The sequence below is a fragment of the Nonomuraea sp. C10 genome, assembly GCF_008017515.1.
In the GTDB taxonomy this organism is placed as follows: domain Bacteria; phylum Actinomycetota; class Actinomycetes; order Streptosporangiales; family Streptosporangiaceae; genus Nonomuraea; species Nonomuraea ferruginea.
The window spans coordinates 686,140-1,132,910 of the sequence record NZ_VPFF01000003.1 but is presented as its reverse complement, the minus strand read 5'-3'; the positions used below and the strand labels follow the sequence as shown (position 1 = coordinate 1,132,910).

Sequence of the window (446,771 nt, the reverse complement as noted above, 5' to 3'; positions counted from 1 at the left end):
GCCCCCCGGGGGTATCCGTAGCGCCTGAGTGCCCGCTGTCGGCGTGGCCGTCCGTGCTGTCGGTGTGGCCGTCCTCGGCCTGCTCACCCGTTCCGTGGTCCATGGCCGTCTCTCCCTGCTTCACTTGCTCCGCCGTACGGCCGGTCGGGCCGGGGGCGGGCCCGATCTGGCCCGCCGCGCTCCCGGCGCCCAGCGCCGCGGCGAAGATCACCGCGAGCCCGGCGCCGTAGAGGCCCAACCGGCCTGCCGTGCTCATGACACCCCCACCAGTTCGTAGCCGGCCTCCTTGACCGCGCCGCTGATCTCCGCCTCATTGACAGGACCGTCGCTGACCACGGTCAACCGGCCGCTCTTGAGGTCCACGTCGACGGAGGTCACGCCGGCCACCTCGCCGACCTCCTCCTTGACGGAACTCACACAGTGGCCGCAGGTCATGCCCTTGACGGTGTAGGTGGCGGTGCTCATCGCATGCTCCTTCATATGCTCGTACGTGATGCCTTGTATCGAGTCTAACACCGTACCCCCCTAGGGTATGTCTTGACCCTGGCTGTGCATACCTGGAGGGGGTATGCGGAGGACGATATATACGGCTAGGGGGTATGTCAATCCTCGGCGCCGCGTGTTCCTTGAACAATCCGACATCTGGTCCGCGCAAACACGGGGACCGCCGCCATCCCTTGCTAGGCTGCAAAGCATCCGTTGGGTCTTGCCCAGCGGGCGAGACCGTCGAAGAAGTGGGGTCACACAGTGAAGAAGCTGCTTGTTCTGGCGCTGGTCGCCCTTGGGGGGTTGCTGATCTGGCGCAAGGTGCAGGCCGATCGGGCAGAGCTCGATCTCTGGACCGAGGCGACCGGTAGCGAGAACTAACCGACCGGCGAGGCGATGAGTGACATCGTCCCCATCAAGCTGGTGTGCCTGGACCTGGCAGGCACCACGGTCGGCGACATCGCCACGGTGGAGCGCGCGTTCGCCGAGGCGATCGCCACCCAGGGCATAGTCCCCGGGACCGGAGCGTACGCACGTGCCATGGTGCACGTGCACCGGTCCCGGGGGCAACCCAAGATCGACGTCTTCCGGGGCATCTTCCCCGAGAACGAGGCCCGGGCTCAGGCCGCCAACCTGACCTTCGAGCGCGCCTACGAAGGCGCCCTCGAACGCTCCGGCCTCACCCCCGCCCCCGGCATCGTCGAGGTCCTCGACAAGCTCCGCGGCTCCGACATCCGGCTGGCCCTGCTCACCGGCTTCAGCCGCACCACCCTCGGCCGCGTCCTCGGCATCCTCGGCTGGCACGACAAGATCGACCTGGCCATCAGCCCCGAAGACGCGGGCGGTCGCGGCCGCCCCTGGCCCGACATGGTCCTGCATGCCGTCCTCCGCCTCGGCATCCCCGACGTCCGTCAGGTAGCCGTCGCCGGCGACTCCGAGAGCCACATGCTCGCCGGCCACCGCGCCGGCGCCGCCGTCGTGGCCGGCATCCTCACCGACAGCGGCCACAGCCGCGACCGCCTCGTCGGCGGCGGCGCCACCCACGTGTTACCGTCCGTCGGCGCACTCCCGGAGCTGATCCTGAGCGGCGACCTGGGAGGCGCGCGGATACCGGCGCCGGTTCGGTAGGCTATCTTCATTGTTCGAAGGGGCCTTAGCTCAGCTGGCAGAGCGCCTGCTTTGCAAGCAGGAAGTCAGGAGTTCGAATCTCCTAGGCTCCACCTCGTGAAACGCCCCGCAACCGATCTTGGTGCGGGGCGTCGGTGTCTTAGCCTTTGGTGATCTTCTGTCGTTCGGGTCTCCCAGCGCTGATACAGGACCCAGAGGAGGTATACCGTTCGCTATACTGCTGTACGTGGCAGACGAGTGGGACGTCTACATTGTCGACGAGGTGCGCGAGTGGATCGAGCAACTCGACGACGCGACACATAGGCGTGTTGTGCAAGCGATCGACGCGCTTGCCGAAGGAGGACCAGGTCTGGGACGGCCGCTGGTCGATACGATCACCGCTTCACGTCTGTAGAACTTGAAGGAGCTTCGGCCGGGGACCGTGCGGATCTTGTTCGCTTTCGATCCGTGGCGGTCCAGCACCCTGCTGGTCGCGGGTGACAAGGCGGGACAGTGGAATGCCTGGTACAAGCAGGCCATCCCGCTCGCCGAGCAGCGCTACGAGCTCTACGTAAAGGAACGGCAGGCGGAGGAGGGCGGATCGTGATGGGATATGCGCGTTGGAAGGACATTCGTGCTGAGCATGTCGAACGTGCCGGCGGCGAGGACGCCGTTGAGGCGGGCAAGCAGGAACTGCTCGCCAAGGTGCAAGGACACCGGCTTGCTGATATCCGTCGTAGTCGCGGGTTGACCCAGCAGGACATCGCGCAGCGCATGGGGGTCACCAAGGGCCGCATTTCACAGATCGAGCAAGGCAAGATCTCCGGGCAGGACGTGCTCGCCCGGTACGCCACTGCTCTGGGTGGTCGGCTCCATCAGTCGATCTACTTTGACGACGGTGACATCGCTGCCATCGCCTGAGGCGGGGCGGGAGGTTCATATCGTCTGGTGTCTCGGATAGGGCGAGGGGCTATCTGGCAGCGTGAGCAGGTCACCGTATGCATTCCGCCAGCCTTGGAATTTCCTCTCGGCCTGGACATCGGGATGATGGGAGCGCCGGTCCGGGGCGTCGCGTACAGCAGCAGGTACAGCAACACCGGCTTACGTGATCACACGCCATCAGTCTGCACCTGCCGCCTGACCAGGTCCGGGAGCCGCCTACAGGGTGACCGGTTCCCGTTTGCAAGCAGGCAGTCAGGAGTTCGAATCTCCTAGGCTCCACCTCGAAAAACGCCGCTTCCCCGATCATGGGAAGCGGCGTTCGTGCCATCTACGTGCCGTTAGCCTTGCTCGCGCTCCCTGCGGACCCGTGCGTCCAAGGCGTCGGTGATCCTCTGGTCGGCGTCCCGGGTGGCGTGCTGGTAGATCAGTGCGGCCCGGTCGCTGTCGTGTCCCGTGCGCGCCTTGAGATCGGCCAGGCTCGCCCTGGACTGCGCCGCCAGGGTGTTGCCCGTGTGGCGTAGATCGTGGAAGTGCACACCATGAAGGCCCATCTCCTTGAGCGTTTCCGCCCACTTGGCCTTTCGCCGGAAGTTGCTCCCCCGCAGGAACGCGCCCCGCTTGGCGAGGAACACGAAGGCGTCGCTGGCCGCGTCCACGAAGGCGTCGAGGTGTTCGGTCAGCGCCGGGACGGTTCGCGGCCCACCCGGCCACGTCGGGGATCGTGTAGGCGCCGTGTCCATGCCGTGCGCGGAGCATGCGTGCGTCGATCCTGAGCCTTGCCAATGGCGCTCACTGTCGATCTGGTAGGTCGGTGCGGACGAATCGGGTCGATGCTGCTGCGGTGACGAGGAGCGTCCATGCTGTAAGGACGAGCAGCGCTACTGCCGGCGCGAGGCCGCTGGTGATGACGGTGGTGCCGGTGAAGGCTGCGAGGGGATTGGTTCCGCTGATGTCGGGGACGAGTCCGAACGGGAGGAACTGGGCGGGGTTGGGCGCGCCGAAGATCAGCAGGGTGATCGGTCGGAGGATGCTCTCGATGATGATCGCGGCTCCGAGCACGAGGATCGCCGCGACCGGGCTGCGAGAGAGCAGGCCGAGGGCGAACCCGAGCCCGGCGTAGAGGATCAGCGTCAGCGTTCCACGACCCCACAGGCCGAGCACGTCGGCGGGGTCGAGCAACAGCGGTTCACTCTGAACTGCGAGCCCTGCGGTCAGCATGAGTCCGCGGACGATGATGAGCAGGATGCTGGCGGCGAGCACGGTCACCGCCAGCGCGCTGAGTTTCGTGAGCAGGAGCCGTGCCCGATGGGGCTCGGCCAAGGCGCTGACGATGAGCGATCCGCGGCGGTGCTCGGTCGTGATGGTGAGCGCGCCAAGGAGCAGAGCTGCGATGGCGGGGAACCCGATCCCTGTGCCGGAGTTGCCGAGAAGGTCGATGATGACTTCTTGTGTGGCCGAAGTGCCGAGGGAGAGCGCCACGAGCTGCGTGGCGTCGAATTGGTCGGCTTGGGTGGCGTTCGGGATAACGTCGTTGAGCGCGACCAGTCCGTCGATGAGCGAGGGCAGGAAAGCGAGCAGCAGCCCGATGAAGACAGCTTCGGCGAGAACCAGGACGAGGACGATCTTCGCGGCGAGAGAGAAGCGGATGCGGAGAAGTTCGCTGGCGATCATGCCTGGGCCTTCTGCCCTGTGCTGTGCAGCGTTGAGAGATAGAAGGCTTCGAGGTCGGTGTCGTCTGGTAGGCGGTCCAAAGCAGTCTGGGCGAGGATGCGTCCGCTGCCGATGACGATCACGTCGTCAATGAACCGCTCCAGCTCGGCCAGGACGTGACTGGTGACCAGCACCGTGGCTCCGCGGGCGGCGTAGCCGCGCAGCAGACCCCGCATCCAGATCACGCCTTCGGGATCGAGGCCATTAGCCGGCTCATCCAGGATCAGCGTGGCCGGTTCAGGCAAGAGGGCGAGAGCGAGGCCAAGCCGTTGTCGCATCCCTTGGGAGAAGGTCTTGATCTTGCGATCCGCGACCTCGGATAGCCCTACCTCGTCCAGGACCTCGGCGATCCTCGACATCGGGACACCTGACGCTGCAGCGGCGATACGAAGGTGCGTTACCGGGGTCAGTCCAGGATGCAAGCCGGTGTTCTCCAGCAGAACGCCTACTGCGCGGCTGGGGCGCGGGATCGACGGGTACGAGCGCTCACCGAAGCCGACTGAGCCTGCGGTCGCACCGGTGAGAGAGAGCAAGATACGGATCGTGGTGGTTTTGCCCGATCCGTTCGGGCCCAAGTACCCAGTGACGCGCCCGGCCCGGGCGGTGAAGGAGATGTCGCGCAGAACCTCCCGCTCACCAAACCTCTTGCCGAGGCCGTGGATCGAGACGGAAAGACCGGCGGCAGGTGCGGTGTGGGCGGGCGCTGTCATGCGTCCAGCGTGCGGGGATGAGGATCGGTCGCACATCTGTCGGAGGACAGATTCCGGCCGCAACCGGGAAATATCTGCCGGAAGGCAGAGGCAAGTTCTCGACCAGCGCCGACATCATGGATACATGGCCACGTCACCCTCGACCGACAACAACGGCGCCTTCCGGCACGAGACCGCCGTCGTGCTGACGGTCGGCGGCCTTGGCACCGTGACCGGCGGGCTCTACCTGTGGGCGTTCCACACCCTCATCGCGACCGGCATGCCCGGTATCAGCCCGTGGTGGACCTACGTCGTCTTCGTCGTCGTCAACACGCTGACGGCCGGGCTGCTGTGGTGGCATCGCAGGTACCCGCTGCTTGTATTCGGCGCGGTGCTCTTGGTCGTCGTCACCAGCTCACTGATGCTGGGCCACAGCGGCAATGCCGGGCTCACATTGCCGCTGTGGCTCAGCGTCTACGCGGTCGCTACATATGCGCCACTACGTACCGGCCTGCTCACCGTAGGCGCAGGATGGGTGCTCAGTGTCGGCGTCAAGCTCGGCCTTGCCGTTCGCGGCGGTCAGCAGATTGCGCTGCCGGAGGTTGGGCTGGTCGCACTGGACCTCGGATTCTTCTTCGTCGCCTGCTTCGTTCTGGGTTTCGGTTTCCGCCTCCAACGGCAACGGGTTCGCGATGCCGCCGAGCGTGCCCGACTGATCGAAGAGCATGCACGGGCGATCAACGCCGAGGCTGTCGCTACCGAGCGCAACCGACTCGCCCGTGATCTCCATGACCTCGCGGCGCACGAAGTCATGGACGTGCTGCTCTCCATCCGTGCGCTGCGGATCACCAGCGACGACCCGATCCTCCGTGAGGTCGAGCAGAAGACCGCCCGCGCTCTGGACAACATGCGTACCGTGGTTCGCACGCTCCGCGACGAGAACCATCACGGGCCGGAGCGAGCACCCCTGCACGACGCTGCACGGCATCTCATCGACACTCTGGCCTCCGAGCGCGGAATCGCCGTGGACGCGCACATCCGTGTTCCCGTCCACGTCGCAGACGCGGCCGCCTCGACCACGCTCAGCGTGCTGAAAGAAGCTCTCCTCAATGCCGATGCCCACGCGCCAGGACGACCCGTCACGATCGCACTCGACGCTGACGACACCAGCGTGCGGCTCACCGTCACGAACCCGACCAGAGACACGAGCACGGACGCTCACTTTTCGCGCTCCAGCCACGCGAGCACCGGGTACGGACTGGTCGGTGCCGCCGAGCGGGCGGGACTCGTGGGTGGACGTTTCGAGGCCGTCCCCGCAGCGAATGGCGACTGGCGGGTCACGCTGGAACTGCCGAGCACCCTGCCGAACGATTCCGCTCTCGTCATGGAGGAAACGCCATGATCCGGGTGCTCATTGCCGACGACCAGCCCACGGTACGCCGTTCGCTGCGCACCTTCCTCGAACTCGACGGCGACATCAAGGTCATCGCCGAAGCATCCAACGGACGCGAAGCGGTCGACCGTGCGCTGGCTCTGCGACCCGACGTTGTGCTGATGGATGTGCGGATGCCGGGAGGCGACGGCATCACCGCGACCGCCCGGCTCGCCGGCCCGGATGCTGAAAATCCGATCCCGGTCGTAGTCATCACGACCTTCGACCTCGATGAGTATGTGTTCGGCGCATTGGAGAACGGAGCCGCCGGGTTCCTGCTCAAGGACACTGACCCCGCCCACCTCACACTCGCGGTACGCGCGGCCGCGGCCGGCGACGGCCTGGTGTCACCGTCCGTGACCGCACGGGTGATCCGCGAGTTCGCTCGCCGCAAACCCCCGACGACGCCTACCGCACCGCTCCCGGAGCTGACCGCGCGAGAACAGGATGTCCTCGCCGCCCTCGCCGACGGGCTGAGCAACGCGGAGATTGCCGGAGCGTTGTTCGTGGAGGTGGGCACCGTCAAGACCCACGTCTCCCGGATCATCGCCAAGCTCGGCGTCCGCGACCGAGTGCAGGCCGTGATCTGGGCGCACCAGAACCCCCACTGGAACCTCGACAGCGAGACGAGGAGGCGATGATCCCGCCCCCGCCGGCCCAGCACGGGACGCGCGCGATCATCGCCCTGGTTCTTGGCGCGATCCTGACGATCAGCGGCCCCGTTCTCGGCGTCCTCGCCGGCAGCCTCGCCACCGTCCCCCAGGCGATCGACTATGTGGACAACACCATCCGCATCGGTCCGGCTGGAACCGTCGAACTCGACGCGGGAGAATCCGTTTTTCTCCTCGCCCCGGTCGGAGACCTCGAACACGCCGACTACCGCACATGCCGGGCGCATACCGGCGAGGACGAGGCGGCCGTCAGCTACGAGCCGGCCAGCGCACTCAACACGCTCGTCAACGGAGCACGGTACGAGTCCTTCGCCCGTGTCACCGCCACCATCGGCGGCGAGTACACCATCACCTGCGATGCGGGCGTCGACGTGGTCGCCGCACCGCCGTTCCACGGCGCCGAGGTCTTCGAGCCCTTCGCCTGGTGGACAGCAGGAGGCATCGTTCTCTCGCTGCTCGGCGTAGTCGGCGTGATCCTCGGCATTGTCGGCCTGACCCGCACACGGCAAGCGAACGGACACGGCTCCGCCGGACCCCCGGCAACGCCGTCAACCCGTGAGGGAGCACTCACATGACAGCGAACTCGGCCCGCTTGCCCGTTCCCGCTTTCGTGATCGTCGGCCTCGCAGTAATCGCCATGATCGTCTGGTCGATCCTGCAATGGCCCCACATGGACGCCACCATCGTCACCCGCGAAGCCGCGGGCAACCACGGCGCCAGCACCGTGCCGCGCGCGGTCACCGTCGCCGCCATGCCTCTCGCACTGGTCCTTCTAGCAGTGTTGCTCGCCTTCGCTCCCACCCTTGACGCACGGATCATGGAACACTCCCGAAGTCGCTCAGTGGCGGAACCAGCGGCCAAGGAGCGCCGAGGCTCCGCACTCGTCCTCGGCGGCCTCCTCGTCGGGCTCAGCGTCCTGTTCCCGATTCTGCACGTCGCACTCATCAGCCTGTACACACCCGACAAAGTTCCCGTCGTGCCCCTAGTAAGCACCGCCGTAGGAGTGCTCCTGATCGGACTCGGAGCCACCTTCCCCTTCATCAGGGTCCAAGCCGTCACCGGCGGCCCAAGAGAGGCCCGCGTCCTGAAAACCCAGCATCGTGCCTACCGTTACGCCGCGAGCATCCTCATCGTGATCGGGGCCGCAGTCATCGCCGCAGCCTGGATCGTGCCGGTGGCTGCGATGCCCATAGCCGTCATCGGCACCCTCATCCTGTTTGCTGGAATCGGCACAGCATCGCTCTACCCCGCCGTTCGTTCATAGAACGACCCGATCGTCTACGAGTGGCTGGGCAGAGGATCCTTCCCAGCGAGCTCGCGACCCGCCACCCCAACGCGGTGCGCATCCTCGGTCGCGGCCGGCTACGCGTCATCCACGCCTGCCGACGCAACAGCTCAGCCACGGAGCAAGCTCAGGCGATCTTCTGGTCAGCGTCACTAGTCGCGTGCTCATAGATCAGCGCGGCGCGGTCGCTATCGTGTCCCATCCGTGCTTTGAGATCAGCGAGGCTTCTGCGGTCGGGGGCGATCGAAGGTCTGGGACTTCGTGCCCAGCCCCAGCCCACCGAGCAGTGGGGAAATGAAGGGATAGCCGGACGGGCGACTCAGATGGCCCTCGGGGTGCCCGCTGACATCCGGACACGGACCTGAGTAGGGTTCTGGAAGTCCGGAAGGTAAGGGTCAGTGTCGAATCTTCCCGTCTGCCACGCCCAGGCAGACCCAAGCAGATCAAGGCCCCACGGCTCAAGGCCGTTCTTCCAGCAGGGAGCTCCGGCCTAGATGAGCGCCGCCCGATCGCTGGCGTGCCCCGTCCGTGCTCCGGCTCCGGGATGATCAGGCGGGAGAGCGTGGCTCGGGCGGGAATTCGCTGCTCAGCAAGCCGTGGAAGATCGAGATTGGACTGTATCTTGATCGTTCCTCTACGCCAAGACACAGGTAGCTCGCGATGACGTGGCCCGAGAAGTCATCGCCGCTCACGGTGAATGTCACGCCCGACGCTCCACTGTCCTCTCCGACAGCGACCACGAGCCCGTTCATCCTGGTCGGAAGGTTGATCAGGTGGACGACCTGGAAGAGCACTTCGACATGGGGCGTGTCAGGCTCGAACTCCGACCGCACGACGAGGCCGCTGTGCGTGGGCACATAGCTCCAGAGGCGGAAGCGGCGGTCCGGGAAGGCAAGAGGAAGCGCGAGCTCGCCGGGGTACCAGACTTTGCTCACGGCAGGAGCCCACCACGGCCGGACCCGCATGGCAAGCGATCTCAGCTAAGGGCCGGTTTCGTGCGGCAGCCGCGTGGGTGGAGAGGATGGAAGAGCCGCTTCTGCGGAATGTCGGCCACGGCCTCTCGGCCAGCGGATCCGTTCCAGCAGGAACATCACCGGCTCGGACAACACGGTAACGACTGTCAACGACTACTCCCATCGCGATCACTACCAGTGCGACAACGCGACGGATCCGGCTCACTCCGTCAATCTACGCCTCGGACGGATACCGGCTCCAGGATGATGCTCGCCCCGGGAGGTTCCGTCCAGCGGGTCCGATCGGTCGTGCAGTTCCTCCACTGGCACCGTCTCATCGGCTGCCGGCGGCTTGATGTTCGCCTTCATCCCCCATGCGACAGGCGGATCTTTCCCTTGCCGAACCCACGACGCCACGGACCGGTTCGGCGGAAGACCAATTGCCGACCATGACCATCCGGGAATGCTCGACGACCTTCACCCCATAGCCAGGGCCGAGTCGGCGCTGGCCGGATCCACCTTGGCGTCGGCGTGAACAGCCTGACCTGCGGTCAACGTCATACGACCGCAGAGAGAACCGCCGCGTGATTCGCCGTCGGCCGGACCGGAGGAGACGGGGACTATTCCGCTCTGCGCGGATCAGGCCGACTTCGAACGCGGCACCTGTCTAAGGTGAGGCATGGCCCCTTCCATCCCGCCGCTACGTTCAGCGATCGATCGGACCAACTCCAAGCCGTCTCCGGAGCGCGAGCCGCTGTGGCGGCACGTGCTCGGTGAGTGTCTCAGAGGCCTTCGTCACGAGCGGGGCGAGAAGTTGAGCGAGACGGCACGTCGCGCCGGGGTCTCGCCGCAGTATCTCTCCGAGATGGAACGAGGCGTCAAAGAGCCGTCGAGCGAAATGATCGCTGCGGTCGCCGGCGCGCTGGATGTGACCCTGGTCGATCTGACCCTCGCCGTTGCCGAGAGCTTGCGGTCTGCTCAGAACAGCACGTCGAGAGGTGCTACCTGCTCGGCGGCGTATGCTCTGGCCGCGTAGCGTGGCTTGCCCGGGTCATCCACCGGCCTGAGAACGCTCCTCGATGATCTGATCGAGGAGCCCGTACTCCAAGGCAGCGGTCGCGGTGAACACGCGATCGTGATCGGTGTCGGCGCGTAGGGTCTCGATCGTCTGGCCGGTGTGCCGCGACAGTATGCGCTCGATGTCTGCTCGGACACGGACGACCTCGTCAGCCTGCAAGATGAGATCGGGGATCGTGCCGCGTCCCTGAGCGGCTGGTTGGTGCAGGATCACTCGTGCGTGCGGGAGAGCGGCACGTTTTCCTTCGGCGCCCGCGGCAAGAAGGACGGCACCCACCGCGACGGCCTGTCCGACGCAGGTGGTCGAAACCCGGGGGCGGATATGACGCATGGTGTCATATATCGCGAGCATCGCGCTCGGATCCCCGCCTTCGCAGTTGATATAGAACTGTATTTCGGCATCGGGGTTGTCCGACTCGAGAAATATCAGCTGGGCGATGAGAGCGTTGGCGACGCCCGCGTCGATCGCGGTGCCCAGATAGATGATCCGCTCGGTGAGCAGGTGCGAGTAGACATCCATGATGCGCTCGCCACGAGAATTCTGCGTGATGACATTGGGAATCGTATACGTGCTCACTGGCCGCCTCCTTCGGTCACGTCGAATCCGAGCCGTGGGCGATTGCGCGGCGCGATTTCGTCGAAATTTTGCACGATCGCATCTATGAAGCCGTAGTCCAGTGCCTCTCGCGCCGTGTACCAGCGATCGTGCAGAGAATCCTCGAATATGCGCTCGACGGACTGCCCCGTGTCCTCGGCGATGAGGCCGAGCACTGTGTCGCGAGTATGCCGAAGGTCGCCGGCCTGCAGTTCGATGTCGACTGCGGTGCCACCGATTCCCGCCGAGCCCTGGTGCATCAGGACACGTGCGTGTGGCAGGGCGCGACGCTTCCCTCGGGAGCCCGATGACAGCAAGAACTGCCCGGCGCTGTAAGCGATGCCCAGCACGAGGGTCGACACGTCACAGGGAATGAGTCGAATGATGTCGCGGATCGCGAGCATCGAGGGAACCGACCCACCCGGCGAGTGAATCCACAATGCGATGTCCGCCGAGGCGTCCTGCGTGGCGAGCGCTATCAGTTGCGTGGCCAGCAGTGTCCCGTTGTCGTCATCGAGAGGGCCGTCGAGAACGAGCACGCGCTGGTCGTAGAGCTCGCGTCTTACCCGCGAATTGAACAGTGGAAGATTCGATTCTCCGCTCATGAGCCCATCATGTGAGGCGATCCGGACCGAGGTCGACACGATCCGCTTGGGGCAGATCTGCTCTGAGCAGCGGGATTCGAGTTCCGGTCCGTGTTCTTAGGCCACCTCCCGTGATCGGGAAGTGGCCTTTTCAATCTTGTGCAGCTGCAAAGTACGGCTGAGGTGGCGCAGAGGCGAGCACGTCCACGATCATGGTGCGCGTGGCGGTGCTCAGGTTATTGGCAGTCGGTCTCATCAGCGGCGGCGTCATGACGATCCCGTTCCTGTGGGCTCAGCGTGGCAGCGACTTCGAACACGTCCGTCTCTCGGCCCTGATAGGCCTGAACTTGGGGCAGCTCGTGACCGTCCCGCTCGGGTTGCTGATCGGCATCGTGCTTGTCGCGATGCGGTCGTGGACGCGCCCTCCCGGCTACGTGCTGGCTGCGGCCACGATCGTGTTCGGTGTGGTTGTAGCGACGCAGGCGTGGGCCATGGCGGACTGGGCCGAAGGCCGACCCGCCGGGATCGGCGATCCAGACGGAGAGGTAGGCCTCGGGGGGCTGAACGCTCTCGCGGGTGGGTTCACGGTCCTCCTGGGCGTCTCCATCGCCTTGATTCGGTGGTCTGGTTGGGAGCCGGAGGCGGCTTCGGCGCGTCAGACGTCCGCACGCAGGGCTCGACGGAGAAGGCGTAAGTCATCGGCCCACGTCAAAGGCCATTGCCCATGATGAGGGAATGGCCCAGGAGACCATCGCCGCATAACCGAGTCTCCACGCTTTCAGGGGATGGACACACTGGCGTCTTTTCACCACGTGCGTTGGGGCAGGAGATGCCGTCGGCCCCACGTTCTTAGCTCGATCATCGACAAATATGGTGATCGCACACCGTAGGACAGAATGCGGCAGAACAGGTTCCGTGACCACATGATCGCTGTGCCCGTCGCGTGCCCGATGGGACGGGAAACGGGCCACCTCCCACGATCGGGAAGTGGCTTTTTCGGCACAGTCGTGACGCCGCCGACGATGGAACCGGCGACCGGATACCGCTAGGCGTCGCGGCGCAGGGTGAACCAGAAGGTCGGGACCGAGTTGGTGCCCGGTGTGACGTCGATTACCTCCCAGCCGGTGAACCTGGCGTGGAGTTCGTCGGCCGTGACGCCCGCCGCCCACGACGTGACCTCGGTGGTCGGATTGCCGAGCGGCTCGGGACCGTACCCGAACATCAGCAACTGTGCCCCGGGAGCGGCGCGGTCGGTGAGCCCGGCGGCGTAGGCGTCGCGGCGGTGGAGTGGGATCCCGCAGTAGCAGCTCAGGTCGAAGAACAGGTCGAAGGGGCCGGGCGCGTCCAGCTCGTCGAGGCGGGTGGCGTCTCCGTGTAGCAGTCGCACCGCCACCCCAGCCGCCTCGGCCTTCTCCCGGGCCTGGTCGACGGCGCTGTCGATCAGGTCGACGGCCGTCACCTCCCAGCCGTGCCGGGCGAGGTAGATGGCGTTGGTCCCCGTGCCGCAACCGAGTTCGAGGGCGCGGCCGGGCGGCGGTGCGCCGTGTCCCTCTACCAGGGCCACCAGCTCGGGGGGCGTCACGCCGGTGTCCCACGGCGGCTTGCCCGCACGGTAGTAGCCCTCCAGCGCGCGATGGACGGACTCCTCCTCCTGGTCTCGCAGTGTCGAGGTCGGGCCCGGCTTGGGGTGGTTCATCGTCTCCTCCAAGAAGCTAGAGTCAAACTCTAGTGTTGTTCTCTAAAGTTATACTCGCACTATGGAAAGAGTCAATCGGCCCGACAAGCGAGCCGAGCGCTCACGGCGCACCCGGGCGAAGGTCATCGAGGCGGCTCGCGAGCTGTTCGTCGCGCAGGGGTACGGGGCGACGAGCCTTCAGGAGGTCGCGGACCGGGCGGGCGTGGCCGTCCAGACGGTCTACTTCGTCTTCCGCAACAAGCGCACGCTGTTCAAGGACGTGGTGGACACGTCCATCGCCGGGGACACCGAGCCTGTCGCCATCATGGATCGTGAGTGGTTCCGCGCCGCCTGCGCCGAGCCCACCGCGGCGGGGCAACTGCGCGCGCACATCCGCGGCACCCACGAGATCCTGGGCCGGGTCGCCCCGATCATGCCGTTGATCGCGGCCGCCGCGGCCACCGACCCTGAGATCGCCGCGCAGTGGCCGGACGGTCCCGACCCGCGTTACACCGTGCAGCACGCGGCGGCCGAGGCCCTGGCCGGCAAGCCCGACGCCCGTCCCGGCCTCTCTGTCGAGATGGCGGCTGACCTGCTGTTCGGCCTGCTCAGCCCGCAGCTCTACCTGATCTTCGTCCGCGACCGCGGCTGGTCACCGGACACGTGGGAAGAGTGGGCCCGCACCGCTCTGACCTCCCAGCTCTGCGCCGACCCAGGGTGAAGTGGGCGGAGGTTCTGATCTAGCCGATGAGTGCCTCGGTGATCTGACGGGTGGTCTGCGCGGCGACCCTCGGGTCGACAGCGGCATAGGCGGTGTAGGCGTTCAGGCCGGTGGCGAGGGCCCAGCCGCGACCCCGGGTCCAGGTGGCGTCGTCCACGTCGAGCGCGGCGCGGAAGGCGGCCCGGCTGCCGGCCGACATCAGGGTGAAGGCGATCATCAGATCACAGGCCGGATCGCCGATGCCGAGCCCGCCGAAGTCGATCACCGCGCTGAGACGGCCGTCGACGGTCAGCAGGTTGCCGGTGTGGAAGTCGCCGTGGAACCAGACCGGAGGGCGGTCCCATCCGGGAGCGTTCACGGCCGCGTTCCACAGTTCGGTCATAGCGGTGGCGTCGAACACGCCGCCGACCTCGGCGATGGCGGCTCACGTCGCGCGATCCCGGTCCACCAACGGGCGGCCCTGGAGGCTTTCACGGGTCGCCAGGGCTTGGATGTCCTCGGGCGCGAACTGTCGCAGGGCTGCCAGGAATTCCGCCAGTCGGACGGCGGCCGTGGACGAGTCGGCCAGTGCCTCGACGGTCGCCACCTCGCCCTCCAGCCAAGAGGACACCGCCCACCGCCACGGATAGCCGAAGCCGGGCTCACCCACGCCCACCGGCACCGGGATGGCCAGGGGTAGTCGCGGGGCGAGCCGGGGCAGCCACTCGAGTTCCTTCTCGGCCTGTCCGATGGCGCCGCTGTGGCGGGGCAGCCGGACGGACAGCTGTTCGCCCAGCCGGTAGATCACATGGTCCGAGCCGGTCGGATCCAGCAGTTCCAGCGGCAACGCGGCCCACTGCGGGAACTGCGTATCGACCAGCTTCCTGACCAGCGCGGCATCGATCGTGGGGCGGGTGTCCGTCGTTCTCACGGCTGCCAAGAACTCCTGCGATCGGCCCGCTCCGTGCGGCGGGCGGCTGAACCATCGCAGTGCACCGCGGCTCGCCTGTCGACCGATTTTCCCGGCAGGACCGAGTCAGCGGGAGCCGGGGGAAGAGCGCGCGAGGAGCTCTTGGACCAGTCGCCTGCGTTCCGCCGGCAAACGGCGAGCAGTCATCGCCCGCTGCAGAAGATCAGGATCAAAGCCATGCGTGCCCATGTGGTCGAGGAGAGGCCCATATCGATCAGGCCGATCTCTCAGCAGCTCCGTGATCAGCCGTAGTTCCAGGCGGACCACGGGAACACGATGAGAGCCGCACCTGATCAGCACGTAGTGCCGCCACGGACCGTGACCGGCACATTCCATCCCATCTGAGTCGACCTGCTCTTCCATGGTGCTCATGCCTACGGCGACGCCGTTCACGTCGTAATCGGTGAAGTACTGCGAAGCTTCGGGAAGCCAAGAGGCGGCGTAGAGGCAGGGAAACGATGAGAGGGCGGCAGCGAACGCGTTCACGTCCTCTCGTCGAGTCACCAGGAGGTCGATGTCCCCGACGGGGAGAGGGACGCCTTGCAGAAGAGCGGCACTCGTGCCGACCACGCGATATACCGGGTCGGCGCCCACGGCTCTCAGCGCAGTGAGAGCCGTGTCCAACGCCGCGGTTACGTCCGCCGGTCGCAGAGACGCGTCGCCATCGCCCATGGAGATCAGCGTATCGATGTCCGAGTCGCTGGAGCCGTCTCTGACGACTGCCGGAGGATCTGCATGGTCGCGCGCGCGGAGCGTGGGAAGGATCAGTCGACGGCCGTCGCGACACGCCCGCACTCAGGGTTACAGCGACCTCACAGGGAGCTACTGCTAGAACCCATCTGTGGAGCAACCGCGTGCTCCGGTGCAGAGGAAAGAGGAGTTCCCTGATGTCCTGGCAGAGATTCCGAGCGCAGGGTCCCGCCCGCAACGTCCGGCGAGCGTTTCCGGCCCGGCTCCTGGTCGCGGCGAGCCTGGCGGCCGGCGTTGTGACGCTCCCGGCCCTGCCCGCCCAGGCCGCCACCGTGTCCGTGAGGTGCTCGGTCTCGGACCTCGTCAGGGCCATCAGGAACGCCAACGACTCGCCGGGCCCCGACACGCTCAACCTGTCCCACAGGTGCCACTACCGCCTGGTGCGTCCTGATACCGCGAACCCCGCCAACGGGTTGCCGGCCATCACCAGCGACATCACGATCAACGGCAACGGCGCGGCGATCACGCGCGTCAAGACCGCCCCCGCCTTCCGCATCCTCCTCGTGGCCGGCACGGGCACGCTCACGCTCAACAGGACCACCATCAGCGGCGGCAGGGCGACGGACTGCCCCGGTGCGCCGGCCCCGCCCAATCCTCCCGGGCTGGTCTGCGGTGGCGGCATCAACAACCAAGGCACCCTGACGGTGAACCACAGCCGGGTGATCGGCAATACCGCCACGTCCGGGGTCTTCGCCGAGGGCGGCGGCATCGACAGCGACGGCACCGCGACCTTGAACAACACCGACGTCAGCTACAACACCGCCAGTTACACCGGCACCGACCCGAGCGCCGCCGCGGGCGGCGGGATCGCCAACGACGGCCCGATGACGGTCAGGCACAGCCGGGTGACCGGCAACACCGTCCACGTCGCCAGGAGATCCCGTGACAGCTTCGCTTTCGGCGCCGGCCACGCCGCCTTCGCCGCCACGACGATCGTCCACAGCACGATCAGCGGCAACCGCGCCAGTGCCCCGGGCGGCACCGCGCGGGGCGCGTTGACCAGCGCGGTCGACATGACCGTGACCGACACCTTCATCCGGGGCAACATCGCCAGTGCCTGGCGTGGCACCGTGACCGGCGGCGGAGTCGCGTACACCGGCACCATGCTCATGACCCGCACGCACGTCACCGGCAATCGAGCCATCGCCGAGGGCGGCAACGCGCTGGCCGGCGGGATCCGGATCGGCCCCGGCGGTCAGCTCACCCTGCGCGACAGCGCGGTGATCGGCAACGTCGTCAGTGCCCCCCGTGGCAGGAGCGCCGTGGGCGGCGGCATCGACAACTCCGCCGGCGGCACCCTGACAAGCGGCCAATCGAAGATCATCAAGAATGTCGCCACAGCCCTGGGCCCCGGCACGGCACGCGGCGGTGGCCTCTTCAACGCCATCGGCTCGGCGAGCCTGACCGACAGCGTCGTCACCGGCAACACAGCCGGCGACGGAGGCGGCATCTTCGAAGAGTCCGGCGCGGTCACGCTGAGCGACAGCGTGGTCAGGAGCAATCGGCCGAACAACTGCGCCCCACCCAACAGCGTCCCCGGCTGCGTCGGCTGACCGAGCCGGGCAGCTCAGAGCAGCGCCAGCAGGGACCTGGCGTTCGCGCCGCCCTGGCGGTCGCCGGTCTCCTCGAAGACCTCCAGCGCCGCCCGGGCCAGCTCGCGCGAGCGTACGGTCGCGCCCTCCGAACGGTTGACCTTCGCCAGGGCCAGCAGGGCCTGCGCGTCGAGCAGCCGGTCGCCGAGTCGTACGGCGATGCCCCGGGCCCGTTCGGCGGCGGCGCGCGCGTCCGGTCGCGCGCCCTGCGCCAGGTGTACGGCCGACAGCTCCAGAAGCGTGTCGGCCTGGCGGTGCCGGTCGCCGAGTTCGGCCAGGCGACCGGCGGCGGCCAGCAGCCGGTCGGCGGCCTCGTCCGGCCGGCCCGCGCGGCGCAGCATGACGCCGAGGACCTGCTCGGCGTCGGCGGCGTCGCGCTGGTTCTCCGCCGCGTCCAGGCAGGCGGCCAGCAGCGCCCGCTCCGCCTCCGCCAGGCGGCCCAGCTCCAGGTGGACGCGGCCGAGCCGGCGCGTGGCGCGGGCGACCTCGCGGGCGTGTCCCCGGCCCCGGAACATCTCCACCGCCAGCCGGAGCCGCTCCTCGGCCCGCTGCCAGTCCCGCTCGGCCAGGTGCAGGTCACCCTGGTCCAGCAGGATGAGCGCCTCGCCCAGGCCGTCGCCCGCCCGCCGCGCCGACTCCGTCGCAAGCCCCGTCAAGGCCCGCCAGTCGTCCAGGAACCGGTGCCGCTCCAAGTACGGCGTCAGCAGATGGGCCAGCCGCCAGCAGCCGTCGTCCAGCCCGGCGGCGCCCAGGTCGGCGACCAGGCTCACCAGGAACGCCCGCTCGGCCGCCAGCCACTCGACCGACTCCCTGATGTCCCTGGTCGCCACGGCCGTGGCCGGATCTCCCGACACCAGCGGGAACCGCGACGCCCGCACGCGCGACAGCGCCACCTCCGCCAGCTTCGCCAGCGTCCCCGGCGCCGGCTGCTCGCGCGCGAACAGCCGGGTCAGGTCGTGCAGCCGGTAGCGCACCTGCCCGGCCGCGTCCACGCCGTGCGTCTCCAGCAGGCCCGCGTCCACCAGCGCCTCCGCCTGCCCGCCGAACAGTTCGGTCACCCAGTCGGCGAAGTCCGGCGCGGACAGGGCGCCCAGCCCGCGTAACGTCAGCCTCGCCGCCTCCGGCAGTCCGTCGAAGCCGATCGCTAACACGCTGCGCACCGTCAGGTCGCCCGCGCGCAGCCGGTCGAGCCGCTGGTGCTCGTCCTCCAGCAGGCCCACCAGATAGTCGGCGGTCCACTCGGGGCGGGCCGCCAGCCGGGAGCCCGCGATGCGCAGGGCGATCGGCAGGCCGCCGCAGAAGCGCGCGAGCCGCCGCAAGGCGCCGTCCGCCGCCCGGCCCGAGCTCTTGACCAGCAGCTCCAGCGCCTCACCGTCGTCCAGCACGCCCACCGGCAGCCGCCGCGCGCCGGGCAGGCCGCCCAGCGGGGAACGGCTGGTGACGATCGTCGGGCACGAGGTCAGCAGCGGCCGCACCTGCGCCTCGCCGGCGGCGTTGTCCAGCACCACCAGGAGCTTGCGGTTGGCGGTGTAAGTGCGGAACAGCCGCTCGCGCTGCTCAGGCGCGGCCGGCATCGCCCGGGCCGGGCAGCCGAGCCAGCGCAGGAAGTCCTCCAGTACGGCCGCCGGGGCCGTGGTCTCGCGCAGGTCGGCGTACAGGATGCCGTCGGGGAAGTGGGGGCGCCGCCGCCACGCCGCGTGCACGGCCAGCGCCGACTTGCCCGCCCCCGCCTGCCCGTGCACCACGACGAGGCCGCCCGCCACGTCCTCCAGCAGCTCGGCCCGGCCGGTGAAGTCGGCCACGTCGGGCGGCAGCAGCACCGGCGGCCCGGCCGACACGTGCAGCGAGGCGTCGTCGTGCAGCATGCGATGGTAGAGCAGCTGGAGCTCCGGGTCCGGCTCGATGGCGTGGCCGCCGTCGAGCTGGTCGCGCAGCACCGCGTACGAGGCCAGCGCGTCCACCCGGCGCCCGCTGCGGTAGAGCGCCAGCATGTACTGGCCGCGGAACCGCTGCCACGTCGGGTGCTGCCGCGTCAGCCGGCGCAGCTCGGCCAGCAGCTCGCGATGGCGCCCGGCGTCCAGGTCGGCCTGCACCCGGCGCTCCAGCGCCAGCAGCCGCAGCTCCTCCAGCTCCTCGCGCAGCCGCCGGGTCTCCACCCACCGCTCGCCCTCGGGGTCCACGTCGTCCAGCGCCTCGCCGCGCCACAGGGCCAGCGCCTCCTCGTACGCGCCCCGGTCCACCAGCAGCCGGAACCGATCGACGTCGAGCTGCCCGTCACCGAGGTTCAGCAGGTACGCGCCGGACACAGTGGTGATCGTCCCCTGTCCGATGAGCCGCCGGAGCTGCCCCACGTACCCGCGGACGAGCGAGTCGGACCGGTCGCCGCCCTCGTGCGGCCACAGCAGCCTGCGCAGCCGCTCGGCCGTCAGCGGCCGGCCCGCGTTGAGCAGGAACATCGCCAGGAGATCGCGATGCTTGCGCACGGTCGGGGTGCAGTTCTTGCCGTCGGTGTCGCGGACCTCCAGCGGGCCCATGATGCGGAACTCCACGGCTCCTCCCTATCAGGAAGCCCGCTCGCGCGGACGATGAGCGCGGGCCTCACCGCAAGGGCGGGTCGGCCAGTTTCGCCCGTTCGAGGGCCAGCTCGGCCCACCACTCGCCCGCCTCCGGCGACACGACGCCGCGCTCCGGGTCCTTCTCGCCGTCGGTGCCGCGCCGGCACCGGCCTCCTGACGTGCCCGCCCGCGCGATCCACAGGTAGGCGTCCACCAGCTCCTCGCCCGTCGCCGTGGTCGGCCGGTCGCCGACGCCCCTGCCCGGCGGGTTGCACCAGGTCTGCGGGTCGGGGTAGCTCCTGGCCGGGGCCCAGGAGCCCTGGCCGTTCCTGCCGGTGTCGACGACGAAGTGCGGCATGGCGGCCGGGTCCGCCCGCACGTCCGCGGGGCAGTCCTTCCGGCCGGTGGCGCGCCGGACGGCGACGCAGGCCGACAGCTTCTTGCCGTACGCGACGGCCTTCTCGGTGCGCTGGAAGCCGGCCGTGTTGACGAAGAAGCCGTCCGCCCGGTCGATGCTCGCGCCGATCAGGCGTTCGGCCATGGGTTCCGTGCCCGGCCAGAGGTCCTGGCCGCCGTCGAGGTAGACGGCGGTGTTCGGGTTGGACTTGAGGGCCTGGACGGCCTGGCGCAGGTCTTCGTAGCGCTGATCAGAGGAGCCCTGGGGGTCGCAGTTCGCCGTGCCGGGCAGCCTGGCGAGGCTGCCGGGCTCCAGGATGACCGCCGCGCGTGCGTCGCCGATCTGGGCGGCTATGCCCTTGATCCAGTCGTGGTAGGCGGCGAGGTCGGCGGAGGCGGCCGGGCCGCACTCGCTGCCCGGCAGGCGGTTGATCAGGAACACGGGCACGGCGTCCCGCTGCCCGGCGGCCGTGACGGCGTCCTTCACCTTGGCGCCGGCCTCGGGCTTGCCGAGGCGGATGGCGTACGGGATGGCGGCCAGTTTCGTCATGAGCTCGGCGTCCTTCGGCCGGTCCTCGGCCCAGAGCTTCGCCTGGCGGTCGGCCTCCGGCTCGGGTGGGGCGTAGAAGCGGACGTCCTTCCCGGCCCGCAGGGGGTTCCGCGCGGCGGTGGTTCGAGAGGCCGCCGGAGACGGCGTGTCGACCGTACCCTTGGCCGTCGGATCCCGGACGCCCTGCCCCTGCGACGCGAACGCCGCCGCCACCCCGGCCGTGGCGACGACCACGGCAGCCGCCCCGGCCACCCACTTGCGCCGGCCGTCCACGACGCGCGCCGCTTGTGCCGGTGCGGGTCCGGGGGACGAGGACCGGGGTGGCCTGGTCGGGCCGGCCCGTTCGGCGCTCCCGCCCGTGTCGTTCGGGGGAGCGACGGGTAACGGGATGGACGTGCTGAGGTGGTCCAGGATCTCCTGGGCGGTGGGACGGTCCGCGGGCGTCTTGAGCAGGGCGGCCGCGACCACGTCGTGCAACTGGCCGGAGAGCCCGTGCAGGGCCGGGGGGTCGTTGACGATGCGGAGGAGGACCGTGGGCACCGAGCCCGAACCGAAGGGCGACGCCCCGGCCGCGGCGAAGGCCACCGTGGAGCCCCACGAGAAGATGTCCGACGCGGGACCCACCTGCGAGCCCGAGACCTGCTCGGGAGACATGTACGCCGGCGTCCCCACGATCGCGCTGCTCATCTCCGCGTCGGCGAGGCGCGCGATGCCGAAGTCGATGACCTTGGGCCCCACCTGGGACAGCAGCACGTTGGCCGGTTTGAGGTCGCGGTGCACCACCCCCGCCCCGTGGATGGCCCGCAGCGCCACCGCCATGGACGCCGCCAGCCCGTCCAGAGCCGAGCCCTTCAACGGCCCAGATCGGCGCACGACGTCCTCGAGGTTCGGCCCCTCGACGTATTCGGTGACCAGGTACGCCGTCTCGCCCTCGACGTCGGCGTCCAGCACCGGGGCCGTGCAGAAGCGGGCGACCCGCCGGGCGGCGGCGACCTCGCGGGCGAAGCGGCGGCGGAAGTCGGCATCCGCGCTCATCCTGTGGTGGATGAGCTTGACGGCCACCCGCGTGCCGTCCGGTCCCTCGCCCAGGTAGACGACCCCCATCCCGCCCTCGCCCAGCCGGGCGAGCAGGACGTACGGCCCGGCCAGGCGTGGATCCCCGTCGCGCAACGCCTCCAAGGTCATAGACCGTCAGGTTAGCCCGCGGCCGGTGGCCCTTCCAGACCTCACTCTTCCCGCCCGGTGCGAGCTACGGCGACATCCACGGCCGGAGCTTCCGCGGGTTGCGGACCGCCCAGATCCGGGTGACACGGCCGTCGGCGACGTCGAACGAGGCCACGACCACGACTTCCCCGGCACGCCGGGCCACCAGGCCCGGCATGCCGTTGACCGACCGCTCCAGGAGTTCGAGCCCCGGCGCCTTGTCGGCGATGGCGACCATGTACTGAGCGATGCGCGCGCCGCCTTCGACCGGGCGCAGGACGGTGCCGACCACGCCGCCGCCGTCGGCGGTCATCACGGCGGCCGGGTCGAGGAGGTCGACGAGGGCCGCGATGTCCTTCGTCTCCCATGCCTCTTTCACCCGCCGCACCGTGTCGGCCTGCCCGGCCGCCGTCACGGGAGCGCGCGCGACGCCCACCCGCCGCCGCGCGGAGGCCGCCAGCTGCTTGCAGGCCGCAGGGGTACGGCCGAGTACGCCGGCGATCTCGGCGAAGGGGTAACGGAACACGTCGTGCAGGACGAACGCCACCCGCTCGGCGGGCGTCATCGACTCCAGGACGACGAGGAAGGCCATGGTCACCGATTCGTCCAGGACCAGCTGGTCGGCGGGGTCGGCGCCCTGGCCGTGGTCCCACTCGGCGCGGTCGGGCAGCGGCTCGGGCAGCCACGCGCCGACATAGCGTTCGCGCCGGGCCCGCGCCGATCCGAGCACGTCCAGGCAGATGCGGCCGGTCACCGTCGTCAGCCAGGCGCCGGGGGACACGATCTCCTCCTGCCGGCTCCGCGGCAGCGCGTACCAGCGCGCGTAGGCCTCCTGCACGGCGTCCTCGGCCTCGGCCAGCGAACCGAGCAACCGGTAGGCCACGTTGATCAGTTGGCGCCGCTCACCGGCCGTCTCATCGGTGCTGGCCGTCCCCACGCTGCCGACCGCCTTACCTTTCGCGGGCCCGCGTCGTCGGGCTGGTGAGACCTTATCCATGCACCGCCTCCGGGCGGAAAGGAGACCTTGTCATGGCCACCCAGGCGACGGCACAGCGCGGCCTCTCGTTTCTGCGGGTCGCGATCGCCCTGCAGACCCTGACCATCTTCTTTCAGGCGGTCTCCGCCGGACTGCTGCTGACCTCGTCCTACGGAGAGACGCTGCACAGCGCGGGAGCCCGCGTGATGTTCGGGGCGTCGGTGCTGTACGTGCTCGCGGCGGTGCTGGCGTGGAAGCCGGGCGGCGGCTCACCCCGGCCCGTCTGGCAGGCGGCCGGCTTCCTCGCCCTCGCCTCCGTCCAGGTCGTGCTCGGCATCGCGCACGTGCCGTCGGTCCATCTCCCTCTCGGCGTCCTGATGTTCGGGCTGAGCGTTCTGGCGCTGGCGCGGGAGCTTTGACATTGTCAAGAACCTCGTGCGGCGGGCTGCTCGGGCGAAGCGGGGACCACGATCTCTTCGGTGTCCTTGTGACGGGTCACCCAGAAGTACACCAGCGCCCCGGCGAGCAGCACGATCGAGGTCCACTGGTTGATCCGCAGGTCCAGGAACATGACCGCGTGGTCCACCCCGCCGACCGGGTCGATCCGCAGCCCTTCGATCCAGAACCGCCCCAGCGTGTAACCGGCGACGTAGAGGGCGAACAGGCGGCCGTGGCGGAGCGTGAACCGTCTGCCGGCGTAGATCAGGGCGAAGCCGAGCGCGACGTTCCACAGCGACTCGTACAGGAATGTCGGGTGGTAGAGCACGCCCGGCTGGCCGCCGTGCGCCTGGTCGATCTCCAGGCCCCACGGCAACGTGGTCGGGCTCCCGTACAGCTCCTGGTTGAACCAGTTGCCCCAGCGGGCGATCGCCTGCCCGAAGGCGATGCCGGGCGCGACCGCGTCGGCCACGGCGCTGACGGACAGTCCCCGGCGGCGGCAGGCCAGCCACACGCCCACGCCCCCCAGGGCGACCGCGCCCCAGATGCTCATCCCGCCTTCCCAGATGAACAACGCCTGGTAGGGCTCCTTGATCGCGCGCGGGCCGAAGTACAGCTGCCAGTCGGTGATGACGTGGTAGAGGCGGGCGCCGATCAGGCCGAAGACCACCCCGGGCACCGCGATGTCGGTGATCGCGCCTTCCTCGCCGCCCCGGGCGCGCCAGCGCCGCTGACTGAGCCAGACGCCGAAGGCGATGCCGACGATGAAGCACAGCGCGTACGCCCGGATCGGAATGAATCCGAGATGCCAGACACCTTCGGAAGGGCTGGGAATCGAGGCGAGGGGCATGACCGTGACGGTAGCCGATGCGGCCCCGATTCGTCGCGTGCGCGATTCGTCCGGGGCGAGGTCGTCAGGTGATGTCGAGTACGGCCTTGCCGTGCAGGCGGCGGCCCAGGAGGGCGTCGATGGCCTCGGAGGCCTTGTCCCAGGGGCCGCGCCAGGAGATCTGCGGGGTGAGGACACCCGCGGCGACCTTGGCGGCCAGCCAGGTGAGGTCGGGGCCCAGGTCGGACTCGCCGGGCAGGTAGAAGGACACGATGGAGCGGTCGTGGCCGCGGTCGCCGGACAGCATCGGGTACGGGAAGCTCTCGCCCTCGCCTGTCACCCGGCCCACCGCGACGAGGGCGCCGCCGGGGGCGAGGCGGTCGTAGGCCGCGACGAGGTGGTGACCGCCCACCATGTCGAGGACGCCGTGCACCGGTTCGTCCACGTTCTCCGGGCCGGCGAGCACTTCGTCGGCTCCGAGGGCGCGCAGGGTGTCGCCGTGCGCGGCGGGGTCGCCGGTGGAGGCGACGACGTGGGCGCCGGCCAGCCGGGCGAGCTGGACGGCGTACCTGCCGACGCCTCCTGTCGCGCCGGTGATCAGCACCCGCCTGCCGAGGACCGGGCCGAGGCGGCGCAGGGCGCGCAGGGCCGAGAGCCCCGCGACGGGGATCGTGCTGATCGCGCCGGGGTCGGCGCCCTCGGGCACGGTGCCGATCATGCCGGTGTGCACGGCGCGCTGTTCGGCCCAGGCGCCGGCCATGCCGAGGGTGATCACGGGGGTGCCCGCCGGTGGGCTCGATCCGTCGCCGGCGGGCCGTACCACCACTCCGGCGGCGTCCCAGCCCAGGACCGCGCCCGCCGGCGCCCCCTGCCGCGCCAGGGACGCTTCGCCGTGGTTCAGGGACGTGGCGGTCACGCGTACGAGAGCCTCGTCCGGTGCGGGGACGGGGTCGGGCGTCTCGCCCAGGCGGAGCCCGCCGGGGGCCGCGGGGTCGGTGATCAAAGCGCGCATGGTGGTGCCTTTCGTCGAAGTGCGCCGACGTTGCATACTATAACGCCACTCAGTGGCATAAACCTCCTGTAGGCGTTAGCGCATCCGTTACACTTGGAGGGGTGGACAGCATCGCACCGACCCGCCCGGCCGTACTCGCCCGCCGGGTGATGACCGAGGACGAACTCCGTGACCTGCCGCTGCGCGAGCGCAAGAAGGCGCGGACCCGGCAGGCCCTGATCGACACGGCGCTGGAGCTGTTCACCGAGCGGGGCTTCGACGGCGTGACGCTCGACGAGCTGTGTGACGCGGTGGAGATCTCCAAGCGCACGTTTTTCCGCACCTTCACCAGCAAGGAGGACGTGGCCGGCGCGCCCACGCACGATCTGTGGATCGCCTTCCTCGACGACATCGAGTCCCGCGACCCCTCCGGCGCCGCGATCCTGCCGTTCCTGTGCGATGCGCTGCTCTCCGTCATCGACCGGATGCCCGCCGAGGGGTGGACCCGCCGCGTCCTGCTCAACCTGCGGCTGGCCGACAAGACCCCGTCGCTGGACGCGCACTGCCGTTACATGTGCGACCTCATCACCCGCACCGCCCTCGACATCCTGTCCCGCCGCTTCGACGTGCCGCCGGAACGCGACGATCCCCGTCTTCGCCTGGCCCTGGACATGGCGGTCGCGGCCTTTCACCACGCCCTGGAAGGGTGGGCCGCCGACCCGGCGGAGCCCACCCGCGCCTCCCTGACGGCCCGCATACGCGACACCTTCACCGCCGTCCCCGGCGCCTTGACCCTGCTCCTCACGCCCCGCTGACTACGGAAGAGAACGCAAGGGTACGCAGGCGCGTCGATTCTCCGTCACGCCTGACTAGGTAGGTGTCAGTCGAAGAGTTCTTCGACGCTTCGTACGGTGACCGCCTTGTGGATCCACGCTTCGAGCGTTTCCTGGTCGGTGCAGCCGAGGATGCGTTCCCGCGTCTCGTCGGACACTTCGAGGCCACGTGTCTCGAGAACCATCAGGATCGCTTTGGCCTCTCCCTTGGCTTCTCCCAAGCTCTCGCCGTGGGCGATCCAGCCGCGTACCCACGGGTGCTTGATCTCATCCAGGACGGCCACTGCGATCTCCCTGAACTTGGTGACAACGGACTCGGGCAGCAGCGCGAGTACCAGATCAGAATAACTCCGCTGCTCCTGGGACAGGTGCTGCTGTGAGTCATGCAGTACTTGCAGGACTTTGAGGCCTTCGTCGCCATCGCCATGCACGACGGCGGACAGGGCGGTCAGCTCGGGCTCGGCGATGGCGCGGGCGATATCGGTGATCATGGGCACCTGTTCCGGGCCCACCACCACCGGGCAGAGGATCCAGCCGGGATGCCCCATGTCGATATGAGTGGCGCACCTTCTGGCTTCCGCCGCGTCGGGGCAGAAGACGAGAAGGACGCAGGGACACTTGAGGCGCGCCCGCAGCGTGGCCAGGTATACCGGCCACGACCAGTGTTTTCGTCTGTCGTATCTGCGTTGCACCTCCAGTACGACGGCGAAGACTCGCTTGTCGTCGACCATGGCGACGACCGAGTCCGCGCGGTATTCGGTAGGCCGGCAGTCGTTCAGGTCGGCGCTTTCCAGCCGGGCCTCCTTGAACGCGGGCACCTTGAGGCCGACTTCGGCCAGCAGGGTCGCGACCAGGGAGGGTCGATGGCGGACGAGTTCGATGAGGAACTCGTGCTCCTGCGTCAGCATGCCTGAATATTACTCACAGCTACTGCTTGTTTACTATGAGTTTCGGCTGTTCGCTCAGTTGCGTTCGAGGGTGAGGAGTGGCTCGGAGAAGACGGGCGCCGGGGCGTCGGGGTCTGCGGCGACCGCCTGTTCGAGGCGGCGGAAGCCGGTCTCCAGGTCGTCGGGGCTGAGCTGGGCGAAGAACGAAAGGGTACGCAGGCGCAGTCGTTCGAGCATGTCGCCGAGGGTGCCGTAGGACGGTTCGGTGACCGTGCGGAAGTCGGTGACGCGCCAGCCGTCCGACGTGAACATCGCGATGACCTCGTGCAGCGGCTGGAACAGGGCGGCGTCCACCTCGTAGCCGCGGGGGAAGTGTTCCAGCCACCACGGCCTGGGGTGGTGGTCGCTGAAGTTGGCGCGCAGCAGGAGGCGCCCGCCGGGCCTGAGCACCCTGGCCAGCTCGCGGGCCGCGCGTGGTTTGTCCTGGACGTGGTGCCAGGACAGGAACATGAGCGCGTAGTCGGCGCAGGCGGACGGCACCGGCATGTCCTCGGCGGAGCCTGCCAGATAGCGCACCTCGGGATGGCGGGACTGGGCCTGCGCTGTCTCGCGCATGCGGACCGACGGCTCGACGCCGGTGACAGGGCCGAACGCGCGCGCCAGTGCGGGGGTGAACCTGCCGGTCCCGGAGCCGACGTCCAGCCCGGCGAGCGGGCGCCTCTCGGGCAGCGCCGCCTCGAAGGCGCTGATCCATGTCCGCAGTTGCTGCTCGTTGAGCGCCCGGCCGCGCGCGTAGTCCTGGTGCTGCTCGGTGTCGTAGTCGATCCGCCTCATCGCAGCTCCCGCCTCACCGGGTCACCCCGATGTATCGATTTGATATATCGGGACGATATGCACGATCACGCCACGACGCAAGGTCAGGACGAGGGCAGGCGCACGGTCATCGTCAGCCCGCCTTCCTCGCGCGGGTCGGCCACGACGGTGCCCTGGTGGGCCTGGGCCGTGGCGCGCACGATGGACAGCCCCAGCCCGGTGCCGCGGTCGGAGCGCACCCGGTCGGTCCGCAGACGGCGGAACGGCTCGAAGATCGCTTCCAGGTCGTACGCGGGCACGGTCGGCCCGGTGTTGGCCACCGACAGCTCCGCTTCGCCGTCGCTCACCCTGGTGGTCACCCAGACCTCGCCACCCTGGAGGTTGTGCCTGATGGCGTTCTCCACCAGGTTCTGCACCAGTCGTTCGAGCAGGATGGGGTCGCCCGTGGTCGGCGCGGACGCCAGCGTCCGGTGCACGACGATGGCCCCGGCGTCGGACTCCTCGCCGGCCTGGTCGACGACGTGGGAGGCGACCTCGGCCAGGTCGACGGACTGACGGCGTTCCAGCACGGGCCTGTCGCTCTCGGCCAGCGCGAGCAGGCCGTCGATGAGGCGCTCGTGCCGGGTGTTGACGACCAGCAGGGATTCGCCGAGCCGCTGGGCGTCGGGAGTGGCGTCGGGCCTGCGCAGGGCCACCTCCACCAGCGTCCGGTTGATCGTCAGGGGGGTGCGCAGCTCGTGGGAGGCGTTGGCGACGAACCGCTTCTGCACGTCGAAGGCGTGGGCCAGGCGGGCGAGCATCATGTCAAAGGTGTCGGCCAGGTCCTTCACGTCATGGTGGGAGCCGGTGTAGGAGATGCGCTCGTTGAGGTTGTGACCGTGGGCGACTCGTCGCGCGGTGTCCGTGACCTGGTAGAGGGGCTTGAGCACGCGCCCGCTCATCACCCAGCCCGCGGTCGTGGCGAGCGTCCCCAGCAGGGTGACGACCAGCCCGGTCTGCAGGAGGAAGCGGTTCATCGTCGCCTGTTCGTAGTTCTGCTGGGCGTTGAGTACGTCCCGCCTGGAGACGGTGACCATCACCACCCTCCCGCTCGGCTCCAGGATGGCGTGGTTGGGCACGAACTCGGGGGCGGCCTGCAGCCTGACGCGGGTGTCGTCCAGGATGCCGACGACGATCACGTAGCTGATGCCCACGAGCAGCAGGCCGGTGACGAAGAAGATCCCGCTGTAGAGCAGCGTGAACCGCAGACGGATGGACCACTTCATGGAATGCGGTACCCCACTCCCTGGACGGTCTCGATGACCTGCGGCTCGCCCAGCTTGCGGCGCAGGCGCATTATCGTCACCCGCACGGCGTTGGTGAAGGGGTTGGCGTGCTCGTCCCACGCCTTCTCCAGCAGCTCCTCGGTGGAGACCACGGCGCCGTCGGCCCTCAGCAGCTCGGCGAGCAGGGCGAACTCCTTGCGGGCCAGCGCGACGTACCGCCCGTCGCGGTAGACCTCGCGGCGGCCCTGGTCCAGCCGGACCCCGCGGCGTTCCAGCGTCGGCGGGTCGGCGCGGTGCGCGCGCCGGCCCAGCGCGTGGAGGCGGGCCAGCAACTCCTCGAAGGCGAACGGCTTGACGAGGTAGTCGTCGGCGCCCAGCGACAGCCCCGACACCCTGGACGACACCTCCGAGGCGGCGGTGAGCATGAGCACGCGCACGGCGAGCTCCGATCTCACCACGGTCCTGGCGACGTCGTCGCCGTGCACCCCGGGCAGGTCACGGTCCAGGACGAGCACGTCGTAGTCGTTGACGCCGAGCCGTTCGAGCGCGGTGTCCCCGTCATAGGCGACGTCCACCGCGAGCGCCTCGGCACGCAACCCTTCGGCGATCGAGTCCGCGAGCATCTGCTCGTCCTCGACTATCAGCACGCGCAAGGGGGACCTTCCTTCGTCTGAGCGCGCCAAAACTCTCAAGCACGACATAACACCGACATAACAGGATCGCGTAACAGCCCTGTTAGCGCGATCCAGGTCTACTCGTCTCGCCATCACGGCCGATCGATTCGAGGAGACCCATGAGAAAGCTCGCCGCTCTGCTCCTGCTCGCCCTGGCCACCGGGTGTTCCGGCGGCGGCCAGGGGGCGGAGCCCCAGGTCCGGCAGTCGCTGTCCGCCGCCGACGCCGAGGTGAAGTTCGCCCAGTGCATGCGTGACAACGGCATAAGCGACTACCCGGACACCATCGGCAGCGAGGGCTACACGGTCAAGGACCCTGACGCCTTCGACAAGGCACAGGAGACCTGCGCCAAGTGGAGGGAGGCCGGAGGGCTGACCAAGAAGGTCGACGCCGCCTACGTCGACGCCGTGACCAGGTTCGCCAAGTGCATGCGCGAGCGCGGCATGAACGTCCACGACCCCGACCCCAGGACCGGCCAATACAGCGTGTCCGTCGACAACAAGGACCGGGCGGCCTTCGAGAAGGCCCAGAACGAGTGCGTCCACCTGCTGCCCCGATGAGAGAAGGAACGATGAAGCGCGTGCTCGTCGGCCTCCTCGCGGCTGCCATGACGGGAGCCGCGGCCCTGACCATGAGCGGCACGACTGACACGGACGCCGCCGCCCCGCCGCCACCGGCCACGGCGGAGATCACGCGTGGCGACCTGACCGACACGGTCTCGCTCTCCGGCAGGATCGTCTTCGAGGGGGAGCGGATCGTACGCGGTCACAAAGCCGGGACCGTCACCGCGGTGGCCGCCCCCGGCCGGACCCTGCGGCAGGGCCAGGTGCTCTACCGCGTGGACCGCGAGCCCGTCGTGCTGATGTACGGCAGACTCCCGCTCTACCGGCCCCTCCACCAGGGTGTGAAGGACGGGCCGGACGTCCGTCAGTTGGAGACGGCGCTGAAAGCTCTCGGCCACGGCGAGGATGTCACCGTCGACGACCGGTTCTCGTGGGCCACCACGCGCGCCGTGCGGGCGTGGCAGAAACGGGCCGGCCTCCCGCGGACAGGAGTCGTCGACGCCGGACAGGTGGTGTTCCAGCCGTCGGAGCTCAGGATCGCCAAGGCGGACGTGGTCGTCGGCGACACCGTCTCCCCGGGCAGCCGGGTGCTCACCGTGACCGGCACCCAACGCCTCGTCCACCTGGACCTGGACGTCGCCGACCAGGCGCTGGCCAGGAAGGCCGCCAGGGTGAAGGTGGAGTTGCCCGGCGGCCGGACGGCGGCGGGGAAGGTCGTCACGGTCGGCGCCGTGGCCAGGTCGCGCGAGGGCACCGCCACCATCGACGTCGGCGTCCGGCTCGCCGGGGTCAAGGGCGGGCTCCCCGACCAGACGCCCGTCACCGTGCAGCTGGAGAGTGTGAGCAGGCGCGACGTCCTCAGCGTTCCCGTTGAGGCGCTGCTGGCCACCGCCGGCGGTGGTTACGGCGTGGACGTCGGCGGACGCGTCGTGCCCGTCAGGACCGGTGTGTACGGCGGTGGCCGCGTCGAGATCTCCGGCCCCGGGCTGGCAGCGGGGATGAAGGTCGGGGTTCCCGCCGAATGATCATCGAGGTCGAGAACGTCAGCAAACGCCACAACGACACCGTCGAAGCGCTGCGCGACGTGAACCTGAAGGTCGCCGAGGGCGAGCTGCTGGCCATCATCGGCCCGTCCGGGTCGGGCAAGTCGACGCTGCTCAACCTCCTCGGCACCCTGGACCGCCCCACGTCCGGCACCGTCCGCGTCGCCGGGCACGACGTCGGCGGACTGACCGACCGCCAGCTGTCCGCCCTGCGCGCGCGCCGCCTGGGCTTCGTCTTCCAGCAGTTCCACCTGGCCGCCGGGGTCCCGGCCATCGACAACGTGGCCGACGGCCTCCTCTACGCGGGACGTCCACTGACCGAACGCCGCGAACGCGCCCGCGCCGCGCTGGAACGCGTCGGCCTCGGTCACCGGCTGGACCACCGCCCGCACCAGTTGTCCGGCGGCGAGCAGCAGCGCGTGGCCATCGCCCGGGCCGTCGTCGGCGACCCGCCGCTGCTGCTGGCCGACGAACCCACCGGCAACCTCGACTCGGCCTCGGGCCGGCAGGTGCTCGCGATCCTGCGTGAGCTCCACACCGCGGGCACCACCATCGTCCTGATCACCCACGACATGGACATCGCCCAGTGGTGCCCGAGACGGGTCCGCATCCAGGACGGCACCATCAGGGAGGAGTCATGAACGCGCTCGTACCGGCTCGCCTGCGACCGCGCGACGTCGCCAGGGTCGGCGCGGCGGGCCTGCGGGCCAGAACCTCGCGCGTGCTGATGTCCGCGCTCGGCATCGCCATCGGCATCGCGACGATGATCTCGGTGATCGGCATCTCGGCCTCCGGTCAGGAACAGCTGCTGCGTCAGCTCGACCTGCTCGGCACCAACCTGCTGCGGGTGGAACCCGGGCAGTCGTTCTCGGGCGACCCGGTCAAGCTGCACCCGGACGCCGCGCTCATGGTCCGCAGGATCGCGGGAGTCACCGACGCCAGCGCCACCGGCACCGTGGCCGCGACCATCCGCAGGACCGACCGCGTTCCCAAGGAGGACACGGGCGGACTGACCGTCCAGGCCACCTCCCTGGACCTGCTGGACACGCTCGACGGGCGCGTGGGCACCGGACGGTGGCTCGACGAGGCGATCGCCCGCCAGCCCGCGGTCGTCCTCGGCGCGGTCGCCGCCCGGAGGCTCGGCGTCACCCGTACCGGAGTCCAGGTGTGGGTGGGCGAGCGGTGGTTCACCGTGACGGGCGTGCTCACCTCGCTGCCGCTGGCGCCGGAGATCGACCGGGCCGCGCTGATCGGATTCCCGGTCGCGCGGGAGCGGCTCGGCTTCGACGGCCATCCGACGACCGTCTACGAGCGGTCGACCGAGGAATCGGTGGCGCGGGTCAGGGGCATGCTCGCCCGTACGGTCAGCCCCGAGCGGCCGCACGAGGTCGCGGTCTCACGCCCGTCGGACGCGCTGGCGGCCCGCGCTGCCGCCGCGGGCACCTTCACCAACCTGCTGCTGGGGCTCGGCGCGGTCGCGCTGCTCGTCGGCGGGGTGGGCGTGGCCAACACGATGGTGATCTCGGTGCTGGAGCGCCGTAAGGAGATCGGGCTGCGCCGGGCGCTCGGCGCCACGCGGGGGCAGATCAGGATCCAGTTCCTGACGGAGTCGCTGCTGCTGTCGGTGCTCGGCGGGGTGGCAGGGCTCGCGCTCGGCGGCCTGGTGACCGCGGGGTACGCGCTGTCGCGGGGCTGGCCGCCCACGGTGCCGCCCTGGGTGCTGGGGGGCGCCTTCGCCGCCACGCTGGCCGTCGGTGCGGTGGCCGGGATCTACCCGGCGATCAGGGCCTCCCGGCTGGCTCCCACGGCGGCCCTCGCGGCAAGCTGACATCCGGCCGGGAACGTGGAAACGCTCCCGGCCGGACATCTATGACCGGAGTCCCGGTGCCGCGAAGAACACCGGAATCTTCAGGACATTCCTACGGCCGGGCGAGGGCGTACATCTTCGTGGAGCCGACCTTGATCGTGGTGCAGTAGTACTCGGGACCCGCGGCATTGGCGTCGGAGTTGCACTTCTTCGCACCCGCGGTGGTGTACGGGTACCACCTGACGACGACCTCGGCGGAGGCCGGTGCCGGAGCGAGGACGACGGTCATCGCGGCGGCGGCGATGGCGGTCGACAGGCCCAGAGAGATACGCCTCATGGCAACCTTCATGCGCGAATCCTTTCGAGGTATGGAGCCTTGCGGAAAGACGACGGTGAACGCCGATTCCGGCGGCCCTATCCACGGAATTTCGGTCCGAGCCTATGGATGACGTGCCTGTTTTCCGCCTGTTTTTCGCACGAGTCAGAGGCAGGGACCGGTCCCCGCGCAGCCGGAGGGATGCCCTGATCTGGGGCGATGTCGTGATCTTTCTGCCTACCGGCCCTACACTCGTGCGGAGTCAGGAGGTGGGGAGGGGGCAGGGAGCCGCTGATGGCAGGTGGGGACGCTTCCGCGCCGGCGACGCTGTTCCGCCTCCTCGGGCCCGTCCAACTGGAGGCGGGGGCCGAGCGGGTCACCTTCTCCGGCAAGCAGGGAGCCCTCCTCACAGCCCTGCTGCTGCACGCCGATCGCGTGGTCTCGACGCAGCGGCTGGCGGAGGCGGTCTGGGGTGAGCCGTTGCCCAGCGGCTCGGCCTCCCGGGTCAGGATGCTCGTCTCCGAGGTGCGCCGTGCCTGCGCCGCCCTGGGAGCCGACGTCATCGCCACCCAGCGGCCGGGCTACGTCCTGCGGCCGTCCCCTGGAGGGCTCGACCTCGCCCGCTTCAACTCCCGGGTGGCGCTCGCCCGCGAAGCGGTGGCCGAGGGCCGGTCCGAGGAGGCGCTCGGCCACTTCGACCGGGCGCTGGGCTGGTGGCGGGGCGCCCCGCTCGCCGGGGTCACCGGCTCGTTCGCCGAGGCGCAGGCCGAGTGGCTGGACGGGCTGAGGCTCGACGCGCTGGAGGAGCGGCAGTCCGTGCTGCTGGCCCTGGGCAGGAACACCGACGTCGTCACGGAGGCCCGCGCGCTGGCGGCCGAGGCCCCGCTCAGGGAACGCCTCCACGGGCAGCTCATGCGGGCGCTGTACGAGAGCGGACGGCGCGGCGAGGCACTGGAGGTGTACCGGCAGTTCCGGGACCGGTCGGTCGGCGAGCTGGGCCTGGAGCCCACGAACGAGCTCCAGCGGCTGCAGCGGCTGATCCTGCGGTCCGACGCGGGCCCGCGCGAGCGACCGGGCACGGACCGCGCGCCGCGGCGGGACGAGCCGCCCGTGCTGCCCGTGCCCAGCCAGCTCCCCGCGGCCCCCGCGTCCTTCACCAACAGGAGCGCCGAACTGCGGGAACTCGACCGGCAGCTCGGCGCGGACAGCGTCGGCGTCGCCGTGATCAGCGGGCCCGGCGGCATCGGCAAGACCTGGCTGGCGCTCCACTGGGCGCACACCCACCGCGACCGCTATCCCGACGGACAGCTGTACGCGAACCTCCGCGGTTTCGACGACGCCGAGGAACCGGTGCCGCCGGGCACCGTGCTGCGGCACTTCCTGGGAGCGCTGGGTGTGCCCCCCACGGTCATCCCCGTGGAACAGGAGGCGCAGGCCGCGCTCTACCGTTCCGTCCTGGCGGAGCGCCGGCTGCTCGTCGTGCTGGACAACGCCAGGGACAGCGCCCAGGTGACGCCGCTCATCCCGGGAAGGCCGGGCTGCACCGTGCTGGTCACCAGCCGCAACCGGCTCGTGAGCCTGCACGCCACGCACTCCGCCCGGCTGCTGGAGGTCGGCGCCTTCTCCGACGAGGAGGCCCACCACATGCTCTCCCACCACCTCGGCCCGGAGACCATGGCCGCGGACCCCGCCTCCGTCGGCGTGCTGCTGGAGCACAGCGGCGGCCTGCCCCTGGCCCTGGGCGTGCTGGCCGCCCGTGTCAGCGCGCATCCGGGCTTCCCCCTGGCCGTTCTCGCCCGGGAGCTCCGCGATCCGGCCACCAGGCTCGACGCGCTGCAGACCGGCGATCTGGGCGCCGGTCTGCGTGCCGTGTTCGCCTCCTCGTACGCGGCGCTGGACGCGCGGGCCGCGCGGCTCTTCCTCCTGCTGGGGACGGCGCCGGGCCCCGAGATCGGCCTGCCCGCGACGGCCGCGCTCGCCGGGCTCCCGCCCGCCGAGACCCGCGCCCTGATCTCCACGCTCGAGACCGCGAACCTGGTCCGGCAGGTCTCCCCCGGCCGCTACTGGATGCACGACCTCGTCCGGCTCTACGCCGCCGAACAGGCCGAGGCCGACCTGCCCGCCGACACGCGGCGACAGGCTCTGGTACGCCTGATCGAGGCCTACACGGCGATGGCCTGCGCCGCGGACCGGGTGCTCTACCCGCACCGCCCCGCCATCGCGGCCCCTCCCTGGCAGGGGGACGACCCGGCCTTCGAGGACGCCACGGCCGCGCTGACCTGGTTCGAGACCGAGCTGCCGTGCCTGCTGGTCGCGCACCACCTGACCCCCGGGCTGGGCATGGACGCGGCGGGCTGGCAGCTCGCCTGGGGCATGAACACCTTCCTGCTGCGCCGCTCCTTCAACAGGGAGCGGCTCGCCTCCTGGGAGATCGCGCTGGCGGCCGCGGACCGGCTGGACGACCCGCACACCACCGCCGTCGTCCACTGGCACACGGGATACGCCCACGCGGCGGCCGACCGGATCGACGAGGCGATCGACCACCTCGACCGGGCGCTGGAGCTGTTCGAGCGGGCCAGGGACTGGTCCAGGCTGGCCCAGGTGCACCACACGGTGGGCTGGATGTGGAGCGTGCGCGGGCAGCCGCGGCGCGGGCTCCGCCACGCGCGGGCCGCGCTGCGGCTCCAGCGCGAGGCGGGCGACCCCATCTGGGAGGCCAACGCCCTCAGCGCCGTGGGCTGGATCCGCCTGCAACTCGGCGAGCACGAGGCGGCGCGCGACGCCTGCGAGCGGGCACTCACGCTCTTCCGCCGCCACCACGACCGCGGCGGCGAGGCCGCCACGCTCGACAGCCTCGGCATGCTCGCCTTCCACCAGGGCGAGTACGAGCGCGCGCTGGAGTACTACGGGCAGTGTCTCGACCTGCGCAAGATCACCGGGAACGCCTTCCAGAGCGCCGACACGCTGGTCGGCCTGGGCGACGCGCACCATGCGCTCGGAGACGACACGGCGGCGAGGGACGCCTGGCGGGACGCGCTGGCCCTGTACGAGTCGCAGCATCGCCGTGCCGAGGCCGAGCGGGTGCGGCAGAAGGTCTCGGCGACGCGTGATTGACAGGGGCGGCCCCGCGCTCGGTCAGCGGAGCGCGTCCACCGGCTCCATCCTGGCGGCACGCAGCGCCGGATGGAGCCCGGCCAGCAACCCCACCACGGCTCCCACGACGGGCGCGGCGACGGCCAGCCGTACGTCGAGCAGCGGTGTCCACTGCTTGGCCGCGGACACCGCGACGATCGTCACCACGCCCAGGCTCGCGCCGATCACACCGCCGGTCAGCCCGATCAGCGTCGACTCGAGCAGGAACTGCGCGGCGATGTGCCGCCTGGCCGCGCCGAGTGCGCGGCGCAGGCCGATCTCGGTGACCCGCTCCATGACGGTGACGAGGGAGACGTTGGCGATGCCGACCGCGCCGACGACGAGCGAGACCAGGCCGAGGATCATGAACAGCGCGTTGACGTCGTCCTGGGCCTGGTCGCGGGCCCTGGTCGGGCTGGGCGGTGCGACGACCTGCAGCATGTCCTCGTTCCCCGGGCTGAGCGCGGCCGGCGCCTGCCGGGAGATCAGCCCGGTGGCGCCCAGGCTGGTGTTGACCAGCACCCTGTTCACGTCCCGGAGACCGAACCGCCGGCCCGCCGTGTGCGGGACGATCACGGCGGTGCTCAGGTTCCGTTCGCGGCGCAGGTCGCCGAGCACCCCGATGACGGTGTACGCGTGCTTTCCGATGAAGACGGCCGGCGCCCGGTCGAGCGCGGTGACGCCGAGCATCCTGGCCGCCTGGTCGCCGAGCACCGCCACCCGGTCGCCCCGCCTGACGTGCCCGCTGTCGTAGAACCGGCCCCGCACCATCCGGCCGCGCGCCGCCTCCGGCAGCCCGGTCGTCGCGGCGAGCACGGTGAGGGACTGCGTGGTGACCCGGGTCGGGTCCACGATGTCGGTGGACCGCACCGACAGGTTGGCGCCCTCCTTCGACTCGGCCACGGCGGCTGCCGACTCGACTCCGCGCAGCCGGGTCAGCCGGTCGACCGCGGCCCATCCCACCAGCGGAGCGTGCGGCGACTCCGGCACCTCGACGGTGATGGCGGTGGCCACCAGTTCGTCGAAGCGGCCGACGATCTGGTTGCCGGCGGTGGCGGCCACGCCCAGCGTGACGACGAGCGTGGTGATGCCGAGCACGGTGCCGAGCGTGGTGAGCGCCGCCCGGACGGGTCTGGAGAGCAGCCCGGCGGCCGCCTCGCCGGCCAGGTCCCGGAAATCCATCAGGCCTCCGTCAGCATGCCGTCGGTGATCCGGACCCGGCGCTCGGCGCGCTCGCTGACTTCTCGCTCGTGCGTGATGACCACGATCGTCAGCCCTTGCGTCCGCAGCCCGGCGAACAGGCTGAGCACGGCCTCGGTGTTGCGGCTGTCGAGGTTGCCGGTGGGCTCGTCGCACAGCAGCAGGGCCGGCTCTCCCATGAGGGCCCGGGCGATGGCCGCACGCTGGCGCTCGCCGCCCGACAACCGGCCCGGTGGGAAGCCCGTGCGGTGGCCGAGGCCGACGCGTTCGAGCGCCGCCAGCGCCCGCTCCCGCCGTCCACTCCGCGGCCGCCCGCCGTAGACCTCGGCGAGCATGACGTTCTCGGCCAGGCTGCGATGGGGGAGCAGGTGGAAGGACTGGAAGACGAAGCCGATGCGGTCGCCGCGCAGCCTGGTACGGGCGCCGTCCTTCAGCGTCGTGGTCTCGGTTCCGTCGAGGCGGTAGCTGCCCGTGGTCGGGCGGTCGAGCAGGCCCAGCACGTTGAGCAGCGTCGACTTGCCGGAGCCCGACGGGCCGACGATCGCCACGTAGTCGCCCCGGTCCACCCGGAACGACACGTCGTCGAGGGCGCGTACCGGAGGCCGGGAAGGGAACTCCTTCGTGATCGCGCGCAGCTCGATGACCGGCTCAGACATCGCTCACCACCACCCGGTCGCCTTCCTTGAGCTCGCCCGTCACCTCGACGTTCCCGTCGGCGGCCAGGCCCGTCCGCACCTCGACGTCCCTGGTCCTGTCGGGGGCGTACTCGACGCGGACGCGTGTCCTGCCGTCCGCGCCGGTGATGACCGCGGCGATCGGCACCACCAGCACCGGCTCCTCGGTCGCCCCGACCGTGATCCGCGTCGTCACCGCGGTCCCGGCCTTCAGTCCCTTCATCGAGGCGGGGGTGAGCAGGACAGGCCGGCCCCCGTCGGCGGCCGGTCCCGCGCTCTCGCTTCCCACCGCGGCCCGCTCGCCGACGGCGGTGAGCGTGGCCGGGAGCTTCCTGCCGGTGCCGGGCTCGATCTCGGCCCGCATGCCCGCCCGCAGCAGGCCCGACTCCGCCGCCTCGACCGTGCCCGTCACCATGAAGACGGAGCTGGTCACGGTCGCCACCTCGGCCTCGACGCGCTGACCGGGCTTCACCTCGCTCTTGTGCACGCGGGCCGGCAGCTTCGGCAGGAACACCACCTCCCCTGGCGGTACGGACGTTCCGTACGTGCGCGCGAACTCGGCGAGCATCGCCTCGGCCGCCGCCACGTTCTTCCTGGCGTTGGCGACCTTGAGCCGGGCCGGCGCGAGCTGCCTGGCCTGGCGCAGCGCCTGCTCGGCCGTGGCCAGCGCCTCCCGCGCGTCGCGCACGGCCTTGCGCAGCTCGGTCAGCCGGGTCTCGCGGCCCTGCGCGGCCTCCGCCAGGATCCTGCTCCTGGCCTCTCCCGCGGCGGCGAGCTCCGCCTCGGCGTTCGCCACCCGCATCTCCAGCAGCTCCCTGTCGACGGCCGGGGCCGTGGCCCGGGGGCCGTCCGACGGGGCGGCGGTGGGCTGGTCACCGGCCGCGGCGAGGGCCCGCCGCGCCTCCGCCAGCTTCTCCCGCGCCGTGCGCGCCGCCTCGTCGGCCGCCGCCAGCCTGGTCTCGTCCTCGGACGTGAGCCGCCGCGACCCGGCCTGCTCCAGCGCCTTCTTCGCCGCCGCCAGGTCGGCCTCGGCGTTGGCCGCCCTGAGCTTCAGCGGGGACACGTCACGTCCCCGGTCGAGCGCCTGCCGCTCGGTCGCGAGCGTCTCCCGCGCCGTCCGCACGGCCTGGCGCAAGGTGTCGTAGGTCTGACGGTCGGCGAGTGCCGGCTTCTGGGCCTCGTACCCCTTGGCCGCGTACATCCTGGCGACGGCGGCGATCGTGGCCTGGTCGAAGACGCCGGTGCGCGGGCCGCCGTACCCGAGCCTGCGCAGCGCGCGTTGCAGTTGCCCGACGTCGGCGCCCTCGGCGCCGGGCGTGATCGTGCGGTGCATCGGCACGGCGCCGCGCAGGGCGAACACCGGGCGGCCGTTGACCTCCATGAGCACCGCGCCCTCCACGAGCCTGCCCTTGCGCGGTGCCCGGGTGGCTCGCTGCAGTTCTTCCCCGCCGCCGACGGCTCCGGCGAGGCTCACGGGCAGCGGTGAGCCGTACTCCACCGTGCCGCTGACCACCACGGCGCTGACCAGCCGGCGGCGTTCGACGGCGACGGTGACGAGCGACGGCCGCGGCGCGGCGCGGCGGGCGGCCTCGTCCGCGGGTGAGCGCAGCCTGGCACCCAGGGCCCAGCCGACGCCGGCGATGACCACGACGCCGGCGAGAACGGCGACGAGAAGCTTGCGCGGGGACTTCATCGGACCCGCGGCCCGCCGATGGACGTCGTCACGGTGTCACGCCCCCGAACATCCGCGTCACCCTGTCGCTGATCTCCCGGTTCCGCGGCTCGTACGCGGCGTAGAAGTCCTTGCCGCACTCCACGTCGTCCAGGGCCGCCTTGATCTCCTTGTCGGCCCACTGCCGGGCCGTGGCGGGGGCGAGGCGCGGAACGATGTAGCGCCCTTCGCTGATGCCTTCCTCGGGGATGTCGTCGTTCAGGGCGATCCGCTTGAGCTGCTCCTCGAACGTGTTCGGGACCTGCCTTCCGATGTCCGCCGGCCTGACGGAGTCGATGCGGTAGCCCTTGCCCTTGAGGCAGTCGCCCATGGCCGCGGCCAGCTCGATCAGCTCGGGGTCGCCGTTGAGCTCGCGGTCGAGCGTCTGGTCGATCATCTGGTTGCGCTGCTCGGCCAGGTCCTCCGCGGAACGGACGACCCGGCCGGTGACCTTCTTGACCGCCTGGGCCCGGCAGGATTCGAGCGCCGTGTCGTAGGCCGCAAGCTGGGCGGGGGAGAGCTCGTTCTTGATGGTGAAGTTGGGGCTGTCCGACTCGCTCCAGACGACTTCCTTGAGGCTCGGGTCGGCGATGGTGGTGAAGATGCCGAACCCGCGCTTCCTGGCGATCGCCCGCATCGCCTCGTAGTCGCCCGAGGCGGCTTTGTCCTGCTCGTCGCCGGTCTTCGGATCGGGGGTCCAGGCGACGTACTTGAAGCCTTCCCGCTTCATGCAGTCGGCGATGGCCGACTGCGTGAGCTGAGCCTGGTCGGCCTTGCTGTCCTCGGCCGGCTGGGGCGCGGATCGGGTCTCGGCCGCGGAGGCGCACGCCGCCGTCCCGGCGAGACAGAGCGCGGCCAGACCCAGGAGGAATCTGTTTGGCATGCGCGGGACCATACTACGTTCAACGAAGTATGGTCAATCGAGGCAGTGGCGCCGATGCCTGAAGGGCGCGAACGCCGCGGCCAGGGCCAGCAGGACCAGCACGCCCTCGTAGGCCAGGTGCTGTTTCGTCAGCTCCGGCGCGTGCAGGATCATCCCGCCCGAGGTCGCGAGCAGGTAGACGCTCGCGGCGAACGCCCACCGGTGGTCGCGTGCCAGATATCCGCACACCGCCGCCAGGCCGAACGCCGTCACCTCCGCGGCCATCCTGCTCAGACTCAGGGGGTGACCCGCCTCCTCCGCCATCCAGGCAGGACCGGCCCAGGCGGCGGGCACGATCGCCGCCCACCACCACCATGACCTGACCCGCGGCGCCCGGCTCCGGGAGATGAGCACGAGCAGTCCGATCAGCGCGACCGCGTAACCGGCCGCCGCGACGAGCGGACTGCTGTCACCGAACAGCGGCCGGTCGCCGAGCGGGTTCGGATAGACCGGGAGCACGGTCAGGTCGAACGCCGGCCGCCCGGCCGCGATCGCCGCCGCCTTCACCCCGGTGACCAGCGTGAGCGCGAACGCCGTACGCAGCCGTCCGCGCTGGACGGCCAGCAGCGCGAGCGCCGACAGCAGCGTCCACAACGGCAGCGTGCCGGCGTACGGCAGAAGCGCGGCCAGGTTCGCCGCCGTCACGGCGGTGACCGCCAGGTGGAGGCCGTCCGCCCAGGCGTTGCCCGTCGCCTGATGCAGGATGCGGCTGCGCACGCCGCCCAGAAGCAGGCCCCACACCTCCTTCGGCGGCGGGACGGTCCGTCCCGCCGCGTCGGCGAGCAGGACGTCGAGCAGTTCGTCGCCGTAGGCGGTGCGGTAGTGCCTCGGGTAGGCGAGCAGCAGCTTGCGGTAGCGCCGTTCCAGGACGGACGGGGCGGGTGGTTCGACGGCGGAGGCAGGCTTGACGATCGTCATGGACCGGCCGGGCGCAGGACGAGCGAGGCGGCCGCCTGCATCCGCCTCGCTTCGGCCTCCACCAGAGCCCGGCCTTCGTCGGTGATGCGGAAATAGCGCCGGTTGCGGCCGTTGATCAGCTCTTCGCGGTCGACCGTGATCACGCCACGATCGTTCAGGCGTTCGAGGATGCCGTACAGCGTGCCGACCGACGGCTGGACCCGGCCTCCGGACAGTTCCTTGATGGACTTGCTGATCGCGTGCCCGTGCAGCGGCCCCGCGCGCAGGGCGGCGAGCACGAAGAACATCGGCTCGCTGACTTCGGAGGTTCCTCTTGGCATGAGGCCGACATTATTCCGTTCAACGGAGCATCTGCAACGCCGCTCATCCCCTCTGGCGGCGCACGATCTCGTCGATCCAGATGGGCGCGAAGGGGGACGTGCAGCCCGGGGGAGTCGGGTAGTCCTTGAGCACCTGCAGCCGCTCGCCGATGTCGATGGCCCGGGCGCGGTGCTCGGCGTGGTCGATGCCGATCTGGGCCAGACAGTTGTTCATCGCCCACTGCAGGCGATCCGGGGCGTCCTTCATCTCCGCCTCGATGACGTCGAGCAGCCCCGCGAGGTCGAGGATCTCGGGCTTCTTCGTCACCCGTTCGGTGGTCAGCGCCCAGCCGGCGCTCGCGACCACGGGGTCCGGGTCGGCGGACCAGATCAGGCGCAGCTCCTCGGCGTGCGGGTTCTTCTTGACCACGTAGTTCACGAGCCAGTCGTGGACCTTGGGCGTGCGCGCCTCGCGCAGCATGGCGTCCAGCTCGTCACGCTCGAACGCCTTCGGGCGGCAGATCAGGATCGCCACCAGCCTCGCCGCGGTGTCACCCGTCTCCCAGAGCCGGACCGCGAGCTCCTGCTGCGTCTTCAGCCGCTTCGCGAGCGCGCGCAGCTTGCCGAGGTTCACCCCGTGATCGTCACCGTGCTTCTCGTTGACCGCGCGGGTCTTCGGGTCCTCCAGCTCGGCCAGCTCGGCCATCACCTCGGCCGCCGTCGTCTCGGCCACCTCGGCCTCCTGTCCGGTTGCGTACGACGGGCCCACAGTCTCATCTGGCGCTTATATAAGTCAAGGCTGATTGAGTCGGGCCTCGGCGCACGCTTGAAAGTGGGTCGGTCCTGCCAGCCAGAAGCCGGTGCTCCGCGTCTTCTTTGCGGGATGTGTCTGTTGTAGATATCTGATATCGGCGCGGTCAGTGTTCAGGAGGGTGACATGGCGAATTCCTCTTCGAATTCCCGCGGATGGCTGGGGCCGCGATCTGTAGCTTTTTGGACGGTAATAGCAGGAATTGTCGGCATCCTATCCCTTGTCGTGGCGGTGGTGCCGTTATGGCAGGAGACATCGTGGACCGATCCAACACCCAGTCCGACCAGCTCACCCTCACCGGCCGACTCCTCCGAACAGCCCAGCGAGGAGCCATCCGAGGAGCCGACCGAAGAGCCGGTCGAGGAGGAGACCGAAGAGCCCGTCGTGGAGGAAACGGAAACACCCGATCCTGATTCGTACCGATATTCGTTCACCCATGCCGGTGCCAGCGCCTACGCCTGTTCCGTGGAAGGCCGGCTCCACTCGGTGAACGGATGGCCCTCACAGCTGATGGTGATCAACGAGAGCCCGTACTCCATACAGATCCATTGGCTGGACAGCGCGGGAAACCGGCAGCAGTACACGACGCTGGAGCCCGGTCACAACTACCGGATCGACTCGTTCGGCAACCACGCCTGGCTGATCGCCGACCATGGCGCCAACTGCATCCAGATCTTCGGCCTGGCCGCCAACGGCTCCACCATCACCGTCTCCTGACGAAGGAGCCGGAGTGGGCGGTGCGGACGGTGAGGCGGCCGTAGGTCAGCTCGCCGGTGATCCGGACGTGCGGCCCGCCGGCGAGCCGGGAGGCGGGGGCCTTCCACACCACGGAGCCCCATCCGGTGCGCACCCCGTCGGCGTTCGCGCTCGCCCCGGCGGGCAGGATGATCGTGGCGCTGCCGAACGGGAGCCGGAGCTCGATGTCGATGTGCGGATGCCGGATGACGGCCTGCGACAGGTCGAGCCGTACCCTGCCGTACTCGGAGCTGACGCGCAGGCGGCGCGGGACCTGCCAGTCGCCCGCTCGCCTGATGCTCCCGCCGGTGGTTTCGAGCACGACCACGTCGTCCGGCAGGTCGGCGAGGATCGGCTCCAGGTCCTTCAAGGAGGTGGCGGTCAGGGCGAGTTCGAGGCGCTGCTCCAGCTCGGCGGGCTGGAGCCGGCCGTCCGCGTACGCCTGCTGGACCAGCTCCACCGCCATCTCGCGGTCGTCGGGGGTCATCGGCTGACGGCCTTCTTGTACAGCCGCGTGGCGAGCGGCGCGAACACGGCCAGGAGCAGCACCGACCAGAGGAACGACACCGGCACCGCGTGCCGCAGCGGCCAGGCGTCGGGGACGGGCAGGGCGGGGCTGGTGTTGCCGAACAGCTCGCGTGAGGCCTGGACGAGCGTGGAGACCGGGTTCCATTCGGCGATCGGCTTCAGCGGGCCGGGCAGGCGCGCGCTGTCGACGAACGCGTTCGACAGGAAGACCATCGGGAACGACATGATCGTGGCCACGTTGTTGAAGACCTCGGGCGTGCGCAGGGCCAGCGCGACCGTCGCCGTCACCCAGGAGAAGGCGTACGCGAACAGCAGCAGCATGAGGAACCCCAGGGCCGCCTCCCACGGCGAGGTGTGCACGCGCCACCCGACGAGCAGCCCGACGAGCGCCATCGTCACGATGCTGGTGACGTTCATGATGACGTCGGCGACGGTCTGGCCGGTCAGCACCGCCGAGGGCGACATCGGCAGCGTGCGGAACCGGTCGAAGATGCCTCTCTGCAGGTCCTGGGTCAGCGTGTAGCCGGTGATCTGCCCGCTGGAGACGATCGTCATGACGAAGATCCCGGGCAGCAGGTACTCCACGTACGACACGCCCGGCAGGCTGATCATGCTGCCGAAGACGTACGTGAACAGCAGCACGAGCACGATCGGGAGCATGACGACGCCGCCCAGCAGGTCGGGCGCCCGCCGGATCTTCAGGGCGTTGCGCCTGGCGATCGTCACGCCGTCGGCGACGGCGAGATGCAGGGTGTTCATCGTGCGGTCTCCTTGGTCTTCTCGTCGGCCTCGCGTCCCGTGAGGGTCAGGAACACGTCGTCCAGGGTCGGCCGGCGCAGCCCGGCGTCGCGTACGGTGATGCGTTCGGCGGCCAGGCGGACCAGCGCCTCGGTGAGCGCGGACGCGCCGCCCGCGACCGGGATCGTCACCCGCAGGGCGGTCGCGTCGCTCTGCGGGGCGCCCGCGGACAGCGGAGCCAGCACGCGCGTCGCGGACGCCAGGTCCGCGGCGCTCGTCACCGACAGCTCGATCCGGTCGCCGCCGACGTGGCTCTTGAGCTCGTCGGCGGTGCCGAGCGCGATGACGCGTCCGTGGTCGACCACCGCGACGCGGTCGGCGAGCCGGTCGGCCTCCTCCATGTACTGGGTGGTGAGCAGCACCGTCGTGCCCGCCGCGACGAGCTCGGAGATGACGTCCCACAGGCTCGCCCTGGCCCGCGGGTCCAGGCCGGTGGTGGGCTCGTCGAGGAACAGCACCGGCGGGTCGGCGACCAGCGCGCCGGCCAGGTCGAGCCGGCGCCGCATGCCTCCGGAGTAGCCCTGCACCGGGCGGTCGGCGGCGCCCGTCAGGTCGAAGCGCTCCAGCAGCTCGCGGGCGCGCTCCCGGCTGCGCCTGGTGCCCAGGTGGTAGAGGCGGCCGACCATCTCCAGGTTCTCGGCGCCGGTGAGATGGTCGTCGACGGCGGCGTACTGGCCGGAGGCGCCGATCCGGGCGCGTAACCGGCGCGCGTCGCGGACGACGTCGAACCCGGCCACCGTGGCGTGTCCGGCGTCCGGTGTCAGCAAGGTGGTCAGGATCCGCACCGTGGTGGTCTTGCCGGCGCCGTTCGGGCCGAGCAGCCCGAGCACGGTGCCTTCCGGGACGGTCAGGTCCATCCCGTCGAGGGCGACGACGTCGCCGTACTTCTTGACCAGACCTTCGGCCACGATCGCGTCAGGCATGAGCTTCTCCTCACTTGTCAGGAACGGTGGATGACGATGTCGCCGTAGGAGGTGTGGGCCCGCACCTTGACGACGTCGCCGGCCGGGCCGGGGCCGTCGGCGGAGTCCAGGCCGACGTCCACGGATCCGTACTTCGAGCTCACGTCCAGCCAGGCGGCGCTGCCGTCGCGGATGCCGAGCTCCAGCCCGCCGCCGGTGGTCTCCATGACGACCGAGCCGCGGACCGCCTCGCCGATCCTGACGCTGCCGTACGCCGTCTTGGCGACGACGCCGGCCAGGACGCGGTCGACGGTGGCGTCGCCGTGGGCCGTGTTCAGCCGCAGCTCGCCGGTGACCTCCCGGAGGCGGATCTCGCCGTGCGAGTTCCTGATCACCGCCGTGCCGTCGATCTCGCCGACGCGGATGTCGCCGTGGTCCGTGGTGATCTCGGCGTGCCCGGCCGCGCGGGTGACCGAGATGTCGCCGTACGTGGTCTTCAGGCGGAGCCGGCCGGCCGCTTCCACCTGGATGTCGCCATAGGAGGTGGTGAACGCCACCTCGCCGAGCGGCCCGCGGCAGCGCAGGCCCGCCGCCCGCTTGACGTCGAGGCGGGAGCCCGTGGGCAGGTCGATGGTGACCTGGACCGAGCCGCCCTGGCCGAGCAGCAGCGAGCGCGCCCAGTCGGCGGGCGACTCCACGAGCCTGCCGAGAGACAGGTCCCGGTCGGAGGTGTCCTTGTCGGCGCGGACCAGGAGCCTGCCGCCGGCGTACTCGACCTCGGCGCGCTCGGCGGCCCGCACGTCGGCGTCGTCGAACTCGTCGGCCGGGCGGATCTCCACCACCGTGTCGTCGCGGTCGCCGGCGTTGACCCGGACGGTGGCGGTCGCCATGTCGATGACGGCCAGGATCGGCTCGGGGGTGTGGAAAGCGGGCATCATGGTCCCCTCGTCATGGGTCGGCGTGGTCATCAGCGCACCCATCCGCTGTAGCGGTTGCCGCTCTGCCGGGTGGCGCGGCGTCCGGTCTCGCCGGGGTCGAGGGCGGCGGACACGGCGCGGACCAGCCAGGCGTTGACCGACAGGCCGTCGCGGGCCGCCGCCTCCTCGATGCGCGGCTTGAGGTGCTCGGGAACCCGGAGCGAGATCCGGGCCGTGCCGCCCTCGTCGGCGTCCGGCGGTGGCGGGGCGGGCGGTGGCGCGGCGGGCCGGCCGCTCTCGCCCTCGTCCTCGTACGAGCTGCCGCCCGGTGGTGGCGTCACGACGAAGCCGGGGTCGCGGCCGCGCAGGCGCACCTCGACGGAGCCGGGCGCGAGGTCGCGGGTGATCTCGTCGGCGGCGGCGGAAAGAGCCTCGAGCAGCGCGAGCCGGGTGGCCGACTCCAGCGTGGCGGCGAGGCGTTCGCCCAGCACGCGGGCTTCCTCGCCGCCCGCCCCTGCGGCGATCGCCAGCTCGCGGCGGAGGTGATCGACATATGGTGCGAGGTCCATGACGCCACTATGACGCTATTCTGACGCCATTGCAATCCCATAGCGGCGTCTTCATAGCGTCATAGGGGTGTCGAGCCGACCCTCGTGGCTAGTCCCAGCGGAAGAACACCGCCGCGATCACCGTGCCGAACACCACGTTCGCCGCCAGGGCGACCAGGTGGGCGGCCTCGACGGGCGCGCCGACCCAGGCGGACGACAGGGCCTGGACGCCGGCGCCGAACGGCAGCCACTGCCCGATCGTCGCGATCACCTCAGGCAGGTTCTGCAGACCGCCGAACATGCCGCCGGTGGCCCCCAGGAGGAAGAAGAGGGTCAGGCCGATCGCCACGGCGGAGTTCGGGGTGGGTGACAGGGCGGCGACGATCAGGCCCACGGCGTACATGGCGGCCATCGTCAGCGCCAGCACGCCGAGCGCCGCGCTGGCGTTCACCGGCGTGTTGGCCCCGAACGCCAGCATGGCCACGGTGTAGGCGACCGCGATGCCCACGGCGATCTGCACGATCCCCACCACCGCCTGGGCGACCAGGACCATCATCGGCGAGGCGGGGGTCACGCCGAGACGGCGCAGGATGCCGCTGTGCCGGTAGGCGGCCAGGAAGCTCGGCATGTTGACGATGCCGGTCGTGGCCATGACCATGGCGAACACCAGAGGCAGCACGAACACGTCGAGCGCCGTGCGGCCGTGCGCGACGACCTGCTCGCCGGCGGACGAGGCGTTCATCACCAGGATGAGCACGGGCAGGCCGATCGGCACGATCAGTCCGGCGGTGTCGCGGGCGACCATCTTGAGCTCGCAGATCAGCATCTGGCCGAAGGCCCGCGGGCCGGGCCGGTACACGGGGATCTCCGTCATCGGGTGCTCTCCTCCTCGGGGTCCAGCCGGTGCCCGGTCAGCGCGACGAACGCGTCGTCCAGGTTGGCCTGCACGCTGCGGGTCTCGGTGGCCACGACGCCGGCCCTGACGAGCGCGACGCTGACGGCCTGGAGCAGGTCTCCCTTGCCCTCGACCGTGACGCGGTCGCCGTCCGCCCGGGCGCGCTCGACCTCGGCGAGCCCTTCCAGGAGCCCTTCCGGTACGGGGGAGGCCGCGCGGAAGGTGACCCGCTGGGCGAACCCGGCCCGCCTGACCAGCCCGGCGGGCGAGTCCAGGGCGACGACCCGGCCCGCGTCGAGCAGCGCGACCCGGTCGCACAGCCGCTCGACCTCCTCCATGGCGTGGCTGACGAGCAGGACGGTCACGCCGGACTCGCGCAGCCCTTCGACGGTCGCCCACATGTGACGGCGCGCCTCGGGGTCGAGCCCGGTGGTGAGCTCGTCGAGGATCACCACCCGGGGGCGTCCGATGAGGGCCAGCGCGATCGACAGCCGTTGCTGCTGGCCGCCTGAGAGGTTGTCGAACCGGGTGCGGGCGGAGTCGGTCAGGCTGACCGACTCGATCAGCTCGCCGGCCGGCACCGGGTCGGGGTAGAAGGTCGCGTACAGCCGGACCAGCTCGGTGACGGTCAGCGCGGAGTGCAGGGTGGCGTGCTGCAACTGGACGCCGAGGACCTGGCGCAGCCGGGCGCGGTCGCGCAGGACGTCCAGGCCGAGCACGCGGACGCTGCCGCGGTCGGGCCGCCGGATCCCGGCGATCATCTCGACGGTGGTCGTCTTGCCGGCCCCGTTGCGCCCCAGGACGCCGAAGATCTCGCCGGCGCCGACCGACAGGCTGATCTCCTCGACGGCGACCTTGGTTCGGTAGCGCTTGTGCAGTCGTTCCGCCTCCACGGCGGGCGTTGATGGCATGCCTCCGACGCTAGGAAGGGCGGGCGCCGGGCGCCTGTGCCGATGGTCAGCAGGCGCACCCATGACTTTCGGCACCCCAGCATCGGGCAGATCGCTCGTACAGTGGCGTTATGCGGCGAATCGAGCCGGACGTGTGGGCCGGTCTGGCGATGCTGCTGGTGTGCGTCGGGGTGGGCGCTCCGACGCTGCTCGGCGTGACCGAGACGTGGGTGCCCCTGCCTGTCTGGAGCGCGTTGTTCGCGGGCCTGATGCTCGCGTGCCTGGGCGCCGTGGTCTGGGAGGAAGACAAGAAGAAGGCGGCGTGGGTCTGTTACGCCGCGGCGGTCGTGCTGGGCTGGCTGACGGTCCTGACGGCGCCCCGGGCCGGATGGCTGCCGATCCTGCTGGTCTTCACCGCGACCTTGAGCGCCTACGTCGCGCCACGGTGGGCGGGCCCCGTGGTGATCGCGCTCAACACCGCCGTCATCGCCGTGACCGCGGGCCTCGCCGGCGCCGACCCCACCGGGATCGGTCTCGGCGCGCTGCTGTACCTGCTGATCCAGACGGCGGCGGTGCTCAGCTCGGTGGCGATCATCCGGGAGCAGCGGCTGCGCCGCGAGCTGGCCGAGGCGCACGTGGAGCTGCGGGCGGCGAGCGTCATCCTGGCCGACACCGCGCGGGCGCACGAGCGCCTGCGCATCGCCCGCGAGCTGCACGACCTCATGGGGCACCAGCTCACGGCGCTCACCCTGGAGCTGGAGGTCGCCCGGCACCACGAAGGCGCCGCCGCCCGCACCCACATCGAGCGCGCCGACAAGGTGGCGCGCAACCTGCTGGGCGATGTGCGCACGACCGTCGGACAGCTCCGCGCCGACGCTCCCGACCTGCGCGAGTCCCTCGACGCCCTGGTACGTGACATCCCGGGGCTCGACGTGGGCATCAGCATCGACGACGTGAGCCTGTCCGAGGAGGTGACGCTGACGCTCATCCGCGCCGTACAGGAGATCGTCACCAACACCATCCGGCACTCCGGCGCGACCTCGCTGCGCATCAGCATCGAGAACACGCCCGGCCAGGCCGTCAAGCTGACCTCCGTCGACGACGGGCGCGGCAGCCCCGAGCTGCGGCTCGGCAACGGCCTGCGCGGGCTGCGCGAGCGCATCGACGCCATCGGCGGCGACGTCAGGCTCGACGGCAGCGACGGGTTCCGCGTGACGGCGACGGTGCCCGCGCGATGATCCGGGTGATCGTGGTCGACGACCAGACCCTGGTGCGGCAGGGCATCCGCAGCCTGCTCGACCTGACCGACGACATCGAGGTGGCGGGGGAGGCCGACGACGGCATGTCCGCGCTGGCGGCGATCGAGGAGCACGCCCCCGACGTCGTCCTGCTCGATCTGCGCATGCCCCGCCACGACGGCATCTGGACGCTGAACGCGCTGCGCGAGCGGGCGGGCGACGCGCCGCCGGTGCTCGTGCTGACCACGTTCGACAGCGACACCCTCGTCCTGGACGCGATGCGCGCGGGGGCGGGCGGCTACCTGCTGAAGGACGTGACGCTGGAGCGGCTGACCCGGGCGATCCGCGTCCTGGCCGGCGGGGGGACGCTGATCTCGCCGTCCATCACCGAGCGGCTGATGCGGGCGGTGGGCCGCCGCACACCGCCGGACGAGGCAGGACTGCCCGCGATCCAGCAGCTCACCGAGCGCGAGCTGGAGGTGCTGCGGCTGGTCGCGGAGGGGTACAGCAACCGCGAGATCGCGCGGGCGCTGTTCCTGGCCGAGGGCACGGTCAAGAACCACGTCTCGACCGTGCTGCTCAAGCTCGGCGCGCGAGACCGCACGAACGCGGTGCTGCGCGCCCTGCACGCCCACGTCCTCGACTGATCACAGCTTGATACGGGCCATGACCGGCAGGTGGTCGCTGCCGGTGGCGGGCAGGGTCCAGGTGGTCACCGGCGTCGCCGCCCGGGTCATGACGTGGTCGATCCTGGCCAGAGGGAGGGCGACGGGCCAGGTGAAGCCGAAACCCTCGTCCGCCGGGGTCAGCCGCGAGGTGACCGGGGCCAGGCCGCGGTCGTCGAGGGTGCTGTTGAGGTCGCCCATCAGCACGATCCGGTCCAGCTTCTCCGCCGCGAGGGCGGCGCCCAGTTCGCCGGCGCTCTCGTCACGCCAGGCCGAGCCGAAGCCGTCGGGCAGCCGGATGCGGACCGACGGCAGGTGGGCGACGTACGCTGCCAGGTCGCCGTACGGTGTCCGCACGGTCGCCCGCAGCCCTCGGCTCCAGTCGCCTCCGACCTCCGCCGGCCTGATGTCCACCGGGCCGGAGGCCGTGAGGGGATGCCTGGACCAGAGCCCGACGCTGCCGACGACCACGTGGTGCGGGTGATCGGGCGCGAGGACGGTCTCGTACACGGGCCGGGTCCCGGGCGTCAGCTCCTCCAGGGCGATCAGGTCGGCCCCGGCCCCGGCGAGCGCGCGGGCGGTGCCTTCGGGGTCGGGGTTCTCGTCGTTCACGTTGTGCTGGAGCACGGTCAGGTCGTGGGCCGCTCCCTGGCCGGCGGGTAACAGCCGGGCGCCGAAGAGGCCGCCCCACACCGCCGAGGGAAGCACCAGCGCCACCAGCGCGAGGGCCGAGCGGCGCAGCAGCGCCAGGACGAGCAGCACCGGCACGGCCAGGCCGGCCCAGGGCCGGAAGGTCTCCAGCAGGCTCCCGAGCCGGCCCACCGTGTTGGGCAGCACGCCGGGGAACGCCGTCAGCACGGCCACCACCACGGCGACCGCCGCCAGGACCCGCCCGCGGGTCCACGACATCCCGCCGCCGGCGTTCCGATCTTGCGCGCTCATGCCGCCGACCGTACGGGACGTCGCGGATTCCCGCCCGGATGTCGGGGAATCGCCGCCTGCGGACGGAGGCCGTGGTCCGCAGGCGGACGAGTGCGGAGCGGCGTCAGGCGCCGCAGTGTTCGAAGGGGCTGGTGTACGAGCTGCTGCCGACCGAGCCGCCCCACTTGACGCACTGACCGGGGGCCGACCGCTTGACCGGGCCCGCGTAGTAGCCGTAGTTGCCGGAGTCGGTCGTACGGGTCGAGCCCTGCGGTTCCAGGAAGGCCGACACCGGCGAGGCCGTGCCGACGTTCGTGGTCTTCAGGGTGACGACGCAGTTGTAGCCGTTGCCGGAGTTGTAGAGCAGGTAGACGCGGCCCCCGGTGAGCGCGGCGGAGTCGATGACGCCGTAGCCGCTGCCGCAGGCTTCCTGCGGGGTGTAGGGGTTGCTGCCGCCGCCGCAGGCGTTGGTGCTGGTGATGGCCTTCTTCTGGCCCAGGGAGACGGTGACGCCGTCGACGGTCGGGCTGGTGTCCATGGCGCCGGTGGAGGTGCGCTGCTCGTAGTGCAGGTGGGGGGCGTCGGTGCCGCCTGTGGCGCCGACGGTGCCGATGGCGGTGCCCTGGCCGACGCTCATGGAGCCGCCCGCCGAGCGGACCATGGTGGCGAGGTGGGCGTAGCGGGTCCTGGTGCCGTCGCTGTGCCGGATCTCCACCCACTGGCCGTAGCTGGTGCTGCCGGCGTTGTAGAAGTACGCGGTGCCGGCCGCGGTGGCGCGGACGGTCTCGCCGTTGGTGGCGTCGCCGCCGTAGCTCTGCCAGTCGATGGAGCCCGACGGGTTGTGGTTGGGGGTCCAGTTGTTGGCGTAGAAGGTCTTTCCGCAGTTGAACGGGCTCTTGTGGGACGCCAGGGCGGTGGACGCCGAGGCGGCCTGGGGGAACAGCGTGGCGGCGAGGGTGACGACGAACGCGATGATCATCGGCCGGGTCGGCTTGCCGGTTGCGGGCATGCGTACCTCTCGGAAAAAGGGGGGTGAGGGGGGTTCGCTGTGGCCACGGAACGTGATCGGAAAGATATCCCTGAAAGTTGTCTTCATCAATCCCTGATGACATGAAAGTTGACCGTGACGCGTAAGGCGGCCTGCCGACCGCCATATCTCCTGCGTCGGGGCCCGTTTGGCGAAAGTTGTCAAAAAACCTGGGTTTCATGGAAAACCTTTACAGACCGCGATCAGCCTCTTGATCACCCCCTCCGCCGCGTACACACTTGCGCTGAATCCCCGGCTTTACAGAGCGTCGTCGGAGGCATGATGGCTCGGGTCAGGAGCACCGCAACATCGCCAGGCCACCGTTTACGTCCGAGCCTCAGACCCGTCACAGCAGTCGCCGCAGCGGCTGCTTTTCTGTTGGCAGGGCTGACAGCACCGACCCCCGTCCAGGCGGGCACCCCGGTCACGCACCGGGAGCCCCCGCCTGACACCGCCACCGAGCGGGGCGCCCTCGACGTGGCCCGCCAGAAGAACGAACGCGTCGAGGTCGGCTCGCTGCGCACCGAGACCCGCACCGTCTACGCCACCCCCGAGGGCAGCCTCGTCCTGGAGCAGAACGCCCGCCCCGTCCGGGTACGTCAGGACGGCCGGTGGACGCCGGTCGACACCACCCTGCGCCGTCTGCCGGACGGTTCGGTCGCCCCCGTCGCGACGGCGGTGGACCTGCGGTTCTCCGGCGGCGGCGACGCCCCGATGGCCAAGGTCGCCAGGGGCGCCAAGTCCCTCGCGATGACCTGGCCGGGCAAGCTGCCCGAGCCCGTGCTCGACGGCGCCACCGCGACCTACGCCGAGGTGCTGCCCGGCGTCGACCTTCAGGTGACGGCCGACGTGGACGGCTTCTCGCACGTCCTCGTGGTCAAGACCAGGGAGGCCGCGCTGAGCGGCCGGCTCGACCGGCTCGACTTCGCCCTCCAGCCGGAGGGCCTCACCGTACGGCGGGGCCGGGGCGGCGGGATGGAGGCGGTGGACCGGACGGGCGCGGAGGTGTTCGCCGCGCCGACGCCGCTGATGTGGGACTCGCCCGACACCGTCAGGGCCCTGGCCAAGCGGCCCGGCGAGGGGCCGGACCCGGGCACCCGGCACGAGGCGATGGGCCTGCGGGTCGACGACCGCGCGCTGACGCTCACCCCCGACAAGGCCATGCTCGCCGACCCGGACACCCGCTACCCCGTCTACCTGGACCCGTCGGTGTCCGCGCCGCGCGGCTCGTGGACCGCGGTGTGGAAGCGGTATCCGACCACCAACTACCTCAACTCCAGCGACGTGGCGCGCGTCGGGCACGAGAACGACACCGGAGGCACGAACCGGTCGTTCTTCCAGATGAACACCGGCAGCGCCATCCACGGCAAGCAGATCATCAAGGCCACCCTGCGCACGTACGAGACGTGGTCGTGGTCGTGCACCAAGAAGCCCGTCGAGCTCTGGCGGACCGGCACCATCAGCAAGTCCACCACCTGGAACAACCAGCCGACCTGGTACGAGAAGCTCAACACCCAGACGGTGGCCAAGGGCTGGGGCACCGCCTGCCCGGCCGGCGGCGTGGAGTTCGACGCCACGGCGGCGGCGGTGCAGGCGGCGGCCAAGAGCTGGCCGAACATCACGCTGGGCCTGCGCGCCAGCAGTGAGACCGACACGTACGCGTGGAAGAAGTTCCGCAACAACCCCACGCTCGTCGTCGAGTACAACACCATCCCGACCACTCCCGTCGCGGCCGACGTCTGGTCCGACCCGGGCGGCGCGTGCGTCTCCGGCACGGCACGGCCGAGGATCGGGACGGCGACGCCGAAGCTGTGGGCGAAGCTGCGCGACGGCGACAACTCGGTGAAGGCCCGCTTCGAGTGGTACGACGCGGCCGGGACGAAGCGCGGCGAGTTCCTCACCGCCGCGGCCTCCTCCGGCAACGCGTTCACCGCGACCGTCCCCGCAGGCGTCTACACGGACGGCTCGGTGATCCGGTGGCGGGCGCGCGGCGAGGACGGCCAGGCGAACAGCGGCTGGAGCCCGTACTGCGAGATCGGCGTGGACACCACCGCGCCGGGCCGCGAGCCGACGGTCTCCTCGGCGCGGTATCCGGAGAACGCCTGGGGCGAAGGGCTCGGCCGGGCCGGGGAGTTCACCTTCGGCGCGAACGGCGAGGCCGACGTGACCGCGTTCCTGTACGGGCTCAACACCAGCCCCGTCACCGAGGTGAGCGCGACCGGCGGCGCGGCGACGATCAGTCTCACCCCGCTGGAGGAGGGCCCGAACGTGCTGTCCGTGCGCAGCAAGGACGGCGCAGGCAAGCAGGGGCCGATCCGCAGCTATGTGTTCAACGTGCGGGCCGGCACCGGCCCCGCGGGCTACTGGCGGCTCGACGAGGGCTCCGGCGTCACCGCCGGGGACGAGGCGGGCGCCCATCCGGTGGCGGTCACCGGCGCCGCCTGGGCCGACGGCCGGGCCGGCAAGGCGCTCAAGTTCGCCGGCGCCGGCCAGTACGCCGCCACGGCCGCCGGCGTCGTGCCGACCGATCAGAACCTCGCGGTCTCGGCGTGGGTGCGGCTGTCGTCGCTGCCCGCGGGCAACGTGGCCGCCGTCAGCCAGAGCGGGCAGGACAACAGCGGCTTCTGGCTCGGCTACAGCGGCGGCGTCAAGTCGTGGGCGTTCATGATGAACCACCCGGGCGGCACCTCGCACACCATCTGGGCGCGCAACCCCGCGGTGGTGCCCGCCGCGAACGAGTGGACCCACCTCACCGGCGTCTACGACTCCGCCACGCGCAAGATGACCCTGTACGTGAACGGCACGCTCGCCGCCGGGCCCGTGACGTACCACGGCGGGGCCGGACCGGCGACGGCGGTGCAGTTCGGGCAGGCCCGCTACCAGGGCAGGCAGACCGACCCGTGGCCCGGCGAGGTGGACGAGGTCCGGGTGCACGACCGGGCCCTGGCCGCCGACGAGATCGTGAAGCTGGTCAACCACGCGGCCACGCTCACCGGCCACTGGACGCTGGACGAGGAGACCGGCACCGCCGCGGCCGACGCGGCGGGCGTGACCGGCCCGCTCACCCTCGGCCCGGGGGCCTCCTGGACCAGCGGCTGGCTCGACGGGGCGCTCGCGCTCGACGGAGCCGCCGGGCACGCCGAGGCGTCGCGGGCGGCGGTGCGCACCGACGACAGCTTCACCGTCACGGCGTGGGTCCAGCTCGACACGCTGCCGCCGGCCGACGCCGCGGCGGTGGCGCAGCGCGGGACCCGGGCCCGCGGCTTCGCGCTCGGCTACGCCGCCGACGGGCCGCGCTGGTCCTTCGGCATGGCCGGCGCCGACGCGGACGGGGCGCCGGTGACGCGCACCCGATCGGACGCCGTCCCGTACGTCATGGAATGGACCCACGTGGCGGGCGTGTACGACGCGCTCGCCAAGAAGCTGCGCGTCTACGTGGGCGGGCAGCTCGTCGCCACCACCGAGACCGGCCACGCGAGCACCTGGAACGCCACCGGGCCGCTCCAGCTCGGCCGGACCCTGCACGACGGCGCGTTCACCGGGCACTGGCCCGGCATCGTCGACGATGTCCGCACCTACCAGGGCGCACTGGGCGATCTCGACGTCGCCCGGCTCGCCGCCGAATGACTCTCCGCCGGCACCCCCCATGCCCGACCCCTGGACGGTGAGGATGTACGACCACGAGGAGATCCCCGACTACGAGCGCTCGACCTTCCTGATCTTCGAATGGTTCCCGCGTAAGTTCCGCTGGTTCGCCCGGTCCTGCGCGGCCATGGCGATCGTGGTCGTCGTGCCGCTGGTGTACGCCATGCCGGCCGAGGCCGAACGCAGGGAACGGCCGGAGGTTCAGAAGGAGGAGCCGGTGCCCGGCCGGCCGGTCGCCGTGCTGCCCAAGGCCGAGGACGTCACGGCCGAGAAGGCGCTCAAGGCGGCCCCGTCCGTGGCCTGGCCGAAGCCGGGCACCGCCGAGTTCGCACCCGCCGCGAGCCGGCCGGAGCGGGGCAAGGCCGAGCCGGGCAAGGCCGCAGCTGAGCCGGGCGCGGGTGAGAAGGCCTGGGTGAAGGCCGGTTCGCTGCCGGTGCGGGTAGAGGCCCCGGCGAGCGGGCGCGCCCAGGCGCCGCCCGAGCGGGTCAGGGTCGAGGTGCTCGACCGGGCCAAGACCCCCGGCGTCCAGGGCGTGCCGCTGCGCCTGTCCCGGGGACAGGGCGCCACGCGCGGCGGCCCGGCCCGGGTCGAGCTGGACTATTCGGGCTTCCGGCACGCGTTCGGCGGCGACTACGCCGACCGGCTGAAGCTGGTCAAGCTGCCGGACTGCGCGGGCGCCGCCTGCCCCGAGCCGGAGCCGGTGCCCGCCGAGAACGACGTCAAGGCGGGCGTGCTGACGGCCGAGGTGAACGTCGAAGGCGCCCAGCTGTACGCGCTGACCGCCACCGCCTCGGGCGCCTCGGGCGACTACTCGGCCACGTCGCTGGCGCCGTCGGCGAAGTGGAGCGTCGGCCCCCAGTCGGGCGACTTCAGCTGGAACCACCCGATGCGGGTGCCGCCGTCCATCGGCGGCGAGGAGCCCGTGATCAGCCTCGGCTACTCCTCGCAGAGCGTCGACGGCCGCACCTCCTCCACCAACAACCAGGTGTCCTGGGCGGGCGAGGGCTTCGACCTGACCTCCGGCGGCTACATCGAGCGCCGCTACAAGTCCTGCACCGCCGACGGCAAGAAGACCGGCGACCTGTGCTGGGACCACGAGAACGCCACGCTGATGCTCAACGGCTCGGCCGTGGAGCTGGTCAAGGACGCCACCACCAAGCAGTGGCGGCCCAAGCGTGACGACGGCACCCGGATCGAGCTCCTCACCGGGGCGACGAACGGCGACAACGACGGCGAGTACTGGCGGCTCACCACCACCGACGGCACCCAGTACCACTTCGGACTCAACCGGCTGCCCGGCTGGACCACCGGCAAGCCCGAGACGAAGTCGGCCTGGACGGTGCCGGTGTTCGGCAACGAGCCGGGCGAGCCCTGCCACAACTCCACCCCCGCGAACGCCTGGTGCCAGCAGGCCTGGCGGTGGAACCTGGACTACTCGGCCGACCGGCACGGCAACGCGCTCACGTACTGGTACGAGACCGAGCGCAACCACTACGGCCGCAACGAGAAGCCCGACCTGGGCACCCCGTACGTCCGCGGCGGCTACCTGACCCGCATCGACTACGGCTACCGCTCGGCCGAGCTGTTCTCCGGGGCCCCGGCGGCGCGGGCGGTGTTCACCGTGGCCGAGCGGTGCCTGCCGAGCGGCTCGATCACCTGCGAGCCGGCCCAGCTCACCAAGGACACCGCGAGCCACTGGCCCGACGTGCCGTTCGACCGCAACTGCAACGCCGGCGAGAGCTGCAAGGACCGCACCTCGCCCACGTTCTGGACCCGGAAGCGGCTGGCGAAGGTGACGACGCAGGTCCGCTCCGGCAGCGCGTACCGGGACGTGGACTCCTGGACGCTCACCCACTCCTTCCCCGCCACCGGCGACGGCCTGAGCCCGGCGCTGTGGCTGGCCTCGATCCAGCACGCCGGCCACGTCGGCGGCACCGTCACGCTGCCCAAGGTGACCTTCGCCGGGGTGCAGCTCCGCAACCGGGTCGACGCCGACGAGGGACGCGCCCCGCTGTACAAGTGGCGCATCCAGTCGATCAACTCCGAGGCCGGCGCCGAGACCCGGGTGAACTACGCGCCCGAGGAGTGCGCGCCGGGCAACCTGCCCGCCGCCGACCGCAACACCAAGCGCTGCTACCCGCAACGGTGGACGCCGCAGGACGAGATGGAGGTGCTCGACTGGTTCCACAAGCACGTGGTCGCGCAGACCGTGGAGATCGACCGTACCGCCCGCTCCCCTTGGCTGGTCACCGACTACGAGTACCTCGACGGGGCGGCCTGGCGGTACGCCGAGCACATCCTGATCAAGCCCAAGGAGCGCACCTGGTCCGACTGGCGCGGTTTCTCCCGCGTACGGGTGCGTCAGGGCGACGGCCAGGACGGGCCGCGCACGATGACCGAGCACCGCTACCACCGCGGCATGGACGACGACCGGCTGGCCGACGGGAGCCGCAAGGACGTCAGGGTCACCGACAGCGAGGGCAAGGCGCGCGAGGACCACGACCAGCTCTCCGGGGCCGACCTGGAGACGATCGTGCACGACGGCGACGGCGGGAAGGTCCTGTCGGCCACCGCCGAGGAGCACTGGTGGCGCAAGACGGCCGAGTTCACGTTCGAGGGCGTGACCAAGACGGCCCACATCGTGCAGTCCGCGAAGATGACCGCCCGCGACCTGAAGGAGGACGGCACCTGGCAGCGCACCGCCGAGGAGCGGACGTACGACGAGCACGGCATCCTCACCCAGGTGAGCGACCTCGGCGACGTCACCGACCCCGCTGACGACGTCTGCACCCGCTACACCCACGCCCGCGACCCGGCCGCGTGGATGCTCGACTTCACCAGCCGCGTCGAGACCGTCGCCAAGCCGTGCTCGGCGACGCCGCAGCGGCCCGCCGACGTGCTGTCGGACGAGCGGTTCCACTTCGACGGGCGCGCGTTCGGGCAGCCGCCGCTGCGCGGCGACGTGACCCGCGAGGAGGAGCTGGCCTCGTACGAGGGGAGCACGCCGCGGTACGTGCTGGACGTGGCGCGCACGTACGACGCCTACGGCCGCGAGACGTCGGAGACCGACGCGGCCGGCGGCTCCACCACGACCACGTACGTGCCCGCGACCGGCGCGCAGGCGACCGAGGTGCGCTCCGCCAACCCGCTCGGCCACTCGGACGTCACCTACGTCGAGCCCGCTTGGGGCGAGCCGGTCGCGGAGGAGGACGAGAACGGCCGCCGCGCCGACCTGCAGCACGACCCGCTCGGCCGCCTGGTCAAGGTGTGGCAGAACGACAGGAACAAGGCGGCGGGCCAGTCGCCCAACACCGAGTACTCCTACCTGATCCGCACCGACGGCCCGAACGTCGTCACCACCAGGACGCTCGCGACCGACGGCACGTACATCGCCAGCCACGAGCTCTACGACGGGCTGATGCGCCCGCGCCAGACCCAGGAGCCCGCGCCCGGCGGCGGCCGGGTCATCACCGACACCTTCCACAACTCCATCGGCGAGGTGGCCAAGACCAACGAGGGCTACTACGCCACAGGCGACCCGGAGACGAACGTGTTCGCGGTGTCGGACGACGACGTCGCCGGCCAGGTCGTCACCGCCTTCGACGGGGCCGGCGAGATGGTCTCGCAGAGCTTCCGCGTCAAGGGCCAGGAGAAGTGGAAGTCCACCGTCCGGCGCGCCGCCGACCGGGCGCACGTCACCCCGCCGCCCGGCGAGAGCGCCGCCACCCTCATCGCCGACGCCGAGGGCCGGGGCGTGGAGCTGCGCCAGTACAAGGGCTCGACCCCGACCGGCGAGTACGAGGCCACCAAGTACACCTACGACAAGGCGGGCCGGCTCGCCACCGTGACGGACTCCGCGGGCAACGTGTGGCGGCACCACTACGACCTGCGGGACCGCGAGATCAAGACCGAGGACCCGGACAAGGGCGTCACCACCCGCGTCTTCAACGACCTCGACGAGGAGGTGTCCAGCACCGACGCCCGCGGCCGCACCCTCGTGCACGCCTACGACCTGCTCGGGCGCAGGACCTCGACCCGGGAGGGCTCGGCCACCGGGCCGCTGCTGGCCGAGTGGCGCTACGACGTGCTGGCCAAGGGCCACCTGGCCGAGACGGTCAGGTACGCGGGCGGGCAGGCCTACTCCGCCAAGATCGAGGCCATCGACCGGGAGTACCGCACCCTCCGCCAGAGCGTCACCATCCCGGCACGTGAAGGCCCGCTGGCCGGCACGTACCTCTTCAACACCCGCTACACCGCCGACGACCAGGTGCAGTCCATCACGTTCCCGGAGGCCGGCGGCCTCCCGGCGGAGACTGTCACCTACGGGTACGACGCGCTGCGCCAGCCCACCAAGGTCGAGGGCCTGTCCACGTACGTCACCGACGCCCGCTACGGCAAGCTCGGCGAGACGCTCCAGTACGAGCTCAGCACCGGCACGCGCAAGACGTGGCTGACCTACACCCACGAGGAGGGCACCCGCAGGCTCATCCGCTCCCAGCTCGACAGGGACATCGGCACCGCCTCCGACCTGGACCTGAACTACACCTACGACGCGACGGGCAATGTCACCCGCATCGCCGACCGGGCGTCCGCCGACACCCAGTGCTTCACCTACGACCACCGGCGCCGGCTCAGCGCCGCGTGGACGGCCACCGACGCCTGCGCCGCCCCCGAGCCGCGCTCCACCCTGATCGGCGGCGTCGCGCCGTACGCCACCAGCTACGCCTACGACTCCACCGGCAACCGGACGAAGGAGACCCACCACGCCTTCGGCGGCCGGTCCCAGGTCGTCCGCGACTACGCCTACCCGGCCGCCGGGCAGCCCCGGCCGCACGCGCTCGCGTCCGTCACGCCCACCGGCCCGGCCGGTGAGCAGTCGTCCTCCTACGAGTACGACGCGGCGGGCAACACGATCGTGCGCCGGATCGGCAGCTCCTCCCAGCAGCTCACCTGGGACGCCGAGGGCAACCTCGAATCGGTCACCGAGGCCGGCAAGACCACCTCGTTCGTCTACGACGCCGACGGCGACCGGCTGATCCGCCGTACCCCCACCGACACCGTCCTGTACGTGGACGACCTGGAGCTGCGGCTCGACCAGGCCAAGCAGACCGTGGAGGGCACCCGCTACTACACGGTCAACGGCGAGGCGGTGGCGGTACGCAACTCGGCGGGGAAGGTCCACTTCTTCGCCAGCGACCACCACGGCACCGCCAACGCCGCCGTCGACGCCGACAGCGGCGCGGTGGCGATCCGCCGTCAGACCCCCTTCGGCGCCGACCGGGGCACCCCGCCCACCTGGTGGCCGGGCGAACGGGGGTTCGTCGGCGGGACCGTGGACCCGACGACCAAGCTCGTGCACCTGGGCGCCCGCGAGTACGACCCGGTGATCGGCCGGTTCCTGTCCGTGGACCCGGTCATCGACGAGCAGGATCCGCAGCAGCTGCACGGCTACGCCTACGCCGGCAACAGCCCCGTCTCCGCGACCGATCCCGACGGGCAGCTGTTCTGGTTCGCCGCCGGCATCGCGCTGCGGATCGCCCTCCAGGCCGCGGCCCGGCGGGCGGCGATCGCCGCGGCCCGCAGGGCAGCCGCTGCCGCCGCCCGGCGCGCCGCGCTCGCCGCCGCCCGCCGCCGCGCCGCCGCGGAGGCCCGGCGCAAGGCGATCGAGGCGGCCAGGAAGAAGGCCATCGCCCAGGCCAAGAAGAAGGCCGCCGCCGAGGCCAGGAAGAAGGCCATCGCCAAGATGCGCAAGGCCGCCGCCGAGGCGGTCAAGCGCAGAGCGGCCGCGGCGAGAGCCCGCGCGGCGGCCGCACGGGCCCGCGCCCGCGCCGCGGCGTCACGCGCACGGGCGGCCGCGTCCAGGGCACGCGCCAGGACCGCGGCGAAGGTCAAACGCGCCGTCGCCCAGCGTCCGAAACTGACCAGGGCCAGACCCAACCACCGGCCCACCACCCGCCGGGCGCAACAACGCGCGAACCCGCCCAAGGCACAGCGAAATCCGTCCAGTAACCAGTCCCAGCCCCGAAGAGGGCTCTCCGAGGAGCAGAAACGCTCCATCGACGAGCAGATGGGAGCACGCCGCTACAGTCCGGAAGAGCTGGGTGCCCACACCCGCACCGCGCGCAGCGAGTCGGAGCTCATGCCCTGGCAGGGCACCGGGCACGGCCCCGCGAGCAAGCCCTTCGAGTCGGACACGCCGGGCGTCGGCAAGGGCAAGGCGGTCGCCTGGTTCCTCTGGAAGATCCTCAGACCGGTGGCCAAGGACTGACCACCCGCTGATCGGCCCCGGGACCTTCCGGGGCCGATCACACCGGTCGGAGCATGCCCGAGAGGTGGACCAGCCCTTCCCCGTAGCGCTCGGCGACCTCTCGCTCCAGCTCCGGAGTGACCACCCAGACGCCTACCTCGACCCGTCCCGCGAGGATGTCGACAGAGGCCGATCGCAGGCCCTCCACCTCCTTCTCCACCCGCTCCCGCACGGCCTGGAGCTCGGCCTCGGTGTGCTCGGCCGGGCTCAGGCACAGCGCGCCGCCCCAGAGCTCGCGGATCGCGGCTTCGTGAGCGGCGGGGTCGCCGGTGAAGCGGACGTTCAGGACGAGCCGCTTCGGGTCGTTGCCGTGGCGCTCGACCGACCCAGGGTCGCCTTCCATCTCCTCCAGGTAGCTCTGGTCCAGCCAGCTGCCCGCGTAGCCGGGAAGCTCCTGGGCTCTGGCGAGCGCGGCCTCCATCGCCTCCTGAGTGGCCTTCGCCGGGTCGGCCGGGCGCCAGCCGCCCGCGGGTCGCGGGCACGGCGAGGTGAAGTCCGGCCCGCCGCCCGGAGCGTCGCGCTGCCCGGCGGGGCGCGGCGGCTCGGTGAGCGTCAGTTTCGCGCCGTCCCAGGTGCCGACCACGTGGTACTCGCCCCACCGCACGCCCCCTTGGGCCGAGTGCTCGACCGCCTCCCAGTCCCACCCGGCCAGGTCGATCCCGCCGCACTGGGGCGGAAGGGACTCCATGACCAGGTCGCAGAGCTGGGGTCCGTGCTCGTCGTCGGACAGCACGGTGCCTTCGGCCTGGTATCGCGTGACGGTCGCGGCCGGGGCCGTCCCGCAGGAAACGACGGTCACCAGCGCGGCCACGAGCAGGGCACCTCTCATGCCTCTGAGACGGGTCCGGGCGCGCGGTGGTTCAACGGGCCTTGAGTCGGTCGATCAGCGTGCGGTAGTCCGTCGCGATGTCGGCCAGCAGGTCGCGCAGCTCGTCGCCGTACACCGCGGCGGCGGCGAACGCCTCGAAGGCCTCCTCGTGGGCGGCGATCTCGGACGACCCGGTCAGGGTGAGATCACCGGTCAGGGTCTCGACCACGCTCACCGTGCCGTCGTAGATGGTGAACCCGTGGAGCGGGAAGGCCGCCGCCTCCGTCTTCCAGGGGACGACGCCGAGCCGGACGTGCGGCAACGCCGAGACCTCCACCAGCCGGTCGAGCTGCGCCGGCATCAGGGACGGCGACCCCGGCCGGGTGCGCACCGCGCCCTCCGTGAGCACGAACGCGAACCGCCGGCCCTCTTCCAGGAGCACCGCCTGCGCGTCGACCCGGGCGGCCACCGCCCCGGCCGTGTCGCCCGTGTCGTCCGTGTCCGGGCCGATGGCCAGTCGCGCGTAGTCCGCCGTCTGCAGCAGTGGCGGGATCATCGCGGGGGAGAACACCGCCATCCACCGCGCGGAGCGCACCCGCGCCGCCTCGGCCGCCTCGCGCCGGGGCAGCTCACCGGGTGTCCGAAGTCGATCCTCCACACCGAGGGTTCTACCACGCGCTTGATTTGTCGCAAGCTTTGACGCATCATATTAAGACAATGCTTGCGACAAGCTGGAGGGGTCATGTCGAGCGACGCGTTATCCGGTCACGATCCGGCGGTGCGGCCGGAGGACCTGAAGATGGCGGAGATCTGGCTGACCGGCCACGGCCTGCCCGACGTCCGGCCGACGCCGCTGCTGGCCGTGCGGCTCGCGGTGCGCCGGCGGGCGCGGCTCGCCAACGCGATCCTGCCGGCCGGCCTGTTCATCGGGGCCGCTCTCGCCTACGTCTCCGGCGAATCCGGGCTGCACGCCATGGTGCCGGTGCTGATCCTGATCGTGCTGGTAATCGGGATGCTGCTGGCGCAGGCGCTGCTCGACCGGTGGGTGCGCAGGGTCGACCGGCGGGCCGGCGAGGCCCTGCCGCGCCGGACGGCTCATCTTGCCCAGCCCGGCTGGCAGGCCCTGCTCGGCCGGCCGCGCGCCGTGTTCATCGTCGCCACCTTCGCCGGCGCGACGGCGCTCGTGGTGAGCGCGCTGACCGTCCAGGACGCCGACGCGCGGTACGCGGCCCTGGTCGTGCTGGTCGGCGTCGCCGGGGCCGGCGCCGGGATCGTCCTGCAACTGCGCGACCTGCTGGCGCGTCCGATCGTCGCCGAGGACGAGGCCTCGCTGACCGCCGACGTCATCATGCGGATCGAGGACGCGCGCGAGGCCGGCATGCCGACCGTGCCGTGGTCGCTGCCGGTGGTGCTGATCTTCGGCGCCGCGCCCCTCTGGTGGAAGGTCGCGTCGATCGCCCTCGTGATCATCGGGATGATCGCGCTCGTCGTGATCACCATGCGGACGCCGTCGAGCGTGACGACGGCGCGGCGCGTGATGAGCCTTTCATGATCGTCATCGACGCGGCCTCACCCGTCCCTCCGTACGAGCAACTGCGCGCCCAGCTCGCCGGCCAGATCCACGACGGCACGCTGCCCGTCGGCTCCCGGCTGCCGACGATCCGCCAGCTCGCGGCCAACCTCGGGCTGGCCGTCAACACGGTGGGCAGGGCGTACCGGGAGCTGGAGGAGGCGGGGCTGATCGAGACCCGGGGCCGGGCCGGGTCGTTCGTGTCGGCCGCCGGCGAGGAGGGCCGCGAACGCGCCCGCCGCGCCGCCGCCGACTACGCGGCCGTGGTCGCCAGCGTCGGCATCGACCCGCACGAGGCGCTCCGCATCGTCGAGGCCGCCCTGCGCCCCACCTCACCGGCGCGGGCCTCCCCCTGAGCGTCAGGTCAGGTCAGGACGACGAGCAGGATGGTCACGCCGAGGGTGAGGTCGAGGACGGCGCAGAACTCGGCGAGCGAACGGGTCACGACCTTGTCCGCCCGCCAGACGATCACGTCCAGCACGACGTGCCCGATCAGGGCCGCGGCGACGAGGCAGCCGCCCAGGACGGGCGGCAGGGAGAGCCCGACCAGGGCGGCGCCGCCGAACACCAGCATCGCGGGGAGCTGGCCGGCCCTGAGCCCTGGCTCGCCCAGCATGCCGTTGACCAGGCCGAGCGCGGCCAGGGTGACGGCGCTCGCGACCAGCGCCGGCCACACGTCCAGGTCGAACAGCCGCAGCGCCGTCACTCCCACCACGGACATGCAGAACAACGTCCACACCACGCCCGGCTTCCCGATGACGGCGGTGGCCAGGTAGACGAGCGCGGCGAGGAACACCACCATCCCCTCGTCCCGCGCGTCTCCCATGTTCAGCGCGGAGAATGCGGCGAAGGCGAGCCCGGCCAGCGTCGGCCACCGGTGCGGCAGCGACCTGAGCAATCGGGCGGCGGGGGATACGGGTGTCTCGCTTGCGACGTGCATATCGCCGACTATCACCGCCAGGCCCGCCGCTCCTCCGGGCCCACGGCCCTACATGTCCGAATACTTGGGAATGTCGTCAGTTCGGACATGATCCAGCGCCGGGTTCGCCGCCGACGCAGAATGGCGGCATGAGAGCGATCGTGCAGGAAGCGTATGGCTCATTGGATGTCCTGAAATTACGTGACATCGACATGCCGGCGGTGAAGGACGACGAGGTGCTCGTCCGGGTGCGCGCCGCCTCCGTGCACCCCGACGTGTGGCATGTCGTGACCGGCCGGCCGTACGTCCTCCGCGTCATGGGGTCCGGGCTGCGCCGGCCGAAGGTCCGCGTTCCCGGCACGGACATGGCCGGAGTGGTCGAGGCGGTGGGCGCGGGCGTGACGCGGTTCCGGCCGGGCGACGAGGTGTTCGGCGAGACCCTGCACGGCATGCAGTGGAAGAACGGCGGCACCTTCGCCGAGTACGTCGCCGTACGGGAGGACAACCTGGCGCCCAAGCCCGGCGACGTGAGCTTCGAGCAGGCCGCGACCGTGCCCACCGCCGGGCTCATCACCCTGATGAACTTCCCGCCGGGCCCGCTGGGCGAGGTGCTGGTCAACGGCGCCGCCGGCGGCGTGGGCGGGCTCGCGGTGCAGATCGCCAAGGCCCGCGGCGCGACGGTGACGGGCGTCGAGCACACCTCCAAGCTCGACCTGGCGACCTCGCTCGGCGCCGACCACGTGATCGACTACACCAAGGAGGACTTCACCCGGCGCGGCGAGCGCTACGACCTCGTCTTCGACATCCCGGGCAATCACCCGTTCGCGGAATGCCGCCGCGTGCTCAAGCCGGAAGGCACGTACGTTCTCATCGGTCACGACCACTACGGCGCCGGGGGCCATCAGGTGCTCGGCAGCCTGCCGCGCATGATCAAGCTGATGGCCCAGTCCATGTTCCACCGGCAGCTGCCGAAACCGACCGGGTCCCCGCCGCCCAGGAAGGAGTCGATGGTCGTGCTCACGGAGCTGCTGGAGACGGGCGGGCTCACCCCGGTCGTCGACCGCGCGTTCCCCCTGGAGGAGGCTCCCGCCGCCCTCCGCTACCTGACCGGGGGCACGGCCCGGGGCCGGATCGTCGTCGTCCCCTAGCCCGGTAACGTGGGGCGAATGCGGCTTCATGTGGGTTGTGCGATGTGGACGCACGGGCCGTGGCAGGGCCGGTTCCTGCCGCATCCGCTCCCGCCGGCGGAACGGCTGCGGGCCTACGCCACCTGGTGCAACGCCGTCGAGGGCAACACGACGTTCTACGCGACACCGGCCAGGAGCACGGTGGAGACGTGGGCGGCCCAGACGGCGCCCGGCTTCCGGTTCGTGGTGAAGCTGCCCAAGACGATCACGCACGAGCGGCGGCTCTCGGGGGCCGACGAGCCGCTGCGCGAGTTCCTGGACGCGATCGAGCCGCTGGGCCCGAGGACGCACGCCCTGTGGATCCAGCTGCCCGGATCCTTCGGTCCCGGTGACCTCGGGACGCTGGCGGCGTTCCTGCACCGGCTGCCGCAGTCCTACCGCTACGCGGTCGAGGTGCGGCACAAGGCGTTCTTCGAGGACGCGCGGGCCGTCCGGTCGCTGGAAGGCGTGCTGGGCCGGGCCGGCGCCGAGTGGGTGCCGTTCGACACGGTGACGCTCTTCGAGACCCCGCCGGCCACCGACGCCGAGCGCGACGCCTGGGTGAAGAAGCCGCGGGTGCCGCGCCGGTCGGCCGCGCTCACGGACCGGCCGATCGTGCGCTACCTGGGCCGCGACGACGTCGACCGTACGGTGGAGGGGTGGGGCCACTGGCTCGGCGTGGTGACGGAGTGGCTGCGTGAGGGCCGCTCGCCGACGGTGTTCGTGCACACCCCCGACAACGCCGAGGCCCTGGAGCTCGCCCGCCGCTTCCACGACGCCGTGCGCGCCCGGCTGCCGCAGGTGGAGCCGCTGCCCGAGCCTGTCCCTGCCGAGCCGCCGACGCTGTTCTGATCAGCTGTGTACGGGTCTGGTGAGTACGGCGAGTTGCTGGAGGCGGCGCGCGGCGGCGACGAGAGGGCGTTCGGCAGCCTCGTCGGCCCGTTCCTGGACGAGCTGCGCGCCCACTGCTACCGGATGCTCGGCTCGGCGCACGACGCGGAGGACGCCGTGCAGGAGACGCTCGACCGGGCCTGGCGGAGCATCGGCCGGTTCGAGGACCGGGACGGCTCGCTCCGCCCGTGGCTCTACCGGATCGCGACGAACCGGGCGTTGACCCTGGCCGAGCGGAGAGGCCGCCGGGAGCTGCCCGCGGACCTGCGGCCCGGGATGACCGAGGTGGCGTGGCTGGAGCCGTACCCGGACCGGCTGATGGGCCCGGAGGCGCGGGCCGTGGAGCTGGAGAGCGTGGAGCTGGCGTTCGTGGCCGCGCTGCAGCACCTGCCCCCGGTGCAGCGGGCCGCCCTGCTGCTGCGCGACGTGCTCGGCTACACCGCCGCCGAGACGGCGGGCCTGCTGGACACGACGGTCCCGGCCGCCAACAGCGCGCTGCAACGCGCCCGCAAGGCCGTGACCGGCCTGCTGCCCGGTACGACGCAGCGGCGCGAGCTGGGCGCCGGCGGGCAGCGGGAGCTGGCCAGGCGGTACGCGGCGGCGTGGGAGGCGGGCGACGTCGAGGCGATCGTGGCGATGCTGACCGAGGACATCAGATACTCGATGCCGCCGCGGATCGAGTGGTACGCGGGCCACGACGCCGTCCGCGGCTTCCTCATGGAGGCGGCGCGCCGGGAGCGCTGGCGGTTCGTGCCGGCGCGGGCCAACGGTCAGCTCGCGTTCGGCACGTACCGCTGGGACGGGACCGCGTACGTCCCCGGCGGGCTGGACGTGCTGGCCGTGCGGGACGGGCGGGTGGCCGAGGTGGTGTCGTTCCTGGAGGCCGACCTGACCGCGTTCGGGTTGCCGGCCGAGCTGCGATGAGTTTCCCGGTCCGGCCGGGTTGTACGGGTGAGAAGACCATCCGACGAAAGGCCGGAGCTCATGCGTACCGATGACCAGCGGATCAGGGAACTCGTGGAGCGGTGGGCGCGCGCCGCGCACGCCGGCGACCTGGACGGGGTGGTCGCCGACCACGCCGACGACATCGTCATGTTCGACGTGCCGCCGCCCTACGAGGGGGTCCGCGGCATCGACGCCTACCGGCGCACCTGGCCGGAGTTCTTCACCTGGCAGGCGGCGGGGGCCACGTACGACATCGTCTCGCTGGAGGTGACGGCGGGCGAGGACGTCGCGTACGCGTACGCGCTGCTGCGCTGCGGGATGCCGGACGACGACCCGAAGGTCCTGCTCCGGCTCACGTTCGGGCTGCGCAAGGAGGGTGGGCGGTGGGTGGTGGCGCACGAGCACCACTCGTTCCCGGTGGGCGCCGGGGCTTGAATCGAATCAAGCATCAACCCTGAGCGTAAGCGAGGGCTTCCCCCTGGGCTTGTGCGGTAGAAGGAAGAACGTTTTAATCCTCCTCTGAAGCACCGACAGGAGGAGGAGCCTTGATCGGCTATGGCGGCGACTGGAATCCGGAGCAGTGGCCCGAGGAGATCTGGGCCCAGGACGTCGCCCTGATGCGCGAGGCCGGCGTCAACCAGGTCAGCGTCGGCATCTTCTCCTGGGCGCTGCTGGAGCCGGTCGAGGGCAGGTTCGAGTTCGGCTGGCTGGACCGGGTCCTGGGCCTGCTCGCGGACAACGGCATCGGCGCCCTTCTCGCCACGCCGACCGCCTCGCCGCCGCCCTGGTTCGGCCACGCCTACCCCGAGGCGCTCCCGGTGGACGCCGACGGCCGGCGGCTCCACCACGGCAGCCGCCAGGGCTTCTGCCCCAGCTCGCCGATCTACCGCGACAAGGCCCTGCGCGTGGTGGAGCGGCTCGGCGAGCGCTACCACGGGCACCCGGCGCTCAGGTTGTGGCACGTGCACAACGAGTACGGCTGCCACAACGCCCGCTGCTACTGCGACGCCTCCGCCGACGCCTTCCGCGCCTGGCTGCGCGGCAGGCACGGGACGCTGGACGCGCTCAACGACGCCTGGGGCACCGCCTTCTGGTCGCAGCGCTACAGCGCCTGGGAGCAGATCCTGCCGCCGCGCGCCACCCCGTCGTTCACCAACCCGGGGCAGCAGCTCGACTTCCGCAGGTTCAGCTCGGACGCGCTGCTCGACCTCTACCGCGCCGAGCGCGACCTGCTCGCCGGGCTGTCGCCGGACGTGCCGGCCACCACGAACATGATGGCGGGCGCGCACTGGGACATGGACTACTGGTCCTTCGCCAAGGAGGTGGACATCGTCTCCACCGACCACTACCTGATCGGCCCCGACCCGCACATCGACCTGGCGTTCGCCGCCGACTACGCCCGCTCGCTCGGCGGCGGCCGGCCCTGGCTGCTGATGGAGCACTCCACCAGCGCGGTCAACTGGCAGCCGGTCAACCGCGCCAAGCGCCCCGGCGAGCTGCGCCGCAACTCGGTCCAGCACCTGGCCAGGGGCGCGGACGCGATCATGTTCTTCCAGTGGCGGGCGTCCAGGGCGGGGGCCGAGAAGTGGCACTCGGCGATGCTCCCGCACGCCGGCACCGGCACGAAGATCTGGCGCGAGGTGACCGCCCTCGGCACGCTCCTCGGCGCCGCCGCCGAGGTGGCGGGCAGTACGGTCGAGGCCGACGTCGCGATCCTGCTCGACCACGCGAGCGTCTGGGCGCAGGACCACCCGGCCCAGCCCACCACCGAGCTGAAGCCGGTCGAGGTGATCAAGAGCTGGTACGCCGAGCTCTGGAAGCAGGGCGTCACCTGCGACGTCGTCCACCCGGAAGCCGACCTGTCCGGCTACCGCCTGGTCCTGGCGCCCTCGCTCTACCTGGTCAGCGACCACGGCGCCGCCGGTCTCGAACGCTTCGTGGCCGCCGGCGGGACCGCCCTGGCCGGCCCGTACAGCGGCATCGTCGACGAGCACGACCGCGTCAGGCTCGGCGGCTACCCGGGCGCCTGGCGCGACCTGTTCGGGGTGACGGTGGAGGAGTTCTTCCCGCTGGAGCCGGGGGAGAGCGTCACGCTGTCGGGCGGCGGCACCGGGACCGTGTGGACCGAGACCGCGCACACCACCACCGCCAAGGTGCTCGACACGTACGCCACCGGCGAGCCCGCCTGGACCCGCAACGCCTGGGGCGACGGGACGGCCCACTACCTGACCACCGTGCTCTCGGGCGACGACCTGGCGGCCGTGCTCCGCACGGTCTGCGACGAGGCGGGCGTCACCGCCCCGGCGGCTCCCGGCGTCGAGCTGGTGCGGCGAGCCCACCCGGACGGCCCGGCCTACCTGTTCGCCATCAACCACACGGGCGCGGACACGACGGTCGACGCCACCGGCACCGACCTGGCCACCGGCGACCCGTTCACCGGCGAACTCCCCGCGGGTGAGGTGCGGATCATCCGGCTCACGCCCGCCGGATAGCCCGTGGGAGGATCACGCGCGAACCCCGGGCGGATCCGGGGCGTCCTACACACGTGGACGGACAACGGGAGGCTGTCGTGAAGTTCGTGAGCGTGCTGGGCGCCGTGGCGCTCGTGGTCACCGCCGTACCCCCGGCGCAGGCGGCGGAGCGGACGGGGCCGGTGAGCGGGGCCGCCGTCTACGCCCGCTACGACGACGGCTACCGGATCGCCCACCACCGCCCGGGCTCCGGCCTGAAGACGCTGGCGGAGCTGAAGAACAGCGTGCAGTTCGCGGCCTCGCCCGACGGGCGGAAGGTCGCCTACGTCGCGGGCGGCGCGTTGCGGGTGCGCGACGGCGGCAAGGTGACGACCGTGGCACGCCGGGTGCAGGACGGCACGCCGTGCCTGACCCCCGCCTGGTCGCCCGACTCCCGGCGGGTCGCGTACGTGACGGGCTCGAAGGTGCGGGTGACCGACGGGCGGACCTCCAAGGTTGTGGGGAAGACGCGGGGCGTGTGCCACCTGACCTGGTCGCCCGACGGCCGCTACCTCGCCGGATACGCCGGCACCACCGACGGCGTCTACCGCCTCGACGTGAAGACGGGGAAGTCGGTCAGGGTCAAGGGCGTGAAGCTGGCCAACCATGTGCAGAGCCTGTCGCCGGGCGGCCGCTACGTGGTGGTGCGGACGCTCGGCCCCGACGACCCGGGCGGTGACGGCGGCTGGCCGGTGTGGTTCACGCCGACGGTGGTCGACACCGTCACCGGGCGCCGGGTGCCGATCCCGGTGAAGAGGGCGATCGGCGCCTTCTACTTGGCGGACGGCCGGCTGGTGGTGCGGGTGCGCGGGCAGGCCGCCAACACCTGGGCCGTGCTCGACCGGCGGGGCCGCGTCACCGAGCGGCTGACCGAGCCGTCCGCGGCCAGGGAACAGTCGCTGCTCCAGGTGCTCTGACCCCTGCCGGTGGATGATCTCTTCCAGTAGCATCGGCGGACGTGTCGGTCGTGCGCGGTCCCGTCCTCCTCTCGTACGTCGCCTTCGTCCTGGTCGGGGTGAGCGCCGGGGTCGCGGGGGTGCTGCTGCCCACGCAGATCGCCGACTACGGCGTCGACATGGCGACGATCGGCATCACGTTCTTCACCTTCTCCGCCGGTTACCTGCTGGCCGGGTCGACGTCCGGGACGCTCGTGCAGCGGTACGGGACGCGGCTGGCGCTGCTGGCGGGCGCGGGCTCGTTCGTGCTGTCGGCGTTGGTGCTGGGGGCGCGGCCGTCGTTCCTGGTGTTCGTGGCGGTGCAGGTGGTGGCCGGTTACGGGACGGGGCTGCTGGAGGCGGTGCTCAACGCGTACCTGGCGGGGCTGCCGTCGGCGACCACGCTGCTCAACCGGCTGCACGCGTTCTTCGGCGTCGGCGCGCTGGTGGGGCCGCTGCTGGCGACGTGGATGCTGACGTTCGCGCCGTGGAACGCCGTGTGGCTGGTCCTGGCCGGGCTGTTCGCGCCGCTGACGGTGGCGTTCGGGCTCACGTACCCGAAGGAGGCGGCCGCGTCGCAGGAAGAGGGGGCGCGTAGCGGGCTGCTCGGCACGGCGCTGCGCTCGCCCGCGGTGGTGCTGGCCTGCGCCTTCCTCGCCGTGTACGTGGGGCTGGAGACGGCCGTGGGCAACTGGGGGTTCACGTTCCTGGTGGACGAGCACGCCCAGGCCGCCGAGGTGGCCGGGCCGATGGTGAGCGGCTACTGGCTGGGGCTGACCGCCGGGCGGTTCCTGATCAGCCCGGTCGCCGCCCGGCTCGGCTGGACCACGGCGGCCATGGCGTACGCGTGCCTGGCCGGGATCGCGGCGTCGGTGGCGCTGATCTGGGCGGCCCCGGCCGGTCTGGTGGCGGGCGCGGGGCTGGCGCTGCTCGGGTTCTTCCTCGGGCCGGTGTTCCCGACCGCGATGGCGGTGGTGCCGAACCTCACGGAGGCCAGGCTGGTGCCCACCGCCATCGGCGTCATGAACGGCGTGTCGGTCGTCGGCGGCGCGGTGTTCCCGTGGCTGGCCGGGGCGGTCGCCGAAGGCGTCGGCGTGTGGACGCTCATGCCGTTCTCGCTCACGCTGGCCCTGGTCCAGCTGGCGATCTGGCGCCTGCTCATGGCCCGGACGCGCTGACCGCTCACCTCGGCCGGCGGGCCTCCTCGGGCCCGTACTTCTCGTGGACCCGCCGCAGCATGTCCATCAGCTGCTCGTCCTCGCGGATCTTCGCCCGGTACTTCTCCGGCAGCCTGCGCAGCTCCTCCTCCTCGTCCTGGAGCCTGCGGTAGAAGTAGGCGCACTCCTCCGGGGAGCACTCCTCGTCCAGGAGCCTCGTGGCGTAGCGGCGGGTGGCCGAGGACATGTTCTGCGCCCGGCCCTTGGTGCTGGCCAGCGAGGCGACGACGGTGATCACCAGGAGGGTGACGATCACGATCAGGGACAGGCCGGTGGGGATCTCGACCACCGGGACGGGCTCGCCGTCGTTGATGAACGGCACGTTGTTCTCGTGCAGGGCGTGCAGGAAGAGCTTGACGCCGATGAACCCGAGGATCGCGGCGAGCCCGTACGAGAGGTAGATGAGCCGGTCGAGCAGGCCGTCGATGAGGAAGTAGAGCTGACGCAGGCCCAGCAGGGAGAACGCGGTGGCGGTGAAGACCAGGTAGACGTTCTGGGTGAGGCCGAAGATGGCCGGGATGGAGTCGAGCGCGAACAGCAGGTCGGTGCCGGCGATGGCCACCATGACGAGGAGCATCGGCGTGAGGACGCGCCTGCCGTTCTCGACGGTGGTCAGCTTGTCGCCGTCGTAGTGCTCGGAGGTCGGCAGGAAGCGCCGGGCCAGGCGGACCACGAAGTTGTCGCCCCTGTGGCTCTCCTCGCTCTCCGGTCTGACCAGGTGTCCGGCGGTGAAGAGCAGGATCAGGCCGAAGATGTAGAACACCCAGGCGAACGTGTTGATCAGCGTCGCGCCCAGGAAGATGAACCCGGTCCGCGCCACCAGCGCGAACGTGATGCCGAACAGCAGCACCTTCTGCTGGTCGGCCCTAGGCACCCGGAAACTCGCGATGATGATCAGGAACACGAACAGGTTGTCGACCGAGAGCGCCTTCTCCGTGACGTAACCGGCGAAGTATTCGGCCCCCATGTCGCCGCCGCCGAAGACCCACACGCCGAGCCCGAACACGACGGCGATGCCCACGTAGGCGGCCGACCAGGCCGCGGCCTCCCTGAGCGTGGGGATGTGCGCCTTGCGTACGTGGAAGACGTAGTCGAACAGCAGGAGGCCGGCGATCCCGAGGACCGTCAGCCACCATATGAGCGCCGGCACATCCACGTAGGCCCTCCAGATTCCGGACAGAGATCCTTCTGTTACCCCTCGCCGGAGAACTCACGCATCAGGCGATGCAGAGCTCGTTGCCCTCCGGGTCGATGATCGTCACCCACCGGGTGGGGCCCTGCCGCCCCTCGTGGAGCACCTTCGCACCCTTGCCGACCAGCCGCTCCACCTCGGCGTCGATGCTGCCGGCCCCGGCGCGGACGTCGAGGTGGATCCGGTTCTTGACCCTCTTCCGCTCCGGCACGAGCTGGAACAGCACGCGCGGGGCGCGCTCCAGCCCGCCCGGGTGGCGGATCGCGGTGCCCTCCTTCCACACCAGCGCGCCCTTGTGGAACCCGGTGTCGGCCTCGGTGGCGTGGCCCTGCACGATCTGCCGGCGGATGAACGCCTCGTCCTGCCGCTCGACCTGCCAGCCCAGGGCGTCGGCCCACCAGTCGGCCAGATTGTGCGGGTCCTGTGAGTCGATGACCACCTGGATGTCGTGCGCCATGTGCCGATCCTAATAAGGTCTTTTCATCATGACTTCGGTACGCCGCTCCGGGATCGCACCATGAACGAACCATGGCAGGAAATCGGCGATCAGGTTTACGTCCGCCGCCACGAGTCCTATGACATGAACGTGGGCCTGGTGGTCGGCGACGGCCAGTGCCTGGTCCTCGACACGGGGATGTCCCACCGGGAGGCGGCCGACCTGGTCGCCGCAGTCCGCCGGGTCACCGGCAGCCCGTGGACGGTCGTCAACACGCACGCGCACTTCGACCACTACTTCGGCAACGCGATGTTCGGCCCGGCGGAGATCTGGGGACACGTCCGCTGCGCCGAGGAGATCGAGCTGCGCGGGGCCCACCACCGGGCCGGCGTGGTGGCCGCGCTCGGCGAGGAACGGCGGGCGGAGCTGGAGGAGGTGCGGATCGTGCCTCCCGACCACGTCTTCACCACGGCCGCCACGCTCGACATCGGCGGCCGGATCGTCCACCTGCGCCATTTCGGGCTCGGCCACACCTCCGGCGACATCGCGGCGCACGTGCCCGACGCGGGCGTGGTCTTCGCGGGCGACCTGGTCGAGGAGGGCGCGCCGCCGGCGTTCGGCGACGCGTACCCGCTCGACTGGCCCGGCACCACGGCCAGGATGCTGCGCGACATGCGCGAGCAGGTGTACGTGCCGGGCCACGGCGCGGTCGTCGGCCGCGACTTCGTGATCGGGCAGCACGAGGAGCTGTCGGTGGTGGCCGAGCTGGCCCGCCGCGCCCACGTGGAAGGGCTGCGCGACCTCATCGGGAAGTTCCCCTATGACGAGGACGTCACCCGTACCGCGATCGGCAGGGCCTTCGCGCAGCTCGACGGAGAGCTTCCCTGAAGACGGGCATTTCGCTATAGTGCATATTGCACTATCAAGGGAGGCATGATGGCGCGACGCCACGACCTGGTGGGGCTCACCGTCCTCGCCATGCTCTCGGTACGCGCCAGCCACCCTTACGAGCTGCACCGTTTCATCGTCGACACGCACAAGGACTACGTGACCGGCCTGCCGAGGAGCCTCTACCACGCGGTGGACCGGCTGGCCAAGGACGAGCTGATCACCCCGGCGGAGACCGGTCGCGAGGGCCGCAGGCCGGAGCGCACGGTCTACGAGATCACCGACGAGGGCAGGCAGGAGCTGACCGTCCGGATGCGCAGGCTGCTGGAGCAGCCGGAGCCCGACCGGCGCACGTTCGTCGCCGCCGTCTCGATGATCGGGGTGCTGGCTCCGGAGGCCGCGCTCAAGGCGCTGCGCACCCGCACGGCCGCACTCCAGGGCTCGATCGGGGGCATCGACGCGCACCTGGCCACCCTGGCCGAGAACGGGCTGCCGGAGATGCTCATGCTGGAGCTGGAGTGTGACCGCGCCCTCTACGGCGCCGAGCTCGACTGGGTGCGCACGGTCATCGGCCGCATCGAGCGCGGCGAGCTCGACTGGTCGGGCACGGTCAAACAGTCGCTGATGGAGCAGCTGCTCGACGAATGAAGCGGCCGCCGGAGTGCGCCAACACCCCGGCGGCCCATCCGAACACGGCGCCTGCCCTGTCCAGACTCGCAGTCCCAGGATAGGCGCCGCCGACCACGGGAGTGTGCCATGTCCGCTGAGATCCGCCGGTTGCTCGACCGCGTCTACGAGATCTGGAACGCCGGTGACGCCGCCGCCTACGCGGCGCTGTTCACCGAGGACGCCGACTACATCACCTACTTCGGCGCCAACCTGAAGGGCCGGCAGGCCATCGAGGACGCCCACCGGCAGCTGTTCACGATGCCGATCAAGCTGGAGAGCCGGGGCGAGCCCGCGATCAGGGAGCTCGGCGACGGGGTCGCGCTGGTCATCGCCACCGGCGGCTCCACCGTCGACGGCGAGCCCGAGCCCGAGCGCGACTCCGTCCTCACCTACACGGCGGTCCGGACGCCGGAGGGCTGGCGGTTCGCCTCCTTCCAGAACACCCGGGTGAGCCGGCCGTGAAGAAGCTCGTCACGGAGGTTTCGGGCGTCGTCGAGGCGCCCGCCGCCCAGGTGCGCGCCGCCCTGGCACGGGCTCTCCTGCCCGGCGGCAGGGACGTCCACGGGCGGTTCACCGTCCAGGACGCGCCGGGCCACACGTCCACGGTCGAGGTCACCGGTTCGGTGATCGCGTTCCAGGGCGGCTGGTGGTACCGCGGCGAGTGGTCGCTCGCGCCGCACCCGTCGGGGACGCTGCTGGTGCACCGCGTCTACAACGTCGCCCGGCGGGCGCGCTGGGGCGTGGGGCTCGCCAACCGGTTCTTCGCCGGCTTCGCCGAGGAGACCCGCCGCTCCTTCACCGACACCCTCACCCGCCTCGGCGCCGACCTGGGGACCCGCACCCGGGTGACCTGATCAGGTGGCGGCGCAGGTGTCGTGGGTGGCGTCGAAGCCCTTGAGCGCCTCGCTGTCGGCCGGGTCCAGGGGCTTGAGGCCGCGCCAGTCGTCGCCCACCACCAGCACCAGCCGGGCCGTGCGGGCTCCCGGCACCGCCCGCGGCGTGGCCGTGCGCACGTCGCGGGCGAGTGTCGGCACGCGCGCCTCGCCGTTCGTCCCGTACAGGATCACGGACTTGCGGTACGGCTTGCGCGCGGTGTCGCCGACCTGGGTGACGTGGTAGCCGCGCTGCTCCAGCGCCGCCGCGACCTCGGTGGCGATGCCGCGGCGGTAGGTGCCGTTGCGCAGCTCCACCGCCACCTCCGACCGGGGCACCCGGGTCTGGCCGCCGCGCACGCCGTCGAGGCTGCCGTCCCTGGCCACGATGCGGAAGAGCCGGTCGGCCTGCGGGCGCTCCCACTCGACGCGGCCCGGCTGGGTCGTCGAGTAGTGCCAGGGCGTGGTGATGAAGCGGATCCGGCCGGCGTTCAGGCCCTGGAGGCTCTCGGCCAGGTCCTTCATGACGCCGAGGGTGAAGTCGGGGTCGGTGGTGACGGCCCGGGTGCCGGCGTCGAGGAAGCCGATCAGCCGGGCCGGGTCGGTGAGCGTGTCGCCGCTCATCACCTTCTTCACCATCGAGGCGATGAACCGCTGCTGCCGCTGGATCCGCCCGATGTCGGAGCCGTCGCCGAAGGAGTAGCGGGCGCGGACGTAGCCGAGCGCCCGCTCGCCGTTGAGCGTGTGGCGGCCGGCGGGCAGGTGGAGCATGGCCTTGTCGTCGTCGACCCGGCGCGACAGGCACACCTCGACGCCGCCGATGGCGTCGACCATGCTCTTGAACCCGGAGAAGTCGACCTTGACGAAGTGGTCGATGTGGATGCCGGTGAGCGACTCGACGGTCTTCCAGATGCAGGCGATGCCGCCGTTGTTGAACGATTCGTTGATCATGCCGACGTGCGGCTGCTGGCCGGAGTGGCCCTCTCGGGGGCGGCAGGCGGGCAGGCGGACCACCGAGTCACGCGGGAAGCTGACCACGACCGCGTCGTCGCGCCGGGACGACAGGTGGGCCAGCATGATCGTGTCGGTGCGCTCGCCTTCGATGCGGTGGCCGTAGCGGGCGTTCTTGCCGTCGCGCTGGTCGGAGCCGACGATCAGCACGTTCACGGAGGTCATGGCGACCTTGGGCGGGCGGGTGGCGCCCAGCTCGCCGGTCACGTCGATGTGGCGGACGTTGCCGGTGAGCTTGAGCACGACGCCCACTCCGGCGGCCGTCACCAGCAGCACGGTCGCACCGGCGCCGACCGCCAGCCGCCGCAGCCAGCGGCGGCGCGGCGGCGAGCTGGAGGTCGGGGGTGCGTCGATGAGCCCGCTGGTCACGAGACTCCCCAGGGAGACGGGGCCGCGGGTGGCAGCCCTAGGCGCGTGGTGGGTCCGGCCGAACGATAGTACTGAAACGGACCGGGTGTGGTGTCCGTATCGGTCGACTGCCGGTATACGGAGCGTCACCGCTCAGTCGTCGGGCATGCAGGCGGGCGGGCGGCCCGAGGTCGGCCACACGTACTCCAGGTCGTCCGGCTCGTCGCCGAAGATCGGCCGGTAGAACGCCGGGTCCTTGCGCAGCAGCGCCGAGCGGTGGCTGAGGTGCAGGGCGGGGTCGCCCAGCCACGGCGGCAGCTCGCCCGACCCGGCCAGCTCCGCCTGGCTGCGCGCGGCCGGGGTGCCGCAGTGCTCGGCCAGCTCCCGCGTCAGGGTGCCCGCGCAGGTGTCGGCCCGGCCCAGCGAGCACCAGTGGCGGCACACCTCCAGCCCGTAGCGCACCAGCGCCTCCTCGAACCCGGCCCACATCTTCACCACCGGGTGGTGCCGCCAGCCGTAGCCGGGCACCGTCAGCGCCCGCAGCACCTGCAGGCACTCCACCCGTTGCTTGCCCAGCCTGAGCGGGTCCAGGACGTCCGCGGTGCGGGCGAAGTCCGGGTAGGGCAGGAAGGTCTGCATAGCGGTCTCCCTGCCCTGGCCAGGGTGTTCACACGTGCGCGGCGAGCCACGGGCGGAGCACGGGCAGCACCGCGGCCGGCTGCATGGCCCGCGCGTGGTCGAGCCCGTCGAGCACCACCACGTCCCAGCCGAGCGCCTCCAGCTCGGCCCGGCGGCGGACGACCGGCCCGGCGATGTCGACGCGCGTGCCGCCCCACCGCTCGTCGTACTCGATCACGTCGGCGGATCCGGCGAAGCACAGCCTCGGGCAGGTGACCGCGCGCTGCGCGGCCCTGTCGTCGAAGTCCTGGAGCGCCTCGTACAGGGTGACGAACTGCCTCGCCTGGCCGTCCGACATGTCGACCTCCACGGTCGACCAGTCGCCGGGGGTGGCTTCCTTGCCGGTCGCCGACCCCACCATCGCGAGGGTCGCCCTGGTCACGTCGAGCATCTCCGCGTACGGGCCCTCGACGGGGGGGTAGCCGCCCATGACGAGCCCGTCGAGCCGGTCGGTGCGGATCGCGAGCTGCAGCCCGCTGAGGGCGAGCCAGGAGTAGCCGTAGTAGGCGAACCGGCCGGCTCCCACGGCGTCGGCCACGGCCAGCAGGTCGGCGGCCACGTTGTCCGGGGTGAGCGTCTCGGCCTTCGGGTGGGCGAGCACATGGCCCTCGTAGTCGAACGTGGCCACCCGGACCTGGTCGCCGAGCCCTTCCATGAGCGAGCGCCCCAGCGCGGGGTCGGCGCCCCAGGCGCGCATCGCCTCGGCCTGCGCTCCTTCGGCGGGCCTGGGGTTGACGGGCAGCAGCAGCGTGGGACCGGCGCCGTGCACCACGATCTCGATCGTGCTGCCGTCGTGCAGCCTGGCTTCGGGCATGACATCTCCATACGCCGTAAAGGATTCTCGACGAGAGAATACCTTAGGGCGTAAGGAGATCGTCCATGGCGCGGCGGCGGGTCGCCGTGGCGGGGGCGGGCCGGTACAGGATCGCCCGGGCCGCCACCAGGACGCACACGGTCCCCAGCAGGAGTCCCCACACGGTGTCGCTGACGAAGTGCATCCCCCGGTACAGGCGCGAGAACGCGACCGCGAGCGCCGCCCCCACGGCGACCACCCACACGGCCGCCCGCAGCACGGGATGGCGCGTCCGCGTGGACAGCACCAGCGCCAGCCCGCAGTAGAACGCCACCGCGGCGCTGGTGTGCCCCGACGGGAAGCTGGACGTGGGCGGGGCCGGGTCGAGGTGGGGCACGTCCGGCCTGGTCCGGTCGATGACCGCGGTCGTCGCCAGGAAGATCAGCGACTGGCTCCACACGGCCGCGACGAGGAAGGCGGACTCGCGCCAGCGCCCGAAGGCCCACCGGAAGGCGAGGGCCGAGATCGCGGTGAGCGCCACGATGTACGGGGTGTCGGACAGGCTGCTGCCGAAGTCGGTGGCCGCGTTCCACGGGCCGGTCCGCCCGGCGGCCAGCATGTCGCTGACGGCGGCCTCACCGGTGGGCACGGAGAGGATCAGCTCCCCCGCCGCGAAGGTCACCCCGGCCATCAGCGCCAGCGGCAGGACCAGGGATAAAGCGTAGTATCGAAGATCAGTAACGGTCATGTCCCGTCCTCACCGCCTCGGGTTCCACTCCCTCCAGATGCGGCGACGCCCGCCTGCGCCCCTGCTGCCGCCGCCAGGTCTCGAACGCGGCCACCGTCGCCGCCAGCACGGCCACGCCGAGCACGACCCCGCCCAGCACGTCGCTCACCCAGTGCACGCCCAGCGCCACCCTCGTGTACGAGACGGTCACGATCATGAAGACGGCCCCCGCCCACGCGGCGACCCGTCCCCACGCGGGCAGATGGGGCAGGGCGAGCAGCAGCAGGATCCCGGCCCCGAGCGTCGCGTGCAGCGCGTGGCCCGACGGGAACGCCATGCCCGGGGCGAGCGCCACCGGATCGGGCAGGCTGGGCCTCGCCCGATCCACGATGATCTTCAGGAGCCAGCCGACCAGGCCGCCCACCACGATCGTGGTCACCGCCCACAGCGCCGCGCCCTCGCGCCGCCGCCGCCACAGCCAGACCGCCAGCACGAGCACGACGGCCCGCCACGACCACGGCCCGAACACGTCCGTCCACACGATGAGCAGGTCCGTCACCAGAGGGTTGGCCCGCGCGTACACGTGCAGGTCGTGCGCCACCCGCGCGTCCAGCGGGTTGAGCGGCAGCTTGGCCAGCACGAGCAGCAGCATGAAGGGGATCGTGAGGGTCACCACCGTGACCGACGCGATCGTCAACCTGATGGGCAGCCCGTGCTCACCCCTGAGTCGCGTCGCCATCCACCGCCGCATGAGGCTCGCGGCTACCCCCAGCCGCGCGCCTCATGCGCCGCCCGGCCGCCGACGACCTTTCCGCCTGCCATCGTGAGCGTGTCGTGGGCGCGCGCGGCGGCGTCGCGCGTCGCCATCACCACCGTCTGTCCCAGGTCCTCGGCCAGCTCCGCGAGCAGATCGAGGACCCCGGCGGCGGGGCCGGGCCCGAGCCCTCCAACGGGCTCGTCCGCGAACAGGACCGCGGGCCGGGCCGCGAGCGCCCGGACGACGGCGGCCCGCTGCCGCTGCTCCCCGGACAGCTCGGCGGGCCGGAGATGGAGCCGGTCGGCCAGCCCCGCCCGGCCGACCAGCTCCCGCAGCCACGCCCGGTCCGGGCGGAGCCGCGCCAGGCGGAGCGGCAGGGCGAGGTTCTGCTCGACGGTGAGCGACGGCAGCAGGTTGCAGGAAGGGAAGACGTGACCGGCGTTCGCGCGCCGCCACTCGTCACGCTCGATCTCGCCGAGCGCGGTGACGTCCACGCCGTCGACGGTGACCGTGCCGGAGGTGGGCAGGTCGAGGGCGGACGCGCAGTGCAGCAGCGCGCTCTTGCCCGACCCCGGCGGCCCCACCACGGCGAGGAACCGCCCGGCGGTGACGGTGAGCGACACGTCGTCGAGCGCGACCGTCCCGCCGTGGAACTTGCTGACGTGCTCCAGAGTCACGGCTCCGGTCACGCGCCGCGCCTGTTGCGGTGGTCGACGACGAGGCCGGCGATGCACGCCAGGGCGAGCACGCCGGTGGCGGCGCCGACGAGCATGCCCCACCCGCCGACGGCGTTGGCGACGACGTTGGCCGCGGCGCTGACGAGCAGGCCGGTCCACAGGGCCATACGCGGCATGACGGACTTCTGGGCGGCGGAGGAATTGTATGAATCAGTCATGGCGGCAACGTTAGGAACGGCGCAGCCCCCGGAGAATCCCGCCCGCTGCCCTCTCCGCGGTACAGCAGGCTGGAGTGACGGCCTGTCCGGCTGTCCGTAGATTGGCCGGTGATGATGAGAAACGCCGTCGAGGCGCTCGACCGCCTCGCGGGCGGCCTCGGCACCGCCGTGCTCGCCCTGGCCACCGTGGCCTGCTGGGTGATCGTCGGCACGGCGTCGCTGTTCTGGATCGGCCTGCCGCTGCTGCCCTCGGTGATGGCGATGACCAGGGTGGTGGCGGACAAGGAGCGGGTCAGGCTGGGCCGCTGGGGCGAACAGGCGCTGAGCCCGTACGAGACCTCCATCGAAGATCTGACCTGGCAGGACGCGGTGCGCGCCGCCCGGCGCGACCCGGCCACCTGGCGCGACCTGCGCTGGCTGTGCCTGCACGCGACGTCCGGCCTCGTGCTGGGGCTGCTCGGCATCGCCTTCCCGGTCATGGCCGTGCGGGACCTCTCGTTCCCCCTGTGGTACGGGCTGCTTCCCGAGACCGAGACGACCAGCACCATGTACCTGCCGGTCGACTCATGGACGGGCATCGCGGGCACGGCGCTGATCGGCCTGGTCTGGGCGCTGCTCAGCCTGACGATCGGCCCCGGCATGGCCAGGCTGCAGGCGCTGCCCGGGCGGCGGCTGCTGCCGCCGCACCCGTCGGTCGACCTGTCGCACCGGATCGCCCAGCTCACCGCAACCCGGGCGGGCGCTCTACAGGCGCACGCCGCCGAGCTGCGCCGCATCGAGCGCTCGCTGCACGACGGCGCGCAGAACCGGCTGGTGGCCGTGGTCGTGCTGGTCGCGGCCGCCAAGCGGGCGCTGGAGCGCGATCCCGCGACGGCCGGCCCGGTGCTGGACCGCGCCCAGGAAGCCGCCGAGACGGCGCTGACCGAGCTGCGCGGCGTGGTGCGCGGCATCCTGCCGCCGATTCTGCAGGACAGGGGCCTGGCGGGCTCGCTCGCCGCGCTGGCCTCCGACTGCCCGGTGCCGTGCAAGGTGTCGGTGGGCGAACTGGGCGCGCTGCCGCTGTCGGTGGAGACCACCGCGTACTTCACGGTGGCGGAGGCGCTCACCAACGTGGCCAAGCACAGCGGCGCCACGCACGTCCGGGTGGCGCTGCACCGGCGCGGCGACACGCTGCGCGTCGAGATCGAGGACGACGGGCACGGCGGCGCGGCGGAGCGGGACGGCTCCGGCCTGGCGGGCATCCGCCGCCGGGTGGCGGCGCACGACGGCGTCCTCACCCTGGACAGCCCGGCAGGCGGGCCGACGAGAATCGAGGTGGAGTTGCCATGCGTGTCGTGATCGCCGAGGATGACGCTCTGTTGCGCGAAGGGCTGGCGCTGCTGCTGGGCGGTGAGGGGTTCGAGGTGGCCGCGGCCGTGCCCGACCCGGACGCGTTCATGAAGGCGGTGGCCGAGCACCACCCGGACGTGGCGGTGGTGGACGTGCGGATGCCGCCCACCCACACCGACGAGGGCATCAAGGCGGCGGTCGAGGCCAGGCGGCTGCACCCGGAGCTGGCGGTGCTCGTGCTGTCGGCGTACGTGGAGCAGGCGTTCGCCACCGAGCTGCTGGCCGGCGGCGCGAACGGGATCGGCTACCTGCTGAAGGAACGGGTGGGCCGGGTCGGCGAGTTCATGACCGCGCTGGAGCGGGTGGCGGCCGGCGGCACCGCCATCGACCCGGAGGTGGTGGCCCAGCTCTTCACCCGCCGTGACGGGCCGCTGGACCGGCTCACCGCCAGGGAGCTGGAGGTGCTCGCGCTGATGGCCGAGGGCCTGGGCAACACGGCCATCGCCGAGCGGCTGGTGGTCACGGAAGGCGCCGTGCACAAGCACATCCGCAGCATCTTCGCCAAGCTCGACCTGTCACCCGCCGACCGCGTCGACCGCCGCGTCGCCGCCGTCCTCCACTACCTGAACGCCTGACCCCGGCCCTGCCCGTCGCCTCCGGCGGATCGTCGGCCCGAGAAGCCCCACGCATGCGCCGGGAGGATGTCCCGCACACGAGCCCGAACAGCGGACGCGGCGTCTTGCCCTGGATGGAGTGGCCGCTCGTAAGGGGTGCCGCTTGGAGGGTGGGGTGGTCTCCCGGAGGATGCGTGCGCTGCCTTGAAGGGGTGCTGGGCCAGGAGCGTGCTTTCTGCGGGGTTGCGCTGCGCACCTGGAGGGTGGGTTGTTTCGCGGTGGCGGTGGATGGGGTCCGGGTGATGGGGGCGGGGGTGTGATAATCCGTGCGTGGTGGGGTGTTCCAGGCGGGCGCTGTTATGGGCGGGGGTCGGGGCGCTGGTTCCGGCTCGGGGCGGGGTGGGCGCGTCGCCTGGGGCGTTCGCGGGGGTGCGGCGGCGGTGGCGGGAGGTGACCGTCGATCCCGCGTACCCGGTGGGGCCGGCGAGGCGGCGGCTGGCGGAGATGGCGCCCACCGGCCGCCATTTGTGGCCGGATCTGCCGTACCCGTCCCTGAGCGCGACCCCGGGGCGGCTGCTCGCGATGGCGCGGGCGTACGCGGTGAGCGGCGACGCGCGGCTGCGCGCCGGGGTCGAGACCGGCATCGGCCACTTCTGTGAGCACGTGTACGCGGCCGGGGCGGACCCGGTGGGCAACTGGTGGGACTGGGAGATCGGCGCGCCGAAGCGGCTGCTCGACGCCGCCGTCCTCGTCGGCCTGTCGGGGCGGCAGGGCGGCGCGTTGCTGGAGGCCGTCGACCACTTCGTCCCGCCCGACCGGCTGCGCGACTACGACGGCACCAGCACGGGCGCGAACCGGGTGGACCTGTGCCTGGTGACGCTGCTGCGCGCGGTGCTGGGCGCGGACGCGGAGCGGGCGGACCTCGCGGTGCGGGCGCTCGCGCCGGTCTTCCGGTACGTGACGGAAGGCGATGGCTTCTACCGGGACGGCTCGTTCCTCCAGCACGACACCGTCCCCTACCAGGGCGGTTACGGGCTCGTACTGCTGGAAGGGCTGGCGACGCTGTTCGCGGTGCTGCGCGGGAGCCCGTGGGAGGTCACCGACCCGAACAGACGGATCGTGTACGACAGCGTGGAGCGGTCGTTCGTCCCGTTCACGCACGCCGGTCACGTCATGGACCTGGTGAGCGGCCGGGGCATCGCCAGGGACCCGTCCGGCGGCGAGCTCAGGTTCCGCCGCCTGGCCGGCGCCGTGAGGCGGCTGGCCCTCACCGCGACACCCGCCGAGCGCCGCCGCTGGCGAACCCTGGTGGACGGGGCCGGCGAGCAGCCCACGGGGCACCGGCTGTTCCCGATGAGCGCCCGCGCCGTGCACCGCGCGCCCGGCTGGTGCGCGGCGCTCAGCATGTCCTCCGACCGGATCGCCCACTACGAGCACGGCAACGGCGAGAACCTGCGCGGCTGGCACACCGGCTCGGGGATGCTCTATTGGTGGGGCGAGGGCCACGGGGCCCACTACGCCGACGGGTTCTGGGCCACCGTCGACCCCTACCGGCTGCCGGGCACCACCGTCTCGACCCGGCGGCTGCCCGACGGCGCGGGCGAGGCGTGGGGCGGCGCGTGCCCGCCGTTCCGCTGGGCCGGCGGAGCCACCGACGGCCATTACGCGACCGCCGGCCAGCACCTGCGCGGGCTGGAGTCCACGGTGGAGGCGTTCAAGTCCTGGTTCTTCCTCGACGACGCGGTGGTCTGCCTGGGCGCGGGCATCACCGGCAGGGACGGCGCGCCGGTGGAGACCGTGGTCGACAACCGCCGCACCGCCGCGCTCCTCACCGTGGACGACGCGAACGGCTGGGCCCATCTGGCGAGACACGGCGGCTACGTCGTCCGCGACGGCGGCGTGCTGCGCCGCCTGCGCGAGCACCGGCCGGGCGGCGGGATGACGCGCCCGTACGTCACGCTCTGGCTCGGTCACGGGCTGGACCCCAGCGACGCCCGCTACGACTACCTGCTGCTGCCGAACGCCACCGTGGCGGCGACCAGGGCCCGCGCCGCCGACCCCGGATGGGCGCGGGTGCTCGCCAACACGACCTCCCAGCAGGGCGTGCACGTGCCGTCGGCGGGGGTGACGGCGGTCAACTTCTGGCAGCCGGGCACCGCGGGCCCGCTGTCGGCGTCCGGGCCGTGCGCGGTGCTCGTCACCGAGCGCGGCGACGGCTCGGCCACCGTCACCGTGTCCGACCCGCGCCGCGACCTGACGGAGCTGACCGTCACCTGGAACCGCCCGGTGGCGGCGGTGACGGGACGCCCGGCGGCCCTGACAGGGGCGCGGACGGGACGGCGGCTCACGCTGACGTTCGGCCCGCTGCCGGACTCCGTGTCGGTCACCGTCCGGCCGGGCGGAGGCGGGTGAGATCTCGCGGTCTCTGACCGGCGGAAATTTCTCACACCCGGAGAGCCACGACGCGTGCGGCCCGAGTAGTTTTTCAGATCGGACCCCGGCCGTGATAGACGTCTCATGAGATGGTCTTGCAGGATTTGGCCAGCATGAGCTGGTAAGTCTGGTCGGCAGGTCCTAGATCCAACGAGTCAAGGATGTGCCCATGCGCGCCAGAGACCTGCTTGCCGACTATCCCGTCGTGACCCTTGAGACGCCTGTGCTCCAGGCAGCCCGGTTGCTCGCCGAGCAGGATCTGCCCGGTCTGATCGTCAAGAACGACGACCAGCTCACCATTTTGCCGGGCACGGAAGCACTGCGACTGGCCGTGCCGCGCTACATCATGGACGATCCGGCGCTGGCCCGGGTGGTCGACGAGGCGCACGCCGACGAGTTCCTGCGCGCGCTGGGCAGTCGTACGGTGCGCGAGGTGCTGCCCCGGGAGCGGCGGGAGCTGCCCGTCACGGATCCTGACGCGACCGTGCTGGAGCTGGCCGCGCTGATGGCGCGCACCCGCAGCCCGTTGGTGGCCATCGTGGACAAGGGCCGGTTGCTGGGTGCGGTCACGCTGCAGGCGCTGCTGGACAGGATGCTAGGCACATGAGCCCGCTCGCCTGGGCGAGCGTCGCAGTGTTCGTGTCCGCCTACGCGCTGATCGCCACCGAGAAGGTGAACCGGGTGGCGGCGGCGCTGGGCGGGGCGTGGGTCATGCTGTTGATCCACGCGACCAACGCCGGGTCGGCGTTCTTCTCCGAGCATGCCGGGATCGACTGGAACGTCATCTTCCTGCTGCTCGGCATGATGGTCATCGTCGGGGTGCTGAAAGAGACCGGCGTCTTCGAGTATCTGGCGATCTGGGCGGCCAAACGCGCCCAGGGGCGGCCCTTCCGGCTGATGGTCCTGCTGGTCCTGATCACGGCAGGCGCGTCGGCGCTGCTCGACAACGTGACCACGGTGCTGCTGATCGCGCCGGTGACGTTCCTGGTGTGCGAGCGGCTGGCCGTGTCGCCGGTCCCCTTCCTGATCGCCGAGGCGCTGGCCTCCAACATCGGCGGCGCGTCGACGCTGGTGGGCGACCCGCCGAACATCATCATCGCCAGCCGGGGCGGGCTGAGCTTCAACGACTTCCTCATCCACATGGCGCCCATGGTGATCGTGCTGGTCGCGGTGTTCGTGGGGCTCTGCTGGCTCATGTGGGGCCGGACGTTCCGGTACGACCCGGACCGGGCGCAGGAGGTCATGGCGCTGGACGAGAAGGAGGCGATCGCCGACCCGTGGCTGCTGTGGCAGTCGCTCGTCGTGCTGGTGCTGGTGCTGGCGGCGTTCGTGCTCCATCCGGTGCTGCACTACGAGCCGTCGGTGGTGGCGCTGCTGGGCGCCGGCGTGCTGGTGGCCTTCACCAAGGTGACCACGGAGAAGTCGCTGGCCGAGGTGGAGTGGCCGACGCTGGTGTTCTTCGCCGGGCTGTTCGTCATGGTCGGCGCGCTCGTCCACACCGGGGTCATCGACCAGGTCTCCAGGGCCGCCGTGGAGGCCACGGCGGGCCGGTTGGACGTGGCGACGATGGGGCTGCTGGGCGGTTCCGCCGTGGTGTCGGCGGTCGTGGACAACATCCCGTACGTGGCCACGATGAGCCCGATCGTGGCGGAGCTCGTGGCGGCGCAGGGCGGCGAGTCGGCGCAGGTGCTCTGGTGGGCGCTGGCGTTCGGGGCCGACCTGGGCGGCAACGCCACGGCGGTGGGCGCGGCGGCCAACGTGGTCGTGCTGGGCATCGCGGCCCGCAACGGCACGCCGATCAGCTTCTGGCACTTCACCAAGTACGGGGTGATCGTCACGGTCGTCACGGTGACCCTGGTGGCGCCGTATCTGTGGTTCCGATACCTGTAGAAACCCCCGCAAAGGTAAAATATTCGCCCCGAAAACCCCTATGCCATAGGGGATCCCGTCGTCGGGGCCCGTTCCGCGCTTGCCCTTTCCCTTGCGCGACGATTACCTTCGAACCCATCGATGGCACGCGCTTGAGCAGCGCTTTTAGGTAAGCCCCCGCGCGTTGCCGATGAATTGCCGAGACCGCGCCCACCCGCGCACATTGCGGGAACACGGCGCGGCCGCCGAATCCGCCCTCTGGCGGAACCGGGGACCCACCTTTCTCTGGGGTGAATCGGTCGCTCTTCACCAAGGGCGCGCCGTAGGGCACTTCCACGCCCGAACCCGACAGCTAACCCGGTAGGCGGCATGGAAGCAAGGAGCAATCCCCGAGCATGGTCAAGCACATCTTCGATCGCATCCCGTCCACCTCCCGCCTGGCCCTGGGCGCCACCCTGGCACTCGGCGCCGCCTTCGCCGGCACCTCCGCCGCCGCCACCGCGGCCGCCGCCTCCCCCTCCCAGCCGCACCCGGTCGCCCACCAGCAGAGCAGCGCGAACCAGTCCACCGCCGTCAGCGCGAGCACCGTCCTGCAGGTCGCCGAGTCGCAGATCGGCGTCACCGAGGACGCCGCCGGCGGCGGCACCAAGTTCCACCAGTGGTACATGTCCTCCCCGCGCGCGGCCGAGACCCTGGCCCGTGACGGCGGCGGCACGCCCGCGCTGTACGCCAACGCCCCCTGGTGCGCGATGTTCGTGTCCTGGGTCGGCGAGCAGGCCGGCGCCCGCTCCACGATCGGCTGGGACGCCTACACCGTCACCCACGCCCAGTGGTTCAAGGACAACAACCGCTGGGGCAGCCAGGCCAAGCCCGGCAGCGTCGTCTTCTTCGACTGGGGCGGCAGCAAGAACATCAGCGCCGTCGACCACGTCGGCCTGGTGAAGAAGGACAACGGCGACGGCACGATCACCACGATCGAGGGCAACACCGGCAACGGCAAGGTCGAGGAGCGCATCCGGCCCGTGTCCCACGTGGCCGGCTACGGCTACCCCGAGTACAAGGCCGCCTGAGCACGTTCTCCGCACCCGTCATTCCTCCGGCGATCCGGTCAGGTCTTCCCTGACCGGATCGCCGTCGTCCGCGGCCCCGGTCAGGACCGCGTTTTGACCGGCCGTTGGCCTGCCCGGCGACGACCCCGGGGGAGATCCAGGGGGTGGAAGCGCGTGCGACATGACGACGGTCCCCTACCAGCAGGACCCGGCCAAGACCAGGCGGTCGCCGCTCAGCGGGCGGCGGCTGCAACTCCGCCACGGTGAGGGCGACAAGCGGCACCTGACCAGCCTGCAAGGACTGTCGGCGCTGTCGCTGGACGCCCTCAGCTCGGTCGCCTACGGGCCGGAGGCCGCGGCGCTCGTCCTGGCCGGGGCCGGGGCCGCCGCCGTGGCGCTGACCCTGCCGATCACGATCGCCATCGCGGTCCTGCTGCTGATCCTCGTGTTCTCCTACAGGCAGGTCATCGCCGCCCACCCCGACGGCGGCGGGTCGTACGGGGTCGCGAAGGCGGAGCTGGGCCGCCGGGCGGGCCTGCTGGCCGCCGCGGCCCTGGTGGTGGACTACGTGCTGACCATCGCGGTCAGCCTCGCCGCCGCGGCCGCCAACCTGGCCTCGGCGTTCCCCGTCCTGCGACCGTACCTGGTGGAGACCTGCCTGGCCGGGGTGCTGCTGCTGACGGTCATCAACCTGTTCGGGGTGTCCGACAGCGCGCGGTTCCTCATGCTGCCCATGAGCCTGTTCGTGGTGTCCGTCCTCGGCGTCGTGGCGGTCGGCCTGGCGCGGTCCGGGCCCGCCGCCACCGTGGGGACGACGGAGCAGATCGTCGCCACCGAGGCGCTGACCGTGATGCTCATCCTGCGGGCCTTCTCCTCCGGATGCTCCTCGCTGACCGGGATCGAGGCCATCGCCAACGGCGTGCCCATGTTCCGCAAGCCCCGCGTCAAGCGCGCCCAGCACACCGAACTGATGCTCGGCGCGCTGCTCGCCACCATGCTCATCGGCCTGGCCGTGCTCATCCGCAGGGACCACGTGGTGCCCCGCGAGGGCGTGACCATCCTGGCCCAGCTCGTGGCCGGCTCGTACGGGACCGGCTGGGCGTTCTACGGCACCAACATCGTGGTCGCCCTCGGCCTGGGCCTGGCCGCCAACACCAGCTTCGGCGGCCTGCCGGTGCTGCTGAGTCTGCTGGCCAAGGACAGGCGGCTGCCCTCGCTGTTCGCGCTGCGCACCGAACGGCCCGTCTACCGGTACGGCGTCGCGGTGGCGGGCCTGCTGGCCGCCATCCTGCTGATCGCGGTGGACGGCGACCCCCAGCGGCTCATCCCCATGTTCGCCATCGGCGTCTTCATCGGTTTCACCATGAGCCAGGGCGGCATGGTCAAGCACTGGCACCGGCTGCGCCCGCCCCGCTGGCGCCGCGACATGCTGCTCAACGGGACCGGGGCTTTGCTCACCTGCGTGGCGGCCCTCGTGCTGCTGGTGTCGAAGTTCACCGAGGGCGCCTGGGCGGTCGCCATCGTCATCCCCCTGCTCATCCTCCTGTTCGCCCGGATCGAGCGCTACTACGGAGAGGTGGCGGCCGAGCTGGAGATCGGCGCCGTGCCGGCCAGGCCCGCGCGGCCGCCCGCCGCCGACCATCCCGGCAAGAAGATCATCATTCCCGTCGGCGGGATCGACGCCGCGACCCAGCGGAGCGTGAGCGCCGCCATGGCCCTCGGCGGGGAGATCGTGCTCGTGTCGGTCTGCTTCACCGAGGAGTCACGGCGCGCGCTGCACGAAGCCTGGGACCGGTGGGATCCCGGAGTCCCGCTGGAGGTCATCGTCAACCCCGCCCGCACGGTGATCCACCCGCTGCTGGACTACATCCGCCAGGTGGACGAGTCGGGGAGCTGGACCGTCGTCCTCATCCCCATCCTGGAACCCCGGCACTTCCGCTACCGGTTCCTGCACAACCAGCGCGGCCTCCTGCTGGCCGCCGCCCTGCGGGAGCGGTCGGACGTGGTCGTCTGCCTCCTCCCGTTCCACCTTCGCCCGTGAACGGGTTACCGGCCGGTTCACAGGGCACGGGAAGCGCATGGTCGTCACCACCGAATCCCGCCGCTGGGTCGCGCTGCCGGTCTTCCTGGTGGCCGTGGCCCTGGTCGCCGTCATCGGGTCGCTGGCCGCGTCCGGCGCCGGGGCCGAGTATCTGGCACTGGAGCGTCCCGCCTGGGCGCCGCCGCAGTGGCTGTTCGGGCCCGTCTGGACGGTGCTGTACATCATGATCGCCGTGGCGGGCTGGCTCGCCTGGACGGCGCGCGGCTGGTCGCGGGCGCTGACCGCGTACGCGGTGCAGCTCGTGCTCAACGCCGCGTGGACCCCGTTGTTCTTCGCCGCGGGCTGGTACGGCGTGGCCTTCGCCGAGCTGTGCCTGCTGTGGATCGCCATCGCGGCGACCATCGTGCTGATGTGGCCGGTCAAGCGGCCGGCGGCGCTGCTGATGGCGCCCTATCTGGTCTGGGTGACCTACGCCGGCGCGCTGAACCTGGCCATCTGGCAGCTCAACTGATCCCGGTCCTTGGGCCGTCAGACGAAGGCGCCGTGGCCGGTGATCGCCCGGCCGACGATCAGGCTGTTGATCTCACGCGTCCCCTCGTACGAGTAGATGGCCTCGGAGTCGGCCACGAACCGGCCCATCCCGTAGTCGAGCACGATCCCGTTGCCCGCCATGATCTCCCGGCCCCAGCCGACCGCCTCCCGCATCCGGGCCGTGCAGTACGCCTTGGCCATGGCCGAGTGCTCGTCGCGGTAGACGCCCGCGTCCTGCAACTGCGCCAGCCGCACCACCATGCCGAGCGAGCTGGTGACGTTGCCCAGCATCCGCACCAGCAGGTCCTGGACGAGCTGGAACGCCGCGATCGGGCGGCCGAACTGCTCGCGCTCCCCGGCGTACTCCAGAGCCCGCTCGTAGGCGCCCATCATGCAGCCCACCGCCTGCCAGGCCACCCCGCCCCTGGTCTGCCGCAGGATCGTGGACGTGTCGCGGAAGCCGCGGGCCCCGGCCAGCCGGTTGGCCTCGGGGACGCGGCAACCGGTCAGCGTGATGTCCGCGTTCTGGACCGTACGGAGGGCGATCTTGTTCTCGATCCTGGTGGCTTCGAAGCCGGGCGTGCCCTTCTCCACCACGAAGCCCTTCACCTGGCCGTCGGCCTCGTCCTTCGCCCAGACCACGATCAGGTCGGCGAAGGTGGCGTTGCCGATCCAGCGCTTGGCGCCGTCGAGCACCCACGTGTCGCCCTCGCGCCTGGCCGTGGTGCGCAGCCCGGCGGCCACGTCGGAGCCGCCCTCCGGCTCGGTCAGCGCGAACGCGCCGATCTGCTCCATCGCGGCCATCCGCGGCAGCCACCGCTCGCGCTGCTCCTCCGAGCCGAGCCCGGCGATGCTGCCCATGGCCAGGCCGCTGTGCACGCCGAAGAACGTCGCGATGGACGGATCCACCCGGTTCATCTCCAGCACGATGAATCCGGTCAGCAGGCTGCTGGCGCCCCGGTGCTGGAGCCCCGCCACGTCCAGCTTGGCCATCTCCGGCACCACGTGGTGCGGGAAGCTCGCCTTGGTCCAGACCTCGTCCGCGATGGGCGCGATCTTCTCGGTCATGAAGTCGCGCACCCGCTGGACGATCTGCTTCTCCTCCTTGTCCAGCAGGTCGGCGTAGTCGTAGAAGTCGCCGTTCCGCACGCCGTCCCCTCTCACGCGCCCAGGTCCCTGGCCAGGGTGTCCAGACGGGCGGCGAGCGAGTCCAGGTCGTGGTCATCGGTCACGTGCCGCACCTCACGGCGGCGGGCGAGCACCAGGCCGCCCTGCCGGTCGGCCTGCTCCTCCGGCATGACGACGCATTCTCCTCGTACGAGAACGAGAGCGGCGTCCTGGTCTTGCGTGTCGACGAGCTTGCGTACGGCGGCGCGGTCGATGAGTCGCATACGCCGCCGACTGCCCCGCCAGTCCCTTTCGAAACGGTCTCGGTAGATAGTCCAGCTCCATGAAGAAAGAGCGCTTGGTGCTGTACCGTCTGGAAGGTCCGGCATGATCCTTCCAACGGAAAGTCACGATGAGCGACAGCGATGCCGCCGAGTCGGCCTGGTCCAGGGTCGACACCACTGTCCCGCACTCCGCGCGGGTGTGGGACTTCCTGTTGGGCGGGAAGGACCACTTCCCCGTCGACCGCGAGGCCGGGGAGACCCTGCTGAGGCTGTTCCCCGACTTCGCCATGGTCGCCAGGCTGCAGCGGGAGTTCCTGGTCCGCGCGATCCGCTACCTGGCGGGCGAGGCCGGGATCCGGCAGTTCCTCGACATCGGCACCGGCCTGCCCACCGCCGGCAACACGCACGAGATCGCGCAGGGCATCGCCCGAGAGTCGCGGGTCGTGTACGTGGACAACGACCCGATCGTGCTGGCGCACGCCCGCGCGCTGCTCACCAGCGCGCCCGAGGGCGCCACCGACTATCTCGACGCGGACGTCCGCGACCCCGAGGCGATCCTGGCCGGGGCCGCCGCGACGCTCGACTTCAGCCGGCCCGTCGCGGTCATGATGCTGAGCATCGCCGGGCAGGTGACCGACGACGAAGACCCGCGCGGCATCGTCGACCGCCTGCTGGAGCCGCTCGCCCCCGGCAGCTACCTGGCGCTGAGCGACGGCACCAACACCAACCCCGCCCTCGTGGAAGCGGTCACCGGCTACAACAAGAACGCCCGCAACTCCTACCAGCTGCGTTCCCCCGACGAGATCGCGCGCTTCTTCACCGGCCTCGAACTGGTGGAGCCCGGCGTGGTGCCGACACCGGAATGGCGCCCCGCGCCGGACCGCTGGGACGAGCCGCCCACCGTGGTGAGCGCCGTCTGCGGAGTCGCCCGCAAGCCCTGACGTCACCGGACGACCCCGTCGAGCTGGAGATCGCCTTCACCATGGGGAAGGCGTAGGGCCAACTTCTGGCGATTACTTCCACAAGTGCGGGACGCGCCGCCGACGGTTCCGCTCTCCGGCTTCCTACTCTCCTGCTGACCGGTGAGTCGGGAGGCAGGAGACGCCATGTCGGGCAGCGACGTCCGCGGACTCCTGCAGCCCTTCCTGCTCCTGCTCATCTGCGAGCGGCCGGGTCACGGATATGACCTGATCGAGCGGCTGGCGCGCCTGGGGGCGGCCGACGCGGAGCCCGGCCAGGTCTACCGCGTGCTGCGCTCGCTCGAACGCGCGGGTCACCTGGCCTCCGCCTGGGTCGCCTCCGAGGCGGGGCCGGCGCGCAGGCGGTACGAGCTGACCACAGGCGGCATGGCCGAGCTGGAGGCGTGGATGGGCCGGTTGGCCGAGGTCCGCCGGTTGCTGGAGACCTGCCTGAGCAGGTGGACGCTGATCGCGCCGGAACCCGGCGGCTACGCGGTCCCGCGCGAGCAGGTGGCGGGGCCGGAGAAGGAGGAGTGCCATGGGTGAGGACCCGGCGACGACCGCCGTGGCCGCCGCGTTCGAGCGGCGGACGGGACCGGCGGCCGCCATGGGGGAGGACGCGGACCGGATCGTCCGCGCCTGCCAGGAGATGGCGGAGCGCTTCCGGATGGGCGGCAAGCTGCTGGTCTTCGGCAACGGCGGTTCGGTGGCCGACGCCCAGCACGTCGCCGTCGAGTTCGCGCACCCGGTCATCGTGGGCAAGCCCGCGCTGCCGGCGATCTCGCTGACCACCGACATGGCCGTGGCCACGGGGATCGCGCTGACCGAGGGCCTGGACGGGATCTTCGCGGCGCAGCTCCGGCTGCTGGCGTCCCCATGCGACATCGCGCTCGGCCTCTCCACCGACGCGGGGTCCGCGAACGTGCGCGGCGGTCTCGCGGCGGCGCGCGAGCTGGGGCTGCTGACCGTGGCGCTCACCGGGGGCGAGGCGGGCGCCGAGGCGGACCACGTGCTGGCCGTCCGCTCCGCCGACCCGCTGATCGTCAAGGAGGTGCACGTGACGATGTACCACGTGCTCTGGGAGCTGGTGCACGTCTTCTACGAGCTGGAGGCGGCCCGATGACGGAGCCGTGCCCCGACGGGGTCTGCGTGACCTGCTCCGACGTCGCCGTGCCGGTGCGCGTCCTGCGGCTGCTGGAAGACGGGCTGGCCGTGGTGGAGACGGAGTCCGGGCCGGAGGAGGTCAGCGTGGCGCTGGTGGACGCCCGGGCCGGCGACATCGTGCTGGTGCACGCCAAGGAAGCCATCGCGGTCCGCCCGTACGGAGGAGAGACCCATGAGCACGGTCAGTGAGCCCGGCGGCATCGAGGCCCTCTACCCGTTCCTCGCCCCCGGACCGGTCGACAGGGAAGCCGTCCTCGCCGATCTGCGCGAGTCCACCCGGAGGAAGGCCGCGGAGATCGTCGAGCTGCGGCGGTCGCTGGTGGCCCTGCACGCGGAGCGTCTCGTGGCGTGCGCGCGGGAGATGGCCGCGGCGTTCGACGCGGGGGCGCGGCTGTTCGCCTTCGGCAACGGGGGCAGCAGCACGGACGCCCAGGCCGTCGTGCAGCTGTTCGCCCACCCGCCGAGGCCGGCGCGGGCGGTCGCGGCGGTGCCGCTCGCCCAGGACGTCGCGCTGCTCACGGCGCTGTCGAACGACGTCGGGTACGAGCTCGTGTTCGCCCGCCAGCTGGCCGCGCTCGGACGGCCCGGTGACGTGGCCATGGGGCTGTCGACCAGCGGCGGCTCGGCCAACGTGCTCAACGCCATGGGGGAGGCGTCCCGGCGCGGCCTGCTGACCGTCGGGCTGGTCGGCTACGACGGCGGGCCGATGGCGCAGGACGGCCGCGTCGCGCACCTGTTCGTGGTCCCGTCGGTGTCGGTGCACCGCATCCAGGAGGCCCAGATCACGCTCTGCCACGTGCTGTGGGAGCTGGCCCAGCGGGCGCTGACCGGCGAGCTGTGATTCCGTGCCGGGTACGGGGGCGCGCCGGATCCGGGTGCGGGTCGAGGGGCTGGTGCAGGGGGTGGGGTTCCGGCCGTTCGTGTGCGGGCTGGCCGGGGCGCACGGGTTGTCGGGGTTCGTGGGGAACGACCCCGGAGGGGTGTTCATCGAGGCCGAGGGCGAACCGCCGATGCTGGACGCCTTCACGGCCGGGCTCACCGGCCAGGCGCCGCCCCTCGCCCTGGTCGAACGCGTCTCCGTCGAACCCGCCGAGCCCCGGGGGGAGACCGGCTTCCACATCGTCCCCAGCCGCCGGGCCGGCGCGACGATCGGGCTTCGTGATCTGGCGGGTGGTGAGTTCGCGCTGGTCTCGGCGGATGTGGGGACGTGTGACGCCTGTTTGAGGGAGGTGCGCGATCCGGCCGACCGCCGTCATGGTTACGCGTTCGCGAACTGCACGGACTGCGGGCCGCGGTTCACCATCGTCAGCGGCGTGCCGTACGACCGGTGTGCCACGACGATGGCCGACTTCGCGATGTGCGCCGCGTGCGCACGGGAGTATCGGGATCCGCTCGACCGGCGCTTCCACGCGCAGCCGGTCTGCTGCCCGGCGTGCGGGCCGGCGCTGCGGGCGCTCGGCGCGGACGGGGCGCCGGTTCCTGGGGATCCGGTCGAGGTGGCGGCGCGGTGGCTGGAAGAGGGGCGGGTCGTGGCGGTCAAGGGGCTCGGCGGCTACCACCTCGCCGTCCTGGCCGCGCACGGGCCGGCCGTGGCCGTGCTCCGGGCCCGCAAGCGGCGTGAGAGCAGGCCGTTCGCCGTGATGGCGCGAGACGCGGCGGCGGCCGGGGAGCTGGTGCTTCTGGAGCCCGCCGCTGAGCGGCTGCTCACCGGCGTGCGCAGGCCGATCGTGCTGGCTCCGCGACGGCCCGGCGCGCCGGTGGCCGACGGCGTGGTGCCCGGGGGCCGCGACCTCGGGGTGATGCTGCCGTACACGCCGCTGCACCACCTGCTCGCCGACCGGCTGGCCGCGCCGTACGTGCTGACCAGCGGCAACCTGTCGGACGAGCCCATCGCGCACCGCGACGAGGACGCGCTGCGGCGGCTGCGCGGCGTGGCCGACGGGTTCCTCGTGCACGACCGGCGGATCCAGGTGCCCGCCGACGACTCGCTGGTACGGGTCTTCCGAGGGCGGGAGCTGGTCGTACGGCGGTCCAGGGGGTACGCGCCGGCGCCCGTCGGCGTGCCCTGGCCCTTCCCCCGGCCGGTGCTGGCGTGCGGCGCCCAGCTGAAGAGCACCTTCTGCGTGGCCAGGGGCACCCGGGCCTTCCTGTCGCAGCACATCGGCGACCTGGAGAACTACGAGACCCTGCGTTCCTTCACCGAAGGCGTCGAGCATTTCTGCCGGCTCTTCGGGGTGCGCCCGGCGGTGGTGGCACACGACCTGCACCCGGAGTACCTGTCGACGTCGTACGCGCTGGACCGGGAGGGCGTGGACCTGGTGGGGGTGCAGCACCATCACGCGCACATCGCCTCCTGCCTCGCCGAGCACGGCCACGCCGGTCCCGTCATCGGGGTGGCGTTCGACGGGCTCGGGCTGGGCGACGACGGCACGCTGTGGGGTGGTGAGCTGCTCGTCGCCGACCTGGTCTCCTACCGGCGGGCGGGGCATCTGGAGCCGGTGCCGATGCCGGGCGGCGCGGCGGCGGTCCGGCAGCCGTGGCGGATGGCGGCGGCCTGGCTCGACCGGGTCTGCGGTGACGCGTCGCCCGTCCTGCCGGTGGTCGCCAGGCATCGCGAGCAGTGGCCGGTGATCGTCGCGATGGCGCGGGCCGGGACGAACGCGCCGCCCACGTCCAGCGCGGGACGGCTCTTCGACGCGGTCGCGGCCCTCGCGGGCGTCCGCGACACGATCAGCTACGAGGGCCAGGCGGCGGCCGAACTGGAAGCCCGGGTGGACCCGGCCGAGCGAGGCGCGTACCCGGCGGGGCTGGTCGAGGGGGAGCGGGTGGTGATCGCTGGGGGCGACCTGGTCAGGGGGGTGGTCGAGGACGTCATGGGCGGGGTGGACGTGGGGCGGGTGGCGGCGCGGTTCCATCGGGGGCTGGCCGCGGTGGTCGTCCGGGCGGTGTGCGTGGTGGGTGAACGGGCCGGGCTGCGGACGGTGGCGCTGTCCGGTGGGGTCTTCCAGAACACCGTCCTGCTGGAGGCGGTGGTGTCCGGGCTGGAGGGGGAGCGGTTCGAGGTGCTGGTGCACTCACGCGTGCCGCCGGGCGACGGCGGGATCGCGCTGGGCCAGGCGGTCGTCGCCGCCGCGCACGACCGCCTGAGCCGGTAGGGTGCCCGATCCTGGGGTCGTTGGAGTACTGGCCGATTCTGTCCTAATATCCGGAGGTACGGCGGTGCTCTCCCGCCGAACCTCCAGAGCGGGTCCCCACGCGGCCCGCCGATCGCGGAGGCAAAGGGGACGCCACGAGCCTCGGGAGCCGCGCTCCGAACGGTCGACGCTCCATCACGGCCGCCACGGCCGCGGGCGTGGGCCGGGTCCTGGCGACGGCCGTGGGAAGAGCCGGACATGACCAGCAAGAAGCAGCTCAAGGCCCGCATCCGGGCCCGCATGGCCAAGACGGGGGAGAGCTACACCACCGCCCGCGCCCATGTCGCGGGCAGCGCCGAGACCGCCTCCGACGGCGGCTGGCGCTTCGCCGGCGGGCGGCACCCGTCCAGCGCGGCGATCACCTCCGTCCTGGTCAACCAGGGCGTGGCCGTCAGCGAGCCGCTCGTGTTCCTGGCGGGTGGCGGGATCGGCGCCGGCTACATCCTGTGGGAGTTCAAGCACGACCAGTCCCGTCACGTGGTCCTGGCCTTCCGCAACCAGTGGCAGTACCACGACCGCTGGATGGCCAAGACGCTCACCCGGCTCGGCGTCCCGTACGAGGAGCACCGCACGTCCGGCCTCCGCGCCGCGAGCGACCGGCTGACCGCCGAGCTGGACGCGGGGCGGCCGTGCGTGGTCCTGCCCGACCGCTACCACACGGGCTACTGGCAGGTGCCCGCCTTCCTGGAGGGGCACGGCGGGCATCCGGTGGTCGCCTACCGGTACGACGCGGACGGGGTCTACCTGGACGATCGAGGGCAGGCGCCGATCTGTGTCCCGCGTGAGCGGTTCGACGCGGCACGGGCCCGGGTGGGGTCGTACAAGAACGTCATGCACGTGCTGGGCGAGGCGAAGCTGACCGAGGCGGCGCTGGCCGAGGCCGCCCAGGAAGGGCTGCGCGACTGTGTCACGCACCTGTCGGCCACCTCGGACTCCTTCTCGCTGCCCGCCTGGCGCAAATGGGCCAGGCTGCTGGTCGACACCCGCAACGCCAAGGCGTGGCCGAAGGTGTTCGCCGACCGGCGCGCCCTGGCCGACGCCCTGCTGTCGATCTGGGAGGGGGCCGAGCCCGTGGGCATCGACGGCGGAAACCTCCGCGACCTGTTCGCCGACGCCCTCGACGAGGCCGCCGGCCTGCTCGACCGGCCGTCGCTGGCGGAGTCGGCCGGGCGGTTCAGGGAGATCCGGGCCCTGTGGCACGAGCTGGCGGAGGCGGCGCTGCCGTCGGAGGTGCCGGAGTTCGCCACGATCCGCGAGCTGACGGCGGCGATCAAGGAGAGCGTCATGGCGGACGGCACCGCGGGCGGTCAGCAGGCGGCTCAGGCGGCCGAGGAGCTGTGGGCGGCCCGCGCCGCGGCCAACGACTCCCTGTCCGCTCTAGCCGACACCGGCCCCCTGTTCGCCGGCCTCAGCTCCCGGCTGAGCACCATCTACGAGGCCGAGCGCACCGAGATCGCCCACCTCGCCCAGCGCCTCTGACGGCGCGAGCGCGGTGACCCGCCCGTACGGACAGCTGTCCTGTCCGTACGGGACGCGCGGCGTCGTGAAGGTCAGCAGATGCGCGGGAGCGGGTCGCCGACCAGCAGGTCCACGATCCTGGTGCCGCCGGAGGCGGTCTTGAGCAGCACCATCCCCGGCGGCCCCGCCTCGACCGTGCCCACCACGGCGGCGCCCTCGCTCACCGGATGCCGCCGCAGCGCCCGGACCGCGGCCGCCGCGTGGTCCCCGTCGACCACGGCCACGAACCTGCCCTCGCAGGCCACGTACAGCGGGTCCAGGCCGAGCAGCTCGCAGGCCCCGCTCACGACCGGCCGCACCGGGATCGCCCGCTCGTCGGCCGTCACCGCCAGCCCCGCGCCGACGGCGATCTCGTTCAGGATCGTCGCGACCCCGCCCCTGGTGGCGTCGCGCATCATCCGCACCGGGACCGCGTCGAGGAGGGCGGCGACGGCCTCGTGCACGGGCGCGGTGTCGGAGGTCAGGTCCGCCTCGATGTCCAGCTCGCCACGGGCGATCATGACGGTGACGCCGTGCTCGCCGACCGGACCGGACACGATCACCGCGTCCCCGGGCCGCACCCGGGACTCGCCCAGCGTGACCGGCCGTTCCAGGGCGCCGATCCCGGACGTGGTCACGTAGCAGCCGTCGGCCTTGCCGCGCTGGACCACCTTGGTGTCGCCGGTCACCACCCGCACGCCGGCCCGCTCGGCGGCGGCCGCCATCGAGGCGGTGATCCGGCGCAGGTCGGCGACGGGGAACCCCTCTTCCAGGACGAACCCCGCCGACAGGTACATCGGCCGCGCCCCGCAGACCGCCAGGTCGTTGACCGTCCCGTTCACGGCCAGGTCGCCGATGTCGCCGCCCGGGAAGAACAGCGGCGAGACCACGTACGCGTCGGTCGTGAAGACCAGCCGGCCGGTGCCGAGGTCGAGCGTGGCGCCGTCGTCGAGCCGCTGGAGCGCGGGGTTGGCGAAGGCGTCGACGAAGACGGCCTGGATCAGCGTCCGCGACGCCTTGCCGCCCGCGCCGTGCGCCATGGTCACCCGCTCCTCGGTGACCTTCGGCTTGCGGCGGCGGGCGCGTTCGATGCGTTCCAGCACCTGTTCCTCGCGGGACAGCGGCTCCTGCCCGACCGCGGCCTCCGCCAAGGCCCGTTCAGCCCATTCCGCAGTGTTCATGGCCTCACTTCGTGAGGCTGCTCGGTCGCTCAAACCCGTCGCCTTCCCTCGTCGCTCTGGTCGCTGCGCTCCCGCCGCTCCTCAGTCCAGGCGACGGCACGACCTCGCGGCGCCGGGTGAAGCGGCCGAAGTTGTAGTAGGCCGCGCAGGCGCCCTCCGAGGAGACCATGCAGGTGCCGATGGGCGTCTCGGGCGTGCAGGCGGTGCCGAAGACCTTGCACTCCCACGGCTTCAGCACGCCTTTCAGCACCTCGCCGCACTGGCACGCCTTCGGGTCGGCCACCCGGACCCCCGGCACCGGGAAGCGCCGCTCGGCGTCGTGGGCCGCGTACGACTCGCGCATCCGCAGCGCCGAGTTGGCGATGAACCCCAGCCCGCGCCACTCGAAGTGCGGCCGCAGCTCCATCACCCGCGAGATCGCCGACAGCGCCCTGGGGTTGCCGTCCCACGGCACCACCCGGGTGTACTGGTTCTCCACCTCGGCCCGGCCCTCGGCGAGCTGCCGCAGCAGCATGTGGACCGACTGCAGGACGTCCAGCGGCTCGAACCCGGCGCACACCAGCGGCTTGCCGTAGTCGCCGGCGATGAAGGAGTAGGGCCGGCAGCCGATGACGGTGGAGACGTGACCGGGCCCGATGAAGCCGTCGAGCCGCATGTCGGGCGAGTCCAGGATCGCCTTGATCGCCGGGAGGATCGTCACGTGGTTGCAGAAGACCGCGAAGTTCCCGATGCCCTCGGCCTCGGCCCGCAGCACGGTCATCGCCGTCGACGGCGCGGTGGTCTCGAACCCGATGGCCATGAAGACGACCGTGCGGTCGGGGTTCTGCCGGGCGATCTTGAGCGCGTCCAGCGGCGAGTACACCATGCGGATGTCCGCCCCCGCGGCCTTGGCGTCGAGGAACGACCCGCGGCCCCCGGGCACCCGCATCATGTCGCCGAAGGACGTCATGATGACGCCCGGCTCGTGGGCGATGGCGATGGCGTCGTCGATGCGGCCCATCGGGATGACGCAGACCGGGCAGCCGGGGCCGTGCACCAGCGAGACCGTCTCCGGCAGGTGGTCCTCCAGCCCGTGCTTGTAGATCGTGTGCGTGTGGCCGCCGCACACCTCCATGAACGTGTAGTGCCGGCCGGGCTCGCACAGGTCCCGGATCCGCGCCGCGAGCTGCCGGGCCTGGCCCGCGTCGCGGTACTCATCGACGAACCGCAATGCCCTGCCTTTCAGGTGATGTCCGATTCGGCGAGCGCTTCGAGCTCGTCGGTGTACGCCTGTCCCAGACCGCGCAGGAGCGCGAGCGTGGCCGCCGCCTCCTGCTCGTCGATCTTGGACATGGCGAAGCCGACGTGCACGAGCACCCAGTCGCCCGGACGGATCCCGTCCTGGCTGACCAGTCCGACGTTGATGGCCCGCCGGACGCCCGCGACCTCGACCTTGGCGAGTTCGGGCTGTCCGGGGATGAGTTCGACGATCTCGCCGGGGATGCCCAGGCACATCGGCCGCCCCGCTCCTTCCCGTTCACATTCGTGTCATTTTGATGTATCGCTTCACGGCGGGCAGTTCCCGCCAGAACATGGCGACGAGCGCGGCCCCGGTGAACAGGGCCAGCAGTTTGCCTGAAAGCCGCATGTCGGCTTGCACCTCCTCTCGATCTAGCTCGGCGACAGGTTCGGCATGATCGGCAGGATCGGGTTCTCCTTGCCGGGCCGCACGCCCGTGGAGCGGCGCGCGTCCGCCGTGTCGTCCTCGTTGTGGCCCACCTGGTGCTTGTGCGCGCGCTTCTGGTTGCCCTGCCGTACGCCCTTGACGTGCGACGGCGTGTCGGGCGCCACGTCGGGCTTGCCCACGCGGATCTGTGCCATGTCGTCCTCCTCCTCATCTGCCGAGTTCGGCGAAGAAAGCTGCGATCCGATCCCAGAGCCGCTGCCCGCCGGACATGCCCGTCCATTCCTGGCGGACCAGGGCGACGAGCCGGTGACAGTCGTCGATGGGTACGAGCCAGCGCTCGTCCATGCCGCGCACGATCGCGACCAGGAAGGCCTCCACCGACGTCCGCATCGACTCCAGCTCCCCGTACCGGCCGACGAGCCGTTCCCACGCGGCGGTGTCCACCTCCCAGCGGGTGGCGCCCACCGGGCTCGGATAGTTGGCCAGGACCGTGCCGTCGGCCCGGCGTACGAAGAACGCCAGGCCCACCGGCACGCCCAGCTCGGACGGCGGCGGGCCGGTGAGGCGGATCCGCCGGTTCGGCACCAGCCGGAAGCGCCCGAGGCCGCCCTCGCCGCCCTCGCCCCGCTCGAACAGCAGCGCGCAGGCGCGGCAGGCGCACAGCACCTGCTCCTTCCGCTCCTCCAGCAGGTGGGCGTGCTCGCCCTGCAGCGGCTCGCCGCACAGCTCGCACGGCTCGGCGGCCCGCCGCCGCCGGGCGACCGGCCGGTTGACCACCCGGCCGAGCGCGCCGCCGGTCACGCTGTGCGTCACGGGGCCGCCCTCGACGTGGCGGGCCGCCGCGCCAGCGTGTCGAGCGGGATGAACGCCGTGCCGGGATCGCTCTCGGGCGGCTGGCCCGTGGGCACCCCGTGCAGCGCGAACAGGTGCGCCAGCAGGACGTCCCCGGCCGCCGCGGAGCCGAACCCGGGGTACGCGGCGGCGCGGTCCATGACGCGGGCCAGCGCCTCCCCGTACACCTCGGCGAGCGTGGCGACCGCGTCGAGCGCCAGCTCCGCCGTCGGCCCCGAGGTCGTCTCCAGCTCGTTCAGCATCTCTTCGAGCAGCTCCAGGCGCCCGGCGACGGCGCGCTCGTCCAGCCGCGGCCGGTCAGTCATGGCCGCCCCCGAACATGGGCGAGTGCACTTTTCGCAGCGTGCGGCCCTTGCCGAGATACATGTGCACGCCGCAGGGCAGGCACGGGTCGAAGCTGCGGACCGCGCGCATGATGTCGACGCCCTTGAAGTTCTCCGGCCCGTTCTCCTCGAAGATGGGCATGTCCTGCACGGCGTCCTCGTACGGTCCCGGCGTGCCGAAGCGGTCGCGCGGGCTGCCGTTCCACGGGGTGGGCGGGTACGGGTGATAGTTGGCGATCTTGCCCTTCTCGATGACGAGATGGTGCGACAGCACGCCGCGCACGGCCTCGTGGAAGCCGACGCCGATCGCCTGCTCCGGCACGTCGAAGTCCTGGAACACCTTGGTGTCGCCGCCGCGCACGCGCTCCAGCGCCCGCTCGATGAAGTACACCGCCATGGCGGCCGCGTAGGCCACGAAGTACACCCGGGCCCGGTTGCGCTCGATGGCGTTGGACCACGGCGGGATCCGCCACTCCAGCGTCGTCTCCGGCAGCGAGTCGCCCTTCGGCAGGTGGATCTGCACGCTGGAGCCGGTCGACTTCACGTACGGGGTGTCCACGAGGCCGGCCAGCGCGGTGGTGTAGAGGCGCGCGAACGGGCCGCCGCCGGTGTCCAGCGGCAGGTGGTCGCCGGTGCGCGGGTCCAGCCAGCGCGGGCTCATCACCCAGCTGTAGTTGCCCTCGAAGTCCCGCTTCTGCGGGGCGGGCAGCGTGGTCTGGTTCCACGGGTGGCGCATGTCCACCGGGTTGCCCAGCGGGTCGTGGGTGACGAACGGCTTCTCGTTCACCCAGTCGTCGTAGTAGGAGCTGCCGAGCAGGATGCGGATGCCGAGGTTGATGTCGACCAGGTTGGTGGTGATCAGCTCGCCGTCGACGACGATGCCGGGGGTGACGTACATCGCCTTGCCCCACTCGTTCATCGTCTCGTAGCGGTAGTCGACGACCTCGGGGTCCTGGAACGCGCCCCAGCAGCCCAGCAGCACCCGGCGGCGGCCGACCTCCTCGTAGCCGGGCAGCGCCTCGTAGAAGAAATTGAAGACGTCGTCGTTGAGCGCGACGGCCTTCTTGACGAAGTCGATGACGCTCATCAGCCGCGACAGGTAGTCGGTGAAGACCGTCGGCGACGGCATCGTGCCGACGCCGCCCGGATACACCGTCGAGGGGTGCACGTGCCTGCCCTCCATCAGGCAGAACATCTCCCGGGTGACGCGGCTGACGACCAGCGCCTCCTTGTAGATGTCGCCCTCGAACGGGTTGAACGCCCGCATGATGTCGGCGATCGTGCGCTTGCCGTGGATGGCGGCGTTCGGCGCGTCGGTGGTCTCGGCCCGGCTCAGCACGCTCGGGTTGGTGCCCTTGACCATCGCCTCGCAGAAGTCGACGAACACCAGGTTGTCCTGGAAGAGCGTGTGGTCGAACATGTACTCGGCGGCCTCGCCGAGATTCATGATCCACTCGGCGAGTTTCGGGGTCTTGATCCCGTACGCCATGTTCTGCGCGTAGACCGAGCAGGTCGTGTGGTTGTCGCCGCAGATGCCGCAGATGCGGCTGGTGATGAAGCCGGCGTCGCGCGGATCCTTGCCCTTCATGAACACGGAGTAGCCGCGGAACAGCGAGGACGTGCTGTGGCACTCCACCACGCGCTGGTTCTCAAAGTCGATCTTGGTGTAGATGCCGAGGTTGCCGATGATGCGGGTGATCGGGTCCCACGACATCTCGACGAGCTGGCCCGGCTTGGGCGTGACTCTTTCCTGCTGTTCGATGGCCATCCGCCGTACTCCCTCTCTCTTCGCGTGTCGGCGGTCTCTACGGACGCCAGCGCGGGTCGTAGCCGCTGGTCAGCGCCTCGCGGTTGTGCCGCCACCGGGGTTCCCTGTTGGCGGTGTGGTTGGTGATGCCGCGCATCCGGCGGATGAAGGCGCCGTACGGCTTGATCAGCGTCGAGGACAGGTTGCCGCCGGGCGGCATGTCCATGAAGGGCATGAACTTGTCCGGGAAGCCGGGCATGGTGCAGGCGATGCAGATGCCGCCCACGTTCGGGCAGCCGCCGATCCCGGCCATCCACCCGCGCTTGGGCACGTTGCAGTTCACGACCGGGCCCCAGCAGCCCACCTTCACCTGGCACTTCGGGGAGTTGTAGTCACCGGCGAAGTCGCCCTGCTCGTAGTACGAGCCCCGGTCGCAGCCCTCGTGGACCGTCTTGCCGAACAGCCACTGCGGGCGCAGCATCTCGTCCAGCGGAGGCGGCGGCGCGCTGCCGGCCGCGTGGTAGAGCACCCAGGTCAGGGTCTCCATGAAGTTGTCCGGCTGGACGGGGCAGCCCGGCACGTTGACGATCGGCAGCCCGCCGGTCGACCGGAAGTCCCAGCCGAGATAGTCGGCCAGGCCCATGCAGCCGGTCGGGTTGCCGGCCATCGCGTGGATGCCGCCGTAGGTCGCGCAGGTGCCGATGGCGACGACCGCCCAGGCCCTGGGGGCGAGCCGGTCGATCCAGGTGTTCACGGTCATCGGGTCGCCGGTCGCAGGGTCGTTGCCCAGCGACGTCCAGTAGCCGTCGCCGTTGATGTTCTCGTTGGGGACCGAGCCCTCGATGACGAGCATGAACGGCTCCAACTCGCCGCGGGCGGCGGCCCTGAACGGGGCCAGGTAGTCCTCGCCGCCGAGGCTGGGCGAGAGCACCTTGTTGTGCAGGTGGACCTTGGGCAGGCCGGGGATGACGCCGCCGACCACGTCCTCGATCGCGGGCTGGGTCGCGGCGGTGATCGAGACGGTGTCGCCGTCGCAGCTCATGCCCTCGGATATCCACAGGATGTGCATCTCGTCGTAGCCGGCGGCCTGGCCGCTCCGCTCGTGCGTCTGCGTCATCACGGCACCTCGCTGGTGAGCACGTCCGACTGGTAGGTGATCGACTCGACGACGACCCCGGTGTCGCCGACGACCTCGACGTCGACGCCGCCGCAGCGCGGGCAGGCGACGAGCACGAGCGCGCCGGCCGCGGGCGTCCTGGCGCCGCAGTCGTGGCAGCTCATCGTCGGCGGCGCGGCGACCAGTTCGAGCTGCGCGTCCTCGGCGGCGGTCCCGGCAGCGGCCACCCGGAAGCCCTGGTCGACGACCGCCGGGTCCACCGCGTGCCCGGTGACGGCGGCACGGACGCGTACCGCGGCCACCCGCCGTCCCTCGGCGCGGAGCAGAACCGCCCGGACGATCTCGTCGCACATCCCTGTCTCATGCATCAGCGCGTTCCTTGTCTTGTCGGGTCGCCTCTTGTCGGGCGGCCTCGTCGCGGGCCAGCGCCGTCACCGCGGCGACCGCGCCGTCCACGGCTGCGGCGACGGGCTCGGACAGGCCCATCACCTCGTCGATCACCTGCGGCCGGCAGCCCACCAGGAGCACCCGGCCGACGCCGCCGCCCAGCTTGCGGAGCAGGTCGAGGACGGCCTGCGGATGCATGCCGTGCCCGTCCACGGGCGGCGGGGCGTCCGGGGCCGGCTCGTCGTCGATCTCCAGGACGGCCACGGTGCCCGGCGGGCCCTCGACCTCGACCGCGTCCACCATGATCAGCGTGTCGTACGTGCCGCCCAGCAGTTCGTAGGCCAGGTGGACGCCGCGGATGCCGTAGTCGGCGACCACCACGGAGCCGGGCAGGGCCGCCGGGTCCATCCGCCTGACCACCTCGACGCCGAAGCCGTCGTCGCCGAGGAACACGTTGCCGATCCCGGCCACCAGCACCCGCTTCATCCCGGCACCCCCTGGTCCAGCGGCTCGGTCTCGTCGGGGGCGAAGTAGCGGTACCGCCCGTACCACTGGTTCAGCTCGGCCGCCGGGTCGTCCTCCAGGGTCACGGCGAAGTGGCGGCTGCCGTCCACGTCGAGCAGCACCGCCTCCACCAGGGCCGTCCTGCCGTCGAGGAACATGTCCTGCGGGTCGGTGCCGCGCAACCGGGGTCGCAGCCGCACCCTGCTGCCCTTGCGCACCGGGACCCCGCCCACCTCGACGCAGTCCGTCTCCGGCCGCACCGAGGCATCCGCCTCCGGATCCCACCAGGGCACCTGCGACTCCACCCCGGTTCCCTCGGGACGCGGGTCGCGGGTGGTGCCGTGCAGGCGGGCCAGGTCGTCCGGGGTCATCGACTCGACGCGGTCCAGGATGGCGGCGGCGCGCGGGTCGGTGGCACGCGCCTCCTGTTTCTCGGCGTCGGTGAGCGTCAGCGTGCGCAGCGACAGGATCTCGTCGATCTCGGCCGCGTCGTGCAGGTCCCCGGGGCTCTCCGGCGCGACCCGCGGGTTGTCGTAGAGCAGGATGGGCGACGACAGCATCACCTGGTCGCCGCTCAGCACGGGGAACGTGTGCGCGTTCGCGCAGTCGCGGGCCGCGGCCTCCGCCCACGGCGGGGGTTCCAGCAGCGAGACGAACCGGCCGCCGGGCACGGCGAGAAGCGTGTGGCAGGCGATCAGCGCGTGCCGGAGCGCCTCGTCCCTGGACGCCTCCGGCGACGGCTCCCGGCCGACGTTCTCAACCCGTACACACAACTTGAGCAGCGGCACGGGCTCCTGGCCGGTGTGCTCGTCGCGTACCCCCGGCTTGTTCTGCGGCACCCGCTCGTGACCGGCGTGCTCGTCGCGTACGGGCGTGCTGGTGGGGAGCGCGCAGGTGGTCAGGGACATGGTGGCGCGGGCGAGCAGGGGCCACTCGCGCCAGCGCGTCCGACCGGCCGAGCCGGGCAGCGGGGTGATCGTCTCGAAGCCGGGCACCCGCAGGTCGAGCCGCTTCGGCCCGGACAGCAGGTCCGCGACGGACGCCGTGAGGTCGAACTCGCGGGGCACGGCCTCGTCGAAGGTCAGCGCGTCCCCGACCCGGTCGGCGGCGCGGTGGCCGCCGTCCGGCAGCAGCTCCTCAGGGGTACGGCGGCGCAGGTGCAGGAAGCGGAGCCGGCAGTGCACCAGGGCGTCGGCGGGCCCGGTGAGCAGGCACTCGGTCCGCTGCCACCACGACTCGGCGGAGCCCGCCACCCCGCCGCCGTCCAGCCCGTGCGCCCTGGCCCACGGCTCCGGCAGCAGCACGCCGAACTGCCACCGGACCCGGTTCTTCGGTGAGGAACGGCGATAGGGGTACAGCAGGTAGCCCTCGTACAGGACGGAGTCCGCGACCGCCAGCGCCGCCCGGAAACCGGGCGCGGCGTCGATGCCGTTCGCGTCCACGGAGGGTGGCCCCTTCCTGTCCCTGGTCATACGTGACTCTTCTGGTATTGCCACGCCGTCTCAGGACAAGTAGGTGGATCGCTCCCCTAGGTGCCGTCCTCACTTAGCGGTTCTTGATGATTCATCCGAGGGGAAATCGGACTTTCTTCGACGTAAGCCCGCTTCGTCCCAACAGGATTTGCCCGCCGCTTTGCCGCACGGGCGCGCGCCCGGTCCAGCGGGCGGCAGGGACCCCCCCAACCGACTAATTTGCTGCCAAAACGGCACTTATCGGTAAAGATCGTCAAATGACGCTTGAGGTGCCTCACGGGGGCGGCATGACGTTCAGCGTTCTCGGGCCCGTACGGGTGCGCGGCGGCGGCGCGGTGAGCGCCCTCGGCCGGTCACAGCGCCGCGGCCTGCTCGGCTTCCTGCTGCTCAACGCGAACAAGGTCGTCACCATGGAGACAGTGATCGACGCGCTGTGGGGCGGCGCGCCACCGCCTTCGGCCCGTGCCCAGATCTACTCGGGGATCCACGCCATCCGCCGCGAGTTACGCGCCCTCGGCCTCGACGAGGTGGCCTCCTCCCGGGGCGGCTACACGTTGCGGGCCGACGCCGCCAACCTGGATCTCGCCCTGTTCGAGGGGTACGTCCGGCAGGCCGGGGCGGGGCAGCCGCCCGAGCAGGTGGTCCGGTCGCTGCGCCGGGGGCTGGCGCTCTGGAACGGCCCGGCGCTGAGCGACGCGTCCGGAGCCTATGTCGAGGCGGTCCGGGTCCACCTGGAGGAGACACGGCTCGGCTGCGTGGAGACGCTGATCGACGCCGAGCTCGCGCTCGGACGGCACGACCACGCGATCGGCGAGCTGCGGCGGCTGGTGGCCGAGCACCCGCTGCGGGAACGGCTGCACGCGCAGCTCATGCTCGCGCTCTACCGCGGTGGCCGCCGGATCGAGGCCCTCGACCTCTCCCGCGACCTGCGCCGCAGGCTGGTGGAGGAACACGGGCTCGACCCGGGCCAGGCGGTGACCGAGCTGGAGCAGGCCATCCTGCGCGCCGATCCCGGCCTCGCCCCGCCGCCGAACGGGTCCGTGACGGCCACACCCGGCGGCGCGCCCGCGCAGCTCCCTGCCGACACCACCGACTTCACCGGGCGGGATCGTGATCTTGCCCAGGCGCTGTCCGCCCTGGCCGGCCCACGGGGGAGCGCGCCGCCGATCTGCGCGATCACCGGCCCGCCGGGGGTGGGCAAGACCGTCTTCGCCGTGCACGCGGCCCACCGGGTCCGCGAGAGCCACCCCGACGGCCAGCTCTTCGTGGACCTCCGGGGGGCTGACAGCAGGCCGGCCGAGCCGGACGAGGTGCTCGCCGCCTTCCTGCGCGCGCTGGGCGTCGACGGGAGGAGGATCCCGGAGGCCCGCGAGGAGCGGTCCGCGCTCTACCGGACCATGCTCGCCGGCCGGCGGGTGCTCGTGGTGCTCGACAACGTGACCGACGAGAGCCAGGTGCAGCCGCTCCTTCCCGGCGCGGGCACCTGCTCCGTACTCGTGACCAGCCGCAGGCGGCTGGCCGGACTCGGCGCGCCGACCACGGTGGAACTCCTCCCGTTCGACGGGGAGGAGTCGGTCGAGCTGCTGGGCCGGATCGCCGGGAGCGCACGGGTCGCGGCCGAGGACGCGGAGGCCCGCGAGGTGGCGCGGCTCTGCGGCGGGCTGCCGCTCGCGCTGCGCATCGCCGGGTCGCGGCTCGCCGCGCGGCCCCACCGCCGCATCGCGGAGCTGGCCAGGCGGCTCGCCGACGAGCAGCGCCGTCTGGACGAGCTGTCCTACTCGGGGCTCGGCGTACGGGCCGGTCTCGATCTGGCCTACCAGGCGCTCGGCGAGGCGGAGCGCCGCCTGCTGCGACGGCTGGCCTTCCTCGACGTCCCCGAGGCCGGGCCGTGGCTGGCCGTCGCGGTCGTCGGCGAGCGGCCGGCCGACACGGAGGAGACGCTGGAGCGCCTGACGGACATCCACCTGCTGCGGGTGACCGGCGTCGACGGCACGGGGCAGATCAGATACGGGATGCACGACCTGGTCCGCACCTACTGCCGGGAACGGATGGCGGAGGAGGAGACCGCGGACATGGCGGTGTCCGTGGTCTCGTCGGCCGCCAGGCACCTGCTCCGGCTCGCCGCCGAGGCCCGGAGCGCCGACCGGGGCCACGACTACTACGCCCGGCTCGCCGGGGAACTGGCCGTCGCCGTGGACGAGAAGACCGTACGGCACGCGGCGGAGCATGCGGTGAACTGGCTGGAGGCCGAGGCCGCCACCGTCCACGGTGTCCTGCGGCAGACGGAGGCCCATGGGCTCTTCGACGAGGGCTGGCGGATCGCCCTGATGGGAGGCTGGCTGTACGACATCCGGTGCTGGGCGGGCGAGTACCGGAAGATCCTGTCGATCGCGTACCGGATGGCGGAGAAGTCCGGAGACCGCCGGGCCCAGGCCATCGTGCCGGCGCTCGCCGCGGAACTGGGGGTGCTCGCCGGCGCCCTGGACGAGGCCGCGCGGACGCTCGCGTCGTCCGAACGGATCTTCGCCGAGATCGGGGACGAGCACGGGCTGGCGGAGGTCTGGCGGATGCTCGTCACCCTGGAACGCACCCGTGGCGAGCACACCGTCGCGCTGCGCCGCTGCGAGCGGATCCGCGAGACCTTCCGCGTCATGGAGGACCACTCGGGAGAGGCCCACACCCTGCGCTGCGTCGGGCAGATCCACCTCGTCGAGGGCCGCGTGCCCGAGGCGCTGCGGTATCTGGAGGAGGCCCTCCGCGTCGCGGGCAGGAGCCGCGGCGGCTGGAAGCGGCTCAACACCCTGTACTGGCTGGGCGAGGTCTACCTGAGGGTGGGACGCGCGGGGGAGGCCAGGGACGCGTTCCTCAAGGTCGCGGAGGCGGCCGACCGGGTGGGCGACTTCACGGGAGGCGCCTTCGCCCGGCTCGGCCTGGCCCACGTGGCCATCGAGGCGGGCGAGCGCCGGCAGGCCCGCACCCTGCTCGCGGCGGCGCTCGACCATGCCGAACGCTCCGAGCTGACACTCGTGCTCTGCAAGATCGGCCTGGCGGTCGGCGAGGCCCTGGCGCGGCTGGGCGATCTCGCGCGGGCGGGGGAGACGATCGAACGCGTGCTGCCCCGGATCGACGGCCTGGCCTCCCCGCCGATGCGGGCCGAGGCCGTGGACCTGCTCGCACGGGTCCGCGAGGGCCGGAAGGCCGGCGCGTAGCTCGCGTATAGCTCCCGCATCAACCCGGCCTGGCAGAAAGGGAGACGAGGTCCGCCTCTCTGCCGGCGGGGGTCTACGAAGGGGAGGAGCGCCATGCGCGACATCATCTGGAACTGATCGGCCGGACGACCACGACTGGACATGGACAGGGGGTGTCTCCTATGCGCGATCTCATCTGGACCTGACCAGAACAGTCCGGCCCGGTGGGGCCGGACCGTGGTGACGACCTGATGGCGGCCGGCGGCGCTTTCCACGCGCCGCCGGCCGCCTCCAAGTGACGAAGGGCTGACAGGAGGCGGCGATGGAGAGCGGGGCCTTCCGCCACGCGTTCGCCGTCACGGAGTTCCGGGCGCTCTGGGGCGCGATGGCCGTCGTGCGCGCGGGGACGCAACTGGGCCGGGTGGCGCTGGCGGTGCTCGCCTACGAGCGCACCGGGTCCGCGGCGGTGACCGCGCTCGTGTACGCACTCACCCTGGTGCCGGCGCTGGTCGGCGGGCCGCTGCTGGGCGGGCTGGCGGACCGGTACCCCCGCCGGAGGCTGATCGTCGGCTGCGGCCTGGCGAGGGCCGGGCTGATCGCGCTGGTGGCCGTGCCGGGGATCCCGCTGCCGGTGCTGTGCGCCCTGGTCTTCGCCTCGCAACTGCTCGAATCGCCGGCCGTGGCCGCCCAGATGGCGCTCACGCCCGACATCCTGCCCGAGGACGTCTACCAGGCGGGCATCGCGATCCAGCACCTCACCTCCCAGATCGTCAGCCTGGCCGGTTTCGCGGCGGGGGGCGTGCTGGTGGCGGCGGTGGGCACGAGCGGGTCGCTGACGTTCAACGCGGCGGCCTTCGCGCTGGCCGCGCTGATCGTGCTGCGTGGTGTCCGGCCGCACCCCGCCGCGCGAACCGCGGGAGACGACGGGCGCGGCGGCCCGCTGGAAGGACTGCGCCTGCTCGTCTCCGACCACCGGCTGCGCAGCCTGCTGGCGCTGGCCATGCTCGCCGGGTTCCAGGTGGTGCCGGAGGCGCTGGCCGCCCCCTACGCCGCCGGGACCGGCCAGGGCACCGCGATGGTGGGCCTGCTCATGGCCGCGATACCGGTGGGCAACGTGCTGGGCGTGTTCTTCTTCACCCGGTTCTGCTCCACGGAGGCGCGGCTGCGGCTGCTCGGACCGCTGGCGTGCGCCGCGAGCGCGCCGCTGGTGGCCTCGGCGCTGGTCCCGGGCCCGGTCGCGGCGCTGGTCCTGTGGGCGCTCGTGGGGATGCTGGGCGCCTACCAGGTGACGGCGAACGCGGAGTTCGTCCGGATCGTCCCCACCGAGCGGAGGGGGCAGGTGCTGGGGATCGCCTCCGCCGCCCTCGTCGCCGCCCAGGGGTTGGGCATGATCGCGGGCGGACTGCTGGCCACGCACCTGGGGGTGACGGGGGCGCTGGGTGTCGCGGGGGTGGCCGGGCTGGCGGCCGGAGTGCCGGCCGCCCTCGCCTGGCGACGGGCCCGCGCCCGCGCCGGGGAGGTCGTCCCCGGGACGGCCGGGCGCCGAGCGGCGCCCCGCGATCAGGCGCCGTAGAGCCAGTCGACGTGCTTGTGGTCGTCGGGCTCGCGGCTCAGGAAGAGCTCGTTGCGCAGCAGCCGCGCCACGCCGTCGACGTGCCAGATGTCGCCCCAGACCCGCGCCGACGTCTGCACCCGGGCCGTCCGCTCGGTCCGTACGCGTTCGTACTCCTTGAGAGCGACCGGCCAGTCGCCGGAACTGGCGGCGGCCTGCGCCGCCAGGCAGTGCGCGTCCTCGATCGCCTGGCAGGCGCCCTGCGCGAGATACTGCAGCATCGGGTGGGCCGCGTCGCCGGTGAGCGCCATCCGGCCGTCGACCCAGTTCGGGACGGGCACGCGGTCGAACATCTTCCAGTGGCGGACCCGCCACAGCGACCTCAGCCCGTGCCGCACCTGCGGGCAGGCCCCGGCGAAGACCTCGTCGAGCTCCTCGGGGCCGCCGTACTCGGCCTCGCCCCGCAGGAATCCCGGCGACCGGAACACCGCGACCGTGTTGAACATCTCCCCGCCGCGCAGCGAGTACTGCACCAGATGGCAGCCGGGGCCGATGTAGGCGACCACGTCGGTGAGCGCGCGCTCGTCGGGCTCGGTCTCCAGCTCCTCGACCGGGAACGCGCCGCGGTAGGCGACGTAGCCGGAGTTGACCGGCTCGTCGTCGCTCAGCCGGGCGCGCAGCCGCGACCGCAGCCCGTCGGCGCCGATCGCCACGTCCGCCCGCTGGACGCCCGCCGCGCTGCGCACGACCGCCGTGTCCTGCGCGGTCTCGACGTCCGTGACCTCGCAGTTCGGGACCAGGTCCACGCCCGCCCGGTCGCACGCGCGCTGGAGCACGCCGAGCAGGTCGCTGCGGTGGATCACCACGTACGGCCCGCCGTACCTGGCGACGAACTCCTCGCCGAGCGGCAGGTGGGTGAGCTCGCGGCCGTCGACCGCGTCCCTGAACACCAGGCGTCGCGGCAGCACCCCGAGCCCGATCACCTCGTCGAGCACGCCCCACTCGCGCAGGATCCTGGTGGCGTTCGGGGCGATCTGCAGACCGGCGCCGACCTCGGCGAACTCCGGCGCGCGCTCCAGGACGCGCACCCGCCGCCCGGACCGGGCCAGCGCGAGGGCGCTCGACAGCCCGCCGATGCCCCCGCCCACGACGATGACGTCCACATCCCTCTCGGACACGGTCATTCCCTTCTCACTAGAGCCAGCGGCCGAGTACGGGCGCCTCACCGGCGCGTCCGGTCAGCCAGGCGGCGAGGGCGGCGCCCTCACCGCCGGCGGCCCGCATGCGTACGACGTCGACGGCCAGCGCGGCGTTGAACCCGGCGGGCAGGTCGTCGAAGCCGAGGCCGGTGCCGAGGTCGACGGCGTGCACGGCCACCTCGCGGGCGCGCATCCACGGGATCTCGGTGGCGGGGACGGTCCGGCCCTGCGCCGTGACGACCTCGTTCGTCCATGCCCGCTCCGGCAGCGCGTCCAGGTCGGCGGCGAGGGCCGCCGCGGAGCCGCGCACCAGCGCGCGCAGCTCTTCGGCGGGGATTGCCGAGCCCGCCTCGATCTCCGCGTTCCGCTGCTCGGGGCTCGCGTACATCGGCGTCCTCTCGCCGGTGCGCGCCCAGTGCAGCAGGCGGCGCAGCGCCTCGGCGTTGTGGTGGACGTGCGCGACGACGTGGCGGCGGGACCAGCCGGGCAGGCCGGTCGCCGCGCCGAGGTCGTCGTCGGCGAGCCCGTCGACGGCGTCGAGGAAGAGGCCGGTGCAGTGGTCCATCCACTCCCGGATCTCGGTCATGACCTGCGCGCCCTGTTCTCGAGCCGGCCGATGCCCTCGATCTCGGTGACGAGCGTGCCGCCGTCGGCGAGGTAGCGCGGGGGCTTGCGGGCGTGGCCGACGCCGCCAGGGGTGCCGGTGGCGATGACGTCGCCGGGCCGCAACGTCATGATCGTGGAGACGTAGCGCACCAGCGCGACGGGGTCGAAGACCAGGTCGCCGGTGTTGGACTTCTGCACCTCCTCGCCGTCGACCGCGCCGCTGATCGCCAGCTCGGGGCGGACGCCGCCGGGCAGCTCGTCGGGGGTGACCAGCACCGGGCCGAGCGGGGTGGTGCCCTCGAACGTCTTGCCCTGGAGCCACTGGGCGGTGCGGTACTGCCAGTCGCGCATGGTGACGTCGTTCAGCACCGTGAAACCGGCGATCGCGGCGGCGGCCCGGCTCTCGTCGGCCCGCCGCACGGTCGCGCCGACGACCAGGGCCAGCTCGGCCTCCCAGTCGACGGCGTCGGACTCGGCGGGCAGCGCGATGTCGTCGTACGGGCCGATGAGCGCGTCGGCGTACTTGGCGAACAGCGTCGGGTGCTCGGGCAGCTCGCGGCCCATCTCCAGGATGTGGTTGCGGTAGTTCAGGCCGACGCAGACGATCTTCCCGGGGGCGGGCACCACCGGCGCGAGCCCGGCCGTGCCGGCGGCGTGCGCGGGCCCGTCGGCGGACTCGGCGAGCGAGCGCCAGTCGTCCCGCGCGAGCAACTCGCCGACGTCGCCGAACCCGGTCTCGACGTACCGGTCGCCGTCGACGCGGACGGCGCGGGTGCCTTCGGCGGTGCGGATGGTGGCGAGTCTCATGCGTGCTTCCTCGGGTCGATCTGGACGCGGTGCTGGTGGAGCTTCTCGATGACGGGGGTGTCGCTGAACCGGAAGAGGTCGAGGCCATGCTCGGTCTCGACGGTCAGCGGCTGCCAGGACGGGACGACGAAGAGGTCGCCGCGCTCGACGTCCCAGCTCGCCGAACCCACGGTGACCCGGCCGAGACCGTCGAACACCTGGAAGACCGACGAGCCGACCTCCCGGCGGGTGGCGGTCCCGGTGCCGGGGGCGAGGCGGTGGAACTCGGCGCGGATCGTCGGCATGACGTCGCCGCCCGTGGTCGGGTTGGTGTAGCGGACCGCCGCGTGTCCCGGCTCGGTGGTGGCGGTGTAGCCCTCGGCTTCGAGCCTGAGCTGCTCGGACAGCGCCCGGTCGGTGTGCTCCCAGCGGTAGGCGAGCAGCGGGGTCGCCGGGGACGGGTCGAGCTGGGTAAGCGGGCGCAGGCCGGGGTGCGCCCACAGCCGCTCCGAGCGCGACCGGTCGGGCGCCTCCCTGCTCTCCACCTCGTCCGGGCCGAACTCGAAGAACGTCGAGTCGGTGTAGTGCTGGAACGGGATGTCGAGGCCGTCGATCCAGGCCATCGGCTCGCTGCTGGTGTTGTGGTGGCCGTGCCAGTTCCAGCCCGCCTGCGGCAGGAAGTCGCCGCGCCGCATCGCGACCGGGTCGCCGTTCACCACGGTCCACACGCCCTCGCCCTCGACGACGAAGCGGAAGGCGTGCTGGGTGTGCCGGTGCACGGGGGCGTCCTCGCGCGGGTTCAGGTACTGGATCGCCGCCCACAGGGTCGGCGTCGCGAACGGGCGACCGCCCAGCCCGGGGTTGGCCAGCGCGATGGCGCGCCGCTCGCCGCCCCGGCCGACCGGGACGAGCGCGCCCGCCTTCGTGGCCATCGGGAGCAGCCGGTTCCAGCGCCACAGGTGCGGCACGGCGGCGGACACCGGCGCGTGCGGCATCAGGTCGCCGATCTCGGTCCAGAGCGGGACCAGCAGCTCGGACTCGAACTCGCGGTAGAGCCCGTCCAGCTCGGGAGTGCGGTCGGGCTGGTCGGGCGCGTCGCTCGCGACGATGCTGACGGGACTGGTGACGGTCATCGGTGTACGGCTCCTTGACAGATGCGCTGCAGTGACCGGTTACCATCCTGGTCTAGGTTCCTCCTGATGGAATAGGTTGTTCTGCTGTGAAGAATCGCCCGTCGTACGCGATCGAGTCGGTCGATCACGCGCTGCACCTGGCCACCCTGCTGCAGCAGGAGGGGCCGCTGCGGCTGAGCGACGTCGCCGAGCGGCTGGGCGTCTCGCGCTCCACCGCGCACCGCCTGCTGGCGATGCTCGTCTACCGCGACTTCGCCGAGCAGGACTCCGACCGGCGCTACCGGGCGGGGCCCGTCCTGCGGCCCGCGCCCGTCTCGGAAGCCCCGGTCACGCTGCTGCGCAGGGTGGCCCGCCCGCACCTGGAGCGGATGGTCGCGCACGTGCGCGAGTCGGCGAACCTGGTGGTGCGCGCGGGCGCGGAGGTCCGCTTCGTCGACACCGTCGAGTGCGACAACGTGCTGCGGGTCGGCGACCGTACGGGGCGCTCGCTGCCGGCCCACCTGACCTCGGGCGGCAAGGCGATCCTGGCCCTGCTCCCGCCCGCCGAGCTGGCGCGGCTTTACGCGGACGAGGCCGAGCTGGCCCGCGTCCGGCGCGACCTGGCGGCGGTGCGCCGGCGCGGCGTCGCCATCAACGACCAGCGGACGGAGACGGGCCTGACGGCGGTGGGGGTGGCGCTGCGCGACGGATCGGGCCGTCCGTACGCGGCGATCTCGATCGCGCTGCCCACCGCGCGTTTCACCAGGGAGCGGCTGCCGGGCTGGATCAGCGCGCTCACCCTGACCGCGGCCGCGATCGAGGCCGACGCGATCTGACCGCTCAGGCGCGCACCGGCTCGTAGTGGAGCGCGAGGATCCCGCAGTCGAACGTCCGCGTGCCGGCCACACGGAAGCGGTGGTAGGCGTCCGCCGGGAACACCGGCATGCCGGCCCCGATCGAGGTCGGGTTGACGAACAGGTGGAGCTCGTCGACGAGCCCCGCGGCGATCAGGCTCGACACGAGCGTGCCGCCCCCGTACACGATGAGGTCGCCGCCCGGCTCGGCCTTGAGCCCTTCGATGATCTCGGTCAGGTCGCCGCCTGCCACGGTGGCGTTCTCCCACGGCGACTCGGTGAGGCTGTTGGAGATGACGGTCTTGGGCGTGTCGTTCATCCAGTCGATCGACTCCTCGTCCTCGCCCTCGGGCCTGGACGCCCAGGCCGGGATGAACCCTTCGGCGAGCTTGCGGCCCAGCACGATGCGGTCGACGGACTTGGTGAGCGCGTTGACGTGGTCGCTGAGGTCGTCGGTCCACGGGAACGTCAGCCAGTCCATCTCGCCCTGCGGGCCGGCCATGAAGCCGTCGACGGTCGTCTGGACCTGGAGCTTGAGCTTGCGCATGGATGAGTCCTTTCCGGTTCGCCGCTTCCGATGGTGGCGGAGCGTTCTTACGACCTTCTTACGCTCCTCTTCCTGGCTGAAAGTTTCAGGGGCCGTCGCAGGTCACCAGGGGGAGGGCGCCCGCCTGGTTGACGGCGGGCCGACGGCGTGGGATCAATCGCCCGGAAAGCGCTTACCTGAAGGGAGATGGTCGTGTTACCTCAACCTCGAAGGGCGGGCGGCTGGCGGCGTCTGCTGCTGAGCCTGGTCGCCCTGGCGACCGCCATGGCCGGCGCGGTCGCCGTCCAACTGCCCGCGCGGGCGGCCAGCGTCGACACGAACGCCTGGTACGTGCTGGTCAACCGGCACAGCGGCAAGGCGCTCGACGTGTACGAGTTCGCCACCCATGACGGCGCGCCGATGGTGCAGTGGGCCCGCAACGACGGCAACCAGCAGCAGTGGCAGTTCGTCAGCTCCGGCGACGGCTACTACCGGCTCAAGTCCCGCCACAGCGGCAAGGTCCTGGACGTCTACGAATGGAACGCCAATGGCGGCGCCCAGATCGTCCAATGGGCCGACACCAACGGCTGGAACCAGCAGTTCCGGCTCGCCGACTCCGACGGCGGCCACGTCCGACTGATCAACCGCCACAGCGGCAAAGCCCTGGAGACCTGGGAGTGGTCGACTGCCGACGGCGCCCGCATCTCCCAGTGGGACGACCTCAACGGCGCCAACCAGCAGTGGCAGCTCGTCAAGATGGGCAGCGGCGGCGGTAACGGCGGCGGCGACGGCAGCGGCGCCTGGCCGTCCGACACCGGCAGCGTGCACCAGACCACGACCCGCAACGCCGGCACGTTCTTCGACGGCGGCATGAAGCGCTACTACGGCATCGGCGACGGCGGCCAGAGCGAGAGCCAGGACCCCATGTTCGTGGTGGCCAACGGCGGCACCATCCAGAACGTCATCATCGACGCGCCGGCCGGTGACGGCATCCACTGCGAAGGCTCCTGCACGATCAGGAACGTGTGGTGGAACGACGTCGGCGAGGACGCCGCCACCTTCCGCAGCTCCAGCAGCTCGGCTGCCTACCTGGTGGACGGCGGCGGCGCCAAGTCCGCCTCCGACAAGGTCTTCCAGCACAACGGCGCCGGCACCCTCACCATCCGCAACTTCCAGGTGCACAGCGCCGGCAAGCTCTACCGGGCCTGCGGCAACTGCTCCACCTCCTACCAGCGGCACGTGGTCATGGACGGCATCACCGCCCGTTCCACCAAGGTGCTGGCCGGGATCAACACCAACTGGGGTGACACGGCCAGGTTCAGCCGGATCACCGTGTACGGCAGCGCCACGATCTGCGAGAAGTACCGCGGCGTGCCCAAGGGCAGCGAGCCCACCAAGATCGGCGAAGGCGCCGACGGCGTCAACTGCCTGTACTCCTCGTCCGACATCACCTACCGGTAGCCCGCAAGTGCCGGGGAGGGGCGACCTTCCCCGGCACGTGATGTTAGCGATAACACAAGGAGACCCATGAGACTCCTCGCCATCATCCTCACCCTCTTGCTCCTCCCCGCGCTCCCCGCCAACGCCGCCCCCGTGAACCTGGCCACCGCGGCGACCCCCTCGGCCTCGTACACCTCGCCCTGGGAGAGCGTCAACGCGATCAACGACGGCGTCGACCCGCCGCGCTCCAACGACACCGCCAACGCCCGCTGGGGCACCTGGCCCCAGACCGGCACCCAGTGGGCCGAACTGACCTGGCCCACGGCCCAGACGATCACCTCCGCCGAGGTCTACTTCTTCGACGACAACGGCGGCGTACGAGTCCCCGCCTCATGGAAGCTCCAGCGCTGGAGCGGCGGCTCGTACATCGACATCCCCGGCACCTACCCCACCGCCGTCAACGCCTACAACCGCGTGACCTTCTCCCAAATCAGCACCGTGCGGCTGCGCGTCGTCCTGCAGAGCGGCGCCGCGTCCGTCGGCCTCCTGGAGGTCAAGGCGATCGGCGACAACGGCAACCCCTCGACTCCCTGGAACCCGCCGGCCAACCTCGTCACCCCGCTCAACGAGGTCTGGCAGCACGTCGAGAGCACGTACCCGAACCTGTACGGATTCCGCAACTACGGCTGGGACCAGATCATGGCCAACGGCGGATCCATCAACTACTGCGTCCGCTGGGACTCCAGCGCCACGGTGACGGCCGCCCAGCGCAACCGCATCCACGCCACGCTGGCCCGCCAGTTCAAGAAGTGGATGGACGTGATGGCAGGCCAGGAGGGCTGGCCGTACACGAACGTCCCCGTGAAGGTCGTCGGCTGGGCCGTACGCGACCGCAACCAGCTCCAGTGGACGGACAACTCCGTCGACATCTACGTCGGCGACATCCGCGAGAACGCCCCCCAGTGCGTCGCCGCCTGCGGGCGCTTCTTCAACCAGAACGGCACCTACCCGAACTGCCCGGGCGGCGCGGCGCGCCACTACGACATGTCCCTGTGGCTCACCGCCGGCATGGGCGGCGGCGCGGGCGGCGACTGGGGCCAGCGGCTCGGCAGCGAGTACTACATGGCCAACCTGGACGCCGACAACATGCACATCCTGCTGCACGAGATCGGCCACTCGTTCGGGCTGGACGACTTCTACGACTGGACGCCGTCCGGGGTGTGCTGCTTCCTGATGAAGGCGGGCAGCGCGTCGTCGATCACGGACTTCGACGCGTGGATGTTCCGCGACTGGTGGCGCCACCTGAAGAGCCGCTACGGCCGCTGAATCCGCCGCCCTACGCGCCGGCGCTCGCCCATCCGCTGGGCAAATGGAAGGTCCAGCCGGGCCGCCACGCGAACGGCTGATCGACCAGATCGGCGAGCGGAACGCCGTGCAGAAGGTGCTGCAAGGCCCAGCGGTTGGCGGAGTGCGAGATCAGCAGCACCTTCTTGCCCGCCCACTCCACCGCCAGCTCGGCCAGGAAGTCGTTCATCTGCCCGACCACGGCCCGGTAGCTCTGGCCACCGGGCCACGGCTCGTCGATGTGCCGGGCACGCCGTGTCTCCAGCAGGCTCACCGGCATGCCGTCGAACTCGCCGTAGTGGCACTCGCGCAACCGCCGGTCCTGGAACAGAGGGATGCCCGAGCCCTCGAAGGCGACCCGCGCGGTCTGCACGGCCCGGCGCAGATCGGAGCTGAACACCGCGTCCAGCCCGTCGTCGCGGCGGCGCTCGCCCAGTTCGGCGGCCAGGGCCAGGCCCCGCTCGGACAGCTCACCGGGCAACCAGCCGCTGGCGATGCCGGCCTCGTTGTGGACGCTTATCGAGTGCGTCTCGTACACGATCTCCACCGTCATCGGCGTTCCCAGTACGTCAGATTCCGACCTGGCTTCCCAGGCTAGGGGTCGCTGCCGTACACCGCCGGGAAAAGGGCGCTTCGGAAGGCAAGCTGAGAGCGTACGGGCCGCCGGACCCCGCAAGCGTGACCTCGCGTTTTCTAACTGGAGGGCAGGACAGGCCGCCTACATCACGTCGTCTCGCATGAGACTCGTCCGATCTCCTGTTCAGAGGACACGGCTCTTGCCCTCTCTATAACATTCATGTTATGAATTGGGGAGATGTGGAGTTGGAGCCCGAGGTCGACGACTGGTTCGACTCGCTCGATCAGGACGACCAGGAGACAGCGGTCTTCTACGTTGACCTGCTGGCCGCGCGCGGTGTGCTGCTCGACGAGCCGTACACCAGGCAACTGTGCGGGAAGCTTCGGGAACTCCGATTTCACCTCTCCGGGGAGGCGGTACGTATCACGTACTGGATCGCTCCGGGCAGACGCATCATCCTGCTCACGGTCTTCCGTAAGCAGCGGATGCGGGAGACCGCCGAGATCGAACGAGCTGTGTGTGCCTCGGCGATGTGTCGCCGAGGCACACACAGCGGACGAGGAGTGATCGACATGGGCGAGCGCAAGGCATGGTCAGACAAGCGCGCAGAGATCATGGGTCGCCCTGGTGCCGGAGCCGCTTATGAGGCGGCACGTCTGCGCTTCGAACTAGGTGCGGCCGTACGGAACCGCCGCGAAGAACTCGGTCTGACCCAGGCCGAACTGGCCGAGCGGGCCGGGCTCAAGCAGCCGGCTGTGGCGCGGTTCGAGGCCGGCGGCACGATGCCCACCATCCCCATGCTGGAACGTCTCGCCGAGGCCCTCGACCTGCGTCTCAGTGTTCGTCTTCAGCCGCTTCGGAAGGCGGGCTAGGGACGGCGCCCGTTGAGCCCGATCTTGGCAGCCGTTCAGAAGTCGAATTCGCCTCGCTTGGCCCCGTCCACGAAAGCGTCCCAAACGCTGGCGGTCACCACGAATGGCGCCTGCCCTGGGCTCTCGGTGTCACGGATGGCCACTCGTCCGCCGGACAAGGGGGCGACCTCGATGCAGTCTCCGCCATTCGATCCGCTCTTGGTGGCCTTCCGCCAGGCGGCGGCGCTCAGTTCGTCGTTCACGTCCATGTCTTGGCTGCCTCTCTGAGTAGCTCGATAGACACATGCTGGGGGTGTGCCTCAGCTCGGATGGCGTCGTACTTCATATGGATCGCAGCGACGTCCTCCGGTCGGTCAGTCATCTGCCCGTGCCCCGTGGACTCGTAGTACACGATATCTGGACTTCCGGCTAGTTGGGCGATCACAAAGCCCCCGAGGAGTCCTGTGGTCGCACAAAAAGCCATGGGGACCACTTGGATAGCGATGTGTGGCCGTTCTGCCATCTGGACCAGGTGTTCGAGCTGGCAGCGGATGGTCAACCGACCTCCAATGGGACGTTGGAGTACGCCTTCATCGAGCAGTACCCAGAACATTGGGGGGTTGAGGCGAGACCAAATGATCTGGCGCTCCAGGCGTGCTTGTACGGATTTCTCAACCTGCTCCTCCGTTACGCCGGGCTCGCCACGCAGCATGGCGCGAGCGTAGTCCTCCGTCTGCAGTAATCCCGGGATGAGGAGAGGCTGCCATGTTCGGAGGCTCTGAGCTTCCTGCTCAATGACCCTTTTTCATCCTCAGGAGGCCTGAGCAGCGCGGTGGTTCTGGAGGACGGCGATGGCCTTGCAGAGGTGGCCGGCCTTGGAAGGGCTGCAGCGTAGCTTGCGGAGGATTTTCCAGCTCTTCAGCTGCGCGTTCGCGCGTTCTCCGGGGCCGCGAAGGCGGGCGTGGGCGCGGTTGGCCCGCTTCTGGGACTCGGGCTTGTTCTTGCCCTTGACCCTGCTGGCTAACTCGGGTTCAGGCGGTGAGAGCCTGGTCGAGGCGGGCGAGGTGGCTGGTACGGGTGCGATCGAGAGGGTGGCCGTTCCACCAGGCATCGAGTCGGGTGAGGTTGAGGGCGGTGGCTGCGATGACGTGTTCGAGGTGGACCTTGCTGAGTCCGCGGTAGCGGGCTCGACGGATGCCGGTGATGGCGACGGCTTGTCGAATGGTGCCTTCCACCCCGGCTCGGATTTTGTACTTGTGCTGCCAGTCTTGGCTGGTCTGCTGGGTGCGAGCGGCGTCGAGGGCTTGTTGCTGGGTTTGGGTGTGGCGCAGGCTGATCTGGCGGCGGCCGCTGTTACTGCTGGTGCATTCGGTCCTGGCAGGGCAGGGCGTGCAGGTCTTCGCGGAGAATCTGACCACGATTGTGTCCAGGCCGCGTTGGATGGTGGGGGTCCAGGAGATGCTGGTTTGTCCTTGGGGGCAGGTGGCCTGCTTGGCGGTCCAGTCGATGGTGAATGCCGCCCTGTCGTAGCCGGTGGCTGCGCGGGCCTGGGGCGAGGAGTCGAAACGCACCGGTGCCACCAGGGCCAGCCCGTAGAGGTCACGGGCTGCGACGATCAGTTCGGCCGAGGCGTATCCGGAATCGACATAGTGCTCGGCCGGGAGCAGATCCCGCCGCTGGAGTCCTTGATGGATCGAGGCCGTCATGGCCATGTCCGCGACGGTCGCGTCGGTCGTCGCCACGTTCGTGATCAGATTCGGCGGTGCGCTCGCCGCGCCGTCCCCGCTGGTGCCGCAGGTTTCGCTGATGTGGACCTTGTAGCCGTTCCAGAACACATCGGTCTTGGCCGACCAGCGGGTGTCTGGATCGTAGGGAGAGGCCAACCGGTGTCTGCCGGGCGGCAGTCCCTGTCCGCCGTCGCGCAGGGGCCGCCGCCGTTCGACCACCTCCCGCCCGCGGGCATCGACGGTCCGGACGAAGTTCTGGACCAGCATCACCCGCAGGGCCTGCACCGCTGGCAGTTCCCGCAGCCAGGAAGGGGAGAATGGCGCGTAGACCGCCGCGCAGAGCGCATATCCGTCAGCGCCGTAGGCACGCGCGAGTTGCTCCTGCTTGGTCTTGGAGGCCGGCAGCCGCCATGAGTCGATTCGTGCCCGATACCGGTCCGCCCAGTCCTGCACCTCCAGAACCTGTTCCACCCAGCCGGGCGCGGCAGCCGCGAGGGCTTCCAAGGCAGCACGCACGCATTCGCCGGCCAGCTCGACCCGGTTCAGATCCCGCACCGCCGAGACCACATGCGTGGCATCGGTGCGCTGCTTCCCACCCTCTTTCACCAGCCCCTTGTCCTTCAGCGCCTCCAGCAGCAGGTCCAGGACCCGCTCCTCCAGCCCATGCGCGATCACCCGGGACCGGAACTCACTCAACACGCTCGCGTCGAACCCCGGGTCATTGAGCTCCAGCCCCAGCGCGTACTTCCACGACAGATCCGTCCGGACCGCTTCAGCAGCCCGCCGATCGGTCAAATCCTCCACACGCTGCAACACCGTGATCAACGCTAGGCGGCCTGGAGACCAGCCCGGCCGGCCCTCCGCCCCGAACGCGGCCACGAACTGCTCATCGGCGAACAACTCACCCAGCTCATCCCGCACCCGAACCGGCAACGGCATCTCTCGCCGTCCTCGATACATCACCCGGATCGCTTCAGCCACCTGCGGCGACGGCTCTGGCCACGGACACGGCTGCACAGACACCCGGACACTCCACCCGCAGCCGGGACGAGGGGAAAACGGCCGCCCTTCATGATCCACACCAACTACCGCCAAGTCACGGACCACACCCCACGCGCCGCGAGTTAACCATCAGGGTCGCCCTTGTACGGGGTACGGACCGGGCCTTCGGCACCCTGATACGCCTTGTCGGCCAGGGTGATGATGCCCGCACGTTCGAGCGCGCGCAGGATGCCCCAGATGCGGGCGGCGCTCAGGTCGTGGGCCTTGCCCGGCAGCGCGCCCGAGGTCCACAGGATGGTCCCGTCCGGTGCGGCGATGACCTGTACGTTCATTCCGTGCACGCGATGCTTGCCGGAAAAGTAGGGCCGGTCGGCGGCGATCCGGTCGATGGGGATCAGCGTGCCGTCCAGCACCAGGTAGTGCAGCCCGTCCCGCTTGGCCTTGCGCAGCGCCTGGCGAGCTTGGGCGAGCGGGCCGACAACAGCGCGACCGTCTCCTCCACATACCGCCACGCGGTCGCCGCCGACACTCCGAACCCGGCCCCGAGCTCGGTGAACGTTTCGCCCTTGCGCAGGTAGACCAGCACCAGCAGCGCCTGCCGGCCGGGGTTCAGCCGCCGCCAGGCCGACCCGATCGTCTTACGGTGGCGCCGGATCATCCCGGCGACGTACTTCAGCGTCTGAGGCGACAAATCGACGGCGGCACGGTAGAACAACACCTGAAGCTCCTGGTTGCGACGGTGTGGGTTGTGGTGATCAACCCGTCTACCAGGAGCTTCTTCATGTCACCGGCCGAACACCGGCATCGCGATCATGCTGTGACCAGGGCAGCCGCCACGGAGCCTGAAAAAGGTTCAATGTCCAGCCACTCGCGAAACCATCGAGGGCTCGCCTCACGGCTTATGAGAGGCCAGAGGCGGAGCAACTCCCCCTTGGCTCCCACGGCTTCGTCGCAGCGTTGGACGAGATCCTTGCTCGGCGTCCGTTGAGCTCTCTCGATGAAGCCGACCAGGCCGGGGCTGAACCTGATTATTTCCGCCAATTGTTCCTGGGACAATCCGGCGTTTTTTCGAAATTTGCGTAGCTCGGCGCCGAAGAAAGCCAATGGGCTGGCCGTGGGGTCAAGCTCAAGGGGGGCGGGCATCCGTGACTCCTGTTCCGGTAAGTAGCACGAGAGTCCTACGCCAATCAGACGGCCGGTCCTACAGAACTGTCCGAACGGTGTGTCATCCATTCGATTCCGTAATGTAGCTCACCGCAGGCACTCTGTGTAGTGGGAAGCGCAAGTAATGACAGGTGAAGCGATGTGGGTCACACAAGCTCTGGCTGCTTCCAGTTTGATCGGGCGGGGCTGAAGATTCTGGACATGCAGTATTTGGGCCCCGCGAATAGGGCGGTTCATCCTTTACTGCATTTCGTACTGGCTGATGCCTGTGACACGGGAGCGAATACATGGATCCGGGAGGTGGCGTAATGGACAAGCTCTCGTTCGGCGAGATCGTGCCGGAAGTCCAGCACTCGGCGAAGGCCGCTGCGGTGGCGGAGCGTTCAAGCTCTGTCGGCCGGAGCATGGTCTGGCGGCTTCGGGATGACGCCCGTGCGGTCGGTGATGCCCGCGACCTCGTCCGGCGCGCGCTTCTGCTGGTCGGTCTGAGGCGGGATCTCGTTGACGACGCCGTGCTGATGGTCAGCGAGCTGGTCACGAACGCGGTTCTGTACGGTGACGCGCCGTACGAGCTGGTGGTACGGGTCGATCCGGTCGAAGTGGTGTGCCTGGTGGTCGACGCGGGAGCCGTTCATCCGGTGCGCCGCCCGGGTGTGGACGGTCAAGCCGAGCACGGGCGAGGGCTGCTGATCGTGGCGGAGTTGTCGGCCGGGTTGTACGGCTGCGTTCCGCAGGGGTTCACCACGTGCCCTGGGCTGCCGGGCAAGGCGACCTGGTTCGCGCTGCCTCGTACGGCAGGCCGGCGGTGAGGGTGGCGTCAGACCTGTTGGAGGATTATCACGGCCTTCACGTGGCTCCTGTCCAGGAGGGACATGAACGGATCGCCTGGGCGAGCCCCGCCGCTCGGTGCGTGCGGGTCCGGGTGCGCGAGCACACGTGCAGCCGGTGCGCGCCCTGCTACGAGTTCTGCGCCGCGGGCGGGCTCGCGTTCGTCCGGCGATCTGTCAAAGGCGTGATCCACGAGACGGCGTGGACCACGACAGCGAAGGCTGAGCAGGTCTGGGCGGCGATGCTCAGAGGCGAAGCCTGTTGAGGTGAACGCAGCCCTTCGGCGACTGGAACTCAAACGCGCAGGACGGTGACCTGGCGACCGGAGGGTGTGGTCGTCTGTTCGAAGCCGCCTCGTTCCTGCCAGGACGGAGCCTCGGGGCGGCGGTCGAAGATCACCAGTGCGCCGGTGGAGAGGGTGAGGCGGTCCAGGTAGCGGTCGAGCTGGGCGAGGCCGTCGGGTGCCGGGTCGTTCTCGCCTGCTCGCCACACCTTCAGCTCCATGGCCTCGCGCTGCATGAGCCGTTCGCCGTCGGGGCTCGTGTAGGGCCAGCGGACGAGCACGTCCAGACGTTTGGTGCCGGCCGCGTACTCCCGGTCGAGGTAGCCGCCGCCGTTGACCAGGCGGTGCAGGAAGGCCATGAGGATGATCTGGCAGGCGGCCTCATGGTAGCCCTCCTGGCGGACCAGCACCTCGCCGTGCTCGCGCCAGAAGACGACGAACTCCTCCAGCAGGCGCGGCAGGTCGAACCGGCCGTCCGGCAGCACGAAACTGCGCGGATCGGCCATCACGTACTGTTCCGACGGGTCTCCGAGCACTCGCAGAATGACCTCCCGGTAGATCGGGTTCGCCACTTCGAGCGGGGGTTTCTGCTTGATCAGGCCCAGGTCGCGTACGTAGGACAGGTCGTCGGAGAAGGCGGGGTCGATGTGGGGGAAGATCCCGGCCACGACCGGCTCCATCACCCGCTTGACCCGCGGCTCATGTAGCCGGGCCATCACAGAGTCCAGATGTGTGGCACGCGTCCGGATCAGCCGTTCCTTGGCGTCTTCTACCTGCCCGGCGGTGACGGCGCCGGTCACGCCCATCTCGAAGACGACCTCATGGGCGAGGGCGTTGACCAGCCACGGCTGACCCTGCGTCAGCTCGAACACCCGCTCCACCGCGTCCTTGGCGAACTCCTGGCCGGTCTGCTGAGTGTGCTGGTCGTAGAGGTCGGTGATGTCGTCGGCGGTGAAGTCGCCCAGGCGCAACGACTCGGCGACGATGTTGAACGGGCTGGCCGGGTTCGCCCTGCCGGGCTCGCCACCCGATGCGACCTTGTAGTCACGCAGGTCGCGCAGCCCGCACAGCACCACGGATGCGGGGAACGGTTGGCCCTCATGCCGGGCGTTGTGGCCGTGGCGGAGCTGGCTGAGGATGCTGACCATGCTGTTGCCCTGCAGGGCATCGATCTCGTCGAGGAGCAGCACCACCCGCCGCGGGCAGCGGCGGCACCACTCGCTCAGCGCCGAACCGAACCGGGCGCCCGCCGGAGCCTGCGGCCAGTGATCCGGCGGCAGCAGCTCGTCCGGCCAGCCCGATCGCGCGGCGGCCTCGCGGAGGGAATGAAGCAGAAGCGACTCCACGGCGGCGTAGTCGTCACCGGCCGACTTGGCGCGCTCGCAGGAGAACATCAGGGCGGCGATGTCGCCCTCGGCGGTCAGCTCGGACGCCAGGGTGCGCAGCATCGTCGTCTTGCCGGTCTGCCGGGGCGCGTGCAGCACGAAATAGCGGTCCATCTCGATGAGCTCGCGCGCTTGGGGGAGCCGTTGCGTGGGAGGCAAGATGTAGTGGTGCAGTGGGCTACACGGTCCCGTGGTGTTGAAGTATTTCGCTTGGGGTTGCCGCATGGTCACATTGTGTCATCATCTTGCCGCTGAATGTCTGGGACAAGGGATTCACGTGGCTCCTGTCCAGGAGGGACAACCACGGAGACAGACGCCTACTGCCCGTTCGGTTCATCGCTGAGATGGCCTACGGTGGTCAACGCGGGAAGGGCCGCGATGCGGTCGTGAAGATCACGGGTCTCAATCCCCGCATCGCCCACACTGAGCAACTTCTGGTCGAGGGCGCGCAGACGTACGCGTGTCGTATTCCGCAAGGATTGTGCAGGCACCGCGTCAAGGACCTGACCTGCCAGTGCGGTCGCGTAGGAGTATTGGCGGCGAGCGGCCTCCGCTCGCGCTTGGACGATCAGTGCAGCCGCCCAGCCAGCTCCTCCATGTCGGCTGTGCTGCTGTGATGCTTGTGCATGCGTGACGGCCTGGTCTTGCGCGCCGATCAGCAGGGCGCTCTCAGCCAGATGCAGCAGCAGTTCGGCGGCGTCGAACCCGAACCTGCCGGGCTGGTCTCCGTGCGGGTCGGCCGCCATCTCGTTCTGGGCTGCCGCCATCATCCTTTCCGCCTCCGAGCGGTGGGATGGACCGAGCGCAGCCGTCGCGCGCAGTAGCCCCCAGGCGATGATCTGCGCCCGCCGCAGCGGGGTGCGCGCGTACTCCAGAGCTTCGGCTGCCAACTCGACTGCCTGCTGCGGTTTGCCCTGACTGCAGGCGGTCATGGACTGAGCGCCGAGCGTCCAGCAGATCAGGTCGTGGTCGCCTACAGCCGTGCCCAGGCGTGCCGCCGTACCGAAATGAATGGATGCGGCCGCGTGGTCAGCGGTGTGGAAGGCGGTGTTGCCGACGAGAGCGGACAGCCATGCCGCCAGGCGACGCAGTTCGATGCGGTCGGCGTCGGCTTGAGGCCGGCGCAGCATCGGCCCCACGAGCGCGCGGGTTCGGTGTACTTCGGTGGCCAGGACAGCAGGCGGGAACGCCGAGTAACGCAGCGCGTAATACTCCACGGCCGCCTGCAGCGCCTGGCGGGCAGCAGGCCCGCCTGCAGGCCCGTCGACCTCAAGCGCGAGCTCGACCGATTCGCGCAGCGCTGACAGGGCGGCGTACTGGTCTTCGGTCATGGGGCGCCTCCAATGCGAGGCACGGTACCCCGCTCCGGGGCGACGCGGTGGGATGGCCGCGGAACTTCTCGGCAGACCCAGCGTCTCCGGGGTCACCCCGTACAGGCGGCAGAGCATCGGCCCGTACTCGGGGCCCGGCGGATGCACCCCGTGCTCCCAGCGGCACAGCATGCTGCTATTGACCGGCGGCGCGACCAGGTTTTCGTCCTCGAACAGGGCCTGAATACCGGCGATCGTTTGCGGTCGTGACCATCCGTAGGCCAGCCGCCATGCTTCCAAAGGAAGCAGCTGTGGCAACTCGTCGCAGATGGCACCGGCGATGCGCTCGACCACCCAGCCGGCCCGCTGCCCGCGTTGGCGGATGTCATTGGCTGTGCGAAGCAGTTCCGCTCGCAGGGCCCGTGTGATGACAGTCACGTCGGCGCCTCCCGTGCACTGCCATCGGAGCGTACCTCTGCCAAGGTGCCCCGGACATTGCCACGGCAGGCAATGTTGCAGACCTGGACCGGCATTGATGCGGACGCGGCCAAGGCCGGACCGTGAAGAGGAGCCCGCCGTCGCGATGACCAGGCTGCGGCGGCGGGGAGGCACCAGACCCCAGGAGGTCCTCGTGACACTTACCGCCGCATCCACGCGTCCCGCACCGCCGGTGGCGGGCCGGCGAGACCCGCGATCGTTCGTCAGGCCGGATGTGTGGGACCGCGAAATCGCGCTCCTCGTCCGCGACTACCCGTTCGACGAGGTCATGGCCAATCGGCTTTTCGGTCAGGCCGTCGCTTACCTCATCACCGCCATGGAGAAGTGGGGCGAGCATCTGGAGATCGGCTGCGGCCGACTGGTCGACATCGCGGTCCACGCCTTCATCCTCGACACCCGCAACTACCGGGAGTTCTGCGCTCAGCACTTCGACGGGCGCTTCCTCGAGCACGTTCCGGAGATCGGGTTCAAGTACGACGGGTCGGTCGAGCGGACCGCCCACATCCTCGCGGCCAATGGTTTCGAGGTGGACTGGCCGCTGTGGGAGCGCGACTTCTCCCAGTGCACGCCGTGTGCTCCTGGCACGGACTGTCACTGACCGAAACCAGCATTGAGGGCCGGGCCTCTACGGGGTCCGGCCCTCGGCTGTGCCCTGATGCAGCAGTTCGCCGGTGCGCAGACGGGTGCGACCTGTACGGTGACGCGGGTTCCGTCCGCTGCGTCACAGGGAACCGTCCATGCGCACCATCACCGACCGCGTCGACTACTGGAATCACTACGCTTCCGGCGTCTCGCAGGACAATCCGGAGGATGCGTTGAAGAGCGCCTTCGGGTGGACGCAGTACAGCGGGCACGGTCCGGGGGAGGAACTGTTGGGGGAGCCCGCCACAGCGCTGGAACTCGGGTCGTGCCGCGGGCACGCTGTGGCAGCGCTGGCGACCAAAGGCATCGTGGCGACTGGAGTCGATCTGTCTCCCGTCCAGGTCGAGCGCGCTTTGTCGGGCTGGGGCCATCTGCCCGACGCCCACTTCGTCCAGGCCGACGTCCTGGACTACCTGGCCGACTCCCCAGGCACTCAGTGGGACGCGATCTACAGCATCTTCGGGGCGGTGTGGTTCACCGACCCGGAGCGGCTGCTGCCGCTGGTGTTCGAGCGGTTGGCGCCGGGCGGCAAACTGGTCTTCTCACAGGCGCCGGCGGTGCCGGGAAGCTACGGCGTGCAGGGCATGTACGGCAATGGCTTCACCGGCCGGGCGGTGTGGATCTATCGATGGGCGTACGAGCCGGAAACATGGCGCGAACTGCTGCTCGGCGTCGGGTTCCGTGACGCGCATGCCCGGATCCATCCGGCCCCGGCTCCGGATCACGTGGGGACGCTCATAGGGGAGGCATGGCGGTAGAGGCGGATCGGCTGGTGCCAGTCACCGTCCCAGAGCGGAGTCCACTGACGGGCTGGCCCAACTTGTTTAAGTCCTCCAGATGATCGACACGTCGAAGAGCCGCTTGACGACCTCGACCGCCCACGCGTCCTCCCCAGATTCTGCGATCCCGTCGAGCGAACCTCCCTGCGCCGGTTGGACGATTCGACGTACGAAGCCCGCATCCTCTGCACTTCCGACGGCGAGCCCTTCGAGGCGCTGATCGTGACAAGCTGGCGGGTCACCGCCGCCGCCCGCCGTACCAGCGTGCGCTTCGCCTCCGGCGCCGAGCTGCTTCTGGACCATCACGCCGTAGCCGGGTACCTGGTGCAGAACGGGCGGATCACCGAGAACTTCGGCACCGACGGGAGCGTCCCACGCCGGGAGAGCCATTACATCGGCCTCTATCGCCGGCTCCTCGTCGACCGCCGCCCCCTCATGCCGAGAGAGCAGAGCAGCCTCCTGCACAACGTGCTTCTGCGGGGCGAGTAGCTCGGCCGATGGGCTACAGTCGTCCGCCGTGGCCGAATCCTCCCCCTATCTGACCGCGACCGCGGACGCCTACGACGCCCTCGCGGACGTCTACGCCGACTTCGCGCGGGACTCGCTCGACCGCCTGCCGCTGGACCGCTCGATGGTCGCCGCGTTCGCCGAGCTCGTGCGGGCCGACGGGGCCCGGCCCGTCGTGGAGGCCGGCTGCGGTCCCGGGTACATGACGGCGCACCTGCGTGACCTCGGGCTGGACGCCTTCGGTGTCGACCTGTCTCCCCGGCTGATCGACATCGCCCGTAGGGACTATCCCGACCTGCGGTTCGAGGTCGGTTCGATGGGCGCCCTCGACGTGGCCGACGGCGAGCTGGGCGGGCTGCTCTCCTGGTACTCCCTCATCCACACCCCACCGACAGAGCTGCCGCCCTACTTCGCCGAGTTCCGCCGGGTGCTGGCCCCGGGGGGTTACCTCCTGCTCGGTTTCTTCGAATCCGAGGGCGGCCCGGTAAGCCGGTTCGACCACAAGGTCACGCCGGCTTACCGGTGGCCGATCGACGAGCTGGCCGACCTGGCCAGCAAGGAGGAGTTCGTCGAGGTGGCGCGGATGCTGCGCGAGCCTCTGGAGGATGAACGATTCCGCCGGGGCCACCTGCTGATGCGCCGCGACCGTACCGCGGCTAGGGGGTGAGTGCACTGCTTCGTGGATCGGTCCGGGCTCCCGCGTGGAACGCCAGGGCCAGCGCGAGCAGAAGCCCGGCGCCCGCGAGAGGCACCCACGACAGCGTGGTTGACGGGACGAAGTCCTGGGTGAGCCCCGCCCGATCGAGTACGGTCGCCGCGGCGACGATCGGCAGCAGGGAGCCGAGGCTCGTGACGATCGCCAGGGCGACGAGCCCGGCAGTATCACGCCGGGTGAAAGGCCGCCCTTTCATGGTGGAGCTCAGCAGCAGAGCGGCCAGGCCCGCGCACAGGCCGCCCAGGAGGACGTCCGCGCGCGAGAGCACCTGCTCGGCGACGGTGGCTCCCCAGACGCCCAGCGGAAGCTCTCCCCGGAGTACGACCCCGTCGGGGAGTCTCACACCGCTCAGCGGCGAGGGCCCGGCGTCCGGAGCGGTCGCCACGCGTACGGTGACGTACCCGCCCGCCTGGGTTGCGCCGTTGATCACGTAGGCGATGCCCCAGATCGCCAGGGCGGCTCCCGCGAACCTGACCAGGTGAAGGATCGAGCTGACGAACGATCGATTCATGAGTGCCCCCACGACGCGCGTCGACTGCCGCCAGTATGCTGCGCGGCGGTCTCCCTAGATAGTGCGCCAAGGTCTCCCCAGCAAAATGGCGGAGTGGGTGTCGGCCGGGCGGTGGACGACGGGGAGGGCCGGGCGTTCCTAGCCTTCGTGGCATCACCGGCCACTTAGGGGACACCATGTCGTTGTCAGATCCGATCCGATTCCGGAGGCTCGCCGCCGGCGCGTGCCTCATCGCCGCGCCCGTCCTGTATGTCGCGGGGGTGGTCCTCGATCCCGCTCTGCGCCAGGGCGGCGGCGACACGGCCGGCGTCTACGGGCGTCAGCTGGAGGAGGTGTCGATCAGCGCGGCGGTCCTGCACTGGAGCTGGGTGCTGCTGATCCCGGGCATCATCGGCATGATCGACCTGGTACGCCACCGCGCGGTGCTCCTCGGTCACGTCACGGGCGGAATCGCCCTGCTCGGCGTGGTGAACTTCTCCGCGCTGATGCTGGGCGACTACTTCTACGCCCGCCTGGAGCGCTCGCTGCCGCCCGCCGAAGGGGCCGCGCTCGCCGACCAGGCGTTCGCCGATCCGGGACTCGTGTTCGGGTTCCAGATCCCGGGGTTCGCCGGGATCCTCGGGCTGTTCGCGCTGGGGCTCGTCCTGGCGTACTGCCGGAAGGCGCCCTGGTGGGCGCCGTTCGCGATGGTGCTGGGCATCTTCGGGGCGCCGGTCTTCCCGGTCGGCACGGTCGTGGGCGGACTGCTGTACCTGGCCGGGGCCGGGGTCATCGGCCTGCGCATCGTACGGATGAGCGACGCGGAGTGGGCGGCTCAGCCCGAGGGGAACCTGGCGCGTACCCGGTAACCGCCACCCCGCACAGGACCGGCGGACAGGTCGCCACCGTGCATCGCGACCCGCTCGCGCATCCCGATCAGGCCCTGTCCGCTCCCGCCTCCTGGCCCGTCGCCCGTGCCGTCGTCGGTGACCTCCACGGTCACGGCGTCGGCGGAGTAGGCGACGGTGACGACGATCCGGGTCGCCCGCGCGTGCTTCAACGCGTTGGTCAGCGCCTCCTGGATCACCCGGTACGCCGACAGCTCCAGCCCCGGGGGCACCGGCCTGGCCTCGCCCTCGACCCGCACCTCCACGGCCGGACCGGCCTCCTCGATCTGGGCGACGAGGGCGTCCAGCCGGTCCAGCCCGGGGGCGTGCGGTTCGGCGGCCGTGCCGCCGGGGCTGCGCAGCATGCCGAGCATCAGCCTGAGCTCCTCGATCGCCTCGCGGCCCGCCCGCTCGACGCCGGTCAGCAGTGTGCGTTCCCGCTCGCGGTCCGGGTCGTCGCGGAGCATCATCCGTACACCGCCCGTGTGCAGGGTCATCAGGCTGACGTTGTGGGAGACGATGTCGTGCAGCTCCCTGGCGATCCTCACCCGTTCACCCGCGACCGCCTGCCGGGCACGCTCCTCGCGCTCGACCTCCAACCGGGTGGTCTGCCTGGTGAGGCGTAACGTCTGATCGATCTGGCGGCGCAACAGGATGCCGCTGGCGTACGCGACGCCGACGAAAATGGCGCTGATCAGCACTTCGGCCACGTCGTTATGCTGAAATGTCTGTAAATAGCCGTACGCGAGCAGGACGCAGGCCAGCCCGGCCAGCCCTCGCCGGGTACGCAGCTCCGCCGCGCTGGCGACGGTGTGCACCAGGATGAGCGTGGAGTAGAAGTGCCACGCGGCGTAGTAGCCCGCCTCCGTGACCTCCCGCACCCCGATGCCGACCCCCACCAGCGCGAGCAGCATGCTCATCGGGAACCTCTGCCGGAACAGCAGCAGCGCCCCGGCGGCGGCCGCGCCGACCGCCAGCGGCACCGGACGGCTGATCTGACCCGGCTCGAACCCCTGCCGTCCGAACGACTCGACCTGCCCGGCGACCACCACGGCCAGCGCGAGCAGCATGTCCATCCGGCTCGGCCGCCAGTTGCCGCGCATCATTCCTGACCAGGGCGGACGAAGCCGGACTCGTAGGCCAGCACTACCGCCTGGAGACGGTCCCGCACGTCCAGCTTGCGCAGGATCTGGGCGACATGGCTCCTCACCGTGGCCTCGCCGACCCCGGACTCCAGGGCGATCTCCCGGTTGGACAGACCCCGCGTCAGCAGCCGCAGCACGTCCACCTCGCGCGCGGTGAGCGCGGCCAGCTCAGGAGGAGGCGAGAGCGGGGGCTGAGCGGCGAAGGACGCGATGACCCGGAGGGTGACCGCGGGATCGATCAGTCCGTCGCCCGCCGCCACGACCCGGATCGCCTCCAGGAGATGCTCGGGAGGCGAGCTCTTCAGCAGGAAGCCGCTGACCCCGATGCGCAGCGCCGCGTGCAGGTTCTCGTCGCTGCCGAAGGTCGTCAGCATCAGGATCCTCGGCGGGGCGGGGTCCCCGAGCAGCGTCGTGGCGGCGGCCAGGCCGTCCATGCCCGGCATGGCGATGTCGAGCAGCAGCACGTCCGGCCGTCGCTCCCTCGTCACGGCGACGGCCTCCACGCCGTCGGCCGCCTCCCCGACCACTTCCATCCCTGGGGCGTTCTCCGCCACGAGCCGCAGCCCTGCCCTGATCATGGCGTGGTCGTCCGCGACGACCAGTCTGATCGTCATGTCTCACCCGGCATGTCCAGATCGTATTGAGGCCGCGGCCTCCCCGATAGGCGGGGCCGTGCGGAGGGGCGGCGTGGACCTCTGGTCGAGATCGCAAGCGCGCTGAGGCCGGAGGCGGCGGTCCGCTCGTAAGCTGGAAGGGTGCCTCCGGTGTTGACCTTGCTCGACGGCGTCCGCTGGCAGGGGACGCGGGTGGCCGGTGAGCGCGCCCAGACCCTGCTGGCGGTGCTCGCGCTGCACGGGCGGGCGGGGGCTGGGGACGAGCGGCTGGTCGAGGAGTTATGGCCGGACGGGCCGCCCGCGAACCCCACGAAGGCTCTGCAGGTGGTCGTGTCGAGGACGCGGGCCGCGACCTCGGCCGACGCGGTGGTGCGGACCGCGCGCGGCTACCGGCTCGGGGTGCCGGACGAGCAGGTGGACGCGTTGCTGCTCGGCACGCTGGTGGAGCGGGCGCGGAAGGCGCTGACAGAGGGGGACGTGGCCGAGGCTCGGCGCGGCGCCGAGGAGGCGATGAGCGTAGCGAGCGGGCTGGGGGCGACAAGCGGGCTGGCGACGGCGGGCGGGCTGGGGGCGACAAGCGGGCTGGGGACCGCGGCGGGACCGCTCGGTGAGGTGCGGGCGGTGGCGGCGGGGCGGCTGGCGGAGGCGCGTCGCGTGTCGGCCGTCGCGCGCTCCCGCGCCGGCGACCACGAGGGCGCGCTGCCCCTGCTGGAGGAGGCCGCGGCCGACCGGCCGCGCGATGAGGAACTGCTCGCCTGCCTGCTGCGCGGCGAGGCCGCGGTCAGGGGCACGGCGGCGGCGCTGGAGCGCTACGAACGCCACCGGGCCGACCTGGCCGAACGGCTCGGCGCGGATCCGGGGCCGGCCCTCGCGCGCGTGCACGCCGAACTGCTCGCCGCGGACCGGCCCGTACGGGAGGGTGTGCTGTTCGACGGGTCGTCGCTGCTCGGCCGCGACGGCGACATCAGCGCGGTGCACGCCCTGCTGCAGACCCACCGGGTCGTCTCCGTCGTCGGGCCGGGCGGGTTGGGCAAGACGCGGCTGGCCCACGTCGTCGGCAGGAACGCCACCCAGCCCGTCGTCCACTTCGTCGGGCTCGTCGGCGTCTCGTCGCCCGAGGGAGTGGTGGGCGAGGTGGGTTCGGCGCTGGGGGTGCGCGACTCGGTGAGCGGGCGCGGGATGCCGGCGTTCGAGCGGCCGTCGGATGTACGGGCCCGCATCGCGCAGCATCTCGGCCGGGCGCCGGCGCTGCTGATCCTGGACAACTGCGAGCACGTGATCGACGCCGTGGCCGAGCTGACGGCCTTCCTGGCGGCGGCCACGCGGGATCTGCGGGTGCTCACCACGTCGAGGGCCCCGCTGTCGATCCCGGCGGAGCACGTCTACCCGCTCGGCGCGCTGGAGCCCGGCGACGCGGTGGAGCTCTTCCGCCAGCGGGCGACGGCGGCCCGGCCGGGCGTGCGGCTCGACGAGGGTCTGGTGCGCGAGGTCGTGACCCGGCTCGACGGGCTGCCGCTGGCGATCGAGCTGGCCGCCGCGAAGGTGCGCGTGATGGCGGTGGAGGAGATCGCGCGGCGCCTGGCGGACCGGTTCGCGCTGCTGCGCGGGGGCGATCGCAGCGCGCCGGGCCGGCACCAGACTCTGCTCGCGGTCATCGACTGGTCGTGGAATCTGCTGGACGAGCCCGAACGGCGGGCTCTGCGGCGGCTGTCCCTGTTCAGCGACGGTTTCACCGCGGCCGCGGCCGAGGCCATGGGCGCCTTGGACGCGGTGCAGGCGTTGGCCGAGCAGTCGCTGCTGAGCGTCGACGAGGCGGCCCACGGCGTCCGCTACCGGATGCTGGAGACCGTCAGGGAGTTCGGACGGGTGCGGCTGGAGGAAGCCGGTGAGGAGGTGTCCGCGCGAGCGGCGCTGCTGGCCTGGGCTACGGGCTACGCGCACGAGCACGCCGCCGTGCTGTTCGGCCCGGACCAGTTCGCGGCGGTTGACGCGCTGCGGGCCGAGGAGACCAACCTGGCCGATCTGCTCCGCCGGGCGCTCGCCGAGCCCGACCCGGCCACGGCGGTCCCGCTGCTGGCCGGGGTCGGCGCGCTGTGGTCGATCCGCGGTGACCACGCCAGGATCATCGCGCTCAGGACCGCGATCATCCAGGCCGTCACGGGCTGGTTCCCGCCGCCGGAGCTCGTCGAGCTGACCCGGGCCGCCCTGGTGGTCGCGATCGCCAACTCGATGATCCTCCTGGACGAACGGAGCGAGCCGCTGCACGATCTGCTCAGCAGGCTTCCCGTCGGCGACGCCACGGACCCGCGCCTCGCGGCGATGACGAAGGTGACGCTCATCGGCGCCCCCTCGAACAGCGCCGGCCTGCGCGATCGGCTGCGGGAGCTGTGCCGCAGCGCCGACCGTGACGAGGCGCTGGTGGCGACGCAGATGAGCGCCCACGTCCTGGAGAACGCAGGGGACATCGCGGAGGCGGTCACGGCGACCGAGCGGGGGCTGGCGCTGCTCCCGCAGGACGAGGGGCCGTGGCTCCGGGCGATCCTGCACACCACGCTGGCACACCTGACCTTGCGGTGCGGCGACCGGCGGCGCGCCGTGGGCCACGCGCGAGCGGCCCTGCCGGTGCTCAGCCGGATCGGCGCCACAGACGACGAGACGCAGCTGCGCTCGCTGCTGCTGATCATCGCGCTCGGCGAGGGCGATCACCGGACCGCGGAGGCCGAGCTCGCGCAGATCAACCGGCTCAACGACGGCGGGGCCGTACTCGGCGGGCTGGCAGTGGCCGCGCTGTGCGCCGCCGAGCTCGCCCTCGCCCGCGGCGAGACGGCCGCCGCCCTCTCGGACTACCGGCTGGCGGTCGAGCGGGCGCGCGATCTGCGGCTGCCCGGGATGCCGCGCTCGGGCTTCGAACCATGGGTGGTCACGGCGGAGGCGCTCGCCCTCGCGGCGCACGCCTACCACGGGGAGCCCGCGGATCTCCCGTACGGCGAGGAGCTGTTCCGCTTCTGCGTCGCTGGGCGCGCCCGCGACGTGCTGAGCGCCGACGGCCGGCTTCTCGACTACCCGGTCAGCGGCTCGCTGCTCTTCGCGCTCGGCGCCTGGGGGCTGCTGCGGGCGGCCCTGGCCCCCGGTGACGCGGTCGCCCTGCTGGTGCTGGCCGAGCGGTTCGCCTACAACGGCATGATGGCCGGCATGGCCTTCGACCGGATAGAGCCGTACGCGGAGCAGGTCGCGCCCGGCGCGCTCGCCCGCGTCCGCGCCGGTTACGGCGACCGGCGCGGCGCGGACCTGCTCGACGAGGCGCGGGCGCTCGTCGGACGGCTCGCCGCGGGTCAGATGTGCCGCTTGTAGCTCCGTACGGACAGCGGCGCGAAGACCGCGACCACGACCAGGCAGGCCAGCAGCGTCCACGCCACCGCCCCGCTCACCTGTGCGTGGTTGGCGAGGTCGCGAGCGGCCGTGACCAGGTGTGAGACCGGGTTGATCCGGACGAACGAGGCGAGCCAGCCGGGCAGGGTCTCGACGGGGACGAACGCGTTCGACAGGAACGTCAGCGGAAAGAGGATCATCATCGAGATGCCGTGCACGCCTCCGGCGCTGCGGGCGATCGTGCCGACCCACGTGAACACCCACGCCAGCGACCACCCCGTGAGGATCGCCAGCAGGATCGCGCCGAGCACCCCGGCCACGCCGCCGCCGGGGCGGTATCCCATCAGAAGGCCCATGGCGAAGGTCAGGGTCGCCGCGATCGCGTACCGGAGCAGATCGGCCACCATCGGGCCGGCGAGCGGCGCGATCCGGGCGATCGGCAGCGACTTGAACCGGTCGAAGACGCCCTTCTCCATGTCCTCGCGCAGTTGGACGCCGGTCACCATGCAGGTCGTCAGCACGGTCTGGGCGAGGATGCCGGGGATCATCAGCGGCAGGTAGCTCTGCACGTCCCCGGCGATCGCGCCGCCGAAGATGTACGCGAACATCGCGGTGAACAGGACGGGCTGCAACGCCACGTCGAAGAACTGCTCGGGGTTGCGGCGCATCTTCTTGGCGGCCCGCCACGCCATCGCGAGGGTCTGGCCGAGCGTCTCGCCCACGGAGACGTGCCGCCGGGTGGCCGCCACCCGTTCGGCCGCTCGTACCGCCTGCCTGACGGGTGCGGTGGTCGTGCTCATCGGGTCTCCTCCGTCTCGGTCTCGTGACCGGTCAGCGCCAGGAACACCTCGTCCAGGCTGGGCTTGGCGACGCTCACCGAGGAGATCGAGATCCTCGCGGTACGGAGCGCGATCAGCACGTCGGCGGCCATGTCGGCCTGGTCGAGCGCGACGTTGAGCCGGCCCTTCTCGGGGCTGAGCACCGGTTCGGAGCCGAGGCCGCGCCGGACGGCCTCGACGGCGGCCGGCACCTCGCCGGGTTCGGCGAGCATCAGCTGGAGGGTGGAGGCGCCGACCATGGTCTTCAGCTCGTCGGGCGTGCCCTCGGCCACCTTGCGGCCGTGGTCGATGACGGCGATCCGGTCCGCCAGCTGGTCGGCCTCGTCCAGGTACTGCGTGGTCAGCAGCACCGTGCACCCGTCGGTGATCAGGCCGCGGATGGTGTCCCACATCTGGCCACGGGTGCGCGGGTCGAGGCCGGTGGTCGGCTCGTCCAGGAAGATCAGCGGTGGTCTCGTGATCAGGCTGGCGGCCAGGTCGAGGCGGCGCCGCATGCCGCCGGAGAAGTGCGCGATCGGCTTGTCCGCGGCCTCTTCCAGACTGAACCGGCCGAGCAGGTCGGCGGCGATCCGCCTGGCACTCGGCGCGGGGATCCGCTGCAGCCGGGCGAAGAGCCGGAGGTTCTCGCGGGCGGTCAGCTGCTCGTCGACCGACGCGTACTGCCCGGTCACGCCGATCAGCTGCCGGATCACGTGCGGCCGGCCGGCCACGTCCACGCCGAAGATCTCCGCCCGGCCGGCGTCGATCGCCAGCAGGGTGGCCAGCATCCTCAGCATGGTGGTCTTGCCGGCGCCGTTCGGCCCGAGGACGCCGAAGATCTCACCGGGCCGTATCTCCAGGTCGATCCCGTCGACGGCGCGGTGATCGCCGAACGCCTTGACCAGCCCTTCCGCGAGTACGGCCGGTTCTGTTCCGCTTGAGGGAGCGGTACGGCCGAGTTCTGTGATGCTCATGGCGCCACTCTCGGCGCCCCTGGTTTCACGGCCCCCTCACGCCGGTTTCACCTGTCGAAGGTCAGCGGAGGGAGTTTCCTCCGTCGGTGACGACGGAGCGTCCGGTGATCCAGCCCGCTCCCTCGCCGCACAGGAACGCGACGACCTCGGCCAGGTCTTCGGGGGTGCCGGCGCGACCCAGCGGCGTGGCGCGCGCGACGGTGGCCAGGAGCCGTTCCGGGTCGGGGCTGATGTCGCGGAGCGCGTCCGTCGCCACCACGCCGCCGCTGACCAGGTTGACCGTGATGCCGTCGCGGCCGAGTTCGACGGCCAGGTAGCGGACGACGCTCTCCGCCGCGGCCATGGCGGCTGCGATGGCCGCGTAGCCGGGGACGTGCCTGTCCGTCCCGGTGCTCACGGTCGTCACGACGCGGCCGCCGCCGTCGAGGTGCGGGCGGGCCGCCGCCACCAGGGCGAGGAGGGAGCCGACCCGGGTCGCGAACTGCCGCTCATAGGTGTGCCAGGGTGTTTCGAGCGCCTTTCCCAGGGACGGCGAGCCGGAGCCGAAGCCTGTCGCGTTCGAGACGACCGCGCGGACGGGGCCGAGCTGTTCACCCGCCGCGCGGACGAACTCCGCACACTGGTCCCGGTCCGCGACATCCAGCGCGAAGGCGGCGGCCCGTCCGCCGTTGCGGCTGATCGTGTCGACGACTTCGGCGGCGGACTCGGCGTTCCGGTGGTAGCCGACCGCGACGGCGTAACCGTCTCGGGCGAGCGCGAACGCGGTGGCCCGGCCGATGCCCCGGCCGGCTCCGGTGATGACGGCGGTTCTCACGAGCGGCCTCCGAAGGTGATGGGGTCACCGTCCGCCGCATCGGCGTAGCGGCGCCGCGCCTCTTCCTGGAGCGTCACGGATTCCGGACTGGCCAGCCTCTCCGCGAAGAGGGCGGCCTCCAGCCGGAGACCTTCGGTGATCGGCAGCCTGGAGCCCTCGACCAGGGCGCGTTTCGCGGCGGCGAGCGCGGCGGCGGGACGCGACGCCAGGTGGCGGGCCAATTTCAGTGTCTCCGCCTGGAAGTCAGGGGTGGGGAGCACGCGTTCGACGATTCCGCACGTCCTGGCCTGGTCGGCGGTGAGGACGTCGCCGGACAGGACGAGGTCGGCGGCCCGCCCGGGGCCGATCAGCCTGGCCAGGCGCTGGGTGCCGCCCGCCCCCGGGATGATGCCGAGCGCGATCTCCAGCAGGCTGAAGTGGGCGGAGGCCGAGGCCCAGCGCAGCGTGCACGCCAGGGAAAGTTCGAGGCCGCCGCCCCAGGCCTGGCCGTCGATCGCGGCGATCACCGGCTGGGGCATCCGCTCGATGCGCCGCATCGCGGTGTACCAGATCTTGGCCCGCGGCACCGGCCCGCGGGACAGCCCGGCGAGTTCGTCCAGGTCGGCGTGCGCGATGAAGTATCCGGGGACGCCGCTGGTCAGCACGACGACGCCGATGCCGGGTGTCGTCTCCACCCGCGCGAGTTCCGCGTCCAGTTCTTCCAGCGCGGCGAAGGTGAGGAAGTTACGCGGCGGGTTGCGGTAGGTGAGGACGGCGACGCCGTCACGGTCCTCACGGCTCCATGTCGTCATGATTCCCCCTCGTCACCCAGGATGAGGACCGATGTGCCGTAGTGGACGCTCTGGGTGGACGGCTTCCCGTCGCCCTGGTTGCGGTCGTAGTGCGGAAAGTTGCTGCTGGACAGCATCAGGCCGATGCGGTGGCCCGCTCCGAACCGCTGGGCCGTGTGTCCGAGGTCGACGTCCACCTGGATCGGTTCTCCTCGCGGTACGGGCGTGCCCGGCCCGTCGCGGTGGCTGAGGCGGACCACTCCCTCGCAGACCGGCAGCAGGCGGCCGTCCGGCAGGTGGTTCACCAGCCGGGCCATCACGTCGGCGTCCGCCGCGTCGGTGGCGAAGGTGAGCCGGAGCCGCACCTGACCGACGACGTCGACGTCCTCGGCGAGCACGTCCCCGAGATAGAGGAGGACGTCGGATCTCGTGGCCGTCCGGCTGAGGTCCAGCGGCCCGGGGGTGAGGCGGCCCAGGTGCAGGACACGCCCGCCGCGGCTCGGCACCGGGTCGGCCGGGTCGTGCACGTAGTCGTCGGGTGCGGCCGGGCTCGGCACGGAGGTCAGCCGGCCCGGCGTCTCGCCCGGGACGGCGGGGCCGGTCAGGTACAGGGTGTGCCCGGCGGCGTCCGCGGGCGGCCACTGCTCCGCGCTGCGCCACACGTCGGCGCCCATCAGGAAGTACAGGACGGGGTCGGACTCGCCGGGCCCGTCCACGCAGCGGCGGAAGAACTCCAGGTGCCGGGCGGGCAGCCGGGCGGCCGCCGCCGAGGCGGCGACGCCGAAGTTCACCTCGCCCTGCAGATGGGTCAGGGCGCCGGTGTGCGCCCAGGGGCCGACGATCAGCTCGTGCCGCAGATCCGGCCGCAGCCGGCGCATCTCCAGGTGGCCGCGAACGGTCGCGGCGGCGTAGACGTCGTACCAGCCCGTCACCGACAGGCTCGGCACCTCCACCGCCGCGAGGTCCCAGTCGGGCAGAGCCCGGATCCGCCCGTCCAGCAGGTCACCGATGCTGATCGGGAACCCGGGCAGATCGATCATGTCCGCCAGTGGCAGCCGCCGCATCGCCTGTTCGGGATCGTGGATCAGCGACGCGACCTGCGCGGCCAGCGCGGGGTCCGCGTCCGCGCCCTGCCGGCCCAGCCAGTCGGCGGCCATGTAGGCGAGCCACCCGACGAGGTGGTCCAGCCGCAGCGCGCCGCCGGTGTCGCGGAGGTCGGCCGTCGCGCCGGTCGTCATGGCCGGGGCGATCCCCCGCAGGTGCGGCGGGCGCGAGGCCGCCCCGAGCCAGGCGACGATCCCGAGGTAGGACGTTCCCGCCAGGAACACCTCGCCGTTGCACCAGGGCTGCGCCGCCACCCACTCCACGGTGTCGTAGGTGTCCTCGGCCTCCTGCTCCCACATGACGGCCTGCCACTCGCCGTCGGAGTCGAAGCGGCCCCTGGTGTCCTGCAGCAGCGCGGCGAACCCGCCGGCGAGGCAGTGCTGGGGCTGCAGCGTGTCGGAGCTGATCTGACGCCGTCCGTACGGCGTCCTGAACACCACCGCCGGAGCCGGGGACGCGGGCCGCCACAGGTCGCCGCGCAGCAGCACGCCGTCCCTCATGGGGGTCTCGACGCCGCCTTCGATACGTCCCAGTTCCGTCATCACACCGCCTTGAGGGTGAGCATCGTACGGGCCATCTCGTTCCATCCGGCGGTGGCCCCGCCGTCCACGGTCAGGGTGCAGCCGGTGAGGAAGGAGCTGCCGGGCAGCGCGGCGAACACCACGGCGCGTGCCTGTTCCTCGGGGCTGGCCAGCCGGCCGGCGGAGGTGGTGGCGGTCAGGGAGTCGCGGAGCGGGCCCGGCGGCCACAGTTCGTCCACCATCGCGGTGTGCGTCGGCCCGGTGACCAGGGCGACCGCGCGGATCCCCTGCGCGCCGTAGTCGACGGCGACCGACTGGGCGAGGCCTATGAGGGCGTGCTTGGCCATGTTGTAGACGGGGGAGCGGGGAGTCGCCGCCACCCCGCACATCGACGAGGTGAACACGAACACCCCGCCGTGCGCGCGCATGTGCCTGACCGCGGAGCGCACCAGGTAGAAGTTGGCGTCGCAGCAGACGCCCATCACCTTGCGGTAGTCGGCGTCGGTGATGCTGTGCGGGCGGCCGGGGACGTTGACGCCGGCGTTGCCGTGGACGACGTCGAGCCGGCCGTGCCGGGCGGCGACCTCGTCGACGACTCTGGCGACCTGTGCCGGGTCGGAGACGTCCGCCTGGACGATCCCCTCTCCCGGAGCCAGGTCCACGCCGACGACCTCGGCGCCCACTGCTCGGAACAGCCTCATCGAGGCGGCGCCGATGCCGCTCGCCGCGCCTGTCACCAGGACGACCCGGCCGTCGAGGCGGCCGAAGATGTCACCGTCCGCCTTGTCGTCTGTCACGGTCATGCTTTCCTCCTCAACGGCCGGTGAACTCGGGGCTGCGCTTCTCCAGGAAGGCGCGCGCCCCTTCGACCGCGTCATGGACTTCCCTGTTGTTGCGGATGTGGAAGCCGTTCTGGATGCGCAGCGCCTGCTCCAGCGGCTGTCCGTAGACCCGCTCGCGCAGTTGCTTGTAGAGCCCGATCGCCCGGGTGGGGCCGGCCGCGAGCCGACGCGCCTCGGCGAGGACCGCGTCCTTGAGCTCCCCGGACGGGACGACGCGGGTGTAGATGCCCAGGCGCTCGGCGTCGGCGGCGTCGAGCAGCCCGCCGGACAGGTAGATCTCGGTCGCCTTCGCGGTTCCGACGATGCGGGGCAGCATGACGGCGGTGCCGGTCTGCGCCACGTTCACCAGGCAGCTTCCGATCCGCGCCGTGTCCGAGGCGATCCGCAGGTCGGCCGCACAGGCCAGCTCGGTGCCCGCACCGGCCGCGGGGCCGTTGACCGCCGCGATGACCGGCTGCGGCGCCGTGACGATCGCCTCGACGATCCGCAGGTACACCGGATCGGCGGTGTCGCCGAGCACCGGAGAGTTCCTGCGGTCCCCGGCGAGGTGCTCGTCCACCGCGCCGAGGTCGTCCCCGCCGCAGAAGGCGCTGCCCGCCCCGGTCAGCACCACGACCCTGGCCTGCGGGTCGGTCTCGGCGCTTTCCAGCGCGCGCAGCAGCTCCTCGCCCAGTGTGCGATCGAGCGCGTTGCGTTGGGCCGGACGGTTCATGGTCAACCACAGCACCCCCTGGGCCGGTCGGGACACCAGCAAGGTCTCCGTATCGTGCGTCACGCTCTGACCATCCCTCCGTCGACGAACAATGCCTGGCCGGTGACGTAACCGGCCCCCGCTCCGAGCAGCCACGTGATCACGGCGGCGACCTCCTCCGGATGCCCGCACCGGCCGAGAGGCAGCTTCGCCGCGACCTTCTCCGCCAGCCCGCGGAGCCCGCTCACGTCGAGCATCGGCGTGTCGATGAAGCCGGGACACACGGCGTTCGCCCGGACGCCGAGCGGTCCCAGCTCTACGGCGAGCGAGCGGGTCAGGCTCAGCAGCCCGCCCTTGCTCGCGTCGTAGGCGGCCTGCCCGGCGAACCCGGTCACCGCGATCGAGCAGACGTTGACGATGGCGGCGCCCGGCCGTCCCGCGAGGACGGGCGCCGCCGCGCGGGCCAGCCGGAACGGCGCCGACAGGTTGATCTCCAGCACACGCGTCCAGTCGGCGGTGCCGTGCTCGGCCAGTGCCGCGCGGTGCTCCACGCCCGCGTTGTTGACGAGCCCGTCAAGCCCTCCGAGCCGGTCGGTCGCCCGGTCGACGACGCGCCGGGGCGCGCCGCTCTCCGTCAGGTCGAGCGGCATCGTGTGCAGCCGGTCGCCGAACCGTCGCTCCAGGCGGCGGCATCCGGACTCGTCCACATCGGTCGCCAGCACCCGCGCGCCCTGGCCGAGCAGGTCGGCGACGAGTGACGTGCCGATGCCTCCGGCGGCCCCGGTGACCAGGATCCGGCGGCCGTTCACGACGCCGATCCCAGCAGTCGTCGGGCGTTGTCGTGCAGCCAGGCCCGGACGACGTCGTCAGGCAGTCCGAGCCGGGTGACCTCGTCGGCGAGTGCGGCGGGCGGGCGCGCCTGTGTCCAGCTGGTCGATCCGAAGAGGACGCGGGTGCGGACGGACGTGGTGCCCAGGGCGAGCAGCGCCTCCCATCCCGACCCGGGGACTCCCATCCTGGCCGGACGGTGCGAGGAGAACTCCAGGTAGACGTTGGCGTGTCGCTGTGCCACCGCCAGCATCTCCGTGACCCAGGGCCATCCCCCGTGACCGGCGACCAGGACGAGGCCGGGGTGCGCGCCGGCGATCCGGTCCAGCACACGCGGTGCGGAGACGTCGATCGGCACGTCCGAGCGGAAGTGCTGTCCGCAATGCAGCCACACCGGGACACCGCGGTCGGCGGCGAGGCGCCAGAACCCGGCGTGCTCGGGTCCGGACGGGTCGACGCCGTCGAGGAACGGGATGACCGACAGGCCGGTCGCGCCGAGGTCGTCGAGCGCACGACGGGCCTCGGTGATCGCGGCCCGCGGGTCGGCGAAGCTGACACCGGCCCAGGCGCTGAGGAGGTCCGGGTGCCGAGCGGCGTAGGCGGCGACCCGGTCGTTGACGGTGCCGTCCCCGATGGGCCACGGTCCGCCGTGCAGGACCTGGTGGGCGACTCCGGTTTCGGCCAGCGTGGCGACGTGGTGGTCGATGTCGAACCCGCGTCCGAGTACGGCGGCCAGCTGGTCCGCCGTGCCGGTCGCGTCGCGGGCCGCTTCCGCCGCGACGGCGCCGGGGTCACGCCCGGTGAGGGTGGCGAGCCGACCGGCGAACAGGATGAGATAGCGGGGCGCGGCGGTGGCCAGCGCACGCAGATAGGCCGTCCAGCACTCGGTGTCGTAGACGACCTCACAGACGTCGATCACCGGTTCACGCATCAGACCTCCATTTTGTACAAACGTTTGTTTACCATATGCAGCGCTGACAGGTCAATGAACGTTTATGTGGTGGTAGCGTCGAAGCGTGGCTACGACACGCTCCCGGACGACCGCCGGCGCACCACAGACCACGGCCTCGATGAGCCGGCGGATCCTCGACGAGGCGGCGCGCCTGTTCTACGAGGACGGGTTCCCCGCTACCAGCGTCCGCAAGATCACCGCCGCGTGCGGTGTCACCGCGGGCTCGCTCTACAACCACTACGAGTCCAAGGAGGAAGTGCTCTACGCGATCCTCAAGCGGGCGTACGAGGACTCGGAGGGCATGCTGGAGGAAGGGCTGCTGCGCGGCGGCGACAGGGCCGACCGGCAGCTGGCCGAGCTGGTGCGCGAGCTCACGCTCTTCCACACCGAACGGCGCGTCGAGGGCCTGGTCGCCCGGACCGAATGGCGTCACCTCCCGGCGGAGCAGGCCAAGGAGATCCTCGACGCCCAGCGGCGCATCCGCCGGATCTTCGAACGCACCCTCGAACGAGGCTTGGCCGCCGGCCTGTTCCGCCTCAGCGACCCGCGAGCGTCGCGCCCTGCCCAGGTGGACGTGGTCGCCAAGGCCATCCTCGACATGTGCATCAACGCCGGGCAGTGGTTCCGCCCGGAGGGCGCGGTGTCGGCCCGTGACCTCGCCGACCAGTACTCCTTCCTGGCCCTGCAACTCGTCGGTGCCGGCCCTCCGGACGCCTGACGGCCCGCCTGCCCGCCGGCTTCGGGGCCGGCGGGCAGGCGGGGCTCAGCTCCCGCCGATGCGGTCCCGCCGGACGACCACGCCCAGCCGCTCGCGATCGGCCGTGTCCGCCGTGACACCCTCCGAGCGCAGCCGATGCTTCTCGACCTTGTTCGTCGGGGTGTGCGGGAGCGCGCCGACCACGCGGACGTAACGGGGCACCATGAAGTGCGCCATGCGCGGGATCAGGAAACGGAACAGCTCGGCCGGGTCGATCGTCGCGCCCTCCACGGGGGCGACCACGGCGAGCACGTCATCCTCGCCGTAGGGGCTCGGCACGGCGACCACCGCGGCCTCCCGGACCGACGGATGCGCCAGCAGCTCGATCTCCACCTCGGCCGAGGAGATGTTCTCGCCCCGGCGCCGGATCGTGTCGCCCATCCGGTCCACGAAGAAGAACTCGCCGTCCACCGTGCGGAAGGCGTCCCCGGTGTGGAACCAGCCGTTGCGCCAGGCCCGTGCCGTCGCCTCGGGCATCCCGAGGTAACCGGAGTTCATCGCCCATGGCTGGTCGGTGCGCAGCACCAGCTCCCCGACCTCCCCGTCGGGCACCACCCGGTCGTGCTCGTCCACGACCCGCGCCTCGACACCGGGCCGCAGCCGCCCCGACGTCCCCGGAACGCCCGGGTTGGGACCCGAGACGATCGGGATCGAGACCTCCGTCATGTTGAACATGGCCACCACGTCGACGCCGAAGCGTTCGGCGAACGCCGCGCTGTCCTCGATCAGCGGAATGATGAAGACGCGCCGCAGCGGGTGAGCACGGTCCTGGGGGGACGGCGGGCGCTTGGCCAGGAACGTCGCCATCACGCCGAGCAGCGTCACATGCGTGGTGCCCGTAGCGCGGACGGCCGGCCAGAACGCCTCGGTGTCGAACGCGCTGACCAGACTGATCCCGCCGCCGAGCAGCAGCGCGGCGTACGTGCCGATGGTGCCGCCCGCGTGGAACAGCGGAAGGTTGACCATGTAGCGGTCGGCCGCCCCGAAGCCGTCGAACGCGGCCCGCGCGCACGCCGCGAGCTGGACGTACGAGCACAGGACGCCTTTCGACGGCCCGGTCGTCCCCGACGTGAGGATCACCGCGTACGGGTCCCACGGCAAGGACGGCGAGTCCGGGCGGAATCCCGGGGCCGGCGTGGCCAGCGTCTCCGGCCCCAGCACTTCCGGCGCGGCGGCCCGGCGAGGTGACCGGGCGTCGTCCGCTCCGAGCACCACCACCCGTTCCAGCGCACCGGTGCCGATCTCGTCCAGCCGCCCGGCCAGCTCGGCGTGCACGATCGCCACCCGCGCTCCGGACAGCCGGATCGCGTGTTCGAGCAGCCCACCGCGATAGGCGGTGTTGAGCGGGACGAGGGTGCAGCCGAGCAGGTTCACACCGAACCAGACGCGCAGGGCGTCGGGTCCGTTGGGCAGCCAGGAGACCACCATGTCACCCGGCCGCACACCCAGTCGGTGCAGCCCGGCCGCGACCTGCTCGGCCTCGGCCAGGGTTTCGGCGTACGTCCATCGCGTCCCGTCCTCGAAGACCGCGTACACCCGGTCCGGATGCTCCGCGGCGCGGCGGACGAGCAGCTCCCCGACCACGCAGTCCTCGGCCGCGGGCACCGCCGGGCCCCACCATCCACCGCTCATGTCACTCCTTGCTCCGCTGGTCACCGGACACGGCCGCGCCCAGGTAGGCGACCCGCAGCGCGGGGTCCTCCGCCAGCTCGGCGGCGGACCCCGCCGCCTCCACCCGGCCGTGCCGCATCACCAATCCCCGGTCCGCCAGCGCCAGCGCCTGGCCGACGCGCTGCTCCACCAGGATCACCGTCATGTTCTGCGCCCGTAGCCGGTCCACCACCGCGAACACCCGCTGGATGATCACGGGAGCCAGGCCGATGGACGGCTCGTCCAGCAGCAGCACCCGGGGTTCGCGCATCAGCGCCTGGCCGATGGCGAGCATCTGCTGCTCCCCGCCGCTGAGCACCTCTGCGTAGGCGTCCATCCGTTCGCCCAGCACCGGGAACAGGTCGACGACCCGTTCCGTCCGCTCCCGCTCGACCCCGCGCCGGTTGGGGACGTTCCAGAGCCCGAGCCGCAGATGCTCGGCCACCGTGAGCCCGGTGAACAGGCGCCTGCCCTCGGGGATGTGGACCAGGCCGTGCGCCACGACGCGCTCAGGGCTCCACCCGGTGATGTCGGTCCCCGAGAGCCGCACCGACCCCGACGTGGGGCGCAGCAGCCCCGAGATGGTGCTGAGCAGAGTGGTCTTCCCGGCGCCGTTGCCGCCGACCACCGCGAAGATCTCGCCCGTACGCACCGTGAAGTCCACGGAGCGGACCACCGGCACCGCGCCGTAGCCCGAGCTCAGCCCGGACACGGTGATCAGTTCCTCTGCTGTCATGCGGGTGCTCCCAAGTACACCTCGACGACCCGTGCGTCGCCGAGTGCCTCCTGCGGCGGTCCCGACGTCACCAGCCGGCCCCGGTCCAGGACGGTCACCACGTCGGCGACGCTCGCGACGAGTTCGATGTGATGCTCCACCAGCACCACGGTGGTGCCGGTGTCACGGATCGCCCGGATGAGGCGGCCCAGCGACTCCAGCTCCCGCGGCGTGAGCCCGGCCGCCGGCTCGTCCATCAGCAGCAGGCGCGGACGCGCCATCAGTGCCCGAGCCACCTCCAGCAGCCGCTGCTCACCGTGCGGCAATGAGGCCGCCTCCTCGGACGCCCGTCCGGCCAGTCCATGACCGGCCAGGAGCCGGTCGGCCTCCGCCGCCAGTTCGGCCTGCTCGCGGCGGGCCCACGGCAGCCGCAGGACGATCGCCGGCCCGCCTGACCGCTCCCGCGTGTAGGCGCCGAGCAGGACGTTGTCCCGCAGGCTCGACGTGCCCAGCAGCCGAGGCGTCTGGAAGACGCGCGCCACGCCACGCCGGGCGAGCCGCTCGGCGTGGGCCCGGCTGACGTCCTCGGCGTCGAGGATGACCTGGCCCTCGTCCTGCCGCAGCAGGCGGCTGATCACGTTGAGCAGCGTCGTCTTGCCCGATCCGTTGGGCCCGACGATCGCGTGAACCGTGCCCGGTTCGATGGTCAGGTCGATCCCCCGCAGGGCGTGCACCCCGCCGAACGACTTGCGGACGCCGATCAGCTCGACGCCGAGCGGCTCACCCCGCGGCGGCCCCGCCTCGATCGGGACGCCCGGGTCGGCGGTGTCGGCGGTGTCGGTGTGGGCGGTGTCGGCGGGCACGCCGGAGGACCGTCGGCGCGCCCGGAGCTTCTCCCACGCGCCGGCGACGCCCTGCGGCGCGTACACCATCAGCACGAGCAGCGCCGCGCCGTAGATGAGTCCGCGCCATTCCGCGAGGCCGGTCAGCAGCTCGGGGAGGGCGAAGAACAGCAGGGTGCCGATGACCGGGCCCGCCAGCCGCGCCGCGCCGCCGATGATGACCACCAGCAGGAAGAGGATGGAGAAGTCGAGGGTGAAGTCGTCCGGGGTCACCAGCCCGTGGTGGACGGCCAGCAGCGCTCCGCCCAGCCCGGCGGTGGCGCCGCCGCAGGCGAAGGCGAACAGCTTCATCCGCGCGGGCGCGACGCCGACGCTCTGCGCCATCTCGGGCGCGTCGCGTACGGCCATCATGCCGCGGCCCAGGCGGGAGCCGACGATGGTGCGGACCATGACGAAGAGCATGACGTTGACGGCCAGAACCAGCCAGAGGATGTCCCGTTCCCCGAGCTCCCACGGCCCGAGAGCCGGTCGCGGTATGCCCATCAGCCCCGACCAGCCGCCGGTCAGCCCTTCGAACTCGACCAGGAGGCTGCGGGCCGCCATCGCCGCGCCGAGCGTGACCAGGGCGATGTACCAGGACGACAGCCGGAACGCGGGCAGGGCCATCAGCGTTCCCGCTCCCACGGCGACCGCCACCGCCACCGGGGCCGCCGCCCAGAACGTCCAGGCGTGGTCGGCCATGAGGATGCCCGTGGTGTAGGCGCCGACGGCGACCAGCGCGCCCTGCCCCAGCGAGACCTGGCCGGTGTAGCCGAACATGAGGTTCAGTCCCGTACCGACCAGCACGTAGATCCCGGCCGTGGTGGCCAGATAGGTGATCGTCGGGTCGCCGCTCACCAGCGGCAGCGCGGCCGCGGCCGCCACGAGGACGAGCCAGGGGGCCGCGCGCCGCACGGCGCGGGACCGTGCCCCGCGAACTTCAGACATGACGTTGCACCGCCAGACCACGCAGGCCGTTGGGCCGGATCAGCAGGATGAGCAGCATGGCCGCGAACAGGACGACGGACTGCGACCCGGGGGAGGCGAAGACGGCGCCGGTGGCCTCGATGACGCCGAGCATCCAGCCCGCGACCAGCACGCCGCGGTTGTCGCCGATCCCGCCGACCGCCAGGGCGGCGAAGCCTTTGATCAACAGGCCCAGCCCCATCGTCACCGAGGCCAGCAGCAGCGGCGCCGCGAGGACCCCGGTGAGCCCCGCGAGCGCGCCGCCGAGCAGGAAGGAACGGCGGGTGAGCGCCGTCGGGTCGATGCCGCGCAGCCGGGCGCCGTCACGGTCGGCGGCCACCGCCCGCAACGCGGTGCCGAGCCGGGACCGATCCAGGACGCCGAGCAGGGCCACCACGGCGACGGCGACGACCACCACCGCGACCTGGTAGCTGGAGAACCGGACGCCCAGCACCTCCTGGACCCGCATGGACAGTGGCCACGGTGGCGCGACGGCGCTCGGCTGGTCCGTCCACAACCGCCCGGCGGCCTCCGCGAGCAGCAGCGAGAACGCGAGCGTGGTGATCACCCAGCCGACCGCGTGGGATGACCTGCGCAGCACCGGAGTCACGGCGACCCGCTCCTCGGCCAGCGCGACGACCGCCACGATCACCATCACGCAGGCGGCGGCGACTCCCCAGGGGAGCCCGCCGATCGGCGTGGCCGCCATCAGCATCGCGCCGATCATGATGAGTTCGCCCTGGGCGAAGTTCACCACGTTCGTAGGCCGGTGCAGGACGTTGAAGCCCACCGCGACCAGTCCGTAGAGGCTGCCGAAGACCAGGCCGGCGACCAGGATGTCGGCGATCATCGGCCGGTCACATCCCGTCCGCGCGCCGCCGGAGGACCCCACCCAGGCTCTGCGGCTCCTTCGCCGACATGAGGGTGCCCACCGTGATGTCCTCGTCGGCGATGCCGGAGTGCCGTTTCGCGGTGAACGACACCTTCGCCCGAACGCCCTGGTAGCCGTCGACCTGGTCGAGCGCGGCCTTGAGCTTCGCCGGTTCGAGGCTCTTGGTCTCCTCGATCACCTTGGCCATCAGCATCATGTAGTCGTAGTACGGGCTGGTCACCGCCGAGTAGCCGAGACCCGCGGTGTCCGGATGCTTGTCGATCCGCTCGACCAGCGCGCGCACCTCGGCGGACGGCTCCTCCTCGCCGGTGTAGGTGAGCCCTCGGTACGTCGTGCCGAAGAACCCGTCGAGCAGCGCGCGGGGGAACTCCCCGAGAGCTTCGATGTAGTTGAGGTCGTGCGAGACGATCACCGGGTGGAAGTCGCTGGCCGCCATCGCCCGCAGGATCAGGATGGTCGCCTGCGGCTGGCCGGTGAACAGGCCGAGGCCGTCCACGCCGGCCCGTTCGAGGTTGCGGACGAACGGCGTCATGTCGGAGGCGTCCACCTCGAACACCTCGACCGCGACCGGCCTCGCGGAGTAGGAGTCGCGCAGGGTCGCGATGACGGCGTCCCGGATCGACGTGCCGAACTCGGAGTTCTCGACGATGATGCCGATCTTGCGGAGCCCGCGGACCTCGTGCAGGAAACGCGCCGCCACCCTGGCCTGCTGGGTGGTGTTGTAGACGAGCTGGTAGTGGTAGGGGAAGCGGTCGCCGTCCCCGAGCAGTTCCGCGCCGCCCCAGGCTGACTGGATCAGCTTCGCCCGGGCGAGGGCCGTCACCGACGCCAGGACCTGGGAGCTCCCGGTCGGCCCGACCACGAACGTCGGCTCCTCCCGGATGAGTCGTTGCGCCACGGCCGGCTGTGAGGCCGGGCTTCCCTTGTCGTCCTCCTCCATGACCTGAACGGCCTGCCCGAGCAGCCCGCCGTTCGCCTTGAGATCCTCCAGGGCCAGCCTCGCGCCGACGTAGATCGGCTTGTACGCGGCGGCGAGCCGGCCGGTCTTCGGCTCCACCCACCCGATGCGGGCAGTGGTCTTGCCGGCTCCCGCCGAGCTTCCGCACGCCGCCGTCCCCAGGCCCAGCATGCCGAGCGCGGTGATGGACGCGGTGCCCGCCAGAAATCCTCGCCGAGACATCCCGTCCGTCCGGTATGTGGTCACGGCCGCCTCCTCGTTCAGTGTATGAACGTTTGTATATTTGACCGGAGTGTGAGTCAAGGGTTCTGGGAGGTTCTAGCGGGGAATGGGTGGCCGGTCGCGCGGGCTCATCCCGCCGTACGAGCGAGGCGATGAAGGCCGGCGCGTATCCGCTTCTCGCCCAGCTCCGGCAGGAGAGCGGACACGTGCTCGGCCGACAAGGCGGCCAGCACCGCATGGGCGGTGTAGTCGGGGTCGGGCGTGCCGTCGAGCAGGATCGCCACATGGCGGTGCCAGAACCGGTAGGCCCCGATCCGGTAGCGGGCACCCGGCGCCGCGGTCTCCGACATGCGGATCAGGTCCAGGTGCTCCAGCAGGTAGTCGAAGTACGCGTCCACGAACGCGGCGAGTCGCTCGCCGGCTGCCGCGCCGGGGCCGAGCGGCGGCGGTCCATGCAGGATCGCCTCCTGCAGCACACGCTCGCGGGCGTCCAGCAGGGCCGCGGCCAGTCCGGACTTGTCACCGAACCGGCGGAACAAGGTGCCCTTGCCGACCCCCGCGGCCGCGGCCACCTGATCCATGGACACCGCCTCCACGCCGTGTTCGGCGAACAGCCGGGCCGCGGCCTCCAGCACGGCGGCCCGGTTGCGTGCCGCGTCCGCCCGTTCCTTCGGTGGTGGCTTGAGAAGCAGTTCCAACGGGATTGCGGAAACGGACTGCGGTCCGCTATTGTCACGAGACATAAGCGGACTATAGTCCTATTCTTCTGGAGGTGGCGGCATGACCGCACTCATCACCCGGGACGAGTTGAAGGCCGCGATCGACGCGGGCACCGTGACCGTCGTCGACGCGCTGGGCGGCGAGTACCACGCGAAGCGGCATCTGCCGGGCGCCATCGCCCTGGTCAGGGAAGACGTCGACAGGCTCGCACCCGCCCTGCTCCCCGACCTCGACGCCGCCATCGTCACCTACTGCTCCAACCCGGCGTGCCCCAACAGCGGCCAGGTCGCCGACCGGCTCACCGCCCTCGGCTACACCGACGTCCGCAAGTACCGGGAGGGCATCGAGGACTGGACCGACGCCGGCCTCCCCACCGAATCCGGATGATCCTCGTCGTGAAGAGGAGAGGCGACGGCGGGCCGCCAGGGACGTGGGGCCCGCCGTCGCCGTCGGGGATCAGGCCTTGGCCAGTGACCGGCCCGCTTCGAGGGCGGCGGCCAGGGCGTCGGCGCGCTGCTGGGCGGAGAGGTCCCTCAGTGCCTCCATGCCCGGGGTGGTGGCGGCGAGGGTGAGCTCACACTTGATCAGGGTGAGGTCCGCCTGCCAGACGTCGGCGAGGACGCGCTTCAGGTAGGGGGTCGAGTGGTCCCACCCGTCGCGCGGGGTGCCGGGGCCGTAGCCACCGCCGAGGGTGGTGATCAGTACGGCGGGCGTGCCCTTCAGCAGCGGGGTGCCCTTGGCCGCGCCCGCCATGGCCAGGTCGGACCAGGTCTTGAAGTGCTGGGAGACGCCGTAGTTGTAGATCGGCACGGCCATGATCACGGCGTCGGCGTTCTGGAGTTCCCCGGCCAGTCCGGCGGCCAGGGCCAGGGCGTCGCGCTGCGCCGGGGTGCGGTCGGCCTCGGGGGTGGAGCGGGCGGTGGCGGCCTGTGCCCAGGCGTCGGCGGCCAGCGGGTCGGTGCCCAGGTGGCGGCGGGTCACCGTGCCCCAGGGGTGGGCGGCGGTCCACTCGGCTTCGGCTCGGTCGGCGATCTCGGCGCTGACGGAGGCGGCCGGGAGGATGCTGGCGTCGAGTCGGAACAGGTGCATGGATCGATCACTTCTTCAGGGTGGATGCTTCCCGCGGAACGCGGGGGTGGTCGCACGCGACGGCCCGGAGAGCTCCAGGGCCCGCGTCTCTCGACAGAGAAACGGACTTTACCCCGGTTAACATTCCCGGTTAGATTGATCGGGTGAACTTCCCTGTCGTGCCGCTGGGAAAACCACGTGGTGAGCGCGCGGACGCGGCACGCAACCGCGAGCAGTTGCTGGCGGCGGCCCGCGCGATGATCGCTGAGCACGGGACGCGGAAGGTGACCATGGACGCTCTCGCCGAGCGCGCCGGTCTGGGCAAGGGCACCGTCTTCCGCCGCTTCCGCACCCGGGCCGGCATCTTCCGTGCCCTGCTCGACGAGGAGGAGCGCCGCTTCCAGGAGCGGGTGCTGTCGGGCCCACCCCCGCTGGGCCCGGGCGCCGACCCCGCGCAGCGCCTGATCGCCTACGGCCGCGCCCGCATCGCCTTCCTCCTGGAACACCACGCCATCGCCCGGGCCGCCCTGGACCGCGCCCAGCCGATCCCCGTGGGCGAGGTCGCCATGACCCGGCCCCACATCCGCATGCTCCTCGGTCTGTCAGGCTCGCGCCTGCCCCACCCGGACACCCTCGCCGTCCAGCTCACCGCCGCACTGGAAGGCCCGCTGCTGCTCTATCTGTCCATGGACGAGGACGCCGCGCCACCGGCCATGGAAGCGGCCCACCCCCTGGCCGAAAGCTGGCAGACCCTCATCGAACGCGTCCTCCAGGTCGACCTTCCCCCGGAGGACGCCGTCGATGGTTGACCGGATCCCGCGCTGCGAAGAGTACGTCTAGCCGACGTCCTTGCAGTACATCCAGCCGTAGTCTTCGACCCAGCAGGGGTAATAGTCGTCGTACCTGGGCTTCGCCTGTGCCGCGGTGCCGATGATGGCGAGGGACGCGGCGGCGACCACCACGGCTGCGGCGATTCGGCGGCTCGTGCGCGCGAAGGCGCCGGTTTTATTCTGGTTCGTCATGACGGATATCTGAGCTTGTCGACCTTGTGGATCACTTGCATCCAGCTGTCCTCAAGCGGAGCGGTCTCCACTACCCGTCCCCAGGGCCTCCAGCGCCTTGGCGAGCCTGGCCTGCCGGATCTCCGGGGTGGAAGCCTGGAGCAGCGGCAGGATCACGAGGTAGCGGCCCGTCTTGTCGAGCGCCTCGAACGCCTGCCGGGCAGCCGGGTCCGCGTCCAGCAGGGCGGCGAGGTCGGGCGGCACCGTCGCGTTCTTCTGCGACTCGTACGCGCGATCCCACCGCCCGTCCTCCTGGGCGCGACGCACCTCGGCCAGCCCCGGCTCGCGCATCCGCCCCGCGGCCGTCAGCTCGGCGACCTTGTCGACGTTGACCCGCGACCACAGGCTCCTGGGGCGGCGCGGGACGTACTTCTGCAGGTAGTGGAGGTCGTCCAGGCCGCGTCGCTGCCCCGAGATCCAGCCCCAGCAGAGCCCGACGTCGACCAGTTCGTCCTCGGTGACGGACGGGATGCCGGACTTCTTCTTGGCCACCTTGACCCAGACGCCTTCCGCCCGCGTGTGGTGCTCGGCCAGCCAGTTCTCGAAGGCCTCCGCGTCGGGGAAAGCGATGATCTCCACACCGTCGTCCATACGGATCAGGCTAACGGGACGATCCCGCGGCGCCTACTCAGGCCGCGGCGTGACGGATTCGCGGCTGTGGACGTGCATCGGAACCCGGTGCACGTCGCCCACCCGGCCGGTGTCCGAGCGGTCGCGGTCGATCTCGGTGAACAGCACGTCGACGGCCTTGCGGCCCAGTTCGTAGTGGGGCAGCGCCACGGTGGTCAGCTTGGGCCGCATCCACGAGGCGATGGGGTGGTCGTCGAAGGAGACGACGGAGACGTCCGCGGGCACCTTGAGCCCGAAGTCGTCGAGTGCCTGGTAGGCCCCCATGGCGATCCGGTCGTTGAAGCAGATCAGCGCACGCGGCCGTACGGTACCCAGAAGGTCGCGCGTGGCGGCGAGGCCGTATTCCGGCTGCCAGTCGGGGCACCTGCGAGCGCCCGCCACCTCGACTCCCGCCTCGCTGAGGGTCTCGCGGATGCCGATGAGCCGTTCCACCGCCGCGACGCTGTCCGAGGGTACGTCGCGCAGGCCCGGCCCGGCACCGATCAGGTGGATCCCGTCGCGGTGGCCGGCGTCGAGCAGGACGCGGGCGGCCAGGCGGCCGGCCTCGACCTCGTCGGGAAGGACGGCGGGCAAGGGCGTGGGCTCCTGGGGAAGCGCGTTGAGCAGCACGGCGGGTGAGGCCGTCATGCTCTTGGGGACCTTGATGGTCCTGGTGAACATCGAGGCCAGGATGAGCCCCTCGACCTGGCGGTCCTGCATGGTCTGCAGCAGGAGGCGTTCGAGTTCGGGGTCGCCTTCCGTCTCACCGATGAACAGCATGAAGCCCCGGTCCCGGGCGGCCTCCAGCGCTCCCTTGATCATGTCGCCGGCCAGGCGCGAGGTGGCGACGGTGTCGGAGATGAAGCCGATCGTCTGGGAGGTGCCCTTGCGCAGGCCCACGGAGACGATGTTGGGCCGATACTGCAACTCGTCGGCCGCTCTGAGCACTCGCTCCTCGACGTCCTGGGAGATGCGCAGTTCGCGGCCGCGGCCGGACAGCACCAGCGAAGCGGTCGGGCGGGAGACACCTGCGGCCTTGGCCACATCGGCCAGCGTGACCCGTCGTGGACTCACCCAGAACCTCCGGTCGTCAAGAGTGTGTTACAGGGGGTTGACATCCTGCGACGCGCAGGATGAGACTATCGGCGCTAACCCGATTTAGCAACGGAGGCGGACGCCGCCCGGCGCCGATCGTCCCAAGCAGCAGAGGAGACGCACATGGCTCGTCGAGGTCGCCGCGGCAGGTCCGGGGCCGCGCTGGTGATCGCCATGGGGACGCTGGCCGCCGCCTGCGCGGCGCCCGGCAGCGACAACCCGCAGCCTCAGGCCACCGCCTCGTCGCCGGTGTCCTCCGCACCCACGTGCGGGACGGAGCCGATCACCATGAGCGGCTACTTCGAGACCGGCTTCCCGCTGCCCAAGGCGCTGACCACCGAGTTCACCAAGCAGCACCCGAACGTCACGTGGAACCTCCGCGAGGACCAGTTCGCGGTCATCACCCAGAACGCGCCGCGCGTGCTGGCGGACAACCCGCCCGACCTGATGCGCCTGCCCCAGGTCTCCGAGCTGGTCAAGGACAACCTGCTGAAGAACCTGGACGGCTACGCGACGGCGTTCGGCTGGGACGAGTGGCCGGCCTCCCAACTTGAGCAGCTGCGCCTGGGCCAGGGCGGGCGGCCGCGCGGCGAAGGCTCGCTGTACGCCCTGGGGCTCAACTCCAGCATGACCGGCGTCTTCTACAACAAGGAGCTCGCCACCAAGATCGGGATGTCCGCCCCGCCCACCACGCTGGCGGAGTTCGACGAGGTGCTGGAGAAGGCCAAGAAGGCGGATATCACGCCCATCGTCCAGTTCAACGGCGGCGCCACCGGCGGCCTGGCGTTCCCGCTGCAAAACCTCATGGCCTCCTACGGCCCGGCCGGGCCCATCAACGACTGGATCTTCCAGAAGCCCGGCGCCAGCATCGACACCCCGTCGAACCTGCAGGCCGTCCAGCACCTGGAGCGATGGATCAAGGCAGGATACTTCCAGAAGGACGTCAACGCGGTCGACTACGCGACCATGATGAGCCGCTTCATCGACGGTCAGGGCCTGTTCATGTTCAACGGCGACTGGGAGTCGGGCAACCTCGACAAGCAGATGCCGGGCAACGTCGGCTTCTCCCTGATGCCGCCGGCCCAGCAGGGCGGCAAACTGGCCGCGATGTCGGCCCCCCTCACCTTCGGCATCGCCGCGAACGCCAAGAACGCCGACTGCGCCGCCTTCTTCCTCGACTGGGTGGCCACCGACAAGCAGGCACGCACGATCGGCGTCGAGGTCGGCGGATCGCGTCCGATGGGACCGGCCGACGCTTACATGCCGGACGTCGCCTCGGACCAGGTCACCGCGAGCACTCTGGCGGCCGGGGCGGACATCGCCGAGGACAACGGCGCGATGGACTTCATCGCCAACGCCACAGGCGCCATCTACGCCAAGAGCTGGACGCCGCAACTGCAGAAGCTGGTGGGCGGAGAGCAGACGCCGCAGGAACTGCTGAAGACGGTCCAGGCGGACTACGCCGCCCAGGTCGAAGGGAACTGAGACCGGTGATGAGCAGCCGTGCCGGCGCCCGAGCCGCGCGCCGGCGGCCGGTCGTGACCATGCTGGGCGGCACGCGCGGCCTGGTCGGCTGGCTGTTCGTCGCCCCGGCGCTCGCCTTCTACGCGGTGTTCGTGCTGCGCCCGATCACCCTGACGTTCCAGTACTCGCTGTACGACTGGAACGGCATCGGCGCCTCCACCTGGGTGGGGCTGGCCAACTACGGCAAGGTCTTCACCGATCCCGACCTGTTCGACTCGCTCGTCAACGCCTTTCAGCTGATCGTGTTCTTCAGCGCGATCCCCGTCGTGCTGGGCCTGGCGATCGCCGCGACGATCAGGCGCATCGCCCAGAGCAGGCTTGCCGTCGTGGCCCGGACCGTGCTCTTCCTGCCGCAGGTCATCCCGCTGGTGGCCGCCGGCATCGCGTGGAGCTGGCTGCTGGCCTCCACCGGAGTGATCAACCAGTTGCTCTCGCTCATCGGCCTCGGCGGGGTGACGCGGGCCTGGCTGGGTGACTTCGCCACCGCCCTGCCCGCGGTCGGCATGATCGGCGCGTGGGTCCTGCTGGGCCTGTGCACGCTGCTGCTCCTGGCCGGCATGAGCAAGATCGATCCCGCGTTGTACGAGGCGGCCCGGCTCGACGGCGCCGGGCCGTGGCGGGAGTTCGTCTCCATCACGGTCCCGAGCCTGCGCCAGGAGATCGCGGTCTGCGTCACCGTGACCGTGATCGCGGCGCTGGCCAGCTTCGACATCATCTACATCTCCACCCAGGGCGGGCCCGGCAACACGACCATGGTGCCCGGCCTGCAGATCTTCTACCTCGCCTTCTCCGAACGCGAGGTGGGCATGGCCTCGGCCCTGGCCGTGGTGCTCATGGTCCTCGTGATCGCCTGCGCCCTTCCGATCCAGTGGTTCGCGAAGGACGGCGACCGATGAGCATCGCGTGGCGGGAGGCGTGGACCGGCAGGTTCCTGCTCATCCTCATGATGGCGGTCACGCTTCTGCCGTTCCTCAGCCTGTTCGTCACCGCCCTGCACCCCTCGCGCACCTACCCGGCCGGACTGGCCTGGCCGGACGACCCGCAGTGGGGCAACTTCGTGCGGGCCTTCGAGGCGGCCAACATGGGCGAACTGCTGAAGTCGAGCGGGCTCATCGTGCTGGGTGTGGTCCCGATCTCGATCCTGCTGGGCACGATGGCCGGCTTCGCCATCGGCCACCTGCGCGTGATCGGCGGACGAGTGATCTTCCTGCTGTTCGTGCTCGGTCTGACCCTCCCGTTCGAGGGCATCATCACGCCGTTGTACTACCAGATCCGCGACATGGGACTCCTCAACACGCGGTGGGCCATCATCCTGCCGCTCATCGGCCTGTTCATGCCGTTCAGCGTCTTCTGGATGCGCGCCCACTTCGTCAACATGCCCGGGGAGCTGTCCGAGAGCGCCCGGATGGACGGCGCCACTACCTGGCAGCTGTTCCGCCGCATTCACGTCCCCCTGGCCATGCCGGCGATCTCGTCCCTGGGCATCCTGCTGTTCCTGTGGACCTGGAACCAGTTCCTGCTGGCCATCGTCCTGGTCGACGACCCTGCCAAACGGACGATGTCCGGCGCGCTGGGCGCTTTCCAGGGCCAGTGGGGCACCGACATCCCGCTGCTCTGCGCCGGATCACTGCTGATCCTGACCCCCACGCTGGTGATCTTCCTCATCTTCCAGCGTCACTTCGTCAAGGCCCTGCTGCAGGGCTCGTTGAAAGGATGACGGCGATGAGCGCGCCGCCGCTCTACGGCGGGATCGAGGCGGGCGGGACGAAGTGGGTCTGCGCGATCGCCGACGCCGACGGGAAGGTGCTCGCGACCCACGTGATACCGACGACCACACCGGAGACGACCATCACCGCCGCCGTGCGGTTCTTCCGGGACCACCGGACGCTCGCCGCGGTCGGCGTGGGCAGCTTCGGCCCTGTCGATCTGCGGACGGGCTCACCGACGTACGGCCACATCACCGCCACGCCCAAGCCCGGGTGGTCCGGCACCGACGTCGTCTCCCCGCTGCGCGCCGCGCTGCGCGTTCCCGTCGGCCTCGACACCGACGTGAACGCCGCCGCGCTGGGCGAGTGGCGGCGCGGAGCGGGACGAGGGCTGGGAACGGTCGCCTACATGACCGTGGGCACCGGCATCGGCGTGGGAGCGGTGGTGAACGGCCGGCCGCTGCACGGTCTGCTGCATCCGGAGTTCGGCCACGTCCGCATCCCGCACGATCGGACCAGGGACCCGTTCGCGGGCAGTTGCCCCTTTCACGGGGACTGCCTGGAAGGCCTCGCCTCCGGCGAGGCGATGCGCCGGCGGTGGGGACAGCGCGCCGAGGACCTGGACGACCCGGCGGCGTGGGAGCTCGAGGCCGAATACGTGGCCCACGCCGTCATGAACCTGACCTACGCGCTGTCACCCGAGCGGATCATCGTCGGGGGTGGCGTCACCAAGCGCGCCGGGCTGATGGGACGAACGAGGGCACGCGCGTTCGACCTCGCCGCCGGCTACCCCGCGATCTCGGCGCTGACCGATCGGGCCGCCATGGACGAGTACGTGGTCAGCCCTTCGCTCGGCGACCACGCCGGCATCACGGGCGCCGTCGAACTCGCCATGCGCTGCTTCGCGTGACCGACAGAGCACATCCCACCAGTGAAAGAAGAGATCATCCATGCACTCCCGAGGACGGTCAGGCGCCCCATGGACCCGCCGGCACCTCGATCAGCTCACCGAGACCGGCACGGCCACGGCTCCCGTCATCGATCCCCCGGCCCTGCCGAGGATCCTGCCGGACCTCGATCTGTGGGACCTGTGGCCGATTCAGGAGGAGGACGGCTCACCGAGCGTGATCGACGGCCGGGAACTGTGGATGGCCCTGTCGGCTCCCGCCCTCGGTCATCCCGAAGAGCGCCATGACCAGGCCCGGATCCGCCTGCTCGGCAAGAGCGGCGACGCGTGGGAGGACCTGGGGAACGCCTTCGCTGACGGCGCCTCGCCCGGCAGCCGTGAATGGTCGGGGTCAGCGGTCCGCCGGCCCGACGGCACCGTGTCCGTGTTCTACACGGCCGCCGGACGGCGGGGCGAAGCACGCCCGACCTACCGGCAGAGCGTCATCGAGACCCGCCCCGCCCTGGTCGCGGACCGCGGCGGGGTCCTGCTGGGACGAGACGCCGAGCACCGCGAGGTCCTGCGCTCCGACGGCCTGACGTATCTGCCGGCCGACGAGTCCGACGGGGCGCCGGGCCGCATCAGAGCCTTCCGCGATCCCGGCTGGTTCCGCGACCCGGCCGACGGGCGCGACTACCTGCTCGTCGCCGCGTCCACCGCCTGGGAGGACGGCTTCACCGGTGCGATCGCCCTGGCCGAGTCACGGGACGGCGCCTGGTCCCTGCTTCCGCCCCTGCTCGTCGCCGAAGGCGTCAACCACGAGCTGGAGCGACCGCACGTCATCGTGCACGACTCCTGGTACTACCTCTTCTTCTCCACCCACCGCCATTCGTTCCACCCGGCCGACCGTGCGCCCACGGGGCTGTACGGCTTCGCCGCGCCCAGCCTGACCGGCCCGTACGAACCGCTGAACAGCTCCGGACTCGTGATCCAGAACCCCTCCGTCGCACCCGACCAGGCCTACGCCTGGCTGGTGCTGCCGGATCTCCGCGTGGTCAGCTTCGCCAACTACCGCTCCCACCAGGGCATGGACCCCCGATCCGCGGGAGCGGCGCAGGCGCGGGCCGGTTTCGGCGGCACCGTCGCCCCCATGCTCAGGCTCGTACTCAACGGCATGACCACCTCTGTCAGCCCGGTCACATGGTCACCGTCCTGAAGGAGCCGGTGTTCCGATGGACCGGCGCCGGGGCCGCAAGAACCCCGGCGTCAGCCCGTTCACTCCGGCCGCTTCGCCCTGGAACCCGCCAGCCAGAGGCCGACGCCCACCAGCGCGAGCGCCGCGGCGGCCACCCAGATCCAGCCGGGGATCCCGTCGCCCGCCTCGGCCGCGGCGACGGCGGAACTCTCCGGCGCCGCGGGCGCGGTGGTCTCGGCGGGGACGCTCGGCGGCGTGCTCCGCTCGGCGGCCGGGGTCGGCGTGGACGGCTCCGGTGAGGGCTCGCCCTCGGCCGTGAAGGGGATCTCGCCCTCGATCGGGTGGCCGTCGGACGACACCACCCGCCAGGCGATGACGTACTTCCCGGCCGGCAGCGGCTCGGGCACCTCGGTCCGGACGAACTTCCCCTCGACCTGCGGCTCGCCGAGGTCCACCTGCCGGTCCCCGGCGTCGCGCAGGGCCACGAAGGGCATGCGGACGCGGGAGGTGAACTCCAGCTCGATCTCGTCGAGCGAGGTGACGGTGGCGTCCTTGGCCGGTGAGCTCGCCTTCAACGAGTCGTGAGCCAGTGCGGCGGGAGAACAGAACACCACAAGCAGGCCGCATATCAGCGCGGCCAGGATGGAACGCGGCGCGATCGCCATCGTGCAACTCCGTAGGTACAGGCCCGGCCCTCAGCCGGGTATGCCGAGCGGGCGCGCGGCTGTGACGACGCGCGCACCTGATGACCACGGGGCGCCGGGGGACGCGTACGTCAGCCGGCGCTGGCGAGCGCGGGCGGGCCGCGCCGGTGCACCGCCGCCGTGAACTCCAGGGAGCGCCGGGGACCGCTCCGGCCGGCGGACCGAACCGGCCGCACGCACCGGGGAGCCCGTACGGGCGAGGCGAGCACCAGGAGCAGCAGCCGCAGCGGGGCGACCCCCCACAGCCGCAGCATCGTCCACACGACGCTCTCGCCCTGGTGCAGCCACCAGCCGCTGACCAGCGCGAGGGTCAGGTGGACCAGCGCCATGCCGGCGTTCGTGTGGCCGTGGTCCGTGGAGGTGACGCCGCCGGGCGCGACCTGCGCGAACGTCTGGTGCAGGACGAGCTGGGCGAGCACGGTCGCGGCGAGCACGGCTTCCCGCGTACGCTCGCGCCTGTTGCAGGCGAGGGCGAGGGCGAAGGACGCGATCAGGCTGATCACCAGCGCGGACCCCGATATCGCGCCGCCGCCGGCGAACAGGTGGCCGCAGGCCGAGACCACGACGCAGACCGCCGCGAAGGCGGCCGCGCGGATCAGACGGAGGACCGGGGCCATGTGCCCATCCTCTCAGCCGGGTGCCGCGGTCCTGGTCAGTGGTGCTGCGTCGACTCGATGGCGCCGCCGAGCTTCGCGCGCAGGCCTTCCAGCACCGCCGGGTCGGAGACGACCACCCAGCGCTCGCCCACCAGGTAGGTGCCGCCGTACGGCTGGGCGGCGTCCAGCCAGTCGCGCTGGCCCTTGCCCGTGGTGAAGGTGACCAGGACGGAGTGGGCCGCGGACGTCCGGCAGACGGCCTGCCGCAGCTCGTCGGCGTCGATCTGCACGTCGGGGCTGGGGCAGCCGAGCGCGGCGCCGATCTGGTCGATGCTCGCCGCGGTCGCCGGCTTGGCGGCGGCCGGTGGAGCCGCGTGGGCGTGATGCGCAGCCGCGGGTTCCCCCGCGGCCGGCGCCGAGCACGCGGTGAGGAGCGTGCCGAGAACCACGGCGCACGCGGCGCCGAGCGGCTTGCCGACGAAAGTCTTCATGGTGCGGTCCCCGGGGGTGTAGGCAGAGCTCTTCCATACCGAGATACGCACCCCGGGCGAAGAAGTTCGATCGGCGCCGCGTCCGCCCCCGGGCTCGGGTCACCAGCCGAGTTCGTCGCAGCCGCTGTGGTCGGCGGGCTCGACCTGCAAGGTGGCGTGCGCCACGCCGTGCCGCTGGAGCAGCAGGTCGCGCGCCTGGTCCAGCACCGCGTGGTTGTCGCTCTGGTCGGCGGTGACCAGGTGGGCGGTGGCGACGTTCATGCCGGACGTCAGCGTCCACAGGTGCAGGTCGTGCACGTCGCGGACGCCGTCGATGGCGGACAGGTCCTGGGCCACGGCGCCGGCGTCGATGCCTTCGGGGACGTGCTGGCCCAGCACGGCGAAGACCTGGCGGCCGAGCGAGATCGCCCGGGCGGCGACGAAGACGCCGATGGCCAGGGCGATGACGGTGTCCCAGATGGGCCGGCCGGTGGTCGCGACCAGCCAGCCGGCGACGATGACGCCGACGGAGCCGGCGGTGTCGGCCACGACCTCCAGGTAGGCGCCCTTGACGTTCAGGCTCTCGGCGGCGCCGGAACGCAGCAGCATCAGGGCGACCAGGTTGACCGCCAGGCCGAGCGCGCCGACGACCAGCATCGGGCCGGAGGAGACCTCCACGTGGTGGCCGATGCGGCCGATCGCCTCGGCCACCACGTACACCGACACGACGATCATCAGCACCACGGCCAGCAGCGAGGCGAACACCTCGGCGCGGTAGGAGCCGTAGCTGCGCCGGCCGGTGGTGTCGGGCCGGGTGGCGATCCGCGTGGCGACCAGCGCCGCGCCGAGGGTGACCACGTCGGCGGCCATGTGGCCGGCGTCCGACAGCAGCGCCAGCGAGCCGGAGAGGAGACCGTAGACGAGCTCCACCACGAAGAACGCGCCGATCAGGGCGAAGGAGACCGCCAGCCGCCAGCGGTGCCGGCCGGCCGCGTGGCCGTGCCCGTGCCCGGTGCCCATCAGTGGTCCCCGCCGCGCTCTGGGTGGATCGCCTCGGTGTGCCCGGTGTGCTCCAGCGCCAGGTCCAGCAGCATCCGCACGTGCGGGTCCTCAAGCCGGTAGTACGCCATCCGGCCGGACCGCCGGGCGGCCACGATGCGGTGCGCGCGCAGCAGCCGCAGGGCGTGGGAGACGGCCGACTCGCTCTGCCCGGTCACCGCCGCGAGGTCGCACACGCACAGCTCTCCGTCCAGCAACGCGACCAGCAGCCGCAGCCGGTTGGGGTCCGACAGCAGGCCGAAGACGTCGGCGGTGTCGACCACGTCCTCGGGGGCGGGCATCCGCTCGCGCACGGCGGCCACCCGGTCACCGTCGACCACCTTGACGCTGCAGCCGTCGATGGTCAACACACTGTCACTTGAAGAGCTGTTCATATATGAGAGAGTAGCCGGTGCTCTGGATCAGCTGTCAAGCCGTCAGAGGAGGGCAGGGGCTACTCGGCGTCCGCGGTGTCCGCCTCGCGCGGCGCAAGCGCGTACGCGAGGGCGACCCCCAAGCAGAGGGACAGCGAGATCCCCAGAAGGAGGTCGTGCAGGGTGACGCCGAGGCCCATGCCGATGGCCAGCCCGCAGGCCATTCCGAGCGTCCAGTCGGGAGAGGTCTTCTTGTCGTTCGTCATGGTCAGATCTTCGCCGGACGGGGCGGTGCCGAGGTAGAGACCGCGGTCATCGAAGGGCCGTGACAGGTGTCATCCCGGACGCGGGACCGCGGTCACTTGAGGGGGTCGTGGCCCCAGTTCATCAGCGAGTAACGCCATCTGGTCTCCCGGACGTCGCCGGACGGCCGCTGCGCCAGGTGGCGGTGCACGTAGCCGATCACCTTGCGCATGTGCGCGTAGTCCTGCTCGGTGAGAGCCGACTCTTTCTTGTGGAGCAGTTCGACGATCCTGCGGCCGGACTCGTGGCCGGTGGACTCGCCGCCGCCGTCCTTCTGCCCGACCGCCTTGGACTCGTCCGTGTCGAGCCAGCGCTTCAGCTCCCCGGCGGTCATGTTCACCGCCTTGCCGAACTCGGCCGCGATCGCCCGCTCCTCCTCCCCGGTCATCAGGAGCCCTTGTCCTTGCGCAGGGCCGACGGCTTGTGCACGGCCTTCTTGCCGCTCTTCTCGCTGCGCACCACGTACTGGGGCTCGTCGGGCGAGGCGGCCACGGTACGGCCGGCCTCCTTCTCCCGTTTGGTGATCTTCTTCTCGACCTTGCCGTGGGCGGTGGAACCGTGGCTGCGCCAGGTGACCTCGTCGCCCACCGACGGGTCCTTCTTCCGTTTATCGGCCATGACCTGCGCATACCCGGGCCCGCGCACGTCACACGACATGGTTGCGCAGGCCCAGCTCGTCCGGATACGGGAGGAAGTATGTCTGGTTCTGGACGTAGGTGGCGGCTTCGCCGCGGGCGTGGTGGCGCAGCAGGGCGAGCGGCACGCTGAGCGCCACCCGGCGCTCCTGGTAGGAGGCGATGACCTCGGCCAGGTCGGCCCGGCGGACCGGGTCGAGCTCGTCACCGAGCATGCCGAGGCAGTGCTGCAGGACGTTGACGTTGCGCCCGACCGACGCCTTGACCGCCATCGCGGTGCGGAACGCGGTGCCGTACGCGCCGGCGAGCTCCTCGCGCGGGCGCGTGCCCGCCTCCGCGACCAGGCGGCCGGTCTCGCGGTAGCCCTCGGTGGAGTGCGCGAGCAGCTGCATCTTGTGCCGGGACTGGAAGGCCACCAGGTCGCGCGGCCGCCAGTCGCTCCGCAGCAGCTCGCGCAGGCGCGCGTGGGCGAAGATCCGCTCGGTGAACGCCTCCCGCAGGACGGCGTCGCGGAGCCGGCCCTCGTCCTCCACGGGCAGCAGGGGATGGCTCTCGATCACCGCGTCGGCGAACAGGCCCCGGTTCTGCCGGGTCACCATCGTCTCCCCGTCGTAGAGCGGGATGCCGTGGATGCCGCAGCTCGGGCTCTTCGCCTTGAACACGTACCCGTCGACGTCCAGCCCGGCGGACCGCTCGGCGGCCAGCCCGGTCATGGCGGGCGTGAGGTCACAGCCGGTGTTCCTGGTCATGAGCCGGGGGCCGCTGGGGGAGCGTTCGAGCCGCAGCGACTCGCGGGGGGTGCCGAGGCCGATCTCCATCTCCGGGCAGATCGGCACCCAGTCCACGAACGGCGCCAGCTCGTCGGTGAGGTAGCGGGCACGGCTGTGGTTGCCGTTGTGCCGTACGCGCGCGCCGAGCAGGCAGCTCGACACCGCCACCCGCGGCCTGCCCAGGCACTGGTCCTCAACCATGCCCCACAGCTGCCCACAACGGGTCGCCGCACGCCACCCGCAGGCCGGCGTCGGACCTGGTCACAGCGGCGCGGGGAAATCTTGTCCCGATGCTCGGACCGCCATGGCGCTCGTTTGGGACGCCATCGGGCACGTGCATCCGTGATCGCGACGGCTTCGAAAGACAGTGTGTGGAACAGACGAGAAGCGAACAGGCGGGGCGCGTGGCCCTCGGGCCGGCCCGCGCCCTGGGAGTCCTGTCCCTGCTGGCCATGGTCGGCCTCCAGGTGGCGTCCGGGCTGGCCGCGCGGCCGGAACGGTTCACCGGGCTGATCGTGGCGCTGCTCGCCGCGTCCGCCGTCGCCTTCGCCGCCGGCGCGTGGGGGACGCGCCGGGCGCTGGCCGCGTTCGGGGCGGCCGTGCTGACCGGGTACGCGGCCGAGGTGGTCGGGGTGCTGACCGGGTTCCCGTTCGGCGAGTACGCCTACAGCGACGTGCTGTGGCCCCAGGTGGGCGGCGTGCCCGTCGTGGTGGCGGTGGCGTGGGGCGGCATGGGGCTCGCCGCGTACGCGGTCGCCGCCACCCTCTTCGGCGGCTGGGCGCGCGTCTGCGCGGGCGCGGCCGCGCTGACGGCGTGGGACCTGTTCCTCGACCCGCAGATGGTCCGACTCGGCCTGTGGACGTGGGCGGCGGACGACGGCTTCTACCGGGGCATCCCGTTGAGCAACTTCGCCGGCTGGCTGCTGGTGTCGGCCCTGGTCATGCTGGTCGTCGGGCGCGTCGCCGGCGACGCCGCGCCGGGGCGAGGGCTGCTCGCGGTCTACACGGTCATGGCGGTCATGGAGACGATCGCCTTCGCCGCGGTGTTCGACCCGACCGACCCGCTGGTGGCGGCGGCCGGCGGGATCACGATGGGCGCGTTCGCCGCGCCGGCCTGGAGGCGGTCATGGCAGAGGTGACGGTGGTCGGCGGCGGCGTGGGCGGCATGGCGTGCGCGCTGCTGCTGGCCCGGCGGGGGCACGAGGTCCGGCTGTACGAGCAGCTGCCCCGGCTGGGCGGCAAGCTGGCCGAGCATCGCCGTGACGGGTTCGCCTTCTCCCTGGGGCCGTCGCTGCTGACCATGCCCGGCCTCTTCCGCGAGCTGGGCCTGGACCGCGAGCTGATCGAACCTGACCCGCTGTGCCGGTACCGGTTCGCCGACGGCACGGTGCTGGACGCCCGGCGCGACCCCGAACGCATGGCCGCGGAGGTGGAGCGGCTGGCCCCCGGCGAAGGGCGGGCCTGGCGGGCCTTCCACGGCTGGGCCAGGGGCGCCCTGGAGGCGGCGGACCGGACCGTGTTCGCCGGGCCGCTGATCCGGCGCCCCGGTGAGGCCCGGCTGTCCGACCTGCTGGCCGTGGCGCCCGCGCGCACCCTCGACGGGCTGGCCCGCCGCTACTTCCGTGACGCCAGGCTGCGGCAGTACGTCGGCCGCTACGCCACCTACGCCGGGTCCAGCCCGTACCGCGCGCCCGCCGCGCTGGGGTGCGTCCCCGCGCTGGAGCACGGGCAGGGCGTCTGGTACGCGCCGGGCGGCCTGGCCCGGCTGGCCGACGACCTGGGTCTGCTGCTGAAGGCGGCGGGGGTGCAGGTGTTCCTGTCCGAGCCGGTCGCGGCGGTCGAGGCCGGTGGCTCCGCCGTCACGGGGGTCCGGCTGGCGAGCGGGGAGAGGGTCCGGTCGGACGTCGTGGTGGCCAACACCGACGCCGCCGCGCTGTACGGCCGCCTGCTGCCCGACCGTGGGCGGCTGCGCAGGATCGCCCGGCTGGGGCGCTCGTCGTCGGCGCTGCTGGTGCTGGCCGGCGTGGAGGGGCGCACGCCCGGCCTGCCGCACCATGCGGTGCTGTTCTCGGCCGACTACGAACGGGAGTTCGCCGACGTCTTCGACCGGGGGAGCCCGCCGCTCGACCCGACGATCTACGTCGGCTGCTCGGCCGTGGACGACCCCTCGCAGGCCCCGGCGGACGCGGAGAACTGGACGATGCTGGTCAACGTGCCCGCCCGCGATCCCGGCCGGTGGCCGATCAGCGTGGCGGCGTACCGGGATCTGGTGCTGGAGCGGCTGGCCGAGCGCGGCCACGACCTGGCGGGCCGGTTGCGCTTCGCCGACGTCTTCACCCCGGCGGACCTGCGCGACCGCTACGGGGCTTGGGGCGGCGCCATCTACGGCAGCGCCTACCGGGGCAGGCTGTCGGCCTTCCTGCGCCCCGGCAACCGCGGCCCCCGGCGCGGCCTGTACCTGGTCGGCGGCTCCGCGCACCCGGGCGGCGGGCTGCCCATGGTGACACTGGGCGCCCGCATCGTGGCCGACCTGGTGGCCCAGGACTTCCGCACCGGGCCGCCCACGGCGAGCGACGTGCGAGGTGGTTCCCGATGAGGTCGCTCACGGTCGTACAGGCGGTCGCCGCCGGGGTGGCGCTCGCCAGGCTCGCGCGGGGGCGGCGGCGGCTTCCGCCGCTCCGGCCGCGCCGGGACGCGGGCGTGACGATCTCCGTGGTGATCCCGGCGCGCGACGAGGAAGCCAGGATCGGGCCGTGCCTGCGGGCCGCGCTCTCCGACCCCGCCGTCACCGAGGTGATCGTGGTCGACGACGGCTCCCGCGACGGTACGGCCGAGGTGGCGGCAGCGGCCGGGGCCAAGGTCGTCACCGGCGAGCCGCTGCCCGGCGGGTGGGTGGGCAAGCAGTGGGCGCTGCGCCAGGGGGTGGTGGCGGCCGGCGGCGAGGTCGTGGTCACCCTGGACGCCGACGCCCGGCCGGGGCCCGGCCTGTTCGGCGCGCTGGCGGCCACGCTGGAGCGGTACGACCTGGTGAGCGCCGGCCCCCGGTTCGTCTGCGACGGCGTGCTCGAACAGGCCCTGCACGCCTCCATGCTGGCGACGCTGGTCTACCGGTTCGGGCCCGTCGGCCCGGCGAGCCCGCCGCCGCCGCACCGCGCCGTCGCCAACGGCCAGTGCATGGCCTTCCGGCGCGCCCGGATGGCAGAAGCGGACGGGTTCGCGCTGGTACGCGACCGGATGACCGATGACGTGGCGCTGGCCAGGCGCCTGGCGGGGCAGGGCTGGACGGTCGGCTTCCTGGACGCGGGCGGCCTGCTGGAGGTCGACATGCACGACTCGGTGGGCGAGCTGTGGCGGGAGTGGGGCCGCTCGCTCCCGCTGCGCGACGTCACGGGCCCCGGCTGGCAGGCGGCCGATCTGGCCGTCATCTGGCTGACCGGGGCGCTGCCGGTGCTCCGACTGGCGGCCGGCCGCCCCACCCGCCTGGACACGGCGCTGCTGGCGGCGCGGCTGCTGCTCACAGGCGCGCTGCGCGGCAGCTACCGCGCCCCCGGCCTGGGCCTGCTGCTGTCGCCGCTGCTCGACCCCGCCGCCGCGTTCCGGCTCACCCAGGCGACGCTGCGTCCCGTACGGACCTGGCGCGGTCGTACGTACCCGGAGGTCAGCGGCGGCGCTCGGCGAGCGCGGCCTGGCCGAAGCGCAGCCCGATGAGGCACATCAGCCCCCCGGTGGCCGCCACCAGCTCCACGGGCGCGAACAGCAGTTGCAGAACCGGCACGCCGAACACCGCCAGGCGCGCCCCCACCGCGAACGAGCGCAGCGCCACGGCGGTGACCACCAGCGCCGTCACCGCCAGCACGAACGCCGGAGGACAGATGACCGCGACGCCCCCCGCGAAGGTCAGGATCGAACGGCCGCCGCGGAAGCCGGCGAAGACCGGCCAAGCGTGCCCCGCCATGGCCGCCGCCACCGCCAGGTACACCGGCAGCGCGCTCGCCCCGGTGACGACGCCGAGCGCGGTGGTGTGGACGCCGCTGACCAGGAGCGCCACGAGGGCGGCCAGCGCGCCCTTGAGCGTGTCACCGGCGAACACCGGCACGGCGGCCCGCAGGCCGAGCTGCTCCTTGACGTTCCAGTACCCGGGGTTGCGGTCGCCGACGTCGCGCGGGTCCACGCCGTGCGCCCGCGCCACCAGGACCGCCACCGGCACCGAGCCGAGCAGGTAGCCGGCCATGACCGACACCACCACCTCAACCATCGCGTCGTTCCACCTCATCCGGTACGACAGCGCCCGCGCGATGCGGCACATGGCCTTCGACCGGCCGTTGTTGCGGCGCACCGGCGGGCTGCTGTTCTGGCGGCTGCTCGGCACCGGCCGCGGCCGGGCCATGTCCCTCGGCGCCGACCTGCGCCGGTGGGCGCTGTTCGCGGTCTGGCGCGGCGAGGACGATCTGGACGAGTTCCTGCGCGCCTCGCCGATCGCGGCCCGCTGGCGGGCTGAGGCGTCCGAATACTGGCAGGCGCGGCTGTCCCCGATGGCCTCGCGCGGCGCCTGGTCGGGCCGCGACCCCTTCGCCCCGCCCCCGCCCCTCAAGCCCAGCGAAACCCCCAGGGGGCCGTCCAAGCCTACGGCGCCCACCGGCGACACCCCCGGGGACTCCCACAGGGCCGAGCGGGTTCGGGGTATGGGCGGGTCTTACAGGTCCGGGGCTACTGGCGACATCCCGGGGGAGCCCCTCAGGTCCGAGCGGGTCCAGGGTGTGGGTGGATTCCTGGGGTCCGGTGTACCTGGCGACGCCCCAAGGAAGCCCCTTAGGGGCGAGGCGACCGGGGTACTTTTCGAGGCTCCGGGGGCCTTCGGGGCGGGCGCGGCGCGCCGGGGTGGCGGGCCGGTGGCGGTGCTCACGAGGGCGTCGATCCGACCTCGCCGCCTGGTCGCGTTCTACCGGTCGGTGCCGCCGGTCGACGAGTTGCTGCGGCGGCAGGACGGCTGCCTGGCCTCGATCGGCATCGGCGAGTGGCCGCTGGCCCGGCAGGCGACCTTCTCGCTCTGGCGCGACCGCGAGGCGGTGCGCGCCTTCGCCTACCGGGGCGAGGCGCACCGGCGGGTCATCGAGCGCGTGCGGGCCGACGACTGGTACGCGGAGGAGCTGTTCGCCCGCTTCACCCCGTACGCCAGTGAGGGCACCTGGGACGGAGCCGATCCGCTGCGCTGAGGACGTCATGACGATGTCTCCACCGTTACGGCTTGGACGCCGACGGTGGTCATGGCGCCGTCTCCACCGCCACGGCATCGATGCCGGCCGCCGGGTTCTGCGATGACAGCGCGTGCGCCACCACGCAGGCGCGGGCGATCGTGGCCGCCGGAGAGGAGCCGTGGGCGACGACGACCGTGCCGCGCAGACCCAGGAGGGCGGCGCCGCCGTGGGTCTCCGGGTCGTAGCGGCGGGCTACCTCGGCGAGCCGTTCCGGGGAGGCGATGCCGGCCTGGGCGACCATGGCCAGCGCCGTGCGGACGCACCCCTCGACGTTCTTCAGCACGATGTTGCCGGTGAAGCCGTCGGTGACGATCACGTCGACGGTGCCCGCCAGCACGTCGTGGCCCTCCACGTTGCCGTGGAAACGCAGCGGCAGGGCGGCGAGCAGGTCCCCGGCCCGGCGCGTCAGCCGGTTGCCCTTGCCCGGCTCGGACCCGATCGACAGCAGCCCCACCACCGGGTCGGCACGGCCCAGCACGGCCCGCGCGTAGGCCGCCCCCAGCTGGGCGAACTGGGCGATCATGGCCGGGCTGGGGTCGGCGGTCGCACCCGCGTCCACCAGCACGCTGGCTCCACCCGTCAGCGAGGGCAGGGCCACGGCCAGGGCCGGCCGCAGCACCCCGCCGGCCCGGCCGATGCCGCGCACCGCGCACGAGACCACCGCGCCGGTCGACCCGGCGGACACGAACGCACCGCCCTCGCCCCGGCTGATCAGCTCGCAGCCCACGGCCAGGCTCGACGTCGTCAGCGTCGCCGCGGCGGCGCCGCGCTCGGCCATCGGCACGGTGTCCTCGGCGTGCACCACCGCGATCTCCCCGGCGGCGCCGTGCCCGCGCAGCTCACGCTCCACCCGGTCCCGCGCGCCGACCAGGACGACGGGCACCCCGTGCCGCCGCCACGCTGCCACGGCCCCGGCGACCGTCGCCACCGGCCCGTGGTCCCCACCCATCGCGTCCAGGACAACAGGCGGAGTCATGGAAAGGCCGGCGGTCATGGGAGTTCCACGCTGACGCGGCGCTCGGCCCTGCTCGCCTCGGCGGAGGCCAGCAGGTGGCGGGCGAACACGGCCGCCTTGCGCCGGCGCGGCACCCGTACCCGGCCCGCCAGGACCTCGAAGCCCCGGCGCTCGATCTCGTCGAGGATGCCGCCGTACAGGGCGTAGGCGGCGCGGACGCACGGCCGGGAGGAGGCGGCGAGCAGGCCGATCCCCCCGGCGGCGGCGCGGTAGTGGTCGCGGGCGCGCCCCGCCTCGAAGGCGAGCAGGTCCCGCAGGGCGGGCCCCGTACGGCGGGCGCCCAGCTCGTCCGGGTCCACCCCGAACTTGTCCAGATCCTCCATCGGCAGGTAGACGCGGCCCCTGGCGTAGTCCTCGCGCACGTCGCGCAGGAAGTTGGTGAGCTGGAACGCCAGGCCGAGCTGGCGGGCGGGCTCGCGGGCCGCCTCCTCGCGGCCGGGCGTCGCCTCCAGCACCGGCAGCATCATCGTGCCGATGGCGGCGGCCGATCCGGCCATGTAGCCGAGCAGGTCGTCGTAGGTCGCGTACCGGGTCACCGACAGGTCCGCGCGCATGGACGCGAGGAAGACCGCGATGTCGTCGTGGCCGATGCCGAAGGAGTGGACGGTGTGCAGGAACGCGGGCAGCACCGGATCGTCCTGCTTCGCCCCGGCGAGCCCGGCCTCGACCTTGACGGTCAGGGCGTCCAGCGCGCGGGCCCGGTCGGCGGTCATCGTGAACGAGTCGACGATCTCGTCGGCGTACCGGGCGAAGCCGTACAGCGCGTGCACGTGCCTCCGCTTCCATCGCGGCAGCAGCCGGGTGGCCAGGTAGTAGGAGCGGCCGTAGCGGGCGTGGAGCCGCCGGCAGCGTTCGTAGCTGGCGGTGAGCGTCAACGGGTCTCCTTGAGGATGCGTTCGGCGGCGAGCCGGCCGGAGATCAGCACGGGCGGCACCCCGACTCCGGGCGCGGTGTACATGCCGGCGAAGTGCAGCCCCGGCACCCGCCGGGCCACGGCGGAGGGGCGCAGCCACGCCGTCTGGGTGAAGCGGTGGTCCAGCGCGAACGGGGTGCCCGCGGTGTGGCCGCGCGCCGCCCAGGCGGGCGGGTCCAGCACCAGCCGGGGCGCGCCCGACAGGTCGCCGTAGCCGAGTCGCGCCATGCGGTCGAGCAGCCGGGACTCCAGCCGGGGGCGCAGCCGGTCCCAGTCGGTGTGCCGCAGGTTGGGCGCGGGTTCCAGGACGCTGAGGGTGGCGTGCCCGTCCGGCGCGGCCTCGCCGTCCGGCGCCGGGCAGGTGACCAGCAGGCTCGGGTCGGGCTGCGGCCGGCCCGCCTCCAGAGCGGTGAACGTCTCGTTCCAGTCCCGGCCGAAGTGCAGCGTGTGGTGCGCCTGGCCGGTCGGCGGGCGGTCCAGGCCGACGTGCATCACCAGGCACGACGGGGAGTGGCGCGGACGGCGCAGCCGCCAGTCGCCCGCGCGGGAGGGCAGCAGCCGCCGGGCCGCCAGCCGGTCGCAGGCGACGACCACGTGCCGGGCCGCCAGCCGCTCGCCGTCCCGCAGCAGCACGCCGGTGACACCGTCGCCGTCCGTCTCGACCCGGTCGGCGGGCGCGCCGTAGCGGAGGTCCGCGCCCAGCTTCTCCAGCAACGCCGCCATGGCCGCCGGGATGGCGTGCATGCCGCCGTGCCGAGGGAAGTACACGCCGCCGACCGTGTCCATGTGCGCGATGACGGCGTAGATGCCCAGCGCGCGCTGCGGCGACAGCCCCACGTACAGGGACTGGAACGTGTGCGCCTTGATCAGCCGAGGGTCCGTCAGGTGGCGGGCCGCCAGGCGGTCCAGCCGGCGGAACCCGCCCAGCCGGGCCAGCCGCAGCAGCGCGGCCGGCCGGGCCAGGGCGCGCAGCCGGGTCATGTCCGCGTCGATGAACGCGGGCCACTCGACGCGGAACAGTTCGTCGAGCAGGCTCCGGTAGCGCTCGTAGCGGGCCGCCTCCGCCGGCCCGCACACCGCGCGGACCTGCTCCGCCATCGCCTCCCGCTCCGCCCGCACGTCCAGCCGCGACCCGTCGTCGAAGACCATCCGGTACGAGGGATCCAGCCGGCGCAGCGGCAGCCAGTGCCGCAGCTCCTGCCCGGCCGCCCCGAAGACCTCCGCGAGCACGCCCGGCATGGTGAGCACGGACGGACCGGTGTCGAAGCGGTACGCCCCGAGGCGGGTCGTTCCGCAGCAGCCGCCGGGCTCGCCGAGGGCCTCGACCACGGTGACCTCGCGACCGGCCGCGGCCAGGTGGATGGCGGCCGACAGCCCGCCCAGGCCCGCGCCGACGACGACCACGGGGCTCATCAGAAGGTCCTTTCCGTGCACTGGGCGGCCAGGTCCACCAGCGCCGTCCTGGCTTCGTGCGGGATGCCGGGCGGCCGGTCCAGCGCTGTGACCGCCTCGTCGACCAGCGTGGCGATGCGCCGCTCCGCCGCGTCCAGCGCTCCGCACTCCACGATCAGCTCGCGCGCCGCCGCCACCCCCCGCTGGTCGGTGATGTCGTCCAGGAGCGCGCTGCCCGTCTCGCGCCGGGCGTAGGCGAGCAGGTAGGTCGCCTTGCCCTGGAGCAGGTCGGCTCCCGAGGGCTTGCCGGTGCGCGCCGGGTCGGCGAACACGCCGTTGACGTCGTCCCTGAGCTGGAACGCCTCGCCCAGGGGGATGGCGTACGCGCTCAGCGTGCGGCGCGTCTCGGGACAGCCGTCCGCGACGGCGTGACCGAGGTGCAGGGGCCGCTCGACGGTGTACTTGCCCGACTTGTAGAGCGAGATCACCCGCGACGGCTCGTCACCCGTCCGGGCCCCGGCCGTACAGGCCAGGTCGAGATACTGGCCGCCGATCGCCTCCACCCGCAGCCGGGTGAGGACGTCGAGCGAGGGCCCCAGGTGCGGCCCCGTATCCAGCAGCGCGGCGTCGGCCCAGCTCAGCGCGAGCAGCGCGAGCAGGGTCGCCGCCGACTCGCCGAACCGGTCGGCGTCGCCCCGCCAGCCGGACCGCCGGTGCAGCTCGGCCAGCGCGACGTGCGCCGCCGGCCGGCCACGCCGCGAGCCGGCCTCGTCCATCACGTCGTCCAGCAGCAGCGCCGCCGCGTGCACCAGCTCCACGGCGCAGGCCGCGGGCAGCACCGACTCCAGCCGCTCGCCGCCGGCCGCCCGGTAGCCCCAGTAGACGAACGCGGGCCGCAGCCTCTTCCCGCCGCCGAGGACGAACGCCGTCAGGTACTCGCGCACCAGACCGACCTCCGCCGGGGCGAGGAAGCCGAGCCGGCGGACCTGGTGGTCCAGCAGCCGCGCCAGCCGCCGGTCGACCTGCTCGCGCACGTGGGTGGTTCGCGCGATCACCGTGTCCATGTACGCAGCCCCTTCTGTCGCTATGGGAAGTCTTCGCAGGAGGGGCCCGACCCGGTTGCACGCGAGCTCGAATCGCACTATCACGGTAACCAGCGCGTACCGGGTTTCCGCGGGGGACACGCCTGGTCATGCGTCCGAGCGGCTCCGGAACCGCGAAAAGATGGTCGGACACGTCGAACGTCAGCGGGAAGACCATGGTCGAGGAGACACCGGACAACGTGGAGGACGCGGGCTACGGCATCGGAGCCGCCTCCCGGCGGCTGGGCGTGCCCGCCCCCACACTGCGCACCTGGAACCTCCGCTACGGCCTGGGGCCCAGCCGCCGCACCCCCGGCGGCCACCGCCGGTACGACGCCGCCGACCTGCGGCGGCTGACCGAGATGAAGCGTTTGATCGCCACCGGCCTGGCGCCGGCGGAGGCCGCGAGGCTCGCCCTGGCGCTGCCGCCCCCGCCTCCCGCCGCGACGCCGGAGCCCACGGAGGAGACCCCCGCCGACGCCCCGGAAACCGGCGCACCCCCGACCGGCACCCCTGCGACCGGCACCCCTGCGACCGGCACCCCCGCGACCGGCACCCCCCCGACCGGCGTTTCTGAGGCCGGTCCGCGGCGGCCGCCCACGGCCGCGCTGGCCCGGGCCGCGCTCGTGCTCGACAGCCACCAGGTCTCCGGCCTGGTCGAGGAGACGCTGGCCCGGCACGGCGTGGTGTGGACGTGGGAGCGGCTCCTGCTCCCCGTCTTCGACGCCATCTGCCGCCGCCAGGACGACACCGGCGCCGGCATCGACGTCGAGCACCTGCTGTCCGACCGGGTCCAGGCGGCGCTGCAGCGCCGTGCCCGCGACGTCCCGCCGCACGAGGGCCGTCCGGTGCTGCTGGCCTGCGCCGAGGACGAGCAGCACAGCCTGCCGGTGCACGCTCTGGCCGCCGCGCTCGGCGAGGTGGGCGTGCAGACCCGCGTCCTCGGCGCGCGCACCCCCTACGCGGCGCTGGCCCACGCGATGCGGAGGCTCGGCCCGGTGGTCGTGTTCGTCTGGTCGCAGCAGGCGATCACCGGTGACACCGCCCCGCTCGCGGCCCTGCCGAGGCTCCGTCCGGCGTGCCGGATCGTCATCGGCGGGCTCGGCTGGCAGGGCGAGCCGCCCCCGGGCGTCGTCCGGGTGTCGACGCTGCCCGAGGCCGTCGCGCGCATCACGGCCACGCTCGCCTGAGCAGCCCTTTCACCGGAGGACCTTGTGGCATCCCCCTATGCCCAGCTATGAATAAGTTTTGAATAGGTTTTTGGGATGAGGGGCAGGGACATGCGGATCAGTGACGAGGAATCGCTCAGCGGGTGTTACCGCGCGCACGGCCCCGCCGTGCGCTCCTACCTGCGCCGGTACGTGCCCGCCCAGGACGTGGAGGACCTGGTGCAGGTCGTCTTCGCCGACGTCTGGCGCTCGCGCGAGAGGTACGACCCGTCCAGGAGCCTGGCGGCCTGGATCTTCGCCATCGCCCACCGCCGCGCCGTCGACCACCTGCGCGGCCGCAGGCCCGTCACGGTGCCGCTGGAGGAGGCCGGCGACCCGCCAGGACGAGGACGCTCCGAGGTCGACGACCTCGCGGACCGCGACCGGCTCAGCAGGGCGCTGGCCGAGCTGTCGCACGCCCAGCGGCAGGCGATCGAGCTGGCCTACTTCGGCGACCTGAGCCAGCGCGAGATCGCCGAACGGCTGCGGGTGCCGCTCGGCACCGTGAAGGCCCGCACCTCCCGCGGCCTGCGCAGACTGTCGGCCCTGCTGGTCGCCCCGTGAACCCCCGGCCCCGGGTCAGACAGCCGGGTGGCAGGCGGTGCAGACCCCGTCGGTGACGGCGGGCGGGATGCAGCCGTCGGGCAGGACACGCCTAGCGGCCACCGATGGGTGAGCCGCCGGCTGGATCAGGGCCGGTTGTCCTTTCCGTCCAGCCACAGGGTGTCGGACTCGTCCCGGTGAGTTCCGGTGCTGCCGACATGCTTGGCGTCGATCGCCGGGCCCTTCTTGATCACGTGTACCAGCGCCATCGCGTGCCCGCGGCCCAGCCCGTGGTCCTGCTTGAGCCACTCGACGATCGTGCCCGCCTTCACGGACGGGTCGTCGAACCCGCGTTCCTTCGCGAGCTCGATGAACTCGCGGGGCGTCAGCCCGGTCTTGGTCTCGATGTTGTCCAGATAAGCCTGGAAAGACATATGACTCTCCCTCTCGTATGACGACTTGTCAGGCCCGTACGGCCTTCTCCAGTGTGGACATGGTCACCGCGATCCAGGACCACGCGGCGACGACGCCGGCGAACATGGCGAGCGGCCCGCCCGGCGCGCCGCTCATCCCCCAGCACAGGCCGACCGCGAGCAGCACGCCGCCGGCGCGGCCCGCCACGGCCCAGGACGTGCCGCCGAACCGCCGGCTCAGCACGAAACAGCACGTGATCATCGCGAGGAACGAGACGCAGGCCCCCGCCAGATGCACGGCTCCGACCGAGCTCATCGTCCCCGGCACGTCGGGCGTACCAGGAGGAAACGCGAAGCCCGGATCGGCCGGGAAGACGCCCGCCACGATCAGGCCGAGCCCTTGCAGGCCGAGCAGGCGAGGCCCCCACACGCCGTCCAGGCCGGTGCGGCGCATCCCCGCCGCACCGCACAGGGTCAACACACCGGTCACCAGGAAGCTGGAGACCTGGATCCAGCCGAGGTCGCCCAGCGAGAGCATGCTGATCGGGTGCCGGGTCAGGTCGAAGCCCGTTCGGGTGGCCGCCTGGGCCGCGGCGAGCAGGATCCAGATCGGCGCCGCGAGCATCCCGGCGGTGAGCAGCGGCGGGCGTCTCCGCGTCATTGCCTCAATGATTGTCATGTCGACCATGTTGATCAGGGGGTCGCCGAGGCACCAGGGCAAACTGAGTTCCCGGGACGCCGTTACCGGCGATACCGTTACCGGCAACGCCATTTCCTGCTTGACGCGGCAAGGGGGGGAGCGCTTGCACGAGAGCCGCGAGCTCCTCGGCCAGTTCCTGCGCGAGCGCCGGGCCAGGATCACCCTGAGCCAGGTTGGCCTTCCCCCGCGACGTTCCCGCCGCCGTGACTCCCTCACCCAGGAGGACCTGGCCTACCTCACGGGATACTCCATCCGCACCATCAGCGCGCTGGAGCAGGGCGCCGAGCACCGCCCCACCTCCGAGCTGCTCGAAGCCATCGCGTCGGCGCTCCAGCTCGGTCAGGACGAGCGCAGCATCCTGTGGTACCTCGCGGACGGCACCCCTCCTCCCGAGCCTGACGGCGCCGTCGAGCCCGACCCGGCCCTCCACCGCCTGGTGAGCGCTCTCGAACCGCACCCCGCGTACGTGACCGACGGGTTGTGGAACGTCCAGAGTCAGAACTCCGCGTTCGCCCGGTGGATCTGCGACTTCACCGCCATGCCCGAAGGCGAGCGGACGATCCTCCACTGGTTCTTCCTGCACGAGCACTCCAAGCACGTCATGGTCGAGTGGGAGCGCGAGGCGACGGCGCTGATGTCGCTGGTCCGGGGCCGGGCGATGCGGTCACGGCGCGGCCACGAGCTGATGGCCGTGGTGGACGACCTGCGCGAGCGGAGCCCCGACGCCGAACGCCTCTGGGCCGGCGGCACCGAGCTGCTCGTGCAGGGCCCGTCCAGGCCGATGCTCTTCCGCGAGCCGGGTCACACGGGCGCCGACGACCGTCACGTAGAGCTGACCATCACCACGCTCGCTCCGGTACGCGCCGGGGAAGGCCATCGCATCCTGGCCTTCCTCCTGCCCGAGGGTTACTCAGCGCCGCACGCGAGCGGAGGTTGCCCCGCGTGCCGGGGCTGATGCCGTCGCGGGGGCCGGTTCTGTCGTAGGGCCGGGGCATGATGCCGGCATGCTGCTCCGTATCGAGGCGTCCGATCTGCCAGGGCTCGAATGCGGGCTTCCCGGGGTCCGCGACATCCACGTCGGCGTGCAACGGCGGGCGCGCCCCGGCGAGTTGACGGGCACGTTCCCCGCGGACGCCCCTTCAGCCGTCTGGGAGCTGGAAGTGACCGCGACCCGCGGGGAGTCCGGCTGGGACCTCCAGGGCCCGTTCGTCCAGGGCGGGCCGGGCGGCCGGTTCGTCTACCTGTCCTGGATGTCGGCCGACGACGCCGGGGGGTTCTCGATGTTCCGGCGGGCGAAGCTGCTGTTCGACGGCGTCCCCCCTGACGTGCTGGACGCCGCGGCGGGCCACGGGCTGCTGGTGGCGCGGCTGGGGCTGACCGATGCCCGGGGTCACCCGTTGTGCGCCGCGGTCCGCCCGCCGCTGGTCGAGTGGTCCGCCCCGGCTCCCCGGTAACCGGTGCCGCCGTCCACGGCCTGACGTCTCCGGCCCGGGTGACAAGAGCGGGAGAGGGGGTAAGTCGCAGGTCGGGCCGCATGGCGCTGATCGGGGGGATCATGCTGGGGATGCCTGACGGGGTGCGCGGGTGCCTGTTCGACATGGACGGCGTGCTCACCCGCACCGCCACCGTGCACGCCGCCGCGTGGAAGTCGATGTTCGACGACTTCCTGCGCGACCGGGCAGACCGCACCGGCACCCCTTTCGTGTCGTTCGACGCGGTGGCCGACTATGACCGCTACGTCGACGGCAAGAAACGGCTCGACGGGACCCGGAGCTTCCTGGAGGCGCGCGGGATCAGCCTCCCGGAGGGGAAGCCCGACGACCCACAGGACGCGCAGACCCTGTACGGGTTGAGCAACCGGAAGAACGCCCTGGTGCAGGCCATACTCGACAGGGACGGCGTGCAGGTGTTCCCCGGCTCCGTCCGATACGTGCGGGCCGCCGAGGAGGCAGGGCTGCGCAGGGCGGTGGTGTCGTCGAGCGCCAACGCCGCCCACATCCTGGCCGCCGCCGGGATCGCCGGCCACTTCGAGGCGCGGATCGACGGGGTGGTCGCCCGCGAGCGGCACCTGGCGGGCAAGCCCGCCCCGGACATGTACGTGGCGGGCGCCGAGGCGCTGGGGCTGAAGCCGTCGCAGGCGGCGGTGTTCGAGGACGCGCTGGCCGGAGTGGCGGCCGGCCGGGCCGGAGGTTTCGGCTTCGTCGTCGGCGTCGACCGGAAGGGGCAGGCGGACGCGCTGCGCGAGCACGGCGCCGACGTCGTCGTCGGCGACCTGGCCGACCTGCTGAAGTCGGAGGGCCGGCGATGATCCGGCATCCCGCGTTCGCCATCGAGCCGTGGTCGGTGCGGGAGCGCCGGCTGGACCTGGACGTGCTGGCGCAGAGCGAGTCGGTGTTCGCGCTGTCGAACGGGCACATCGGCCTGCGCGGCAACCTGGACGAGGGCGAGCCGCACGGGGAGCCAGGCACCTACCTCAACGGGCTGTACGAGCTGAGGCCGCTGCCGTACGCGGAGGCGGGCTACGGCTACCCCGAGTCCGGGCAGACGGTCGTGAACGTGACCAACGGCAAGGTGATCCGGCTGCTGGTCAACGACGAGCCCTTCGACGTGCGCTACGGGACGGTGCACGAGCACGAACGGGTCCTCGACCTGCGCGCCGGCACCCTGACGCGCACCGTCCTGTGGAGCTCGCCGACCGGCACGCGGGTGCGGGTCACCTCCACCCGGCTGGTGTCCTTCACCCACCGCGCCGTCGCCGCGATCCGGTACGAGGTCGAGGCGGTCGACGAGCCGTTGCGCGTCGTCGTGCAGTCGGAGCTGGTGGCCAACGAGACCCAGGAGACCACGGACGACGACCCGCGGGCGGCCGCGCGGCTGCGGTCGCCGCTGGTGCTGGAGGAGAACGTCCCGAACAAGAACGGCCCGGCGATCATGGTGCACCGCACCCGGGTCAGCGGGATACGGGTGGCCGCCGGCATGAGCCACGAGATCGACGGTCCGGACGGCACCCTGGTCGACGCCGACGGCAGCGGCGATGTCAGCCGGCTTACCGTCGCCACGAACCTCGCCCCCGGACGGCCGCTGAGACTGGTCAAGTACTTCTCCTACGGGTGGTCGGTGCGGCGTTCGCGGGCCGCCACGCACGATCAGGTCGTCGCGGCGCTCGCCGCCGCCCGGCTGGCCGGGTGGGACGGTGTGTGCGCCGACCAGCGGCGCTTCCTCGACGACTTCTGGAACGGCGCGGACGTCGAGGTGGAGGGCGACCCCGAAGTGCAGCAGGCCGTCCGTTTCGGGCTGTTCCACCTGCTGCAGTCGGCCGCGCGCCTGGAGGAGCGCCCCATACCCGCCAAGGGGCTGACCGGCTCGGGCTACGACGGGCACGCGTTCTGGGACACCGAGATCTTCGTCCTGCCGGTGCTCACCTACACCTATCCGCGAGCCGTCGCCGACGCGCTGTCGTGGCGCCGGTCCATCGTCCCGCTGGCGCGGGCCCGCGCCACCCAGCTGGGGCTGCACGGCACCGCCTTCCCGTGGCGGACCATCCACGGGGAGGAGTGTTCGGGCTACTGGCCGGCCGGCACCGCGGCCTTCCATGTCAACGCCGACATCGCGCACGCGGTCACCCAGTACGTCGACGCCGCCGACGACACGTCGTTCGAGCGGGAGACCGGCCTGCCGCTGCTGGTCGGCACGGCCCGGCTGTGGTGCGCCCTCGGCCATCACGACCCGGCCGGACGGTATCGGATCGACGGGGTCACCGGGCCCGACGAATACAGCGCCGTCGTCGACAACAACGTCTACACCAACCTGATGGCCCAGCAGAACCTGCGCGTGGCGGCCGAGACCGCGGCCCGCCATCCCGACGAGGCCGAGCGGCTCGGCGTCACCGCCGAGGAGACCACCGCCTGGCGCGACGCCGCCGCCGCGATGTCCGTCCCCTACGACGAGGACCTGGGCGTGCATCCGCAGCACGAGGCGTTCACCCAGCACGCGCCCTGGGACTTCGCCGCCACCAAGCCCGGCCAGTACCCGCTGCTCCTGCACTTCCCCTACTTCGACCTCTACCGCAAGCAGGTGGTCAAACAGGCCGACCTGGTCCTCGCCATGCACCTGCGCGGCGACGCCTTCACCGCCGACCACAAGGCGCGGAACTTCGCCTACTACGAGGCCCTGACGGTCCGCGACTCGTCCCTGTCCGCCTGCACCCAGGCGGTGATCGCCGCCGAGGTGGGGCACCTCGACCTGGCCTACCGCTATCTGGGCGAGGCGGCCCTGATGGACCTGGAGGACCTGGAGAAGAACACCGTCGACGGTGTCCACATGGCCTCGCTGGCCGGGGCGTGGATCGTCCTCGTGACGGGGTTCGGCGGGATGCGCGCCGGCCAGGGGCGGCTGGGGTTCGCCCCGAAGCTGCCGCCGGAGATCACCCGGCTCGCCTTCCGCCTGCGCTACCGCGGCAGCCTGGTGAGCGTCGCCGCCACGGAAGAGACGACCACCTACGAACTCCTGGAGGGCCCGCCGATCACCCTGACCCACCACGGCGACCAGATCCGCCTGGACCGGGAATCGGTCGCCCGCCCCAACCCGCCGCACCCGCCGTCGAACGGGCAGCCCCGCCAGCCCCCCGGCCGCGAGCCCGCCGCCCGACACACCAAATCCAAGGGGCACAAACGCCGGTAAGAGACGGTCCCCCGCCGGGCGACCACGACGCGACTCGCCGCGTACGGCTCACCGCCGGGCGTACAGGTGACTTCGCGTACGGCTCACCGCCGGATGTACACGGTGACTCGCCGTGTACGGCTCACTTACGGGCGAGTGCGGTCCGGTAGACCGCGATCGTCTCCTTCGCGGCCCCGGCCCAGCTCAGCCGGTCCCTGACGAACCGTTCCCCGCTGTCCGCGAGAGCGCGGCGGGCCACCGGATCCGCCATGAGGTCGATCACGGCGTCGGCGATGGAGCCGGGGTCGGCGCTTCGCGCGTACCGCACGGCGGGGTCGGCGGGGTCGCCGAGGAAGATCCGGGAGAACCCGTCGCCGAGGATCGTCGGCCTGGCCAGAGCCATGGCCTCGGTCGCCACCAGGCCGAACGGCTCGAAGAGCGAGGGGAAGACGCAGAGGTCGGCCAGCTCGTAGTACTCCAGCAGCGCCGCGACGTCGACGAACCCGCCCGAGGTGAGGACACGCCCCTCCAGCCCGGCGTCCGCGACGATCCGCGCGACCCCGGCGTCGTCCCCCTCCCCGACGATCACCAGCCGGAGCCGGGGGAGCGCGACGGCGATCTTCTCCATCGCCTCCAGCAGCTGGTAGATCCCCTTCTGCCGTTCGACGCGGCCGACGAAGAGCAGGACCGGGTCGCCGTCCGCGATGCCGAGACGGGCGCGCAGCGCGGCGGCGCCGGAGCGGAGCGCGGCCCTGTCGACACCGGCGAGCCGCCGTTCGAACGTGCCGCCCAGGCAGACCACGTCGATCGTGTCCCGGTTCCACCCGGCGGCGGCGAGCTGCTCGCGCACCTCCGGGGTGGCGACCACGACCCGGCGGGCGATCCGTCCCAGCCACCGCTCCAGGGCGGCGAACACGCCGACCGGGTCGGTGATGCTGCGCTGCGGCGCGACGCCGTACTCGGTGGTGTGCACGTGGAAGACGACCGGCAGCCGCAGCACGTAGTGGCACAGCAGGGCGGCCAGGAAGTTCGTCGAGTCGTGCACGGCGACCAGGTCGGGCCGCTCACCAGGGGCCAGCCGGCGCAGCCGCAGGAAGTACCGCCAGTTGCTCACCACGACGTTCACCGCGAGCAGCACGAACTCGGTCCGGCGCGTCCGGTTGAGCCTGCGGCGGCGGCTGATCGCGCCGAGCAGGCGGCCGAGCGGCCGGTAGACGGTGACGCCGTCGCGCCGCTCGTGCACCGGCAGGCGCCCGTCGTTCAGCGTGAACACGGCCATCTCCAGGTCGCGCGCCAGGTGCGGCGTGATCTCCTCGACGTAGCGGCCGAGCCCCGCGGTGATGTTGGGCGGGAACTGGTTGATGACGTGGACGACCCTCATCGTTCGACCTCCGGAGGACGGGCCCGGTACACCCGGGCCGCGGCGACGGCCACGACGGCTACCAGGACGAGATTGGTCAGTGCGAACCCCACCAGGCCCCCGGTCAGACCCTGCCAGGAGATGAACACCGCCTGGCAGGCGAGCGCGAGGGGCGACCCGACGGCGAGGCAGGCGATGAGCACCTTGGCGCCCCGCACCCCGTCCATCGACAGGGCGAAGAGGTAGAGGTTGAACACCGTGTGGACGCCGATCCCCACCGCGGACAACGCCATCAGTCCGGGCGAGTACGGATACTCCGCGCGCAGCACCAGGAAGAACAGCGCGCTCGCGGCGAAGGAGAAGACGGCGGTGGCCACCGCGATCGCCGGCGCGAGGCGGCCGATCCGCCGCAGCGCCGCGACCTTGTCGGCCGTCGCCAGCACCGGCAGCAGCACGAGCCCGATCCCCTCGGTGAACACCACGCCGAGCAGCCTCTTCGGGAAGCCGTTGTAGATCGAGTAGACGCCGACGTCGCTCCCGGAGGCCCAGTGGTTGAGGAAGATCACGTCCACCCCGAACAGCACGGCGGTGAAGGCGGCGATGACGCTCATGTAGGCGCCGTGCCGGAGCAGCGAGCGCGCCAGAGACGCGGACCAGGAGCGCGGGACGATATCGAAGCCGATCACGGCCACGAGGGCGAACACGACGTTCGTGACGATCAGCGCGACCAGGTAGACCTCGGCGTCCCTGATGCCCGCGACCAGCAGGCAGTAGGCGGCCGTGGCCAGGTAGACGGCGGCGACGGCGAGCTTGAGCCCCGCCACGAACGCGAACTTCTTCAGCCCGCGCAGGAAGCTCTCGGTCAGCTGGTTCACCGTCATCGACAGGGCCAGCGCCAGCGCGAAGCAGAGCGTACGGACGTCGACGCCGAGCAGGCGGGTCAGCGCCGGGGCGGCCAGCAGCCCGGCGGCGACCAGTCCGCCGCCCAGCGCCAGCGTGGTGAACAGCGCCGTCGTCACCAGGGCCGGCCGGTCCTGCGGCTCGGCTCTCGGCAGCTCCTGGAACATGACGTAGTTCAGGTTGAGCAGCATGCCGACAGTGACGATCAACGCGATCGTCAGCACCAGGGTGAACCGGCCGAACGCCGCCGCGCCGATCCCCCAGGCGATCACGAGCGTCGTCGCCGCCGCCGTCCCGCTGGCGGCGATCCCCACCAGCGTCGGCCACACGGCCCACCCCCGCCCCCCGACCAACCTGGCCACGTGCTCGCGGACGGCCCAGCCCCGTCCACCGGCGAGCCTGGTCGCGTGGTCGCGTCCGGCTCTGTTCCGGCCGCCGAGCAGGCGTGCCATCCGGTCGCGGACCGGGCCGGACGTCACGGGGTCACCTCCGCGTACGCCGCGAGCGTGGTTTCGGCCGTGCGCGTCCAGGAGTATCGCGCGCGGACGTGCTCGGCGCCGCGCCGGGCGAGCCCGGCCGCGTGCTCCGGGTCGTCCAGGCAGCGCGACAGGGCCGCGGCCAGCTCCTCCGGATCTCCGGTACGGCAGCGGACCGCCCCGTCGCCGACCACCTCCGGCGAGTAGCCCGGCCCGACCACGACCGGCCGCCCCAGCGCCATCGCCTCCACGGCGACCAGCCCGAACGGCTCGTACGACGAGGGGAAGGCGCACACGTCGGCGGCCAGGAAGTGCGCGAACACCTCGGGCGGGTCCAGGAACCGGTAGCCGGCGACCACGCGCCCGCCGACGCCCTCCCGCTCGATCAGCCGGGCCACCTCCGCGTCGTCGCCGCTGCCGATGAGCACCACCCGCAGGTCGTCGCGGTCGCGGAGCAAGGGCACCGCTTCGATCAGCGTGCGCACGCCCTTGTGCGGCGACAGGCGACCGGCGAAGACGACCAGCCTTCCGGCGCCGTCGGGCAGGTAGCGGGCCCTGACCTCCGCGCGGAGCCGGTCGCGCTCGGCGGGGGAGAGCCCGGCCAGCCGCACCAGCTCGGGATCCTCGAACCCGTGCGGCACGACCCGCAGCCGCCCCGGCGGCCAGCCGCGCGCCACCAGTTCGTCCCGCATGCCCGCGCTCGGCACCACGATCAGGTTCGCCAGCCGGGCCTGCGCGTTCTCCAGCGCGGTGATGCCGGCGGTCACGGCGGTGCGGCGCGCCCCCGGTGCGGTGTTGTGCTCACAGGTGTGCACGTGGAACACCACCGGCATCCGCCCGACCACCCGGCACAGGATCCCGGCGATGCACCCCATCCAGTCGTGCACCGCCACCACCGCCCCGGACCGCCGCCCACCACGCAGGATCCGCGCCGCGACCCGCACATTGAAAGCGACCACCCCGGCAACCCTGACCAGCGCCCGGACACCCCCACGCGAACGGGTGTCCGCACGCGGCTGGGCGTCCTCGGACGAGCGGGTGTTCTCGCGCCGTTCGGCACCCCCACGCGGGCCTGCACCCCCACCGGGGCCGGCGTTCTCGCGCGCTCGGGCGTCCTCGGGCAGGCGGGTGTTCTCGCGCCGTTCGGTGGGTTTGGGTGGGTGTGGGTGGGCGGGCTGTCCGGCGGTGGGCAGGCGGTGCAGGGTGACGTCGCCGGTCTGTTCGGTCCCAGCCCGCACGTGGCGGCCTACCGCGCCGTACACCTCGATGGGGACGCCGGCGGCGCGCAGGGCGGGGAGCATCCGCTCGGCGTACCGTCCCAGACCGCCGACGACGTTCGGCGGGACCTCGGTGCAGACGACGTGGCAGCGGCGCGGCCGGGTCAGTCCGGGCACCGCTGGAACGCCTGGCGGGCGAAGTCGAGGTCGTCCGGGGTGTTGACGCCGCGGGCCTCGGAGGGGTCGGTGACCGGCACCACCGTCACCGGCCTGCCGCGGACCTGCGACAGGTACGGCAGGAACGGCAGGAAGTTGACCTCACCGGTGGCCGCACCGGGGGCGGCGTCGAGCAGGTAACCCGCCCACGCCTCCGCCAGCCCGTCCGTGCCGAGGCAGAAGACGCCGACGTCGCTGAGCCCGCCGGGCCGGCAGTCGTCCCCCTCGCGGGACATCCGCACCCTGACCAGGGCCGGCCCGTCCAGCTCGTACTCGACGTACGGCGCGGGCATCGGCACCAGCGGGAGGGTGAGGCCGTCATGGCAATCCCGCACCACCTGCCGCACGGTCGCCGGGGACAGGTTCACCTGGTCACCCCAGACCACCAGGATCCGGTCGTACCCCTCCCAGTGCGCGACGGCCCCGAAGATCGCGTCACCCATGCCCGTCGGCCGCGCCTGGACGCTCACCGAGACGGCGCCGCGCTCGATCTCCTCAGCGGCCAGGCGGCGGAACGGGATCTCGCCGGCGGGGGAGACCACCACGTGGACGTGCTCCACCCAGGGGCTCAGCCGCCGGTGCAGCAGGTGCCACACGGTGACGCCGTCCGCGATCTCCAGCATGATCTTCGGGATGCCGAGGCCCAGCCTGGTCCCGCTCCCGGCCGCCGGGATCACCGCGCAGACGCGCTGGTCACTCACTGCCATTCACTCCCCTGCCGAGGAAGTCCACGATCTCGTCCAGATCCCGCACCTGGGTCGCCCCCGCTGCCGGTTCCGCCGCGTTGACCTGCAACGTCACCAGCCCGGCGCCGACGGCGGAGGCGACGCCGTGCTCGGAGTCCTCCAGGGCCACGGCGTCGTCCGGGTCGACGGACCAGCGCTCGCAGGCGTGCCGGTAGAACGCCGGGTCCGGCTTGCCTGACGGGGCGTCGTCGCCGGTGAGCACGCCGCTGAAGTAGCCGCCCAGCGAGCAGGCCGCCAGGACCCGTTCGACCGAGCCCCTGCTGCCGCTGGTGACCAGGTAGGCGGTGCGGCCGCCGCTGGTCAGGCGGTCGAGCAGCCGCCCGGCGCCGGGGAACGACGCCACCCTGCCCGCCTCCACGTACTCCCGGTAGAGCCGCTGCTTGCGCCGGACCAGCCTTTCCGCCACGTCACCGCTGACCCCCAGCCCGGCCACCACCTCGCGCGTGGTCGCCCCCGCGTGCGCGTCGTACCGGAAGGAACCGAGCGCGGACGGCGCGAGCTCCCCGATCGCGGCGCGGAACGCCGCCGCGTGCACGGGCGCGGAGTCGACGAGCGTGCCATCCAGATCACAGAGCCAGACCCGCCGCCCGGCGACCATCGCCGCCGGGCCCTCGCGGCGCAGCCGGCCGTCCGCCGGACTCATCGGACCCTTGCTGCCCAGCCGACCACCCGCCGTCGGGTCCTCCCGGCCCAGCCGGCCGTCCGCCGTCGGGCTTATCGGGTCCTCGTACCCGCGCCGACCGTCCGCCGGGGTCATGGGGTCCTCGTCAGGGCGGCGTCGTCGGCGATGTCCATCAGGGCGCGTACGGTGCGGGGGCCGCAGTGGACGCCGGGGCGGTCGGCGTCGGCCAGGTCGGCGGTGACCCATCGGGCGCCCGCCCAGACGCCGCCGGCGACGACGTCGGACGGGACGCCCGGCGCGTCCGGGGCGCGGTGGCTGAGGACGTGCGTGACGGTGCCACGCTCGTTGCCCGGGTCGCCGAGGTAGGACAGGGTACGGCCGACCAGCTCGGGTGCGCTCAGCCCCTGGACGTCGTGGTCGTCGCGGGTGTTGACGACGAACACCTTGGCCGCGGCCCGGCTCTCCGCGATCGCGTCCGCGACCCCCGGCGTCAGGTAGCTGGGCAGCAGTGACGAGTGCGGGGTGCCGGGTCCGTACAGGAGAAGGTCGGCGTTCCTGATCGCGTCCCCGGCCTCCGGGTTGAGCGAGACCGTGGCGCGCAGGTCCGCCAGGATCCGCCGCACCTCCTGGACGGGTCTCGCCGCCAGTTCGGCCCGGCGCTCGAAGGTCAGCGGCTCGCGGAGCAGGAACAGGTCGGTGATCGCGGCGGCGTCCTGCGGCGCGACGATGTCCGCCTCGTCGGCCAGGAGCCGGCCGTCCTGCTTGAGCGCGACCAGGAAAGCGTTCTCGCCGCCGGTCACGTTCACCAGGCCGAGCGGTGACTCGAACGTCCGCGCGCACGCGCGTACCGCGGCGTTGAAGTCCTCGCCCAGCCGCAGGTACGCACCGGCGAACACGAGGTTGCCGAGCGCGCACTCGGTCAGGTCGAGCCCGTCGGGGTGACTGTCGAGCCTGCGCAGAAACGCGGCCAGGTCCCGCCCGATCGCGGCACGCGCCTGCGGCGAGAGAGCCGCTGGGTCCAGCGCGTCCGCGGTACGCGCCGACGGCGGCAGGGCGGCTGGGTCCGGCGCGTTCGTGGTACGCGTCGAGGGCGAGGCCGGACCGCCTATCGCGTCGGCGAGCTCCTCCTTGCCGGCGGTGAGCCGGTGCTCCAGCACCGAGCGGAGGGCGACTGGGTCGGGCGCGTCCGCGGTGCGTGCAGGGGATGACGGGCTGCTTATCGCGTGGGCCAGGGCGGTGAGTTCCTCCGCGCCGGCGGTGAGCCGGTGTTCCAGGACTGAGCGGAGGGCGGCCTGACGGGGGTCGCGGTCGTCGAGGTGGACCAGGAGGTTCTTGCGGAAGTCGGAGGGGCCGAGCATGCCGGGGAGGTAGCGCCGGAGGGCGCCGGTGGACCGCCCGTTGTCGTAGCCGTTGATCACCAGTGTGAGGTCCACCCCGGGCGTGCGTAAGAGGCCGCGCGCGATGCCGGCCCCGCCGCGCCCGCCGCTGAAGAGGGTGACGGCGGTGCGGCCGCTCATCGGGCCCGCTCCGTCATCCCGCGCGCCGGTTCCGACGCCTCCGGGAGGCGGAGCACGCCCCGGCGTAACAGCCACCGGCGATAGCCGAGATAGCCCACGAACAGGGCGCGGTCCCGCGCGCCGCGCCAGAACCGCCACCCCCGGGCGCCGCCGCCGCGCTCCCGGTGCTCGATCGGGATCTCCACCCAGGTGTGGCCGAGCTCCGCGACCCTGGCGGTGATCTCGGTCGAGCAGTTCATCCCGCTCGACTCCAGGTGCAGGGCGCGCAGCAGCGGGCCGCGTACCACCTTGAAGATCGAGTTGTAGTCGCGGTACCGGGTGCCGTGCGTGAGGTTGCTGACCGCGCCGCTGGCCGCCGAGCCCCACCGGTACGCGACGCCGTCGGCCTTCCTGATCCGGGCGCCGGAGAAGGCGTCCGCCTCGCCCGCCCGTACCCGGTCGAGGAAGGCGTCCAGGGCGGAGATCGGGAACTGCCCGTCGGAGTCGAGCAGCACGACCCAGTCCATCCGGGTGTGCGCGATGGCGGCGGCGATGGCCGCGCCGGCGCCCCGGTTCCGGGCGAAGGTGACGACGACCAGCTCGGGGCAGTGCTCGCGCAGTTCCGCGAGGATCTCGCCGGTGGCGTCGGCGCTGCCGTCGTCGCAGACGACGATCTCCCAGGCGCCGATCGCCGGGTGCCCGGCCAGGTAGTCGCGCCATTCGGTCACCGCCGCCGCGATGTTCGCCGCCTCGTTGTAGGCGGGCGCCGCCACCGAGATGTCGACGGTCGGCGGTACGTCGTGGGTGTCCAGCGTCGCCTCCTCAGTGACGGACTGCCGGGCTTCCCAGCAGGCGGGCGATCCAGCGGTCCAGCGGGAGCAGGTTGATCCCGACGACGATCGGCACGTGCGCCAGCGTGAACAGCACCGCCCCGGCGAAGGAGATCGGCCCGCCGGTGATCACGTTGATGTGCGGCGCGTCGATGAGTTCGGGGATGTCGACCGGGTTCACGACCTGCCACATGACGTCGAGGAGCCCGGAGAACACGATGACGATGCCGCTGATCGCGATCTTCAGGCAGCGCCCTGGGCTGCCGCCGCCGATGCGGTAGGCGGCGGCGACGGTGAGCACGAGCCCGGGATAGAGCAGCAGGTAAAGATGGGTGTAGAAGCTGTCGCCCTCGACGCGCCCGACGTCCCCGTAATAGAAGTAACTGACACGCGGGATCACGTACGCGGTGAAGAACACGAACGGGACGCACAGCAGCCAGTGCAGGCGTTCCGACACCCACGGGAAGAACGCGATCGCGCAGCACAGGAAGGCGAAGGCGAGCAGTTTGACGCCGAGTTCCCAGGCGGCGCCGATCTCCCGGCCGTGCGGGGTGGCCAGCCAGGCGAACGCGAAGCCGAGCGTCCCCGCCAGGAGGGCCATCCACCACAGGTGCGGGGCCCATCGGGAGGGGGCGGGGTGCTCCGCGTCCGCGAGGGGTAACGGAGACTGCGGTGTGTCGCCACGGGCCGTCATGAAGCTCCGCATCTCCCATCCCACGTCGCCACGCGAAAAGCAGGTGACCTGGAGAAACGCGCCGGACCCTGATTTGCGCCGAAATAACCGGCGTTACGGCGTCCGTAATTCCACACATTCCCCCGTCGTCATCCCGAAAAGGGACCCTATACGTTCCTCTGCATAGATGGGGAGATTTTTCGTGGATCCGGCGGGATGGGCTCAGAGGAGCGCCCCCGCGCGCCGCAGCCGTCGTTCACGGAGCGCGAGCAGCGGGGGCAGACCGAGCCGCAGCCCCACATACGAGGTCACGACGAGGGCCTCCCAGAAGCCGGCCGAGCCGACCTGTCCCTCGGCGAACTCGGCCACGCCCCACTGCACCAGCGAGACCATCAGCGGCAGCATGACGGTGAGGAACACCCAGGCCATGACGGCCATGCCCGCGACGTAGAGGAGCGCGAACCAGCGGGCCATCGCGCGGTCCCGCGCGCCCGCCCCGGCCAGTTCGGCCGTCTCCGGCCCGGTGAGGCGGAAGATCCGGTTCTTCACCGTCAGCCAGGTGACCCGGTAGAGGTTGTGGCAGCGCAGGGCGTTGGCGAGCAGGGCGTACGAGTCGCTGCGCAGCGGCAGGGCTGCCCACTGCCACACGATGGCGACGATCCTGAACAGGACCACGGCGGCGAGCAGGTCGTCCAGGGCACCGGGCGGGACGAGCATCCGCAGGCCCAGCGCGGCCGCCACGACCACGGTCTCGACGGCCATCCCGGCCAGGTACACCCCGTGACGCCGGTCGCGCGGCACCGCGACGATCTGGGTCAGGTCGGTCTCGTAGACGATGTACATGCCCCGGTAGCTCACCCGGAAGGTCGCGGGGACGCCGATCGCCCGTCCGGCGAGCCAGTGCCAGGCCTCGTGCAGAGCGCCGAACGCGATGCCCAGCACCAGCCATCCGAACACGGACAGCCCGGGACTGGGCAGGAACCACGCGTCCTGCCAGGAAGGGCGCAGATCGGGCCGCGTCACGAGGACGGCGAGCGCGAACAGGAGCGCCACCGTGTAGAACGACCAGCCGCTACGCCCGAACAGGCGGGCCGCCGCCCGGGGGCTGATCCCCTCGATCCACTTGACCCGCCGACCGGCGGGCGCGACGGTGTCGTCCGGCGCCGCGGCCGGGTCGAGCAGGCCCGCGGCCGTTAGGCCGTCGATGAAGTCGCCTCCGTCGACCGGTTCGCCGGCCACCTCGCTCGCCCGGGCCGTCGCCTCGGCCGCCGAGCCCGTCTCCTGCAAGGTGGTGACGAACACCGCGCCCGGCTCCGGCACCGCGACGAAGACGCCCAGGTCCGGCCGGCCCAGGACCCAGGCCGAGCCGTCGAAGGCGACCGTCAGCCGTGCGGCCCGTTCGCGCAGGTCAGCGTCCAAGGACGCGGTCATTCTTCTCCGCCTTCACGTCTGAGGGGGGCCGCGCTCCCCGGAGTGGAGCGCGGCCCCGGATCATCAGGAGTCCGACCCCGGGTCCGCGTCCACGGTCAGGCGGGTGTTCTCGATCCGCACGATCTCGATCTTCATCAGGTCACCTCCCTCCGCACACGTCACAGTCGGGATTGCGGGGCCACTCGGTACGACTCGTGGCGCAACCGCCCGCGAAGTCGACGATGAGCGGCCGACCGGCGTACGCCGGTGGCTCGAATCCGGTCAGATAGCGCAGGACCTCGAACGCGCCGTACGCGCCCAGGAGACCGGCGACCGGGCCGATGCCGCGGTTCGGCCGGGCCCCGTCGCGGTAGAGGCGGATCGCGGCCAGGTCCGGCGCGTCGGGATCGGCGGTCGGCGGCACGCAGGCGCGGCAGGCGCTGACCCCCGGCGCGACCGACCAGACCGTGCCCGAGGTGACCCACATGCCGCCCCTGACGAACGGCACCCCGTGCCGCACGCAGGCCGCGTTGACCCACAGGTCGATCTCGTTCGGCCGGTCGATGCCGGAGGCCACGACGTCGGGCCGGGTACGCCCGACGAGCTCGTCCAGCTGCTCCGGGCTCTCGACGCCCAGGTCGATCGCCTCGACCTCGATGGACGGGTCGAAGGCGCGGACCCAGTCCGCGGCGCGCGCCACCTTGCGGGAGCCGACGTCGTCCCAGCGGTATAGGTACTGCCGCGCGAAGTTGCGCGGGTCCACGGTGTCCCGGTCGAGGAGCGTCATCCTGCCGACGCCCAGCCCGGCGAGGTGGGGGATGGTGTTGGAGTTCAGCCCGCCGGTGCCGAGCACCAGCACGTGCGACTCGCGGAGCCGCCGCAGCAGGTCCTCGCGGCTGCTGCCGAGGGTGCCGAACGACTCGAGGAAGGCCAGGTTGCTGAAGTGGCGTTCGGCGTCGCCCGGTCCGATCCGGCCCAGGCGGTCGCCGTCCTCCAGCAGCCGCTCGGCGTCCAGCGCGGCCACCGCGGCCGAGACGTCGGCGACCGGCAGTGACAGCTCGCCGGCGAGTTCCGCGACGGTCCGGCCGCCCTCCCGCAGCAGGTGGAGGAGCTTCTCCACCGTGCCGTCGGGGTCGGGGAGCACCAGCCGGTCGCGGGGGTCGTACACGAGCCGCAGCTCGTCTCCGGCCCGCTCCCACGCCAGGGTCTTCAGTCGCGGCCTCATCCGTTCGTCAGCGCCAATCTTCGCGGGGAACTCTGGACAGACGATGACACCCGCCCGCATGGCCGGCGCATGGATCCCGCACGGATCGGCCACAGGCGAGATTGCTCTCGCGTGGGCGCTGCACTAGCGTCTGCCGGTGTGCGTCGGAAGGGTGCCCGCGTCCTCCTCCTCGGTCCCCTGGAGGTCGTCGTGGACGGCCGGGCGGTGCGCCTGACCGGCAGGCAGCGCGCGCTGCTGGCGGGCCTCCTGCTCGACGCCGGTCGCGTGGTGTCGGTGGAGCGGCTGGCCGGACGCCTCTGGGGCGAGGATCTGCCGCCGTCGGCGGCGGCCCGGGTACGCGCCCTGATCGCGGAGCTGCGCCGGGCGCTCGGGGCGGCCGAGGTCATCGTGACCAGGAGCCCCGGCTATCTGGTCCCCGCCGGGGCCGTCGACGTGGACGCCGACGAGTTCGCCGCCCTGGTCGCGACGGCGCGCCGGGAGGCGGGCGACGGCCTGCACGCCGAGGCGATCATCACGTACGACCGGGCCCTCGAACTGTGGCGCGGCGACCCGTACCCGGATCTGGGCGGACCCGTCGCCGAGGCGGAGCGGCACCGGCTCGACGAGCTCAGGACCGAGGCGATCGAGGGCCGGGCGGACGCCCAGCTGGCGGTGGGGCGGCATCAGGCGGTCATCGCCGGGCTGACGAGGGTCGTGGCCGAGCAGCCGCTGCGGGAGCGCCCGCACGGCCTGCTCATGCTGGCGCTGCACCGGGGCGGACGCCTTCCCGAGGCGCTGCGGGTCTACCGGGAGTTCCGGGACCGGCTCGTACGCGAACTCGGCGTCGAACCGGGCCGCGACCTGCAGTCGCTGCACCAGAGCATCCTCGAAGAGGACCCCGCCGCGCGGCCGGCGCCGGTTCCCCGGCAGCTGCCTCCCGACACCGGCCGTTTCGTCGGCCGCGAGGCGGAGCTGCCGCGGATGGACGCGGGCCGGGTGACGCTCCTGGTCGGCCCCGCCGGCGTCGGGAAGACCGCGCTGGCGCTCCACTGGGCGCACCGGCGGGCCGGGCTCTTCCCGGACGGGCAGCTCTTCCTCGACCTGCGGGGCTTCGACCGGCGCGCGCCGATGCCGCCGTCGGAGGCGCTGCCGCTGCTGCTGCAGGGGCTCGGCCAGGCGGCGAAGGACATCCCGGTCGAGCTGGACGCGCAGATCGCGCTGTACCGCTCGCTGCTCGCGGGCCGGCGCGTGCTGCTGGTCCTGGACGACGTCGCCGAGCCGGACCAGATCCGCCCGCTGCTGCCGGGCGACCCCGGATGCCGGGTCGTCATCACCAGCCGCCACCGCCTGGGCGGCCTGGTGGCCCTGGACGGCGTCGAACGGCTCACGCTCGGCGTCCTGGAGCCCGGGGAGGCGCTGCGGCTGATCTCCGCGGGCGTCGGCGAGGAGCGGCTGCGCCGGGAGCCGGAGGCCGCGCGGGAGCTCGTGGCGCTCTGCGACCACTCCCCGCTGGCGCTCTCCATCGCCGTGTCCTGGATCGGCGACCACGAACACCGGAGGATCGCCGACTACGTGCGCGAGCTCGCGGAGCGCGGGCGGCTGGTGCGCCTGCGGGTGGACGGCGACGAGAGCGTGGCCGTGCGCGCCGCTCTAGACCTGTCGTACAGGGCGCTGCCCGCGCCGGCGCAGCGCGTGTTCCGCCTGCTCGGCCTGGCGCGCGGCGCCGGCATCTCGGCCGCGGCCGTCGCCGCCCTGGCGGGCACGGACCGCGAGCGGGCGGAGGTCCTGCTCGGCACGGCGGCGCGGATCCACCTGATCGAGGAGATCGGCCCGCGCCGCTTCGCCGCGCACGACCTGGTGGGGGAGTACGCGGCGCAGCGCGCTCTCGCGGAGGACTCCGAGGCCGAACGGGAGGCCGCCGTCCGGCGGCTGTTCGACCACTACCTGTCCACCACCGTCGACGCTCTGACGGTGGCCGGCTTCGAGGTCCCGGAGACGCCGGGCCAGGACGCGACGGCCTTCGCCACCGCCGCGGAGGCGCTCGGCTGGCTCGACACCGAGTGGGACAACCTCACCGGGGTGATCGCGTCCGGGGCGCGGCCGTACGCCTGGCTGCTGGCCGAGGCCATGACCGACGTCCTGCAGCACCGCCGGACCCGGGCGGAGTGGCTGCGCCTGGCGGAGACCGCGCTGGCCGCCGCCGAGCGCGACGGCGACCTCAGAGGGCAGGCCGCGATGTGCTACTCCATCGGCCGGGCCCGCCTGCTCACCGCCGACCTCAAGGGCGCGATGGGCTTCCTCGAACGGGCGCAGGAGCTGTGCCGGCTGGCCGGCTGGTCCCAGGGCGAGGCCTCGGTGCTGCAGAGCCGCGGCGTGGTGCTCAAACAGCTCGGGGAGCCGCGCCGGGCCATCCCTCTCTACCAGCGGGCCGTGGAGATCCATCGCGAGCTCGGGTCCGTCCGCGGCGAGGCGCGCGGGCTCAACAACCTGGCCTCGGCCAACCTCATGCTGGCCCGGCTGGACCGCGCCGAGGAGTGCCTGCTCGCCTGCCTCGCCCTGACCGAGCGGTCCGGCGACACGCACCTGCGGACGCTGACGCTGGTCAACCTCGCCCTGGTCCGCCAGAAGCAGGCCCGGCTCGCCGACGCGCTCGCGTACCTCGAAGAGGCGCTGGCCCTGGCCCAGGCCGCGGGCCTGCAGTACGCCGAGGCGGTGACGTACGAGACCTTCGGCTGGGTCCACCGCGACGCCGGCCGCCACGAGCGGGCGATCGACGCCTTCACCCGGGCGCTGGGCATCGCCGAGGAGGTCGAGAACAGGCGGTGCCAGATCGCCTCGCTCACCGGCACGGCCGCCGTGGAGACGGAGCTGGGCCGGACGGACGACGCGCTCGGGCACCTCGACGCCGCCGCGCGGCTCGCCGAGCGCACCGGCACCGACCTGGACGAGGTGCTGCTGGAGCGCGCCGGCGCCCACTTCCGTCAGGGCCGGTACGAGGACGCGCGGAAGGAGGCCGGCCAGGCGCTCGAACGCGCGCTCACCGCCAACCCGCTCAACCTGCCCCGCGCGCACGTCCTGCTCGCCGCCGTCCACCTGGCGGCGGGCGACGGCGAGGAGTGCGTACGGGCGTGCGAGCGGGCCATCGACCTGGCCCGGCGCTCGGGGCAACGCCTGCAGTACGCCCGCGCCCTGACGATCCTCGGCCACGCCCGCAGCCGGGAAGGCGACGACGGGCAGGCCGCGCGTCTCTGGACGCGGGCGCACGCGCTGTTCACGGCCATCGGCGCGCCCGACCGGAGCGAGACGGCGGCCCTCCTGGGGTCGCGGGCGTAACCCTTCACGTCAGCGGCGGACGACGGCGCAGGCGTCCCTGTTGAGCGAGAACCGGGTCGGCAGGGACGCGTCGCCCGTGTGGCTCGCCAGGTAGCCCATGGTGACGCTCTGGCCGGGGGCGATGGAGCCGTTGTGCCCGGCGTTGACCGCGGTCACGAAGTCGCCGCCCTGTGTGAGGTCGGTGTTCCAGTCGGAGATGACGGACTGGCCCCGGGCCATGGAGAACCGCAGCGTCCAGCCGTTGATCGGAGTGCTGCCGGTGTTGGTGATCGTGAGGTCGACCGTCATGCCGCCGCCCCAGACCTGGGTCGTGTACCCGATCCGGCAGGTCGGCTCAGCGCGCTCGAACGAGACGCGGTGCAGGCCGCCGGGCAGGTCGTTGACGACGTACAGCTCGCCCTCCGTGGTGGCCCCGAACGCCGTGACCTGCGTGGGCATCTGGCCGATCTCCGCCACGGAGTAGCCGCCCGCGCCGTCCTCGCGCACCGCCCACACGATGGAGGAGCAGTAGTCGGTGGCGATGTAGGTGCCGCCGACCAGATCGGCGAACTCCTCGCCGTGGTACACCTGCCCGCCGATGACCGCGCAACTGCCGGTGTACGGGGAGTAGGTGAAGACCGGCTTGGTGTAGGCGGCGCCGGAGCGGCACTGGTCCGCGTCGAACACCTCCAGTCCTTCGTAGCAGGACCAGCCGAGGTTCGCGCCGGCCTGCCGTCCGGGCTTGACGTGGTTGATCTCCTCCCACCTGCCCTGACCGACGTCGGCGATCCACATCGAGCCGTCCGCGGGGTCGACGGAGAAGCGCCAGGGGTTGCGCCCGCCGTACATCCAGATCTCCTCGCGGGCGCCCGCCACGCCGACGAACGGGTTGTCCTCGGGCACGCAGTACGCCAGGTCGCCGCAGCTCCGGCTGACGTCGACGCGGAGGATCTTGCCCAGCAGGGTGTCCACGCGCTGCCCGGAGTCGAACGGGTCGCCGGAACCGCCGCCGTCGCCGATGCTCATGTACAGGTTGCCGTCGGTGCCGAAGGTGATCTGGCCGCCGTTGTGGTTGCTGTGCTCGGCGTGCTCCTGGGACAGCAGCGGTTCGAGTTCCGCCTCGTCCAGGTTGTATCGGCCCAGGGTCACGGCGCCGTCGGGCAGCGCGGTGTAGGCCAGGTAGAGGTCCTGGCTCTCGGCGAAGTCGGGCGGCAGGGCGATGCCGAGCAGCCCCCGCTCGTTGCCGGACTCGTCCACGGACGACGTGATGTCGATGATCGGGGTCTGCTCAAGACCGGTGTCCGGGTGGTAGACGCGTACGGTGCCGCGCTTCTCGGTGATGAGCAGCCGGTCCGTCCCGTCGTCGGGCGTGGCGATGGCGGTGGGGCGCCGCAGTCCGAAGGCGACCTGGGTCGTGGTCGTGTTGATCGATTCGAGCGGCACGCCGCCGTCCGTGACGGACGACGGCGTCGCGGCCGTGGCCGGTGGGGCGACCGCGGTGAGGGGGGCGAGGAGTAGCAGGGACAAGGCGAGCGACGCGGGGGCTGCCCGGCGCTTTGCTGGCATGTCGGCTCCAGTGACGGGGCTTCGTCGGAGCGCGTCCGGGCCCGCGACACCCGCGTCCCGCGGTGCCGTGCCTGGACGCGCCCGACCGGACGGTATCCGCCCGCCGCCGCCGCGGCCAGGTCTCTGCCTTCCCGCAGGCGTCGTCAGACTCTTACTCGCCGCTGATCAGGGGCGACGCGAGCGCACTCCGGTGAGGACCGGTGAAACGTACATCAGCGATAGTCGTTCTCCTTCAGTTCCACGACCCAGGCCCGACGCTCGGCGATCTTGCCGTCGCGCATGACGAACACCTCCGCCATGGACATGCGCAGCTCACCGCCCTCGGCCCGCTGGACCGTCCCCGTGAGCTCCGCCATCACGACGTCGCCCTGCTCGACCATGCGCACCACCTCCAGATGGGGAGGGTCGATGAGCCCGGGCGGGCCGTCGATGGCCTGGTCGTAGGCGTCCTTGCCGGTCAGGTGGAAGGCGCCGAAGACGGTCCACTCGATGTCGTCGGTCAGGCAGGACAGGATCTGTTCGTGATCGTTCTTACGGAAACCGTCCAGATAGGTGGTGACGGTCTCGATGTTCCGTGTCATGTCCGCTCCTTGGAACCATTGGTCTGTTCGCGGGTAGGTCGGAGCGGCCGGAGCGTCCTCGACATCGACTACGTCCGAGGGCCGTAGGTCAGGCGGCGCAGGACGAACTCGGCGGGGCCCGGCCGTCCGCGCTCGTCGAGAAGGCGGGCGAGCAGCACGGTCGCGAGCCAGACGACCACCGCGATGATCAGGCCGGTCACCGTGGGACTGCCGAGACGGTCGCCGAGCGCGAGCGTGAAGGGCGCCAGGAGGACGAGCCAGGCCACCGACTGGAACAGGTATCCCGACAGGGAGCGCCGGCCCAGGGCCGAGAGGGCGCCGACGACGGGGCCTGGCCGCGTGACCCGCATGGCGATCAGACCGAAGACCGCCACGTAACCCGGGCCGGCGAACATGCCACTGGCGCCATGGAGTGTCAGCGCCAGAGCGGCGGCCGGCTCGTCGACGTGCAGCCATCCGGCGCTGACCAGGGCGGCCGGGAGACCTCCGGCGACGGCGAGGCCGAGCCCGAGGACGGCGGTCCACGTGAGCAGGGTCCGGTGGCGGGCCGGCTCTTCGAGGACGCGGCGGCGGGCGGCCCACATGCCCAGCCAGGCGATCAGGATGAAGGGCAGGACGGTCAGCGTGTGCGACGGCCATTCGCCGATGCGAGCCGACACGGACTCCAGGTAGCCCGGAGCGGTGAGGGAGCCGATCGGGATCGCCGGCAGCGGGGCCGACCCACCGGAACCCCCGACGATGCCGCTCACCACGGTGGCGCCCATGACCAGGACCTGGACCGCGGCCACCGCCCAGATCACCAGCACGATCCGGTGGAACCCGTCGCCCCGGCGCAGCAGCACCAGGGTCATCACGATCCCGACGACCCCGTAGGCGCCGAGGAAGTCGCCGTAGTAGAGCAGCGCGGCGTGTGCGAACCCGAAGACCACGAGCCAGAGGTTGCGGCGCAACAGGACCGAGCGGACCCGCCGCGGCGTGGCGCCGGAGGCGTCCTGGCGGCGGGCGAGCTGGACGACTCCGTAGCCGAACATCACGGCGAAGACCGGATACCCACGGGCGTGGACAAATTCGAAGAGCAGGAAGGTGAGCCCGGCCTCGGCGCCTTCCGGGTCGGGGTCGAGGCCGGGCTGCCGGGCGAAGACGACTCCGGCGACGTTGGCCAGCGCGATGATCAGCAGCATCGCGCCCCTGGCCAGATCCGGTGCGAGGGCGCGTTCGGCGCGCCGGACCGGCCCTCTCGATGTCCGCGACGCGGCGTCGACGCTCATGTACGTTCCTCTCCCCGAGATTTAGTTTCACCGAGAAAGTATCACATATATACTAAAGAAGGTTCTGGCATGATGGGGCCTGACTCTCCGGGGGTGAACAAGGGAGCCATGACCAGCGAGGACTACATACCGGCGGCGCTGCGCAGGCTGTGGCGGATGCCGGAGTCCTCGCGTCTCGGGCGGCCCGCGGCCCTCGACGTCGACCTGATCGTCGCCGCGGCCGTGGAGATCGCCGACCGTGACGGGCTCGGCGGCGTGACGATTCCCAAGGTCGCCAAGAGCCTCGGCTTCACGGGGATGTCGCTCTACCGCCACGTCGGGTCCAAGGACGAGCTGCTCACGCTCATGGCCGACGCCGCCTCGGGCACGCCGCCGGACCTCGACACCGACGACTGGCGCGAAGGGCTGCGCGACTGGGCCTTCGCGCTGCGCGCGGTGTCCTGGCGGCGGCCGTGGCTGACGCGCGTGCCCGCCTCCGGGCCGCCCTCCGGCCCCAACCAGATCGCCTGGATGGAGGCCGGGCTCGCCATCCTGTCGCGCACCCGCCTCGACTGGGCGCACAAGGTCGGCATCCTGACGCTGATCAACGGCTACGTGGTCCAGTGGGTGCGGCAATACAGCGAGCTCGCCGAGGGCAGGGCCGCCGAGGGCCGGGGGCAGGCCGACGCCGAGCGCGACTACGGCCGCGCGCTGGTCCGGCTCGTCGACCCCGGACGCTTCCCCGAGACGGCCCGGCTGTTCGCCTCGGCGCTGTTCGAGACGCTGCCGTCCGACACCCCCGACGCGACCATCGCCGACGCGGACTTCTCGCTCGGGCTGGAGCTGATCCTCGACGGAGTCGCCGTCCGCGTCGAGCGCTCCTGACGTCAGCGCCGGTGCGTCGTGAGGGCGGCCATGGCCTTGGCGTGCCAGGCGGGGGCGTTGGCCGCGGCGAAGATCTCGGCCGCCGTCTTCAGATGCTCTATGTGCCGGCCGTCGACGATGTGGCCAAGGGCCAGGTGCACCCGCCCCTCGAAGTTCTTCCCGTTGAGCTGGCGGCCCTGCTCCAGAGCCAGGGTGAGGGTGGCCCTGCCCTGGGCGGGACGACCGGCCGCCACCTCGGTCTCGCCCAGGACGAGCAGCGCTTCGGCTTCCTGGAAGAGGTCGCGCCGCGCGCGGGCGCTCGCCAGGACGTCGGTCAGGATGTCATGGGCCTCCTCGACCCGGCCCCGGCGCAGGTAGGAATCACCGAGCGTGCGGCGCAGGTGGAGTTCGAGCTCGGGAATCCCCGGAGGCAACAGGGCGAGCCCGCGTTCGGCCGCGGCCTGCGCCTCGCCGAAATGATCGCGTCGTAGGTGCAGGGCCCCCAGATGGAACAGCACGTACGCGGCTGACGCCAGGTCGCCGAGGTCCTCGAAGATCTCGAAGGCCCGCTCGAACGCCGCCAGAGCCGGCTCCCAGTCGGCGAGCACGCGGTGGGCGACGCCGGAGTCGGCCAGGGCCAGCGCGTGCCCGCGCTTGTCGCCGAGGCGCTCGTACAGGTCGACGGCCTCGCTCGCGCACGCGGCCGCGAGCGACAGGTTGCCCATCTGGTGGTGGAGGCCGCCGTGGCTCAGGAGGAGGGCGGCCGTGCCACGGAGATTCCCCTCCCGGCGGCACAGTTCCAGGGCCAGCTCGTAGTCGGCGAGCTGGTCGTCCTGGTAGCCGCGCCGTTGCCGCAGCATCGAGCCGGTGGCGGTCAGCTCCCAGCACGGCTCGGACCAGCCCGCGCGGGCGGCCTGCCGGACCATGGCGGACAGGTTGAGGCGTTCGGCGTCGAGCCAGAGCATCGGCTCGGGGACGAGCGACGCGTGGTCGCCGGGCAACCAGCGTGCGCAGGTGCCCTGGACCTCGTCGATGTCCTCGCCGCGGAAGGCTCTGTCGGCGTGGGCGGTGAGCGCCAGCATGGCTCCGAAGGCGCGGAGGGTGGCCGCGTGCCGCTCCTCTTCCGGCTCGTCCGCCTCGGCGCGCTCGGCGGCGTAGAGCCGTACGAGATCGTGGAAGCGGAAGCGCCGCTGCCCCACGCAGTCCACGCCCAAGGGCTGCAGCAGTTGCGCGTCGACCAGCTCGTCCAGCAGGGCGTCCGCTTCGGACAGGTCCGGCTGGTCCAGCAGCGCCGCGAGATGCCAGGCCGCCAGCCCGCCGGGTGCGTCGAGCAGGCTCAGCAGCCGGAAGGCCCGCGTCACCGGTGCGGGAAGGTCGCGGCAGGACAGCTCGAAGCCGCTGCGGACCTGCAGCTCCTCCCCGCTCAGGAGGTCGAGCCGGCGTTGCCGGTCAGCCAGCTGCGCGACCAGCTCCGCGAGCGTGCCGGTCCTGCTGCTGGTCAGCCGGGCGGCCGTCAGCCGCAGAGCCAGGGGGAGGCCGTCGCACAGCCGGGCGAGCCGCTCGGCGTCCTTACGTTCCCGTTCGACCCATGGGGCGCCGAGCACGCGGGCGAGCAGGTCCACGGCTTCGCGGTCGTCGAGGGGTGAGAGGGGGACGGCCGCCGCGCCGTACTCGATGAGGAGGTCTTCCAGCCGGGGCCTGGCCGTGACCACCACGCGGCAACCCCGCGCGCCCGGCAACAGCGGCCGGACCTGGGCTGCCGAAGCCGCGTTGTCCAGCAGGACCAGCACCCGCAGCGGGTGCAGGACGCTGCGGTAGAGCGCCGCGCGCTCGTCGGGGTCGGCGGGGATCTGCTCGCTGTTGACGCCCAGCGCGCGCAGGAACCGCCCCAGCAGGTCGTGCGGGGCGACCGGTCCGGCCAGGCGGTCGTAGCCGCGCAGGTCGGCGAAGAGCTGGCCGTCGGGGAAACGTGACACGTTCCGGTGGGCCCAGTCGAGGGCCAGCGCGGTCTTGCCGACTCCGGCGATGCCGCTGACGATCGCCACCGGCGCCGGGCTCCCGGGGGCGACCAGTCCGTCCAGTGCGCGGGCCGCTCGCGCGCGTCCGGTGAAGGCGGAGTTCGGCGGGGCCAGCTGCGCCGGTATCACGGCTGGCGCCGATCCGCGGGGCCGCGCCGGGTACGTCTCCTGACGGAGGATCCGCTGCTGGAGGTCGCGGAGCTCCGGTCCTGGATCGAGGCCGAGCTCACGTGCCAGGAACTCGGCGGCGTCGCGGTAGGCGGCCAGCGCCTCGGCCTGCCGGCCGTCACCCCACAGGGCGGTCATCAGCTGGGCGCGCAGCTTCTCGCGCAACGGGTGGGCGAGCGCCACCGGCTTCAGCTCGGCGACGATCTCACCGTGGCGCCCCAGGGTGAGTTCGGCGTCGAAGCGCTCCTCGGTCACGGTGAGCCGCAGCTCGTCCAGGCGGGTCGCCTCCTCCCGCACCACGGCCAGCGTCTGCAGCTCGGCGAAGGCCCGGCCACGCCACATCCGCAGGCCGCGGCCGAGCGTGGCCGCCCCGGTGGCCAGGTCGCCGCGGTCGATCAGCTGCCTGCCGTGCCGTACGGTCCGCTCGAACTCCAGGGAGTCCAGCTCGTCGTCGCCGACGGTGAGCAGGTAGCCGGAGGCCGCGGTGGTCACCCGTGAGGCGCCGAGCGCCTGGTTGAGCCGGTGGACGTAGATGCGCAGGCTCTCGCGGGCGGAGGCCGGCGGAGCCGACTCCCACACGGCCTCGATCAGGTCCGTCGCCCCGACCACGGTGTTCGGCCGCGACAGCACCGCGGCCAGAAGACGCCGCACCTTCGGTGGCATCGGCACGACGTCTTCCCGGCATCGCGCCTCCACCGCCCCCAGCACTCTGAACCTCAGCACCGCCACCGCCTTCCCGGCCCGACTCACGGATCTCTCACGGCATCCTCACGACTACGCGGTCACGATGGGGCCGGTTCGCAGAGATCGGTTTCGAACCTCCACATCTCCGGACGGATCGAGCGTCGTCGCCCAGGCCAGGGCGCGCGCCGGCCGCCCTCACCTTCAGCGAACGGAGCCCGATGGACCCGACTCGTGTCCGCCTCCAGACGTACGCCCGGCGGTAGCGGTGCGTACTCCGCTCTTTCTCACCGCGCTCGCGGGCGCCGTGCTCGCATCGGTGCTGACCGTGCCGGCCGCACCCCTCACGGCGCCGGCCTCGGCCGCCGTCGGGAAGCCGGTCGGGTCCGTCCCCCCGGACCGGCGCGACGAGCTGCTCGGCTCGGGCTGGTCCGGCTCCGACGACCTGGCCTGGACCGCCACGGGCGACTCCACCGGCTTTCACATCCTGGTCGCCAGAGCCTCCGAGGGCTACCGGTGGCGGACCGCGGCGACGCTGTCCGAGGGCGGCTTCGACACGGACAGGTGGGTCGGCAACGTCTGCCTCACCGGCTCGGCCAAGCGGGCGGTGGTGGCCTACGGGCCACGCCAGTTCACCAACTCCGAGGCGCTCTTCCAGCGTGGCGCGTTCACCGCGCTGGTGGACCTGGAGTCCGGACGGATCACGAAACTGGGACTGCACGCGAGCCTCGCGTACCACAGCCCGGGATGCGGCGCCGGTGAGAGCGCCGTGTTCGCCCAGGCAGGCGGGAAGGAGAGCACCGCCACCCGGCTGCACCTCGTGGACGCGGCGACCGGCAAGACCGCCGCCCCGGTCGAGGTGCCCGGCCAGGCCACCTCGGCGGTCCCGATGGGGGACGCGATCGTGGCGGTGGCGGGCGACGGCCTGGTCGAGGTCTCCGGTTCGGGGAAGGTACGCCCGTACGCCCGTCTGGAGGGCACGCCGAGCCACCTGCGTCCACACCGAGACGGCAGCCTGACCTTCCTCGCCGCCCACGGCGACGACCTGGCGACCGTCGAGCACCTGCCCGCGGGCGGGGAGCGGCCGAAGCAACTGGCCAAGGGCCCGCTCACCCGGCTGGGCCTGGCAGCAGGGGCCGACGGCAGGGCCTACCTGACCGGCCGTCCCACCGAGGTCGGCGAGTTGCCCGGCCAGGTCGTGCAGGTCGCGGCGGGCGCGCACGACGAGGTCTCAACGGGCGGCGCGCTGTTCCTCTCCCAGACCGGCACGCGCCTGGGAACGCCGGGTTCCCCCTCACGGGTGACGCTCAAGGCGCGCGTGGCCCGGACCGGAGCCGGCCTCGACTTCGCGCTCGTCCCCGGAGGCCCGCGGACCGGGACCGGCGCGCGAGCGGCAGAGGGGCCCGCTCTCCAGACCGACGACCCCGTCGAGCCCTGTGCGATCCCGCGCAACGACGCCCGCCGGCAGGCGCTGCAACCGCACTGGAAGCAGGTCGAATGGGCGGTCAACCTCGCCGTGCAGGGCGCGCTCACGACGCCGCGGCCCTCCAACTGGAACCAGTCGGGGCTGCCGTCCTGGTCACCACAGGGCCTGCTCCCGCCCCTTCAGCTCAAGGGCGGCGGCCGGGTGCCCGCGCAGATCATGCTCGGCATCCTGGCCCAGGAGTCCAACCTGTGGCAGGCGTCCTGGCACGCCCTGGAAGGGGTCACCGGCAACCCGCTGATCGGCGACTACTACGGCAGGCGCGCCTCCGACGACGGCTGGAGCATCCGCTGGCGGGAGGCCGACTGCGGTTACGGCGTCGCGCAGGTCACCACCGGCATGCGCAAGGGCGACCAGGCCGAGACCACCCAGCGGGCCATCGCCCTCGACTACGCCACCAACATCGCCGCGGGGCTGCGCATCCTCCAGGACAAGTGGAACCAGGTCTACGACCACATCAAGATCAACAACGCTGACCCGGCGAAGCTGGAGAACTGGTTCGCCGCCGTGTGGGTCTACAACAGCGGCTTCCAGCCCGACGCGCGCTTCGGCAACGAGACCGGCTGCCGGCCCAGCCCGACCTGCACCGACCAGTACGGGAACTGGGGCCTCGGCTGGTCCAACAACCCGATGAACGCCGACTACCCGCCCAACCGCGAGCCGTTCCTGGAGAAGAGTCAGTCCGACGCCGCCAACCCGCAGCGCTGGCCGTACCCGGAGAAGGTCATGGGCTGGGCCGCCCACCCCATCGTCAAGTACGACTTCCGCGATGACTCGACGCACTCGGGATACAACCAGGCGTGGTGGGTCACCCAGCCCGTGCGCGAGCGCGTGAAACCGCCTCGGACCCTGTTCTGCGACAGCAGCAACTCCTGCGCCCCCGCCGCCCAGCCCTGCCTGAGGACGGACTTCCGCTGCTGGTGGCACAAGCCGGCCACCTGGAAGGAGCACTGCGACGTCGAGTGCGGCAACGAGAACATGCGCTTCCCGACCGACTATCCCGAACCGGTGTTCGCCCTCCATCCAGGCGAGGTCGAGCAGAAGAAGATGCCGGTGGAGCACTTCCGGCCCAACTGCGACCCCTTCACCACCGGCTTCAACGGGAGCAACGCCGTCCCGGCCAATTCGCTGATCATCGACGACGTGCCCGACACGGTCGCCTCGGTGCGGCCCGGCTGCGGCCGCCGCTTCACCAACGCGGGCTCGTTCGCGCTGAACTTCGCCGAGGACGGCGAAGGGCAGGAGCGCTCGAAGATCGACTTCCATCAGGTCGGAGGCGGGCTCGGCGGCCACTTCTGGTTCGCCAACACCCGCCCGCCCGCCGAAGGCTCCTACCGCGTCACCGGCACCTGGACCCTCGGCCGCACACTCCACCAGTGGGCGCGGGTGATGGTGCACATCCCCGACCACAACGCCGCCACCCAGCAGGCCGTCTACACGGTCGACACCGGGGACGGCCGGCGGGAACGCGCGGTCCTGCAACGCGTCCGGCAGCACCGCTGGGTCTCCCTCGGCGTCTTCGACTTCGGCGGCGTGCCCTCCGTCTCCTTGTCCAACCTCACCGATGACGGCGACGGCGAACAGCGGATCGCCTGGGACGCCATCGCCTTCCAGCTCTTGAGCTCCAAGCCCAGGCACCAGATCGTCTCGCTGGGCGACTCCTACGCCTCCGGCGAAGGAGCCTCGACGGCGGCGCAGCACGACTACTACACCGAGACCGACAGTGACGGCGGCGGCGTCGAAGGCACGTACAAGGACCCCGACTACCTCTGGAAGTACGGCAACGCCTGCCACCGCTCCAAGTACGCCTGGTCGCGAGCGGGCAGTCTCACCGACCGTCCGGCCCTGAGCATCGGCGAGCGGCACGACACCTGGGACCCGAGCCTGGAGCACCAGTTCCACGCCTGCTCAGGCGCGGTCACCGGTAACCTGACCGACGAGGGGCAGTTCCGCGAGCCGGCCCAGCTCGACAAGGGCTATCTGGACGAGAACACCACGCTCGTCACCCTGTCCGTCGGCGGCAACGACGCCCGCTTCAGCGCGATCCTCACCCACTGCATCTCCCGGCTCAGTCTGGATCCCTGTCAGGAGACCGCCCTGGAGGAGGACGGCGGCGTCCCGCTCAGCGAATCCGTTCCCCGGCAGATCAACGACGTCGTCGGCCCCGCCGTCCGCGACACCCTGCTGGCGATCCACCGTAAGGCCCCGAACGCGGCCATCGTCCTGATGGGCTACCCGCGGCTCTTCGACGGCGACTGCTTCCCCCGCATCGGCCTGCCCACCGCCCTCTGGCTCGGCGAGATGGCCGGCGTCCTGGACGACACCCTGCGCGGGGCCGCGGCCGCCGCCTCCGCCAGTACCGGCGCGGTTGTGTCCTTCGCCGACCCCCGTGAGGAGTTCGCGGGCCGCGGGGTGTGCGGGGAGCCGGAGGCCATCCACCGCGTGATCGCGGACCGTACGCAGGGCGAGAGCCCGGACGAGTCCGTGATCTCCCAGCAGTCCTTCCATCCCACCAAGGACGGCAGTTCGCTGCTGTACCGCAACGTGTTCAACCAGGCCCTGCGCGACATCAACCGCTGACAATAAGGAGACACCATGCCCACCGGCACCACGATCGGACGCGCGCTCGCCGCGATGGCGTTGGCGTGCACGACCCTCGCCGTCACCGGCGGACCATCGGGCGCCACCACGGCGCTGTCCTGCAAGGGAGCCACCTGCGTCGGCAAGAACCCGGCCACCTACGGCTGCGACGACGACGCCGAGCGCATGGCCATCGCCTCGACCGGCGACTGGAGCAAGAGCGTCCGCCTGATGAGGTCCGCCAAGTGCTCCGCCTACTGGGCCGTCGGGGTCGACGAGAGCTCGTGCTGCGGCTCCTCGGTGGTGAAGGCCGTCCGGCAGATCAAGACCACGTACGGGTGGTACAACCAGCGGGTCCAGACCGTCAGCCACTCCAACGGCGCCGGCACGAAGTGGACCCCGATGAACCAGAACACCAGTGGCGACCGCCACCAGGCCTGCTACTACGTCTGCACCTCTTGGAAGTCATGATGAAGCTGCTCACACTCGGCCGCGCCGCACTCGCGACGGCCCTCGCCGTCACCGCGCTCGGCGGCGTCGCCGCCACCTCCGCCCAGGCCGCCGCGGGCTGTTCCGGGGCGTCCTGCGTGGGCAAGAACCCCTCCACGATGGGCTGCACCGCGGACCAGACCATCCTGGAGCGCGTACGGATCGACTCCTATCTCGAGTTCCAGCTCGTCCACTCCGCGGCGTGCGCGGCCCGATGGGGAGCCTTCAAGGTCAGCACCACCGGCTCCGCGGGCAAGGTGACGTTGACCGAGACGAGGCAGGTGAAGACGCCGTACGGCTGGTACAAGAACGGCGAGGAATGGGTCGTGGCGGACCTGTCCAAGAAGGGCACCACCCGCACCGAGATGAACCGCAACACCGGCGACGACCGGCACCGAGTCTGCGCGAGCGGGTTCGGCTGCACCAGTTGGAGATCGTGAAGCCGGCCATGAGTAACTGATCGGAAGCGGGCCGCCCCCGGGCCGGGGGCGGCCCGCCGCCGGTCCCGTGGCCAGGATCGGCCGAGGGCGTCGCCGAGCCGGATTCGGGGGAAGGCGCGGACATGACCGGGTGCGCCGCGCGGGGGCGCTCATCGCGGGATCGGTTCGGAGGGGGTGCCGAGGCCGCGGGTGATGAAGGCGTACATCTCCGCGAAGACGTCCTCCGGGATCCGCTTGGGCTCCGGGCCGTCCCACAGGATCCAGCGCATGCCGATCAGCTCGCCCACGCCCATCAGCGCCCAGGCCAGGACCTCGGGATCGGCGCGGACGACCTCGCCGGTGTTCATCGCGTGACGGAGCCCCTCCATGTAGCCTTCGGCGATCTTCGCGTAGTGCTGGTGCATCGCGTCGGGGGAGACGAACTCGGCCTGCCGGATGATCCGGTAGAGGGCGGGATGCTCGGCGGTGAACCGGAAGTATCCGCCGAAGCCCAGCCGCTCACGCTCGGCACGGCTGTGGCCCTGCGCGGCCGCTTCGGACATCGCGTGCCTGACCCGGCGGTTGAGATCGGCGACCAGCTCGTCGAAGATCTGCTGCTTGCCCTCGAAGTAGATGTAGAAGGTGCCCTGTGACACCCCGGCCGCCTCGGTGATCTTCACGATGGAGGCGTCGTAGTAGCCGAGCGCGGCGAAGACCTGCTCCGCCGCGTCGAGCAGCTTTCTGCGTGTGCGCTCCCCGCGCTTGGACAGTGGCGTGCCACGCGCGCTCGTGAGGATCTCGGGGGAAGCGGTCACGTCGGTCTCGGTGTCCGTCATGGTCTCAACATATTAGCTGAATCATCTCTCATGTAGCTATTGACCCGTACGAGGGACAACCCTAGCTTGTACGTGAATCACGTCTCATGTTGAGAGGGCCGGAGGTTCTCTCCGCGAGCTGAGCGATGCGATTCACGAGGGAGCGGATGTGAAAGTGCCCGATGTGCTCGGCGCCCGCGCCGAGCTGAGCCCCGGCGCGACCGCGCTGGTCGACACGCTCAGCGGGCGTGAGTTCGACTACGCCACGGCCTCTGACCGCGCCGGCCGGATGGCTCGGCACCTGCGTGACGGGCTCGGCGTGCGGCCCGGCGACCGGGTGGCCGTGCTGAGCGGCAACCGGGTCGAGGTGATCGAGCTGCTGATCGCCTGCGGGCGGATCGGCGCGCTGCTGGTCCCGCTGAACTGGCGGCTGTCGGTGCCCGAGCTGGCCGGCATCCTGGACGACTGCGGTGCCGCCGTGGTGCTCTGCGACGACGCCCGCGCGGAGGCGGCCGAGCGGCTCGACGCCAAGGCCGTACGGCTCGGCGCCTCGTACGAGCGGGCCCTCGCCGACGTGGAGCCGCTGTCCGGGCGGTCCTGGAACGACGAGCACGATCCGTGGTACCTGCTCTACACCTCCGGCACCACCGGCCGTCCCAAGGGCGTCATCCAGACCTTCGGCATGGCCGTGGCCAACCATCTCAACATCGGCACCGCCATCGGCCTGACCTCGGCCGACACCACGCTGAACGTGCTGCCGACCTTCCACACCGGCGGCATCAACCTCTACACGCTGCCCACGCTGCTGGCCGGCGGCGCCGCGATCGTGCAGCACGAGTTCGACCCGGCGCTCGCGCTGCGGCTGCTGGCCGAGCGCGGCACCGCCTTCTTCGGCGTGCCCACCATGTACCAGCTCCTGCGCGACCACCCGGACTTCGCTGCCACCGACCTGTCCGGCGTGCGGTCCTGGGCCTGCGGGGGCGCGGCCCTGCCGGTGCCGCTGCTGCGTGAGCTCGCCGGCCTGGGCATCGTGGTACGGCAGGGCATGGGCATGACCGAGACCGGCCCCACCCTGTTCCTCATCGACGAGGCCCACGCCCTGTCCAAGGCGGGCTCGGTGGGCAAACCGCAGCTGTTCGCCGAGGTGAAGCTGATCGACCAGGACGGCCACGCCGCGGACGAGGGCGAGCTGCTGATCCGCGGCCCGGGCATCACCCCCGGCTACTGGAACCAGCCCGAGGTCACCGCCGCCGCCTTCACCGAGGACGGCTGGCTGCGCTCGGGCGATGTCGCCCGGCGGGACGCGGACGGCTATTACACGATCGTCGACCGGGTCAAGGACATGTACATCTCGGGCGGCGAGAACGTCTACCCGGCCGAGGTCGAGCGCGTGCTGTTCGACCATCCCGCGGTGGCGGAGGCCGCCGTGGTGGGCGTGCCGGACGCGCGCTGGGGCGAGACCGGCAAGGCCCACCTCGTCCTCAGGCAGGGAGCGGAGATCGAGCCCGACGAGGTCCGCGCGTTCTGCCGCGAACGGCTGGCCGGCTACAAGGTGCCCGCGTACGTCGAGGTGGTCGAGGCCCTGCCGCGCAACGCCGCCGGCAAGATACTCAAGGACCGGCTGCGGGTCGTCACCTGGAGCGAGACGTTCACCGTCGGCCAGCGGGACTTCGACCGGTTCGCCGCGCTGACCGGGGACGACAACCCCCTCCACGTGGACCCCGGCTACGCCGCGACGACCCGGTTCGGCGGCACCGTCGCCCACGGCATGCTCCTGTTCGCCCTGATCCGCACCGCCGTGCGCCGCCACCATCCCGGGGCCGAACTGCTCACGCAGCGCCTGACGTTCCCCGCGCCGACGCGGGCCGGGGAACGGGTCACGGTCACCGCGCGCGCGTCGGCCGACGAGCTGGACCTCACCGTGACCCGGGCCGACGGCACGACCGTGTGCGAGGCCGTCACGACCATCGGGAGGCGATCTTCCGCCCCGGAGGCCCGGCCGGTGCCGGCGGGAACGGTCCGGAACGCGTCGGCGGACCCGGACCAGGCGGTCGGACGCCGCGCCCACCTGGAGCGGACCTTCACCGAGGAGGATCTCGCCGGATACCGGAGCCTGACCGGGGACACCGCCGAAGACGCTGCCGAAGACACCGTGCCCGAGCCGTTGGTCGCGGGGCTGTTCTCCGCGCTGCTCGGCACCGACCTGCCGGGCAACGGAACCATGTATCTCAAGCAGGAGCTGCGCTTCGACGGCCATGCCAGGCCGGGCGACGCCCTGCGAGCCGAAGTGACCATCAGCGCCGTCCGTCCGGAGAAGGCACTGGTCGATCTGCGCACCGTCGCGACGATCGGAACCCGCGTGGTGTGCCAGGGCGAGGCGCTCGTCATGGCCCGCCAGTTCGCCCTCTAACCCCCCCCTTGAAGAGGAGACCTCCATGAAGCGATCCGGCATCGCGGTAGCCGCGTTACTCGTCCTCGGCCTCACGGCCTGCGGAGGCGCCACCTCGGGCGCCGGCCCGGCGGAAGGGGCGGTGAAGGTCGGGCTCGTGACCTCCACCAGCGGGCTGGTCGCCGGCTACGGCCAGCAGTTCACCGAGGGATTCAAGGCCGGGTTGGACTATGCCACCAAGGGCACCGGCAAGGTCGGTGACACGGCCGTCGAGGTGACCTACCACGACGACGCCAGCGATCCGGCCAAGGCCACCGCCGTCGCCACCGACCTGATCGGCAAGGGCTACAAGATCCTCGCCGGTACGGTCTCCTCCGGCGTGGCCATGCAGCTCGCCCCGCTGGCCGCGCAGAACAAGGTCCTCTACATCAGCGGCGCGGCCGCCGCCGACACCGTCACCGGCATCAACGCCTACACCTTCCGCTCCGGCCGCCAGACCTGGCAGGACGTGCGGGTGGCCGAGGCGGTGGTGGACGGCGTGCAGGGCAAGAAGGTCGTCGTCTTCGCCCAGGACTACGCCTTCGGCCAGGCCAACGTGGCCGCCGTTCAGGCCGTGCTCGGCGAGGCGGGCGGCGCGACCGTCACCCCGGTGCTGGTGCCGCTGAAGACCGCCGACTTCACCCCGTTCGCCCGGCAGATCGTGGACGCCAAGCCCGACCTGCTCTTCGTCGCCTGGGCCGGTGACACCGCGGCCAACATGTGGCAGACCCTCGCCCAGCAGGACGTCTTCCAGCACACCAAGGTGGTGACGGGCCTGGCGGACCGTGCCACGTTCAGCTCCTTCGGCCCCGCCGGAGACAAGATCAATTTCTTGGCCCACTACTTCGCCGAGGCCACCGACAACGAGCCCGCCAAGGCCATGGCGACCACGCTCGGCAAGAAGCCGGACATCTTCCACACCGACGGGTTCACCGCCGCCCAGATGCTGGTACGCGCCATCGAACAGGGTGACGACGTCGACAAGATGATCAGTGGTCTCGAAGGCTGGACGTTCCTCGGGCCCAAGGGTGAGATGACCGTCCGCGCCGAGGACCACGCGCTGCTCCAGCCGATGTTCCAGGCCACCCTGTCCGGAGACGTGCCGCAGCTCACCGGAACGCTCCAGCCGGACCAGGCGGCCCCGCCCACCACCCCGATCAAGCGCTAGCCCGGTGACCACCGATGAGGCGAGGGGAGCGCGGCCCGGGACCGCGCTCCCCGACGGGCAGCCCATTCTCGAGACCCGGGAGCTCGGCGTCGCGATCGGCGGGGTCCAGATCCTCAGCGACGTCTCCCTGTCGGTGCGGCGCGGCGAGATCATGGCCGTGCTGGGGCCGAACGGCGCCGGCAAGACGACCCTCTTCAACATGCTCACCGGCCTGCGCCGGCCGACCAGCGGGCGCATCCACCTGCAGGGCCGGGACATCACGGACGAACCGGTCTTCCGCCGGGCGCGGCTCGGCCTGGCCAGAAGCTTCCAGATCGCCAGCCTGTTCCCGTCGCTGACCGTACTGGAGAACGTACGGCTGGCCGCGCAGGCACACGTCGGCGGAAGCCTCGCCCTGTGGCGGCGCGTCCGCCGTACCGACCCCGCCCTCGACCAGGCCCGCGCGGCTCTGCGGACGGTCGGCATCGCCGATCACGCCGACGACCCGGCCGCGGCCCTGTCCCACGGCGGCAAACGCAAGCTGGAGGTGGCCCTCGCCATCGTCGGCAATCCCGCCGTACTGATCCTCGACGAGCCCACGGCCGGCATGAGCGCCGAGGACGTGCCGGAACTGACCGAGGTGATCAGGCAGGTGCGTGACACCCACGGCACCACCATCGTGCTCGTCGAGCACCGGATGGACGTCGCGATCGCGCTGGCGGACCGGATGGCCGTGATGCACCACGGCACCCTGCTCGCCTGTGACACGCCCGACAACGTGATGGCCGACCAGGTCGTGCAGTCGGCCTATCTCGGGGAGGCGCTTTGAGCACGCCGGACACGATCCTCTCCGTCTCCGGCCTCGACGTCCATCTCGGCGAGTCGCACGTGCTCCAGGGCGTGTCGTTCGAGGTCCGCTCGGGTGGCGTCACGGCGTTGCTCGGCCGCAACGGCGTCGGCAAGACGACCACCCTGCGCGGTCTGCTCGGGCTGGTCCAGCGCCGGGGCGAGATCCTGCTGGAAGGCAGGGACATCTCCCGCCTGCACACCCACGAGGTGGTCCGGCTGGGAGTCGGCTACGTGCCGGAGAACCGGGACGTCTTCGCCGGCCTCACCGTGCAGGAGAACCTGCGCCTGGCCGAGCGTCCCGGCGGCCCGCACCACTACGACCTGGTCTACGAGCTCTTCCCGCGGCTCCGTGAACGGCTGCGCCAGCGGGCCGGGACGATGTCCGGCGGCGAGCAGCAGATGCTGGCCCTGGCCCGCGCCCTGCTCAACGACAACCGCCTCCTGCTGATCGACGAACCCAGCCAGGGCCTGGCCCCGCACCTGGTGACCCACCTGGCCGACGCCCTCACGCGCGTCGCCACCCTGGTCACCGTCGTGCTGGTCGAGCAGAACCTGAACCTGGTCCGCCGCCTGGCCAGGGACGCGGTGATCCTCGACCAGGGCCGCGTCGTCTGGACCGGCGACGTGGGCCGGCTGCTCAACGACGACGAACGAACACGCGACTACCTCGGAGTGGGGGTGGCACGATGACCGGCCGCCGGGCCGCCTGCCGTACCGGAGCGCGGGCATGAGCACCTTCATCCTCTTGACGATCACCGGGCTCGGCCTGGCGGCGCTCTACTTCCTCGTCGCGTCCGGGCTGTCGCTGATCTACGGGCTCATGGACGTGCTGAACTTCGCGCACGGCGCGTTCCTCACCATGGGCGGCTACGCCGCGTGGCTCGTCGTGGACGCCACCGGAAGCTTCACCCTCGGCGTGCTGGCCGCGATCGTCGTCTGCACCGCGCTGGCGGCGCTGATGGAGACGACGCTGCTGCGACGGCTGTACGGATCGCACGTGCCGCAGGTGCTGCTGACCGTCGGACTGCTGCTGGCGATCACCGCGCTGATCCGGTCGGTCTTCGGATCCGACGCCCACCCGATCGCGACCCCGGCCTGGATGAACGAGGTGACCGAGATCTTCGGCGCCCCGATCCCCAACAACCGGTTCCTGCTGATCCTGGTGGCCGTGGCCGTGTACCTGGCGATGTCGGCCTTCCTGGCCAGGACCCGGTACGGGCTGATCATCAGGGCCGGGGTGGAGAACCGGGCCATGGTGACCGCGCTCGGCATCGACGTACGCCGGGCGTTCACCCTGGTCTTCGCCATCGGCGGAGCGCTCGCCGCCCTGGCCGGCGCGCTCACCGGGGCCATCAACAACGCGGTCTCGCCGGAGCAGGGCATCAGCCTGCTGATCTACGCGTTCATCGTGGTGATCATCGGGGGTCTGGGCTCGTTCCGCGGCTCCGCCCTGGCCGCCGTCCTGGTCGGCCTGCTCCAGCAGTACGCCAACTTCTACGGCCTGGTCGGCGCCGGTGACCTGATCGTCGTCCTCATGCTCGCCGCCATCCTCCTCATCCGCCCCCAGGGCCTGCTCGGAAGGGTCGCCACATGACCGACCAGATGACCCGCCCCGGGGCGGTGGCCACGGCGCGCATCCTGGGTGGCCCGCGCCCGTGGGTCAGACCGGTCTCGCTGGCACTGCTCCTGCTGATGGCCGCGCTGCCCGCCCTCGACGTCCAGATCCCCCTGCTCTTCGACGGGACGCTCGCCAGCCCCGGCGTGCTGCACCTGCTGTCCCTGATGTGCGTGATGGCCGCCATCGCGATCACCTACGACCTGCTGTTCGGCTTCACCGGCCTGCTCTCCTTCGGCCACGGGCTGTACGTCGCGATCGGCATGTACACCACCGCGGTGGTGCTGACCAACACCGGCCTCGGCCTCGGCGGCGCCCTCGGCTACGTGGTGGTGCTCGGCGTGGCCGTGCCGCTGGTGCTCGGCGCCGTCGTCCTGCGGGTCGGCGGCATCGCCTTCACCATGGCGACCCTGGCCTTCGCCCAGGCCGGAGCCATCTTCGTGGTGCGGGACCCGTTCCGTGTGACGGGCGGCGAACTCGGCCTCGCGCTCCCGTACGAGCAACTGCCCGACGTGCTGGTCGGCGTGGTCAACGCCAAGTACCGCTACTGGCTGGCGCTGGCGCTGCTGGTGCTGACCGTCGTGGTGGTGCGCTGGGCGCTGGCCTCGCGGCCGGGCCGGGTGTGGCGGGCGATCCGCGACAACGAGACCCGCGTCACCGTGCTGGGCCTGCGCTCCTACGCGTTCAAGCTGATGGCCTTCACCCTGTCGTCGTTCCTGGCGACCCTGGGCGGCATGGTCTACGCGCTGATCGTCGGCGGCGCCCACGCGGAGGTGACCGACTCCACCTTCACGCTCGGGTTGCTGGTCATGGTCGTGCTCGGCGGATCCGGCCGGCTGTCCGGCGCGCTCATCGGCGGCCTCGTCTACACCTACCTGAGCCACCGGCTGGGAGATCTGTCGACCACGGTCAGCGGGCCGCTCAGCGAGCCGATGTTCGTCCTCGGCGTGCTCTTCGTCGCTCTGATCATGTTCCTGCCCGGAGGCATCGTCTCCCTGGTCCGCCGTACCGAGTCCCGAGGAGAAGCGTGACCGTGCGCATCGCCGGAACCGCGAGTTACCTGCCACGCCACCGGATGACCGCGACCGAGATCTCGGCCCTGAGCGGGATCCCGGAGGACGTGATCGTCGAGCGGTTCGGGCTGAGCGGCAAGCACATCGCGCCCCCCGGCGAACACGTCACCGACATGGCGGCGAAGGCGGGCGCCCAGGTGCTGGCCGAGACCGGGACCGACCCCGCCGACGTGGACGCGGTCGTCTACTTCGGCTCGACCTGGAAGGACCACGCCGTATGGCAGGCCGCGCCGCGGATCGCCCACCTGCTCGGCACGCACCGCGCCTTCGCCCTTGAGCTCGACTACGTCTCGTGCGGCACCCCGGTGGCCTTCCGGGTCTGCCGGGACCTGATGGTCGCCGAGCCGCACCTCAGGCGGGTGCTCGCGGTCGCGGCCAGCCGGGAGTCGTACCTGCTCGACTACACCAACAACCGCTCCCGCTTCGCCTTCAACTTCGGGGACGGCGCCGCCGCGGCGCTGCTCACCCGTGACGGCGGTGTCGCCGAACTCCTCGAAAGCGAGATGATCACCGACGGTTCCTTCTCCCACCAGGTACGGGTCCCCGCCGGGGGCAGCGTCGAGCCCGCCAGCGAGCACACGGTCAGGAACGGCCGGCATCTGATCGACGTGTCCGACCCGGCCTCGATGAAAGAGGGCCTGGACCGGGTCTCGCTGCCCAACTTCGTGCGGGTGGCCGAAGGGGCGCTCAAACGATCCGGGCTCGGGCTGCACGACGTCGCCCAGCTGTGCGTCCTGCACATGAAACGCTCGATGCACGACGGCCTGCTCGCCGCCCTGGGACTGCCCGCCGACCGCGCCCTCTATCTGGACGACACCGGACACATGAGCGGCGTGGACCCGCTCCTCGCCCTGGACCGCGCGGCGCGCACGGGCAGGCTCAACCCGGACGACATCGTGCTGCTGCTGGCCGCCGGCACCGGCTACACCTGGGCCGCCACCGCGCTGCGCTGGAACCGTCGGGGGCCGGTCGGCGTCAACCGGTGAAGCGGATCGTCGCCCCTCGGTCGGTGACCGACAGCACGCGGAACGAAAGGCCGCCGACGGATCCCCGGCCGCCTTCCCCGAGGTTGACGCCGCCGCCGGTCGTCAACACCCGGCCGTTGACCCGGCGTACGGAGGTCGTCCGCACGGCCACCGTTTCGGCGTCCACCTTGGAGACGCGGATCTTGCGAGAGCCGTACGTGGCGGAGACCCGGAAGCTCACCGGCTTGGTGAAGGTGAACGTGCACTTCCCGTCGTAGCAGCTCCGCAGGTTCGGCTTGGCCGCGGCGTCGGCCGGCTGCGCGGCGAGGGCCGGCGCCACGGCGAGTGCGCACGCGAGGGCGATGGCGGTGATGGAGAACCGTTTCATGGTCTGTTCCTACAGACCGCCATCCGGGAGGGGTCCCGGGCTTCACGGGATGGGATCGACCGTGTCAGGAGGCGGGCCGCCCGGTTCGTCGAGGAGCCGGAGGTCGGAGGGGCCGATCGTGGCGGAGACCAGCAGCGCCATGATCAGGTTGTGGTTGAGCGTGTTGCCCAGCGGCGGCGGGATCTCCTCCTCCAGCAGCCCGGGCACCTTGGCGCTGAGCCGCTTACGCGTCTGGGTGACGATGTGGGCGGCCCGCTTCGCGGTCCACTTGTCCGCGGGGCGGAGGCGGCCGAGCTCGTCGGCGACCTGGGCCCAGGTCAACGGCTGGGGCCAGGGCTCGGGCCGGAGATATCGCTGGCCCAGGCAGACCAGGACCAGGCGCTCGACGGTGCTGAGTGGCCATCCGTTCGGGTCGCGGGTGTCGGCCTCCTGGGGGACCCGCGCCGCCGGGTGCGATGCCATGACGATCCGTGTTTCGAACAGGTGCTCCTGCCGGGGGGCGACGATGAACAGCGGTGTGTGGGCCACCGGCAGCGCCGCGCGGTGTCCGGTGAGCACCAGCCGCCCGCCCGGAAGGCGGATGGGCAGGTTGCCGAGGTTGCACAGGACCCATCGCGCGTTCTCGTAGGTGATGAATCCGTGCTGCCGGCTGACGTACGGGTCGTCCAGGCCGACACAGACGTGGACATCCGGCTCGCAGCGCCCGAACACCACGTCGAACCCGGCATCCGGCGCGACGCGGATCCCGCCGTTGGTCCCCCGGACGTACAGGCTGCCCGGCACGTCCGCCGGAAGTCCGCCGGAGACGGACTCCTTCGGCAAGAGGTCCACCTTGCTGCGGGGGCCGTGTTTCGCCGATGCCATGCCGCTAACCTTTCACGAGCCCGGCAGACCTGACAGAGGGAAGTTCGGGTACGTTCGCCGCTCGGTAAGGCTATGGTAGATCCACTCCGAAGGATCACAATTACCACATGGTTGATTACATGCCGCTGACTTCCGGCGACCCCGAGGAGTTAGGCGGTCTCAAACTCCTCGGCAGGCTGGGCCAAGGCGGACAGGGTGTCGTCTACCTCGCCATGACCCCGATGAACGCGCGCGTGGCCGTCAAATGGCTGCACCCGTCCGACGAGGAGAGCATGGCGCGCTTCATGCAGGAGGCGACGCTCTCCCGGCGGGTGGCGACGTTCTGCACCGCGGCTGTGCTCAGCACGGGTGTCGAGCAGGGCCGGCCGTACATCGTCAGCGAGTACGTCGAGGGCCGCTCGCTGGAGCGGATCGTCAGGGAGGACGGCCCGCTCTCCGGCGGTGACCTGGAGCGGCTGGCCATCGGCACCGCCACCGCGCTCGCCGCGATCCACGATGCCGGCGTGGTGCACCGGGATTTCAAACCCGGCAACGTCATCATGGGCGCCGACGGCCCGCGCGTGATCGACTTCGGCATCGCGCGCACGCTCGGCCCGGCCACCATGACGAGCAGCACGCAGATCGGGACACCCGCGTACATGGCTCCCGAGCAGATCAGAGGGCTCGGGCTCGGATCGGCGGCCGACCTGTTCTCCTGGGCCGGCACGATCGTCTTCGCGTCCTGCGGGCGGGCGCCGTTCGGCAACGACGGGACGCACGCCGTGATGAACCGCGTGCTCACGGGGGAGCCCGATCTGGGCGCGCTCGACGAACGGCTGGGCGAGCTGGTGCGGCAGTGCCTGGCCAAGGAACCGGAGCGCCGGCCGACGGCCATGGACGTGATCACGCGCCTGCTGCGCAATCCGGAGCTCGGCGCGGACCCGCTCGCGGAGGGAACCAGGCAGGCCGCTCCGGACGGCGCTCCGCCCACCGGCAGTGGCAGGACGTCGCGCAGGCCCTTCGTCGTCGCCGCCGCGGCTCTGGTCGTCGCGGCCGCCGTGGTGGCCGCGACAGTGCTGGTCGGCTCGCTGCGGACGGGCACGCCCACACCCCCACCGACCGCGAGGGAGTCCACGGCTGCGCCGTCGCCGACCACGCTGCCGGGCGGGCCGATCACGCTCAACGAGAGCCCGTCCGACCCGATCACCCTGACGTCGTACGAGGCCTACGACAAGAAACTCGACGACGACGTCAACTATGCCAGGCAGTCGCTGCGAGGGAAGTTCGACAGGTATCCGGGCAACCTGGAGTCGCGGGTGTCCCCTGACGGCCGCTATCTCGTGGGAAGGCCGGACGACTACACCTCGGACGGGTACGACTCGATCCTCATCACCGATCGGCAGGCGGGCTCCAGTTTCCGGGTCAAAACCGTACGGAAACCATTGGACACCAGCATCCGAGCCTGGTCGAAAGACAGTTCCAAGGTCCTCCTGAACCTCAACAGAAAGCTGGAGAACAAGCAGGGCAAGGACGTCTGGACCACCCTGGGCTTCGCCATCGTCGACGTGGCCGGGAACGACGTGGCCCAGAGCAAGGTCCGGGTGGTCGACGTGGCCGACGAGTCCATCCGTGACAGCGACTTCGGCTGGGACGGCGCCGATCAGGGCGTCGTCATCGTCTACGGCGAGGACGAGGGGTTGCGCTTCTTCGACGCCGCCGGCAGACGCACGCGCGACCTGCCGGGCGTGGGGCCGCTGGCCTCCGGCACCGTCGACCTCTTCTCGCCCTCGGGCAGGGTGTTCGTGACCGACTGCCCGGGTGACGACGAAAGCGACCACTGCCTCTGGGACGCCGCCACCGGCAAGCAGGCGCACAGGTTCTCCTCTGACTGCGACAAGGTCCTCGGCTGGTACGACGAGTCGCATCTCTACTGCTGGGAGAACGACAACGGCGCCCATGACGAGGTGCGCGTGGTGGCTTTCGACGGCAAACTGCTGCGAAGGCTGCTGGAGTCCCCGGACGAGGCCGAGCTCGCCCCGTTCTTCACGATCAACCCCACCGGCTCGTGAGGCATCACACGCCGGGACCCCTCCCGAAGGAGCCTGCATAGGCTCATCCTGCCGAGCGGAAGGGCGGACATGATGAGCGTGGTGCCACGGAGACGCCGGCGCACGGTGCTGGCGCTCGGGACAGGACTGATCGTCAGCGTGGGGTGCGGCGCCGGTGGTCCTCCAGCGGCGGCGCCCTCCTCTCCTCCGCCTTCGCCTCGTCCTTCGCCTGCGCCGGCCCGGGCGCTGGTCGGCTGGGCGGAGACGATGTGCCTCACCACCCAGCAGGTGGACGGCCCGTTACGGGAGGGACACGAGGAGGACATGGAGGTCTTCGAGGCCGAGTGGTACCTCAGCAGCGTGAGCTCCACGGTCGGCGACGCGATCCAGGCGGTCGAGTCCGTGTCCCCGTCAGGCAACGGTGCGGCGGACGCGGAATCCGCGCGGCTGCTGAAAGTGCTCAAGGAGATACAGGGGCAACTGCCCGAGGACATCGACGCGATCACGAAGGCCGCGGACAAGAAGAAGCTGTCCACGGCCGAGCGGCTGGCCGCGGCGGTGGGCGCGATCCCCCCGCAAGCGACCATTCTCACTCAGGTGGTCAAGAGCGATCAGGCGTTGGCCGTCTCCCATGACCTCGCGCCAGGTTGCACACCGTTGACGCCGTCCACCCCGTCGAAGGCGAACGTCTCCGCGCCGACCCGGGCGCTGGTCGGCTGGGCCGCCAGAATGTGCCCCCTCAGGGATTCCATGGCGTCCCTGAGGGCGGATCCGTTCGACGATCCGCTGACAGGGGATCCGCGATTCGCCCCGTTCCTCGGGTCACGATTGGCGGAGTACATCTCCTCCGCCGGGACGCGTCTGGACCGTATGCGGGACGCGCTCGCCGAAGTCCCCGCCACCGGCATCCCGGCCGTGGACGAGTACCGCGCGAGCCTGGCCTCCGGAGTCAAGAAAGCGCGCGCGAAACTACCCGAAGGGGACCGGTTCTTCCTGATGCGGCTCCCCGTCAGTCAGCTGAAGAAGCAGGTCAGGCAGGTGTCCAGGGCGACGGCCGGGCTGGAGTCCGCGGGGGATCTGCCCGATCTGGTCGCCGGTCATCCGGAACTCGTCGCCTCTTACGATCTGGCTCCTCAGTGCGAGCCGCTGACCTCGTCCCGTGAACCCGGCGCCACTCCTCTGCCGTCCGCCGAGGACGGCGGAGACCTCGCCGCCTGCCGGGACGGCACGTGCCAGATCAAGGTGTCCAAGCCGGTCGTGGTCTCCGTCAACGGCGGAAGATACCTGCTCTCCGCCGCGGACAACGGACTGTCGATCGTCCGGGATACCGGCTACATGGTCATCGGCGCGGGAGGCACCGGGCGTTTCGGCATGACCGGCGGGAAGACCACCGAGTTCCGCGTCAAGGCGCACAGCCCGGACGGCGCCGTTCTCGACATCTCCACGAGCGAATGATCAGGCGGCTGGAACAAGTCCGGGCTCGGCGGTAATCGAGCGGCGGCCGGCGGGACTACTGGGTGTGGACGATCCCGAAGAACGATTCACCCTGCTGTACGACCGGTACTACCGGAACGTGCTGGGCTATGTGCTGCTCCGCGTCGAACAGGGCGTGGCCGAGGACGTGTGCAGCGAGACGTTCCTCGTGGCCTGGCGGCGGCTCGACGAGTTGCCCGAGCAGGTGCTGCCGTGGCTGCTCGGCGTCGCCCGCAACAAGCTCGCCAAGCAGCGTGACGTGCGGTACCGGCGCGAGGACCTGGTCGAGCGGATCGCCAAGCTGACCAGTGAGCAGGAGCACGTCGCCTGGGACGTCGCCGAGCACGTGGTGGACCGGGAGCAGGCCATCTCCGCCTTGCGCGCCCTTCCCGAGAAGGACGTGGAGGCGATGATCCTGGCCACCTGGTACGGCCTGACGCCTGACCAGGCCGCGACGGTCATGGGCTGCTCGGCGCGAGCGTTCAACGTCCGGCTGCACCGGGCGCGCAAGCGGCTCGACAGCAGGCTGCGCCAGGAAATGGGAGCCGCGCGACGGCCGATGCGACAGACGCGCGGCCACTTCGCCGAGGAGAGCTGACACCCGTGGGGGAAGACATGACCGACCGTATGTTCGCCCGGCTCAGGCCCGATGAGCTGGACGAACTCGCCGAGGCGAGTTACCGGCGGCGCCGCCGCGAGGACCTCGCCCGAACGTTCAGCAGCACCCGGAACCCGGCACCCGCGCCGAGACGTCCTCTGTTTCTCCTGGCCACCGGCGCGGTCGCCGCGGTCGCCGCCGGAGCCGTCGTCGTCTCCACCGGCGTGCTGTCCGGCACGCCCGCCGGCGACACCCCGCCGGTCGCGGCTTCGAGCACCCCCGGGAGCACGACCGGCGGCACGGGGGCGTCGCCGGCCACCCGGATCGACGCCCGATCCTTCCTGCTCGCCGCCGCGGCCACCGCACTGCGCGAGCCCGCCGCGACCGGCGACTACTGGTACGTGCGACAGCGTACGACCCATCCCACCTCCCACCTGCCGGAGGAGTTCTGGACCGAGGCGCGGAAGCTCCAGCTCCAGGAACAGGCGGAGGTCGACAGGACCGGCGCCGAGGACGACGAGCTGGTGGCGATCAACGAGAAGTACAACAAGAAGCTGGAGAACCTGCGCAAGAGCATCCAGCCCGACGGGCCCCCGTACCGGGCGTACATCGTCGAGTCCGAGGAACGGTGGCGGCCGAAGCGGATCGGCGGCACCTACCGCGTGAAGAGCAGCGATCGCGAGGTCGTCTTCCCCTCACCGCAGGACGAGGCCAAGTGGAAGGAGGAGGGCTCGCCGAAACTGGCGGAGGACAAGCCCAAGAGCGTCGACGACAACCTTCCGCGGCCCCTGTCGATCCCCAACATGGACATCACCATGCAGAACGTCGGCGACCTGCCCACGTCGAAGAAGGCGCTGGCCGGCCGCCTGCGCGCCCAGTTCGCGAAACTGCCGGACCCGCACAAGGAGTTCGACCTCTACCTGTGGCAGACCACCGTCGACCTGATGACCGCCCCGACCACACCCGGCACCCGGGCGGCCATCTTCCGCATCCTCGCCGACCAGCCCGGCATCACCTCCCACGGCGAGGTCGAGGACGCCACCGGGCGCGCGGGGGTCGGCCTGGCGGTCGAGAGCGACGACGGGTACGAGTTCCAATTGGTCGTCGACGAGGACACGGCGGAACTGCTGGAGTACTCGGTGGCCGAGAAGGACGAGGACACGGTCCGTGTCACCTTCGAGGAGTTCGGCTGGACCGACAAGCTGGGCCGGCGCCCGCAACGCTAGCCGGCCATGTGGCGCTGCCCGACTGCGACAACAGGGGGCAGCGCGTCCGGCACCCGGTATTGGCACACTCGTCCCATGCACAACGGACGGCTCTTCACTCTCGTCGGCGGAATCTTCGGCCTGATCGGTCTGGTCCTGCTCTGCGTCACCATCGCGCTGGCCGCCTCCACGGCGAGCTTCCTGGCCTCGGCCCAGCGAACGGACGGGACCGTGGTGGAGCTGACCGCACGGACCAGCACGACCCGGAATTCCGACGGCTACATCCGCCGCAGCACCACGTGGTTTCCGACCGTGGAGTTCACGGTCGACGGCAGGCAGTACTCGTTCCAGAGCTCCACGGGCAGCAACCCACCGGCCTACGCGGAGGGCGAGAGCGTGCCCGTCGCCTACGACCCGGACGACCCGTCCGACGCGCGGATCTCCTCGTTCTGGTCGGCGTTCCTGGCCCCGCTGATCACCGGCGCACTGGGCCTGGTGTTCACCCCGGTCGGCACGCTCTTGTTCCTCAAGGGCCGCCGTCTCACCCGGCGACGCCCCTGATGTCCACTCGTGCTAACTCGGCTGTACGCGTCGGGTCGCCGACTCATCGTCACGCAGGGCCGTACCGAGGAGGTGGAAGGAGAACGGAGTACGCGCCGGAGAGAACAGGAAACGATCCAGACGATCGACGCGGAACCCGGCCCCCCGGATCGCGGCCTCGGCGGTCAGCGCCGCCCCGACGTCGGGCAGCGAGCACAGCACCATGCAGAACGCCACCGCGTCCACACTCGCGTCAGCCACCGGCAGGTGCTCGGCGACGCCGGGCACCACGTCCACAGGGACGGCCGTCTCGGCAGCGGCGGCCCGCGCGCGCAGGCACGGCTCCGGCTCCACCGCCACCACCCGCGTCACCTCGGCCGGGTAGTTCGCGAAGGTGACGCCGTGCCCGGCGCCGACCTCGACCACCTCGCCGCCGAGGCCGGCCAGCAGCTCGCGGCGGCGTTCGGTCATGCCGCGCTCGTCGCTTATCGGGTACGTCGGTGGAAGCGGCCGGCTTCGAATGGTGTACCGCCGAGCGCCTTAGTTGGCGCAGCATCTCCGGAAAAATGCCTTCATTAGCACCTATGTCCAGATATTGCAGACAAACCATCGCATGTCGAGAAACTCGTCATTTGGCAGTCTTGTCGCTTTTATCGGATCATTCTTTGCCTTTCTCATGATGCTGCCCGGGATTCCGATTCCGACAATGGCGGGAATGTAGAAGCCGATCACTATATGCGGACAGCCGAAGACCGCCGTAGCAGTCAGCCAAACAGAAATGAGCTGTGCCGCGCCGCGATCCGGTGCGTCGTCGATTCGCTGGTGATCAGTTCTCATTCGTTCGCCATCCAGGATCGACGGGAAAGTCATGCGGTACAACCGACGGGGCGCCATGCTGGCCGCCGCGATATGCACGATGTTGGGCGCCATGGGCGGCATGGGCGGCGTGGCAGCGCACGCCGAGAGCGCCGTCCAGTCCGAGACCCGGCTGGTTCGCCCGTCGCCGCCCCCGGGCAAGGACGATTCCCGTCCCCCGGCCGGCCATCGGGTCTGCGGACCTCCTTACATCACCGGCGACCCCGACCTCGGGCCGACCGTCCTGCCGAGGACCGGTCATCTGGGCGCGATCCTGCGCGGCTACGTGCCGCTGGGCGAGCTTTCCCCGCAGCATTTCCTCTCGCGCTACTGGGACTACACCACGAACAACTACCGCTTCCCGCCTGACGCCGGCTTCGGCCGTTCCGGCGATTTCCCGAACGGCCGGCTGCTGCGTAAGACGACCTTCCTGCAGGCCGGCATGAAACTCGACCGGTTCGGCGGCTATTCGGGGTCGTTCCTGGCGCCGATGGGCGACCTGTACATCAGGCGAGGGCTGCCGCCGCGTAACCTGAACACCAACCCCGATGACCCCCAGCACCTGTGCAACTATCACGTGTTCCGAGTTCTCAAGTCGTTCCGCGTCGAGGTGGGCCCGGCCGCGCCCGCGTTCCAGATGCCGGGCGGCGGCACGCAATACCACGTGATCAGCAGATACTTCCCCGAACTCCCGCAGACGGACGACGAGGTCCCGGTGAGCTGGCTGCTGGCGAACAAATACCTGAAGGAGATCACACCGGTCACGTCCGCCCAGCTTTTGATCGACGGCAAGTGAACCGTCCAGGGCCCCGCCGCCCTGGCCGAGACGCGCCTCAGCTCGTCCAGTGACGGAGTTTCTGGGGGTTGCGTACGGCCCAGATGCGCTTGATCCGGTCACCCGCGACCTCGAACGCGAACACCGTCACGGTGACGCCGTTTTGCTGAGCCACCAGACCGGGCTGACCGTTGACCGTACGCTCCAGGATCGTCACGTCGCCGGGCTTCTGATCGGCGATCTCGACCAAGGCACGCGCGACCTGCCCGCCGCCTTCGATGGGATGGAGGAAGGTGGTGGCGAGGCCGCCGCCGTCGGCGATCGCCGTGGCGTCGGGGTCGAGCAGGCGGAGCAGGGCGTCGATGTCCTTGGCCTCCCATGCCTGCTTGAAGTCCTTGACGATGCCGGCCTGCTGGGCTGTCGGACTCGCGGGACTCCGCGACTCGCGAATGCGGCGGCGGGCCGAGGAGGCCAGCTGGCGGCATGCCGCCGGAGTCCGGCCGACGATCTCGGCCACTTCGGCGAAGGAGTGGCAGAAGACATCGTGCAGGATGAACGAGACGCGTTCGGCCGGGGTCATCGATTCGAGCACGACGAGGAAGGCCATGTTGACCGACTCGTCCAGGGTGACCCGGTCGGCCGGGTCGACGGTCGCACCGCCCGGCCGCCCGCTGATCCACTCCGTACGCTCGGGCAGCGGCTCGGGGATCCACTCGCCCACATACCGCTCCCGCCTCGCGCGCGCCGAGCCGAGCACGTCCAGGCAGATGCGGCCGGCGACCCTCGTCAGCCAGGCGCCGGGGGACTCGATGGCGTCCTGCTGCTCCCGGGACATGGCGTACCAGCGGGCGTAGGTCTCCTGTACGACATCCTCCGCCTCGGCGAGGGAGCCCAGGAGCCGGTAGGCGAGGTTGATCAACTGACGCCGCTCGCTCATGAGCGCACTCAGGCCGTGTCCTGGCTCGGATCGGGTGGTCATGGTGTCGACGGCTCCCTCGGTCGCAGCTGCCCTCATTGTTCGACGAGACAGCGCGCCGAACTGTGAGGTCGGCACGTCACCTCACATTCGCGGGGACTGCGTCGTCGTACTGCCGAGACGAACACGTCATCCAGCGAACAGGAAGCTTCATGACCACCTCAACGCCGGCAGCACCGTTCACCCACCCGGCATCCGCGCAGCGCCTGGAGCGGGCGGCCGCCGCGCTGACGGACCACGGCTTCACCGTGGAAATCCTCGACGACGGCGCCGCCGCGCGTACCCGCGTCAAAGAGCTGATACCCGAGGGCGCCAGCGTGTTCACCGGGGCCAGCGAGACGCTCCGCCTGTCCGGCATCGAGGAGGACATCAACACCAGCGGGCGCTACGACGCCGTCAAGCCGCGCGGCCTGGCCATGGACCGCGCCACCCAGATGCGCGAGATCTGGCGGCTGATGTCCACCCCCGACGTCATCGTGGGCAGTGTCGCCGCGGTCACCGAAACCGGCTCCCTCGTGGTCGCCTCGGCCACCGGAAGTCAGCTGCCCGGCTACGCCGGCGCCGCCGCCCACGCGATCTGGATCGTCGGGGCGCAGAAGGTGGTGTCCGACCTGCCCACGGCGCTGCGCCGCGTCGAAGACCACTGCCTCCCGCTGGAGAACGACCGCGCCATGAAGGCCTACGGCGCGCCCAGCGCCCCCAACCGCCTGCTCATCCTCAACGCGGAACCCCAGCCCGGACGCGGCACCGTCCTGCTGCTCCGCGAAGCCATCGGATTCTGAGCCACAGAAGCCGTCACCACAGGCGTCCGACACGTCGCCGACACCGCAGAGTGCCCGGCGCCACACCGGCGCCGGGCACTCTGGTCCTACGGCCAGCCATCCGGCCGGGCGCGTCGGCCTGGACCCGCTCGTGCGACGCCCCCAGCTTCGACGACTCGTCAGGGCTCAAGATCGGCCGCGGCTTCGCCGCTGGCGACGTCGAACGGCACAGAGACCTGGTCGTGCGCGACAACCCAATGGTCGTCGGTCTTCCGGAAGCAGAACGTGGCCCGGACCCACATGCCCTTCGTCGCCGTCCCGTTCTCCAGCGTGCCGCTGAGCCGACCGAAAGCGTGGCCGAACGCCACGTCATCGCCAACGGTGAGCGTCAGGTCGCGAAGCTCGTAATCCACATCCCGGAAGAACGTGAACGCCTTCGTCCAGTTCGCCATCTTCGCCTCGATCCCCACATGCTGCAGCGGCGGCTCGACGTCGAAGGAGACGACGTCCGTCGCGTAAAGCCGCCTCAGGGTCTCGAGATCCTTGGCCCGGATTCCTTCGACGATCGTCTCGACCAGCCGCTTGATCTCGGCTTCGTCTACCTCACGGTGCGCGGCCATCGTCACTCATCACTTCCCATCGGTGGGATCTGGGCTTGTCACCAGTCCGACGACACAGCACCCCGGGATGTCAGGCCCGCCCCGGTCATCGACCGCGTTCGGCGGTCTGATCCCGCAGAGCGAGGCGCGCCCGAGGAACACGACGGCGGCGATCCAGCCCCACGAGGTGCACCGCGTGAGTGAAGGCTCATGGTGCGGCCGCCGCTCCGTAGAGATCACGCAGCCAGACGGTCCACGCGTGGGACGATTCTCGCTCGGATCGGGTCTGGACGCCGTACTCGTACACGCCGACGGCCACCGGGGAGCCGAAGCGATTGCGGCCGAAGGCGCGGTAGAGGGCGTCCTCGGTGCGCACGCCGATGAAGGCGTCGTCGTGGAAGTCGAGCACCCCGGCCTTGGCGGCGGCGCCGGGCACGGGCAGGGTGAGCTCGGAGCCGGTGGGCGTGTCCGCCGCGATACCCCAGGCGGAGCGGATCCTGTCGAGGGCGTCGGCGGTGATCGACGACTTCGGCGCGAGCGCCTCGAAACGTCGGAAGCTCCGGCCACGGAAGTACCTGAGGTACTGGCTGAGGGTGTGCATGTACAGCTCGGTGTGGCGGCGCGCCCCTTCGTACTCGCTCTCCCAGTCGTCGACGAAGATGCCGCTGTGCACGTACCGGAGGTACGAGCCGCCCGGGGACGGGGTGATGTCGAACGAGATCTGGTTGAACCAGTCGCCGATCTCCGTCCGCAGCACCCCCCGGCTGGGCGGTTCCCACACCACGACCGTGCTCCGGGACAGGTCCAGCGGGATCGACCAGGCGGCGGAGTCGCGCGTCACCGCGTGCCAGACGTCCTCTGGCTCAGCGGGCAGTTCGCTCTCCCGCTCGATCCGAAAGTCCCTACTCATGGGCGAGCTCCGATCTCATGGCGGACAGTCTGCAGCGACATGAAGTTTTTGTCTAGACAACAATCATCTTATGGACAAAAATAAATGTCGGTGATCGCACAGGACCGTCACCATCCGCCTCGAAGGGATCGACCCATGACCAGCGCCCGCTTCCCCCTCGCCCTCGGACCGTTCGCGGCCGCCCTGTTCATGGCCGTCGCGACAGTCGAAGCGATCTCCCGGCCGGCCTTCGATCTGACCAGACACGCGATCAGCATGCTCAGCCTCGGCGACCGCGGCTGGCTGATGGCGAGCACCTTCGTCATCAGCGGGATCGCGGTCATCGCACTGGCGATCGGGCTGCGCGAGGCGCGGGCCGGTCGGCCGCGCACGGTCGCCGGTCCCGTCCTCACCGCGATCTTCGGCGCCGGCCTGATCTTGGCCGGGATCTTCCCCGCACCCGCGGGCCTCGGCTTCCCCGAGGGCACTCCTCAGGATCTGCAGCCGGTGATGACCACCACCGCGATCATGCACTCCGTCGCCTTCAACCTCGCGTTCGGCTCGCTGATCGCCGCGACGTTCGTGTTCGGGCGGGCGTACGGCCGCGAGCGCGCCCGCCTCTGGCAGGTCGTCTCGATCGCGACCGGCGTGGCCCTGCCCGTGCTCATCGTCTCGGGCATGGCGGTGCTGATCCCGACGGGGGTCGCCTTCTACATGGCGGCGGTCCTCGCCTGGCTGTGGCTCGCGGCGATCGCCCTGGAGCACGCGAAGCGGGTCCGCGTGTAGGTGGTTCTGCTGTGCTCGATGACTCTGCGGCTGTTTGGACATGATCGTTTGGGGGATCGCGCTGCTCGCCCGAGGGCAGGCGCCCAAGGACGCAGAACGTGGGGCGTGTGGTCAGTCCAGCCCGGGCGGCCGGCGTGGCAACTGAGCATCTGGCCCGGCGTGGGAGCGAGTCGTCAGGCAGCGTGGCGGTGGGCCTTGGCGAATCGCCTTCTCGGAGGCTACGACGAAGACGGCCGAGCCCAGCTTCGCCGCCGACGTCAAGGCGTTGCTCGGGCCGGAGGCGATCGCGCTGTGAAACGAGCCCGATGTGACGGGCTACGCGTCCCAGCCTCGGTCGCCGGCTTGGACCAGGCCTGATTCGTACGCGAGGACTGCGAGTTGCACACGGTCGCGGAGGTTCAGCTTGGTCAGCAGACGGGAGACATAGGTCTTGACCGTGGCCTCGGTGAGGAACAGTGCGCCGGCGATCTCGGCGTTCGATCGACCTCGTGCGACCTGCCGCAGCACGGCCGCTTCCCGTTCGGTCACGTTGGGCAGCGGAGCTGGGCTGGTGGAAGGCGCTGTGGCGAACCGGTCGAGTAGCCGGCGGGTGAGCTTGGGAGCGAGCATCGCCTCGCCCCGGGCCACGACGCGCACCGCGTGCACCAGGTCATCGGGAGGGACGTCTTTGAGGAGGAACCCGCTGGCGCCCGCCCGCAGGGCGCCGTACACATATTCATCGAGATCGAAGGTGGTCAGCGCCATCACGCGGACGCCGGGCTGCCGCGCAACGATCCGCCGGGTGGCTTCGATGCCGTCCAGCCGGGGCATCCGTACGTCCATGAGGACGACGTCGGGGCGGTGTTCGGCACAGGCGGTGACGGCTTCGACTCCGTCTCTGGCCTCGGCGACGACCTCCAGGCCGCCTCTTTCGAGGATGAGTCGGAAGCCTTCCCGTAGAAGCGCCTGGTCGTCGACGATCAACACGCGGGTCATGCCGGTTCCAGGGGAAGGACGGCGGCGACGGCGAACCCGCGGTCGGGCAGTGGGGCGGCTTGCAGCGTTCCACCGTACAGCGCCGCCCGTTCCCGCATTCCGATCAGGCCGTGTCCGGTTCCGGCGGTGCCCGGGCGTCCGCAGCCGTCGTCACGTACGTCGATGCGCAGTTCGTCGGCGCTGAATGTCACTCCCACGCTGACCTCGGTGGCGGCGTTGGCGTGGCGGCGCGCGTTGGTCAGCGCCTCCTGCACGATCCGGAATGCTGCGAGGTCGAGGCCGGCGGGCAGCGCCCGCGGCGCCCCGGCCACGGTGAACTCCACGGGAAGCCCGGATTTCCGAGCGTCGTCGACCAGTGTCTGCAGGCCCGACAGTCCGGGCTGGGGTGAGAGCAGGCCGACCTCGTCGGTGTCGCGAAGCATGGTGACTACCCGTCGCATTTCAGCGAGGGCGCCGTTGCCGGTGCGTCGGATAGTGACGAGAGTACGGCGTACCCGGTCGGGGTCGTCGGCGACCATCTGTTCGGCCGCGCCCGCCTGTACCACCATCACGCTCATCGCGTGTGCGACGATGTCATGCAGTTCGCGGGCGATGCGGGTGCGCTCCTCGATGACGGCCTGTGCCGCCTGTTCGGCTGCGGCGACCTCGGCCGCCACCGCCCGCCGCTGAGAGGACCGGGCGTGACTGGCCATGATCGACTGCCAGCGGCCGAAGGCGAAGCAGACGCCCACGACACCCCAGTGGTACAGCATTTCGCCGAACCCGCCGAGCAGATCGATGAGCAGGTCGGCGTAGATGAGGGCCGCGCCGGCCATAGCCGCACCGATCCACGGCTCGCGTCCCTTGCCATGGCGCGCCACCGAGAACACGGCGATCAGGAACGGCACGAACTGCCCGAAGAACAGCAGGAACCCAAGCTGGGCCGAGGCGCACAGCCCGACAATCGTCACGGCGGTCGTCGGGATCGGGTGGGTGCGCCGCCACCACAGCGAAGCCGCGACGACCAGCACCTGCACGCTCGTCGCGAGCGGATCCCCGTCGCCCTGCCGCGATCCGAGCGGAAGCCATATCTCGGTGAGGCCCGTGACGAGTACGGCCAGACACAGGCCGACATCGGCGGTCCGGCGCCACCACACGTCCATGGGGGTCAACTGTAGGGGACGAGCAGGTCGAAGACATCAGCCCGAAGTTGACACCGCTGACCACTTTCGGCCGACTACAGCGACGAGCCGCTCAGACTTGACTGTCGCACATGACACGACACCTTCGCATTCTCATAGCGGTCTGCCTCCTCGCGTTCGCCCTGCTCAGCGTCGGCTTCATGGCCCTACAGCCCGAGCTGCCCGATGACCGGGCGCAGTGGCTCGCCACGATCGCCGACGCGCGTGCGGGCGCGTCGGCCGCCGCCCAGATGTTCCTCTGGTCCCAACTGCCGTTCGCGGTCGCGGTCGTGGGGCTGGTCGCCTGGCTGCGGCCGAGGTCCCCGCGGCTCACGATCATCGGCGGCGTGTTCGGGGTGCTCGGCGCGTTCGGCCACACCGTAGCCGGCGGTTGGACGCTCACCCAGGTCGTGATGGCCGATGAGCCCGCCCACCGTGACGCCTACTCCCAGCTGATCGCCGCGCAGGAGCAGTCGGCCCTGATCGTCCCGTTCCTCCTGATCGGTGTGGTCGGCACCGTGGTGGGCATGCTGCTGCTGTCGATCGCCCACTTCCGTTCGCACGTGCATCCGCGATGGGTCGGCCCGGTGCTGTGGGTGTGGCTCGCGGTGGAGTTCGTCGGCAGCGGCATCAGCCCGTGGGCGATGTACCTGTCCGGGCTGCTGCTTCTTGCCGGTTGCAGTGGGCTCGCGGCCGGCCTGCTCGCCGCACGCCACGACGAGTGCAGGTCTTCTGCCGTGACTGACTGAGCTGAGGGTTCCGCTCCTGAAAAACGGTGTGGCCTAGCGGAACCGAAGCGAAGGCAAGACGGCAAATGATTCGAGTTCTTCAACTCCGCAGACTCGCTCACGCGAATGGTACGCTTTCGCGATCAGTGGCCGTTCTCTGGCCTGTAGCAGAAGGCATACGTCGATGCGCCGTTCACCAGTGCTCTTGTCCGCCGTACTCGTCGGCCCCGCGGCGATGCTCGTAACGCCGGTTCCGGCCGAGGCCGCCATTCCTGATGTGGTGCGCGCCGTGCAGCAGCAGCTTGTGAAAGGTGCGAGTATGAAGTTCACCCAGTACGGCACCGTCACGTTCAACGGCAGAAACAGATCCGCCGACAACATGGCCCGCGTGTTCCGCTTCAACCCGATCCAGGACGGAAGGCTGCAACTGGGCAGGAACGGAGTCGCCGCGGTAGGGCTCACCCGCCGGGTGAACTTCGACAGGGAGAACCTCCCGCTCGCCAAGGAACACGCCGCCGAAGGCGATCTGGTCGCGAAAAGCCTGCTCACTCAGACTCGGCCGCACCGCTGGGTCAACACGAACGGCTGGTTCTACGACACGGGGCGGTTGTGGACCGCCGGCCTGCCTGAGGGAAAGACCTGGGCGCGGCGCGGAAAGGGCACCCCCGCGGCCACGGCTTTCCGTGACCAGGTCATCAACATCTTCGAGATCCGAACGCTCAAGACGCTGATTGCCGACGCCGACGAGCGGAAGTTCGGCCTGCCGAATCCGGCCGGCAAAACTCCGGCCATGAGGAAGACCGGATGGTATTCGGGCTCCATCACGTTCGGCGAGCTCTACAAATTGTCGCCCACATTTCGTGAGGTGGCCGGGAAGCGGCCTGACGCGAGTATTGCAAACAGGGCCGTCGGCTGGCGCATCATTTTCGATGCGAATGGCCTGCCCTTCCAGTTCGGGTCGGGCTGGAGTGTCGAGGACAAGCGGAAAGGGGCCGACGGCGGCGCTGTGATCAAGGTCGTGTCCTGGGGTCCCGCCACGACCATCGCACGGCCGAAGCCGGCTCAGGTCGGCGTCGTCCGCGCTCCCGCTGGAGGCCTGCCGGCGTTCGACACCATGGTCGACATGAACAAAGCCGCCCTGTAGCGCGGAATCGGATGCGGACGGAAGGCGTGCCGCTGCGCTCACGTCTGAACGCAAGGGATCGCGCGTCGGCGCGGCAACTTGCCGGCGTTCACCGCTTGGACGTGGTGCGGCGTCTGTCGGTCGTGCTTCAGCGCGGTCTGTTGGAGCGGGACGATCCACGGATAGTGGAGCAGTTCCGGCAGCGTATGCGCCTGCTGCGTGGGATGCCCGGCGCGGGCCACCAGCAGGGTGGGCTCGTTGTAGAGGGGGATCTGGTGGAGGCCGGGCCAGTCCTCGATGGGGTTGAGCGCTGTAGAGGCGGGTCGCGGTCTGTTCGTCGGAGGCGGCGCTGCGGATGACCTGCGGGAGTCGGAGATCTTGGATGAGGTCGATGGCCGGCTGGGGACCGAGTTCGGGCCGAAGTCGCTGGAACGCACGATCGCGGCCACGGCCGAGCAGGTGATCGACCCCAACGAGGCGGCCCTGGTCGACTTGCGGAAACGCCTGTCGAAGTGTGATCGCAAGCTGGGTCAGTACCGCTCCGCCCTCGATGCCGGAGGGGACCCTATCGAGATCGCCGGATGGATCAACGAGACGAAGATCGAACGCGCCCGCCTGGTGGGTGAGCTCAAGGCCGCCCCGGCCGTGCGGCGCATCAGCGTCGCGGAGATCAGGTCGGTGATCGAGGAGGTCGGCGACCTGGTGCGGCTGGTTGGTGAGGCAGACCCGGACGACAAGGCCGCGCTCTACACCCAGCTCGGGCTGAAGCTCACTTTCTACCTGGAAAAGCAGTATGTGGAGGCCCGGATTGCTCCGGAGCCCCCACATGTGCGTTCGGTGTGTGTCCGAGGGGGGACTTGAACCCCCATGCCCCGCAAAGGGCACTAGCACCTCAAGCTAGCGCGTCTGCCTATTCCGCCACCCGGACGTGGTGCCTGCACGCGAGACCGTCATCCCGCGTCGGCTCCGTAAGGTTAGCAAACCTTTCGGGGTGCGTCATACCAGCTATGGGGAGAGACGCCATGCGTGACGCACAGGTCGCCGGGAGCAGGCCGTGTCATGGGGCGCGAGGGTGGTTCGAGGGGGTTTGGGCGGGCGGGCTTGACCAGTTGCTGGATCTCCGGTGAAAAGCGCTTGCGACAACCTTGAGTACTGCTACGGTTACGGACCGTTGAGGGGTTGTCATGCGACCGGCCCTTGCGCCGGTCGTCCTTTCGGGAGGTCACGTGGCACGCATGACCGCACAGCGGCAGAGGGAGCGGTCCCTCGCTGTGCGGAGCGTGCCCACCGGCGCCCGCCGGGTTGACCGGATGGCGCGGTTCGCGGCCGTCGCTCGTCGGGTCCTGGTGCGTGCGGTTGCAGTCGGCGGTCTTGTGGCCGCCGGCTGGCTGCTCGCCGTGGTCTTCCAGATGCTCACCGCCGCTCCCGCGGCCGCGGATTCCATCGCGGCGACAGGGACGGCGATAGGAGCGGCGTCAGGAAACGGCTCATCCCTCGCGGTCGTGGCGTCCGACGACGCCGAGGCCATGGCGGGGCTGACGGTCGACGGGCTCACCAGCCAGTCGGACCACGGTCTGCCGTCGCCCGGCCCCACCGGCCAGATTCTCGACACCGACGGTCTGGTGCCCACCGGCGGTGGCAACGGCCCGTTCGGGCCGAGCATGGGGGATGTCACACGGTACGGGTTCGACCCGCGGCTCGATGTGAGGCGCGTCGTTCCCGCTTACGTGCGACCCCCTGTCGTCCGCGCAGCGGCGGACGACCCTTCTTTCTCACCTGACTAATCCCCGCCACAAGGTTCCGGCCCTTTTCCGGCCGGCGGCGGAGCGTGGGCGAGTTCCCCTCCGTCAGCGGGTGACATGTCGATCACTTCAGCAGGTTCGCGCTCCCCGGGGTTTCCGCTGTGCTCTCGCATGGCTCCGGGCCGGCCGCGGGCTGTCAGGTAATTCCCCCCAAACATCAGTAGGAGCATTCTCATGCGTACATGGGCGAAGGCTTCCACCCCCGCGGCTCTGCTCGCCGTGGCGGTCCTGTCGTTCGGCGGCGGCACGGCTTCGGCCGACACCGACGGCGACCACTCCATCGGCGGCGGCAACCAGGTCAACCTGCCGGTCTCGCTGCCGATCGACATCAGCGGCAACGCCGTCGGCGTGGCCGGCGACTCCACCGCCACCTCGGCGGGCGGCGCGTCCGTCGTCGACCAGGGCAGGGGCGGCATCTCCGACCGGACCTCCGGCGAGTCGAGCGTGCTCGGCGGCAACCAGATCAACGCGCCGATCAGCGCGCCGGTCAACGCCTGCGGCAACGCGGTCTCGCTGTTCGGCAACTCCGACGCCGGGTGCAAGGGCGGCGCGACCGTGCGCAAGTCCGGCAAGGGCGGCGCGGGCGGCAACCGCACCTCCGGTGACCGCAGCATCATCGGCGGCAACCAGATCAACGCGCCGATCTCGGCCCCGATCAACGCCTGCGGCAACGCCGTGGCGATCTTCGGGGACGCGGCCGCGGGCTGCCAGGGCGGGGCCTCGGTGCGCAACACCGGTACGGGAGCGGGCGGCAACACCACGTCGGGCCGCGGCTCGGTGCTCGGCGGCAACCAGGTGATCGCGCCGATCAGCGCGCCGGTCAACATCTGCGGCAACTCGGTGGCCGCGTTCGGCGACGCGTTCGCCGGGTGCCGGGGCGGCGCGTCCGTCACCAACGACGGCGGCCGCCGCCACCAGAGCCACGGCTATCAGCGCGGCTCCACCGGCAACGACACCGACGGCCGGTTCGGCGCGGGCAGCGGCAACCAGGTCGTGGCCCCGATCAACCTGCCGATCACCGCCTGCGGCACCTCGGTCGGCAACGCGACCTCCGGGTGCAAGGGCGGGGCGAGCGTGCACAACAAGGGAGGCAGCTCCGGCGCCGGCGGCAACAGGACGTCCGGCCGGTCCGGCGTGCTCTCCGGCAACCAGATCGTGGCCCCGATCACCGCCCCGGTCAACGTGTGCGGCAACGCGGTCGCCGTGGCGGGTGACGCGTTCGCCGGGTGCGTCGGCGGCGTCTCGGTGAAGAACGGCGGCAAGGGCGCGGGCGGCAACAGGACGTCCGGCCGGTCTGGCGTGCTCTCCGGCAACCAGATCGTGGCCCCGATCACCGCCCCGATCAACGCCTGCGGCAACGCCGTGGCGGCGCTCGGCAAGTCCGAGGCTCACTGCAAGGGCGGGGCGAGCGTGCACAAGAGCGGCGGCTCCGGCGCGGGCGGCAACAGGACGTCCGGCCGGTCGGGCGTGCTTGCCGGCAACCAGATCGTGGCCCCGATCACCGCTCCGGTCAACGTCTGCGGCAACGCCGTGGCCGTCCTGGGCGACGCCGCCGCCGGGTGCCTCGGCGGCGCCCACGTGGGCCGCCCCGGCCCCGGCAAGGGCTACGGCCGCAACATCCCGCTGGCCGGCAAGGCACACCAGAGCGGCGGCGGCATGGTTCCCGCCCTGCCCGTGCTGCCCGCGCTGAGCGGCGCGCAGGGTCTCGGCAACGCCTCCCAGCAGATGAGCGGCGGCGGCCTGCCGGTCGTCGGCGACGTCGTCGGCCAGCTCGGCCTGCCGCAGGTGCCCGGCATGCCCGGCCTGCCGTCGACCCCGGCCACGCCCGCCAAGTCGGCCAAGCCTGCCAAGCCGTCCAAGAAGCACACCGCGGGCTCCGCGAACCCGGCCACCGAGCTGGTCGCCGCCACCCCGGTCGGCGGCACGGTCAAGTCGCTCACCCGCGGCCTGCCCGCCGGCGACCTGGGGCTGATGAGCGCCGCCCAGCCCGCGGGCGTCACCGGGATGTCCGCCGCCTCGCTGCTGGCCCTGGCGCTGGGCGGGCTGTTCGCGGTGACGGCGACCCTGTTCGCGGCCACCCGCCGGTTCCGTCCCACCAGCAAGTGACACCCGCTGAGCGACCCGCGCCTCGGATAGCTCATAGGTAGGTGTCCGCATACGGCCGCTGCCCCTGGAAGCCGTCCAGGGGCAGCGCGCGCTGAACGCTTTGCCCGTTCCGGGGGCGCGGCCCGGGACGGGCAAAGCCATGCCCGGGTGTTCAGCCTGGGCGTGCGAGGGTGCTGCGCACCCGTACGATCTTGCGTCGGAGGCGTACGTGCCTGCTGCCGTCCGCGTGCTTGCGCACTCGGGCGAGTTCCCACTTGCCGTACTCTGCGTGCTCGGTCAGCAGCTGACGTGCGGCTTCTCGGGAGAGGTCGCGCGGGATGAAGAGATCCATGTAGGAGTAGTCGAGCACAACGATTAGTCTCCAGGGTGAGTCAGGGCGCCATGCCGCTCGATGGGCCCTATTCTGCGTGCTCGTGGATGGACCCGGAAGCCAGTGGGTAGCCCGGGGGAAGGAAATTTCCGAGCGAGGGGTTACCTTTCAGATCTATGCCGGACGTCCGGCAGGGGGACTGCAAGCGAACAGCGAGGTAGGAAGCAGCGTGCCAGCCAACAACGGCAGTGCCGGCGGAAGACGTCTGGTGATCGTCGAGTCGCCCGCCAAGGCGAAGACCATCGGCGATTACCTCGGCACCGACTACATCGTCGAGTCGAGCATCGGCCACATCCGTGATCTGCCGGAGAAGGCCGACGACATCCCCGAGAAGTTCAAAGGGGAGTCGTGGGCACGCCTCGGCGTGAACGTCGAGCACGACTTCGAGCCGTTGTACGTGGTCAACCCCGACAAGAAGGCGCAGGTCAGCAAGCTGAAGCAGCTGCTGAAGGACGCCGACGAACTTTACCTCGCGACTGACGAGGACCGCGAGGGCGAGGCGATCGCCTGGCACCTGCGCGAGGTGCTCAAGCCGAAGGTGCCGGTGCACCGGATGGTGTTCCACGAGATCACCCCGCAGGCCATCCGCGACGCCGTCGCCAACCCCCGTTCGCTCAACCTGCGCCTGGTCGACGCCCAGGAGACCCGCCGCATCCTCGACCGCCTCTACGGCTACGAGGTCAGCCCGGTCCTGTGGAAGAAGGTCAAGCCGAGGCTGTCCGCCGGCCGCGTCCAGTCGGTGGCGACCAGGCTGGTGGTGGAGCGCGAGCGCGACCGCCTGGCGTTCACCGCCGCCCACTACTGGGACCTGCAGGCGCTGTTCGACAGCGGCAAACCGGAGGAGCGGCCGCGCGACTTCAGCGCGACGCTGACCGGCGTCGACGGCAAGCGGGTGGCCCAGGGCCGCGACTTCGCCAGCACCGGGCAGCTGAAGAACGCCGACGTGCTCCACCTGTCGGAGCAGGCCGCCGGCGAGCTGGCCGCCAGGCTCGGCGACTCGTCGTTCGCCGTCAAGTCCGTCGAGCGCAAGCCGTACACGCGCAAGCCGTACGCGCCGTTCCGGACGACCACGCTGCAGCAGGAGGCCAGCCGCAAGCTGGGCTTCTCCGCCAAGTACACGATGCAGGTGGCGCAGCGCCTCTACGAAGAGGGCTACATCACCTATATGCGGACCGACAGCATCACACTGTCGGAGACCGCCGTGCAGGCCGCGCGCTCGCAGGCGATCAAGCTGTACGGCGCCGCGTACGTCCCCGACAAGCCGCGCCTCTACAGCAGCAAGGTCAAGAGCGCGCAGGAGGCGCACGAGGCGATCAGGCCGTCCGGCGAGGAGTTCCGCACGCCGGGCGAGACCGGGCTGAGCGGCGACAGGTTCCGGCTCTACGAGCTGATCTGGCAGCGGACCGTGTCGTCCCAGATGAAGGACGCGGTCGGCGAGTCGATCCAGGTCAAGGTGGGCGGCCGGTCGTCGGCGGGCGAGGACGTCGAGTTCGCCGCCTCCGGCCGGACGATCACGTTCTACGGGTTCCTCAAGGCTTACGTGGAGGGTCACGACGACCCGGCGACCGACCGCGACGACTCGGAGAAGCGGCTGCCCAACCTGGCGGAGGGCGACGCGCTCACCGTCTCGCGGCTGGACGTCGCCGCCCACTCGACCAAGCCGCCGGCCCGCTACACCGAGGCGTCGCTGGTCAAGGAGCTGGAGGATCGGGAGATCGGCCGTCCGTCGACATACGCGTCGATCATCGGCACGATCCTCGACCGGGGCTACGTGTTCAAGAAGGGCACGGCGCTGGTGCCGTCGTTCCTCGCCTTCGCCGTGGTCAACCTGCTGGAGCAGCATTTCGGCAACCTGGTCGACTACGACTTCACGGCCGACATGGAGAAGGTGCTCGACGACATCGCCAACGACCGGGCGGAGCGGGTGCCGGAGCTGCAGCGCTTCTACTACGGCGGCGACGGCGACGAGGGCCTCAAGGAGATGGTCACCGACCTGGGCGACATCGACGCCAAGGAGATCAGCTCCTTCCCGATCAGGGGCACCGACATCGTCATCCGGGTCGGCCGTTACGGCCCGTACCTCGACCGTGAGGGCACCCGCGTCAACGTCCCCGAGGACATGACCCCCGACGAGCTCACCGCGGAGAAGGCCGAGGAGCTGATCTCGCGCCCGACCGGCGACCGTGAGCTCGGGCCCGATCCGGTGACCGGTCACATGATCGTGGCCAAGGACGGGCGGTTCGGGCCGTACGTGACGGAGGTGCTGCCGGAGGAGGCGCCGCCCGCCGAGGGCGAGAAGAAGCGGCGCACGAAGAAGGCCGACGCGCCCAAGCCGCGCACGAGCTCCCTGTTCAAGACGATGTCGCTCGACACGATCACGCTGGAGGACGCGCTCAGGCTGCTGTCGATCCCGCGCGTGGTGGGCGAGCTCGACGGTGAGCAGGTGGTGGCGCACAACGGCAAGTTCGGGCCCTACCTGAAGAAGGGCTCCGACTCGCGGTCGCTCGGGTCCGAGGAGGACCTGCTCACGGTCACGATCGACCAGGCCAAGGAGCTGTTCGCGCAGCCGAAGCAGCGGGGCAGGGGGCGGGCCGCGGCCGCGCCGCCGCTGCGCGAGCTGGGCGATGACCCCCACTCCAAGAAGCCGGTGGTGGTCAAGGAGGGCCGGTTCGGTCCGTACGTCACCGACGGCGAGACCAACGCCTCGCTCCGCAAGGGCGACACGGTGGAGGAGATCACCATCGAGCGGGCGGCGGAGCTGCTGGCCGAGCGGCGCGACCGCGCGCCCGCCCCGAAGAAGACGTCCACCAGGAAGGCTCCGGCGAAGAAGCCGGCCGCGAAGAAGAAGCCCGCCACCAAGTCCTGAGAGGGCTCTCAGGGGGCGGACCGCGCCGGTTCGGGGCCGCTCATAGCATGACGGCGTGGCGTTCCTGTTCGTGGTCCTGGGCGTGTTAGCCGGGGTCCACTTCTACCTGTGGCATCGGCTGGTGCGGGCGACGACGCGGCCGGGGGCGGCGCGCGGGCGGCTGACCTTCGCGGTGGCCGGGCTGTTCGTGCTCGTGGTGGTCACGTTCGTGGCGCAGCGGGTGCCGTGGCTGTCGTGGCTGGCCTGGCCGGGCTTCATGTGGGTCGCGGTCATGTTCTACCTGTTCTGGATCCAGCTGGCGCTGGAGGTGCCGCGGGCGGTGCTGGCGGCGGTGCTGCGCGCGAGGGAGCCCGTGCCCGCGGGCGGAGCCGTCCTGGTCGCCGACGCGCCCGCCGACCCGGGCAGGCGGCTGTTCATCGGGCGGGCGACCGCGCTGGCCGCCGGGGTGGGCGCGCTGGGCACGGTCGGGTACGGGGTGACGCGGGCGCTCGGCGACCCCGTGATCGAACGCGCCTCGGTCACCCTGCCGGGGCTCGACTCCCGGCTGAGCGGCCTGCGGTTCGCCGTGGTGAGCGACATCCACCTGGGCCCGCTCACGGGAAAGGCGCACACCGAACGCATCGTCCGCATGATCAACGGGCTCGAGGCCGACGTGGTGGCGATCGTCGGCGACATGGTCGACGGCACGGTCGAGGCACTCGGGCCGCTGGCCAGGCCGCTGCGCGACCTGGAGTCCCGGTACGGGTCCTACTTCGTGACGGGCAACCACGAGTACTACACGGCCAACGGGCCGGGCGAGTGGGTCGAGGAGCTGAGCGACCTGGGGGTGCGCTCGCTGCGCAACGAGCGGGTGGAGATCCGCCACCAGGGCGCCGTGCTGGATCTGGCCGGGGTGAACGACGTCACCGGCGCGGCCGGGGGCGACGGCCCCGACTACGCCGCGGCGCTCGGCGGCCGTGACGAGAGCCGCCCGGTCGTGCTGCTCGCGCACCAGCCCGTACAGGTGGCCGAGGCCGCGCGTCACGGCGTCGACCTGCAGCTGTCCGGTCACACGCACGGCGGGCAGATGGTGCCGTTCAACCTGATCGTGCCGCTGCAGCAGCCCGTGGTGTCAGGGCTCGCGGCGGTGGACGGGGTCCAGGTGTACGTGACGCGCGGCGCCGGGTTCTGGGGCCCGCCGGTGCGGGTGGGGGCGCCGCCCGAGATCACGCTGCTGGAGATTCGCTAACCGACTGCGTTCGGTCGGCTACATGCTGTAGTATCCCGGCGGATACTTCGGAGGTGGTCACTCATGTCTTCCCCCGGTGGAGGGCTGCCCGACGTCACTTTCTGGGCCGCTCGCGGCGCCCTGCTGCTGAAGCAGGCGCGTCACGAGGCCAGCATGCGCCAGCAGCAGCTGGCGGGGGTGTGCGGCACGTCACGCACCACGCTGTCGGCCTACGAGCACGCCCGCAAGTCGCCCACGCTGGAGACCGCGGGCCGAATCCTCGACGCGGCGGGGTTCCGGCTGGCGCTGGAGCCGAAGGTGGAGTTCACCGGCGGCGTCCCCAACAGGCTGCCGCGGCTGCCGGTGGGCCAGGCGCTCGGCCGGGTGCGGGTGCGCGAGCGGGCCTACGACCTGTCCGTGCGCGAGCAGCGCCGCCAGGCATACTCGGCGCTGCTGCGCGACGGCGACTCCGAGCAGCTGCTCACGTACGTCGACGAGCTGCTGCTGGTCGACCTGTGGGACGAGCTCGACCTGCCGGCGGGCGTGCGGTCGCGCTGGGCGCCGGTCATCGAGCGGGCCAGGGCGCGGATGTGAAACGGCGGCGTGCCCCCGGCGATGTTGTTGGTGGGGCCCATTCGCCCGGTGTGCCATGCGCACCAGGCCATGGACGTACTACCCTCAGCGACGACCAGTCCGTTATTTCCGGACTCGTCGCTGTCATCCCACTCCCAGAACACCTGGATACGCTGACATCATGACCGCCATCGGCCGAAGCCGTCAGGCTCACGTGCTGGCCAACGCCCCCTTCCGCAGGTTGTGGGCGGCCATGTCGGTGTGCAGCCTGGGCGACTGGCTCAACCTCCTCGCGCTCACCGCGCTGGCGGGAAACCTCACCCAGGGCGACTTCCGCACGCAATCGCTCGCCATCGGCGGCGTGTTCGTCGCCAAGATGCTGCCCGCCGTGCTGCTCGGGCCGCTGGCGGGGGCCTTCGCCGACCGGTTCGACCGGCGGCTGACCATGGTGTTCTCCGACGTGGCCCGGTTCGCCGTGGTGCTGTCGATCCCGGTGGTCAACAGCTACCAGTGGGTGATCATCGCCACCGTCCTGGTGGAGTGCGTCAACCTCTTCTGGGTGCCGGCCAAGGACGCCACCGTTCCCAACCTGGTGCCCAAGCAGCAGCTCGAGTCGGCCAACCAGCTCAACCTGCTGGTCACGTACGGGAGCGCGCCGGTCGCTGCGGCCGTGTTCGCGATGCTGTCGGTGGTGGCCGACGTCGGCCGCAGCGTGGTGCCGCTCCTGGCCGGGCTCGACCCCACCGCCCTGCCGCTGATCGTGAACGCGGGCGCCTACCTCGTGTCGGCCGCCCTGATCTTCACGCTGCGCGACATCCCCAAGCGCGACGGGGCGATCTCCACGCCGTCGGTGCTCAGGCAGATCGTCGACGGGTGGCGCTTCGTCGGCGGCAACCGCCTGGTCCGCGGGCTGATCATCGGCATGCTCGGCGCGTTCGCGGCGGGCGGCGCGGTCATCGGCGTCGCCAAGCTCTACGTCGAGGACCTCGGCGGCGGCGACGCCGCCTACGGCGTGGTGTTCGGCGCGGTCTTCGTCGGCATGGCGCTGGGCATGTTCTTCGGGCTGCGGCTGCTCAGCGGCCTGTCTCGGCGGCGGCTGTTCGGGCTGTCGCTGGTCGTGGCCGGGTTCGTGCTGGCCGCCATCGCGCTGGTCCACAACCTGGTGATCGTGGTCATCCTGACCGTGATGCTCGGGGCCTGCGCCGGCATCGCCTGGATCATCGGCTACACGCTCATCGGCCTGGAGGTCGAAGACGGCCTGCGCGGGCGCACGTTCTCGTTCCTGCAGTCCACGGCACGGGTGACGCTGCTGCTGGTGGTCTCCGTGGCCGGCCCGCTCGCGGCGCTGTTCGGCCGGCGCGGCGTGGACGTGGGCGCGCTGAGCTACGAGTTCAACGGCACCAACCTGGTGCTCCTGCTCGGCGGCGTGCTGGCGGTGGTCGTCGGCGTGCTCAGCCTGCGCCACATGGACGACAGGAAGGGTGTGCCGATCCTGACCGACCTGATCACGGCCGTGCGGGGGAAGAGCTTCCGCGGCGAGCCGGCCGAGCGGATGCCGGGGCTGTTCGTGGCCTTCGAGGGCGGCGAGGGGTCGGGCAAGACCACCCAGGCCAGGATGATCGCCATCTGGCTGCGCGACCAGGGCTACGACGTGGTGCAGACCCGCGAGCCCGGCGCCACCAAGGTGGGCATGCGGCTGCGCGCCATCCTGCTCGACGCCGCCGAGCGCGGCCTGTCGGGGCGGGCCGAGGCGCTGCTCTACGCGGCCGACCGGGCCGAGCACGTCGAGAAGGTCATCCGGCCGGCGCTCTACCGGGGCGCGATCGTGGTGTGCGACCGCTACGTCGACTCCTCGCTCGCCTACCAGGGCGCGGGCCGCTCCCTCGACCCCGACGACGTCTCCAAGGTCAACGCCTGGGCGACCGGCGGGCTCGTCCCGCACCTGACCGTGCTCATCGACACCCCGCCCCAGGTCGGGCTGACCAGGCTCGGCGGGGCGGCCGACCGGATCGAGTCGGAGCCGCTGGAGTTCCACGAGCGGGTGCGCAAGGAGTTCCGCGCGCTGGCCGCCGCCGCCCCCGACCGTTACCTGGTCGTCGACGGCACACTGCCGCCGGAGCAGATCACCGCGGTCGTCCAGGACCGGGTACGCGAGATCCTGCCCGACCCGGTGCCGCGCGAGGCCGAAGACGTCACGGGCACGATGCCCGCCATCCGCGACTAGCCTTGTCGCGTGGGCGTCTTCGATGACCTGGTGGGGCAGGACCGGTCCGTCTCCGTGCTGTCGCGTGCAGCCGCGGCGGCGGCCGAGGTCGTGGCGGGCGGGCGCGGCGCGGGCATGACCCACGCCTGGCTGTTCACCGGCCCGCCGGGCGCGGGCCGCGAGGACGCGGCGCGGGCGTTCGCGGCGGCGCTGCTCTGTCCCGACGGCGGCTGCGGCCACTGCGACCAGTGCCACCAGGTGCTGATCGGCTCTCATCCCGACCTGGAGCAGGTCCGTCCCGCCGGGCTCTCTTACGGCGTCAAGCAGACCCGCGAGCTGATCCTTCGGGCGGCGGGCGCGCCGACGCAGGGCCGCTGGCGGGTGATCCTGTTCGAGGGCGCCGACCGGGCCACGGAGTCGGCGGCCAACGCCCTGCTCAAGGCCATCGAGGAGCCGCCGCCGCGCACGGTGTGGCTGCTCTGCTCGCCGGCCCCCGACGACCTGATGATCACCATCCGGTCCCGCTGCCGGCTCGTCACCCTGACCACGCCGACCACCGAGGCGGTGGCGCACGTCCTGGCCACCCGCGACTCCGTGCCCCCCGACATCGCCCGCTTCGCCGCCCGCGCCGCCCAGGGGCACCTCCCGCGCGCCCGCGCGCTGGCGCTGGACGAGAGGGCCAGGGCCAGGCGCGAGGCCGTCCTGGCCATCCCGAGGTCGCTGACCGGCGTCGGCGAGTGTGTGACGGCCGCCGAACGCCTGGTCAAGACGGCCGAGGAGGAGGCCGCCGCGGCGACGGCCACGCTCAACGAGTCCGAGACGAGCGAGCTGCGCAAGGTCTACGGCGAGGGCTCCACGGGCAAGGGCCTCAACCGCGGCCTCGTACGCGGGGGAGCGGGCGCCCTTAAGGAGCTGGAAGACCGGCAGAAGTCCCGCGCCACCCGCATCAAGCGCGACTCGCTCGACGCGGCGCTGCTGGAGCTGGTGTGGTTCTACCGCGATGTGCTGGCCATGCAGCTCGGCGCCACGGTCGAGCTGGCCAACGACGACCTCCGCTTCGACCTCGACCAGCTCGCCCGCACGACGACGCCGGAGGAGACGCTGCGCCGCGTCGACGCGGTCATGCGCTGCCGCGAGCGCCTCGACCTCAACGTCAACCCGCAGATCGCCGTCGAGTCGATGATGCTGGCACTTCGCGTGTGAAGGCGTGTCGATTCCCCGTTCTCTCGTTCGACGCGTCGGTGAGTCGAATGAGAGGACGAGATCATGCGTAAAATCATCGAGCAGGGTGTCGTGACGCTGGACGGGGTCATCAGCACCCCGCAGGAGTGGGTCGTGCCCAACTGGTCCGGCGAGTATGAGGCCATCTCACGGGACCTGCTGTTCTCCGTGGACGCCCTGCTGTACGGGCGTGTCTCGTACGAGGCACACGCGCAGGTGTGGCCGGGCATGGAGGAGGGGTACGGCGAGTACGCGGTCAGGATGAACAGCCTGCCCAAGCACGTCGCCTCACGGACGCTCCGCGAGACCGCCTGGAACGCCACGCTGATCGACGGTGACGTGGCCGAGGGGGTCGCCAAGCTCAAGGAGCAGCCAGGCGGGACCATCCTGAAGGTCGGCACGGGCGGCGAGCTGAGCCGCACCCTGCTGGAGCACCGGCTGGTCGACGAGTACCTGTTCTGGCTGTTCCCGACGATCGCCGGCGGCGGCGAGCGGCTCTACGACGGCATCCCCGCGACCCACCTGAAGCTGGTGGACGTGAAGCGGATCGACTCCGGCATCCTGGGGCTCACGTACGTCCCCAAGTGAGGCAGCAGATGCGGGGGTGAAGCGTCTCTGTGATGTGGAAGTCGAACTCGTCACCCAAGGAGAGGCGCTGACGCGCGAGCGGGTCGATGTGGCGGCGATCTTCGCCGAGCACCAGGTCGGCCTCGTCCGCCTCGCGTTGATCATGGTGGGGGATCAGGCGACGGCGGAGGACGTCGTCCAGGATGCCTTCGCCCGCACCCACGCCGGCCGCGCCCGGCTGCGCGATCCCGGCAGGGCGCTGGGCTACGTGCGCTCGGCCGTGCTCAACGGCTGCCGGTCGGTGCTGCGCCGCCGGGCGACCGTGTTCAGGCGGGCGGTCCCGTACGAACCGCCCGTCTGGTCGGCGGAGAGCGCCGTCATGCTCTCGGAAGATCGGCGTGCGGTGCTGGCGGCCCTGCAGGGGCTGCCGCGAAGGCAGCGGGAGGCGCTCACCCTGCGCTACTACCTGGATCTCACCGACCAGGAGATCGCCGAATCCATGCGGATCGGCGCGAGCACCGCCAGGTCGACGATCGCGCGAGGGCTGGCCGCCCTCGGCCGGGCTCTTGGGGAGGACTCATGAACAGCTCTGTGGAAGACCGTCTGCGCGGCGCGCTCGCGGAGGCCGGGGAGACGGTCCAGGTCGAGACGATCGCGCCGTTGCGCGGCGGCCGCCGGAGCCGGGTGCGCCCGCGCTGGATCGCCACGGGGATCGCGGTGGCGGTCGGGGTGATGCTCGCCGTGATCACGGCCCCGCTTCTGCCAGACGGCGACGGGCCCTCGGTGGCGGTGGCACCGCCCCGGGACCAGGCCGACCTGGCCGTCTACCTGTGCAGGATCGCGGCGGACCCTCAGTGTGATGCCGACGAACGGGTTGTCGAGAACGCGCTGCGCGGCATCCCGGGAGTGGACGAGGTCCACTTCGAGGACCGGCGCAGCGCCTACGAGGCTATGCGCGCCTTCTACTCGGACGACCCTTCCCTGGTCGAGGGCATCACCCCGGACGACCTTCCCCAGGCGTTCCGGCTGGTGACGCGGCCCGGAGCCGACATCGAGAGCATCTCCCGCCAGGTTGGGCAGGTGCCGGGTGTCGCCGAGGTGGTGGCCCTGGGCGAGCTCAAGGCGGCTCTGTCCGATGCCGACATGGAGCTGTCGGTCTTCCTGTGCACGTCCGAGAGGGAGCGTTGCGGCGGGAAGACCGCGAGCGTCGCGCAGAAGGCCGCGGTGTCGCGGGCGCTCGCGGCCCTGCCGGAAGTCCAGTCGGTCACCTTCGAGGACCAGGAGGCCGCGTTCGAGAACTTCCGTGAGTCGTTCGCGCACAACGAAGCGCTGGTTTCGGCGACTCGGATGAGCGACATGCCTGAGAGCTACCGGGCCGTCCTCCGGCCCGGCACGGAGTTCCGCACCAGGAGGGAACTCGCCGCCGAGCTTGGGCGCATGCCGGGTGTCTCGCAGGTCATCGACCAGAAGTGTCTCCTCGCCGAGCATGCCCTGCACGCCCGCTTCGGCATCCGCGCCGACGCGATCGAAGCCTGCGAATAGCGCCCTGCGCCCCTCACGCTCACGCGATCGCACACGTAATGTGTCAACGAAGGCCGTAAGAACCCCCGAGGCCGTCAGGAGGCGAGCACGAGCCCATGGGAATGATCATGGCCGTGAGCTTCACCCGCTACGGACGGCTCTACTACCTGGATCCCGGCGGGCACAGCCCGAAAGTGGGCGACAAGGTCCTGGTCCCGACCGACGCCGGGCCCGAGGTGGCGGAGTGCGTGTGGGCGCCGCAGTACACGAGCGAAGAGATCACCGGGCTGCCGGTGTGTGAGGGCATAGCGGGCGAGGAACACCTGACCCGCGACGAGACGAACAAGCGCCGCCGGGCCGAGGCCCGCAGCGTCTCCAAACGACTGATCAAACGCCACAGCCTGCCCATGAAGGTGGTGGGCGTCGACTTCCTGGACAAGGAGAACGTCTACACGGTCTATTTCTCCGCCCCGCACCGGGTCGACTTCCGCGCTCTCGTACGGGATCTGGCCCGCAACCTGCGGGCCAGGGTGGAGCTCCGCCAGATCGGCCCCCGCGACGAGGCCCGGCTCCAGGGCGGGATCGGGCCGTGCGGGCGGGACCTGTGCTGTGCGACCTTCTTGAAGGACTTCGAGCCGGTGTCGGTTCGCATGGCCAAGGACCAGGATCTTCCGGTCAATCCGCTGCGGATCGCCGGGGCCTGCGGGCGGCTGATGTGCTGCCTGAAGTACGAGCATCCGCTGTACGTCGAGACCCGGTACAGGATGCCTCGCTCCGGCAGCCGCGTGACCACGCCGCAGGGCGACGGAACCGTGATCGGGCACAACGTTCCGGCCGACACGGTCACGGTCCGTCTGGACGACGGGGGGCGGCGCTGCGCGTGCCCGTCGGCGTCCGTCTGCTCGCCGCGGCAGCAGCACGACAAGATGTACGGCGCAGGGGAGGATCTTACGGAGTGAGAGCGGCGTCACCGTTCGATTACTGATTGTCACCCTCGGGTAGGCATGGCCTGTCGGGGGGTGAACGGTGAATTTCACGATGAGCGTGATCTTCCGCGCCATACCACTGGTCATGGGCGTCATCTGCGCCGCGTACGGCCTGTACGTCTACGCGGGAGGCCCGGACTCCAACCATTTCGTGGCCGGTCACGTGGTCGTGGCCCTGGCCGCCATCTGCTACGCGCTCTTCACCACCGCGGCCACGATCATCCGCCAGCTGATCGACCGCTACAACAAGATCTGGCGCGTCGTCCTGCCCGTCAGCGGGTACGCGGTCGCCCTGTTCACGATCATCTACGGGATCGTCCTCATCACCCGAGGCGGGGAACCCCAGAACCTGGTGGCCGGCCACGTGGTCGCCGGCGTCGGCCTGATCAGCGTCTGCGTCAGCACCGTGGCCACCGCCTCGACCAGTTTCTCCCTCATCTCGGTCAACGACGCCCGGAAGCGGGAGGACGAGGCGCCCATGGAAGCCTATTCGGCGACCACGGGGAAGATCCTCATCGCGTTCCCTCTCGTCTGCGCCCTCATCGGGTTCATCTGGGCCTTCATCCTCATGGCCCAGCCCGACTCCGCCCACTACACGGCAGGTCACGTCGTCTTCGGCCTCGCCGCCATCTGCGCCAGCCTGATCGCCCTGGTCGCCAGCATCGTCCGCCAGGTGCGCAACGCCTTCGACGAGCCCGAACGCTTTCGCTGGAGCTGGCTGGTCATCGCCATGGGCACCATCAACATCCTCTTCGGCATCTACGTCCTCGCCGCCTCCGACGAGCCCTACCGCATCGCGCCCGGCTGCGTCCTCATCGGGCTGGGCCTGATCTGCTACAGCATCCTGTCCAAGGCCCTGCTCCTGGCCCTGGTCTGGCGCCGGTCCTTCCCGCTCGCCAACCGCATCCCCATGATCCCGGTGGCCACGGCACTGGCCTGCCTCTTCTTCGCGGCCTTCCTCTTCGAGGCGGAGGTCTCCGACGCTTCCTTCTTCGTGCCGGCCCGGGTGCTGGTGGGGCTGGGGGCCGTGTGCTTCACGCTCTTCTCCATCGTCTCGATCCTGGAGGCTGGTACGTCGGGGTAGGGGGGATTGTCGGGAGCGAAGTACCCCGTGGCTCCTGTAGACTCTTGGCAGCCGTTCGCGGCATGCCGCCTTAGCTCAGTCGGCCAGAGCACTTCACTCGTAATGAAGGGGTCTCGGGTTCGAATCCCGAAGGCGGCTCCAGGTCGAAGGCCCTCCCGGTGATCCGGGAGGGCCTTTTGCTAACCCGCTGCTAACAGTTGGGCGCGGTCAGGGTGTGACTAGTCGCCTGCCCTGTTGACGGATTGGCGTGTATGGATGCATCCTCAAGCCGAGGGGAGTATCCCTTCGCGGCAGCCTCGTCATCACGGCACAGTACACACAGGGAAGCCCTGGAAGCTCTGTGTGGTACTCCCGGGGCTGTCGGTCCGCGAGAGCGGGCGGGAGAGACCTCGGGGTAATGGAGCGCGCCCCACTATCCGACTAGACGGCTGATGATCGCCCTTGACTAGCGTTCCCCTGAGACAACCGAATGGGATTACGAAGTCCCATCTGAGACCCGCCAGGTGAGGGGAACTCAGCTTGCCAGTGTGCTACTGGTCGAGCTGAGCCCCCGCCTGCTCGACCCGAGCAGGCGAAGGGGTGCGGGGCATGCAGTTGTCAGTATTCGTGATCGCGATCGTTGTTGCCGTTGCAATTCCTGCCGTAGCAATGACGATTGTGGCGATCGTTGCGCTTCGGGGTACCCAGCCGGGCGAACGGCCTGAGATTTTGCGTGCGCTTGCAGTCTTGGCCCGGGCGAATCACAGCTCATTTCCGAGGCTGACGCACCGTAGACAGTTACCGTCTTCTCAGAGTTCCGAGAAAGCCAATCGGGAGCCGACGTAGCCCTGCGCTACTCATTGATCAGCCCTGCTCAAAATGTAGTGACTGGGCGAAGATGTCGGCAGCGGCTGTCTCTGCCGAACGGATCACGTGGGCGTAGACGCGCAGGGTGATCGCGGGGTCGGCGTGGCCGAGGCGGGCGGCGACGACGTGGACGGGGACGCGGGCCAGGAGGAGCAGGGTCGCGTGGACGTGGCGTAGGTCGTGCAGGCGGATCACTGGTAGCGGGTCGGTGGCGGTCTTGTTGCGGACCTCGATGAGCTTGCGCGGCAGGCCGGTGACGGTGGTGGGTAGATGGGCCGCCCCAGGCCGTCGTGAACACCGTGTCGTCGATGCCCTTCCAGGAGTCGCCAACGCGGGCTTTCTCGGCTTCCTGCGCATTCTGGTGTTCGCGAAGGACGGCCACCGTGGTGTTGTCGATGCTCACCACGCGAGTTCTGCCGCTCTTCTCGGTGCCTTCGACGCGCTGGCCCTCGACCACACCCACGGAGCCCTTGATGGTGATGCGCTTGCCGTCGAGATCGATGTCCCATCAGCGAAGGTTGAACAGTTCACCGCAACGGGCACCGGTGTAGGCGGGCAGGTGGAAGAAGGCATCGGCTGCCAAAGTCCCCGTACAGACTGGCTTCGCCACCAACCCCCAGCTCCTGCAGGCCGTGATCGAACGAACGCTGGAGGCCGGCGTGCCGTTCGGCTGGGTGACCGCGGACGGGGCCTACGGCGACAACGGGCCGTTACGCTGCTTCCTGGAAGGTCGGCAGATCGGCTACGTGCTCGCGATCTCCCGCGCCCACCAGATCAGCACCCGCGCTGGCAAGGTCCGCGCCGACGTCGTAGCCGCCAGAGTGCCCCGATGATGAAACGGCTCTGCGTGATTGAACCTCATCGCAACGATCTTCATGCACTCAGGGCAGTCGCTGACCATACAGAGAGGCTGCCAAGTTGGGGACCGTATCAACGCCGAGCAGTTCAATCGCATCCAAACGACAAAGCAGTCCGAGCTGCGAATCCACAGCAAGATCCATCAGTATAGTACGAGACAGGCTCTTATCCCATTCCCCTATCTCGACGGCGACAGTCAGCCGCGTCCAGTCGTTCAGATGCGGGTTTCGGGCGATGCGCTGCAGGGCCTCTAATCCGAGCGAAGCATCGAATTCTAGGAGATAACGCGCAGCTTGTAGGCAGTCTCCCGATTTAGTTGACGTGAAGGCGTCGACCAGATCCCTTAGCAGCCCAACGCCGAGCCCGAAGTCGAGTTCCACCAGCTTCTTGGCTGCTTCGATCCGATCGAAGTGCGACACGCGCGGATTCTCGGCGATACCCCTGAGGGGGGTTAGCCCTTTCTCTGGTGAGAGATATACGAGCTCATGGGCTGCTCCGGTACGCAATGCGACGGCGGCGCTGTCACCGGGTTTCGAGGAGGCTGACATCCGGCCTAGCCGGTTCACTGCGGTAGTCCGAACCACGTCACCTAGCTCTACACCGTCGCGCAGCAACGCCGCGACGAACATCGCATCATCCGGTTTGCCGTTCCGGAGAATATTCAGCGCTCCCGCCTCGAAAGAAATGCCGCGTTGGACACAAGCATGCGCGAGGAACTGACGATACGACTGCTCACCGCCCTGGAAGAACACTAGGTAGTTGGCTACCTCTGAAGTGAGGTTGTATGCAGTGTACTGGGCAGCAAGGTACTCCTCCACAGTCATATGGACGAAAACGAACTCCCCTCTTCGCTGCGTCATAACACCGCTCTGCCGTAGTAGGTCCTCAAGGATCTGAGCCCATTCGTCTTCTGGCATGCACGATGGTCGCAATGACGCGGTCCATGTCTGCGCTAGATCAATGAAGGGCCGCTGATCTCCGCGGTGACGTGTGGAAGCAAGACGCTCGAGTAGATGCCGGGACCTTTCCAGCAATCTTCGAACAGCCCGGCGAGCCTCAGATCCATACGGCTTGGCCCGTCGATCCAGCCGCTCATAGATATCGACATGCCGGTACTGTTTGGACATCAGCAAGGTGATGAAACGTTCGTAGAGCTCGGCTCGGCTGTGGGGTATGCCCTGCGCGGGATGTCCGGCAAAAACGACACAAAGCATCGTAGCGAGGAGAGGGACGCGAGCCAGATGTGCAATCCTGCTGCGCTCAAGCTCGGCGCGGAACCGCTCGGCCAGCGGACGTGGCTGATCGAAAGCCAGCGCCTTGAACCACTGCTCCGCTAGCGTCAGGAGTTGGTCGGGAGAGAAGGGAAGGATTTCGTACGCGCCTGTACCGGCCCTCAGTAGTTGATCGATCTCCTGCTTGGGTAGCGGCCGGCTGGCGATGAGAAATCGATAATCTTCAGCACTGCGCCGGTGGGTGATTGAGTTGAGAGCCTCCCGCCTGCCGTCGACCGTGAAGATCTCGTCGATGCCGTCGACTAGAAGAAGCCATGGCACTCCAGGTATGGGCTGTCTGCTGAACCAGTCGTCGGGCAGGCTTGCGTCGAGCCATGTCCCAAGTTCTCGGCTAACGGCGGCAGCTAGAGCAGCGCTGAAGCTGTTACGGCTGCTTAGCGCCCTGCCAGGCACGTACACCGGGACGAACTCGCAGTCCTTGGTCAACAGCCAGTCCCGGCTCGCGATCTCGGCAACGTATCTCAGAAGGCTGGACTTGCCCGCTCCGGGTCGACCAAGGATGAGAGTGTTCCGGTGTCTGGTGAACAGTTGCTGTCTGCCACTGAGGCCAGGGTCCGCTGATTGGGGTCCCGGCAGGTTGATGAGCGAATCATCCTCGGTTGTACGTTGTAGGCTCACGCCGTGCTGGCGAAGGTAAACCGTCGACAGCGGTGGTGTGTTGGGCAGGGGGACTGCGTACGGGTGGGACCGCACAAAACCCCGTAGTGCCTTCAGATATGACAGCACCCGACGGCTTGGATAGCGCCATGCGCCTGCATGTAACTGTTCGTCCTCGAGAAGGTCCAGCCACTCGATGTTGGTGTGAGGGGGGCGATGATGGCGCGATAGTTCCGGATACGTCTCGAGGATCTTGTCAGCCGAGACCAGGCGAATAACAGGATCTTTTCGATCGCCGAGCCTGACGACGCCGCACACGCCGCCCGTGCGTCGGTTGAGCACTGGAGCACCGCTGAACCCAGGAGTAAGACGCGCGCCGCTTGCCCGGATCAGCTCTCCATCATGCCGTTGTGAGGGGCCGTCGTACTTCAGCGTGACCGAGTCACCCGATGAGTACGATCCCATAGGGTATCCCCAGGACCACAGGTCGTCGCCGAGTGAGACGGATGGTGCCAGGGCCACGAAGGGGTGATCGGCGGGCGTTTGCAGATGCAGGGCCGCGAGATCCGGAGGCTTATCGCCCCGAGATCTGTCATCGAGCCGTAAATCCAGATGAGAGCCCTGCCACTCACCGCGCACCACCCCATCCTCGCCACTCACCACGTGAGCGCACGTCAGCACCACTCTGGGTGCGACGAAGAAACCAGTACCTGTCCCTGCCTGGGAAGAAAGCGAGACTGTGGCCCTCTGGAGAGCGAGAGGCAGACGGTCGGTAAGAACCACGTCAGCTGTCCGGGCCCGTCCACTCCAGCGTCACCTTAACAGTCGACTTGCCGGTGCCTTTGCCGATAACGGCCAGTAGAGAGCCGCTCTCCACCGCGAACTCACAGCCGAACTCGACGGTCAGTTTGTTCGTTTCGAACTCACGAAGGGTCTCCACCACGTCGGTCGCGAATCCAGTGAGCGCTGACAGGGCGTCCTTGAGCTTGTAGGCACGCGAGGACAGTTCGATCTCGCCGTCGACGGAAGCAGTCACGGGTGTAGCGGAAATATGGATCAAATCACCTGCCTCGGTCCGTACAGGAACGATCACGGTGTCCGATTCCGAGAGCATGGTACTCCAACGAGGATAGGCCCAGATGAGGCCTAATTATCGCACGATAGACGCCTATCCCTTACCTCTTCGCACACTGCAACAAAGACGGTCATATCGGGCAATTGATGGCTAGGCGATCTTTGACCAGACCATGGGGAGGCCCGACACGCGGGGTTTTCGCATCCTACCAACGAGCCCAGGCTCCGAACTTGCTGGGCGGATGGTTGGAGGATCAAGTCCGGCTGCGTACAACGCCCACTATGGGCGGGCGCCCCATCTCATATAGTGCATCAAACTAGCTAGTTACATGAGCCGCTCAAGTAAGCAGTGCGGATACATGCACGAGATGATCTTGATATTCAAGGAAGCGTGTAGGGCATTTTCGCAGTTCAAAGGCCGTAGAACAGGAACAGTGCCTCCGCTCTCCTAATCCAGGGCTCGATCGGTTGATGCCGTGATGATCGCGTACTTCGGTGCTTGCCGTTCGTGGTCGGGGCGATCGCCGTCAGGCCCCTGCTTTGTCAGGTCCTGCCATCGAGCGACCATGGCTGAGGTGACAGCCGTGCCATCGGAAAGCATCCGCGCTGGCCGATCTCGCTAACGCAGTTGCCAGCAACGACCTTGGACGATCGCGGACGTCGGTGGATTGGGATCGCGTGATAGAGGCCCGTGACCAGCATGTCGAGGCACTTGTGGACGGCTGCGGACGATCAACTTCTCACTCGTAATGAAGGGTCTCGGGTTCGAATCCCGAAGGCGGCTCCAGGCAAAAGGCCCTCCCGGATAATCTGGGAGGGCCTTTTGCGTGGGCCTCAGCAGCGCCGTACGGAACAGGGAGTGATTCCTACTCGAAGAGGTCCTGACCTTCGCGACCCGAGGGATCCATGGCGAGCAGGCTCTCGTGGAGCCATTGGATTGGGCGGCCGGTGAGTTCGCCCGCCGCTGTGGTCTCCATCAGTCGCCAACCGGGAGAGCCGTCCGGTGCTTCATCATCCTGGCCAGGGGATCAGGCCAGGCCACGATGGTGGACCGGGTTGAGACCGGCGGCGGTGGCCGGGTACTCCGTTGATTGTCAGCCGCCGGGGCCCATGTCGGGTCAGGGCGGGTCGGCTCGGCGAGCCGACCGTGTGGCGGTGTCCGTCAGGGCTGGGATGGGAGGAGGGCTCGCAGGGCGATGTCGACGGAGGCCTGGAGGTCTTCACGGCTGGTGCCGGAGGCGGCGTGGACGGCGAACCCCTCGCTGAGCGCCATCACGAATCGTGCCAGTGCCCGGTGGTCCACGCCGGGCGGGAGGTCTCCTTCTGTCGCCGCGCGAGACAGCCGTTCTTCGACGGCGGCTTCGTTGGCGGCGCGGCCGGCGGCCAGGACCTCGGAGATGCGGGCGTTCTCGGGCGAGCAGGCCAGGCCTCCCTGGATGGAGAGGCAGCCCAGGGGGTGGTCGTCGGCGGTGAGGCCGTCGGCGCTGGAGCGCAGGAACGCTTCGATGGCGGCGTAGGCGGTGGGTTGGTCGAGTGCGGCGCGGACCTGGGCCAGCTGGGTCTCGCGGTAGCGCGCGAAGGCGCGCTCGAACAGTTGCTCCTTGCTGCCGAACGTGGCGTACAGGCTCGGTCGGTTGATGCCCATCGCGCTGGTGAGGGTGGTCATGGACGCACCCTCGTAGCCGTGTCGCCAGAAGACCTCGGCGGCCCGGTCGAGGACCGCCTCCTCGTCGAACGCCCGCGGTCGTCCAATGGTCGGCGTCTCGGTGCTCATGAGCCCATCGTACCGATCGGTAGAGGTGACGACCCGGCCGCAAACCGATCGGTACAAAACGTGCTAGGGTTGCTTTCGTAACCGAGCGGTACAAAACATCCGCTCCGGCCGAACGGCCGATCCCGGGTCAACCGGTCGGCACCTACAGAATGGGAAAAGATCATGAGCTCCGATGCGACGCGTTCGGGTATGTCGACCGAGGAACTGCGGGACTTCTACCTGCGGTACGTCGATCTGGCGAACAAGCGTGAGTTCCACCGCATGGCCGATTTCGCTCACGACGAGGTGATCATGGGCGGCACCCCGGTCAAGAGGGACGACATGGTGGCCGAGTTCTACAAGCACGTTGAAGCGGTGCCGGACTTCCATTGGGAGATCCAGGAGCTCGTCGTCGACGGTGACCGGGTGGCCGCCCGCCTGGTCGACACGGGAACGCCGGTCAAGGAGTGGAACGGCCTGGCCCCCACCGGGGCGTCGGTGTCGTTCGCCGAGACCGCCTTCTACCGGGTCGAGGACGGCCGGTTCAAGTCCATGTGGTACCTGATGGACGCCGACACGGTGCGGCGGCAGCTCGCCGGCGGACCGGCCGACTGAGCAGTGCGTCGCGATGACCGCCGCTGACCTTTCCTCATCGAGGTCGGCGGCGGTTCCGCGGTCCATGGAGCGCGGGACGCGGCCTGCGATGCCAGTTCACCTACCTGGCAGGTAATCGCGCCGCTTACGAGGAGCTGTCAGGATCGGCAGCGCACCGAACACGACTTCATCGGGAGGACACCGTGCCGGCCTACGTCATCGCCCACCTGCAGGAGGCGGCTCCGCACCCGGAGATCGCCGAGTACATCGAGCGGCTCCCCGGCACCTTCGAGCCGTACGGCGGTAGCTACCTCGTCCACGTCACCCAGCACGAGGTGAAGGAAGGCAACTGGCCCGGACATGTCGTGATGATCGGGTTCCCGGGGATCGCCGAGGCGCGGGCGTGGTGGGATTCGCCCGCGTACCGGGAGATCGCGCCGCTGCGCTCGCGGCACATCGAGGGCGACATCATCATGGTCGAAGGCGTGCCCGAGAACTACAACCCGACGGCGGCCGTCACCGCCATCCGGGAGGCGGCGGGTCTGCCCGCGTAGGTCAGCGCCTGGGACAACGACGCCGTGTCTCAGTCCTCGTCGCGCTCGACGTGGTAGGCGCGCAGCTTACGGCGCGCCTGGTGGCGGCTGCGGCGGCGCTCCTCGCGACGGAAGTGGTGCCACTCCCGGTGCCCACCTCTGGTTTCGTGAACGAGCACGTGGAAGCCGGGGGCGCCCCAGTAACAGCCGCCTCGGCGCCAGTTCGCGCTGTCAGCGGTGATCTCGTCCGGCAGCGTGCACGGGCCGAAACGGTGGTCATGCACGGGCACACAGGTGGTCAGCGGCGCGTCGGCCATCCGCACCCACCAGGGCCGGGTCTTGTCGGTCCTGCTCATACGGTCACCTTTCGGCTCCGTGACGCCCCGGGATGGGGCCGTCGCTAGACCGGGTGCACCGTGATCGCCTCCGACTTCGCACGTGACAAAAGGGACCGAAAACCTGATCTCCACACTACTGCGAACCGCGGCGGGCTTGTTGTCCGTTCATTCATCGTTTATCGTCGATTGACGATTAATGAGCGTACGGGCCGCGTCTGATGGACACGGACGACGTCATCGCGAAGTACGGCGAGCCGGCCAAGGCGGCCAGGGCCGGGGAGCAGGTGATCGACTGCGGGTCGGCGGAGTTCACGGCGGGATGCTTCGGCACGGGCCACCAAAGCGGAGTGACGGATCGCCTGGGACGCCTTCGGCGCTCGGTCATCGGCGTACCCGATACCGCAGGTGGAGCACCCGGTTGCCCTGGATCACCACGTCCGGGTCCTCCAGCAGGTGCTGTGCGTCCACCGACCCGAAGTAGCGCTTGCCGGACCCGAACACGACGGGTACGACGTCCATGCGCACCTCGTCGATCAGGCCCGCGGCGAGCACCTGGCCGCCGACATCGCCGGCGGCGACCTCGACCACGCGGTCACCCGCGAGTTCCCGCGCCTTGGCCACGGCTGCCTCCACGCCGTCGACGAAGTGGAACGGCGCCTCGGGGTCCCAGCCCTCGGGCTCCGGCCGGTGCGTCACGACGACCACGTGGTCGACCCCGCTCGGAGGCTTCCCGTCCCAGCCGTCCGTCAGGTCGAAGACGTGGCGGCCGGCGATCGTGACTCCGATCTGGTCCCAGTACGGCCGGGTGTAGTCGTAGGACGTCCGCGACACCCTCAGCTCGCCGGTCTCGTCCAGCGGGACGTCACCGCTGGTCAGCCAGTCGAACAGCGGTCCGGGCTGGTCATTCTCGTCCGCGACGAAGCCGTCCACCGACACCGAGCCGTACATGACCACCTTGCCCACGGGGCCTCTCCTCTGCTTCGGGGTGCCCCAAATTAGCGTGTCGTGAGCTGCCGCTCTTGTAAGAAATCAATCGGCCGGCAGCGGCCAGCCGTCAAGCGCGTGGCCGGGATGTTCGCGCAGGAACCGCCGCCGGACCTCGACGTACCGGGTCGGCGTGAGCCCGGTGAACGCCCGGAACTCGTGGCCGAAGTGGGCCTGGTCGAAGTAGCCCGCGCCACCGGCGAGGTCGCCCCAGTCGATCGGTCCGGCGGGGTTGATCGCGCACACGGTGGCGGTGAAGCGGTAGGCGCGGGCCAGCCGCTTCGGCGTGACGCCGATGAGCTCCTTGAACCGCTGCGCCAGATGAGTGCTGCTGACACCGGCCGCCACGCTCAGCCCGCCGATCGCCACCGCCCCGCCGGCCGCCGCGATGACGCTGCTTGTATGGCGGACCAGCCCCAGGCCGGCGGTCTCGCCCAGCCGTCGCAACAGCTCCTCCTCGAGCAGCGTCAGCATCGCGTGCGGTCCGTCCGCCGTGGCCAGCCGGTCTCGCAGCTCGGCGACGGCGGGCCGGCCCCACACCTGCTCCACCGTCACCGGCCGATCACACAACTCGGCCGCGGGCATCGGCAGGAACGGCGCCAGCCCCCACGGCTTGACGTGCACGCCGACGGACCGGGTCCGGAGTGGGTAGCCGAACTCCCACGCGCGGGTGGGCATGGTGACCACGCAGCCGTCGGCGTACTCGGCCGTCTCGGTGCCGGTGCCGGCGCGGATGCGGAACGGCGCCCCGAGGTTGACGATGAGCAACGCCGACGGCGCCGGCGGCAGCGTCAGCCGGGGGTACGGCGGCGCGCCCTCCAGGTAGTAGAGGTCGTCGATCAGCCCGTCCAGCGGCGGTCGCGGGACTCTGGACACGTACTCCACGCGTCACAGCATCGCCGATGCGCGGACGGGCCACCAGATCGGCTCACCGGCGCCGGCCTACTCCGATCGGGCCGTACGCGCAGATCGGATCGTTGTGATCGTCTGCTCGAAGGGGACCTCTTTCAACGCCGGGTCGCGATGGCATGGCTGTTGTCGGAGCTCTCCCGTACGGCATCATGACGCGATGGGCGTGCGCTACGACGAGGTGATCGGTCTCCTCCGGGAGGCGTACGACGGCGGTGCCGAGCGGCGGGATGCCGCCACGAAGTCGGCGTGGAAGCTCGCGGAGCGTGAGGCGTTCCTGGACCGGCTGAAGGGGCACGGTTGCCGGCGACTGCTGGAGGTCGGTGCTGGGACGGGTCAGGACAGCGCGTACTTCCAGGAGAACGGGCTGGACGTCGTGGCCGTCGATCTGTCGCCTGCCATGGTGGCCCTCTGCCGGGAGAAGGGCGTCGAAGCCCATGCCATGGACTTTCTCAGTCTCGACTTCGAGCCCGGTTCGTTCGACGCGGTGTACGCGCTGAACTGCCTCCTGCATGTGCCCGACGGTGACCTGCCGGCGGTGCTGGGCGCGATCCACACGGTGATGCGGCCCGGTGGGCTGTTCTTTCTCGGTGTGTACGGTGGGGGCGGGCTGACGGGGGAGAGTACTTTCGAGCAGGATGATCATTATCCTCCTCGGTTCTTCTCCTTCCGGGATGACGAGCGGCTTCAGGAGTACGCGCGCGAGTGCTTCGAGATCGTCGACTTCCACGTCGTGGGGACTCATGGATGGCGATTCCAGTCGCTGACGCTCCGTCGTCCGGCGTCAGGTCATGACCTGGATCAGCGCGCCGGTGGCGGTGGCCCGTAGGATCCGGCCATGAGGATCATCGGCGTCCCCGTACAGGTGTGGGGCGCGATCGCGTTAGTCCTGGCCGTGGTGTGGGTGTTCGTGTGGCCGCAGCGCGAGGTCGACGGGGTGGCCTATCTGATCCTGCGGTGGGGCCACGCACTGGTGTGGCTGCTGCTGGGGATCGCGGCGTTCCTGGCGCCTGTGGCGTCGACGGCCGCGAAGGGGACGGGCATGGCCGCCGGGCTGGTCTACCTGGCGTTCCTGGTCACCGTCAGCATGAACGGCTGAAATCGGCGTGGTCGGATCCGTCGGCCGGGGTAGGCTCTGAGCAGCTAGGCAAATTTGGTTAGCTGGAGACGGAGAGACCATGGCCAACGAGATCACCGTGCCGCTGCTGCCCTGCCCGTCCATCGACGAGATCGCCGACTTCTACACCATGCTGGGCTTCACCCGGACCTACTACCAGCTGAGCCCGAACCCGTTCGTGGCACTCCAGCGCGAAGACCTGCGGCTGGGCTTCTTCGGCATCCCGGGCTTCAACCCGGAGGACTCCTACGGGAGCTGCTCCGTCATCGTGTCCGACACCGGGGAGCTCTTCGAGGCGTTCGCCGCGGGCATGCGCCGGACTCACGGCAAGCTCCTGGTCTCCGGGATCCCTCGGATGACCCGTCCACGCAAGCGCAAGAACGACGGGAACCACACCGGATTCGCGGTCATCGACCCCGGCGGGAACTGGATCAGGTTCTCGGCCGCCCAGCCGGAGCCTGAGGAGGAGGCCGGCGGAAAGCTCACCGCGACGCTGCACAAGGCCGTGGTGATGGGCGACTCGCACGGCAAGCACGTACGGGCGGCGCAGATCCTGGACGCGGCCCTGGAGCGGGACAAGGACACCGCTACGGCGGCCGAGCTGCTCGAAGCGCTGGCCTATCGCGCCGAGCTCGCGCTCCGCGCCGAGGATCCCGCGGCCGCCGGCGACGCCCTCGGGCGGGCCCGTGAGCTGGCCCTTTCCGCAGCCGATCGCGACAGGCTCGCCGGGACCCTGGAAGCCCTCGCGGACGTGGAGGCCGTTCTCCGGCCCGGAACATAGGACGTGCGTGTGGTCAGGAGGGGCTCGTTCTTCCGGTCGGGGGTCCGGGGACGGTCATGGCGCGGGATATCTCGGCCAGTGCCCACTCTCTCGGCTGGGGGGTGGGCAAGGTGTGGGCCAGGTCGGTCGCGCGGGTGAACTCGCCTTTTCGGGCCATGGTGATGATGACGGTGGCTGCGGTCTGCGGGTCGGTGGTGAGGGCGAGGGCGCGGTCGTACTGGCCGAGTGTGGACAGGGCTTGGGCCAGGTCAGCCGTCGCTTGTGGGGGAAGGGAAGCGCTTTCGGTGAGCAGTTCGTCGATCGTGCGTTCGGCCCGGTGGGTGTCGCCGGTCGCGGCCCAGGCCCGCGCCAGGCGCGCCCGGAGCCGGACGCGGAGGGCGGGATCGGTGGCCTGGGCGGCTGTCGCGTCGGCGTGGAGGAGCACCTGCGAGACGCGGCCTGGCGGGGCGCCTGTGGCTGCCAGCGCTTCTGCCACCGAGGACAGCGCGCCGCACTGCTCCAGCGGGTCTGTGACGTCCAACGCCGCTAGGAAGGCGCGGTCGAGCTGCCCGGACGCGATCAGGACGGCGGCCAGTGCCGCGGGAGTGTGCGCGGCGGCTTCGGCCTGGGCGAGTAACTCGGCCGCCTGGTCGAGCCGGCCGGTCGCGAGCAGGGTGTCGACCAGTTCGCGGAGCAGGCGGTCGTGGTCGCGGGAGGAGGTCACGGATCGGGCGGCGGTCTCGGCGTCCCGCAGGAGCACGACGGCGTGGTTGAGCTGGCCTGCCCGCGTTCGGGCTTTGGCCACCGACAGGAGCGCCTCTGCCCGGGGCGCTGCCTCCTCTATGGCCAGCGCGATGGATTCGGCCTGGTCGAGCCGTCCGGTCTGCGCGTGCCCGGCGGCCACGTGTCGCAGCGCCCAGGACCGTTGGCCCGGGTCGGGGATCGACGGGGTTCTCTCATACGCGTGGTCGTATGCGCCGATGTCGCACAGTGCCCGTACGAGGTCGGGCCACGGCGATGGCCATCGGGCGGCGGCGATCGCGTCGGCGCGGTCGAGCAGGCCAGCCCTTCCCAGGGTGGCCGCCAGCAGCCGCCAGGCCTCGAACCGCTCCTGCTCTTCGTAGAGGGTGTGGACCAGGAGCTCGGCGCGGCGCAGCAGCTCGTCCGCCTGTTCCCGGCGGCCCGCGTGGGCCAGGGCGTCGGCCAGCTCCGCCAGACCGCGGACTTGACGGATGTCGTCGGCGCCGTCTATGGCCAGGGCAGCGGCGGAGGCCTCGTCCAGGATCTCGCCGGCGCGTTCTGGGTGCCCGGCTCCGATCGCCGAGCGGGCTATCCGTGCGAGGGCCTGCTCACGCCGGAAACGGTCGGTGATCGCGCGGGCGAGCGCCACGGCGCGGTCGATCCGACCGGCCTGCGCCATCGTGGCCGCGACGTCGACCTGCAGGCTGCCGTCCAGGGCACGGACGTCGCCGAGCACCGCCGCGACGTCAGCGTCGGGGGTTTGGGCGGTGTGGAGCGTCCCCGCGTTGTCGGCGTGCATGTCGTTGTCCGGGGTTTGGGCGTTGTGGAGCGTCGCCGCGTCGTCGGCGTCCCGGGGTTGGGCGTGGTCGAGTAGTGCGGTTGCCTGGGCTTTTCTTCCTGACTTGAGGAGTTGGCGGGCCAGGGTGATGCGGCCGGCCCAGTCGGGGGTGGTGAGGGCGCGGGTGAGGTCTCCGCGTTCGGCGCAGGCGAGGGCGAGGGCGCGCAGTTCGGTCTGACGGGTGCCTGGGTTGGGGATGGCTCTGGCCGCCGTCTCGGCTCGGCGCAGCAGCTCCGCCGTACGGTCTGGATCGTCGATCGCCAGGGCGGCGGCGCGCAGTGCCTGGGTGCGGCACGATGGGTCGGCGATGTGCTCGGCGACCTCTACGGCCTGGTCGCCGCGCCGGGATGCGGCGAGTGCCTCGGCGACCACCAGCAGTGCGATATCGCGTCGCGGCCGGTCGGTGACGAGGAAGAGCGCGGTGGCGTAGGCCTGATCGAGCCGGTCGGCCCGGACGAGGGCCCGCGCGAAGGCGTCCCACCCCCAACTGGGGTCGGGATCCCGCCCGGCCACTGTCACCGCGCGGTCGATGTCGCCGGCCATGACCAGTGCCTCGGCCAGAGCTCTCAAACCTGTGGGGGAGAGCTCGGCTTCGGTGACGGGGGCGAGCGCTTCGGTGGTCCGGCCTGCCCGGGACAGGGCGCCGGCCACCGATCCGAGCGCGCCGATGCGGTCTTCCACGCGCTTGATGGCGTTCGCCGCGCGCAGTGCCTGTTGGAGCGGGCAGACCGTGGCCATGCCCGCGGCTACCGCGATCAGGATCTGCTCCTGCGGGCAGGTCGCGTCCTGGGCGATCCGCAGGGCGCGGTCCATCGCGTCGGCGGCTCCGTCGAGGTCGCCCTTCAGGGTCATCACCTCGGCGGAGGCTCCCAGCGTGCGGATCGATGTCTCCAGCACAGGGACCAGCCTAATGAGGAAAGCGGTGGCTTCCCCGGGATCGCGGGGTGCGGGACGATGGGAGTTCCAGCCTGAACATGGCGGTGGATGGCGATGACTGCGTCCGAGATGGTGCTCGCCGGGTTGTCGGCGGTGGTCGTGGTGGCGGTCGTGGGGTGGCGCGGGCTGGTGAGGGCCCGGCTGCGGGCCGAGGTGCGCAGCCGTCGAGCGGCGCTTCGGTCGCGGTCCGGGACGGCACGTTACTTCTTCGAGCGTGAGCGCGGGCGCTGGAGGCCGGAGCTCGACGTGGCGATGGCGGGCAAGCTGGAGGAGCTCGACCGGCGTGAGACGGAGGTCGGTGCGCTTGCGGCCGGTGATCCGGGGCTGGGCGACGTCGCGAGCCGGTTGGGCGGTGACTACGAGAGCTTCGGCAACCTGGTGAGGGCGCTGTCGGAGTGCGAGGCCGCCGCGTCGGGGCCGCATCCGGATATCGACGAGCTGCTGCCGGAACGCGATTCTTCGGAGGCGGTCGCCGCCCTCCGCAGCCGATGGGAAGGGCTGGAGGAGCGCCGCGTCCGGCTCGTCCAGCGGATACGGGACTCGTCTCCGGACGCCTGGGCGAAACTGGCGGGCAGCGCCACCTCGCTGGCCGCCGACTACAGGCGGCTGAGCGCGGACGTCACCCGGGCCTGGGAGCGGATGTTTCCGGACCGCGCCGCCGCCAGGGCAGCCGAGGAGCAGGCGGTGTTCGAGCACATCCTGGACGACATCGCCCGCCGGGGCCGGTCCGCTACCCGACGGCCGGATCGCTCCCGCGGCCATGTCTCCGACCCTGGCCCGTACGGCGATCAGGCGTGATATTGCGGAACCGGATGTTCCGCGATGGTCTCTAGCTTGGTCCGCATGACACATGACGTTCGCCCGTTCCGTATAGAGATCCCCCAGGCTGACCTGGACGACCTGCGCGACCGCCTGGCCCGTACCCGCTGGCCCAGCCGGTTGCCGGGAGCCGAGTGGAGCCGGGGGGTTCCTGTCTCGTACCTCAAGGAGCTGGTGGAGTACTGGGCGGGTGCGTACGACTGGCGGGCGCAGGAAGCGAAGCTGAACAGGTTCCCGCAGTTCACGACCGAGATCGACGGGCAGACCGTGCATTTCTTCCACGTACGGTGCGCCGATCCCGGCGCGCTCCCGCTGGTCATCACGCACAGCTGGCCGAACTCGATCGTGGAGTTCACGGAGCTCCTCGGCCCGTTGTCGGAGACCTTCCACGTGATCGCGCCCTCGCTGCCGGGGTTCGGGTTCTCCCCGTTCCCCGAGCCCGCCGACGAGCGGCCGTGGAGCGTCGAGCGGGTGGCCCGGACGTGGGCGGAGCTGATGGCGAGGCTGGGTTACGAGCGTTACGGGGTGCACGGCAACGACGCGGGGGCGCTGGTCTCGCCGCGGCTCGCCGCGCTGGCCCCGGAGCGGGTGGTCGGGGTGCACATCACCGGCGGCGTCGGCATGCCGACCGGGGATCCGGCCGAGCTGGAGGGGCTGTCGCAGGAGGATCGGGCGATGGTCGAGCACGTGGCCGGGATGCTGAGCGGTGAGGGCGGCAGCGGGTACGCGCCGTACCTGGCCGCGCGGCCGCAGACGCTCAGCTACGGGTGGGCGGATTCGCCGGTGGCCCAGCTGGCCTACCTCGTGGAGCGGTTCAAGGAGTTCGACGGCTGGCCCGACGGGGAGGTGCCGCGGGAGCCGGTCGACCGCGACCTGGTTCTCGGCAACGCGAGCCTCTACTGGCTGACGGGCACCGGCGGGTCGTCGTCGTGGACCTACTACGAGGGCGCGGCCGGCATGCCGATCGACCAGAAGGCGGTGCCTACGGGCGTCTCCCACGGCGGCCCCGACGCCTTCCGCCGGCTCGCCGAGCGCGGGAACGCCATCGTGCACTGGGAGGACCACGAGCACCCCAGCCACATGCTCGCGATGGCGGCGCCCGGCCCGCTGGCGGCCGACATCCGCACGTTCTTCGCAGGTCTCCCGGTGTGAAAGAACGTCCAGGCCGGCCGTGCGGGCCGGCCTGGACGGTCGGATCAGGACAGGTCGAACCGGTCGAGGTTCATGACCTTGTCCCACGCCGCGACGAAGTCGTTCACGAACTTCTCCTTCGCGTCGTCGCACGCGTACACCTCGGCGAGCGCGCGCAGCTCGGAGTTCGAGCCGAAGACCAGGTCGGCGCGGCTACCGGTCCACTTGACCTCGCCCGTCGCGGAGTCGCTGCCCTCGAACGCGTTGGCGTCGCCGGCGACCGGCTTCCACGTCGTGCCCAGGTCGAGCAGGTTGACGAAGAAGTCGTTGGTCAGCTGGCCCGGGGTGTCGGTGAGGACGCCGAGCTGCGACTGCCCCTGGTTGGCGCCCAGGACGCGCAGGCCGCCGACGAGGACCGTCATCTCGGGGGCGCTCAGGGTGAGCAGGTTGGCCCGGTCGAGCAGGAGGTACTCGGCCGGCAGGCGGTTGCCCTTGCCCAGGTAGTTGCGGAAACCGTCGGCGGACGGCTCCAGCACGGCGAACGACTCGACGTCGGTCTGCTCCTGCGACGCGTCGGTGCGGCCCGGCGTGAAGGGCACCTGGACGTCGTAGCCGGCGTCCTTGGCGGCCTTCTCGACGGCGGCGGCGCCGGCGAGCACGATCAGGTCGGCGAGCGAGATCTGCTTGCCGCCGGTCTGGGAGCCGTTGAACTCCTTCTGGATCCCCTCCAGGGTGCCCAGCACGTTCGCGAGCCGGTCGGGGTCGTTGACCTCCCACCCGATCTGCGGCTGCAGGCGGATGCGCGCGCCGTTGGCGCCGCCGCGCTTGTCGCTGCCGCGGAAGGTCGAGGCCGAGGCCCACGCGGTGGACACGAGCTCGGACACCGACAGGCCCGAGGCGAGGACCTTCGCCTTGAGCGCGGCGACGTCCTCGTCACCGACCAGCTCGTGCGTCACCGCCGGCACCGGGTCCTGCCACAGCAGCGTCTCGGCCGGGACCTCCGGGCCGAGGTAGCGGGAGGCGGGGCCCATGTCGCGGTGGGTCAGCTTGAACCAGGCGCGGGCGAAGGCGTCGGCGAACTCCTCGGGGTTCTCGTAGAAGCGCCGCGAGATCGGGCCGTAGATCGGGTCCTCGCGGAGCGCGATGTCGGTGGTCAGCATCGACGGCGCGTGGCGCTTCGACGGGTCGTGGGCGTCGGGGATCGAGTCCTTGCCGGCGCCGTGCTTCGGCCGCCACTGGTGGGCGCCGGCCGGGCTCTTGGTCAGCTCCCACTCGTAGCCGAACAGGTTCCAGAAGAAGTTGGTCGACCACCGCGTGGGCGTCGAGGTCCAGGTGACCTCCAGGCCGCTGGTGATCGTGTCGCCGCCCTTGCCGCTGCCGTAGGTGCTCTTCCAGCCCAGGCCCATCTGCTCGATGGGGGCGGCCTCGGGGTCGGGGCCGACGTGGTCGGCGGGGCCGGCGCCGTGGGTCTTGCCGAAGGTGTGACCGCCCGCGATCAGGGCGACCGTCTCCTCGTCGTTCATCGCCATCCGGCGGAACGTCTCCCGGATGTCGCGGGCCGCGGCCAGCGGGTCGGGGTTGCCGTTCGGGCCCTCGGGGTTGACGTAGATGAGGCCCATCTGGACGGCGCCGAGCGGGTTCTCCAGCTCGCGGTCGCCGGTGTAGCGCTCGTCGCCCAGCCAGGTGGACTCGGGGCCCCAGTAGACGTCGTCCTCGGGCTCCCAGACGTCCGCACGGCCGCCGGCGTAGCCGAACGTCTTGAAGCCCATCGACTCCAGGGCGACGTTGCCGGCCAGGACCAGGAGGTCGGCCCACGAGAGGTTCTTGCCGTACTTCTTCTTGACCGGCCACAGCAGGCGGCGGGCCTTGTCGAGGTTGGCGTTGTCGGGCCAGCTGTTGAGCGGCGCGAAGCGCTGCTGGCCGGCTCCGGCGCCGCCGCGGCCGTCACTGATGCGGTAGGTGCCGGCGGCGTGCCAGGCCATCCGGACCATGAACGGGCCGTAGTGGCCGAAGTCGGCGGGCCACCAGTCCTGCGAGGTCGTCAGCAGCTCGGCGATGTCGCGCTTGACGGCCGGGAGGTCGAGGCTCTTGAACGCCTCGGCATAGTCGAAGTCCTCGCCGAGGGGGTTGGCCACGGCGGGGTTCTTGGCAAGGATCTTCAGGTTGAGGCGGTCCGGCCACCACTGGTGGTTTCCGCCACCCTGCGTCGGGTGCGGCGCGCGGTGTGCGACCGGGCAGGCGCCTTCGCCCTCCGTCTTGGGGTCGGTGACGATCGCATCATGGTTCTCGGTCATGGGAGTCCTTCGGATCAGGCGGTGGAACAGTCGGGGCACCGGCCCCAGAAGATGACCTCGGCTTCGTCGATCGAGAAGCCGTGGTCGTCGGACGCGCTCAGGCATGGCGCGTGGCCGACCGTGCAGTCGACGTCGGCGACGGCGCCGCACGAACGGCACACGATGTGGTGGTGGTTGTCCCCCACGCGCCCCTCGAACCGGGCCGCACTGCCGGCCGGTTCGATGCGCCGTACGAGCCCGGCGGCGGTGAGTGCGTGGAGGGCCTCGTAGACAGCCTGGAGAGAGATGTGGCCTACACGATCGCGCACCCCCGAGGCGATGGTCTCGACATCGAGATGGTCACCGTCCCGGACGGTCTCGAGCAGTGCGACCCGGGCGGCCGTGACCCTCAGGCCGGCCCCGCGCAGCTCCTCGGCGGTGGTCTTGGGTGCGGTCATGGTGGTCAACCTACTGACTAAACCTGAACGATACAAGTTAATGAAGGACCCAAGTTTGGTGAACTTCCGGTCATGAGCGCTTCCGGAGGCGTCCGGTCGTCAGGTCCAGGGCGTGGACGCGATCACTGGTGTCGCGGACGAGGAATCGCCCCTTCTCGGTCCAGCCGAGACCGGCGGCGAGGTACTCGTCGCCGAATTCCGGCTCGACGCTGGACACCCGCGTGCCGGTGCTCGAGTCGTAGGTCTCGACGCGTATCAGGCCGCGGACGATCACGAGGCGGCGGCCGTCCGGAGAGAGGTGGTACGTGTCCCCGACGATGTTCTTGCCGGCCTTCCGGGCAGGGAGGCGCATCCGCGTCCTGCCCCGGTAGTCGAGGACGAGCACTCCGGCCGGTGTCGTGGCGACGATGCCGGCCATGCTGAGGTCGTGCACCCGCCGAACTCCGGGGATCGACACCGTGGTCCAGGTCTGGGTGTCGATGATGCGTGCGCCTTCCTTGACCAGGGCGACATATCTGTTCTGGCGGGCGAATGTGGCCGTGGGCACCGCGGCGTCGGCGAGAGGGCCGGTGAGAGGGCGGATATTCTCGGCGTCCTGGTAGACCATGCGGCGATCGCGCCTGCCCAGGTAGACGACGGCCTTTCTGCTCTGGCTGCGGGCGAAAGGCGGCTTCGTGGGCGCCTTGCCTTTCCTGCTGATGTACGGGGCGGCCTGGGGAAATGGCTCACCGTTGACTTGCCATGACTGGCAGGGGTCGTCCAGCAGGTCGTTCAGCGCGCAGGTGGGAGCGGTCAATTTCCGTGCTGCGGTGAATGCGGCCGTCCCGTCGGGAACCGATTTCGGCAATGTGTATTCGGGCAGAATCCGTTCCGGTGCCTGGCCGGGGGTGAGCAGCGCGCCCGACAGGACGATCGCGGTTCCCGCGAGGTAAAGAGAGCGGGTCGACCAGTGGCCGATGGCCAGTTCGGCGGGGGACGCCCCGGCCGGTGGGCGAGGGGCGGGTTCACGGGTGAGGTGCCGCACGGCCAGCGCGACGGCGAGGACGGCGGTCGTGCGGGCCAGGACTTCCGCCGTGAACTCCCGGTCCACCACGAAATAGGCGCATACCGCGAGGGAGCCCGCCAGGCTGAGCTGCCATGTCGTCCGATAGATCTCCGTCTGGAGCGCGGGTTGTCGCGCGTGGCACAGAACGCTGACCGCACACCAGCCCAGCACCAGATAGAACGGGTCATCGGTGAGGAGGGCCAGTGGGACGGCGGGAACGAGGGTGATCAGCCGCCACCGCCGCCGCTCGGCGAAATGGTCGATGATCCGGCGGGCGTCGGCTGATGTGACGGTCAGGCCGGTCAGTTCGGCGAACCTGCTGAGCCGCTCCCGGGTGACCGGCGCGAGCGCCGCCAGGATGGCGATCGTCGTGACTATCCAGGTGATCATCGGCGGTGTCGTCACGACTTGCCACCATATAAGGTTCTTTCTCGTGGGTTCGGATGAAATATGGGAGCGATTCGGTATCGCCTCGTGGCGTGCCCATCTGGCGCGATTACGACTCGTCGTCGCCGCAGGCCTTTCGCTCACCGTTTTCGCTGCGGCCTTCTGGTGGTCGGGGGCGATGACGCCGCGCATTACCTGGGAACCTGAGCCGTTTTTTGCCAGGGCTCACGTGGATGAGCGCGGCATCCTGAGCATCAGTCTCGAAATCGCGGTGGAAAACGAGGGAATAACCCCCTTCGTCCTCACAGGTTTGTCGATGAACATTCCTGGCCTGCGCCTTCTTCCCGCGGAAGAGGCGGGAGAGATCGAAGTGGACGCCGGAGGTCGGGAGTGGCTGACCAGGGAGATCGCCATCACCGACTGCGCGGCGGTGCCGCACGAGCCTCGGCCGGTCAGCTTCACCTATAGCACCTGGATGGGCTCTGGTTCGGCGGAGGCGATGTGGGGCCCCTGGTGGATGTCGAACACCGCCGGAGGAGTGCCTGTCGCCTGGCAGCGAGCACTCGCTAGAGATGCCTGCAGCAAGGCGGTGAGCGGCGAATGGTTCTGACGCTCCCGTACGAGGAAGGTCCCGCGGGTCTCCGCCCGCTCAAGCGGATCGTCGCCGGTCTCGTCATCGTGTACTGCGCCCTTCGCGTCAACGACTTCGACCTGCTGCTGAACCCTCTCGGCTGGGCGATGTGCGCGACCCCGCTGCTCCTGCTGCGGCGATCGGCCGGGGACCCCTTCGACCTGGCCAGGACCTCGGTCCTGGCCATGGTCTGCCTGTCGGCGGTCGCCGTGTTCGCCGGCTGGGTGGGGCCGAGCCTCGGGTCCACGCCCTCTCCCGTCGTCGAACTGATCGGCGTCGCCGAGGGAGTGGGCGGGCTGGTCGCCGTCTGGCTGATCACCGACGCCGTCATCAGGAGGATCCGGTCGTACGGGATCGCCTCCGGGGTGGCGGTCCTCGACGTGCTGCGCTGGGTCGTGGTCGGGCTGGGCGCGCTCGGCACGCCGGCCGGTCTCGGTTACACCGCGCTGGGGCCCGTCGTGGCGGTCGGCTGGTTCGCGTGTCTCGCCGCGCTGCTCGTGATGCTCTACCGGTCGGCCAAGCTTCCGTACGCGGCATCCGTACGGAAGCTCGGGGCATGATCCGAAGGTCTCACGGCCAGTACGGGGCGAGGATGTCGAACTTGTTCGGCAGCCCCAGCTGGTAGCGGATGTCGTCCAGGTCGTAGAGGGACTTGAACTCCTTCGGCAGGTAGAGGTCGTACAGCCTGGCCTTGGTCGCCGAGGAGCCTGCGGCGTCGAGGATGGCGTTGGCGGTCTTGCGGCCGGCCTCGTTGCCGCCCTCCATGGTCGCCAGGTTGATGTTGTTGCGGACGTAGTCGGCGGCCAGGTAGAAGTTCGGGATCCGGGTGGTGGCCTCGGGACGGTTCGCCCAGGAGCTCGGGGAGTTGATGAGCAGCGGCTCGTCGTTGGCCACCGCGGGGGTGCCCTCGCCGCTGATCGCGGGGTCGACGAACCAGCTGTGTACGAGCGAGTCCGGCAGCAACTGGTTGCCGTTGGGGGTGACGGCGCGGATCTGGGCCAGCACCTCCTGGACGATCTCCGGGCGGGTGCACTGCTTGGCGGTCTTCCCGAACAGGATGCCCGGACTGTTCCAGTCGGACAGGTCGATCGACAGGCAGTCCTTGGCCACGCCGTCTCCGTAGGCGGCGGGGAAGTCGGTCGTCCAGAACTGCGCCTGGCTGATCGAGGTGAGCGCCCACGGGGTGCCGGCGTAGACCAGGTGGCCCTCGACGATCGGCGTGGGCTGCTTGAGGTAGATCATGACGCCGTTCATCCAGTCCGTCTCCAGGTGGCTCAGGCGGGCCAGCTGGGGGTCGGCGGACTTCATGGAGGACGACAGGAGCGGCATGACCCGCTCGATCGGCATCGCGGCCACGTAGTGGTCGGCGGTGACGGTGCCGGCGGCGCCGGTGGGGTCGGTCACCCGCGCGCCGGTGATCCGCCCGCCGGAGTGGTCGAAGCCGGTGGCGGACCAGCCGACCTTGAACTGGACGCCGAGCCCGGTCAGGTAGTCGATCCAGGGGTTGATCCACACGTCGTTGGACGGGCCGTTGAGCACCTGGTCGGGCGGGCCGTACGGGCCGAGCCCGAGGCCGCTGTAGAGGAGCGCCTCGAACATCATCGCGATCGTGCGGGTGTTGGCCCTGTCGGGCTGGGCGGCCACCAGGGAGGCGGTGAACATCCTGGTCAGCAGCTCGCGGTACTCGACCGACATGATGTCGGACTTGGTGAAGTCGGAGAAGCTCATGTTCTCCCACTGGCCGAGCTTCCGGCGGGGGCCGCTGGTGATGAACGTGATCATCTTCGACAGGAAGAAGTTGATCTGCGTGAGCGGGATGGTGGTGCCCGCGATGATCGCGCTCCGTAAGAAGTCCTGGATGACCTCCGGGGTGAGGCCGTTGCTCAGTTCGCTGGGGATGGGGACGCGCAGGAACTTCTTCCGGTAGGCGATGGCCGTGAGGCTGGCGGCCACCAGGTTGTCGCGCACGGTGCCCGAGCCGAACGGGATGCGGCTCATCGTGTCCGGCAGGTTCTGGTAGAAGCCGGGGAAGAAGCGGAAGCCGTGCTCGCCCGGCAGGTCCTTGCGCCCGCCGGTGGCGGTGCCCGGCACCGGGATGCTCCTGGACTTGCCGCCGAGGACCTTGCGCTCGTACACCGTGACCTGGAAGCCGCGCTCGGCCAGCTCATGGGCGGTGCTCAGGCCGCCCATGCCGGCGCCGAAGATCGCCACGTTGCGGCCGGTGACACTGCTCTTGAGCAGGGCGGGGGCGGCCGCTCCGGCGCCTTCGGCGCCCCATAACGGCCCGGCCGCCGCTCCTGCTGTCGCGGCCAGCGCGCCGGTGACGAACCTCCGCCGGTTGATCCCGCCCTGACCGTTGTCCCGGGTCTCCTGCTCTGCCATGGTGCGGCCTCCGCTCACCGTTTAGCTAACCGACACAGCTGTTGGTTCAGCTAGGCGAGACGATGAACGCGTGGATCACTCTTGTCAAGACGCGGATGTGCGCCCGGGTGTGTGGGAAAGACCGTTCCACAGCACGAGCATGGCGGCGTCGACGAGTTGCTCGCGCGGCATCTGCGGGTTTCTCGCCCACCACTGGGCGAGGCCGTCGGTGCCGGAGATGAGCAGCTCGACCACGGCGTGGGCCGCGTCGGTGTCGGGGTCGAGGCCGAGGTTGCGCAGGTCGCGGCCGAGCATGACGGCGACCGAGCGGGTGCGGGCCTCGCGGATGCCCCAGCGCACGGCCTTGATCTCCGGGTCGTCCTCGTCGGTGTGGTCGAACAGCAGGCGGCGCGCGGCCGGCCAGTCCTCGGAGAAGCTGAAGTAGGCGTCGAGCGTGGCGCGCAGGCGGCGGCCGGGCGAGCCGGTGCCGGTGATGCGGGCGCCGATGTGTTCGACCAGGCGCGCGTTCTGTTCCTGCAGGACCGTGATGAGCAGCACGCGCTTGGACGGGAAGTGGTCGTAGAGGACCGAGCGGGTCACCCCGGCCGCGGCCGCGATCTCTTCCATGGCGGTGGCGTGGTAGCCGCGGGCGGCGAAGACCTCCAGAGCCGCCTCGGTGATGCGGGCCCGACGAGCCGAGCCCCGCATGCGTTTCTTCGGCTCCTGGATCGCCATGCCCGGCAGCCTACCCCCGACCCGTTGACGCCGCGCCGCTGCGGGCATAAAACCGACACTAGAGTCGGTTAGCGCGCCAGGAGGCCCGATGCCAGAGCATGCGGACGTCGTCATCGCCGGAGCACGCTGCGCGGGTTCGTCCACCGCGGCGGCCCTGGCGCGGCGCGGATGCAAGGTGATCGTCGTGGACCCGGCGCGGTTCCCCTCCACCACGGTCTCCACCCATCTGCTCTTCGCGTCGGGGGTCGCCGAGTTGTCCAGGGTCGGCGCCCTGGAACGGGTGGAGAAGATCGGCGCGCCCAAGCTCTCCCGCGCCTTCGTCGGCGGCCCGGGCCACGCCGCCTCTGGCCGCTACACCCCGATCGACGGCATCGACTACGGCCTGTGCGTGCGGCGGACCGCGCTGGACGCGGCCCTGGTCGAGACGGCCCGCGAGGCCGGCGCCGAGGTCAGGGAAGGCCACCGCGTCGTCGACCTCCTGTGGGAGGGCGGCCGGGCCGTGGGCGTCAAGGTCAGCGAGCGCGGCGGCCGGGAGTACGAGGTGCGCGCCAACCTGGTCGTCGGCGCCGACGGGCGCCGCTCCACCGTCGCCCGGCTGGCGGGCGCCGAGCGGCCGCGCGCGTTCCACGCCAACGGCCGGGCCTGCTACTACGCGTACTACGAGGACCCGCGGGAGGAGTGGCGCACGACCGCGGCGATGTGGCTGACCGGGCGGGAGCTGGGCAACGCCTTCCCCTGCGACGGCGGGCTGACGATGGTGCTGCTGATGCCGCCGGCCGAGCGGGCCGCCGACTTCAGGGGCGACCTGGAGGCGGAGTTCGCCCGTACCGTCGGGCTGGTGCCGGGGCTGGCCAAGCGCCTTGAGGGGTGTACGAAGGCGACCAAGATCGTCAGCTCGGCCGCGCATCCGTCGTACTTCCGGACCTCGGCGGGGCCCGGCTGGGCGCTGGTCGGCGACGCCGGGCACTTCAAGGACCCGGTGACGGCGCAGGGCATCCGCGACGCCCTCAGGTTCGGGAGGCTGCTGGGCGAGCGGGTCGCGGGCGTGGTGGACGACGCGGCGGCCGTCGACGAGGCGACCCGGGCCTGGGAACGGTCGCGTGACGCGCAGTGCCTGATCATGTATCACTGGACGAACCTGCTCGGGCGCGGCGACGGGCTCGCGTACGTGCAGATAGAGCTGTTGCGAGGGCTGACCGAGGGGCCCGGCGGGGTCCGGCGGATCCTGGAGGTCTACTCCAGGATCCGCGACCCGCGCGAGACGCTGGCCATGGGCGGCATGATCAAGGCGGTCGCCCGCGCCCTGCGCGACAACCCGCGCTCCCGCCTGGCCGTGCTGAAGGCGACGGCCGAGACGCTGCGGGAGATCGCCGGGCATCACGACGAGGCAAGGCGGCTGCTCCGCCCCGCCTCATGACCGCCCGGCGGGGTCCGACGCGCTGACGGGTCGTCCGGTGGTGGTGGGTGCCGTCCCGCCTTGTGAGGGGTGTCCGGTGGTGGTCGGTTGAGTCCCGGCCTGTGAGGGGTGGGCGATCAGCACGTAGCGTTCGTCGCTGATCGGGCGGCCCCACAGGGCCGGGTCGGTGAGCTGCTCGTGGTGGACCACCCGGGCGATCGGGGCGAGCGCCTGGGCGAGCCGCTCGGCGGGGACGCCGCCGAGCCAGGGCAGCGGGGGCGACGGCGACGCGTACGGGGTCTGTCCGGGGGCGTCCCAGCGGCCTTCGACCAGCACCAGCCGGCCGCCCGGCCGGAGCAGCCCCAGCCAGCGGCGCAGCGCGTCCTCGGGCGCGGGCAGGGTCCACATCAGATGGCGTACGAGGATCGCGTCGTAACGCGCGCCGGCCTCGACGGGCGGGTCGGCGGCGTCGCCGACGTGCAGGGGCACACCGAAACCCGCCTGCTCCAGCTTCAGGCGGGCCTGGTCGATCATGCGCGGGGAGAGGTCGACGCCCGTGGGGCGGTGGCCCTGCCGGGCCAGGAGGAGGGTCAGCGAGCCCGTGCCGCAGCCCAGGTCGAGGATGTCGGAGGCCGCGCTGGGCAGCCACTGGGTGAGCCGCAGCCACCAGGCCGCGCGGACGTGCGGGCTGCGGAGACCGTGGTCGGGCTCCTGGTCGAAGGCGTCGGCTGATGAGTCCCAGTAAGTCGAGATGGGAGCGAGATCGGGTGTCGGCACCCGCGCAGTCTCGCAGCGGGCGCCGACAGTTTCCGCGCGGCGTTCAGGCGGCCGGGATGGACCGGCTCCACCAGGCGTTCCAGCGCGCCTCCAGGTCCGCGAACTCCTCGTCGGTCCGCCCGTACGTGGTCAGGATCATCATGGCGACCCCCTCGGGGTGGACCGGGACCGGCGGGGTGTGGGCGACCACGAGGAGACCGTCGCCCCAGCCGTCCACGGTGAGGCCGAGCTGGTGGTCGGAGCGGAACCAGACCGTGCCCGCGAGCGGCTCGCCGGTGGGGGCCGCGTGCTCGTACGGGGCGCCGGGGGCGAGGCCCGCGAGCGCGTCGAGGCCGGCGGCGGCCAGCGGCGGGGTGGTGCCGTGGCCTGAGAGGAAGACGGTGCGCCGGTCGGCGCCGGGGTGGCGCTCCAGGGCGAACTTGAGCTGGTGGATGAAGGTGACCCAGCCCTCGTTGACATCGTCGTAGTAGGCGTCCCACTCGGTGTCGCCGCTGAGCGGGGCGCGGGTCATGCGCAGGTGGGTGCGGCCCTCGCCGGCGTCGGTCAGCTCGAACCTGTCGCCGCCCTGGACCTCCATCCAGTGTTCCTGCGGCGACTCGGTGACGTGCTCGGCGTAGATGAAGTCGATCTCCTTGTCGAGGCCGTCGAAGTGCCAGCCGTGCCAGCGCCGGATCTGCTCCGGGTCGCGCAACGCCCGCCACACCTCCGCGACCGGCGCGGAGATGGTGACCTCGACGGTGAACCGCTCTTCCGTCATCTGCCTGGCTCCTTGCGTGGGGTGGGATGGCCGCCGGCGGTGAGGCGGTAGGGCCTGCCGCCGGCGGTGTCGTAGCGGGCCGCGACGCGGGAGACGGCCTCCGCCAGCTCGTCGGTGAAGCGGTGCACGTCGCCGGGCTCGGCGAAGCGCACCTCGGCCTCCAGCGTGAAGGTCAGCAGGCGGACGCCCTGCCGGTCGGCCTCCGCGGCCATCCGGGTGACGTCGCGTACGGTGCCCGCGGCGACCTCGACCAGGTGCTCGGCGGCGTGCCGGTCGGCGATGCGGGCGAAGCCGGCGTCGACCTCGGAGGGCTCGGCGGGGGAGCCGAGCACGCCGGGGTCGACGAGGAAGGCCTTGGCGGTGGCGCGCATGACGCGCTCGACGCAGCCGCGGCGGCGGCGCTCCTCGACGAGCTCGACCAGCTCCTCCTGCTCCAGCACCTTCAGGTGGTAGCCGACCCGCTGGCGCGGCATGTCGAGCTCGGCCGCGAGCTGCACCGCCGACGCGGGCTCGCGCAGGCGGGCGAGGAGCTGCCTGCGGATGGGCGTCAGGGCGACGCGCAGGCGCTCGGGCTCGTCCATGAGCGACATCTCGGTGGCTGCCATACGGCGATGAAACCATTGGACAGTTTTTCCTGTCAATTGGACGAGTGTGCATTTTTCGCGATTACGCCTGATACGTGGAGTTATGCACGGTAATGAGCAGGCCGCTGCCGCACCGTAGGGGACGAACATGAGCGGCGCTCGACCGAGCGCCGCCGGAGATCTCATACGGGGTGAAATCCATGAACAGCATCAAGCGTGGCGTGACTCGCGTGGCCCTGCTCGGCGGCCTGGCGGCCGGCGTGCTGGCCGCGATGCCCGCCGCGGGCAACGCCGTGGCCGGTGAGCCGACAGTCACCAGGAGCGGCGTCACCGTGACCATCACGGCGCCGAACATCGCCAGGGCCGACAACGTGACCGTCCAGGAGGTGAGCGGCCGGCTGCACGTGTTCGGCGCGGTCGTCGCCGGGACGGGCTGCACCACGGTCTCCGCCAACGAGGTGAACTGCGGCTCCGGAGTCACCACGGTCAACGCCGCCCTGGGCGCGGGCAACGACCGCTTCTCGTCGCTGGTCGGCGTGCGGGGGACCGTGGACGGCGGCACGGGCGGCGACGTCTTCCTCGCCGGGCGCGGCTTCCGCGGCACCGGTCTGACCTACGTGGGCGGCGGCGGCGCCGACACCGTCGACTACGGCTCCAGCGGCACCCCCGTGAAGGTGAGCAAGAACGGCGCCGCGGACGACGGCCGGCCCGGCGTCGACCTCGACAACGTCGCCTCCGACGTGGAGACCGTCCGCGGCACCGTCGGCGCCGACACGCTGATCGGGCACTCGGGCGCCGACACGCTGATCGGCGACCAGGGCGCGGACACCCTCGACGGCAAGGGCGGCGACGACGTGATCGACGCCCGCGACGTCCAGGGCACCAAGGACACCCTGGTCGACTGCGGCACCGGCACCGACCAGGCGTTCGCCGACCAGGCGGACGCCCCGGTGTCCTGCGAGACCGTCTCCAAGTAGAGAACCCGGAGCCCGGCACGAGAACTCCCGTGCCGGGCTTCGTCACATGATCCATTAAGTCGCTATATTTCGCCCATGCCTCCCCAGGACGAGACGCACGACGAGGTACTCCCGAGCATGGACGACCCACCGGCAGGGGAACGGTGGCTCGCGCCCGCGCTCAGGGAGCAGCGGCTGTACGAGCTGTGCCGCGAGGGCGGCGACGAGGCGCACCTGGCCTACCTGAGGATCGTCGCGGCGGAGGGGCTCTACCGGCCGGTGGCTCTCGGGCAGGCCGTGGGCAGCGACGGCGCCGCGCCGCTGCACGTGACCACGCTGCCGGACGGACGCCGGCTCGTGCAGGTATACACGGTGGGCGTGCTGCCCCGGCCGCATCCCGACGTGGTGTACGAGTTCATCACGCTGCGGGGCCTGATCTCGCTCTGGCCGCGGGACGTACGCGTCCTCCTGGTCAACGGGGCGACGCCGTGCGCGCGGGCGTTCCTGGCCGGGGAGGACGAGCGGGAGACCTGGCTCGGGCTGCACGACGAGCTGTTCGAGCCCGACGGCACCTGCGACCGCATCGAGACCCGCCGCACCGGCATGCCGCACGACGAGGGCCTGCTGCGCGGCCTCGCCTGCGGGGCCCACCTGTGCTACGGCAACGGCGACGCCTGGAACACGCTGGACTGGCACGGCGCCGGCTACAGCAGCGAGGTCGAGCGGCTGGCCGGAAGCTGGGGGATCGACGGTCACGACAGCTGGCTGGACACCACGGAGCTGCTGCTCGCCGCCGAGCTCAGCCCGTGGGTGTGGGACTACGTGCTCGGCGCCCGCCTCTGGCTGGCCCAGGAGACGGGCGAGCGGCGCGTCGACCCGGTGGTGTGGCGCGACTGCGTCGAGCAGAGCATCCGCTCGCAGCTCCAGGACGAGGTCTCCGGCGAGGAGCTGGACGACCTGGCGGCGAGCCTGCGCGGGCTCGCGGGCAAGATCATGCGGTACGAGTCGCGCTTCCGGGCCGACGGCCTCCTCCCGCCCGACGGGTACGTGCGCACCGTCGCCGCCTGGGACCTGGGCCGCGCCACGATGGTGGCCCGGTGGGGCCGCGGCGCTCGGTACGCCGGCGAGCAGGAGCTGCACGCCGCGGTCGAGCGGGCGGGCAAGGCGGTGCAGGCCGCGTACGGTTCCTGGCCGGAGTTCTCGGCCGGCTACATCCTCGGCCGCTGCCTGCACTTCGACGAGGAGACGTTCGGCGACTGGTACACCACGGTCCTGGACGCCCACCGCGCCCTCCTGGCCGCCCCCGACAGCCCGTGGAACACGGTCCCCCTGCACTGACGGCTAGCCGCGGTCCGCGCCCCCGGCGCCGCTCGCGCACACGGTGGACCGGGTGTGGAAGAGGCCGTAGTGCTTGCCCCAGTAGATGCGGCCCGTCGCCATGACGCAGCCGCGCGAGACGTTGAGCCGGGCGGTGTCGGTGCGGCCGGTGTACCAGCCGCGCCTGGCCGTCGACTGCAGCTGGCCGTCACACCGGCCGAAAGCGCTGCTGGGGCGGGCGCAGTGCTTCAGCATGATCGTCATGTGCTTCCTGGTGCCCCAGGTGGCGTTCGTGGAGTTGAGGTACGCGCAGGCGGTCGAGGTGCGGGAGTCGTAGAACACGTGGATGTACGCCGCCTTCAGCATCTCCCGCGTGTGGACCGCCTCGCGCATCACCCGCTTCCCGGAGCAGGTCGGCAACTGAGTGGACGACTGGGCGGATGACTGGGCGGACGCGGTGGCGGGCAGACCGGTAAGCGCGGCGGCGGCGACGAGCCCGACGATCAGCGATCGCATGATGTCTCCTCAAGGCTTCGGCTCGCACTGCTGTGCGAGCATGAGTGGTTCGCAAGACGCAGGTTGGCCCGGGGCCGGCGGCGGGGCCAGAGGGCGCATGGCGTGCAATCGTGCGCGGCCATGCACCCCTGGCTTCACCTGCGGTTCCACGGTCCGGTGAACAATTGCGGGAAGGGGGTGCGCGCCAAGATGGGGACGTTCGAGGAGCTCGTGGACCGGCTCGCCGCGGCGCTGGACGAGGCGGCGGAGGGCATCAGGGAGGCACTGCGCTCGCAGGGACGCCCGCAGAAGTACCTGGCGAACCGGGTCGCCGACGCCAGCCCTTCGCTCATCTCCCGCTGGCTGTCAGGAGCCCGCCAGCTAGCCGACCGCAACCGCCTGCCCGGCGAGGAGGCGATGCGGCAGATCGCCACCGCGCTGGAGCTGCCTCCGGAGCGGGCCCGGACGCTGATCGCGCTCGGCGGCGGCATCGACGAGCTGCGCAGGCGGCTGGAGGGCGAGGAACGCGGCTGGCGGGCCAGGGCCGCCGAGCACCGCGGCCGCGAGGCCGCTCTCCAGCCCGCGCCGGCCCCCCGCAGGTCGGTGCCGCTCCTGACCGCCGCCGTCGCCACCGCGACGGTGGCGGTGATCTCCTTCCTGGGCGGGGTGCTCGCGGGCCGGAGCTGGGGCACCGAGCCGCCGCCGTCCGTCGCCGCCACCGTGACGGCCGGGCAGGGCGCCGGGGACCGCTGCAGCACCTGGGCCGACGCGGGCGACGGCGTCCAGCTGGAGGCGTGCGTACGGATCCGCGAAGGCCGCATGCTGATCAGGAGCCGCCTGCGTGGCCCGGTCGGCACCCGCGCGGACATGGTGGTGCAGGCGTACGACACGTTCCTGGAGAAGCCGGTCACCAAGGAGCTGAAGTGTCACCGGATGCACCTCACGTCGGAGGGGCAGATCCAGACGTGCGGCTGGCACGAGATCAGGCCGCCGTACGGGCCGGAGTACGCGGCGCGGGCCGGGTGGCGTGCGGCCGGTGACGGCCCGTTCGGCGGGCACGTGCTGAGCTCGGGCCTGCGCTGGTGAGGGCGGCGGGGCGCGTCCCTTGACGCACCGGGTTGGTATGCCCAAACCTGGGGAGGTTTCTTCTCCTAACCAGGGGAGCGCCGGTGGGCGAGAGCACGATCCGGGGCCGCGGGGTGGCGCGCTGGCTCGCCGCCCTGGCGCTCCTGCTGGTGGCCGCCTGCGGGTCCGGCGACGCCGGTGAGCCGCCGGTGAACGCCGACGACGTGATGTTCGTCCAGATGATGGTGCAACACCACCGGCAGGGGATCGAGATGGCCGGGGTGGGCGCCGAGCGGGCGACCACGGAGGAGCTGAAGACGCTGGCGGCGGCCATCGTGAGCACGCAGCAGAGCGAGGTCGAGATGATGCTGCGCTGGCTGCACGCGTGGGGGCAGCCGATCACGCCGCCCGACGGGGCGCACGACCACCACGGCGGGCTGCCCGAGACCGACCGGAAGAAGATCGCCGCGCTCAGGTCGGCGAAGCCGTTCGAGCCGGAGCTGCTGAGGCTGCTCCTGGCCCATCAGGACGGGGCGGTCCAGATGGCCGCTCAGGAGGTCCGCGACGGGGTGAACCACGAGGCGACCCGCTGGGCGGCTCAGGTGCAGGAGTCGCGCAAGGCGCAGATCGAGCAGATGCGGCAGCTGCTCACCGAGGTCGCCGGCTAGGAAACAGCTTCCACCATGGACACGTATGCGGATAAGTGATTAGATCACTTGATATGTCAGAGGTAGCACGGCCCACCCTCTCCGACGCGCTCACCGAGCGCATGCTGGAGCTCATCCGCGAGGGCGGGCACCGGCCCGGTGACCGGCTGCCTTCCACCCGAGAGCTGTCCCAGCGGTTCGCCGTCACCACGCCGACGCTGCGCGAGGCGCTGCGCAGGCTGGAGGCGACGGGCGCGATCGAGCTGCGGCACGGGTCCGGCATCTACGTCGGCGCCGCCATCGAGCGGCTCGTGCTGCCCAACCCCAACATGCGCGCGATGCACGCGCCCAAGCTGCTCGACCTGCTGGGCGCGCGCATCGTCATCGAGCCGCCGCTGGCCGCGATGGCCGCCGGGCACGGCACCGAGGCGGAGCTCACGACGCTCAAGCGGGTCCTCGCGGACGCGGAGGCCCACCTGCGCGGCCAGGACGCCGAGTTGCACGACGCCAACATGACCTTCCACCGGGCCACCGCCCGGATGGCGGGCAACACCGTCCTGCACGAGGTCGTCGACTCGCTGCTCACCGTCCACGCGGCCGAGCAGCAGGCGATCCTGCAGATCTTCGACGACCGCCGGCGCGACTACGAGGAGCACCTGGCGATCCTCCAGGCGATCGAGGCGCGCGACGCCGCGGCGGCCGAGGAGCGCATGCGGGCCCACCTGGTGGACGTGAAGACGGTCATCGAGCAGAGGTTGCACCACCCCCCCGAATGATCAAGGAGGCCGGGAACATGGTCCGGTCACGAGTGGCCACGATCGGCGTGGCAGCCGTCCTTCTCGCCGCCTGCGGCGGGAACGGCGCCGAGGCGCCGAAGCAGAAGACCGAGCTGACCCTCTACAACGACAAGGGCGCCTGGAGCGAGTACTTCGAGCAGATGGGGGCCCTGTCCAAGCAGTCCGTCGGCCTGAGCATGAAACCGACGGGCTACACCGACTCCGCGCAGTATCAGGCGTTCATCAAGGCCTCCTTCCGCACCAACGTCAAGCCCGACCTCTTCACCTGGCAGACCGGGGGGATGCTGGCGGAGATCGTCAAGCAGAAGCAGGTCGCCGACACCACCGCGATCTGGCAGGAGGCCGTCGCGAACGGCGACCTGCCGCAGGACCTGGCCCCCTACTTCACCGTCGACGGCAAGCAGTACTGCGTGCCGCTGAACGTCGCGTACTGGGGCATGTTCTACAACAAGAAGATCTTCGACGAGCATGGGCTGCGGCCGCCGGAGACCTGGGACGACCTCGTCAAGATCGCCGACACCCTGAAGCAGAAGGACGTCAAGGCCTTCTACCACACCAGCGTGCTGTTCTCGTTCGTCTGGTTCGAGCAGCTCATGGCCGGGATGGACCCCGACCTGTACGACCGGCTGTCCACCGGCCAGGCCAAGTACACCGACCCGGGTGTGGTCGCGGTGATGCGGAAGTGGAAGGAGCTCATCGACGCCGGCTACTTCATGAACCCGGGCGACAAGACCGACCCCGGTGACGTGCTGAAGAACGGCAAGGCGGCGATGGTGTCGTTCGGCACCTGGTTCAACACGAGCATGACCCAGCGCGAGATGAAGGCGGGCGAGGACTACGGCTTCTTCGTCATCCCGAACGTCGACGCCTCGCTCCCCAAGACGTCGATGATCTTCGAGAGCGGCCCGCTCTGCTCCCTCGCCGAGGCGCCCGACCCGGCGGCCAGTGCCAAGTACCTCAAGTGGTGGACCACCGCCGAGGCGCAGGAGAAGTGGGCCACCGCCCGCGGCGACGTGAGCGCCAACCCCAAGGTGGAGATCGCCGACGAGGCGCTCGGCCAGGTCACCAAGGACGCGGGCAGCGGCGAGTACCGCCTGGTCAACCGCTACTTCGAGGCCACCCCGCCGCCCATCCTGACCGCCGCCCTGGACGGTTTCTCCAAGTTCGTCACCGACACGAGCACGCTCCAGGAAGTGCTGGAAACCATCCAGAAGGAGGCCGACGAGTACTGGAGCACCCACCAGTGATGCTCGGGCGGTTCAGGTACGGGTACGTCGCGCCGGCCGCGTTGCTCGTCGCCGGGTTGCTCTACGCGCCGTTCGTGTGGACGGCGTACCTGAGTCTGACCCGGTACGACGGGCTCGCGCCGGCGGAGTGGGTCGGCCCGGCCAACTTCGTCAAGCTGCTCGACGACCCCGTCCTGCTCACCTCGGTGCGCAACACGCTGATCTGGGTGATCGGCACGATGGTGCTGCCGGTCGGGCTGGGCCTGCTCGTCGCCGTGCTCTCGTACGACATCAAGGGCGGCGGGTGGTACCGGCTGCCGTTCATGTTGCCGTACGCGCTCAGCGGCGCCGGGCTGGCCCTGGTGTGGAGCCCGATCCTGTCGCACGACGGGGTGGCCAACAACCTGCTCGGCGTCGACACCGCCTTCTTGCAGGAGGCGCCGCACAACACGATCGCGATGCTGCTGGTGTGGACGTGGCAGCAGCTCGGCGTGAACACGCTGCTGTTCGTCGTCGGGCTGCAGTCGATCCCGAAGGAGCCGATCGAGGCGGCCAGGCTGGACGGGGCGTCCGGGTGGCAGCTGTTCCGGCACATCATCTGGCCGCTGATGCGCCCGCTGACGGCGGTCGTGGTCGGGCTGGCGCTGGTGGCGAGCCTGAAGACGTTCGACATCGTCTGGGTGCTGACGCAGGGCGGGCCGGGCCGCAACTCCGAGACGCTCGCGGTGACCATGTACAAGGAGACGTTCGTGGCCAGCGACTACGGCTACGGCTCGGCGGTGGCGGTCGTGCTCACCGTGGTGACCGGGCTGGCGTCCTACCTCTACCTCAGGAGGCAGGTGCGATGATCCGGCGTGCCGTGCTGATCGTGCTCGGGCTGATCTGGCTCGGGCCGACTTACCTGCTGCTGGTGAACGCCTCCCGGCCGGCGGACTCCTACGACCCGTCGCGGGCGTGGGCGCCGCCGGAGGACTTCTCGCTGGTGACCAACTTCCTGCGCGCGCTGGACAGCGCCGACCTGGGCGCCAGCCTGGGCAGCACCGCGCTCTACAGCGTCGTCTCGCCCGCGCTGGGCGTGCTCGTCGGCGCGCTGGCCGGCTACACGATCGTGGTGCTGCGGCTGCGGCACGGGTTCTGGTGGTTCCTGCTGATCTTCGGCGGCACCGTCTTCCCCGCGCAGATGCTGCTCGTGCCGCTCTTCGTCGGCTACAGCGACGCCGGACTGTACGACAGCCGCCTCGGGATGATCCTGATCTACACGGCGATCAACGTGCCGCTGGCCGCGTTCGTGCTGCGCAACTTCTACACCGGGGTGGCGTTCTCGATCTTCGAGGCGGCCCGCATGGACGGCGCGTCCACGTTCCGCATCTTCTGGCGGATCTACCTGCCGCTGTCGACCAGCGCGCTGGCGGCCGTGTTCATCCTGGAGTTCACCTTCATCTGGAACGACCTGATCTTCGGCCTGACGCTCACCCAGACGGCCGAGGTGCGTCCGGTCATGACCGCCCTGGCCGGGCTGATGACCGACGTGTACGCCGGGACGCCGGTCCCGGTCGGCCTGGCGGCGGGCCTGGTGGTCTCGCTGCCCACGGTCGTGCTGTTCCTCGCCACCCAGCGGCTGTTCGCCCGTGGCCTTTCTCTAGGGAGTGTGTGATGACGAGCCGGTTGCTGCAGCGGAGCCTCGGTTCCCCGGACTACGACGGGATCCGCCAGGCGCTGCGCACCGACACCTCGACGCCGGTGATCAGCCTGCGCGGGCTGGAGGTGCGGGTGGCGGTGCTGCCGCTGTTCACCCACGACGGCCGCCAGGCGGTCCGGGTGTCCAGTACGGTGCCGCTGACGCACGTGCTGGTCGGCGTCGACAGCGCCTCAGGCACGGACGTGACGCTGCTGGTGCCGGAGGTGGACGGGCCGCGCACGCTGACGCTGGAGTGCCGCGACGACGCCGGGGTGGTCGGCACCGCCCAGGTGACGGTCACGCCGCAGCGCAAGTGGACCGTGTTCGTGGTGCATCACTCGCACCTCGACATCGGCTACACCGACCCGCAGGGCACCGTGCTCCGCCACCATCTCGACTACCTGGACGCGGCCGTGCGGCTGGCCGACGAGACCGCCTCCTGGCCGGACGACGCGAAGTTCCGGTGGACGGTCGAGTCGTCGATGCCCGCGCTGAAGTGGCTGGACGCGCGCCCGCCCGAGCAGGTCGACCGGTTCGCCGAGCTGGCCCGCGAGGGCGTCATCGAGGTCACCGCGCTGCCGTTCCAGCTGCACACCGAGGCGTGCTCCACCGAGGAGCTGTACCGCCAGCTCCGCTTCACCACCAGGCTGGAGCGCGCGTACGGGTTCGCCACCCGGTCGGCCATGCACACCGACGTGCCGGGCGCGGTCGTCGGCCTGATCGACGCGCTGTCGTCGGCCGGGGTGCGCTACCTGGCCGCGGCGCACAACTGGGCCGGCCGGTCCGTGCCGTACCTGCACGGCGGGGACAAGCTGACCCGGCCGTTCCGCTGGCGGGCGCCGAGCGGGAACGAACTGCTCGTGTGGTTCACCGACACCCCGCACGGCATGGCGTACATGGAGGGCAACACGGTCGGGCTGACCGACTCCTACGAGCTGGCCGACGACCTGCTGCCGCGCTACCTGGCCGCGCTGGCCTCGCGCGGCTACCCGTACGGGCCCGGCACGTTCGGGTGGCAGGGTCCGGACGCGCCGCGCGAACCGTACGAGCTGGACGTGCTGCACCTGCGGGTGCAGGGCGCGCACGCCGACAACGCCGGGCCGTCGATCGTGCCGGCGTCGATCGCCCGCCGGTGGCGCGAGCAGTGGGCGTGGCCGCGGCTGCGGTCGGCGGTCAACAGCGACTTCTTCGACCACGTGGCCGAGCACCACCACGACAGGCTGGCCGTGCACGAGGGCGACTGGACCGACTGGTGGGCCGACGGGCTCGGGTCGGGGGCGCGTCCGCTCGGGTACGTGCGGCGGGCCCAGGCCGCGCTGCGCACCGCCGAGACGCTGCACACGCTGGCCGGGGCGGACGCCACCGAGCAGGTGGACGCGGCCTACGACAAGGTGGCGCTGTTCAACGAGCACACCTGGGGCGCGGCCAACCCGTGGGAGGACGCCGAGGAGGCGGGCGACTCGGGCGGGCTGCAGTGGACGCGCAAGTCGTCCGGCGCCTACGACGCCCAGGACGACGCGGCGGACCTGCTCCAGGCCGCCACCCGCCACTTCGCCGCCGCGCTGACCGGCGCGGAAGAGCCGGCCGCCGTGCTGGACGGCGGCACCGGAGGGCCGGCCCTCGCCGGGATCGGCGTCGCGTCAGGGGACGGCGCCGCTTCCGGAGAGGGCGCGCTCGCGGCCTTCGCGGTGTTCAACCCGGGCACCGCGCGGCGGACCGACGTGGTGCGGACGTTCCTGCCCAGGGACGTGGTGGCGGTGGACGTGCCGATCGCGCTGGTGGACGCGCGCACCGGGGAGCGGCTGCCGCACCACGAGGAGTACGTGGACCCCGACGACTGGCCGACCCGGCCGATCGGGCGGCACATCCACGCCGTGGTGCCCGACCTGCCCGGGTACGGGTACGTACGGCTGGATGTCGTCAGAGGCGAGACCCAGGCGCCGGAACCGGTCGAACCGGACCTCGGCGGAGTGATCGAGAACGAGTTCTACCGGGTGACCTACGACGTCCGCGAGGGCTACATCTCCTCGGTCTTCGACAAGAAGGCCGGCCGGGAGCTGGTCAACCAGGACGCCGCCGCCGGGTTCGGCCAGTACGTCTACGACCGCTACGCCACCGCGCCGCACTTCAACCACCTGTCCGGGCACGTCGGCGCGCACGACCGCACCCTCCTCGGCGACCGCGCCATCGCGGGCAACGCCACGATCGTCAAGGCCCAGCGGACCGCCGTCGGCGAGAAGCTGGTCGTCGAGCTGCGGGGCAAGGGCGTCGACTGGCTGCGCACCACGGTCGAGCTGCACCACGGCGTGCCCCGGCTGGACCTCACCTACCAGCTGGCCAAACAGGGCACTCCGGCCAAGGAGGCGGTCTTCCTGGCCTTCCCGTTCGCCACCGGTGAGGCCACCGCCTGGGAGCTCACGGGCGGCGTGGGCGGCCCCGACGTGCCGAGCGTGCCGGGCTCGGCCGCGTACATGCTGCCCATGCGGCACTGGATCGCGTTCGACGACCCCGAGCTGACCGTCGCCTGGGCGACGCTGGAAGCGCCGCTGGTGCAGCTCGGCACCATCCACATGCCGTACGCGCCGTTCCCGCCGACGCTGGACGAGGAGCCGGGCACGGTCTACTCGTGGGCGCTCAACAACATCTGGGACACCAACTTCCCCGCGCAGCAGCAGGGCGAGACCACCTTCCGGTACGCGGTCCGTTCGGCGGCGGGCGTGCCGGGCAGGCGGCTGGGAGCGCTGACCGCGGCGGGGCTGACCGAGCCGTTCACCGGCGCGCTGCTGCCCTCTCCGTCGGCCGAGCCGGCGCGCGTGTACGTGTCGGTGGACCATCCGGACGTGCTGGTCACCTCGCTCGGTCAGGCGGGCGGCGAGCGGGTCGTGCGGCTGCGGTCGCTGGCCGCCGAGCCGGTCGAGGTGACCGTCGAGCTGCCCGGACTGCGTGCCGCCCGGGTGAGCGCGGGGCTGGACCGCGCGGCGGAGCCGCTCCAGGTGACGGGCGAATCGGTCAAGGTGCGGATCCCCGCCTGCGGGGTCGCCGCGGTTTGGGGGACTTGTGAAGATCGTTGACATCCGGGCCACCACGGTCGCCGTGCCGCTGGAGGCCCCGCTGCGGCACAGCAACGGCGCACACTGGGGCCGCTTCGTGCGCACGATCGTCGAGGTTGAGGCCGACAACGGGCTGGTCGGGCTGGGCGAGATGGGCGGCGGCGGTGAGAGCGCGGAAGCGGCGTTCCGCGGCCTGCTGCCGTACCTGCGCGACCACGACCCGTTCCAGCTGGAGACGCTCCGCTTCAAGATCGCCAACCCGACGGCGTCGCTCTACAACAACCGGACCCAGTTGCTGGCCGCCATCGAGTTCGCCTGCCTCGACCTCATCGGGCAGCAGCTCGGGGTCGCGGTCTGCGACCTGCTGGGCGGGCGGATCCGCGACGAGGTGCCGTTCGCCTCGTACCTGTTCTTCCGCTACGCCGCCGACGGCTTCGCCGAGGTGCGCACGCCCGAGCAGCTCGTCGAGCACACGCGGGCGCTGAAGGCGGCGCACGGGTTCACCGTCCACAAGCTGAAGGGCGGCGTGTTCCCACCGGACTACGAGCTGGAGTGCTACCGCGCGCTGGCCGCCGCCTTCCCCGGCGACAGGCTCCGGTACGACCCGAACGCGGTGCTGTCGATGGCCGAGGCCCTGCGGTTCGGGCAGGCCATCGAGTCCCTGGACAACGACTACCTGGAGGACCCGGTCTTCGGACTGGAGGGGCTCCGGCTGGTGCGCGAGCGGGTCCGGTTGCCGATCGCGACCAACACCGTGGTGGTCAACTTCGAGCAGCTCGCCGCGAACGTGCTGCGCCGCGGGGCGGACGTGGTGCTGCTCGACACCACCTTCTGGGGCGGCGTCCGGGCGTGCGTGAAGGCGGCCGGGGTGTGCGAGACGTTCCAGGTGGACGTGGCCGTGCACTCGTCCGGCGAGCTGGGCATCCAGCTCGCGACCATGCTGCACCTCGGCGCGGTGCTGCCGAACCTCACGTACGCCGCCGACGCCCACTACCACCAGCTCCGCGACGACGTGATCGAGGGCGGCAAGCTGGCCTACTCCGGAGGCGCCATCCCGGTGCCGTCGGGGCCGGGGCTCGGCGTGCGGCTCGACCGCGACCGGGTGGCCCGCTACGCCGAGCTCTACAAGCGCGAGGGCGGCTACCCCTACGACCGTGACCCGGGGCGGCCCGGCTGGTTCGCTCGGGTGCCGAACCAGCACTTCGCCGACCCGACCGTCCCGGCGGAACTCTGAGCTTCGCCGTCCCGGCGGAGCCGGACCCCTCATACGTCGGCCCTGCCGTACGTCGGCCCTGCCGTACGTCGGCCCTGCCGTACGTCGGCCCTGCCGTACGTCGGCCCTGCCGTACGTCGGCCCTGCCGTACGTCGGCCCTGCCGTACGTCGGCCCTGCCATACACCGGTCCGGCCGCTCCGCCGGTGTTTCCCGGCGTCTACCTCGTTCTGGCCGAGTTGGGGCGGTGACGTTTGGGCTTCGCCGTCTTTGCGGAGCCGTGGCGCCTTACCGGTTTGGCCGTGTGACGTTGCAGGAGGGTGGTGGCTCGCTGGACGCGCTCGTTCAGGTCGGCGCGCAGGAGGGCGAAGCGGCCCGCGTGCTTGTGGACGAGCGCCCGCTGGAGCGCGGCGTCGGCCGCGAACCAGCGGGCCACCAGCCCCGACGACCACTTGCACACGACGTCGGCCACGGCCGTGCGCTTCTCGTCGGCGCTGATCGCGCGCTTGTCGAGGTCCCACCGGGGATCGCCGATCGCCGCCTCCGGTGACGGGTACGGGTGTCCCGCGTCCCGCATGCAGGCCACCCATCCCGTGATCGCCTCACGGACCTCGGGCCGTGTCGAGGAGCGTTCTAGGGTACGCGTGTCCCGCTGGGCCAGCCAGTCCCACGGAGCCCGCTCCGAAGGCGCGAGCCGCTCCGCCGCCCGCCCCTCGCACCAGGGCAGCATGTACAGATGACGGCGAGTCTTCTCGCCCCGCCGAGCCTCCCCCGAACGGCCGTCCCTCCGCGCCGCACCCGAGCGGCCGGTCGTCTCGGCCTGGCGGGCCGCACCGGAGCGGCCGGTCACCTCGCTCCGGCGGACCTTCCCCGAGCGGCCGGTCGTTTCGGCCGTGCGTGTCTTTCCCGAGCCGACCTGGCGGACCGTACCTGAGCGGTCGGTGGTTTCGGTGGTACGGGTCTTCCTGGAGCTGCTGGTCGTTTCGGAGCGGTCGGTCCGGCGGGTTTTCCCCGCGCCGTCGGTCTTCCCAGGCTCGGCCGGTTCGTCGGTGGTGGGGAGGTGGTAGCCGAAGCGGTGGGCCTGGTCGTGGTCCACGACGCCGTAGCGGCGGGAGTTGCGCGGGTCGGGCGGGGCCGGCAGGAGCCGGCGGGAGATGCCGCGGCGCTTGAGGCAGCGGGAGACCAGCGAACGGTGGGCGGTGTCGAGCAGCGCCCGCTGGCCCGGCGTGGGCTTGTAGGCGTCGAACGGCAGCAACAGGTCCTCGGCCGAGGCGACGGCGGGCTCCTCCGGGAGCGGCGCGTGCGTGCACCCGGCCGCCAGCGACAGCGCCAGACCCAGGGCGAGGAGCCGGTTCACCGGCACCAGATGTCGAGCGAGCTGACGCGGTTGTTGCCGATGGCGTTGTTGGCCAGGAAACCGTCGCCCGTGGCGTGGTCCAGCGTGCTGTGGGCGCCGGTGAAGTGGGGGTTCTGCCAGAGCGTCACCGGGCAGCCGAGCCGGTTTCTCGCCGAGCTGGTCGCGTTGTCCATGGTGTGCCAGGAGTCGGTGTAGTCCCATTTCAACCACGTGTCGTCGGCCAAGTTGGTGTCGTCGTGGACGAAGTCGCGCCAGAGGTCGACCTGGCTGCGGTTGAACGCGAAGCCCGCGTACAGGCAGACCCGGCCCTGGAAGCAGGCCCCGCCCGGGCTCGCCTCCGCCACGCCGGGGACGATCAGGGCGAGCAGGACGGCGGCCACGACGGTGGACAGCCTCAAGAGGACCTCCTTGGTCAGTGCGTTCCCGGGGATGTCGCTAACCTAGCGTGCGCGTACGCATACTCCAGGTCATGGCGCGTGTCTTCCGGTAAAGCCGATGGCGTAATCCGCAATGGTCGTGTCATTGACGCCCCGAAGGCCCGGCCCAAGCATGGAAGCCATGAAGAGGCGGATCGTCCTGGTGGTCTACGAGGGCTTCCAGCTGCTCGACCTGGCGGGCCCCGCCGACGTGTTCGCGGCGGCGGACCTGGTGACGAGGGGGGGCTACCAGGTCGAGGTGACGGCGCCGATGGCGGGCCCGGTGGCCGCGCAGCACGGCGTCGAGGTCGCCGTGCGGACGCCCCTGCGCGAGGTCGGCGGGCCGATCGACACGCTCGTCGTCGCCGGGGGCATGACCACGATGACGCACGCCCGCGACCCGGAGACGCTGGAGGAGATCGTCAGGCTGTCGCGGGCGGCCCGCCGCACCGCGTCCGTGTGCAGCGGCGCGTTCCTGCTGGCCGCGGCGGGGCTGCTCGACGGCCGGCGGGCCACCACTCACTGGCTGGTCGCCGACAAGCTCGGCGCGTGGTACCCCGGGGTCACGGTCCAGCCGGACGCGATCTACATCCGCGACGGCCACCTCTGGACCTCGGCCGGGGTCAGCGCCGGCGTGGACCTGGCGCTCGCGCTGGTGGCCGACGACCACGGTCACGAGCTGGCCCGGCGGGTGGCCTGCGGGCTGGTCGTCTACCTGCACAGGCCCGGCGGGCAGAGCCAGTTCAGCATGCCGATGAGCCTCCCCGCCCCGCGCGACGAGTCGCTGCGCGAACTGCAGGCGTTCATCGACGCGAACCCGGCCGCCGACCTGAGCGTGCCCGCGCTGGCCAGGCGCGCCGGGATGAGCGAGCGCCACTTCTCCCGCGTCTTCACCGAGCAGACCGGGACGTCTCCGGGCAGGTACGTCGAGCGCAGCCGCGCCGACACCGCCCGGCGGCTGCTGGAGATCACCGACCATCCGCTGGACCGGGTGGCCCGGGAGTCGGGGCTGGGCCGGCCGGAGACGCTCTACCGCGTCTTCCGCCGTCACCTGCGCGTCTCGCCCGGCGACTACCGCCGCCGGTTCCACACCAAGGAGAGTTGATGCACGTCGCCATCCCCCTCTACGACCGGTTCACCGCGCTGGACGCCGTCGGACCGTACACCGTGCTGGCGTTCGCGCCCGGCTGGACCGTCACCTTCGTCGCGGCCGAGCCGGGACCGGTGACCGACGACCGGGGTCAGCTGAGCATCGCCGCCACCGCCGGCTACGAGGAGGTGCCGAGGCCCGACGTGATCGTGGTGCCGGGCGGCATCGGCACCTTCGAAGCGCTCGCCGACGAGGCCCTGGTCGGCTGGATCCGCGAGGCCGACGCGCACACCCGCTGGACCACCTCGGTGTGCAGCGGCTCGCTCCTGCTGGGCGCGGCGGGGCTGCTGCGCGGGCGCCGGGCGACCAGCCACTGGGCGGTCACCGGCTTCCTGGCCGACACGGGCGCGCGGGCGGTCACCGAGCGGGTGGTGGTCGACGGCAAGATCGTCACCGCCGCCGGGGTGTCGGCCGGGATCGACATGGCGCTCACCCTGCTCGGCCAGGCCGCCGACACCGAGACCGCCGAGGCCGTGCAGCTCGTCATCGAGTACGACCCGGACCCGCCGTTCGACGCCGGGGCGATCGGGAAGGCCTCCGACGCGCTGCGCGAGCGCGCGGCGGCCCTACTCCGGTAGCGCCGCCGGGTTCCTGGCCAGCAGGCCGCCGTCCACGCGGTGCTCCGCCCCGGTGATGAACGACGAGCGCGGGCCCGCCAGGAACGCGACCAGCTCCGCCACCTCCTCCGGCCGGGCCACCCGGCCGAGCGGGTGCGCGGCGCCCCACCGCGCCACCTGCTCGTCCTGCGACAGCTCGCCGCGCCACAGGTCGGCCGCCCAGCGCAGCATCGGGGTGTCGACCGAGCCGGGGCAGACCGCGTTCACCCGGACGCCCTGACCGGCGTGGTCCAGCGCCATCGCCCTGACCAGCCCGTTCAGCGCCGACTTGCTGGCCGTGTAGGCGGCCACCTGGGTCTGGGAGGCGAACGCCTGCACCGACGAGACCACCACGATCGAGCCGCCGCCGCGCTCGGCGAGCCGGGGCACGGCCGCCTTGCAGGTCAGGTAGACGCCCTTGAGGTTGACGTCCAGGACCTCGTCCCAGACCTCCTCCGGGGTGTCGACCACGGTGCCGTAGCGCTGCACGCCCGCGCAGGTCACCACCACGTCCAGGCCGCCGTGGCGGCTCACGGCCAGCTCCACCAGGTCGCGCATGCCGGCGGCGCTGCGCACGTCGGCGACCACGCCGGTGACCCGCTCGCCCTCGACCGCCGCCCCCTCGTCGGCGCCGCAGAACACCACCGACGCGCCGCCCGCGGCCAGCCGGTCCACGACCGCCCGGCCGATGCCCATGGACCCGCCGGTGACCAGCGCCACCTTGCCGTCGAACTCACTCACGCCAGCACCTCCGCACGCATCGACAGGGCCCTGGTCCCGCCCGGCCCCAGGGCGAGGGCGGTCCCGTTGGCGACCGCCGCCGCCAGCCCGTCGGTCGGCATGCTGGAGAACGGCTCCAGCCCGACCGTGTACGCCCGGCCCCACCAGGGATATCCGGTGGTGGCGCCGAGCTCCTGCCACAGCCACAGATAGGGCAGCACCTCGGCGTCCCACTCCACCCGCAGCCCGATGTCCGCCATGATCTCGTACCGGCCGGTCTCGAACCCGGTCAGGTAGACGATGTCGCTGGGCGCGCCCCGTTCGGGGATCACGCTCAGGTCGACCTCGCCGCCGCCGTCGGCGGGCACGACCGGCCAGTCCCACGGCCCGCCCGCCTTCACCCTGCGCCCCTCCGGGTTGATGGCGCTCTCGTGCGGGATCACCCGCACGCCGTCGGGCAGCCGGATCCTGGCTCCCGGCCGCAGGAACGGCATCCCGTACACCAGGTGCTGCCCCCACATGGCGTGCAGGGTGAGGCCGGACTCGTTGGCGGCCCGCCCGTCGATCTCCAGCGCGGCGGTGCCCGACCGCAGGCGGAGCGTCCGTTCCAGCCGGTACGGCAGCCGCCTGGTCCGTACCGAGAGCCGGATCGCGACCTCGCGCTCGGAGTCGGCCACGACCTCGTACTCCCACGGCAGCCCGGACACCTCGCCGTGCTGCGCCAGCCGGGCGCCCCGGTACTCGCTGGGCGCGCCGCCGTTGGGGAAGACCTCCTGCCAGCCGCCCTCGTAGTGGTCGACGAACTGGGCCACGTCGTCGGCCGCGCCGTGCAGGTGCTCGCGCGGGTCGCGCAGGCCCTGCGGGGAGAGCCAGACGAAGTCGGTGTCGGTGGGCTTGTGCAGGAACTCGACCACGTCGCCGCCCTTGCCGGGCAGCACGGTCACGCGGAGCAGCTCGTTCTCCAGCGTGACCGCGCGGAGCCCGCCCACGCTGCCGTGGCGCAGGCGGGCTCCCCAGTTGCGGTTGATCGTCATCCGAATCTCACGTCGATGAACCTGGGCCGGTAGATCGACACGTCCCGGTAGTGGTCGGTGTTGACGAAGCTGTTGACGTTGTACGAGACGACCAGCCCGTCGCCGTCGACGGCGGGGTGGGCGTGGGCGTTGTAGGTGAAGATGTTCCCGCCCGTCTCGGGGGTGGTGTAGAGGAGCTGCTTGCCGGTGAACGGGCCGGTGGGGGAGCACGACGAGTACGCCACGATCCGCGCGCTGAGCACCTCGGTGGTGTCGTGCGTGATGAGCACGTAGCCGTCGCCGATCTTGGTCACGCTGTACTCGTTGGCCACGCCGTCCATGACGCGGGCCGAGTCCGCCTCGTCGGGCGACCAGGTGCCGTCGGCGGTCAGGAACTCCCAGGCGCCGAGCAGGCTGTCGCCCTTGACCCTGGCGACGTGCATGTACTTGGGCGAGCCGTGGTCCTCCACCCCGTAGACGTACGTGTGACGGCCGTCCTTGAGTATGCCGGAGGCCCAGGCGACGCCGTTGCCCGACGGCAGGTCGTGCACGCTGAGCGGCCAGTCGAGCCTGCCCTGGGGGAACCTGGCCACCACGTTGCGGTGCCAGCGCCAGTCCCACGCACCCGGGCCGAAGCGCTCGTACTCCTGGTAGGTCACCTCGACGATGCCGCCGGCCAGCGTCACGTCGCCGGCCCAGTACCAGTGGTTCTGGTCGCGGGGCGGCATCACGGCCTTCGGGGCCTGGCTCGTGCCGCCGGTGATGGTGCGCAGCCGGCCGTCGCGCTCGACGGCGAAGGAGTTGTTCAGGAAGACGGTCGTGCCGCCCTCCTCGACCACCGGGGGCCGGGAGCCGTCGGGGTTGACCTGGCCCAGGAAGGTGTCGGAGAACACCCACAGCTCGCGCCCGTTGGGCAGGCGGACCGAGTAGGTGCCGTCGGCGCCGGTCCAGTCGTCGAGCCGGCTGTTGTCGTCGCCGTAGGTGGTGAAGAGCGTGGTCAGCCGCTGGTTGACCGAGGAGCCCTGGAAGGCGGGGGCGCAGTCGGATGCGGCCGCGGCGACGGGCTGGGGGAGGGCGGTGAGGGTGGACAGGGCGAGTACCAAGGAAAAGAGTGCTGCTCTGAGTCGCGCCATGACACGTCCTAGGGGTGGGGGTTCCCTACAGTTCTAGTCATCAGATCACTTACTGTCTAGACCTCACGCCGCCGGGAGGACCCGGTGAAAACGGGGTGCTGGGCCGTCATACCGGCAGGTACCCTCCACAAGGACCTAGGAGGGGAATTGTCGTGGGACACGTCGAGGTCGCTCACCTGACGTACGTGCTGCCCGACGGGCGGCCGTTGCTCGACGACGTGTCGTTCCGGATCGGCGAGGGCGTCAAGGCCGCGCTGGTGGGGCCCAACGGGGCCGGGAAGACCACGCTCATGCGGTTGATCGCGGGCGATCTGCGGCCGGTCGAGGGAGGCGTGGTGTCCTCCGGCGGGCTGGGCGTGATGCGGCAGTTCATCGGGAGCGTCCGCGACGGCAGCAACGTGCACGACCTGCTGCTGAGCGTGGCGCCGCCCGCCGTGCGGCAGGCCGCCGAGCGGCTCGAACAGGCCGAGCTCGTCATGATGGAGCGCGACGACGAGAAGACGCAGCTCCGCTACGCCCAGGCCATCAGCGACTACACCGACGCGGGCGGGTACGAGATCGAGGTCCTGTGGGACACGTGCACGGTCGCCGCACTGGGTGTTCCGTACGATCGCGTGAAATATCGGGATGTGGCCACGTTGTCCGGCGGCGAGCAGAAGCGGCTGGTGCTGGAGGCGCTGCTGCGCGGCCCCGACCAGACCCTGCTGCTCGACGAGCCCGACAACTACCTCGACGTGCCCGGCAAGGAGTGGCTGGAGCAGCAGCTCCGCGAGACGTCCAAGACCGTGCTGCTGGTCAGCCACGACCGGCAGCTCCTGGCCAACGCCGCCGACCGGATCGTCACCGTCGAGTCGGGCAACATCTGGATCCACGGCGGCGGCTTCGGCACGTACGCGGAGGCGCGCAGGGCCAGGAACGCCCGCCTCGACGAGCTGCGGCGGCGCTGGGACGAGGAGCACGCCAAGCTCAAGGCCCTGGTCAACATGCTGAAGAACAAGGCCCGCTACAACGACGGCATGGCCGCCGCCTACCACGCGGCGCAGACGCGGCTGCGCAAGTTCGAGGAGGCGGGGCCGCCCGAGACGCCGCCGGCCGACCAGAACATCAGCATGCGCCTGCGCGGCGGCCGCACCGGCAAGCGCGCGGTCATCTGCGAAGGGCTGGAGCTGACCGGCCTGATGAAGCCGTTCGACCTGGAGGTCTGGTACGGCGAGCGGGTGGCGGTGCTCGGCTCCAACGGCTCGGGCAAGTCCCACTTCCTGCGGCTGCTGGCCGGCGAGCAGGTCCGCCACAGCGGCGCGGCCCGGCTCGGCGCCCGCGTGGTGCCCGGTCACTTCGCCCAGACGCACGCCCGGCCCGACCTGATCGGCCGCACCCCGGTCGAGATCGTCATGTCCGAGCACGCCAGGCTCAAGAACGAGGCGATGAAGGCGCTGGCCCGCTACGAACTGGCCGGTCTGATCGCCGACCAGCGGTTCGACACGCTGTCGGGCGGCCAGCAGGCCAGGCTGCAGATCCTGCTGCTGGAGCTGTCCGGGTCCACGCTGCTGCTGCTCGACGAGCCGACCGACAACCTCGACCTGGCCAGCGCCGAGGCGTTGCAGGAAGGGCTGGACGCGTTCGACGGCACGGTGGTCGCGGTCACCCACGACCGGTGGTTCGCTGCGGATTTCGATCGCTATTTGGTATTCGGCGCGGATGGCGCGGTTTATGAGGCGCCGGAGCCGGTCTGGGATGAAAAGCGGGTCGTTCGCGCCCGATAGGAAAACAAAGAGCGCGATAGGAAGTCAAAGAGTTGGTACGCCCGGCGCGTGTCAGAGGCCGGACGTGCCCATGAGCGGGTTATCACGGCAAAGTGATCCAGCGTAGCCGAACCGTCAGCCTCCTCGCACTCGGGGCGATCTGCCTCGCCGGATGCTCGTCCGAGGAGCCGACACAGCAGCAGCTCAAACCGCTCACCCTCATGGAACAGGCGTCGAACGTCGTCAAGTCGGGCGACGGGTACGCCGTGACCTGGGCCGCCGTCCTGGCCAACGGCAACCCGTGGCACTTCGGCGAGCACGTCGTGGCCAGTGTCGTCGGCAAGGACGCCGGAGGCCGCGAGGTCTTCAGGATGGACCAGCCGCTGGACGCCGTGCCGCCGGGCGGCTCCCTGACCTTCACCGGCCAGGGCACCGCCACCGCGAAGCCGGCCAAGGTCAGCGTCGACTACCGGCCCGCCCAGTGGCGGCAGGCGGCCCGGGTGCCCTCGGCCTTCCGGCCGTTCCCGGCGTCGCGGGTGCAGACGATGCGCCAGAAGGACGGCTCGTACCTCATCACGGGCTACGTCGCGAACCCGTACCAGTTGCCCGCCAGCAGCCTGGTGGTGAGCGCGCTGCTGCGCGACGGCGCCGGCAAGCTGCTCGGCGGCGGCAGCACGTTCGTGGACGACGTGCAGGCGGGCCGGCCGCCGCGGTTCATCCTGACCGTGGCCGGGCTGCCGCCGGGGACGAAGGTGGGCAGGACCGAGGTGGTCGCCCGTACCTGGGGGTCGACCGCGCGCCCGTACGAGGAACTGGCGATGGGCGGCGTGATGCCGCTGCACACCGTCAAGCCGAAGACCGCGCCGTTCCAGACGGACCGCGGGAGCGAGGTGACGTCGGGCTCGGAGTAAGCAAAAGGGGTTATTCCCGGCGAATCTGTTACATTTTTCTGGCTTGCCCATGACAAGAGATGTGTATCGCGCGGAATCGGTAGAACTACAAGTTACGACTCCATTACATTCGGTGATATGAATGACCGCGTCCTGGTCGAAGCCCTGCGCGCCGGCGACCCCGGCGCACTCGCCGCGCTCTACGACGCGCACGCCGAGAGCGTCTACCGCTACTGCCGATGCCTTCTCCGCGACGCCGACAGCGCCCAGGTCGCCCTGCGCGACGCGCTGATCGCGGCGGAGGCGCACGCCGGCTTGCTGGCCGACCCCGGCATGCTCCGTCCCTGGCTGTACGCGCTGGCCAGGAGCGAGTGCCGGCGCCGCCGGATCGCCGGGCCGCAGGCCGCCGGCGAAGCGCTCGCCGGCGCGCCGGAGCCGGCCGATCCAGCCGACGCCGACCTGCGGATCATGGCCTGGAACGCGGTCCAGAGCCTGCCCGCCGCCGACCGCGAGGTGCTGGAGCTGGACACCCGCCACGGGCTGTCCGCCGCCGGGCTCGCCGCCGTGCTGGGCATCCCCGCGCGCCGGCTCGACGCCGTCCGCGAGCAGGCCCGCGACCGGCTGCGCGACGCGGTCACCGCCGAGATCCTCGCCATGAAGGGCCCGTACGACTGCCCGCGCCGGGCCCGCATCCTCACCGGGTTCACCGGTGAGCTGACACCCGACATGCGCGAGCACCTGGTGCGCCACCTCGCCCGGTGCGAGACCTGCGCGCCGCACCGCAGCCGGCAGGTGTCGGCGGCGAAGGTGTTCGAGCTGCTGCCGCAGGTCACGCTCCCGGAGTCGCTCAGGGTGCGGGTGCTGAGCTGCTTCGTCGACCCGGAGCTGTTCCTCTACCGCCGCTACGTCGCCAGGCGCTCGCAGGCGCTGGACGGCGCCGGGTTTCCCCTGCCCGGCGACCGGAAGCCGCGCGTATGGCCTCGGGCGGTGGCGTGCACGGTGGCGGCGGTCACGACCCTGGTGGCGATAGCGGGCATCTTCGAGTACTTCGGGAAGGAGGTCGGCGGCCTGCCCGGCGTCGCCACCGCGGCGTTCCCGCCGGAAGGCAAGCCGCCCGTCCTCCCGTGGCGGCGGGCCGAGGCGGACGCCACCGCCGGACCGGAGCTCGGCCGCACCGCCGGCCTGCCGCTGGACGTCGCCCGCGTCACCCCGCGGGCCCGGCTGATCTCGCCGGCCACGGAGACCACCCGCCTGCTCCCCACCGTCGGCGGCCTGCCGACCACGTGGCCCGACGTCGAGCCCACGTGGAGCACCCACGACCCCGTGCCGTCGCCGCCGCCGGGCGAACCCACGCAGGGGCCCGGCGACCCCGGCTCCCACCCGCCCACGCCCGGCCCGACGGCGCAGCCGACCCAGCCCACGGTGCGGCCGACTGTGCGGCCGACGGTGCGGCCGACCAGGCCGACCGTGCACCCCCCACGGCACACGCCGACTCCGACGCCTACCGAGGACCCGGTGCCCACGCCGGTGCCGCAGCCGACCCCGACCGTGTCCCCCGCCCCGCCGCCCACCACCCCGGCGTCCTGACCCTGAGCAAGGGGTGTACGTGGGTCAACGGTAGGGAAGTGTGTGCATAGAGTGACCGCGGGGGGATTCTATGCACGTCCGAGCCGGGATCCTGCTCGCCTGTCTGGCCGTCACCCTCAGCCCGCCGGCACGCGCCGAGCCGGCTCCCCCGTCCCGTGACATCGCCAGGGCGCGGCAGGACGTACGGGCACGAACGCAGGAGCTGGCCAGGGCCGGCGTCGCACTGGCCGAGGCGCAGGCGCGCCTGGAGGAGCTGGCCGCAGAGGCCGGACGCCGGGTGGAGGCCTACAACGGCGAGCTGGTCCGGCTGCGGCGGGCCCAGGAGGCGCACGACCAGGCGCTGACCAGGCTCGCGTCGGCGGACGCCGAGGTGGAGCGCGCCCGGCAGCCCGTGGCGGCGCTGGCCGCGCAGGCGTACGGCGGGATGTGGCGGTCCCACGCGTTCCCCGTCATGGACGGCGGAGACCACGACGGCTACCTGCACCGCGTCGGCACGCTGCGGCAGCTCGGCGGCGAGCGGGCCGCGGTGCTCTCCCGGATGCGCGACGCCCAGACGGTGGCCGCGATCCTGCGCACCCAGGCGGCCCGCGCGCACGCCGCCCGGCAGGCCGCGGCCGACGCCGCCGCGCAGGCCAAGACCGATGCCCAGAAGGCCGTGGCCAGGCAGAGACGCGAGACCAGGACGCTGACGGCCGAGCGCGACACGCTGCAGCGGCGGGTGGACGCCGCCCGCGACCGGGCCGACCTGCTGGCCAGGAAGCGGGCCGGCCGGTTCCGGATCCCGCTGAGCCGCGGGTCCGGGCTCGGCGACCGGGCCGCCAACTGGGCGCTCACCCAGCTTGGCAAGCCCTACCTGTGGGCCGCCGCCGGCCCGGGGAGCTACGACTGCTCAGGTCTGACCATGCGGGCGTGGGAACGGGCCGGCGTGCGGCTCGACCACTGGACCGGCACCCAGTGGACGTCGGGCCCGCACGTCCCGCTGCACCTCCTGCGCCGCGGCGACCTGCTGTTCTTCGGCCACGACAGGAACGACCCGCGCACCATCCACCACGTGGGCATGTACGTCGGGCGCGGGCTGATGGTGCACGCGCCGCAGACCGGCGACGTCGTACGCGTCGCCCCGATCTGGAGGCGGGACCTGGTGGGCGCCACCAGACCCCTCCAGAGAGTGGGATGAATCAGTGGCCGCCGTCCTTGGCGCGCTGGAAGGAGCGCTCGATCTCGGCCTCGGCCTCCATGCGGCCCACCCAGTTGGCGCCCTCGACCGACTTGCCGGGCTCCAGGTCCTTGTAGACCTCGAAGAAGTGCTGGATCTCCAGCCGGTCGAACTCCGCCACGTGGTGGATGTCCTGGATGTGCGCCATGCGCGGGTCGGTCGACGGGACGCAGAGGACCTTGTCGTCGCCGCCCTTCTCGTCGGTCATGCGGAACATGCCCACCGCCCGGCAGGTGATGTAGCAGCCAGGGAACGTCGGCTCCTGCAGCAGCACCAGCGCGTCGAGGGGGTCGCCGTCCTCACCGAGGGTGTTCTCGATGAAGCCGTAGTCGGCGGGGTACTGCGTGGAGGTGAACAACAGCCGGTCAAGCCTGATCTTGCCGGTTTCGTGGTCCACTTCATACTTGTTCCGTTGCCCCTTGGGAATCTCAACGACAACGTCGAACTCCACCGCGGTTCCTCCGCTCGCGCCCCCCGGGATCCCCGGCTGGGCGTTAATGTCTCGTAGGCGAACACCAGGATGAGAGGTCAGGGCGACGTGGCACGGCACGAGCGGTGGGTGATGCTGACCACACTCGTCCTGCTGCAGGTCGTGACCATCGTCACCGGCGTCTACGCGGTTGACAACGACCTCACCCTGAGCGCGCTGACGAGGCAGCCGCCACCGGCAGAGCCGACCGCGCCTCCCGAAGTCCCCGTGGTCACCGCGGGGCCGGTGCTGGCCGGCCTGGCGGCGAGGCCAGGAGACGGACCTCTCCCGACCAAGGGTACTTTGACCCGCAGGCTCACGGATGCGCTGGGTGACCGAGCGCTGGGTGACCGGGTCGGCGCGGTCGTCGTCGACGCCTCCACGGGCGAGCGCGTCTTCGCCGCCAACCCCGACGCCGGCATCGTCCCCGCCTCCACCACCAAGGTCGTCACCAGCGTCGCGGCGCTCGCCTCGCTCGGCCCCGACACCCGCCTGGCCACCCGCGTCGTGCAGGGCGGCGCCCCCGGCGCGATCGTCCTGGTCGGCGGCGGCGACCCGCTGCTCGCCGGTCCCCGGGCCAAGCCGGGCAGCTTCACCGACCAGGCGTCGATGACCACGCTCGCCGCCCGTACCGCCGCCGCGCTCAAGCAGCGGGGAGTCGCCAAGGTCACGCTCTCGTACGACGCCTCGCTCTTCACCGGCCCGGACGTCGGGCCGGGCTGGAAGCCCGGATACATCCCCGACGGGCACGTCGCGCGGGTGCACGCGCTGGCGATCGACGAAGGGCGGCAGAACCCCGGCCAGAACAGCCCTCGCGTCGCCGACCCCTCCCGCCACGCCGCCGACGCCTTCGCGGGGCTGCTGAAGAAGAAGGGGATCACCGTCGCCAAGACGGTCGAACCCGCCCGCGCCCCGGCCGGCGCCGCCGAGCTGGCCAAGGTCGAGTCGGCCCCCGTCTACGCCCTCGTCGAGCACGCGCTCACCTACAGTGACAACGACCTGTCGGAGGCGCTGGCGCGGCACGTGGCGATCAAGGAGGGCCAGCCGGGGTCGTTCGCGGGCGTCGCCAAGGCCGTCCCCCAGGTGCTCCAGCGGGTCGGCGCCGGCGGCGGCATCCAGGTGTACGACGGGAGCGGCCTGTCGACCCGCAACCGCATCAGCGCCGGCGCCATGGCCGGCCTCATCGCCCTCGCCGTCTCGCCCGACCGGCCCGGCCTGCACGCGGTCGCCTCCGGCATGCCCATCGCCGGGTTCACCGGCACGCTCGGCAACGGCCGCCGCTTCACGGGGGCCGACAGCAAGGGGCAGGTCGGGCTGGTGCGCGCCAAGACGGGCACCCTCAACAACGTCAGCACGCTGGCGGGGCTCACCACCAGCAAGGACGGCCGGGTCCTCGCCTTCGCCTTCATGGCCGACAAGGTCCCGGTCTACGCCGAACCGGTCCTCGACCGGCTGGCGGCGATCGTGGCGCGTGCCTGATTGCGATCCGCCAGGATCGCGGTTGTGTTTATTGGCGATCCTTCGGATCGCGGGCTCGTCGCTCAGATCCGGTGCCTTCCCTCGTCGCTCGGTCGCTGTGCTTATGGCGATCCTGCGGATCGCAGCTCGTCGCTCAGACCCGGCGTCTTCCCTCGTCGCTCGGTCGCTTCGCTCCCTCCCTCCTCAGTCCAGACACCGGCGCTCCTCGCGGGGCTCCCTCCCTCCTCAGTCCAGGCACCGGCGCTCCTCGCAAACCTTGGATGTTCTTCCTGCGGATACCGGGACAGCTCCGATGTCGGGACAGCTCCGATGCCGGGACTGCTCCTTGGTCGGGATACCCGGAGGGTTCAGGGCTTTTCGTGGGCTCCCTGCTTCTTCAGTCCAGGCAACTGGGGCTTCTTCGTGGGCTCTCTTCCCCCTCCGTGCAGGTACCGGGGGGTTCTCGTGGGCTCTCTATCTCCTGAGGCCAGGCACCTGGGGTTCTTTCCTTGGTTGGGGGGAGCTGGGTTCGGGGCTTCTTCGCGGGGTTGGGCGGAAGCACGTACGGTGGTGGGTATGCAGGTGATCGACTGGGATCTGGCCGTCTCGACCGGCACGCGTCTGGTGCGCCCCGGTCCTCAAGTAACCCGCGAGGAGGCCAGGCAGGCCGTCGCCGAGCTCCGTACGCTGTCGCGCGAGGCCGAAGGGCACGTGCGCGAGTTCACCAAGATCGATGCTGAGACCGCGCCGCAGGCGGCGACCGTCGTCGACCGGCCCGGTTGGATCAGGGCCAACGTCGAGGGCTTCCGCGTGGTGCTGGAGCCGCTCACCCAGCGGATGACCAGCGGCGCCAACCGGCCGCCCGCGATCGTCAGCGCCGTGGGCTCCCGGATCACCGGCGTCGAGGTCGGCGCCGTGCTCGCCTTCCTGGCGACGCGGGTGCTCGGTCAGTACGAGCTGTTCCTCCCGCCCGACCCGACCGGCCGCGAGGCCACCGGCCGGCTCACGCTCGTCGCGCCCAACATCGTGCACGCCGAGCGCGAGATGAACGTCAACCCGCACGACTTCCGGCTCTGGGTGTGCCTGCACGAGGAGACGCACCGGGTGCAGTTCACCGGGGTGTCCTGGCTGCGCGAGTACGTGCGCTCGCAGATGACCGAGTTCCTGCTGGCCTCCGACCTCGACCTGCCGACGCTCGTCGAGCGCCTGCGCAACGCGGCCGACACCATCCAGGACGTGGTCAGGGGCGGCGAGGGCAACCTCATCGACGTCATCCAGTCGCCGCAGCAGAAGGAGATCCTCGACCGGCTCACCGCCGTCATGACGCTCGTGGAGGGCCACGGCGACTACGTGATGGACGCGGTGGGGCCCTCGGTGGTGCCGTCGGTGGCCGACATCCGGGCCAAGTTCGCCCAGCGCCGCGAGGGCGGCTCCAAGCTCGACAAGACGATCCGCCGCCTGCTGGGCATCGACCTGAAGATGAAGCAGTACGCGGAGGGTTCCGCCTTCGTCCGCCGGGTGGTGGAGAAGGCCGGCATGGACGGCTTCAACCGAGTCTGGACCTCGCCCAACACGCTGCCGACCCCGGCGGAGATCTCCGACCCGGACGCCTGGGTGCGCCGCGTGATCGGCACCCCGGCCCTCCCCGGCTGACCCCCGTCCAACGCTCGCCCCGGCCGTCCGGGGCGAGCACCACTGAACCCGGCCATTGTCCACGGACGCTCGCCCACGTGGCTGGACGCCGTACACCCCTCACCTCTGTGGACGCCGGACGGGGCTCGTCGCCGTGGCTGGACAATGGTGGTGTGGGACCGCACCCTGCTGTAGCTGATGTCCGCCGGGCTGTGCGTGAGGCGTTGGCCGGGCTGGACGGAGGGTCCACGGTGCTGGCCGCGTGCAGCGGGGGCGCCGACTCGCTCGCGCTGGCCGCCGCGCTCGGGTTCGTCGCGCCGCGCGCCGGGCTGCGCGCGGGGCTGGTCACGGTGGACCACCAGTTGCAGGAAGGCTCGGACGTACGGGCGAGGCGGGTCGCGGAGCTGGCCGGAGAGCTGGGGCTGGAGTCCGGCGAGGTGCTGACCGTCACGGTGGGCACGGCCGGAGGGCCGGAGGCCGCCGCGCGGGAGGCCAGATATCGGGCGCTCGGCGAGGCCGCGGAGCGGGCCGGCGCCGCCGCCGTGCTGCTCGGCCACACCCGCGACGACCAGGCCGAGACCGTGCTGCTCGGGCTGGCCAGGGGGAGCGGCCCACGGTCGCTGGCCGGGATGGCGCCGCGGAGCGGGCTCTACCGCCGCCCCCTGCTCGGCCTCCCGCGCCGCGTCACCGTCGCCGCCTGCGCGGCGCTCGGCCTGAGCCCGTGGGACGACCCGCACAACGACGACCCCCGCTACACCCGGGTCCGGGTGCGCTCGCGGGTCCTTCCCGTACTGGAGAAGGAGCTCGGGCCCGGGGTGGCCGAGGCGCTCGCGCGGACAGCCGGGCTCGCCAGGGACGACGCCGACGCGCTCGACGAGTGGGCTGACACGGTGTATCACGATTGCGCTCTAAGCGATATTTCGGGAAGGCTCACGCTCTCCGTCGAGGCGCTGGAGCGGGTTCCCGCGGCCGTGCGGCGGCGGGTGCTGCGTCGCGCCGCCATCGCCGCCGGGGCGCCGTCCGGGGCGCTCTCGGCGACCCACGTGCACGCCGTGGAACGCCTCGTCACCTCCTGGCGCGGGCAGAAGGCCGTGGACCTACCCGGGCGAGTGTCGGCTGTCCGGCGGTATGGCACCCTGATACTCGCCATCAGCCCCATCCCGTAAGGAACCACAGGTGGACGCAGCCGACATGGGCGAGGACCTCGAGAAGGTCCTCATCGCCGAGGACGAGCTCCAGGGCAAGATCAGGGAGCTGGCCGGTCGGATCGACGAAGACTACGCGGGCAAGGAGCTGCTCCTCGTGGGCGTGCTCAAGGGCGCCGTCATGGTGATGGCCGACCTGGCCAGGGCCCTGCACGTGCCGGTGCAGATGGACTGGATGGCGGTGTCGTCCTACGGCGCCGGCACTAGGTCGTCCGGTGTCGTGCGGGTGCTCAAGGACCTCGACACCGACATCATGAACCGCCACGTGCTGATCGTGGAGGACATCATCGACTCCGGCCTGACCCTCCACTGGCTGCTGGAGAACCTCAAGTCGCGCAACCCGGCCTCGCTGGAGATCTGCGCCGCGCTGCGCAAGCCCGACGCCGTCAAGGTGCCCATCGACGTCAAGTACGTCGGCTTCGACATCCCCAACGAGTTCGTCATCGGCTACGGGCTCGACTACGCCGAGCGTTACCGCAACCTCCCCTTCATCGGCACCCTCGCCACTCACGTCTACACCTAGAGATCGCTTGGATGGCCGTGAACCGCCGGGAACACAGCGGGCCGTGACGTACGTTGGTAGGGCAAGGCCGGTTGTAGCGGGCGGTCCCTCCGCGCGCTTGTCCGGTGTACCTTCTGACGACGGGAGGGTGACCGAGCGTCCCCTCCGGGTAGTCAGAAGTCGCGGCGTCGGGATGCCGCGGCCCCGGGTCCTGCCCGGGGTTCCAGGCCATGGTCAGGGAAGGGACGGGCCCGCCAGGGGTTCCGCATCGGATGGATCTCAAGCGATTTACACGTGGGCCACTGCTGTGGATCCTGGGCATCGTCGTGCTGCTCCTGCTCGTCACCCAATTGTGGAGCGGCGGGGGCAACTTCAAGCAGGCCGACACGTCCACGGTCCTCGAGCAGATTCGCACCGGCAACGTCAGCAACGCGAAGATCATTGACAAGGACCAGCGGATCGAGCTGACGCTCAAGAACGGCATCACGGTCAGGCCCGGCGACCAGCCCACCAAGATGATCCAGTCCGACTGGGTCACCGGCTACGGCGCCAAGCTGACCGACGACCTGCAGGCGCAGGTGCAGGCCGGCAAGACCGACAGCTTCACCACCGAGGTGCCGCAGGAGAACATCCTGCTCAGCATCCTGGTGAGCTTCCTGCCGATCGTCATCATCGTGCTGCTCTTCCTGTTCATCATGAACCAGATGCAGGGCGGCGGCAGCCGGGTGATGAACTTCGGCAAGTCCAAGGCCAAGCTGATCACCAAAGACACTCCCAAGACCACCTTCGCCGACGTCGCGGGCGCCGACGAGGCCATCGAGGAACTCCACGAGATCAAGGACTTCCTCCAGGCCCCGGCCAAGTTCCAGGCGATCGGCGCGAAGATCCCCAAGGGCGTCCTGCTCTACGGCCCGCCCGGCACCGGCAAGACCCTGCTCGCCCGCGCGGTCGCGGGTGAGGCGGGCGTGCCGTTCTACTCGATCTCCGGTTCCGACTTCGTCGAGATGTTCGTCGGCGTCGGCGCCTCCCGCGTGCGCGACCTGTTCGAGCAGGCCAAGGCCAACGCCCCGGCGATCATCTTCATCGACGAGATCGACGCCGTCGGCCGCCACCGCGGCGCCGGCCTGGGCGGCGGTCACGACGAGCGCGAGCAGACGCTCAACCAGCTGCTCGTCGAGATGGACGGCTTCGACGTCAAGGGCGGCGTGATCCTCATCGCCGCGACCAACCGGCCCGACATCCTCGACCCGGCCCTGCTGCGTCCCGGCCGCTTCGACCGTCAGGTCACCGTCGACCGTCCCGACCTGGAGGGCCGCAAGGGCATCCTCAAGGTCCACGGCCGCGGCAAGCCGTTCGCGCCCGACGTCGACCTCGACGTCATCGCGCGCCGGACCCCCGGGTTCACCGGTGCCGACCTGGCCAACGTGATCAACGAGGCCGCGCTGCTCACCGCGCGCGCCGACGAGAAGCTGATCACGATGGACATGCTGGAGGAGTCGATCGACCGGGTCATGGCCGGGCCTGAGCGCAAGACCCGCGTCATGTCCGACAAGGAAAAGAAGATGATCGCCTACCACGAGGGCGGTCACGCGCTGGTGGCGCACGCGCTGCCGAACTCCGACCCGGTCCACAAGATCACGATCTTGTCCCGGGGCCGGGCGCTCGGCTACACGATGACGCTGCCGATGGAAGACAAGTTCCTGGCCACCCGGTCGGAGATGATGGACCAGCTCGCGATGCTGCTGGGCGGCCGCGCGGCGGAGGAGCTCGTCTTCCACGAGCCCACCACCGGCGCCTCCAACGACATCGAGAAGGCCACCGCCGTCGCCCGCCGCATGGTGACCGAGTACGGCATGAGCGAGGCGCTGGGCGCCCGCAAGTTCGGCAGCGGCCAGGCCGAGGTGTTCCTCGGCCGTGAGATGGGCCACGAGCGCGACTACTCCGAGAAGATCGCCTCCACGATCGACGAGGAGGTCCGCCGGATGATCGAGACGGCTCACGACCAGGCGTGGGACATCCTGGTCGAGTACCGCGACGTGCTCGACAACCTGGTGCTCGAACTCATGGAGAAGGAGACCCTCTCCCGCGACATGGTGCTGGAGATCTTCTCTCCGGTGGTCGTCAAAGAGCACCGTCCGTCCTACGCGGGCTACGGCAAACGGCTCCCGTCCGACCGGCCGCCCATCCTGACCCCCAAGGAGCAGTACGGCAACGGCTCGCTCGGACAGGGCCACCAGGGCGCACTGCCTTCCGGAGACACTGCGTGAAAGCGCACGAAGTAGATTTCGGACGGATCGAGAAGGCCGTCCGCGAGATCCTCTACGCCATCGGCGAGGATCCCGACCGCGACGGCCTTCTCGAGACGCCCGCCCGGGTGGCCCGCGCCTACGCGGAGCAGTTCTCGGGCCTCGGGCTGACCCCCGAGGACGTGCTCAACAAGGTCTTCGACGTCGACCACGACGAGATGATCCTGGTCAAGGACATCGAGGTCTACTCGACCTGCGAGCACCACCTCGTCCCGTTCTACGGCCTGGCGCACGTCGGCTATATCCCCAACGAGCACGGCCAGGTCACCGGCCTGTCCAAGCTGGCCAGGCTGGTCGACGTCTACGCGCGCCGGCCGCAGGTGCAGGAGCGGATGACCTCGCAGATCGCCGACGGCATCATGCGGGTGCTGGAGCCGCGCGGCGTGATCGTGGTGGTCGAGGCCGAACACCTGTGCATGACGATGCGTGGTGTACGCAAGCCCGGCGCGAAGACGGTCACCTCGGCCGTCCGCGGCGATTTCCGTACCAGTGACAAGACGCGCGCCGAGGCGATGGCGCTGATCCTGGGGCGCTGACGGCTGGCGGCGCCGCGTGAGATCCGCGCGCGTTCCAAGCGCGAAGGGATCGTTATCCACAACGGGGCACCCGCGATATCGCCGGGTATGAGCGAGCGCCTAGGCTTGGGCACATGACGAGAGTGCCGGGGCTTGACGACGCCGACCGGTGCCTGGTCATGGGCGTGGTCAACGTGACCCCTGACTCGTTCTCCGACGGCGGCCTGTGGTTCGACGAGGCGGCGGCCATCCGCCACGGGTTCGAGCTGGTCGCCCAGGGCGCCGACATCGTCGACGTGGGTGGCGAGTCCACCCGGCCGGGCGCCTCCAGGGTGTCGCTCGACGAGGAGCTCGCCCGCGTGGTGCCCGTGATCGGCGCGCTGGCCGCGGAGGGTGTCCAGGTCAGCGTCGACACGATGCGGGCCGAGGTGGCCAAGGCCGCGGTCGAGGCCGGGGCGGTCCTGGTCAACGACGTGAGCGGCGGCCTGGCCGACCCGCAGATGCCGCGCGTGGTGGCCGCCGCAGGTGTGCCCTACGTGGTGATGCACTGGCGCGGCCAGAGCGAAGACATGCAGAGCCGCGCGGTCTACGAGGACGTCGTGACCGAGGTCTGCGAGGAGCTGGCCAAACGGGTGGAGCTGGTGCTCGCCGAGGGGGTCTCCCGCGAGCAGATCGTGCTCGACCCGGGGCTCGGCTTCGCCAAGAACGCCACCCACAACTGGGCGCTGCTGGCGGCGATCCCGCGCCTGACCGAGCTGGGCTACCCGCTGCTGATCGGGGCGTCCCGCAAGAGGTTCCTGGGGCGGTTGCTCGCCGACGCCGACGGCACGCCGCGCCCGTTCGACCGCAACGACGACGCCACGCTGGCGGTGACGGCGCTCGCCGCCCGTGACGGCGCCTGGTGCGTCCGGGTGCACACCGTAGGTCCGAATGCCGATGCCGTGCGCGTGGCAGCAGCATGGAAGAGAGCCGGAGCTGACACATGAGCGTCGACACCGCCGCGATCGAGACCATCAACCAGGAGTTCTATACCGCGATAGAAGACGCCGACCTCGATCGGATGACCGAGATCTGGGCCGAGGACGGCGTCGACGGCAAGGTCAGCTGCGTCCACCCGGGCTGGACCCTCCTGGCGGGCCGGTCGGAGGTGCTGCGGTCGTGGGCGTTGATCATGGCCAACACGACCTACATCCAGTTCGTGCTCACCGACGTCAACACCACCGTGCTCCGCGACGACGTGGCGGTGCTGACCTGCGTGGAGAACATCCTCACGGCGGGCGAGGAGGGCGAGTCCAGCTTCGCGGCCGGCAAGGTGGTGGCCAGCAACGTCTACATCCGCACCCCTCAGGGCTGGCGGCTGTGGATGCACCACGGGTCGCCGGTGCTGCAGAGCGACGACGACGAGGAGGAGGAAGGCGAGCTTGAGCACTGACCGGATCGCGCTGAAGGGCCTGCGGGCCCGCGGGAGACACGGCGTGCTGGCGGCCGAGCGGGAGCTCGGCCAGGAGTTCGTCGTGGACGTCACGCTCTTCCTCGACACCGCGCCCGCGGCCGCGGGCGACGACCTGGCCCTGACCGTCGACTACGGCGAGCTGGCGCAGGCGCTGGTGAAGGTGGTCGAGGGCGAGCCGGTCGCGCTGATCGAGACGCTCGCCCAGCGGCTGGCGGAGGTCTGCCTGGATAGGGAGCTCGTCGAGTCCGTGGAGGTGAGCGTGCACAAACCCGCCGCGCCGATCCCCCTGCCGTTCGGCGACGTGGTGGTGACGATCCAACGGAGGCGCCGATGAAGACCGTGCTAGCGCTCGGGAGCAACCTGGGCAGACGTTTCCAGACGCTGCAGGGCGCCGTGGACGCGCTGTTCGACGCGCCGGGTCTGGAGTTCGTGGCGGCCTCGCCGGTCTACGAGACCGATCCGGTGGGCGGCCCAGGGGGCCAGCGGCCCTACCTGAACGCGGTGGTGGTGGCGGAGACGACTCTCGAACCGCACACCCTGCTGGAGCGGGCGCAGAGCACCGAAGACGCCTTCGGCCGCGTCCGCCAGGAGCGGTGGGGGCCGCGCACGCTCGACATCGACCTGATCGTGGTGGGCGACATCGTCAGCGACGACCCGGAGCTGACGCTGCCGCACCCCATGGCGCACGAGCGGGCGTTCGTGCTGCTGCCGTGGGCGCAGGCCGACCCCGACGCGGAGCTGCCGGGCAAGGGCCGGGTCGCCGACCTGCTGGCGGGCCTCGACCAGCGGGGCGCGCGACTCCGTGAGGACCTGAAGCTGCAGAGGCCCGATTGAGACCGACCCGTCCCGGCCTGCTGGCCGTCGTCTTCGTCGTCGTCGCGCTGCTGACATGGCTGACCGTCCAGCAGTTCTACTCCCAGATGCCGCTGGTGCCGTGGACCGCGATCCCGACGGTGCTGCTGCTGGCCGTCGGCGAGGCCTACGCCGGGTGGATGACCCGGGCCAGGATCGCCCGCCGGCCCGGCACCAAACCGGTGGAGCCGCTCGCGGTGGCCCGGCTGGTCGCGCTGGCCAAGGCGTCCGCATACGGCGGGGCGGGGTTCGCGGGCCTGTTCGGCGGCTTCGTGCTGCACACGGCGACGGAGCTGGAGAAGGTGACGCCGCGGAGCGAGTTCTTCGTGTCCGGCGGCTCGCTGCTGGCCTGCGTGGTCCTCGTCTGCGCCGCCCTCTTCCTCGAACACGCCTGCCGCATCCCCGAGGACCACGAGGGTGACCGGCCCGAGTAGGAGCCGGTCACTTGTCGATGTCGCCCACCACGAAGAACATCGAGCCGAGGATGGCCACCATGTCAGAGACCAGGTGGCCGGGCAGCATCTCGCGCAGCACCTGGATGTTGCCGTAGGAGGCGGAGCGGAGCTTGAGCCGCCACGGGGTCTTGTCGCCCTTGGAGACCAGGTAGTAGCCGTTGATGCCGAGAGGGTTCTCCGTCCAGGCGTAGGTGTGGCCCTCCGGCACCTTGAGCACCTTGGGCAGCCGCTGGTTGATCGGCCCCCGCGGCAGTGAGCGGAGCCGGTCGACGCACGCGTCGGCCAGGTCGAGCGAGACCTTGACCTGCTCCAGCAGCACCTCGAAGCGTGCGTGGCAGTCGCCGGCGGTGCGGGTGACGACCCTGACGGGCAGCTCGGGGTAGGCGAGGTAGGGCTGGTCGCGGCGCAGGTCGACGTCGACGCCGGAGGCCCTGGCGATGGGGCCGCTGACCCCGTACTGCATGATCTGCTCGCGGGTGAGCACGCCGACGCCTCTGGTGCGGGCGAGGAAGATCTCGTTGTCGAGTATGAGGTTCTCGATGTCGGGGATCTTCGCGCGGACCTCGGCGACGGTCTGTGACACCCGGTCGAGCCACCCGTACGGGAGATCCTCCTTCAGGCCGCCGACGCGGTTGAACATGTAGTGCATCCGCCCGCCGGAGATCTCCTCCATGACGGCCTGGATGCGCTCGCGCTCGTCGAAGGCGTAGAAGATGGGCGTCATGGCGCCCATCTCCAGAGGGTAGGAGCCGAGGAACATCAGGTGGTTGAGCACCCGGTTGAGCTCGGCCAGCAGCGTGCGGGCCCACACGGCGCGGACGGGCGGCTCCATGCCGAGCATGCGTTCGGCGGCGAGCACCACGCCGAGCTCGTTGGCGAACGCCGACAGCCAGTCGTGGCGGTTGGCCAGCATGATGATCTGCCGGTAGTCGCGCACCTCGAACAGCTTCTCCGCGCCCCGGTGCATGTAGCCGACGATCGGCTCGGCGGTGGCGATGCGTTCGCCGTCGAGCGTCAGGCGGAGGCGGAGCACGCCGTGCGTCGAGGGGTGCTGGGGGCCGATGTTGAGGATCATGTCCTCGGTGGCCAGTTCCTTCGCCCCTGCGCCGATTCCCACCACGCGTTCCGTCATACGGCCCATGCTCTCACCGGATACCAGGTCAAGGAACGGGTGTGCCGGGGTCCGTCGTCCGAGGTCAAGGTACGGCAAGCACGCGCATCACCGGGCCGAGGCGGGGGAGGATTGTCTGGAACGGGGGAACAAGACGATGAAGAGGGTCATCTTTGATGTGGCTGCCCTGATCGCCAGGGTGGTGATCGGCGTCATCTTCGTGGCGCACGGGCTGCAGAAATGGACAGCGGGTCTGGGGGCCATCAGCGCCGGCTTCACCGAGATGGGCGTGCCGCTGCCCCAGGCGTCGGCCGCCTTCGCGACGATCGTCGAGGTGGTCTGCGGGGTGCTGCTGATCCTGGGGCTGGCGGTCCGGATCTCGGCGGCGCTGTTGCTGATCGACATGATCGGGGCGCTGCTCTTCGTGCACGCGGCCGGCGGGGTGTTCGTCACGGAGGGCGGCTGGGAGCTGGTGGCGGCCCTGGGCGCGGCCTGCCTGCTGCTGATCGCGCTGGGCGGCGGGCGCATCGGCCTCGACGGGATCATCCACGCGGTGCACAGGCGTCGCTCCAGGCGGGCCGCCGCGACCGAGCCCGCCTACGAGCCGGTGCCGGGCGGGCTCGACAACGCGCCCACCCGGCCCACGGTGATGGAGGAGCCGCAGCGCGACGTGCCCCCGCAGGGGAGCGGCGCGAGCGGCTTGGACGACCGCGACATGCGTGACGTCGACCGCCTGCTCGGCGACGAGCCGACCCGGCCCCACCCACGCAAGCCGTAGGAGTTACGGTCGCTGAGCGGGCCGCTCAGCGACCGGCCAGGTCGCGCAGCGCGGCGAGAAGACGGTCGACATGCTCTTCGGTCGTGCCGATGCCGATCGAGGCGCGCACGGCCGAGGCGGTGCCGTCCGCGCAGCCGCCGTCCTGCGTGCCGAGCAGGTGGCGGACGAAAGGGTGCGCGCAGAACTTGCCGTCCCGCACCCCGATCCCGTGCTCGGCCGACAGCGTCTCGGCGACCTCGCGCGCCGGGTGGCCGTCGACGGTGAAGGACACGATGCCGACGCGCGGGTGGCCGGGCCCCCACAGCGAGAGTTCCCGTACCCCGTCGATGGCGGCGAGGCCGGCACGCAGCCGGGCGAGCAGCCGCTCCTCCTCGCGGACGAGCGGGGTCCAGCCGGTGGCGGTGAGCGCGTCGCAGGCGGCGGCCAGCGCGATGGCGCCCAGCACGTTCGGGGTGCCCGCCTCGTGCCGCGGCTCGGGGTCGTCGTGCCAGTCGGCACCGTCCTCGCCGACGGCGCGCACCGCGCCGCCGCCCTTCAGGTACGGGTCGCCGGCGGCCAGCCAGTCACCGCGGCCGACCAGCGCCCCCGCCCCGAACGGCGCGTACAGCTTGTGCCCGGAGAAGGCCACGTAGTCCAGGTCGAGCGCGGTCAGGTTGAGCGGCCGATGGGGGACGAGCTGGGCGGCGTCCACCAGGATGCGCGCGCCGTGCCGGTGCGCGATGTGGGCCAGCGCGGCGACGGGCCAGAGCTCGCCGGTGACGTTCGAGGCGGCGGTCACGACCAGGAGCTTGGGTCCGTCGATCCCGGCCAGGGTGTCGTCGGCGGCGCGCACGGCCTCGCCGGGGAAGGCGGGCGGCGCCAGCCGGACCACCCGCTGCCACGGCAGCAGCGAGGCGTGGTGCTCGGTGTCGAAGACGACCACGGTGGTGCCTTCGGGCAGGCAGCGGGCGAGCAGGTTGGTGGCGTCGGTGGTGTTGCGGGTGAAGACCACCGCGTCGTCCGTGCGGGCGCCGACGAAGGCCCGTACGGTGTGGCGGGCCTGCTCGTAGCGGGCGGTGGTGAGCTGGGAGGCGTACCCGGCGCCGCGGTGCACGCTGGAGTAGGCCGGGAGCGCGGCGGCGACGGCGGCGCTGACCTGCTCCAGACAGGGGGCGCTGGCGGCGTAGTCGAGGTTGGCGTACCCGGCGAGCCTGCCGCCCTTGACCGGGACCCGCAGGTCGGCGCCGAGCACGGCGGGGATCGCACGCGCCGGACAGGGCTCCGGGTTCTTCTCGGGAGCGGTGCGGGCGGCGTCGAAGATCGTCAAAGTGGACACGGCATGCCTCCTCGGGCGTCATCGGACCCCAGGAGCAGCCACGGAGCCCGCGCTTGCCCGCCACCCTTCGTGGCGGACCAGGTCTTCACCCGGGGCACCCCGCCGCGGACGCGAGGGTTGCCGGCCAGCGAGCCGGGGCTTGGCGCTGGCACTCATGACCTACGTGCCGGACTATAACCGATGATTCATCCGGATCGCGAACTTCTCCGGACTTCTGCTCGTTGGGCGGTGGTACGTTCCCCCACCGAAAGTAGGCGGCGATGCTTGACTGGGTGTCCAACCCGGAGATCTGGATAGGGTTCCTCACCCTGGTGACCCTGGAGATCGTCCTGGGCATCGACAACATCATCTTCATCTCCATCCTGGCAGGGAAGCTGCCTCCCGAGCAGCGCGACCGGGCGCGGGTGGTGGGCCTGGCCGCGGCGCTGGTGATGCGGCTGCTCCTGCTGCTGGCGCTGTCGTGGGTGGTCCGGCTCACCGCGCCGCTGTTCGAGGTGCTCGGTCATGAGATATCGGGACGAGATCTCATCCTGCTGCTGGGCGGGCTGTTCCTGCTGGCCAAGAGCGTCACCGAGATCAGCCACACGATGGACGGGCCCAGCAAGGACGGCAAGTCGGCGGCCGTCGTCTCGTTCACGTCGGTCATCGTGCAGATCATGCTGCTCGACATCGTGTTCTCGCTCGACTCGGTGATCACCGCCGTGGGCATGGTCGACGAACTCGGGGTGATGATCGCGGCCGTGGTCGTGGCGGTGGCGGTGATGCTGTTCGCCTCCGGGCCGATCAGCCGGTTCGTCGACGCGCATCCGAGCATCAAGATGCTGGCGCTGGCGTTCCTGGTGCTGATCGGGGTGATGCTCGTGGCCGAGGGTCTCGACCAGCACATCCCGAAGGGCTACATCTACTTCGCGATGGCGTTCTCGGTCGTCGTCGAGCTGCTCAACATCCGGGTGCGGAGCAGGAAGAACAAGCAGGTGGAGGAAGCTCCTACTATGCAATAGTGCGCTTTGATCCCTGGAATCCGGATTTCGTGGCCCATCCCTACGACGTCTACGCCGAGCTGAGGCGGGAGGCCCCCGTCAGCTACTTCGAACCCGCCGACCAGTGGCTGATCGCCCGCCACGCGGATGTGGACGAGCTGCTGCGTGACCGCAGGCTCGGCCGTTCCTATCTGCACGTGGCCACGGACGAGGAGTTCGGCAGGCCACCGGAGCCGGAGTTCCAGGAGCCGTTCTGGCGGGTGGTCCGCGCCGGCATGCTCGACGTCGAGCCGCCGGTGCACACCCGGCTGCGCCGCCTGGTGTCCAAGGCGTTCACCCCGCGCATGGTCGAGTCGCTGCGGCCGCGCGTGCGGGCCATCGCTGAAGGGCTCGTGGACGCGTACGTGGAGAAGGGCGGCGGAGATCTGATCGCGGAGGTCGCCGAGCCGCTGCCGGTGACGGTCATCGCGGAGATGCTGGGCATCCCCGAGCGGGACCGTCACCTGCTGCGGCCCTGGTCCTCGGACATCTGCCTGATGTACGAGCTCAACCCGAGCGAGGAGATGCAGCACACCGCGGTCAGGGCGGCGGACGAGTTCGCCGAGTACCTCAGAGGGCTGGCCCGCGAGCGGGCGGGGAAGCCGGGCGACGACCTGATCAGCGCGCTGGCGGGGATCCCCGAGCTGACCGAGGACGAGCTGATCGGCACCTGCGTGCTGCTGCTCAACGCCGGTCACGAGGCCACCGTGAACGCCACCGGCAACGGCTGGTGGGCGCTGTTCAGGAACCCGGACGAGCTGGCCCGGCTGCGCGCGGACCGCTCGCTGCTGCCCACGGCGATCGAGGAGGTGCTGCGCTGGGACACCCCGGCGCAGATGTTCGAGCGCTGGGTCCTGGAGGACATCGAGGTCGGCGGCGTGCGGATCCCGCGCGGGGCCGAGGTGGCGCTGCTGTTCGGCTCGGCCAACCGCGACCCCGAGGTGTTCGACGACCCCGACCGGTTCGACGCGGGCCGCAAGGACAACCCGCACATCTCGTTCGGCCTGGGCATCCACTACTGCCTGGGCGCGCCGCTGGCCAGGATCGAGATGGTCGAGTCGTTCGGCGCGCTGCTCGACCGGGCGCCGGCGCTGGAGCTTGTCAGGGAGCCGGAGTGGAAGCCGGGCTACATCATCCGGGGGCTGCAGGGCCTGGAGCTGAGAACGCGCTGACGCCGGGTCACCGGCGCTGGCAGAGCCAGCCGAACCCGCCCAGGCCCGCCGGATCGATCAGCTCGGCCTCCTCGGAGGCCCGGGCGAGCGCCCGGAGATAGCCCGGAGGATCGGTTCGGGCCAGGTCGAGGGAGGGGCGGGCGCCGGTGACGCCCAGCTCGCGCAGCGCGGCACGCTGTGTGGACAAGGCTGTGGATATCGCGCCCGCCCGCCGCCCGGCCTCGGCGCACGCGTCGAGCGCGACGTGCGCGGTGATGTCGCAGGTCCCGTCGGGGATCGGGGAAACGACCGCGCCGTCGCGATATCCGGTGAGCGTGCCGCAGCGCGGCCGGTTATCCACAGGGTGTGCATAATCGACGGCGACGGCCCGCCCCTGGTCGAGCCGCGCCAGGACCGCCGCCCAGGCCGCGTCGCGGGTGCGGCCGATCTCGGCTCTCGTGCCGACGCACGACAGCGGCCACCACCGTTTCAGCCACTCCAGATCGGCCGCCGGCGGCTCGCCGCCCAGCCGCTCCTCGCCGGTCTCGGTGTCGACCAGGACCAGCCGCGGCCCGTCGGCGGTCTGCTCGGCGACGTCCAGCGGGACGTTGTCGAGCCACTCGTTCGCGATCACCAGGCCGCGCACGCCGGAGGGGATCCGGGCGGACCACCCGATCTCCTCGGGAAGATCGTCCGGCCGGGGGGACAGGTCGACGGCCGTGACCCGCAGCCTGGCCCGCAGCCCGCGGCCGGCCATGGCCAGCACGTGGCGGACCAGCACGCCTTCGCCCGCGCCGACGTCGACGAGGTCGATCCCGGCGGGGGCGCCGAGCTCGGCGTCGACCTCGCGCAGCAGGGCCAGCACCGCCTCGGCGAACGCCGGTGACGCGACGACCGAGGTGCGGAAGTGGCCGGACGGGCGTTCGCGAAGGTAGAAGCCGCCCTCGCCGTACAGCGCGCGCTGAGTGGCGGCGCGCCAGGTGAGCCACATGTCTGGACTATCTCACGATGGACACGGGGCCCGGACCGGATCCGGGCCCCGCCATGACCGCCAGTCGGCGTGGCGGCCATGCGCACCGCCCAAGAGGCCCCTGACACAGTGCGGGCGTCGGGTCTCGTTGGACTCGGCGCCCGCTCCCAGCGGTGAACCCCTCTCCTCATCTCATCCGACAGGGGGTGCACCGGTTCACCTGCCCTTGTCCCTTTTGTCGGTAACGCAACATGCAGCAAAACCCCGGTCATCTCTTCTTGCCGGTGCGCCGGTTACCCTGGTCGGCAGTGCCATCAGGTCGACGGGGGGTGTGACGTCATGGAGGCAGCCGATCGCCCGGCCCGCCTGGCCGTCGGCGTGCTGGGAGCGGGCAAGGTCGGCTCCGCGCTCGGCTCCGCGCTGGCGCAGGCCGGCCATCGCGTCGTCGCCGCGAGCGGCGTCTCCGACGCCTCCCAGCGATGGGCCGCGGCCAGGCTCGGGGTCGAGCCGGTGCGGCCCGACCAGGTGGTGGCGGCGGCCCAGCTCATCCTGCTCACCGTGCCCGACGACGCGCTGCCCGACCTCGTGGGCGGCCTGGCCGCCACCGGCGCCGACCTGCACGGCAAGATCCTCGTCCACTGCAGCGGCGCGTACGGGCTGTCCGTGCTCGACCCGGCCGCCCGCAAGGGCGCGCTGCCGCTGGCGCTGCACCCGGTGATGACCTTCACCGGCCGCGACGACGACCTCAACCGCATCACCGGCTGCTCCTTCGGCGTCACCGCCCCCGAGCCGCTGCGGCCGATCGCCGAGGCCCTGGTCATCGAGATGGGCGGGGAGCCGGTCTGGATCGCCGACGCCGACCGCCCGCTCTACCACGCGGCCCTGGCCAACGCCTCCAACCACATGGTGACGCTCATCGCCGAGTCGGAGGAACTGCTCGGCCGCATCGGCGTCGACCACCCGGGCCGGATGCTCGGGCCGCTGCTCGGCGCCGCGCTCGACAACGTGCTCAGGCTCGGCCTGTCGGCCCTGACCGGGCCGGTCGTGCGCGGCGACGCCGGCACCGTGCGCAAGCACGTCGACGCGCTGATCCTGGCCGCCCCCGAGGCGGCCGACGCCTACGTGGCGCTGGCCAGGCTCACGGCCGACCGGGCGCTGGCGGCCGGGCTGCTGAAACCGGAGGAGGCGGAGCGGCTCCTCGACGCGCTGGGTGGCAACATATGGACCTGACCGTGACCCGCGACGGGCATGGATCCGTTCTCGGAGGCAGCGCATGGACCTCATCCTCGCCAGGAACCGCACCGATCTGATCAAGGCCCGCGGTGGCGGCACCCTCGCCCTCGTCCCCACCATGGGAGCCCTGCACGAAGGGCACCGCTCGCTCATCAGGCTGGCCCGCGACCGCGCCGACCACGTCGTCGTCAGCGTCTTCGTCAACCCGCTGCAGTTCGGGCCCGGGGAAGACTACTCCCGCTACCCGCGCACCTTCGACGCCGACCTGGCGGCGTGCCGCGAGGAGGGCGTGGACGTGGTGTTCGCCCCGGCGGCGGGCGACATGTACCTCCCCGACCGCCAGGTGAGCGTGTGCGCGGGCGAGATGGGGCGGATCGTCGAGGGCGCCTCCAGGCCGGGCCACTTCGACGGCATGCTGACCGTGGTGCTCAAGCTGTTCAACCTGGTGCGGCCGGACGTCGCGGTGTTCGGGCAGAAGGACGCCCAGCAGCTGTCCATGATCCGCCGCATGGTCGCCGACCTGGACGTGCCCGTGGAGGTCGTCGGCGCGCCGACCGTCAGGGAGCCCGACGGCCTGGCCCTGTCGAGCCGCAACCGCTACCTGTCGGCCGGCGAGCGCCGGGTGGCGCTGGCGCTGTCGCGCGCCCTGCGCGCCGGAGCGGGGGAGCCGACCCCGGCCCGGGTCCGCGCCGCGGCCTCGAAGGTGCTCGCCGAGGCCCCGCCGGAGCTGGAGCTCGACTACCTGGTGCTGGTGGATCCGGCCACCTTCACGGAGGTCTCCGACCCGTACGAGGGAGAAGCGGTTCTCGCGGTGGCCGCGAAGGTCGGCGCGACCAGGCTGATCGACAACATGGTGGTGCGGCTGGGCCGGTAGCGGCCCCCGGGGCGCGCGCATACTCGGTCAGGCATTATCGTCATATTGACGAAATAGCCCCGATTGAGGAGGGCCCATGAGTGCACCGGCGATCCCCCTGCGGCTGGCGGCGCCCGATCCGGGCTGGACCGCCGAGGCCGACCTGGTCGTCGTCGGATCCGGGATCGCCGGGCTCACCGTGGCGCTGCGCCACGCCGAGCTGGCCCCGGCCGAGCGGGTCCTGGTCGTCACCAAGGACGTGCTCTCCTCCGGCTCCACCCGATGGGCGCAGGGCGGCATAGCCGCCGTCCTCGACCCCGGCGACAGCCCGGACGAGCACCTCAACGACACGCTGCTGGCCGGGGTCGGGCTGTGCGACACGCGGGCCGTGCGCACGCTGGTCACCGAGGGACCGGGAGCGCTGCGGCGGCTGATGGACCGCGGCGCCCGCTTCGACCGCACCCCCGACGGCCGGCTCCAGCTCACCCGCGAGGGCGGTCACCGGCGCGACCGCATCGTGCACGCGGGCGGCGACGCCACCGGCGCCGAGGTGCAGCGGGCGCTGGTCGAGGCGGTACGCGCGAGCGGCATCGAGGTGATCGAGCACGCGCTCGTCCTCGATCTGCTGAAGGACGCCGCGGGCCGGGCCACCGGCGTCACCCTGCACGTCATGGGCGAGGGCGCGCGCGACGGCGTGGGCGCGGTGCGGGCCCGCGCGGTCGTGCTCGCCACCGGCGGCATGGGCCAGGTCTACGCGGCCACCACCAACCCGGTCGTGTCCACGGGCGACGGGGTGGCGCTGGCGCTGCGGGCCGGCGCGGTGGTGCGCGACCTGGAGTTCGTCCAGTTCCACCCGACCGTGCTGTGGCTGGGCGAGGACTCGACCGGGCAGCAGCCGCTGATCTCCGAGGCGGTCAGGGGAGAGGGCGCGTTCCTGGTCGACCACGAGGGCGACAGGTTCATGACCGGCGTCCACGAACTGGCCGACCTGGCGCCGCGCGACGTGGTGGCCAAGGCGATCATGCGGGTGATGCGGGAGACCGGGCGCGACCACGTCTTCCTCGACGGCCGCCACTTCGGGCCGGACAAGTGGCGGACCAGGTTCCCCACCATCGAGGCCGTCTGCCGCGCCCACGGCATCGACCCGGTCACCCAGCTCATCCCGGTCTCCCCGGCCGCCCACTACGCCAGCGGCGGCGTCCGTACGGACCTGTACGGCCGCACGTCCATCGAGGGCCTGTACGCGTGCGGCGAGGTCGCCTGCACCGGCGTGCACGGCGCCAACCGGCTGGCCTCCAACTCGCTGCTCGAAGGGCTGGTGTTCGCCGAGCGGATCGCCGAGGACGTGCACCGCTCCCGGCCCCGGCCGGGCGGGCCGGAGCAGTCCGCCGCCCCGGCCGGGCTGATCGACCCGCGGGCGCGCGGCCGGATCCAGCACCACATGAGCGCCGGCGCCGGCGTGCTGCGCAACCGCGGATCCCTGACGGCCACGGCCAGGGCGCTGCGCGACGCCCGCTGGACGCCCGTCGAGGTGCCGCCGTGTACCGAGTCGTGGGAGACCACCAATCTGCTCACCGTCGCCACCGTGCTCGCGGGCACGGCCGCGGCGCGGCTGGAGACGCGCGGCTCCCACTGGCGGGAGGACCGCCCCGAGCGCGACGACCACGAGTGGCTCGGCCACCTGGACGTGACCCTGACCGAGGAGGGCCTGCAGATGACCTACACCCCGCACGGCGACGCCATGCCGCCGCGGCTGGCCCGGGAGCTGGCCGACGCCGGGCTCGACCCCGCCGACGCCGACACGGTGATCGACCGGGCGCTGGCCGAGGACCTGTCGGCGGCCGGCGACGTCACCAGCATCGCCACGATCCCGGCCGGCCAGCTCTCGTCCGGCGACATGGTGGCCCGCGCCGACGGCGTCGTGGCCGGCCTCGCCCTCGCCGAGGCGGTGTTCCTGCGGCTGGGCGCGACCCGTACCGAGAGGAAGACCGAGGACGGCGAGCGCGTCCGCCGCGGCGAGGTGCTGATGACGGTGGAGGGCCCGACCAGGGCCCTGCTGACGGCCGAGCGCACGGCGCTGAACCTCGTCACCCACCTGTCCGGCATCGCCACGCTCACCGGCCGGTGGGCCGAGGCGATCGGCGGCACCCGGGCTCGGGTGCGCGACAGCCGCAAGACGCTGCCGGGGCTGCGGGCGCTGGAGAAGTACGCGGTGCGGTGCGGCGGCGGCGTCAACCACCGGATGTCGCTGTCCGACGCGGCCCTGATCAAGGACAACCACGTGGTGGCCGCCGGAGGGGTGGCGCCGGCGTTCCGCGCGGTGCGCGAACGGTATCCGGACCTGCCGATCGAGGTCGAGGTCGACAGCCTCGCGGAGCTGGAGGAGGCGCTGGCCGAGGGGGCGGACCTGATCCTGCTGGACAACTTCACCGTGGAACAAACCACCCAGGCCGTCCAAATTGTGAAAAATCGCGCCAACAAGGCGGTTGCGCTCGAAGCCAGCGGGGGATTGACCTTGGAATCGGCCCGTGACGTGGCGGAGACTGGCGTGGACTACCTTGCGGTAGGCGCCCTTACCCACTCGGCGCCGGCCCTGGACGTCGCACTGGATCTACGGGGGTAACACATGCTGCTCACGATCGACGTCGGCAACACGCACACGGTGCTCGGGCTCTTCGAGGGCGAGGACGTCATCGAGCACTGGCGGCTGGCCACCGACGCCCGCCGCACCGCCGACGAGATCGCGGTCGTCCTGCAGGGCCTGCTCGGCCAGTCACCCCTGCTGAAGGGCGCCGACATCGGCGGCATCGCGATCTGCTCGACCGTGCCCAGCGTGCTCAACGAGATGCGCGAGATGTGCCGCCGCTACTACGGCGACGTCACCGCCGTCGTGGTCGAGCCCGGCGTCCGCACCGGCGTGCCCGTACGGATGGACAACCCCAAGGAGGTCGGCAGCGACCGCATCGTCAACGCGCTGGCCGCCATCGACCAGTACGGCGGCCCGTGCGTCATCGTCGACTTCGGCACCGCCACCTCGTTCGACGCGGTGTCGGCCAAGGGCGAGTACATCGGCGCCGTCACCGCTCCCGGCATCGAGATCTCCGTCGACGCCCTGGCCGCCGCCGGCGCCCAGCTCCACAAGGTGGAGCTGATCAGGCCCCGCTCCGTCATCGCCAAGAACACCGTCGAAGCGCTTCAGGCGGGCATCATCTACGGCTTCGCCGGCCAGGTCGACGGCATCGTCGAGCGGATGGCCGCCGAGCTGGCCGACGACCCCGACGACGTGACCGTGGTCGCCACCGGCAGCCACGCCGGCCTGGTCGTCGGCGAGTCGCGCTCCATCGACGTGCACGAGCCGTGGCTCACGCTGATCGGCCTGCGGCTCATCTACCACCGCAACACCAGCTGAGACATGAGCAAGCGGCCCCCCGCTCGGGTAGGGGGCCGCTTGCGGCTGGAGGAAACTCACTCGGACTCGGCGGCGTACAGGTACTCCCAGTGGCCGCACTTGCTGACCCACTGCTGGTGCGGGTGGATCTGGCAGACCTTCACCCGCACCGCCGCGACGTCGTCCACGTCGAACCGGAACTTCTTGGAGCCCGGGTAGCCGCAGAACTTCCTGGCGTGGACCGCGTCCCACTCGTGGTCGAAGCCGGCCGCCTGGAACCTCACGTAGGCGCACTTGCCGCCCTGCCCGTGGGTGCGCTGGTCGAGGTCGTGGAGCCGGCCGCGGAGGTGGACCGTGTTGGACGTCTGGTGCTCGTCCCACTCCACGCCGATCCAGCCCTGGGCCTTGGCGAGGTGGTGCTTGGCGTAGACCGGGCCCCAGGAGTGCCCGTCGGCGGTGGTGGCGCTCGCGGCGGCGGGCATCGACAGGGCGACGGCTCCGGTGGCGGCGACGGCGAGCAGGCCGGTGGCGATCTTCCTGAACATGGTCTCTCCCCGAGCCCTCCCCTGGACCGGCCCGCTGCCGGATCCCCCCTTCGAGCCCGTGACACATGGGTAACCGAGCGTGCTTGCAGGCCCCCTGCAGGGGACCGACGAGACCTTGCACGTGGCCGTATCCCCTACCCTTTGGTGATGTGAGCGACGAACTTCCCGAGCAGATGCGCATCCGGAGGGAGAAGCTCGACCGCCTTCGCGCCGAAGGCGTCGACCCTTACCCGGTGAGTTTCCCCCGCACGACCACCAACGCGGAGGTCAGGGCGAAATACCAGGGCCTGGAGCCCGACACCGCCACCGGCGACCGGGTCGGCGTGGCCGGGCGCGTCATGCTCAACCGCGTCGGCGGCAAGCTCTGCTTCGCCACCCTGCGCGACGGCAGCGGCGACCTCCAGGTCATGATCTCGCTCGACAAGGTGGGGGAGGAGTCGCTCGCGTCCTGGAAGCACGACGTCGACCTGGGCGACCACGTCGGCGTCGAGGGCGAGGTGATCACCTCGCGGCGCGGCGAGCTGTCCATCCTCGCCGACCGCTGGCAGATCACGTCCAAGTGCCTGCGCCCGCTGCCCGAGAAGCACCTCGGCCTGACCGACCCCGAGGCCCGGGTCCGCCAGCGCTACGTCGACCTCATCGTCAACGACGAGGCGCGCAAGATGGCCCGCGTCCGCAGCGCGACCGTGCGCGCGGTGCGCGACTTCTGGCACGAGGAGGGCTACCTCGAGGTCGAGACGCCGATGCTGCAGCCGATCCACGGCGGCGCGGCGGCCCGGCCCTTCGCCACCCACATCAACGCCTACGACATGGAGCTCTACCTCCGCATCGCGATCGAGCTCTACCTCAAGCGGCTCGTGGTGGGCGGCGTCGAGAAGGTCTTCGAGGTCAACCGCAACTTCCGCAACGAAGGCGCCGACTCCACCCACAACCCCGAGTTCACCATGGTCGAGGCCTACGGCACCTACCTCGACTACCACGACATGGCCGACCTCACCCAGCGCATGTACCAGAAGGCCGTGGTCGCCGCGCTCGACACCACCGTGGTCGTCCACGACGGCGTCGAGGTCGACCTCGGGCTGCCCGAGTGGCCGCGGGCCAAGCTCTACGACCTGGTGTCCGCCGCGGTGGGCGAGGAGGTCACCACCGAGACCCCGCTGGAGCGCGTCCGCGGCCTGGCCGACAAGCACGACGTGCACTGGGACCCGAAGTGGGGCCAGGGCAAGCTGGTCCAGGAGCTGTTCGAGGAGCTGGTCGAACACACCCTCGTCCAGCCCACGTTCGTCATGGACTATCCGCTGGAGACCTCCCCGCTGGCCCGCGTCCACCGCGACAACCCGCTGCTGACCGAGAAGTGGGACCTCATCGGGTTCGGCACCGAGCTCGGCACCGCCTACTCCGAGCTCATCGACCCGATCGACCAGCGCCGCCGCCTGGAGGAGCAGTCCCTGCTCGCCGCCGGCGGCGACCTGGAGGCCATGCAGCTCGACGAGGACTTCCTGCAGGCCCTGGAGTACGGCATGCCCCCGACGGGCGGCATGGGCGCCGGCATCGACCGGATGATCATGGCATTCACGGGCCGCAACATCCGCGAGACCATCCTCTTCCCCCTGGTCAAGCCCACCCGCTGACCGCGCCGAGCCAGCCCGCCCGCGCTACAAGCGCGGGCGGTTGAGCCTGACGGGCAGCCGGGCCAGGCCGCGCAGCACCAGGTTCTCCTTGTACGGCGGATCCGCGTCGGCCAGCTCCAGCCCCGGCGCGACCCCGGCCAGCGCGGCCAGCGCCACCTCCCCTTCCAGCCGGGCCAGCGGCGCACCCAGGCAGAAGTGCACCCCCAGACCGAACGCCAGATGCCTGCCAGGCGCCCGCCCCACGTCGAACCGGTCCGGGTCGGGGAAGGCCGCCGGGTCGCGGTTGGCCGCGCCGACCAGCGCCAGCGTCGACGTGCCCGCCGGCACCCGGACGCCACCCAGCTCGGCGTCCTCCAGCGCGACGCGGGCCGTGAGCTGGACCGGCGGGTCATACCTGAGCACCTCCTCCACGACCTCCCTGGGCCGCTCGGCCGCCCGCCCCAGCACGCCGTGCCTGACCAGGTTGAGCACGCCGTTGGCGATGAGGTTGACGGTCGTCTCGTGACCGGCCACCAGCAGCAGCACGCACGTGGCCAGCAGCTCGCGCTCGGTCAGCTCCTCGACCTGGACGAGCGCGCTGAGCAGGTCGTCGGCCGGCCGCTCCCGCCGCAGCGCGATGAGACCCTGGAAGTAGTCGTGGAACTCACGCCTGTGGCGTTGTGAGCGCTCGGTCACCTCGTCGGTGACGATCGGGTCGAGGCTGCGCGCCAGGGTCTCGCTCCAGCCGCGGAAGCGCTCGTGGTCCTCCGCCGGCACGCCCAGCATCTCGCTGATCACCATGACGGGCAGCGGGTAGGCGAAGTCGCGGACCAGGTCGGCCTCGTCGGGCAGCGCGGCGATCAGGTCCGCGGTGATCGTCTCGATGCGCGGACGCAGCCGCCGCACCATGCCGGGCGTGAAGGCCTTGCTGACGAGTCCGCGCATCCGGGTGTGGTCCGGCGGGTCCATCATGAGGAACGAACGGACCGGTTCGTCCGGCCCGGCGGGCGCGGGGGTGGGGCCGTGACCGAAACGAGGGTCGCGCAACAGGGCCGAGCAGAGCTCGTGGGAGGTGGCGACGAGCAGCCCGCCGCGCGTCCGGAAGAGCGGCCCGCTCTCGCGCAGCTTCCGGTATCGGGAATACGGCTCGCGCAGGAACGCATAATCGTACGGATCGAAACCCAGCATGTCGCTGGGGCTCAGCGTGGACGGCGGCGCGCTGTCAGAGTCCTTGTGATCGATCATTGCGCTTGGAAATGTGCCGACATACGCCGAGTACTTCACGTAGGACGGATCATGTCAATGGCTATGGTCAAGTAGGGCAGATCTTACGCTTGACGGCCTTTGCCGGATGCGTTTACGTAGTCGGGGCGAGCAGCCTTTCGCTCGTGCCAGGACGTCACCGAGTAGTGCTGTTGGGGGGGAGGGCTCCCGATGGATGTGCTCAGTGAAAATGTTGAACTGAGCCATGCAGATCTGGCGTTGCTGGCGGAGCTGGCCAAGGGCGTCACAGTAGACCGAGTGGGGAGGCGCCTTGATTGCAGCGGCCGCACGGTGCGCCGAAGACTGAGGGGCATCTGCGACCGGATCGGGGTGGCCACGGCCATCGAAGCCGTGGCCTGGGCCGCGCGCCGCCAGCTGATCTAGCCGTCAGTCGGCGATGCGCACCGCTCCGGCGTAGGGGCGCCGGTCGAGTGAGGCGATGCGCACGACGTCGCCCGTGCGCGGCGCGTGCACCATCATGCCGCCGCCGAGGTAGATGCCCACGTGGTGCAGGTCGCTGTAGAAGAAGACCAGGTCGCCGGGGCGCAGCTCCTCGCGCGCGATGTGCCTGCCCGCGGTCCACTGGTCGCCGGTGTAGTGCGGCAGCGAGATGCCGACGCGCTGGTAGGCGGCCATGACCAGCCCCGAGCAGTCGTAGCCGTTGGGGCCTTCCGCGCCCCAGACGTACGGCTTGAGCTGCTGGGTGAGGGCCCAGCGGGCGGCCTGGGCCGCCTTGCCGTCGCCGGGGATGGGCAGGCTCACCTTGACGGCCCTGGTGCCGGGGCGGCCGGCCTCGCCGAGCGCGCGCTGGAACAACCGGCTCTCGACCTTGGTGACGAGCTTGGAGATCCGGTCGCGCTTGGCGCCGAGGTCCTTGACGATCTTGTTGACCTCGTCGATGCGGGTCTGGGCGCCGGTCCTGGCCCGCTCGGCCGCGTCCATCGCCTTGGTCAGCTTGAGGACCTCCTCGCTCTGCTGCTGTCGCAGGGCGTAGGTGGTGGCCGCGCGGTCGAGGTAGCTCTCGGGGTCGCCGCCGGTGGTGAAGGCGAGCACCCGGCTGAGGCCGCCCGACATGTATTCGGCCTCGACCAGCTGTGACGCCCTGGTCTTCTTCGTGGCCAGGTCGGCCTCGCTGGCGGCGAGCCTCTTCTTGGCGTTCTCCACGGCCTTCTTGGCCGTCTTGAGCTTCTCGCGCTGCCCGTTGTACTGCTCGGTGAGAGTCTCGATCTCCAGGTGCATCTCCTCGACCTGCTCGGAGAGCTCCTTGAGCGAGGGCTTGGGGTCGGCGGCGACGGTCCCCGCGGGAGCGGCGACGAGCAGCGCGGCGAGGGTGGCGGCCACGATGCCCAGCCTGCGGCCGTAGCCGGCCCGTTCCGGAGGGCGGGCGCGCTCGCCCGCGGAACTCCCCCTGCGGTCGCGCGTGCGCTTCACCAATCGAGCTCCTTCCGTAGCGCGCCGACCGGGTTAGCTGACGGGTTCGGGCTCGGACCGGCCCTACCGAGCGAGGTGCTCGGACTCACCCCTGGCGGCGCCGCTCGAACGCCGCCGGCGGGTCCCCGGCTCCCCTTGCGGGGATTGGGCGCGTCTCCGCGCCACATGCGCGGGGACATCGACGCTGGACACTAATGCACCGAGGGTTCCTGCTCAACCGGAACTACAGACTCTGTAGAGATTTCACAACCGGGGGGTCACAAGGTGGTCTCGTAAAGCACGGTACGGCAAAGACTTCATGTCCTCTTTGTGCCTGCTTGGACCAGGCATGGAACGGTAGGAAACCTCCAACGCCACAGGTGCTCGTACAGCCACGAGACGTTACAAGATGGGCGCAAGTCCGGGGTTAGGGGTGAGCCGTAATCACAAACTGTAGGCTGGAGGGTCATGGAGCAGGTCGCCGAACGTCCCCTTCCCGACACGCAGGTCCTGGTCCGGCGTGCCCGGACGCCGGACGTCAAGGCCATCAAATTCCTGGTCGACACCTATGGAGGCCCCGGCCCCCGGCTGCTGGAGAAGGCCACGGTCACCCTGTACGAGGACGTGCAGGAGTTCTGGGTCGCCGAGCGCGACGGCAAGGTCGTCGGCTGCGGGGCGCTGCACGTCCTCTGGGAGGACCTGGCGGAGATCCGCACCGTGGCGGTCCACCCGGAGGCGCGCGGGCTGGCCATCGGCCACCGCATCGTCACGGCCCTCATCGACACGGCCAAAGAACTCGGCCTGCAGCGTGTTTTCTGCCTCACTTTCGAGGTCGACTTCTTCGCGAGACACGGATTCCGGGTGATCAAAGGCACCCCGGTCTCGCCCGAGGTCTACGCCGAACTCCTGGCCTCGTACGACGAGGGCGTGGCCGAGTTCCTGGACCTGGAACACGTCAAGCCCAACACCCTGGGGAACACACGGATGTTGCTCCACCTGACCTCGGGTGATGCGGATCTTGACTGACAGAAAAGGTGATTGTTGATACCCATGTCGATACGTTGTCCAGGACAGGCATGTGCCCTGACACGTGCCACATGCGCACGCGAAGCGAGGTGACACGGTGAGCACCGGACAGCCGCCGTATCCGCAGGATGAATCCAGCGAGAATCATCCGGGATACGGGCACAACCCGGGACACCCCCATGGGGAGGATCCCGACGCGACGGTCGTGGGCTACAGGGCCGACGACCCCTACGGCCAGGGCCAGTACGGCCAGCAGCCCCCGTACGGGCAGCAGCAGCAGTACGGTCAGCCGGGTCAGCAGGGCTACGGCCAGCAGGGCGCGTCCCAGCCGGGCTACGGCCAGCCCCAGTACGGCCAGCAGCCCGACTACGGCCAGCAGGGTTACGGTCAGCAGCCTCAGTACGGTCAGCAGGCTCCCTCGCAACCCGACTACGGCCAGCCCCAGTACGGCCAGCAGGCCCCTTCCCAGCCTGACTACGGCCAGCAGCCCCAGTACGGCCAGCAGGCTCCCTCGCAACCCGACTACGGCCAGCAGCCCCAGTACGGTCAGCAGCAGTACGGCCAGCCCGGCTACGGCCAGCAGCCCTCCTCGGGTCAGCAGGGCTACGGCCAGCAGCCCTCCTCGGGTCAGCAGGCTTACGGTCAGCAGGGCTACGGTCAGCAGGCCCCCTCCCAGCCCGGTTACGGCCAGCAGCCCGATTCCCAGTCCGGCTACGGTCAGCAGGCCTACGGCCAGCAGGGTTACGGTCAGCAGCCGCAGTCAGGGCAGCAGTACGGCCAGCCCGGCTACGGTCAGCAGGCGCAGTACGGCCAGCAGCAGTACGGCCAGCCCGGCTACGGTCAGCAGCCCCAGTACGGCCAGCAGTACGGTCAGCCCGCCTACGGGCAGCCGGGCTACGGCCAGCCGGTCGGCGTGCAGCCTCCGGGCGCCCCCGCGCCGCTGGCGGAGTGGTGGCAGCGGCTGGTGGCCCGTCTCATCGACGGCTGCATCTTCGGCGTCGTCTACTTCCTCATCTCCCTGGTGCTGACCATCTTCTTCGTGGCCAGCTACAACTCCGTGGGGGGCGTCACCACGGGCTTCCTGAGCTCGTTCGTGGTCGGTCTCATCCAGTGGATCCTGCTGGTCGGCCTCTACATCGCCTACGACTACTTCATGACCAAGATGAACGGTCAGACGGTCGGCAAGATGGTGATGGGGATCAAGGTCGTCCCCGTGGGCGGCGCCATGCCCCCCGGCGGCCTGCCGGGCAACATGGCGCTGAAGCGGGCCGGCGGCACGTGGGGTGGCTACGTGCTCGGGATCGTCCCGCTCATCGGTACCTTCCTCGGCGCGATCGCGGTCATGCTCAACGCCGCCTCGCAGCTGTGGGACAAGCCGCTGCAGCAGACGTTCGCCGACAAGTTCGCCGGCACCGTCGTGGTGAAGATCAAGTAGCCTGTACGGCTCGGAAAACAGGGATCGGTGATCCACCGGTCCCTGTTTTCGCGTGTGTGCTCCGTACCAGAATGGGAACGGTCGGGACACCGATGGGGCGAGGTGAGGGTTATGGCCACGACGCCGCGGGCCGATCCGGTGCCCGCGGAATGGTGGGAACGGCTGGCCGCCCGGCTCATTGAAGCGCTCGTCTTCGGGGTGTTCTATTACATTCTGTTCATCGCGCTGTGGGGTATCTTCCGGACTGTCGGGGTGCTGGAGCTCTTCGGGGGCCGTTTGCCGGGCGTGTTCGCATGGGTGTTGGCCGGGCTGGGTTATACGGTCTACGACTGGGTCACGCTTTCACGAGGCGGGCGCACGTTCGGCAAGGCGATCATGCGCATTCGGGTGGAGCCGGCCCGGCTGGGGGCGCGTGACCGGTTGAAACGGGTCCTCGGCTATCCGGCCCCGGCCATCGTGATGGGCATTCCGGTGCTCAATCTGCTGGCCGGAATGTACGTGTTCGCGGTGGGCCTGCTCATCCTGATCGACAAGCCACTGCAGCGTGGGCCCCATGACAAGCTGGCCGGAACCCTCGTCGTTAAAGATCATTCCTGAGCTGGGAAGCCTGGGCGCCGCTTTTCAGGAAACTTGGGGTAGATCCGGTAAGGCACCTGGAGAGACTGGCATTAGGCTATGAGGCGTCCGGGTTGCCGGATGTTGATGCCCCTGCCAGGCTATGGGCATCTGTGTGCCGCTATGGTCTGCGGTGCGAAGGTCGTCGACAGGGCGACACCCGGGGCGGTCAAGCCCGTGCCCGCCGCACCGCGCGTGCATAAAAGGCCAGGAAACCCCCCGTCCGCTGTGGAGGCGAGGACGAATGGAAGTTGTGACAGAGGTTTTGTCGGCGCTCATCCCGCCGCTCGTCGTGGGGGGCGCCTTCATCTTTGGGGTGGTGAAGTTGGTGCGCGCCGAGGGCCCTGGGAGGCGGCCAAACCGGCAGGATCAGGCCGAGAAGAGCAACTGATCAGCGACTCAGCGGAATCGTCGCTGAGCTGAATTGTCTTAACGTCTTTCCGGGTATATGTTTGGTCGAGCGAATGAAACAATGCTCCGGAAAGGATTGCGTAGATGGCCAAGCAGATCCAGGAGATTCTCATCGATGACCTCGATGGGGGCGAGGCCAATGAGACGGTCAGCTTCGCTATTGACGGCGCTTCCTATGAGATTGACCTCAGCGACGTTAACGCCAAGAAGCTGAGGGACGCTCTCACGCCTTTCGTGCAGCACGCTCGCAGGGCAGGGGCGGTCACCACGCGCCGTCGAGGCCGCGGCGGTCAGCGGGCGATGAGCCGCGAGAAGAGCGCCGAGATCAGGCAGTGGGCCAAGGCCCACGGTCTGCCCGTCAGTGAGCGAGGCCGGATCGCCTCCACCGTCGTCGAGAAGTACGAGGCGGCCCACTAAGGGAGCCGTCGGCTGACCATGCGCTTATGCCGCTCGCCTAAGGACCCCGGCGGTCGCCATAAGCGCATGATCGTTCAGGGCGAATCTCAGATCGTGGACACTTTCCGTTCTGTCGATCTTCGATTCGCCCGAAACATGGGCATTTGGGTCTTCGCATCGAACCGCCGGGCGCGTGTTTTGGCGGTTTTGTCGGGGATGACGGGGCTCCAGCGCTTTCGGGCGATCTGGGGCCCCATCTCTGTTGTACGGCTTCTCTGAAGGGGCCGCTGCCGCGCATTGCGCGCACTTCCCGCGTCGGGTAGGCCACCTACCGTTCCGTCCCTCCGGGCCTTGGCGATCACGCCGGACTGGTAACGTCGCTGACCAGACTGATCAGGCGGCGGATTTCGCTCTGGGTGATGCGATGCACATCCGCTTGGCCCGCGTTTGCATCGCCACATACGATGGCAGGGTGTAAGAGATACGGACCCGGCGTCTCAGGATGCATGGGCATGATGACGGGCGACGACCCGACCCAAGGGCCGGCCCGTCAGGCGTCCCCATCGCCGATCCGTGTGATCTGCCACCGCCGCCGGCGGCGAATAAGAGCCGCAGTACCCATGCGTCCCAAACATCGTTCGCTTGCGGCGTATCGGGAACACGTCACCCCCGAACCATAGTTGGATGGAGGGTGAACGCCCTGCTCTCGGGGAACGCTCTCTGCTATAGAGCGCGTCAGCGGCAGAGGGCACGGTTCGCCGAGCCAGGGCTAGCATGCGGGATGACGGGACCGGATTTACCGGCCTGACTGACCGCTCTGTGAGGAGCGACGAGATGTTCGAGAGGTTCACCGACCGAGCAAGGCGTGTTGTCGTCCTGGCCCAAGAAGAGGCCAGGATGCTCAACCACAACTACATCGGCACTGAGCACATTCTTCTTGGTTTGATCCACGAAGGTGAGGGCGTGGCCGCCAAGGCTCTGGAGAGCCTCGGCATCAGCCTTGAGGGCGTGCGTCAGCAGGTCGAGGAGATCATCGGCCAGGGCCAGTCGGCTCCGTCGGGGCACATTCCCTTCACCCCGCGGGCCAAGAAGGTCCTCGAGCTGTCGCTCCGTGAGGCTTTGCAGCTGGGTCACAACTACATCGGCACCGAGCACATCCTGCTCGGTCTCATCCGCGAGGGTGAGGGTGTGGCCGCCCAGGTGCTGGTCAAGCTTGGAGCTGATCTCAACCGGGTGCGGCAGCAGGTAATCCAGCTGCTCCACGGTTACCAGGGCAAGGAGCCGGCCGCCGCCGGCGGCCCCCAGGAGTCGGCCCCGTCGACGTCCCTGGTGCTCGACCAGTTCGGCCGCAACCTGACCCAGGCCGCCCGCGAGGGCAAGCTGGATCCGGTCATCGGCCGTGAGAAGGAGATCGAGCGGGTCATGCAGGTCCTCTCCCGGAGGACCAAGAACAACCCCGTTCTCATCGGCGAGCCCGGCGTCGGCAAGACCGCCGTCGTCGAGGGCCTGTCGCAGAAGATCGTCAGGGGCGAGGTGCCCGAGACGCTGAAGGACAAGCAGCTCTACACGCTTGACCTCGGCGCCCTGGTCGCCGGCTCCCGCTACCGCGGCGACTTCGAAGAGCGCCTGAAGAAGGTGCTCAAGGAGATCCGCACGCGCGGCGACATCATCCTGTTCATCGACGAGCTCCACACGCTCGTGGGTGCGGGCGCCGCCGAGGGCGCGATCGACGCCGCCAGCATCCTCAAGCCGATGCTGGCCCGCGGCGAGCTGCAGACCATCGGTGCCACGACTCTCGACGAGTACCGCAAGTACCTCGAGAAGGACGCCGCGCTGGAGCGCCGGTTCCAGCCGATCCAGGTGGCCGAGCCCTCGCTCAGCCACACGATCGAGATCCTCAAGGGTCTGCGCGACCGCTACGAGGCCCACCACCGCGTGTCGATCACCGACGGCGCGCTGGTGGCCGCCGCGCAGCTGGCCGACCGCTACATCAGCGACCGCTACCTTCCCGACAAGGCGATCGACCTCATCGACGAGGCCGGCTCGCGCATGCGCATCCGCCGCATGACCGCGCCGCCGGACCTGCGCGAGTACGACGAGAAGATCGCCAACGTCCGCCGCGACAAGGAGTCCGCGATCGACGCGCAGGACTTCGAGAAGGCGGCTGCCCTCCGCGACCAGGAGAAGCAGCTCCAGCTCAAGCGCGAGCGGCGCGAGAAGGAGTGGAAGGCCGGCGACATGGACGTCGTGGCCGAGGTCACCGAGGAGCTCATCGCCGAGGTCCTGGCCACCGCCACCGGCATCCCGGTCTTCAAGCTGACCGAGGAGGAGTCGCAGCGCCTGCTCCGCATGGAGGACGAGCTCCACAAGCGGATCATCGGGCAGGACGACGCCATCAAGGGCCTGTCGCGGTCCATCCGGCGCACCCGCGCCGGTCTGAAGGACCCGCGGCGTCCCGGCGGCTCGTTCATCTTCGCGGGTCCGTCCGGTGTCGGTAAGACCGAGCTGTCCAAGGCTCTGGCGGAGTTCCTCTTCGGCGACGAGGACGCGCTGATCAGCCTGGACATGTCGGAGTTCATGGAGAAGCACACCGTCTCGCGGCTGTTCGGCTCGCCTCCCGGCTACGTCGGCTACGAGGAGGGCGGCCAGCTCACCGAGAAGGTGCGGCGCAAGCCGTTCTCCGTGGTCCTGTTCGACGAGATCGAGAAGGCCCACCCCGACATCTTCAACTCGCTGCTGCAGATCCTGGAAGACGGTCGCCTGACCGACGCCCAGGGCCGGGTGGTCGACTTCAAGAACACGGTCATCATCATGACCACCAACCTCGGCACCCGCGACATCTCCAAGGGCATCGGGGTCGGGTTCGCGAAGTCCAACGACGCCGACTCCAACTACGACCGGATGAAGGCCAAGGTCCAGGAAGAGCTCAAGCAGCACTTCCGGCCCGAGTTCCTCAACCGTGTCGACGACATCGTGGTCTTCCACCAGCTCACGCCCAACGAGATCATCAAGATCGTCGATCTGATGCTCGCGCAGGTGGCCGAGCGGCTGAAGGACCGCGACATGGGGCTCGACGTCTCGCCCGAGGCCAGGCAGCTGCTGGCCGACCGCGGCTACGACCCGGTCATGGGCGCCCGGCCGCTGCGCCGTACGATCCAGCGCGAGCTGGAAGACTCGCTGTCGGAGAAGATCCTCTACGGCGAGCTCCGTCCGGGGCAGGTCGTGAAGGTGACCATCGAGGGTGAGGGCGACGACGCCAGGTTCCTGTTCGCGGGAGAGGACGCCACTCAGGTGCCCGACTCCGCGGCGGCGATCGCCGGTTCCATCCAGAGCTGACCCAGTTCACGAAAACCCCCGTGCGCTCCGGCGCACGGGGGTTTTCGCATGTGGTGACGGGAAACGTTGCCGAATCGTTGAAGGGCGAGTGGCCCCGCCACGACAAGTAGTACTACTCTGTGTAGAGCTTCGCCAAGTCCTGTCCAAGTGATCCGCAAGAGCGTGTCTCTACGGTCGGGACTGCTCCCCTGGGAGTAGCAAGAGATCAACCCAGGGCTGACGCGCACGCCGCCACGGGCCGACATGCTCGGAGTGGCACCAGCGGGCGAGGGGGAAACCAGTGAGAGTCGTGGAGGAAACCGATGCGCCTGCGTCACGATGACGGAACGCTCGTTCACCTCGCCTACAACGCAGGCGTGCACCCCGCGGAGGATCTGGAGAACCTGATCGCCCATCTCACCCGCTACGCCGTGCCGGTGCGCAAGCGGCTCGGCGTGGAGCGGATGGGGGTCGGCCTGTGGCTCTCGCCCGCCGTCGCCGACCATCTGACCGCCGACCGCATAGAACTCGTCCGCCTGCGCCGCTCCCTCGAAGAGCGCGGCCTGGAGGTCGTCAGCCTCAACGGCACCGGCGGTCGCAACCAGGAGGCGCCCGGCCCCGACTGGGCCAAGCCCGAGCGCTACCGCTACACGATGGCGCTGGCCAAGATCCTCGCGTTCCTGCTGCCGGACGACATCCAGTCGGGCAGCATCTCCACCATCCCGATCGGCTGGCGCCGCGACTGGCCGGCCGACCTGCAGGCGATCGCCACCCGGCGGCTGGAGCGGCTCGCCCGCGAGCTGCGCGGCCTCCACAGCATCACCGGCAAGACGGTCAGGGTCGGTTTCGAGCCGTGGCCCGGCTGCGTGCTGGAGACCACGGAGCAGGCGCTGGAGCGGGTGCGCGGCATCGACTCCGACCACCTGGGCGTCTGCCTCGACGCGTGCCACCTGGCCCGCGGCGCCGAGGAGACCGGTGAGGCGCTGCGCGGCCTGGCCAAGACCGGCGCCCCCGTGGTCAAGCTCGGCCACGTGCACCACCACACCGGCGGGTCGCCCAACACCGGCGGCGTCCTGCACGACACCCTGACGGCGATGCTCTCCGGCGCGGTGAGCGGCAGCGCCCACATCGAGGTCGAGACCCACAACCTGGCGGTCCCGGGCCGCGCCAAGGGCCCCGGCGCCCTGGTCTCGCTCCTGGCCCAGGAGCTCGACTGGGCGCGCACCAGCCTCACCAGCCTGGGTCTCCAGCTCGCCGCCTGACCCGGGGACTGGTCCGGCGCCTCACGGGGCGCCGAACCAGCCCGGGATGTCGAGGCGCCACAGGTTGGCGGGGGTCATTGTGCGGAGGTCGGCCTCCAGCGCCCGCAGCCGGTCCTCGCCCAGCTCGGCGGCCCAGCGGGCGCGCAGGTCGTCGAAGATCGCGGCCGAGCGGGCGAGGGCGTCCATGCCGTACGGGGTCAGACGGACGATCTTGCGCCGGGTGTCGGCGGGGTCGCGGGTGCGTTCGACGTAGCCGATGCGTTCCAGTGCCTCGACGGTCTTGCCCGCGGCCTGCTTGGTGACGCCGAGCGTGCGGCCCAGGTCGACCGCGGTCGTGCCGTCGGGCCCGATGGCCTGCATGACGAAGCCGTGCATGGGCCGGATGTCCGGATGCCCCTGACGGCCCAGCTCGGCGTGGAGCTCGTCGATGAGCACCCGGAAGGCCAGGAAGAGGCGGAGGGGGAGTTCGAACCCCGGGGGTGTGCTTGACACAATAGACAACCTGGTTCACTATCTAGACAATGACGTTGTCTATCTTAGAGGAGCACCTGCCATGACCGTCATCCGCGACGCGCGGGCACGCAGGATCGAGACGCCCAACGGGACCATGACCACGCTCGCCTCACCCACCCAGGGCGAGTCCCGCCAGGCCGTGTGGCGCGTGGACGCCAAGCCCGGCACGGCGGGCCCGCTGCACGCCTTCGACACCGAGTCGGTGTGGACCTGGCTGGCGGGCCGCTGCACCGTCCAGCTCGGCGGCGAACGGGTCGAGGTCGCGGCGGGCGACACCATGGTGCTGCCCGCCGGCGCGCTGCGCCGGTTGTTCGCCGACGAGCGGCACGGCTTCGCGGCGATCGTGGCCGCTCCCGCGGGCGTCCAGGTCTACAACCCGGACGGGCTCGACACCCCGGACGCCTGCGACCTCGTACCGGAAGGCACCCGCAGCATGCCCCTGCCCTGGGCGCAGTGACCGCCCTCAGGACGGGTGCGCGTGGGCGTCGGCCCAGGAGGGTGCCCTGGGCCCGGTGGCCGGCCTCACGGCAGGTGCGTGTGGGCCTCGGCCCGGGAGCGGAAGGTGCGGGTGCCCTGGGCCCCGGTGACCGGGCTCAGGGTGCGGGCTGGAACAGGTGGGTGTGGGTGTCGGCCCAGGAGCGGAAGGTGCGGGCCGGAGTGCCGGTGACCTTCTCGACCGTGGTGGTGACCGGCGCCGGGCCGGCGGTCATCGCGGCCTGGGCGCGCAGGACGTCGTCGGCCACCTCGGGCGGCCAGCCGCGGGCGAGCATCCGCTGCCTGGCCTCCTCGGGCGGCGCCTCCTCCCACCGCACGGGCCGGCCGACCGCCTCGCCGATCACGCGCACCTGATCGGCCTGGGTCAGCGACTCCGGCCCGGTCAGCTCGTGGACGGCGTCCTCATGCCCCTCCTGGAGCAGCGCCGCGACCGCGACCGCGGCGATGTCCTGTTCGTGGACGAGCGACATGGCGGCCCGGCCGTACGGCTCGCGCACCACGTCCCCGGCGCGGATCTGCCCGGCCCAGCGCGACGCGTTCGCCGCGAAGGCGTGCGGGCGCAGGACCGTCCACTCCAGACCGGACCGTTCGATCAGGCCCTCGGCACGCCGCTCGTGCTCGCGCACCGTGGCCGAGGACAGGTAGACCAGCTTGCGGGCGTGCCCCGCCATCAGCGCCAGCACCGCCTCCAGCCCGTCCACCGAGGCGAACGGCCAGATCAGGAACACGGCGTCGACGCCGTCGACCGCCGGGGCCAGCGAACCGGGCGCCGACAGGTCGCCGCGCAGGGGCTGGACGCCGGGCGGGAAGCCCGCCGGGGTCCGGGACAGTGCCCGCACCTCGGCCCCGTCCTCCGCCAGCCGCGCCGTCACGTGGCGCCCGACCGTGCCGGTCGCCGCCGTCACCAGAATCCGTTGTGACACTTCTTTCCCTCCCCGAAGGACTCACTGATCGTCAACCGTAGGAGGAAGGCGCGCGACGGCCCATGCTCAGCTGTCGCGGATTCATACGCGATCGTCGTTCCTGCCCAGAGGCAGATCGTCGTTCCTGGCTAGAGGCAGTACGTGCCGTCCTCCAGGACCTGGGCCAGGCCGTCCGCGACGAGGCCGTCGAGCGCCCGCTCGCGCTGCACGGCGTCCTCCCAGACCGCGTCCAGCGCCGCCTTCGGCACCGGCCCGTGGGCGGCGCGCAGGACCGCGAGCAGGCGCCCGCGGCACTGGCGGTCGGTGCCCGCGTACGTCTGACCCTTGCGGGCGGGACCCGCGTGCGGCGGCTTGCCGGCCAGCCGCCACGCGCACACCCCCGCGATCGGGCAGCCCTCGCACCGGGGGGCGCGGGCGGTGCAGACGAGCGCCCCCAGCTCCATCACCGCCACTCCCCAGCGGGGCGCGCCCAGCTCGGGCAGGAGAGCCTCCGCGAGGCGGCGTTCGGCGGCGGAGGTGGCCGTCGGGGGATACTCCTCGGCCCGTACCGCCCGCGCGAACACCCGTCGCACGTTGGTGTCCAGGATCGCGTGCCGGCCGCCGAACGCGAAGCCGGCGACCGCGGCGGCGGTGTACTCGCCGATCCCCGGCAGGGCGAGCAGCGTCGCGTGGTCGGAAGGGACCTCGCCGCCGTGCCGCTCGGTGATGGCCGTGGCGCACGCGTGCAGGCGCAGCGCCCGGCGCGGGTAGCCGAGCCGCCCCCAGGCGCGCACGGCCTCGCCGGAGGGCTCCGCGGCCAGCGCCTTCGGAGTGGGCCAGCGGGTCATCCACTCGTGCCAGACGGGCAGCACCCGGGCCACCGGCGTCTGCTGCAGCATGATCTCGCTGACGAGCACTCCCCACGGGGTCCGGTCAGGGGTGCGCCAGGGGAGGTCCCGGGCGTTGTTTTCGTACCACTCCAGAATGGGAAGGTGTAGGAGTTTCGGCTCGATCACGCAGCCCAGCGTATGACGAGATGGCAAGGTCCGGCGTGTCGTCACGACGCGTCACCGGATGGTTACCCATCCTGGCGGCATGGATCCGGAAACCATGCGCGGAGACTCGGGAATCGGGGGCGACGTCTACTGGCGGCGGCGCATGAGCCTGCTCATCGGAGTGCTCGTGGTCGTTGCCGTGGTGGCGTGGGCCTGCTCCAGTTCGGGCGGCCCGGAGAAGCGGTCCGACGCCCAGGTCTCCCCCAGCCCCGCCCCGGTCACGGACCCGCTGCTGGCGGGGCTGCGCACGCTGGCCATGGGCACCGCCAGCCCGTCACCGACGCCCAGCCCGAGCAAGACCCCGCGCGCCAGGCGCGCGGGCGAGCCCTGCGACGACAAGGACCTCGTGCTCCACCTCCAGGGCAAGCAGGAGATCTACGCGAGCGGCGCGCGCCCGCACTTCATCGTCACCGTGGTCAACACCGGGCCGGTGATGTGCAAGGCCGACGTCGGCCCGCGGGCGCTGGAGATCCGCATCACCTCGGGCGAGGACCGCATCTGGTCCACCGCCGACTGCGTCAGCGGCCCGGGGACGGAGACGCGCGAGCTGCAGCGCGGCGTGCCCTACGTCCGCACCCTCGACTGGAACCGCCGCCGCTCCAGCGGGAGCTGCCGCGCCGACCCGCCCGCCGCCCTTCCCGGCACGTACGTGGTGGTGGCGCGCCTGGGCGAGCACAAGAGCCCGAAGGGCGTCTTCCATCTCCGCTGAGCCCGTCGCCGCTCACAGGGCGTCTCAGAGGCGTACGGGGGGCGTCTGGTCAGACGTAGCGCTCCAGGATCGAGGACTCCGCGAGGCGGGAGAGCCCTTCGCGGACACTGCGGGCCCTGGACTCGCCGACGCCGCCCACGGCCTGGAGGTCGTCGATGCTGGCCGCCAGGAGCTTCTGCAGGCTGCCGAAGTGGTTGACCAGGCGGTCGACCACGGTGGCGGGCAGCCGGGGCACCTTGGCCAGCAGGCGGAACCCGCGCGGGCTGACCGGGCTGTCGAGCTTGTCGCCGCCGTTGTGGCCCAGCAGGCCGGCGACCACCGGCAGGTCGAGCAGCTCGTTGCCGGACAGCGCGTCGAGATCGTGCAGGGCGTCGGACAGGCGGCGCTGGCGGCGGCTCGACGGGGCCGGAAGGTAGTCGCGCACCACCAGCTCCCGCTCGGAGTCGACGCCGGAGACCAGCTCGTCGAGCTGCAGGGACAGCAGCCTGCCGTCGGTGCCGAGCTCGACCACGTATCCCTTGATCTCGTCGGAGATGCGCCGGACCATCTCCAGCCGCTGCGCCACGGCCGCCACGTCGCGCACGGTGACCAGATCCTCGATCTCCAGCGCGGAGAGCGTGCCGGAGACCTCGTCGAGGCGGTGCTTGTAGCGCTCAAGGGTGGCCAGGGCCTGGTTGGCCTTGGACATGATCGCGGCCGACTCTTCGAGCACGTAGCGGATGCCGTCGAGGTAGAGGGCGATGATCCGCATGGACTTGCTGATCGCGATGATCGGCAGGCCCGTCTCCTTGGCCACGCGCTGGGCGGTGCGGTGGCGGGTGCCGGACTCGTCGGTGGGGATGGTGGGGTCGGGAACCAGGTGGACGGCGGCGCGCACGATCTTGTGGTCGTCGCTGATGACGATCGCCCCGTCCATCTTGGCCAGCTCGCGCAGCCTGGTGGCGGAGAAGTCGACGTCGAGATGGAAGCCGCCGCTGCAGAGGCGCTCGACCATCTTGTTGTAGCCGAGCACGAGCAGGCCGCCGGTCTGCCCGCGCAGGATCCGCTCCAGGCCGTCGCGCAGTGGTGTGCCCGGGGCCACCGCGGCCAGGGCTTCGCGACGGCGGTCGTCAAGACTCCTGTCGTTTGGCACCTGACCCCCGTGTCGAAATAGTCAAGCCCAGCTTAGCCGCGCCGTCTCACTCTCTCCTCCGCCTTTGGGCGGGTCATACCACGGTAGCGAGTCACCCGGGTCCGGATTCAACGGCCGGCGGCATCCCACCGCTCCCGGGCCGCCGCCATGGTGTCCCTGTGCTCCCTCGACCAGTCGGCCAGCCGCTCGACCGTCTCGGCCAGGCTCCGGCCGACCGGCGTCAGCCGGTACTCGACCTGCGGCGGGATCGTGGGGTACGCCGTCCGCTCGACCAGCCCGTCCCGGCACAGCCGCCGTGTCGTCAACGTCAGCATCCGCTGCGAGATGCCGGGGATCGCCCGTTGCAGCTCCCTGAACCGCCGCACGCCTTTGGCCAGCTCCACTATCACCAGCACCGTCCATTTGTCGCCGAGACGGTCGAGCACATCGCGGATGCCGCAGTCGTCATCCCCGCACGGCCCGGGGACCTGGGGGGTTACCTCCGTGTTCGCGGCTGACATGAAAGTGCCTCCTTAAAGTCGGCGCCCGGACGCCCCATGCTGGGCGTCATTCACCTTTTCGCGCACCTCAACAACAGGAGTGGTCTCATGATTCTCGTCACCGGCGTGTCGGGGAAACTCGGCAGTGCGATCCTCGCCGGGCTGCGGGCCGTGGACGGGCCGGTGACAGTCGGGGCCAGCAGTTCCGGCGACGGCGCGGTGGTCCGGCTCGCCGACTTCGACCGGCCGGAAACGCTGGAGCCGGCCTTCGCGGGCGTGGACGTGCTGGTGTTCGTCTCGGCGGGGTACGCCGAAGACGACGTCGTGCTGGCCCGCCACGGCGCCGTGGTGCGGGCGGCCACCGCCGCCGGAGTCCGGCACGTGATCTACACCAGCCTGGCCGGCTCGGGGGAGCGGCTCACGATCGCGCTCGCGCACCGCTGGACCGAGGCGCGGCTGGCCGAGGCGCCCTTCGACGTCACCGTCCTGCGCAACGGCCTGTACGCCGAGATCCCGGCCGGGCTGGCCGTGGCAGGGGCCGCCGCGGCGGCGGCGAGCGGGGTGTTCGCCGCGCCGCTCGGTGACGGGCGGCTGTCGGCCGTCGCACGCGACGACCTGGCCGCCGTGGCCGTGCGGGTGGCGGCCGAGGCGCAGGCGGACCTGGCGTCGGGGGCGGCGGGGGCGCAGCGGCGGCACGCGGGCCGCACGTACGAGCTGGAGGGCGTGGAGGCGGTCGGCGGGCGGGAGCTCGCCGAGGCGCTGGCCGAGACGCTCGGCCGGCCCGTCGAGTACCGGCCGGCTCCGCTGGGCGAGACGCGGGCGTCGCTGGCCGGGCTGGAGCCCTACCAGGTGGGGCACACGATGTCGACGTTCTCCAACATCGGCGCGGGGCTGCTGGAGGGCCGCGGCGGTGACCTGACGGCGTTCCTGGACGCGCCGCGGCCGGTGCGCGACCTGGTCACGGCGGCGGTCAAGTCGGCCCTGGGAGGCTAGCCCCGCCTCAGTGGCCCCACCGGATGTACGGGTCAGGTCACGTGGGTGAGGGCGTCCCAGACGTTCTCCGCCTCGACGACCTCGAAGCCGGGGGCGAAGGCGACCGGGCCGACCGGGACGAGGGAACGCTGGCCGTTGGGCTTGCGGGTGCCCTCGTCGAGGGAGCCGACCGGGACCAGGCCGCGTTTGAAGCCGAGGCGGGCGGCTTCGGTGAGGCGGCGGCGGACGTCCTTGACGGGGCGGAGCTCGCCCGCGAGGCCGACCTCGCCGAGCGCGACCAGGCCCGCCGGGAGGGGTTTGTCGCCCGCGGCGCTGGCGACGGCGAGCATGACCGACAGGTCGACGGCCGGGTCGCTGAGCTTGATGCCGCCCACGGTGGCGGTGAAGACGTCGCAGCCGCCCAGCCGGGCGTTGAGCCGGCGCTCCAGCACGGCGAGGACCATCTGGACGCGGTAGGTGTCGAGGCCGGAGGAGGTGCGCCGCGGCTGCTGGGCCTCGGTGCGCGCCACCAGGGCTTGGACCTCGGCGGGCAGCGGGCGGGTGCCCTCGACCGTGACGGTCACGCAGGTGCCGGGGACGGGGTCGGAGCGGCGGGAGACGAACAGGCCGCTGGGGTCGGTGATGCCCTCGATGCCGCGCTCGTGGAGGTCGAAGCAGCCGACCTCGTCGGTGGGGCCGAACCTGTTCTTGATCGCGCGGACCATGCGGAGCCGGGAGTGGCGGTCGCCCTCGAAGTTGAGCACCACGTCGACGAGGTGTTCGAGGGTGCGCGGGCCGGCGATGGAGCCTTCCTTGGTGACGTGGCCGACCAGGACGGTCGACATGTCGCGCTCCTTGGCCAGCCGCACGAGGTTGGCCGCGACCTCGCGGACCTGGGTGACGCCGCCGGGGACGCCGGTGGCCTGGGCGGAGCCGACGGTCTGCACCGAGTCGACCACGAGCATGCGGGGCTGGATCTTCTCCACATGGGCGATCAGCGCCGACAGCTCGGTCTCGGCCGCCAGGTAGAGGCGGTCGCGGATGGCGCCGATGCGGTCGGCGCGGAGCCGGACCTGGGCGGCCGACTCCTCGCCGGTGACGTAGAGGACGGTCTCGCGCTCGGCGATGCGGGCGGCGGCCTCCAGCAGCAGCGTCGACTTGCCGATGCCGGGCTCGCCGGCCAGCAGCACGACCGCGCCCGGCACCAGGCCGCCGCCGAGCACCCGGTCGAGCTCGCCGACGCCTGTGGTGCGGGCGGCGGCGATCTCGGCCTTGACCTGGCCGATCGGCATCGCCGGGGCGGTGGTGGCGCCGGCCTGGACGACGTGCGCGCCGGCGCGGCCGCCCTCCTCGTCGACGGTGCCCCACGCCTGGCACTCGCCGCACCGGCCGACCCACTTGGGGGTGCGCCAGCCGCACTCGGCGCAGCGGTATCCGGGCTTCTGCGCAGTCTTGGCCATGGCGAGCAGGCTAGCGGGCCGGACCGACAAGCCGGTGCTACGCCAGGCCCAGCTCCTTGACGAGCATGCGCTTGGGCCGGGCGCCGACGATCTGCCTGACCGGCCGGCCGTCCTCGAACAGCAGCAGCGTGGGCAGGCTCATGACGCCGTAGCGGGCCTGGATCTCGGGGTGGTGGTCGGTGTCGAGCTTTCCGATGGTCAGCCCGTGCTCGGCCTCGATCTCCTCCAGCACGGGGGCGATCATCTTGCAGGGCGGGCACCATTCGGCCCAGAAGTCGACGAGCACCGGCTTGCCCGCGCCGAGCACCTGCTCGTCGAAGTTGTCCGTGGTGAGCGTGATCATGTGTCTCCTCTGAAGAAGCAGCCTTCGCACGATCCGGCGAGTTGCGCGGCGACCTCCGCGCGGCGGGTCAGCAGCAGCCGGATCTCGTCGTCGATCTCGGCGAGCTTGCGCTGGTAGACGGCCATCGACTCGGGGCAGGACCCGCCGCTGTCGTGGCCGGAGCGCAGGCAGTCGACGAACGGGCGGGTGTCCTCCAGCGTGAACCCCACCGACAGCAGGGCGCGGATCTCCGACACGAGCCGGACGTCCGCCTCCGCGTAGTGGCGGTAGCCGTTGGCGCTCCTGTGGGCGCGCAACAGCCCGTGCTGCTCGTAGTAGCGGAGCGAGCGGGTGCTCACCCCGGTCCGCCGGGCCAGCTCTCCGATGCGCATGCGCTCAAGGTAAACGTTGACACCGGCGTCAAGGTCAAGCGCTCAGAAGTAGCGCCAGCGGAGCACGTTGGGATAGGCCAGCTCCAGGCCCGGCGTCTCGGCGATGGCCTGCTCGGCCACCTCGGGGGCGAACTCGATGCGCAGCACCGCCTCCAGATCGGCCCGCCGCTCGAAGACCATGCGCAGGTCGAGCCGCCGCCGCTGCCAGCCCTGGCGGTCCCAGAACGCCTCCACCTTCGGCGCGGAGTAGGCGGGGACCGTGCGCTGGAACCACCGGCCGAACGGGCCCCCGGTGGCGTCGAGGTCGAGGACGAAGGCCGCGCCGCCGCGCCGTACGACCCGCGACAGCTCGCGCAGGCCAGGCTCGCAGCCGGGCCCGAAGAAGTAGGCCCAGCGCGCGATCGCGACGTCGACCGAGGCGTCCGGCAGCGGCAGGTCCTGGGCGGCGGCTTCGCGCACCTCGACGGACGGGAGCGCGGCGCACCGGCGGCGGGCCGCGGCGGCCAGGTCGCGGTGCGGCTCGACGCCGATCACCCGGGCGGCCTCGGCGGCGTAGCCCGGCAGGTGGTAGCCGGTGCCGCAGCCGATGTCGAGCACGGTCGCGCCCTGCCACGGCCGGAGTTTCCGCATCGCCGCGCCGGCGATGTCGTCGGGGTCGACCGCGCGGTTCTCCAGCTCGTACACCTGCGGTGTGTTCCAGATGTTGGGGCTCGGGATCGCGCCTCGGACCGTCCTGGGCATGCGACAACCGTACGGGGTGGCGCGCCGGCACGGGACATCCGGCTTAGGCTGGCAACGTGGCTGATGTCATCCGCGTGCCCAATGCGAAGATCGCATTGTCCACCGCTTCGGTATATCCGGAACGCACGCCTGATGCGTTCGAGCTGGCTGCCCGGCTGGGCTACGACGGTGTCGAGATCATGGTCGGCGCCGACCCGGTGAGCCAGGACATCGACGTGATCGAGCGGCTCTCCGACCATTACGAGGTGCCCGTCCTCGCCATCCACGCGCCCTGCCTGCTCGTCACCCAGCGGGTGTGGGGGCGCGACCCGTGGGCCAAGCTGGTCCGCGCGCAGAAGGCGGCCGAGCGGCTCGGCGCCTCGGCCGTCGTCGTGCACCCTCCGTTCCGCTGGCAGCGCGACTACGCCCGGGAGTTCGAGGTCGGGCTGGCCCGCATGCGCGACGAGACCGACGTGATCTTCGCGGTCGAGAACATGTTCCCCCTCAGGGCCCGCGGCAACGACGTGGTGCCCTACTCGCCCGACTGGAACCCGACCGACTACGACTTCCCGCACGTCACGCTCGACCTGTCGCACACCGCCGTGTCGGGCTCCGACGCCATGGACATGGCGACCAAGCTCGGCGACCGGCTGGCGCACCTCCACCTGGCCGACGGCATGGGGGTCACCAACAAGGACGAGCACCTGGTGCCGGGCAGGGGCAACCAGCCGTGCGCGCCCATGCTGGAGCGCCTGGCCCGGAACGGCTACGACGGCCTGGTCGTCCTGGAGATCAACACCCGCAAGGCGGCCAGCCGCTCCGAGCGCATCGACGACCTGGCCGAGGCGCTCGCCTTCGCCCGGCTCTACCTGGCGGCCTCGACATGACCCATGAGCGCCTGCGCACGGGGCCGAGCCGCGAACTCGGCCTGGCGTTCGAGCGGGTGGCCGACGCGTACGACGCCGGCCGGCCCGGCTATCCCGACGAGCTCTACCACGCGCTGGTGGAGGTGTCCGGCGTGCCGCTCGACGGCGCCACGGTGGTCGACGTGGGCGCCGGCACCGGGAAGCTCGCGCACGCCCTGCGGGCCCGCGGCTCGCGGGTGGTCGCGGTCGACCCGGGCGCGGAGATGCTGGCCAGGCTGCGGGCCAAGGGCACGGCGGGGGTGGCCGCGGTGCGGGCCGACGGCAACGCGCTGCCGCTGGCGGGCCGGTCCGCCGACCTGGTGACGTACGGCCAGTCCTGGCACTGGCTCGACCCGGTGGCCTCGATCGAGGAGGCCAGGCGGGTGCTGCGGCCGGGCGGGGCCGTCGCCGCCTGCTGGAACTTCGCGCACGCGGCCCAGGCCGAGTGGCTGGCCGCCCACGAGGAGCGGCTGGCCGGGGCGTGCCCCACCTACTGGGGGCCGGCCACGGAGGAGTGGTCGGTGCCGCCGATCGCGGCCGCGTTCGAGGTGGTGGAGGAGCGCTGGATCCCGTGGACCCGCCTGGTCGGGATCGAGGACTTCCTGCTCGACCTGCGTTCTCACTCGTACATGGCGGCGATGCCGGAAGCCGAGGCCGACGCGCTGGTGGAGCTGCAGCGGGCGGAGCTGCGCCGTGAGTTCCCGGACGACGTGGTGTCGGTGCCGATGCGGGTCTACCTGGCGGTAGGCCGGTGAGCACCATCAAGAGGCGTCCGGGGCGGCGTCCCGGCTCGGCCGACACGCGCGGGGAGATCCTCGCGGCGGCCCGGAAGGTCTTCGCCGAGAAGGGCTTCGACAAGGCCACGGTGCGCGGCATCGCCAGGGAGGCGAAGGTCGACCCGGCGCTGGTCCACCACTACTTCGACACCAAGGAGGGCATGTTCGCGGCGGCGATGCGGCTGCCGATCACGCCTGACCTGGTCGTCTCGGTGCTGCTCGACGGCCCCCGTGAAGAGCTCGGGAGGCGGCTGGTTACCATGATGCTCACGGTGACCGGTGATCCCGAGACCCGTGAGCCGATGATCGCGCTGGTCCGCTCAGCCATGACCCACGAGCAGTCGCGCGTGCTGTTCCGCGAGTTCATCACCAACGCCCTGCTCTACAGGGTGGCCGACCACCTCGGGATCCCCCATCTCCGGATCGAGGCCGCCTTCTCGCAGATGTTCGGGGTGATCGTGGCCCGTCACGTGCTGCGGCTGGAGCCCATGGCGAGCGCCGAGCCCGAGGAACTGGTGGAGCTGCTGGCGCCGACGATTCAGCGCTATCTCACACTGTAGAGCATTGTTCTGGAGCTGATCCTCACCATAAGGTGAAACTCGGTTACCTCCAGGAAGTTACTCGCGGGTAGGATCCCGGCGGGGCCAGGTCAGCGGGGTGACCGTACGCTGACAAACAACGTCGTTGTGGGAGGACCCGTGCTCTGGGTAGCCATCATCGGGCTCGTGATGACCGTCGTGGCGGTGGCCGTCGCGGGCCGCAGGGCTCTGTTCCTGTTCAAGCTCGCCACGGTGGGCCCGCCGGCCCCCGAGCGCGTGCAGTACGCCAAGGACAACGCCGGCGCCGAGATCAAGACGCAGCTGGTGGAGGTGCTCGGCCAGAAGAAGCTGCTGAAGTGGACGCCGTCCGGGGTGGCGCACTTCTTCGTCATGTGGGCGTTCTTCATCCTGCTGACCGTCTACATCGAGGCGTACGGCGCGATCATCCAGGGTGCGATCACCGGCCGGCCGAACTTCCACATCCCGTTGATCGGGCAGTGGCCGGTGCTCGGGTTCCTGCAGGACTTCATCGCGGTGGCGTGTCTGCTGGGCCTGGTCGCCTTCGCGGTCATCCGGTTGCGTGAGTCGCCGGCCAAGCTGGGCCGCGGGTCGCGGTTCTCCGGCTCGCACCTGGGCGGCGCGTGGCTGGTGCTGTTCATGATCTTCAACATCATCTGGACGCTGTTCCTGGCCAGGGGTGCGGCGGCGGCCAACGGCAACCTGCCGTACTCCTCCGGCGCGTTCGTGTCGATCCCGCTGGGCCAGGTGCTGCCGGCCAGCGGGCTGCTGGAGGAGATCGCGCTGCTCCTGCACATCGGCTTCATGCTGGTGTTCCTGATCATCGTGGTGAACTCCAAGCACCTGCACATCTTCACCGCGCCGCTGAACGTGCTGTTCTCGCGCCGCCCGGACGGCATGGGCGCGGTGCCGGAGATGCGCGTCGACGGCAAGCCGGTCGACTTCGAGGACGAGGACCTGGATCCGGAGCGGCTGGGCCGGGGCAAGATCGGTGACACCACGTGGAAGGGGTTCCTGGACTTCTACTCCTGCACCGAGTGCGGCCGTTGCCAGTCGCAGTGCCCGGCGTGGAACACCGACAAGCCGCTGTCGCCGAAGATGCTCATCATCGACCAGCGTGACCACGCCTTCGCGGTCGCCCCGTACCTGATGGCCGCCGCCAACGGCGGCAACGGGCACGAGGACACCGACGTGCTGGCGCTGCTGAACAAGCCGCTGGTCGGCGAGGAGGGCGTGATCCACCCGGACGTGCTGTGGTCGTGCACCAACTGCGGCGCGTGTGTGGAGCAGTGCCCGGTGGACATCGAGCACATCGATCACATCATCGACATGCGTCGTTACCAGGTGATGGTGGAGTCGTCGTTCCCGTCGGAGGCGGGGGTGATGGTGAAGAACCTGGAGAACAAGGGCAACCCGTGGGGCATGTCGGAGATGAAGCGGGCCGACTGGATCGCCGAGCTCGATTTCGAGGTCGAGCTGGTCGAGGAGAAGATGCCCGCCGACGCGGAGTACCTGTTCTGGGTGGGCTGCGCGGGTGCGCTGGAGGACCGGGCGAAGAAGACCACCAAGGCGGTGGCGGAGCTGCTGCACATCGCCGGGGTGAAGTTCGCGGTGCTCGGCCCGATGGAGGCGTGCACCGGTGACCCGGCCCGCCGGCTGGGCATGGAGTACCTGTTCAACATGCTGGCCCAGCAGAACATCGAGACGCTGAACGAGGCCGGGGTCAAGAAGATCGTGGCGACCTGTCCGCACTGCTTCAACACGCTGGCCAACGAGTATCCGCAGCTGGGCGGCATGTTCGAGGTCGTGCACCACACCCAGCTGCTGGCCAGGCTGGTCGACGAGGGCAAGCTGACCCCGATCACGCCGATCGAGGAGAAGATCACCTACCACGACCCGTGCTTCCTGGGCCGGCACAACAAGGTCTACTCCCAGCCCCGCGACATCATGTCCAAGGTGCCCGGGGTGCAGACGCAGGAGATGCACCGGCACAAGGACCGCGGTTTCTGCTGCGGCGCGGGTGGGGCGCGGATGTGGATGGAGGAGCGGATCGGCAAGCGCATCAACACCGAGCGGGTGGACGAGGCGCTGACGACGGATCCGGACACGGTTTCCACCGCGTGCCCGTTCTGCATGGTGATGCTGGGGGACGCGATCAATGAGAAGAAGAACAGCGGCGAGGCCAAGGAGTCGCTGGAGGTCGTGGACGTGGCGCAGCTCCTGATCAAGTCGGTGAAGACCCCCGTCTGACCCAGAAAGTGAAACTCCTCCACAGGTATCTGTGGAGGAGTTTCGCCGGTCAAAGGGGGTGATCGCCGGAAATCCGGCATCCACATAACGGGTAAATCACGGTAACCTCAACGTCGCATGGCTCTATTCGACGGGGAGGGGGGCTCGTGATGAGCGTTGTCGTGACAGACTCCGAAGTCACCCTTGCCGACGTCCTCTCCCTCCGGCTCGCCATGGAGGAGCCGCTGAAGAGCGGCACCGAGCTGGTGCTGCGCCACCGCACCAGCGGCGTGGAGCGAGAGGTGACGCTCGGCACGCCGGGCGCCGTCGCGCGCGAGGCCACCGTCGCCGTGTCGCTGGCCCCGCTGCTGCTCACCGCCGGGCGCTGGGACGCCTACCTGCGCCACCAGGGCAGACGCAACAGGCTGCGCAGCATCGACCCCGGCTTCTCGCTCGATCATCTCGACGCGTACGCGCTGTGCAAGCGCACGCTCGCCTACCGCTCCTATCGCACCCGCAACGGCTATCTGGCGCTGAAGATCGACGACGCCGCGCCCGTGGCGGAGGTGCGCGCGGTCTGGTTCAGGGAGGGCCGCTTCGAGGTGACCGGCCTGCTCGCCTACACCGGCCTGGAGGACGACGACTCCCGCCACGAGGCCATGCTGGCGCTGCAGCGCAGGCAGACGGGCGCGCGCGTGTCGGCCAACGCCACCGTCCAGGGTGTGCGCTTCCACGCCGCGGTCTCGCTGGTCGACGTGCTCGCCGCCGACCCCGAGGCCTCGGGTACGTGGGAGCCGTCGCTGGAGGTGGACGGGGTCGGCGAGCCGTTGCGGCTGGGCGGCTGGCTCGACGACGTCGACGGCAAGCGGCGCCGCCTGCACTACCCGTCGGCCCGCATCGACGGCGTGCCCATCAAGCCCTCCTACACCGCCGACGACGAGCTGCGCATCGAGGTGGGCGGGTGAAGGTCACCTTCCTGCTCTCCTCCGCGTACGCGATGCGGGGAGACGTGCGCTCGGCGCTCAACCTCGCTGGCGCGCTGGCCCAGCGGCACGAGGTCGAGGTGATCAGCCTCAGGAGGCAGAAGGAGAAGCCGTTCTTCCCGGTCGCCGCGGGCGTGACCATGCGCTCGGTGATCGACGTGAGGCCAGGCGTCCGGCGTCTGTTCCCGCAGGGGCAGGTGCGCACGGAGGTGGCCCTGTGGCGGATGCTGCGCTCACTCAGAAGTGACGTTCTCGTCACCGCCAGGCCGGGGCTCAGCGTCCAGGCCGCGCGGCACGCCCCGCGCGAGATCCTGCGCATCGCCCGTGAGTGGGGCAGGCCGGCGGTGCCCGGCCCGGTCAAGAAGCTCTACCCGCGCCTGGACGCCGTCGTCGCGGCCACCGAGCCGGCCCGCGAGGAGTGGGCCAGGCTGCTCGACTCCGGGCCGCACGTGCACGCCATCCCCGACGCGCTGCCCGGCTCGCCGTGGCCGCGCTCGCGGATGGACAACCGCATCGTGGCGGCGGGCGGCCGCTGGGTGGCCGCCAAGTCGTACGACAGGCTGATCCGCGCCTTCGCCGTCGTCTCCGCCGAGCGCCCCGACTGGCGGCTCAGGCTGTACGGGAGCGGCCCCGAGGAGCGGCGGCTGCGCGCGCTGGTCGACGAGCTGAGCCTGCACAACCACGTCTACTTCATGGGCACCACCCCCGATCTGACCGGCGAGTTCGCCAAGGCGTCGATCGTGGCCAACACCTCCCACACCGCCGACCTCGGCATGACCGTGCTGGAGGCGATGGGGTGCGGGGTGCCCGTGGTGGCGTTCGAGGGCACCCACGGGCCCGCCGAGTTCGTGGCCACCGGCTACAACGGCGTGCTGGTGCCCGAGGCCGACGAGCAGGCGTTCGCCGGGGCGATGCTGGCGCTCATCGGCGACGAGCGCAGGCGGCGCTCGCTGGCCGCCGGGGCGCTCGACACGGCCATCCGCCACGCCGCCGACGAGGTGGGCGAGCAGTGGGAGAAGCTGTTCGCAGGGCTCCGCTGAGTGATACCCGGAGCGGGTACCTTAGATGTATGCATGGGTACAGCGGAGACAAGCAGGCCTATCTGACGCGGCTCAGGCGCATCGAAGGGCAGATCAGGGGCCTGCAGCGCATGGTCGACGACGACGCCTACTGCATCGACGTCCTCACCCAGGTCTCGGCCGCGACGCGGGCGTTGCAGGCGGTGGCGCTGGGGCTGCTGGAGGAGCACATCTCCCACTGCGTCGCCGACGCCATCGCCACCGGTGGCCCGGAGGCCGACGCGAAGGTCAAGGAGGCCTCGGCCGCGATCGCGCGACTCGTCCGTTCGTAGGAGGGCCGCCCCTCGGGAGGACTAGTCATCGTGAGCCACCCCGTACATGACATGTCCCGGACCCCTGGGGGAGTCCGGGACCAAGTCATGTGATCGTCTTCAGCGACTCGCCGAAGTCCGCAATCCGAGCGCGTCGTCGAGCTCGTCCAAGGTCAGCCGCCGCTCGCTGACAGCGACGGCGGTGAGCACCTCGGCGTAGAGCGCAATCTCGTCCAACGCGACACGGTCATGGACCCGAGTGTCCAAGTTTTCGTGCCCCACCGCGTCGTCCTTCCTTCCGCAGCCCACACCCTCTCCGAGGTTACGGCGCGGGCCCTTCCGGCGACATGGCCCATCGGAGTCATTCCTTTCGTCGCCGATGAGGCCCCAAGGGGATCATTTCCCCGGGTAGAGATCACAATTCAGCTAATAACGCGTGATCTTAAGTGTTAGAACGATATAGGCGGAGTTAGGGTGAAATAGCGGCATTAGTGGTTTACGTGTGACTCATGGGGTCGTCGCGCTCCAGGACCAGGCGGCGCACCAGCGCGGCCGACCCCGCGAACCCCCGCTCCGGCACCCGCGCCCCGGACACCCGATGCCAGGCCAGCCCCACCGCGTACGCGGCTCCCAGCACCGCGGCCGTACTGGCACGGTCGGGCGGCATCATGCCGGTGCCGGCCTCGTCGCGCACGTGCGTGAACCCGCCCCGCAGGTCGGGCGGACCGGCCCCCGGCAGCCGGAGCCGCCGCGTGCCGGTGTCGTCCGGAGTCGTTTCCGAAATGTGACCTGTACTCAACTTATTGGGCCCCGGAATGCCCCCCGTTCCCGTAACGGGGCCGCCTGGGACGGGGAGCGGGCCGGAGCCGGTGAGCGGGCCGGTAAACGACTCGTTATCGGGGTTCCGGTATTGACCGGAAAAGCCTCCGGAGGGCCGCACGGGAAAACCTTCCGGCTCGGTCCGCTCGCCCGCCGACGTGCTCGTCAGGCCCGCCCGCAGCAGCTCCTCGTACGCGTGACGGAGCCGGTGGTCGAGCCGGGGCGGCAGCAGCCCTTTGGAGTCGGACAGGTCCGCCAGATAAGCGGCGGCGGCCCGCGGCGGGTCGGTCGTGAAGGCCAGCGCCTCGACGAGGTCGTAGACCGTGTGGGACAGGTGGGCCTCCGGGTCGGTCTCCGCCATCACCGCCCGGGCCAGCCGCGGCGGGCAGCGGCGCAGCCAGGCCCGGCGCAGCTCCTGGTCCCCGCGCGCGGCCGCGTCGTCGTCCAGGCCCGGCTTCCGCAGCTCGGGCTCCACCATCGTGAGCAGCGCCAGCGCGCGCGGCCTGAACCGGGTGTCGGACAGCAGGATGTGAGCTGTGTCGGCGATCAGCGCGGCCAGGCGCAGTGCGGTGCGCGGGTGGCCGGCCCGCAGCCGCTCGCCCACCAGCGCGACCAGACCGGCCAGGGGCGGCGCCGGCAGCCAGCGCACCCACTCGTCGCCCGGCAGCGACCGGCGCAGGAACTGGCCGAACATGGTGATCAGCCGTTCGTTGCCGTCGAAGGCCGGCGCGTACGCGCACCACATGATCGTGCCCCAGATGGCCGCCACCGTGCTGGGCACGTCGGAGGCGAAGACGTCGTCGAAGGCGGCGAGAGGATAGTCGAGCTCGCTCCTGCGGCAGTTGGCCCGCAGCAGGTCGTTGACGCGCTCGCACAGCTTCGGCGGCACGTCGGGGCCGACGAAGGCCTGCGTGGAGCCCGGCTCGGCGGCGAAGTCGGGCCCGCCGGGGATGATCTTCGTAGGCAGCGCGGCCGGGGAGTGGCCCACCTGCCGGGCGCGGATGCGCCGGGGCGGCGGCGCGGGGTGCCAGCGGCCGTCGGCCGGGTCGTGCAGGTGCCAGCGCGCGTGCGCGCCGAACAGCCACCGGTCGCCGTCGCGGGTCACCAGCGTCCTGGCGGCGATCGCGTGCGCGCGGGTGTCGCCGGGCAGCCCCTGCCAGCGCGGGTCGTCGACCATCGCGCGGATCTCCGCCTCCGCGGCGGTGAACGCATTCCAGGGGCGCACGGCGGCCATCGTAGTAGTCCGTCCGTAACCGAAGGTTGGCAGTACACGGCAGAATGTCCGCTATGAGGGCGAGACTGGCGGGCATGATGGCGGTCGTGGGTGTGGTGAGCGGGTGCGGGACGATCACGGCGGCCCAGCCGCCGCTGGAGGGGCCAGGCGTGCTCACGCTGGAGAAGGCCCAGCCCCCCACGCCGGGCGGCGAGGTGGGCGGCGCCTCCACCGAGTTCGCGTCCGCCAAGGACCTGTCGATGTGGCTCAAGCTCAGCGAGAAGGAGAAGGACGTCGACCGGCTCGCCAAGATGGACGTGGGCAAGACCGCCAAGGGCGCCATGTACCTGGAGCCCAAGACCTCCGCCTGGTTCGACGGCTTCCGCGGCCCGTTCGTCTACCAAGACCTGGCCGGCGACATCGTCATGCACGCCAGGGTGAAGGTCGAGGGCAAGAGCGGCGGCAAGCCCAGGCGCAAGTTCTCGCTCGGCGGCCTGATGGCCCGGGTGCCGGACTCGTACGACAACGCCAACTGGGTGTCGATCACCGCAGGCACGACCGACAGGACCGGCCGGCTGGAGTCGAAGTACACCAGGGACGGCAGCTCCAAGCCCAAGGAGACAGCCGTCAAGAGCGGCTGGACGGAGTTAGTGCTGGCCCGGGTGGGCAGGGTGTGCGCCGCGCTCTACAAGGAGGAGGGCGGCGAGTGGAAGGTGGCCGACCGCTGGCCGACCGAGTTCCCCGAGGTGCTGCAGTGGGGCCTGGTCGCGTACACCGACTGGGACAGCTACTACGCGCTTAAGAAGGACCACGTCAAGGGCAACGCCAAGCAGGTGAAGGGGCAGCCCGACCTGAAGATGACCGTCGACTACGTGCGGTTCCTCCGGCCGGAGCTGCCCGATTACGCCGACCCGCTGAACACCGCGTCGGTCTCGGACGAGGTGCTGATCAAAGTGGTGACGCCCGCCGATGCCTGAGCGCCGCCGCCATGTAGGTGTCGGGCGTGCGGGCGAAGGACGCCCGGTCGTCGTCGGTCAGCTCGCGTACGATCTTCCCCGGCACCCCCGCCACCAGCACGCCGGCCGGGATCTTCTTGCCGGGCCCGATCAGCGCGCCCGCCGCGACGAGCGTGCCGGCTCCCACGTGGGCCCCTCCCAGCACGATCGCGCCGATGCCGATCAGCGCGCCGGACTCGACGTGGGCGCCGTGGACCATGGCCTTGTGCCCCAGGCTCACCCGGGGCTCCAGGATGGCCGGCTCGCCGGGGTCGGCGTGCAGGCAGCACAGGTCCTGGACGTTGCACTCCTCACCGATCTCGATGCGCTCACTGTCCGCCCTGAGAACGGAGCCGTACCAGATGCTCGACGCCCGGCCGATCGAGACCCTGCCGACCACGACGGCGCCAGGGGCGACGTACGCGTCCGGGTGGATCTCCGGGGCCGCCCCGTCGTCCAATGCAGCGATGTACATCTGACCCATCGTAATTCCCGCCGTTTCCTGCCCGGCTCTGGCATTCCGGTTGCGGGTATGGGCAGTTGGCAGGAAAGTCGATTACTGACGTCTCGTCGTCACACCCTCACAATCCGCAGTTATCCCCCGCCTCACGCGAATTAGGTAATCCCCATGACACAACGGCACGACAGCATCCCCGACCTCATGCAGGACGACACCTTCGAAGTGGCCATGCGCGGCTACAACCGCCGCCAGGTGCACGACTACATGGCCAGGACCGGCAACCAGATCAGGGACCTGGAGGAGCGGCTGGCGCGGGCGATCGACCAGGCCGAGCAGAGCCGGGTCGAGCTCGCGGAGGCCAGGCGGCAGATCGCCGAGGTGCCCCAGAACTTCAATCCGAGCACCCGGCTGGAGCAGATTCTCAAGCTCGGCCACGAAGAGGCCACGGCCATGCGGGAGGAGGCCGAGGCCGAGAGCAGCGCCCTGCGCGAGTCCGCGAAGACCGAGTCCGACCGGCTGCTGACCTCGGCCCGTGAGACCGCCGACAAGATGCTCACCTCCGCGCAGGCGGAGGCGGAGCGGCGGGTCGCCGAGGCCACCGAGGCGGCCGAGCGCATGCTGGCGCAGGCCGGGGCCGACGCCGAGGAGGCCCGCTCGTCGGCGCGCGCCGAGGCGGAGACCCGGGTGCGCGAGGCGCAGGCCGAGGCCGAGCGCACGGTCACCGCGGCCCGGGAGGAGTCCGAGCGGATGGTCGCGTCCGCGACGGCCGAGGCGGAGCAGACCATGGCAGGGGCGCGGGCCGAGGCGGAGCGGACGGTGGAGGCCGCCCGCGCGGAGGCCGAGGCGTCACTGGCGGCGGCGCAGCAGCGGGTGGCCTCGCTCGACGAGCACGCCGGCCGCCGCGTGGAGTACCTGAGCAACACCCACAACGAGGTGGTCCGCAGGCTGAACGAGGTCAACTCGGTGCTCAGCGACCTGATGCGCAAGGAGGCGGGGGCGGGCCCGCTGGTGCCGGAGACGATCGCGCCGCCGGCCGCGCAGCAGGAGCTCCCGAGCGGGCAGGAGCAGGACGACGTGCGGGTCATCGTCGAGGACGAGGAGCCGCGGGAGGAGCGGTCGGTGGACGACACGGACGTCAACCTGGGACGTCTGGAGCTGCGCAAGTAGCGGGTGGAAGCCTCCGCCCCCGATCGGGTCGGAGGCTTCCACGCGTGCCCCCTCTTGGTGGCCCGGTGCCGGGGCCGCCGAGACGCAGGACCCGGCACCGGGCGGATCGTGGTGGCGGCGGGTGAGGCGCCCGCCGCTCACGGAGGTGCCGGGCCGGCGCGCCGCTCGGGCTCGCCGGCTCGTCTCTCCTGGTCCCGGAGCTGCTCGCGCAGGTCTTCCGGGTCGTCCGCGTCGATGGTCATCGCACAGCCGGCGTCGCGCTGCTCGGCGCTGATCGGGTGGTGGCGCGTGGCCCACCAGCGGCCGGCATCGCTTCGCCAGATGGTCCACTGCGGGTACTCCCGGGCGATTTCGGCGAGATGCCGATCAAAGGTCATCCACACCGCCCTTCCAAGAGCCCCTGGCCGAGGTTCCATCCGCTTCGAGCGTGCGCCACTTCTCTAGAGAACGCAATGATCGTGGGGGACAGGTCAACCTATCGCTTGACATCCGCCCTTGATTCAGGCGTCGAAGTCGTACTGGAGTACGTATGCCGCGGCGTCCAGGACCATCTCGTTGACCTCCACGGGCATTCCGGCGGCGGCGTAGGCGGTGCGGTCGACGACGATGACGGGGGTGCCGGCCGGCAGGCCGAGCAGGGCGCTCTCGCGAGGGCTGGGCATGCGGGCGCGGACCTCCTCGGTGAAGTGGGCCGGGGGGAGTTCGAGGTCGCGCAGCCTGGCGTAGACGCCTCCTGGCCCGGTGTCGGCCTCGGTGATCGGGCTGCCCTCCACGAGCCGCGCGGGGAAGTAGGAGGTGGCCAGCTGCACGGGCCTGGCGTCGACCAGGTAGCGGCGCCTGCGGACCCAGACGTCGGGGCCGCCGAGCACGTTCGCCACCTCGTCGGGAGCCTGTTCGCGGGCCACCTCGACCTGGTCGACGGTGAAGGGGCGGCCGCGGGTGTCGGCGTCCCAGATCGGTCGTCCCTGCCCCCATTGTTCGCGCGCCAGGCGGCGGGAGCCGTGCCTGCGTATGGGTTTGAACAGTCGCACGTAGACCCCCGAGCCTCGCTTCGGCACCGCCAGACCTTCGTTGATCAGAACCGCGAGCGCCTGCCTGGCCGTGGCCCGGGCGATCGCGTACTCGGTCATGAGCGTGTTCTCGCCTGGTAGCCGGTCCCCGTCGCGCAGGTCGCCGGAGTGGATCCGGTCGCGGAGTGCGTCGGCGATCTGGCGATAGATAGGAGGTTCTTGGGGTACCGGGGATTCAGACACAGTTAGATCACCCTCTGTCACCAACCGGGTTTGGCGTCTCCAGAGAACTTGCCCCGTCTTGTCCACGATCGCACAGATACGGAGGTTGGTCGCGAGTCTCTTTTTGAGCGGTGTGTGCCTGTGTGGTGACATCGGCCGGTTTTTGTGCAGCCGTTATCCCCGAACCGGTTCGCCCGTTACCGCTCTCGCCCACCAGCGGCGAGTAATCAGCGCCGCCGCCACCGCACCGGCCGTGTTGATCAGCACGTCGTCCACGGACGAGAACCGGCCGAGCCGCAGGACGTACTGCAGGGTCTCCACGAGCAGCGAGGCGGCCCCCGCGACGGCCGCCACGCGGGCCGGCGAGGCCATCCTGGCGGTGCGCACCGGGAGCAGCGCGCCGAGCGCGGCGAACACCAGCAGGTTGCCTCCGACCTGCACGAACGCCGTCTCCCACGGCGATCGGACCACCGCGGCGAGGTCGGCGAACGGGATCAGGTTGACGCCCTCCTGGCCGGTTCCCGGGGTGAGGATCATCCAGATCCAGGGCGCGGTGCCGGCCGCGATCCCGACGTCGGCGAGGGCGGTGCGCAGGGGCGCGGGGTGCCCGCGGCGGGCCCGGCGGCGCGACAGCAGCACGACGGCCAGAGCGGCGAGGGGAAGGGCAAAAGTACCAGCAATAATGACGTTTCCCCATAATTCCCACGTGCGCGCCACCGGACCATGATGTCCGCAGGCGACGGCTACGGGAAGATGACCCTCAGGACAGGTCCCGGCCGGGGAAGCGTGAGCGGCATGGCGCGCGTCGGCGCGGCGAGAGACGATGCTAAGAGACACGATCACGATCGAGCGGGAGTGACCCGATGCACGATGAATGGTCGCAGGCGGTCGACGGGCGAAGCCACGCGGCCGACCGGTTGGCGGAGGCCGCGCGGTCGGGTAAATCGTGCGAGCCGGTGCGCGACCTGGTCGGCACCGCGCAGGAGGCGTACGCCGTCCAGGAGATCAACACCCGGCGGGCCCTGGACGAGGGGCGACGGCTGGTCGGCCGCAAGATCGGCATGACGAACGTGCCGTTGCGGGAGAAGCTCGGCATCGACCAGCCGGACTACGGCATGCTTTTTGCGGATATGTCGTATTCCGATGGGCTGCCTATCCCCATCACGCGTTTCCTGCAGCCCAAGGTCGAGGCGGAGATCGCCTTCGTGATGGGCGCCGACCTGGTGGGCGGGCCGTTCACGGTGGCCGAGGTGATCAGGGCGGTCGACTTCGTGCTGCCGGCCATCGAGATCGCCGACTCCCGCATCGCCGACTGGGACATCACGCTCCCTGACACCATCGCCGACAACGCCTCCGCCGGCGCCTTCGTGCTCGGCAACACGCCCACCTCGCTGATGGGCTCCGACCTGCGGTCGGCCGGGATGCGGATGACCCGCGCGGACGCGGAGGTCTCCACCGGCTCGGGCGAGGCCTGCATGGGCCACCCGCTCAACGCCGCCGTGTGGCTCACCGGCGCGCTGGGCCGCACCGCCTTCCCGCTCCGCGCCGGTGACGTGGTGCTGACCGGGGCGCTCGGGCCGGTGGTCCCGGCCGAGCCGGGCGACGCGTTCGAGGCCCACGTCGACGGGCTGGGCTCCGTCCGGGCGGTGTTCTCCCCGTGACACGCGATCGCGGCCGGGCGCTGCGGGTCGAGGGCAAGGCGACGCCGCGCGGCCGGTTCCCGCACGTGCGCCGGGCCGGCGACTTCCTGTACGTCTCGGGCACCAGCTCCAGAAGGCCGGACAACACCTTCGTCGGCGCCGAGGCCGACGAGCTGGGCGTCACCGACCTCGACATCCGCGCCCAGACCAGAGCCGTCATCGAGAACGTCGGCGACATACTCAAAGCCGCGGGCGGCTCGCTGGCCGACCTCGTCCAGATCACCGCCTACCTGGTGAACATGAACGACTACAAGGGCTACAACGAGGTCTACGCCGAGTTCTTCGACGAGGAGGGGCCCACCCGCACCACCGTGGCCGTCCACCAGCTCCCGCACCCGCACCTGCTGATCGAGATGCAGGCCGTCGCCTATCACCCCCTGGAGAGATCATGATCCCTCCGATCGACTTCACGAAGTGGATCGACGAGCACGCCCACCTGCTCAAGCCCCCGGTCGGCAACAAGGTGGTCTTCGAGGGCGCCGAGGACTTCATCGTCATGGTGGTCGGCGGGCCCAACTCCCGCACCGACTACCACGTCGACCCGTACGAGGAGCTCTTCTACCAGGTCCGCGGCAACATGCACGTCAACGTGATCACCGACAGGGGGCCGGAGACCGTGCACATCAGGGAGGGGCAGATGTGGCTGCTGCCCCCGTCCATGCCGCACTCCCCGCAGCGGCCCGAGGAGGGGTCGGTCGGGCTGGTGGTGGAGAGGATCCGGCCGGAGGGCACGCTGGAGAGGTTCCAGTGGTACTGCGAGCAGTGCGGCTCGCTCGTCCACGAGGTCGAGCTGCAGGTACGCGACATCGTCGCCGACCTGCCGCCGGTGTTCAACGCGTTCTACGCCGACGAGAAGGCGCGCACCTGCGCGGGCTGCGGCGCGCTCCATCCGGGCAAGGGCTGAATGGTCACTGACGTCCACACCCACTACGTGCCCAGGGGCTGGCCCGACCTGGGCTGGCCGGGGGCGCCCAGCCTGCAGGTGGAGTCCGAGCGCGAGGCGGTCATCCTCGTCGGCGGCGCGGAGTTCCGCCGGATCCGTCACGAGTGCTGGGACCCCCGGGTGCGCCTGGAGTCTATGGACGCCGACGGGGTGGACCGGCAGGTGGTCTCGCCGACGCCGGTGTTCTTCGGTTACGACCGGCCGCCCGCCGAGGGCGTGCGGATCGCCAGGGTCTTCAACGACCTGGCGCTGGAGATCTGCGACGGCGACCGGCTGATCCCGTTCTGCCAGGTGCCGCTGCAGGATCCCGACCTGGCCTGCGAGGAGCTGGACCGGTGTCTCGCCAACGGGCACCGGGGGGTCGAGATCGGCAACCACGCCGGCGACCGCGACCTGGACGACGACGGGATCGTACGGTTCCTGGCCCACTGCGCCGACCGGGGCGTCCCGGTGTTCGTGCACCCGTGGGACATGCCGTCGGGGCCCCGGCTCGACCGGTGGATGGCGCAGTGGCTGGTGGGCATGCCTGCCGAGACCCACCTGTCGATCCTGGCGATGATCCTCGGCGGCGTGTTCGACCGCGTCCCCGACACCCTGCGCATCTGCTTCGCCCACGGCGGCGGGTCGTTCGCCTTCTGGCTCGGCCGGTTGGAGAACGCCTGGCACCGCAGGAAGGACGTGGTCGGCGTCTCGGAGAAGCCGCCGTCCGCCTATCTCGGCCGGTTCGGCGTCGATTCGGTCGTCTTCGACGAGCGGGCGCTGCGCCTGCTGGTCGACACCTTCGGCGAGGACCACGTCATGCTCGGCTCCGACTACCCGTACCCGCTGGGCGAGTCGCCCGCGGGCGAGCTGGTCAGGACCGCCGGGTTCCTCACCGACGGGGCGCGGGCCAAGCTGATGCGCCGCAACGCCGAGGTGTTCCTGGGCTGCTGAGGGGAGCTCACCATGCGGTTACCGCCCGTCGTCGGGCTGGTGGTGCTGATGGCGGCAGGCTGCGGCGGCGGCGCCGCGCCGCAGCCGCCGCGGCACGAGGACGGCGAGGTCCGGGTGGGGGCGATCATCTCCCAGACCGGCGTCTACGCCCCGCTCGGGGACGAGATGGAACGCGCCATGCGCCTCTACCTGGAGGAGCACGGCGGCGAGCTGGGCGGCAGGCCCGCCAGGCTGGTCGTCGCCGACGACGGCGGCACCGCCGAGCAGGGCAGGCGGGCCGCCAGGGAGCTCATCGAGCGCGACCGGGTGGACGTGATCACCGGCCTGCTGGCCTCGCCGGTGGCCGAGGCCGTGGTGGCCGAGGCCGGGCGGACTCCCGTCGTGGTGGCCAACGCGGGGGCCGACGACCTGGGCGGGCCCGGCGTGTTCCGGGTGTCGTTCACCAACCACGCCCACGGGCACGCCGCCGGCCGCTACGCCGCCCAGGCCCACGGCCGCCGCCCCGCCGTGCTGATGGCCTCCGACTACTCGGCCGGCGTCGAGACCCTGGACGGCTTCGAGGAGGGGTACGGAGCCGGCAAGCTGGAACGCGTTCTCACCCCGTACGGCAGGACGCCGGACCTGGCGCCCTACCTGGCGCGGATCCCGGCGGAGGCGGAGCTGCTGTACGCGTTCTACGCGGGGGGCGAGGCGGTCGCCTTCGCCAAGGCGTTCAGGCAACTCGGCTACGACGCCAGGATCGACCTGCTGACCTGTCAGAACCTCACGGACGAGGACGTGCTGGCGGCCGTCGGGGCGGACGCGGAGGGCATCGTCAGCGTCGGGCTGTACGCGCCGGGGCTGGAGAACCCGGAGAACACCGCTTTCGTGGCGAAGTGGCAGACGCGGACCGGCCGGAACCCCTCGGTGGTGGCGGTGCAGAGCTGGGACGCCATGTCGTTGGTCGACCGGGCCGCGGCCCGGGGCGGTGACCTGACGGCCGAGCTGGGCAAGGTCGGGGAGTTACCCAGCCCGCGCGGGCCGCTGCGGCTGGATCCGGCAACACACGACCCGGTGCAGAACTGGTACGCCCGGCAGTACCAAAATGGTACAAATCGGGTTATCGCTACCGTTCCCCCGAAGGAGTGACCAGTTGCTGGATCGCGACCGCTGCCTCGCCCTGGACGCCGAGGACCCGCTGCGGGAGTTCAGGGAAGAGTTCGTGCTCCCCGAAGGCGTCATCTACCTCGTGGGCAACTCGCTCGGCGCGCTGCCGCGCCACGCCCCCGAACGGCTCCGCAGGGCGGTGGAGGACGAGTGGGGCGGTCAGCTCGTCGGCGGCTGGAACAGCGCGGGCTGGTACGACCAGCCGCTGACCCTGGGCGACCGGATCGCGCCCCTCATCGGGGCCGGGCCCGGCCAGGTCGTGGTGGGCAACACCACCTCGATCGCGATCCACCAGGCGGTCTCGGCGGCGGCACGGCTGCGCCCCGGCAGGAAGGTCATCGTCTCCGACGCGCGCAACTTCCCGACCGACCACTACATGGTCCAGGGGCTGGCGGAGTCGCTCGGGTACGAGGTGCGCGACGTGTCCGAGGGCCGGTTCGACGACGTGGCGGCGGTGCTGCTGTCGGAGGTCGACTACCGCACCGGCGAGCGCCACGACGTGCCCGAGGTGACCGCCCGCGTGCAGGCCGCCGGGGCGCTGATGATCTGGGACGTCTGCCACAGCGTCGGCGCCATGCCCGTGGACGTGTCGGCCGCCGACTTCGCGGTCGGGTGCACGTACAAGTACCTCAACGGCGGGCCGGGGTCGCCGGCGTTCCTGTACGTGAACCCGCGCCACCAGGCCGATGCCGTCAACGTGCTGTCGGGCTGGTACGGCCACGCCGACCCGTTCGCGTTCGAGGCCGGCTACCGGCCGGCGCAGGGGATCAGGCGGTTCGCGGTGAGCACCCCGCACGTGCTGTCGTTCGCCGCCCTGGACGCGGCGCTGGACGTGTGGGAGCGGGTGCCGCTGCACCTGCTGCGCGCCAAGAGCGTGGCGCTCGGCGAGCTCTTCGCCGGGCTGGTCGGCGACGCGCTGGAGCTGGCCTCGCCCGCCGACCCCGAGCGGCGCGGCAGCCACGTCGCCTTCCGTCACCCCGACGGCTATCCGGTGATGCGGGCGCTCATCGACCGGGGCGTGCACGGCGACTTCCGGGCGCCCGACATCCTGCGGTTCGGGCTGGCGCCGCTCTACCTCCGCTACGTGGACGTGTACGACGCGGCGCGGACCCTCCTTGAGGTGCTGGACAAGGAGCTGTGGCGGGACGAGAAGTACGCCAGGCGGCTCGCCGTCACGTGACCCGGCCGTCGAGCTCCTTGACCGCCCGCTTGGTCGCGACGGCGCGGTAGCTCTCCTCGACCCAGTCGAGCAGCACCTCCGACGGCGGCAGCGGCGACTCCAGCGGCACCGTCACCCATCCGGCCTTGCCGAGCCCGTAGCCGCTGGGCGCCGCCCCCTCGACGGTGAGCGCGTGGCCGTGGGCCTCCGAGCTCAGCTTCACCCCGAACGTGGGGCGCCACCTGTCGGTGGGCTCCTCGACGCCGAGGAACAGGAAGATCTTCTTCCCGACCTTGACGACGGTGTCGCCCCACGGGTGGTCCTCCCACGCCTCGGGCAGGCCGAGCGCGAACGCGCGCAGCTCCTCCCGCACGTCGTGCCAGTCGCTCATCGCGGCCCCGCCCTGAACTCGGTCAGCTTGCGCTCGATGTCGTCCCTGATGCGCTCGCGGGCCTCCATCCGCGGCACGCCCGCCATCAGCATTCCGTCATACCCCGTGTCATGGTGACGGATGGACGCGACCACCGCCAGCGTGATCGCGTTCTCGTCCAGGGCCCTGGCCGCCGCCGTGCGGCCGACCCGGCCGCTGCCGCGCAGACCGGCGTGCTCGGCGATGGCGCGGGCCCGCTCCGGCGGGCAGCCGGGGAACAACCTGGCGATCTCGCCGGCCATCCGCCCCTGGAACACGACGTCCTGCTCGGCCCTGCGCTCCCGGTCGCGCTCGCGCCGCCGCGAGCGCGCCTCCTCGTCGGCCAGGCACCGCTCCTCGGCCCTGGCCAGCGCCTCCTCCTCGACCAGCAGGCCCCTGCGCTGGTAGACCTTGCGCCGCCGGTCGAAGCGCACGACCACCGCCGCCAGCCCGCTCTCCTGCTTGGCCCGGCGGCTCAGCGCCGCGTTCCCCGACGGCAGGAACACCAGATGGTCCAGGTCGGCGCAGGTCAGGCAGTGGGGCCGGTCATCTTCCATGATCAGGTAGGGGCCGGTGTCGGCGCAGCCGGCGCACGTCCACGCCTCCAGCGGCTCGACCGCGACCAGGTCGGGCGGCTTGGCCTGGCGCTCGGCGAGCCGCCGCACCCGCGACTCGCTCAGGTCGGGCGACAGCCAGTGGACGGTGAACGGCTCCTGCTCGGGATGCCCGGTGAAGCGCAGCGGGCGGCGGTCGCGGCTGCCCGACACGTACGGCGCCGGCATCGGGCGCAACCCTTTGGCCCGTGCCCAGTCGCGCAGCAGGGCGGCCGTGGTGAGCAGGCGCTCGCCGTCGACCGCGGCCAGCTCGGCGAGCGTGGCCGCGCGGCCCTGCCGCCAGACGTCGACGTGTCGCGTGTGGAGCCAGCGCAGCCCCGTCACCACGTCGATGAACGTCACGTACTGGTGGTCGGCCAGCGCGATCTCGGCGGCCTGGGCGACCCTGCGGGCCAGGTTCGGCTTGCTCACGCCCCTTAGTGTGCCGCGCCTTTGTCGGCCGGTGGGCATCCCTTGTGCCGATCGCGGCGAGTATCCGGGCAAGCCCATCCTGCGGAGGAACCTTGCGCCTGCTCTGGCCCGCCCTGCTCGTGCTCGCCACGTCCTGCGGCACCGCCCCGGCCGCTCCGCCGCTGCCCGAGGTGAAGGGCGCGTTCGGCGCCAGGCCGCAGGTGATCATTCCGGCCGGCAAGCCCGGCCGCACGACGCGGGTGGCGGAGCTGGAGCCGGGCCGGGGACGGGAGACGGCCCCCGGCGACGTGGTGCTGGCCGACGTCGAGCTCCGCCTCTGGCGGGGCAACCAGACCCGGGCGAGCACGTACGGCACCCACCGGCCGATCGCGGTCGTCCTCGACGGGCGGCCGATCCCGCGCGTCTGGCGGGAGGCCGTCGTGGGCCGGCCGGCGGGCAGCCGGCTGCTGCTGGTCGGGCCCGCCGCGCAGGTCCTCGGCGCCGGCCTGGACCTCGACGCGGGCGACCTGCCGCCGGGCGAGCCGCTGGTCGCGGTGGTCGACATCCTCGGCGGCTACCCGCCGGACGCCCGGCTGGTCGGCCGGCCGCTGCCCTCGCCGCCCGCCGGCCTCACGCCGGACGACCCGGCCCGCACGCTCATAGGGGGTTCGGGAGAGGCCGTGCGGGCCGGGTCGAAGGTGGTGGTGCAGTACGTGGCCGTCGACTGGCCGTCGAGGACCCTGGCGGACTCCTCGTACCGCACCGGCGGCCCCGCGGCCTTCACCCTGACCGGGGACGGCGCGCCGGCCGGCTGGGTGGAGGGGCTGCGCGGGCAGCGGGTGGGCGGCAGGGTCGCGTTCGGCTCGCCGCCCGGGGGGTTGCTCTACGTCGTCGACGTGGTGGACTGCGTCGACTGCTAGCCGCAGTGCTCGAACGGGCTGTCGTAGGTGGACGAGCCCGCCTTGCCGCCCCACTTGACGCACTTGCCGGCGGCCTGTGCGGTGACCGGGCCCGCGTAGTAGGAGAAGTTGCCCGAGTCGGTCTTCCTGGCGCTGCCCTGGACCTCCAGGTAGGCGTTGGTGGCGGTGGCCGTGCCGAGCGACGTCCGCTTGATCGTGGTCACGCAGTTGCTGCCCGTGGTCGTGTTGTAGAGCAGGTAGACGGTGCCCGCGGTGCCCAGCGCGGCCGAGTCGATGACCTTGAACCCGCTGCCGCACACCTTCTCCGGCGTGTGCGGGTTGACGCCGCCGCCGGTCACGTAGCTCATGTACTTCGCCCAGTCCCAGTGCGGGCCGGGATCGGTGTGGTCGTTGCCGGGCACCTCGACGTGGCCGACGATGTGCGTGCGGTCCTTCGGGATGCCGTACCTGTCGGCGATGTTACGGGTCAGCGCGGCCGACGCCCGGTACATCTGGTCGGTGAACCACGAGGCGTTGTCGACGAACCCCTCGTGCTCGATGCCGACGGAGCGCCGGTTCCAGTCCTTCGCGTGGAAGGCGCGGTCCTTCTCCCGCACCATCTGGGTGATCTGCCCGTCGGACGAGCGCACCAGGTAGTGCGAGGACGACTTGGCCGCCGGGTTCTGGAACCACGAGATCGAGCCCGCGTAGGTGCCCTGCATGACATGGACCACGATCCGGTCGATGCGGTCGCTCGACGGGCGGCTGGAGACCGCATAGTTGGCGCTGTTCGCGGCCACCCAGAGCGCGCCGGGGTAGTCCACGGCCGCGGCGAGGGCGCGCGGCTGCTCGGCGTACTCGCCCTGGTCGGGCTGGACGGCCCGGGGCTTCACCTGGACGCCCCGGGCGTCCACGCCGGCGGCGAGCGTCTCGTACACCGCGTCGGCGTAGATCCTGGCCGTGGCGTCGTTCGCGGCGTGGGCGTACGCGGCCACGGCCGGATACCAGCGGCCGAGGTCGTCCCGCTGGGCGGCGCCCAGCCCGAGCTCGTCAGCCTCGGCCCGGAGCACGGCCGCGCCGCCGAGCACGTTGGCCGCGTCGTCCGACTTGAGCGCGGCGACCGGCTTGGAGGTCAGCTTCGCGGCCTGCTCCAGGGTCTTGGCGGTGGGGTTGCTGACCAGGTGCATGATGCCGTAGCCGCCGCTGGCGCTGGGCTCGCCCCGGTGACCGTCCAGCCGGGACTCCGCGTACGCGAGCGCCACGAGCAGGTCGCGCGGCACGTCGTAGGCGGCCGCCGCGCGGTCGAACGCCTGCGCCAGGGGGTTCTGGGCCGTCTCGGTGGAGGCGTGCGCGGCCGTCGTGCCGGAGAGCGCCAGCAGCCCGGCCACGATGAGGATCTTGGACTTCACGTCACTTCCGCTTCGGAGAAGGGATGGGGAAGGGAACCGCCCCGCCGCGGGTGCGCGGCGGGGCGGAGAGGCTCAGCTGCCGCAGTGCTGGAACGGGCTGTCGTGGGTGGACGAGCCCGCCTTGCCGCCCCACTTGACGCACTTGCCGGCGGCCTGGGCGGTGACCGGGCCCGCGTAGTAGGAGAAGTTGCCCGAGTCGGTCTTCCTGGCGCTGCCCTGGACCTCCAGGTAGGCGCTGGTGGCCGTGGCCGTGCCGATCGACGAGTGCTTGATCGTGGTGACGCAGTTGTTGCCGTTGGAGGCGTTGTAGAGCAGGTAGACGGTGCCCGCCGTGCCCAGCGCGGCCGAGTTGATCACGCTGTAGCCGGCGCCGCAGACCGAGGTCGGGGTGTGCGGGTTGGTGCTGCCGCCGCCGCAGTTGCGCGAGGTCACCGTCTGGTTCGGGTAGCCGAAGGTGACCCCGTTGAAGACGGCCTTGCGGACGTTCGACGGGTAGCTGGTGCCCTGGCGGACCTCGTAGTGCAGGTGGGCGCTGATGTTGTTGCCCGGCTTGCTGGTCTTGCCCACGGTGCCGATCTTCTGGCCCTGCGCCACCGACTGGCCCACGCTGACCGAGCGGGCGTTCAGGTGGGCGTAGTAGGTGGACCAGCCGCCGCCGTGGTCGATCTTGACCAGGTTGCCGAAGCCGTTCGTCGAGCCCTGGTGGGAGGAGATCACCACGGTGCCCGACGCGGCCGCCACCACGGTGTCGCCGAGGTCGGCGTCGGCGCTGCCGCCCCGGTTGAAGTCGATCTCGTACGACTGGTGGGCGCTGCTCGCGTTCGAGTTGCCCGTCCACGCCTGGCCGCAGGGGAACGGCAGCTGGAAGTCGGTGGCGAGCGCCTGCGCCTGCTGCGTCTCCGCCTGCCTGTCGGCGGCGGCCGCGGATGCCGTGCCGAGGCTCATCAAGAGAGCGGCTCCGGCCACGATTGCTCCGCTGATCTTCATCAGGTGATCCTTTCGGGGGCGATCTCTCTCACCCAGGGTCGGGATAACCCGTACAGAAAGCGTCCAGAACCGGTACAACAAGCTGTCAGGCCTCATAGAGGAGCTGATGCGGTCATGACGGTCACCTTCCATGTGCTCGGACCGCTGGAGGTACGGTCGGCGGGTCAGCCGGTCCGGATCTCCGGCAGAAAGCCACGCCTGCTGCTCGCCACTCTGCTGCTGCACGCCAACCACGTGGTCGGCGCCGACGACCTGGTCGAGGTGCTCTGGCCGGAGCGCGCGCCCCGCTCGGCCCTGGCCAACCTGCGCACCTACGCCAGTTCGCTCCGGTCCGACCTGGCCGGGACCGGCGAGGAAGCCGGCAGCCGGCTGCGCGGCGAAGGCTCCGGCTACGCGATCGACGTGCCCGGCGGCGCGCTCGACCTGCTCGCCTTCGAGGAGCTGGCCGGCCAGGCGCGCTACGCCGACGCGCTCGCGCTCTGGCGCGGCGCGCCGCTCGCCGACCTGCCGGGCAGCCCGCTGTGGGACCGCCGGCTTGAACCCCTGCACGGCTTACGCTTACGCGCCGCGGAGGAGCTGATCGGCCAGCGGCTCGCGTCGGGCGACCACGCCGGGGCGGTGAGCGAGCTGCGCGGACTGCTGGGCGAGCACCCCTACCGAGAGGACCTGTGGTCCAGGCTGCTGCTGGCCCTGCACGGCGGCGGCAGGAGGGCCGAGGCGCTCCGCACCTACGCCTCGGTGCGGGCCAGGCTGGTGGACGAGCTGGGCGTGGAGCCCGGCACCGAGCTGCGCCGCGCGTACGAGACGATCCTCGCCGACGAGCCGGCGCCCGCCGCGCCGCACCAGCTCCCGCCCGACGTGCCCGACTTCATCGGGCGCGAGGCCGAGCTGGCGGCGCTGGCCGGGCCGTTCCCGCTCGCGACGATCTCCGGGCCGCCCGGCGTGGGCAAGTCCGCGCTGGCGGTACGGGCCGCGCTGGCCCTGCGCACCCGCTTCCCGGCAGGCCAGCTCTACCTCGACCTCGACGGCAGGGAGCCGGGCGACCTGCTCGCCGAGGCGCTGCGGGCGCTCGGCGTGGAGTCGCCGCCGCCGACCGTGCGGGAGCGCTCGGCCCTGCTGCGCTCGCTGCTCGCCGAGCGGCCGATGCTGCTGCTGCTCGACGACGCGCTCGACGCCGCCCAGGTGCGCCCGCTGCTGCCGGGCAACGACAGCTCCGTGATCGTGACCAGCAGGCGCCGCATCACCGAGCTGCCCGGCGCGCTCCACGTCGACCTGGCCGAGCTGCCCCAGGAGGAGGCCCTGCTGCTGCTCGGCCGGATTGCGGGCGCCGACCGGGTGGCGCGCGAGCGCGCCGACGCGCTGGCCATCGTCGACGCCTGCGCACGGCTGCCGCTGGCGCTGCGCAGCGCCGGGTCTCGGCTCGCCGGGCGGCCCGGCTGGTCCCTGGCGGTGCTCAGGCAACGCCTCCAGGACGACAGGCTCGGCGAGCTCAAGGAGGTCCGCGCCTGCCTGGAGCGCAGCTACCGTCACCTGCCGGCCGAGGCCGCCCGCACGCTGGGCACCCTCGGCCTGCTCGGCGCGCCCGCCCAGCCCGGCTGGGTGGTCGGCGCCGCGCTGGACCGGCCCCGCGCCGACGACGTGACGGACCTGCTCGTCGACGTGAACCTGCTGGAGGTGGCCGGCACCGACCTCGTCGGCCAGCCCCGCTACCGGTTACCCGACCTGATCCGCCGGCACGCGCTCGAACGCGGCCCCGACCCGCAGGGCGTGGCCAGGGTGCTGGCCGCGTGGACGGCGACCACCGAGCACGCCATGGCCAGGCTGCCCACCACCGTCTTCAGCCTCACCGCCGCCGGGGCGCCGCGCTGGCGGCTGCCCGAGCAGACCCTGGACCGGCTCACCGCCGATCCGCTCACCTGGTTCGAGACCGAGCACGAGGCGCTGGCCGGCGCGGTGTCCGTGGCCGCCGAGGCCGGTCTCGCGGCCTCCGCCTGGGGGCTGGCCGCCGCCATGGTGCCGTACCTCGATCTGCACTGCCACCTGGACACCTGGCAGCGCACCCACGACGTCGCGCTGGCCGCCGCCCGCGCCGCCGGCGACACGTACGGGGAGGCCGCGATGCTGCGCGGCCTCGCCCAGGTCGCGCTCTACCGGGACCGGTACGAGGAGGCGGCCGAGGGCTTCACCCGTGCCCGCAGGCTCTTCCGTGAGCTGGGGGACCTGCGGGCGGAGGCCACCTCGGTCTGCGGGCTGGGCGCGGTCAGCCAGTTCAGCGGCCGGCACGCCCGCTCGCTCGACCAGTTCAAGCAGGCGCTGGCCATGTTCCTCGCGGCGGGCGACCAGCACGGCGAGGCGTTCACCCGGCAGGCCATCGGGCGGGCCTGCATCAAGGCCGGCGACCTGGCGCAGGCGTCGGAGTCGCTCGGCCAGGCGATGCGGCTGGCCCAGGACCTCGGCGACGCGCACCGTGAAGGCTGCGTCTGCCTGCAGATGGGCACGCTGCACCGGGCCATGTCGTTCCACCGGCACGCCCTGGAGATCTTCGAGTCGCTCGGCGACCGCCACTGCGGGGCGTACGCGCTGCAGAGCCTGGCCGGGCTGCAGGTGGACCGCGGCGAGCTGGCCCCCGCCTCGGCCGGGCTGGAGCGGTCGCTGCTGGTCTTCCGCGAGCTGGGCGACCGCAGCGGCGAGGCCTCCGCCACCCAGCTGCTCGGCGAGCTGCACCGCTCCGCCGGCCGCACCGGCCTCGCCCTCGGCTACCTCGAACACGCCAGCCTGCTGCGCCGCGAACTCCCCGCCTGAACCGCGATCGCTCCGGGTCAGCCGTTCGTCAGCCGTCGGAAGAGCCACTTGAAGCGGGAGCCGCCACCGCGCGCCGAGCCCTCCAGGGCGGCCAGCGACTCCTCTGCGGTGGGGCGCTTGGCCGGGACGAGGTCGATCATCCGCCGCACCACCTCCGGCACGTCCGCCCGCCCATAGGCGTCGGCGCTGGTCGGCAGCGCGCCGGTCAGGAGCTGGTAGGCGATCACGCCCGCCGCGTACACGTCGGCGGCGGCGGTCATCCGGTCAGGACGCTCCTGGCACTCGGGCGCGACGTAGTGGGCGTCGAGCACGTTGTGGAGCTCGTGCACCACCGTGTAGTCGCGCGGCCCCGGCTTGGCGTAGTCGAACCCGGTCAGCACCGCGTGGCCGTCGTCGGTCACCAGCACGCTGGCCGGGGTGAGCGCGCGGTGGATCACCCCGTGGGCGTGCGCGTGGGCCAGGCCGCGCAGCATGTCCTGAATCACGCCCAGCCGCTCGCCGCTGCCCAGCCGCAGATGGAGAGCCTGGCCGTGGACGTCGTCGAGCACCAGCACGAACCGGCTCTCGTCGTCGATGGCGAAGAAGTCGCGCGAGCGCACCACGCACGGGTGGGGAGGGATGCGGGCCAGGGTCTGGTAGGCGTTGGCGATGCGCTGCCGCTCGGCCGCCCTGGACGCCTGGTCGGCGAGCGGGTCGGCCTGGTAGACCCGGAGCAGCACGGTCTCGCTGCCCGGCAGCGTGGCGTTGAACGCGCGGTATTCGGTGACCCGCGCGTCGCCGCCGAGCTGCTCCTCGACCTCCCAGTTGCCGAAGCGAGGAGGCGTGGTGCTGCGGCGTACGGTCTGGTTGAGCGCGTCGAGCACGGCGGACAGGTAGGGGCGCACGTCGGGGCTGCAGCCGCGCCTGACCCTGGAGACGTCGCCCAGTGTCGCGATCAGGCCGGACAGGTCGGTGACGTTGACCGCGTCGCGCCCGGCCGGGTCGACCAGCCGCGCGTCGGGGGAGGTGAGCACCACCAGGCTGTCGACGTAGACCCGCTCCAGCTGGGTGGCCCGGGAGACGAGCAGGCCCTTGAGCGCCTTGGCGGTGCCGCGCAGCTTGGTGACCGGTGAGCCGAACGCCTCCCTGCGCGGCGGGAACCAGCGCGAGCCGGACACCTCGATGCGGCCCCTGGTGCCCTTGACGTCCACGACCACCAGCGCGTGGCGGGTCAGCACGATCAGGTCGACCTCGTAGACGTCGTCGCCGCGCGGCACCTCCACGTTGTGCAGCAGGAGCCAGTCGGCGGGCGCGTTGTCTCTCAGGAAGGCGATCACGCGCCGTTCGGCGTCGTTGACCGGCCTCCCGCCCCCGACGATCTCTGCCATGGCCCTATCCTCGCACGAAATGGATTGACAACATGCTGTCGAAATGACAGTATGTTGTCATGAGTGAAGCGAAGAGAACGATCCATGTGGCGGCTTACGACACCATGGCCGACTGGGAGGTCGGGCACGCGACGGCTCATCTGCGCACCGGCCGCTTCCACCGCGACCGGAGCGGCTTCGAGATCGTCATGGTCGGTCTCACCCGCGACCCCGTCACCACCATGGGCGGCCTGCGGGTCACGCCCGACCTGGCGCTCGACGAGCTCTCGCCCTCGGGGAGCGCGCTGCTCATCCTGCCCGGCGCCGCCACGTGGGACGAGGGGGACGACCTCACGCCGTTCGCCCGCACCGCCCGCGCGTTCCTCTCGGCGGGCGTCCCGGTCGCCGCGATCTGCGGCGCCACGGCCGGTCTCGCACGGGAGGGCCTGCTCGACGGGCGCGCCCACACCAGCGGCGCGGTGCAGTACCTGGAGGCCCAGGAGGGCTACTCCGGCGCCGCCCGCTACGTCGAGACGGACGCGGTCACCGACGGCGACCTCATCACGGCGGGCCCCACCGAGCCGGTGGCCTTCGCCCGCGAGATCTTCCTGCGGCTCGACGTCAACCGGCCCGAGGTCGTCGACGCGTGGTACCGGCTGTTCTCCCGCAGCGACGCCTCGGCGTACGAGGTGCTGATGTCGGCGTGAGCGGCGCCTCGCCCGAGACGGTGGAGCTGCTGTCGGACGCCGCGCTCACGGTCTTCCGGCTCAACGGGCAGTTCCTGGAGGTGGCCGAGTCGCTGGCCCGTCCGGCCGGGCTGACGGCCGCCTGGTGGCAGGTGCTCGGGGCGGTGCTGCGTGAGCCGTTGCCGGTGGCCGGCATCGCCAGGGTGATGGGCATGACCCGCCAGGGCGTGCAGCGGGTCGCCGATCTGCTGGTGGAGAAGGGCCTGGCCGAATACCTGCCGAACCCGGCGCACAAGCGCGCCAAGCTCCTCACCCCGACCGATGAGGGCAGGGCGGCCGTCGCCAGGATCGTCCCCGGCCACCGGGAGCTGGCCGCCACCCTGGCCGCCGAGCTGGGCGCGGACGGCTTCCACGCCTGCGTGGAGTCCCTGCGGCGGCTCAGCGCCGCCATGGAACGCATCCAGCGGACCCCCTGAGCCTCACCAGTCCGGCTCCACTCCTGGGCGGACGGCGCCGATGTAGGTGGGCCTGTCCACCGGTTCCACCCGTACGGTGGCGCCGGTGAACGGGGCGTTGACCATCCGCTTGCGGTTGATCGCGATGCCGACGTGCTCAGGGCCGCGGCGGCGCGGGTTGCTGTCGTAGAAGACCAGGTCGCCGGCGCGCACCTCGTCCCTGGGGATCCGGATCCCGTCCTCCCACTGTCTTTGCGAGGTGCGGCTGATGGTCACGCCCACCCTGGCCCACGCGTACTGGGCCAGGCCCGAGCAGTCGAAGCCCCAGGTCTTGGCGCCGCGCCCGATCCCGTAGCCGGGCCCGCTCGTGCCGCCTCCGCCCCACGAGTACGGCAGCCCGATCGCTTCCAGGGCGGCGTCGGCCACCACCCGGCCGGGCCGCGGATACCACGGCCGGTCGTCGTAACATTCGACCGCGTACGGGTCGAAACAGTCGTGTGCCATTGCCGTGGCGGAATTCAGGGTTCCGGGAAAAGCGCACGCCATGGCCGTGGCGATAAGTATGCGTACTGCCCGCATCTGGATATTCACCGCTTCTGCCTTGTCGGTCACGCCGATCCTCGCCGCCGGCGCGGCACCGCTCGTCCCCTGATGAATGCTCCCGGCCTATAGGCATAAAACGCCCTTTAGCCAGGCCGGATGCACGTATGGCGACAAGCTGAAAATGCGCCCACAATGGCCCACGACAAAAGCGGATCAGCTCGGACATATCACCAATAAGAAGCGGCAGGAGATATTCGCTATCCCGAAAAGGGCTTGGTTTTTCCGTGGGCGCCTCTGCTCGCCCGCCGGTGGAGGCGCGGCCCCGCCCGTTCACGAGATGGTGTGAATACGGTCATTTCATGGCGAAGATTACATAAGTCGGCATATTGCGTGTATCGTGGGCAGCGGCCGGTGTTTCGGCCGCAGGGCTCGCCGGCAACCCCCTGAGACCGAGTGGGGGTGTGCGCATGATGAGCGATGACATGGGGCGGCTGCTCTACGAGGACGCCCAGCTGCGGATCATCGCGCGGAGCGGTTCGACGGCCGTCCTCCTGATGGGCGAGGTCGACGTCACCAACAGCCCGGCGCTCGAACGTACCCTGCGATCCGCGTGGCACGGCGGCGAGCCGCTGACCGTCGACACCGGCGCGCTGACCTTCGTCGACCTGTCCGGCCTGCGGGTGCTGGTCATGCCCGCGGTGCCGCCCGGCCGGCGGTGGATCCGGCTGGTCAACGTGACACCGTTCCAGAGACGGCTGATGGGCCTCATGGGCTGGCACCATGAGGCCCGCGCGCAGCCGCTGGTCTAGATGACCGACAGGGCCGCCGTGCCCAGCCCCGTCGGCCCGGACGGCAGGCCGCGGAAGGGCCGGTTGTGCCGCCGCAGGGACTCCTCGTCGTAACGGCGGCAGTCGCGGTGCCAGACGAGGATCCCGGACATCCAGTTCTCCAGGTCCCGGACGTAGCCGTCGAGCGCCTGCCCGGCCTGCTCGTCCAGCCCGAGGCCGGCGCGGAGCACCGGCAGCTCGTGCGCGGCCACGTGCTGGAACTGCCGCATCCGCGACTCCATCAGGTCGACCACGATCCGCAGGCCCTCCGGATAGCCGCAGCCGAAGAAGCTCTGCACCACCAGCACCCCGTTGTGGATCTCACCCTCGAACTCGATCTCCTTCTGGTACGAGAACACGTCGTTGAGCAGGCAGGCGTAATCCTGCGCGGCGTTCTCCAGCGACTTGAGCGGCCCGCTCGCGTACACCTCGGGAGGGATCTCGTCGGCGCGGGCCAGCCGGCACAGGCTCATCGTCAGGTCGGAGCCGAACGTCAGCCGCCGCATCTCGACGTAGTCGACCGGTTCGGGGATGCGGTGCGCCGCCTGGTTGGCCAGCTCCCACACCCAGCTCTCGGTCATGTCCTCGACGGACCGGCGGAACGCGCGCCGCGCCGCCTCGCTCATCGGCCCGGCCGAGCGCCGCCACAGGTCGGCCAGCGAGCGCTCCAGCGCGCTCGCGGGCGTCGCGAAGGTGACGCCGTCGAGCGGCATGAACCCCGGCAGCCGGGCCACCGCGGCCCGCGCGGCGACCAGGTTGCGTCCGAACACCTTCGGGAAGTAGTCGTCGCCGTACGTCCCCCAGGCCAGCCAGGCCGACGACAGGTCCAGCTCCTCAGGCGTGGCGTCCGGATGGATGCCGGCCGCGCACAGCGGCAGGTCGTAGTCGGCGAGCTTCTCCTCGTCCCACACGGCCACGTCGAGTATGCCCATCCGGCGAGCCCACGCGGCCAGGTTGCGCCGGGCCCCCTCCAGGTGCGGGGAGAGCCGCGCGGTGAACGGCATGAAGAGGTCGGGCACCCGGGCCGGCCCCACCCGCTGGTACGGGACGTGCTGATGGGAGCGGAACCGGTGGAGGCCCAGCGACGCCATGCCGAGCCCCGGCCCCGGTGCGGCCTTGGTGTAGCGGCTGGACCGGGCGTGCCACTCGTGCCCGCCCGACTGCCAGTCCTGCAGCCCCTTCACGTACGCCAGCACGCCCCCGCAGCTGACCGGGTCGATCCGGTGCTCGGCCAGCAGCGGCCCCAGCTCGGTGGCGAAGGTGTGCTCGAACTGCTGCAACCGCGCCGTGAGCAGGTCGTTGACCGCGTCCGCCGCCTGCTGGGTGGTGCACTCCAGGAACGTCTCCAGGACCAGCACCCCGTTGCTCAGCTCGCCCTCCTCACCGGTCTCCCGCTGGTAGGAGAACAGGTCGTTGCGCAGGTGGACCCCGTCGGCGAAGGTGTCGCGCAGCACCCGCATCGGCCGCGACCCGGCGATCACGTCCGGCACCTCGGCTCCCACGGCGTGCTCGACCAGCCCGGCCGACCAGGGCGCCCCGCCGACCTTGCGGCGCATCTCGATGTACTCGACCGGGTTCGGCACCCGGCCCGCGTTGATGTTGGACAGCTCCCACAACGACTCGTCCAGGAGCGCCTTGGTGCTCTCGGCGAACCGCGCACGCCACCCGGGCGACGTCCCCGGCACCGTGCGCGCCCACAGGTCGGCCAGCCCCGCCTCGACCGGGTTGGCCGGCTCGGGCACGGCGGCCCCCTGCTCCAGCGGCATGAACGCGGGCATCCGGTCCAGGTAGGCCTTGCCGCCCTCCCGGTCGCCCGGCCGCTTGAACACCTCCAGGAAGTGGTCGTCGAAGAAGAACACCCACACGTACCAGTCGGTCACCAGGCACAGCTCGGCGGCGTCGCAGTCGGGATGGGTGTACGCGCACAGCAGCGCGTAGTCGTGGGCGTCGAGGTCGTCGGTGGTCCAGACGCCCGAGCCCTCCAGCATCCCCATGCCCCGCGCCCACAGCCTGGCGTGGGTCCTGGCCTCCTCCAGATGCGGGTTGAGCCGCGCCGGATGCGGCAGGTAGAAGTCCGGCATGTCGAAGCTCACCCGTACACCTCCACGCCGTCGAGCACGCCGAGCGCGTCGGGGACGAGCACGGCGACCGAGTAGTAGGCGCTGACGAGGTAGGTGGTGATGCCCCGCTCGTCGATGCCCATGGCCCGGACGCTGAGCCCCGGCAGGTGCTCGTCGGGGATGCCGGTCTGGTGCAGCCCGACCACGCCCTGGTCCTCCTCGCCGGTGCGGAAGGCCAGGATCGAGCTGGTGCCCGACCGGCTGATCGGGATCTTGTCGCAGGGCAGGATGGGCACGCCGCGCCAGGCGGTCATCCGGCTGCCGTCGACCTCGACGCTGTCGGGGTAGACGCCCGTGGCGCTGCACTCGCGGCCGAACGCCGCGATGGCGAGCGGGTGCGCCAGCATGTAGCGGGTCTTGCGCCGGCGGGTCAGCAGCGCGTCCAGGTCGGACGGGCCGGGCCGCCCCGAGCGGGGGGTCAGCCGCTGCTTCGGGTCGGCGCTGTGCAGCAGCCCGAACCGGGGGTTGCCGACCAGCTCGCGCTCCTGCGCCTCGCGCACCGCCTCGACGGTGAGCCTGAGCTGCTCCTTGGTCTGGTCCATCGGGTCGCTGAACAGGTCGGCGACCCTGGTGTGGACCCGCAGGACGGCCTGGGAGACGCTCAGTTCGTACTCGCGCGGGCTGGGATCGTAGTCGGGGAACGTGCCGGGCAGCCGCGGCTCCCCCCGGTGGCCGGACGCCAGGTCGATCGCGACCTCCCCGCGCCTGTTCAGCGGGCGCGGGTCGGGCCGCTCGGGTGAGGGGGTGAGCCGGCGGTTCACCCGGTAGCTCCCCGCGGAGAGCTCCACCCACGGCAGCGCGCGCAGCAGCCACCGGGGGGAGCTCTCCTGCGTATGGGGAGCGGTCTTGGTCGTCGTGGCCAGCGTGCGAGCCCCGGGCGTGCCGAGGCTCAGCGGCCGTTCCAGCTCGGTCAACCGGGGCACCTAGTCCTCGCGGCCGATCTCTACGTCCTCAAGCACGGCCAGCGCGTCGGGAACCAGGACCGCGGCCGAGTAGTAGGCGCTGACCAGGTAGGAGATGACGGCCTTCTCGTTGATGTTCATGAACCGGACCGACAGGCTCGGCTGGTACTCGTCGGGGATGCCGGTCTGGTGCAGCCCGATCACGCCCTGGTTCTCCTGGCCGGTGCGCATGAGCATGACCGAGCTGGTCCGCTGCGCGCTGATCGGGATCTTGTTGCACGGGAAGATCGGGACGCCCCGCCAGGCGGGCACCCGGTGGCCGCTCACCTCGGCGGCCTGCGGGTAGAGGCCGCGCTTGCTGCACTCCCTGCCGAAGGCGGCGATGGCCTGCGGGTGGGCCAGGAAGAACGCCGGCTCCTTCCACACCTTGGCCAGCAGGTCGTCCAGGTCGTCGGGGGTGGGCGGGCCGGTGCGGGTGCGGATGCGCTGGGCGAAGTCGGCGTTGTGCAGCAGCCCGAAGTCGCGGTTGTTGATCAGGTCGTGTTCCTGCCGCTCGCGCAGCGCCTCGATGGTCAGCCTGAGCTGCTGCTCCAGCTGGTTCATCGGCTGGTTGTAGAGGTCGGAGACCCGGCTGTGGACGCGCAGGACGGTCTGCGCCACGCTCAGCTCGTACTCACGCGGGCTCAGCTCGTAGTCGACGAACGTGCCGGGCAGCGTCGCCTCGCCGCTGTGGCCGGAGGACATCTCGATCGCGGCCTCGCCGTGGTCGTTGCGCGCCCGGTCACCGCCCGCCTGCCACGCCTCCAGGTGGTCGCGCAGCCCCGGCGAACGGTCCAGCAGCGCCTGGAAGTCCTCGCGGGAGAGCGTCAGCAAGGTGGTGGCGGTCCTGGCGCGGGCCGAGAACTCCCAGGTGCCGCCGGAGGTGAGCATCGAGTCGCCCAGATGGTCGCCGTCGGCCAGCACGCCCAGGTTCTGCTCGTCGCCGTAGGCGCCCTGGGCGACCCTGCCGACGCGGCCGTGGGCGATCAGCACGAGCTGGTCGACGGGCTCGCCCTCGCGGACGATCTCGTCGCCCGGCTCGACCTCGCGCTGGGCGAACCGGTACGCGAGCGCCTCCAGGACCTCGATGTCGTCGAAACCGCGCAGCATCGGCAGCTCGCACAGCTCGGCGGGAACCACCCGCACCTCGGCGCCGCTCGTGCTGAACGTGATCCGGCCGTCTCCGAGCGTGTACGTGAGCCGCCGGTTGACGCGGAAGACGCCGCCGGAGGTCTGCGTCCAGGGCAGGAGCTTGAGCAGCCACCGTGAGGTGATCTCCTGCATCTGCGGCGGGGTCTTCGTGGTCGTCGAGAGATTGCGCGCGGCCTCGGTGCTGAGGCTCAGCTGCTGGCCTGCCGCGGCGGAGTCGGTCGTCTCGGTCATTCGGGCACCACCCATCATGAAAGATTTACGGAGAGTGACGAAAAAGTACGTTGGGTAATCGTTCGTGGGCAGGGGTCAGCCCCGGCCGTGCTCTCGACATGGCCGGGGTCAGCTGTCGCGGTGGGCGAGCCGGGCCGCGAACAGGGTCAGCGCCGCCCGCGCGTCGGGCGCGACCGGGGCGGTGTCGAGCGCCTCCACGGCCTGCCGGACCCGTGCGTCGATCATCGACTCGACCTCGGCGAGCGCGCCCGTCTCCAGCAGGATCAGGCGCAGCTCCGCCGCCTGCTCCTCGCCCAGCGCGGGGTTGCCGTGCCAGGCGGCGAGGTAGGCGAGCTGCTGGGGCGTGGCCCGCGCCAGCGCGTGCGCGACCAGCACGGTGTGCTTGCCGTCGCGCAGGTCGTCGAGCGCCGACTTGCCGGTCTCGCCCGACGAGCCGAACGTGCCGAGCACGTCGTCGCGGAGCTGGAACGCCTCCCCGAGCGGCACCCCGAACCGGGTGTAGGCGCGCAGCAGGCCCGGCTCGGCCCCGGCCAGCGCGCCGCCGATCTGCAGCGGCCGCTCGACGGTGTATTTGGCCGTCTTGAACCTGATCGTGGTCAGCGCCTGCTCCACGCTCGCCCCGGCGCGCAGCTGGGCCAGCATGTCCAGATACTGGCCGCTGATCACCTCGGTGCGCATGGAGTCGAAGACGCGGTGCGCGGCCCGCAGCCGGACCGGGTCCACGTCGCACGACGACAACAGGGCATCCGACCAGGACAGGCTGAGCGTGCCCAGGAGGATCCCGCCCGCCTGCCCGAAGGCCTCCGCGCCAGGTCCTTCGTGCAGGCGGGCGAGGCTTTTGTGGATCGTCGCCTGCCCGCGGCGCAACTCGCTGCCGTCCATGATGTCGTCATGGATCAGCAGCCCCGCATGGCAGAGCTCCAGCGCCGCGGCGGCGCTGATGATCTCGTCGCAGTCTTCGCCGCCGGCGCCCCGCCAGCCCCAGTAGCACAGCTGCGGCCGGATGCGCTTGCCCCCGCCGAGGATGAAGCCGACCAGCAACTCGTAGGCCGCCGCCACGTCGGGGTCGGCGACCGGGGGCCGCCAGCCCTCGAGGAACCCGGCCAGCCGGTCGTCGATGCGGGGCGCCAGCAAGTCGGGGGTGATGCTCACGGTCATCGGCCAGACTCCTTCAGGGCTGCTCTGTGCTACGAGTAGTTACTCACCGAATACGGAGTGTGTAAAGCGGGTTGAGGGACCCGAGTTTTCGAGGGATATCCAAGCCCTCCTCATGAACGTCCCTTGACCTGCGGTCCAGAGGGTCTAGGGGCGCGTATCCCGGGTATGCGGGCCTGGTCGATCGAGGGAGGCAGACCATGAGAGCCGTCACCTGGCACGGCAAGCGGGACGTACGCGTCGAAGAGGTGTCCGATCCGGAGATCAAGGAACCGACCGACGCCGTCATCAGGGTCACCAGCAGCGGCATCTGCGGCTCCGATCTCCACCTGTACGAGGTGCTCGGGCCGTTCCTGCAGGAGGGCGACATCCTCGGTCACGAGCCGATGGGCGTCGTGGAGGAGGTCGGCGCCCAGGTGACCGGGCTCAAGAAGGGCGACCGGGTGGTGATCCCGTTCAACATCGCCTGCGGCCACTGCCACATGTGCGGGCTGGAGCTCTACGCCCAGTGCGAGACCACCCAGGTCCGCGAGCACGGCATGGGCGCCGCGCTGTTCGGCTACACCAAGCTCTACGGCCAGGTGCCCGGCGGCCAGGCGGAGTACCTGCGGGTGCCGCAGGCGCAGTTCGGCCCGATCAGGGTGCCCGAAGGTCCGCCGGACGAGCGGTTCGTCTACCTGTCGGACGTGCTGCCCACTTCCTGGCAGGCCGTCGACTGGGCGGACATCCCCGACGGCGGCACCGTGGCCGTCTTCGGCTTGGGCCCCATCGGCCAGATGTGCGCCCGCATCGCCCGCCACCTGGGCCACCGGGTGATCGGCGTCGACGGGGTGCCCGAGCGCCTGGAGATGGCCCGCCGCCACGGCATCGAGACCGTCGACGCGAGCGACGTCACCGACGTGCCCGCCGCGATCCGCGACCTGACGTCCGGACGCGGCACCGACTCCGTGATCGACGCGGTCGGCATGGAGGCGCACGGCTCGCCGGCCGGCAAGCTCGCCCAGACGCTCACCGGCTTCCTGCCGGACAGGATGGCCGCGCCGCTCATGACCCACGCGGGCGTGGACCGGCTGGCCGCGCTCAACCAGTCCATCGAGAGCGTCCGGCGCGGCGGCACGATCTCGGTGATCGGCGTCTACGGCGGCATGGCCGATCCGATGCCGATGCTGCGCATGTTCGACAAGGGCATCACGCTGCGCATGGGCCAGGCGCACGTCAAGCGCTGGATCGGCGCGCTGATGCCGCTGCTCACCGACGACGGCGATCCGCTCGGCGTCATGGATCTCACCACGCACACCATGCCGCTCGACCAGGCGCCCGAAGCGTACGAGATGTTCCAGAAAAAGCGGGACGGTGCGATAAAGATCCTGCTCAAGCCGTGACTCCAGCGGTTTCGCCGCGCGAGAGGTGGGCAGCCACAGGCCCATGAGAGTCGTGGTGGTGGGGGCGACGGGGAATGTCGGGACCAGTGTGGTGCGAGCGCTGGAGGCGGACGAGAACGTGACGTCCGTCGTCGGCGTGGCCAGACGGCCGCCCGGCTCGCGCGGCGGCCCGACCGAGTGGCACAAGGCGGACGTGGTCCGCTCCGACCTGTCGCCCATCTTCGAGGGCGCCGACGTGGTCGTCCACCTGGCCTGGCTGTTCCAGCCGACCAGGGACGCCGTCGTCACCTGGAGGGCCAACGTGCTCGGCAGCACGCGGGTCTTCAGGGCGGCCGCGGAGGCGAGGGTCTCCGCTCTGGTGTACGCGTCCTCGGTGGGCGCGTACTCGCCCCGGCCGAAGGACGTGCCGGTGGACGAGAGCTGGCCCACCCACGGCTTCCCCGGCGCCGCGTACGGACGGGAGAAGGCCTACGTCGAGCGGGTGCTCGACGTGTTCGAGAACGACAACCCGGGCATCCGGGTGGTCCGCATGCGGCCCGGGTTCATCTTCAAGCGCGAGGCGGCCTCCGAGCAGCGCAGGCTGTTCGCCGGGCCGTTCCTGCCGCGGCGGATGGTCAAGGCGGGGCGCATCCCGTTCGTGCCCGACATCCCCGGGCTCAAGCTGCAGGTGCTGCACGCCGAGGACGCGGCCGAGGCCTACCGGCTGGCCGTCACCAAGCCGGTCAGCGGGGCCTTCAACATCGCCGCCGAGCCGGTGCTCGATCCGCGCACGCTGGCCGAGCTGCTCGGCGCCCGCGTCGTGCCGGTCTCCGGGCCGCTGGCCAGGGCCGCCGTGTCGGCCGGCTGGCACCTGCGGCTGGTGCCCGCCGCGCCGGGCCTGATGGAGCTGGCGCTCGCGATCCCGCTGATGAACGTCGACAGGGCCCGCGAGGTGCTCGGCTGGACGCCCCGGCACACCTCGGAGGACGCGATCCGTACCGCGCTGGAGGGCATGCACGACGGCGCCGGCGGGGACACCGCCCCGCTCGCGCCCGACAGCATGCGCGGCCGCCTGCGTGAACTCGCCACGGGGGTCGGCGCCCGCGCCACCCCTGGAAGGTGAGAAACGCCACCGTCTCCGGCAAGGCAGTGTAAATCCCTGATGTCAGGGAAATGGGTGAACTACGCGAGGTCCGGAAGCGCGGCCTGGGTGTCATCGCGACACGGAGGAACCGCATGGATCTCGAACCCTCGATCGTGCCGGCCGGTCGGCAGCTCGGCGGCTCTCGCGCGCCCGCCCCGGGCTCACCATCGCCACCCGATCGAACGCGTACGAGCACCGCACGTATGACGCCTGCCTTCGAGTCCCGCGCGTCGGCGACACCAGGCAATCGCGAGGAGCCTGCCATGCGCACTCTTCTGGCCCAGCCCTTCACCGTCGAGGAGGTGGCCGAGCTGCGCCATGCCGTCGCGCGGCACGCGACGGGCTGCGGGCTGGTGAGCCCGCGCCTCGACGACTTCGTCCTGGCCGTGCACGAGAGCGTCATCAACGCCGTGGCGCACGCGGGCGGGAGCGGCCACGTCACGCTGCGGACGGTGGACGGGCTCCTGCGGGCGGAGACGGTCGACAGGGGATCGGGGATCCCCCGCGGCCGCCTGAACGGTCACAGCCTGCCGGGCGACTCGGCCTTCGACGGCCGGGGGCTCTACCTCATCCGCCGGTTGAGCGACGGCGTCATGTTCAGCACCGGTCCCCAGGGGACCCGGGTGGAGATCACCATGCGCCTGCCGGAGAACCGCGGGAGGCGGCTGTCACCCATGAGACGCGTCCGGGTGGCGGTCACCGGGCTGGGCCGCCATCCAGGCACCTTCGTCGCCTGAACCCCAGGACCGAGGCCCCGCCTGCCGTGACACAGCCCGCGCCTTCGGCGGGCGGGGTCCTCGCATAGGCTCGCAGGAGAGCCTGAGATCTGGGGAGCAGCGCGTGAGCGAGCGCAAACCGCCGGGGATGCCCTTCGAGAACTGGGTCGACCGGCAGATCCGTGAGGCCATGGAGCGCGGGGAGTTCGACGACCTGCCGGGCGCCGGCAAGCCCATCCCCGGCCTCGACCGGCCGTACGACGAGATGTGGTGGATCAAGCAGAAGGTGCGCGCCGAGGGCCTGTCCATGCCGCTGCCGCCGACGCTCCAGCTGCGCAAGGACGCCGAGGAGGCGCTGCGCCTGGCCGAGGGGGCGCGCACCGAGGCCGAGCTGCGGCGGATCGTCGGGGAGATCAACGACAGGATCCGCGAGGCGATCAGGACCGGTCTGTCGGGGCCTCCGCTCAACCTCGTGCCGTACGACGTCGAACGCCTCGTCGCGCGGTGGCGCGAGAGGCGTTCGAAGTGATCATGTGCCTTTGATACAGGGCCCAGGCCGGGGCTGATCCGGCGGCCTGGGCCCTGTGCCGTGTGTCAGGACAGCGGCGGGTACGCGTTCCTGACGAGCTCTCTGAACTGGGCGGAGAACCACTGGCCGGAGATCGGCGCGTCAGCCAGGGCGCCGGTCAGGTTGTTGCCGTTGAGCTCGTTGCCCGTGTAGGTGGGGTCGCACATCCGGTCGAAGCGCTTGCCCTCGTCGTTCTGGATCTCCCTGCTGGCGCCGTCCGACTCGCCCGGAGGCTTGATCCAGACGTAGGCGTCGAAGCCCGCCGCCGGGGCGGCCTGCGGCCGCTCGCCGAGGCCCGCGCCGCTCTGGTTGCACCAGTTGCCGGCGTGGATGCGGCGGTCGATCCTGGACTCGTTCACGAACGTGTTCACGTTGGTCGAGGTGCTCGCCGCGCCCGGGCGGGCGGTGCCGCCCCAGCCGTTGCGCGAGGTGTCGACGAGCATGCCCAGCCCCTGACGGAAGCCCTTGGCGATCAGGGCGTTGCGCAGGGCGGTGGCGAAGGTCGCCTCGTCGATGTACCAGTTCCAGTCCACCCAGGTGGACTGGCGGACCGAGGTGCCGTTGACCGTGGTGTTGATCGTGTAGTGAGGCTCCCTCAGGCCGGAGTAGTTGGCGGTGTTGACGATGAAGCCGTCCACGCTGTCCACACCCGCGGCGGTGCCGGCCACGGTCTGGTAGAAGAGGTCGACCGCGGGCTGGAAGTTCGAGTCCCAGCCGAGCCAGGCGTGGTGGGCGGCGTCGACGTAGGTGTAGACGTTGGTGATCGCGTGCAGCTTGTCGAGCGCGTAGCGGACGCCGTCACGGTAGCCGCCGGGGCCGTCCGCCTCGCGGCAGTCGGCGAACTGGTCGGTGTTGGTGATCAGGTTCGGCAGCGAGTCGGGCTCGATGATCGTGACGATGCGCAGGTTGGCGTACTGCGAGTCGTCCAGGATGTCGGCGATCGGGTCGATGTACTCGGTCTTGTAGCGGTTGAAGCCGTTCTCGGAGATGCGCAGCTCGCCGTTGGAGGCCAGCGCCGAGCAGTCGCGGTTCGGCAGGTTGTAGATGACGACCTGGATGGTCAGCGGCGAGGCGCCGTTGGCGGCGTCCTGCCTGACGGCCTCGTCCATGTGCTCGCGCAGGCTCATCGCGGTGGCGGAGCCGGCGATGGCGGCGGTCCGGTCCATCCAGACGGCGGTGGAGATGTTGGCCACCGCCGCGCCGCCGGGCTCGGCCGCGGCCTTGGCCGACCAGTTGGGGTTGACGTAGCCGGTGGCTCCCGCGTACGGGTTCTCGACGTGCGTCGGGTTGGTGCCGCCGTCGTCGTCCGCCTCGGTGGCGGTGACGGTGCGGGAGGTCAGGCCGGTGGAGGCCACGGTGAAGGTGCGGGTGCCCGCCGTGGTGTCGGAGTCCTGCGCCGCGGCCAGGGTCACGGTCTGCGGGGTGTTCCAGTTGTCCGGCGTGAAGGTGAGCGAGGCACCGGCGGAGACGGTCAGGCTCGTGTCGCCGCTGCCGGCGGTCGTGGTGACGGTCACGTTCGCGGTGGGCCTGGCGGCCAGCCGGACGGTGAACGTGGCGGTGCCGCCCTCCGGCACGGTCACGGACGTGGGCGTGACGATCAGCGACTGCTCCTGCGTGGCGTCGTCGTCCACCTCGCTCGCGTTGACGCTCGCCGAGGTGACGCCGGTGCCGCCCACGGTGAAGACGGCGGTGCCGGAGACGGTGTCGGCGTCCTGCGCGGCTGCGAGCGTCACGGTCTGCGGGGTGTTCCAGTTGCTCGGGGTGAAGGTGAGCGAGGCGCCGGAGGAGACGGTCAGGTCGGTGTCACCGCTGGTCCTGGTGGTGCTCACGGTCACGTTGGAGGAGGGGGCGGACGAAAGGCGGGCGGTGAAGGTGGCGGTGCCGCCCTCGGCGACCGCGACCGAGCTGGCGGAGGTGATGACCGAGGGGGTCACGCCGCCGGGCCCGCCACAGGTGGTGCCGTTCACGGCGAACGACGTCGGGTTCGGGTTGGTGCCCGACCAGGTGCCGTTGAAGCCCACCGAGATGCTGGCGCCGGTGGCCAGGCTGCCGTTCCACGGCATGTTCCGGCCGGTCATGGTGGTGCCGGACTGGCTCCAGGAGGCGCCCCAGCCGTCGGGGGTGTAGCGCTGGGTGGTGGTCGGGAAGTCGAAGGTCAGCGTCCAGTTGCTGAGCGGGTCGCCGAGGTTCTTCAGCGTGATGCCGGCGGTGAAGCCGCCCTGACCCGGACTGGAGGTCCACGTGTTGGGGGTGTACACGACGTCGCAGGCGACCGCGGCGTGCGCCGCCGTGGTCTGCCCGGCGACCAGGCCGAAGGCCGCGACGAGGGTCGCGGTCGCGGTCACGGCCCATCTGCGCAGGCCGCGTGGGATCTTCACGAGTCATCAACTCCAGGGGGACAGAGGCTGACTGGGAGCGCTCCCAATGGTGCAACCGGTCCGCCAGGGTGTACAGCCGACGACACTCCGCGAGCCCCGTCACGCCGTCGCACGCTCGCCGAACGCCCCTTAACCGGCGTGAAACTTTCATGCCACGCCACCAGGTGAGAGGAAATACCGGCGTCACCCGGAGGGCATTTCGTTGACATCGCCTCCACGGCGCAACGCACAATCCCCATGGGAGCGCTCCCACCCCCTACTCCCATGGAGCAACCGTGATCCGTAGACCCCGTTCGATGCTCGCACGCCTGGCCAGGAGGCTCGCCGCACCCGCGGTCCTGGTCCTCGTGGCGGGCACCACCACCGTACTCGCCCAGGCGCCCGCCAGCGCGGCCGTCGCCTGCCAGGTGTCCTACACCTCCAACGACTGGAGCAGCGGCTCCAGCGGCGGCTTCACCGCGGCCATCACCATCGAGAACCGCGGCGACCCGCTCAGCAACTGGACGCTGACCTTCGACTTCCCGACCACCACCCAGCGCTACCAGCAGGGCTGGAGCGCCACCTGGAGCCAGTCCGGCACGCGGGTCACGGCGCAGAACATGCCGTGGAACGGCAACCTGGCCACCGGCGCCAGCACCTCCATCGGCTTCAACGGCACCTGGTCGGGCAGCAACCCGGCGCCCACCTCGTTCGCGATCAACGGCACCACCTGCGGCGACGAGGACGTCAACGACCCGCCCACGGTCTCACTGACCTCGCCGAACGCCGGGCAGAGCTTCACCGCCCCGGCCACCGTGCCGATCGCCGCGACCGCCGCGGACGCCGACGGCACCGTCGCCAAGGTCGACTTCTACCAGGGCAGCACGCTGCTGGGCACCGACACCAGCGCGCCCTACACCTACAACTGGCAGAACGTGGCGGCCGGGAACTACTCGATCACCGCCAGGGCGACCGACGACGACGGTGACACCACCGTGTCGTCCCCGGTCGGGATCACCGTCACGTCGACCAACACGCCGGCGCTCCTCGTCAGCCCGCTCAGCCTGGCCGTGCCCGAGTCGGGCGACGCCTCCTTCTCCGTCCGGCTCTCGGCACAGCCCTCCGGCAACGTGTCCGTGACCACCGCGCGGGTGAGCGGCGACACCGACCTGACCGTCGGCGCCGGCGCGACCCGCACGTTCAGCACGTCGAACTGGAACACCGCGCAGACGGTGACGCTCAACGCCGCCGACGACGCGGACGACGTCAGCGGCTCGGCCGTGTTCCGGGTCAGCGCCAGCGGCTACGCCCCGGTCGAGGTCAACGCCACCGAGGTGGACGACGACGGGACCGGCGGCGACAACGAGTACATCCAGCGCTTCACCGAGATGTACAACGACCTGCACGACCCCGCCAACGGCTACTTCTCGCCCGAGGGCGTGCCGTACCACTCGGTGGAGACGTTCATGGTCGAGGCGCCCGACCACGGGCACGAGACCACGTCCGAGGCCTACAGCTACTACCTGTGGCTGGAGGCGGTCTACGGGCAGGTCACCGGTGACTGGACGAAGTTCAACAACGCCTGGGCCTCCATGGAGAGGTACATCATCCCGGCCACCGCCGACCAGCCGACGAACTCGTTCTACGACCCGTCCAAGCCGGCCACGTACGCGGCCGAGCACACCAGCGTCAGCAACTACCCGTCGCAGATCGAGCAGGGCGTGAGCGTGGGCAGCGACCCGATCGCGGGCGAGCTGCAGAGCGCGTACGGCACCCGCGACATCTACGGCATGCACTGGCTGCTCGACGTCGACAACACCTACGGCTTCGGCCGCTGCGGCGACGGCACCACCAAGCCCGCCTACATCAACACCTACCAGCGCGGGCCCGAGGAGTCCGTGTTCGAGACCATCCCGCAGCCGTCGTGCGACACGTTCGCGCACGGCGGGCCCAACGGCTTCCTCGACCTGTTCATCAAGGACTCCTCCTACGCCAAGCAGTGGAAGTACACCAACGCCCCCGACGCCGACGCCCGCGCCGTGCAGGTGGCGTACTGGGCGCTGACCTGGGCCAAGGCGCAGGGCAAGGAGTCGCAGATCTCCGCCACCGTGGCCAAGGCCGCCAAGATGGGCGACTACCTGCGCTACTCGATGTACGACAAGTACTTCAAGCAGCCCGGGTGCACCAGCCCGTCGTGCCCGGCCGGCACCGGCAAGAACGCCGCCTCCTACCTGATGTCCTGGTACTACGCCTGGGGCGGCGCGACCGACGCCAACGCGGGCTGGGCCTGGCGGATCGGCTCCAGCCACAACCACTCCGGCTACCAGAACCCGTTCGCCGCCTGGGCCCTGTCGAACGTGGCCGAGCTGCGTCCGCGCAGCTCCACCGGCGCCAACGACTGGAGCACCAGCCTCACCCGGCAGCTGCAGTTCTACACCTGGCTGCAGTCGGCCGAGGGCGCGATCGCGGGCGGCGCCACCAACAGCTGGGAAGGCGACTACGGCACCCCGCCGAGCAACCTGCCCAAGTTCCACGGCATGACCTACGACTGGCAGCCCGTCTACCACGACCCGCCGTCCAACCAGTGGTTCGGCTTCCAGGCCTGGACCATGGAACGGGTGGCCGAGCTGTACAACGTGACCGGCAACGCCGACGCCAAGCAACTGCTCGACAAGTGGGTGACCTGGGCGCTCGACCACACCACGGTCGGCAGCGACGGCGACTACCAGATCCCGTCCACGCTGCGCTGGACCGGCCAGCCTGTGGCCAGCTTCAACGCCACCAGCGGCATGCCGCCGCCCAACCCCGGCCTGCACGTCGAGGTCGTCAACCACACCCAGGACGTGGGCGTGGCAGGCTCCTACGCCAAGGTGCTCATGTACTACGCGGCCAGGGCGAACCACGCCGAGGCCCGTGACACGGCCAAGGCGCTGCTCGACGCCGTGTGGGAGAACCGCGACGACAAGGGCGTCTCGGTCGAGGAGACCAAGGCCGACTACCAGCGCGTCGACGACCCGGTCTACGTGCCGCCGGGCTGGACCGGCACCATGCCGAACGGCGACCCGATCAACTCGAACTCCACGTTCCTGTCGATCAGGTCCTTCTACGAGGACGACCCCGACTGGCCCGAGGTCCAGGCGTACCTGGACGGCACCGGGCCGGTGCCCACGTTCAACTACCACCGGTTCTGGGCGCAGGTCGACGTGGCCGTGGCCCTGGCCGAATACGGGCGGCTCTTCCCGTGATCAGCCGCACCCTCCGGAGGGCCGCCGCCGTCGCGGCGGCGGCCCTCGCCCTCCCGCTCCTCGCCGTACCGGGCGCCAATGCCGCGGCGGCCCCGGCGTTCGCGTACGGCGAGGCCCTGCAGAAGTCGCTCTGGTTCTACGAGGCCCAGCAGTCGGGCGAGCTGCCCGACTGGAACCGGGTCGGATGGCGGGGCGACTCCGCGACGGACGACGGCGCCGACGTCGGACGCGACCTGACCGGCGGCTGGTACGACGCCGGCGACCACGTCAAGTTCGGCTTCCCGATGGCGTTCTCCGCCACCATGCTGGCCTGGGGCGCGGTCGAGTACCGCGACGCCTACCAGAGCTCCGGCCAGCTCACCCACCTGCTGAACAACCTGCGGTGGGTCAACGACTACTTCATCAAGGCCCACCCGTCGCCGAACGTCCTGTACGGCCAGGTCGGCAACGGCGGCACCGACCATGCCTGGTGGGGCCCCGCCGAGGCGATGTCCATGGCGCGTCCCTCGTACAAAATCGACGCGTCGTGCGGCGGGTCGGACCTGGCGGGCGAGACGGCTGCGGCGATGGCCGCCGCGTCGATCGTCTTCCGGCCGACCGACCCCGGCTACGCCGACACGCTGGTCACCCACGCTCGGCAGCTCTACACCTTCGCCGACACCGTGAGAAAGGAGTACAGCGACTGCATCACAGACGCCCAGAGCTACTACAACTCCTGGAGCGGATACACCGATGAGCTGGTCTGGGGCGCGATCTGGCTGTACAGGGCAACGCAGGACTCGACCTTCCTGACCAAGGCCGAGTCGCTCTACGACAGCCTGGGCACCGAGCCCCAGACCTCCATCAAGTCGTACAAGTGGACCATCGCCTGGGACGACAAGTCCTACGGCGCCTACGTGCTGCTGCACAAGCTGACCGGCAAGCAGAAGTACCTCGACGACGCCAACCGCTGGCTCGACTGGTGGACGGTCGGGGTGAACGGCTCCCGGGTGGCGTACTCGCCCGGCGGCCAGGCCGTGCTGGACCGGTGGGGGTCGCTGCGGTACGCGGCCAACACCGCCTTCGCGGCGCTCGTGCACAGCGACTCGATCACCGACGCCACCCGTAAGGCCCGCTACCACGACTTCGCGGTACGGCAGATCGGCTACATGCTCGGCGACAACCCCCGCAACTCGTCCTACGTGATCGGGTTCGGGAACAACCCGCCCAAGAACCCGCACCACCGCACCGCGCACGGCTCGTGGACGGACCAGCTCTCCTCCCCGGTGGAGACCCGCCACACCCTTTACGGGGCACTCGTCGGCGGGCCGCCCGACCCCAACGACGCCTACACCGACAAGCGTGACGACTACGTGATGAACGAGGTCGCCACCGACTACAACGCGGGCTTCACCAGCGCGCTCGCCCGGCTCTACCGCGAGTACGGCGGGCCGCCTGCGGCGGGCTTCCCCACCGAGGAGACGCCCGACGGGCCGGAGATCTTCGTGGAGGCCGGGGTCAACGCCACCGGCGCGAACTTCACCGAGATCAAGGCCATCATCCGCAACCGGTCGGCCTGGCCCGCCCGGGTCCTGGACGACGGGTCGTTCCGCTACTACTTCACCCTCGACGGCGCCACCACGGCCTCGCAGATCACCGTGTCGTCCGCGTACACCCAGTGCGCGGCCCCGACGCTGCACCCGGCCGGCGGCAGCACCTACTACGTGTCCGTCGACTGCTCCGGCCAGCGCATCGCCCCGGCGGGACAGTCGCAGCACCGCAGGGAGATCCAGTTCCGCATCGCCAGCTCCGGCACCTGGGACCCGGCCAACGACTGGTCCTACCGCGGCGTGACCACCACGCCGGGCGCGACGCCGGTACGGGTCGACAACATCACCCTCTACAGCGGCGGCACCAAGATCTGGGGCCAGCCGCCAGGACCCGAGGAGGAGGACGACACCCCGCCCGGCAGGCCGGGCACCCCGGCGGCTTCCGCGATCACCGGCTCCACCGCCAGGCTGACGTGGAGCGCCGCCACCGACAACGTGGGCGTCAGCGGTTATGACGTCTACCTGTCTGATCGTGACGGCGGAGGGGAGAAGGCGGGCACCGCGACGGGCACGACCTTCGACCTGACCGGGCTCACGCCCGGCACCGGCTACACCGCGTACGTCGTCGCCAGGGACGCGGCCGGCAACACCTCTCCGCCGTCCGGCAGCGTCACGTTCACCACCACCGACGAACCGGCCCCGACCGGCGGCTGCACCGCCGCGTTCAAGGTCGTCAACTCGTGGAGCGGCGGCTACCAGGGCGAGGTCACGGTGAAGAACGCCGGCACCTCGCGGATCACCGGCTGGGCCGTCTCCTGGACCGGCTCCGGCGCCATCACCCAGATCTGGGGAGGCAGGCACACCACGTCGGGCTCGTCCGTCACCGTGCGGAACGAGACCTGGAACGGCTCCCTGGCCCCCGGAGGCACCACCACGTTCGGCTTCCTGGCCAACGGCGGCGGTGTCGTACCCGACCCCATCACCTGCACCTCTGAGGGCAGCACATGAGATCACGCCTCGCCGCCCTGGCGGCGCTCATCCTCCTCCCGGTCGCCCTGATCAGCCAACCGGCGCACGCCGCCGTCGGCATCCACGTCAGCGGCGCGAACATCGTCGAAAGCGGCGGACAGAACCTGATCTTCCGCGGCACCAGCCACGCCCACACCTGGTACACCAGCCAGACCCAGTCCTTCCGCGACATCAAGTCGCTCGGCGCCAACGCCGTGCGCGTGGTGCTCAGCGGCGGCCGGTGGACCCCCAACAACACCGCCGACGTGGCCAACGTCGTCTCCCTGTGCAAGCAGAACAAGCTGATCTGCGTCCTGGAGAACCACGACACCACCGGGTACGGCGAGCAGAGCGGCGCCTACACCCTCGACCAGGCCGCCGACTACTGGATCAGCGTCAAGTCCGCCCTGGTGGGCCAGGAGGACTACGTCGTCGTCAACATCGGCAACGAGCCGATCGGCAACAACGCGGTCACCCCGGGCTGGGCCGCCGCCACCTCGGCCGCGATCCAGAAGCTGCGGACCAACGGCTTCGACCACGCGCTCATGGTCGACGCCCCCAACTGGGGCCAGGACTGGCAGTTCGGCATGCGCGACAACGCCAGGACCGTCTTCGACAGCGACCCCGACCGCAACGTGATCTTCTCGATCCACATGTACGGGGTCTTCGACACGGCCGCGGAGATCACCGCCTACATGGACGCGTTCAGGACCGCCGGGCTGCCGCTGGTCGTGGGCGAGTTCGGGCACAACCACTCCGACGGCGACCCCGACGAGGACACGATCATGGCCCAGGCCGTGAGCCGCGGCCTCGGCTACTTCGGCTGGTCGTGGAGCGGCAACGGCGGCGGCGTCGAGTACCTCGACCAGGTCACCAACTTCGACGTCACCCAGCTCACCTCCTGGGGCCAGCGGCTCTTCAACGGGACCAACGGCATCAGGGCGACCTCCCGCGAGGCCGCGATCTACGGCGGCGGCGGTCCGGTCGACACCACCCCGCCGTCCACCCCCGGCACCCCGTCGGCGTCGAACGTGACCGCCACCGGCGCCCGCCTGACCTGGACCGCCTCCACCGACAACGTGGGCGTCACCGGCTACGACGTCTACCGCTCGGGCGGCACGCTCCTCGGCCAGACGGCCACCAACGCGATCACCCTCTCCGGCCTCACCCCGTCCACCGCCTACCAGGTGTACGTGCGGGCCAGGGACGCGGCGGGCAACCAGTCCGGCTCGTCCCCGAACGCCTCGTTCACCACCCAGCCCGGCAGCTCGGGCGGCGGCTGCTCGGTGGCTCCCACCGTGCAGAGCCAGTGGGGCGACGGGTACGTCGTCCAGGCCGGCGTCACCAACACCGGCACCTCGGCCGTGACGGGGTGGACGGTGACGTTCACGCTGCCCGCCGGCCACCAGATCACCGGCTCCTGGAACGCCACGGTGTCCGTCAGCGGCCAGACCGTGACCGCCAGGAACGCGAGCTACAACGGCAACCTCGGCCCCGGCGGCAGCACCAGCTTCGGCTTCCAGGCCAGTAGGCCCGGCGGCCAGACGAGCGTGCCGTCCGGCTACACCTGCGCCACCTGACCACCCCGTTCCCCGCCCGAGGAGGTGAGGCCCCACCCCGATGAAGTGAACCGCCCCTGCGAACCATCCCGCCCGGATGGCGCGAACGCGGCCGGCCCAGAAGAGAGTCCTCCCCACTCCCCGCCGGCCGCGTTCGCGTGCGGGCCACCGCCTCCCGCGGCGCCCGCCCGCTTCCATACGCGGGGCCGCGTCCGCCGCTCCCGCTCGCTCCTACTTGGCCTGCTCGAACCTCGCCCGCGCGGCTTCCAGCGCCTCGTCGTCGCCGAAGTCGGCGAACGCCTCCTCGTGCAGGCGCTCCGGGATCAGCTCCCTGACCCGCTGCGGGTAACCGGTGCCCGCCATGGGCACCTGTACCTCCGCGTGGTGGCCGAAGTGCACCGCGAGCGGCCCGGCGGCCCGTACGGACGTCTTCCAGTCCGTGCCGGGGCCGGTGATCGCGCACATGTGCCGGGCGTACACCCACTCCACCTCGGTCACGCTCCGCGCGTCCTCGGGGGACACGCCGAACGGCTCGACAGCGCAGATGATCTTCCCGGCGTCCTCTTCGAAGTGGTGCCCGTGGTGGAGGTGCTCCTCCTGCGAGGCGCTCTCCAGCAGCACCGTCACGCGGGCGGTGAGCTCCTCGGACAGGTCCTGCGGCAGGTCGCCCTGCCGCAGGACCGCGAAGAGCGACGTACCCGCGATGGCGGCCACGACCACGGCGGCGACGGCAAGGAAGCCGCGCCGCCGGGCCGGGGGTGTTCGCACGTCCTCCAGCATCAGCCTGCCTCTACGGGCTCGTGCAGGTCAGCGTCGGGACGGGGCTGGGCACGCTGCCCGTGGCGTTGAAGCCGAACGTGGTCGAGGCGTTCGGCGCCAGTTGCCCGTTGTACGACACGTTCTTGGCCACCACGTTGGGCGGTTGCCCGGTCAGCGTGGCGTTCCACGGCGCTCCGGCGAAGCCCTGGCCACCGGAGTACGTCCAGGACACCGTCCAGCCGTTGAGCGGGGTGGTGCCGGTGTTGCGGACGGTCACCTCGCCCTGGAAGTGGCCGGCCCAGCCGGTGTCGGTGGCGCGCAAGGTGGCCTGGCAGTCCGCGTCGGGGTCCGGGGTCGGCGTGTCCGACGGGCCGGGGCCAGGGCCGGGAGAGCTGCCGCCCGGGCCGACACCGGTGACCTCGCCGTTGCCGCCGTCGAAGACGACGTCCGAGCAGCTGTAGAAGTTCTCGTTGCTGTCGGAGCGCTTCCAGTGGATGAACAGGATGTGGTCGCCGCTCTTACCGGCGGGGAGCGTGGAGTTCCAGTAGTAGTAGTTGAGCCCGCCCACGCCGCCCGACTGCGGCGGGTTGCTCACGGTGCCGAACTTCTCCAGGTCGGCCCAGCGCAGCGGACCGTTCGCGTTCCACCCGTTCTTGGTGATGTAGAGGTCGAACGAGCCCGGGTGGGCCGCCCAGTTGCTGTGCCGGACCTGGATGTTGGCGCCTGACGTCAGGTGGGTCTTCGGCCAGTCGTTGCGCACCGCGTTGTAGGCGCTGAAGTCGTACGGCCCGCCGGTGCCGCCGCTGCAGATCTGGCCGTCGGGGATGAACCCGCTGGTCCGTCCCGCGCCGTCGGAGCGCAGCACGGCGAACCAGTTGTACAGCGGGGTGGTGCCGCTCTGGGCGACGGCCGCGTCACATGCGGGGTTGTACGGGTCGATCGCGCCGTTGTCCCGCAGGCCGTCCTGCCAGCACAGGAAGGTGCGGCTGCCGGGGAACATGGTGACGCCGTGGGCCTGGGCCGACTGGGGGATGACGAAGGCGGTGACGATCATGACTAACGCCGCAGCGGCCGCCAGTGCCGCCGAACGCATGACTCTCATGAAGAAGATTCCTTTGCTCGCATGACAGAGGAACCCACCACGACCCGCCCGCCCGGCAGCTTTCGCGTGGTCGCATTACAACATGTCCGGACTTCGTTCGACAACATCGAGTGAAACTTTCAGCCCGTACCGCCGCCGCTTTCCCCTGGTGGAACACCCTGCCGCCGCCCGCGCGCACCGGGGCGGGGTTGCCCTGGCCGCCGCGGGCTCGTGATCCTGACGGCCATGAGACGCGTGCACATCCCCCTGGCCCTCGCGGTCCTGCTGGCCGCGTTCGCGTTCGCCGTCCCCGCGCACGCCGCGCCGGTCATCTGCGAGAAGTACGGCTCGGCTCAAATCCAGAACGGCCGCTACATCGTGCAGAACAACGTGTGGGGCGCGAGCACGGCCCAGTGCATCGACGTCAACCAGAACGGCGGCTTCACCGTCACCCAGGCGGCGCACAACAACGCCACCAACGGCGCGCCCGCCGCCTACCCGTCCATCTACGCCGGGTGCCACTACGCCGCCTGCACCACCGGGAGCGGCCTGCCCGTGCGGGCGGACGCGAGCGGGTTCCGCAACCTGCGCTCCAGCGTCAGCATGAGCTATCCGGGGAGCGGCACCTGGAACGCCGCCTACGACCTGTGGTTCGACCCCACCCCGCGGACCGACGGGCAGAACACCGGCGCCGAGCTGATGATCTGGCTGAACCACCGGGGCTCCATCCAGCCGATCGGCTCCCGGGTCGGCACCGCCAACCTGGCCGGTGGCACCTGGGACGTGTGGTTCGGCAACGTCGGATGGAACGTGATCTCCTACGTCCGCACCTCGCCGGCCAGCTCGATCGACTTCGCCGTCGACACGTTCTTCTCCGACGTCGTCGCCCGCGGCTACGGCCAGCGCTCCTGGTATCTGACCAGCGTGCAGGCCGGGTTCGAGCCCTGGGTGGGCGGCGCGGGGCTGGCCGTCAACTCCTTCGCCGTGACCACCTCGGGCGGCCAGGACCCGCAGCCGGGCGGCTCCTGCCAGGCCACCGCCACCACCCAGGGCCAGTGGGCCACCGGGTACGTCGTCCAGCCCGTCACGGTCGTGAACCGCGGCTCCTCGCCGATCTCCGGCTGGCGGGTCACCTTCACCCTGCCGGCCGGCCACGCCATCACCGGCTCCTGGGGCGCCCAGTTCTCCACCAGCGGCCAGACGGTGACCGCCACGAACTTCTCCTACAACGGCAGCCTCGCCCCGGGCGCGAGCACCACCTTCGGCTTCCAGGCCTCCAAGCCCAGCGGGAGCTCCGCCCTGCCGTCCGGCTACACGTGCGCCTGATCAGGGTGAGCGGCGGGCGGCGGTGATCTCGTTGAGGCTGATCTCCAGCTGGGTGCGGCAGGCGGGGGCGAGCCGGCCCTCGCGCTCCCGGTCGGCCAGCTTCCTGCGCAGGCCGGCCAGGAGCGAGTCCTCCTGCCCCGGGGACACCAGCGCCCCGCGCAGCACCTGCTTGAGATCCAGCGCCACGTCACCGCCGAGCGCGCCGCACACGTCGGAGCCCTCCAGCGTGGCGTGGAAGCCGTCGACCGCCTGCCGGACCGTCCGCCCCTCGGCCGGGGAGCGCTCCATCGACGGCATCGAAGCGGACGGCATCGACGTGGACGGCAGCGACGCCACGGGCGAGGCCGGCGGCGACGCCGTCACCCCGGGCGGCATCGCGTCCCGGGGCAGCTCCATCAGCGCCACCAGCGACAGCGCAAGCACCCCCGCTCCCGCCACGGCCAGGCCGCGCCGCAGCCGCTTGGGCAGGCTGAGCGCGGCCGTCAGCGCCGCCGCGACCTCCGCCGCCTCCGGGCGGCGGGCCGGCTCCGGGTCGAGGCACCGCTGGCAGAGCAGCGCGATCGCGTGCGGCGCGCCCGGCGGGCGCGGCGGCGGGTACGGGCGGCGCGCCGTCTCCAGCTGCTCCCACGTGGTCTCCGGGTACGGGGTACGCCCCTCGATCATGGTGAACAGCAGCACGCCCAGCGCGTACACGTCCACGGCCGGATGGGTCGGCGCCCCCGCCAGCCGCTCGGGCGCCACGTACGGCGGCGTGCCCCGCTCGTCGTCGGGGTCGCCCGCCCAGGCCGCGATGCCGAAGTCGAGCAGCTTCAGCCCGTCGCCGGTGAGCAGCACGTTCTCGGCCGTGACGTCCCGGTGCACGAGCCCGCGGGCGTGCCCGGCGGCCAGCACGCGGGCGGTCCGCATGGCGACGGCCGCCGCCTCCGCCCACGGCAGCGGACCCCTCTCCAGGCGCTCGGCCAGCGGCACCCCGTCGAGCAGCGGCATCACGACGAAGGCCGCGACCTCCCCGCTGGTGGTCACGGCCTCGCCGTAGTCGTAGATCTCGATGGCGTCCGGATGGATGAACCGGGCCGCGGCCCGTGCCTCGCTCCGCGCTCTCACCCGGTCGCCGAGGCCCGTCTGCAGGGACGAGCACTGCACCTTGACCGCCACCATGCGGTGCAGCGACTGGTCGAAGGCGCGCCAGATGACGGACATGCCGCCCCGGGCCAGCGGGTCCAGGAGCAGGTACCTGCGGGCCAGGATGTCGCCGGGTTCATGCCGAGTCACGGATGACCAGTTCTGTCGGGAGAATCGGATCGATCCCTGTCGTTCCGGACAGTAGCAACCTGGTCGCGATGGTGGCCACCTCCTCGACAGGCTGGCGTACGGTCGTGAGCGCGGGGTTGGTGTGCCGCGCGACCGGGGCGTCGTCGAACCCGATCACCGCCACGTCGGCCGGCACCCTGCGGCCGGCCCTGCGCAGCGCCTGCATCGCCCCGGCGGCCATCAGGTCGGAGGCGGCGAAGACCGCGTCCAGGCCGGGGGCGTGGCGCAGCAGCCACTGCATGGCGTGGGTGCCCGAGGCGGCGGTGAAGTCCCCGTACGCGACGGGCACCTCGGCCACGCCCGCCTCCCGCAACGTCTTGACCAGGCCGTCGAGCCGGTCCCTGGCGGCGGGCAGCGAGGGCGGGCCGCCGATGGCGGCCACCGACTTGCGGCCGGTGAGCAGGAAGTGCTCGGCGGCCTGGCGCCCGCCGTCGTAGTTGTCGACGTCGGCGAACGGCAGTTTCAGGTCGTGCGGCGGCCGGCCGATGTTGCGCACGGTGATGCCGGAGGTGCAGAGCTTGATGGCGAGGGGGTGCCGCTCCCTGGCGCCGACGAGCAGCACCGCGCCGGACAGCGTGGGCAGGACGGACGAGGTCGGGTTGACCGTGGTGATGGTCAGATGGGTGCCGTTCTCGGCGACGACGGCCCCGCTGGCGGACAACAGCCGGGCATAGTACGGTTCGGAGAATAATCGCGGCAGATGGTCGCAGATGACCGCGGTGATTCCCGTCACCGGGTTTCTGGAGACCGATCCTCTGGGCGCCCGCTGCCGCACGTATCCCATCCGGGAGACGGCTTCGTAGACCTGGCGACGGGTCGACGTGCTGACCCGGACCGAGCCGGTGAGCACGCGGGAGGCGGTGGCGGGGGAGACCCCGGCGGCCGCCGCCACCTGGGCCAGTGTGGGCTGCTCGGACATGATCGACACCTCGCGCCGAAGATCCCTGGGAGCGCTCCCACGTTATCAATGTTTCGCCGCGGTTAACAGGCCCTCTGTACTGCACTGTTAGTACCCAGTAAAGAAAAGCGCAGGTGAATGGGGTCAAAGTGAGCGCAGAGATTTCGGAGACATTTCGCGGAGGGGACACCGGGGCGTCCCCTCCGCGTGTCGTCAGTCCTGGCCGGTGCCGATGGAGACGTCGTTGTCGGAGTCGATGTCCCGCAGCTCGTTCGGCTCCTCACGGTCGCGCTGGACCGGCGCGCAGCTCGACCCGCAGCCGCCGAACCTGGCCGTGTCGAGCGGGTGGAAGTCCGTCGCCTTCGTGCCCTTCAGCGCGGCCAGCATGGTGTCACGCCAGATGGGGCCCGGGATGCTGGCGCCGAAGACCGAGCCATAGTAGCGGCCGCCGATCGTGACGTTGTTCAGCTTGTACTTCTGCGAGCCGCGCGGGTCGCCGATGCTGACCGCGCCCGCCAGGTCCGGGGTGAAGCCGGCGAACCAGGCCGTCGCCTGGGCGTCGGTGGTGCCCGTCTTGCCCGCCGCCGGGCGGCCGATGCCGCCGACGCCGCGCATCGTGCCCTTGGTGAACACCCCTTCCAGGATGTTCGCCGCGGCGTCCGCGACCTCGGGGTCCATCACCTGCTTGCACTTCGGCTCGTACTTCTTGACCTTGCCGTCGCGGTCGGTGATCTCGGTGACGACCATCGGCTCGCAGTACTTGCCGCGCGCCCCGATCGCCGCGTAGGCGTTGGCGACCGTCACCGGGTCCATCTCGTTGATGCCGAGCGTGAACGTGGAGTATTCCTGCAGCGGCAGGCCGTCGGAGCGCTTGATGCCCAGCGACTTGGCGGTTTTGATCGTGTCGCAGAGCCCGACCTCCTCCTCCAGCTTCATGAAGAAGGTGTTGACCGAGCCCCAGGTGCCGGTCTGCAGCGTCTTGAAGCCGCCCGACCCCTCGTCGTTGGTGACGGTGTGGGACGGGTCGCCGATGTTCTCGCCCTTGCAGTTCTTGAACGTCGAGTAGCCGGAGGCGCGGTAGCCGGCCCCCACCGAGAACCCGTCGTTGACCTTCATGCCCTGCTTGAGGCCGGCGAGCAGGGTGAAGGTCTTGAAGGTCGAGCCGGCCTGGAAGCCGACGCCGCCGCCGTGCGCCGCGTCGGCCACGACGTTGTACGACATCTCGTTGCGCTTCTTGGAACGGCCGTAGGTGCGGCTCGCGGCCATCGCCTTGATCTCGCCGGTGCCGGGCTCCACCAGGGCCTCGGAGGCGACCGGGTTGTCGGAGGCGTGCACCCACTTCTTGATCGCCCGCTCGGCGGCCCGCTGCATCTTGGGGTCGAGCGTGGTCTTGATCGTCAGGCCGCCCCGGTTGAGCAGCTGGGTGCGCTCCTTCTTGGTCTTGCCGAAGACCGGGTTGTTGAGGATCTCGGCGCGCACGTACATGCAGTAGTACGGGTACGGGCTCGCGCCGCAGCCGCCGGGCAGCGGGGTGCCCTTGTAGCCGAGCTTCTTGGCCTTGGCCTTCTCCAGCTCCTCGTCGGTGATCTTGCCGAGCTCGTGCATCCGGTTGAGCACGACGTTGCGCCGCTCCAGCAGGCGGGTGCGCTGCTGCCTGCCGAGGTTGGGGTCGGTGCGGTTGGGGTCCTGCACGGCTCCGGCGAGGGTGGCGGCCTGGACCAGGTCGAGGTCCTTGGCCGAGACGCCGAAGAACCGCTTGGCGGCGGCCTCCACGCCGTTCGCGCTCGCGCCGAAGTAGGCGATGTTGAGGTACTTCTCCAGGATCTCGTCCTTGGTGTACTTCTCCTCGACCCCCATCGCGTAGCGCAGCTCGTTGAGCTTGCGCGCGTAGCTGGCCTCCAGCGCCTTGGCCTTCTCCTCGTCGGTGACGGCCGAGTTGAGCAGCACCTGCTTGACGTACTGCTGGGTGATGCTGGAGCCGCCCTGGGCGATGCCGCCGGAGGTCAGGTTCTTGGCCAGGGCGCGCAGCGTGCCCTCGATGTCGATGGCGCCGTGCTCGTAGAAGCGGAAGTCCTCGATGGCGATGATGGCCGTCTTCATGACCTCGGAGATCTCGTCGAGCTTGACGACCTCGCGGTACTCCTCGTAGAACTGGCCGATCTCGTCGCCCTTGGCGTCCAGCAGCGTGGTCTTCTCGGCCAGCGGCGGCTCCTTCAGGGTCATCGCCTTCAGGTTGAGCTCTTCAGCCGTGTTGACGAACATCGCGCCGGCGCCGCCGACGGCCGGGAGGGCGATGGCGGCGGTCAGCACGCCGGCGGCGGCCGCCGCCCCCACGAGCCGCACGATGCCCGATCCCCAGTCCATTAAGAGAACCTCCCCGATCTACCAGCCCTTGCCAAAACCCTATAGCCACGGTAATGGCCAGAAATCCGTCCGTTTACCAACTCGCAGGCAGGCGGCCGGCTCAGGTCAGCTCGGAGAAGCGCTCGATCTGATCGCTGCGGCCGGAGACGAGGATGATGTCGCCGTACGACAGCTCGGTGTCAGAGGTCGCGTACGTGAACTCCTCGCCTTCCTTTTTGACCGCCACTATTGTGACGCCGTACTTGCGCCGAAGGTTCGATTCGCCCAGTGCGACGCCCACGTACTCCTTCGGCGGCCGGGTCTTGATCAGCGCGAAGTTCTCGTCCACCTCCATGTAGTCGAGCATCCGCCCGCTGACCAGGTGGGCCACCCGCTCGCCCATGTCGTGCTCGGGCAGCACGACGTGGTGCACGCCGACCCGGCTGAGTATGCGGCGGTGCTGCTGGCTGACGGCCTTGGCCCAGATGTCGTCGATCTCCAGCTCGACCAGCAGGGACGCGCTCAGGATGCTGGCCTCCAGGTCGCCGATGGCGACCACGGCCCGGTAGAAGTCGGCCACGCCGAGCTGCTGCAGCGCCTCCAGGTCGGTGGCGTCGGCGGTGGCCAGGTGCGTGATGTGCCCGGTGAGCCCCTGCACGATCCGGGGCCGGTTGTCGATGGCCAGCACCTCGGTCCCGCGTCTGGTGAGTTCGAGCGCCAGCGCGGAGCCGAACCTGCCGAGGCCGATCACCACCACGGGGTCATTGCGTTGGTCAGCCAACGATCATCCGCTCCTCGGGTAGTTCGTAACGCCGGGCGCGTTCCTTGAGCGCCAGGGCGGAGCCGATCGTGAGCGGGCCGATCCTGCCCACGAACATGAGCACGATGAGCAGCACGTGCCCGGCGGGCGGGATCTCATTCGTGATCCCTGTCGACAGGCCCGCCGTGCTGAACGCCGCTATCACCTCGAACAGCACCTGGTCCAGCCCGTGCGGGGTGAGCACGAGCAGCACGTAGGTGCAGAAGGCCACCAGGGCCGCGCTCATCGCGGTCACCACCACGGCCTGGCGCTGCGCGGTGTCCGGCACCTGGCGGTGACGGACGTTCACCCTGGGCTCGCCGCGCAGCTCGGCCCAGATGACGAAGGCGAGCAGGCCGAGCGTGGTCACCTTGATGCCGCCGGCGGTGCCGGCGCTGCCGCCGCCGATGAACATCATCACGTCGGTGAGCAGCCAGCTCGACGGGTGGAGCTCGCCGGTGTCGATGCTGTTGAACCCGGCTGTGCGCACCATGGCCGACAGGAAGAACGCGGCCAGCAGCTTGCTGGAGTCGTCCAGTCCGCCGAGGGTCCCGGGGTTGCGCCACTCGGTGGCCAGGTAGACCAGTGTGCCGAGGACCAGCAGGAAGAGGGTGGCGTAGACGGTGATCATGGTGAGCACGCTCCACCTGCCGGGGTGCCGCCAGGAGCGCAGCAGCTCGAACACCACCGGGAAGCCGAGCCCGCCCACGATGACCGCGGCCGCGATCGTCAGGCAGATCCACGGGTCGCCGACGAACCCCATGATGTTGTCGGACCAGAGCGTGAAGCCGGAGTTGTTGAAGGACGAGACGCCGTGGAAGACGCCGAGGTAGAGGGCGCTGCCGAAGCTCTCCCCGTACCCCATCATGAGCCGCGCGGTGAACACGGCGGCGGCGACGGCCTCGCACACCAGGCTGAACACCACGACCTTGCGCACGACCGTGCGCATGTCGGCCATGGTCGGCGTCTTGGTCTCGGCCTGCGCGAACAGCCGGGCGCGCAGGCCCAGCCTGCCGGACACCAGCACGGTGAAGACCGTGGCCAGCGTCATGATGCCGAGCCCGCCGATCTGCACCAGGCCGAGGATGACCACCTCGCCGAACATCGACCAGTGCGTCGGGGTGTCGACGATGATCAGCCCGGTCAGCGAGACGGCGGCGGTCGCGGTCCACACCGCGGTCATCCAGGTGGTGGTCTGGCCCGGGGCGGTGGCGGCGGGCAGGGACAGCAGCAGGGAGCCCGCGAATATGGCGAGGCCGAAACCCACCGCGATCATCTGGGTGGGGTGCTGGTAGCCGCCGAAGAGGGCAGAGGCGGCCCGAACACGTCTCATGTGAATGTCAGGCTTCCCCGAAGAGGCTTTCCCGGCGGACCCGCGCCAGCGTACAGCGGATGAGGATAGCTGGTCCGAAACACCAAAACATTCCGGACGACCTGACCCTCACGCAAGTGCTAACCGGCAATGTCACCAGATTGCCAGGGAACTGCCAGGAAGTGTGGGTAGTCTGCGTCGCCATGAGCTGGCAGCGTAGAATCAACAAAGCGCTGGTCAGGTTCACCGGATTCCAGGTCAATCGAGTAGGGAACCAGGGGATTTCGACGGCGCCGTCGTCGGCTCCGGCCAGGGCGGCCTCCGCGAAGGCCACCGCCAAGGCCAAGCAGACCGAGGCCGAGATCAGGCCGCCGACCGATCCGAAGGCCGACCGGTTGCTGACCGCGCCGATCTTCATCATCTCCCCGGTGCGGTCCGGTTCCACCCTGCTGCGTTCGATCATGAACGCCCATTCGGACCTGCACGCCCCGCACGAGCTCCATGTGCGGCGCCTCAGAGTGGAGTTCGGCACGTCCCTGGCTGCGAAGGCAATGGAAGCGCTCGGCCACAATCAGGCCGACCTGGAGCACCTGCTCTGGGACCGTGTGCTCCACCGCGAGCTGGTACGCAGCGGCAAGCGGTTCATCGTGGACAAGACCCCGGCGAACGCGTTCGCCTACGAGCGGATCTCGACCTGCTGGCCTGACGCGCGCTACATCTTCCTCCTGCGCCACCCGGCCTCGATCGCCACCTCCTGGTACGAGGCCAGCCCCGACAAGCGCGACCGGGAGGAGGCCGCGGTCGACGCCCTGCGCTACATGAAGGCCGTCGAGAGGGCGAAGTCCGGGCTGTCCGGCCTGACCGTCCGCTACGAGGACCTCAGCGCCGAGCCGGAGCGGGTGACCCGCGAGATCTGCGAGTTCCTCGGCCTGGCGTGGGAGCCGGGGATGCTCTCGTACGGCGAGCAGGCGGTCATCCAGAAGGGTCTCGGCGACTGGCGGGACAAGATCCGCTCGGGCACCGTGCAGCCCGGCCGCGAGCTCCCGGACCCCGACTCGGTCCTGGACTCGCTGAAGCCGATGTGCCGGACCTGGGGGTATCTGGAGTGAAGATCCGCTACCTGATGCTGCACGCCTACGGCATGGGCGGCACCATCCGCACCGTCGTGAACCAGGCCAACGCCATGGCGAAGGCCGGTCACGACGTCGAGATCGTCAGCGTGGTCCGCCGCAGGACCAAGCCCCAGTTCGCCATCCACCAGGACGTCCGGGTCAGCGCCCTGGTCGACCAGCGCCAGGGCAGGCAGGCCGACTCGCTCGCGCGCAAGGCGTGGCGCAGGTTCCGCGGCAAGATCGTGCCCCGCGGCGAGTTCGCGGCCGAATACTTCACCGAGCGCGTGGAGAAGGCGGCCATGGACTACGTCTCCTCGCTGCCGGACGGGATCCTGGTCACCACCCGCCCGGCGCTCAACCTGATCGCCGCCAGGCGTGCCCCCAAGAGCGTCGTGAGGGTGGCCCAGGAGCACATGAACCTGGCCGCCTACCCCGACACGATCCGCCACGAGATCGCCCGCCACTACGGCAGGTTCGACGCCGTGGCGGTGCTCACGAGGACGAACCAGCTCGAATACCAGGAGATCCTGCCCGACACCAAGATCGTGCAGATCCCCAACGCGGTCCACAAGGTCGACCAGGTGCGGTCCACCCAGCAGAACCCCGTCGTGGTGGCCGCCGGCCGGCTGGTGCCGCAGAAGGGGTTCGACCTGCTCGTCAAGGCGTTCGCCGAGGTGGTGGCCGACCACCCCGACTGGAGGCTGCGCATCTTCGGCAACGGCCCGCGCGAGGCCCGGCTCCGGGCGCAGATCGACGAGCTGGGCGTGGGCGACAACATCGCGCTGATGGGCCGCACCGACCGGCTCGACGACGAGCTGGCGGCGGCCTCGGTCTACGCCCTCAGCTCCCGCTTCGAGGGCCTGCCGATGGTCATGATCGAGGCGATGACGCACGCCCTGGCCATCGTCGCCTTCGACTGCCCGACCGGCCCGCGCGACGTGCTCACCGACGGGGTCGACGGGCGGCTGGTGCCGCCGCGCGACGTCGACGGGCTCGCCGCCGCGCTCAAGGAGGTCGTCGGAGACCGCAGGCGGCGCCTGGAGATGGGCGCCGCCGCGGCCGCGACCGCCCGCGGCTACGCACCCGACGTGGTGATGCCGATGTGGGAGAACCTGTTCGCCGAGCTGACGAGGGGCGACCGGGTCGGCTCCCGCTGACCGCCGGGCGGCGGGGGTCAGTCTTCGCCTTCCTCCTCGTCGCCCTCGAAGGCCTCCTCGATCAGCTCAGCGGCGATCATCCCGCCGGCCACGCCCGCGGCCACGCCGACGGCCCCGGCCGCGATCGCGCCGCCCATGCCGCCACCGCCGTGGTGGTGGTCATGGTGGCCGTGATGGCCGTGATGGTCCTGGTAGTGGCCCTCTCCGTGGCCGAAGCCCTGGTGCTGCGAGAGCCCGCCCAGCCAGTTGCCGAGCTCGGCCGCCCAGTCCATCCGCAGCGCCTCGTCGTGGCTCACCCGGAACCGGCCGATGGCGTCCGACCCGTAGTGGCCCGAGCGCCTGTCGGCCTCGATGACGATGTCCATGCCGACGGGGTCGGCGACGAACGTCAGCTCCGCCTCGGAGATCTGCCCGGGCGGGCCGTAGAACTCGATCTCCTGGTAGCACGGCAGCTCCTGCCGGACGCCGTAGATCTGCCCCATCTCCAGGTCGGCCGACTTGAACGCGAAGCCTAGCTGCAGGAACGCCTCCATGACCCGCTGCTGCGACGGCAGCGGCTCGACCGCGATCGGGTCGAGGTCGCCCTTGTCGACCGCCTTGGCGATGGCCAGCTCGGTGCGCACGCCGAGCGCCATCCCGGTCAGCGGCTGCCCCTGCACCTCGCTGAGCGGCGTCTCCCACGGCATCTCGGCCTCGAACGGGATCGTCCGGTCCTCGCCCTTGGCCAGGGTGAAGGGGCCGGAGACCCGGATCTCGTGCAGCACGGCCAGCCCCGTGTGCTCGTCGTCGCCGGCCTCGGCCTCCGCGCGGGCGACCAGGGCCAGCGTCACGTGCTCGATGCCGGCGTCGAACTCACCGCCCTTGAGGCGGACCTCACCCGCGAGGGCGCCCCCGGGGCGCACCCGGGGCGTGCTGAGGACCGTGTCGACCGACGGTGCTCCGACGCCGAACGCGCCCAGCATCCTTTTGAATACCACTGCTCACTCTCCGTTTCCGTACGGCAGGCGACCGTATCGGAAACGATCTTCGGTTTCCTCCGGTTCCCGGAAATCGGCATCACCCGACATCAGCTCGGCCACGATCTCCGCGACGCTGTCGCGTACCTCCACGCGCGCCAGCAGATCGGTCTGCCGCAGCACGCTTAGCAGGTGTTCGGTGGGCCGGACCAGGATCACCCGCCCGCTGCCCGTGGCCTCGATCCGCTGCAACGCCGTGCCCAGCACGCCGATGGCCGAGGAGTCGTAGAAGCGCAGCTCGCTCAGGTCGAACACGAGCACCGGCCCCTGCGACCAGCCCCACACCGCCTGGACGTGCGCGCTGAACCGGGCGCCTCCCGCGTGGTCGAGCACTCCGCCGGCCCGCAGGACCGTGCACCCCAGGTGGTGGGTCGTCTCGATCCTCAACCTGTCGGCCACGTCATACGGCTTCCCGCTGAGCGGGGTCTGCAACGCGACGGGCCCGGGGGTTCGCTAACTCTATCCACCGGAGTAGGCCGCCGGTCAGGTGTCGTCGTGGTCCGGGTCGTACTTGGTCGGCTCGGCGGGCAGCGTGTAACGCCGCTCGATCAGCTCGGCCACCCGGCGCAGGCTGTCGTCCGGCTCCTCCCGCTCCACCCGCCCGACCTCGCCGGCCAGCTCGGCGTCGCCCAGCTTCTCGCCGATCCAGGCCGAGTAGTCGCCCTGCCTCAGGTGGAAGGCCCAGGTCTCGTCGTCCACGCCCTCGGCCAGCTCCACGAAGGTGTGCAGGTTGCGGGCCCGCAGGTTGAGCCGGTCCTCGGGGCCGGTGAAGTAGAAGCTCTTGTCCTTGGACATGGTGCCGGCGGCGTACTTGCGGCGGTGGCGGGTGCGGTGCGCGCGGGCCGGCGTCGGATGGACGAGCTGGGCGGTGTCGGCGGAGACGTGCCAGAGCGCCGCCCCCTCGGCCGCCTCGCCCTCCAGCGCGGGGGTGTCCCGGCCGAGCGCGCCGGCGAACGCGCCCAGCGTCTCCCCGGGCTCGGGCCCGACCGCGATCACGCCGTCCACGAGGTCCAGCGCGGCGGGGCTGAGCGCCTCCGGATGCACGGTGATCATCATCAGCGAGCCGAGGTCCCGTACGTCCTTGACCGGCACCTCCTGCACCTCGGCCGGCATCAGGTGGTGCGCCTCGTCCACGACGACGCAGTGCGGGTGGCCGAGCCTGGCCCGCAGCGCGACCAGGCGGGGCATCAGCTCCGCGAAGAACGCGGGCCGGTCGCGCAGCGGCATCCCGATCATGTTCACCACCGCGCTCTGGTCCGGCGACTCCAGCAGCCGGAGCACCTCCTCCGGGCCCGGCGGCCGGTCCGGCTCGCCCAGCACGGCCGCGCCGGCGAACTCCGCGTAGTCGCCCTCCGGGTCGATGACCACGCACTGGTACCGGGCCTCGACGAGCCGCTCCAGCAGCGCCGTGGTGACCGTGGACTTGCCGCTGCCCGACGGTCCCGCCACCACCAGGCCGGTCCCGTACGGGCGCAGCCGCACCTCGCCGCCGGCCCCCTCGCCGAGCAGGACGTGGTGCCGCGGGATCTCCATCTCGTCCAGTTCGCCCGACAGCAGCAGGTCAGCCAGCTCGGCCACGCCGTCGCCGTTCTCCCGGCCCAGCGGCAGGTCGCACTGGCGCAGCAGGGCCGGGACGGCGTTCGCGACGGCGGCGCCGCACTCGGCGGCGGTCAGGAACGCGTGGTCGTTCTCCGCGTCACCGACGGCCACCACGTTGTGGCTCGACAGGCCCAGCCGGTCCAGCGCGGCGGCCAGGCCGCTGGCCTTGTTCACGCCGGGCGGCAGCACCATGACCGCGCCCTTGTTCCTGATCACCTGCAGCTCCAGGCCGAGCTCCCGGATCGCGTCCTGCACCTGGACGTCGTACGGCTCGCGGGTGGCCACGATCACCGATCCCACGCCGAGCGGGGTGACGCCCTCCCCGCGCAGCCGCTCGGCGAACTCCGGCGGCGGAGGGTCCGCGAGCGGTTCGCCGGAGCGCTGCCCCGGGTCGTAGAGCAGCGCCCCGTTCTCGGCCACGACCAGGTCGAACAGGTCGGCGTGCGGGAAGACGGTCAGCAGGTCGTCGAGCTCCCGCCCGGTGACCAGCAGCAGTTTCCTGCCCGAGCGGGAGACCCGTTCCAACGTCTTGATCGTGTGCTCGGCCACCTCACCGTGCCGGGCGAGGGTGTCGTCATAGTCGCAGGCGAGCACGTGATACCTCATGGGCGGCACGTACCCCTACGAAACCGACGCGAACGCGGCCCGGTCAGGCGGCCGGGGCCGGCTCCGGCTCCGTGGCCGCCCGCGCCCGGCGGCCGATGATCACCCATGCGGCCACGAGCAGGTACGGGACGCTCAGCAGGGCGAACATGAGCCCGTGCGAGACCAGGCCGGACGCGGCGCCGTAGACGCCGTAGACCGCCAGCGTGATCACGCCGGTGCCCAGGCCGGCCACCGAGGTGACGGTGGCGCGGCTCGGGCCGGTGATGCTGTCCTGCAGCCGGGCGTCGGCCACCACGCCCGCCAGCTGGAACACCCCGAACGCCGCCGCGATGGCCACGAACCCCACTGGGTGCCCGCTGAGCGCGCCACCGGCCAGGGCGACCGCCCCGGCCGCCAGCACCGCGCCGAACCCGCGCGCCCGCAACCGCCGCGCCCGCCCGGCCAGCAGGCCGCCGGCCGTGGCCCCGGCCCACACCAGCAGGTACACCGGCGGGATCGCCGTCTCCGGCAGCCCGGCCTCGATGCCGAGGAACGCCACGTACTCGTCCAGCGCACCCCACACGGCGGTGACGGTCGCGAGCAGGATCAGCCCGTGGAGCACCCGCCGGTCCCCGCGCGCCTCGGCCAGCCCGGCCCTCAGCACCTGCCCGTACGAGAGCTCCCCGTCGTCACCGGCTTCCCGGACGGGGGAGCGGTGCTCGGGGAAGGCCAGGGCGGTGGCGGCGGTGAGGAGGCAGGCCAGCACGCTGGCCACGCCCACCGCGGGGTAGCCGCCGGCGGCGAAGACCGGGATGGCCAGCGCGATGGCCGCGGCGGTCGCCGCCATGCTTGCCGACGCCGCCCGGCCCATGACCCGCGCGTAGCGTGACGTCTCACCGGTGCGGGCGAGCTCCTCGTACACCAGGGCCTCGATCGAGCCCGAGCCGAGCGCGTCGCGCACGCCCCAGAGCACGAAGCCCAGCGCGAAGATCCAGTAGGACGGGAAGATCACCCACAGCGCGAACCCGGCGGCGGCGAGCAGCGGGCCGGCGAACAGGAGCAGGCGACGGGACACGGAGTCGGCCAGCGCCCCGGAGGGCACCTCCAGCACCAGCCCCGCGACCGACCAGATGACGAACAACGAGGACGTCTCGGCCACGGACAGCCCGGTGTCGGTGAACAGCAGCGCGTAGACCGGGTAGAGCAGGACGAAATCGTCAAGGAACGTGTAGACGTAGAGCGTGCGGACCAGCCGCTTGGCAGGCGGTGACATGCGTGAGGCCTTCCGAAGGGAACGAACGGGGGACGCGACTGCCTGCCTGCGCGGCGGCCCGCGAGCCCTTCGGCCTCTGGTGATGCATCAATGTCGCCAGGTCATGCGCCCGATTCTAACCCGCTACGACGGCAGCCGGAGCTCCGCGAACACCCCCCGGTGATCGGTGCCCGGCACGTCCAGCACGTCGAAGGAGCTCACCCCGGCGCGCTCGTCGACCAGGATGTGGTCGATCGTGATGAACGGCGGCAGGCCGCGCCCGTTCGGCCAGGTCGGCGTCAGGCCCGCGCCGGCCTGGTGCGCGGCGTCGGCGTAGCCGCGGCCGAGCAGGTCGCGCATGGCCCGGTGGTCCAGGCTGGCGTTGAAGTCGCCGGCCAGGATGCGGATCGCGTCGCCGCCGGGCGCGGGGAACGACTCCATCGCCCGGTTCCACCCGTCCACCATCCGGCCGAGCGGCGGGTTCGGGTGCACGGCGACCACTTCGACGCGCCGGCCGCCGGGCAGGGTCATGGCCGCCGCGGGCATGTTGTGGCCGACCGGGGTGAACAGGCCGGGCAGCTCGGTGAGCGGGTGCCTGCCGTAGAGGCCGCTGCCCGCCGCGTCGTGCTCGTCCTGCAGCACGCGGTGCGGCACCAGCTCGTCCAGCCCGGCCGCGTCCAGCGCGGCCACCTGGCGCGTGGTCAGCTCCGTCGCGGCGAACACGTCAGGGCGCAGCTCCCGTACGAGCTCGACCACGGTACGCGGGTCGGCGCGGCCGAACAGGTTGATCGCCAGCACCTTGTACGGGGTGCCGGCGGTGGCCGGTTCGCCCGCCGGGAACGCCCTGGGCGCCACGGCGGCGGCCATCACCAGGCTCGCCACCAGGGCCACGACCGCCGCCGGGCGGTTCCGCCTGACGAGGGCCGCGGCCAGCAGCAGGGCCAGCACGGCGCCGTACGGGGTGACGGTCATGAGCTGGGTCAGGAACGATCCAGACTCCAGCCCGCCTGCCCTGACCACGGCCCAGACGGTCAGGAAGGTCACGGTGAGCCAGGAGACCCACCGCCTGCGCGGTGAGTGTCCACGGGGCGGCGGGCCTCCGCCTGACGCCTGCTTCGCCTCGACGGTGATGTTCAACCCTTGCCGCCCGATTCGTGCGAGATCAACCTTTTCGTGGTGAGCCTAAACGCTGACGGTCGGCGGACCGCGCCGGGCGGGGCGGCGTCATCAGCTCGTAAGGTTCTCGGCGGCACCGCGTGCCTAGCCTGGTGGGCGTGAACAGAGCTGGCATGGCGGCCGTCATCACCGCCGCGACACTGACCCTGGCCGCCTGCGGCGCGGCCGCCCCTTCCGACCCGATGGGGACCACGTCCGCCGCGCCCTCCGATGAGATGAAGAGCACGGATCAGATGCAGAGCGCGGATCCGATGGAGAGCGGGTCCACGCCCGCGGCGCTGCGGTTCAGCGCGAAGACCCTCGACGGGAAGGAGTTCGAGGGCGGCAGCCTGGCCGGCAAGCCCGTGGTGTTCTGGTTCTGGGCGCCGTGGTGCACCAAGTGCCGGTCGGACGCGCCCGCGGTCAAGGCCGCCGCGGCCGCGCACCCTGACGTGGCGTTCGTCGGCGTGGCGGGGCTCGACACGGAGGCCGCGATGAGGGAGTTCGTCGAGAGCACCGGCACCGGCGGGCTGGTCCACCTGTCGGACGAGAAGGGCGCGGTGTGGACCAAACTGGGCGTCGCCCAGCAGTCCGTGTTCGTCTTCATGGAGCCCGGCGGCGACACCACGAAGGTCAACGGCCCGCTGGGCCGCGACGGCCTCGACGCCGAAGTGGCCAAGATCAAGGCCGCCTGAGCCATGACGGATCTGCCGATCGCGCTCGCCCTGACGGCGGGCACGGTGGCCGCGTTCAATCCGTGCGGGTTCGCGATGTTGCCCGCTTACCTGTCGATGCTGGTCGCGGGCGAGCCGCCACGCGGCGCGGGCGGCGTCTGGCGGCGCGGCCCGGTGGTGCGCGCGGTGATGCTGTCGGCGGCGATGACCGCCGGGTTCGTGACCGTGTTCGGACTGTTCGGGCTGGTGGTGACGCCGCTGGCGGCGGTGGCCGGGACGGTCCTGCCGTGGGTGACGATCGTGATCGGCGTCGTCCTGGTGGGGCTGGGCGGCTGGCTGCTGGCCGGCCGGTCGCTGTTCGTCCGCGTCCCCGGGCTCGCCGCCAGGCCCGCCATGTCGGCGCGCTCGCTCTACGGCTACGGCATCGCGTACGCGGTGGCCTCGCTGTCGTGCACGGTGGGGCCGTTCCTGGCGGTGACGTCGGCCTCGCTGACGAGCGGCGGGGTGGCCGGAGGGCTGGCGGTCTTCGCCGCGTACGCGCTCGGCATGGGACTGGTCGTCGCCCTGCTGTCCCTGGCCGTGGCGCTGACCAGGGAGGCCGTCCTGTTCCGGGTGCGCCGGTCGCTGCCGCACGTGTACCGGCTGAGCGGGGTCCTGCTCGTCCTGGCCGGCCTGTACGTGACCTACTACGGCTGGTACGAGCTGCGGGTCTTCGGCGGCGGCGACCCGGACGACCCGGTCGTCGGCGGGGTGACGGCGGTGCAGGGGACGATCTCGGGCTGGTTGGAGACCGTCGGCGCGGTGCCGGTCGCGGGGGCCGCCGCGGCGCTGGTCGCCATCCTCCTGATCAGGTCGAGGCGGGCCCGCCGTCCGGGGTGAGCCCCGGTCAGGTCAGGTCGAGGCCGCCGTCCACGGTGAGCACCTGGCCGGTGAGCCAGGTCGAGGCGGGGTCGGCGAGCCGGACGATCCAGGTGGCGACCTCCTCGGGGGTGCCCCGCCGGCCGAGTGGGACGCGGCGGGCCTCGTCCTGCTTGATGCGCTCGACCTCCGGCTCCGGCAGCCCCGCGCGGGCGAGTGCCCGGCTCTCCGTGGGGCCCGGAGCCAGCGCGTTGACCCGCACCCCGGCCCCGGCCAGCTCCAGCGCCCAGCTCCGGGTGAGCTGCTCCAGCGCGGCCTTGGAGGCGGCGTAGTGCGAGCCGCCCGGCAGCGGCCGGTGCCCGTAGGTGCTGGAGACGTTGACGATGGAGCCGCGGGAGCGCAGCAGGTGGGGCAGCGCGGCCTTGGCCAGCAGGCTGGGCGCGATCACGTTCAGCTCGAACAGGGCACGCGCCCGGTCCGCGTCGAGCCGCTCCAGCGGCATGACGGCGGTGGCTCCGGCGTTGTTGACGAGCACGTCCAGGCTGCCCCACCGGTCGGCCGCCGCCTGGACGACCGCCTCCGGCGTGCCCGGCGTGGCGAGGTCGGCGGCGAACGGGGCGATGTCCCGATGCCGCCGGGCGGTGCGGTCGAGCTCGTCCTGATCGCGGCCGACGCCGAGCACCCGCGCGCCGGCGCGGGCGAACGCCACGGCCGTCGCACGCCCGATGCCGGAGCTGGCCCCGGTCACGATCACGGACTTGCCGTCCAGGTCCATGACCCTCCCATGTTCGATGTTCGTAGAATGTCGAACAAGTTACCATGGGGGTGTGAAGCGAGCCTCGCACCCCGCCGCCGACGAGCTGACGCTCGTCGCCGCGATGGCCGCGCTCAGCGACCCCATCCGGATCGGCCTGGTGCGGGTGCTGTCCGACGGACGCGAGCGCGGCTGGGGCGAGCTGCGCGCGCCGGTGGCCAAGTCCACGCTGAGCCATCACCTCAAGGTCCTCCGCGACGCCGGCATCACCCGTACCCGCCAGGAGGGCACCCGCTGCTACGTCACGCTGCGCCGCACCGACCTGGACCGGCGCTTCCCCGGGCTGCTCGACGCGGTGCTGGCGGCGGCGGAGGGCGAGGACGTGGGCGACCAGGTGGGGCTCGCCGGCCACCGATAATGGGGTGGTGGAGCGACTCGACGGCCCCGGCTGCGTGACGATCTCCGGCGAGATCGCCGGCCTCTACCGGCAGTGCTTCTCCGTGCCGCCCTGGTACGAGACCGAGGAGGACTTCGCCGCCTTCCCCGGCAAGCTCGCGCGCGACGCCGAACGGCCCGGGTTCGCCGCGTGGATCGAGCGTGACGGCCACGAGCTCGTGGGGGTGTGCTTCGGGTGGCCGACGCCTGACGACCTGTCCGGCAACGCGATCTACGAGGAGCTCCAGCGCAGTTGCGGCCCGGAGGTCGTGGCCGGGTTGACCAGGGGCGCGTTCGAGGTCGTGGAGCTGTTCGTGGGCCCCGGCGCCCAGGGCCGGGGGATCGGGCGGCGGCTGCTGGACGCGGCGGTGGCCGGGTGGCCGCGGGCCTGGCTGCTCACCTCGCCGCGGGCTCCCGCGGCCCGCTTCTACCGGGCGCTGGGCTGGCGGCGGGTCGGCGCGCTGCCCGAGCGGGCCCTGGAGGTGCTCGTGCTGCGGACGGGTAGGGACGTGGCGTGAGAGTGGTCGTGCTGTCCGACACGCACGCGCCGCGCCGCTGGAAGTCGTGCCCGCCGAGGGTGGCCGAGCTGCTGGCGGGCGCCGACGTGATCCTGCACGCCGGTGACGTGTGCGTGCCCTCCGTGCTCGCCGAGCTGGCCGCGTACGCGCCCGTGCACGTGGTGAAGGGCAACAACGACGGGCCCGACCTGGACGCGCCCGAGACGCTGGAGCTCGACCTGGGCGGGCTGCGGGTCGGCATGATCCACGACAGCGGCCCGGCCCGGGGACGGACGGCCCGGATGCGGCGGCGGTTCCCGGAGGCGGACCTGGTGGTGTTCGGGCACTCGCACATCCCGCTCGACGAGTCCGGTGACGGGCTGCGCATCTTCAACCCCGGATCGCCGACCGACCGGCGCCGCCAGCCGCACGGCACCGTGGGGGTGCTGCGCGTCGAGGGCGGCGCGCTGGTCGAGGCCGAGATCGTCCCGGTCACCTGAGCACGGGTTTGTCTGCTACGCCCGAGCGGTATGTCGATTACAGAAAGTGACAGATCGACTGCAAGGCGGCTCGATATGGACAGAGCGCGACAGATCGCGCAGGCCGTGCTGTACGAGTGCCACCCGTACCATCGGCTGCTGGACGACCGGTACCTGCGCGGACTCCACCCCGAGCCGTACGCCGGCGGGCGGGCCGGTCTCTCCTGGATGATGCAGACCCAGTGCCTGGTCGAGGCCGCCCCCGCCCACACCGTGGACGTGCACGTACGGTTCCTGCAACTGGTCAGCCGCGAGGTGGCGCGGGCGCGCGGCGGCGAGCTGGAGCCGGCGGCCGAGCTGACCGTCGACGGCGCCCGCTACGTCTCGGGGCTGGAGGCGCGCGAGCGCGAGGCGGCCGTGTCGGGGCTGACGCTCGCCGACCTGGCGGCGGCGGCGTACACGATGCGCGTGGACGTGCCGGGCGACCAGGAGGCGGTCTGGCTTATCGACGCCCGCGGCCGGGCCGGGGCGGTGCTGCGCTGCTGGGAGACCCTGCACGGCCAGGCCGTGGTGCGCGCGGAGCCGCTGCGTGACCGGTTGTTCAGGCTGACGGTCAAGGTGGCCAACACCACCGACTGGCGGGGCGAGGATCGGGCGGAGGTGCTCAGGCACACGTTCGTGTCGGCGCAGAGCGTGGTGCGCACCCACGGCGGGCGGTTCGTCTCCCTCCTGAACCCGCCGGCCGAGCTGCGCCCGCTGGCCGAGGGCTGCCGCAACATCGGCACCTGGCCGGTGCTGGTGGGGGAGGTCGGCGAGCGGCACACGATGCTGTCGGCCCCGATCATCCTGCGCGACCATCCCCGGCTCAGCTACGCGACGTAGCCGGTCAACCCGGCGCGCGTTCGGCGGCGATCACCAGCACGACGCCCAGGGCGGCCAGGGCGAGGTTGGCGAACAGCTCGTAGCCGGTCAGCACGTCGATACGGGGAATGATCACCCGGTTGAAGAAGTTCAGGAAGAAGCCGAAGAACGGCTGGACGGCCACGTGGTCGACGGCCCCGCTGATGCCCTGGAGCGCCAGGACGAAGCCGACGATCTGGATGGCTTTGCGCATGGCCCGACGCTAGTGCCCGGCCGCGGCCCGGCGGATCGGCCTTAGGGATGCTCAGGACCGACCGAAGTATGTGTCACGCCTCGATCTCGTCCCGCTTGGGGTAGGTGTGCGGGTAGTGCAGGTCGAACGCGGGCCGTTCGGAGCGGATCGGCGGCATGAAGGAGAAGTTGTGCCGCGGCGGCGGGCAGCTCGTGGCCCATTCCAGCGAGCCGCCGAACCCCCAGGGGTCGTCCAGCGTCACCCAGCGCGGCTTGCGCTGGGTGATCCACACGTTGTAGAGGAACGGCAGCGTCGACAGCCCGAGGATCGCCGCGCCGACGGACGAGATCTGGTTGAGCAGGGTGAACCCGTCGCCGGGCGCGTAGTCGGCGTAGCGGCGCGGGAACCCGGCCCAGCCGAGCCAGTGCTGCACCAGGAACGTGGTGTGGAAGCCGATGAACAGCAGCCAGAAGTGGACCTGGCCGAGCCGGTCGTCCAGCATCCGCCCGGTCATCTTGGGCCACCAGAAGTAGAACCCGGCGAACATCGCGAACACCACGGTGCCGAACACCACGTAATGGAAGTGGGCCACCACGAAGTAGGAGTCGGTGACCTGGAAGTCCAAGGGAGGCGAGCCCAGGATGACGCCGGTGAGCCCGCCGAGCAGGAAGGTGACGAGGAACCCGACGGCGAACATCATCGGGGTCTCGAAGCTCAGATGTCCCCGCCACATGGTGCCGATCCAGTTGAAGAACTTCACCCCGGTCGGCACCGCGATCAGGAAGGTCATGAACGAGAAGAACGGCAGCAGCACCTGCCCGGTGGGGAACATGTGGTGCGCCCAGACGGTCATCGACAGCCCGGCGATGGCGATGGTCGCGCCGACCAGCCCGATGTAGCCGAAGATCGGCTTGCGGCTGAAGACCGGGATGACCTCGGTGATGATGCCGAAGAACGGCAGCGCGATGATGTAGACCTCGGGGTGCCCGAAGAACCAGAACAGGTGCTGGTAGAGGATCGGCCCGCCGGCCGCGGGGTCGTAGACGTGCACGCCGAACTTGCGTTCGGCCTCCAGGGCCAGCAGCGCGGCGGCCAGCACCGGGAACGCCATCAGCACCATCATGCTGGTCAGCAGCACGTTCCAGGTGAAGATCGGCATCCGGAACATGGTCATGCCCGGCGCGCGCATGCAGATGATCGTGGTGATGAAGTTGACCGAGCCGAGGATGGTGCCGAGCCCGGCCAGCACCAGCCCCATGATCCACAGGTCGCCGCCGATGCCGGGCGAGTAGGTGGCCGACGACAGCGGGGTGTAGGCGAACCAGCCGAAGCTGGCGGCCCCGCCGGGGGTGAGGAAGGTGGACGCGGTGATGAGCCCGCCGAACAGGAACAGCCAGTAGCTGGCCATGTTGAGCCGGGGGAAGGCCACGTCCGGCGACCCGATCTGCAACGGCATGATGACGTTGGCGAACCCGGCGAACAGCGGGGTGGCGAACAGCAGCAGCATGATCACGCCGTGCATGGTGAACAGCTGGTTGTACTGCTCCGCGTTCACCAGTTGCAGCTCGGGCCCCGCCAGCTCGGCCCTGATGATCATGGCCAGGACGCCCGCGAACAGGAAGAACATGAAAGACGTGATCAGGTACAGGTAGCCGATCACCTTGTGGTCCGTGGACGTGAGCCACTTGGTGATGACCGCGCCCGTGCGACGGCCGTGGACCGGGGCCGGCGGCGAAGTCGTCGGCTCCTCGTCTCTCGGCTTCTGGATCGTCACCCTGGTTCCCCCTCGGCAGGCGCTCCGTAAAGAATCAACTACCCTCCGTGTCGCCACGGTAGGCCCAAGAAAGTGATGGCTTGCGGCATAGCGGGCCCGGGTTCGCGGCGTCTCAGTGGTGACAGTCAATCCCTGGAGGTGACGTGGACGCCGAAGACGAGCGCGGCTTCCGCGAGTTCGTTTCCGCGCGGTCCCCCGCGCTGATGCGGCTCGGCTTCCTGCTCACCGGTGGCGACCAGCACGCGGCCGAGGACCTGGTGCAGGCGGCGCTGGCGAAGCTGGCGAGCAGATGGCGGCGGGTGGACGCACCGGAGGCGTACACGAAGCAGATCATGTACCGCCAGCAGGTCAGCTGGTGGCGGGCGACGGGCCGGCGGGTCGAAGTAGTCCGCGGCGCGGTGCCCGACCTGCCCGGGCGCGACCGTACCCATCAGAGCGAGCTCCGCGTGGTGCTGCGCGCCGCGCTGGCCAAGCTCACCGCCAGGCAGCGCACGGTCCTGGTGCTGCGCTATTTCGAGGACCTGCCGGATCACGAGGTGGCCCGCCGGCTCGGCTGCTCGGTCGGCACGGTACGCAGCACCGCGCACCGGTCGCTGGCCCGGCTGCGTGAGGTCGCACCCGAACTCGCCGAGGAACTGGAGGCCGCGAAATGACCAGGCTGCTCCGCGAGACGATGGAGGAGTGGGCCGGGCAGGCCGAAGTGCCGCAGGACCTGGCCGATCGGGCGCTGCGGAGGAGGCGGCGCGGCCTGCTGCCCGCCGGCGCCGCGCTGCTGGCCGCCGCGGTCATCGCCGCCGTCGCCGTGTTCGTGACCGTCCAGCCGCCGGGCCCCGTGCTGCCGGCCGTGACGGTCACGCTTCCAGCCCGGCCCTCGCCGGCGCCCACGGACGTGCGGGCGGACCCGGACCACGGGCGGCCCACGAAGCTCGTGGCCGCCGGAAATCTGGCGGTCGGCGCGTACTACACCTTGCGCAGGGAGAAGGGGGAGAACGGGCTGGACCACGTCCGGCGCACCTGGCACCTGTACGACCCGCGTACCGACAGCTACGAGGAGACCCCCTGGGCCTGGGTGGACGTCGCCCCCGGCATGCGGGTCGCCGCCGTGGTCCAGGGCGACCTGCTGGGCGACCGGATCGGCGTCATCGACCTGGAGACCCGGCAGTTCCTCTCCTGGATCGAGCTCGGTCGGCGGGCCGGGCACGTCGCCTGGTCGCCCGACGGCACGAAACTGCTGGCCACCACCTATTCCTCCTACCCCGACGAGCTGCCCACCGACGGGGTCGCATGGCGGCGGAAGGACAGCCCGCGCACCGGCTACTACCTGATCGACGTGCCGACGGGCCGGGCCGAACACCACGCGCTGCCGCCGCTGCCCGGCACGGACGGTCCGCCGAGCAACTCCAACGGCAGGCAGGACCTCGGCTGGAGCCTCGACGGCTCGCTGATCTGGGGGCCCACCGCCGACATCTCCCCGGAGCGGGTCTACTACGGCCTCGACGGCCGGCCCGCGGAGCCGCCGCCCGGTGAGGCGTTCAACCGCCACGGTGAGTCGAAGATCTCGCCCGACGGCCGGCTCGAACTCGGCCCGGACGGGCTGCCCACGGCGATCATCGAACGGCGCACCGGGAAGGTCGCCGGCAGCCAGAACGTGCTCCAGCTCATCGGCTGGGCCGACGACGAGCACGTCATCGCGCTCGGCTGCGCCGGAGGGTGCGAGAACGAGTTCCGCAACGGCCTGGTGCTCGTCAGCGTCGACGGCCGCACCACGGTCCCGCTCACCGGCGTTCAGGAGAGCCAGGAGGACGGCAGCTGGAGGTGGGTGCTCACACCCCGGTGACTGATCGCCCCGATTCTGGGCACTTTACGGTCCTTTCAACTTCCGAGGAGGATCCCGTGAACACTGCGCAGAGCGCGGGGCGGTCAGCGGAGGCCGCTGCCCGGCGAGCGGCTGACCACCCGGCCCTGGACCGGCTGGCCCGGGTCGGGCTGGCCTGTCGCGGCGTGCTGTACGCGTTGATCGGTGTGCTGGCGGTCCAGATCGCCCTGGGCAGCGGCGAGGAGCAGGCCGACAAGGGCGGCGCCATCACCACGGTCGCGGAGCTGCCGTTCGGGGCGGTGATCCTGTGGGTGATGGTCGTCGGCTTCGTGGCGCTGGCCCTGTGGCAGGCGTCCGAGGCGCTGTTCAGCCACCAGGAGAAGCTCGACAGGGCCGAGTCGGCCGGCAGGACCGTGGTCTACGGACTGATCGTGTTCACCCTGCTCAGCGTGCTGCTGGCCGGGCGCGCCGCGTCGGAGGACGAGAAGTCGCAGGACGTGACCGGCATGCTGCTCGACCTCCCGGCTGGCGAGTGGATCGTGGGCGCCGTCGGTCTCGGCGTCATCGCGCTCGGCGTCTACTGGGTGCGGCAGGGCGTCACCAAGAAGTTCCGCGAGGAGCTTGACCTCGGGCGGATGTCGCACCGGGCCCGCTCGGTGATGGAGAAGCTGGGCATGGCCGGCTACGTGGCCCGCGGCGTCATCGCCGGGCTCGCCGGGTTCCTCGTCATCCAGGCGGCGATCACCCATGACCCGGACAAGGCCGGAGGCATCGACCAGGCGCTGCGCTCCTTCGCCGACACTCCCGTCGGGCCCTGGCTGCTGATCGCGGTCGCGCTCGGGCTGGTGCTGTTCGCCGGTTACTGCTTCGGCGAGTCCCGCTGGCGCCGCACCTGAAGGAGCGCAAGCGCACGGCGGTGTCGAGAAGTCGAAGGAGAGGCCGGACATGTACTTGTCGGTTCACTTGAAGCCGATAGCGGACACCACGATGGTCGTCGCCCTCGCGGGTGAGCTGGACGCGATGACCGTCCCGATCCTCTCCGAGACGCTCGAACCGCTGGTCGCGTCCCCGGCCATGTGCGTCGTCGTGGCGGCCGGTGATCTCTGGTTCTGCGACCTGAGAGGGGTGAGCCGGCTCGTGGCCGCCCGCCGGGGCCTGCGGGTCAAGGGCGGCGACCTGTTCCTCGCGGAGGCGAGCCCGGCGCTCCGCCGGCTCATCTCGCTCATGGAGAAGGGCCGGAGGTCGCCGCTGCCGGTGTTCGACACCCTGCCCCAGGCGCTGGCCGCCTGTGGCGTGTGCGCGGAGCCGGCGCCCCCGGGACCTCGTCACCTGCCGCTGCTGCGGGGGCTCCCCGCGCGGCCTGTCACGGGCCGGCGGCGCGGCACGATGCCGCCTTCGGCACCCGGCCGATCACCCTCCGCCCGGAGCCGCTGCGCGAGCGGGCCGGGCCCCTGAGAGGCCATGGAGTCGCGCGTACGGATGGCCGGGCAGGCGACCGCTTCGCACGCATAAGCCCGCGCCTGCGGGACAGGGGGAGAAGGTGTGGACAGTAGGACGAGACACGATCGTGGTGGCGGCCTCCGCCGGAGGAGTGGAGGCGCTGCGGACGCTGGTCGGATCACTGCCCGCTGATCTCCCCGCCACGGTGCTCGTGGTGCTCCACCTGCCGCCCCAGGGCGGCGGCGTGCTGGCCGGGATCCTCGACAGGGCGGGCCCGCTCAAGGCGGTCCCGGCCGAGGACATGCAGGAGTTGCGCCGGGGGCGGGTCTACGTGGCCAGGCCCGATCACCACCTGCTCGTCCACGAGGGCAAGGTCCGGCTGTCACGCGGCCCCCGGCACAACGGTCACCGCCCTGCGGCCGATCCGCTCTTCATGAGCGCGGCGCTCGACGCGGGGGAGCGGGTGGCCGCCGTCGTGCTGAGCGGCATGCTCGACGACGGCGTGCGGGGGTGCGTCGCGGTGGACCGCAGAGGAGGCGCGGTGGCGGTGCAGGATCCGGGCGAAGCGGCCTTCCCCGGCATGCCGGAGGCGGCCGTCGCCGCGGTCCCGAACGCGCCGTCGCTTCCCGTACGGGAGCTCGCCGACTGGCTGGTGCGGCAGAGCAGAACGCCTGTCATCACGGAGGCCAGGATGGACGACACGGAGATGATGCGGGAGGTCGGGCGGTTCCTGAGCGAGGAGCCCGCCCTGGCAGAGCCCGGTGGCACCCTCTCCGGACTCGGCTGCCCGGAATGCGGCGGTCCGATGTACGAACAGAGGGACGAGGGCCTCGCGCGCCTCGTCTGCCGGGTGGGACACGCCTGGTCCGACGAGAGCCTGGTCGGCGCCCAGTCGGACGCGGTGGAGAGAGCCCTGTGGATCGCCATCCAGCGGTTGGACGAGCGGGTGCGGATCCTCGGCCGGATGGCGCGGTCGGCGGAGGAGCGCGGCGGGAAGCACTCCCACGGCTTCATCCGGAAGGAGGCGGCGCGGACGCGTGAGGCCGTGGAGACCATCCGCATGGTGCAGGCCCGCATCAGCGGAGGCGACGACAGCCTGCTCCTGTCCTGAAGGAGGGCCTGACGGGGAGCACCGGCGCGGCGCTTCCCGTCAGGCGCGGGTGCGATCTAGATGCGGGAGATGCGCACGGCGTCGGCGATCACGTAGCCGGTGCCGCCGGTCCACCGGCTGACGCCCACGACGTTCTGCGTGCCGGCGTTGAGCTGGAAGGTGCCGATGCTCCGCCAGGCTCCGCCGCCGGAGCGCTGGTCGACGTAGACGGTCTGGTTGCCGCCTGCCGCCGCCACGATGTACGGGGCCGAGCTGTTGTATCCGGGATCACTGGGATACCAGACCTCGATCCGGTACGTGCCGGCGCTGGGGATGGCCGCCGAGTACCAGGCCGGGTCGCTGGCGGCCACCGGGTCGGCGAACCGGTAGTCGGCGCCGTGCCGCTGGCTGGAGTACGCCGAGGTGCCCCAGTTGGTGCTGGCGGTGAACTGGGAGCTGGCGTTGTCGACCGTGGTGGTCCAGGTCGGCGGGTTGGTGGTGCCTCCGTTCACGTAGTTCATGTACGTGGTCCAGTTCCAGTGCGGACCCGGGTCGGTGTGGGTCGCGCCGGGCACCTCGTTGTGGCCGATGATGCCGGTGCGGTTCTTCGGCACGCCGTACTTGTCGGCCAGGTGGCGGGTCAGCGCGGCCGAGGAGCGGTACATCGCGTCGGTGAACCAGGACGCGTCGTTGACCCAGCCCTCGTGCTCGATGCCGATGGAACGGTTGTTGTAGGTGGAGTTCCCGGCGTGCCAGCCGACGTCCTTGTCACGCACCATCTGGGTGATGGCGCCGTTGGACGACTTGACCACGTAGTGCGCCGAGACCTGGGCGGCCGGGTTCTGGAACCAGGAGATCGTGCCCGCGTAGGAGCCCTGGGTGACGTGGATGACGATGCGGTCGATGTTGTAGCTGGTCTCGCGGTTGGACACCCGGTAGTTGCTGGAGGAGGCGGCGACCCAGGCGGCCGGCGGGTAGTCGGGGCTGGCGACCGCGGCCTGCGCGTTGAGGTCGCGGGCCTTGGCCAGGTCACCGCGGTCGGCGGTGACCTCCTGCGGCTCGACGGTCACGCCGCGGGCCTGGAGGCCGAGGCCGAGCATCTCGTAGACGGCGTCGGCGTACAGCCGGGCCGTCTCGGGCGAGGAGGCGTGGCCGTACTCGGCGACCGCCTTGTACCAGCGGCCGGCGTCCTTCCTGGCGGCCTCGTCGAGGCCGAGCTTGTCGGCGTACGAGCGCAGCACGGCGGCGGCGCCGAGGATGTTGGCGGCGTCGTCCTTCTTCAGCGTGGCGGCCGGCTGCCCGGTGAGGGCGGCGGCTTCGGCGAGGGTCTTGTTGGTGGGGTTGTCGACGAGGTGCATGAGCCCGTAGCCGCCGCTGGCGCTGGGCTCGCCTGCGTGGCCGTCGAGGTGGGTCTCCGCGTAGCCGAGGGCGACGAGCAGGTCGCGGGGGACGTCGTGGGCGGCGGCGGCCTTGGCGAAGGCGTCCGACAGCGGGGTGCCGCGCTCCGCGAGGGCCGGCTGGACGGCGAGGACCAGGAGGGTGGAGAGGGCGGCGGCGACGAGGGCTACTAATCGAGTGCGTACCAGTGTCATGAGAACTCCACTCTGGGGGGTACCGCACGCACAGTAAGGGACTTTCATGACAGATGTCGATAATTGACATTACTCAGGTATTAAAGGAAACTTTCCGCCCGCGCGTCGGCGGCCCGGCAAAGTTGGGCCCCCGCGAAAGCTGTGAAAACTATTGCACCCTGATGACGATGCGCTGAAACTAATCTTCGTGACCACGCTCCTGCGCCTCGTCCTGGTAGCACTCACCGCCGCGCTCGGCACCCTCGTCGTCCCGGCCGCCCCCGCCGCCGCCGTGACCGCCCACGCCGCCTGCGCGACCGATCCGGCCACCCCCAAGCGCCAGCTCCGGGCGATGTGGATCTCCAGCGTCGCCAACATCGACTGGCCCAGCCGGACCGGCCTGAGCGTCTCCGCCCAGCAGGCGGAGTTCCGCGCCTGGCTGGACCTGGCCGTCCAGCGGCGCATGAACGCCGTGGTCGTGCAGGTCAGGCCCACCGCCGACACGTTCTGGCCGTCCTCGCTCGAACCGTGGTCGCAGTGGCTGACCGGCGCCCAGGGCGGCAACCCCGGCTACGACCCGCTCGCGTTCATGGTCACCGAGGCGCACAACCGCAACCTGGAGCTGCACGCCTGGTTCAACCCGTACCGGGTGGCCAACCACGCCGACCCGAACCAGCTGGTCTCCTCGCACCCGGCCCGCCGCAACCCCTCCTGGCGCTTCGCCTACGACGGCAAGCTCTACTACAACCCGGGCCTGCCGCAGGTGCGCGGCTTCATCGAAGACGTGATCATGGAAGCGGTCACCAGGTACGACATCGACGGCGTCCACCTCGACGACTACTTCTACCCGTATCCGGCCAGCGGCCAGACCATCCCGGACTCGGCCGCGTACGCCCAGTACGGCGGCGGCTTCGCCAGCGTGCACGACTGGCGGCGGGAGAACGTCAACCTGCTGGTACGCGAGCTCGACCAGCGCATCCACGCGGCCAAGCCGCACGTGGCCTTCGGCATCAGCCCGTTCGGCATCTGGCGCAACTCCGGCACCGACCCGCTCGGCTCGGCCACCTCCGGCCTGCAGTCGTACGACGCCATCTACGCCGACACCCGCCGATGGGTGAAGCAGGGCTGGGTCGACTACATCGCGCCGCAGCTCTACTGGCACATCGGCTACTCCGTCGCCGACTACCGGGTGCTGATCGCCTGGTGGGCGGACGTGGTCAGGAACACCGGCGTGCGACTCCTGGCCGGCCAGGCCTCCTACCGGGCCGGGGTGAGCAGCCACGGCGCCGACTGGCAGGACCCGGACGAGCTCAGCGACCACCTGCACCTCAACCGGCAGCACCCCGAGGTGGCCGGCGACATCTTCTTCAGCGCCAAGGACGTCAGGGCCAACCGGATCAACTCCTTCTCCATCCTCGCCGCCGCCCACTACGCGAAACCGTCGCTGCCGCACCCCCGCGGCACGGCCGCCGCCCCCGCCGCGCCCGCCATCACCTCCGCCACCCGCGGCTCGACCGGCGTGTCCCTCGCCTGGAACGGCGGCGGCACCACCTACGCCGTCTACCGGGTGAACGGCACCCCCTCGGCCGCCGACCCGTGCGCGTTCGCCGACGCCCGCAACCTGCTCGGCACCACCCGGTCCAGGACGTTCACCGACACCACGGCCGCCGCGGGGACCGCCTACACCTACTACGTGACCGCGCTCGGCCGCACCCACCAGGAGAGCGCGCCCAGCGCGGGCCGCGCGGTGACCGCCTCGGGCGGCACCGGGTTCTCCGTCACCGTGGACAACGCCGACGCCGCCTTCACCGCCGGCGCCAACTGGGGCTCCTCCGCGTTCTCCGCCGAGCGCCACGGCGCCGACTACCGCTTCGCCGACCCGGTGGCCGCCAGCGACCCGGCCTGGTTCCGGGCGACCATCCCGAGCGCGGGCACGTACCGCGTCGAGGTCTGGTATCCGGGCAACGCCGGGTACAACAGCGCGACCCCGCACATCGTCGCGGCCTCGGGCGGCAATCAGACCGTCACCGTCGACCAGCGCACCGGCGGCGGCGCCTGGCGGAGCATCGGCACCTTCTCCCTGAACGCGGGCACGTACAACGTGGTCGGCGTGAGCCGCTGGACGACGACGGCCGGTTACGTGATCGCCGACGCGGTGCGCATCACTCGAATCTGATGCCCGCCAGCCGCGCGGCGGTCTCCCGGTCCAGCACCCGGGCCGTGGCCGCCGGGGCCGGGTCGCCGGCCCGGACGCGGGCGAGCAGCGCCGCGCAGTGGCGCCGGTGACGGGCGAACGTGCGCCAGGGGACGACCCGGCCCCTGGCGCGCTGGCCCGCCATCGCCGCGCCGGCGGGCACGTCCAGGATCACCAGATGGAAGCCCGCGCCGGCGCGGCGGGCCAGCCGGGCGAAGCCGCGCAGCACCAGCGGGCCGCAGCCCCGGTTGTGCGCGACCACCGACTCGCCCCGCCCGAGCGCGGCCCGGATGCGCCGGATGTGCGTGACGAACACCACGGCCGTGCGCACCGGCTTCGGCGCCCAGGCGAGCGCGGCCGCCCAGCGCAGCCGGGACTGCATCGAGTCGACGACCGTCGCGCCACCCGCCCTGACCGGGGAACTCTCGGCTCCGGTCAGGGGGTAGAGGCGGCCCAGCAGCGTCGACTTGCCCGCCCCCGGCAGCCCGGTGATGATCACCAGGGAGCCCGCGGGGTAGCACAGCGGCTCGGCCGCCTTCCTGGCGGAGGGAACCGGGGCGGTCAAAGGCGCACATCCTCCCAATAGGACGGGAGGAGTATAGGGCTACGAACCACCCGGGCGCTGGTGACCGAACCTGACGGGTTCGAGCCCGCCGAGCCGCACGACCGGGTCGGCCAGCACCCTCTCCTCCGCGTCGCTCTCCACGGCCGGCTCGATCACCGGCTCGGTCTCGCCCGCGGCCACCATCCTGCGCGCCAGCCGCTCCCGCAGCCCGGCCGCCTCCTTGACGTGGGAGCGCAGCCCGGCCAGGTTCACCAGCTCGTGCGGGTCGCTGGCCAGGTCGTACAGGGCCTGCTCCCGGTAGCGGGGCGCGGCCCGGTCGTGCCAGCCGTCGGCGTCCTCGGCCACCACGTAGTACTTCCACCGCTCCGTGCGGATGCCGCGGCCCACCTCCGACTCGCTCACCTGGAAGAACACCTCCTCCGGCCAGTCGGCGCGGGCGTCGCGCAGCAGCGGCAGGAACGAGCGGCCCTGCATCTCCTCCGGCACCGGCAGCCCGGCCGCCTCCAGGAGCGTGGGCGGCAGGTCGATCGTCGACACCGGCCGTGCGATCGCGCCGCCGCCGTCGAAGCCCGGCCCGCGCAGCGCCAGCGGCACCCGCAGCGAGGCGTCGTGGCAGGACCGCTTGTACTCGTCGTTGCGGGTCTTGAAGTGGCTGCCGTGGTCGGAGGTGTAGGCCACGATCGTGTCGTCCAGCAGCTCCATGCTGCGCAGCGCGTCCAGCAGCCTGCCGAGCCCCTCGTCCAGCCGCTTGATCTGGCCGAGGTAGCCGCCCAGGTGCCGGTGCGCGGTGCCGCCCAGCGCGGCCAGGTCGGGCGGCAGCCAGCTCCCCTGGTAGCGCTCCTCGTACCCGTCGGGCGCCGGGTAGTTGTCCACCTCGTTCTGGTGGTGCGGCTCGATGAACGACAGGAACAGGAAGAACGGCTCGCGGCTGTGGTCGGCGACGTAGCGGATCGCCGCGTCGACCAGCGCGTCCGAGCGGTAGCCCGGCAGGAACACCGGCTCGCCCGCGTCGTCGTAGGTGATCGTCCGGTAGGCGTCGGAGGTGAACTCCAGGATGTTGGACGCCAGCCAGCTCCGGTAGCCGCCGCGCTCGTCCGCCGGCACCGGATCCCGGCTGCCCAGGTGCCACTTGCCGAGGTAACCGGTGGCGTAACCGGCCGCGCCGAAGTGGTGGGCCAGCGTCCGCTCCTCCGGCGGCAGCACGATGCCGTTGCGGTAGACCCCCGTCGTGGTCGGGTAGCGCCCGGTCTGCAGCGCCGACCGGGCCGGCGCGCACACCGGCTGCGGGGTCAGCGCCACCGCGGCCTGCGTCCCGTACCTGGCCATGCGGTCGAGGTTCGGGGTGAAGGCCGGGCCGACGGTGTCCCACCGCTGCTGGTCGGTGAGGACGACGATCACGTTCGGGCGCACTCGATGACTCCTAACGAAGGCCGGTCAGCGCGATACCGCGCACGAAGTATCGCTGGCTGACGATGAACAGCACGGCGGTGGGGACGAACAGGATCACCGAGCCCGCCGCCGTGAGATGCCAGAGCGTGAAGTACTCCTGGTTGAACAGCGTGAGCCCGACTGGGATCGTCCGCATCTCCGGCGTCGTGGTCGCCACCAGCGGCCACAGGAACTCGTTCCACTGGAACACGAACGTGAACAGCCCCAGCACGGCCAGCGCCGGCCGGGTCTGCGGCAGGATGATCCGCCGGTAGATCGCGAACTCCGAAGCGCCGTCGATCCGGGCCGCGCTGATCAGGTCGTCCGGGATCGGCTGGATGAACTGCCGCATCAGGAAGATCCCGAACGCGTCCATCAGGAACGGGGTGATCAATCCCTGGTACGTGTTGATCCACCCGAGATGCGCCATGAGCACGTACAAGGGGATCATCCGCACGAAGAACGGCACCATGAGCGTCGCCAGCAGCGCCACGAACAGCGTGTTGCGCAGCGGGAAGCGGAACTTCGCGAACACGTAGCCGACCAGCGGGTCGAACAGCAGGTGGGCCAGCGTGATCGCGCCCGCCACGACGAGGCTGTTGACGATGAAGTCGCCGAACGGCGCCCGCTCGAACAGCTCGGCGTAGTTGCCCCACTGCGGGCTCTCCGGCACGATCACCGCCTCGGCCGCGAGCGTCTCCGCCTCCGTCTGCAGCGACAGCGAGAGCATGTAGAGCAGCGGCAGCACCATCACCAGCGAGGCGACGGTGAGCATCAGGTAGATCAGCGCGCGCCGCATCAGTACTGCACCTCCCCGCGCCGCCCGGCCCGCAGCTGGATCAGGGTGAAGGCGACGATCACCACCAGGAGCAGCACCGACTGCGCCGAGGCGTAACCGAAGTCGCGGGCGCGGAAGGCCACGTTGAAGATGTGGAACACCGACAGGTCGGTGGCGTCGCCCGGCCCGCCGTTGGTGATGATGTACGCCTGACCGAAGGCCTGGAGCCCCGAGATCACCGCCATCACCGACACGAACAGCGTCGTCGGCGCCAGCAGCGGCAGCGTGATCCGCCAGAACCGGTGCCAGCCGTCGGCCCCGTCGATCTTCGCCGCCTCGTGGAACGTCTCCGGGATGCCCTGCAGCCCGGCCAGGAACAGCACCATCGTGTAGCCCGCGCTCTGCCAGAGCGTGATCGCGGCGATGGTGAGCAGCGGATGCGTGTTGAGCCACTGCTGCTCGGGCAGCCCGACGGCGGACAGCGACCGGTTCAGCACGCCCAGCTCCGGGTCGAGGATGTTGCGCCACAGCAGCCCGACGATCGCCACCGACGTCAGGTAGGGCACGAGCAGCATCATCCGGAACGCCACCCGGCCCCGCAGCGGCCGGTCCAGGGCCAGCGCCAGGGCCAGCCCGAGCACGATCGACCCCGCCACCACCGCCATCGCGAACGCGACCGTCACCAGGAACGAGTGGCGCACCGACGGGTCGGCCAGGGCCTGGGCGTAGTTGCCCAGGCCCGTGAAGCGGTCCGCCTGCGGCCCGGTCATCAGGCTCGTGGAGACGACGTTCCCGATCGGCAGGTAGAAGAACGCGGCGAAGAACAGGATCGCCGGCAGCAGGAACAGGTAGGCGGTGCGGGCGTACCTGGCCGACAGGGTGCGCGGGCGGAGCACGCTCACTTCAGGAAGCCCTTGGCCGTCTCGGCGAGGGCCTCGATCGCCTCCTCCGCCGGCCGGTTCTGGATCACCACCGACTGGTACATCTTCTTCAGCTCCTCGTCGAACCTGCCCGACTGGCCGGTCAGCCGGATCTCCTGGCTGGAGTCCTGGGCGTAGCCGAGCGCATCGGCGAAGGGCTTGATCAGCGGGTCGTTCCCCACCTCGGGCAGCTCGGCCCAGGAGACGCGCGGCATGAGCATGCCGACCTCCTCGGTGGCCGCCCGCTCGACCTCCAGGGCGGTGATGCGCTTGATGAAGTCCCACGACAGGTCGGGCCTGGCGGCCTTGGACGGCACGAGCAGGCTGGTGCCGGCCGCGTTGGTGGCCTGCCCGTCCTTCTTGAGCGGGGCGGCCAGGCCGAGCTCGATGTCGGGGCTGGTCTCCTTGATCGGCCCGAGGTCCCAGGGTCCCGTGATGATCATCGCGGCCCGCCCGGCGGAGAACAGCTTCTGCGGTCCCGAGTAGTCGGTGCCCGACACCGGCACCGGCGCCACCTTGTGCCTGTGCACCAGGTCGGCCTGGAACCGCATGGCCTCGACCGCCTTGTCACGCGGCGTCAGCACTTCCTTGGTGCCGGGGTCGTAGTGACGGACGCCGGCCTGCAGCAGCCAGGGGTTGGCGTAGGTGTGGTCCTGGTTGAGCGCGATGCCGTACACGTCATCCTTGGTGAGCTTCCTGGCCGCCTCCAGCAGCTCCTCCCAGGTGGTCGGCGGCTGGACGCCGGCCGCGTCGAGCATCCCCTTGTTGTAGAAGAGCAGGGTGCACGTCAGGTGGAGCTGCACCCCGTACACCTGGCCCTGGTAGGAGTTGCGCTCGACCGTGACCGGCTGCCAGTCGGCGGGGAAGCCCATGGCGGCGCCGTCGCGGTCGACGTACTCCTGGAGCGAGCGGGCGTTGCCGGAGAGCGCGAACTCCTGCACCCACCCGCCGGGCTCCTCGACCACGTCCGGCACGACCCCGGAGGCGAAGTCGGCCAGCAGCCGGGTGCGCAGGTCGGGCCACTGGTACTTCTGGAAGTTGACGGTGACCTTGTTGGCCTGCTCGAACTCGGCGATCACCTTGCGGTAGGCCTGGTAGTCGTGGCCGGCGTTCCAGTAGACGGTGAACGTGCCGGGCTCGGCGCCCGGCGCGGGCGGGGCGCCCGCGCACGCGGACAGGATGGGTACGGTCGCGGCGGCGGAGGCGAGGCGGAGCAGGTCCCGGCGGGAAAGGTGGGGAGACATCTGCGTCGGTTTCCCTTCTAGGAGGAGCCCCTCCGCACGAACGTCCACGGGCGGACGATCTCGCGGGCGGGCGGTGGCTCCTCGGCCTGGAGCCGGTCGAAGAGCAGGCGGACGACGTCGGTGTAGTCGTGCCGGATGGGGCCAACGGTGCTGAGCTGGGGGTTGGTGATGAGGCCTTCGTCGATGTTGCCGACGCCGACCACCGCGACGTCGGCGGGCACGCGCAGCCCGGCGTCCCTGACCGCCCAGATCGTGCTGATCGCGGCCCGGTCGCTGGCGGCGAAGACGGCGTCGGGAGGGTCGGGGGAGCGCAGCAGACCGGTCGCCGCCTGGTAGGCGCTCACCCGGTCGTCGGCGCCCGACACCACGGTCCGCTGTTCGATCCCGTGGCGGTCGAGCGCCGTGTGGTAGCCGAGGAGCCGGCCGATCGGCCGGTCGCGGTAGAGCTCGTAGCGCTGCGCGAGGAAGGCGACGCGCCGCCGCCCTTGGGCGATCAGGTGCTCCACCGCCTCGGCCGACACCTCGGTCTCGGGCGCCCGTACGACGTCGCAGCCGGGCGGCACGGGGCCGTTGCCGATCACGACGGTCGGCAGCCGGGCGGACACGACCTGGGCGAGCAGCTCCTCGGTGAGGTGGTCGCCGACGTTGTTGACGAGCACCGCGTCCGCGATGCCGCCGCGCAGCACGTCGACCGCTGCCACGGCGCGGGCCTCGGAGTAGACGGCCAGCGTGACGACGGAGTATCCGTGGCCGTCGGCCATCTCGTGCAGGTCGCGGGCCAGTCGCTCGTCGGTCGGCACCCCGCCGAACGAGCCCTGGACCAGGCACACCCGCTGCGTCCTGCGCCTGCGCAGGCTCCTGGCGGCCTGGTTGGGGGTGTAGCCGAGCCGGGCGGCGGCGTCGAGGACGCGCTGCCTGGTCTCGGCGCCGACGCGCCGGTCCCGCCCGCTGAGGACGTACGAGACGGTGGCGGTCGACACCCCGGCCAGCTCGGCTACCTGCTTGGCGGTGGGTCGCATGTTATACGTATAACGTAGTATTCCCTATATGTAAAGAGGGTTTTGATGACCGTGCGATGATGCCCGATGCCTCTGCTGTGCGAGGCGCGGTCCCGTACGTTCCCGCTCATAGTTAATCGTTTAACACTCGCCGCGCTTCCTGTGAAGAGGTCGGCGGGAACTCTGCGTCAGCGCACGGTGTCCACGATCGCCTCCGCGGCGGGGTGCCAGGGCCGGCCGGGCGGGCCGGTGAGCACCAGTCTCCTGGTGACCCGCTGGTCGAGCGGCACCAGGACGAGCCGGGTGTCGATCATCGCGGCGGTGAGGCCGGGCACGACGGTCACCCCGACGCCGGAGCGCACCATGGCGAGCAGCGTGCCCATCTCGCGGATCCGGTGCGTGGGCGTGAACGGCACGCCTCCCCGCCGGAAGACCTCCCTGATGTGCGGCTCGCAGCCGCCGCACGACAGCAGGAAGGCGTCGTCCGCCAGGTCCGCCATGCTGACGGACGGTTCCCCGGCGAGAGGGTGGTCCCGGCGGAGCAGGGCGTGGAAGGCGTCCTCGCCGACGACCGCCCCGGCGCCCGGAGGCGGATCGACCAGCACGGCGAGTTCGACGGTGGAGTCCGCGAGCCAGTCGGCGACCTCGTCGTCCTCGCCCTCGAACACGATGATCTCGACCTTGGGGAAGTCGGACCTCCAGCGGTTCAGCAGGCCGGGGAGGAGCCCCTGGCACACGCTCGGCGGGGCGGCCAGCCTGATGGCCCCGCTCGGCACGCCGTCCCGCCGGGCGACGAGGTCCTCGATGGCGACGGCGGCCGCGACGGCCGCGCGGGCGTGCGCGAGGATCCGTTCGCCGAACGCGGTGGGCCGCGGCCCGCCCTGGCGGAGCAGCACCGGAGTCCCGAGCGTCCGCTCCAGCGCGGCGACGGAGTGGGAGACGGCCGACTGGCTCACCCCGAGGCTGTCGGCCGCGGCGCCGAAGCCGCCTTCGTCCAGCACCGCCACGAACGCCTTCAGCTGCGCGATGTGCACCGTCATGAGCGTCCTTCATGGCATCGGTGGTCCGACTTGTTGGACTCATGATTCCCGCGTGAGCAGGATGCCGTCCATAGCCACACCGAGGGAGGCCGGATGCGCTGGATGCCGGGGTTCGTAATGCTGTCGGTCATCTGGGGAGCGAGCTTCGCGCTGATCAAGATCGCGGTCGAGGCGGGGGTCCCGCCGCTGTGGGTCGCGTTCTGGCGATGTCTCTTCGGCGCGCTGGCTCTCCTCGCGGTGTGCGCGCTCCGGCGCGAGCGCCTTCCGCGCGACCGCACCGTGTGGGGGCACGCGCTGGTGGTGGCCGCGCTGCTCAACGCGGTGCCGTTCACCTTCCTCGCGTACGGCGAGACGCTGGTGAGCTCGGTGCTCGCCGGGGTGTGGAACGCGACGACGCCGCTGACCACGCTGGTGTTCGTCATCCTGATGGTGCCGCAGGAGAGGCCGACCGCCCGGCGCCTGCTCGGGCTGCTCGTCGGCTTCGCGGGGGTCCTCGTGGTCCTCGGGATCTGGCAGGGCGTGGACGGCGCCCCGGTGGCCGGGAGCCTCGCCTGCCTGGCGGCGACGACCTGCTACGGGGCCGGTTTCGCCTACACCCGCAGGTTCTACTCCGCGCGGGAGGGCTCCGCCGCCGCCCTGTCGGCCGTGCAGATCGTCTGCGCGACCGCCCAGCTGGCCGTCTTCGCTCCCCTCGGCGGTGGCGGCCCGTCCTGGCCGGGCGTGCCGGCCGCGGCGGCGCTCGTGGTGCTCGGCGCCGTCGGGACAGGTCTGGCGTACATCCTGAACCTGCGGGTGATCCGCTCGGCGGGGTCCACGGTGGCCGCCACCGTGACGTACGTGACCCCCGTGTGGTCGACGTCGCTCGGCGTGACGCTGCTCGGCGAACCGCTGGGCTGGAACGTCGTCGCGGGCGGGGTCCTCGTGATCGCCGGGGTCTTCCTCTCGCGCACGGACCGGGCGGCGCCTGGGGTCCTCTCCGGGTCCCGGCACGCCGCGCCCCGGGATCCGGAGAGGACCCCGGGACATCCCGTCAGCCGGCGTCGAGGGCTGCGGTGATCTTGCGGGCCATCTCCGCCATGACTGGGCCGGGCTCGCCTTCCTGTGCCCGGGCGGCTGCTTCGACGGCGATGAGGACGGTGTCGCGGAAGTCGCCGGCCGCCGCCGGATCCTGCCGCTTGAGCAGGCTCATGGCCTCCGTCAGGGCCGGCAGCACATGGTCGGCGAGCGCGGCCACGGACTTGCCGTTCAGGTCGATGTCTCTGGTCTTCTCGGCGAGCGCGTGCCCGACCGGGCCGGTCGCGGAGTACAGAGCGACGGAGCCGCCGGTGGCGACCTTGTGGGGCTTGCCGGAGGCGGCGGCCAGCAGCGAGACGGCGCCGTAGGCGGCGGTGCGCAGGGTGCGCTTGTCCTGGTCGGTGAGGGTGATGGACATGGTGGTGTGCTCCTTCGCGGGGTCGGTGTTAGTCGTCGATGGCCTGGTAGAGCGTGGTCCAGAAGTCGTGGATCAACCGCGCGGGATCCGGGACGGACAGCCCGACCTGGGTGAGCAGGATGCCGACGAGCCGGTTGTGCGGGTCGGCGTAGCTCGTGGTGCCGGTGCCGCCGTCCCAGCCGAACTGGCCGACCGGAGCGTAGTCGCCGCGATAGGTGCGCACCGCCATCCCCACGCCCCAGCCGCCGTGCTGGCCCTGGCCGTGCGAGATGTGGACGTTGTCGACGGCCATGGCGGTGCGGGCGGCGGTCTGCTCGGGCGTGAGCCGGTTGGTGGTCATGAGCTCGACGGCGGGCCGCGACAGGATCCGCTTCCCTTCGTGCACCCCGCCGTTCAGCAGCATCCGGAAGTAGGCGTGGTAGTCGTCGACGGTGGACACCAGCCCGCCGCCGCCTCCCTGGAACGCCGGCGGCTCGCTCCACCGCCCTCCCTTGGCCTCGTCCCACACCAGGAACTCGCCGGTCTGCGGGTCGGGGGCGTAGAGAGTCGGCAGCCGGTCGAGCCGGTCGGCGGGCACGTGGAAACCGGTGTCGTTCATCCCGAGCGGGTCGAAGACGCGCTCGCGCAGGAAATCCTCGAACGACCGGCCGGTGACCCGGGCCACCAGCACCCCGAGCAGGTCGTTGCTGATCTGGTACTGCCAGTGCTCGCCGGGCTGGTGCATCAGCGGAAGCTCGCCCAGACGGCGCATCCACTCGTCAGGCTCGGGCATCGGCACCGGCAGGTTGGGCGTGAGCCCTCGCTCGAAGACCGCGTTCATGATCGGCGTGCCGAGCGCCATCATGTCCATGCCGAGCCCGAACGTGGAGGTCAGCAGGTCACGTACGGTGATCGGCCGCCGCGCCGGCACGGTGTCGTCCAGCGGGCCGTCGATCCGCCTCAGCACCCGCCGGTCGGCCAGTTCGGGCAGCCATGGCTCCACCGGGTCGTCCAGCCGCAGCCGGCACTCGTCCAGCAGCACCATCGCCCCCGCGACCGTGACCGGCTTGGACGTGGAGGCCATCCGGAAGATCGTGTCGCGGCTCATCGGCGCGCCGCCGTCGCGGTGCATCGTCCCGAGCGCCTCGACATGCGTCCGGCCGCCACGGCTGACCAGGGCGACGAGCCCGGGGATCTTCCCGGAGTCGACATGCTCGGCCAGCACCTCGCGCATCTTGCGTAGCCCTGCCGCGGAGAAGCCGCCGTTGCTGTGTTCCATCATCATCCCCTCGCTCACCGTCTGTTCGGAAATCTTTGAACACATGGAAAGCTACATTGCATTCAAGAATCAGTCAACACAAAAAAGCGTGCATCTTTCCTGTTGAAGCAGCATCTAGATGCTTGCATTGCAATGAGACTGGAGCTGAACGCAATGAATGATCAAGCAGGCATTGCAACAGACTCGGAGTGAATGCATACTGTGCAGCGAGCGCGCGCATGCCGGCGGATGGGAGACGAACACCGATGCCCGGAGGCAGACTCACTGACGAGGACCGTCGGCACATCGCCGAGGGGCTGGCCGAGGGGCTCGGATACGCGGAGATCGGCCGGCGCCTGGGGCGGCCCGCCTCGACCGTGATGCGGGAGGTCGCCCGCAACGGCGGGCCCGACGACTACCGTGCGGACCGGGCCCACGAGGCCGCGCGGCATCGTGCGCGCCGGCACAAGCCGTCCCGGCCGCCGGCGCCGCCGATCCCCGACGACGACCACGGGCGTGATCCCCGAGCGGTGCTCGACTTCACGGAGTCCTTCACCGAGCTTCTCGTCCAGCAGGGGCTGCCCCGGATGGAGGCCCGGGTGCTGGCCTGCCTGTACATCACGGACTCCGGCACGCTCACTGCCGCCGACCTGGTCCAGCGGCTCCGCGTCAGCCCGGCGTCGATCTCGCACGCCATCGCCTTCCTCGAACAGCAGGGAATGCTGAGGCGCGAGCGGGTTCCCGGCGCGCGTCGCGAACGCTATGTCGTCGACGACGAGATCTGGCTCCCGAACCTCCTCGCGGCTCTGCGGATGAACGAGGCCCTGGCGGCCGCGTCACGGCGCGGGGCCGAGATCCTCGGGGTCACGACGCCGGCGGGGGCCCGCTTCGAGACCTCCGCCGAACTCCTCCTCCTCCTGAGCG

The 446,771-nt window shown here is 71.1% G+C and carries 437 protein-coding genes, 3 tRNA genes, 3 pseudogenes and 3 riboswitches (2 of these 446 only partly in view); of the genes and pseudogenes, 221 read left to right on the top strand and 222 right to left on the bottom strand.

Going from position 1 to position 446,771, the window contains the following annotated elements; translation table 11 throughout:
- Positions 1–256, bottom strand: partial view of a hypothetical protein gene (locus FR742_RS36905; protein ID WP_148035900.1) — the beginning only. Its footprint begins 683 nt before the window's first position; the window shows 256 of its 939 coding nt (coding positions 1–256); the start codon lies at positions 254–256; its stop codon lies off the left edge, out of view.
- Positions 253–465 (bottom strand): heavy-metal-associated domain-containing protein, encoded by a 213-nt coding sequence (locus tag FR742_RS36900; RefSeq protein WP_148035899.1) that lies wholly within the window; start codon positions 463–465, stop codon positions 253–255. The genes FR742_RS36905 and FR742_RS36900 overlap by 4 nt, the downstream gene beginning before the upstream one ends.
- 282 nt (positions 466–747) lie before the next feature.
- On the opposite strand from FR742_RS36900, the gene FR742_RS45450 reads away from it, so the two are divergent.
- From FR742_RS45450 to FR742_RS36880, 6 genes are all read left to right on the top strand, one after another.
- On the top strand, positions 748–867 hold the full coding sequence (locus FR742_RS45450) for a DLW-39 family protein (RefSeq protein ID WP_013130296.1): 120 nt from the start codon (positions 748–750) through the stop codon (positions 865–867).
- 15 nt (positions 868–882) lie between these two features.
- On the top strand, positions 883–1,614 hold the full coding sequence (locus FR742_RS36895) for an HAD family hydrolase (RefSeq protein ID WP_148035898.1): 732 nt from the start codon (positions 883–885) through the stop codon (positions 1,612–1,614).
- 19 nt (positions 1,615–1,633) lie between these two features.
- Positions 1,634–1,706: transfer RNA gene (locus FR742_RS36890), tRNA-Ala, on the top strand.
- Between the two features lie 134 nt (positions 1,707–1,840).
- The gene (locus FR742_RS46670) at positions 1,841–2,008 is read left to right on the top strand and encodes a type II toxin-antitoxin system RelE/ParE family toxin (protein WP_396990576.1); all 168 of its coding nucleotides are present in this window, start codon (positions 1,841–1,843) and stop codon (positions 2,006–2,008) included.
- A 3-nt stretch (positions 2,009–2,011) separates the two neighbouring features.
- Positions 2,012–2,200 (top strand): type II toxin-antitoxin system RelE/ParE family toxin, encoded by a 189-nt coding sequence (locus FR742_RS46665; RefSeq protein ID WP_396990574.1) that lies wholly within the window; start codon positions 2,012–2,014, stop codon positions 2,198–2,200.
- Complete coding sequence (locus FR742_RS36880; RefSeq protein ID WP_222709338.1) at positions 2,200–2,514, top strand: helix-turn-helix domain-containing protein; 315 nt, start codon at positions 2,200–2,202, stop codon at positions 2,512–2,514. The genes FR742_RS46665 and FR742_RS36880 overlap by 1 nt, the downstream gene beginning before the upstream one ends.
- Before the next feature lie 359 nt (positions 2,515–2,873).
- Here FR742_RS36880 and FR742_RS36875 read toward each other — a convergent pair whose 3' ends face one another.
- Genes FR742_RS36875 through FR742_RS36865 form a run of 3 tightly spaced genes read right to left on the bottom strand, consistent with a single transcriptional unit; the run spans position 2,874 to position 4,955 of the window.
- Complete coding sequence (locus FR742_RS36875) at positions 2,874–3,275, bottom strand: site-specific integrase (protein ID WP_148035896.1); 402 nt, start codon at positions 3,273–3,275, stop codon at positions 2,874–2,876.
- 49 nt (positions 3,276–3,324) lie between these two features.
- Complete coding sequence (locus tag FR742_RS36870; protein WP_148035895.1) at positions 3,325–4,206, bottom strand: hypothetical protein; 882 nt, start codon at positions 4,204–4,206, stop codon at positions 3,325–3,327.
- Positions 4,203–4,955 carry an ABC transporter ATP-binding protein gene (locus FR742_RS36865; RefSeq protein WP_148035894.1) on the bottom strand — a complete coding sequence of 251 codons (753 nt, stop codon included), beginning with the start codon at positions 4,953–4,955 and terminating at the stop codon, positions 4,203–4,205. The genes FR742_RS36870 and FR742_RS36865 overlap by 4 nt, the downstream gene beginning before the upstream one ends.
- A 124-nt stretch (positions 4,956–5,079) precedes the next feature.
- On the opposite strand from FR742_RS36865, the gene FR742_RS36860 reads away from it, so the two are divergent.
- The 4 genes from FR742_RS36860 to FR742_RS36845 are packed head-to-tail and all read left to right on the top strand — an operon-like array spanning position 5,080 to position 8,301.
- Positions 5,080–6,336, top strand: a complete 1,257-nt coding sequence (locus tag FR742_RS36860) for a sensor histidine kinase (RefSeq protein ID WP_187281552.1) — start codon at positions 5,080–5,082, stop codon at positions 6,334–6,336.
- Complete coding sequence (locus tag FR742_RS36855) at positions 6,333–7,007, top strand: response regulator transcription factor (protein WP_148035892.1); 675 nt, start codon at positions 6,333–6,335, stop codon at positions 7,005–7,007. Before FR742_RS36860 ends, FR742_RS36855 begins: the two co-directional genes overlap by 4 nt.
- Positions 7,004–7,612, top strand: a complete 609-nt coding sequence (locus FR742_RS36850; RefSeq protein ID WP_148035891.1) for a hypothetical protein — start codon at positions 7,004–7,006, stop codon at positions 7,610–7,612. The genes FR742_RS36855 and FR742_RS36850 overlap by 4 nt, the downstream gene beginning before the upstream one ends.
- Positions 7,609–8,301 (top strand): hypothetical protein, encoded by a 693-nt coding sequence (locus FR742_RS36845; protein WP_148035890.1) that lies wholly within the window; start codon positions 7,609–7,611, stop codon positions 8,299–8,301. Before FR742_RS36850 ends, FR742_RS36845 begins: the two co-directional genes overlap by 4 nt.
- A gap of 569 nt (positions 8,302–8,870) precedes the next feature.
- On the opposite strand, the gene FR742_RS36835 is transcribed toward FR742_RS36845, so the two are convergent.
- Entirely contained in the window at positions 8,871–9,257 is a 387-nt protein-coding gene (locus FR742_RS36835) for a hypothetical protein (protein ID WP_148035889.1), read from the bottom strand.
- Positions 9,258–9,954: 697 nt separating this feature from the next.
- On the opposite strand from FR742_RS36835, the gene FR742_RS36830 reads away from it, so the two are divergent.
- Positions 9,955–10,311 (top strand): helix-turn-helix domain-containing protein, encoded by a 357-nt coding sequence (locus FR742_RS36830; protein WP_148035888.1) that lies wholly within the window; start codon positions 9,955–9,957, stop codon positions 10,309–10,311.
- A 15-nt stretch (positions 10,312–10,326) separates the two neighbouring features.
- Here FR742_RS36830 and FR742_RS36825 read toward each other — a convergent pair whose 3' ends face one another.
- Positions 10,327–10,929, bottom strand: a complete 603-nt coding sequence (locus tag FR742_RS36825) for a ClpP family protease (RefSeq protein WP_148035887.1) — start codon at positions 10,927–10,929, stop codon at positions 10,327–10,329.
- Entirely contained in the window at positions 10,926–11,552 is a 627-nt protein-coding gene (locus FR742_RS36820; protein WP_148035886.1) for a ClpP family protease, read from the bottom strand. The genes FR742_RS36825 and FR742_RS36820 overlap by 4 nt, the downstream gene beginning before the upstream one ends.
- Positions 11,553–11,752: 200 nt before the next feature.
- Here FR742_RS36820 and FR742_RS36815 point away from each other — a divergent pair, with 200 nt between their 5' ends.
- Positions 11,753–12,259, top strand: a complete 507-nt coding sequence (locus tag FR742_RS36815; protein WP_148035885.1) for a hypothetical protein — start codon at positions 11,753–11,755, stop codon at positions 12,257–12,259.
- Between the two features lie 317 nt (positions 12,260–12,576).
- On the opposite strand, the gene FR742_RS36810 is transcribed toward FR742_RS36815, so the two are convergent.
- On the bottom strand, positions 12,577–13,227 hold the full coding sequence (locus tag FR742_RS36810; protein ID WP_148035884.1) for a class I SAM-dependent methyltransferase: 651 nt from the start codon (positions 13,225–13,227) through the stop codon (positions 12,577–12,579).
- A gap of 61 nt (positions 13,228–13,288) precedes the next feature.
- On the opposite strand from FR742_RS36810, the gene FR742_RS36805 reads away from it, so the two are divergent.
- Positions 13,289–13,927 carry a TetR/AcrR family transcriptional regulator gene (locus tag FR742_RS36805; protein WP_148035883.1) on the top strand — a complete coding sequence of 213 codons (639 nt, stop codon included), beginning with the start codon at positions 13,289–13,291 and terminating at the stop codon, positions 13,925–13,927.
- A gap of 19 nt (positions 13,928–13,946) precedes the next feature.
- On the opposite strand, the pseudogene FR742_RS36800 reads toward FR742_RS36805, so the two are convergent.
- A pseudogene (locus FR742_RS36800) lies at positions 13,947–14,714 on the bottom strand (aminoglycoside phosphotransferase family protein).
- Positions 14,715–14,942: 228 nt separating this feature from the next.
- Positions 14,943–15,548, bottom strand: a complete 606-nt coding sequence (locus FR742_RS36795) for a hypothetical protein (RefSeq protein ID WP_148035882.1) — start codon at positions 15,546–15,548, stop codon at positions 14,943–14,945.
- A gap of 215 nt (positions 15,549–15,763) precedes the next feature.
- On the opposite strand from FR742_RS36795, the gene FR742_RS36790 reads away from it, so the two are divergent.
- Positions 15,764–17,179 carry a hypothetical protein gene (locus FR742_RS36790; protein WP_148035881.1) on the top strand — a complete coding sequence of 472 codons (1,416 nt, stop codon included), beginning with the start codon at positions 15,764–15,766 and terminating at the stop codon, positions 17,177–17,179.
- A gap of 14 nt (positions 17,180–17,193) precedes the next feature.
- Here FR742_RS36790 and FR742_RS36785 read toward each other — a convergent pair whose 3' ends face one another.
- From FR742_RS36785 to sigJ (FR742_RS36775), 3 genes are all read right to left on the bottom strand, one after another.
- A complete protein-coding gene (locus tag FR742_RS36785; RefSeq protein ID WP_148035880.1) occupies positions 17,194–19,767 on the bottom strand; it encodes an AfsR/SARP family transcriptional regulator in 2,574 nt (857 codons plus the stop codon).
- A 49-nt stretch (positions 19,768–19,816) separates the two neighbouring features.
- Positions 19,817–21,904 (bottom strand): glycoside hydrolase family 6 protein, encoded by a 2,088-nt coding sequence (locus FR742_RS44875; RefSeq protein ID WP_187281551.1) that lies wholly within the window; start codon positions 21,902–21,904, stop codon positions 19,817–19,819.
- A gap of 64 nt (positions 21,905–21,968) precedes the next feature.
- Complete coding sequence (sigJ, locus tag FR742_RS36775) at positions 21,969–22,859, bottom strand: RNA polymerase sigma factor SigJ (protein WP_261808985.1); 891 nt, start codon at positions 22,857–22,859, stop codon at positions 21,969–21,971.
- A 92-nt stretch (positions 22,860–22,951) separates the two neighbouring features.
- On the opposite strand from sigJ (FR742_RS36775), the gene FR742_RS36770 reads away from it, so the two are divergent.
- Positions 22,952–23,317, top strand: a complete 366-nt coding sequence (locus tag FR742_RS36770; protein ID WP_148035878.1) for a hypothetical protein — start codon at positions 22,952–22,954, stop codon at positions 23,315–23,317.
- 5 nt (positions 23,318–23,322) lie between these two features.
- Here FR742_RS36770 and lgt read toward each other — a convergent pair whose 3' ends face one another.
- Together lgt and FR742_RS36760 are read right to left on the bottom strand one after the other, a co-directional pair.
- The gene (gene lgt / locus FR742_RS36765; protein WP_148035877.1) at positions 23,323–24,186 is read right to left on the bottom strand and encodes a prolipoprotein diacylglyceryl transferase; all 864 of its coding nucleotides are present in this window, start codon (positions 24,184–24,186) and stop codon (positions 23,323–23,325) included.
- A 64-nt stretch (positions 24,187–24,250) separates the two neighbouring features.
- Complete coding sequence (locus tag FR742_RS36760; RefSeq protein ID WP_148035876.1) at positions 24,251–25,177, bottom strand: zinc-binding dehydrogenase; 927 nt, start codon at positions 25,175–25,177, stop codon at positions 24,251–24,253.
- A gap of 101 nt (positions 25,178–25,278) precedes the next feature.
- On the opposite strand from FR742_RS36760, the gene FR742_RS36755 reads away from it, so the two are divergent.
- Complete coding sequence (locus FR742_RS36755; protein ID WP_261808984.1) at positions 25,279–25,971, top strand: TetR/AcrR family transcriptional regulator; 693 nt, start codon at positions 25,279–25,281, stop codon at positions 25,969–25,971.
- Positions 25,972–26,036: 65 nt separating this feature from the next.
- Here FR742_RS36755 and FR742_RS36750 read toward each other — a convergent pair whose 3' ends face one another.
- The 4 genes from FR742_RS36750 to FR742_RS36735 all read right to left on the bottom strand — a co-directional run bounded on the left by FR742_RS36750 (position 26,037) and on the right by FR742_RS36735 (position 29,607).
- A complete protein-coding gene (locus FR742_RS36750) occupies positions 26,037–26,897 on the bottom strand; it encodes a hypothetical protein (protein WP_148035875.1) in 861 nt (286 codons plus the stop codon).
- Between the two features lie 54 nt (positions 26,898–26,951).
- On the bottom strand, positions 26,952–27,710 hold the full coding sequence (locus FR742_RS36745; protein ID WP_148035874.1) for a class I SAM-dependent methyltransferase: 759 nt from the start codon (positions 27,708–27,710) through the stop codon (positions 26,952–26,954).
- An 83-nt stretch (positions 27,711–27,793) separates the two neighbouring features.
- Positions 27,794–28,954 carry a cell wall metabolism sensor histidine kinase WalK gene (locus tag FR742_RS36740; protein WP_148035873.1) on the bottom strand — a complete coding sequence of 387 codons (1,161 nt, stop codon included), beginning with the start codon at positions 28,952–28,954 and terminating at the stop codon, positions 27,794–27,796.
- Entirely contained in the window at positions 28,951–29,607 is a 657-nt protein-coding gene (locus FR742_RS36735; RefSeq protein WP_148035872.1) for a response regulator transcription factor, read from the bottom strand. Before FR742_RS36735 ends, FR742_RS36740 begins: the two co-directional genes overlap by 4 nt.
- A 140-nt stretch (positions 29,608–29,747) precedes the next feature.
- Between FR742_RS36735 and FR742_RS36730 the strand changes: the two genes are divergently transcribed.
- From FR742_RS36730 to FR742_RS36715, 4 genes are read left to right on the top strand one after another with little or no spacing between them, the layout of a single operon-like run.
- Complete coding sequence (locus tag FR742_RS36730; RefSeq protein WP_148035871.1) at positions 29,748–30,188, top strand: hypothetical protein; 441 nt, start codon at positions 29,748–29,750, stop codon at positions 30,186–30,188.
- An 11-nt stretch (positions 30,189–30,199) separates the two neighbouring features.
- Positions 30,200–31,216 carry a peptidoglycan-binding protein gene (locus tag FR742_RS36725; RefSeq protein ID WP_187281550.1) on the top strand — a complete coding sequence of 339 codons (1,017 nt, stop codon included), beginning with the start codon at positions 30,200–30,202 and terminating at the stop codon, positions 31,214–31,216.
- Positions 31,213–31,875, top strand: coding sequence for an ABC transporter ATP-binding protein (locus FR742_RS36720; RefSeq protein WP_148035869.1), 663 nt, complete (start codon positions 31,213–31,215; stop codon positions 31,873–31,875). The genes FR742_RS36725 and FR742_RS36720 overlap by 4 nt, the downstream gene beginning before the upstream one ends.
- Complete coding sequence (locus FR742_RS36715; protein ID WP_148035868.1) at positions 31,872–33,062, top strand: ABC transporter permease; 1,191 nt, start codon at positions 31,872–31,874, stop codon at positions 33,060–33,062. Before FR742_RS36720 ends, FR742_RS36715 begins: the two co-directional genes overlap by 4 nt.
- A gap of 91 nt (positions 33,063–33,153) precedes the next feature.
- Here the strand turns inward: FR742_RS36715 and FR742_RS36710 are convergent, their stop codons facing one another.
- The gene (locus tag FR742_RS36710; protein ID WP_148035867.1) at positions 33,154–33,378 is read right to left on the bottom strand and encodes a hypothetical protein; all 225 of its coding nucleotides are present in this window, start codon (positions 33,376–33,378) and stop codon (positions 33,154–33,156) included.
- Positions 33,379–33,651: 273 nt separating this feature from the next.
- On the opposite strand from FR742_RS36710, the gene FR742_RS36705 reads away from it, so the two are divergent.
- Positions 33,652–36,471: a BTAD domain-containing putative transcriptional regulator gene (locus FR742_RS36705; protein WP_148035866.1), complete on the top strand. Its 2,820-nt coding sequence runs from the start codon at positions 33,652–33,654 to the stop codon at positions 36,469–36,471.
- A gap of 21 nt (positions 36,472–36,492) precedes the next feature.
- On the opposite strand, the gene FR742_RS36700 is transcribed toward FR742_RS36705, so the two are convergent.
- From FR742_RS36700 to FR742_RS36670, 7 genes are read right to left on the bottom strand one after another with little or no spacing between them, the layout of a single operon-like run.
- A complete protein-coding gene (locus tag FR742_RS36700) occupies positions 36,493–37,671 on the bottom strand; it encodes an ABC transporter permease (RefSeq protein ID WP_148035865.1) in 1,179 nt (392 codons plus the stop codon).
- Positions 37,671–38,345: an ABC transporter ATP-binding protein gene (locus FR742_RS36695; RefSeq protein WP_148035864.1), complete on the bottom strand. Its 675-nt coding sequence runs from the start codon at positions 38,343–38,345 to the stop codon at positions 37,671–37,673. Before FR742_RS36695 ends, FR742_RS36700 begins: the two co-directional genes overlap by 1 nt.
- Positions 38,338–40,056, bottom strand: a complete 1,719-nt coding sequence (locus FR742_RS36690; RefSeq protein ID WP_148035863.1) for a peptidoglycan-binding protein — start codon at positions 40,054–40,056, stop codon at positions 38,338–38,340. The genes FR742_RS36695 and FR742_RS36690 overlap by 8 nt, the downstream gene beginning before the upstream one ends.
- A gap of 28 nt (positions 40,057–40,084) precedes the next feature.
- The gene (locus tag FR742_RS36685) at positions 40,085–40,957 is read right to left on the bottom strand and encodes a hypothetical protein (RefSeq protein WP_148035862.1); all 873 of its coding nucleotides are present in this window, start codon (positions 40,955–40,957) and stop codon (positions 40,085–40,087) included.
- A gap of 33 nt (positions 40,958–40,990) precedes the next feature.
- Positions 40,991–41,914, bottom strand: a complete 924-nt coding sequence (locus tag FR742_RS36680) for a hypothetical protein (RefSeq protein ID WP_148035861.1) — start codon at positions 41,912–41,914, stop codon at positions 40,991–40,993.
- Entirely contained in the window at positions 41,911–42,234 is a 324-nt protein-coding gene (locus tag FR742_RS36675; RefSeq protein ID WP_148035860.1) for a PadR family transcriptional regulator, read from the bottom strand. Before FR742_RS36675 ends, FR742_RS36680 begins: the two co-directional genes overlap by 4 nt.
- Before the next feature lie 43 nt (positions 42,235–42,277).
- Positions 42,278–42,919, bottom strand: a complete 642-nt coding sequence (locus FR742_RS36670) for a DNA alkylation repair protein (protein ID WP_148037186.1) — start codon at positions 42,917–42,919, stop codon at positions 42,278–42,280.
- Between the two features lie 330 nt (positions 42,920–43,249).
- On the opposite strand from FR742_RS36670, the gene FR742_RS44870 reads away from it, so the two are divergent.
- Entirely contained in the window at positions 43,250–43,741 is a 492-nt protein-coding gene (locus FR742_RS44870; RefSeq protein WP_187281549.1) for a hypothetical protein, read from the top strand.
- Here the strand turns inward: FR742_RS44870 and FR742_RS36655 are convergent.
- The 7 genes from FR742_RS36655 to FR742_RS36625 form a co-directional block, all read right to left on the bottom strand.
- Positions 43,728–44,246 carry a DUF1707 domain-containing protein gene (locus FR742_RS36655; RefSeq protein WP_148035857.1) on the bottom strand — a complete coding sequence of 173 codons (519 nt, stop codon included), beginning with the start codon at positions 44,244–44,246 and terminating at the stop codon, positions 43,728–43,730. The two genes, FR742_RS44870 and FR742_RS36655, sit on opposite strands and share 14 nt — an antisense overlap.
- The gene (locus FR742_RS36650; protein ID WP_148035856.1) at positions 44,243–45,046 is read right to left on the bottom strand and encodes an ABC transporter permease; all 804 of its coding nucleotides are present in this window, start codon (positions 45,044–45,046) and stop codon (positions 44,243–44,245) included. Before FR742_RS36650 ends, FR742_RS36655 begins: the two co-directional genes overlap by 4 nt.
- The gene (locus FR742_RS36645; RefSeq protein WP_148035855.1) at positions 45,043–46,008 is read right to left on the bottom strand and encodes an ATP-binding cassette domain-containing protein; all 966 of its coding nucleotides are present in this window, start codon (positions 46,006–46,008) and stop codon (positions 45,043–45,045) included. Before FR742_RS36645 ends, FR742_RS36650 begins: the two co-directional genes overlap by 4 nt.
- A gap of 17 nt (positions 46,009–46,025) precedes the next feature.
- Positions 46,026–46,955: a DUF4097 domain-containing protein gene (locus FR742_RS36640; RefSeq protein ID WP_261808982.1), complete on the bottom strand. Its 930-nt coding sequence runs from the start codon at positions 46,953–46,955 to the stop codon at positions 46,026–46,028.
- Positions 46,955–47,473: a toxin-antitoxin system HicB family antitoxin gene (locus FR742_RS36635; RefSeq protein WP_148035854.1), complete on the bottom strand. Its 519-nt coding sequence runs from the start codon at positions 47,471–47,473 to the stop codon at positions 46,955–46,957. The genes FR742_RS36640 and FR742_RS36635 overlap by 1 nt, the downstream gene beginning before the upstream one ends.
- An 88-nt stretch (positions 47,474–47,561) precedes the next feature.
- Entirely contained in the window at positions 47,562–48,326 is a 765-nt protein-coding gene (locus FR742_RS36630; protein ID WP_148035853.1) for an ABC transporter permease, read from the bottom strand.
- A complete protein-coding gene (locus FR742_RS36625; protein WP_148035852.1) occupies positions 48,323–49,258 on the bottom strand; it encodes an ABC transporter ATP-binding protein in 936 nt (311 codons plus the stop codon). Before FR742_RS36625 ends, FR742_RS36630 begins: the two co-directional genes overlap by 4 nt.
- Before the next feature lie 110 nt (positions 49,259–49,368).
- On the opposite strand from FR742_RS36625, the gene FR742_RS36620 reads away from it, so the two are divergent.
- Together FR742_RS36620 and FR742_RS36615 are read left to right on the top strand one after the other, a co-directional pair.
- Positions 49,369–50,475 (top strand): sensor histidine kinase, encoded by a 1,107-nt coding sequence (locus tag FR742_RS36620; RefSeq protein ID WP_148035851.1) that lies wholly within the window; start codon positions 49,369–49,371, stop codon positions 50,473–50,475.
- On the top strand, positions 50,472–51,122 hold the full coding sequence (locus FR742_RS36615; RefSeq protein WP_148035850.1) for a response regulator transcription factor: 651 nt from the start codon (positions 50,472–50,474) through the stop codon (positions 51,120–51,122). The genes FR742_RS36620 and FR742_RS36615 overlap by 4 nt, the downstream gene beginning before the upstream one ends.
- Here the strand turns inward: FR742_RS36615 and FR742_RS36610 are convergent, their stop codons facing one another.
- Both FR742_RS36610 and FR742_RS36605 read right to left on the bottom strand, forming a co-directional pair.
- Positions 51,123–52,082 (bottom strand): endonuclease/exonuclease/phosphatase family protein, encoded by a 960-nt coding sequence (locus FR742_RS36610; protein ID WP_148035849.1) that lies wholly within the window; start codon positions 52,080–52,082, stop codon positions 51,123–51,125.
- A 103-nt stretch (positions 52,083–52,185) separates the two neighbouring features.
- Complete coding sequence (locus FR742_RS36605; RefSeq protein ID WP_148035848.1) at positions 52,186–53,070, bottom strand: M23 family metallopeptidase; 885 nt, start codon at positions 53,068–53,070, stop codon at positions 52,186–52,188.
- Positions 53,071–53,466: 396 nt separating this feature from the next.
- Between FR742_RS36605 and FR742_RS36600 the strand changes: the two genes are divergently transcribed.
- Both FR742_RS36600 and FR742_RS36595 read left to right on the top strand, forming a co-directional pair.
- Positions 53,467–56,715, top strand: a complete 3,249-nt coding sequence (locus FR742_RS36600) for a LamG-like jellyroll fold domain-containing protein (RefSeq protein ID WP_187281548.1) — start codon at positions 53,467–53,469, stop codon at positions 56,713–56,715.
- Between the two features lie 43 nt (positions 56,716–56,758).
- The gene (locus tag FR742_RS36595) at positions 56,759–63,001 is read left to right on the top strand and encodes an RHS repeat-associated core domain-containing protein (protein ID WP_187281547.1); all 6,243 of its coding nucleotides are present in this window, start codon (positions 56,759–56,761) and stop codon (positions 62,999–63,001) included.
- Between the two features lie 37 nt (positions 63,002–63,038).
- Here FR742_RS36595 and FR742_RS36590 read toward each other — a convergent pair whose 3' ends face one another.
- Together FR742_RS36590 and FR742_RS36585 are read right to left on the bottom strand one after the other, a co-directional pair.
- Positions 63,039–63,869, bottom strand: a complete 831-nt coding sequence (locus tag FR742_RS36590; protein ID WP_148035845.1) for a hypothetical protein — start codon at positions 63,867–63,869, stop codon at positions 63,039–63,041.
- A gap of 31 nt (positions 63,870–63,900) precedes the next feature.
- Positions 63,901–64,506, bottom strand: coding sequence for a DUF5753 domain-containing protein (locus FR742_RS36585; protein ID WP_148035844.1), 606 nt, complete (start codon positions 64,504–64,506; stop codon positions 63,901–63,903).
- Positions 64,507–64,590: 84 nt separating this feature from the next.
- On the opposite strand from FR742_RS36585, the gene FR742_RS36580 reads away from it, so the two are divergent.
- Positions 64,591–65,400, top strand: a complete 810-nt coding sequence (locus FR742_RS36580) for a hypothetical protein (RefSeq protein ID WP_222709247.1) — start codon at positions 64,591–64,593, stop codon at positions 65,398–65,400.
- On the top strand, positions 65,397–65,774 hold the full coding sequence (locus FR742_RS36575) for a GntR family transcriptional regulator (protein WP_148035843.1): 378 nt from the start codon (positions 65,397–65,399) through the stop codon (positions 65,772–65,774). The genes FR742_RS36580 and FR742_RS36575 overlap by 4 nt, the downstream gene beginning before the upstream one ends.
- Before the next feature lie 8 nt (positions 65,775–65,782).
- On the opposite strand, the gene FR742_RS36570 is transcribed toward FR742_RS36575, so the two are convergent.
- Positions 65,783–66,358 (bottom strand): hypothetical protein, encoded by a 576-nt coding sequence (locus tag FR742_RS36570; protein WP_148035842.1) that lies wholly within the window; start codon positions 66,356–66,358, stop codon positions 65,783–65,785.
- Between the two features lie 128 nt (positions 66,359–66,486).
- Here FR742_RS36570 and FR742_RS36565 point away from each other — a divergent pair, with 128 nt between their 5' ends.
- The 7 genes from FR742_RS36565 to FR742_RS36535 all read left to right on the top strand — a co-directional run bounded on the left by FR742_RS36565 (position 66,487) and on the right by FR742_RS36535 (position 73,962).
- Positions 66,487–67,485: an NAD(P)-dependent alcohol dehydrogenase gene (locus FR742_RS36565; protein ID WP_148035841.1), complete on the top strand. Its 999-nt coding sequence runs from the start codon at positions 66,487–66,489 to the stop codon at positions 67,483–67,485.
- Positions 67,486–67,527: 42 nt separating this feature from the next.
- Positions 67,528–68,355 carry a DUF72 domain-containing protein gene (locus FR742_RS36560; RefSeq protein ID WP_222709246.1) on the top strand — a complete coding sequence of 276 codons (828 nt, stop codon included), beginning with the start codon at positions 67,528–67,530 and terminating at the stop codon, positions 68,353–68,355.
- Positions 68,356–68,361: 6 nt separating this feature from the next.
- Positions 68,362–69,318: an RNA polymerase subunit sigma-70 gene (locus FR742_RS36555; protein ID WP_261808981.1), complete on the top strand. Its 957-nt coding sequence runs from the start codon at positions 68,362–68,364 to the stop codon at positions 69,316–69,318.
- 60 nt (positions 69,319–69,378) lie between these two features.
- Entirely contained in the window at positions 69,379–69,774 is a 396-nt protein-coding gene (locus FR742_RS36550) for a nuclear transport factor 2 family protein (RefSeq protein WP_148035839.1), read from the top strand.
- A 110-nt stretch (positions 69,775–69,884) separates the two neighbouring features.
- Positions 69,885–71,831 carry a beta-galactosidase gene (locus FR742_RS36545; protein WP_222709245.1) on the top strand — a complete coding sequence of 649 codons (1,947 nt, stop codon included), beginning with the start codon at positions 69,885–69,887 and terminating at the stop codon, positions 71,829–71,831.
- 77 nt (positions 71,832–71,908) lie between these two features.
- Positions 71,909–72,766, top strand: a complete 858-nt coding sequence (locus tag FR742_RS36540; protein ID WP_148035838.1) for a PD40 domain-containing protein — start codon at positions 71,909–71,911, stop codon at positions 72,764–72,766.
- A 41-nt stretch (positions 72,767–72,807) separates the two neighbouring features.
- The gene (locus FR742_RS36535; RefSeq protein WP_148035837.1) at positions 72,808–73,962 is read left to right on the top strand and encodes a sugar MFS transporter; all 1,155 of its coding nucleotides are present in this window, start codon (positions 72,808–72,810) and stop codon (positions 73,960–73,962) included.
- A 4-nt stretch (positions 73,963–73,966) separates the two neighbouring features.
- Here FR742_RS36535 and FR742_RS36530 read toward each other — a convergent pair whose 3' ends face one another.
- Complete coding sequence (locus FR742_RS36530) at positions 73,967–75,157, bottom strand: TerC family protein (RefSeq protein WP_148035836.1); 1,191 nt, start codon at positions 75,155–75,157, stop codon at positions 73,967–73,969.
- A gap of 61 nt (positions 75,158–75,218) precedes the next feature.
- On the bottom strand, positions 75,219–75,650 hold the full coding sequence (locus FR742_RS36525; RefSeq protein WP_148035835.1) for a VOC family protein: 432 nt from the start codon (positions 75,648–75,650) through the stop codon (positions 75,219–75,221).
- Between the two features lie 60 nt (positions 75,651–75,710).
- Here FR742_RS36525 and FR742_RS36520 point away from each other — a divergent pair, with 60 nt between their 5' ends.
- The 4 genes from FR742_RS36520 (at position 75,711) to FR742_RS36505 (ending at position 78,040) form a co-directional block, all read left to right on the top strand.
- Positions 75,711–76,517: an MBL fold metallo-hydrolase gene (locus FR742_RS36520; RefSeq protein WP_148035834.1), complete on the top strand. Its 807-nt coding sequence runs from the start codon at positions 75,711–75,713 to the stop codon at positions 76,515–76,517.
- A gap of 45 nt (positions 76,518–76,562) precedes the next feature.
- Positions 76,563–77,165 (top strand): PadR family transcriptional regulator, encoded by a 603-nt coding sequence (locus FR742_RS36515; protein ID WP_246641318.1) that lies wholly within the window; start codon positions 76,563–76,565, stop codon positions 77,163–77,165.
- 108 nt (positions 77,166–77,273) lie between these two features.
- A complete protein-coding gene (locus FR742_RS36510) occupies positions 77,274–77,648 on the top strand; it encodes an SgcJ/EcaC family oxidoreductase (RefSeq protein WP_148035833.1) in 375 nt (124 codons plus the stop codon).
- Entirely contained in the window at positions 77,645–78,040 is a 396-nt protein-coding gene (locus tag FR742_RS36505) for a hypothetical protein (protein ID WP_148035832.1), read from the top strand. Before FR742_RS36510 ends, FR742_RS36505 begins: the two co-directional genes overlap by 4 nt.
- Here the strand turns inward: FR742_RS36505 and FR742_RS36500 are convergent, their stop codons facing one another.
- From FR742_RS36500 to FR742_RS36470, 7 genes are all read right to left on the bottom strand, one after another.
- Positions 78,041–79,438 (bottom strand): LCP family protein, encoded by a 1,398-nt coding sequence (locus FR742_RS36500; protein WP_148035831.1) that lies wholly within the window; start codon positions 79,436–79,438, stop codon positions 78,041–78,043.
- A 132-nt stretch (positions 79,439–79,570) separates the two neighbouring features.
- Positions 79,571–80,056, bottom strand: coding sequence for an MSMEG_6728 family protein (locus tag FR742_RS36495; protein ID WP_148035830.1), 486 nt, complete (start codon positions 80,054–80,056; stop codon positions 79,571–79,573).
- Between the two features lie 28 nt (positions 80,057–80,084).
- Complete coding sequence (locus FR742_RS36490) at positions 80,085–80,909, bottom strand: alpha/beta fold hydrolase (protein WP_148035829.1); 825 nt, start codon at positions 80,907–80,909, stop codon at positions 80,085–80,087.
- 43 nt (positions 80,910–80,952) lie between these two features.
- Entirely contained in the window at positions 80,953–81,636 is a 684-nt protein-coding gene (locus tag FR742_RS36485; RefSeq protein WP_148035828.1) for a phosphatase PAP2 family protein, read from the bottom strand.
- Positions 81,623–82,354 carry a phosphatase PAP2 family protein gene (locus tag FR742_RS36480; protein ID WP_261808980.1) on the bottom strand — a complete coding sequence of 244 codons (732 nt, stop codon included), beginning with the start codon at positions 82,352–82,354 and terminating at the stop codon, positions 81,623–81,625. Before FR742_RS36480 ends, FR742_RS36485 begins: the two co-directional genes overlap by 14 nt.
- Positions 82,355–82,377: 23 nt before the next feature.
- Entirely contained in the window at positions 82,378–83,061 is a 684-nt protein-coding gene (locus tag FR742_RS36475; protein ID WP_148035826.1) for an ABC transporter ATP-binding protein, read from the bottom strand.
- Positions 83,058–83,267: a hypothetical protein gene (locus FR742_RS36470; RefSeq protein ID WP_148035825.1), complete on the bottom strand. Its 210-nt coding sequence runs from the start codon at positions 83,265–83,267 to the stop codon at positions 83,058–83,060. The genes FR742_RS36475 and FR742_RS36470 overlap by 4 nt, the downstream gene beginning before the upstream one ends.
- Positions 83,268–83,378: 111 nt before the next feature.
- Here FR742_RS36470 and FR742_RS36465 point away from each other — a divergent pair, with 111 nt between their 5' ends.
- From FR742_RS36465 to FR742_RS36430, 8 genes are all read left to right on the top strand, one after another.
- On the top strand, positions 83,379–84,605 hold the full coding sequence (locus FR742_RS36465) for a sensor domain-containing protein (RefSeq protein ID WP_148035824.1): 1,227 nt from the start codon (positions 83,379–83,381) through the stop codon (positions 84,603–84,605).
- On the top strand, positions 84,593–85,231 hold the full coding sequence (locus tag FR742_RS36460) for a response regulator transcription factor (RefSeq protein ID WP_148035823.1): 639 nt from the start codon (positions 84,593–84,595) through the stop codon (positions 85,229–85,231). The genes FR742_RS36465 and FR742_RS36460 overlap by 13 nt, the downstream gene beginning before the upstream one ends.
- 309 nt (positions 85,232–85,540) lie before the next feature.
- Complete coding sequence (locus tag FR742_RS36455; RefSeq protein WP_261808979.1) at positions 85,541–87,622, top strand: polysaccharide lyase 8 family protein; 2,082 nt, start codon at positions 85,541–85,543, stop codon at positions 87,620–87,622.
- A gap of 190 nt (positions 87,623–87,812) precedes the next feature.
- Complete coding sequence (locus FR742_RS36450; RefSeq protein ID WP_148035822.1) at positions 87,813–88,250, top strand: CBS domain-containing protein; 438 nt, start codon at positions 87,813–87,815, stop codon at positions 88,248–88,250.
- A complete protein-coding gene (locus tag FR742_RS36445; RefSeq protein WP_148035821.1) occupies positions 88,247–89,533 on the top strand; it encodes an ArsB/NhaD family transporter in 1,287 nt (428 codons plus the stop codon). The genes FR742_RS36450 and FR742_RS36445 overlap by 4 nt, the downstream gene beginning before the upstream one ends.
- A 212-nt stretch (positions 89,534–89,745) precedes the next feature.
- Positions 89,746–89,894, top strand: a riboswitch (cyclic di-AMP (ydaO/yuaA leader).
- A gap of 13 nt (positions 89,895–89,907) precedes the next feature.
- Complete coding sequence (locus FR742_RS36440) at positions 89,908–90,582, top strand: CHAP domain-containing protein (RefSeq protein WP_148029427.1); 675 nt, start codon at positions 89,908–89,910, stop codon at positions 90,580–90,582.
- A 160-nt stretch (positions 90,583–90,742) separates the two neighbouring features.
- On the top strand, positions 90,743–92,602 hold the full coding sequence (locus FR742_RS36435; RefSeq protein ID WP_148035820.1) for an APC family permease: 1,860 nt from the start codon (positions 90,743–90,745) through the stop codon (positions 92,600–92,602).
- Positions 92,603–92,639: 37 nt separating this feature from the next.
- Positions 92,640–93,113 carry a TspO/MBR family protein gene (locus FR742_RS36430; protein ID WP_148035819.1) on the top strand — a complete coding sequence of 158 codons (474 nt, stop codon included), beginning with the start codon at positions 92,640–92,642 and terminating at the stop codon, positions 93,111–93,113.
- A gap of 17 nt (positions 93,114–93,130) precedes the next feature.
- Here FR742_RS36430 and FR742_RS36425 read toward each other — a convergent pair whose 3' ends face one another.
- Positions 93,131–94,297, bottom strand: a complete 1,167-nt coding sequence (locus FR742_RS36425) for an acyl-CoA dehydrogenase family protein (protein WP_261808978.1) — start codon at positions 94,295–94,297, stop codon at positions 93,131–93,133.
- Complete coding sequence (locus FR742_RS36420; RefSeq protein ID WP_148035818.1) at positions 94,294–94,524, bottom strand: hypothetical protein; 231 nt, start codon at positions 94,522–94,524, stop codon at positions 94,294–94,296. Before FR742_RS36420 ends, FR742_RS36425 begins: the two co-directional genes overlap by 4 nt.
- Before the next feature lie 128 nt (positions 94,525–94,652).
- Here FR742_RS36420 and FR742_RS36415 point away from each other — a divergent pair, with 128 nt between their 5' ends.
- The 7 genes from FR742_RS36415 to FR742_RS36385 all read left to right on the top strand — a co-directional run bounded on the left by FR742_RS36415 (position 94,653) and on the right by FR742_RS36385 (position 101,320).
- On the top strand, positions 94,653–95,465 hold the full coding sequence (locus FR742_RS36415; protein ID WP_148035817.1) for an SAM-dependent methyltransferase: 813 nt from the start codon (positions 94,653–94,655) through the stop codon (positions 95,463–95,465).
- Positions 95,466–95,630: 165 nt separating this feature from the next.
- Entirely contained in the window at positions 95,631–96,029 is a 399-nt protein-coding gene (locus FR742_RS36410) for a PadR family transcriptional regulator (protein WP_148035816.1), read from the top strand.
- Positions 96,022–96,606 carry an SIS domain-containing protein gene (locus FR742_RS36405; RefSeq protein ID WP_148035815.1) on the top strand — a complete coding sequence of 195 codons (585 nt, stop codon included), beginning with the start codon at positions 96,022–96,024 and terminating at the stop codon, positions 96,604–96,606. Before FR742_RS36410 ends, FR742_RS36405 begins: the two co-directional genes overlap by 8 nt.
- The gene (locus FR742_RS36400; protein WP_148035814.1) at positions 96,603–96,836 is read left to right on the top strand and encodes a HypC/HybG/HupF family hydrogenase formation chaperone; all 234 of its coding nucleotides are present in this window, start codon (positions 96,603–96,605) and stop codon (positions 96,834–96,836) included. The genes FR742_RS36405 and FR742_RS36400 overlap by 4 nt, the downstream gene beginning before the upstream one ends.
- Positions 96,820–97,488, top strand: coding sequence for an SIS domain-containing protein (locus FR742_RS36395; protein ID WP_148035813.1), 669 nt, complete (start codon positions 96,820–96,822; stop codon positions 97,486–97,488). The genes FR742_RS36400 and FR742_RS36395 overlap by 17 nt, the downstream gene beginning before the upstream one ends.
- A gap of 4 nt (positions 97,489–97,492) precedes the next feature.
- Complete coding sequence (gene hypF / locus FR742_RS36390; protein ID WP_222709244.1) at positions 97,493–99,802, top strand: carbamoyltransferase HypF; 2,310 nt, start codon at positions 97,493–97,495, stop codon at positions 99,800–99,802.
- Between the two features lie 237 nt (positions 99,803–100,039).
- Positions 100,040–101,320 (top strand): BtrH N-terminal domain-containing protein, encoded by a 1,281-nt coding sequence (locus FR742_RS36385; RefSeq protein ID WP_222709243.1) that lies wholly within the window; start codon positions 100,040–100,042, stop codon positions 101,318–101,320.
- Positions 101,321–101,391: 71 nt separating this feature from the next.
- Here the strand turns inward: FR742_RS36385 and hypE are convergent, their stop codons facing one another.
- From hypE to FR742_RS36330, 12 genes are read right to left on the bottom strand one after another with little or no spacing between them, the layout of a single operon-like run.
- The gene (hypE, locus tag FR742_RS36380; RefSeq protein ID WP_148035812.1) at positions 101,392–102,519 is read right to left on the bottom strand and encodes a hydrogenase expression/formation protein HypE; all 1,128 of its coding nucleotides are present in this window, start codon (positions 102,517–102,519) and stop codon (positions 101,392–101,394) included.
- A gap of 4 nt (positions 102,520–102,523) precedes the next feature.
- A complete protein-coding gene (gene hypD, locus FR742_RS36375) occupies positions 102,524–103,729 on the bottom strand; it encodes a hydrogenase formation protein HypD (RefSeq protein ID WP_148035811.1) in 1,206 nt (401 codons plus the stop codon).
- An 11-nt stretch (positions 103,730–103,740) separates the two neighbouring features.
- Positions 103,741–104,013 carry a HypC/HybG/HupF family hydrogenase formation chaperone gene (locus FR742_RS36370; RefSeq protein WP_148035810.1) on the bottom strand — a complete coding sequence of 91 codons (273 nt, stop codon included), beginning with the start codon at positions 104,011–104,013 and terminating at the stop codon, positions 103,741–103,743.
- Between the two features lie 22 nt (positions 104,014–104,035).
- Positions 104,036–104,158 (bottom strand): DUF6893 family small protein, encoded by a 123-nt coding sequence (locus FR742_RS46165; protein ID WP_261808977.1) that lies wholly within the window; start codon positions 104,156–104,158, stop codon positions 104,036–104,038.
- An 11-nt stretch (positions 104,159–104,169) separates the two neighbouring features.
- On the bottom strand, positions 104,170–104,379 hold the full coding sequence (locus FR742_RS36365; protein ID WP_148035809.1) for a hypothetical protein: 210 nt from the start codon (positions 104,377–104,379) through the stop codon (positions 104,170–104,172).
- A gap of 13 nt (positions 104,380–104,392) precedes the next feature.
- Positions 104,393–104,998, bottom strand: coding sequence for a DUF5947 family protein (locus FR742_RS36360; protein ID WP_261808976.1), 606 nt, complete (start codon positions 104,996–104,998; stop codon positions 104,393–104,395).
- Positions 104,995–105,342, bottom strand: coding sequence for a hypothetical protein (locus tag FR742_RS36355; RefSeq protein ID WP_148035808.1), 348 nt, complete (start codon positions 105,340–105,342; stop codon positions 104,995–104,997). The genes FR742_RS36360 and FR742_RS36355 overlap by 4 nt, the downstream gene beginning before the upstream one ends.
- Positions 105,335–107,128 (bottom strand): nickel-dependent hydrogenase large subunit, encoded by a 1,794-nt coding sequence (locus tag FR742_RS36350; protein WP_148035807.1) that lies wholly within the window; start codon positions 107,126–107,128, stop codon positions 105,335–105,337. Before FR742_RS36350 ends, FR742_RS36355 begins: the two co-directional genes overlap by 8 nt.
- Positions 107,129–107,165: 37 nt before the next feature.
- Complete coding sequence (locus FR742_RS36345; protein ID WP_148035806.1) at positions 107,166–108,224, bottom strand: hydrogenase expression protein HypE; 1,059 nt, start codon at positions 108,222–108,224, stop codon at positions 107,166–107,168.
- Positions 108,224–108,592, bottom strand: a complete 369-nt coding sequence (locus FR742_RS36340; protein WP_261808975.1) for a hydrogenase maturation nickel metallochaperone HypA — start codon at positions 108,590–108,592, stop codon at positions 108,224–108,226. Before FR742_RS36340 ends, FR742_RS36345 begins: the two co-directional genes overlap by 1 nt.
- Positions 108,585–109,097 (bottom strand): hydrogenase maturation protease, encoded by a 513-nt coding sequence (locus tag FR742_RS36335; RefSeq protein ID WP_148035805.1) that lies wholly within the window; start codon positions 109,095–109,097, stop codon positions 108,585–108,587. The genes FR742_RS36340 and FR742_RS36335 overlap by 8 nt, the downstream gene beginning before the upstream one ends.
- Complete coding sequence (locus tag FR742_RS36330) at positions 109,094–110,587, bottom strand: hypothetical protein (protein ID WP_261808974.1); 1,494 nt, start codon at positions 110,585–110,587, stop codon at positions 109,094–109,096. Before FR742_RS36330 ends, FR742_RS36335 begins: the two co-directional genes overlap by 4 nt.
- A gap of 287 nt (positions 110,588–110,874) precedes the next feature.
- On the opposite strand from FR742_RS36330, the gene FR742_RS36325 reads away from it, so the two are divergent.
- On the top strand, positions 110,875–113,796 hold the full coding sequence (locus tag FR742_RS36325) for a BTAD domain-containing putative transcriptional regulator (RefSeq protein WP_187281546.1): 2,922 nt from the start codon (positions 110,875–110,877) through the stop codon (positions 113,794–113,796).
- A 301-nt stretch (positions 113,797–114,097) separates the two neighbouring features.
- Positions 114,098–115,348, top strand: a complete 1,251-nt coding sequence (locus FR742_RS36320; RefSeq protein ID WP_148035803.1) for an MFS transporter — start codon at positions 114,098–114,100, stop codon at positions 115,346–115,348.
- On the opposite strand, the gene FR742_RS36315 is transcribed toward FR742_RS36320, so the two are convergent.
- From FR742_RS36315 to FR742_RS36300, 4 genes are read right to left on the bottom strand one after another with little or no spacing between them, the layout of a single operon-like run.
- Entirely contained in the window at positions 115,336–116,505 is a 1,170-nt protein-coding gene (locus FR742_RS36315; protein ID WP_396990540.1) for an FAD-dependent oxidoreductase, read from the bottom strand. The two genes, FR742_RS36320 and FR742_RS36315, sit on opposite strands and share 13 nt — an antisense overlap.
- Before the next feature lie 16 nt (positions 116,506–116,521).
- Positions 116,522–117,112 (bottom strand): maleylpyruvate isomerase family mycothiol-dependent enzyme, encoded by a 591-nt coding sequence (locus FR742_RS36310; protein ID WP_222709242.1) that lies wholly within the window; start codon positions 117,110–117,112, stop codon positions 116,522–116,524.
- On the bottom strand, positions 117,109–117,939 hold the full coding sequence (locus FR742_RS36305) for a fumarylacetoacetate hydrolase family protein (protein ID WP_148035801.1): 831 nt from the start codon (positions 117,937–117,939) through the stop codon (positions 117,109–117,111). Before FR742_RS36305 ends, FR742_RS36310 begins: the two co-directional genes overlap by 4 nt.
- Positions 117,936–119,051 (bottom strand): cupin domain-containing protein, encoded by a 1,116-nt coding sequence (locus tag FR742_RS36300; RefSeq protein ID WP_148035800.1) that lies wholly within the window; start codon positions 119,049–119,051, stop codon positions 117,936–117,938. Before FR742_RS36300 ends, FR742_RS36305 begins: the two co-directional genes overlap by 4 nt.
- An 86-nt stretch (positions 119,052–119,137) precedes the next feature.
- On the opposite strand from FR742_RS36300, the gene FR742_RS36295 reads away from it, so the two are divergent.
- Complete coding sequence (locus tag FR742_RS36295) at positions 119,138–119,866, top strand: IclR family transcriptional regulator (protein ID WP_148035799.1); 729 nt, start codon at positions 119,138–119,140, stop codon at positions 119,864–119,866.
- A 4-nt stretch (positions 119,867–119,870) separates the two neighbouring features.
- Here the strand turns inward: FR742_RS36295 and FR742_RS36290 are convergent, their stop codons facing one another.
- On the bottom strand, positions 119,871–120,431 hold the full coding sequence (locus FR742_RS36290) for a dihydrofolate reductase family protein (protein ID WP_148035798.1): 561 nt from the start codon (positions 120,429–120,431) through the stop codon (positions 119,871–119,873).
- A gap of 192 nt (positions 120,432–120,623) precedes the next feature.
- Here FR742_RS36290 and FR742_RS36285 point away from each other — a divergent pair, with 192 nt between their 5' ends.
- Together FR742_RS36285 and FR742_RS36275 are read left to right on the top strand one after the other, a co-directional pair.
- A complete protein-coding gene (locus tag FR742_RS36285; protein ID WP_315970660.1) occupies positions 120,624–121,871 on the top strand; it encodes a pectate lyase in 1,248 nt (415 codons plus the stop codon).
- 66 nt (positions 121,872–121,937) lie between these two features.
- The gene (locus FR742_RS36275; protein ID WP_222709241.1) at positions 121,938–123,176 is read left to right on the top strand and encodes a metallopeptidase family protein; all 1,239 of its coding nucleotides are present in this window, start codon (positions 121,938–121,940) and stop codon (positions 123,174–123,176) included.
- A gap of 10 nt (positions 123,177–123,186) precedes the next feature.
- On the opposite strand, the gene FR742_RS36270 is transcribed toward FR742_RS36275, so the two are convergent.
- Positions 123,187–123,747, bottom strand: a complete 561-nt coding sequence (locus FR742_RS36270) for a histidine phosphatase family protein (RefSeq protein ID WP_148035796.1) — start codon at positions 123,745–123,747, stop codon at positions 123,187–123,189.
- A 248-nt stretch (positions 123,748–123,995) separates the two neighbouring features.
- Here FR742_RS36270 and FR742_RS46660 point away from each other — a divergent pair, with 248 nt between their 5' ends.
- The gene (locus FR742_RS46660; RefSeq protein ID WP_396990536.1) at positions 123,996–124,643 is read left to right on the top strand and encodes a helix-turn-helix domain-containing protein; all 648 of its coding nucleotides are present in this window, start codon (positions 123,996–123,998) and stop codon (positions 124,641–124,643) included.
- 35 nt (positions 124,644–124,678) lie between these two features.
- Here the strand turns inward: FR742_RS46660 and FR742_RS36255 are convergent, their stop codons facing one another.
- The 6 genes and pseudogenes from FR742_RS36255 to FR742_RS36230 all read right to left on the bottom strand — a co-directional run bounded on the left by FR742_RS36255 (position 124,679) and on the right by FR742_RS36230 (position 128,494).
- Positions 124,679–124,891, bottom strand: coding sequence for a DUF397 domain-containing protein (locus tag FR742_RS36255; RefSeq protein ID WP_148035794.1), 213 nt, complete (start codon positions 124,889–124,891; stop codon positions 124,679–124,681).
- Complete coding sequence (locus FR742_RS36250; RefSeq protein WP_222709334.1) at positions 124,882–125,418, bottom strand: DUF5753 domain-containing protein; 537 nt, start codon at positions 125,416–125,418, stop codon at positions 124,882–124,884. Before FR742_RS36250 ends, FR742_RS36255 begins: the two co-directional genes overlap by 10 nt.
- A gap of 15 nt (positions 125,419–125,433) precedes the next feature.
- Positions 125,434–125,631 (bottom strand): annotated as a pseudogene (locus tag FR742_RS36245) (transposase family protein); the annotation flags it as partial.
- A gap of 22 nt (positions 125,632–125,653) precedes the next feature.
- Complete coding sequence (locus FR742_RS36240) at positions 125,654–127,330, bottom strand: IS1182 family transposase (protein WP_222709240.1); 1,677 nt, start codon at positions 127,328–127,330, stop codon at positions 125,654–125,656.
- Positions 127,331–127,488: 158 nt separating this feature from the next.
- A pseudogene (locus FR742_RS46160) lies at positions 127,489–128,069 on the bottom strand (transposase family protein); the annotation flags it as partial.
- A gap of 92 nt (positions 128,070–128,161) precedes the next feature.
- Positions 128,162–128,494 (bottom strand): helix-turn-helix transcriptional regulator, encoded by a 333-nt coding sequence (locus FR742_RS36230; RefSeq protein WP_187281543.1) that lies wholly within the window; start codon positions 128,492–128,494, stop codon positions 128,162–128,164.
- 329 nt (positions 128,495–128,823) lie between these two features.
- Here FR742_RS36230 and FR742_RS36225 point away from each other — a divergent pair, with 329 nt between their 5' ends.
- The gene (locus FR742_RS36225) at positions 128,824–129,324 is read left to right on the top strand and encodes an anti-sigma regulatory factor (protein ID WP_187281542.1); all 501 of its coding nucleotides are present in this window, start codon (positions 128,824–128,826) and stop codon (positions 129,322–129,324) included.
- Between the two features lie 313 nt (positions 129,325–129,637).
- Here FR742_RS36225 and FR742_RS36215 read toward each other — a convergent pair whose 3' ends face one another.
- Entirely contained in the window at positions 129,638–131,170 is a 1,533-nt protein-coding gene (locus tag FR742_RS36215; protein WP_222709239.1) for an ATP-binding protein, read from the bottom strand.
- Between the two features lie 158 nt (positions 131,171–131,328).
- Positions 131,329–132,759: a tetratricopeptide repeat protein gene (locus tag FR742_RS45445; protein ID WP_222709238.1), complete on the bottom strand. Its 1,431-nt coding sequence runs from the start codon at positions 132,757–132,759 to the stop codon at positions 131,329–131,331.
- A 193-nt stretch (positions 132,760–132,952) separates the two neighbouring features.
- On the opposite strand from FR742_RS45445, the gene FR742_RS36205 reads away from it, so the two are divergent.
- From FR742_RS36205 to FR742_RS36190, 4 genes are all read left to right on the top strand, one after another.
- A complete protein-coding gene (locus FR742_RS36205) occupies positions 132,953–133,417 on the top strand; it encodes a hypothetical protein (protein WP_261808973.1) in 465 nt (154 codons plus the stop codon).
- 139 nt (positions 133,418–133,556) lie between these two features.
- Positions 133,557–134,219, top strand: coding sequence for a trans-aconitate 2-methyltransferase (locus tag FR742_RS36200; RefSeq protein ID WP_148035788.1), 663 nt, complete (start codon positions 133,557–133,559; stop codon positions 134,217–134,219).
- 174 nt (positions 134,220–134,393) lie between these two features.
- Entirely contained in the window at positions 134,394–134,729 is a 336-nt protein-coding gene (locus FR742_RS36195; protein WP_148035787.1) for a hypothetical protein, read from the top strand.
- Positions 134,730–134,757: 28 nt separating this feature from the next.
- Complete coding sequence (locus FR742_RS36190) at positions 134,758–135,414, top strand: class I SAM-dependent methyltransferase (protein WP_148035786.1); 657 nt, start codon at positions 134,758–134,760, stop codon at positions 135,412–135,414.
- Here the strand turns inward: FR742_RS36190 and FR742_RS36185 are convergent.
- Positions 135,404–135,973, bottom strand: coding sequence for a hypothetical protein (locus FR742_RS36185; protein ID WP_148035785.1), 570 nt, complete (start codon positions 135,971–135,973; stop codon positions 135,404–135,406). The two genes, FR742_RS36190 and FR742_RS36185, sit on opposite strands and share 11 nt — an antisense overlap.
- Positions 135,974–136,149: 176 nt before the next feature.
- Between FR742_RS36185 and FR742_RS36180 the strand changes: the two genes are divergently transcribed.
- Entirely contained in the window at positions 136,150–136,821 is a 672-nt protein-coding gene (locus tag FR742_RS36180; protein ID WP_148035784.1) for a hypothetical protein, read from the top strand.
- Here the strand turns inward: FR742_RS36180 and FR742_RS36175 are convergent.
- Together FR742_RS36175 and FR742_RS36170 are read right to left on the bottom strand one after the other, a co-directional pair.
- The gene (locus FR742_RS36175) at positions 136,788–137,945 is read right to left on the bottom strand and encodes a sensor histidine kinase (RefSeq protein WP_148035783.1); all 1,158 of its coding nucleotides are present in this window, start codon (positions 137,943–137,945) and stop codon (positions 136,788–136,790) included. The two genes, FR742_RS36180 and FR742_RS36175, sit on opposite strands and share 34 nt — an antisense overlap.
- The gene (locus tag FR742_RS36170) at positions 137,942–138,598 is read right to left on the bottom strand and encodes a response regulator transcription factor (protein ID WP_148035782.1); all 657 of its coding nucleotides are present in this window, start codon (positions 138,596–138,598) and stop codon (positions 137,942–137,944) included. Before FR742_RS36170 ends, FR742_RS36175 begins: the two co-directional genes overlap by 4 nt.
- Before the next feature lie 150 nt (positions 138,599–138,748).
- Between FR742_RS36170 and FR742_RS36165 the strand changes: the two genes are divergently transcribed.
- Positions 138,749–141,949 (top strand): BTAD domain-containing putative transcriptional regulator, encoded by a 3,201-nt coding sequence (locus FR742_RS36165; RefSeq protein ID WP_261808972.1) that lies wholly within the window; start codon positions 138,749–138,751, stop codon positions 141,947–141,949.
- Here the strand turns inward: FR742_RS36165 and FR742_RS36160 are convergent.
- The 9 genes from FR742_RS36160 to FR742_RS36120 form a co-directional block, all read right to left on the bottom strand.
- A complete protein-coding gene (locus FR742_RS36160) occupies positions 141,931–142,767 on the bottom strand; it encodes an ABC transporter permease (RefSeq protein ID WP_148035780.1) in 837 nt (278 codons plus the stop codon). The genes FR742_RS36165 and FR742_RS36160 overlap by 19 nt on opposite strands.
- Positions 142,764–143,759 carry an ATP-binding cassette domain-containing protein gene (locus FR742_RS36155; protein ID WP_148035779.1) on the bottom strand — a complete coding sequence of 332 codons (996 nt, stop codon included), beginning with the start codon at positions 143,757–143,759 and terminating at the stop codon, positions 142,764–142,766. The genes FR742_RS36160 and FR742_RS36155 overlap by 4 nt, the downstream gene beginning before the upstream one ends.
- Before the next feature lie 61 nt (positions 143,760–143,820).
- Positions 143,821–144,573, bottom strand: coding sequence for an SDR family NAD(P)-dependent oxidoreductase (locus tag FR742_RS36150; RefSeq protein ID WP_148035778.1), 753 nt, complete (start codon positions 144,571–144,573; stop codon positions 143,821–143,823).
- Entirely contained in the window at positions 144,570–145,364 is a 795-nt protein-coding gene (locus FR742_RS36145; protein WP_148035777.1) for an enoyl-CoA hydratase/isomerase family protein, read from the bottom strand. Before FR742_RS36145 ends, FR742_RS36150 begins: the two co-directional genes overlap by 4 nt.
- Positions 145,361–146,989 carry a CocE/NonD family hydrolase gene (locus FR742_RS36140; protein WP_187281540.1) on the bottom strand — a complete coding sequence of 543 codons (1,629 nt, stop codon included), beginning with the start codon at positions 146,987–146,989 and terminating at the stop codon, positions 145,361–145,363. Before FR742_RS36140 ends, FR742_RS36145 begins: the two co-directional genes overlap by 4 nt.
- Positions 146,989–147,771 (bottom strand): SDR family NAD(P)-dependent oxidoreductase, encoded by a 783-nt coding sequence (locus tag FR742_RS36135; protein WP_187281539.1) that lies wholly within the window; start codon positions 147,769–147,771, stop codon positions 146,989–146,991. Before FR742_RS36135 ends, FR742_RS36140 begins: the two co-directional genes overlap by 1 nt.
- Before the next feature lie 10 nt (positions 147,772–147,781).
- A complete protein-coding gene (locus FR742_RS36130) occupies positions 147,782–148,585 on the bottom strand; it encodes an enoyl-CoA hydratase-related protein (protein ID WP_148035774.1) in 804 nt (267 codons plus the stop codon).
- Positions 148,582–149,310: an SDR family NAD(P)-dependent oxidoreductase gene (locus tag FR742_RS36125; RefSeq protein ID WP_187281538.1), complete on the bottom strand. Its 729-nt coding sequence runs from the start codon at positions 149,308–149,310 to the stop codon at positions 148,582–148,584. The genes FR742_RS36130 and FR742_RS36125 overlap by 4 nt, the downstream gene beginning before the upstream one ends.
- A complete protein-coding gene (locus FR742_RS36120) occupies positions 149,307–150,260 on the bottom strand; it encodes an amidohydrolase family protein (protein WP_148035772.1) in 954 nt (317 codons plus the stop codon). Before FR742_RS36120 ends, FR742_RS36125 begins: the two co-directional genes overlap by 4 nt.
- Positions 150,261–150,345: 85 nt before the next feature.
- Here FR742_RS36120 and FR742_RS36115 point away from each other — a divergent pair, with 85 nt between their 5' ends.
- Positions 150,346–150,999 (top strand): TetR/AcrR family transcriptional regulator, encoded by a 654-nt coding sequence (locus FR742_RS36115; RefSeq protein ID WP_148035771.1) that lies wholly within the window; start codon positions 150,346–150,348, stop codon positions 150,997–150,999.
- A gap of 45 nt (positions 151,000–151,044) precedes the next feature.
- Here the strand turns inward: FR742_RS36115 and FR742_RS36110 are convergent, their stop codons facing one another.
- From FR742_RS36110 to FR742_RS36085, 6 genes are all read right to left on the bottom strand, one after another.
- Positions 151,045–152,670: an AMP-binding protein gene (locus FR742_RS36110; protein ID WP_148035770.1), complete on the bottom strand. Its 1,626-nt coding sequence runs from the start codon at positions 152,668–152,670 to the stop codon at positions 151,045–151,047.
- A 1-nt stretch (position 152,671) separates the two neighbouring features.
- A complete protein-coding gene (locus tag FR742_RS36105; RefSeq protein WP_148035769.1) occupies positions 152,672–153,424 on the bottom strand; it encodes an ABC transporter ATP-binding protein in 753 nt (250 codons plus the stop codon).
- Positions 153,421–155,232, bottom strand: coding sequence for an ABC transporter permease subunit (locus FR742_RS36100; protein WP_148035768.1), 1,812 nt, complete (start codon positions 155,230–155,232; stop codon positions 153,421–153,423). Before FR742_RS36100 ends, FR742_RS36105 begins: the two co-directional genes overlap by 4 nt.
- Positions 155,225–156,100: a branched-chain amino acid ABC transporter permease gene (locus FR742_RS36095; RefSeq protein ID WP_148035767.1), complete on the bottom strand. Its 876-nt coding sequence runs from the start codon at positions 156,098–156,100 to the stop codon at positions 155,225–155,227. The genes FR742_RS36100 and FR742_RS36095 overlap by 8 nt, the downstream gene beginning before the upstream one ends.
- A 7-nt stretch (positions 156,101–156,107) precedes the next feature.
- Positions 156,108–157,346, bottom strand: coding sequence for an ABC transporter substrate-binding protein (locus FR742_RS36090; protein WP_148035766.1), 1,239 nt, complete (start codon positions 157,344–157,346; stop codon positions 156,108–156,110).
- 104 nt (positions 157,347–157,450) lie between these two features.
- Positions 157,451–158,020: a TetR/AcrR family transcriptional regulator gene (locus tag FR742_RS36085; RefSeq protein ID WP_148035765.1), complete on the bottom strand. Its 570-nt coding sequence runs from the start codon at positions 158,018–158,020 to the stop codon at positions 157,451–157,453.
- An 82-nt stretch (positions 158,021–158,102) separates the two neighbouring features.
- Here FR742_RS36085 and FR742_RS36080 point away from each other — a divergent pair, with 82 nt between their 5' ends.
- Positions 158,103–158,429: a rhodanese-like domain-containing protein gene (locus FR742_RS36080; protein WP_148035764.1), complete on the top strand. Its 327-nt coding sequence runs from the start codon at positions 158,103–158,105 to the stop codon at positions 158,427–158,429.
- A 69-nt stretch (positions 158,430–158,498) separates the two neighbouring features.
- Here FR742_RS36080 and FR742_RS36075 read toward each other — a convergent pair whose 3' ends face one another.
- Positions 158,499–159,131, bottom strand: coding sequence for an FMN-dependent NADH-azoreductase (locus FR742_RS36075; RefSeq protein WP_148035763.1), 633 nt, complete (start codon positions 159,129–159,131; stop codon positions 158,499–158,501).
- 143 nt (positions 159,132–159,274) lie between these two features.
- Here FR742_RS36075 and FR742_RS36070 point away from each other — a divergent pair, with 143 nt between their 5' ends.
- Positions 159,275–159,919, top strand: a complete 645-nt coding sequence (locus FR742_RS36070; RefSeq protein WP_148035762.1) for a TetR/AcrR family transcriptional regulator — start codon at positions 159,275–159,277, stop codon at positions 159,917–159,919.
- Between the two features lie 27 nt (positions 159,920–159,946).
- Here the strand turns inward: FR742_RS36070 and FR742_RS36065 are convergent, their stop codons facing one another.
- The 3 genes from FR742_RS36065 to FR742_RS36055 are packed head-to-tail and all read right to left on the bottom strand — an operon-like array spanning position 159,947 to position 161,854.
- Complete coding sequence (locus tag FR742_RS36065) at positions 159,947–160,132, bottom strand: hypothetical protein (RefSeq protein WP_148035761.1); 186 nt, start codon at positions 160,130–160,132, stop codon at positions 159,947–159,949.
- Positions 160,133–160,183: 51 nt separating this feature from the next.
- On the bottom strand, positions 160,184–160,762 hold the full coding sequence (locus FR742_RS36060; RefSeq protein ID WP_148035760.1) for a YdeI family protein: 579 nt from the start codon (positions 160,760–160,762) through the stop codon (positions 160,184–160,186).
- 33 nt (positions 160,763–160,795) lie between these two features.
- Positions 160,796–161,854 (bottom strand): LacI family DNA-binding transcriptional regulator, encoded by a 1,059-nt coding sequence (locus tag FR742_RS36055; RefSeq protein WP_148035759.1) that lies wholly within the window; start codon positions 161,852–161,854, stop codon positions 160,796–160,798.
- A 144-nt stretch (positions 161,855–161,998) separates the two neighbouring features.
- Here FR742_RS36055 and FR742_RS36050 point away from each other — a divergent pair, with 144 nt between their 5' ends.
- From FR742_RS36050 to FR742_RS36030, 5 genes are read left to right on the top strand one after another with little or no spacing between them, the layout of a single operon-like run.
- Positions 161,999–163,360: an ABC transporter substrate-binding protein gene (locus FR742_RS36050; RefSeq protein ID WP_148035758.1), complete on the top strand. Its 1,362-nt coding sequence runs from the start codon at positions 161,999–162,001 to the stop codon at positions 163,358–163,360.
- 8 nt (positions 163,361–163,368) lie between these two features.
- Entirely contained in the window at positions 163,369–164,295 is a 927-nt protein-coding gene (locus FR742_RS36045) for a carbohydrate ABC transporter permease (RefSeq protein WP_148035757.1), read from the top strand.
- The gene (locus FR742_RS36040) at positions 164,292–165,116 is read left to right on the top strand and encodes a carbohydrate ABC transporter permease (RefSeq protein WP_148035756.1); all 825 of its coding nucleotides are present in this window, start codon (positions 164,292–164,294) and stop codon (positions 165,114–165,116) included. The genes FR742_RS36045 and FR742_RS36040 overlap by 4 nt, the downstream gene beginning before the upstream one ends.
- Positions 165,117–165,121: 5 nt before the next feature.
- Positions 165,122–166,015, top strand: coding sequence for an ROK family protein (locus FR742_RS36035; protein WP_148035755.1), 894 nt, complete (start codon positions 165,122–165,124; stop codon positions 166,013–166,015).
- Between the two features lie 40 nt (positions 166,016–166,055).
- Complete coding sequence (locus tag FR742_RS36030; protein ID WP_148035754.1) at positions 166,056–167,207, top strand: glycoside hydrolase family 68 protein; 1,152 nt, start codon at positions 166,056–166,058, stop codon at positions 167,205–167,207.
- Between the two features lie 59 nt (positions 167,208–167,266).
- Here FR742_RS36030 and FR742_RS36025 read toward each other — a convergent pair whose 3' ends face one another.
- The 9 genes from FR742_RS36025 to FR742_RS35985 all read right to left on the bottom strand — a co-directional run bounded on the left by FR742_RS36025 (position 167,267) and on the right by FR742_RS35985 (position 172,277).
- On the bottom strand, positions 167,267–167,851 hold the full coding sequence (locus FR742_RS36025) for a copper resistance CopC family protein (protein ID WP_148035753.1): 585 nt from the start codon (positions 167,849–167,851) through the stop codon (positions 167,267–167,269).
- Between the two features lie 110 nt (positions 167,852–167,961).
- Positions 167,962–168,507: a hypothetical protein gene (locus FR742_RS36020; RefSeq protein ID WP_148035752.1), complete on the bottom strand. Its 546-nt coding sequence runs from the start codon at positions 168,505–168,507 to the stop codon at positions 167,962–167,964.
- Between the two features lie 35 nt (positions 168,508–168,542).
- Positions 168,543–168,977, bottom strand: a complete 435-nt coding sequence (locus FR742_RS36015; RefSeq protein ID WP_148035751.1) for a hypothetical protein — start codon at positions 168,975–168,977, stop codon at positions 168,543–168,545.
- Positions 168,978–169,076: 99 nt separating this feature from the next.
- Positions 169,077–169,976: a cation diffusion facilitator family transporter gene (locus FR742_RS36010; protein WP_148035750.1), complete on the bottom strand. Its 900-nt coding sequence runs from the start codon at positions 169,974–169,976 to the stop codon at positions 169,077–169,079.
- Complete coding sequence (locus FR742_RS36005) at positions 169,976–170,365, bottom strand: helix-turn-helix transcriptional regulator (protein WP_271275534.1); 390 nt, start codon at positions 170,363–170,365, stop codon at positions 169,976–169,978. Before FR742_RS36005 ends, FR742_RS36010 begins: the two co-directional genes overlap by 1 nt.
- A gap of 83 nt (positions 170,366–170,448) precedes the next feature.
- Positions 170,449–170,634 carry a hypothetical protein gene (locus FR742_RS36000; RefSeq protein WP_148035748.1) on the bottom strand — a complete coding sequence of 62 codons (186 nt, stop codon included), beginning with the start codon at positions 170,632–170,634 and terminating at the stop codon, positions 170,449–170,451.
- A gap of 92 nt (positions 170,635–170,726) precedes the next feature.
- Positions 170,727–171,059, bottom strand: a complete 333-nt coding sequence (locus FR742_RS35995; protein ID WP_148035747.1) for a DUF3140 domain-containing protein — start codon at positions 171,057–171,059, stop codon at positions 170,727–170,729.
- Entirely contained in the window at positions 171,059–171,289 is a 231-nt protein-coding gene (locus FR742_RS35990) for a DUF2945 domain-containing protein (protein WP_148035746.1), read from the bottom strand. Before FR742_RS35990 ends, FR742_RS35995 begins: the two co-directional genes overlap by 1 nt.
- A gap of 28 nt (positions 171,290–171,317) precedes the next feature.
- The gene (locus FR742_RS35985; RefSeq protein ID WP_148035745.1) at positions 171,318–172,277 is read right to left on the bottom strand and encodes a DUF523 and DUF1722 domain-containing protein; all 960 of its coding nucleotides are present in this window, start codon (positions 172,275–172,277) and stop codon (positions 171,318–171,320) included.
- 170 nt (positions 172,278–172,447) lie between these two features.
- Here FR742_RS35985 and FR742_RS35980 point away from each other — a divergent pair, with 170 nt between their 5' ends.
- The 3 genes from FR742_RS35980 to FR742_RS35970 are packed head-to-tail and all read left to right on the top strand — an operon-like array spanning position 172,448 to position 175,784.
- On the top strand, positions 172,448–173,215 hold the full coding sequence (locus FR742_RS35980; protein WP_261808971.1) for a carotenoid biosynthesis protein: 768 nt from the start codon (positions 172,448–172,450) through the stop codon (positions 173,213–173,215).
- Complete coding sequence (locus tag FR742_RS35975; protein WP_187281536.1) at positions 173,203–174,672, top strand: NAD(P)/FAD-dependent oxidoreductase; 1,470 nt, start codon at positions 173,203–173,205, stop codon at positions 174,670–174,672. Before FR742_RS35980 ends, FR742_RS35975 begins: the two co-directional genes overlap by 13 nt.
- Complete coding sequence (locus tag FR742_RS35970; protein WP_148035743.1) at positions 174,669–175,784, top strand: glycosyltransferase family 2 protein; 1,116 nt, start codon at positions 174,669–174,671, stop codon at positions 175,782–175,784. Before FR742_RS35975 ends, FR742_RS35970 begins: the two co-directional genes overlap by 4 nt.
- On the opposite strand, the gene FR742_RS35965 is transcribed toward FR742_RS35970, so the two are convergent.
- Positions 175,735–176,331, bottom strand: a complete 597-nt coding sequence (locus tag FR742_RS35965; RefSeq protein WP_148035742.1) for a glycerol-3-phosphate acyltransferase — start codon at positions 176,329–176,331, stop codon at positions 175,735–175,737. The two genes, FR742_RS35970 and FR742_RS35965, sit on opposite strands and share 50 nt — an antisense overlap.
- Between FR742_RS35965 and FR742_RS46155 the strand changes: the two genes are divergently transcribed.
- Entirely contained in the window at positions 176,306–177,289 is a 984-nt protein-coding gene (locus FR742_RS46155) for a hypothetical protein (RefSeq protein WP_261808970.1), read from the top strand. The genes FR742_RS35965 and FR742_RS46155 overlap by 26 nt on opposite strands.
- A gap of 49 nt (positions 177,290–177,338) precedes the next feature.
- Here the strand turns inward: FR742_RS46155 and FR742_RS35950 are convergent, their stop codons facing one another.
- From FR742_RS35950 to FR742_RS35935, 4 genes are read right to left on the bottom strand one after another with little or no spacing between them, the layout of a single operon-like run.
- Positions 177,339–178,307 (bottom strand): phosphate acyltransferase, encoded by a 969-nt coding sequence (locus tag FR742_RS35950; RefSeq protein ID WP_148037168.1) that lies wholly within the window; start codon positions 178,305–178,307, stop codon positions 177,339–177,341.
- 14 nt (positions 178,308–178,321) lie between these two features.
- The gene (locus tag FR742_RS35945) at positions 178,322–179,221 is read right to left on the bottom strand and encodes a phytoene/squalene synthase family protein (protein WP_148035741.1); all 900 of its coding nucleotides are present in this window, start codon (positions 179,219–179,221) and stop codon (positions 178,322–178,324) included.
- Entirely contained in the window at positions 179,218–180,672 is a 1,455-nt protein-coding gene (locus FR742_RS35940; RefSeq protein ID WP_148035740.1) for an NAD(P)/FAD-dependent oxidoreductase, read from the bottom strand. Before FR742_RS35940 ends, FR742_RS35945 begins: the two co-directional genes overlap by 4 nt.
- On the bottom strand, positions 180,672–181,715 hold the full coding sequence (locus tag FR742_RS35935; protein WP_148035739.1) for a polyprenyl synthetase family protein: 1,044 nt from the start codon (positions 181,713–181,715) through the stop codon (positions 180,672–180,674). The genes FR742_RS35940 and FR742_RS35935 overlap by 1 nt, the downstream gene beginning before the upstream one ends.
- Positions 181,716–181,909: 194 nt before the next feature.
- Between FR742_RS35935 and FR742_RS35930 the strand changes: the two genes are divergently transcribed.
- Together FR742_RS35930 and FR742_RS35925 are read left to right on the top strand one after the other, a co-directional pair.
- Entirely contained in the window at positions 181,910–182,923 is a 1,014-nt protein-coding gene (locus tag FR742_RS35930; RefSeq protein ID WP_148035738.1) for a MerR family transcriptional regulator, read from the top strand.
- A 90-nt stretch (positions 182,924–183,013) separates the two neighbouring features.
- Positions 183,014–183,505, top strand: coding sequence for an RNA polymerase sigma factor (locus FR742_RS35925; RefSeq protein WP_261808969.1), 492 nt, complete (start codon positions 183,014–183,016; stop codon positions 183,503–183,505).
- A 125-nt stretch (positions 183,506–183,630) separates the two neighbouring features.
- Here FR742_RS35925 and FR742_RS35920 read toward each other — a convergent pair whose 3' ends face one another.
- Together FR742_RS35920 and FR742_RS35915 are read right to left on the bottom strand one after the other, a co-directional pair.
- On the bottom strand, positions 183,631–183,918 hold the full coding sequence (locus FR742_RS35920) for a DUF4287 domain-containing protein (RefSeq protein ID WP_148035736.1): 288 nt from the start codon (positions 183,916–183,918) through the stop codon (positions 183,631–183,633).
- 28 nt (positions 183,919–183,946) lie between these two features.
- Entirely contained in the window at positions 183,947–184,558 is a 612-nt protein-coding gene (locus FR742_RS35915; RefSeq protein WP_261808968.1) for a DUF998 domain-containing protein, read from the bottom strand.
- Between the two features lie 142 nt (positions 184,559–184,700).
- Between FR742_RS35915 and FR742_RS35910 the strand changes: the two genes are divergently transcribed.
- The 4 genes from FR742_RS35910 (at position 184,701) to FR742_RS35895 (ending at position 189,277) form a co-directional block, all read left to right on the top strand.
- Positions 184,701–185,552 carry a helix-turn-helix domain-containing protein gene (locus FR742_RS35910; RefSeq protein WP_187281535.1) on the top strand — a complete coding sequence of 284 codons (852 nt, stop codon included), beginning with the start codon at positions 184,701–184,703 and terminating at the stop codon, positions 185,550–185,552.
- Positions 185,553–185,601: 49 nt separating this feature from the next.
- Complete coding sequence (locus FR742_RS35905; RefSeq protein ID WP_148035733.1) at positions 185,602–186,051, top strand: DUF5990 family protein; 450 nt, start codon at positions 185,602–185,604, stop codon at positions 186,049–186,051.
- Between the two features lie 80 nt (positions 186,052–186,131).
- The gene (locus FR742_RS35900; protein WP_261808967.1) at positions 186,132–186,905 is read left to right on the top strand and encodes a beta-phosphoglucomutase family hydrolase; all 774 of its coding nucleotides are present in this window, start codon (positions 186,132–186,134) and stop codon (positions 186,903–186,905) included.
- On the top strand, positions 186,902–189,277 hold the full coding sequence (locus FR742_RS35895) for a glycoside hydrolase family 65 protein (RefSeq protein ID WP_148035732.1): 2,376 nt from the start codon (positions 186,902–186,904) through the stop codon (positions 189,275–189,277). Before FR742_RS35900 ends, FR742_RS35895 begins: the two co-directional genes overlap by 4 nt.
- A gap of 121 nt (positions 189,278–189,398) precedes the next feature.
- Here the strand turns inward: FR742_RS35895 and FR742_RS35890 are convergent, their stop codons facing one another.
- The 10 genes from FR742_RS35890 to FR742_RS35845 all read right to left on the bottom strand — a co-directional run bounded on the left by FR742_RS35890 (position 189,399) and on the right by FR742_RS35845 (position 200,427).
- Positions 189,399–190,637: a glycosyltransferase family 4 protein gene (locus FR742_RS35890; RefSeq protein WP_148035731.1), complete on the bottom strand. Its 1,239-nt coding sequence runs from the start codon at positions 190,635–190,637 to the stop codon at positions 189,399–189,401.
- Entirely contained in the window at positions 190,634–191,995 is a 1,362-nt protein-coding gene (locus tag FR742_RS35885) for a lipopolysaccharide biosynthesis protein (RefSeq protein ID WP_261808966.1), read from the bottom strand. Before FR742_RS35885 ends, FR742_RS35890 begins: the two co-directional genes overlap by 4 nt.
- Positions 191,992–193,386, bottom strand: a complete 1,395-nt coding sequence (locus FR742_RS35880) for a glycosyltransferase family 4 protein (protein ID WP_148035730.1) — start codon at positions 193,384–193,386, stop codon at positions 191,992–191,994. Before FR742_RS35880 ends, FR742_RS35885 begins: the two co-directional genes overlap by 4 nt.
- Positions 193,374–194,126: an NTP transferase domain-containing protein gene (locus FR742_RS35875; RefSeq protein ID WP_261808965.1), complete on the bottom strand. Its 753-nt coding sequence runs from the start codon at positions 194,124–194,126 to the stop codon at positions 193,374–193,376. Before FR742_RS35875 ends, FR742_RS35880 begins: the two co-directional genes overlap by 13 nt.
- Positions 194,119–194,928, bottom strand: coding sequence for an HAD family phosphatase (locus tag FR742_RS35870; protein WP_261808964.1), 810 nt, complete (start codon positions 194,926–194,928; stop codon positions 194,119–194,121). Before FR742_RS35870 ends, FR742_RS35875 begins: the two co-directional genes overlap by 8 nt.
- Positions 194,925–196,310 carry a 2-phospho-L-lactate transferase CofD family protein gene (locus FR742_RS35865; protein WP_148035728.1) on the bottom strand — a complete coding sequence of 462 codons (1,386 nt, stop codon included), beginning with the start codon at positions 196,308–196,310 and terminating at the stop codon, positions 194,925–194,927. Before FR742_RS35865 ends, FR742_RS35870 begins: the two co-directional genes overlap by 4 nt.
- On the bottom strand, positions 196,307–197,062 hold the full coding sequence (locus tag FR742_RS35860) for a glycosyltransferase family 2 protein (protein ID WP_396990513.1): 756 nt from the start codon (positions 197,060–197,062) through the stop codon (positions 196,307–196,309). Before FR742_RS35860 ends, FR742_RS35865 begins: the two co-directional genes overlap by 4 nt.
- A 49-nt stretch (positions 197,063–197,111) precedes the next feature.
- Positions 197,112–197,720 carry a hypothetical protein gene (locus tag FR742_RS35855; protein WP_148035726.1) on the bottom strand — a complete coding sequence of 203 codons (609 nt, stop codon included), beginning with the start codon at positions 197,718–197,720 and terminating at the stop codon, positions 197,112–197,114.
- 294 nt (positions 197,721–198,014) lie between these two features.
- The gene (locus FR742_RS35850) at positions 198,015–199,223 is read right to left on the bottom strand and encodes a hypothetical protein (RefSeq protein ID WP_148035725.1); all 1,209 of its coding nucleotides are present in this window, start codon (positions 199,221–199,223) and stop codon (positions 198,015–198,017) included.
- Between the two features lie 139 nt (positions 199,224–199,362).
- On the bottom strand, positions 199,363–200,427 hold the full coding sequence (locus FR742_RS35845; protein WP_148035724.1) for a ThiF family adenylyltransferase: 1,065 nt from the start codon (positions 200,425–200,427) through the stop codon (positions 199,363–199,365).
- 138 nt (positions 200,428–200,565) lie between these two features.
- On the opposite strand from FR742_RS35845, the gene FR742_RS35840 reads away from it, so the two are divergent.
- On the top strand, positions 200,566–203,739 hold the full coding sequence (locus FR742_RS35840; RefSeq protein ID WP_187281534.1) for a BTAD domain-containing putative transcriptional regulator: 3,174 nt from the start codon (positions 200,566–200,568) through the stop codon (positions 203,737–203,739).
- Positions 203,740–203,748: 9 nt separating this feature from the next.
- Here the strand turns inward: FR742_RS35840 and FR742_RS46150 are convergent, their stop codons facing one another.
- The 3 genes from FR742_RS46150 to FR742_RS35825 all read right to left on the bottom strand — a co-directional run bounded on the left by FR742_RS46150 (position 203,749) and on the right by FR742_RS35825 (position 207,133).
- Complete coding sequence (locus tag FR742_RS46150) at positions 203,749–205,284, bottom strand: PQQ-dependent sugar dehydrogenase (protein WP_148035722.1); 1,536 nt, start codon at positions 205,282–205,284, stop codon at positions 203,749–203,751.
- Between the two features lie 212 nt (positions 205,285–205,496).
- A complete protein-coding gene (locus FR742_RS35830; protein WP_148035721.1) occupies positions 205,497–205,865 on the bottom strand; it encodes a nuclear transport factor 2 family protein in 369 nt (122 codons plus the stop codon).
- Positions 205,866–205,933: 68 nt separating this feature from the next.
- Positions 205,934–207,133 (bottom strand): DUF418 domain-containing protein, encoded by a 1,200-nt coding sequence (locus tag FR742_RS35825; protein WP_148035720.1) that lies wholly within the window; start codon positions 207,131–207,133, stop codon positions 205,934–205,936.
- A gap of 108 nt (positions 207,134–207,241) precedes the next feature.
- On the opposite strand from FR742_RS35825, the gene FR742_RS35820 reads away from it, so the two are divergent.
- A complete protein-coding gene (locus FR742_RS35820) occupies positions 207,242–207,997 on the top strand; it encodes a TetR/AcrR family transcriptional regulator (RefSeq protein ID WP_148035719.1) in 756 nt (251 codons plus the stop codon).
- Positions 207,998–207,999: 2 nt separating this feature from the next.
- On the opposite strand, the gene FR742_RS35815 is transcribed toward FR742_RS35820, so the two are convergent.
- Positions 208,000–210,885, bottom strand: coding sequence for a BTAD domain-containing putative transcriptional regulator (locus tag FR742_RS35815; RefSeq protein ID WP_148035718.1), 2,886 nt, complete (start codon positions 210,883–210,885; stop codon positions 208,000–208,002).
- A gap of 226 nt (positions 210,886–211,111) precedes the next feature.
- Between FR742_RS35815 and FR742_RS35810 the strand changes: the two genes are divergently transcribed.
- From FR742_RS35810 to FR742_RS35800, 3 genes are read left to right on the top strand one after another with little or no spacing between them, the layout of a single operon-like run.
- Positions 211,112–214,906, top strand: coding sequence for a GDSL-type esterase/lipase family protein (locus FR742_RS35810; protein WP_148035717.1), 3,795 nt, complete (start codon positions 211,112–211,114; stop codon positions 214,904–214,906).
- A gap of 15 nt (positions 214,907–214,921) precedes the next feature.
- Positions 214,922–215,377: a hypothetical protein gene (locus FR742_RS35805; protein WP_148035716.1), complete on the top strand. Its 456-nt coding sequence runs from the start codon at positions 214,922–214,924 to the stop codon at positions 215,375–215,377.
- Positions 215,374–215,835 (top strand): DUF2690 domain-containing protein, encoded by a 462-nt coding sequence (locus FR742_RS35800; RefSeq protein ID WP_148035715.1) that lies wholly within the window; start codon positions 215,374–215,376, stop codon positions 215,833–215,835. The genes FR742_RS35805 and FR742_RS35800 overlap by 4 nt, the downstream gene beginning before the upstream one ends.
- Before the next feature lie 149 nt (positions 215,836–215,984).
- Here the strand turns inward: FR742_RS35800 and FR742_RS35795 are convergent, their stop codons facing one another.
- Positions 215,985–216,650 carry a TetR/AcrR family transcriptional regulator gene (locus FR742_RS35795; protein WP_148035714.1) on the bottom strand — a complete coding sequence of 222 codons (666 nt, stop codon included), beginning with the start codon at positions 216,648–216,650 and terminating at the stop codon, positions 215,985–215,987.
- Between the two features lie 148 nt (positions 216,651–216,798).
- Between FR742_RS35795 and FR742_RS35790 the strand changes: the two genes are divergently transcribed.
- The 7 genes from FR742_RS35790 to FR742_RS35760 are packed head-to-tail and all read left to right on the top strand — an operon-like array spanning position 216,799 to position 224,727.
- Positions 216,799–219,039 (top strand): AMP-binding protein, encoded by a 2,241-nt coding sequence (locus tag FR742_RS35790; protein WP_222709237.1) that lies wholly within the window; start codon positions 216,799–216,801, stop codon positions 219,037–219,039.
- 25 nt (positions 219,040–219,064) lie between these two features.
- On the top strand, positions 219,065–220,225 hold the full coding sequence (locus FR742_RS35785) for a substrate-binding domain-containing protein (RefSeq protein ID WP_148035713.1): 1,161 nt from the start codon (positions 219,065–219,067) through the stop codon (positions 220,223–220,225).
- Positions 220,226–220,229: 4 nt separating this feature from the next.
- Positions 220,230–221,033: an ABC transporter ATP-binding protein gene (locus tag FR742_RS35780; protein ID WP_261808963.1), complete on the top strand. Its 804-nt coding sequence runs from the start codon at positions 220,230–220,232 to the stop codon at positions 221,031–221,033.
- The gene (locus tag FR742_RS35775; RefSeq protein ID WP_148035712.1) at positions 221,030–221,743 is read left to right on the top strand and encodes an ABC transporter ATP-binding protein; all 714 of its coding nucleotides are present in this window, start codon (positions 221,030–221,032) and stop codon (positions 221,741–221,743) included. Before FR742_RS35780 ends, FR742_RS35775 begins: the two co-directional genes overlap by 4 nt.
- Before the next feature lie 37 nt (positions 221,744–221,780).
- Complete coding sequence (locus FR742_RS35770) at positions 221,781–222,647, top strand: branched-chain amino acid ABC transporter permease (RefSeq protein WP_148035711.1); 867 nt, start codon at positions 221,781–221,783, stop codon at positions 222,645–222,647.
- Positions 222,644–223,699, top strand: a complete 1,056-nt coding sequence (locus FR742_RS35765; protein WP_148035710.1) for a branched-chain amino acid ABC transporter permease — start codon at positions 222,644–222,646, stop codon at positions 223,697–223,699. The genes FR742_RS35770 and FR742_RS35765 overlap by 4 nt, the downstream gene beginning before the upstream one ends.
- A complete protein-coding gene (locus FR742_RS35760) occupies positions 223,696–224,727 on the top strand; it encodes a 3-oxoacyl-ACP synthase (protein WP_148035709.1) in 1,032 nt (343 codons plus the stop codon). The genes FR742_RS35765 and FR742_RS35760 overlap by 4 nt, the downstream gene beginning before the upstream one ends.
- Here FR742_RS35760 and FR742_RS35755 read toward each other — a convergent pair.
- Together FR742_RS35755 and FR742_RS35750 are read right to left on the bottom strand one after the other, a co-directional pair.
- Positions 224,717–225,094: a hypothetical protein gene (locus FR742_RS35755; protein WP_148035708.1), complete on the bottom strand. Its 378-nt coding sequence runs from the start codon at positions 225,092–225,094 to the stop codon at positions 224,717–224,719. The two genes, FR742_RS35760 and FR742_RS35755, sit on opposite strands and share 11 nt — an antisense overlap.
- Positions 225,095–225,136: 42 nt before the next feature.
- Positions 225,137–225,916: an FHA domain-containing protein gene (locus tag FR742_RS35750; RefSeq protein ID WP_222709236.1), complete on the bottom strand. Its 780-nt coding sequence runs from the start codon at positions 225,914–225,916 to the stop codon at positions 225,137–225,139.
- 149 nt (positions 225,917–226,065) lie between these two features.
- On the opposite strand from FR742_RS35750, the gene FR742_RS35745 reads away from it, so the two are divergent.
- The 5 genes from FR742_RS35745 to FR742_RS35725 all read left to right on the top strand — a co-directional run bounded on the left by FR742_RS35745 (position 226,066) and on the right by FR742_RS35725 (position 231,822).
- Complete coding sequence (locus tag FR742_RS35745; RefSeq protein WP_148035706.1) at positions 226,066–228,006, top strand: serine/threonine-protein kinase; 1,941 nt, start codon at positions 226,066–226,068, stop codon at positions 228,004–228,006.
- Between the two features lie 303 nt (positions 228,007–228,309).
- Positions 228,310–229,440 carry a hypothetical protein gene (locus FR742_RS35740; RefSeq protein ID WP_148035705.1) on the top strand — a complete coding sequence of 377 codons (1,131 nt, stop codon included), beginning with the start codon at positions 228,310–228,312 and terminating at the stop codon, positions 229,438–229,440.
- 64 nt (positions 229,441–229,504) lie between these two features.
- Positions 229,505–230,056 (top strand): RNA polymerase sigma factor, encoded by a 552-nt coding sequence (locus tag FR742_RS35735; protein WP_187281533.1) that lies wholly within the window; start codon positions 229,505–229,507, stop codon positions 230,054–230,056.
- Between the two features lie 17 nt (positions 230,057–230,073).
- Complete coding sequence (locus FR742_RS35730; RefSeq protein ID WP_148035703.1) at positions 230,074–231,282, top strand: CU044_5270 family protein; 1,209 nt, start codon at positions 230,074–230,076, stop codon at positions 231,280–231,282.
- A gap of 75 nt (positions 231,283–231,357) precedes the next feature.
- The gene (locus tag FR742_RS35725) at positions 231,358–231,822 is read left to right on the top strand and encodes a DUF3592 domain-containing protein (protein ID WP_187281532.1); all 465 of its coding nucleotides are present in this window, start codon (positions 231,358–231,360) and stop codon (positions 231,820–231,822) included.
- Between the two features lie 12 nt (positions 231,823–231,834).
- On the opposite strand, the gene FR742_RS35720 is transcribed toward FR742_RS35725, so the two are convergent.
- Together FR742_RS35720 and FR742_RS35715 are read right to left on the bottom strand one after the other, a co-directional pair.
- A complete protein-coding gene (locus FR742_RS35720) occupies positions 231,835–232,272 on the bottom strand; it encodes a class I SAM-dependent methyltransferase (RefSeq protein WP_148035701.1) in 438 nt (145 codons plus the stop codon).
- A 111-nt stretch (positions 232,273–232,383) separates the two neighbouring features.
- Positions 232,384–232,731 carry a hypothetical protein gene (locus FR742_RS35715; RefSeq protein ID WP_187281531.1) on the bottom strand — a complete coding sequence of 116 codons (348 nt, stop codon included), beginning with the start codon at positions 232,729–232,731 and terminating at the stop codon, positions 232,384–232,386.
- On the opposite strand from FR742_RS35715, the gene FR742_RS35710 reads away from it, so the two are divergent.
- Positions 232,718–233,452 (top strand): TNT domain-containing protein, encoded by a 735-nt coding sequence (locus FR742_RS35710; RefSeq protein WP_187281530.1) that lies wholly within the window; start codon positions 232,718–232,720, stop codon positions 233,450–233,452. The genes FR742_RS35715 and FR742_RS35710 overlap by 14 nt on opposite strands.
- A gap of 37 nt (positions 233,453–233,489) precedes the next feature.
- On the opposite strand, the gene sigJ (FR742_RS35705) is transcribed toward FR742_RS35710, so the two are convergent.
- Positions 233,490–234,410 (bottom strand): RNA polymerase sigma factor SigJ, encoded by a 921-nt coding sequence (gene sigJ, locus FR742_RS35705; RefSeq protein WP_148035698.1) that lies wholly within the window; start codon positions 234,408–234,410, stop codon positions 233,490–233,492.
- Between the two features lie 149 nt (positions 234,411–234,559).
- On the opposite strand from sigJ (FR742_RS35705), the gene FR742_RS35700 reads away from it, so the two are divergent.
- Positions 234,560–235,189, top strand: a complete 630-nt coding sequence (locus tag FR742_RS35700) for an LUD domain-containing protein (RefSeq protein WP_148035697.1) — start codon at positions 234,560–234,562, stop codon at positions 235,187–235,189.
- A 158-nt stretch (positions 235,190–235,347) separates the two neighbouring features.
- Here FR742_RS35700 and FR742_RS35695 read toward each other — a convergent pair whose 3' ends face one another.
- Together FR742_RS35695 and FR742_RS35690 are read right to left on the bottom strand one after the other, a co-directional pair.
- Entirely contained in the window at positions 235,348–235,788 is a 441-nt protein-coding gene (locus FR742_RS35695) for a nuclear transport factor 2 family protein (RefSeq protein WP_148037163.1), read from the bottom strand.
- Positions 235,789–235,975: 187 nt separating this feature from the next.
- Positions 235,976–236,677, bottom strand: coding sequence for an SRPBCC domain-containing protein (locus FR742_RS35690; protein WP_148035696.1), 702 nt, complete (start codon positions 236,675–236,677; stop codon positions 235,976–235,978).
- Between the two features lie 135 nt (positions 236,678–236,812).
- Here FR742_RS35690 and FR742_RS35685 point away from each other — a divergent pair, with 135 nt between their 5' ends.
- Positions 236,813–237,442 carry a DUF998 domain-containing protein gene (locus FR742_RS35685; RefSeq protein ID WP_187281529.1) on the top strand — a complete coding sequence of 210 codons (630 nt, stop codon included), beginning with the start codon at positions 236,813–236,815 and terminating at the stop codon, positions 237,440–237,442.
- A gap of 315 nt (positions 237,443–237,757) precedes the next feature.
- Here FR742_RS35685 and FR742_RS35680 read toward each other — a convergent pair whose 3' ends face one another.
- Both FR742_RS35680 and FR742_RS35675 read right to left on the bottom strand, forming a co-directional pair.
- Positions 237,758–238,417 (bottom strand): response regulator transcription factor, encoded by a 660-nt coding sequence (locus tag FR742_RS35680; RefSeq protein WP_148035694.1) that lies wholly within the window; start codon positions 238,415–238,417, stop codon positions 237,758–237,760.
- Entirely contained in the window at positions 238,414–239,559 is a 1,146-nt protein-coding gene (locus FR742_RS35675) for a sensor histidine kinase (RefSeq protein WP_148035693.1), read from the bottom strand. The genes FR742_RS35680 and FR742_RS35675 overlap by 4 nt, the downstream gene beginning before the upstream one ends.
- Before the next feature lie 110 nt (positions 239,560–239,669).
- Between FR742_RS35675 and FR742_RS35670 the strand changes: the two genes are divergently transcribed.
- Positions 239,670–240,326, top strand: coding sequence for a DUF4386 family protein (locus FR742_RS35670; RefSeq protein WP_148035692.1), 657 nt, complete (start codon positions 239,670–239,672; stop codon positions 240,324–240,326).
- 298 nt (positions 240,327–240,624) lie between these two features.
- Positions 240,625–241,449, top strand: coding sequence for a hypothetical protein (locus FR742_RS35665; protein ID WP_222709235.1), 825 nt, complete (start codon positions 240,625–240,627; stop codon positions 241,447–241,449).
- 38 nt (positions 241,450–241,487) lie between these two features.
- Here FR742_RS35665 and FR742_RS46655 read toward each other — a convergent pair whose 3' ends face one another.
- On the bottom strand, positions 241,488–241,865 hold the full coding sequence (locus tag FR742_RS46655; RefSeq protein WP_396991006.1) for a LysR substrate-binding domain-containing protein: 378 nt from the start codon (positions 241,863–241,865) through the stop codon (positions 241,488–241,490).
- On the opposite strand from FR742_RS46655, the gene FR742_RS35655 reads away from it, so the two are divergent.
- Complete coding sequence (locus FR742_RS35655) at positions 241,807–242,289, top strand: hypothetical protein (protein WP_187281528.1); 483 nt, start codon at positions 241,807–241,809, stop codon at positions 242,287–242,289. The two genes, FR742_RS46655 and FR742_RS35655, sit on opposite strands and share 59 nt — an antisense overlap.
- Here the strand turns inward: FR742_RS35655 and FR742_RS35650 are convergent.
- A tRNA-Leu gene (locus tag FR742_RS35650) sits at positions 242,271–242,356 on the bottom strand. The genes FR742_RS35655 and FR742_RS35650 overlap by 19 nt on opposite strands.
- A 382-nt stretch (positions 242,357–242,738) precedes the next feature.
- Between FR742_RS35650 and FR742_RS35645 the strand changes: the two genes are divergently transcribed.
- A complete protein-coding gene (locus FR742_RS35645; protein ID WP_148035688.1) occupies positions 242,739–243,212 on the top strand; it encodes a hypothetical protein in 474 nt (157 codons plus the stop codon).
- 192 nt (positions 243,213–243,404) lie between these two features.
- Positions 243,405–245,336: a chaplin gene (locus tag FR742_RS35640; RefSeq protein ID WP_148035687.1), complete on the top strand. Its 1,932-nt coding sequence runs from the start codon at positions 243,405–243,407 to the stop codon at positions 245,334–245,336.
- A gap of 151 nt (positions 245,337–245,487) precedes the next feature.
- On the opposite strand, the gene FR742_RS35635 is transcribed toward FR742_RS35640, so the two are convergent.
- Positions 245,488–245,667: a DUF5703 family protein gene (locus tag FR742_RS35635; protein WP_246639908.1), complete on the bottom strand. Its 180-nt coding sequence runs from the start codon at positions 245,665–245,667 to the stop codon at positions 245,488–245,490.
- 208 nt (positions 245,668–245,875) lie between these two features.
- On the opposite strand from FR742_RS35635, the gene topA reads away from it, so the two are divergent.
- The 11 genes from topA to FR742_RS35580 all read left to right on the top strand — a co-directional run bounded on the left by topA (position 245,876) and on the right by FR742_RS35580 (position 258,075).
- Entirely contained in the window at positions 245,876–248,572 is a 2,697-nt protein-coding gene (gene topA, locus FR742_RS35630) for a type I DNA topoisomerase (protein ID WP_148035685.1), read from the top strand.
- A gap of 55 nt (positions 248,573–248,627) precedes the next feature.
- Positions 248,628–249,800 carry a metallophosphoesterase gene (locus tag FR742_RS35625; RefSeq protein ID WP_148035684.1) on the top strand — a complete coding sequence of 391 codons (1,173 nt, stop codon included), beginning with the start codon at positions 248,628–248,630 and terminating at the stop codon, positions 249,798–249,800.
- 63 nt (positions 249,801–249,863) lie between these two features.
- Positions 249,864–250,373, top strand: a complete 510-nt coding sequence (locus FR742_RS35620) for a helix-turn-helix domain-containing protein (RefSeq protein ID WP_148035683.1) — start codon at positions 249,864–249,866, stop codon at positions 250,371–250,373.
- Positions 250,374–250,533: 160 nt separating this feature from the next.
- Positions 250,534–252,576 (top strand): dTMP kinase, encoded by a 2,043-nt coding sequence (gene tmk, locus FR742_RS35615; protein ID WP_148035682.1) that lies wholly within the window; start codon positions 250,534–250,536, stop codon positions 252,574–252,576.
- A 9-nt stretch (positions 252,577–252,585) separates the two neighbouring features.
- Positions 252,586–253,758 carry a DNA polymerase III subunit delta' gene (locus tag FR742_RS35610; RefSeq protein ID WP_148035681.1) on the top strand — a complete coding sequence of 391 codons (1,173 nt, stop codon included), beginning with the start codon at positions 252,586–252,588 and terminating at the stop codon, positions 253,756–253,758.
- Between the two features lie 63 nt (positions 253,759–253,821).
- A complete protein-coding gene (locus tag FR742_RS35605; protein ID WP_148035680.1) occupies positions 253,822–254,364 on the top strand; it encodes a dihydrofolate reductase family protein in 543 nt (180 codons plus the stop codon).
- A 34-nt stretch (positions 254,365–254,398) separates the two neighbouring features.
- Positions 254,399–254,926, top strand: a complete 528-nt coding sequence (locus tag FR742_RS35600) for a sigma-70 family RNA polymerase sigma factor (RefSeq protein ID WP_261808962.1) — start codon at positions 254,399–254,401, stop codon at positions 254,924–254,926.
- Positions 254,923–255,885: a permease-like cell division protein FtsX gene (locus tag FR742_RS35595; protein ID WP_148035679.1), complete on the top strand. Its 963-nt coding sequence runs from the start codon at positions 254,923–254,925 to the stop codon at positions 255,883–255,885. Before FR742_RS35600 ends, FR742_RS35595 begins: the two co-directional genes overlap by 4 nt.
- Before the next feature lie 95 nt (positions 255,886–255,980).
- Positions 255,981–256,823, top strand: a complete 843-nt coding sequence (locus FR742_RS35590; protein WP_396990497.1) for a stage 0 sporulation family protein — start codon at positions 255,981–255,983, stop codon at positions 256,821–256,823.
- Between the two features lie 79 nt (positions 256,824–256,902).
- On the top strand, positions 256,903–257,934 hold the full coding sequence (locus FR742_RS35585; protein WP_222709234.1) for a DUF2776 family protein: 1,032 nt from the start codon (positions 256,903–256,905) through the stop codon (positions 257,932–257,934).
- Between the two features lie 64 nt (positions 257,935–257,998).
- Positions 257,999–258,075 (top strand) — tRNA-Thr (locus FR742_RS35580).
- 702 nt (positions 258,076–258,777) lie between these two features.
- On the opposite strand, the gene FR742_RS35575 is transcribed toward FR742_RS35580, so the two are convergent.
- Entirely contained in the window at positions 258,778–259,110 is a 333-nt protein-coding gene (locus FR742_RS35575; protein WP_222709233.1) for a tyrosine-type recombinase/integrase, read from the bottom strand.
- 293 nt (positions 259,111–259,403) lie between these two features.
- Here FR742_RS35575 and FR742_RS35565 point away from each other — a divergent pair, with 293 nt between their 5' ends.
- Positions 259,404–259,613, top strand: a complete 210-nt coding sequence (locus tag FR742_RS35565; RefSeq protein WP_261809105.1) for a transposase — start codon at positions 259,404–259,406, stop codon at positions 259,611–259,613.
- A 48-nt stretch (positions 259,614–259,661) separates the two neighbouring features.
- Here the strand turns inward: FR742_RS35565 and FR742_RS35560 are convergent, their stop codons facing one another.
- The 3 genes from FR742_RS35560 to FR742_RS35550 all read right to left on the bottom strand — a co-directional run bounded on the left by FR742_RS35560 (position 259,662) and on the right by FR742_RS35550 (position 264,375).
- A complete protein-coding gene (locus tag FR742_RS35560) occupies positions 259,662–262,310 on the bottom strand; it encodes a serine protease (RefSeq protein WP_148035675.1) in 2,649 nt (882 codons plus the stop codon).
- A 1-nt stretch (position 262,311) separates the two neighbouring features.
- Positions 262,312–262,641 (bottom strand): CU044_2847 family protein, encoded by a 330-nt coding sequence (locus FR742_RS35555; protein ID WP_148035674.1) that lies wholly within the window; start codon positions 262,639–262,641, stop codon positions 262,312–262,314.
- 1,122 nt (positions 262,642–263,763) lie between these two features.
- Positions 263,764–264,375 carry a TetR/AcrR family transcriptional regulator gene (locus tag FR742_RS35550; RefSeq protein WP_148035673.1) on the bottom strand — a complete coding sequence of 204 codons (612 nt, stop codon included), beginning with the start codon at positions 264,373–264,375 and terminating at the stop codon, positions 263,764–263,766.
- A 189-nt stretch (positions 264,376–264,564) separates the two neighbouring features.
- On the opposite strand from FR742_RS35550, the gene FR742_RS35545 reads away from it, so the two are divergent.
- Together FR742_RS35545 and FR742_RS35540 are read left to right on the top strand one after the other, a co-directional pair.
- Positions 264,565–264,969, top strand: coding sequence for an ester cyclase (locus FR742_RS35545; protein WP_148035672.1), 405 nt, complete (start codon positions 264,565–264,567; stop codon positions 264,967–264,969).
- Positions 264,970–265,151: 182 nt separating this feature from the next.
- A complete protein-coding gene (locus FR742_RS35540; RefSeq protein WP_148035671.1) occupies positions 265,152–265,502 on the top strand; it encodes a DUF1330 domain-containing protein in 351 nt (116 codons plus the stop codon).
- Positions 265,503–265,531: 29 nt separating this feature from the next.
- On the opposite strand, the gene FR742_RS35535 is transcribed toward FR742_RS35540, so the two are convergent.
- From FR742_RS35535 to FR742_RS35525, 4 genes are all read right to left on the bottom strand, one after another.
- Positions 265,532–265,837 (bottom strand): hypothetical protein, encoded by a 306-nt coding sequence (locus tag FR742_RS35535; protein WP_148035670.1) that lies wholly within the window; start codon positions 265,835–265,837, stop codon positions 265,532–265,534.
- Positions 265,838–266,012: 175 nt separating this feature from the next.
- On the bottom strand, positions 266,013–266,150 hold the full coding sequence (locus FR742_RS44855; protein ID WP_187281527.1) for a hypothetical protein: 138 nt from the start codon (positions 266,148–266,150) through the stop codon (positions 266,013–266,015).
- 50 nt (positions 266,151–266,200) lie between these two features.
- The gene (locus FR742_RS35530) at positions 266,201–266,782 is read right to left on the bottom strand and encodes a dihydrofolate reductase family protein (RefSeq protein ID WP_148035669.1); all 582 of its coding nucleotides are present in this window, start codon (positions 266,780–266,782) and stop codon (positions 266,201–266,203) included.
- Positions 266,783–266,848: 66 nt separating this feature from the next.
- The gene (locus FR742_RS35525; RefSeq protein WP_148035668.1) at positions 266,849–267,688 is read right to left on the bottom strand and encodes a helix-turn-helix domain-containing protein; all 840 of its coding nucleotides are present in this window, start codon (positions 267,686–267,688) and stop codon (positions 266,849–266,851) included.
- Positions 267,689–267,872: 184 nt separating this feature from the next.
- On the opposite strand from FR742_RS35525, the gene FR742_RS35520 reads away from it, so the two are divergent.
- The 3 genes from FR742_RS35520 (at position 267,873) to FR742_RS35510 (ending at position 269,610) form a co-directional block, all read left to right on the top strand.
- A complete protein-coding gene (locus tag FR742_RS35520; protein WP_148035667.1) occupies positions 267,873–268,541 on the top strand; it encodes a class I SAM-dependent methyltransferase in 669 nt (222 codons plus the stop codon).
- 9 nt (positions 268,542–268,550) lie between these two features.
- Positions 268,551–268,811, top strand: a complete 261-nt coding sequence (locus FR742_RS35515; protein WP_148035666.1) for a hypothetical protein — start codon at positions 268,551–268,553, stop codon at positions 268,809–268,811.
- Between the two features lie 79 nt (positions 268,812–268,890).
- Positions 268,891–269,610 (top strand): VOC family protein, encoded by a 720-nt coding sequence (locus FR742_RS35510; RefSeq protein ID WP_187281526.1) that lies wholly within the window; start codon positions 268,891–268,893, stop codon positions 269,608–269,610.
- Positions 269,611–269,623: 13 nt separating this feature from the next.
- Here FR742_RS35510 and FR742_RS35505 read toward each other — a convergent pair whose 3' ends face one another.
- On the bottom strand, positions 269,624–272,065 hold the full coding sequence (locus FR742_RS35505; RefSeq protein WP_148035665.1) for a hypothetical protein: 2,442 nt from the start codon (positions 272,063–272,065) through the stop codon (positions 269,624–269,626).
- Positions 272,066–272,158: 93 nt separating this feature from the next.
- Between FR742_RS35505 and FR742_RS35500 the strand changes: the two genes are divergently transcribed.
- Positions 272,159–272,902 (top strand): hypothetical protein, encoded by a 744-nt coding sequence (locus tag FR742_RS35500; protein WP_148035664.1) that lies wholly within the window; start codon positions 272,159–272,161, stop codon positions 272,900–272,902.
- 45 nt (positions 272,903–272,947) lie between these two features.
- Positions 272,948–274,075, top strand: coding sequence for an epoxide hydrolase family protein (locus tag FR742_RS35495; RefSeq protein ID WP_148035663.1), 1,128 nt, complete (start codon positions 272,948–272,950; stop codon positions 274,073–274,075).
- Positions 274,076–274,119: 44 nt separating this feature from the next.
- Here the strand turns inward: FR742_RS35495 and katG are convergent, their stop codons facing one another.
- The 3 genes from katG to FR742_RS35480 all read right to left on the bottom strand — a co-directional run bounded on the left by katG (position 274,120) and on the right by FR742_RS35480 (position 278,409).
- Positions 274,120–276,348 carry a catalase/peroxidase HPI gene (gene katG / locus FR742_RS35490; RefSeq protein ID WP_148035662.1) on the bottom strand — a complete coding sequence of 743 codons (2,229 nt, stop codon included), beginning with the start codon at positions 276,346–276,348 and terminating at the stop codon, positions 274,120–274,122.
- A 14-nt stretch (positions 276,349–276,362) separates the two neighbouring features.
- The gene (locus FR742_RS35485; protein ID WP_148035661.1) at positions 276,363–276,785 is read right to left on the bottom strand and encodes a Fur family transcriptional regulator; all 423 of its coding nucleotides are present in this window, start codon (positions 276,783–276,785) and stop codon (positions 276,363–276,365) included.
- Between the two features lie 70 nt (positions 276,786–276,855).
- Entirely contained in the window at positions 276,856–278,409 is a 1,554-nt protein-coding gene (locus tag FR742_RS35480) for a hypothetical protein (RefSeq protein ID WP_148035660.1), read from the bottom strand.
- Here FR742_RS35480 and FR742_RS35475 point away from each other — a divergent pair.
- Together FR742_RS35475 and FR742_RS35470 are read left to right on the top strand one after the other, a co-directional pair.
- Entirely contained in the window at positions 278,396–278,827 is a 432-nt protein-coding gene (locus FR742_RS35475) for a hypothetical protein (protein ID WP_148035659.1), read from the top strand. The genes FR742_RS35480 and FR742_RS35475 overlap by 14 nt on opposite strands.
- Complete coding sequence (locus FR742_RS35470; RefSeq protein ID WP_148035658.1) at positions 278,818–279,408, top strand: hypothetical protein; 591 nt, start codon at positions 278,818–278,820, stop codon at positions 279,406–279,408. Before FR742_RS35475 ends, FR742_RS35470 begins: the two co-directional genes overlap by 10 nt.
- Before the next feature lie 10 nt (positions 279,409–279,418).
- On the opposite strand, the gene FR742_RS35465 is transcribed toward FR742_RS35470, so the two are convergent.
- Both FR742_RS35465 and FR742_RS35460 read right to left on the bottom strand, forming a co-directional pair.
- Complete coding sequence (locus tag FR742_RS35465; protein WP_148035657.1) at positions 279,419–281,230, bottom strand: FAD-dependent oxidoreductase; 1,812 nt, start codon at positions 281,228–281,230, stop codon at positions 279,419–279,421.
- 84 nt (positions 281,231–281,314) lie between these two features.
- Positions 281,315–281,944, bottom strand: coding sequence for a TetR/AcrR family transcriptional regulator (locus FR742_RS35460; RefSeq protein WP_246639889.1), 630 nt, complete (start codon positions 281,942–281,944; stop codon positions 281,315–281,317).
- An 88-nt stretch (positions 281,945–282,032) separates the two neighbouring features.
- Here FR742_RS35460 and FR742_RS35455 point away from each other — a divergent pair, with 88 nt between their 5' ends.
- Positions 282,033–283,361 (top strand): NAD(P)/FAD-dependent oxidoreductase, encoded by a 1,329-nt coding sequence (locus FR742_RS35455; RefSeq protein WP_148035656.1) that lies wholly within the window; start codon positions 282,033–282,035, stop codon positions 283,359–283,361.
- On the opposite strand, the gene FR742_RS35450 is transcribed toward FR742_RS35455, so the two are convergent.
- Genes FR742_RS35450 through FR742_RS35440 form a run of 3 tightly spaced genes read right to left on the bottom strand, consistent with a single transcriptional unit; the run spans position 283,356 to position 285,479 of the window.
- Positions 283,356–284,117: a class I SAM-dependent methyltransferase gene (locus FR742_RS35450; protein WP_261808961.1), complete on the bottom strand. Its 762-nt coding sequence runs from the start codon at positions 284,115–284,117 to the stop codon at positions 283,356–283,358. The genes FR742_RS35455 and FR742_RS35450 overlap by 6 nt on opposite strands.
- Before the next feature lie 43 nt (positions 284,118–284,160).
- The gene (locus tag FR742_RS35445) at positions 284,161–284,874 is read right to left on the bottom strand and encodes an SRPBCC domain-containing protein (protein WP_148035655.1); all 714 of its coding nucleotides are present in this window, start codon (positions 284,872–284,874) and stop codon (positions 284,161–284,163) included.
- Entirely contained in the window at positions 284,871–285,479 is a 609-nt protein-coding gene (locus FR742_RS35440; protein WP_222709232.1) for a helix-turn-helix domain-containing protein, read from the bottom strand. The genes FR742_RS35445 and FR742_RS35440 overlap by 4 nt, the downstream gene beginning before the upstream one ends.
- 179 nt (positions 285,480–285,658) lie before the next feature.
- On the opposite strand from FR742_RS35440, the gene FR742_RS35435 reads away from it, so the two are divergent.
- Positions 285,659–286,435, top strand: a complete 777-nt coding sequence (locus FR742_RS35435) for a hypothetical protein (protein ID WP_148035654.1) — start codon at positions 285,659–285,661, stop codon at positions 286,433–286,435.
- A gap of 75 nt (positions 286,436–286,510) precedes the next feature.
- Positions 286,511–287,752 carry a DUF1266 domain-containing protein gene (locus tag FR742_RS35430; protein ID WP_148035653.1) on the top strand — a complete coding sequence of 414 codons (1,242 nt, stop codon included), beginning with the start codon at positions 286,511–286,513 and terminating at the stop codon, positions 287,750–287,752.
- Positions 287,753–287,755: 3 nt separating this feature from the next.
- On the opposite strand, the gene FR742_RS35425 is transcribed toward FR742_RS35430, so the two are convergent.
- Positions 287,756–288,247, bottom strand: a complete 492-nt coding sequence (locus FR742_RS35425; RefSeq protein ID WP_148035652.1) for a hypothetical protein — start codon at positions 288,245–288,247, stop codon at positions 287,756–287,758.
- 189 nt (positions 288,248–288,436) lie between these two features.
- Between FR742_RS35425 and FR742_RS35420 the strand changes: the two genes are divergently transcribed.
- From FR742_RS35420 to FR742_RS35385, 8 genes are all read left to right on the top strand, one after another.
- Positions 288,437–289,312 (top strand): helix-turn-helix transcriptional regulator, encoded by an 876-nt coding sequence (locus FR742_RS35420; protein ID WP_148035651.1) that lies wholly within the window; start codon positions 288,437–288,439, stop codon positions 289,310–289,312.
- An 83-nt stretch (positions 289,313–289,395) separates the two neighbouring features.
- Positions 289,396–289,959 (top strand): DUF305 domain-containing protein, encoded by a 564-nt coding sequence (locus FR742_RS35415; RefSeq protein ID WP_148035650.1) that lies wholly within the window; start codon positions 289,396–289,398, stop codon positions 289,957–289,959.
- 53 nt (positions 289,960–290,012) lie between these two features.
- Positions 290,013–290,714 (top strand): FadR/GntR family transcriptional regulator, encoded by a 702-nt coding sequence (locus FR742_RS35410; protein ID WP_148035649.1) that lies wholly within the window; start codon positions 290,013–290,015, stop codon positions 290,712–290,714.
- 17 nt (positions 290,715–290,731) lie between these two features.
- Complete coding sequence (locus tag FR742_RS35405) at positions 290,732–291,982, top strand: ABC transporter substrate-binding protein (protein WP_148035648.1); 1,251 nt, start codon at positions 290,732–290,734, stop codon at positions 291,980–291,982.
- Positions 291,982–292,809: a carbohydrate ABC transporter permease gene (locus FR742_RS35400; protein WP_148035647.1), complete on the top strand. Its 828-nt coding sequence runs from the start codon at positions 291,982–291,984 to the stop codon at positions 292,807–292,809. Before FR742_RS35405 ends, FR742_RS35400 begins: the two co-directional genes overlap by 1 nt.
- The gene (locus FR742_RS35395; RefSeq protein WP_148035646.1) at positions 292,806–293,615 is read left to right on the top strand and encodes a carbohydrate ABC transporter permease; all 810 of its coding nucleotides are present in this window, start codon (positions 292,806–292,808) and stop codon (positions 293,613–293,615) included. The genes FR742_RS35400 and FR742_RS35395 overlap by 4 nt, the downstream gene beginning before the upstream one ends.
- On the top strand, positions 293,615–296,710 hold the full coding sequence (locus FR742_RS35390) for a glycoside hydrolase family 38 C-terminal domain-containing protein (protein ID WP_148035645.1): 3,096 nt from the start codon (positions 293,615–293,617) through the stop codon (positions 296,708–296,710). Before FR742_RS35395 ends, FR742_RS35390 begins: the two co-directional genes overlap by 1 nt.
- The gene (locus FR742_RS35385; RefSeq protein ID WP_148035644.1) at positions 296,697–297,923 is read left to right on the top strand and encodes an enolase C-terminal domain-like protein; all 1,227 of its coding nucleotides are present in this window, start codon (positions 296,697–296,699) and stop codon (positions 297,921–297,923) included. The genes FR742_RS35390 and FR742_RS35385 overlap by 14 nt, the downstream gene beginning before the upstream one ends.
- A gap of 198 nt (positions 297,924–298,121) precedes the next feature.
- Here FR742_RS35385 and FR742_RS35380 read toward each other — a convergent pair whose 3' ends face one another.
- The gene (locus FR742_RS35380) at positions 298,122–299,258 is read right to left on the bottom strand and encodes a hypothetical protein (RefSeq protein WP_148035643.1); all 1,137 of its coding nucleotides are present in this window, start codon (positions 299,256–299,258) and stop codon (positions 298,122–298,124) included.
- Entirely contained in the window at positions 299,255–299,656 is a 402-nt protein-coding gene (locus FR742_RS35375; protein ID WP_187281525.1) for a peptidase inhibitor family I36 protein, read from the bottom strand. The genes FR742_RS35380 and FR742_RS35375 overlap by 4 nt, the downstream gene beginning before the upstream one ends.
- Positions 299,657–299,816: 160 nt before the next feature.
- Between FR742_RS35375 and FR742_RS35370 the strand changes: the two genes are divergently transcribed.
- Complete coding sequence (locus tag FR742_RS35370) at positions 299,817–300,779, top strand: GlxA family transcriptional regulator (RefSeq protein WP_148035641.1); 963 nt, start codon at positions 299,817–299,819, stop codon at positions 300,777–300,779.
- Complete coding sequence (locus FR742_RS35365) at positions 300,779–301,402, top strand: DJ-1/PfpI family protein (protein ID WP_148035640.1); 624 nt, start codon at positions 300,779–300,781, stop codon at positions 301,400–301,402. Before FR742_RS35370 ends, FR742_RS35365 begins: the two co-directional genes overlap by 1 nt.
- On the opposite strand, the gene FR742_RS35360 is transcribed toward FR742_RS35365, so the two are convergent.
- Genes FR742_RS35360 through FR742_RS35350 form a run of 3 tightly spaced genes read right to left on the bottom strand, consistent with a single transcriptional unit; the run spans position 301,391 to position 304,256 of the window.
- Complete coding sequence (locus FR742_RS35360) at positions 301,391–302,161, bottom strand: SDR family NAD(P)-dependent oxidoreductase (RefSeq protein ID WP_148035639.1); 771 nt, start codon at positions 302,159–302,161, stop codon at positions 301,391–301,393. The genes FR742_RS35365 and FR742_RS35360 overlap by 12 nt on opposite strands.
- The gene (locus FR742_RS35355; protein WP_261808960.1) at positions 302,158–303,174 is read right to left on the bottom strand and encodes an aldose 1-epimerase family protein; all 1,017 of its coding nucleotides are present in this window, start codon (positions 303,172–303,174) and stop codon (positions 302,158–302,160) included. The genes FR742_RS35360 and FR742_RS35355 overlap by 4 nt, the downstream gene beginning before the upstream one ends.
- Positions 303,171–304,256 (bottom strand): DUF4185 domain-containing protein, encoded by a 1,086-nt coding sequence (locus tag FR742_RS35350; RefSeq protein ID WP_261808959.1) that lies wholly within the window; start codon positions 304,254–304,256, stop codon positions 303,171–303,173. The genes FR742_RS35355 and FR742_RS35350 overlap by 4 nt, the downstream gene beginning before the upstream one ends.
- 182 nt (positions 304,257–304,438) lie before the next feature.
- Here FR742_RS35350 and FR742_RS35345 point away from each other — a divergent pair, with 182 nt between their 5' ends.
- The 4 genes from FR742_RS35345 (at position 304,439) to FR742_RS35330 (ending at position 309,682) form a co-directional block, all read left to right on the top strand.
- Entirely contained in the window at positions 304,439–306,049 is a 1,611-nt protein-coding gene (locus FR742_RS35345; RefSeq protein WP_148035637.1) for an ABC-F family ATP-binding cassette domain-containing protein, read from the top strand.
- Positions 306,050–306,141: 92 nt separating this feature from the next.
- Positions 306,142–306,939, top strand: coding sequence for a hypothetical protein (locus FR742_RS35340; protein WP_148035636.1), 798 nt, complete (start codon positions 306,142–306,144; stop codon positions 306,937–306,939).
- A 117-nt stretch (positions 306,940–307,056) separates the two neighbouring features.
- Positions 307,057–308,505 carry a sigma-70 family RNA polymerase sigma factor gene (locus tag FR742_RS35335; RefSeq protein ID WP_148035635.1) on the top strand — a complete coding sequence of 483 codons (1,449 nt, stop codon included), beginning with the start codon at positions 307,057–307,059 and terminating at the stop codon, positions 308,503–308,505.
- Positions 308,506–308,575: 70 nt separating this feature from the next.
- Positions 308,576–309,682, top strand: a complete 1,107-nt coding sequence (locus FR742_RS35330; protein WP_148035634.1) for a C40 family peptidase — start codon at positions 308,576–308,578, stop codon at positions 309,680–309,682.
- A 1-nt stretch (position 309,683) separates the two neighbouring features.
- Here FR742_RS35330 and FR742_RS35325 read toward each other — a convergent pair whose 3' ends face one another.
- A complete protein-coding gene (locus FR742_RS35325) occupies positions 309,684–310,172 on the bottom strand; it encodes an inorganic diphosphatase (RefSeq protein WP_148035633.1) in 489 nt (162 codons plus the stop codon).
- Between the two features lie 87 nt (positions 310,173–310,259).
- Between FR742_RS35325 and dacB the strand changes: the two genes are divergently transcribed.
- The 11 genes from dacB (at position 310,260) to FR742_RS35270 (ending at position 320,547) form a co-directional block, all read left to right on the top strand.
- Entirely contained in the window at positions 310,260–311,669 is a 1,410-nt protein-coding gene (gene dacB / locus FR742_RS35320; protein WP_148035632.1) for a D-alanyl-D-alanine carboxypeptidase/D-alanyl-D-alanine-endopeptidase, read from the top strand.
- A gap of 555 nt (positions 311,670–312,224) precedes the next feature.
- Positions 312,225–313,301, top strand: coding sequence for a zinc-dependent metalloprotease (locus tag FR742_RS35315; RefSeq protein ID WP_187281524.1), 1,077 nt, complete (start codon positions 312,225–312,227; stop codon positions 313,299–313,301).
- 152 nt (positions 313,302–313,453) lie between these two features.
- Positions 313,454–314,446: a tRNA lysidine(34) synthetase TilS gene (gene tilS / locus FR742_RS35310; protein WP_148035631.1), complete on the top strand. Its 993-nt coding sequence runs from the start codon at positions 313,454–313,456 to the stop codon at positions 314,444–314,446.
- A 10-nt stretch (positions 314,447–314,456) separates the two neighbouring features.
- The gene (gene hpt, locus FR742_RS35305; RefSeq protein ID WP_222709231.1) at positions 314,457–315,008 is read left to right on the top strand and encodes a hypoxanthine phosphoribosyltransferase; all 552 of its coding nucleotides are present in this window, start codon (positions 314,457–314,459) and stop codon (positions 315,006–315,008) included.
- 251 nt (positions 315,009–315,259) lie between these two features.
- Positions 315,260–317,254, top strand: coding sequence for an ATP-dependent zinc metalloprotease FtsH (gene ftsH / locus FR742_RS35300; RefSeq protein ID WP_148035630.1), 1,995 nt, complete (start codon positions 315,260–315,262; stop codon positions 317,252–317,254).
- Positions 317,251–317,829 (top strand): GTP cyclohydrolase I FolE, encoded by a 579-nt coding sequence (gene folE / locus FR742_RS35295; protein ID WP_148035629.1) that lies wholly within the window; start codon positions 317,251–317,253, stop codon positions 317,827–317,829. The genes ftsH and folE overlap by 4 nt, the downstream gene beginning before the upstream one ends.
- Before the next feature lie 158 nt (positions 317,830–317,987).
- The gene (gene folP / locus FR742_RS35290; protein WP_187281645.1) at positions 317,988–318,794 is read left to right on the top strand and encodes a dihydropteroate synthase; all 807 of its coding nucleotides are present in this window, start codon (positions 317,988–317,990) and stop codon (positions 318,792–318,794) included.
- A complete protein-coding gene (locus FR742_RS35285) occupies positions 318,791–319,240 on the top strand; it encodes a nuclear transport factor 2 family protein (RefSeq protein WP_148035627.1) in 450 nt (149 codons plus the stop codon). The genes folP and FR742_RS35285 overlap by 4 nt, the downstream gene beginning before the upstream one ends.
- Complete coding sequence (gene folB, locus FR742_RS35280) at positions 319,230–319,595, top strand: dihydroneopterin aldolase (RefSeq protein WP_148035626.1); 366 nt, start codon at positions 319,230–319,232, stop codon at positions 319,593–319,595. The genes FR742_RS35285 and folB overlap by 11 nt, the downstream gene beginning before the upstream one ends.
- Positions 319,592–320,095 carry a 2-amino-4-hydroxy-6-hydroxymethyldihydropteridine diphosphokinase gene (gene folK, locus FR742_RS35275; protein WP_148035625.1) on the top strand — a complete coding sequence of 168 codons (504 nt, stop codon included), beginning with the start codon at positions 319,592–319,594 and terminating at the stop codon, positions 320,093–320,095. The genes folB and folK overlap by 4 nt, the downstream gene beginning before the upstream one ends.
- Positions 320,092–320,547 carry a DUF3180 domain-containing protein gene (locus FR742_RS35270; protein WP_148035624.1) on the top strand — a complete coding sequence of 152 codons (456 nt, stop codon included), beginning with the start codon at positions 320,092–320,094 and terminating at the stop codon, positions 320,545–320,547. Before folK ends, FR742_RS35270 begins: the two co-directional genes overlap by 4 nt.
- A 7-nt stretch (positions 320,548–320,554) precedes the next feature.
- Here the strand turns inward: FR742_RS35270 and FR742_RS35265 are convergent, their stop codons facing one another.
- Entirely contained in the window at positions 320,555–321,700 is a 1,146-nt protein-coding gene (locus tag FR742_RS35265; RefSeq protein ID WP_148035623.1) for an NADH-quinone oxidoreductase subunit D, read from the bottom strand.
- A gap of 136 nt (positions 321,701–321,836) precedes the next feature.
- Between FR742_RS35265 and FR742_RS35260 the strand changes: the two genes are divergently transcribed.
- Positions 321,837–322,457 carry a DoxX family protein gene (locus FR742_RS35260; RefSeq protein ID WP_148035622.1) on the top strand — a complete coding sequence of 207 codons (621 nt, stop codon included), beginning with the start codon at positions 321,837–321,839 and terminating at the stop codon, positions 322,455–322,457.
- Between the two features lie 25 nt (positions 322,458–322,482).
- Here FR742_RS35260 and FR742_RS35255 read toward each other — a convergent pair whose 3' ends face one another.
- Positions 322,483–323,772 (bottom strand): aminotransferase class V-fold PLP-dependent enzyme, encoded by a 1,290-nt coding sequence (locus tag FR742_RS35255; RefSeq protein WP_148035621.1) that lies wholly within the window; start codon positions 323,770–323,772, stop codon positions 322,483–322,485.
- A 44-nt stretch (positions 323,773–323,816) separates the two neighbouring features.
- Positions 323,817–323,932, bottom strand: a riboswitch (SAM riboswitch).
- 100 nt (positions 323,933–324,032) lie between these two features.
- Between FR742_RS35255 and FR742_RS35250 the strand changes: the two genes are divergently transcribed.
- Together FR742_RS35250 and FR742_RS35245 are read left to right on the top strand one after the other, a co-directional pair.
- Positions 324,033–324,773 carry a TerC family protein gene (locus FR742_RS35250; RefSeq protein WP_148035620.1) on the top strand — a complete coding sequence of 247 codons (741 nt, stop codon included), beginning with the start codon at positions 324,033–324,035 and terminating at the stop codon, positions 324,771–324,773.
- The gene (locus FR742_RS35245) at positions 324,773–325,963 is read left to right on the top strand and encodes a cytochrome P450 (RefSeq protein WP_148035619.1); all 1,191 of its coding nucleotides are present in this window, start codon (positions 324,773–324,775) and stop codon (positions 325,961–325,963) included. Before FR742_RS35250 ends, FR742_RS35245 begins: the two co-directional genes overlap by 1 nt.
- Positions 325,964–325,970: 7 nt before the next feature.
- On the opposite strand, the gene FR742_RS35240 is transcribed toward FR742_RS35245, so the two are convergent.
- Positions 325,971–326,933 (bottom strand): SAM-dependent methyltransferase, encoded by a 963-nt coding sequence (locus FR742_RS35240; RefSeq protein ID WP_148035618.1) that lies wholly within the window; start codon positions 326,931–326,933, stop codon positions 325,971–325,973.
- Between the two features lie 318 nt (positions 326,934–327,251).
- On the opposite strand from FR742_RS35240, the gene FR742_RS35235 reads away from it, so the two are divergent.
- From FR742_RS35235 to FR742_RS35220, 4 genes are all read left to right on the top strand, one after another.
- On the top strand, positions 327,252–328,142 hold the full coding sequence (locus tag FR742_RS35235; RefSeq protein WP_148035617.1) for a Rossmann-like and DUF2520 domain-containing protein: 891 nt from the start codon (positions 327,252–327,254) through the stop codon (positions 328,140–328,142).
- Positions 328,143–328,185: 43 nt separating this feature from the next.
- Positions 328,186–329,019: a pantoate--beta-alanine ligase gene (gene panC, locus FR742_RS35230; RefSeq protein WP_148035616.1), complete on the top strand. Its 834-nt coding sequence runs from the start codon at positions 328,186–328,188 to the stop codon at positions 329,017–329,019.
- Between the two features lie 76 nt (positions 329,020–329,095).
- Positions 329,096–331,621, top strand: coding sequence for an L-aspartate oxidase (locus FR742_RS35225; RefSeq protein ID WP_148035615.1), 2,526 nt, complete (start codon positions 329,096–329,098; stop codon positions 331,619–331,621).
- Between the two features lie 3 nt (positions 331,622–331,624).
- On the top strand, positions 331,625–332,407 hold the full coding sequence (locus FR742_RS35220) for a type III pantothenate kinase (protein WP_148035614.1): 783 nt from the start codon (positions 331,625–331,627) through the stop codon (positions 332,405–332,407).
- Positions 332,408–332,463: 56 nt separating this feature from the next.
- Here the strand turns inward: FR742_RS35220 and FR742_RS35215 are convergent, their stop codons facing one another.
- Positions 332,464–332,931, bottom strand: coding sequence for a hypothetical protein (locus tag FR742_RS35215; RefSeq protein WP_148035613.1), 468 nt, complete (start codon positions 332,929–332,931; stop codon positions 332,464–332,466).
- Between the two features lie 173 nt (positions 332,932–333,104).
- Here FR742_RS35215 and lysX point away from each other — a divergent pair, with 173 nt between their 5' ends.
- Positions 333,105–334,562 carry a bifunctional lysylphosphatidylglycerol synthetase/lysine--tRNA ligase LysX gene (lysX, locus tag FR742_RS35210; protein ID WP_148037153.1) on the top strand — a complete coding sequence of 486 codons (1,458 nt, stop codon included), beginning with the start codon at positions 333,105–333,107 and terminating at the stop codon, positions 334,560–334,562.
- Between the two features lie 24 nt (positions 334,563–334,586).
- Here lysX and FR742_RS35205 read toward each other — a convergent pair whose 3' ends face one another.
- Positions 334,587–335,786: a cytochrome P450 gene (locus tag FR742_RS35205; protein ID WP_187281523.1), complete on the bottom strand. Its 1,200-nt coding sequence runs from the start codon at positions 335,784–335,786 to the stop codon at positions 334,587–334,589.
- A 189-nt stretch (positions 335,787–335,975) separates the two neighbouring features.
- Between FR742_RS35205 and FR742_RS35200 the strand changes: the two genes are divergently transcribed.
- Positions 335,976–336,188: a LuxR C-terminal-related transcriptional regulator gene (locus FR742_RS35200; protein WP_148035612.1), complete on the top strand. Its 213-nt coding sequence runs from the start codon at positions 335,976–335,978 to the stop codon at positions 336,186–336,188.
- Positions 336,189–336,191: 3 nt separating this feature from the next.
- Here FR742_RS35200 and FR742_RS35195 read toward each other — a convergent pair whose 3' ends face one another.
- Positions 336,192–337,235, bottom strand: a complete 1,044-nt coding sequence (locus tag FR742_RS35195; protein ID WP_315970659.1) for an NlpC/P60 family protein — start codon at positions 337,233–337,235, stop codon at positions 336,192–336,194.
- Between the two features lie 6 nt (positions 337,236–337,241).
- Positions 337,242–337,396, bottom strand: a riboswitch (cyclic di-AMP (ydaO/yuaA leader).
- A gap of 286 nt (positions 337,397–337,682) precedes the next feature.
- On the opposite strand from FR742_RS35195, the gene FR742_RS35190 reads away from it, so the two are divergent.
- The 6 genes from FR742_RS35190 (at position 337,683) to FR742_RS35165 (ending at position 345,674) form a co-directional block, all read left to right on the top strand.
- A complete protein-coding gene (locus tag FR742_RS35190) occupies positions 337,683–338,240 on the top strand; it encodes an amino-acid N-acetyltransferase (RefSeq protein WP_148035610.1) in 558 nt (185 codons plus the stop codon).
- A 97-nt stretch (positions 338,241–338,337) separates the two neighbouring features.
- Positions 338,338–339,675 carry an RDD family protein gene (locus tag FR742_RS35185; RefSeq protein WP_187281522.1) on the top strand — a complete coding sequence of 446 codons (1,338 nt, stop codon included), beginning with the start codon at positions 338,338–338,340 and terminating at the stop codon, positions 339,673–339,675.
- 111 nt (positions 339,676–339,786) lie between these two features.
- Complete coding sequence (locus FR742_RS35180) at positions 339,787–340,272, top strand: RDD family protein (protein WP_148035609.1); 486 nt, start codon at positions 339,787–339,789, stop codon at positions 340,270–340,272.
- A 513-nt stretch (positions 340,273–340,785) separates the two neighbouring features.
- A complete protein-coding gene (locus FR742_RS35175) occupies positions 340,786–341,118 on the top strand; it encodes an Lsr2 family protein (protein WP_148035608.1) in 333 nt (110 codons plus the stop codon).
- Positions 341,119–341,931: 813 nt separating this feature from the next.
- A complete protein-coding gene (locus tag FR742_RS35170) occupies positions 341,932–344,433 on the top strand; it encodes an ATP-dependent Clp protease ATP-binding subunit (protein WP_148035607.1) in 2,502 nt (833 codons plus the stop codon).
- Positions 344,434–344,735: 302 nt separating this feature from the next.
- Positions 344,736–345,674 (top strand): TIM barrel protein, encoded by a 939-nt coding sequence (locus FR742_RS35165; protein WP_148035606.1) that lies wholly within the window; start codon positions 344,736–344,738, stop codon positions 345,672–345,674.
- Between the two features lie 21 nt (positions 345,675–345,695).
- Here the strand turns inward: FR742_RS35165 and FR742_RS35160 are convergent, their stop codons facing one another.
- Entirely contained in the window at positions 345,696–346,166 is a 471-nt protein-coding gene (locus tag FR742_RS35160) for a MarR family winged helix-turn-helix transcriptional regulator (protein ID WP_148035605.1), read from the bottom strand.
- A gap of 61 nt (positions 346,167–346,227) precedes the next feature.
- Here FR742_RS35160 and FR742_RS35155 point away from each other — a divergent pair, with 61 nt between their 5' ends.
- On the top strand, positions 346,228–346,644 hold the full coding sequence (locus tag FR742_RS35155; RefSeq protein WP_148035604.1) for a cupin domain-containing protein: 417 nt from the start codon (positions 346,228–346,230) through the stop codon (positions 346,642–346,644).
- 136 nt (positions 346,645–346,780) lie between these two features.
- Here FR742_RS35155 and FR742_RS35150 read toward each other — a convergent pair whose 3' ends face one another.
- Positions 346,781–347,605: an NAD(P)H-binding protein gene (locus FR742_RS35150; protein WP_261808957.1), complete on the bottom strand. Its 825-nt coding sequence runs from the start codon at positions 347,603–347,605 to the stop codon at positions 346,781–346,783.
- A gap of 128 nt (positions 347,606–347,733) precedes the next feature.
- Complete coding sequence (locus tag FR742_RS35145; protein ID WP_187281521.1) at positions 347,734–348,600, bottom strand: A/G-specific adenine glycosylase; 867 nt, start codon at positions 348,598–348,600, stop codon at positions 347,734–347,736.
- Positions 348,601–348,679: 79 nt separating this feature from the next.
- On the opposite strand from FR742_RS35145, the gene FR742_RS35140 reads away from it, so the two are divergent.
- Positions 348,680–349,348: a hypothetical protein gene (locus FR742_RS35140; RefSeq protein ID WP_187281520.1), complete on the top strand. Its 669-nt coding sequence runs from the start codon at positions 348,680–348,682 to the stop codon at positions 349,346–349,348.
- A gap of 49 nt (positions 349,349–349,397) precedes the next feature.
- Here the strand turns inward: FR742_RS35140 and disA are convergent, their stop codons facing one another.
- Together disA and FR742_RS35130 are read right to left on the bottom strand one after the other, a co-directional pair.
- A complete protein-coding gene (disA, locus tag FR742_RS35135) occupies positions 349,398–350,480 on the bottom strand; it encodes a DNA integrity scanning diadenylate cyclase DisA (protein WP_148035602.1) in 1,083 nt (360 codons plus the stop codon).
- A 107-nt stretch (positions 350,481–350,587) separates the two neighbouring features.
- Positions 350,588–350,980 (bottom strand): helix-turn-helix domain-containing protein, encoded by a 393-nt coding sequence (locus FR742_RS35130; protein ID WP_148035601.1) that lies wholly within the window; start codon positions 350,978–350,980, stop codon positions 350,588–350,590.
- Between the two features lie 87 nt (positions 350,981–351,067).
- Here FR742_RS35130 and FR742_RS35125 point away from each other — a divergent pair, with 87 nt between their 5' ends.
- The gene (locus tag FR742_RS35125; protein ID WP_148035600.1) at positions 351,068–351,952 is read left to right on the top strand and encodes an NAD(P)H-binding protein; all 885 of its coding nucleotides are present in this window, start codon (positions 351,068–351,070) and stop codon (positions 351,950–351,952) included.
- Between the two features lie 32 nt (positions 351,953–351,984).
- On the opposite strand, the gene radA is transcribed toward FR742_RS35125, so the two are convergent.
- From radA to FR742_RS35105, 4 genes are read right to left on the bottom strand one after another with little or no spacing between them, the layout of a single operon-like run.
- The gene (radA, locus tag FR742_RS35120; protein WP_148035599.1) at positions 351,985–353,391 is read right to left on the bottom strand and encodes a DNA repair protein RadA; all 1,407 of its coding nucleotides are present in this window, start codon (positions 353,389–353,391) and stop codon (positions 351,985–351,987) included.
- 37 nt (positions 353,392–353,428) lie between these two features.
- Complete coding sequence (trxA, locus tag FR742_RS35115; RefSeq protein WP_148035598.1) at positions 353,429–353,734, bottom strand: thioredoxin; 306 nt, start codon at positions 353,732–353,734, stop codon at positions 353,429–353,431.
- Entirely contained in the window at positions 353,731–354,105 is a 375-nt protein-coding gene (locus tag FR742_RS35110; RefSeq protein ID WP_148035597.1) for a MerR family transcriptional regulator, read from the bottom strand. The genes trxA and FR742_RS35110 overlap by 4 nt, the downstream gene beginning before the upstream one ends.
- 42 nt (positions 354,106–354,147) lie before the next feature.
- On the bottom strand, positions 354,148–354,846 hold the full coding sequence (locus FR742_RS35105) for a class I SAM-dependent methyltransferase (protein ID WP_148035596.1): 699 nt from the start codon (positions 354,844–354,846) through the stop codon (positions 354,148–354,150).
- Positions 354,847–354,902: 56 nt separating this feature from the next.
- On the opposite strand from FR742_RS35105, the gene FR742_RS35100 reads away from it, so the two are divergent.
- From FR742_RS35100 to FR742_RS35070, 7 genes are all read left to right on the top strand, one after another.
- Positions 354,903–355,712 (top strand): sugar phosphate isomerase/epimerase, encoded by an 810-nt coding sequence (locus FR742_RS35100; RefSeq protein ID WP_148035595.1) that lies wholly within the window; start codon positions 354,903–354,905, stop codon positions 355,710–355,712.
- Complete coding sequence (locus tag FR742_RS35095; RefSeq protein WP_148035594.1) at positions 355,709–356,485, top strand: class I SAM-dependent methyltransferase; 777 nt, start codon at positions 355,709–355,711, stop codon at positions 356,483–356,485. The genes FR742_RS35100 and FR742_RS35095 overlap by 4 nt, the downstream gene beginning before the upstream one ends.
- Positions 356,482–357,066, top strand: coding sequence for a TetR family transcriptional regulator (locus FR742_RS35090; RefSeq protein WP_148035593.1), 585 nt, complete (start codon positions 356,482–356,484; stop codon positions 357,064–357,066). Before FR742_RS35095 ends, FR742_RS35090 begins: the two co-directional genes overlap by 4 nt.
- A 138-nt stretch (positions 357,067–357,204) precedes the next feature.
- Positions 357,205–359,313, top strand: coding sequence for a (Fe-S)-binding protein (locus FR742_RS35085; protein ID WP_148035592.1), 2,109 nt, complete (start codon positions 357,205–357,207; stop codon positions 359,311–359,313).
- 161 nt (positions 359,314–359,474) lie between these two features.
- A complete protein-coding gene (locus FR742_RS35080) occupies positions 359,475–360,257 on the top strand; it encodes a hypothetical protein (protein ID WP_261808956.1) in 783 nt (260 codons plus the stop codon).
- Positions 360,254–361,315: a glycosyltransferase gene (locus FR742_RS35075; protein WP_148035590.1), complete on the top strand. Its 1,062-nt coding sequence runs from the start codon at positions 360,254–360,256 to the stop codon at positions 361,313–361,315. The genes FR742_RS35080 and FR742_RS35075 overlap by 4 nt, the downstream gene beginning before the upstream one ends.
- Positions 361,316–361,344: 29 nt before the next feature.
- Entirely contained in the window at positions 361,345–361,626 is a 282-nt protein-coding gene (locus tag FR742_RS35070) for a metal-sensitive transcriptional regulator (RefSeq protein ID WP_049560737.1), read from the top strand.
- 475 nt (positions 361,627–362,101) lie between these two features.
- Here the strand turns inward: FR742_RS35070 and FR742_RS35065 are convergent, their stop codons facing one another.
- The gene (locus tag FR742_RS35065) at positions 362,102–363,649 is read right to left on the bottom strand and encodes a hypothetical protein (protein ID WP_148035589.1); all 1,548 of its coding nucleotides are present in this window, start codon (positions 363,647–363,649) and stop codon (positions 362,102–362,104) included.
- 62 nt (positions 363,650–363,711) lie between these two features.
- Here FR742_RS35065 and FR742_RS35060 point away from each other — a divergent pair, with 62 nt between their 5' ends.
- Positions 363,712–364,614 (top strand): hypothetical protein, encoded by a 903-nt coding sequence (locus FR742_RS35060; RefSeq protein ID WP_148035588.1) that lies wholly within the window; start codon positions 363,712–363,714, stop codon positions 364,612–364,614.
- Here the strand turns inward: FR742_RS35060 and FR742_RS35055 are convergent.
- Positions 364,586–365,107 (bottom strand): gamma carbonic anhydrase family protein, encoded by a 522-nt coding sequence (locus FR742_RS35055; protein ID WP_187281519.1) that lies wholly within the window; start codon positions 365,105–365,107, stop codon positions 364,586–364,588. The genes FR742_RS35060 and FR742_RS35055 overlap by 29 nt on opposite strands.
- Positions 365,108–365,260: 153 nt before the next feature.
- Between FR742_RS35055 and FR742_RS35050 the strand changes: the two genes are divergently transcribed.
- The gene (locus tag FR742_RS35050) at positions 365,261–366,259 is read left to right on the top strand and encodes a hypothetical protein (RefSeq protein WP_148035586.1); all 999 of its coding nucleotides are present in this window, start codon (positions 365,261–365,263) and stop codon (positions 366,257–366,259) included.
- A 137-nt stretch (positions 366,260–366,396) separates the two neighbouring features.
- On the opposite strand, the gene FR742_RS35045 is transcribed toward FR742_RS35050, so the two are convergent.
- The 3 genes from FR742_RS35045 to FR742_RS35035 all read right to left on the bottom strand — a co-directional run bounded on the left by FR742_RS35045 (position 366,397) and on the right by FR742_RS35035 (position 368,208).
- The gene (locus FR742_RS35045; RefSeq protein ID WP_148035585.1) at positions 366,397–366,636 is read right to left on the bottom strand and encodes a hypothetical protein; all 240 of its coding nucleotides are present in this window, start codon (positions 366,634–366,636) and stop codon (positions 366,397–366,399) included.
- Between the two features lie 123 nt (positions 366,637–366,759).
- Positions 366,760–367,512, bottom strand: coding sequence for a GntR family transcriptional regulator (locus FR742_RS35040; RefSeq protein WP_261808955.1), 753 nt, complete (start codon positions 367,510–367,512; stop codon positions 366,760–366,762).
- Positions 367,513–367,665: 153 nt separating this feature from the next.
- Positions 367,666–368,208 carry a VanZ family protein gene (locus tag FR742_RS35035; RefSeq protein ID WP_148035583.1) on the bottom strand — a complete coding sequence of 181 codons (543 nt, stop codon included), beginning with the start codon at positions 368,206–368,208 and terminating at the stop codon, positions 367,666–367,668.
- 146 nt (positions 368,209–368,354) lie between these two features.
- On the opposite strand from FR742_RS35035, the gene FR742_RS35030 reads away from it, so the two are divergent.
- Genes FR742_RS35030 through kynU form a run of 6 tightly spaced genes read left to right on the top strand, consistent with a single transcriptional unit; the run spans position 368,355 to position 373,393 of the window.
- Entirely contained in the window at positions 368,355–369,152 is a 798-nt protein-coding gene (locus tag FR742_RS35030) for a 2-keto-4-pentenoate hydratase (RefSeq protein WP_148035582.1), read from the top strand.
- Positions 369,149–369,583 carry a RidA family protein gene (locus FR742_RS35025; protein WP_148035581.1) on the top strand — a complete coding sequence of 145 codons (435 nt, stop codon included), beginning with the start codon at positions 369,149–369,151 and terminating at the stop codon, positions 369,581–369,583. The genes FR742_RS35030 and FR742_RS35025 overlap by 4 nt, the downstream gene beginning before the upstream one ends.
- Entirely contained in the window at positions 369,580–370,095 is a 516-nt protein-coding gene (locus FR742_RS35020) for a 3-hydroxyanthranilate 3,4-dioxygenase (protein WP_148035580.1), read from the top strand. Before FR742_RS35025 ends, FR742_RS35020 begins: the two co-directional genes overlap by 4 nt.
- Positions 370,096–371,067 (top strand): amidohydrolase family protein, encoded by a 972-nt coding sequence (locus FR742_RS35015; protein WP_148035579.1) that lies wholly within the window; start codon positions 370,096–370,098, stop codon positions 371,065–371,067.
- Positions 371,068–371,079: 12 nt separating this feature from the next.
- Entirely contained in the window at positions 371,080–372,195 is a 1,116-nt protein-coding gene (locus FR742_RS35010) for an ABC transporter substrate-binding protein (protein WP_148035578.1), read from the top strand.
- Positions 372,196–372,199: 4 nt separating this feature from the next.
- Positions 372,200–373,393 carry a kynureninase gene (gene kynU / locus FR742_RS35005; protein ID WP_261808954.1) on the top strand — a complete coding sequence of 398 codons (1,194 nt, stop codon included), beginning with the start codon at positions 372,200–372,202 and terminating at the stop codon, positions 373,391–373,393.
- Here the strand turns inward: kynU and FR742_RS35000 are convergent.
- Positions 373,386–373,763 carry an MmcQ/YjbR family DNA-binding protein gene (locus FR742_RS35000; protein WP_148035576.1) on the bottom strand — a complete coding sequence of 126 codons (378 nt, stop codon included), beginning with the start codon at positions 373,761–373,763 and terminating at the stop codon, positions 373,386–373,388. The genes kynU and FR742_RS35000 overlap by 8 nt on opposite strands.
- Positions 373,760–374,806 (bottom strand): DUF2293 domain-containing protein, encoded by a 1,047-nt coding sequence (locus FR742_RS34995; protein WP_261808953.1) that lies wholly within the window; start codon positions 374,804–374,806, stop codon positions 373,760–373,762. The genes FR742_RS35000 and FR742_RS34995 overlap by 4 nt, the downstream gene beginning before the upstream one ends.
- Before the next feature lie 92 nt (positions 374,807–374,898).
- On the opposite strand from FR742_RS34995, the gene FR742_RS34990 reads away from it, so the two are divergent.
- Positions 374,899–375,705 (top strand): FKBP-type peptidyl-prolyl cis-trans isomerase, encoded by an 807-nt coding sequence (locus FR742_RS34990; protein ID WP_148035574.1) that lies wholly within the window; start codon positions 374,899–374,901, stop codon positions 375,703–375,705.
- Here the strand turns inward: FR742_RS34990 and FR742_RS34985 are convergent.
- Positions 375,702–377,093 (bottom strand): N-acetylmuramoyl-L-alanine amidase, encoded by a 1,392-nt coding sequence (locus tag FR742_RS34985; RefSeq protein WP_148035573.1) that lies wholly within the window; start codon positions 377,091–377,093, stop codon positions 375,702–375,704. The genes FR742_RS34990 and FR742_RS34985 overlap by 4 nt on opposite strands.
- Before the next feature lie 72 nt (positions 377,094–377,165).
- Complete coding sequence (locus FR742_RS34980; RefSeq protein WP_148035572.1) at positions 377,166–378,080, bottom strand: M23 family metallopeptidase; 915 nt, start codon at positions 378,078–378,080, stop codon at positions 377,166–377,168.
- 114 nt (positions 378,081–378,194) lie between these two features.
- On the opposite strand from FR742_RS34980, the gene FR742_RS34975 reads away from it, so the two are divergent.
- Positions 378,195–380,882: a BTAD domain-containing putative transcriptional regulator gene (locus tag FR742_RS34975; RefSeq protein WP_148035571.1), complete on the top strand. Its 2,688-nt coding sequence runs from the start codon at positions 378,195–378,197 to the stop codon at positions 380,880–380,882.
- Positions 380,883–380,899: 17 nt separating this feature from the next.
- Here FR742_RS34975 and FR742_RS34970 read toward each other — a convergent pair whose 3' ends face one another.
- A complete protein-coding gene (locus FR742_RS34970) occupies positions 380,900–382,249 on the bottom strand; it encodes a methylation-associated defense system protein kinase MAD6 (protein ID WP_148035570.1) in 1,350 nt (449 codons plus the stop codon).
- A gap of 59 nt (positions 382,250–382,308) precedes the next feature.
- Here FR742_RS34970 and FR742_RS34965 point away from each other — a divergent pair, with 59 nt between their 5' ends.
- Together FR742_RS34965 and FR742_RS34960 are read left to right on the top strand one after the other, a co-directional pair.
- Positions 382,309–382,935, top strand: coding sequence for a type 1 glutamine amidotransferase family protein (locus FR742_RS34965; protein ID WP_148035569.1), 627 nt, complete (start codon positions 382,309–382,311; stop codon positions 382,933–382,935).
- Positions 382,932–383,390, top strand: coding sequence for a MarR family winged helix-turn-helix transcriptional regulator (locus tag FR742_RS34960; protein WP_187281518.1), 459 nt, complete (start codon positions 382,932–382,934; stop codon positions 383,388–383,390). The genes FR742_RS34965 and FR742_RS34960 overlap by 4 nt, the downstream gene beginning before the upstream one ends.
- A gap of 3 nt (positions 383,391–383,393) precedes the next feature.
- On the opposite strand, the gene FR742_RS34955 is transcribed toward FR742_RS34960, so the two are convergent.
- Positions 383,394–383,873: a C40 family peptidase gene (locus tag FR742_RS34955; RefSeq protein ID WP_187281517.1), complete on the bottom strand. Its 480-nt coding sequence runs from the start codon at positions 383,871–383,873 to the stop codon at positions 383,394–383,396.
- 506 nt (positions 383,874–384,379) lie between these two features.
- On the opposite strand from FR742_RS34955, the gene FR742_RS34950 reads away from it, so the two are divergent.
- Positions 384,380–384,721 (top strand): STAS domain-containing protein, encoded by a 342-nt coding sequence (locus tag FR742_RS34950; RefSeq protein ID WP_148035567.1) that lies wholly within the window; start codon positions 384,380–384,382, stop codon positions 384,719–384,721.
- Here the strand turns inward: FR742_RS34950 and FR742_RS34945 are convergent.
- From FR742_RS34945 to FR742_RS34930, 4 genes are all read right to left on the bottom strand, one after another.
- Positions 384,718–386,832: a terpene synthase family protein gene (locus tag FR742_RS34945; protein ID WP_261808952.1), complete on the bottom strand. Its 2,115-nt coding sequence runs from the start codon at positions 386,830–386,832 to the stop codon at positions 384,718–384,720. The two genes, FR742_RS34950 and FR742_RS34945, sit on opposite strands and share 4 nt — an antisense overlap.
- Complete coding sequence (locus FR742_RS34940; protein ID WP_148035566.1) at positions 386,829–387,773, bottom strand: family 2B encapsulin nanocompartment shell protein; 945 nt, start codon at positions 387,771–387,773, stop codon at positions 386,829–386,831. Before FR742_RS34940 ends, FR742_RS34945 begins: the two co-directional genes overlap by 4 nt.
- Positions 387,774–387,782: 9 nt before the next feature.
- Entirely contained in the window at positions 387,783–389,183 is a 1,401-nt protein-coding gene (locus tag FR742_RS34935) for a family 2B encapsulin nanocompartment shell protein (RefSeq protein ID WP_148035565.1), read from the bottom strand.
- Positions 389,184–389,291: 108 nt separating this feature from the next.
- Positions 389,292–390,341: a polyprenyl synthetase family protein gene (locus FR742_RS34930; protein WP_148035564.1), complete on the bottom strand. Its 1,050-nt coding sequence runs from the start codon at positions 390,339–390,341 to the stop codon at positions 389,292–389,294.
- Between the two features lie 197 nt (positions 390,342–390,538).
- Between FR742_RS34930 and FR742_RS34925 the strand changes: the two genes are divergently transcribed.
- The 4 genes from FR742_RS34925 (at position 390,539) to FR742_RS34910 (ending at position 394,088) form a co-directional block, all read left to right on the top strand.
- Entirely contained in the window at positions 390,539–391,720 is a 1,182-nt protein-coding gene (locus FR742_RS34925) for a zinc-dependent alcohol dehydrogenase (RefSeq protein ID WP_148035563.1), read from the top strand.
- 43 nt (positions 391,721–391,763) lie between these two features.
- Positions 391,764–392,822, top strand: a complete 1,059-nt coding sequence (locus FR742_RS34920; protein WP_148035562.1) for an NAD-dependent epimerase/dehydratase family protein — start codon at positions 391,764–391,766, stop codon at positions 392,820–392,822.
- 284 nt (positions 392,823–393,106) lie between these two features.
- A complete protein-coding gene (locus FR742_RS34915) occupies positions 393,107–393,580 on the top strand; it encodes an ATP-binding protein (RefSeq protein ID WP_187281516.1) in 474 nt (157 codons plus the stop codon).
- A 103-nt stretch (positions 393,581–393,683) separates the two neighbouring features.
- Complete coding sequence (locus FR742_RS34910) at positions 393,684–394,088, top strand: DUF1992 domain-containing protein (protein ID WP_148035560.1); 405 nt, start codon at positions 393,684–393,686, stop codon at positions 394,086–394,088.
- A 65-nt stretch (positions 394,089–394,153) separates the two neighbouring features.
- Here FR742_RS34910 and FR742_RS34905 read toward each other — a convergent pair whose 3' ends face one another.
- The gene (locus FR742_RS34905; protein WP_148035559.1) at positions 394,154–396,505 is read right to left on the bottom strand and encodes a glycoside hydrolase family 6 protein; all 2,352 of its coding nucleotides are present in this window, start codon (positions 396,503–396,505) and stop codon (positions 394,154–394,156) included.
- Between the two features lie 296 nt (positions 396,506–396,801).
- Here FR742_RS34905 and FR742_RS34900 point away from each other — a divergent pair, with 296 nt between their 5' ends.
- Genes FR742_RS34900 through FR742_RS34890 form a run of 3 tightly spaced genes read left to right on the top strand, consistent with a single transcriptional unit; the run spans position 396,802 to position 403,846 of the window.
- The gene (locus FR742_RS34900) at positions 396,802–399,729 is read left to right on the top strand and encodes a glycoside hydrolase family 48 protein (RefSeq protein ID WP_148037146.1); all 2,928 of its coding nucleotides are present in this window, start codon (positions 396,802–396,804) and stop codon (positions 399,727–399,729) included.
- Positions 399,672–402,266, top strand: a complete 2,595-nt coding sequence (locus FR742_RS34895; RefSeq protein ID WP_396991003.1) for a glycoside hydrolase family 9 protein — start codon at positions 399,672–399,674, stop codon at positions 402,264–402,266. Before FR742_RS34900 ends, FR742_RS34895 begins: the two co-directional genes overlap by 58 nt.
- A complete protein-coding gene (locus FR742_RS34890; protein ID WP_148035558.1) occupies positions 402,263–403,846 on the top strand; it encodes a cellulase family glycosylhydrolase in 1,584 nt (527 codons plus the stop codon). Before FR742_RS34895 ends, FR742_RS34890 begins: the two co-directional genes overlap by 4 nt.
- Before the next feature lie 210 nt (positions 403,847–404,056).
- Here FR742_RS34890 and FR742_RS34885 read toward each other — a convergent pair whose 3' ends face one another.
- Together FR742_RS34885 and FR742_RS34880 are read right to left on the bottom strand one after the other, a co-directional pair.
- The gene (locus FR742_RS34885) at positions 404,057–404,593 is read right to left on the bottom strand and encodes a hypothetical protein (RefSeq protein ID WP_148035557.1); all 537 of its coding nucleotides are present in this window, start codon (positions 404,591–404,593) and stop codon (positions 404,057–404,059) included.
- Between the two features lie 22 nt (positions 404,594–404,615).
- The gene (locus tag FR742_RS34880; protein ID WP_148035556.1) at positions 404,616–405,686 is read right to left on the bottom strand and encodes a lytic polysaccharide monooxygenase; all 1,071 of its coding nucleotides are present in this window, start codon (positions 405,684–405,686) and stop codon (positions 404,616–404,618) included.
- A 225-nt stretch (positions 405,687–405,911) separates the two neighbouring features.
- Here FR742_RS34880 and FR742_RS34875 point away from each other — a divergent pair, with 225 nt between their 5' ends.
- Positions 405,912–406,991, top strand: coding sequence for a GH12 family glycosyl hydrolase domain-containing protein (locus FR742_RS34875; RefSeq protein ID WP_148035555.1), 1,080 nt, complete (start codon positions 405,912–405,914; stop codon positions 406,989–406,991).
- Here the strand turns inward: FR742_RS34875 and FR742_RS34870 are convergent, their stop codons facing one another.
- From FR742_RS34870 to FR742_RS34850, 5 genes are all read right to left on the bottom strand, one after another.
- Positions 406,992–408,263 (bottom strand): serine/threonine-protein kinase, encoded by a 1,272-nt coding sequence (locus tag FR742_RS34870; protein WP_148035554.1) that lies wholly within the window; start codon positions 408,261–408,263, stop codon positions 406,992–406,994.
- Entirely contained in the window at positions 408,250–409,221 is a 972-nt protein-coding gene (locus tag FR742_RS34865) for a LacI family DNA-binding transcriptional regulator (protein WP_148035553.1), read from the bottom strand. The genes FR742_RS34870 and FR742_RS34865 overlap by 14 nt, the downstream gene beginning before the upstream one ends.
- Before the next feature lie 192 nt (positions 409,222–409,413).
- Positions 409,414–411,564 (bottom strand): transglycosylase domain-containing protein, encoded by a 2,151-nt coding sequence (locus tag FR742_RS34860; RefSeq protein ID WP_148035552.1) that lies wholly within the window; start codon positions 411,562–411,564, stop codon positions 409,414–409,416.
- A gap of 100 nt (positions 411,565–411,664) precedes the next feature.
- Positions 411,665–412,324, bottom strand: a complete 660-nt coding sequence (locus FR742_RS34855; RefSeq protein ID WP_187281515.1) for a TrkA family potassium uptake protein — start codon at positions 412,322–412,324, stop codon at positions 411,665–411,667.
- A complete protein-coding gene (locus FR742_RS34850) occupies positions 412,317–413,675 on the bottom strand; it encodes a TrkH family potassium uptake protein (protein WP_261808951.1) in 1,359 nt (452 codons plus the stop codon). The genes FR742_RS34855 and FR742_RS34850 overlap by 8 nt, the downstream gene beginning before the upstream one ends.
- A 182-nt stretch (positions 413,676–413,857) precedes the next feature.
- On the opposite strand from FR742_RS34850, the gene FR742_RS34845 reads away from it, so the two are divergent.
- Both FR742_RS34845 and FR742_RS34840 read left to right on the top strand, forming a co-directional pair.
- Positions 413,858–414,763 (top strand): sulfotransferase, encoded by a 906-nt coding sequence (locus FR742_RS34845; RefSeq protein WP_148035551.1) that lies wholly within the window; start codon positions 413,858–413,860, stop codon positions 414,761–414,763.
- A complete protein-coding gene (locus FR742_RS34840; RefSeq protein ID WP_148035550.1) occupies positions 414,760–415,923 on the top strand; it encodes a glycosyltransferase family 4 protein in 1,164 nt (387 codons plus the stop codon). Before FR742_RS34845 ends, FR742_RS34840 begins: the two co-directional genes overlap by 4 nt.
- Before the next feature lie 17 nt (positions 415,924–415,940).
- On the opposite strand, the gene FR742_RS34835 is transcribed toward FR742_RS34840, so the two are convergent.
- From FR742_RS34835 to FR742_RS34815, 5 genes are all read right to left on the bottom strand, one after another.
- Positions 415,941–416,900, bottom strand: coding sequence for a sporulation protein (locus FR742_RS34835; protein ID WP_148035549.1), 960 nt, complete (start codon positions 416,898–416,900; stop codon positions 415,941–415,943).
- 3 nt (positions 416,901–416,903) lie between these two features.
- On the bottom strand, positions 416,904–417,338 hold the full coding sequence (locus FR742_RS34830; protein WP_187281514.1) for an STAS domain-containing protein: 435 nt from the start codon (positions 417,336–417,338) through the stop codon (positions 416,904–416,906).
- A gap of 84 nt (positions 417,339–417,422) precedes the next feature.
- Entirely contained in the window at positions 417,423–419,144 is a 1,722-nt protein-coding gene (locus tag FR742_RS34825) for an HAD hydrolase family protein (RefSeq protein WP_148035547.1), read from the bottom strand.
- A 43-nt stretch (positions 419,145–419,187) separates the two neighbouring features.
- Complete coding sequence (locus tag FR742_RS34820; protein ID WP_148035546.1) at positions 419,188–420,396, bottom strand: MFS transporter; 1,209 nt, start codon at positions 420,394–420,396, stop codon at positions 419,188–419,190.
- Between the two features lie 123 nt (positions 420,397–420,519).
- Positions 420,520–421,419, bottom strand: coding sequence for an endonuclease/exonuclease/phosphatase family protein (locus FR742_RS34815; RefSeq protein ID WP_187281513.1), 900 nt, complete (start codon positions 421,417–421,419; stop codon positions 420,520–420,522).
- A gap of 230 nt (positions 421,420–421,649) precedes the next feature.
- Here FR742_RS34815 and FR742_RS34810 point away from each other — a divergent pair, with 230 nt between their 5' ends.
- Positions 421,650–422,225, top strand: a complete 576-nt coding sequence (locus FR742_RS34810; protein WP_148035545.1) for a redoxin domain-containing protein — start codon at positions 421,650–421,652, stop codon at positions 422,223–422,225.
- A gap of 3 nt (positions 422,226–422,228) precedes the next feature.
- Positions 422,229–423,083, top strand: a complete 855-nt coding sequence (locus FR742_RS34805; protein ID WP_148035544.1) for a cytochrome c biogenesis CcdA family protein — start codon at positions 422,229–422,231, stop codon at positions 423,081–423,083.
- A 7-nt stretch (positions 423,084–423,090) separates the two neighbouring features.
- On the opposite strand, the gene FR742_RS34800 is transcribed toward FR742_RS34805, so the two are convergent.
- Positions 423,091–423,837, bottom strand: a complete 747-nt coding sequence (locus tag FR742_RS34800; protein ID WP_148035543.1) for an SDR family NAD(P)-dependent oxidoreductase — start codon at positions 423,835–423,837, stop codon at positions 423,091–423,093.
- A gap of 52 nt (positions 423,838–423,889) precedes the next feature.
- On the opposite strand from FR742_RS34800, the gene FR742_RS34795 reads away from it, so the two are divergent.
- The 4 genes from FR742_RS34795 to FR742_RS34780 all read left to right on the top strand — a co-directional run bounded on the left by FR742_RS34795 (position 423,890) and on the right by FR742_RS34780 (position 426,109).
- Entirely contained in the window at positions 423,890–424,234 is a 345-nt protein-coding gene (locus FR742_RS34795; protein WP_148035542.1) for a helix-turn-helix transcriptional regulator, read from the top strand.
- A 7-nt stretch (positions 424,235–424,241) separates the two neighbouring features.
- Positions 424,242–424,769, top strand: a complete 528-nt coding sequence (locus FR742_RS34790; RefSeq protein WP_187281511.1) for a GNAT family N-acetyltransferase — start codon at positions 424,242–424,244, stop codon at positions 424,767–424,769.
- The gene (locus FR742_RS34785) at positions 424,766–425,248 is read left to right on the top strand and encodes a metallophosphoesterase family protein (RefSeq protein ID WP_148035540.1); all 483 of its coding nucleotides are present in this window, start codon (positions 424,766–424,768) and stop codon (positions 425,246–425,248) included. Before FR742_RS34790 ends, FR742_RS34785 begins: the two co-directional genes overlap by 4 nt.
- 75 nt (positions 425,249–425,323) lie before the next feature.
- Positions 425,324–426,109 (top strand): hypothetical protein, encoded by a 786-nt coding sequence (locus FR742_RS34780; RefSeq protein WP_148035539.1) that lies wholly within the window; start codon positions 425,324–425,326, stop codon positions 426,107–426,109.
- A 4-nt stretch (positions 426,110–426,113) separates the two neighbouring features.
- Here FR742_RS34780 and FR742_RS34775 read toward each other — a convergent pair whose 3' ends face one another.
- On the bottom strand, positions 426,114–426,341 hold the full coding sequence (locus FR742_RS34775; protein ID WP_148035538.1) for a hypothetical protein: 228 nt from the start codon (positions 426,339–426,341) through the stop codon (positions 426,114–426,116).
- A gap of 73 nt (positions 426,342–426,414) precedes the next feature.
- Positions 426,415–428,094 (bottom strand): cytochrome c oxidase subunit I, encoded by a 1,680-nt coding sequence (gene ctaD, locus FR742_RS34770; protein ID WP_148035537.1) that lies wholly within the window; start codon positions 428,092–428,094, stop codon positions 426,415–426,417.
- Positions 428,095–428,237: 143 nt separating this feature from the next.
- Here ctaD and FR742_RS34765 point away from each other — a divergent pair, with 143 nt between their 5' ends.
- From FR742_RS34765 to FR742_RS34745, 5 genes are all read left to right on the top strand, one after another.
- The gene (locus tag FR742_RS34765) at positions 428,238–428,747 is read left to right on the top strand and encodes a SigE family RNA polymerase sigma factor (protein WP_148035536.1); all 510 of its coding nucleotides are present in this window, start codon (positions 428,238–428,240) and stop codon (positions 428,745–428,747) included.
- On the top strand, positions 428,744–429,931 hold the full coding sequence (locus FR742_RS34760) for a hypothetical protein (protein ID WP_148035535.1): 1,188 nt from the start codon (positions 428,744–428,746) through the stop codon (positions 429,929–429,931). Before FR742_RS34765 ends, FR742_RS34760 begins: the two co-directional genes overlap by 4 nt.
- A 56-nt stretch (positions 429,932–429,987) precedes the next feature.
- Complete coding sequence (locus tag FR742_RS34755; protein ID WP_148035534.1) at positions 429,988–430,806, top strand: DUF1206 domain-containing protein; 819 nt, start codon at positions 429,988–429,990, stop codon at positions 430,804–430,806.
- 49 nt (positions 430,807–430,855) lie between these two features.
- The gene (locus tag FR742_RS34750; protein ID WP_148035533.1) at positions 430,856–431,365 is read left to right on the top strand and encodes an STAS domain-containing protein; all 510 of its coding nucleotides are present in this window, start codon (positions 430,856–430,858) and stop codon (positions 431,363–431,365) included.
- 85 nt (positions 431,366–431,450) lie between these two features.
- On the top strand, positions 431,451–432,461 hold the full coding sequence (locus FR742_RS34745) for a chemotaxis protein CheB (protein WP_187281510.1): 1,011 nt from the start codon (positions 431,451–431,453) through the stop codon (positions 432,459–432,461).
- 56 nt (positions 432,462–432,517) lie between these two features.
- On the opposite strand, the gene FR742_RS34740 is transcribed toward FR742_RS34745, so the two are convergent.
- Positions 432,518–434,032 (bottom strand): N-acetylmuramoyl-L-alanine amidase, encoded by a 1,515-nt coding sequence (locus FR742_RS34740; RefSeq protein WP_148035531.1) that lies wholly within the window; start codon positions 434,030–434,032, stop codon positions 432,518–432,520.
- Positions 434,033–434,219: 187 nt separating this feature from the next.
- On the opposite strand from FR742_RS34740, the gene FR742_RS34735 reads away from it, so the two are divergent.
- Entirely contained in the window at positions 434,220–436,187 is a 1,968-nt protein-coding gene (locus FR742_RS34735; RefSeq protein ID WP_148035530.1) for a family 10 glycosylhydrolase, read from the top strand.
- Here the strand turns inward: FR742_RS34735 and FR742_RS34730 are convergent.
- The 7 genes from FR742_RS34730 to FR742_RS34700 form a co-directional block, all read right to left on the bottom strand.
- The gene (locus tag FR742_RS34730; RefSeq protein ID WP_148035529.1) at positions 436,174–436,770 is read right to left on the bottom strand and encodes an AAA family ATPase; all 597 of its coding nucleotides are present in this window, start codon (positions 436,768–436,770) and stop codon (positions 436,174–436,176) included. The genes FR742_RS34735 and FR742_RS34730 overlap by 14 nt on opposite strands.
- Before the next feature lie 39 nt (positions 436,771–436,809).
- On the bottom strand, positions 436,810–438,180 hold the full coding sequence (locus tag FR742_RS34725; protein ID WP_187281509.1) for a sulfatase-like hydrolase/transferase: 1,371 nt from the start codon (positions 438,178–438,180) through the stop codon (positions 436,810–436,812).
- Positions 438,181–438,190: 10 nt separating this feature from the next.
- Positions 438,191–438,997 carry a carbohydrate ABC transporter permease gene (locus FR742_RS34720; RefSeq protein ID WP_148035528.1) on the bottom strand — a complete coding sequence of 269 codons (807 nt, stop codon included), beginning with the start codon at positions 438,995–438,997 and terminating at the stop codon, positions 438,191–438,193.
- Positions 438,997–439,878, bottom strand: a complete 882-nt coding sequence (locus tag FR742_RS34715) for a carbohydrate ABC transporter permease (protein WP_187281508.1) — start codon at positions 439,876–439,878, stop codon at positions 438,997–438,999. Before FR742_RS34715 ends, FR742_RS34720 begins: the two co-directional genes overlap by 1 nt.
- The gene (locus tag FR742_RS34710) at positions 439,875–441,140 is read right to left on the bottom strand and encodes an ABC transporter substrate-binding protein (protein ID WP_148035527.1); all 1,266 of its coding nucleotides are present in this window, start codon (positions 441,138–441,140) and stop codon (positions 439,875–439,877) included. Before FR742_RS34710 ends, FR742_RS34715 begins: the two co-directional genes overlap by 4 nt.
- Before the next feature lie 17 nt (positions 441,141–441,157).
- Positions 441,158–442,159 (bottom strand): LacI family DNA-binding transcriptional regulator, encoded by a 1,002-nt coding sequence (locus FR742_RS34705; RefSeq protein ID WP_148035526.1) that lies wholly within the window; start codon positions 442,157–442,159, stop codon positions 441,158–441,160.
- A 167-nt stretch (positions 442,160–442,326) separates the two neighbouring features.
- Entirely contained in the window at positions 442,327–443,178 is an 852-nt protein-coding gene (locus FR742_RS34700) for a LysR family transcriptional regulator (protein ID WP_148035525.1), read from the bottom strand.
- Between the two features lie 93 nt (positions 443,179–443,271).
- On the opposite strand from FR742_RS34700, the gene FR742_RS34695 reads away from it, so the two are divergent.
- The gene (locus FR742_RS34695) at positions 443,272–444,234 is read left to right on the top strand and encodes a DMT family transporter (protein ID WP_148035524.1); all 963 of its coding nucleotides are present in this window, start codon (positions 443,272–443,274) and stop codon (positions 444,232–444,234) included.
- Here the strand turns inward: FR742_RS34695 and FR742_RS34690 are convergent.
- Together FR742_RS34690 and FR742_RS34685 are read right to left on the bottom strand one after the other, a co-directional pair.
- Positions 444,209–444,610 (bottom strand): hypothetical protein, encoded by a 402-nt coding sequence (locus tag FR742_RS34690; RefSeq protein WP_148035523.1) that lies wholly within the window; start codon positions 444,608–444,610, stop codon positions 444,209–444,211. The genes FR742_RS34695 and FR742_RS34690 overlap by 26 nt on opposite strands.
- 28 nt (positions 444,611–444,638) lie before the next feature.
- The gene (locus FR742_RS34685; RefSeq protein WP_148037139.1) at positions 444,639–445,868 is read right to left on the bottom strand and encodes a serine hydrolase; all 1,230 of its coding nucleotides are present in this window, start codon (positions 445,866–445,868) and stop codon (positions 444,639–444,641) included.
- Positions 445,869–446,113: 245 nt separating this feature from the next.
- Between FR742_RS34685 and FR742_RS34680 the strand changes: the two genes are divergently transcribed.
- Positions 446,114–446,771, top strand: the 5' portion of a protein-coding gene (locus tag FR742_RS34680; RefSeq protein ID WP_148035522.1) for a helix-turn-helix domain-containing protein. Its footprint extends 86 nt past the window's final position; the window shows 658 of its 744 coding nt (coding positions 1–658); the start codon lies at positions 446,114–446,116; its stop codon lies beyond the right edge, outside the window.

Bases quoted from the DNA above. Each gene is read 5' to 3' on its own strand.
- FR742_RS36900 (WP_148035899.1), bottom strand. From the start codon at position 465: ATGAGCACCGCCACCTACACCGTCAAGGGCATGACCTGCGGCCACTGT.
- FR742_RS36895 (WP_148035898.1), top strand. From the start codon at position 883: ATGAGTGACATCGTCCCCATCAAGCTGGTGTGCCTGGACCTGGCAGGC.
- FR742_RS36880 (WP_222709338.1), top strand. From the start codon at position 2,200: ATGGGATATGCGCGTTGGAAGGACATTCGTGCTGAGCATGTCGAACGT.
- FR742_RS36875 (WP_148035896.1), bottom strand. From the start codon at position 3,275: ATGGACACGGCGCCTACACGATCCCCGACGTGGCCGGGTGGGCCGCGA.
- FR742_RS36870 (WP_148035895.1), bottom strand. From the start codon at position 4,206: ATGATCGCCAGCGAACTTCTCCGCATCCGCTTCTCTCTCGCCGCGAAG.
- FR742_RS36865 (WP_148035894.1), bottom strand. From the start codon at position 4,955: ATGACAGCGCCCGCCCACACCGCACCTGCCGCCGGTCTTTCCGTCTCG.
- FR742_RS36860 (WP_187281552.1), top strand. From the start codon at position 5,080: ATGGCCACGTCACCCTCGACCGACAACAACGGCGCCTTCCGGCACGAG.
- FR742_RS36855 (WP_148035892.1), top strand. From the start codon at position 6,333: ATGATCCGGGTGCTCATTGCCGACGACCAGCCCACGGTACGCCGTTCG.
- FR742_RS36850 (WP_148035891.1), top strand. From the start codon at position 7,004: ATGATCCCGCCCCCGCCGGCCCAGCACGGGACGCGCGCGATCATCGCC.
- FR742_RS36845 (WP_148035890.1), top strand. From the start codon at position 7,609: ATGACAGCGAACTCGGCCCGCTTGCCCGTTCCCGCTTTCGTGATCGTC.
- FR742_RS36830 (WP_148035888.1), top strand. From the start codon at position 9,955: ATGGCCCCTTCCATCCCGCCGCTACGTTCAGCGATCGATCGGACCAAC.
- FR742_RS36820 (WP_148035886.1), bottom strand. From the start codon at position 11,552: ATGAGCGGAGAATCGAATCTTCCACTGTTCAATTCGCGGGTAAGACGC.
- FR742_RS36810 (WP_148035884.1), bottom strand. From the start codon at position 13,227: ATGAACCACCCCAAGCCGGGCCCGACCTCGACACTGCGAGACCAGGAG.
- FR742_RS36805 (WP_148035883.1), top strand. From the start codon at position 13,289: ATGGAAAGAGTCAATCGGCCCGACAAGCGAGCCGAGCGCTCACGGCGC.
- FR742_RS36795 (WP_148035882.1), bottom strand. From the start codon at position 15,548: ATGGGCGATGGCGACGCGTCTCTGCGACCGGCGGACGTAACCGCGGCG.
- FR742_RS36790 (WP_148035881.1), top strand. From the start codon at position 15,764: ATGTCCTGGCAGAGATTCCGAGCGCAGGGTCCCGCCCGCAACGTCCGG.
- FR742_RS44875 (WP_187281551.1), bottom strand. From the start codon at position 21,904: ATGACCTTGGAGGCGTTGCGCGACGGGGATCCACGCCTGGCCGGGCCG.
- FR742_RS36770 (WP_148035878.1), top strand. From the start codon at position 22,952: ATGGCCACCCAGGCGACGGCACAGCGCGGCCTCTCGTTTCTGCGGGTC.
- lgt (WP_148035877.1), bottom strand. From the start codon at position 24,186: ATGCCCCTCGCCTCGATTCCCAGCCCTTCCGAAGGTGTCTGGCATCTC.
- FR742_RS36760 (WP_148035876.1), bottom strand. From the start codon at position 25,177: ATGCGCGCTTTGATCACCGACCCCGCGGCCCCCGGCGGGCTCCGCCTG.
- FR742_RS36750 (WP_148035875.1), bottom strand. From the start codon at position 26,897: ATGCTGACGCAGGAGCACGAGTTCCTCATCGAACTCGTCCGCCATCGA.
- FR742_RS36745 (WP_148035874.1), bottom strand. From the start codon at position 27,710: ATGAGGCGGATCGACTACGACACCGAGCAGCACCAGGACTACGCGCGC.
- FR742_RS36740 (WP_148035873.1), bottom strand. From the start codon at position 28,954: ATGAAGTGGTCCATCCGTCTGCGGTTCACGCTGCTCTACAGCGGGATC.
- FR742_RS36730 (WP_148035871.1), top strand. From the start codon at position 29,748: ATGAGAAAGCTCGCCGCTCTGCTCCTGCTCGCCCTGGCCACCGGGTGT.
- FR742_RS36725 (WP_187281550.1), top strand. From the start codon at position 30,200: ATGAAGCGCGTGCTCGTCGGCCTCCTCGCGGCTGCCATGACGGGAGCC.
- FR742_RS36720 (WP_148035869.1), top strand. From the start codon at position 31,213: ATGATCATCGAGGTCGAGAACGTCAGCAAACGCCACAACGACACCGTC.
- FR742_RS36715 (WP_148035868.1), top strand. From the start codon at position 31,872: ATGAACGCGCTCGTACCGGCTCGCCTGCGACCGCGCGACGTCGCCAGG.
- FR742_RS36710 (WP_148035867.1), bottom strand. From the start codon at position 33,378: ATGAGGCGTATCTCTCTGGGCCTGTCGACCGCCATCGCCGCCGCCGCG.
- FR742_RS36705 (WP_148035866.1), top strand. From the start codon at position 33,652: ATGGCAGGTGGGGACGCTTCCGCGCCGGCGACGCTGTTCCGCCTCCTC.
- FR742_RS36700 (WP_148035865.1), bottom strand. From the start codon at position 37,671: ATGGATTTCCGGGACCTGGCCGGCGAGGCGGCCGCCGGGCTGCTCTCC.
- FR742_RS36695 (WP_148035864.1), bottom strand. From the start codon at position 38,345: ATGTCTGAGCCGGTCATCGAGCTGCGCGCGATCACGAAGGAGTTCCCT.
- FR742_RS36690 (WP_148035863.1), bottom strand. From the start codon at position 40,056: ATGAAGTCCCCGCGCAAGCTTCTCGTCGCCGTTCTCGCCGGCGTCGTG.
- FR742_RS36685 (WP_148035862.1), bottom strand. From the start codon at position 40,957: ATGCCAAACAGATTCCTCCTGGGTCTGGCCGCGCTCTGTCTCGCCGGG.
- FR742_RS36680 (WP_148035861.1), bottom strand. From the start codon at position 41,914: ATGACGATCGTCAAGCCTGCCTCCGCCGTCGAACCACCCGCCCCGTCC.
- FR742_RS36675 (WP_148035860.1), bottom strand. From the start codon at position 42,234: ATGCCAAGAGGAACCTCCGAAGTCAGCGAGCCGATGTTCTTCGTGCTC.
- FR742_RS36670 (WP_148037186.1), bottom strand. From the start codon at position 42,919: ATGGCCGAGCTGGCCGAGCTGGAGGACCCGAAGACCCGCGCGGTCAAC.
- FR742_RS36655 (WP_148035857.1), bottom strand. From the start codon at position 44,246: ATGACCCCCGACGACCGCGAGATGGCGGTGGAGCTGGTCCAGCAGGCG.
- FR742_RS36650 (WP_148035856.1), bottom strand. From the start codon at position 45,046: ATGAACACCCTGCATCTCGCCGTCGCCGACGGCGTGACGATCGCCAGG.
- FR742_RS36645 (WP_148035855.1), bottom strand. From the start codon at position 46,008: ATGCCTGACGCGATCGTGGCCGAAGGTCTGGTCAAGAAGTACGGCGAC.
- FR742_RS36640 (WP_261808982.1), bottom strand. From the start codon at position 46,955: ATGACCACGCCGACCCATGACGAGGGGACCATGATGCCCGCTTTCCAC.
- FR742_RS36635 (WP_148035854.1), bottom strand. From the start codon at position 47,473: ATGGACCTCGCACCATATGTCGATCACCTCCGCCGCGAGCTGGCGATC.
- FR742_RS36630 (WP_148035853.1), bottom strand. From the start codon at position 48,326: ATGACGGAGATCCCCGTGTACCGGCCCGGCCCGCGGGCCTTCGGCCAG.
- FR742_RS36625 (WP_148035852.1), bottom strand. From the start codon at position 49,258: ATGCCATCAACGCCCGCCGTGGAGGCGGAACGACTGCACAAGCGCTAC.
- FR742_RS36620 (WP_148035851.1), top strand. From the start codon at position 49,369: ATGCGGCGAATCGAGCCGGACGTGTGGGCCGGTCTGGCGATGCTGCTG.
- FR742_RS36615 (WP_148035850.1), top strand. From the start codon at position 50,472: ATGATCCGGGTGATCGTGGTCGACGACCAGACCCTGGTGCGGCAGGGC.
- FR742_RS36610 (WP_148035849.1), bottom strand. From the start codon at position 52,082: ATGAGCGCGCAAGATCGGAACGCCGGCGGCGGGATGTCGTGGACCCGC.
- FR742_RS36605 (WP_148035848.1), bottom strand. From the start codon at position 53,070: ATGCCCGCAACCGGCAAGCCGACCCGGCCGATGATCATCGCGTTCGTC.
- FR742_RS36595 (WP_187281547.1), top strand. From the start codon at position 56,759: ATGTACGACCACGAGGAGATCCCCGACTACGAGCGCTCGACCTTCCTG.
- FR742_RS36590 (WP_148035845.1), bottom strand. From the start codon at position 63,869: ATGAGAGGTGCCCTGCTCGTGGCCGCGCTGGTGACCGTCGTTTCCTGC.
- FR742_RS36580 (WP_222709247.1), top strand. From the start codon at position 64,591: ATGTCGAGCGACGCGTTATCCGGTCACGATCCGGCGGTGCGGCCGGAG.
- FR742_RS36575 (WP_148035843.1), top strand. From the start codon at position 65,397: ATGATCGTCATCGACGCGGCCTCACCCGTCCCTCCGTACGAGCAACTG.
- FR742_RS36570 (WP_148035842.1), bottom strand. From the start codon at position 66,358: ATGCACGTCGCAAGCGAGACACCCGTATCCCCCGCCGCCCGATTGCTC.
- FR742_RS36565 (WP_148035841.1), top strand. From the start codon at position 66,487: ATGAGAGCGATCGTGCAGGAAGCGTATGGCTCATTGGATGTCCTGAAA.
- FR742_RS36560 (WP_222709246.1), top strand. From the start codon at position 67,528: ATGTGGACGCACGGGCCGTGGCAGGGCCGGTTCCTGCCGCATCCGCTC.
- FR742_RS36550 (WP_148035839.1), top strand. From the start codon at position 69,379: ATGCGTACCGATGACCAGCGGATCAGGGAACTCGTGGAGCGGTGGGCG.
- FR742_RS36525 (WP_148035835.1), bottom strand. From the start codon at position 75,650: ATGGCGCACGACATCCAGGTGGTCATCGACTCACAGGACCCGCACAAT.
- FR742_RS36520 (WP_148035834.1), top strand. From the start codon at position 75,711: ATGAACGAACCATGGCAGGAAATCGGCGATCAGGTTTACGTCCGCCGC.
- FR742_RS36515 (WP_246641318.1), top strand. From the start codon at position 76,563: ATGATGGCGCGACGCCACGACCTGGTGGGGCTCACCGTCCTCGCCATG.
- FR742_RS36510 (WP_148035833.1), top strand. From the start codon at position 77,274: ATGTCCGCTGAGATCCGCCGGTTGCTCGACCGCGTCTACGAGATCTGG.
- FR742_RS36495 (WP_148035830.1), bottom strand. From the start codon at position 80,056: ATGCAGACCTTCCTGCCCTACCCGGACTTCGCCCGCACCGCGGACGTC.
- FR742_RS36490 (WP_148035829.1), bottom strand. From the start codon at position 80,909: ATGCCCGAAGCCAGGCTGCACGACGGCAGCACGATCGAGATCGTGGTG.
- FR742_RS36485 (WP_148035828.1), bottom strand. From the start codon at position 81,636: ATGACCGTTACTGATCTTCGATACTACGCTTTATCCCTGGTCCTGCCG.
- FR742_RS36480 (WP_261808980.1), bottom strand. From the start codon at position 82,354: ATGGCGACGCGACTCAGGGGTGAGCACGGGCTGCCCATCAGGTTGACG.
- FR742_RS36470 (WP_148035825.1), bottom strand. From the start codon at position 83,267: ATGACTGATTCATACAATTCCTCCGCCGCCCAGAAGTCCGTCATGCCG.
- FR742_RS36465 (WP_148035824.1), top strand. From the start codon at position 83,379: ATGATGAGAAACGCCGTCGAGGCGCTCGACCGCCTCGCGGGCGGCCTC.
- FR742_RS36460 (WP_148035823.1), top strand. From the start codon at position 84,593: ATGCGTGTCGTGATCGCCGAGGATGACGCTCTGTTGCGCGAAGGGCTG.
- FR742_RS36450 (WP_148035822.1), top strand. From the start codon at position 87,813: ATGCGCGCCAGAGACCTGCTTGCCGACTATCCCGTCGTGACCCTTGAG.
- FR742_RS36445 (WP_148035821.1), top strand. From the start codon at position 88,247: ATGAGCCCGCTCGCCTGGGCGAGCGTCGCAGTGTTCGTGTCCGCCTAC.
- FR742_RS36440 (WP_148029427.1), top strand. From the start codon at position 89,908: ATGGTCAAGCACATCTTCGATCGCATCCCGTCCACCTCCCGCCTGGCC.
- FR742_RS36435 (WP_148035820.1), top strand. From the start codon at position 90,743: ATGACGACGGTCCCCTACCAGCAGGACCCGGCCAAGACCAGGCGGTCG.
- FR742_RS36430 (WP_148035819.1), top strand. From the start codon at position 92,640: ATGGTCGTCACCACCGAATCCCGCCGCTGGGTCGCGCTGCCGGTCTTC.
- FR742_RS36420 (WP_148035818.1), bottom strand. From the start codon at position 94,524: ATGCGACTCATCGACCGCGCCGCCGTACGCAAGCTCGTCGACACGCAA.
- FR742_RS36415 (WP_148035817.1), top strand. From the start codon at position 94,653: ATGAGCGACAGCGATGCCGCCGAGTCGGCCTGGTCCAGGGTCGACACC.
- FR742_RS36410 (WP_148035816.1), top strand. From the start codon at position 95,631: ATGTCGGGCAGCGACGTCCGCGGACTCCTGCAGCCCTTCCTGCTCCTG.
- FR742_RS36405 (WP_148035815.1), top strand. From the start codon at position 96,022: ATGGGTGAGGACCCGGCGACGACCGCCGTGGCCGCCGCGTTCGAGCGG.
- FR742_RS36400 (WP_148035814.1), top strand. From the start codon at position 96,603: ATGACGGAGCCGTGCCCCGACGGGGTCTGCGTGACCTGCTCCGACGTC.
- FR742_RS36395 (WP_148035813.1), top strand. From the start codon at position 96,820: ATGAGCACGGTCAGTGAGCCCGGCGGCATCGAGGCCCTCTACCCGTTC.
- FR742_RS36385 (WP_222709243.1), top strand. From the start codon at position 100,040: ATGACCAGCAAGAAGCAGCTCAAGGCCCGCATCCGGGCCCGCATGGCC.
- hypE (WP_148035812.1), bottom strand. From the start codon at position 102,519: ATGAACACTGCGGAATGGGCTGAACGGGCCTTGGCGGAGGCCGCGGTC.
- FR742_RS36370 (WP_148035810.1), bottom strand. From the start codon at position 104,013: ATGTGCCTGGGCATCCCCGGCGAGATCGTCGAACTCATCCCCGGACAG.
- FR742_RS36365 (WP_148035809.1), bottom strand. From the start codon at position 104,379: ATGGCACAGATCCGCGTGGGCAAGCCCGACGTGGCGCCCGACACGCCG.
- FR742_RS36355 (WP_148035808.1), bottom strand. From the start codon at position 105,342: ATGACTGACCGGCCGCGGCTGGACGAGCGCGCCGTCGCCGGGCGCCTG.
- FR742_RS36350 (WP_148035807.1), bottom strand. From the start codon at position 107,128: ATGGCCATCGAACAGCAGGAAAGAGTCACGCCCAAGCCGGGCCAGCTC.
- FR742_RS36345 (WP_148035806.1), bottom strand. From the start codon at position 108,224: ATGACGCAGACGCACGAGCGGAGCGGCCAGGCCGCCGGCTACGACGAG.
- FR742_RS36340 (WP_261808975.1), bottom strand. From the start codon at position 108,592: ATGCATGAGACAGGGATGTGCGACGAGATCGTCCGGGCGGTTCTGCTC.
- FR742_RS36335 (WP_148035805.1), bottom strand. From the start codon at position 109,097: ATGAAGCGGGTGCTGGTGGCCGGGATCGGCAACGTGTTCCTCGGCGAC.
- FR742_RS36330 (WP_261808974.1), bottom strand. From the start codon at position 110,587: ATGACCAGGGACAGGAAGGGGCCACCCTCCGTGGACGCGAACGGCATC.
- FR742_RS36325 (WP_187281546.1), top strand. From the start codon at position 110,875: ATGACGTTCAGCGTTCTCGGGCCCGTACGGGTGCGCGGCGGCGGCGCG.
- FR742_RS36320 (WP_148035803.1), top strand. From the start codon at position 114,098: ATGGAGAGCGGGGCCTTCCGCCACGCGTTCGCCGTCACGGAGTTCCGG.
- FR742_RS36310 (WP_222709242.1), bottom strand. From the start codon at position 117,112: ATGACCGAGATCCGGGAGTGGATGGACCACTGCACCGGCCTCTTCCTC.
- FR742_RS36305 (WP_148035801.1), bottom strand. From the start codon at position 117,939: ATGAGACTCGCCACCATCCGCACCGCCGAAGGCACCCGCGCCGTCCGC.
- FR742_RS36300 (WP_148035800.1), bottom strand. From the start codon at position 119,051: ATGACCGTCACCAGTCCCGTCAGCATCGTCGCGAGCGACGCGCCCGAC.
- FR742_RS36290 (WP_148035798.1), bottom strand. From the start codon at position 120,431: ATGCGCAAGCTCAAGCTCCAGGTCCAGACGACCGTCGACGGCTTCATG.
- FR742_RS36275 (WP_222709241.1), top strand. From the start codon at position 121,938: ATGAGACTCCTCGCCATCATCCTCACCCTCTTGCTCCTCCCCGCGCTC.
- FR742_RS36270 (WP_148035796.1), bottom strand. From the start codon at position 123,747: ATGACGGTGGAGATCGTGTACGAGACGCACTCGATAAGCGTCCACAAC.
- FR742_RS46660 (WP_396990536.1), top strand. From the start codon at position 123,996: ATGAATTGGGGAGATGTGGAGTTGGAGCCCGAGGTCGACGACTGGTTC.
- FR742_RS36255 (WP_148035794.1), bottom strand. From the start codon at position 124,891: ATGGACGTGAACGACGAACTGAGCGCCGCCGCCTGGCGGAAGGCCACC.
- FR742_RS36230 (WP_187281543.1), bottom strand. From the start codon at position 128,494: ATGCCCGCCCCCCTTGAGCTTGACCCCACGGCCAGCCCATTGGCTTTC.
- FR742_RS36225 (WP_187281542.1), top strand. From the start codon at position 128,824: ATGGACAAGCTCTCGTTCGGCGAGATCGTGCCGGAAGTCCAGCACTCG.
- FR742_RS36200 (WP_148035788.1), top strand. From the start codon at position 133,557: ATGCGCACCATCACCGACCGCGTCGACTACTGGAATCACTACGCTTCC.
- FR742_RS36185 (WP_148035785.1), bottom strand. From the start codon at position 135,973: ATGAATCGATCGTTCGTCAGCTCGATCCTTCACCTGGTCAGGTTCGCG.
- FR742_RS36180 (WP_148035784.1), top strand. From the start codon at position 136,150: ATGTCGTTGTCAGATCCGATCCGATTCCGGAGGCTCGCCGCCGGCGCG.
- FR742_RS36175 (WP_148035783.1), bottom strand. From the start codon at position 137,945: ATGATGCGCGGCAACTGGCGGCCGAGCCGGATGGACATGCTGCTCGCG.
- FR742_RS36170 (WP_148035782.1), bottom strand. From the start codon at position 138,598: ATGACGATCAGACTGGTCGTCGCGGACGACCACGCCATGATCAGGGCA.
- FR742_RS36160 (WP_148035780.1), bottom strand. From the start codon at position 142,767: ATGAGCACGACCACCGCACCCGTCAGGCAGGCGGTACGAGCGGCCGAA.
- FR742_RS36155 (WP_148035779.1), bottom strand. From the start codon at position 143,759: ATGAGCATCACAGAACTCGGCCGTACCGCTCCCTCAAGCGGAACAGAA.
- FR742_RS36145 (WP_148035777.1), bottom strand. From the start codon at position 145,364: ATGACGACATGGAGCCGTGAGGACCGTGACGGCGTCGCCGTCCTCACC.
- FR742_RS36140 (WP_187281540.1), bottom strand. From the start codon at position 146,989: ATGACGGAACTGGGACGTATCGAAGGCGGCGTCGAGACCCCCATGAGG.
- FR742_RS36135 (WP_187281539.1), bottom strand. From the start codon at position 147,771: ATGACCGTGACAGACGACAAGGCGGACGGTGACATCTTCGGCCGCCTC.
- FR742_RS36120 (WP_148035772.1), bottom strand. From the start codon at position 150,260: ATGCGTGAACCGGTGATCGACGTCTGTGAGGTCGTCTACGACACCGAG.
- FR742_RS36110 (WP_148035770.1), bottom strand. From the start codon at position 152,670: ATGAGCGGTGGATGGTGGGGCCCGGCGGTGCCCGCGGCCGAGGACTGC.
- FR742_RS36105 (WP_148035769.1), bottom strand. From the start codon at position 153,424: ATGACAGCAGAGGAACTGATCACCGTGTCCGGGCTGAGCTCGGGCTAC.
- FR742_RS36100 (WP_148035768.1), bottom strand. From the start codon at position 155,232: ATGTCTGAAGTTCGCGGGGCACGGTCCCGCGCCGTGCGGCGCGCGGCC.
- FR742_RS36095 (WP_148035767.1), bottom strand. From the start codon at position 156,100: ATGATCGCCGACATCCTGGTCGCCGGCCTGGTCTTCGGCAGCCTCTAC.
- FR742_RS36080 (WP_148035764.1), top strand. From the start codon at position 158,103: ATGACCGCACTCATCACCCGGGACGAGTTGAAGGCCGCGATCGACGCG.
- FR742_RS36075 (WP_148035763.1), bottom strand. From the start codon at position 159,131: ATGCACCTGTTCCGACTCGACGCCAGCATCCTCCCGGCCGCCTCCGTC.
- FR742_RS36065 (WP_148035761.1), bottom strand. From the start codon at position 160,132: ATGACGAACCAGAATAAAACCGGCGCCTTCGCGCGCACGAGCCGCCGA.
- FR742_RS36060 (WP_148035760.1), bottom strand. From the start codon at position 160,762: ATGGACGACGGTGTGGAGATCATCGCTTTCCCCGACGCGGAGGCCTTC.
- FR742_RS36050 (WP_148035758.1), top strand. From the start codon at position 161,999: ATGGCTCGTCGAGGTCGCCGCGGCAGGTCCGGGGCCGCGCTGGTGATC.
- FR742_RS36045 (WP_148035757.1), top strand. From the start codon at position 163,369: ATGAGCAGCCGTGCCGGCGCCCGAGCCGCGCGCCGGCGGCCGGTCGTG.
- FR742_RS36040 (WP_148035756.1), top strand. From the start codon at position 164,292: ATGAGCATCGCGTGGCGGGAGGCGTGGACCGGCAGGTTCCTGCTCATC.
- FR742_RS36035 (WP_148035755.1), top strand. From the start codon at position 165,122: ATGAGCGCGCCGCCGCTCTACGGCGGGATCGAGGCGGGCGGGACGAAG.
- FR742_RS36030 (WP_148035754.1), top strand. From the start codon at position 166,056: ATGCACTCCCGAGGACGGTCAGGCGCCCCATGGACCCGCCGGCACCTC.
- FR742_RS36025 (WP_148035753.1), bottom strand. From the start codon at position 167,851: ATGGCGATCGCGCCGCGTTCCATCCTGGCCGCGCTGATATGCGGCCTG.
- FR742_RS36020 (WP_148035752.1), bottom strand. From the start codon at position 168,507: ATGGCCCCGGTCCTCCGTCTGATCCGCGCGGCCGCCTTCGCGGCGGTC.
- FR742_RS36015 (WP_148035751.1), bottom strand. From the start codon at position 168,977: ATGAAGACTTTCGTCGGCAAGCCGCTCGGCGCCGCGTGCGCCGTGGTT.
- FR742_RS36010 (WP_148035750.1), bottom strand. From the start codon at position 169,976: ATGGGCACCGGGCACGGGCACGGCCACGCGGCCGGCCGGCACCGCTGG.
- FR742_RS36000 (WP_148035748.1), bottom strand. From the start codon at position 170,634: ATGACGAACGACAAGAAGACCTCTCCCGACTGGACGCTCGGAATGGCC.
- FR742_RS35995 (WP_148035747.1), bottom strand. From the start codon at position 171,059: ATGACCGGGGAGGAGGAGCGGGCGATCGCGGCCGAGTTCGGCAAGGCG.
- FR742_RS35990 (WP_148035746.1), bottom strand. From the start codon at position 171,289: ATGGCCGATAAACGGAAGAAGGACCCGTCGGTGGGCGACGAGGTCACC.
- FR742_RS35985 (WP_148035745.1), bottom strand. From the start codon at position 172,277: ATGGTTGAGGACCAGTGCCTGGGCAGGCCGCGGGTGGCGGTGTCGAGC.
- FR742_RS35975 (WP_187281536.1), top strand. From the start codon at position 173,203: ATGGCAGAGGTGACGGTGGTCGGCGGCGGCGTGGGCGGCATGGCGTGC.
- FR742_RS35970 (WP_148035743.1), top strand. From the start codon at position 174,669: ATGAGGTCGCTCACGGTCGTACAGGCGGTCGCCGCCGGGGTGGCGCTC.
- FR742_RS46155 (WP_261808970.1), top strand. From the start codon at position 176,306: ATGACCGACACCACCACCTCAACCATCGCGTCGTTCCACCTCATCCGG.
- FR742_RS35965 (WP_148035742.1), bottom strand. From the start codon at position 176,331: ATGGTTGAGGTGGTGGTGTCGGTCATGGCCGGCTACCTGCTCGGCTCG.
- FR742_RS35950 (WP_148037168.1), bottom strand. From the start codon at position 178,307: ATGACTCCGCCTGTTGTCCTGGACGCGATGGGTGGGGACCACGGGCCG.
- FR742_RS35940 (WP_148035740.1), bottom strand. From the start codon at position 180,672: ATGAGCCCCGTGGTCGTCGTCGGCGCGGGCCTGGGCGGGCTGTCGGCC.
- FR742_RS35935 (WP_148035739.1), bottom strand. From the start codon at position 181,715: ATGGACACGGTGATCGCGCGAACCACCCACGTGCGCGAGCAGGTCGAC.
- FR742_RS35930 (WP_148035738.1), top strand. From the start codon at position 181,910: ATGGTCGAGGAGACACCGGACAACGTGGAGGACGCGGGCTACGGCATC.
- FR742_RS35925 (WP_261808969.1), top strand. From the start codon at position 183,014: ATGCGGATCAGTGACGAGGAATCGCTCAGCGGGTGTTACCGCGCGCAC.
- FR742_RS35920 (WP_148035736.1), bottom strand. From the start codon at position 183,918: ATGTCTTTCCAGGCTTATCTGGACAACATCGAGACCAAGACCGGGCTG.
- FR742_RS35915 (WP_261808968.1), bottom strand. From the start codon at position 184,558: ATGACGCGGAGACGCCCGCCGCTGCTCACCGCCGGGATGCTCGCGGCG.
- FR742_RS35905 (WP_148035733.1), top strand. From the start codon at position 185,602: ATGCTGCTCCGTATCGAGGCGTCCGATCTGCCAGGGCTCGAATGCGGG.
- FR742_RS35900 (WP_261808967.1), top strand. From the start codon at position 186,132: ATGGCGCTGATCGGGGGGATCATGCTGGGGATGCCTGACGGGGTGCGC.
- FR742_RS35895 (WP_148035732.1), top strand. From the start codon at position 186,902: ATGATCCGGCATCCCGCGTTCGCCATCGAGCCGTGGTCGGTGCGGGAG.
- FR742_RS35890 (WP_148035731.1), bottom strand. From the start codon at position 190,637: ATGAGGGTCGTCCACGTCATCAACCAGTTCCCGCCCAACATCACCGCG.
- FR742_RS35870 (WP_261808964.1), bottom strand. From the start codon at position 194,928: ATGACCCCGGCGGACGGTCGGCGCGGGTACGAGGACCCGATAAGCCCG.
- FR742_RS35865 (WP_148035728.1), bottom strand. From the start codon at position 196,310: ATGAGCGGCCGCACCGCCGTCACCCTCTTCAGCGGCGGGCGCGGCGGG.
- FR742_RS35855 (WP_148035726.1), bottom strand. From the start codon at position 197,720: ATGGCCCTCCTGGCGGGGACGCTCGGCTTCGCGTTCGCCTGGCTGGCC.
- FR742_RS35850 (WP_148035725.1), bottom strand. From the start codon at position 199,223: ATGACCGCGTCCTTGGACGCTGACCTGCGCGAACGGGCCGCACGGCTG.
- FR742_RS35845 (WP_148035724.1), bottom strand. From the start codon at position 200,427: ATGAGGCCGCGACTGAAGACCCTGGCGTGGGAGCGGGCCGGAGACGAG.
- FR742_RS46150 (WP_148035722.1), bottom strand. From the start codon at position 205,284: ATGCCAGCAAAGCGCCGGGCAGCCCCCGCGTCGCTCGCCTTGTCCCTG.
- FR742_RS35830 (WP_148035721.1), bottom strand. From the start codon at position 205,865: ATGACACGGAACATCGAGACCGTCACCACCTATCTGGACGGTTTCCGT.
- FR742_RS35825 (WP_148035720.1), bottom strand. From the start codon at position 207,133: ATGAGCGTCGACGCCGCGTCGCGGACATCGAGAGGGCCGGTCCGGCGC.
- FR742_RS35820 (WP_148035719.1), top strand. From the start codon at position 207,242: ATGACCAGCGAGGACTACATACCGGCGGCGCTGCGCAGGCTGTGGCGG.
- FR742_RS35805 (WP_148035716.1), top strand. From the start codon at position 214,922: ATGCCCACCGGCACCACGATCGGACGCGCGCTCGCCGCGATGGCGTTG.
- FR742_RS35800 (WP_148035715.1), top strand. From the start codon at position 215,374: ATGATGAAGCTGCTCACACTCGGCCGCGCCGCACTCGCGACGGCCCTC.
- FR742_RS35795 (WP_148035714.1), bottom strand. From the start codon at position 216,650: ATGACGGACACCGAGACCGACGTGACCGCTTCCCCCGAGATCCTCACG.
- FR742_RS35785 (WP_148035713.1), top strand. From the start codon at position 219,065: ATGAAGCGATCCGGCATCGCGGTAGCCGCGTTACTCGTCCTCGGCCTC.
- FR742_RS35770 (WP_148035711.1), top strand. From the start codon at position 221,781: ATGAGCACCTTCATCCTCTTGACGATCACCGGGCTCGGCCTGGCGGCG.
- FR742_RS35765 (WP_148035710.1), top strand. From the start codon at position 222,644: ATGACCGACCAGATGACCCGCCCCGGGGCGGTGGCCACGGCGCGCATC.
- FR742_RS35755 (WP_148035708.1), bottom strand. From the start codon at position 225,094: ATGAAACGGTTCTCCATCACCGCCATCGCCCTCGCGTGCGCACTCGCC.
- FR742_RS35745 (WP_148035706.1), top strand. From the start codon at position 226,066: ATGGTTGATTACATGCCGCTGACTTCCGGCGACCCCGAGGAGTTAGGC.
- FR742_RS35740 (WP_148035705.1), top strand. From the start codon at position 228,310: ATGGAGGTCTTCGAGGCCGAGTGGTACCTCAGCAGCGTGAGCTCCACG.
- FR742_RS35730 (WP_148035703.1), top strand. From the start codon at position 230,074: ATGACCGACCGTATGTTCGCCCGGCTCAGGCCCGATGAGCTGGACGAA.
- FR742_RS35725 (WP_187281532.1), top strand. From the start codon at position 231,358: ATGCACAACGGACGGCTCTTCACTCTCGTCGGCGGAATCTTCGGCCTG.
- FR742_RS35720 (WP_148035701.1), bottom strand. From the start codon at position 232,272: ATGACCGAACGCCGCCGCGAGCTGCTGGCCGGCCTCGGCGGCGAGGTG.
- FR742_RS35710 (WP_187281530.1), top strand. From the start codon at position 232,718: ATGTTGGGCGCCATGGGCGGCATGGGCGGCGTGGCAGCGCACGCCGAG.
- FR742_RS35715 (WP_187281531.1), bottom strand. From the start codon at position 232,731: ATGGCGCCCAACATCGTGCATATCGCGGCGGCCAGCATGGCGCCCCGT.
- sigJ (WP_148035698.1), bottom strand. From the start codon at position 234,410: ATGACCACCCGATCCGAGCCAGGACACGGCCTGAGTGCGCTCATGAGC.
- FR742_RS35700 (WP_148035697.1), top strand. From the start codon at position 234,560: ATGACCACCTCAACGCCGGCAGCACCGTTCACCCACCCGGCATCCGCG.
- FR742_RS35695 (WP_148037163.1), bottom strand. From the start codon at position 235,788: ATGGCCGCGCACCGTGAGGTAGACGAAGCCGAGATCAAGCGGCTGGTC.
- FR742_RS35690 (WP_148035696.1), bottom strand. From the start codon at position 236,677: ATGAGTAGGGACTTTCGGATCGAGCGGGAGAGCGAACTGCCCGCTGAG.
- FR742_RS35685 (WP_187281529.1), top strand. From the start codon at position 236,813: ATGACCAGCGCCCGCTTCCCCCTCGCCCTCGGACCGTTCGCGGCCGCC.
- FR742_RS35680 (WP_148035694.1), bottom strand. From the start codon at position 238,417: ATGACCCGCGTGTTGATCGTCGACGACCAGGCGCTTCTACGGGAAGGC.
- FR742_RS35675 (WP_148035693.1), bottom strand. From the start codon at position 239,559: ATGGACGTGTGGTGGCGCCGGACCGCCGATGTCGGCCTGTGTCTGGCC.
- FR742_RS35670 (WP_148035692.1), top strand. From the start codon at position 239,670: ATGACACGACACCTTCGCATTCTCATAGCGGTCTGCCTCCTCGCGTTC.
- FR742_RS35665 (WP_222709235.1), top strand. From the start codon at position 240,625: ATGAAGTTCACCCAGTACGGCACCGTCACGTTCAACGGCAGAAACAGA.
- FR742_RS35645 (WP_148035688.1), top strand. From the start codon at position 242,739: ATGGCGCGGTTCGCGGCCGTCGCTCGTCGGGTCCTGGTGCGTGCGGTT.
- FR742_RS35640 (WP_148035687.1), top strand. From the start codon at position 243,405: ATGCGTACATGGGCGAAGGCTTCCACCCCCGCGGCTCTGCTCGCCGTG.
- FR742_RS35635 (WP_246639908.1), bottom strand. From the start codon at position 245,667: ATGGATCTCTTCATCCCGCGCGACCTCTCCCGAGAAGCCGCACGTCAG.
- FR742_RS35620 (WP_148035683.1), top strand. From the start codon at position 249,864: ATGTCTTCCCCCGGTGGAGGGCTGCCCGACGTCACTTTCTGGGCCGCT.
- tmk (WP_148035682.1), top strand. From the start codon at position 250,534: ATGACCGCCATCGGCCGAAGCCGTCAGGCTCACGTGCTGGCCAACGCC.
- FR742_RS35605 (WP_148035680.1), top strand. From the start codon at position 253,822: ATGCGTAAAATCATCGAGCAGGGTGTCGTGACGCTGGACGGGGTCATC.
- FR742_RS35595 (WP_148035679.1), top strand. From the start codon at position 254,923: ATGAACAGCTCTGTGGAAGACCGTCTGCGCGGCGCGCTCGCGGAGGCC.
- FR742_RS35590 (WP_396990497.1), top strand. From the start codon at position 255,981: ATGGGAATGATCATGGCCGTGAGCTTCACCCGCTACGGACGGCTCTAC.
- FR742_RS35585 (WP_222709234.1), top strand. From the start codon at position 256,903: ATGAGCGTGATCTTCCGCGCCATACCACTGGTCATGGGCGTCATCTGC.
- FR742_RS35555 (WP_148035674.1), bottom strand. From the start codon at position 262,641: ATGCTCTCGGAATCGGACACCGTGATCGTTCCTGTACGGACCGAGGCA.
- FR742_RS35550 (WP_148035673.1), bottom strand. From the start codon at position 264,375: ATGAGCACCGAGACGCCGACCATTGGACGACCGCGGGCGTTCGACGAG.
- FR742_RS35545 (WP_148035672.1), top strand. From the start codon at position 264,565: ATGTCGACCGAGGAACTGCGGGACTTCTACCTGCGGTACGTCGATCTG.
- FR742_RS35535 (WP_148035670.1), bottom strand. From the start codon at position 265,837: ATGAGCAGGACCGACAAGACCCGGCCCTGGTGGGTGCGGATGGCCGAC.
- FR742_RS35520 (WP_148035667.1), top strand. From the start codon at position 267,873: ATGGGCGTGCGCTACGACGAGGTGATCGGTCTCCTCCGGGAGGCGTAC.
- FR742_RS35515 (WP_148035666.1), top strand. From the start codon at position 268,551: ATGAGGATCATCGGCGTCCCCGTACAGGTGTGGGGCGCGATCGCGTTA.
- FR742_RS35510 (WP_187281526.1), top strand. From the start codon at position 268,891: ATGGCCAACGAGATCACCGTGCCGCTGCTGCCCTGCCCGTCCATCGAC.
- FR742_RS35500 (WP_148035664.1), top strand. From the start codon at position 272,159: ATGACTGCGTCCGAGATGGTGCTCGCCGGGTTGTCGGCGGTGGTCGTG.
- FR742_RS35495 (WP_148035663.1), top strand. From the start codon at position 272,948: ATGACACATGACGTTCGCCCGTTCCGTATAGAGATCCCCCAGGCTGAC.
- katG (WP_148035662.1), bottom strand. From the start codon at position 276,348: ATGACCGAGAACCATGATGCGATCGTCACCGACCCCAAGACGGAGGGC.
- FR742_RS35485 (WP_148035661.1), bottom strand. From the start codon at position 276,785: ATGACCGCACCCAAGACCACCGCCGAGGAGCTGCGCGGGGCCGGCCTG.
- FR742_RS35475 (WP_148035659.1), top strand. From the start codon at position 278,396: ATGACGCCGCGCATTACCTGGGAACCTGAGCCGTTTTTTGCCAGGGCT.
- FR742_RS35480 (WP_148035660.1), bottom strand. From the start codon at position 278,409: ATGCGCGGCGTCATCGCCCCCGACCACCAGAAGGCCGCAGCGAAAACG.
- FR742_RS35470 (WP_148035658.1), top strand. From the start codon at position 278,818: ATGGTTCTGACGCTCCCGTACGAGGAAGGTCCCGCGGGTCTCCGCCCG.
- FR742_RS35465 (WP_148035657.1), bottom strand. From the start codon at position 281,230: ATGGCAGAGCAGGAGACCCGGGACAACGGTCAGGGCGGGATCAACCGG.
- FR742_RS35460 (WP_246639889.1), bottom strand. From the start codon at position 281,944: ATGGCGATCCAGGAGCCGAAGAAACGCATGCGGGGCTCGGCTCGTCGG.
- FR742_RS35455 (WP_148035656.1), top strand. From the start codon at position 282,033: ATGCCAGAGCATGCGGACGTCGTCATCGCCGGAGCACGCTGCGCGGGT.
- FR742_RS35445 (WP_148035655.1), bottom strand. From the start codon at position 284,874: ATGACGGAAGAGCGGTTCACCGTCGAGGTCACCATCTCCGCGCCGGTC.
- FR742_RS35440 (WP_222709232.1), bottom strand. From the start codon at position 285,479: ATGGCAGCCACCGAGATGTCGCTCATGGACGAGCCCGAGCGCCTGCGC.
- FR742_RS35435 (WP_148035654.1), top strand. From the start codon at position 285,659: ATGAACAGCATCAAGCGTGGCGTGACTCGCGTGGCCCTGCTCGGCGGC.
- FR742_RS35430 (WP_148035653.1), top strand. From the start codon at position 286,511: ATGCCTCCCCAGGACGAGACGCACGACGAGGTACTCCCGAGCATGGAC.
- FR742_RS35425 (WP_148035652.1), bottom strand. From the start codon at position 288,247: ATGCGATCGCTGATCGTCGGGCTCGTCGCCGCCGCCGCGCTTACCGGT.
- FR742_RS35420 (WP_148035651.1), top strand. From the start codon at position 288,437: ATGGGGACGTTCGAGGAGCTCGTGGACCGGCTCGCCGCGGCGCTGGAC.
- FR742_RS35410 (WP_148035649.1), top strand. From the start codon at position 290,013: ATGTCAGAGGTAGCACGGCCCACCCTCTCCGACGCGCTCACCGAGCGC.
- FR742_RS35405 (WP_148035648.1), top strand. From the start codon at position 290,732: ATGGTCCGGTCACGAGTGGCCACGATCGGCGTGGCAGCCGTCCTTCTC.
- FR742_RS35400 (WP_148035647.1), top strand. From the start codon at position 291,982: ATGCTCGGGCGGTTCAGGTACGGGTACGTCGCGCCGGCCGCGTTGCTC.
- FR742_RS35395 (WP_148035646.1), top strand. From the start codon at position 292,806: ATGATCCGGCGTGCCGTGCTGATCGTGCTCGGGCTGATCTGGCTCGGG.
- FR742_RS35390 (WP_148035645.1), top strand. From the start codon at position 293,615: ATGACGAGCCGGTTGCTGCAGCGGAGCCTCGGTTCCCCGGACTACGAC.
- FR742_RS35370 (WP_148035641.1), top strand. From the start codon at position 299,817: ATGAAGAGGCGGATCGTCCTGGTGGTCTACGAGGGCTTCCAGCTGCTC.
- FR742_RS35365 (WP_148035640.1), top strand. From the start codon at position 300,779: ATGCACGTCGCCATCCCCCTCTACGACCGGTTCACCGCGCTGGACGCC.
- FR742_RS35355 (WP_261808960.1), bottom strand. From the start codon at position 303,174: ATGACGATCAACCGCAACTGGGGAGCCCGCCTGCGCCACGGCAGCGTG.
- FR742_RS35335 (WP_148035635.1), top strand. From the start codon at position 307,057: ATGAATGACCGCGTCCTGGTCGAAGCCCTGCGCGCCGGCGACCCCGGC.
- FR742_RS35330 (WP_148035634.1), top strand. From the start codon at position 308,576: ATGCACGTCCGAGCCGGGATCCTGCTCGCCTGTCTGGCCGTCACCCTC.
- FR742_RS35315 (WP_187281524.1), top strand. From the start codon at position 312,225: ATGCAGGTGATCGACTGGGATCTGGCCGTCTCGACCGGCACGCGTCTG.
- ftsH (WP_148035630.1), top strand. From the start codon at position 315,260: ATGGATCTCAAGCGATTTACACGTGGGCCACTGCTGTGGATCCTGGGC.
- folP (WP_187281645.1), top strand. From the start codon at position 317,988: ATGGGCGTGGTCAACGTGACCCCTGACTCGTTCTCCGACGGCGGCCTG.
- FR742_RS35285 (WP_148035627.1), top strand. From the start codon at position 318,791: ATGAGCGTCGACACCGCCGCGATCGAGACCATCAACCAGGAGTTCTAT.
- folK (WP_148035625.1), top strand. From the start codon at position 319,592: ATGAAGACCGTGCTAGCGCTCGGGAGCAACCTGGGCAGACGTTTCCAG.
- FR742_RS35265 (WP_148035623.1), bottom strand. From the start codon at position 321,700: ATGACGGAACGCGTGGTGGGAATCGGCGCAGGGGCGAAGGAACTGGCC.
- FR742_RS35260 (WP_148035622.1), top strand. From the start codon at position 321,837: ATGAAGAGGGTCATCTTTGATGTGGCTGCCCTGATCGCCAGGGTGGTG.
- FR742_RS35250 (WP_148035620.1), top strand. From the start codon at position 324,033: ATGCTTGACTGGGTGTCCAACCCGGAGATCTGGATAGGGTTCCTCACC.
- FR742_RS35240 (WP_148035618.1), bottom strand. From the start codon at position 326,933: ATGTGGCTCACCTGGCGCGCCGCCACTCAGCGCGCGCTGTACGGCGAG.
- FR742_RS35235 (WP_148035617.1), top strand. From the start codon at position 327,252: ATGGAGGCAGCCGATCGCCCGGCCCGCCTGGCCGTCGGCGTGCTGGGA.
- panC (WP_148035616.1), top strand. From the start codon at position 328,186: ATGGACCTCATCCTCGCCAGGAACCGCACCGATCTGATCAAGGCCCGC.
- FR742_RS35225 (WP_148035615.1), top strand. From the start codon at position 329,096: ATGAGTGCACCGGCGATCCCCCTGCGGCTGGCGGCGCCCGATCCGGGC.
- FR742_RS35220 (WP_148035614.1), top strand. From the start codon at position 331,625: ATGCTGCTCACGATCGACGTCGGCAACACGCACACGGTGCTCGGGCTC.
- FR742_RS35215 (WP_148035613.1), bottom strand. From the start codon at position 332,931: ATGTTCAGGAAGATCGCCACCGGCCTGCTCGCCGTCGCCGCCACCGGA.
- lysX (WP_148037153.1), top strand. From the start codon at position 333,105: ATGCGCATCCGGAGGGAGAAGCTCGACCGCCTTCGCGCCGAAGGCGTC.
- FR742_RS35205 (WP_187281523.1), bottom strand. From the start codon at position 335,786: ATGATCGATCACAAGGACTCTGACAGCGCGCCGCCGTCCACGCTGAGC.
- FR742_RS35200 (WP_148035612.1), top strand. From the start codon at position 335,976: ATGGATGTGCTCAGTGAAAATGTTGAACTGAGCCATGCAGATCTGGCG.
- FR742_RS35190 (WP_148035610.1), top strand. From the start codon at position 337,683: ATGGAGCAGGTCGCCGAACGTCCCCTTCCCGACACGCAGGTCCTGGTC.
- FR742_RS35180 (WP_148035609.1), top strand. From the start codon at position 339,787: ATGGCCACGACGCCGCGGGCCGATCCGGTGCCCGCGGAATGGTGGGAA.
- FR742_RS35175 (WP_148035608.1), top strand. From the start codon at position 340,786: ATGGCCAAGCAGATCCAGGAGATTCTCATCGATGACCTCGATGGGGGC.
- FR742_RS35170 (WP_148035607.1), top strand. From the start codon at position 341,932: ATGTTCGAGAGGTTCACCGACCGAGCAAGGCGTGTTGTCGTCCTGGCC.
- FR742_RS35165 (WP_148035606.1), top strand. From the start codon at position 344,736: ATGCGCCTGCGTCACGATGACGGAACGCTCGTTCACCTCGCCTACAAC.
- FR742_RS35155 (WP_148035604.1), top strand. From the start codon at position 346,228: ATGACCGTCATCCGCGACGCGCGGGCACGCAGGATCGAGACGCCCAAC.
- FR742_RS35140 (WP_187281520.1), top strand. From the start codon at position 348,680: ATGGATCCGGAAACCATGCGCGGAGACTCGGGAATCGGGGGCGACGTC.
- FR742_RS35130 (WP_148035601.1), bottom strand. From the start codon at position 350,980: ATGTCAGCCGCGAACACGGAGGTAACCCCCCAGGTCCCCGGGCCGTGC.
- FR742_RS35125 (WP_148035600.1), top strand. From the start codon at position 351,068: ATGATTCTCGTCACCGGCGTGTCGGGGAAACTCGGCAGTGCGATCCTC.
- radA (WP_148035599.1), bottom strand. From the start codon at position 353,391: ATGGCCAAGACTGCGCAGAAGCCCGGATACCGCTGCGCCGAGTGCGGC.
- trxA (WP_148035598.1), bottom strand. From the start codon at position 353,734: ATGATCACGCTCACCACGGACAACTTCGACGAGCAGGTGCTCGGCGCG.
- FR742_RS35110 (WP_148035597.1), bottom strand. From the start codon at position 354,105: ATGCGCATCGGAGAGCTGGCCCGGCGGACCGGGGTGAGCACCCGCTCG.
- FR742_RS35105 (WP_148035596.1), bottom strand. From the start codon at position 354,846: ATGCCCAGGACGGTCCGAGGCGCGATCCCGAGCCCCAACATCTGGAAC.
- FR742_RS35095 (WP_148035594.1), top strand. From the start codon at position 355,709: ATGACCCATGAGCGCCTGCGCACGGGGCCGAGCCGCGAACTCGGCCTG.
- FR742_RS35070 (WP_049560737.1), top strand. From the start codon at position 361,345: ATGCATGGGTACAGCGGAGACAAGCAGGCCTATCTGACGCGGCTCAGG.
- FR742_RS35060 (WP_148035588.1), top strand. From the start codon at position 363,712: ATGAGGGCGAGACTGGCGGGCATGATGGCGGTCGTGGGTGTGGTGAGC.
- FR742_RS35055 (WP_187281519.1), bottom strand. From the start codon at position 365,107: ATGTACATCGCTGCATTGGACGACGGGGCGGCCCCGGAGATCCACCCG.
- FR742_RS35050 (WP_148035586.1), top strand. From the start codon at position 365,261: ATGACACAACGGCACGACAGCATCCCCGACCTCATGCAGGACGACACC.
- FR742_RS35045 (WP_148035585.1), bottom strand. From the start codon at position 366,636: ATGACCTTTGATCGGCATCTCGCCGAAATCGCCCGGGAGTACCCGCAG.
- FR742_RS35030 (WP_148035582.1), top strand. From the start codon at position 368,355: ATGCACGATGAATGGTCGCAGGCGGTCGACGGGCGAAGCCACGCGGCC.
- FR742_RS35020 (WP_148035580.1), top strand. From the start codon at position 369,580: ATGATCCCTCCGATCGACTTCACGAAGTGGATCGACGAGCACGCCCAC.
- FR742_RS35015 (WP_148035579.1), top strand. From the start codon at position 370,096: ATGGTCACTGACGTCCACACCCACTACGTGCCCAGGGGCTGGCCCGAC.
- FR742_RS35010 (WP_148035578.1), top strand. From the start codon at position 371,080: ATGCGGTTACCGCCCGTCGTCGGGCTGGTGGTGCTGATGGCGGCAGGC.
- FR742_RS35000 (WP_148035576.1), bottom strand. From the start codon at position 373,763: ATGAGCGACTGGCACGACGTGCGGGAGGAGCTGCGCGCGTTCGCGCTC.
- FR742_RS34980 (WP_148035572.1), bottom strand. From the start codon at position 378,080: ATGAAGATCAGCGGAGCAATCGTGGCCGGAGCCGCTCTCTTGATGAGC.
- FR742_RS34975 (WP_148035571.1), top strand. From the start codon at position 378,195: ATGACGGTCACCTTCCATGTGCTCGGACCGCTGGAGGTACGGTCGGCG.
- FR742_RS34970 (WP_148035570.1), bottom strand. From the start codon at position 382,249: ATGGCAGAGATCGTCGGGGGCGGGAGGCCGGTCAACGACGCCGAACGG.
- FR742_RS34965 (WP_148035569.1), top strand. From the start codon at position 382,309: ATGAGTGAAGCGAAGAGAACGATCCATGTGGCGGCTTACGACACCATG.
- FR742_RS34955 (WP_187281517.1), bottom strand. From the start codon at position 383,873: ATGGCACACGACTGTTTCGACCCGTACGCGGTCGAATGTTACGACGAC.
- FR742_RS34950 (WP_148035567.1), top strand. From the start codon at position 384,380: ATGATGAGCGATGACATGGGGCGGCTGCTCTACGAGGACGCCCAGCTG.
- FR742_RS34935 (WP_148035565.1), bottom strand. From the start codon at position 389,183: ATGACCGAGACGACCGACTCCGCCGCGGCAGGCCAGCAGCTGAGCCTC.
- FR742_RS34930 (WP_148035564.1), bottom strand. From the start codon at position 390,341: ATGACCGTGAGCATCACCCCCGACTTGCTGGCGCCCCGCATCGACGAC.
- FR742_RS34925 (WP_148035563.1), top strand. From the start codon at position 390,539: ATGAGAGCCGTCACCTGGCACGGCAAGCGGGACGTACGCGTCGAAGAG.
- FR742_RS34920 (WP_148035562.1), top strand. From the start codon at position 391,764: ATGAGAGTCGTGGTGGTGGGGGCGACGGGGAATGTCGGGACCAGTGTG.
- FR742_RS34915 (WP_187281516.1), top strand. From the start codon at position 393,107: ATGCGCACTCTTCTGGCCCAGCCCTTCACCGTCGAGGAGGTGGCCGAG.
- FR742_RS34900 (WP_148037146.1), top strand. From the start codon at position 396,802: ATGCTCGCACGCCTGGCCAGGAGGCTCGCCGCACCCGCGGTCCTGGTC.
- FR742_RS34890 (WP_148035558.1), top strand. From the start codon at position 402,263: ATGAGATCACGCCTCGCCGCCCTGGCGGCGCTCATCCTCCTCCCGGTC.
- FR742_RS34880 (WP_148035556.1), bottom strand. From the start codon at position 405,686: ATGAGAGTCATGCGTTCGGCGGCACTGGCGGCCGCTGCGGCGTTAGTC.
- FR742_RS34875 (WP_148035555.1), top strand. From the start codon at position 405,912: ATGAGACGCGTGCACATCCCCCTGGCCCTCGCGGTCCTGCTGGCCGCG.
- FR742_RS34865 (WP_148035553.1), bottom strand. From the start codon at position 409,221: ATGTCCGAGCAGCCCACACTGGCCCAGGTGGCGGCGGCCGCCGGGGTC.
- FR742_RS34860 (WP_148035552.1), bottom strand. From the start codon at position 411,564: ATGGACTGGGGATCGGGCATCGTGCGGCTCGTGGGGGCGGCGGCCGCC.
- FR742_RS34850 (WP_261808951.1), bottom strand. From the start codon at position 413,675: ATGAGACGTGTTCGGGCCGCCTCTGCCCTCTTCGGCGGCTACCAGCAC.
- FR742_RS34845 (WP_148035551.1), top strand. From the start codon at position 413,858: ATGAGCTGGCAGCGTAGAATCAACAAAGCGCTGGTCAGGTTCACCGGA.
- FR742_RS34825 (WP_148035547.1), bottom strand. From the start codon at position 419,144: ATGAGGTATCACGTGCTCGCCTGCGACTATGACGACACCCTCGCCCGG.
- FR742_RS34820 (WP_148035546.1), bottom strand. From the start codon at position 420,396: ATGTCACCGCCTGCCAAGCGGCTGGTCCGCACGCTCTACGTCTACACG.
- FR742_RS34805 (WP_148035544.1), top strand. From the start codon at position 422,229: ATGACGGATCTGCCGATCGCGCTCGCCCTGACGGCGGGCACGGTGGCC.
- FR742_RS34800 (WP_148035543.1), bottom strand. From the start codon at position 423,837: ATGGACCTGGACGGCAAGTCCGTGATCGTGACCGGGGCCAGCTCCGGC.
- FR742_RS34780 (WP_148035539.1), top strand. From the start codon at position 425,324: ATGGACAGAGCGCGACAGATCGCGCAGGCCGTGCTGTACGAGTGCCAC.
- FR742_RS34775 (WP_148035538.1), bottom strand. From the start codon at position 426,341: ATGCGCAAAGCCATCCAGATCGTCGGCTTCGTCCTGGCGCTCCAGGGC.
- FR742_RS34760 (WP_148035535.1), top strand. From the start codon at position 428,744: ATGACCAGGCTGCTCCGCGAGACGATGGAGGAGTGGGCCGGGCAGGCC.
- FR742_RS34750 (WP_148035533.1), top strand. From the start codon at position 430,856: ATGTACTTGTCGGTTCACTTGAAGCCGATAGCGGACACCACGATGGTC.
- FR742_RS34740 (WP_148035531.1), bottom strand. From the start codon at position 434,032: ATGACACTGGTACGCACTCGATTAGTAGCCCTCGTCGCCGCCGCCCTC.
- FR742_RS34720 (WP_148035528.1), bottom strand. From the start codon at position 438,997: ATGCGGCGCGCGCTGATCTACCTGATGCTCACCGTCGCCTCGCTGGTG.
- FR742_RS34710 (WP_148035527.1), bottom strand. From the start codon at position 441,140: ATGTCTCCCCACCTTTCCCGCCGGGACCTGCTCCGCCTCGCCTCCGCC.
- FR742_RS34705 (WP_148035526.1), bottom strand. From the start codon at position 442,159: ATGCGACCCACCGCCAAGCAGGTAGCCGAGCTGGCCGGGGTGTCGACC.
- FR742_RS34700 (WP_148035525.1), bottom strand. From the start codon at position 443,178: ATGACGGTGCACATCGCGCAGCTGAAGGCGTTCGTGGCGGTGCTGGAC.
- FR742_RS34695 (WP_148035524.1), top strand. From the start codon at position 443,272: ATGCGCTGGATGCCGGGGTTCGTAATGCTGTCGGTCATCTGGGGAGCG.
- FR742_RS34690 (WP_148035523.1), bottom strand. From the start codon at position 444,610: ATGTCCATCACCCTCACCGACCAGGACAAGCGCACCCTGCGCACCGCC.
- FR742_RS34685 (WP_148037139.1), bottom strand. From the start codon at position 445,868: ATGGAACACAGCAACGGCGGCTTCTCCGCGGCAGGGCTACGCAAGATG.